The 461373-nt window shown below is 36.0% G+C and carries 426 protein-coding genes, 2 tRNA genes, 1 pseudogene and 1 riboswitch (2 of these 430 only partly in view); of the genes and pseudogenes, 198 read left to right on the top strand and 231 right to left on the bottom strand.

Annotation, left to right across the window (positions count from 1 at the left end; all coding sequences use genetic code 11):
* Positions 1 to 47, bottom strand: a pseudogene (locus VCM44_RS15140) (FumA C-terminus/TtdB family hydratase beta subunit); its annotated part reaches 1399 nt to the left of the window's first position; the annotation flags it as partial.
* A 388-nt stretch (positions 48 to 435) separates the two neighbouring features.
* The gene (locus tag VCM44_RS06630) at positions 436 to 1452 is read right to left on the bottom strand and encodes a C1 family peptidase (RefSeq protein ID WP_133296978.1); all 1017 of its coding nucleotides are present in this window, start codon (positions 1450 to 1452) and stop codon (positions 436 to 438) included.
* 182 nt (positions 1453 to 1634) lie between these two features.
* Here VCM44_RS06630 and VCM44_RS06625 point away from each other — a divergent pair, with 182 nt between their 5' ends.
* Positions 1635 to 3683 (top strand): ATP-dependent helicase, encoded by a 2049-nt coding sequence (locus VCM44_RS06625; RefSeq protein WP_115363382.1) that lies wholly within the window; start codon positions 1635 to 1637, stop codon positions 3681 to 3683.
* Here the strand turns inward: VCM44_RS06625 and VCM44_RS06620 are convergent.
* The 12 genes from VCM44_RS06620 to VCM44_RS06565 form a co-directional block, all read right to left on the bottom strand.
* The gene (locus VCM44_RS06620) at positions 3664 to 3993 is read right to left on the bottom strand and encodes a hypothetical protein (protein WP_120405034.1); all 330 of its coding nucleotides are present in this window, start codon (positions 3991 to 3993) and stop codon (positions 3664 to 3666) included. The genes VCM44_RS06625 and VCM44_RS06620 overlap by 20 nt on opposite strands.
* On the bottom strand, positions 3980 to 4195 hold the full coding sequence (locus VCM44_RS06615) for a hypothetical protein (protein WP_135420481.1): 216 nt from the start codon (positions 4193 to 4195) through the stop codon (positions 3980 to 3982). The genes VCM44_RS06620 and VCM44_RS06615 overlap by 14 nt, the downstream gene beginning before the upstream one ends.
* A gap of 142 nt (positions 4196 to 4337) precedes the next feature.
* Positions 4338 to 5153, bottom strand: a complete 816-nt coding sequence (locus VCM44_RS06610; RefSeq protein WP_115363388.1) for an enoyl-CoA hydratase-related protein — start codon at positions 5151 to 5153, stop codon at positions 4338 to 4340.
* Complete coding sequence (locus VCM44_RS06605) at positions 5153 to 6067, bottom strand: hydroxymethylglutaryl-CoA lyase (RefSeq protein ID WP_334678354.1); 915 nt, start codon at positions 6065 to 6067, stop codon at positions 5153 to 5155. Before VCM44_RS06605 ends, VCM44_RS06610 begins: the two co-directional genes overlap by 1 nt.
* An 11-nt stretch (positions 6068 to 6078) precedes the next feature.
* The gene (locus VCM44_RS06600; protein ID WP_334678353.1) at positions 6079 to 7983 is read right to left on the bottom strand and encodes an acetyl/propionyl/methylcrotonyl-CoA carboxylase subunit alpha; all 1905 of its coding nucleotides are present in this window, start codon (positions 7981 to 7983) and stop codon (positions 6079 to 6081) included.
* Positions 7984 to 7989: 6 nt separating this feature from the next.
* Positions 7990 to 8784: an enoyl-CoA hydratase-related protein gene (locus tag VCM44_RS06595; protein WP_120405037.1), complete on the bottom strand. Its 795-nt coding sequence runs from the start codon at positions 8782 to 8784 to the stop codon at positions 7990 to 7992.
* A gap of 22 nt (positions 8785 to 8806) precedes the next feature.
* Positions 8807 to 10429 carry a carboxyl transferase domain-containing protein gene (locus VCM44_RS06590; RefSeq protein WP_115363396.1) on the bottom strand — a complete coding sequence of 541 codons (1623 nt, stop codon included), beginning with the start codon at positions 10427 to 10429 and terminating at the stop codon, positions 8807 to 8809.
* 126 nt (positions 10430 to 10555) lie between these two features.
* A complete protein-coding gene (locus tag VCM44_RS06585; protein WP_334678352.1) occupies positions 10556 to 13129 on the bottom strand; it encodes a hypothetical protein in 2574 nt (857 codons plus the stop codon).
* Positions 13130 to 13449: 320 nt separating this feature from the next.
* Positions 13450 to 16320, bottom strand: coding sequence for a hypothetical protein (locus VCM44_RS06580; RefSeq protein ID WP_334678351.1), 2871 nt, complete (start codon positions 16318 to 16320; stop codon positions 13450 to 13452).
* Between the two features lie 256 nt (positions 16321 to 16576).
* Complete coding sequence (locus tag VCM44_RS06575; RefSeq protein WP_334678350.1) at positions 16577 to 17914, bottom strand: NUDIX domain-containing protein; 1338 nt, start codon at positions 17912 to 17914, stop codon at positions 16577 to 16579.
* Positions 17911 to 21339: a thiamine pyrophosphate-dependent enzyme gene (locus VCM44_RS06570; RefSeq protein ID WP_334678349.1), complete on the bottom strand. Its 3429-nt coding sequence runs from the start codon at positions 21337 to 21339 to the stop codon at positions 17911 to 17913. Before VCM44_RS06570 ends, VCM44_RS06575 begins: the two co-directional genes overlap by 4 nt.
* Before the next feature lie 83 nt (positions 21340 to 21422).
* On the bottom strand, positions 21423 to 21938 hold the full coding sequence (locus tag VCM44_RS06565) for an energy transducer TonB (RefSeq protein ID WP_334678348.1): 516 nt from the start codon (positions 21936 to 21938) through the stop codon (positions 21423 to 21425).
* Between the two features lie 102 nt (positions 21939 to 22040).
* On the opposite strand from VCM44_RS06565, the gene hppD reads away from it, so the two are divergent.
* The gene (gene hppD / locus VCM44_RS06560) at positions 22041 to 23114 is read left to right on the top strand and encodes a 4-hydroxyphenylpyruvate dioxygenase (RefSeq protein WP_158536916.1); all 1074 of its coding nucleotides are present in this window, start codon (positions 22041 to 22043) and stop codon (positions 23112 to 23114) included.
* 7 nt (positions 23115 to 23121) lie between these two features.
* Here the strand turns inward: hppD and VCM44_RS06555 are convergent, their stop codons facing one another.
* On the bottom strand, positions 23122 to 23487 hold the full coding sequence (locus VCM44_RS06555) for a hypothetical protein (RefSeq protein ID WP_120405043.1): 366 nt from the start codon (positions 23485 to 23487) through the stop codon (positions 23122 to 23124).
* Positions 23488 to 23772: 285 nt separating this feature from the next.
* Between VCM44_RS06555 and VCM44_RS06550 the strand changes: the two genes are divergently transcribed.
* The 8 genes from VCM44_RS06550 to VCM44_RS06515 are packed head-to-tail and all read left to right on the top strand — an operon-like array spanning position 23773 to position 30743.
* On the top strand, positions 23773 to 24084 hold the full coding sequence (locus VCM44_RS06550; protein ID WP_115363410.1) for an EthD family reductase: 312 nt from the start codon (positions 23773 to 23775) through the stop codon (positions 24082 to 24084).
* Positions 24085 to 24098: 14 nt separating this feature from the next.
* On the top strand, positions 24099 to 24878 hold the full coding sequence (locus VCM44_RS06545) for an enoyl-CoA hydratase-related protein (protein ID WP_120405044.1): 780 nt from the start codon (positions 24099 to 24101) through the stop codon (positions 24876 to 24878).
* 2 nt (positions 24879 to 24880) lie between these two features.
* On the top strand, positions 24881 to 25669 hold the full coding sequence (locus VCM44_RS06540; RefSeq protein ID WP_115363414.1) for an enoyl-CoA hydratase/isomerase family protein: 789 nt from the start codon (positions 24881 to 24883) through the stop codon (positions 25667 to 25669).
* Positions 25670 to 25697: 28 nt separating this feature from the next.
* A complete protein-coding gene (locus tag VCM44_RS06535; protein ID WP_115363416.1) occupies positions 25698 to 26510 on the top strand; it encodes a Phenylacetic acid catabolic protein in 813 nt (270 codons plus the stop codon).
* A gap of 6 nt (positions 26511 to 26516) precedes the next feature.
* Entirely contained in the window at positions 26517 to 27380 is an 864-nt protein-coding gene (locus VCM44_RS06530; RefSeq protein ID WP_334678347.1) for a 3-hydroxyacyl-CoA dehydrogenase NAD-binding domain-containing protein, read from the top strand.
* Complete coding sequence (locus VCM44_RS06525; protein ID WP_115363421.1) at positions 27373 to 28035, top strand: 3-hydroxyacyl-CoA dehydrogenase family protein; 663 nt, start codon at positions 27373 to 27375, stop codon at positions 28033 to 28035. Before VCM44_RS06530 ends, VCM44_RS06525 begins: the two co-directional genes overlap by 8 nt.
* Positions 28032 to 29243, top strand: a complete 1212-nt coding sequence (locus VCM44_RS06520) for a thiolase family protein (RefSeq protein ID WP_115363423.1) — start codon at positions 28032 to 28034, stop codon at positions 29241 to 29243. Before VCM44_RS06525 ends, VCM44_RS06520 begins: the two co-directional genes overlap by 4 nt.
* Before the next feature lie 9 nt (positions 29244 to 29252).
* Complete coding sequence (locus tag VCM44_RS06515) at positions 29253 to 30743, top strand: aldehyde dehydrogenase family protein (protein ID WP_334678346.1); 1491 nt, start codon at positions 29253 to 29255, stop codon at positions 30741 to 30743.
* 40 nt (positions 30744 to 30783) lie between these two features.
* On the opposite strand, the gene VCM44_RS06510 is transcribed toward VCM44_RS06515, so the two are convergent.
* Positions 30784 to 31971, bottom strand: a complete 1188-nt coding sequence (locus VCM44_RS06510) for a hypothetical protein (RefSeq protein ID WP_334678345.1) — start codon at positions 31969 to 31971, stop codon at positions 30784 to 30786.
* Between the two features lie 134 nt (positions 31972 to 32105).
* On the opposite strand from VCM44_RS06510, the gene VCM44_RS06505 reads away from it, so the two are divergent.
* The gene (locus VCM44_RS06505) at positions 32106 to 32513 is read left to right on the top strand and encodes a DUF523 domain-containing protein (protein WP_115363429.1); all 408 of its coding nucleotides are present in this window, start codon (positions 32106 to 32108) and stop codon (positions 32511 to 32513) included.
* A 94-nt stretch (positions 32514 to 32607) separates the two neighbouring features.
* On the top strand, positions 32608 to 32952 hold the full coding sequence (locus tag VCM44_RS06500) for a hypothetical protein (protein WP_115363430.1): 345 nt from the start codon (positions 32608 to 32610) through the stop codon (positions 32950 to 32952).
* Positions 32953 to 33012: 60 nt separating this feature from the next.
* Here VCM44_RS06500 and VCM44_RS06495 read toward each other — a convergent pair whose 3' ends face one another.
* Positions 33013 to 33846, bottom strand: a complete 834-nt coding sequence (locus VCM44_RS06495) for a flagellin N-terminal helical domain-containing protein (protein ID WP_115363432.1) — start codon at positions 33844 to 33846, stop codon at positions 33013 to 33015.
* Positions 33847 to 34073: 227 nt separating this feature from the next.
* Between VCM44_RS06495 and VCM44_RS06490 the strand changes: the two genes are divergently transcribed.
* Together VCM44_RS06490 and VCM44_RS06485 are read left to right on the top strand one after the other, a co-directional pair.
* Positions 34074 to 36767 carry a hypothetical protein gene (locus VCM44_RS06490; protein WP_334678344.1) on the top strand — a complete coding sequence of 898 codons (2694 nt, stop codon included), beginning with the start codon at positions 34074 to 34076 and terminating at the stop codon, positions 36765 to 36767.
* The gene (locus tag VCM44_RS06485; RefSeq protein WP_334678343.1) at positions 36764 to 37774 is read left to right on the top strand and encodes an HD domain-containing phosphohydrolase; all 1011 of its coding nucleotides are present in this window, start codon (positions 36764 to 36766) and stop codon (positions 37772 to 37774) included. The genes VCM44_RS06490 and VCM44_RS06485 overlap by 4 nt, the downstream gene beginning before the upstream one ends.
* Here VCM44_RS06485 and VCM44_RS06480 read toward each other — a convergent pair.
* Both VCM44_RS06480 and VCM44_RS06475 read right to left on the bottom strand, forming a co-directional pair.
* Positions 37771 to 38919, bottom strand: a complete 1149-nt coding sequence (locus VCM44_RS06480; RefSeq protein WP_334678342.1) for a metallophosphoesterase — start codon at positions 38917 to 38919, stop codon at positions 37771 to 37773. The two genes, VCM44_RS06485 and VCM44_RS06480, sit on opposite strands and share 4 nt — an antisense overlap.
* Positions 38897 to 39295, bottom strand: a complete 399-nt coding sequence (locus tag VCM44_RS06475) for a hypothetical protein (RefSeq protein WP_115363440.1) — start codon at positions 39293 to 39295, stop codon at positions 38897 to 38899. The genes VCM44_RS06480 and VCM44_RS06475 overlap by 23 nt, the downstream gene beginning before the upstream one ends.
* A 113-nt stretch (positions 39296 to 39408) precedes the next feature.
* Between VCM44_RS06475 and VCM44_RS06470 the strand changes: the two genes are divergently transcribed.
* Positions 39409 to 39921, top strand: coding sequence for a hypothetical protein (locus VCM44_RS06470; RefSeq protein WP_120405051.1), 513 nt, complete (start codon positions 39409 to 39411; stop codon positions 39919 to 39921).
* Here the strand turns inward: VCM44_RS06470 and uvrB are convergent.
* On the bottom strand, positions 39884 to 41881 hold the full coding sequence (uvrB, locus tag VCM44_RS06465) for an excinuclease ABC subunit UvrB (RefSeq protein ID WP_115363444.1): 1998 nt from the start codon (positions 41879 to 41881) through the stop codon (positions 39884 to 39886). The genes VCM44_RS06470 and uvrB overlap by 38 nt on opposite strands.
* Before the next feature lie 104 nt (positions 41882 to 41985).
* Between uvrB and VCM44_RS06460 the strand changes: the two genes are divergently transcribed.
* Complete coding sequence (locus tag VCM44_RS06460) at positions 41986 to 42582, top strand: TetR/AcrR family transcriptional regulator (RefSeq protein WP_120405053.1); 597 nt, start codon at positions 41986 to 41988, stop codon at positions 42580 to 42582.
* Positions 42583 to 42695: 113 nt separating this feature from the next.
* On the opposite strand, the gene VCM44_RS06455 is transcribed toward VCM44_RS06460, so the two are convergent.
* From VCM44_RS06455 to sucC, 4 genes are all read right to left on the bottom strand, one after another.
* Entirely contained in the window at positions 42696 to 43169 is a 474-nt protein-coding gene (locus tag VCM44_RS06455; RefSeq protein ID WP_233500278.1) for a CarD family transcriptional regulator, read from the bottom strand.
* Positions 43170 to 43361: 192 nt separating this feature from the next.
* Positions 43362 to 43790: a nucleoside-diphosphate kinase gene (gene ndk, locus VCM44_RS06450; protein WP_115363450.1), complete on the bottom strand. Its 429-nt coding sequence runs from the start codon at positions 43788 to 43790 to the stop codon at positions 43362 to 43364.
* Between the two features lie 44 nt (positions 43791 to 43834).
* Entirely contained in the window at positions 43835 to 44710 is an 876-nt protein-coding gene (gene sucD / locus VCM44_RS06445) for a succinate--CoA ligase subunit alpha (RefSeq protein ID WP_115363452.1), read from the bottom strand.
* Complete coding sequence (gene sucC / locus VCM44_RS06440) at positions 44710 to 45882, bottom strand: ADP-forming succinate--CoA ligase subunit beta (protein ID WP_115363454.1); 1173 nt, start codon at positions 45880 to 45882, stop codon at positions 44710 to 44712. The genes sucD and sucC overlap by 1 nt, the downstream gene beginning before the upstream one ends.
* 203 nt (positions 45883 to 46085) lie before the next feature.
* Between sucC and VCM44_RS06435 the strand changes: the two genes are divergently transcribed.
* A complete protein-coding gene (locus VCM44_RS06435; RefSeq protein ID WP_115363455.1) occupies positions 46086 to 46925 on the top strand; it encodes an MBL fold metallo-hydrolase in 840 nt (279 codons plus the stop codon).
* Positions 46926 to 46936: 11 nt separating this feature from the next.
* On the opposite strand, the gene VCM44_RS06430 is transcribed toward VCM44_RS06435, so the two are convergent.
* Positions 46937 to 48250, bottom strand: coding sequence for a DUF4339 domain-containing protein (locus tag VCM44_RS06430; RefSeq protein ID WP_334678341.1), 1314 nt, complete (start codon positions 48248 to 48250; stop codon positions 46937 to 46939).
* Between the two features lie 23 nt (positions 48251 to 48273).
* On the opposite strand from VCM44_RS06430, the gene VCM44_RS06425 reads away from it, so the two are divergent.
* Positions 48274 to 49149 (top strand): arginase family protein, encoded by an 876-nt coding sequence (locus VCM44_RS06425; RefSeq protein WP_334678340.1) that lies wholly within the window; start codon positions 48274 to 48276, stop codon positions 49147 to 49149.
* Here the strand turns inward: VCM44_RS06425 and VCM44_RS06420 are convergent.
* From VCM44_RS06420 to hmpA, 4 genes are all read right to left on the bottom strand, one after another.
* Positions 49141 to 49569, bottom strand: a complete 429-nt coding sequence (locus VCM44_RS06420) for a hypothetical protein (RefSeq protein ID WP_334678339.1) — start codon at positions 49567 to 49569, stop codon at positions 49141 to 49143. The genes VCM44_RS06425 and VCM44_RS06420 overlap by 9 nt on opposite strands.
* Positions 49569 to 50840 (bottom strand): hypothetical protein, encoded by a 1272-nt coding sequence (locus tag VCM44_RS06415; RefSeq protein ID WP_334678338.1) that lies wholly within the window; start codon positions 50838 to 50840, stop codon positions 49569 to 49571. The genes VCM44_RS06420 and VCM44_RS06415 overlap by 1 nt, the downstream gene beginning before the upstream one ends.
* Before the next feature lie 120 nt (positions 50841 to 50960).
* Positions 50961 to 52262, bottom strand: coding sequence for a cytochrome-c peroxidase (locus tag VCM44_RS06410; RefSeq protein WP_334678337.1), 1302 nt, complete (start codon positions 52260 to 52262; stop codon positions 50961 to 50963).
* A 114-nt stretch (positions 52263 to 52376) separates the two neighbouring features.
* A complete protein-coding gene (hmpA, locus tag VCM44_RS06405; protein ID WP_334678336.1) occupies positions 52377 to 53546 on the bottom strand; it encodes an NO-inducible flavohemoprotein in 1170 nt (389 codons plus the stop codon).
* Positions 53547 to 53692: 146 nt separating this feature from the next.
* Here hmpA and VCM44_RS06400 point away from each other — a divergent pair, with 146 nt between their 5' ends.
* Positions 53693 to 54124, top strand: a complete 432-nt coding sequence (locus tag VCM44_RS06400) for an Rrf2 family transcriptional regulator (protein WP_115363468.1) — start codon at positions 53693 to 53695, stop codon at positions 54122 to 54124.
* A gap of 489 nt (positions 54125 to 54613) precedes the next feature.
* On the opposite strand, the gene VCM44_RS06395 is transcribed toward VCM44_RS06400, so the two are convergent.
* Complete coding sequence (locus tag VCM44_RS06395) at positions 54614 to 54853, bottom strand: hypothetical protein (RefSeq protein ID WP_115363470.1); 240 nt, start codon at positions 54851 to 54853, stop codon at positions 54614 to 54616.
* Between the two features lie 34 nt (positions 54854 to 54887).
* On the opposite strand from VCM44_RS06395, the gene VCM44_RS06390 reads away from it, so the two are divergent.
* From VCM44_RS06390 to VCM44_RS06380, 3 genes are all read left to right on the top strand, one after another.
* On the top strand, positions 54888 to 55430 hold the full coding sequence (locus VCM44_RS06390) for a YceI family protein (RefSeq protein WP_115363472.1): 543 nt from the start codon (positions 54888 to 54890) through the stop codon (positions 55428 to 55430).
* Between the two features lie 183 nt (positions 55431 to 55613).
* Entirely contained in the window at positions 55614 to 56432 is an 819-nt protein-coding gene (locus tag VCM44_RS06385) for a hypothetical protein (RefSeq protein WP_334678335.1), read from the top strand.
* 271 nt (positions 56433 to 56703) lie between these two features.
* Positions 56704 to 57171, top strand: a complete 468-nt coding sequence (locus VCM44_RS06380) for a hypothetical protein (RefSeq protein ID WP_115363476.1) — start codon at positions 56704 to 56706, stop codon at positions 57169 to 57171.
* A gap of 218 nt (positions 57172 to 57389) precedes the next feature.
* On the opposite strand, the gene ffh is transcribed toward VCM44_RS06380, so the two are convergent.
* On the bottom strand, positions 57390 to 58826 hold the full coding sequence (gene ffh, locus VCM44_RS06375) for a signal recognition particle protein (protein WP_120405066.1): 1437 nt from the start codon (positions 58824 to 58826) through the stop codon (positions 57390 to 57392).
* 9 nt (positions 58827 to 58835) lie between these two features.
* Positions 58836 to 59477, bottom strand: coding sequence for an HAD family hydrolase (locus VCM44_RS06370; RefSeq protein ID WP_158536917.1), 642 nt, complete (start codon positions 59475 to 59477; stop codon positions 58836 to 58838).
* 94 nt (positions 59478 to 59571) lie between these two features.
* On the opposite strand from VCM44_RS06370, the gene VCM44_RS06365 reads away from it, so the two are divergent.
* From VCM44_RS06365 to VCM44_RS06325, 9 genes are all read left to right on the top strand, one after another.
* Positions 59572 to 60657: a tRNA dihydrouridine synthase gene (locus tag VCM44_RS06365; protein ID WP_334678333.1), complete on the top strand. Its 1086-nt coding sequence runs from the start codon at positions 59572 to 59574 to the stop codon at positions 60655 to 60657.
* Between the two features lie 96 nt (positions 60658 to 60753).
* Positions 60754 to 62934 carry a hypothetical protein gene (locus tag VCM44_RS06360; protein WP_334678332.1) on the top strand — a complete coding sequence of 727 codons (2181 nt, stop codon included), beginning with the start codon at positions 60754 to 60756 and terminating at the stop codon, positions 62932 to 62934.
* 182 nt (positions 62935 to 63116) lie between these two features.
* Positions 63117 to 68210 (top strand): hypothetical protein, encoded by a 5094-nt coding sequence (locus VCM44_RS06355; protein ID WP_334678331.1) that lies wholly within the window; start codon positions 63117 to 63119, stop codon positions 68208 to 68210.
* Between the two features lie 136 nt (positions 68211 to 68346).
* Positions 68347 to 69411: a hypothetical protein gene (locus VCM44_RS06350; RefSeq protein ID WP_334678330.1), complete on the top strand. Its 1065-nt coding sequence runs from the start codon at positions 68347 to 68349 to the stop codon at positions 69409 to 69411.
* Positions 69412 to 69485: 74 nt separating this feature from the next.
* Positions 69486 to 70283, top strand: coding sequence for a hypothetical protein (locus tag VCM44_RS06345; RefSeq protein WP_334678329.1), 798 nt, complete (start codon positions 69486 to 69488; stop codon positions 70281 to 70283).
* Positions 70284 to 71198 (top strand): endonuclease/exonuclease/phosphatase family protein, encoded by a 915-nt coding sequence (locus VCM44_RS06340; protein WP_334678328.1) that lies wholly within the window; start codon positions 70284 to 70286, stop codon positions 71196 to 71198.
* Positions 71199 to 71286: 88 nt separating this feature from the next.
* Positions 71287 to 72585: a S8 family serine peptidase gene (locus VCM44_RS06335; RefSeq protein WP_334678327.1), complete on the top strand. Its 1299-nt coding sequence runs from the start codon at positions 71287 to 71289 to the stop codon at positions 72583 to 72585.
* A gap of 80 nt (positions 72586 to 72665) precedes the next feature.
* Positions 72666 to 73433 carry a hypothetical protein gene (locus VCM44_RS06330; RefSeq protein WP_115363498.1) on the top strand — a complete coding sequence of 256 codons (768 nt, stop codon included), beginning with the start codon at positions 72666 to 72668 and terminating at the stop codon, positions 73431 to 73433.
* Between the two features lie 73 nt (positions 73434 to 73506).
* Complete coding sequence (locus VCM44_RS06325) at positions 73507 to 74079, top strand: hypothetical protein (RefSeq protein WP_334678326.1); 573 nt, start codon at positions 73507 to 73509, stop codon at positions 74077 to 74079.
* Here VCM44_RS06325 and VCM44_RS06320 read toward each other — a convergent pair whose 3' ends face one another.
* The gene (locus VCM44_RS06320; protein WP_334678325.1) at positions 74080 to 75693 is read right to left on the bottom strand and encodes a PhoU domain-containing protein; all 1614 of its coding nucleotides are present in this window, start codon (positions 75691 to 75693) and stop codon (positions 74080 to 74082) included.
* 21 nt (positions 75694 to 75714) lie between these two features.
* Positions 75715 to 76050: a hypothetical protein gene (locus VCM44_RS06315; protein WP_115363504.1), complete on the bottom strand. Its 336-nt coding sequence runs from the start codon at positions 76048 to 76050 to the stop codon at positions 75715 to 75717.
* A 272-nt stretch (positions 76051 to 76322) separates the two neighbouring features.
* On the opposite strand from VCM44_RS06315, the gene VCM44_RS06310 reads away from it, so the two are divergent.
* From VCM44_RS06310 to VCM44_RS06280, 7 genes are all read left to right on the top strand, one after another.
* Positions 76323 to 77225: a hypothetical protein gene (locus VCM44_RS06310; RefSeq protein WP_334678324.1), complete on the top strand. Its 903-nt coding sequence runs from the start codon at positions 76323 to 76325 to the stop codon at positions 77223 to 77225.
* 72 nt (positions 77226 to 77297) lie between these two features.
* Positions 77298 to 78947, top strand: coding sequence for an ABC transporter transmembrane domain-containing protein (locus tag VCM44_RS06305; protein ID WP_334678323.1), 1650 nt, complete (start codon positions 77298 to 77300; stop codon positions 78945 to 78947).
* Positions 78948 to 78955: 8 nt separating this feature from the next.
* Positions 78956 to 81079, top strand: a complete 2124-nt coding sequence (locus tag VCM44_RS06300; RefSeq protein WP_334678322.1) for an ATP-binding cassette domain-containing protein — start codon at positions 78956 to 78958, stop codon at positions 81077 to 81079.
* 9 nt (positions 81080 to 81088) lie between these two features.
* On the top strand, positions 81089 to 82459 hold the full coding sequence (locus tag VCM44_RS06295) for an HlyD family type I secretion periplasmic adaptor subunit (protein WP_334678321.1): 1371 nt from the start codon (positions 81089 to 81091) through the stop codon (positions 82457 to 82459).
* A gap of 2 nt (positions 82460 to 82461) precedes the next feature.
* Entirely contained in the window at positions 82462 to 83484 is a 1023-nt protein-coding gene (locus VCM44_RS06290) for a hypothetical protein (RefSeq protein ID WP_334678320.1), read from the top strand.
* Complete coding sequence (locus VCM44_RS06285) at positions 83475 to 98897, top strand: Ig-like domain-containing protein (protein ID WP_334678319.1); 15423 nt, start codon at positions 83475 to 83477, stop codon at positions 98895 to 98897. Before VCM44_RS06290 ends, VCM44_RS06285 begins: the two co-directional genes overlap by 10 nt.
* A 20-nt stretch (positions 98898 to 98917) precedes the next feature.
* A complete protein-coding gene (locus tag VCM44_RS06280; protein WP_334678318.1) occupies positions 98918 to 100285 on the top strand; it encodes a TolC family protein in 1368 nt (455 codons plus the stop codon).
* 13 nt (positions 100286 to 100298) lie between these two features.
* Here VCM44_RS06280 and VCM44_RS06275 read toward each other — a convergent pair whose 3' ends face one another.
* Positions 100299 to 101621 carry a S8 family peptidase gene (locus VCM44_RS06275; RefSeq protein ID WP_334678317.1) on the bottom strand — a complete coding sequence of 441 codons (1323 nt, stop codon included), beginning with the start codon at positions 101619 to 101621 and terminating at the stop codon, positions 100299 to 100301.
* Between the two features lie 227 nt (positions 101622 to 101848).
* Here VCM44_RS06275 and hemC point away from each other — a divergent pair, with 227 nt between their 5' ends.
* The 6 genes from hemC (at position 101849) to VCM44_RS06245 (ending at position 108699) form a co-directional block, all read left to right on the top strand.
* The gene (gene hemC, locus VCM44_RS06270; RefSeq protein ID WP_334678316.1) at positions 101849 to 103381 is read left to right on the top strand and encodes a hydroxymethylbilane synthase; all 1533 of its coding nucleotides are present in this window, start codon (positions 101849 to 101851) and stop codon (positions 103379 to 103381) included.
* 15 nt (positions 103382 to 103396) lie between these two features.
* On the top strand, positions 103397 to 104668 hold the full coding sequence (locus VCM44_RS06265; RefSeq protein WP_115363520.1) for a glutamate-1-semialdehyde 2,1-aminomutase: 1272 nt from the start codon (positions 103397 to 103399) through the stop codon (positions 104666 to 104668).
* A gap of 7 nt (positions 104669 to 104675) precedes the next feature.
* Complete coding sequence (locus tag VCM44_RS06260) at positions 104676 to 105584, top strand: sensor histidine kinase (RefSeq protein ID WP_115363522.1); 909 nt, start codon at positions 104676 to 104678, stop codon at positions 105582 to 105584.
* Entirely contained in the window at positions 105577 to 106275 is a 699-nt protein-coding gene (locus VCM44_RS06255) for a response regulator transcription factor (RefSeq protein ID WP_158536921.1), read from the top strand. Before VCM44_RS06260 ends, VCM44_RS06255 begins: the two co-directional genes overlap by 8 nt.
* 17 nt (positions 106276 to 106292) lie before the next feature.
* Positions 106293 to 107330 carry a uroporphyrinogen decarboxylase family protein gene (locus VCM44_RS06250; protein ID WP_120405081.1) on the top strand — a complete coding sequence of 346 codons (1038 nt, stop codon included), beginning with the start codon at positions 106293 to 106295 and terminating at the stop codon, positions 107328 to 107330.
* Between the two features lie 148 nt (positions 107331 to 107478).
* Positions 107479 to 108699, top strand: a complete 1221-nt coding sequence (locus tag VCM44_RS06245; protein WP_115363528.1) for a M20/M25/M40 family metallo-hydrolase — start codon at positions 107479 to 107481, stop codon at positions 108697 to 108699.
* Positions 108700 to 108775: 76 nt separating this feature from the next.
* On the opposite strand, the gene VCM44_RS06240 is transcribed toward VCM44_RS06245, so the two are convergent.
* The 4 genes from VCM44_RS06240 to VCM44_RS06225 are packed head-to-tail and all read right to left on the bottom strand — an operon-like array spanning position 108776 to position 111973.
* Entirely contained in the window at positions 108776 to 109552 is a 777-nt protein-coding gene (locus tag VCM44_RS06240) for an exodeoxyribonuclease III (RefSeq protein ID WP_334678315.1), read from the bottom strand.
* A gap of 2 nt (positions 109553 to 109554) precedes the next feature.
* Positions 109555 to 110322: an enoyl-ACP reductase FabI gene (locus VCM44_RS06235; protein ID WP_115363532.1), complete on the bottom strand. Its 768-nt coding sequence runs from the start codon at positions 110320 to 110322 to the stop codon at positions 109555 to 109557.
* A 16-nt stretch (positions 110323 to 110338) separates the two neighbouring features.
* Complete coding sequence (locus tag VCM44_RS06230; RefSeq protein ID WP_115363534.1) at positions 110339 to 111016, bottom strand: response regulator transcription factor; 678 nt, start codon at positions 111014 to 111016, stop codon at positions 110339 to 110341.
* Positions 111017 to 111019: 3 nt separating this feature from the next.
* On the bottom strand, positions 111020 to 111973 hold the full coding sequence (locus VCM44_RS06225; RefSeq protein ID WP_334678314.1) for a sensor histidine kinase: 954 nt from the start codon (positions 111971 to 111973) through the stop codon (positions 111020 to 111022).
* Between the two features lie 63 nt (positions 111974 to 112036).
* Between VCM44_RS06225 and deoC the strand changes: the two genes are divergently transcribed.
* The 3 genes from deoC to VCM44_RS06210 all read left to right on the top strand — a co-directional run bounded on the left by deoC (position 112037) and on the right by VCM44_RS06210 (position 113445).
* On the top strand, positions 112037 to 112717 hold the full coding sequence (gene deoC, locus VCM44_RS06220; protein ID WP_334678313.1) for a deoxyribose-phosphate aldolase: 681 nt from the start codon (positions 112037 to 112039) through the stop codon (positions 112715 to 112717).
* A gap of 73 nt (positions 112718 to 112790) precedes the next feature.
* Positions 112791 to 113090 (top strand): hypothetical protein, encoded by a 300-nt coding sequence (locus VCM44_RS06215; RefSeq protein WP_334678312.1) that lies wholly within the window; start codon positions 112791 to 112793, stop codon positions 113088 to 113090.
* An 82-nt stretch (positions 113091 to 113172) separates the two neighbouring features.
* Positions 113173 to 113445 (top strand): hypothetical protein, encoded by a 273-nt coding sequence (locus VCM44_RS06210; RefSeq protein ID WP_115363543.1) that lies wholly within the window; start codon positions 113173 to 113175, stop codon positions 113443 to 113445.
* Here the strand turns inward: VCM44_RS06210 and VCM44_RS06205 are convergent.
* Together VCM44_RS06205 and VCM44_RS06200 are read right to left on the bottom strand one after the other, a co-directional pair.
* Positions 113442 to 114464 carry a CpaF family protein gene (locus tag VCM44_RS06205; RefSeq protein ID WP_115363545.1) on the bottom strand — a complete coding sequence of 341 codons (1023 nt, stop codon included), beginning with the start codon at positions 114462 to 114464 and terminating at the stop codon, positions 113442 to 113444. The two genes, VCM44_RS06210 and VCM44_RS06205, sit on opposite strands and share 4 nt — an antisense overlap.
* Before the next feature lie 20 nt (positions 114465 to 114484).
* Positions 114485 to 115162: a hypothetical protein gene (locus VCM44_RS06200; protein WP_133296982.1), complete on the bottom strand. Its 678-nt coding sequence runs from the start codon at positions 115160 to 115162 to the stop codon at positions 114485 to 114487.
* Positions 115163 to 115246: 84 nt separating this feature from the next.
* On the opposite strand from VCM44_RS06200, the gene VCM44_RS06195 reads away from it, so the two are divergent.
* From VCM44_RS06195 to VCM44_RS06185, 3 genes are read left to right on the top strand one after another with little or no spacing between them, the layout of a single operon-like run.
* A complete protein-coding gene (locus VCM44_RS06195; RefSeq protein WP_115363549.1) occupies positions 115247 to 115744 on the top strand; it encodes a hypothetical protein in 498 nt (165 codons plus the stop codon).
* A 3-nt stretch (positions 115745 to 115747) separates the two neighbouring features.
* Positions 115748 to 116098 carry a hypothetical protein gene (locus VCM44_RS06190; RefSeq protein ID WP_115363551.1) on the top strand — a complete coding sequence of 117 codons (351 nt, stop codon included), beginning with the start codon at positions 115748 to 115750 and terminating at the stop codon, positions 116096 to 116098.
* An 8-nt stretch (positions 116099 to 116106) separates the two neighbouring features.
* Complete coding sequence (locus VCM44_RS06185) at positions 116107 to 116616, top strand: YtfJ family protein (RefSeq protein ID WP_120405087.1); 510 nt, start codon at positions 116107 to 116109, stop codon at positions 116614 to 116616.
* Between the two features lie 31 nt (positions 116617 to 116647).
* Here VCM44_RS06185 and VCM44_RS06180 read toward each other — a convergent pair whose 3' ends face one another.
* A complete protein-coding gene (locus tag VCM44_RS06180) occupies positions 116648 to 118312 on the bottom strand; it encodes a CRTAC1 family protein (protein ID WP_334678311.1) in 1665 nt (554 codons plus the stop codon).
* Between the two features lie 79 nt (positions 118313 to 118391).
* Positions 118392 to 120158, bottom strand: a complete 1767-nt coding sequence (locus VCM44_RS06175) for an acyl-CoA dehydrogenase family protein (RefSeq protein WP_158536922.1) — start codon at positions 120156 to 120158, stop codon at positions 118392 to 118394.
* A 242-nt stretch (positions 120159 to 120400) separates the two neighbouring features.
* On the opposite strand from VCM44_RS06175, the gene VCM44_RS06170 reads away from it, so the two are divergent.
* The 13 genes from VCM44_RS06170 (at position 120401) to VCM44_RS06110 (ending at position 135488) form a co-directional block, all read left to right on the top strand.
* Positions 120401 to 121873 (top strand): type II secretion system protein N, encoded by a 1473-nt coding sequence (locus VCM44_RS06170; RefSeq protein ID WP_334678310.1) that lies wholly within the window; start codon positions 120401 to 120403, stop codon positions 121871 to 121873.
* A gap of 16 nt (positions 121874 to 121889) precedes the next feature.
* The gene (gene gspD, locus VCM44_RS06165) at positions 121890 to 124289 is read left to right on the top strand and encodes a type II secretion system secretin GspD (RefSeq protein ID WP_334678309.1); all 2400 of its coding nucleotides are present in this window, start codon (positions 121890 to 121892) and stop codon (positions 124287 to 124289) included.
* A gap of 24 nt (positions 124290 to 124313) precedes the next feature.
* Positions 124314 to 126047 (top strand): GspE/PulE family protein, encoded by a 1734-nt coding sequence (locus VCM44_RS06160; RefSeq protein WP_334678308.1) that lies wholly within the window; start codon positions 124314 to 124316, stop codon positions 126045 to 126047.
* 3 nt (positions 126048 to 126050) lie between these two features.
* Positions 126051 to 127259 (top strand): type II secretion system inner membrane protein GspF, encoded by a 1209-nt coding sequence (gspF, locus tag VCM44_RS06155; RefSeq protein WP_115363574.1) that lies wholly within the window; start codon positions 126051 to 126053, stop codon positions 127257 to 127259.
* 45 nt (positions 127260 to 127304) lie between these two features.
* A complete protein-coding gene (gene gspG / locus VCM44_RS06150) occupies positions 127305 to 127772 on the top strand; it encodes a type II secretion system major pseudopilin GspG (RefSeq protein WP_115363576.1) in 468 nt (155 codons plus the stop codon).
* 19 nt (positions 127773 to 127791) lie between these two features.
* The gene (locus VCM44_RS06145) at positions 127792 to 128457 is read left to right on the top strand and encodes a pilus assembly FimT family protein (RefSeq protein ID WP_115363578.1); all 666 of its coding nucleotides are present in this window, start codon (positions 127792 to 127794) and stop codon (positions 128455 to 128457) included.
* Entirely contained in the window at positions 128442 to 128954 is a 513-nt protein-coding gene (locus VCM44_RS06140) for a type IV pilus modification PilV family protein (protein WP_115363580.1), read from the top strand. Before VCM44_RS06145 ends, VCM44_RS06140 begins: the two co-directional genes overlap by 16 nt.
* Positions 128944 to 129879 carry a PulJ/GspJ family protein gene (locus VCM44_RS06135; protein ID WP_115363582.1) on the top strand — a complete coding sequence of 312 codons (936 nt, stop codon included), beginning with the start codon at positions 128944 to 128946 and terminating at the stop codon, positions 129877 to 129879. Before VCM44_RS06140 ends, VCM44_RS06135 begins: the two co-directional genes overlap by 11 nt.
* Entirely contained in the window at positions 129863 to 131233 is a 1371-nt protein-coding gene (locus tag VCM44_RS06130) for a hypothetical protein (protein WP_334678305.1), read from the top strand. Before VCM44_RS06135 ends, VCM44_RS06130 begins: the two co-directional genes overlap by 17 nt.
* A gap of 77 nt (positions 131234 to 131310) precedes the next feature.
* Positions 131311 to 132888 carry a pilus assembly protein PilM gene (gene pilM, locus VCM44_RS06125; protein WP_334678304.1) on the top strand — a complete coding sequence of 526 codons (1578 nt, stop codon included), beginning with the start codon at positions 131311 to 131313 and terminating at the stop codon, positions 132886 to 132888.
* A 3-nt stretch (positions 132889 to 132891) separates the two neighbouring features.
* Positions 132892 to 133509, top strand: coding sequence for a hypothetical protein (locus VCM44_RS06120; RefSeq protein ID WP_115363588.1), 618 nt, complete (start codon positions 132892 to 132894; stop codon positions 133507 to 133509).
* Positions 133509 to 134450: a type II secretion system protein GspN gene (gene gspN / locus VCM44_RS06115; RefSeq protein ID WP_334678303.1), complete on the top strand. Its 942-nt coding sequence runs from the start codon at positions 133509 to 133511 to the stop codon at positions 134448 to 134450. The genes VCM44_RS06120 and gspN overlap by 1 nt, the downstream gene beginning before the upstream one ends.
* A gap of 48 nt (positions 134451 to 134498) precedes the next feature.
* Entirely contained in the window at positions 134499 to 135488 is a 990-nt protein-coding gene (locus VCM44_RS06110) for a polyprenyl synthetase family protein (RefSeq protein ID WP_120405096.1), read from the top strand.
* Here VCM44_RS06110 and VCM44_RS06105 read toward each other — a convergent pair.
* The 4 genes from VCM44_RS06105 to VCM44_RS06090 form a co-directional block, all read right to left on the bottom strand.
* Complete coding sequence (locus tag VCM44_RS06105) at positions 135447 to 135881, bottom strand: MerR family transcriptional regulator (protein ID WP_115363594.1); 435 nt, start codon at positions 135879 to 135881, stop codon at positions 135447 to 135449. The genes VCM44_RS06110 and VCM44_RS06105 overlap by 42 nt on opposite strands.
* A gap of 3 nt (positions 135882 to 135884) precedes the next feature.
* The gene (locus VCM44_RS06100; RefSeq protein WP_115363751.1) at positions 135885 to 136295 is read right to left on the bottom strand and encodes an integration host factor subunit alpha; all 411 of its coding nucleotides are present in this window, start codon (positions 136293 to 136295) and stop codon (positions 135885 to 135887) included.
* A 299-nt stretch (positions 136296 to 136594) separates the two neighbouring features.
* Positions 136595 to 138061: a DNA gyrase subunit A gene (locus VCM44_RS06095; RefSeq protein WP_115363596.1), complete on the bottom strand. Its 1467-nt coding sequence runs from the start codon at positions 138059 to 138061 to the stop codon at positions 136595 to 136597.
* 25 nt (positions 138062 to 138086) lie between these two features.
* Positions 138087 to 140315, bottom strand: coding sequence for a toprim domain-containing protein (locus VCM44_RS06090; RefSeq protein ID WP_120405097.1), 2229 nt, complete (start codon positions 140313 to 140315; stop codon positions 138087 to 138089).
* 73 nt (positions 140316 to 140388) lie between these two features.
* Between VCM44_RS06090 and VCM44_RS06085 the strand changes: the two genes are divergently transcribed.
* The gene (locus VCM44_RS06085; RefSeq protein ID WP_115363600.1) at positions 140389 to 140997 is read left to right on the top strand and encodes a hypothetical protein; all 609 of its coding nucleotides are present in this window, start codon (positions 140389 to 140391) and stop codon (positions 140995 to 140997) included.
* On the opposite strand, the gene VCM44_RS06080 is transcribed toward VCM44_RS06085, so the two are convergent.
* The gene (locus tag VCM44_RS06080) at positions 140992 to 142746 is read right to left on the bottom strand and encodes a DEAD/DEAH box helicase (protein ID WP_334678302.1); all 1755 of its coding nucleotides are present in this window, start codon (positions 142744 to 142746) and stop codon (positions 140992 to 140994) included. The genes VCM44_RS06085 and VCM44_RS06080 overlap by 6 nt on opposite strands.
* Positions 142747 to 142800: 54 nt before the next feature.
* A complete protein-coding gene (locus VCM44_RS06075; RefSeq protein WP_334678301.1) occupies positions 142801 to 144183 on the bottom strand; it encodes a sensor histidine kinase in 1383 nt (460 codons plus the stop codon).
* A 175-nt stretch (positions 144184 to 144358) separates the two neighbouring features.
* Here VCM44_RS06075 and VCM44_RS06070 point away from each other — a divergent pair, with 175 nt between their 5' ends.
* Together VCM44_RS06070 and VCM44_RS06065 are read left to right on the top strand one after the other, a co-directional pair.
* Positions 144359 to 145045 carry a hypothetical protein gene (locus VCM44_RS06070; RefSeq protein WP_334678300.1) on the top strand — a complete coding sequence of 229 codons (687 nt, stop codon included), beginning with the start codon at positions 144359 to 144361 and terminating at the stop codon, positions 145043 to 145045.
* A complete protein-coding gene (locus VCM44_RS06065; RefSeq protein WP_120405101.1) occupies positions 145020 to 145646 on the top strand; it encodes an iron-containing redox enzyme family protein in 627 nt (208 codons plus the stop codon). The genes VCM44_RS06070 and VCM44_RS06065 overlap by 26 nt, the downstream gene beginning before the upstream one ends.
* 64 nt (positions 145647 to 145710) lie before the next feature.
* On the opposite strand, the gene VCM44_RS06060 is transcribed toward VCM44_RS06065, so the two are convergent.
* The 14 genes from VCM44_RS06060 to VCM44_RS05995 all read right to left on the bottom strand — a co-directional run bounded on the left by VCM44_RS06060 (position 145711) and on the right by VCM44_RS05995 (position 159301).
* A complete protein-coding gene (locus VCM44_RS06060; protein WP_334678299.1) occupies positions 145711 to 147105 on the bottom strand; it encodes a sensor histidine kinase in 1395 nt (464 codons plus the stop codon).
* A 74-nt stretch (positions 147106 to 147179) separates the two neighbouring features.
* Positions 147180 to 148040 carry a hypothetical protein gene (locus VCM44_RS06055; RefSeq protein ID WP_334678298.1) on the bottom strand — a complete coding sequence of 287 codons (861 nt, stop codon included), beginning with the start codon at positions 148038 to 148040 and terminating at the stop codon, positions 147180 to 147182.
* Positions 148041 to 148094: 54 nt separating this feature from the next.
* Entirely contained in the window at positions 148095 to 149375 is a 1281-nt protein-coding gene (locus VCM44_RS06050; RefSeq protein WP_334678297.1) for a sensor histidine kinase, read from the bottom strand.
* Between the two features lie 472 nt (positions 149376 to 149847).
* The gene (nqrF, locus tag VCM44_RS06045; protein ID WP_334678296.1) at positions 149848 to 151074 is read right to left on the bottom strand and encodes an NADH:ubiquinone reductase (Na(+)-transporting) subunit F; all 1227 of its coding nucleotides are present in this window, start codon (positions 151072 to 151074) and stop codon (positions 149848 to 149850) included.
* 25 nt (positions 151075 to 151099) lie between these two features.
* Positions 151100 to 151711, bottom strand: coding sequence for an NADH:ubiquinone reductase (Na(+)-transporting) subunit E (gene nqrE, locus VCM44_RS06040; RefSeq protein ID WP_115363617.1), 612 nt, complete (start codon positions 151709 to 151711; stop codon positions 151100 to 151102).
* A 13-nt stretch (positions 151712 to 151724) separates the two neighbouring features.
* Complete coding sequence (locus VCM44_RS06035; protein ID WP_115363618.1) at positions 151725 to 152342, bottom strand: NADH:ubiquinone reductase (Na(+)-transporting) subunit D; 618 nt, start codon at positions 152340 to 152342, stop codon at positions 151725 to 151727.
* Positions 152342 to 153115, bottom strand: coding sequence for a Na(+)-translocating NADH-quinone reductase subunit C (locus tag VCM44_RS06030; protein ID WP_199506665.1), 774 nt, complete (start codon positions 153113 to 153115; stop codon positions 152342 to 152344). The genes VCM44_RS06035 and VCM44_RS06030 overlap by 1 nt, the downstream gene beginning before the upstream one ends.
* Positions 153116 to 153125: 10 nt before the next feature.
* Positions 153126 to 154331 (bottom strand): NADH:ubiquinone reductase (Na(+)-transporting) subunit B, encoded by a 1206-nt coding sequence (locus VCM44_RS06025; protein ID WP_442905007.1) that lies wholly within the window; start codon positions 154329 to 154331, stop codon positions 153126 to 153128.
* On the bottom strand, positions 154331 to 155674 hold the full coding sequence (locus tag VCM44_RS06020) for a Na(+)-translocating NADH-quinone reductase subunit A (RefSeq protein ID WP_334678294.1): 1344 nt from the start codon (positions 155672 to 155674) through the stop codon (positions 154331 to 154333). Before VCM44_RS06020 ends, VCM44_RS06025 begins: the two co-directional genes overlap by 1 nt.
* 172 nt (positions 155675 to 155846) lie before the next feature.
* Positions 155847 to 156329: a YchJ family protein gene (locus VCM44_RS06015; protein WP_115363626.1), complete on the bottom strand. Its 483-nt coding sequence runs from the start codon at positions 156327 to 156329 to the stop codon at positions 155847 to 155849.
* Between the two features lie 12 nt (positions 156330 to 156341).
* Positions 156342 to 157004: a class I SAM-dependent methyltransferase gene (locus VCM44_RS06010; RefSeq protein ID WP_115363628.1), complete on the bottom strand. Its 663-nt coding sequence runs from the start codon at positions 157002 to 157004 to the stop codon at positions 156342 to 156344.
* Positions 157001 to 158311: an MATE family efflux transporter gene (locus VCM44_RS06005; protein ID WP_334678293.1), complete on the bottom strand. Its 1311-nt coding sequence runs from the start codon at positions 158309 to 158311 to the stop codon at positions 157001 to 157003. Before VCM44_RS06005 ends, VCM44_RS06010 begins: the two co-directional genes overlap by 4 nt.
* A gap of 16 nt (positions 158312 to 158327) precedes the next feature.
* Positions 158328 to 158681 (bottom strand): SirB2 family protein, encoded by a 354-nt coding sequence (locus VCM44_RS06000; protein WP_115363632.1) that lies wholly within the window; start codon positions 158679 to 158681, stop codon positions 158328 to 158330.
* Positions 158678 to 159301, bottom strand: coding sequence for a potassium channel family protein (locus tag VCM44_RS05995; RefSeq protein ID WP_334678515.1), 624 nt, complete (start codon positions 159299 to 159301; stop codon positions 158678 to 158680). The genes VCM44_RS06000 and VCM44_RS05995 overlap by 4 nt, the downstream gene beginning before the upstream one ends.
* Between VCM44_RS05995 and VCM44_RS05990 the strand changes: the two genes are divergently transcribed.
* Complete coding sequence (locus VCM44_RS05990; RefSeq protein ID WP_115363636.1) at positions 159230 to 159970, top strand: hypothetical protein; 741 nt, start codon at positions 159230 to 159232, stop codon at positions 159968 to 159970. The two genes, VCM44_RS05995 and VCM44_RS05990, sit on opposite strands and share 72 nt — an antisense overlap.
* A 6-nt stretch (positions 159971 to 159976) precedes the next feature.
* Here the strand turns inward: VCM44_RS05990 and VCM44_RS05985 are convergent, their stop codons facing one another.
* The gene (locus VCM44_RS05985; RefSeq protein ID WP_334678292.1) at positions 159977 to 162877 is read right to left on the bottom strand and encodes a helicase C-terminal domain-containing protein; all 2901 of its coding nucleotides are present in this window, start codon (positions 162875 to 162877) and stop codon (positions 159977 to 159979) included.
* A gap of 111 nt (positions 162878 to 162988) precedes the next feature.
* Between VCM44_RS05985 and VCM44_RS05980 the strand changes: the two genes are divergently transcribed.
* Both VCM44_RS05980 and VCM44_RS05975 read left to right on the top strand, forming a co-directional pair.
* Positions 162989 to 163387: a hypothetical protein gene (locus tag VCM44_RS05980; RefSeq protein ID WP_334678291.1), complete on the top strand. Its 399-nt coding sequence runs from the start codon at positions 162989 to 162991 to the stop codon at positions 163385 to 163387.
* A gap of 13 nt (positions 163388 to 163400) precedes the next feature.
* Positions 163401 to 163652, top strand: a complete 252-nt coding sequence (locus VCM44_RS05975) for a BolA/IbaG family iron-sulfur metabolism protein (RefSeq protein ID WP_115363642.1) — start codon at positions 163401 to 163403, stop codon at positions 163650 to 163652.
* On the opposite strand, the gene VCM44_RS05970 is transcribed toward VCM44_RS05975, so the two are convergent.
* From VCM44_RS05970 to VCM44_RS05940, 7 genes are all read right to left on the bottom strand, one after another.
* Positions 163649 to 164623 carry a PilW family protein gene (locus tag VCM44_RS05970; protein ID WP_334678290.1) on the bottom strand — a complete coding sequence of 325 codons (975 nt, stop codon included), beginning with the start codon at positions 164621 to 164623 and terminating at the stop codon, positions 163649 to 163651. The two genes, VCM44_RS05975 and VCM44_RS05970, sit on opposite strands and share 4 nt — an antisense overlap.
* Before the next feature lies 1 nt (position 164624).
* Positions 164625 to 165071, bottom strand: a complete 447-nt coding sequence (locus VCM44_RS05965; RefSeq protein ID WP_334678289.1) for a hypothetical protein — start codon at positions 165069 to 165071, stop codon at positions 164625 to 164627.
* Entirely contained in the window at positions 165072 to 167909 is a 2838-nt protein-coding gene (locus tag VCM44_RS05960) for a hypothetical protein (RefSeq protein ID WP_334678288.1), read from the bottom strand.
* Positions 167910 to 167937: 28 nt separating this feature from the next.
* Entirely contained in the window at positions 167938 to 169356 is a 1419-nt protein-coding gene (locus VCM44_RS05955; protein WP_115363650.1) for a hypothetical protein, read from the bottom strand.
* A gap of 139 nt (positions 169357 to 169495) precedes the next feature.
* A complete protein-coding gene (locus VCM44_RS05950) occupies positions 169496 to 169960 on the bottom strand; it encodes a hypothetical protein (RefSeq protein WP_115363652.1) in 465 nt (154 codons plus the stop codon).
* Between the two features lie 244 nt (positions 169961 to 170204).
* The gene (locus VCM44_RS05945) at positions 170205 to 171419 is read right to left on the bottom strand and encodes a DNA recombination protein RmuC (RefSeq protein WP_115363654.1); all 1215 of its coding nucleotides are present in this window, start codon (positions 171417 to 171419) and stop codon (positions 170205 to 170207) included.
* Positions 171419 to 172378 carry a M23 family metallopeptidase gene (locus VCM44_RS05940; RefSeq protein ID WP_334678287.1) on the bottom strand — a complete coding sequence of 320 codons (960 nt, stop codon included), beginning with the start codon at positions 172376 to 172378 and terminating at the stop codon, positions 171419 to 171421. Before VCM44_RS05940 ends, VCM44_RS05945 begins: the two co-directional genes overlap by 1 nt.
* A gap of 104 nt (positions 172379 to 172482) precedes the next feature.
* On the opposite strand from VCM44_RS05940, the gene hisS reads away from it, so the two are divergent.
* Positions 172483 to 173826, top strand: a complete 1344-nt coding sequence (hisS, locus tag VCM44_RS05935; RefSeq protein WP_334678286.1) for a histidine--tRNA ligase — start codon at positions 172483 to 172485, stop codon at positions 173824 to 173826.
* A 38-nt stretch (positions 173827 to 173864) separates the two neighbouring features.
* Here the strand turns inward: hisS and VCM44_RS05930 are convergent, their stop codons facing one another.
* The gene (locus VCM44_RS05930) at positions 173865 to 174122 is read right to left on the bottom strand and encodes a hypothetical protein (protein WP_199506668.1); all 258 of its coding nucleotides are present in this window, start codon (positions 174120 to 174122) and stop codon (positions 173865 to 173867) included.
* A 192-nt stretch (positions 174123 to 174314) separates the two neighbouring features.
* Between VCM44_RS05930 and VCM44_RS05925 the strand changes: the two genes are divergently transcribed.
* The 7 genes from VCM44_RS05925 (at position 174315) to VCM44_RS05895 (ending at position 180258) form a co-directional block, all read left to right on the top strand.
* Positions 174315 to 174752, top strand: a complete 438-nt coding sequence (locus VCM44_RS05925) for a hypothetical protein (RefSeq protein ID WP_115363660.1) — start codon at positions 174315 to 174317, stop codon at positions 174750 to 174752.
* The gene (locus VCM44_RS05920) at positions 174745 to 176088 is read left to right on the top strand and encodes a tetratricopeptide repeat protein (RefSeq protein ID WP_120405114.1); all 1344 of its coding nucleotides are present in this window, start codon (positions 174745 to 174747) and stop codon (positions 176086 to 176088) included. Before VCM44_RS05925 ends, VCM44_RS05920 begins: the two co-directional genes overlap by 8 nt.
* 98 nt (positions 176089 to 176186) lie before the next feature.
* Positions 176187 to 176798, top strand: coding sequence for a hypothetical protein (locus VCM44_RS05915; RefSeq protein ID WP_115363665.1), 612 nt, complete (start codon positions 176187 to 176189; stop codon positions 176796 to 176798).
* Positions 176799 to 176850: 52 nt separating this feature from the next.
* Complete coding sequence (locus VCM44_RS05910) at positions 176851 to 179052, top strand: hypothetical protein (protein ID WP_334678285.1); 2202 nt, start codon at positions 176851 to 176853, stop codon at positions 179050 to 179052.
* A 55-nt stretch (positions 179053 to 179107) separates the two neighbouring features.
* A tRNA-Ala gene (locus VCM44_RS05905) sits at positions 179108 to 179183 on the top strand.
* 527 nt (positions 179184 to 179710) lie between these two features.
* Complete coding sequence (locus VCM44_RS05900; protein WP_334678284.1) at positions 179711 to 180043, top strand: VF530 family DNA-binding protein; 333 nt, start codon at positions 179711 to 179713, stop codon at positions 180041 to 180043.
* Positions 180044 to 180054: 11 nt separating this feature from the next.
* Positions 180055 to 180258, top strand: coding sequence for a DUF5522 domain-containing protein (locus VCM44_RS05895; RefSeq protein ID WP_114705128.1), 204 nt, complete (start codon positions 180055 to 180057; stop codon positions 180256 to 180258).
* Between the two features lie 74 nt (positions 180259 to 180332).
* Here the strand turns inward: VCM44_RS05895 and VCM44_RS05890 are convergent, their stop codons facing one another.
* The gene (locus VCM44_RS05890) at positions 180333 to 180710 is read right to left on the bottom strand and encodes a hypothetical protein (RefSeq protein WP_334678283.1); all 378 of its coding nucleotides are present in this window, start codon (positions 180708 to 180710) and stop codon (positions 180333 to 180335) included.
* Between the two features lie 187 nt (positions 180711 to 180897).
* Here VCM44_RS05890 and VCM44_RS05885 point away from each other — a divergent pair, with 187 nt between their 5' ends.
* Positions 180898 to 181221 (top strand): hypothetical protein, encoded by a 324-nt coding sequence (locus VCM44_RS05885; RefSeq protein ID WP_334678282.1) that lies wholly within the window; start codon positions 180898 to 180900, stop codon positions 181219 to 181221.
* Positions 181222 to 181268: 47 nt separating this feature from the next.
* Here the strand turns inward: VCM44_RS05885 and VCM44_RS05880 are convergent, their stop codons facing one another.
* The 7 genes from VCM44_RS05880 to VCM44_RS05850 form a co-directional block, all read right to left on the bottom strand.
* The gene (locus VCM44_RS05880) at positions 181269 to 181679 is read right to left on the bottom strand and encodes a hypothetical protein (RefSeq protein ID WP_334678281.1); all 411 of its coding nucleotides are present in this window, start codon (positions 181677 to 181679) and stop codon (positions 181269 to 181271) included.
* Positions 181676 to 183142 carry a hypothetical protein gene (locus tag VCM44_RS05875; RefSeq protein WP_334678280.1) on the bottom strand — a complete coding sequence of 489 codons (1467 nt, stop codon included), beginning with the start codon at positions 183140 to 183142 and terminating at the stop codon, positions 181676 to 181678. Before VCM44_RS05875 ends, VCM44_RS05880 begins: the two co-directional genes overlap by 4 nt.
* A 111-nt stretch (positions 183143 to 183253) precedes the next feature.
* Positions 183254 to 184201 carry a hypothetical protein gene (locus VCM44_RS05870; protein ID WP_334678279.1) on the bottom strand — a complete coding sequence of 316 codons (948 nt, stop codon included), beginning with the start codon at positions 184199 to 184201 and terminating at the stop codon, positions 183254 to 183256.
* Positions 184198 to 185046, bottom strand: a complete 849-nt coding sequence (locus VCM44_RS05865) for a DUF4423 domain-containing protein (RefSeq protein ID WP_334678278.1) — start codon at positions 185044 to 185046, stop codon at positions 184198 to 184200. Before VCM44_RS05865 ends, VCM44_RS05870 begins: the two co-directional genes overlap by 4 nt.
* Positions 185047 to 185113: 67 nt before the next feature.
* Positions 185114 to 185590: a hypothetical protein gene (locus VCM44_RS05860; protein WP_114705135.1), complete on the bottom strand. Its 477-nt coding sequence runs from the start codon at positions 185588 to 185590 to the stop codon at positions 185114 to 185116.
* Positions 185591 to 185898: 308 nt separating this feature from the next.
* Entirely contained in the window at positions 185899 to 187242 is a 1344-nt protein-coding gene (locus tag VCM44_RS05855) for an ATP-binding protein (RefSeq protein ID WP_334678277.1), read from the bottom strand.
* Positions 187243 to 187448: 206 nt separating this feature from the next.
* Entirely contained in the window at positions 187449 to 187865 is a 417-nt protein-coding gene (locus VCM44_RS05850; protein WP_334678276.1) for a CBS domain-containing protein, read from the bottom strand.
* A 220-nt stretch (positions 187866 to 188085) separates the two neighbouring features.
* Here VCM44_RS05850 and VCM44_RS05845 point away from each other — a divergent pair, with 220 nt between their 5' ends.
* The 4 genes from VCM44_RS05845 to VCM44_RS05830 all read left to right on the top strand — a co-directional run bounded on the left by VCM44_RS05845 (position 188086) and on the right by VCM44_RS05830 (position 192678).
* On the top strand, positions 188086 to 188469 hold the full coding sequence (locus VCM44_RS05845; protein WP_334678275.1) for a response regulator: 384 nt from the start codon (positions 188086 to 188088) through the stop codon (positions 188467 to 188469).
* 163 nt (positions 188470 to 188632) lie between these two features.
* Positions 188633 to 188998, top strand: a complete 366-nt coding sequence (locus tag VCM44_RS05840) for a response regulator (RefSeq protein WP_334678274.1) — start codon at positions 188633 to 188635, stop codon at positions 188996 to 188998.
* Positions 188999 to 189024: 26 nt separating this feature from the next.
* The gene (locus VCM44_RS05835; protein WP_334678273.1) at positions 189025 to 192024 is read left to right on the top strand and encodes an ATP-binding protein; all 3000 of its coding nucleotides are present in this window, start codon (positions 189025 to 189027) and stop codon (positions 192022 to 192024) included.
* Positions 192025 to 192678 carry a response regulator gene (locus VCM44_RS05830; protein ID WP_120405129.1) on the top strand — a complete coding sequence of 218 codons (654 nt, stop codon included), beginning with the start codon at positions 192025 to 192027 and terminating at the stop codon, positions 192676 to 192678.
* A 4-nt stretch (positions 192679 to 192682) separates the two neighbouring features.
* Here VCM44_RS05830 and VCM44_RS05825 read toward each other — a convergent pair whose 3' ends face one another.
* Positions 192683 to 194011, bottom strand: a complete 1329-nt coding sequence (locus VCM44_RS05825; protein ID WP_120405130.1) for an MATE family efflux transporter — start codon at positions 194009 to 194011, stop codon at positions 192683 to 192685.
* 115 nt (positions 194012 to 194126) lie between these two features.
* Between VCM44_RS05825 and VCM44_RS05820 the strand changes: the two genes are divergently transcribed.
* On the top strand, positions 194127 to 195401 hold the full coding sequence (locus VCM44_RS05820) for an acetyl-CoA hydrolase/transferase family protein (protein ID WP_334678272.1): 1275 nt from the start codon (positions 194127 to 194129) through the stop codon (positions 195399 to 195401).
* Position 195402: 1 nt separating this feature from the next.
* Here VCM44_RS05820 and VCM44_RS05815 read toward each other — a convergent pair whose 3' ends face one another.
* Entirely contained in the window at positions 195403 to 195936 is a 534-nt protein-coding gene (locus tag VCM44_RS05815) for a TetR/AcrR family transcriptional regulator (RefSeq protein ID WP_334678271.1), read from the bottom strand.
* Between the two features lie 93 nt (positions 195937 to 196029).
* Here VCM44_RS05815 and VCM44_RS05810 point away from each other — a divergent pair, with 93 nt between their 5' ends.
* The 5 genes from VCM44_RS05810 to VCM44_RS05790 all read left to right on the top strand — a co-directional run bounded on the left by VCM44_RS05810 (position 196030) and on the right by VCM44_RS05790 (position 202317).
* Complete coding sequence (locus VCM44_RS05810) at positions 196030 to 196482, top strand: MarR family winged helix-turn-helix transcriptional regulator (protein WP_120405133.1); 453 nt, start codon at positions 196030 to 196032, stop codon at positions 196480 to 196482.
* 33 nt (positions 196483 to 196515) lie between these two features.
* On the top strand, positions 196516 to 197817 hold the full coding sequence (locus VCM44_RS05805) for a TolC family protein (RefSeq protein ID WP_334678270.1): 1302 nt from the start codon (positions 196516 to 196518) through the stop codon (positions 197815 to 197817).
* Positions 197817 to 198479, top strand: coding sequence for an efflux RND transporter periplasmic adaptor subunit (locus VCM44_RS05800; protein ID WP_334678269.1), 663 nt, complete (start codon positions 197817 to 197819; stop codon positions 198477 to 198479). The genes VCM44_RS05805 and VCM44_RS05800 overlap by 1 nt, the downstream gene beginning before the upstream one ends.
* 9 nt (positions 198480 to 198488) lie before the next feature.
* On the top strand, positions 198489 to 201563 hold the full coding sequence (locus VCM44_RS05795; protein WP_334678268.1) for an efflux RND transporter permease subunit: 3075 nt from the start codon (positions 198489 to 198491) through the stop codon (positions 201561 to 201563).
* Between the two features lie 163 nt (positions 201564 to 201726).
* Positions 201727 to 202317, top strand: coding sequence for a hypothetical protein (locus tag VCM44_RS05790; protein ID WP_114705149.1), 591 nt, complete (start codon positions 201727 to 201729; stop codon positions 202315 to 202317).
* A gap of 45 nt (positions 202318 to 202362) precedes the next feature.
* Here the strand turns inward: VCM44_RS05790 and VCM44_RS05785 are convergent, their stop codons facing one another.
* Positions 202363 to 202725, bottom strand: coding sequence for a c-type cytochrome (locus tag VCM44_RS05785; protein ID WP_334678267.1), 363 nt, complete (start codon positions 202723 to 202725; stop codon positions 202363 to 202365).
* A gap of 133 nt (positions 202726 to 202858) precedes the next feature.
* Here VCM44_RS05785 and VCM44_RS05780 point away from each other — a divergent pair, with 133 nt between their 5' ends.
* From VCM44_RS05780 to VCM44_RS05755, 6 genes are all read left to right on the top strand, one after another.
* Positions 202859 to 203746 (top strand): DMT family transporter, encoded by an 888-nt coding sequence (locus tag VCM44_RS05780; RefSeq protein WP_334678266.1) that lies wholly within the window; start codon positions 202859 to 202861, stop codon positions 203744 to 203746.
* 160 nt (positions 203747 to 203906) lie between these two features.
* The gene (locus VCM44_RS05775; protein WP_334678265.1) at positions 203907 to 204665 is read left to right on the top strand and encodes a glutathione S-transferase family protein; all 759 of its coding nucleotides are present in this window, start codon (positions 203907 to 203909) and stop codon (positions 204663 to 204665) included.
* Positions 204666 to 204743: 78 nt separating this feature from the next.
* The gene (locus VCM44_RS05770) at positions 204744 to 205448 is read left to right on the top strand and encodes a phosphorylase family protein (RefSeq protein WP_334678264.1); all 705 of its coding nucleotides are present in this window, start codon (positions 204744 to 204746) and stop codon (positions 205446 to 205448) included.
* Between the two features lie 9 nt (positions 205449 to 205457).
* The gene (locus tag VCM44_RS05765; RefSeq protein ID WP_334678263.1) at positions 205458 to 205877 is read left to right on the top strand and encodes a hypothetical protein; all 420 of its coding nucleotides are present in this window, start codon (positions 205458 to 205460) and stop codon (positions 205875 to 205877) included.
* Between the two features lie 8 nt (positions 205878 to 205885).
* Positions 205886 to 207832 carry a bifunctional 2',3'-cyclic-nucleotide 2'-phosphodiesterase/3'-nucleotidase gene (locus VCM44_RS05760; protein ID WP_334678262.1) on the top strand — a complete coding sequence of 649 codons (1947 nt, stop codon included), beginning with the start codon at positions 205886 to 205888 and terminating at the stop codon, positions 207830 to 207832.
* Between the two features lie 151 nt (positions 207833 to 207983).
* Positions 207984 to 209363 carry an HAD-IG family 5'-nucleotidase gene (locus VCM44_RS05755; protein WP_114705156.1) on the top strand — a complete coding sequence of 460 codons (1380 nt, stop codon included), beginning with the start codon at positions 207984 to 207986 and terminating at the stop codon, positions 209361 to 209363.
* On the opposite strand, the gene VCM44_RS05750 is transcribed toward VCM44_RS05755, so the two are convergent.
* Complete coding sequence (locus tag VCM44_RS05750) at positions 209353 to 210315, bottom strand: hypothetical protein (RefSeq protein ID WP_334678261.1); 963 nt, start codon at positions 210313 to 210315, stop codon at positions 209353 to 209355. The genes VCM44_RS05755 and VCM44_RS05750 overlap by 11 nt on opposite strands.
* Before the next feature lie 189 nt (positions 210316 to 210504).
* Here VCM44_RS05750 and VCM44_RS05745 point away from each other — a divergent pair, with 189 nt between their 5' ends.
* Positions 210505 to 211623, top strand: a complete 1119-nt coding sequence (locus tag VCM44_RS05745) for a saccharopine dehydrogenase (RefSeq protein ID WP_334678260.1) — start codon at positions 210505 to 210507, stop codon at positions 211621 to 211623.
* Here VCM44_RS05745 and VCM44_RS05740 read toward each other — a convergent pair.
* Together VCM44_RS05740 and VCM44_RS05735 are read right to left on the bottom strand one after the other, a co-directional pair.
* Positions 211612 to 212439, bottom strand: coding sequence for a glycosyltransferase family 2 protein (locus VCM44_RS05740; RefSeq protein WP_334678259.1), 828 nt, complete (start codon positions 212437 to 212439; stop codon positions 211612 to 211614). The genes VCM44_RS05745 and VCM44_RS05740 overlap by 12 nt on opposite strands.
* Complete coding sequence (locus VCM44_RS05735) at positions 212429 to 213358, bottom strand: aldo/keto reductase (RefSeq protein WP_120405142.1); 930 nt, start codon at positions 213356 to 213358, stop codon at positions 212429 to 212431. The genes VCM44_RS05740 and VCM44_RS05735 overlap by 11 nt, the downstream gene beginning before the upstream one ends.
* Before the next feature lie 74 nt (positions 213359 to 213432).
* On the opposite strand from VCM44_RS05735, the gene VCM44_RS05730 reads away from it, so the two are divergent.
* Together VCM44_RS05730 and VCM44_RS05725 are read left to right on the top strand one after the other, a co-directional pair.
* On the top strand, positions 213433 to 214449 hold the full coding sequence (locus tag VCM44_RS05730; protein WP_334678258.1) for a hypothetical protein: 1017 nt from the start codon (positions 213433 to 213435) through the stop codon (positions 214447 to 214449).
* Positions 214449 to 215450, top strand: coding sequence for an SPL family radical SAM protein (locus VCM44_RS05725; protein ID WP_334678257.1), 1002 nt, complete (start codon positions 214449 to 214451; stop codon positions 215448 to 215450). Before VCM44_RS05730 ends, VCM44_RS05725 begins: the two co-directional genes overlap by 1 nt.
* A gap of 11 nt (positions 215451 to 215461) precedes the next feature.
* Here VCM44_RS05725 and VCM44_RS05720 read toward each other — a convergent pair whose 3' ends face one another.
* Entirely contained in the window at positions 215462 to 216418 is a 957-nt protein-coding gene (locus tag VCM44_RS05720) for a hypothetical protein (RefSeq protein WP_334678256.1), read from the bottom strand.
* A gap of 238 nt (positions 216419 to 216656) precedes the next feature.
* Between VCM44_RS05720 and rpmB the strand changes: the two genes are divergently transcribed.
* Positions 216657 to 216893, top strand: coding sequence for a 50S ribosomal protein L28 (rpmB, locus tag VCM44_RS05715; protein WP_114705164.1), 237 nt, complete (start codon positions 216657 to 216659; stop codon positions 216891 to 216893).
* A 94-nt stretch (positions 216894 to 216987) separates the two neighbouring features.
* On the opposite strand, the gene VCM44_RS05710 is transcribed toward rpmB, so the two are convergent.
* Positions 216988 to 218685 (bottom strand): S8 family serine peptidase, encoded by a 1698-nt coding sequence (locus VCM44_RS05710; protein ID WP_114705165.1) that lies wholly within the window; start codon positions 218683 to 218685, stop codon positions 216988 to 216990.
* 145 nt (positions 218686 to 218830) lie between these two features.
* On the opposite strand from VCM44_RS05710, the gene VCM44_RS05705 reads away from it, so the two are divergent.
* Both VCM44_RS05705 and VCM44_RS05700 read left to right on the top strand, forming a co-directional pair.
* On the top strand, positions 218831 to 219523 hold the full coding sequence (locus VCM44_RS05705) for a hypothetical protein (protein ID WP_114705166.1): 693 nt from the start codon (positions 218831 to 218833) through the stop codon (positions 219521 to 219523).
* A gap of 20 nt (positions 219524 to 219543) precedes the next feature.
* The gene (locus VCM44_RS05700; RefSeq protein ID WP_114705167.1) at positions 219544 to 220551 is read left to right on the top strand and encodes a DUF4340 domain-containing protein; all 1008 of its coding nucleotides are present in this window, start codon (positions 219544 to 219546) and stop codon (positions 220549 to 220551) included.
* Here the strand turns inward: VCM44_RS05700 and VCM44_RS05695 are convergent.
* Complete coding sequence (locus VCM44_RS05695; protein ID WP_114705168.1) at positions 220548 to 221438, bottom strand: hypothetical protein; 891 nt, start codon at positions 221436 to 221438, stop codon at positions 220548 to 220550. The genes VCM44_RS05700 and VCM44_RS05695 overlap by 4 nt on opposite strands.
* A gap of 221 nt (positions 221439 to 221659) precedes the next feature.
* Between VCM44_RS05695 and VCM44_RS05690 the strand changes: the two genes are divergently transcribed.
* From VCM44_RS05690 to VCM44_RS05650, 9 genes are all read left to right on the top strand, one after another.
* Entirely contained in the window at positions 221660 to 222670 is a 1011-nt protein-coding gene (locus VCM44_RS05690; protein WP_162929650.1) for an HD-GYP domain-containing protein, read from the top strand.
* Between the two features lie 120 nt (positions 222671 to 222790).
* Positions 222791 to 223015, top strand: a complete 225-nt coding sequence (locus VCM44_RS05685) for a hypothetical protein (RefSeq protein WP_114705170.1) — start codon at positions 222791 to 222793, stop codon at positions 223013 to 223015.
* A 127-nt stretch (positions 223016 to 223142) separates the two neighbouring features.
* Positions 223143 to 224138: a phosphate ABC transporter substrate-binding protein PstS gene (gene pstS, locus VCM44_RS05680; protein ID WP_334678255.1), complete on the top strand. Its 996-nt coding sequence runs from the start codon at positions 223143 to 223145 to the stop codon at positions 224136 to 224138.
* Positions 224138 to 225082, top strand: a complete 945-nt coding sequence (gene pstC, locus VCM44_RS05675) for a phosphate ABC transporter permease subunit PstC (protein WP_114705172.1) — start codon at positions 224138 to 224140, stop codon at positions 225080 to 225082. The genes pstS and pstC overlap by 1 nt, the downstream gene beginning before the upstream one ends.
* Positions 225079 to 225939: a phosphate ABC transporter permease PstA gene (pstA, locus tag VCM44_RS05670; RefSeq protein WP_114705173.1), complete on the top strand. Its 861-nt coding sequence runs from the start codon at positions 225079 to 225081 to the stop codon at positions 225937 to 225939. Before pstC ends, pstA begins: the two co-directional genes overlap by 4 nt.
* Entirely contained in the window at positions 225939 to 226706 is a 768-nt protein-coding gene (gene pstB / locus VCM44_RS05665; RefSeq protein ID WP_114705174.1) for a phosphate ABC transporter ATP-binding protein PstB, read from the top strand. The genes pstA and pstB overlap by 1 nt, the downstream gene beginning before the upstream one ends.
* A 10-nt stretch (positions 226707 to 226716) precedes the next feature.
* Positions 226717 to 227331 (top strand): phosphate signaling complex protein PhoU, encoded by a 615-nt coding sequence (gene phoU, locus VCM44_RS05660; protein WP_114705175.1) that lies wholly within the window; start codon positions 226717 to 226719, stop codon positions 227329 to 227331.
* Between the two features lie 17 nt (positions 227332 to 227348).
* Complete coding sequence (locus VCM44_RS05655) at positions 227349 to 228044, top strand: response regulator transcription factor (RefSeq protein ID WP_120405147.1); 696 nt, start codon at positions 227349 to 227351, stop codon at positions 228042 to 228044.
* Entirely contained in the window at positions 228034 to 229716 is a 1683-nt protein-coding gene (locus tag VCM44_RS05650) for a sensor histidine kinase (RefSeq protein ID WP_334678253.1), read from the top strand. Before VCM44_RS05655 ends, VCM44_RS05650 begins: the two co-directional genes overlap by 11 nt.
* Here the strand turns inward: VCM44_RS05650 and VCM44_RS05645 are convergent.
* From VCM44_RS05645 to kdsB, 6 genes are read right to left on the bottom strand one after another with little or no spacing between them, the layout of a single operon-like run.
* Positions 229713 to 230750 (bottom strand): NAD(P)H-dependent glycerol-3-phosphate dehydrogenase, encoded by a 1038-nt coding sequence (locus VCM44_RS05645; RefSeq protein WP_334678252.1) that lies wholly within the window; start codon positions 230748 to 230750, stop codon positions 229713 to 229715. The two genes, VCM44_RS05650 and VCM44_RS05645, sit on opposite strands and share 4 nt — an antisense overlap.
* The gene (locus tag VCM44_RS05640) at positions 230747 to 230995 is read right to left on the bottom strand and encodes a DUF493 family protein (RefSeq protein ID WP_167849468.1); all 249 of its coding nucleotides are present in this window, start codon (positions 230993 to 230995) and stop codon (positions 230747 to 230749) included. The genes VCM44_RS05645 and VCM44_RS05640 overlap by 4 nt, the downstream gene beginning before the upstream one ends.
* Before the next feature lie 17 nt (positions 230996 to 231012).
* Positions 231013 to 231588 (bottom strand): KdsC family phosphatase, encoded by a 576-nt coding sequence (locus VCM44_RS05635; protein WP_334678251.1) that lies wholly within the window; start codon positions 231586 to 231588, stop codon positions 231013 to 231015.
* A 3-nt stretch (positions 231589 to 231591) separates the two neighbouring features.
* A complete protein-coding gene (gene kdsA / locus VCM44_RS05630) occupies positions 231592 to 232398 on the bottom strand; it encodes a 3-deoxy-8-phosphooctulonate synthase (RefSeq protein WP_334678250.1) in 807 nt (268 codons plus the stop codon).
* Complete coding sequence (locus tag VCM44_RS05625; RefSeq protein ID WP_114705182.1) at positions 232388 to 233992, bottom strand: CTP synthase; 1605 nt, start codon at positions 233990 to 233992, stop codon at positions 232388 to 232390. Before VCM44_RS05625 ends, kdsA begins: the two co-directional genes overlap by 11 nt.
* Positions 233982 to 234746, bottom strand: a complete 765-nt coding sequence (kdsB, locus tag VCM44_RS05620) for a 3-deoxy-manno-octulosonate cytidylyltransferase (RefSeq protein WP_114705183.1) — start codon at positions 234744 to 234746, stop codon at positions 233982 to 233984. Before kdsB ends, VCM44_RS05625 begins: the two co-directional genes overlap by 11 nt.
* A 69-nt stretch (positions 234747 to 234815) precedes the next feature.
* On the opposite strand from kdsB, the gene VCM44_RS05615 reads away from it, so the two are divergent.
* The 4 genes from VCM44_RS05615 (at position 234816) to purB (ending at position 238660) form a co-directional block, all read left to right on the top strand.
* On the top strand, positions 234816 to 235184 hold the full coding sequence (locus VCM44_RS05615) for a hypothetical protein (RefSeq protein WP_133296839.1): 369 nt from the start codon (positions 234816 to 234818) through the stop codon (positions 235182 to 235184).
* Between the two features lie 93 nt (positions 235185 to 235277).
* Complete coding sequence (locus VCM44_RS05610; protein ID WP_114705185.1) at positions 235278 to 236726, top strand: TolC family protein; 1449 nt, start codon at positions 235278 to 235280, stop codon at positions 236724 to 236726.
* Positions 236726 to 237364 (top strand): hypothetical protein, encoded by a 639-nt coding sequence (locus VCM44_RS05605; protein ID WP_334678249.1) that lies wholly within the window; start codon positions 236726 to 236728, stop codon positions 237362 to 237364. The genes VCM44_RS05610 and VCM44_RS05605 overlap by 1 nt, the downstream gene beginning before the upstream one ends.
* A 9-nt stretch (positions 237365 to 237373) precedes the next feature.
* Positions 237374 to 238660 carry an adenylosuccinate lyase gene (purB, locus tag VCM44_RS05600; protein WP_334678248.1) on the top strand — a complete coding sequence of 429 codons (1287 nt, stop codon included), beginning with the start codon at positions 237374 to 237376 and terminating at the stop codon, positions 238658 to 238660.
* Here the strand turns inward: purB and cdd are convergent.
* Together cdd and VCM44_RS05590 are read right to left on the bottom strand one after the other, a co-directional pair.
* Positions 238657 to 239079, bottom strand: coding sequence for a cytidine deaminase (gene cdd / locus VCM44_RS05595; RefSeq protein ID WP_114705188.1), 423 nt, complete (start codon positions 239077 to 239079; stop codon positions 238657 to 238659). The two genes, purB and cdd, sit on opposite strands and share 4 nt — an antisense overlap.
* Before the next feature lie 64 nt (positions 239080 to 239143).
* A complete protein-coding gene (locus VCM44_RS05590; RefSeq protein ID WP_334678247.1) occupies positions 239144 to 240130 on the bottom strand; it encodes an alcohol dehydrogenase catalytic domain-containing protein in 987 nt (328 codons plus the stop codon).
* 255 nt (positions 240131 to 240385) lie between these two features.
* Between VCM44_RS05590 and VCM44_RS05585 the strand changes: the two genes are divergently transcribed.
* Both VCM44_RS05585 and VCM44_RS05580 read left to right on the top strand, forming a co-directional pair.
* Entirely contained in the window at positions 240386 to 242044 is a 1659-nt protein-coding gene (locus tag VCM44_RS05585; protein ID WP_114705190.1) for a SulP family inorganic anion transporter, read from the top strand.
* Between the two features lie 68 nt (positions 242045 to 242112).
* Complete coding sequence (locus tag VCM44_RS05580; protein ID WP_114705191.1) at positions 242113 to 242442, top strand: SWIB/MDM2 domain-containing protein; 330 nt, start codon at positions 242113 to 242115, stop codon at positions 242440 to 242442.
* Positions 242443 to 242474: 32 nt separating this feature from the next.
* Here VCM44_RS05580 and VCM44_RS05575 read toward each other — a convergent pair whose 3' ends face one another.
* On the bottom strand, positions 242475 to 243602 hold the full coding sequence (locus VCM44_RS05575) for a DEAD/DEAH box helicase (RefSeq protein WP_334678246.1): 1128 nt from the start codon (positions 243600 to 243602) through the stop codon (positions 242475 to 242477).
* A gap of 60 nt (positions 243603 to 243662) precedes the next feature.
* On the opposite strand from VCM44_RS05575, the gene VCM44_RS05570 reads away from it, so the two are divergent.
* Positions 243663 to 243881 carry a DUF3820 family protein gene (locus VCM44_RS05570; protein ID WP_120405654.1) on the top strand — a complete coding sequence of 73 codons (219 nt, stop codon included), beginning with the start codon at positions 243663 to 243665 and terminating at the stop codon, positions 243879 to 243881.
* Here the strand turns inward: VCM44_RS05570 and VCM44_RS05565 are convergent.
* The 3 genes from VCM44_RS05565 to VCM44_RS05555 all read right to left on the bottom strand — a co-directional run bounded on the left by VCM44_RS05565 (position 243878) and on the right by VCM44_RS05555 (position 247925).
* Entirely contained in the window at positions 243878 to 244321 is a 444-nt protein-coding gene (locus tag VCM44_RS05565; RefSeq protein WP_114705193.1) for a hypothetical protein, read from the bottom strand. The two genes, VCM44_RS05570 and VCM44_RS05565, sit on opposite strands and share 4 nt — an antisense overlap.
* Before the next feature lie 89 nt (positions 244322 to 244410).
* A complete protein-coding gene (locus VCM44_RS05560; RefSeq protein WP_114705194.1) occupies positions 244411 to 244884 on the bottom strand; it encodes a hypothetical protein in 474 nt (157 codons plus the stop codon).
* 2 nt (positions 244885 to 244886) lie between these two features.
* A complete protein-coding gene (locus tag VCM44_RS05555) occupies positions 244887 to 247925 on the bottom strand; it encodes a hypothetical protein (RefSeq protein ID WP_114705195.1) in 3039 nt (1012 codons plus the stop codon).
* 252 nt (positions 247926 to 248177) lie between these two features.
* Between VCM44_RS05555 and VCM44_RS05550 the strand changes: the two genes are divergently transcribed.
* Positions 248178 to 248843 carry a hypothetical protein gene (locus tag VCM44_RS05550; protein WP_334678245.1) on the top strand — a complete coding sequence of 222 codons (666 nt, stop codon included), beginning with the start codon at positions 248178 to 248180 and terminating at the stop codon, positions 248841 to 248843.
* Between the two features lies 1 nt (position 248844).
* On the opposite strand, the gene VCM44_RS05545 is transcribed toward VCM44_RS05550, so the two are convergent.
* The 5 genes from VCM44_RS05545 to VCM44_RS05525 form a co-directional block, all read right to left on the bottom strand.
* The gene (locus VCM44_RS05545) at positions 248845 to 249591 is read right to left on the bottom strand and encodes a Bax inhibitor-1/YccA family protein (RefSeq protein WP_120405655.1); all 747 of its coding nucleotides are present in this window, start codon (positions 249589 to 249591) and stop codon (positions 248845 to 248847) included.
* Between the two features lie 69 nt (positions 249592 to 249660).
* A complete protein-coding gene (locus VCM44_RS05540; RefSeq protein ID WP_334678244.1) occupies positions 249661 to 250974 on the bottom strand; it encodes a sensor histidine kinase in 1314 nt (437 codons plus the stop codon).
* A gap of 160 nt (positions 250975 to 251134) precedes the next feature.
* On the bottom strand, positions 251135 to 252625 hold the full coding sequence (locus tag VCM44_RS05535) for a hypothetical protein (RefSeq protein WP_334678243.1): 1491 nt from the start codon (positions 252623 to 252625) through the stop codon (positions 251135 to 251137).
* A 25-nt stretch (positions 252626 to 252650) separates the two neighbouring features.
* Complete coding sequence (locus tag VCM44_RS05530; RefSeq protein ID WP_162929651.1) at positions 252651 to 253217, bottom strand: pentapeptide repeat-containing protein; 567 nt, start codon at positions 253215 to 253217, stop codon at positions 252651 to 252653.
* A gap of 44 nt (positions 253218 to 253261) precedes the next feature.
* On the bottom strand, positions 253262 to 253657 hold the full coding sequence (locus tag VCM44_RS05525; protein ID WP_334678242.1) for an acyl-CoA thioesterase: 396 nt from the start codon (positions 253655 to 253657) through the stop codon (positions 253262 to 253264).
* 25 nt (positions 253658 to 253682) lie between these two features.
* Positions 253683 to 253760: riboswitch (adenosylcobalamin-variant (AdoCbl-variant) riboswitch) on the bottom strand.
* Between the two features lie 115 nt (positions 253761 to 253875).
* On the opposite strand from VCM44_RS05525, the gene VCM44_RS05520 reads away from it, so the two are divergent.
* A complete protein-coding gene (locus VCM44_RS05520; RefSeq protein ID WP_334678241.1) occupies positions 253876 to 254505 on the top strand; it encodes a hypothetical protein in 630 nt (209 codons plus the stop codon).
* Positions 254506 to 254562: 57 nt separating this feature from the next.
* On the opposite strand, the gene VCM44_RS05515 is transcribed toward VCM44_RS05520, so the two are convergent.
* The 4 genes from VCM44_RS05515 to VCM44_RS05500 all read right to left on the bottom strand — a co-directional run bounded on the left by VCM44_RS05515 (position 254563) and on the right by VCM44_RS05500 (position 257966).
* Positions 254563 to 254955, bottom strand: coding sequence for a hypothetical protein (locus VCM44_RS05515; protein WP_334678240.1), 393 nt, complete (start codon positions 254953 to 254955; stop codon positions 254563 to 254565).
* A gap of 97 nt (positions 254956 to 255052) precedes the next feature.
* Complete coding sequence (locus VCM44_RS05510) at positions 255053 to 256561, bottom strand: hypothetical protein (protein WP_334678239.1); 1509 nt, start codon at positions 256559 to 256561, stop codon at positions 255053 to 255055.
* A gap of 86 nt (positions 256562 to 256647) precedes the next feature.
* A complete protein-coding gene (locus tag VCM44_RS05505) occupies positions 256648 to 256989 on the bottom strand; it encodes a hypothetical protein (RefSeq protein WP_114705204.1) in 342 nt (113 codons plus the stop codon).
* A 71-nt stretch (positions 256990 to 257060) separates the two neighbouring features.
* A complete protein-coding gene (locus tag VCM44_RS05500; RefSeq protein WP_114705205.1) occupies positions 257061 to 257966 on the bottom strand; it encodes a MerR family transcriptional regulator in 906 nt (301 codons plus the stop codon).
* 101 nt (positions 257967 to 258067) lie between these two features.
* On the opposite strand from VCM44_RS05500, the gene VCM44_RS05495 reads away from it, so the two are divergent.
* The 4 genes from VCM44_RS05495 to VCM44_RS05480 are packed head-to-tail and all read left to right on the top strand — an operon-like array spanning position 258068 to position 262297.
* Complete coding sequence (locus VCM44_RS05495) at positions 258068 to 259450, top strand: TIGR01777 family oxidoreductase (protein WP_120405161.1); 1383 nt, start codon at positions 258068 to 258070, stop codon at positions 259448 to 259450.
* Positions 259451 to 259478: 28 nt separating this feature from the next.
* Positions 259479 to 260012, top strand: coding sequence for a lipocalin family protein (locus tag VCM44_RS05490; RefSeq protein ID WP_114705207.1), 534 nt, complete (start codon positions 259479 to 259481; stop codon positions 260010 to 260012).
* 19 nt (positions 260013 to 260031) lie between these two features.
* Positions 260032 to 260991 carry a DUF523 and DUF1722 domain-containing protein gene (locus VCM44_RS05485; RefSeq protein ID WP_114705208.1) on the top strand — a complete coding sequence of 320 codons (960 nt, stop codon included), beginning with the start codon at positions 260032 to 260034 and terminating at the stop codon, positions 260989 to 260991.
* A 1-nt stretch (position 260992) separates the two neighbouring features.
* Entirely contained in the window at positions 260993 to 262297 is a 1305-nt protein-coding gene (locus VCM44_RS05480; protein ID WP_120405163.1) for a cryptochrome/photolyase family protein, read from the top strand.
* Here the strand turns inward: VCM44_RS05480 and VCM44_RS05475 are convergent.
* The 6 genes from VCM44_RS05475 to VCM44_RS05450 all read right to left on the bottom strand — a co-directional run bounded on the left by VCM44_RS05475 (position 262294) and on the right by VCM44_RS05450 (position 268860).
* On the bottom strand, positions 262294 to 262737 hold the full coding sequence (locus VCM44_RS05475) for a hypothetical protein (protein WP_334678238.1): 444 nt from the start codon (positions 262735 to 262737) through the stop codon (positions 262294 to 262296). The genes VCM44_RS05480 and VCM44_RS05475 overlap by 4 nt on opposite strands.
* 84 nt (positions 262738 to 262821) lie before the next feature.
* Entirely contained in the window at positions 262822 to 264006 is a 1185-nt protein-coding gene (locus tag VCM44_RS05470) for a hypothetical protein (RefSeq protein WP_334678237.1), read from the bottom strand.
* Positions 264007 to 264114: 108 nt separating this feature from the next.
* Positions 264115 to 265944, bottom strand: coding sequence for a trypsin-like peptidase domain-containing protein (locus tag VCM44_RS05465; protein WP_334678236.1), 1830 nt, complete (start codon positions 265942 to 265944; stop codon positions 264115 to 264117).
* Positions 265945 to 266391: 447 nt separating this feature from the next.
* Complete coding sequence (locus VCM44_RS05460; RefSeq protein WP_334678235.1) at positions 266392 to 266793, bottom strand: hypothetical protein; 402 nt, start codon at positions 266791 to 266793, stop codon at positions 266392 to 266394.
* A gap of 80 nt (positions 266794 to 266873) precedes the next feature.
* Positions 266874 to 268268, bottom strand: coding sequence for a sensor histidine kinase (locus VCM44_RS05455; protein WP_334678234.1), 1395 nt, complete (start codon positions 268266 to 268268; stop codon positions 266874 to 266876).
* A 139-nt stretch (positions 268269 to 268407) separates the two neighbouring features.
* A complete protein-coding gene (locus VCM44_RS05450; RefSeq protein ID WP_334678233.1) occupies positions 268408 to 268860 on the bottom strand; it encodes a hypothetical protein in 453 nt (150 codons plus the stop codon).
* A gap of 178 nt (positions 268861 to 269038) precedes the next feature.
* On the opposite strand from VCM44_RS05450, the gene VCM44_RS05445 reads away from it, so the two are divergent.
* Positions 269039 to 270205, top strand: coding sequence for a phosphatase PAP2 family protein (locus tag VCM44_RS05445; RefSeq protein ID WP_334678232.1), 1167 nt, complete (start codon positions 269039 to 269041; stop codon positions 270203 to 270205).
* 19 nt (positions 270206 to 270224) lie between these two features.
* Positions 270225 to 271169 (top strand): hypothetical protein, encoded by a 945-nt coding sequence (locus VCM44_RS05440; RefSeq protein WP_114705216.1) that lies wholly within the window; start codon positions 270225 to 270227, stop codon positions 271167 to 271169.
* Here the strand turns inward: VCM44_RS05440 and VCM44_RS05435 are convergent.
* From VCM44_RS05435 to VCM44_RS05420, 4 genes are all read right to left on the bottom strand, one after another.
* The gene (locus tag VCM44_RS05435) at positions 271166 to 271732 is read right to left on the bottom strand and encodes a GNAT family N-acetyltransferase (protein ID WP_334678231.1); all 567 of its coding nucleotides are present in this window, start codon (positions 271730 to 271732) and stop codon (positions 271166 to 271168) included. The two genes, VCM44_RS05440 and VCM44_RS05435, sit on opposite strands and share 4 nt — an antisense overlap.
* A gap of 81 nt (positions 271733 to 271813) precedes the next feature.
* Positions 271814 to 272407 carry an OmpW/AlkL family protein gene (locus tag VCM44_RS05430; protein WP_334678230.1) on the bottom strand — a complete coding sequence of 198 codons (594 nt, stop codon included), beginning with the start codon at positions 272405 to 272407 and terminating at the stop codon, positions 271814 to 271816.
* Positions 272408 to 272493: 86 nt separating this feature from the next.
* Positions 272494 to 273432, bottom strand: coding sequence for a hypothetical protein (locus VCM44_RS05425; RefSeq protein ID WP_334678229.1), 939 nt, complete (start codon positions 273430 to 273432; stop codon positions 272494 to 272496).
* 109 nt (positions 273433 to 273541) lie between these two features.
* A complete protein-coding gene (locus tag VCM44_RS05420; RefSeq protein ID WP_334678228.1) occupies positions 273542 to 273997 on the bottom strand; it encodes a hypothetical protein in 456 nt (151 codons plus the stop codon).
* Between the two features lie 151 nt (positions 273998 to 274148).
* Here VCM44_RS05420 and VCM44_RS05415 point away from each other — a divergent pair, with 151 nt between their 5' ends.
* From VCM44_RS05415 to VCM44_RS05405, 3 genes are all read left to right on the top strand, one after another.
* Positions 274149 to 274373: a hypothetical protein gene (locus VCM44_RS05415; protein ID WP_334678227.1), complete on the top strand. Its 225-nt coding sequence runs from the start codon at positions 274149 to 274151 to the stop codon at positions 274371 to 274373.
* 65 nt (positions 274374 to 274438) lie between these two features.
* Positions 274439 to 276613: an OsmC domain/YcaO domain-containing protein gene (locus tag VCM44_RS05410; RefSeq protein ID WP_334678226.1), complete on the top strand. Its 2175-nt coding sequence runs from the start codon at positions 274439 to 274441 to the stop codon at positions 276611 to 276613.
* Between the two features lie 45 nt (positions 276614 to 276658).
* Positions 276659 to 277204, top strand: a complete 546-nt coding sequence (locus tag VCM44_RS05405) for a glutathione peroxidase (protein ID WP_334678225.1) — start codon at positions 276659 to 276661, stop codon at positions 277202 to 277204.
* Between the two features lie 36 nt (positions 277205 to 277240).
* Here VCM44_RS05405 and VCM44_RS05400 read toward each other — a convergent pair whose 3' ends face one another.
* Positions 277241 to 277621: a hypothetical protein gene (locus VCM44_RS05400; RefSeq protein ID WP_334678224.1), complete on the bottom strand. Its 381-nt coding sequence runs from the start codon at positions 277619 to 277621 to the stop codon at positions 277241 to 277243.
* Positions 277622 to 277792: 171 nt separating this feature from the next.
* Here VCM44_RS05400 and VCM44_RS05395 point away from each other — a divergent pair, with 171 nt between their 5' ends.
* The 4 genes from VCM44_RS05395 to VCM44_RS05380 all read left to right on the top strand — a co-directional run bounded on the left by VCM44_RS05395 (position 277793) and on the right by VCM44_RS05380 (position 281083).
* A complete protein-coding gene (locus tag VCM44_RS05395; RefSeq protein ID WP_114705224.1) occupies positions 277793 to 278104 on the top strand; it encodes an NGG1p interacting factor NIF3 in 312 nt (103 codons plus the stop codon).
* An 8-nt stretch (positions 278105 to 278112) separates the two neighbouring features.
* Positions 278113 to 278460, top strand: a complete 348-nt coding sequence (locus tag VCM44_RS05390) for a 4a-hydroxytetrahydrobiopterin dehydratase (RefSeq protein ID WP_114705225.1) — start codon at positions 278113 to 278115, stop codon at positions 278458 to 278460.
* 50 nt (positions 278461 to 278510) lie between these two features.
* The gene (locus VCM44_RS05385) at positions 278511 to 279881 is read left to right on the top strand and encodes a family 14 glycosylhydrolase (RefSeq protein ID WP_334678223.1); all 1371 of its coding nucleotides are present in this window, start codon (positions 278511 to 278513) and stop codon (positions 279879 to 279881) included.
* Positions 279882 to 279994: 113 nt separating this feature from the next.
* Entirely contained in the window at positions 279995 to 281083 is a 1089-nt protein-coding gene (locus VCM44_RS05380; RefSeq protein WP_334678222.1) for a catalase, read from the top strand.
* Between the two features lie 16 nt (positions 281084 to 281099).
* Here the strand turns inward: VCM44_RS05380 and VCM44_RS05375 are convergent, their stop codons facing one another.
* From VCM44_RS05375 to VCM44_RS05360, 4 genes are all read right to left on the bottom strand, one after another.
* Positions 281100 to 283784, bottom strand: a complete 2685-nt coding sequence (locus VCM44_RS05375; protein WP_334678221.1) for a hypothetical protein — start codon at positions 283782 to 283784, stop codon at positions 281100 to 281102.
* Positions 283781 to 284254, bottom strand: coding sequence for a hypothetical protein (locus VCM44_RS05370; RefSeq protein WP_334678220.1), 474 nt, complete (start codon positions 284252 to 284254; stop codon positions 283781 to 283783). The genes VCM44_RS05375 and VCM44_RS05370 overlap by 4 nt, the downstream gene beginning before the upstream one ends.
* A 41-nt stretch (positions 284255 to 284295) precedes the next feature.
* Positions 284296 to 286206 carry a hypothetical protein gene (locus VCM44_RS05365; RefSeq protein WP_334678219.1) on the bottom strand — a complete coding sequence of 637 codons (1911 nt, stop codon included), beginning with the start codon at positions 286204 to 286206 and terminating at the stop codon, positions 284296 to 284298.
* Between the two features lie 103 nt (positions 286207 to 286309).
* Positions 286310 to 286825, bottom strand: a complete 516-nt coding sequence (locus tag VCM44_RS05360; protein WP_334678218.1) for a hypothetical protein — start codon at positions 286823 to 286825, stop codon at positions 286310 to 286312.
* A gap of 143 nt (positions 286826 to 286968) precedes the next feature.
* Between VCM44_RS05360 and VCM44_RS05355 the strand changes: the two genes are divergently transcribed.
* Complete coding sequence (locus VCM44_RS05355) at positions 286969 to 287454, top strand: hypothetical protein (RefSeq protein WP_334678217.1); 486 nt, start codon at positions 286969 to 286971, stop codon at positions 287452 to 287454.
* Here VCM44_RS05355 and VCM44_RS05350 read toward each other — a convergent pair.
* Entirely contained in the window at positions 287451 to 288077 is a 627-nt protein-coding gene (locus tag VCM44_RS05350; protein ID WP_334678216.1) for a hypothetical protein, read from the bottom strand. The two genes, VCM44_RS05355 and VCM44_RS05350, sit on opposite strands and share 4 nt — an antisense overlap.
* A 181-nt stretch (positions 288078 to 288258) precedes the next feature.
* Here VCM44_RS05350 and VCM44_RS05345 point away from each other — a divergent pair, with 181 nt between their 5' ends.
* On the top strand, positions 288259 to 289419 hold the full coding sequence (locus tag VCM44_RS05345; RefSeq protein ID WP_334678215.1) for a PAS domain-containing sensor histidine kinase: 1161 nt from the start codon (positions 288259 to 288261) through the stop codon (positions 289417 to 289419).
* A gap of 1 nt (position 289420) precedes the next feature.
* On the opposite strand, the gene VCM44_RS05340 is transcribed toward VCM44_RS05345, so the two are convergent.
* From VCM44_RS05340 to VCM44_RS05325, 4 genes are all read right to left on the bottom strand, one after another.
* A complete protein-coding gene (locus tag VCM44_RS05340; protein ID WP_334678214.1) occupies positions 289421 to 290338 on the bottom strand; it encodes a universal stress protein in 918 nt (305 codons plus the stop codon).
* A 72-nt stretch (positions 290339 to 290410) separates the two neighbouring features.
* Entirely contained in the window at positions 290411 to 291250 is an 840-nt protein-coding gene (locus VCM44_RS05335) for a methyltransferase domain-containing protein (protein WP_334678213.1), read from the bottom strand.
* 66 nt (positions 291251 to 291316) lie between these two features.
* Positions 291317 to 295192 carry a hydantoinase B/oxoprolinase family protein gene (locus tag VCM44_RS05330; RefSeq protein ID WP_334678212.1) on the bottom strand — a complete coding sequence of 1292 codons (3876 nt, stop codon included), beginning with the start codon at positions 295190 to 295192 and terminating at the stop codon, positions 291317 to 291319.
* 55 nt (positions 295193 to 295247) lie between these two features.
* Positions 295248 to 295649 (bottom strand): hypothetical protein, encoded by a 402-nt coding sequence (locus VCM44_RS05325; RefSeq protein WP_334678211.1) that lies wholly within the window; start codon positions 295647 to 295649, stop codon positions 295248 to 295250.
* A gap of 221 nt (positions 295650 to 295870) precedes the next feature.
* Between VCM44_RS05325 and VCM44_RS05320 the strand changes: the two genes are divergently transcribed.
* Entirely contained in the window at positions 295871 to 296920 is a 1050-nt protein-coding gene (locus VCM44_RS05320) for an NAD(P)-dependent alcohol dehydrogenase (RefSeq protein ID WP_334678210.1), read from the top strand.
* A gap of 37 nt (positions 296921 to 296957) precedes the next feature.
* On the opposite strand, the gene VCM44_RS05315 is transcribed toward VCM44_RS05320, so the two are convergent.
* Both VCM44_RS05315 and VCM44_RS05310 read right to left on the bottom strand, forming a co-directional pair.
* Complete coding sequence (locus VCM44_RS05315) at positions 296958 to 297416, bottom strand: hypothetical protein (RefSeq protein WP_334678209.1); 459 nt, start codon at positions 297414 to 297416, stop codon at positions 296958 to 296960.
* 118 nt (positions 297417 to 297534) lie between these two features.
* Positions 297535 to 298905: a sensor histidine kinase gene (locus VCM44_RS05310; protein WP_334678208.1), complete on the bottom strand. Its 1371-nt coding sequence runs from the start codon at positions 298903 to 298905 to the stop codon at positions 297535 to 297537.
* Positions 298906 to 299040: 135 nt separating this feature from the next.
* Here VCM44_RS05310 and VCM44_RS05305 point away from each other — a divergent pair, with 135 nt between their 5' ends.
* The gene (locus VCM44_RS05305; protein WP_334678207.1) at positions 299041 to 299841 is read left to right on the top strand and encodes a hypothetical protein; all 801 of its coding nucleotides are present in this window, start codon (positions 299041 to 299043) and stop codon (positions 299839 to 299841) included.
* Here the strand turns inward: VCM44_RS05305 and VCM44_RS05300 are convergent.
* The 9 genes from VCM44_RS05300 to VCM44_RS05260 all read right to left on the bottom strand — a co-directional run bounded on the left by VCM44_RS05300 (position 299838) and on the right by VCM44_RS05260 (position 306683).
* Complete coding sequence (locus VCM44_RS05300) at positions 299838 to 300758, bottom strand: glutaminase (RefSeq protein ID WP_120405187.1); 921 nt, start codon at positions 300756 to 300758, stop codon at positions 299838 to 299840. The two genes, VCM44_RS05305 and VCM44_RS05300, sit on opposite strands and share 4 nt — an antisense overlap.
* 110 nt (positions 300759 to 300868) lie before the next feature.
* Complete coding sequence (locus tag VCM44_RS05295; protein WP_334678206.1) at positions 300869 to 301333, bottom strand: hypothetical protein; 465 nt, start codon at positions 301331 to 301333, stop codon at positions 300869 to 300871.
* Positions 301334 to 301656: 323 nt separating this feature from the next.
* The gene (locus tag VCM44_RS05290) at positions 301657 to 302286 is read right to left on the bottom strand and encodes a metallophosphatase domain-containing protein (protein ID WP_114705243.1); all 630 of its coding nucleotides are present in this window, start codon (positions 302284 to 302286) and stop codon (positions 301657 to 301659) included.
* Between the two features lie 16 nt (positions 302287 to 302302).
* On the bottom strand, positions 302303 to 302911 hold the full coding sequence (locus VCM44_RS05285; RefSeq protein ID WP_334678205.1) for a hypothetical protein: 609 nt from the start codon (positions 302909 to 302911) through the stop codon (positions 302303 to 302305).
* A 115-nt stretch (positions 302912 to 303026) separates the two neighbouring features.
* A complete protein-coding gene (locus VCM44_RS05280) occupies positions 303027 to 303785 on the bottom strand; it encodes a hypothetical protein (RefSeq protein WP_334678204.1) in 759 nt (252 codons plus the stop codon).
* A gap of 304 nt (positions 303786 to 304089) precedes the next feature.
* Positions 304090 to 304344, bottom strand: coding sequence for a hypothetical protein (locus tag VCM44_RS05275; protein WP_120405190.1), 255 nt, complete (start codon positions 304342 to 304344; stop codon positions 304090 to 304092).
* A gap of 149 nt (positions 304345 to 304493) precedes the next feature.
* Entirely contained in the window at positions 304494 to 305195 is a 702-nt protein-coding gene (locus VCM44_RS05270) for a MipA/OmpV family protein (RefSeq protein ID WP_334678203.1), read from the bottom strand.
* 65 nt (positions 305196 to 305260) lie between these two features.
* On the bottom strand, positions 305261 to 305764 hold the full coding sequence (locus VCM44_RS05265; RefSeq protein WP_334678202.1) for a hypothetical protein: 504 nt from the start codon (positions 305762 to 305764) through the stop codon (positions 305261 to 305263).
* Between the two features lie 133 nt (positions 305765 to 305897).
* Positions 305898 to 306683 (bottom strand): hypothetical protein, encoded by a 786-nt coding sequence (locus tag VCM44_RS05260; protein ID WP_334678201.1) that lies wholly within the window; start codon positions 306681 to 306683, stop codon positions 305898 to 305900.
* 131 nt (positions 306684 to 306814) lie between these two features.
* Here VCM44_RS05260 and VCM44_RS05255 point away from each other — a divergent pair, with 131 nt between their 5' ends.
* Positions 306815 to 307780, top strand: coding sequence for a tRNA-dihydrouridine synthase family protein (locus VCM44_RS05255; protein ID WP_334678200.1), 966 nt, complete (start codon positions 306815 to 306817; stop codon positions 307778 to 307780).
* Between the two features lie 26 nt (positions 307781 to 307806).
* Here the strand turns inward: VCM44_RS05255 and VCM44_RS05250 are convergent, their stop codons facing one another.
* Both VCM44_RS05250 and VCM44_RS05245 read right to left on the bottom strand, forming a co-directional pair.
* Entirely contained in the window at positions 307807 to 308220 is a 414-nt protein-coding gene (locus VCM44_RS05250; RefSeq protein WP_334678199.1) for a response regulator, read from the bottom strand.
* Positions 308213 to 309526, bottom strand: a complete 1314-nt coding sequence (locus tag VCM44_RS05245) for an ATP-binding protein (protein ID WP_334678198.1) — start codon at positions 309524 to 309526, stop codon at positions 308213 to 308215. The genes VCM44_RS05250 and VCM44_RS05245 overlap by 8 nt, the downstream gene beginning before the upstream one ends.
* A gap of 348 nt (positions 309527 to 309874) precedes the next feature.
* Here VCM44_RS05245 and VCM44_RS05240 point away from each other — a divergent pair, with 348 nt between their 5' ends.
* The gene (locus tag VCM44_RS05240) at positions 309875 to 310675 is read left to right on the top strand and encodes a DNA helicase (protein ID WP_334678197.1); all 801 of its coding nucleotides are present in this window, start codon (positions 309875 to 309877) and stop codon (positions 310673 to 310675) included.
* A 104-nt stretch (positions 310676 to 310779) separates the two neighbouring features.
* Here VCM44_RS05240 and VCM44_RS05235 read toward each other — a convergent pair whose 3' ends face one another.
* Positions 310780 to 311325, bottom strand: coding sequence for a hypothetical protein (locus VCM44_RS05235; protein WP_334678196.1), 546 nt, complete (start codon positions 311323 to 311325; stop codon positions 310780 to 310782).
* A 243-nt stretch (positions 311326 to 311568) separates the two neighbouring features.
* Here VCM44_RS05235 and VCM44_RS05230 point away from each other — a divergent pair, with 243 nt between their 5' ends.
* A complete protein-coding gene (locus VCM44_RS05230; protein ID WP_334678195.1) occupies positions 311569 to 312396 on the top strand; it encodes an Fpg/Nei family DNA glycosylase in 828 nt (275 codons plus the stop codon).
* Here the strand turns inward: VCM44_RS05230 and VCM44_RS05225 are convergent, their stop codons facing one another.
* The 3 genes from VCM44_RS05225 to VCM44_RS05215 all read right to left on the bottom strand — a co-directional run bounded on the left by VCM44_RS05225 (position 312397) and on the right by VCM44_RS05215 (position 314167).
* Positions 312397 to 312828, bottom strand: a complete 432-nt coding sequence (locus VCM44_RS05225; protein WP_334678194.1) for a DoxX family protein — start codon at positions 312826 to 312828, stop codon at positions 312397 to 312399.
* 102 nt (positions 312829 to 312930) lie between these two features.
* On the bottom strand, positions 312931 to 313536 hold the full coding sequence (locus VCM44_RS05220) for a hypothetical protein (RefSeq protein WP_334678193.1): 606 nt from the start codon (positions 313534 to 313536) through the stop codon (positions 312931 to 312933).
* 16 nt (positions 313537 to 313552) lie between these two features.
* Entirely contained in the window at positions 313553 to 314167 is a 615-nt protein-coding gene (locus VCM44_RS05215; RefSeq protein ID WP_334678192.1) for a hypothetical protein, read from the bottom strand.
* A gap of 121 nt (positions 314168 to 314288) precedes the next feature.
* Between VCM44_RS05215 and VCM44_RS05210 the strand changes: the two genes are divergently transcribed.
* Both VCM44_RS05210 and VCM44_RS05205 read left to right on the top strand, forming a co-directional pair.
* Positions 314289 to 314654 (top strand): helix-turn-helix domain-containing protein, encoded by a 366-nt coding sequence (locus VCM44_RS05210; RefSeq protein ID WP_114705256.1) that lies wholly within the window; start codon positions 314289 to 314291, stop codon positions 314652 to 314654.
* A gap of 145 nt (positions 314655 to 314799) precedes the next feature.
* Entirely contained in the window at positions 314800 to 316566 is a 1767-nt protein-coding gene (locus tag VCM44_RS05205; protein WP_334678191.1) for an ABC transporter ATP-binding protein, read from the top strand.
* 3 nt (positions 316567 to 316569) lie between these two features.
* On the opposite strand, the gene VCM44_RS05200 is transcribed toward VCM44_RS05205, so the two are convergent.
* Positions 316570 to 317922 carry a hypothetical protein gene (locus tag VCM44_RS05200; protein ID WP_162929658.1) on the bottom strand — a complete coding sequence of 451 codons (1353 nt, stop codon included), beginning with the start codon at positions 317920 to 317922 and terminating at the stop codon, positions 316570 to 316572.
* 224 nt (positions 317923 to 318146) lie between these two features.
* On the opposite strand from VCM44_RS05200, the gene VCM44_RS05195 reads away from it, so the two are divergent.
* Together VCM44_RS05195 and VCM44_RS05190 are read left to right on the top strand one after the other, a co-directional pair.
* The gene (locus tag VCM44_RS05195; RefSeq protein WP_334678190.1) at positions 318147 to 322085 is read left to right on the top strand and encodes a hypothetical protein; all 3939 of its coding nucleotides are present in this window, start codon (positions 318147 to 318149) and stop codon (positions 322083 to 322085) included.
* Entirely contained in the window at positions 322069 to 322584 is a 516-nt protein-coding gene (locus VCM44_RS05190) for an NYN domain-containing protein (protein WP_158536717.1), read from the top strand. The genes VCM44_RS05195 and VCM44_RS05190 overlap by 17 nt, the downstream gene beginning before the upstream one ends.
* A gap of 2 nt (positions 322585 to 322586) precedes the next feature.
* On the opposite strand, the gene VCM44_RS05185 is transcribed toward VCM44_RS05190, so the two are convergent.
* From VCM44_RS05185 to VCM44_RS05160, 6 genes are all read right to left on the bottom strand, one after another.
* Positions 322587 to 323114, bottom strand: a complete 528-nt coding sequence (locus VCM44_RS05185; RefSeq protein ID WP_334678189.1) for an NUDIX hydrolase — start codon at positions 323112 to 323114, stop codon at positions 322587 to 322589.
* A 1-nt stretch (position 323115) separates the two neighbouring features.
* On the bottom strand, positions 323116 to 323760 hold the full coding sequence (locus VCM44_RS05180; protein WP_334678188.1) for a hypothetical protein: 645 nt from the start codon (positions 323758 to 323760) through the stop codon (positions 323116 to 323118).
* Between the two features lie 11 nt (positions 323761 to 323771).
* Complete coding sequence (locus VCM44_RS05175; protein ID WP_114705263.1) at positions 323772 to 324500, bottom strand: glycerophosphodiester phosphodiesterase family protein; 729 nt, start codon at positions 324498 to 324500, stop codon at positions 323772 to 323774.
* A complete protein-coding gene (locus tag VCM44_RS05170) occupies positions 324500 to 326170 on the bottom strand; it encodes a hypothetical protein (RefSeq protein WP_114705264.1) in 1671 nt (556 codons plus the stop codon). The genes VCM44_RS05175 and VCM44_RS05170 overlap by 1 nt, the downstream gene beginning before the upstream one ends.
* Before the next feature lie 8 nt (positions 326171 to 326178).
* Positions 326179 to 327609 carry an aldehyde dehydrogenase family protein gene (locus VCM44_RS05165; protein WP_114705265.1) on the bottom strand — a complete coding sequence of 477 codons (1431 nt, stop codon included), beginning with the start codon at positions 327607 to 327609 and terminating at the stop codon, positions 326179 to 326181.
* A gap of 66 nt (positions 327610 to 327675) precedes the next feature.
* The gene (locus VCM44_RS05160; protein ID WP_114705266.1) at positions 327676 to 327915 is read right to left on the bottom strand and encodes a hypothetical protein; all 240 of its coding nucleotides are present in this window, start codon (positions 327913 to 327915) and stop codon (positions 327676 to 327678) included.
* A 268-nt stretch (positions 327916 to 328183) separates the two neighbouring features.
* Between VCM44_RS05160 and VCM44_RS05155 the strand changes: the two genes are divergently transcribed.
* Entirely contained in the window at positions 328184 to 330175 is a 1992-nt protein-coding gene (locus tag VCM44_RS05155) for a transketolase C-terminal domain-containing protein (protein ID WP_167849470.1), read from the top strand.
* A 127-nt stretch (positions 330176 to 330302) separates the two neighbouring features.
* The gene (locus tag VCM44_RS05150) at positions 330303 to 332294 is read left to right on the top strand and encodes an alkyl/aryl-sulfatase (protein ID WP_334678187.1); all 1992 of its coding nucleotides are present in this window, start codon (positions 330303 to 330305) and stop codon (positions 332292 to 332294) included.
* Positions 332295 to 332312: 18 nt separating this feature from the next.
* On the opposite strand, the gene VCM44_RS05145 is transcribed toward VCM44_RS05150, so the two are convergent.
* Positions 332313 to 334205: an MFS transporter gene (locus VCM44_RS05145; RefSeq protein WP_334678186.1), complete on the bottom strand. Its 1893-nt coding sequence runs from the start codon at positions 334203 to 334205 to the stop codon at positions 332313 to 332315.
* 83 nt (positions 334206 to 334288) lie between these two features.
* Between VCM44_RS05145 and grxB the strand changes: the two genes are divergently transcribed.
* Positions 334289 to 334933, top strand: a complete 645-nt coding sequence (grxB, locus tag VCM44_RS05140) for a glutaredoxin 2 (protein WP_334678185.1) — start codon at positions 334289 to 334291, stop codon at positions 334931 to 334933.
* Positions 334934 to 334935: 2 nt separating this feature from the next.
* Here grxB and VCM44_RS05135 read toward each other — a convergent pair whose 3' ends face one another.
* Together VCM44_RS05135 and VCM44_RS05130 are read right to left on the bottom strand one after the other, a co-directional pair.
* On the bottom strand, positions 334936 to 335382 hold the full coding sequence (locus tag VCM44_RS05135; protein ID WP_114705270.1) for an Mpo1 family 2-hydroxy fatty acid dioxygenase: 447 nt from the start codon (positions 335380 to 335382) through the stop codon (positions 334936 to 334938).
* A 74-nt stretch (positions 335383 to 335456) separates the two neighbouring features.
* The gene (locus VCM44_RS05130) at positions 335457 to 336104 is read right to left on the bottom strand and encodes a 50S ribosomal protein L25 (RefSeq protein WP_114705271.1); all 648 of its coding nucleotides are present in this window, start codon (positions 336102 to 336104) and stop codon (positions 335457 to 335459) included.
* A gap of 109 nt (positions 336105 to 336213) precedes the next feature.
* On the opposite strand from VCM44_RS05130, the gene VCM44_RS05125 reads away from it, so the two are divergent.
* On the top strand, positions 336214 to 336867 hold the full coding sequence (locus VCM44_RS05125; protein WP_334678184.1) for an alpha/beta hydrolase: 654 nt from the start codon (positions 336214 to 336216) through the stop codon (positions 336865 to 336867).
* A gap of 81 nt (positions 336868 to 336948) precedes the next feature.
* Positions 336949 to 337335 (top strand): Grx4 family monothiol glutaredoxin, encoded by a 387-nt coding sequence (gene grxD / locus VCM44_RS05120; protein ID WP_114705273.1) that lies wholly within the window; start codon positions 336949 to 336951, stop codon positions 337333 to 337335.
* A gap of 4 nt (positions 337336 to 337339) precedes the next feature.
* On the opposite strand, the gene VCM44_RS05115 is transcribed toward grxD, so the two are convergent.
* The 3 genes from VCM44_RS05115 to VCM44_RS05105 form a co-directional block, all read right to left on the bottom strand.
* Positions 337340 to 338791, bottom strand: a complete 1452-nt coding sequence (locus VCM44_RS05115; RefSeq protein ID WP_114705274.1) for a sensor histidine kinase — start codon at positions 338789 to 338791, stop codon at positions 337340 to 337342.
* Between the two features lie 104 nt (positions 338792 to 338895).
* Entirely contained in the window at positions 338896 to 339639 is a 744-nt protein-coding gene (locus VCM44_RS05110) for a response regulator transcription factor (protein ID WP_158536721.1), read from the bottom strand.
* A 2-nt stretch (positions 339640 to 339641) separates the two neighbouring features.
* Complete coding sequence (locus VCM44_RS05105; protein ID WP_114705276.1) at positions 339642 to 340286, bottom strand: hypothetical protein; 645 nt, start codon at positions 340284 to 340286, stop codon at positions 339642 to 339644.
* A 171-nt stretch (positions 340287 to 340457) separates the two neighbouring features.
* On the opposite strand from VCM44_RS05105, the gene cmoA reads away from it, so the two are divergent.
* The 3 genes from cmoA to VCM44_RS05090 are packed head-to-tail and all read left to right on the top strand — an operon-like array spanning position 340458 to position 342542.
* Positions 340458 to 341210: a carboxy-S-adenosyl-L-methionine synthase CmoA gene (gene cmoA / locus VCM44_RS05100; protein WP_114705277.1), complete on the top strand. Its 753-nt coding sequence runs from the start codon at positions 340458 to 340460 to the stop codon at positions 341208 to 341210.
* 15 nt (positions 341211 to 341225) lie between these two features.
* Positions 341226 to 342155: a tRNA 5-methoxyuridine(34)/uridine 5-oxyacetic acid(34) synthase CmoB gene (gene cmoB / locus VCM44_RS05095; RefSeq protein ID WP_114705278.1), complete on the top strand. Its 930-nt coding sequence runs from the start codon at positions 341226 to 341228 to the stop codon at positions 342153 to 342155.
* 9 nt (positions 342156 to 342164) lie between these two features.
* The gene (locus VCM44_RS05090; protein WP_114705279.1) at positions 342165 to 342542 is read left to right on the top strand and encodes a YbaN family protein; all 378 of its coding nucleotides are present in this window, start codon (positions 342165 to 342167) and stop codon (positions 342540 to 342542) included.
* Between the two features lies 1 nt (position 342543).
* Here the strand turns inward: VCM44_RS05090 and VCM44_RS05085 are convergent, their stop codons facing one another.
* From VCM44_RS05085 to VCM44_RS05070, 4 genes are all read right to left on the bottom strand, one after another.
* Positions 342544 to 343203, bottom strand: coding sequence for a Type 1 glutamine amidotransferase-like domain-containing protein (locus VCM44_RS05085; protein WP_114705280.1), 660 nt, complete (start codon positions 343201 to 343203; stop codon positions 342544 to 342546).
* 3 nt (positions 343204 to 343206) lie between these two features.
* Positions 343207 to 345042, bottom strand: a complete 1836-nt coding sequence (locus VCM44_RS05080; protein WP_334678183.1) for a hypothetical protein — start codon at positions 345040 to 345042, stop codon at positions 343207 to 343209.
* 99 nt (positions 345043 to 345141) lie between these two features.
* The gene (locus VCM44_RS05075) at positions 345142 to 345699 is read right to left on the bottom strand and encodes a peptidylprolyl isomerase (RefSeq protein WP_334678182.1); all 558 of its coding nucleotides are present in this window, start codon (positions 345697 to 345699) and stop codon (positions 345142 to 345144) included.
* Complete coding sequence (locus tag VCM44_RS05070; RefSeq protein ID WP_334678181.1) at positions 345696 to 346340, bottom strand: DsbA family protein; 645 nt, start codon at positions 346338 to 346340, stop codon at positions 345696 to 345698. The genes VCM44_RS05075 and VCM44_RS05070 overlap by 4 nt, the downstream gene beginning before the upstream one ends.
* A gap of 140 nt (positions 346341 to 346480) precedes the next feature.
* Here VCM44_RS05070 and VCM44_RS05065 point away from each other — a divergent pair, with 140 nt between their 5' ends.
* From VCM44_RS05065 to VCM44_RS05055, 3 genes are all read left to right on the top strand, one after another.
* Positions 346481 to 348361: a sensor histidine kinase gene (locus VCM44_RS05065; RefSeq protein WP_334678180.1), complete on the top strand. Its 1881-nt coding sequence runs from the start codon at positions 346481 to 346483 to the stop codon at positions 348359 to 348361.
* Positions 348362 to 348433: 72 nt separating this feature from the next.
* Positions 348434 to 349372 carry an HD-GYP domain-containing protein gene (locus tag VCM44_RS05060; RefSeq protein WP_334678179.1) on the top strand — a complete coding sequence of 313 codons (939 nt, stop codon included), beginning with the start codon at positions 348434 to 348436 and terminating at the stop codon, positions 349370 to 349372.
* The gene (locus VCM44_RS05055; RefSeq protein ID WP_334678178.1) at positions 349356 to 349685 is read left to right on the top strand and encodes a hypothetical protein; all 330 of its coding nucleotides are present in this window, start codon (positions 349356 to 349358) and stop codon (positions 349683 to 349685) included. The genes VCM44_RS05060 and VCM44_RS05055 overlap by 17 nt, the downstream gene beginning before the upstream one ends.
* Here the strand turns inward: VCM44_RS05055 and VCM44_RS05050 are convergent.
* Positions 349668 to 350096: a hypothetical protein gene (locus VCM44_RS05050; RefSeq protein WP_114705287.1), complete on the bottom strand. Its 429-nt coding sequence runs from the start codon at positions 350094 to 350096 to the stop codon at positions 349668 to 349670. The two genes, VCM44_RS05055 and VCM44_RS05050, sit on opposite strands and share 18 nt — an antisense overlap.
* A 3-nt stretch (positions 350097 to 350099) precedes the next feature.
* Positions 350100 to 351221, bottom strand: a complete 1122-nt coding sequence (locus VCM44_RS05045) for a ParA family protein (protein WP_114705288.1) — start codon at positions 351219 to 351221, stop codon at positions 350100 to 350102.
* A 126-nt stretch (positions 351222 to 351347) separates the two neighbouring features.
* Here VCM44_RS05045 and VCM44_RS05040 point away from each other — a divergent pair, with 126 nt between their 5' ends.
* Positions 351348 to 351881, top strand: a complete 534-nt coding sequence (locus VCM44_RS05040; protein ID WP_114705289.1) for a GNAT family N-acetyltransferase — start codon at positions 351348 to 351350, stop codon at positions 351879 to 351881.
* 6 nt (positions 351882 to 351887) lie between these two features.
* Here the strand turns inward: VCM44_RS05040 and serS are convergent, their stop codons facing one another.
* Entirely contained in the window at positions 351888 to 353168 is a 1281-nt protein-coding gene (gene serS, locus VCM44_RS05035; RefSeq protein WP_114705290.1) for a serine--tRNA ligase, read from the bottom strand.
* Positions 353169 to 353259: 91 nt separating this feature from the next.
* Here serS and VCM44_RS05030 point away from each other — a divergent pair, with 91 nt between their 5' ends.
* The gene (locus VCM44_RS05030) at positions 353260 to 353466 is read left to right on the top strand and encodes a hypothetical protein (protein WP_114705291.1); all 207 of its coding nucleotides are present in this window, start codon (positions 353260 to 353262) and stop codon (positions 353464 to 353466) included.
* On the opposite strand, the gene lgt (VCM44_RS05025) is transcribed toward VCM44_RS05030, so the two are convergent.
* From lgt (VCM44_RS05025) to VCM44_RS05015, 3 genes are read right to left on the bottom strand one after another with little or no spacing between them, the layout of a single operon-like run.
* Complete coding sequence (lgt, locus tag VCM44_RS05025) at positions 353444 to 354220, bottom strand: prolipoprotein diacylglyceryl transferase (protein WP_334678177.1); 777 nt, start codon at positions 354218 to 354220, stop codon at positions 353444 to 353446. The two genes, VCM44_RS05030 and lgt (VCM44_RS05025), sit on opposite strands and share 23 nt — an antisense overlap.
* On the bottom strand, positions 354220 to 354696 hold the full coding sequence (locus VCM44_RS05020) for a DUF2489 domain-containing protein (protein WP_158536723.1): 477 nt from the start codon (positions 354694 to 354696) through the stop codon (positions 354220 to 354222). The genes lgt (VCM44_RS05025) and VCM44_RS05020 overlap by 1 nt, the downstream gene beginning before the upstream one ends.
* A gap of 22 nt (positions 354697 to 354718) precedes the next feature.
* Positions 354719 to 355618, bottom strand: a complete 900-nt coding sequence (locus VCM44_RS05015) for a radical SAM protein (protein ID WP_334678176.1) — start codon at positions 355616 to 355618, stop codon at positions 354719 to 354721.
* Between the two features lie 39 nt (positions 355619 to 355657).
* Between VCM44_RS05015 and VCM44_RS05010 the strand changes: the two genes are divergently transcribed.
* Together VCM44_RS05010 and VCM44_RS05005 are read left to right on the top strand one after the other, a co-directional pair.
* Positions 355658 to 355966, top strand: a complete 309-nt coding sequence (locus VCM44_RS05010) for a hypothetical protein (RefSeq protein WP_334678175.1) — start codon at positions 355658 to 355660, stop codon at positions 355964 to 355966.
* Positions 355967 to 355975: 9 nt separating this feature from the next.
* Complete coding sequence (locus tag VCM44_RS05005) at positions 355976 to 356803, top strand: RluA family pseudouridine synthase (protein ID WP_334678174.1); 828 nt, start codon at positions 355976 to 355978, stop codon at positions 356801 to 356803.
* Here the strand turns inward: VCM44_RS05005 and VCM44_RS05000 are convergent.
* The 3 genes from VCM44_RS05000 to VCM44_RS04990 form a co-directional block, all read right to left on the bottom strand.
* Positions 356795 to 356992, bottom strand: coding sequence for a hypothetical protein (locus VCM44_RS05000; protein ID WP_334678173.1), 198 nt, complete (start codon positions 356990 to 356992; stop codon positions 356795 to 356797). The genes VCM44_RS05005 and VCM44_RS05000 overlap by 9 nt on opposite strands.
* Before the next feature lie 77 nt (positions 356993 to 357069).
* Complete coding sequence (locus VCM44_RS04995; protein ID WP_334678172.1) at positions 357070 to 357615, bottom strand: YceI family protein; 546 nt, start codon at positions 357613 to 357615, stop codon at positions 357070 to 357072.
* A gap of 83 nt (positions 357616 to 357698) precedes the next feature.
* Positions 357699 to 358715, bottom strand: a complete 1017-nt coding sequence (locus VCM44_RS04990) for an ABC transporter ATP-binding protein (protein WP_334678171.1) — start codon at positions 358713 to 358715, stop codon at positions 357699 to 357701.
* A gap of 145 nt (positions 358716 to 358860) precedes the next feature.
* Between VCM44_RS04990 and VCM44_RS04985 the strand changes: the two genes are divergently transcribed.
* Positions 358861 to 359352, top strand: coding sequence for a globin domain-containing protein (locus VCM44_RS04985; RefSeq protein WP_114705300.1), 492 nt, complete (start codon positions 358861 to 358863; stop codon positions 359350 to 359352).
* 1 nt (position 359353) lies between these two features.
* On the opposite strand, the gene VCM44_RS04980 is transcribed toward VCM44_RS04985, so the two are convergent.
* Together VCM44_RS04980 and VCM44_RS04975 are read right to left on the bottom strand one after the other, a co-directional pair.
* On the bottom strand, positions 359354 to 360247 hold the full coding sequence (locus VCM44_RS04980; protein ID WP_114705301.1) for a hypothetical protein: 894 nt from the start codon (positions 360245 to 360247) through the stop codon (positions 359354 to 359356).
* A 9-nt stretch (positions 360248 to 360256) separates the two neighbouring features.
* A complete protein-coding gene (locus VCM44_RS04975) occupies positions 360257 to 360676 on the bottom strand; it encodes a hypothetical protein (protein WP_114705302.1) in 420 nt (139 codons plus the stop codon).
* Positions 360677 to 360745: 69 nt separating this feature from the next.
* Here VCM44_RS04975 and VCM44_RS04970 point away from each other — a divergent pair, with 69 nt between their 5' ends.
* Positions 360746 to 361093, top strand: coding sequence for a hypothetical protein (locus VCM44_RS04970; RefSeq protein WP_114705303.1), 348 nt, complete (start codon positions 360746 to 360748; stop codon positions 361091 to 361093).
* A 15-nt stretch (positions 361094 to 361108) separates the two neighbouring features.
* On the opposite strand, the gene VCM44_RS04965 is transcribed toward VCM44_RS04970, so the two are convergent.
* On the bottom strand, positions 361109 to 361405 hold the full coding sequence (locus tag VCM44_RS04965; protein WP_133296847.1) for a hypothetical protein: 297 nt from the start codon (positions 361403 to 361405) through the stop codon (positions 361109 to 361111).
* Positions 361406 to 361512: 107 nt separating this feature from the next.
* Between VCM44_RS04965 and VCM44_RS04960 the strand changes: the two genes are divergently transcribed.
* A complete protein-coding gene (locus VCM44_RS04960) occupies positions 361513 to 362406 on the top strand; it encodes a 1,4-dihydroxy-2-naphthoyl-CoA synthase (RefSeq protein ID WP_114705305.1) in 894 nt (297 codons plus the stop codon).
* 38 nt (positions 362407 to 362444) lie between these two features.
* Here VCM44_RS04960 and VCM44_RS04955 read toward each other — a convergent pair whose 3' ends face one another.
* The 4 genes from VCM44_RS04955 to VCM44_RS04940 form a co-directional block, all read right to left on the bottom strand.
* A complete protein-coding gene (locus VCM44_RS04955) occupies positions 362445 to 364589 on the bottom strand; it encodes a hypothetical protein (RefSeq protein WP_334678170.1) in 2145 nt (714 codons plus the stop codon).
* 48 nt (positions 364590 to 364637) lie between these two features.
* Positions 364638 to 364991 carry a hypothetical protein gene (locus tag VCM44_RS04950; RefSeq protein WP_114705307.1) on the bottom strand — a complete coding sequence of 118 codons (354 nt, stop codon included), beginning with the start codon at positions 364989 to 364991 and terminating at the stop codon, positions 364638 to 364640.
* Positions 364991 to 366421 (bottom strand): aminoacyl-histidine dipeptidase, encoded by a 1431-nt coding sequence (locus VCM44_RS04945; protein ID WP_334678169.1) that lies wholly within the window; start codon positions 366419 to 366421, stop codon positions 364991 to 364993. Before VCM44_RS04945 ends, VCM44_RS04950 begins: the two co-directional genes overlap by 1 nt.
* Before the next feature lie 67 nt (positions 366422 to 366488).
* Entirely contained in the window at positions 366489 to 367397 is a 909-nt protein-coding gene (locus VCM44_RS04940) for a hypothetical protein (protein ID WP_120405231.1), read from the bottom strand.
* Between the two features lie 175 nt (positions 367398 to 367572).
* Here VCM44_RS04940 and acnB point away from each other — a divergent pair, with 175 nt between their 5' ends.
* Entirely contained in the window at positions 367573 to 370137 is a 2565-nt protein-coding gene (gene acnB / locus VCM44_RS04935; protein ID WP_120405232.1) for a bifunctional aconitate hydratase 2/2-methylisocitrate dehydratase, read from the top strand.
* Positions 370138 to 370189: 52 nt separating this feature from the next.
* Here acnB and VCM44_RS04930 read toward each other — a convergent pair whose 3' ends face one another.
* From VCM44_RS04930 to VCM44_RS04915, 4 genes are all read right to left on the bottom strand, one after another.
* Entirely contained in the window at positions 370190 to 374134 is a 3945-nt protein-coding gene (locus VCM44_RS04930; protein ID WP_334678168.1) for a tail fiber domain-containing protein, read from the bottom strand.
* Positions 374135 to 374298: 164 nt separating this feature from the next.
* Positions 374299 to 374853, bottom strand: a complete 555-nt coding sequence (locus VCM44_RS04925) for a hypothetical protein (protein ID WP_114705312.1) — start codon at positions 374851 to 374853, stop codon at positions 374299 to 374301.
* A 9-nt stretch (positions 374854 to 374862) separates the two neighbouring features.
* Positions 374863 to 376110 carry a diaminopimelate decarboxylase gene (gene lysA, locus VCM44_RS04920; protein ID WP_334678167.1) on the bottom strand — a complete coding sequence of 416 codons (1248 nt, stop codon included), beginning with the start codon at positions 376108 to 376110 and terminating at the stop codon, positions 374863 to 374865.
* A 1-nt stretch (position 376111) separates the two neighbouring features.
* Positions 376112 to 376738, bottom strand: a complete 627-nt coding sequence (locus tag VCM44_RS04915; RefSeq protein ID WP_334678166.1) for a GNAT family N-acetyltransferase — start codon at positions 376736 to 376738, stop codon at positions 376112 to 376114.
* A 138-nt stretch (positions 376739 to 376876) separates the two neighbouring features.
* Here VCM44_RS04915 and VCM44_RS04910 point away from each other — a divergent pair, with 138 nt between their 5' ends.
* The gene (locus VCM44_RS04910) at positions 376877 to 377998 is read left to right on the top strand and encodes a hypothetical protein (protein ID WP_334678165.1); all 1122 of its coding nucleotides are present in this window, start codon (positions 376877 to 376879) and stop codon (positions 377996 to 377998) included.
* 206 nt (positions 377999 to 378204) lie between these two features.
* On the top strand, positions 378205 to 379122 hold the full coding sequence (locus tag VCM44_RS04905) for an aspartyl/asparaginyl beta-hydroxylase domain-containing protein (protein ID WP_120405237.1): 918 nt from the start codon (positions 378205 to 378207) through the stop codon (positions 379120 to 379122).
* Here VCM44_RS04905 and gshA read toward each other — a convergent pair.
* Both gshA and VCM44_RS04895 read right to left on the bottom strand, forming a co-directional pair.
* On the bottom strand, positions 379103 to 380704 hold the full coding sequence (gshA, locus tag VCM44_RS04900; RefSeq protein ID WP_334678164.1) for a glutamate--cysteine ligase: 1602 nt from the start codon (positions 380702 to 380704) through the stop codon (positions 379103 to 379105). The genes VCM44_RS04905 and gshA overlap by 20 nt on opposite strands.
* A 61-nt stretch (positions 380705 to 380765) precedes the next feature.
* Positions 380766 to 381776 (bottom strand): hypothetical protein, encoded by a 1011-nt coding sequence (locus tag VCM44_RS04895; RefSeq protein WP_334678163.1) that lies wholly within the window; start codon positions 381774 to 381776, stop codon positions 380766 to 380768.
* Positions 381777 to 381836: 60 nt separating this feature from the next.
* On the opposite strand from VCM44_RS04895, the gene VCM44_RS04890 reads away from it, so the two are divergent.
* Genes VCM44_RS04890 through VCM44_RS04880 form a run of 3 tightly spaced genes read left to right on the top strand, consistent with a single transcriptional unit; the run spans position 381837 to position 383687 of the window.
* Complete coding sequence (locus tag VCM44_RS04890; RefSeq protein WP_114705319.1) at positions 381837 to 382475, top strand: DUF3943 domain-containing protein; 639 nt, start codon at positions 381837 to 381839, stop codon at positions 382473 to 382475.
* Positions 382462 to 383187, top strand: coding sequence for a hypothetical protein (locus VCM44_RS04885; RefSeq protein WP_114705320.1), 726 nt, complete (start codon positions 382462 to 382464; stop codon positions 383185 to 383187). The genes VCM44_RS04890 and VCM44_RS04885 overlap by 14 nt, the downstream gene beginning before the upstream one ends.
* Before the next feature lie 2 nt (positions 383188 to 383189).
* Positions 383190 to 383687 (top strand): DUF501 domain-containing protein, encoded by a 498-nt coding sequence (locus tag VCM44_RS04880; RefSeq protein ID WP_334678162.1) that lies wholly within the window; start codon positions 383190 to 383192, stop codon positions 383685 to 383687.
* Here the strand turns inward: VCM44_RS04880 and VCM44_RS04875 are convergent.
* The 7 genes from VCM44_RS04875 to VCM44_RS04845 form a co-directional block, all read right to left on the bottom strand.
* A complete protein-coding gene (locus VCM44_RS04875) occupies positions 383667 to 384092 on the bottom strand; it encodes a hypothetical protein (RefSeq protein ID WP_334678161.1) in 426 nt (141 codons plus the stop codon). The genes VCM44_RS04880 and VCM44_RS04875 overlap by 21 nt on opposite strands.
* Before the next feature lie 6 nt (positions 384093 to 384098).
* Positions 384099 to 384440, bottom strand: coding sequence for an FMN-binding protein (locus VCM44_RS04870; protein ID WP_133296848.1), 342 nt, complete (start codon positions 384438 to 384440; stop codon positions 384099 to 384101).
* 155 nt (positions 384441 to 384595) lie between these two features.
* Positions 384596 to 385717: a hypothetical protein gene (locus VCM44_RS04865; protein WP_114705324.1), complete on the bottom strand. Its 1122-nt coding sequence runs from the start codon at positions 385715 to 385717 to the stop codon at positions 384596 to 384598.
* An 81-nt stretch (positions 385718 to 385798) separates the two neighbouring features.
* The gene (locus tag VCM44_RS04860; RefSeq protein ID WP_334678160.1) at positions 385799 to 386716 is read right to left on the bottom strand and encodes a DUF368 domain-containing protein; all 918 of its coding nucleotides are present in this window, start codon (positions 386714 to 386716) and stop codon (positions 385799 to 385801) included.
* 4 nt (positions 386717 to 386720) lie between these two features.
* On the bottom strand, positions 386721 to 389252 hold the full coding sequence (topA, locus tag VCM44_RS04855; protein ID WP_133296849.1) for a type I DNA topoisomerase: 2532 nt from the start codon (positions 389250 to 389252) through the stop codon (positions 386721 to 386723).
* 83 nt (positions 389253 to 389335) lie between these two features.
* The gene (locus VCM44_RS04850; protein WP_334678159.1) at positions 389336 to 391531 is read right to left on the bottom strand and encodes a LysM peptidoglycan-binding domain-containing protein; all 2196 of its coding nucleotides are present in this window, start codon (positions 391529 to 391531) and stop codon (positions 389336 to 389338) included.
* 8 nt (positions 391532 to 391539) lie between these two features.
* Positions 391540 to 392262 carry a tetratricopeptide repeat protein gene (locus VCM44_RS04845; protein ID WP_334678158.1) on the bottom strand — a complete coding sequence of 241 codons (723 nt, stop codon included), beginning with the start codon at positions 392260 to 392262 and terminating at the stop codon, positions 391540 to 391542.
* A gap of 130 nt (positions 392263 to 392392) precedes the next feature.
* Between VCM44_RS04845 and VCM44_RS04840 the strand changes: the two genes are divergently transcribed.
* From VCM44_RS04840 to VCM44_RS04825, 4 genes are all read left to right on the top strand, one after another.
* Positions 392393 to 392620: a DUF4911 domain-containing protein gene (locus VCM44_RS04840; RefSeq protein WP_114705329.1), complete on the top strand. Its 228-nt coding sequence runs from the start codon at positions 392393 to 392395 to the stop codon at positions 392618 to 392620.
* A gap of 94 nt (positions 392621 to 392714) precedes the next feature.
* Positions 392715 to 394091 carry a hypothetical protein gene (locus VCM44_RS04835; RefSeq protein WP_334678157.1) on the top strand — a complete coding sequence of 459 codons (1377 nt, stop codon included), beginning with the start codon at positions 392715 to 392717 and terminating at the stop codon, positions 394089 to 394091.
* A gap of 16 nt (positions 394092 to 394107) precedes the next feature.
* Positions 394108 to 395163, top strand: a complete 1056-nt coding sequence (locus VCM44_RS04830) for a hypothetical protein (protein WP_334678156.1) — start codon at positions 394108 to 394110, stop codon at positions 395161 to 395163.
* 132 nt (positions 395164 to 395295) lie between these two features.
* A complete protein-coding gene (locus VCM44_RS04825) occupies positions 395296 to 396306 on the top strand; it encodes a phosphatase PAP2 family protein (protein WP_334678155.1) in 1011 nt (336 codons plus the stop codon).
* A 35-nt stretch (positions 396307 to 396341) separates the two neighbouring features.
* Here the strand turns inward: VCM44_RS04825 and VCM44_RS04820 are convergent, their stop codons facing one another.
* From VCM44_RS04820 to VCM44_RS04810, 3 genes are read right to left on the bottom strand one after another with little or no spacing between them, the layout of a single operon-like run.
* On the bottom strand, positions 396342 to 397472 hold the full coding sequence (locus VCM44_RS04820; protein WP_334678154.1) for an endonuclease/exonuclease/phosphatase family protein: 1131 nt from the start codon (positions 397470 to 397472) through the stop codon (positions 396342 to 396344).
* Between the two features lie 14 nt (positions 397473 to 397486).
* Entirely contained in the window at positions 397487 to 397960 is a 474-nt protein-coding gene (gene bcp, locus VCM44_RS04815; RefSeq protein WP_114705334.1) for a thioredoxin-dependent thiol peroxidase, read from the bottom strand.
* A 21-nt stretch (positions 397961 to 397981) separates the two neighbouring features.
* Positions 397982 to 398701 carry a hydroxyacylglutathione hydrolase C-terminal domain-containing protein gene (locus VCM44_RS04810; RefSeq protein ID WP_114705335.1) on the bottom strand — a complete coding sequence of 240 codons (720 nt, stop codon included), beginning with the start codon at positions 398699 to 398701 and terminating at the stop codon, positions 397982 to 397984.
* Positions 398702 to 398772: 71 nt separating this feature from the next.
* Here VCM44_RS04810 and VCM44_RS04805 point away from each other — a divergent pair, with 71 nt between their 5' ends.
* Both VCM44_RS04805 and VCM44_RS04800 read left to right on the top strand, forming a co-directional pair.
* A complete protein-coding gene (locus tag VCM44_RS04805; RefSeq protein ID WP_114705336.1) occupies positions 398773 to 400026 on the top strand; it encodes a M48 family metallopeptidase in 1254 nt (417 codons plus the stop codon).
* A 190-nt stretch (positions 400027 to 400216) separates the two neighbouring features.
* The gene (locus tag VCM44_RS04800) at positions 400217 to 400390 is read left to right on the top strand and encodes a hypothetical protein (RefSeq protein WP_158536729.1); all 174 of its coding nucleotides are present in this window, start codon (positions 400217 to 400219) and stop codon (positions 400388 to 400390) included.
* Positions 400391 to 400402: 12 nt separating this feature from the next.
* On the opposite strand, the gene VCM44_RS04795 is transcribed toward VCM44_RS04800, so the two are convergent.
* Positions 400403 to 400849 carry a hypothetical protein gene (locus VCM44_RS04795; RefSeq protein ID WP_334678153.1) on the bottom strand — a complete coding sequence of 149 codons (447 nt, stop codon included), beginning with the start codon at positions 400847 to 400849 and terminating at the stop codon, positions 400403 to 400405.
* Between the two features lie 361 nt (positions 400850 to 401210).
* Here VCM44_RS04795 and VCM44_RS04790 point away from each other — a divergent pair, with 361 nt between their 5' ends.
* Positions 401211 to 401876 (top strand): type 1 glutamine amidotransferase, encoded by a 666-nt coding sequence (locus VCM44_RS04790; protein ID WP_334678152.1) that lies wholly within the window; start codon positions 401211 to 401213, stop codon positions 401874 to 401876.
* Here VCM44_RS04790 and VCM44_RS04785 read toward each other — a convergent pair.
* On the bottom strand, positions 401873 to 402727 hold the full coding sequence (locus tag VCM44_RS04785; protein ID WP_114705339.1) for an alpha/beta fold hydrolase: 855 nt from the start codon (positions 402725 to 402727) through the stop codon (positions 401873 to 401875). The two genes, VCM44_RS04790 and VCM44_RS04785, sit on opposite strands and share 4 nt — an antisense overlap.
* A gap of 116 nt (positions 402728 to 402843) precedes the next feature.
* Here VCM44_RS04785 and VCM44_RS04780 point away from each other — a divergent pair, with 116 nt between their 5' ends.
* Complete coding sequence (locus VCM44_RS04780; RefSeq protein WP_133296851.1) at positions 402844 to 403158, top strand: hypothetical protein; 315 nt, start codon at positions 402844 to 402846, stop codon at positions 403156 to 403158.
* Here VCM44_RS04780 and VCM44_RS04775 read toward each other — a convergent pair.
* Genes VCM44_RS04775 through nth form a run of 3 tightly spaced genes read right to left on the bottom strand, consistent with a single transcriptional unit; the run spans position 403155 to position 405284 of the window.
* Positions 403155 to 403946, bottom strand: a complete 792-nt coding sequence (locus tag VCM44_RS04775; protein WP_114706225.1) for a DUF2797 domain-containing protein — start codon at positions 403944 to 403946, stop codon at positions 403155 to 403157. The two genes, VCM44_RS04780 and VCM44_RS04775, sit on opposite strands and share 4 nt — an antisense overlap.
* A 4-nt stretch (positions 403947 to 403950) precedes the next feature.
* The gene (locus tag VCM44_RS04770; protein WP_114705341.1) at positions 403951 to 404637 is read right to left on the bottom strand and encodes an alpha/beta hydrolase; all 687 of its coding nucleotides are present in this window, start codon (positions 404635 to 404637) and stop codon (positions 403951 to 403953) included.
* The gene (gene nth / locus VCM44_RS04765; RefSeq protein ID WP_334678151.1) at positions 404634 to 405284 is read right to left on the bottom strand and encodes an endonuclease III; all 651 of its coding nucleotides are present in this window, start codon (positions 405282 to 405284) and stop codon (positions 404634 to 404636) included. Before nth ends, VCM44_RS04770 begins: the two co-directional genes overlap by 4 nt.
* A gap of 66 nt (positions 405285 to 405350) precedes the next feature.
* Between nth and yidD the strand changes: the two genes are divergently transcribed.
* Complete coding sequence (gene yidD, locus VCM44_RS04760; protein WP_442905006.1) at positions 405351 to 405590, top strand: membrane protein insertion efficiency factor YidD; 240 nt, start codon at positions 405351 to 405353, stop codon at positions 405588 to 405590.
* Positions 405590 to 406942 (top strand): D-alanyl-D-alanine carboxypeptidase, encoded by a 1353-nt coding sequence (locus VCM44_RS04755; protein WP_334678149.1) that lies wholly within the window; start codon positions 405590 to 405592, stop codon positions 406940 to 406942. The genes yidD and VCM44_RS04755 overlap by 1 nt, the downstream gene beginning before the upstream one ends.
* Here the strand turns inward: VCM44_RS04755 and VCM44_RS04750 are convergent.
* The 4 genes from VCM44_RS04750 to priA all read right to left on the bottom strand — a co-directional run bounded on the left by VCM44_RS04750 (position 406928) and on the right by priA (position 411876).
* Positions 406928 to 407683 (bottom strand): PhnD/SsuA/transferrin family substrate-binding protein, encoded by a 756-nt coding sequence (locus tag VCM44_RS04750; RefSeq protein WP_334678148.1) that lies wholly within the window; start codon positions 407681 to 407683, stop codon positions 406928 to 406930. The genes VCM44_RS04755 and VCM44_RS04750 overlap by 15 nt on opposite strands.
* A gap of 4 nt (positions 407684 to 407687) precedes the next feature.
* Positions 407688 to 409136, bottom strand: a complete 1449-nt coding sequence (locus VCM44_RS04745) for a sensor histidine kinase (protein WP_334678147.1) — start codon at positions 409134 to 409136, stop codon at positions 407688 to 407690.
* A gap of 92 nt (positions 409137 to 409228) precedes the next feature.
* Positions 409229 to 409834 (bottom strand): LysE family translocator, encoded by a 606-nt coding sequence (locus VCM44_RS04740; protein ID WP_334678146.1) that lies wholly within the window; start codon positions 409832 to 409834, stop codon positions 409229 to 409231.
* A gap of 5 nt (positions 409835 to 409839) precedes the next feature.
* On the bottom strand, positions 409840 to 411876 hold the full coding sequence (gene priA, locus VCM44_RS04735; protein WP_334678145.1) for a replication restart helicase PriA: 2037 nt from the start codon (positions 411874 to 411876) through the stop codon (positions 409840 to 409842).
* Positions 411877 to 411933: 57 nt separating this feature from the next.
* On the opposite strand from priA, the gene lgt (VCM44_RS04730) reads away from it, so the two are divergent.
* Positions 411934 to 412713: a prolipoprotein diacylglyceryl transferase gene (gene lgt / locus VCM44_RS04730; protein ID WP_334678144.1), complete on the top strand. Its 780-nt coding sequence runs from the start codon at positions 411934 to 411936 to the stop codon at positions 412711 to 412713.
* A 37-nt stretch (positions 412714 to 412750) separates the two neighbouring features.
* On the opposite strand, the gene VCM44_RS04725 is transcribed toward lgt (VCM44_RS04730), so the two are convergent.
* Positions 412751 to 413254 carry a hypothetical protein gene (locus VCM44_RS04725; RefSeq protein ID WP_334678143.1) on the bottom strand — a complete coding sequence of 168 codons (504 nt, stop codon included), beginning with the start codon at positions 413252 to 413254 and terminating at the stop codon, positions 412751 to 412753.
* A gap of 105 nt (positions 413255 to 413359) precedes the next feature.
* Positions 413360 to 414121 carry a hypothetical protein gene (locus VCM44_RS04720; RefSeq protein WP_334678142.1) on the bottom strand — a complete coding sequence of 254 codons (762 nt, stop codon included), beginning with the start codon at positions 414119 to 414121 and terminating at the stop codon, positions 413360 to 413362.
* Positions 414122 to 414223: 102 nt separating this feature from the next.
* Here VCM44_RS04720 and VCM44_RS04715 point away from each other — a divergent pair, with 102 nt between their 5' ends.
* Entirely contained in the window at positions 414224 to 415072 is an 849-nt protein-coding gene (locus VCM44_RS04715) for a LysR family transcriptional regulator (protein WP_334678141.1), read from the top strand.
* On the opposite strand, the gene cysS is transcribed toward VCM44_RS04715, so the two are convergent.
* Positions 415050 to 416510: a cysteine--tRNA ligase gene (gene cysS / locus VCM44_RS04710; protein ID WP_334678140.1), complete on the bottom strand. Its 1461-nt coding sequence runs from the start codon at positions 416508 to 416510 to the stop codon at positions 415050 to 415052. The genes VCM44_RS04715 and cysS overlap by 23 nt on opposite strands.
* Positions 416511 to 416563: 53 nt before the next feature.
* Between cysS and VCM44_RS04705 the strand changes: the two genes are divergently transcribed.
* The 3 genes from VCM44_RS04705 to VCM44_RS04695 all read left to right on the top strand — a co-directional run bounded on the left by VCM44_RS04705 (position 416564) and on the right by VCM44_RS04695 (position 419106).
* Complete coding sequence (locus tag VCM44_RS04705) at positions 416564 to 417889, top strand: dihydroorotase (protein ID WP_334678139.1); 1326 nt, start codon at positions 416564 to 416566, stop codon at positions 417887 to 417889.
* Between the two features lies 1 nt (position 417890).
* Entirely contained in the window at positions 417891 to 418304 is a 414-nt protein-coding gene (locus tag VCM44_RS04700) for a PH domain-containing protein (RefSeq protein ID WP_334678138.1), read from the top strand.
* A gap of 385 nt (positions 418305 to 418689) precedes the next feature.
* The gene (locus VCM44_RS04695) at positions 418690 to 419106 is read left to right on the top strand and encodes an arsenate reductase ArsC (protein ID WP_334678137.1); all 417 of its coding nucleotides are present in this window, start codon (positions 418690 to 418692) and stop codon (positions 419104 to 419106) included.
* 26 nt (positions 419107 to 419132) lie between these two features.
* On the opposite strand, the gene VCM44_RS04690 is transcribed toward VCM44_RS04695, so the two are convergent.
* From VCM44_RS04690 to VCM44_RS04680, 3 genes are read right to left on the bottom strand one after another with little or no spacing between them, the layout of a single operon-like run.
* Positions 419133 to 419693 carry an AAA family ATPase gene (locus VCM44_RS04690; protein WP_334678136.1) on the bottom strand — a complete coding sequence of 187 codons (561 nt, stop codon included), beginning with the start codon at positions 419691 to 419693 and terminating at the stop codon, positions 419133 to 419135.
* A gap of 1 nt (position 419694) precedes the next feature.
* A complete protein-coding gene (locus VCM44_RS04685; RefSeq protein ID WP_334678135.1) occupies positions 419695 to 420531 on the bottom strand; it encodes a hypothetical protein in 837 nt (278 codons plus the stop codon).
* Between the two features lie 10 nt (positions 420532 to 420541).
* Positions 420542 to 420802 (bottom strand): hypothetical protein, encoded by a 261-nt coding sequence (locus tag VCM44_RS04680; RefSeq protein ID WP_162929668.1) that lies wholly within the window; start codon positions 420800 to 420802, stop codon positions 420542 to 420544.
* A gap of 190 nt (positions 420803 to 420992) precedes the next feature.
* On the opposite strand from VCM44_RS04680, the gene folE2 reads away from it, so the two are divergent.
* The 8 genes from folE2 (at position 420993) to VCM44_RS04640 (ending at position 426862) form a co-directional block, all read left to right on the top strand.
* A complete protein-coding gene (folE2, locus tag VCM44_RS04675) occupies positions 420993 to 421931 on the top strand; it encodes a GTP cyclohydrolase FolE2 (RefSeq protein WP_114705358.1) in 939 nt (312 codons plus the stop codon).
* Between the two features lie 118 nt (positions 421932 to 422049).
* Positions 422050 to 422125, top strand: a tRNA-Val gene (locus VCM44_RS04670).
* 517 nt (positions 422126 to 422642) lie between these two features.
* The gene (locus VCM44_RS04665) at positions 422643 to 423143 is read left to right on the top strand and encodes a hypothetical protein (RefSeq protein ID WP_334678134.1); all 501 of its coding nucleotides are present in this window, start codon (positions 422643 to 422645) and stop codon (positions 423141 to 423143) included.
* 97 nt (positions 423144 to 423240) lie between these two features.
* Positions 423241 to 424026 carry a helix-turn-helix domain-containing protein gene (locus VCM44_RS04660; protein ID WP_334678133.1) on the top strand — a complete coding sequence of 262 codons (786 nt, stop codon included), beginning with the start codon at positions 423241 to 423243 and terminating at the stop codon, positions 424024 to 424026.
* Between the two features lies 1 nt (position 424027).
* Positions 424028 to 424576 carry a hypothetical protein gene (locus tag VCM44_RS04655; RefSeq protein ID WP_334678132.1) on the top strand — a complete coding sequence of 183 codons (549 nt, stop codon included), beginning with the start codon at positions 424028 to 424030 and terminating at the stop codon, positions 424574 to 424576.
* A 257-nt stretch (positions 424577 to 424833) separates the two neighbouring features.
* A complete protein-coding gene (locus VCM44_RS04650; protein WP_334678131.1) occupies positions 424834 to 425328 on the top strand; it encodes a hypothetical protein in 495 nt (164 codons plus the stop codon).
* Positions 425329 to 425478: 150 nt separating this feature from the next.
* Entirely contained in the window at positions 425479 to 426276 is a 798-nt protein-coding gene (locus VCM44_RS04645; protein ID WP_334678130.1) for a hypothetical protein, read from the top strand.
* A gap of 1 nt (position 426277) precedes the next feature.
* Positions 426278 to 426862 (top strand): hypothetical protein, encoded by a 585-nt coding sequence (locus tag VCM44_RS04640; protein ID WP_334678129.1) that lies wholly within the window; start codon positions 426278 to 426280, stop codon positions 426860 to 426862.
* Positions 426863 to 426882: 20 nt separating this feature from the next.
* Here VCM44_RS04640 and VCM44_RS04635 read toward each other — a convergent pair whose 3' ends face one another.
* The gene (locus VCM44_RS04635) at positions 426883 to 430344 is read right to left on the bottom strand and encodes a hypothetical protein (protein ID WP_334678128.1); all 3462 of its coding nucleotides are present in this window, start codon (positions 430342 to 430344) and stop codon (positions 426883 to 426885) included.
* A 196-nt stretch (positions 430345 to 430540) separates the two neighbouring features.
* On the opposite strand from VCM44_RS04635, the gene VCM44_RS04630 reads away from it, so the two are divergent.
* Positions 430541 to 431332: a sulfite exporter TauE/SafE family protein gene (locus VCM44_RS04630; RefSeq protein ID WP_120405261.1), complete on the top strand. Its 792-nt coding sequence runs from the start codon at positions 430541 to 430543 to the stop codon at positions 431330 to 431332.
* On the opposite strand, the gene VCM44_RS04625 is transcribed toward VCM44_RS04630, so the two are convergent.
* Positions 431329 to 431790, bottom strand: a complete 462-nt coding sequence (locus tag VCM44_RS04625) for an Lrp/AsnC ligand binding domain-containing protein (protein WP_114705367.1) — start codon at positions 431788 to 431790, stop codon at positions 431329 to 431331. The genes VCM44_RS04630 and VCM44_RS04625 overlap by 4 nt on opposite strands.
* Positions 431791 to 431917: 127 nt before the next feature.
* On the opposite strand from VCM44_RS04625, the gene asnB reads away from it, so the two are divergent.
* Positions 431918 to 433498, top strand: coding sequence for an asparagine synthase B (gene asnB / locus VCM44_RS04620; protein ID WP_334678127.1), 1581 nt, complete (start codon positions 431918 to 431920; stop codon positions 433496 to 433498).
* A 69-nt stretch (positions 433499 to 433567) separates the two neighbouring features.
* Here the strand turns inward: asnB and lon are convergent, their stop codons facing one another.
* The 6 genes from lon to VCM44_RS04590 form a co-directional block, all read right to left on the bottom strand.
* On the bottom strand, positions 433568 to 435976 hold the full coding sequence (gene lon / locus VCM44_RS04615) for an endopeptidase La (RefSeq protein ID WP_120405263.1): 2409 nt from the start codon (positions 435974 to 435976) through the stop codon (positions 433568 to 433570).
* 433 nt (positions 435977 to 436409) lie between these two features.
* Positions 436410 to 437705, bottom strand: a complete 1296-nt coding sequence (locus VCM44_RS04610) for a DUF3373 family protein (RefSeq protein ID WP_334678126.1) — start codon at positions 437703 to 437705, stop codon at positions 436410 to 436412.
* A gap of 21 nt (positions 437706 to 437726) precedes the next feature.
* Positions 437727 to 437984, bottom strand: a complete 258-nt coding sequence (locus VCM44_RS04605) for a hypothetical protein (protein ID WP_114705371.1) — start codon at positions 437982 to 437984, stop codon at positions 437727 to 437729.
* Positions 437985 to 438193: 209 nt separating this feature from the next.
* Positions 438194 to 440299, bottom strand: a complete 2106-nt coding sequence (locus tag VCM44_RS04600; RefSeq protein WP_334678125.1) for a methyl-accepting chemotaxis protein — start codon at positions 440297 to 440299, stop codon at positions 438194 to 438196.
* 246 nt (positions 440300 to 440545) lie between these two features.
* Positions 440546 to 441856: an ATP-dependent Clp protease ATP-binding subunit ClpX gene (gene clpX, locus VCM44_RS04595; protein ID WP_114705373.1), complete on the bottom strand. Its 1311-nt coding sequence runs from the start codon at positions 441854 to 441856 to the stop codon at positions 440546 to 440548.
* A 40-nt stretch (positions 441857 to 441896) separates the two neighbouring features.
* Positions 441897 to 442508: an ATP-dependent Clp protease proteolytic subunit gene (locus VCM44_RS04590; protein WP_114705374.1), complete on the bottom strand. Its 612-nt coding sequence runs from the start codon at positions 442506 to 442508 to the stop codon at positions 441897 to 441899.
* A 249-nt stretch (positions 442509 to 442757) separates the two neighbouring features.
* On the opposite strand from VCM44_RS04590, the gene VCM44_RS04585 reads away from it, so the two are divergent.
* Positions 442758 to 443360 carry a peroxiredoxin gene (locus VCM44_RS04585; RefSeq protein WP_114705375.1) on the top strand — a complete coding sequence of 201 codons (603 nt, stop codon included), beginning with the start codon at positions 442758 to 442760 and terminating at the stop codon, positions 443358 to 443360.
* Positions 443361 to 443366: 6 nt separating this feature from the next.
* Here VCM44_RS04585 and VCM44_RS04580 read toward each other — a convergent pair whose 3' ends face one another.
* The gene (locus VCM44_RS04580; RefSeq protein WP_334678124.1) at positions 443367 to 444104 is read right to left on the bottom strand and encodes a hypothetical protein; all 738 of its coding nucleotides are present in this window, start codon (positions 444102 to 444104) and stop codon (positions 443367 to 443369) included.
* Between the two features lie 116 nt (positions 444105 to 444220).
* Here VCM44_RS04580 and VCM44_RS04575 point away from each other — a divergent pair, with 116 nt between their 5' ends.
* Complete coding sequence (locus VCM44_RS04575; protein ID WP_334678123.1) at positions 444221 to 444832, top strand: DedA family protein; 612 nt, start codon at positions 444221 to 444223, stop codon at positions 444830 to 444832.
* A gap of 137 nt (positions 444833 to 444969) precedes the next feature.
* Positions 444970 to 445281, top strand: coding sequence for a hypothetical protein (locus tag VCM44_RS04570; RefSeq protein ID WP_114705377.1), 312 nt, complete (start codon positions 444970 to 444972; stop codon positions 445279 to 445281).
* 68 nt (positions 445282 to 445349) lie between these two features.
* On the opposite strand, the gene VCM44_RS04565 is transcribed toward VCM44_RS04570, so the two are convergent.
* The 8 genes from VCM44_RS04565 to VCM44_RS04530 all read right to left on the bottom strand — a co-directional run bounded on the left by VCM44_RS04565 (position 445350) and on the right by VCM44_RS04530 (position 452870).
* Positions 445350 to 445913, bottom strand: a complete 564-nt coding sequence (locus VCM44_RS04565; protein WP_114705378.1) for a PilZ domain-containing protein — start codon at positions 445911 to 445913, stop codon at positions 445350 to 445352.
* 13 nt (positions 445914 to 445926) lie between these two features.
* Positions 445927 to 447252, bottom strand: a complete 1326-nt coding sequence (locus VCM44_RS04560; protein ID WP_412473686.1) for a PhoH family protein — start codon at positions 447250 to 447252, stop codon at positions 445927 to 445929.
* Between the two features lie 118 nt (positions 447253 to 447370).
* A complete protein-coding gene (locus VCM44_RS04555) occupies positions 447371 to 448513 on the bottom strand; it encodes a hypothetical protein (RefSeq protein ID WP_162929671.1) in 1143 nt (380 codons plus the stop codon).
* 3 nt (positions 448514 to 448516) lie between these two features.
* Entirely contained in the window at positions 448517 to 449518 is a 1002-nt protein-coding gene (locus VCM44_RS04550) for a hypothetical protein (protein WP_334678121.1), read from the bottom strand.
* 64 nt (positions 449519 to 449582) lie between these two features.
* Positions 449583 to 450812 (bottom strand): pyridoxal phosphate-dependent aminotransferase, encoded by a 1230-nt coding sequence (locus VCM44_RS04545; protein WP_114705382.1) that lies wholly within the window; start codon positions 450810 to 450812, stop codon positions 449583 to 449585.
* Complete coding sequence (gene coaD / locus VCM44_RS04540) at positions 450812 to 451291, bottom strand: pantetheine-phosphate adenylyltransferase (protein ID WP_114705383.1); 480 nt, start codon at positions 451289 to 451291, stop codon at positions 450812 to 450814. The genes VCM44_RS04545 and coaD overlap by 1 nt, the downstream gene beginning before the upstream one ends.
* Before the next feature lie 51 nt (positions 451292 to 451342).
* The gene (locus tag VCM44_RS04535; RefSeq protein WP_114705384.1) at positions 451343 to 451918 is read right to left on the bottom strand and encodes an RsmD family RNA methyltransferase; all 576 of its coding nucleotides are present in this window, start codon (positions 451916 to 451918) and stop codon (positions 451343 to 451345) included.
* A 19-nt stretch (positions 451919 to 451937) separates the two neighbouring features.
* Entirely contained in the window at positions 451938 to 452870 is a 933-nt protein-coding gene (locus VCM44_RS04530; RefSeq protein WP_133296855.1) for a hypothetical protein, read from the bottom strand.
* A 255-nt stretch (positions 452871 to 453125) separates the two neighbouring features.
* On the opposite strand from VCM44_RS04530, the gene VCM44_RS04525 reads away from it, so the two are divergent.
* Together VCM44_RS04525 and VCM44_RS04520 are read left to right on the top strand one after the other, a co-directional pair.
* Positions 453126 to 455981, top strand: coding sequence for a hypothetical protein (locus VCM44_RS04525; protein WP_334678120.1), 2856 nt, complete (start codon positions 453126 to 453128; stop codon positions 455979 to 455981).
* A gap of 15 nt (positions 455982 to 455996) precedes the next feature.
* On the top strand, positions 455997 to 457625 hold the full coding sequence (locus VCM44_RS04520) for a ChaN family lipoprotein (protein WP_334678119.1): 1629 nt from the start codon (positions 455997 to 455999) through the stop codon (positions 457623 to 457625).
* Between the two features lie 2 nt (positions 457626 to 457627).
* On the opposite strand, the gene VCM44_RS04515 is transcribed toward VCM44_RS04520, so the two are convergent.
* Positions 457628 to 459091 carry a hypothetical protein gene (locus VCM44_RS04515; RefSeq protein WP_120405269.1) on the bottom strand — a complete coding sequence of 488 codons (1464 nt, stop codon included), beginning with the start codon at positions 459089 to 459091 and terminating at the stop codon, positions 457628 to 457630.
* Between the two features lie 184 nt (positions 459092 to 459275).
* Between VCM44_RS04515 and VCM44_RS04510 the strand changes: the two genes are divergently transcribed.
* Positions 459276 to 460061, top strand: a complete 786-nt coding sequence (locus VCM44_RS04510) for a hypothetical protein (protein WP_334678118.1) — start codon at positions 459276 to 459278, stop codon at positions 460059 to 460061.
* Here the strand turns inward: VCM44_RS04510 and VCM44_RS04505 are convergent.
* Both VCM44_RS04505 and VCM44_RS04500 read right to left on the bottom strand, forming a co-directional pair.
* A complete protein-coding gene (locus VCM44_RS04505; protein ID WP_334678117.1) occupies positions 460041 to 460439 on the bottom strand; it encodes a hypothetical protein in 399 nt (132 codons plus the stop codon). The genes VCM44_RS04510 and VCM44_RS04505 overlap by 21 nt on opposite strands.
* Complete coding sequence (locus VCM44_RS04500) at positions 460420 to 460839, bottom strand: hypothetical protein (protein ID WP_133296857.1); 420 nt, start codon at positions 460837 to 460839, stop codon at positions 460420 to 460422. The genes VCM44_RS04505 and VCM44_RS04500 overlap by 20 nt, the downstream gene beginning before the upstream one ends.
* A gap of 121 nt (positions 460840 to 460960) precedes the next feature.
* On the opposite strand from VCM44_RS04500, the gene VCM44_RS04495 reads away from it, so the two are divergent.
* Positions 460961 to 461373, top strand: partial view of a hypothetical protein gene (locus VCM44_RS04495; RefSeq protein ID WP_114705392.1) — the 5' portion only. Its footprint extends 406 nt past the window's final position; 413 of the gene's 819 nt are visible here — the first part of the coding sequence; it begins with the start codon at positions 460961 to 460963; its stop codon lies beyond the right edge, outside the window.

Here is a 461373-nt window from a genome sequence, read left to right as displayed (position 1 = left end):
AGGACTGTAGAAGTAACACGAATTAGCTCAAGTAGAGAATCAAAAAGGGCCGTATTCTTATTTGGTAATTTTACTACTTTCTTCTTAGTTGCTTTCTTTGCTACTTTCTTCTTAGTTGCTTTCTTTGCTACTTTCTTCTTAGTTGCTTTCTTCGCTACTTTCTTCTTAGTTGCTTTTTTCTTAGCTACTTTTTTCTTAGTTGCTTTTTTCTTAGCTACTTTTTTCTTAGTTGCTTTTTTCTTAGCTACTTTTTTCTTAGCTACTTTTTTCTTAGCTACTTTTTTCTTAGTTGCTTTTTTCTTAGCTACTTTTTTCTTAGTTGCTTTTTTCTTAGCTACTTTTTTCTTAGTTGCTTTTTTCTTAGCTACTTTTTTCTTAGTTGCTTTTTTCTTAGCTACTTTTTTCTTTACGGCCATGGCCAACTCCTTAAATTATTTAATCGATATAGAAAAATCTTCCAAATTCATGTGCATACTTTTGAGTAATCATTCCGTATCCTGGATAGCTTACTCCATCGAGTTTAAATTTTTTCCCAAAGCCTTTTACGCCCCAAGAGTTTTTAAAATAATAAACTCCCTTATATTCAAACTCTTTCCAAGAACCATCTTCCATTTGCATCTTTGTTTCTACAATAACATCATCATCGTAACCAACAAGGATCATAGAATGGCCTCCTCCTTTGACAGAAGAAATTCGACGATCTCGAGTCCCAATCTCAGGATATCCAACAATACCTGCATACCATTTAGACTTATCACGCTCTTGAATTTCGTGAGTAATTGTCTTCTTAGAATTCCAAGAACCGTAATATAATTTAGTACCCATAATAACGGACTTCCCGTCATTTAACCATTGCTTAATTTTATTGAGGTCTCTTGATTTATATGATTTTTTTCTCTTAAATAAGTTACTTACTAAAGTATCTCTTAGATAAATTGATTCCTTTCTAATTGGAATAAAGTCAGGGTCAATTTGTGCAATATCATAATCAGACATTGTAAAAAGTCTTGGATCTCTTTGACCAAGTAAACAAGACTTTAAATACTTAGGAAGAACAACAAGGTGCCCGCATGTTTTCTTTGCAATATTAATTTGTGGGAAGTCTTCATCAAGAGATGGCCATTTTTTACGAGAGTAAGGCCATGTCTTTTCATAAACAACACCCATATCTAAGATGGCCCTCATATTCTTCGAAGTTGAAGAGCCTTCAGTGAGCTTATCTTTCATAATAATATACTCCATCCATTGCTCGGACAGATCTAACTCAACGGGTAAAAATCCTTGTTTACGTATCAACAAGTGCTCCACCATTCCAATGGCCGTAAACATTGTACAAGTGCCTCGAGAGCCTTGTGACTTTACAGCAGTTTGTAAACCAATGAGGCCGTGAATATCACTCTTAGATGGAAGCTCATCGGCATGGACTGAGCTAAAGAGAATTACCAAATTCAATAAAATAATTTTTATAAGTGTTGTGTTCATAACTTGAAATTTTGACCATTTAACTCGGTTTTAGCAAGATGCATTGCGACTTTAAATACTTATAAATTTATAAACAAGCAGTGCATAAATATTCTCTCACTTGAAGCCAAAATAGATTGCCTAATCAGCTCTAGGAGGGCACATTATAGGATATGATTTCATTGGCAGGATTAAACGACAAACAACGCGAAGCAGCTGAGACTATCGATGGCCCAGTGCTAATTCTAGCGGGCGCAGGTAGTGGTAAGACAAGAACTCTTACCTACCGAATTGCGCACATGGTCGACAACCTTCATATTCCTGGAAAGAGTATCCTTGCCGTATCATTTACAAATAAGGCCGCAAAAGAAATGAAAGAGCGCGTTATTACCCTACTTGGTAAACAAAAATCAAGAGGAATGACCCTTGCAACATTTCACTCTCTAGGACTTAAGATTCTAAAAAAAGAAATTACTCATCTTGGTTATCATAAGAACTTTTCAATCTATGATCAAACAGATCAATTAAGTATTATACGAGAAGGCCTTAGGCTTTATCACGATAATAAAGGTGCATTTAAAAAAGAGATCATTGCATCTAAGATTGGTAAGCTAAAAAATGAAGGGATAAAACCAGAAGACTTTGCAGACTCACCGTTTTTTGACGGTGAAGATCCATACGATCATGCAGTTAACTTCATGTATGAATTCTATCAAGATAAATTGAAATTCTATAATGCAATCGACTTTGATGACATTCTACTACTTACAGTTAGACTCTTTGATGAAAACCCAGAGTTGGCCCGCGAATATTCAGAACAATTTCGCTATATCATGGTCGATGAATACCAAGACACTAATCCATTACAATTTAGACTTATTCGTCATCTAACATGTGCCCATGATAATCTCTGTGTGGTTGGTGACGATGACCAGGCCATCTATTCATTTAGAGGTGCCGATATTTCTAATATTATTGGTTTTGAAAGAGACTACTCACGAGCTAAAGTTGTAAAACTTGAGCAAAACTATCGCTCAGTCTCACCTATTTTGAAATTAGCAAACTCAGTTATTAAAGAGAATAAAGATCGTCGTGATAAAACACTGTGGTCAGATAAGCCAAGTGACATGAAGCCAATTCTTTGGGAATTAGCGGATACTGATCACGAAGCAGAAATCGTTGTTGAAGATATTGTCTCCCACCAGTCAAAAGGTGGACATTTAGGTGATATTGCAATTTTATATCGATCAAATACACAAGCAGCACCAATTGAAGAACAACTAAGACTTTCACAAGTTCCTTATACAATTATTGGTGGTCAAAAATTCTACGAGAAGAAAGAAGTAAAAGATATCATGGCCTACCTTCAGGTAATCCGTAATCCGGCCGACCAAATGGCATTAAGACGGGTACTAAATGTTCCAAGTCGAGGAATCGGTATAAGAACACTTGAGAAGTTTCTTGAAGAAAGTGAGGCACATGAAATTGACTTATTTTCTGCGATGAAGAAATCTCCAGAACTTGCAGGAAGTCGTGAAGAAAAGATAAAAAACTTTGTTAAGCTAATTGAGAACACAAAGAATTACTTTGATAAGTATTCACTAAGTGAGGCCATAACAAACTTAATTGAAGACCTAAAATACTTTGAATACATCGATAAATGCTACGATCAAGCAAAACAGGCAAGTCGAAGAAAAGATGATATTCACTTCTTTATAGAATCAGCTGCTCGTTTTACTGAAAACTTTAAAGAGTCTGCAACTCTATCTAAATTCTTAGAAAAACTAATGCTACAAGACTCTCAAGATTCAAGAGATGACGATGAAGAAGATGACGATGTTAGAAAGAATGAAGTAACTCTTATGACGCTACATTCATCTAAAGGACTTGAGTTTAAACAAGTCTATATGATTGGAGTTGAAGAGGAACTTCTTCCACATAAGAGAACAATTATTAATAACGAAGGTGACGCTGAAGAGCGCAGACTTTGTTATGTTGGAATTACACGAGCACAAGAAAAGCTCATCATGACAGTGTGTAAAGAGAGAAAGATATACGGGAATATGCTTCCAAGACATCGCTCTCGCTTTATTGTAACTGATGATGCCAAGAGATTTTATCAGGAACAAGATCGCCAAAATTTTGGTCACCTTGAAAGCCAAGAAGAAGTTGATAAATATAAAAAGGACTTCTTTTCAGGGCTTATGAATCTTCTAGATTAAATTCAATTGTAACTGTGTTTGAAGAATAACCAGGTATAAGGCTTAAAAGAGCATCGAAGAAATCCTGATCGATTCTTACGCGCATACGGCTTACTTTACGACAGTCATAACTTCTTTGAGAAAGAATATCTCTTATTCGTCTCTCTTCTATACCAAAGCCAACAACTTTCTTGGATGCTTTGTAATCAAGGACTTCATCTTTTTTTGCCCAAACACCATTTCTTGAAGCACAGAACTGACTATTTAACTTCACACCACTTGCGCAAGAAGTAATTAAGAGTGAAACAAAGAGAAGATTAATAAACTTCATATTCATTCTCCCCAATATCTGTCACGGCCCTAACTTTTACATCCTTGCGTGAAAATAAACCCAGACTTAAAAACTTGACCCACTGATACCATGTTGTTTCGATTTCAGTTATCTCTACTCTCGAAACATATTCACTACGTCTTCTAAAGAAATCATTTCCCATTTTTACGTGATGTACCTTAGGTAAGGTTCCATAAAACATATTATCGTTAGTGTGATCACCTTTTAGAATAATGACTTCTCGATTGGCATGCTTTGAAATATGTAATAGACGCTCACCATCTCCAGTATAAAGAGTATGTGAGCAGGAAACAAAAAATATTAAAAAAATTAAGAATTTAATCTTAGTTACCTTTAAAGTCCGGGTTACGTTTTTCTTTAAGAGCACTTAGTCCTTCAAAGTGATCATTAGTTCTTTGAGCTATTCCTTGATATGCACTCATAAGATTTAAATGACTTTCCAGATCATCACGACTAGCACGCTTCATAGCTGTCTTAGTTAATTGTACAGCAACAGGAGCATTGGCCGCAATTTCATTTGCAGTAGCAGAAACAGCAAGTTTTAGATCCTCACCCGTTACAATATTATTGATAAGACCCATATGCATCGACTCTTTAGCAGTATAAATACGACCTGTAAGATACATCTCCATTGCCTTAGTATAACCAACTTTTCGAGTTAGAAAATAAGGTCCACCATCTCCAGGAACAAGAGATAGCTTACAGAATGTTTCACCAAATTTTGCATCATCACTAGCGATAGCAAGATCACACATTGCAACTAAGTCACAACCTGCACCGATAGCACCTCCGTGAACCATTGCAATAACTGGTGTTTGTAATTTTTCGATTGTACGAGGAATATTTTGAATTCCTTTAGAGTAACGGTTTCTTAACTCGAATGGCTCCCCTGCAAACATACCTTTTCGGGCCTGCATCGCTTTAATATCACCGCCAGCACAGAAGTTATCTCCTTCTCCACTTATAACAATAACTCTAACTTCACTATCAGTATCAGCATATTCTAAGACTTCAGTAAGAGATGCGATCATTTTATTTGTAATGGCATTTGCCATTTTAGGATTATCTAAACTAAGCCATAATACATGGCCGTTTTTTTCAACTTTTAATTGCTCAAACTCGTATCCGTAAATTGCCATTACATTCTTCCTTTATATGCTTGAAAAAACTTCGATGGAGCCTGATGTCCAATCTTTGATGTGATAAATTCACTTGCAGCATGAAGCTTATCCATATCAATACCAGTATCACATCCTAATTTATTTAAAAGATTAACCACATCATCTGTTGCAACATTTCCGCTGGCACCTTTTGCATAAGGACAGCCACCAAGACCTGCAGCAGATGAATCAAAGACAGTAATCCCCTCTTCCAGAGAAGCATAGATATTTGCTAAGGCCATACCTTCTGTATCGTGAAAATGCATGGCCATCTGATTAAGATCAAACTCATTTGCAATCATTTTAGTAATTCGTCTAACCTGTACTGGGTTTGCAACACCAATAGTGTCACCTAAAGAAATCTCATAACAACCTAAATCAAGTAATCTCTTTATCCCATCAATAATGGCATCATCCTCAATATCTTTTTCATAAGGACAACCAAAAACAGTTGAAAGATAGCCACGTAATTTCATTCCAGCATCACTAGCTTCACGAGCGACTTCGACTTGACGAGCGTGTGCTTCTTCAATTGTCGCATTTATATTTTTTTGATTAAAAGTATTAGAAGTTGCAGTGAACATACTAATCTCTTTTACACCTAAAGACTTAGCGACCTCGAGACCTTTTAAATTAGGAACTAAACAAGGAGTTGAGATCCCCTTGCCCTTTGTTAGTTCTAATACTTTAGGATAAAGATCTGCAGCGTCTTTCATTTGAGGAATTTTATCCGGACGAACAAAGCTTGTAATTTCAATAGTCTTAAGTCCCGTCTCACTTAGAAGACGAATAAACTCTAGTTTATCTTCGGTTTCTACAAAACTTTTTTCATTTTGTAGGCCATCACGAGGACCAACTTCAACAATTTTAATCTCTTTACTAAAATTACTCATAAATTATCCAATTATGCCAGTTCGACTAACTCGACTCCTCCATCAATCGTCTGACCTTCATTAACTAATATTGCATCGACTTTTCCGTCACGAGATGCTTTTACAGTATGTTCCATTTTCATTGCTTCCATTACAATCAGTGCATCGCCAACTGAAACAGACTGCCCTGCCTCAACGAGTACTTTCAATACTTTTCCAGGCATTGGAGAACTCATATCACCGGCTTCACCAGTAGCGGCACCAGAGCGTTTAGCAACAAGCCTCTTTGCTTCAACTCGTTTACTATTAACAATATATGCATTCTTTTGAGTTAAAATATGAAATGGAACATCATTAACCCATAGTGCATCTTCTTCAATATCAACTGCAAAAGTAAAATCGAAGAAGCGTACGATGAGTGAGCTTACGCCAGAAAATTTAAAAGTAGCAGTTAGCTCATTACCATCAACGATATAATGGCGAGTTTCTAAAGACTCACCGCTCATTCTAAAAGAATCGAAAAGGATATTATCTCTTAAGAAGTCATGCGCTAATGTAGCTGCAATTTCTTCTGCATAAACTTCAGCAGGGGCCAAGTCTTCTTCGTATGTTTTAACAAAGTGTGTATATGTGTCACCCTTTAAGAATGCATCATGCTTAAGAATACGTACAAGATAGTCATTATTAGTAGTTAAACCTTCAAAAGGTAGATGGTTTAATCCAGCTATCATTGTCCCAATCGCTTCATCACGATCTGCACCCCAAGTAATAACTTTAGCAATCATAGGATCAAAATTTACTGTGATAGAATTTCCATTCTTGTAACCTGTATCAAGACGTACACCGTCGATAGCATCACCTATGTATTCGAGACGGCCAATAGCAGGCATAAAGTCATTGTCAGGATCTTCAGCGTAGATACGACACTCTATCGCATGACCAATTTGTCTAATATCATCCTGAGTGAAATCAAATGCTTTACCACTAGCTGCAATTAGTTGTAATTCAACTAGATCAAACCCCGTTACCATTTCTGTTACCGGATGTTCTACTTGAAGACGAGTATTCATCTCTAAGAAGTAAAATTCGTTTCCATCTAAAATAAGCTCAATTGTTCCAGCACCGTGATAATTAATCGATTTCGTAATTTTAATCGCAGCGTCTGTCATGGCCTTACGTAGTTCATCACCTAATGCAAGTGAAGGAGTTTCTTCAATAATTTTCTGATGACGTCTTTGAATTGAACATTCTCTTTCAAAGAAATGGAAGTGATTACCGTGAGTATCACTAACAACTTGTATTTCAATATGTCGTGGGCTAGTGATGAATTTTTCAATAAGAACGATATCAGAACCAAAAGAGCTTAAAGCTTCACGCTTACAACTTTCAAGCTCAGCTAAAAAGTCTTGAGAACTTTCCACAATTCTCATTCCCTTTCCACCACCACCAGCAGAAGCTTTAATAAGGACAGGATAACCCATCTTATCAGCTTGTGACTTCAATAATTCAGGATCCTGGTTTTCGCCATTATATCCAGGGATAACAGGAACACCAATTTCGATCATCTTATCTTTTGAGCCTTTCTTATCACCCATAAGAATAATGTGCTCGGGTGTAGGGCCAATAAAGATAAGACCTGCATCTGTTACTTTTTGACTGAATTCTGCGTTCTCAGATAGGAAACCATAACCAGGGTGAATTGCATCACAGCCGCTATCTTTTGCGATTTGAATAATCTTATCCATATTTAGGTAAGTTTCACTTAGAAGGTTTCCTTCTAAATAATAAGATTCATCAGCAAATTCTCTTTGAGGAAGGTTTCTTTCTTCAAAAGTATAAAGCGTGACAGTTTTAATCCCGAGATTGCGACAAGTTTTAATTACTCGTAATGCAATTTCAGCTCGGTTAGCAATAAGAACTTTATTTATTTCTTTCATATTATTCTATTTCCAGTTTGGTTTTCTTTTTTCTAGTAATGCACTCATCCCTTCCTGACCTTCATCAGAAATTCTTTGTTTTGCAATAACATTACAAGTGTAGTCAGTAACTTCTTCAGTATTTCCAAGTCTCTCTTTAACACCAAAAATAAGCTTTTTTGCTTCTCTTTGAGCTTTGGGAGCAACTTTAATAAGTTGTTTTGCCATATGTACAATATCGGCATCGTAGTAACGATCAAGTGAAACTTGATGAACAAGACCAATCTCAAGAGCGCGTTTCCCATCAAATCTCTCACCAGTTAAGAAAAGATGGCGAGCATTTGATTCTCCAATTTTTGCAATAACAAATGGAGAGATAACAGCAGGAACAAGTCCAAGATTAACTTCTGTTAAACCAAATTTTGCACTCTCACTTGCAATAACAAAGTCACAACAAGCAACAAGTCCAACACCACCTCCAAGGGCGGCTCCATTAACTTTTCCAATAACTGGTTTTGAAAGATTATTAATCGCATGAAAAAGTCCTGCTAATTTCTTAGAGTCAGCAATATTTTCTTCCATCGAATAATCTTTCATACGCTTCATCCAATTTAGATCAGCACCCGCACAAAAAGACTTCCCTTCACCAGTTAGAACAACAACCCTTACAGAGTCATCGCTTTCAAGTCCAAGAAACTCTTCTGTTAGAGCAGCAATCATCTCATCGTTAAAAGCATTATGTACTTCGGGGCGATTTAAAGTGATGTAACATACACCGGCTTCTTCGCCACTCGTCTTTAATTCCTTAATATATCCACTCATATAAACTCCTTCTCAATTCTCATTACATTCTAAAGACACCAAACTTAGTCTCTTCTATTGGTGCTTGTTTACTTGCTTTAATAGCAGCACCTAAGATATCTCGTGTCTTATGTGGCTCAATTACACCATCATCCCAAAGTCGAGCTGTTGAATAATAAGCACTTCCCTCTTCTTCATATTTGTCTAAGATTGGTTGTTTAAACTGAGCTTCTTGTTCAGGAGTCATTGGAGCCTGACCTTTTGCTTTAAGGCCATCTTGTCTTACTGTCGCAAGAACTCCTGCAGCTTGCTCTCCACCCATTACTGAGATACGTGCATTTGGCCACATCCACATAAAACGTGGAGAATAAGCGCGTCCACACATACCGTAATTTCCAGCACCAAATGATCCACCAATAACAACAGTGAACTTTGGTACGTTTACAGTAGAAACAGCTGTAACCATCTTAGCGCCATGCTTTGCAATACCTTCTGCTTCATATTTAGAACCAACCATAAACCCTGTAATATTTTGCAGGAATACTAGTGGAATATTTCTTTGCCCACAAAGTTGGATAAAGTGAGAGCCTTTGATTGCTGATTCAGAAAAAAGAATTCCGTTATTAGCAACAATTCCTACTCTTTCACCACAGATCTTAGCAAAACCACACACTAGTGTTGGCCCGTACTTTTCTTTAAATTCATGAAAGCGTGATCCATCAACAATACAAGCAATGATTTCACGAATATCAAATGGCTTCTTCGTATCTCTAGGTAGAATTCCATAGATATCTTCTGCATCATATTTTGGCATTTCAAAATTAAAGTCATCTTCATTTTGAATGAAATTTGTATTTTCAACAATTGAGCGAGTAATCGCTAATGCGTCCTCTTCATCTTCTGCAAAGTGATCAGCAACACCAGAGTCACTTGTGTGAACTTTGGCCCCACCAAGAGTCTGAGCGTCTACTTCTTCACCTGTTGCGGCCTTTACAAGAGGAGGTCCTCCTAAGAAGATCGTTCCATTATCTTTTACAATAATTGATTCATCTGCCATTGCAGGTACATAAGCTCCACCAGCAGTACATGATCCTAGAACCACGGCAATTTGTGGAATACCTTGAGCAGACATTTGTGCCTGATTATAAAAAATTCTTCCAAAATGTTCCTTGTCAGGAAAAACTTCATCTTGCATCGGTAAGAATGCTCCACCAGAATCCACAAGATAAATACATGGTAGGCGGTTTTCACGTGCAACTTCTTGGGCTCTTAAATGCTTTTTCACAGTCATTGGAAAATATGTTCCACCCTTAACAGTTGCATCATTTGCAACAAACATGCACCAAACACCATGAACTTTTCCAATACCAGTTACAATACCGGCGCTTGGAATATCCATACCGTACATCCCATTAGCTGCTAATGATGAAAGTTCAATAAATGGAGATCCTGCATCGAGGATCTTATCAATACGTTCACGTGGTAAAAGTTTTCCTCGTGAATGGTGACGTGAAACAGACTTCTCTCCTCCACCTTGATGAGCTTTATTTACTCTTTGTCTAAGTTCTTCAACATTTGAAAAATGAAATTTGAAGTTTTCTTTAAAGTCGTCACTAGTGCGATCGACTTTCGAATGAATCGAAATCGTATCTTGCGAATTAGTCATAGAAAATTGCCTCTAATATTTGTAATAAAACTGAGCAATTTTATCTATTTATCATAGATTTTGACAAGGCAAGGCATGTTATGATGCATCACAAAACCCAAGAAGATGTAAGGAAGGTCCTTAATATTACTCTATGGCCTCAGCAGCGTTAAGAAACTTCATATAAATACTATCCTCATCTGTTTTTTCAATAACTTCAGACGCAATACTGCGACCGGCCACTTGCTTGATCTCATTAGCTTGCATCGGAAGACGCGGGCCAACAAATGAACTAAATGCTATGGCCTCCAGTTCTTCAGAAGACTCAGACAGGATTACATTTCCGTTTTCATCATGCTCAATGAAATAAGTAACACCATTTGCCAATACAACGATATTACTTCCGCTTTGAAGCGCTTCTTTTACTAACTTTCTATCTTGAGAATTGATGACATTATCATCGAGTTTAATTGTTTGGGCATTATTTGAGTTTGCTACGAGCTTCATTCCTCCATTATTAACGATAGATGAAGTTCCAGATGCAGTTCCAGATGAGGTTGAAGATGAGAAACTACCAGAAGAAGCTGACCTACTAGAAGCAGTGGCTGGACCTGGGGCAATATTAGATACAGAAGGAATTATTGCTCCACTGCTTCTACTAATATTATTAGAGCTTCTATTAAATGGATTCTCTAATTCACTTGAGGCAGTAGCAGCTTTCTTTGTATTCGAAGGTTTATCACGTTGCGATTTTTCTCTATTATTAACATTTTTTGTAAATTCAGCGACTTGATTTTGTAATTCAGAAATCTGCTTTCTTAGACTATTTTCGGTATCTCTTAATTGATCAGTAGAATCACTCGTGATTTTCTCATCCTGATCAATTATAACATCATTAATCTCATCTTTATTATCGGAGTAAGTTTCATCACGAGACGATTTAATAGAATTATTTTGAACTATAGATGATGCTAGATTTTGCCCATCCATTTGATTTGGTAAGTTTTCTCTTTGTTCCAAGTTTTTAGATAAATACTCAGCACTTTGATCAAAAGTATTATCTGTAATTTCTTCAGAAATAGGTTGTTTATTTGTTGTAAATGAAGAGTCAACTAATGACGATTTATTCTTTGTTCCAGATTCACTAAAGCTTGCAATTTCATTTGAATAAGATGTTTTTATATCGTTAAAAATTGTACTTGTATCGGCCGTGGAACGATAGACTTTACCATAACTAGAAGCAACTTTTGTATCAATTGCTGTTCCGACTGAACCACAATAGTACTTAGCAGAAAAGATATCTTGCCCACCAAAGTTTTCATTAGACTTAGAAAATTCCACGGCGGTAATACCTTCCATTACCTCATCTGTATTAGCTGGGTTACAGGCATATTCTAGTGCTTCAATTCTATCTTTACACTCATCAACAAGTTCTTTATTGGAGTTATGAATTGTTTTCCAAAAAATTGAGTTGGCCTTTCTTTTTACAGTCAAGTCTTCTGACTTATCGAGATCATTTAGAAAATTTGAAACCTCTTCAAGATCATCGAAATTATTCACTACATTTTTAAGGAAATTAATATTTAGAGTTGTTAAATAACTTATGATGAAATCATTTTCATCTTTTGTCGAAAAAATACGTTCTTTATAATTCAATGTACCTTCATTACCTCTTGTTTGGTAATAGCGAATACGATTATCTTCATCCGCTTCAGCAATCGCCTTTTGACGATGGCCATAATATTCGTGTCGAAATAATTCGTTCGATTCAATAAACTTTTTAACTCTTCCAAGATACTCATCGCTAAATTTATCAACACCATGACTTTCTTTATTAAATTCGTTATATACAAGATCAATAATTTGTGAAGAATCTGATACTATCCTATTATCACTACCGTAAAACTCATTTACTCTGTCAGTAGCATTATCAAAAATATGTGTTAAGCGATTCTTTGCATCTTTTAGATTGCCATCACCTTCACTAGAACCTTTTGCACTAAATGATAATTCAAATTTTTCATCTAAGGCATTTTTAATATCTGCATTAAAGCATCCCTTAATTTTTTCACTTATTTTATCAATATCTGATTCTGTACAAGAAAAGTCTGGAGAAGCTCCATTATTGATATGATATTGTTCCTTGTATTTATTAAAACTAAAGGCATTGGACTCTATTAAATTAAAAAGGTCATAAACTCTATTTGCCATAATACTGTTATAGGATTTACTCTTAAAGGCTTCAAAAGAATTATCAGGTATAACAAACTTCTCAGGAGAAGTTGCTGCGACTTTATCAACACAACTACAATATTGATCGACATTAATCTTTTTTTCGCTAGGTTTTTCAGTATCAAAACTATACAGATCATAGCGACAGGCATAGGCTCGATCTTTGAGATCATCTTCTAAGTCAGTCACAACATTCAATGGTGTCTGTTGTGGAACAACACTTCCAAAACAGTCCCCACTATTTGAAAATATTGACTTTGATAATACTGACTGAGGGAGTTCACTCATACTGCTGGTAGGATTACTGTAGTCTATTGATTGAGATCTTCTCGAGTGATCAAATACATTTTGATAATGTTCAATCTGCTGTTGAAGATCACGACTATTAAGACTTCCCCCTTGTGTTGTTAAAGCAAATAAACTAGAGGAAGCTGAGTAAACTGATTGTTGAAAAAAGAATAGAGTAATAATAGTCGTTTTAAATTTCATTTTATTCCTAGATACTTGATCTGTTTTATCCATCGGATAGTTCAACTGATTCCTAAAGTGACCAAAATCTATTGATAGAGGTCGTCTCAAGGATTTCATTATCTCAAAGAACGACTATAGCTACATATATAGTTTACAGAGAAAACTTCTTTAATACATAAGTACCTAAAATTTGATTTACAAAGATGAAATAAAAAATAAATGGCGTTTAATGAATAAAAACTCTTTGCGCCAATAAAGTGTGGAATATGTTTAAAATAAATATAAAAAAAGGCCATCCTAAGATGGCCTTTATATATTATAAATATATTAAGTTTTTACTACTCTGATATTTCTGCAGCATCTAAAAACTTAGAATAAATACTTTCTTCTTGTGCTGCTGTCTCATCTTTTTCTGATGCAATTTCTCGCTTAGGCCCATCTTCTGCCTTAGGCTTTGGTAATTGTGGCCCCTCTTGTTCTGGCCCCATTACACCGGCCATCACCTCTTCAGCTGTCTCAGATAAAATAACGTTTCCTTCTTCATCTTGACCAATATAGTATACGCGTCCATCTGTTAGAACAACGCTAGTGTTTCCATTTGAAATTGCCTCTGCAACAAGCCTTTGATCGCTTTTAGCTATATTTGAATTAGAAACAGTACCGCTAACAGCTCTAGAAGATCCAGAGTTTCCAGATAATCCTAGGCCTCCGGTTGCACCTAATTTATTTATTGCAGAAAGTCCTTGTCCGGCCGAAGAGAATGAAGATGATGATGTCGCTGCCGGAGCTGTTGGAACAGCGGCACTACCAGTTGTGGCACGGCTCGCTTGTTGTGGAGCAAAAGCATTGTCTCTACGTACATTATTCCCCGATCCGAAACCAGCAAAGTTATTTGAAGTTGGCTGAGGTTTTTCTACAACTTTTTCCTCTTCGTTTAGATTATCTTCGTTTTCTTCTTCTGATTTCTTATCACGACTTGCAATTGCAGAGTTTAACTCAGAGATCTGTGCCCTAAGGGCATCTAACTCTTTTTTAAGAGCGTTATTTTCATCAACTTGAGCAGCAGATACTGACTCTTCACTCTTTTCTAACTCTTCTTCAATATTTTGAGCTTCTCTTTCAATACGATCTTTAACTGACTCAATCTCTTCAACTGATGTATTTGGATTTGATACAATAGCTTGCATTGTATTACCATCTATCACGTTTGAATCTGGTATATTATTAGACGAGTTCATATTATCTAATAAGTTCGCTGCCTCCGAGAAATTGTAGTTTTCTTCAGTAGTAGTGGTTTGAGTACTCGTTGAAGTTGCAACAGCATCATCGATTTCTGGTCCACTATTATCAAGGATCTGATCTCCACGTCCTGTTGTATTAACAATTGTTTCTGTTCCAGAAGCAGTATCTGTAGAGTCTGGACTATCTGAGAAAACTTTTTGTTTTTCTGATTCTTTAACTTCAGCATAAACTTGCTGTGGTGTTAATGTTTCAACCTCTCCAGCTCTAGAGTTTGCTACTGTCGTATCAATTAATTCACGATTTAGTACTTCACAATATAGTTTAGAATTTTTAACACTTGAATCATTATCTAATTCACTATTTGCATCGATAAACTCTTGAGCACTAACATTTGTCATTACTTGTTTTGCATTAGCAGGATCACAAGACTCTTTTAGCTTTTGTATCTTTTGAGAACAAGAGCCCATATTTTCCTCATAACTAGACGCTAAATAGTCTGCCATCGAAGTTCTTATACTTGCAAATGTTTCAGGGTTTCCTTGAGTGATGCCTTCAATGATGTCATTTTTATAATTTGTATTGTTCTTAAACTCAGGTCTGTTCCCCAAACTCATCATCGTTTTATCGAATAAAAGTTGAGCAAACATACCAGCAAAGTGCTTTTCATGTTCATCAGATATATCATAAATTGTTTTCTCAACAGGAGACATAGCAATCCCTTGACTTCTCATGTCGGTGCGTTTTTTGATATTATACATATCCACATAACGCTGCTTGTGTGCCTGGAATTCTTGCCTTAAAAGAGGATTCTTATTTAAGAAGTCCCTTACTTGACTTAAATATTCATCAGGAAATCTTCCTGTGCCATCATTATTTTTAGCAAAACCCACAATTATTAAATCAGAGAATTTTTGACTTGCTCTTTTAACACGCTCATCATCGCCACCATCTCTCATGAATTTTCTATTACGACTAGAACCTTGACCAATATGGGCCTCTCTTAAATCTTTAATTTCTTCATTTGCTTTCTTAAAGATCTGAGAAATTCTATTATTGGCTTTACTATTTAAGAATAGAAATTCATCTTTTAGTCCATTCTTCTCATCAATTAGAGCTGCTGCAGGCCCCTCAAAACATTGATTAAGCTCTTTTGCCATCGAATCAATATCATCTTCAGTACATCCAAAATCACCTGCTTCAAAATTGTAAAGATCTTCAGCTCTATCTAAATCCTGATATCGGTGCGCATTCTTTCTTAGCGTCTGAAGAAAGTCAGTTACTCGATTAGCAATAATATTTTGATAAAAGCTTTTTTGGAAATCATTTAAAACATCATCATCTGATAAATCTGCGTGACTTTCTTCTGATGCTAAGTCACCTACACAGCCACAATAGCTTTGAGAATTTAATTTAGTTGTCAGACCCTCTGAAGAATCAAATTCTTCAAGATAATCCTTACATACAGATGAAAAGACTTGGTAATCACTTCCAAAGCTTAAAAAGCTCTTAAATATACTTTCATTAGAAGAAAATCCATCTAAAGAACCACACGGCTGCGATGAATCGTCATCGAATCGATAATTAAAACTAAACTTTGGACTATAGATATTTAATTCAGGCTCATTATTATATTCTAGGTTTATATCTCTACTATAAGAAAGATCAGTATTATATGCAGGACTCATTAAGTACTGGTCAACTGATCCTGATTCACTAAATTCAGTAATTGCAAGGATTGAGTTATCTGGCTTATCAAATTCACTCATAGCATTGTACTCTTGAGCTTTATATTCAATCATCCCCTGCTGAGCTCGAGAGGCGCTAGCTTCTAGTGAAATATTCCCCGCAGCACCATCAAGACTGGATGGAGATGCTTGTACGACTTGAGACGAATCTAAACGAATATCATTCGCAAATGTTGTCTGAGTGGCAAAGATCAAAATCAATATTGAATTTAAAGCTCTCATTTCCTTCCTCACAATATAACTCTTCTTAATTTATCGGTTATTTATTAAGATTTCTTGAGTAACTGATCACTACAGTAAGTTTCTCCCTACTATTATTTTCACTTGAAATTGAGGTGGAATAAATGAATTCAGGCCATTATCTTAAAGATAATTTTTTTATACCCAATAACACGCTAAAATTATTGAGTTTCGATAATGAGTCTAAGAAATAGTCATCAATATTTGGACATTATTTTCTGCCAATAAATAGACACAATTAGCAAATTCCAGGGCCAAAGTCCCTTAGCTTTTCCAGATGAGAAGTAATTGTTGCCATGGCATATGACTTAAGACGCTCTGGTAAATCAGGGTAGATTTCGTTAAAAATCTCTTCGATTTCCTTGCCTTCACTAACACACTTCCTTACTTGCTCTTCTCTTTCTAAACGATGCTCAAGTGTCTTCTTTATCTTAAGAGTTCCACCAAGACAAATACCATGAGAAGGCATAATAACTTGAGGATCTATATCGATAACATTTTGTAAGGATTGAAAGTACTCTCTCATACAAGAGCCCTTGCCACCAATTGTTACGGTACCAACAGTTTGGATAAGATCTGAAACGATCATCCAAGCACCATCGACTCGGTATAGAGAACTTTGCCCAAAAGCATGACCGCCAGTTGTAATCAACTTCACATCCACCCCACAAGACTTAACAACGATATCACCATCTTGATAAAACTTAACATCAAACTCGTTGAAGTAATCTTTATCGAAGTCTTCTAATAGATGATCATAAGTTCCTTTAGACATTGAAAATGAAATACCGAGCTCTTTTGCCAGTCTTCTGCTGTATTCATGATGATCAGGATGATGATGAGTTAGAAAGACTTCTGAAATGTCATGTTCACCAATAGAGTTAAGAAGTTTTTCATATTCATCACTATTTTTAGGAGAAGGATCGATGATAATTTTCTTGTGCCCGTCATCACCAAGAACAAAACAATTTGTGCGATTTGCAGGAGGAAATGTATTAGAAAGCGGCATATATTGACGTAAACCAAAGAGAGGCTCAATCATAGGTACACATTTTTTTGAATCATATTTTAGATTTGCATCTAAAAAATCAAGGCTTGCTATATCTCGATCTAAGTCTTCTAAAATTGTAATCATTGGAGGGACAACAAGCATTTGCCCTTGTTTGTATGATTCAAAAGCTTCGTGGCAATTAAACCATTTCGTATATGCAATCTCACCTTGATCGAATTCAAATTTAATATCCTCAAGATGGGCTTCATCTTTTATAAAGATCTTAAAATAATAATTTTCAAAGCGATGTGGGTTAAAGTCAGGTGTTACGGCCAGTGAATATTTTGCGATATCAATAATATGCCCAGATGCTTGAAGATCATCTAGGTCAATATTTAACTCTTCTTTGATTTCCCTTTTTAGAGCGTACTCAAGATAATTATCCCCGCCTTCTGAAATATCTTCTTTATCAACTTTACCACCAGGAAAAGAGGTATACCCAGGAAAGGCCCTTAGATAATTTTGTCTCTTCATAAAGAGAACTTTTTCACCGCATATAAATATAGCTGATACTGACTGTTTCAATTTATTCCCAATTCATTAAATGCATTTTGCGCTTTTACATAACGTACATCTCGATAACCTTTAATATTATCAAGTAACTTTAAAGCATGATACTCATTATCGACCTTTTGTAGGCCATTAAATAAGAAGTCACGTGTTGTTTTAGCTATTGCTCTTTCCTTATGATGCCATGATGGAAGAAGAGTTCTAAGAACCCTAAAGTGTCGCATTAATTTTAATTGCCAATTTTTTGGTGAGATATCAAATTCAATTTTCTTATTTAAAATATCAAATGAAGGACGATTAATTCGTTGTTTTACAATACCTGTACCAAGTGCACCATAAGTCTTGTCTTCTATTTGTTTTAAGAAAGGAGAAAGCATTAAGTGAGCTACCATAACTTCATCTTTTACAAAATATGTCTTTGCTAGAACTTGAGTTGCTAAGACACGGTTCTCTTCACTTACAATAGTACTGATGGCACGAGCTCCTGATATAAATTCAGTTGTATCCTTTCCTCTATTATAAATAAATTGATCATGTAGAATTTGTATTAGATGTCTTTTTTTCATCCAAGGAATATCAACAATCGCTTTATCTAAGTTTTCTTTAAACTTAGAAATAAAATAATTTGTATTATGCCATGGAAGAAGAGAATCTTTTAAAGACTCAATAGCTAAGTTTAGAGTTGTCTCTTCTTTAACTTTTAAATCATTATGCTTTCTTTCAAACTCTTCGACACCTAGAGATGCCATTTCTTGTCCAAGTCTAAAAGCTGCAATATTATTATCGACTTCACTTTTCTTAATTGAGTTTCCAAGAGCGTCTAATAAGTCTTGATCACTGAATGGAACAAGTCCCAATTGATAAGCGTAGCCTAAAATCATACTCGATGCATAGACAGCTTTTCCAAAGAATAGATTACACCACTTTTTAAGCGGAACCATAATGATTCTCTCATCATTACGAGACTTAACTTTCTCAATAAGTTTTTGTTTTGTAAGACTTTCTTCAGATAGTCCTTTATCTAACATAATAGAGAGTGGAACTTGATAAGAGTCATCAAAAACAGCAACACCGTTTTCACTATGAAGGAAGCCTAATTGTCCAATTCCATCAAGTAGGTCTGGACTTAAAAGTACATCAGAAGCTCCTCGAGGAGTTACGGCCCCCATTGACTTAGTTTTATGACAAATCGACATATGACCCGTCACATTACCATTTCTTTGAGCAAGACCCTTTTGATCCATGAACTTGAAGTCCAGATCCTCACGGCCTGCCATCTTAATACTTGCGTTTGCAATAATTTTAGATATCGTTGTAATTCCTGATCCACCGACTCCTGTGACGACCATACGCCAAGTATCACCTTGAGCAATATCGTCAAAAGTTTTCTTTGTCTCAACATCTTTTAAATCAAAATCTAAATGTGAAAAGTCACTTGGACGATACTTTGTAGGATGAAAGTTTTTAACTGTTACTTTCTCAAAACTTGGACAGACCTTAAACTTAGTACAATAGCTATCTGCTACACAAATTGTAGGGTCAATTCCCATCTTTGTTCCATAGGCATCAAATACTTGTGTCAGTCCAGGACATCCTGTTTCTTCAATACAAACACGACAATCTTCACATGCAGAAGTATTAATTTGGTAGAAAGTCTTCTCTTTTAATACTCCACTATTTTTCATCGTATTTCTTTCACTGGCCCTAACCTTGGCCTGATATGTAAGAGAACACTCTTTATTAGAAATAATGACCTTAACACCTTTTTGTGTCACAAAATCTCGCATGAGATTCTTGTAAAAATAACGATCACTTGGATGAACTTCTTTAGCAGTCTTTACTCCTAAATTTTGTACAATATTAAGCATATCCTGCTTAGGTCTCTTGCTACCTTCTACATTAATTTGTGATGCAGGGGTCATCTGGTGCCCTGTCATTGCTGTATTGTCATTATCAAGAAGTATATAAGTTATATCGTGATCAGCTTGTACTGAATTTGAAATATCTGTTATCCCAGAATGGAAGAAAGTCGAATCTCCCATAAGGACCACTGATGGATTCTTAGTAAATAAGTCCATACCAGCACCGAGGGCACCACCTTGTCCCATGGCCGAAAGATTATGCATTTCTCCAAACGGCGGTAGAAATGATAAAGAATAACAACCAACATCACCGTGAGTAATGAGATCAATATCTTGAGCCTTTAGCCAACGACGTAAGTCTTTTAATAATGAGAGAGTTTCTCTATGAGGACATCCTGGACAAAAAGTAGGAAGTCTCTTCGGTAAGATTTCACCAAAGTTACGTTCTTCAAATGCTAGGCTTTTACATTGCCCAATTTCAAGAAAGTCCTTAAGGGCCTCTAGTTTCTCACTGATGATTTCAAAACTTAAACCTCCATAAGCAGGAAAGCCCTCATTTTCGCCAAACTCCTTACCTACGATCTCAATTTCAATACCGTGTTTTTGACAAAGCGATCGTACTTCACCTTCTAAGAATCCTCGTTTTTCTTCCACCACAACAAGTTTTTTTAATCCCTTTAAATAAGGAATTAATAAATCATCCACAAGAGGAAAAGAAGAAGCGACTTTATATAAAGAGAAGTGTTCTAGATAATCCCCTTCTTCTAAGCACTGCTTTAAGGTTTCAAAAATAACACCGCTTGAGATAAATCCAATTTTTGAATTCTCATTTCCAAACCTTGCATCAAGTTTCATTTCTTTTAGAACTTCTTTCACTTTTGGAAAGCGTTCTTTGATCATAGAAATATCTGCAAATAGAGAGTTTGGTGGAACCATAACGTTTTTTTGTAGATCAAATGTTGAAGGATCAACGTCAATTAACTCACCATCAATCTTTGCTTCCTCAAAACACTCAACTCGTCCTCCACCTTCAGCTAAGAAAGTGCTTAATAGAAGTCCTTGATAGAGACTCGTTTTTGATGAGATCTCTTTTGCTTTGGCGATCCAATCCTTCAACTCTGTTGGATTTGAAGGTTCAAGAAATGACATATGTAGATGCTTGAATAAATATCTTGAATCAGCAGCTGTTGAAGTTGACATTGACCATGGGTCATCACCAACACAAATGACAGTTGCCGGATAAATTTCACGGCCATCTATTATTTCTGGTTTAGCAGGATTAGCAAAGTTACCAACACTAAGAGCATCACTTGCCACATGTAGCCCCATAGACTTCATTGCAACTAAACAGTCTCGACCTGCTTGCTTTACACCACTTGCCATGGCCGCTGCATTTGCTTCAGAGTTTGCAATAACTACACGAATGCCTTTTTCATGCATCTCATTTTTCTTCTTATATAAGATATTAAAGTAATCTGCTAAAGGTGATCCTGGATAACCAGTATATAGGTTAAAGCCTGCTTCAAGTGCACCTTGAATGATTAATTCATTCCCGTTAAGAATTCGATATTCTGCCATATGTCCTCTAAATTTAATTGAGAAATGAGTATAGTGATTTAATCGTGTTTTTTGACGTACCAGCGCGTCACTTTTTATAATTTTTAATCGATTGTAAACACAATCTTCTTCTTAAATGTCGTGGTAAGCTTCTGAGGCTTAAACTTCCAGTTAGATGCCACTTTTAAAACAGCAGTATTAAATGCGTTATAACTGGCACCTTTAACAAGCTCAACTGACTCGACCTTCCCACTTGGATTAACCTTTATCAGGACCTCTACAATGCCACTTGCGCCAATACGTCTTGCACTTCGAGGGTACAAAGGAGCAACAAATTGTAGAATTTGATTATCAAAATTCTTAGCTGTAACCACTTCTTGTTGTCTCTTTTGAGATTTCTTATATAACTTTTCTTCGACAATTTTCTTTTGATTTTGTTTATCTTTTTCTACAGGTTCCTTAAACTCTTCTTTTTTTATTGAGTGGGCCTTAATCTGAATATCAATCCCCATACGCTCTCGCTGCATTTGCTTTCTACCTTCACGTAGATTTGTGAAGAAAATAACAGCATGCACCAAAAGACTTATTGCAAAAAAGAAGAACCAAAATCGATGTTTCATAGGCCTATCATAATGCATCTTGCACCATATGGGAAAAATCGTTACTATCTGCTCCATATTAAGAGAATCAACAATATTAAATTATACAGCAAGGAAAGTTTTATGAGTTCAAAAATCTCTCCAGAAAATCCATTAGGGGTTTTAGCAATTGATCACCTCGAGTTCACATGTGACTCACTAGAAACTAAGACTAAGGACCTATTCTATACTTTTGGTTTTTCTAAAACATATGAAAACCAAGAAGAAAAGAAGGAGCTGTTCTCTCAAGGCCAAGTTCGCTTCCTTTTAACAGCAAACGAATCTGGACACGCAAGAGAGTATTTAAATGCTCATGGTGAAGGTGTTTCAACAATTTCTTTCTTAGTTGAAGATTGTGAATATGCATACAAGACAGCACTTGAGCGTGGTGCTGAATCCCTACAAGAAGTAATCACAACAGAAAGTGAACACGGTGTTTATAAGAGTGCCAGAATCAAAGGCTTCGGAGATGTCGCCAATGAATTTATAGAAAGACCAAAAGCTTACTTTCGTCCAGACTTCAAAAAACTAGAAGAAGACCCAAAGGCCCAGCCTCTTGCTTCAAGAGTGGCCAGAATTGATCACCTAACAAATAATGTTCCAAAGGGTGAAATGAAGAAATGGGTTGAATTCTATGACCGTGTTTATGGATTTAAGGTAACTCGTTATTTTGACATCAAAGGATCAAAAACAGGGCTTAACTCAGAAGTTGTCCAGCTACCTAAAGGTGAAGTGATTATACCAATTAACGAGCCAAAAGAAGCTGGTGGAAAAGACCAAATTCAAGAGTTCCTCGATCTACATAAAGGAGCAGGCGTTCAGCACATTGCTCTAACTTGTGGTGATATTCTTTCAACTGTAAAAGATTTAAGACAAAGAGATATTAAGTTCCTAGATATTCCTCATACATACTATGAAGATATTCCAAAAAGAAACTTCACTGTAACTGAAGATCTAAGTGAGCTTGAAGATCGTCAACTACTTGTAGATGGTGATGAGGAAGGCTACCTCATCCAAAACTTTACTCAAACTTACGTTGGCCCACTATTTTTTGAATTTATTCAAAGAAAGAATCACAATGGATTTGGTGAAGGAAACTTCCAGGCCCTCTTTGATGCTATTGAAAGGGATCAAATCGCAAGAGGATACCTGGACTAAGAAATAATTAAATTCTTTTAAGACAATCTGAAATGCTTTGCTTTCTTACTGATGTAGGAACAAAGCATTTCTTGTCTACTGTTATATCTTGCCAAGACTCATAAGCAACCTTACGAATCTGGATTAGTTCCTGAACAAAGCTTTCTAAAACTTCGTAATCAGACTTGTCTGCACAATCAAATTCAAAATTAGTACAAACAACATCTTTTGAGATAATTAAATCTTCACGATCCATACTAACAACAACGTGAGTGTTGTGAAATGGAAGGAATGACTCAACTACATAAACTTGTAGATCTCTAGGTGCAACACAAGTTGCTAGTGCTGCTTTAACAAGAAAAATTGCGAATATTGCTCTCATTAAGTTTTTCATATTTTACTCCGCCCTAAGGCATAATCATTTGTTTCATAATTTATTAACTGTGAAGAATATAAACGAAATCAACAACGCAAGGGGTTATTTTGAACAAATTTCACCATGCGTTATAAAAATCTCATAGCTGATATTAGTTTATCCTAATATCTAATTATTCTACTGTCTAAATCATTGAAAACACGTCAAGAAATGACTCAACAAGCCTATTCAAAAAGGGTCTTCTATTCCTACAATATTGCTTTAATTAACTAAAATTTTGACACTCATGAAGAAAGGACGCTTATGTATAAGTTAATCGCTATTTATAAAATACCAAATGATATTGATGCTTGGGAAAAGCACTACTCAGAAGTTCATACTCCCCTAGTTAAGAAAGTTCCAAGCCTCAAAGAAATCCGTCTCAATCGCATTACAGGTACACCACGTGGAGCAAGTGACCTTCATGTTATTGCAGAATTGGTATTTGAAAATAAAGATGACTTTAAAACAGGAATGAGCTCAGAAGAGAATATGGCCTGTGGAAAAGACTTATTCAATTTCGCAAAGGAAATTGTTTCTGTTCACTTTGCTAAAGAAGAAGTGATCTCACTTTAATTAAGGAAAACTCAATGAGTAATATTTTATGTGAATTTCCATATAACGATCACAAGCATATTGCCCTTGTGAAACTTAATCGCCCAAAAGTTCTAAATGCGCTCTCTACAGACTTAATGCGAGAGTTAGTAGACAAGCTTTTTGAACTGGATGACAACCCTGAAGTCAGAGTCATTATTCTAACAGGTAACGATCGAGCTTTTGCTGCTGGAGCAGACATTGCACAAATGGTTGAAGCAACACCAATTGATCAAATCAATGATAATCGCTTCCGCTCATGGCAACAACTCGCTCAAATTACAAAGCCAATTATTGCGGCCGTAAATGGTTACGCTCTTGGTGGTGGATGTGAATTGGCCATGCATTGTGACTTTATCATTGCCGGTGACAGCGCAAAATTTGGCCAACCAGAAATTAAGATTGGGACAACTCCAGGAGCTGGTGGAACTCAACGCCTTACTCGCGCCATTGGAAAATCAAAGGCCATGATGCTTGCAATGACTGGAGAGATGATTGAGGCCAAGCAAGCACTTGACTGGGGACTCGTTGCCAAAGTTGTACCTAGTACGACACTAATGCAAGAAACATATGAGACAGCAAAGAATATCGCAAACAAGGCCCCTGTTGCAATTAAGCTTATAAAAGAGTCTGTTAACAAGGCCTTTGAAATGAGCCTAAGTGACGGTGTCGACTTTGAACGACGTAACTTCTATCTTACTTTTTCAAGTAGTGATCAAAAAGAAGGTATGCGAGCATTCTTAGAAAAACGCGACCCAGAATATAAAGGTAATTAATCATGAGTGAATATAAAAACATTATAGTAGAAAAGAAGTCATTTACTGGAATTATCACTATTGATCGTGAAGAAGTTTATGGCGCTCTCTCTAAGGAAGCAAAGTTAGAAATCATTCAGGCCATAAGAACTCTAAATAGAGACGATGAGGTTGGATGTCTCATTCTAGCATCGAAAGGAAAAGGCTTCTGTACAGGACAAGACTTAAATGATCGAACTGTTCAAGCAGGAGAAAAGCCTGTTGATTTAGGTGTTACCTTAGAAACAGAATGGAATCCACTTGTAAATGCAATTTCTAACTCTAAAAAACTCGTTATTGCAGCAATTGAAGGTGTTGTTGCTGGTGCGGGTGTATCTGTGGCCTTAGCTTGTGATCTTGTTATTGCAAAACCAGGTATCAAATTTGTCTCTGGATTTTCAAAACTAGGTCTTTGTCCAGATGCAGGATCAACGTTCACATTTACAAGAGCTTTAGGCCAAAAGAAGGCCATGGAATTCTTCCTCTTCAATCAACCACTACTTTCAGAAGAAATGGAGAGAGCTGGTCTAATCAATAAGGTTAGTGAAGAAGCATTTGAAGATGCTAAGAAGTGGGCCGATCAAATTAATGCCATGGCCCCTTTATCGCTAAAAGCGATTAAAGAGAATATTAAAGTGGCCACAGACTCAACATTTCAAGAATCAATGGATCGAGAAACTTCTTATCAAAGATTTCTAGGAAATAGTGAAGATTATAAAGAAGGATTAAATGCCTTCTTTGAAAAGAGACAAGCAAAGTTTTTAGGTAAATAAAAAGACGAATTAATAATAAGGAGGCCATATGGCAGCAAGAGAATACACTCAAGAAGAACTTCAACTTTTTGAAGACATTAAAAATGGAAAGAAATTTGATAAGGGTGATGAACTTCCTCCCCTATATAAGAAAGCATTAAGAAATCTACTTTGGATGCAACATGATTCTGAATATTCAGGTGCTCTTGGTTATGCACCATGGATTGAAAAAGCTCCAACAATGCAAGAAAAGGTTGTTGTTGCTCAAATTGTAAAAGATGAAATGAGACACGCTTCAGTTTGCTACCGTCTACTTAAAGGTCTAGGTGAAGATGTTGATACTCACATTCAAGAATCAGAACTAGGTTTTAAAATGGAAGAAGATCTAGCTCAGATAGGTTTTCAAAGAATGAAAAAAGATTACCGAGTTAATATCTTCTACTACGGTATTAATTACTGGGAAGACTTTATTCTATTTAACTTCTTAATGGATAGAGCGGCAGGTCACCAACTAGAAGATACTCTTGATTCAAGCTACCTACCGTGGAAAAAAGGAATTGAAGGAATCTATAAAGAAGAGATCATGCATCTTGCACACGGTGACAAGTGGATCAAGATTCTAGCTGAAGGTGATAACAAAGAATTCCTTCAAGAAAGATTAAACGTATGGTGGCCAAGAGTTATGAATGTATTTGGTTCAACTAAGGGACGCTCAAATGATCTCTACGTTAAGCTAGGGCTTAAAAAGAGAACAAATGCTGTTGTTCGCGACGTTTTTGTCGATGAAGTAGAAAAATTATGTAAAGAAGCTGGTCTAGTTCTTCCTGAGTATAAGGAAGAAGAACAGCCTCAAAGGCAATAAGCTTATATGAATATCAATAGTGTTTTAGTTATTGGTGCAGGAACCATGGGGCGAGGAATCGCTCAATGGTTCTGTCAACACGGTGTAAGAGTTGAACTGGTCGACCAACATTTAGAAATGGCCCAAGCAAGCGGCGATCTAATTCATAGCTCATGGGATAAACTACATTCCAAAGAAAAATTTGATGCGGATGAGATTAAGGCCTTTAAAAAGAACCTTAGAATCGTAGATATGATGGAACACCAAATAGATCACGATCTTGTAATTGAGGCCATCGTTGAAAACTTAAATATCAAATGCCAAGTCTTTAACCGACTTGATGAGGTCATGAAAGAAAGCACTATCTTTGCTTCTAATACTTCTTCAATTCCAATAACTAAGATGGCCAAGGACTTATCAAAGACAAGAAGAGAAAACTTCTTAGGACTACACTTCTTCAATCCAGCTACGATTATGAAGCTAGTAGAAATAATTGAAACTCCTTGGAGTAAGAAAGATATTGCTCACGGACTTTATGATTGGTTTGAAAGATACGGAAAGAAACCAGCCCTTTGCAAAGACTCACCTGGTTTTATTGTTAATCGTGTGGCCCGAAACTTTTACGGTGAATCATTTCACCGTCTAGAGAATTACGACAAGGATCAAGTAGAAGAGATTGATCGCGTAATGAAGAATGTGGGTGGCTTTAGAATGGGACCATTTGAATTAATGGATCTAATAGGAATTGATGTAAACTATGATGTTACCCAATCTGTTTGGGCATCATATTACTATGAACCTCGTTTTAGACCACATAAGATTCAAAGAGAAATGGTTGATAGTGGACGTATTGGACGCAAAGTAAAAGAAGGATTTTATCGTTATGAATAAGGTAACTATATTAATAAGTGACAATCACCCTCTTCTTAAAAGTGTTCACGGATGTGACTACCCTTCTATCACTGTTGATCCATTCAATATCAATACACTTGATGGCGTTGACTTTGATGAAACATCTTTAATCATTGATCTAACTTGTTTTGATCGAAATTCTAAGATGGACCTCTACGAACATTTAGATAATGTTTATGATGGCCCAATTATTTCAGACTTAACAATAAATTGGGGTGAATACCTCATAACACAATATGAGAATGTTGTTGGAGCTGTTGCTTCAGCATTCTATTCTCCCAAAAAATGCTTTGAACTTTATCAAAAAGATAATGAGTATGAAGAGACAACTTTTAAAGTCTTCAAAGACTTGGGATATGATCTTGAAATCGTCAATCACGTAGGAATTGGATTTACCTACCCACGTGTTATTTCACAGATAATCAATGAGGCCTTCTTTGCAAAAGAAGAAAATCTAGCAACTCAAGCAGATATCGATAAGGCCATGTGCTATGGAGTTAATTATCCTCATGGACCTTTTGAATGGTGTGAAAAGATTGGAGTAGAAAAAGTAATCATGCTTCTTGAAGAACTAAGGGAAGTTACTGGTGATGCTAGATATCGACCTTCCCGCTTACTTAGGATGAATTTATGACAATACAATATAAAGATGCATATATCGTTTATGCAAAACGTACCCCTATTGGAAAACTTGGAGGAAGCTTATCTCACTTAAGAGTTGATGATATGCTGGCCAATCTTTTCAAAGATTTTTCACAAAATTTCGACTTTGATATGAAAGAAATTGATGATGTCATAGTCGGCTGTGCAAATCAGGCAGGTGAAGATAATCGAAATGTAGCACGAATGTCAGCACTTCTGGCAGGACTTCCATACGAAGTACCAGGTGTAACATTAAACCGCCTATGTGCATCTTCACTAGATGCAATTATTGACGGTTGGTCACGAATTAATCTTGGAATGGCCGATTGCCTCCTAATTGGTGGAGCTGAGAGTATGACTCGTGCACCTTTAGTTATTTCAAAAGGATCAACACCATTTGGTAGAGACTCAAAAATGTTTGATACGACTTTTGGTTGGCGTTTTCCAAATAAGAAAATGGAAGAGATGTTTCCACTTCTTGGAATGGGTCAAACAGCAGAAGAAGTTGTAGCAAAACTTGGAATCTCTCGAGAAGATCAAGATGCCTTCGCTCTTGCTTCACATCAAAAAGCTTGTAAGGCATGGGAGAATGGAGACTTTAATGATGAAGTTCTACCAGTTGAAATTGCGCTTAGAAAAGAAACATTAACAGTATCTAAAGATGAGGGACCAAGGCCATCAACAACGATGGAAGCTCTCTCTGGCCTTCGTGCTGTCTTTAAAAAAGATGGAAGTGTAACGGCCGGAAACTCTTCAATGATGAATGATGGCGCTGCTTGTGTTGCACTAGTAAGTGAAGACTTCTTAAGAAGACATAATCTTACACCACTTGTTAAATTAACAGGGGCCGGTGTTCGAGGAATTCACCCAAATATTATGGGACTAGGCCCAGTTGAAGCGACAAAGAGGCTAATGGATAAGTTTGGCAAGAAAGTTTCAGACTTTGATGTTGTGGAATTAAATGAGGCATTCGCATCTCAATCACTTGGTTGTATTAGAGAGCTTGGCCTTGATGAATCAAAAATAAACTTACGTGGTGGAGCAATCTCACTAGGCCATCCTCTTGGATGTTCTGGGGCAAGAATTGTGACAACACTAACTCATATCATGAAAGATAATGCGAGTCTTAAACAAGGCTTGGCTTCAATGTGTGTTGGTGTCGGTCAAGGAGTCTCACTAAGCGTAGAAAACTGTAAATAGGAGAAAAGTATGGATGAAGTAAAATTATATATCAATGGTGAAATTAGACCTTCTTCAAGTGGTGAAATGGTGGACTCAATAGACCCATCAAATGGGGAGCTTGTATCAAAGGTACATATCCCTTCCACTCAGGACTTAGAAGAAGCTGTACAATCAGCAAAAACAGCATTCTACAGCAAAGAATGGCGCGATATGGATCAGGTAAAACGTTCAGAGATCCTTCTTAAGGTTTCAGAACTTATCAAAGAAAGAAAGCGTGATTTCATCGCTGCAGAAATTAAAGATAGTGGTTCAACTTTTAGAAAGGCCGCTGCAGATATCCATAATAGTGCAAGCTTCTTTAAGATCATGAGTAAGGTTACTGCAGGATTTAAATTTGAAGAAGTTGATGAGAAAGCAACTCGTGCCGGATTCTCTAAGAACACTCGCCGTTTTGAGCCAATTGGTGTTTGTGCTCAAATTATCCCATGGAATCTTCCACTACAAATGGCCGCATGGAAAATCGGACCGATTCTAGCGACAGGTTGTACAACAGTTTTAAAGTCAGCTGTTGAAACGCCAATGACAGCAATGATGCTTGCAGAGGTTTTAATCGATGCAGGTGTTCCTAAAGGTGTTGTTAATATCGTGACTGGTGGAGCAAAAGAAGGCGCATTCTTAGTAAATCACAAAGATATCTCAAAAGTTGCCTTTACTGGTTCAACTGAGATTGGAAGAGAGATCCTAAAGCAAGCTGCTAATGAAGTAAAAAATGCTACACTAGAGCTTGGTGGGAAGTCTCCAAATATCATCCTTGATGATGCTGATCTTGATATTGCAGTGGATGCGGCACTTTACGCATTTCTCTATCACTCAGGTCAAGCATGTACTTCTGGTACTCGCCTTCTTGTTCAAGAAGGGATCTATGATGAATTTATGAAAAAGTTTAAAGAAAGAATTGCTCAGGTTCCACTAGGGCCAACACAAGAAAAAACAACGGGGCTTGGGCCAGTTGTAAGTAAAAAGCAATTTGATAATGTTATGAATTATATCAATAAAACAAAAGAAGAAGGTGCTAAGCTTATCTATGGTGGAGAGCAAGAACTAGAGAATGGTCTTGATAAAGGTTTCTACATTAAACCAACGGCATTTGAGATCACTCCAGACAATACAATCTGGCATGAAGAGATCTTTGGGCCAGTTGTTGGAATTACAAAGTTTAAAACTGAAGATGATGCAATCAACATGGCAAATAACTCAATCTACGGACTTGCTGGAGCAGTATGGTCTAAGAATGAAGATCGTGCACTTAAGATAGCAAAAGAGATTGAAGCTGGTACCGTGTGGATTAATGAGTATCACTTACTCAATCCAGGAATGCCATTTGGTGGCTACAAGCAATCAGGGATTGGACGTGAAATGGGTGAAGAAGGAATCAAAGCCTACCTTGAAGTGAAACACCTTTGGGAATCTGATTGCAATACTCGTGAAGGAAAAATGTGGCTTGATGCTATATTTTAAAATCTAAAATAAAAAAGAGCGCTTAAAGCGCTCTTTTTTATTAATATTGTACTTTAATAGCAAGGTTTCCAAAGTCATCGTAAATAGAAAATGAATTCTCCATTTGGGTTTCTTTATAGACAACATTTAGTTTTTCATCATAACAACCCAAAGTATAATCACCACCATATACTTCATAATTACGATCTAAGTATGGGTTAAAACGACATACCTTAACTCTTGGATATCGATAAGGTAATACTTCATATTCCATTGCAAAGAACTCTCGCTTCACTTCACCTGTAAGTTCATCACTTGTAAGTCTAGTAAATACATTTTTAATTGAACGTGTTGAAGAAAAAGTGAAAAGAGATTTTAATTGTTTTGAGAAGTTTTCAGTACCAGGACGGTAAACAGGACGGTTGCAATATTTTAGGGAGTCATCATATGACTTTGTCTCCATATTGAACTCCTTAAGAATACAATTAATAGGAGTTGCCAAGGTCAAAGATGTTCCACGCCTACCATGCATAAATCGACGATAAGTCTTATCTTCTGAAATAGCATCGTGAACCAGCCCTAGAACTTCACCTGAGCGAGTATCCACAACTGCTGCCCCCATGGCCTCATTCTTTAAGTTACAATTCTTCATTGCTACAACTGAAGAATCATAATTATTTCCAGGGAAAATGACATTATCAGTAGTCTTACGACAATTGTATCTCATACGTCGAAGCTGATAACCTGAGTTACCAAGATTCTTTCTAACATACCAAAGCTGATAATAATGAAAGTCTCTCATCTTACTATCTGATACTGGTGTCAGCTCACCTTCTAAAGAAGGAGTTAGCTCTACAACTGAGAATTCACCGTTAAATGTTTTCTTCTTATCAATTTTCGTATTGTGATCTTCAATGCTCTTACACTTAAGGATCTCACCAGAGATAGTCTTTGCAGCAATCTGCTCACAACTTGCCTTTGCAAGACAGTGACTAGGTACAATCATATGGTTCTTATTTGCTAGATACCCTGTACAATATAGAGGAAAGTCAGATGCGCTATTAATAGAGAGTACGAACGAGTCCGAACACTGGCCATCTTCAAAGCAAGTGAAATTAACTTTCGTCGAAGCCTCTAGCCTCGATTCTTGTTTTTGAATATTTGGTTTTGATTGACTCTCGCCTTCAGGAGCTCCACATGAGATCACTAGAAAAACAAAGGCCAATACAAGTGTTGCGTTCTTAAGCAAAGTCTCTCTCCAAAAACTTTATTTAACACTACGTAATAGCATAATAGTTCTTATCAAATATAGTATTGTAAATTATTCAAGAATCCTCGACTCAACGTGGCATTTTCGACGAAATTAACTTATTCTTGTTAAATATGATTATTGTTAGTGCGTGCTTAGCCGGCAAGAAATGTCGTTACGATGGAGAGCACAAGGAAATTCAAGATGTTACAGAACTCGTTGCTCAGGGCAAGGCCATTGCGGTATGTCCAGAAGAGCTAGGAGGACTACCTACGCCTAGGCCACCTGCTGAGAATGTAGACGGTAAACTCATCACAATTGATGGCAAAGATGTCACCTTAAATTATGAGAAGGGAGCACAAATGGCACTAGAGATCGCACTTGAAAACTCATGCACGCAGGCCTTATTAAAGTCGAAATCTCCAATGTGTGGCCTTGGAAAAATTTATGACGGATCATTTAAGGGTCAATTAACAGATGGTGACGGTGAATTCACAAAGCTCTTAAAAGAAAATGGCGTTCAAGTTAAGTCCTGTAACTAATTTCATCTTTTCACACCTACTCAAAAAATCTAACTTCAACTGCTTTAATTCGGTATAAATATAGCGCTCGAAAAATAATTTCTAAGGAGTAGAAATGAATGATCTTGAAATGAAGCTATTATTAGCAAAGAATCTACAAGGAAGAATGAAGCATATCACTGACCAACTAATTCACTTAAAAGACTACCCTGAACAATGGTCAGATTTTAAAGAAATCATTAATATGAAGATTAATCATGTAATCAATGACTCCATTACTCTTGGAAGTGAAAAAGCGGCCCATTATATGGCCCTACTTCAAAATCAACTAAATGATGAATTCTGTAATGAAACAATTGATATAATTCGAGAACAATTTGATGAAGTTTTAAAGGCCCTAGATGCATACGGGCCAGAGATTTTGATTAATAACCCTACTCAAGTAAATTTTGCTCATTAAATAAATATGCCCCGCATTCGCGGGGCTATCCTTTTGCAGTATTTATTGTGGTTGGTTTAATTAACCAATTAGTTTTAGAGCTGCAGCACCTTGAGAATTAGACTGAGCAAGAACTGAAGTACCAGCGTTAACAAGGATGTCACTCTTTGCTTTCTTAGCTGTTTCTGCTGCATAGTCAGTATCTCTGATACGTGAATTTGCTGCACTTAAGTTCTCAGTACTAATTTGTAGGTTGTTGATTGTAGAGTTAAGTCTGTTCTGCTTAGCACCTAGCTCTGCTCTTTGTCCTGCGATATTTTCAATTGCAGAGTCAAGATTTGCTAAAGCTGCTTGAGCACCTTCTTTTGAACCAACTTCTAAATCAGCTACACCTAGAGCTTCAAGACCAGAACTTAGTACGTTTGTATCGAACTGAATTCTATCTTGGAAATCATCATTATTAATACCGATTTGGATATCATACTTATCACCGTTTCCAGTTAGAAGTTTCTTTCCGTTAAATTCAGTAACTTCAGAAATTCTTTGGATCTCTTGCTTAAGGTTTTGATACTCAAGATCAGTAAATTGTCTCTCAGTGTCACCTACTGTGTCCGACGCTGATTGAACAGATAGTTCTCTTAGTCTTACTAAGATGTTTGATACTTCATTCAGACCACCTTCTGCAATCTGAATCATTGAAATACCGTCATTTGCGTTTCTCTCAGCTTGCTTACTAGATCTAACCTGACTCTTTAATTTCTCAGAAATTGCTAAACCTGCAGCATCGTCTGCTGAACGTACAATTCTTGTACCAGATGAAAGCTTTTCTAAAGATTTTTGTTGAGTTGAATTCGATTGACCTAACGCTCTTTGAGCTGATAGAGACGATACATTTGTGTTAATACGCATACCCATTGTGATACCTCCGTGATCTACATACTCCCCGTACTCAGGGTTGTCCCGACCATTGGAACAATGAGCATACTGCTCTTGTGAATTATTAAATTTCAATTAAGTCATTTGACCTAACACAAAGCTTCTCGGAGGTAAAAACTAAAGCTTTAGAAAAAATTAAAAATAATTTAAAATATTTTACATATATGTTCATAAATAAAATTCATAAATAGCCGATAATAGAGACCATGGAAGAGGGAAAACCACTAATCTTTCTGCATCCTTTAACTAAGAGTGTGCAGGCACTTAAAGAGACAATCGAGCAAAATGCCGAAAATGACGGTATTGAAATCTATGATGTCGAAAATCCAGAGGAATATAATCAACTCGTCCCTACTATTGGCCAATCCCTCACGATCGCCTGCCAACCGAAGAAATGTGCTCAATGTATTCAACCTTTAAAAAGGTTCATATTTAAGAATAATGTAAAGATACTCCTTATTAATAGTAAGAATATTCCACCAAAGACCCTTGATAAGTTTAGAAAGATTGGTCTTACGGAGTATATCCAAGAGCCTGTTCCACCTAAGACTCTTCTTTATAAAATCAACTTAATCCTGCGCTCCCTTAAGAAGCAAGATGATGGCGATGAAATGGAGTACCATTCTAAGGAAGAGAAGAAAACATTTAGCGATGATGATCAATATGAAGATAAGGCCGATGCCCAAAAATTTGGTGATGCTGGCCACCTAAAAGGTAAAGTTAACAAAAACAATCACCTCAAAGATGGTAAAGATGTTTTTGATGATGATAGAAATGTCGGTTCAGAATGGGAAGAGACACAAGAAGATCCATATAAGAACTCAAAAGAATATAGCGCAGAGCAGGCCATTAATTCAAAAACAGCAGGCAGGCTAGAGGGCGAAATTCACAATGAAAAGCAGCATTCCAATAAAGATGATATTCAATTTGATGATGATCTTTATGGACAAGACCAAGATAAAAAGAATGCAACAAATAAGGCCGACCAACTAGGTGGTAACCTTCAAGGCAAGCTAGGATCAGAATCTGAGGCATCAGAAGATGATGATGAATTTGATGAGGATCTTTTTAAAAGCTTAGAAGGTGTTAGAAAAAGCTCTTATAAAGAAGAGGATAAAGGTGGCGCTCTTCGTGGAGATGTCTCACCTACAATGGAAGATTCAAGAGATCAAGAGGACGAAGAAGATCTCTTTGCAGCTCTTGATTCGGCGACAAAAAAGTCTTCCTCTAGCAATCAAGATCAAAGTGGACATTATAAAGGTAATACCACGAATGGAATTGATGATATAAATGAAGAAGATGAAGAGGATGAAGAGGATCTCTTTGCAGCTCTTGATTCAGCTTCAAAAAAATCTTCCTCAAGCAATCAAGATCAAGGTGGACATTATAAGGGACAAACTTCAAGTGGCCTAGACGATATCGAAGATGAAGAAGATGAAGAAGATCTCTTTGCTGCACTAGACTCAGTCTCAAAAGGCAAGCAAACACAGCAAAAGGATCAGGGCGGACATTATAAAGGCCAAACTGCTCCAACGATGGATGAGATTGAAGAAGAAGAAGAAGACAAAGAAGAAGACCTCTTTGCATCATTGGATGCCGTAAAGAGTGGAGTAAAAAGAAAAGAAAATGATCTTGGTGGTCATTATCAGGGCGATATTGGTCCAGAAATAGACGATATAAATGAAGAAAATGATGATGAAGAAGACCTATTTGCTTCTTTAGATGCACACAAGAAGGGAGCATCATCAAAAAGACCAAGTCAAGGCAGTCCTGACAATGAAATGATTGATAACGAAAAGGGCCTTGAAAGAGATCTTGCTGAAAATAAAGATGCCAAGCAAAGAGATGAAGACCTCTTTGAATCATTAGCACAACATGGGAAGAGAAAACCTGTTCAAAGAGATGAAAAGCAAAAGAAAAAGTCTGATGATGGAGAGGATGATAATCAAGATGAAGACCAAGCAGAAGGCGGCTCGATTCAATATGAGAAAAAGGGTGATCTAGGTGAACAGACTATCGATTATCGCAACCTTGATAAACAGCCAGAATACAGTGGTGGAACGAAAGAAAAATTAGAAATAAAAGTAACAGATGCCCCTGAGCAAAATAACAAAGAAAAAGACCAAGGCTATGACCAAAAGAGTGAAGAAGAAATTGATTACGACCTAAGTAATGCATTAAAAAAACTTCAAGAACAGGATCAAGCTCCAGGTTATGATTATAGCAAAAGGCCATCAAATAATAACAATGCAAATAATCAAGATCATCAACTAAAAGTTAATCAATACTCAAGTAATACAAAAGAAGATCAGCAAGCCGCTGACTCCGAGTCGGCCATTGAAGAAGCAAAAGATCAAAAAGAGTTAGAAGAGGCCCTTAACTCCATAATTATTCCTGAACCAAAGGATATGGACTTTCTCATTCGTGCCACAGATATGCTCATTGATGGTGATGAGATAAAACAGATGACCTCAGATTATATTAATGAATTCTGTGATGGAACCCTCATTGTTTATAACCTGCAAAATGAATGTATTATGGGTAGTGAACAGGGGCCAGATAATTTTGAAGCAGTGAAGAATATATTAAAAATAAAGAGAAAACCAAGTTGGAATGATGACACATTCCAAGCTGAAACACTTTACTATCACTGCCCTATTATTGAGAATACAAATTATAGTTACTTCACAGTATTTTTCACCACAAGAGAAGAGATCGAAAAATCAGAAGATACCCCTAAAAGGATAGAGATTTGTCTTGAGGCCTTAAAAGGAAGTTATAAAAGTGGTGAAGATCGTATGACAACGAAGATAGCTTCATCTAATAAGTCTGCTGCATCAAGTTTAAAAAACTCAGTAGGAAGCCTCTTTAAAGGAATATTTGGAAAAGGACGAACATGATTGCCTATTTCTATATAAAGCTTAAATCGCTTAAAGACATTCGCACTTTCCCTTTTACTCTCTATGTCTATAAAGAGAAAGAGAATCTCTACACAGAATACTTAAAAGCAAACACACCTTTAACTCAAGATAGTTATAACCTATTAAAGTATATTGAAGATAACAAGACAGGAAAAATCGCAATCAAGCTTTCACAACGAATGACTTATCTTGCAACAGTTGGAGAATTAAGTGAGTATACTCCACAAGAGGCAAATCAAATTCGTGAAAAGATCAACATCTTAAAAGAGCATGAAAAAGCGGTTGAAACAAATCAAAAAGAAGCAAGATCAAGACTACCTCTTCGCAGTGTCTTAACAAAAGCAATCGATCAGGACGACTTCCTACCAATTATCTTAAGGGCGCAAAAAGAGATATCAACATTTCCTGTAAACTTATCTCATACTATCTCTCTTGCAAGACACTTTGCCATGACCCATCTTGATAAGGACAATCTTACAAATCGAATTGTGGCACTGAGCTTCTTCTTTGCAAAGAAACTTGGAATTGAAGACTATAAAAAGCAAGCCGATTTAATCTGTGCTTCTTTTCTAGCAAATATTGGACTTACAAGTATCTCTCCAAATATCATCCATGAGAGCTTTGAAGAAGTAACAAGCGATCAACGAGAACAATATTATAAGCATGTGAAAGTATCTCGTATGCTTATAGAAAAATCAGGTGTTCAATTATCAGAAGAGTGTAAGGCAATTATTGATCACCATCATGAAAAACATGATGGTAGCGGAATGCCTGGACAAATTTCTCAAGCTGGACTTAGCCTTGAAAGTGAAATCCTAGAATTTATTTCTCATATTCTAGAGTTTAGCACAGGATTAATTAACGGAGAAAAATCACCTCTAAGCAGCGTTGTATATATGGTTGATGCTCAAGCTGGAGTTGGTGGTCTCAATACAAACTACAGTGACAAGATAAAGCCTCACATCACTAGCGTACTAAGCCTTTAATTGAAACTACCATACGGCAATGTATTTCGCCCTTCCCACGTATGCAAGTTTGCTTGAACTTTTGGCAAGTGCTCATCTTTATTATTCTTTGGATCTAAGACTTCAATTTTTGCAAAAGTAAGTTGGGTATTCCCTCCACCTTTACCAAAGTCTAGATTGTACATTCTAGTCCAGGTTCCAGTATTTATGAAAGTTTTACCATTAGTATAAGTGCGACAAATTGGCTCATGTGTATGGCCAACAATCAATACATCCGTATCTTTTGCATCTTGTAGATATTCAAAAGTTAATTCTTCGTAATCCTGAAAGAGGTGTAATTCTTTCATGAAAAGCTTTAACCAATCACCAAAGTTATTACTTATTTTAAAAAGATAGATTGAGCGAACCATTATAAAGTAAATGGTATTGGCCAACATGAATCGCAGAGTGAAGAAAGTATCATAAATAAGTCCATTAATAAGAAACTTATTAATTGGGCGAACTGCATTTACATGATCTCGTTCTTCTTTAAACTTATTTATCACTCGTGTTACATAGTAAGAGCCCCAAGGCGGATTAAAGTATTTCTTTCCGTCCTTATCCTCTATAATGCAACTTTCCTCTTCAAAAGTATGAGCAATTTCGTACTCGTGGCCATGTCTTAGTACAACACGATCAGTAGGACGATATTCATCATTTAGCTCTCTTATGATAAAGCGATCTCGTACTTCTTTATCAAAACAATTGAGAACCATCTCTTTTAAAGAATCAAAAACTAACTCCGCATCATGATTACCAATAATAAATGTAACCTTTTTATTCTTTACTTTTAAGAAGTCGTTAAGGGCCTGCATCACCTCTTTATGTGCATCTAGAATTAGCTGTAATTTCTTCTTCGATGATTCCTCAGACCAGAACTCATCATCAAATACTTGCACATAAGGAACTGCTAAAAGGTCAAAAAAGTCTCCGTTAATAATCAACTCGACATCTTTACTGGCATACTCATCACTGCTGAAGTATTCGAGAAAATCAACTAACTCTTCATCATAGTGAAAGTCTTCGAGATAATTTCTAATACCATTTACATACTCTCCTGCGCCAAGATGGACATCAGAGATTATGATTATGGTCTTCTTTGAGTTACTCTTGCGAAGGAATCTCATATGCGGACTTTCCTATATTTAACACGACTCTTTGAAAAGACGGGTCTAGTGGAACAAAGTAGAATTTATTCTTTGTATTAAAATCAAACTCAATACTCATTTCAGCGTCTGGCTTAATCGTGACAAATTTTAGATTCTTATCATTGTCATCGACAAACTTCCCTCTTATTGTTGAAAGGGTACGATTTTTAATAACAACTGCAACACGAGAGCCCCTCTTTTTTACCGGAGAGATAACTTTATAATAACTGGGCATAGCTGTTACTAAAAAAGCCTCAGACTTTTCCATTCTCTGTTGCGCATATGAGTTCATATGCCATGAGATCAGACATGCAAAAGCTAGAGTAAAAAACTTAAGAAATTTAGTTTTTGTCATACATATATTGTAACTATTTAATAATTTGTTGGTCCTTATTGGCAAAGCTTACCTAGTTCACTCAGAATAAGCTAAATTCTTGGGCCAACTTCAATGTTGACGAAAAGATATTCATGATAAGTACACTAAAGAAAACATTTACAAAGAATCAAGAGACTAACCCAAGCTTTAAGGTCAACTTCTCAGACCCGGCCCATCACTGGATTAATCAGAATCCAAGAATCAAAAGATTCTTTGAGGACGTCATTTCACAATTGAGTGAAGAAGAAAAAGACAGCTTGGCCACTTATGGGGAACTTGTCTTTTTAGAAAGTCAGGGCATGCACTCTAGCGTTATTCCATCACATGGAGATAAGACATTTGTACTTGTCTATCCACAGTTAAAGAAAGCAATTCTAACAGCAGACAATGAAGAGGCCTATGCAATCATATTTCATGAATTAGGACATCTCTACTATCGTCATTTCACAATGAGATTACATGCAAATGAAATGACAAAGCAAATTGAAGCAGATGACTTTGCTATTAGACATGGATTTGGAAAGGGTCTATTTAACTTCTTAATGAAAATGCCTATTAGTCATGAAGTTAGCCAAAGACTAGAAATGATTCGTTTAAGAACTTAATTTCATCACGAATTTTAGCAGCATCTTCAAAGCGGAGGTCTTTTGAGGCCTCTTTCATCTCAATTTTAAGCTCAGCAATACGCTTTTTAATCTCATCAGGAGACATGGTAACGTCTTTAGGACCGCTCTTTTTCCCCTTCTTCTTACCACCACGTAAAGTTTCAATTACTCCACCTGAAACTTCCTTAAGAATCGTTTGAGGAGTTATGCCGTGATCTTCATTATATTGCATTTGAATAGCTCGACGACGTTTCGTCTCACCGATTGCTCGCTCCATAGACTTCGTTGTTTGATAAGCATACATAAGAACTTTACCATCACTATTTCTAGCGGCCCGTCCAATTGTCTGAACAAGGGAGCGCTCAGATCTCAAGAAGCCTTCCTTATCAGCATCCAAAATGGCCACTAATGAAACCTCAGGAATATCAAGACCTTCTCTTAGGAGATTGATTCCCACAAGAACATCAAACTCACCAAGGCGAAGATCGCGAATGATCTCAACTCTTTCAATCGTATCAATATCACTATGAAGGTATTTCACCTTAATTCCACTACCATGGTAGAAATTAGTTAACTCTTCTGCCAACTTCTTTGTAAGAGTTGTCACCAGGACTCGCTGGCCTTTTTCAATAATGCGCCTTACCTCAACTAAGAGGTCATCAACTTGATTAGTTGCATCCCTAACCTCAATAATCGGATCAAGAAGTCCTGTTGGCCTAATAATTTGCTCAACAAACTCTCCATGAGTCCGCTCTAATTCGTAATTACCAGGGGTAGCAGAAACATAAAGGACATCATCGAGCTTTCCTTTAAACTCCTCAAAATTTAAAGGACGATTATCTAATGCTGAAGGTAGGCGAAAACCGTAATCGACGAGATTCATTTTACGGGCCCTATCTCCGCGATACATCCCACCGACTTGTGGAATAGTTATATGTGATTCATCAATAATCATTAAGAAGTCTTTCTTAAAGAAATCAATAAGTGTTGGTGGAGGATCACCTGGTTTACTCCCCGTCATATGACGAGAATAATTCTCAATACCAGAACAAAAGCCCATCTCTTCAAGCATTTCAATATCAAGTAGTGTTCTTTGTTCAAGGCGTTGCCTTTCAACTAATTTATTTTGTTTCTCTAACTCTTGTAGGCGCTCTCTTAGCTCAACTTTAATAGTCTCAAGAGCACCATCCATTTTCTCCTCACCAACAACATAGTGAGATTTTGGATAAATTGTAACCTTACTAAGGTTATGAAGTTTTGTTCCCCTAAGTGGGTCAACAATTGTTATACTTTCGACCTCATCATCAAAGAATTCAATGCGAACAACATTCGAATCCTCATGAGCAGGAAAGACTTCAACAATATCCCCTCTTACGCGAAAACACCCACGAACAAAGTCGATATCATTTCTTTCGTATTGAATAGCAACTAAAGACTTTAGAAAATCATCGCGGTCTTTCTCATCACCAACAAAGAGAGTCTCCCTCATACTCGCATACTCATCAGGAGAACCAATACCATAAATGCAACTAACCGAAGAGATTATGATGACATCATCTCTTTCTAAGAGTGAGCGAGTTGCAGAGTGGCGAAGCTTGTCGATCTCATCATTAACAGATGAGTCCTTTTCTATATAGGTATCACTTCCCGGAACATAAGCTTCAGGTTGATAATAATCGTAATACGAAACAAAGTACTCCACAGCATTATCGGGAAAGAATTCTCTAAACTCGGCATAAAGTTGTGCCGCAAGTGTCTTATTATGTGCCAAAATTAAGGTCTTTTTTCCAAGCTTTTGAATCACATTGGCCATGGTAAATGTTTTACCAGAACCGGTAACGCCCAATAGAGTTTGCTCTTTTTCTCCAGAAGAGAGTTTTTCCACAATAGTCTTGATGGCCTCTGGTTGATCCCCACAAGGTTCAAATTTTGACTGTAAATTAAAGGTCTTATCACTCATATCGAGATTGTATCCTATTAGATTAAAAGATAACAATTATTATCTGAGCTATAAATATGTTACATTATTAACTAAATTGATCATTTTTTAATTAGGGATAAAAAATGAAAAAAGGTGAACTACAAAGGGCAAAGATCATTGATATTGCCATAGGTCAGATCGCTGAAAAAGGCATCGCTGCGACCTCATTTCAAAAAATTGCCGATACTCTAGGTATTAGCCAGTCTGGTGTCTTTCATTATTTTAAGAATAAGACCGAGCTCTTTCTTGGGGTTTTGGAAAGTATTCTTGAAAGGCGTACTGAATTAATAAATCAATTAATCACACCAACTGATGATAGTATTGGCCGTATACGCAAGCACTGCCAAGCTAGTCTGACTTGGCTAATTGATAGGCCTAGTGAAGCTAAGATCATCCTCTACTTATATCAACAATCTTCCACTAATTCTGTCGTTCTACCATTTGGAGAGAAGGTCATCCTCAATGGAAGAAATCGATTAGAGGACTTAATTGTTGAAGGACAAGCTGAAGGTAGCATCTCACCAAAAGTTGATGCTAAGCTTTGGGGACGACTACTACACGAATTTTTGACAGGCTCATTAATGCAAACAATTTGCCTATATGAAAATTGTCTACTTCCTAAGGAAGTTCAAGAATTTGATATTAGATTAAATGAATTATTAGATTGCCTAAAGGCTTAAGCAATTGTGAGGCCAAAAATAAATAAAGCGTTTGCAAGTTACCCCACAAACGCTTATTTCACACACACAACACAAGAGAATAAGTTCAAAAAAGAATTTCGAACTTAAAGCTGTTATTCAAAACAGCTCTCAATTTGATTTTTTATTTCAGTTTTCTCAGAACCATTCTTGATTGAGATCTCTTGAACAATTAAGTCTCTACACTGCTCAAGCATTTTCTTCTCACCAAATGAAAGATTCTTCTTATTCTTAAGTAAGAATAAAGATCTTAGGACATCTGCGATTTCTAAAAGTGAACCAGTTTTCACTTTTTCCATATAGTCTCTATAACGACGATTCCAAGTTGAGTTATCAACTTTTACATCGTGATCATTTAGAAGTTGATAAACTTCATTGATCTCGCTGTCGTCAACAAGCACTCTAATTCCATCTTTAGAATTGGTAGGAACCATGACAGTCATTCCGTTTGCTACAACCTTAATGATGTAGAACGAAAGCTTGTGCTCTCCTACTTCGCGCTCTTCGATGTCCACAATCTGACCAACACCGTGTCCTGGGCAAACTGCGTAATCACCAATGTTAAACATTTCTACCTCCATGGGTATTTCTCTCACTCAGTTATACTACGACGCGCCATGACTCTCAATGCAGCTTGTAAGATTTACACATGGGGTATGATTTTTAGACGGAAGGTTGTAGAAATGCGGGCCAAAAAAAAGCCCCTCAATAAGAGGGGCTTAATTCGATAAATATATCTGTAATTTCAATTAGTTAACTAATTAGAAACGTGGGCAAATTTCATCTTTTTCGAAGAAATAAGCAAGTTCTCTTTCAGCAGAAGCAAGAGAATCAGAACCGTGAACAGCGTTCTCACCGATAGATTTAGCATATAGCTTTCTAAGAGTGTTTTCAGCAGCTTCAGCTGGGTTAGTCGCACCCATGATTTCTCTATTTCTTTCAACTGCATTTTCACCTTCTAGGCACATAAGAACAACTGGTGCAGAAGTCATGAAAGCAACAAGTTCACCAAAGAATGGTCTGTCTTTGTGCTCAATATAGAAACCTTCAGCTTTCTCTTTTGAAAGGTGAGCAAGTTTAAGAGCAGCGATTCTTAGACCTTCTTCTTCAAATCTCTTAATGATGTTACCAATGTTGTTATCAAGTAGTGCATTTGGCTTAATGATACTAAAAGTTCTTTCCATTTTAATCTCCTTAAAATTATCTTGCGGAAAAATTCCCTAAATTCTTTTAATTAAAGGTTCTTTAAAACCTTCTCCATTGTTTCACCAAGTTCAGCTGGAGAACGTGAAACTGTTACGCCACATTCTTCAAGAATTCTAAACTTAGCTTCTGCAGTATCGTCACCGCCAGAGATGATTGCACCTGCGTGCCCCATTCTCTTACCTGGAGGCGCTGAAGCACCTGCGATAAATGATACAACTGGCTTACTCATATTCTTTTGAATCCATCGACCAGCATCTGTTTCAGCAGAACCACCGATCTCACCAATCATAATAACAGCATCAGTATCTGGATCTTTTTCAAATAGCTCTAGTACGTCAATGAAGTTTGTTCCGTTAACTGGGTCACCACCGATACCAACACAAGTTGATTGTCCGATGTCTCTTTGAGTTAACTGATAAACAGCTTCATAAGTAAGAGTTCCTGAACGAGAGATAACACCAACACGACCTGGCATGTGGATGTGACCTGGCATAATTCCGATCTTACACTCACCTGGAGTGATAACACCTGGACAGTTAGGACCAATTAGTCTTGATTTTGAACCTTCAAGAGCGGCCTTAACCTTTACCATATCAAGGATAGGAATCCCTTCAGTAATTGCAATAATAAGTGGCATCTCAGCATCAATCGCTTCTAGGATTGAGTCAGCTGCAAACGGAGGTGGAACCATAATCATGGCCGCATTTGCTTCCGTCTTATCCATTGCTTCTTTAATAGTATTAAAAACAGGGAAACCTTCATGAACTGTTCCACCTTTACCTGGAGTTACACCACCAACAAAGTTAGTTCCGTAATCTCTTGATTGTAGTGAGTGAAAAGTTCCTTGCTTACCTGTAAAACCAACAGTGATTAATTTTGTATCACGATTAATAAGAATGGCCATTACGCCTCCCCTTTTGTCGCTTCAACAGCTTTCTTCGCTGCATCTGCTAAATCTTCAGCTGCAATAATTGCAAGATCTGATTCATTTAAAATTTTCTTACCAAGAGCTACGTTTGTCCCTTCAAGACGAACAACTAATGGTACTGTTAAATCAAGTTCCTTAGCGGCTGCAACAACACCTTCAGCGATGATGTCACACTTCATAATTCCACCAAAAATATTAACTAGAATAGCTTTTACATTCTCATCTTGAAGGATAAGAGAGAAAGCTTTCTGAACAGTTTCTTTTGTCGCTGATCCACCAACATCTAGGAAGTTAGCAGGTTCACCACCGTGAAGCTTAATGATGTCCATTGTACCCATTGCAAGACCTGCACCGTTTACTAGACAACCAATATTTCCATCAAGTTCAATATAAGCTGCACCAAATTCACTTGCTGCTAACTCTTTTTCACTTTCTTCAGTTGGATCTCTTAGCTCTTGAATTTCAGGGTGTCTGAAAAGAGCATTAGAATCAAAGTTAAGCTTTGCATCTAGTGCTAAGATATCACCTTGCTTAGTTTTTACTAATGGGTTGATCTCTGCAATTGAGCAATCGTACTTCATATATAGATCGTAAAGACCTTTAAAGAATTGACCTGCTTCCTTTACTTCTTCCTTAGTCTTAAGACCAATTCCGTAAGCTAGCTTTCTTGCAACAAATGGAGTGAATCCAGCTGCTGGGTCAATTGCTACTTTAATGATTTTTTCAGGAGTCTTATGAGCAACTTCCTCAATCTCAACTCCACCTTCTTCAGAGGCCATCATTGTAACTTTACCAGTTGCACGGTCTAGAACAACACCAGCATAGTACTCGTGCTCAATGTCACATCCTTCTTCGATGAAAAGAGTGTGAACTTTCTTTCCTTCTGGACCTGTTTGGTGAGTTACAAGAGTCTTACCTAGAATATCGTCAGCGTGTAAGCGAACTTCATCTAATGACTTTGCAAGCTTTACACCACCTGCTTTACCACGCCCACCAGCGTGAATTTGAGCTTTTACTACCCAAATATTTCCACCTAATTTTTCTGCCGCAGCAACAGCCTCATCAACAGTCTTTGCTACTTCACCTCTAAGAACCTTCAGGCCCATGTCTCTCATTAAACCCTTGGCCTGGTACTCATGTACGTTCATTAAAACTCCTAAGTTTTCGTGTATGAAATATTCATGATTTTACTGGCTTATAATAGTGGTCATCTCTATAACTTTCTAGGTGAGTCGTGTCATTTTTGCCAAGTTTTTTGTCATTCAACTGATTAATGGGCAATTCATGGACTTATTCACAAAATAACGCTTAACGTCTTGTAGCAATTTCCGATTTTTCGCACAATTAGCTCATGGAAAACATACTAATAAGCCCAGGTAAATTTAGGCTCGACGGCGGGGCCATGTTTGGAATCATCCCAAAACCATTATGGAACAAGGTTCACCCTGCAGATGAATACAATCGCATCGACCTCGATCTAAGGCTTTGGATCATTAAAGACCAAGACAGAATTATTATTACAGATACTGGTATTGGTGATTACCACGGAGAGAAGTTCGACCAACAATTCGATGTTCGCCAAGAACAATCTCCTCTCGTAAAGGCATTAGCAGACAAAGGGATAAAACCTGAAGATGTAACAGATCTTGTTATCTCGCATCTTCACTTCGATCATGTCGGTGGTATGGTCTATAAAGATGGCGACAACTTTAAACCAGTTCTACCAAATGTAACGATCCACCTACATCGAGAACATTGGCAATATGCCCTTAATCCAACATTAAGGGACAGTGGCTCATTTCATAAGAAGTACTTTAAAGATATTATCGAGGAATTTGATAAAGCGGGACGCGTCCACTGGCTTACTGGAAAAGAGGGTGAGATACTCAAACTATCAAATGATACATTAAGATTTAAATGCTCTTACGGACACACTCCTCACCTCGTGCATCCTTATACAAGTGAGTATATCTACTTGGCAGACCTGATCCCAACTTCAAATCACGTCCATGTACCATGGGTAATGGGCTATGATATCGCTCCAGGTCAAACGACAGTGGATAAGATGGAATTCTTAAAGATGATCATTGAAAAGGATCTAACAGTAATCTTTGAGCACGACCCGAAGTATGCAAGTGCAAAAGTCACGCAAAATGAGCGCGGAAAATATATCTGTAAAGATCTACAGTGACCTAAAATGACCTACATTAAGCTTTCAATCTGTTTTTGAATCTCATTCTTAACAGATTGAAGCACCACTCGATCATCATCCATGAACTTTCTTAAATGAAGACGTTTCTGCTTATTAAGGTAGCCATAACGTGACAGCTTTTCCACAAGCTTTGCACTCCACGCACTAATATCCTTACCAAGATTGTGGATTTCATTTTCTAACTTTAACTCAGTACTCGTTAATTTAGTCTTATCAAGTTCATAATTAGATAGAACTATACTTTGTAGAAGTGGCCCAATATTTCGAGCATATCTTTGTTGAAATTCCTTATGAGCAAGCCAACCACTTTTCTGACTCAAAGACAGACGATAATGAATGGACATCGATGAAATTAGAGACTCAAGTGTTCTAAGCTTTTCTCGAATTGTACTTATGGCCTTTCTCTTTGCTGTTTTGCGCTTTTTTTCAATTTTTGCAATCTGCTCCAAGTAAGCTTGCCTCGACTCAGGTACAAGAAAAACTTTCTTTTCTAGAACTTCTCGAATCGTTCCCATTCCCAATTTATTCTTAATATTGTCTGTAACAGATAAGAATTCATAAATGAACGTTACATTATATGAACCAGGGATGAATTCACGGCCCTCTTCAAAGACAAGGTCCTTAAATTCAATAAGCCCACCCTCTCCAATATTATGGGCCTTAATCAAAATTTCAGATCCATCTAAAAGATCGGGTTTGCGATGAAGAATTAATTCAACACTCACTGGTTTTTTAAAAGGAAGCCTAGCATAAATAGTGGACATCTCTTTATTAACAAAGAGGTGTACATCGCCATCTTTAACAGGCCTTTTCATCTCATTTAGAGTTGTCACCGAAATATTTTGGACCTCAACCTTCTTTAACTTTGTCGAGCCAGCTGCAAAGTAAATACTAGCAATGAGTGTCACTGCTATAAAGAAAGTGGCAATAACTGTTGTGTATATCGGAAATTTACTAGGAAAAATTTCAATATCAGCTAAATCTGATTCTTCCTCTGGCACTTCTTTTAGCTCCACTGGCTCTCTGGCAGGAATATCGGGAGTTTCAGTTGAGATCTTTACGTCATTTATTGGTATCTCAGGAAGTTGGCCATCTTCTTTTAGAACCTGAGTTTCATAATAAGACTGAGCTTCTTGGCGGGCCAATTGAATTACAGCAAAGACAGGTTTCCAATTCTTTGCCCCTTTGCGCCAACAAAGTTGATAAGACTTAATTAGACCTTTATCATAAAAGTCGATAATATCTTGAGCTGTAAATGGTCCTTTATTTTTACCGGACTGATTAATATACCAATTTTTTTGCATAGTTGTAGTTTAAAGGAAGATACATGGGGTGGAAAGAGGTAGATGAGAATTTGGCAAAAAGAAAATCACAATCAATAGCGAATGTGATGTCTAAAGAGGCCAATGATTCACAAAATTCAATTCTAATTAGTGCAAATGATCTTGGGGTCGTAAGAAATGGTGGTCGCCGCGGAGCAGCTTTAGGCCCTCGTGTTCTAATCTCTCAATTACAAAAATTCGCAAATCATCAGAAGATAAAAAATATTTCTTTAATTGATATTACAGATCAAAGTGAAGATGACTTCAACCAAATGCAAAAGAACTCAATTAATGAGATCAGCAAAATAAAGTCACAGAAAATTATTCATTTAGGTGGAGGACACGACCATATCTATCCTCTTGTTTCAGGACTAAAGCTCAACAACCCATTAATCATTAATATCGATGCTCACTTGGATACACGAGATGATGAAATCCATCACTCAGGAACTCCCTTTAGACAATTGGCAAATGAAAACAAAATAAAGCTGCTCCAAATTGGTATCCACGAATATGCTAATGTTTCTCAAAACTACCAAGGCATAGAAATGGATGTCATCGATACGAAAACCCTTAAACAAAAATCTAATCTCTTTAGAGACGTATCTTTCTTAAATGAAGTTTATGAAAAGCACGATGGCGATATTGTTTTTAGTATCGATGCTGATGCTATTGCTGGTTGTGATATGCAAAGTGTGAGTGCAGTAAACCATGATGGTATTCCATTTGAATTTTTAAGAATGCTAGTAGACCAGTACCAACGATATACAAAAGACAAGAAACAGACCCTTGGTATTTATGAATACAATCCACTCTTTGATGAATTGTCTGCAAAGGATGCAAGAAGTCTAGCTTCTCTTATTTATGATTTTTTAATTTGAAGTTAGTTTGATCGTCTTTTCTAGTCCCGTTTGCTCATCACGAATCTTGATACTCTCTTCAGTGATCTTCCATTCGGGATTAACAACTTTCTTGCCTTGCTGTGATTTATACTTCCAAGGGAAGTCTCCAATGAACTGCTTCTTCTTCTTATCAAAAATAATTGCATAGAAGATATCAACCATATGGAATGTTCCAGCTGAACCTGAATAATAAATAATCAATTCATAGTTTTTGCCAACAGACTTAGTCTCAACGACTTTGCTCTTACCCGTACGTTTTGTAATAACGGCCTTTAAACTTTTTGAAGTTTTGCTCTTAAGCCAGAATTCACCTTTGTCGTTAACAATTGTCCAATCACTTACATCAGCAAAAGTGAAAGTCTGCAAAATGAATATCAATATTAAAATAACTTTCTTCATTATGACCTAAATGGTGTTTTAACTGTCCAGTGCCAATCATCGCCGTCAACGATCTGCCCGTCAGTATCAATTGGTTTATAAAATATATGGCGCTGCCTCTTCCAACTACGAGCAATCTTACGACGATCACTTGCATTGTTTTCATTGTACATTGGATTTGGTTGCCTTAGTAAATTATCATTTACTTTCACATTCAACTCCCAATTATCTTGGTTAGCACGAAATCCTTCTCCCCAAGCGCCATCGGTTGGAAGCATCCAATTGGCATGATAATGATAAACATGATCAACATCTGGCTTCGGCTTAAAGTCTGCAGAACCAAACTTCATATAGGCATCAATAGCTGTCTCAAACTCTTGATTACGACCAGGGTAAGTCATTTGTCTCCAATTATCCTCACCTTGGTTATACATTGAAAATTGCATTGGATCTAAAGCAATATCAAGAGCAGTCTTATCACCCTCACGTCCTCTTCTTGCAGCATCGTCATTCGCATTTCTGACTCGGTTATTAATAACCTTCATAATCATCATCATCTCTTCTGGGTGACGATCGCCTCCATTAATATCACGAGCAAGAATCCCTGCTTCACCTTGGGCCGTAAAAACCATTGCAGCAAAGTGCTGCTCCTCTGGCCTTAGATAACGATAAAGATTTCTAAATATCTGACCACGATTTCCTAGGGAACCTTGGCGAGTGATAGAATTTTGAATACTGCGAATACATTGACCTAATTTTGATCGTTGTTCACTATCTTCAGATGAAAGCTTGCTACGATCTTCTAAAACCTCACAGCCAGGCTTCCACTGCTCATTACTTGTGACAATATTCTTAGGTTCTTCAAAGATTTCATCTACAAATACAGGCCTTGGTGCCTCTCCATCAATACATGGAGCGACAGGAGGTTTACCAACCTCACCGATGGTGCGATTTAAACGAAGATAATTATATGCTGAGGCCATATCAAGAGCTTGTTTTAGGTATCTCTTTGTCACCTGATAAACCTTATCTTGTTCAACGCCATCAATTTCTAGTTTAATACGATAGGCCCAACTATTTTGGCCAACAACGCGGACTTTTATCTTTTTATCACTGCCTGGTTTAGGAGCATCAATACGATGTGAATATCCAGTATCTGGATCTAGAATATCAAATGAGCGTACAACATCGAATTGTACATCAGAAATATCTTCATTTTTCTTTTCACCAAGATCAAAGGCCATCAGCTTTGTTGTGACCAATAAGAAAATAATTATGGCAACTCTCTTCATCAACTTCCCCTACGCACTAACACGTCAAAAATATTTTAACACGACGTTAAGGAAATAATGAAAAAGAGGTTAATTTTGCTGAAATTACAGATTTTGGCCTACAAATATTGTAGGCACTCACTATTTAAGTTTTACTCCATCAGTAAGAGCATGCTTTAAAAAGTAGACTAAATCACTTTTTTGCATGTCATTGATCTGTATTTCTCCATTTTTAAAAATTGGATGGGCCGCATCCTTCTTCTTAAAGAGCATATAAGGATTCGTTTCTACAAAGAGATTCTTTTTGAAGTTCTTTTTAAAAGAATTAAGAACCCAAGATGAATCATAATTATCAATAGACTTTATCCCACCTCGATAATGGTCCACAACATCTTCTAATGTCCCATAAGCTCCTGAATGAAAATATGGTGCAGTTAGAGCAATATTTCTAAGAGGTGGAATTCTAAAACGATAGCGATCGTATTCACGTCCAGTCACAAGAAAGCGTCCCTCGTCATTCTTACGAGGATCGTTCTTACCGGGACCGATTTGTGGTGTAGCAACAGCAGCAAAACCTCTCCCACCAAGAAGAGTTCCCACGTGACAAGCAACACAACTTCCCGATTCCATAAAAACGACAGCTCCACGCTTGGCCTTTAAATCAAGTGCACTTTTGTCTCCTCTTAGGTAATTATCCCAAGGAGTGTTGTAGGCGGCAAATTCATGTGTTTCGAAATGGGCCATGGCCTGAGCATAATGACCAATATTAAGTTCTGATTGAGGTGTCGCTGGATAGGCTTTTTTGAAAAGCTTTTGATACTTTGGCATATTCAAAAGTCTTTTCATGACAATCTTCCAAACTGCTTCTTCATCTTTAGCATTAGCAATATCATTACTTCCCTTAACGCCTCTCATTTCTTCATGCGAAGTAATTGGAAATAATGCCTGTGCAGCAAGTGCGCTACCTAGGTTCTCAGTAATATCCCAACGTTCTGGATAGTCTCCATTAAGAGCTTCAACAGGAGTCGTATAAACATCCCAATCTTTACGATAATGAACTCGTCCATCCCAAAACATATGCTCCATATTCTCATCACCGAGATTATAAAGAGGCTGAGAATTACGAGGGATCACATGGCCCTTACCAATTAAGCGCTGATCTCCTTGCCACTTTCCACCTTCACCGATCCCGACAGGTAATTTATCACCACTACCAAACTCAGGCATATGGCAATCGGCACAAGAGATATTGCGATTCCCAGAGATCTCCTTCTCATTAAAAAGTGCCTTACCAAGGTTATAAAGCTCTACTTTCTTACCTTGTGGCTTTTTAACAGCTTTTAAAAAGAAGCGCTCAGTGTAGCGTTTAAGTTTGATATCAAGTTGATCGGCCTGTGCACCTAAGGCGACAAGTCCAAGAGTGAGGATAAGGATTGCTTTCATTGTATGTATTCCCAAATTGTGTGATGGAAAATACTAGGAAGAAAGGTTTGATGAGTCAAACACTTTTAGGTACGCAATTCCATTTAACATCCTAGCAACCGCGTACCTAAAAACTTAAAGTGACTCTAGTGGACCAAAGAATTCGATATAAATATTAGTTGAATTAACGCCTAGCGCAATAAGATGTTTTTTCATCGTGGCCATAAAAGCCTTTGGGCCACAAATATAGAAATTAGAAGCCAAATCAAAATTACACTTTTGAAGAAAGTCCTTAGTAATAAACCCTTCAAACTCATTTTCGGCCAGTTTTTCACTACTACTTTCATAAAAAAATCGGGGTACAAAATTCTCATGTTTTTCACTTAAATTAGTTAATTCAGTTTTGAAAGCTTGCACTGAACGGTTTTTATTTGCATGAATGAATTCGATTCTTTTTTCACCATTTTCAAGTGCTGCTTTAGTCATACTTAAAAGAGGAGTTACACCGACTCCACCTGCTATAAAAACGCTTCCTATGCTCGACTTTTTGTAAGAGAAATTTCCTACAGGAGCTGCAACTTCTAACACATCCCCTACACTTAGTTTGGAATGTAAATAATTGGACACATATCCATCAGGATTTCCCTCTTCTTTTTTAACACTTATTCGAAGAAGATCTTTAGTTGGATAATCTGATAAGCTGTAATTTCTCATTGTCGTTATTCCATCAAATGGAACTCTTACTGTGATATATTGGCCTGCCACAAAGCCTGGAAGCTTTGTATTATCAACAGGCTTTAAATAAAATGAAGTAATAACCTCACTCTCCTTAACTTTCTTTTCAATCTTAAATTCCTTAAAACCCTCATAAGCTTGTTCTTTATAAATAGCTTTTTCAGCATCTATTAAAATATCGGCCAAAAAGAAATATGCTTCTTTCCATGCATTAATAATTTCATCAGTGGCCGCATCTCCTAACACATCCTTAATTGATGCAAGAAGATTAACTCCTACAATTGGATAGTGCTCTGGCTCAACTTTTAAAGCTGCATGCTTATTTGTAATTAAAGATACTGCATCTCCAAGGGCCTCGAGATTATCAATATTTTTAGCATACGCACAAATTGCTCCTGCTAATGCTTCTTGCTGACTACCTCTGTTCTGATGCGCACGATTAAAATAGGGAAGGACCTCTGGGTTATTCTCAAACATCTTTTGATAAAAATGCCTTGTTAGCAATACACCATTCTCTTCTAATACAGGTGCTGTTGATTTTACAATTTCAATAGTTTGTGTAGATAGCATACCAACTCCTAATCTTTTCTGCTTAAATATGTATTTCAAATACATATTTATAACACAAAGAACAAGCTAGCAATAAAAACATGTATTTTTAATATATATTTATAAAAAACAATAGATTTCAGATAGATATATGCTAATAAAGAAGTATGAAATTAACTTCATATACTGACTATTCCCTCAGAGTTTTAATATTCTTAAGCCTAAACCACGAGCGCTTATGTACCTCTAGCGAGATATCAGAAACGTATATGATCTCAAGAAACCATCTTGCAAAAATCATTCACCAGCTCTCACGCCTAGGCCTTATTGAAAGCTACAAAGGGGCCAGTGGCGGCATAAAACTAGCAAAAGAACCAAAAGAAATTAATATTGGTCTATTGATTAAAGAAATTGAATCTGACTTTAATATTGTCGACTGCTTTATTGGCGACAGAAGTAAGTCACCATGTCGACTCACCCCTCACTGTAAACTAAAGTCCATAATGAATGAGTCCTTATCTTTATTTATCCAGAACTTAGAAAAGTACACTCTTGAAGACATCGTTGAAAATCGAGAAGAATTACTTTCGCTTTTCTAAAGAACACTTATATGAAGAAGTCTAAGATCGCTTACTTCACTTCGTGAAGTGTCGCTATTGGGGTGGTACTTACGTAAGGGATTTGTGTAGATTGCATAAAACCCTCTCTTTTTAAAATTAAATCAGTATGTCAGTGAGAAGTTGAATCAGAAGCGGAATGCATCATCATTGCAAAAAGAAATAATTTAGTTATCGAAGTTGGTTCACCTGGCCTCCCATCCGGGTCGGCCATGCGTTGCTTTTGCATCATTTTGCCATCGTGGCAAATGCTGCAAACAAAAAAGCCGGATCATTGATCCGGCTTCTTAAAGAGAGACATTTTGACGGAGTGAAAAAATCCTTTTTTCTGCTCCAACACACACACGCTTATATATAAGCAAGGCCTGTGCCAACTTTTTTATCTCGATGACGCATGGAAAAGGTATTGAAATTTTATAAAACAAGAGAATGCGTGTGTCATTTTTATGACTGACGCATGAAGACAAGGCGTTACTTAATTGACTTTAAAAAACGAGACAATTTCATCATTCCAATATCACAGGCCTCTGTTTCATCTTCGGCACCAAAGACTTGATCAACATACTTAAATATTTTTTTCGTCTCTTTATACACTATCGCGATCTCAGCATTGAAACCTTTGTTAGTTCTATTAACTTCAATCTGTCCAAGGAGATTGTCATTATTTTGTAAAGTTACATAAAATTCTTTCGGATAGTCATATTGTTTCATATACTTGATTTAAACAATTCAAAGGAGAAAGACAATGAAATTCATAGTTGCTGGATTACTATTTTCTAGCATGACGTTTGCAAACTGTTATGAATACAATAATTCAAATACAGCAGTAAAATGGACGGCATATAAAACGGCCAAAAAAGCCGGTGTTGGTGGGGCCTTCAAAAAGTTTGAAATTAAAACTCAAAAGAAGCAAGGTTCAATAAAAGAGCTAGTTAAAGGTGCTCGTTTCACAATCGATGTAAACTCTGTTCACACAAAAGATGCATCACGTGATGCTAAGATTGAAAGATTCTTCTTTAAAGATATGAAAATCTCAGGTGTTGTTAATAAAATCGATAGCAATTACTTATATGTGGATATGACTCTTGCTGGAAAAACAATGAAAGTTCCTATGAAGTATGACATTGAAGATGGTGAGCTTGAAGCTGAAGGAATCATTGATGTTCTTGACTTCGCCCTTGGAGAAAACCTAGCGGCAATCAACAAGGCCTGCTATGCACTTCACGAAGGTAAAACTTGGAGTGATGTTCAGATTGAAATTGAATCAAAATTTTCAAAGTGTAATTAATTATATTTGGGCCAGATTTCGGTTTGGCCCAATTTATTCTTCATAATTGTCGAGAAAGTTTACATCGAATACAAGATAACTTTTGAACATTATCAATAATTCTATTCCTCATTTTGATTAAAATTCGAAACCTCCTCATAATAGCACGACCGATGGTTAGCTATTTATTTTACAGGAGGCAATTTGAAAAAATTAACGACACTTATTTTTTCACTGATTATTCAATTAACCTATGCTCAGGTTAATGAGATTACATTAGATGAACCACAAGCATCTTTTTTTAATCTTTCAAACTTCAAGATTCTCTATCTTAATTCAACCTATACAGAAATGAATGCACGTAATCGAGACGCTATCTATATGGATCACCTCGTCTACTTTCGCTACGATATAGCCAAGAATCAAAACATACGCTGGGTACCTGTTTACTCAAATACCTTCTCTCAAAAAAATCAGAAATCTTACCAAGGTGAATACGCTTATTCCTCTCTTCGTTATTACATCAATAATATTTTAACTGAAGATAAACACGGGCTTAGCCTCCACTTCCAAAATCGAAATTATATCTTTGATGGTGAGGATCGTAATAGAGGCTATGATAGTTATCATCGTGGATATTTTTTTCTTTCAAAGAATACAGACAATTTCACATTTGAATTAAATACCTATGCACAAATCTATAATCGAAATGGACGAGACCCAAATACGAATACATGGCGTACAATGTGTGGAACGTTTGCCTACTATAATTTTAACGACAACTGGGGACTAGGCCTTGGTAGTGAATGGTATACTGATCATCGAGATGGTAAGAAGAAGATTGGAGACGATCGCATGGTTCTCTACCTTCCTTATTTAAGATACAACAAAGGCAAAGGCTTTGTTGAACTATATGCAACTTATACGGCCGCCAAGTCAGGAGATGGAGATCACAGTATTATTATTGATGACTTTCATGAGAATGGATCATTAACTCTAGATATTGGTTACTATATCTTATAAATCTTAACACAATCTCAACTTTGCTATGTCTGTATAAGTTGATACTTTATGTCCAACACGAAAGATAATTTAAAAGAACAATAAATCTCTCCTCTTTCTTACAGCACAGAGTAATAAAGTTTAGAGTACACACTCGCGGCAGGCCCCTGAACCTGCCGCGATTCCAATTCACCCTACTCAATAAGAAAAACTTACACATTAACACAATCCTAACTTTCCACTACCAATAAACATTGCTAGAAAGACTCATAATTCAATTTAGGAGAGAAAAATGAAGGCATTAATTGCAATTTTAATGACAGCATCAGTAATTGCTAACACTTACGTTCTAACAGACTCAGTTTCAGCAAAGACTGACGGTTCATACCAACCACTAACAGAAATCACTGTTGAGAATCTAACACTTAACAATGCCGATATTTACGAAAGAAAAGCATATATCAGCGCGGTAATTAACGGTGAAAAAAGAGAGCTTGTTGCTAAAATCAATGATCGTCTTTATACAGGTTCAAAAGTTAACTACCTACTTGGTGGTGAACTTGATGGAAAGGTTCTTTCAAGAGGTGCTTGTGATGAATACGAAGCATTTTCTTACCGTTACAAAATGGTAATCTCTGAAGACAAAGAAACAAGAGCACAAGAGCTTAAGTTAACAAAACTTTCTCTCTACCACAGCTACTCTTGGGATCAGTGTCACGACAGAACACTAGTTTTAGAGTTTCCTTACTCACAAAAATAATTCCCATATGAAAGCAGCCCAAAGTGGCCGTTTTTTTTTTGCGATGGACGAAGTCAGGCGCAGCAGACGTCTTGCTCAATTCGACAACTTACCCATTGCTCCAGAGACAACAAAGCCGGGCTTGAACCCGGCTTGTTGAAATAGATTTTTAGCTAAAGATTGGGGAGCTAGCGCCGCAAACAATAGCCCGCCTTTGGGCGGCCAATTTTGCGGAGCGCTTAGAAAAAGCCACCGCCCCATTTTCCGCCTTTCTTGCGTGGTTTCTTTTTCTTACCACCAAGTCCAGGCATTCCAGGCATCCCGTCCATTCCTGGCATACCAGGCATCCCCGGCATCGCTCCACCTTTCATCATCTTTGATAGTCCACCCATCATCTGCTCCATTTGCTTAAATTTAGCAATGAAGTCACGAACCTGAGCTTCAGTATTTCCTGAACCTTTTGCAATTCGCTTGATGTGAGAGTCTTTCATGATCTTATAATTGTCGCGCTCTTTCTTCGTCATCGAGTTGATGATAACGCGCATTCTCTTCATTTCATTTTCAGCAGGAGTCAGATCCCCTACTTGCTTAAGCATGCCCCCCATACCTGGGATCATTTTCATGATTGATGCCATTGAACCTAAGTTCTTCATCATATCCATTTGCTTCATGAAATCATTTACAGAAAACTTCCCTTTCTCTAAACGCTTCATCATGCCTTCAGCATCATCTTTATCAATAGCAGCTTCAGCTTTTTCAACTAGCGTTAGAACATCACCCATATCAAGGATTCGTCCCGCAAGACGATCCGGGTGAAAGAGTTCAAGGTCTTTCATCTTCTCACCAGTTGAGATGAATTTAATTGGAACTCCTGTTACGTGCTTAATTGAAAGCGCGGCACCACCACGAGCATCAGAGTCCATTTTTGAAAGAACAACACCAGTAAGCCCTACAGCTTCATGGAAGCTCTTTGCAACATTTACTGCTTCTTGCCCAGTCATGGCATCTGCAACCATTAGAACTTCTGGATTTAGCCCTTCAAGTCCTTGGCGTACTTCTTTAATTTGCCCCATTAATTCTTCATCAACGTGAAGACGTCCGGCCGTATCGATAATAACGATATCCTTACCGTTTTCTTTGGCAAATGCCATGGCATCAGCTGCGATATCTTTAGGGTGTTTTGAAAGGTCTGAATCAAACCAATCCATATTCATTGATTTTGCAAGAGTAATTAGCTGATCTTTGGCAGCAGGTCTAAATGTATCGGCAGGAACAAGAAGAACGTTCTTCTTCTCTTTCTTTGATAGGAAAAGTGAAAGCTTCCCAGAGAAAGTTGTTTTACCTTGACCGTTTAAACCAACGACTAAAATAGGAGTGATTCCACCTTCTACATAATTAAGCTCAGTGTTCTTATCACCCATTGTCTTTGCAAGTTCGTCGTGAACGATCTTAACAAATTGTTCCTCTGGATTAACACCTTTGATAACTTTCTCACCAAGAGCTTCTTCTTTAACATTATTAATGAAGTTCTTTACGACTTTAAAATTAACATCTGCTTCTAAAAGAGCTGTCTTAACAAGCTTTAATGTTTCTTCAATATTACTTTCAGAGATCTTTCCCTTACCTGAAATATTCTTAAACGCTTCTGAAAACTTATCACTTAAATTATCAAACATTCTAATTCCCTATTTATTTATATTATTCAAAATTATTTCTAAACATTCACTTGGATGAGTTGCCCAATAATCGGCAGTGTGCTCACCAAATCCATCTTTTGTAATCCCACTCTCCCAAAGAGCACCGATGGACTTTACACCAAAGCTCTTGGCCCCTTGTGTATCTGAGAAACTATCACCTATTAGCATAATCTTATCTTTAGGTGCGTCTTCAAGCATTTCGATAAGTCCCTGTGGATGAGGTTTAGGAGTTGTATCATCCAGACAACGAAGCTCCAAGAAGTGCTGCAACACATCCTGATCATCTAAAATTCTAAGAGTCGACCTACGGTCACGTGCCGTCCATACGTAGAGCTGAAACTCTTGATTTAGTAGATCCAAGATTAGCTTCTTCATTCCTGCAAATAACTTATAATCATTACTTTGCTTAGAAGTAACTTCTTTCCAAGTACTCATAAGCTTATTTCTTTGAATTTCACTTCCCACTGGGTCGAGTCCAAATTGATTTGCAGTATATACCATATCAGGGCCATACTTTTTACGGGCCTCTTCAATACTTACGTCACGCTGAAGAATAATACTCATAACTTCCGCGACAGCACTAATGACGGCCTCTTTTGATGAAACGAGAGTCCCATCACAATCAAACACAATATATCCTCTTGGATTTTCAAAAAACATCAGTAATTATTTCCAAATTATCGAAAAATGTTGACCTAATTCTAGCTACTTGCTAAATAATCGCATGGCCAATAATCGCACTTTTTCACCATCTCTTCAAGCTAAGATTGACACCTTGATGTCACGACGCCCAAAAGTCAAACTTGGGGATATTTCTTTTGATTCACCACTTCTACTTGCTCCAATGAGTAGTATTTGTACCGCTCCATATCGTTTATTGATGGAAGAGCTGGGTGCTGGTGGAACAGTTAGTGAGCTCGTTTCATGTCACGGCATCAATTATAAGAATGAAAAGACTGTTAAGATGCTAGAAATTCATCCAAGAGAGAAGAATATCGGTCTTCAACTCTTTGGTGAAGACGGCACGGCCATGGCAGAAGCGGCCAAAGTCGCACAAGAGCGCGAGCCAAAGTTCATCGATATTAACATGGGGTGTCCAGTTAGAAAGGTTGTTTCTAAAGGCGGTGGCTCTGCTCTTATGAAAGATACTTCTAAACTTGGTAAGTACTTCAATCAAATGAAGTCGGCCATTGAAGTTCCTCTAACAATTAAAATTAGAACTGGTTGGGATGATGATTCTATCAACGCCCAAGAAGTTATTCATATCGCAAAAGAAGAAGGTGTCGAATTTGTTGCTATTCATGGGCGAACACGTACACAGGCCTATAAGGGCCTTGCAAATTGGGATCTGCTAGAAAGTATTGCCCAGACTTCTCCGCTACCAATTATTGGAAACGGGGATCTTCACTCATGGCAAATGACACAAAAGAGACTTATGGCAACTCGCTGTCAGGCCCTAATGCTTGGCCGAGGGCCTCTTAGAAATCCATTCATCTTCTTAGAAAGTTTTCTAAAAGAAGACGACAATATTCAATTTACCCCTAGTGACTACTTGGAGGTTATTGAAAGATTCCGCGATTATCTTGAAGAGTACACGGATCGTGAAAGAACTGTTCTGATAACTCTTAGAAAGAATATCGTATGGATGGCCGCTGGTTTTCCAAATGTAACTCACTTTAGAAATGCAATGTTTCAGACGCCAGATATTGAAGAAACAATGAACGTAACTCGTGAATATTTCGATGCCATTAAAGATGGCCACAAGAAGATCGACCATAATCAAGTCTTCATGGCCGGTGGTCACGGCTAAGTCTCTAATTTCTCTAGGCTTACTAAAGTTTTCTTATGTTTATAACGATAAGTCTCTTTGAGGGAGAATAGTTTAAACTTAAACTTTAGAAATCAGATGAGAAAACCATTTAAAGAATTCATTCGAGCTTTAATTATTGGAACATCACTTAGTTCCCTCTCTCTCAATGTATTTGCTGAATACTGTAGTGAACTGGAAATGGAAATTAAGTCGGTTCACGACAAGCAAAATGGAATGAAGGCAGATGAAAACAAGCCAAACTCTCCAACCTTGGCAGATTTAAAAGGTGCTCGAGACGCTCAAATGGCCCAAGTCATTGCGCTAAGATCACTTAAGAACGTTCGCGATGAATATCTTAAATTCAAAGAAGAATCTCAAAGCCTTGATGTGGCCGAGTTATTTGATGACAATACCCTAGAGGCCTTATTTGCTCTTGAGGAGCATACACAGGCCGTAACAAAGTATGCAGTTATCCATTCAACAGTAGCAGCACTTGCAAAAAAGCAAGCCGACAGTATTGCTCAAAACTCAACGGAAGATAATCCTTTTGTAAAAATCTTTAACCATATTAAAAATGGTGACGGTAAGAACCTCTACTCCTATATGCGCTCAGCTTGTGATGATGCAAGTGAGGACGTAAAACAGGAATGTTCAGTCTTTAATGACTTTACTGAAAACTTCAAACTTGGTGATGGCCACGAAGAGATGGCCAAGAATACCATTAATAATTATGGTCAGATTTTGAAGAAGATTTATGCTGGTGTGGCGACACAAGAAGATGCAACATCTTTCTTTAAAGAGCATTTAAATGCACTTAAGACCGATCAATACAATGTTTCATTAGACAAGGCCGAAGATGGAAGTCCATCTCTATCCATCAGTAAGCCAAATAACACACTTTCACTGCTAAGTGAGAGCGATGAACTAAAGAACTATTATCAAAATATAATTGTAAAACTCTATGATTTAAATAAAGAGCATAATTCAGACAAGAATATATTTAGTTCTCCAGAAAGTAGTTTTGCTACTCAGTTTTTTACAAACTCAATTGAAGACCAATCATTCAATGACATTTCTTCTGCTTTAAATGAATTAAAAAAGTGTAAAGGTAAACTCGTAGATTGTGATGAGTCTATTGATACAGGAAAACTTGCAAGAGCTATTAACTCAGCAAACGAAAGTATAGGAAGTGGCAATAGTGTTTCAAACGTCACAATTTTTGCTAATGGTAGACGACAAGAAACGAAGAATAAGCTTCACGATATCCTAAAAAAGGGTCTAGCAGAAACTGAAGCCTATAATAAGACAACAGGTACTAGAACTGACTTTAACGGTGAAGTTGCTAGTAAACTAAGTCAGCTTTGTCCGCAAAGCGTTTCTACGACAGATAGACTTATCTCTAATAATGAAATTTCAGATAAGGTATTTAAATGCCTTCAAGACGAACTTGACGACTCCTCTATTGATGAGCTGATTAGTAAACAAGAAGAAGAATTAGCAAAGGCAGAAAAGGCCATTAGTGATTTATTTATTAGCCAACCAATGAAGGACCTGGAGATTATAAAATCAATTCTTACGAGAAGTTATAAGAATATATGTGAAGATCCACAGATTCATGAATTCCGTTGTCTACCACCTCTTCAAGGGGTTAATGAGAGTATTAAGACCTTGTCTATTATTGGTGACAATTTAGAAGAAGAGCTTATTGTTGAAGATTATTCTCGATATTATTATGGAGCTAAAGATACAAATGACTACCAAACTTCTAATCGTTACTTAGAAAAGTATTGTCCACAATCAGATAAAATCAATTGTAATGGAAATGAAGTTAGAAATGGTGATGTAACTGATCCTGATGAATTTCCGAAAGCTTGCCAATATTTACAAGTAAGAAGTTGTAACCAACAAAGCTTATCACTTTCAAAAGATAGCTTTAAACTTGATGATAATGAATATGTTGACTGGGATCCAATTTCAGAACGTTCTGTCGTTAGACGTCATCAACAGAGCTTTTGGCCTGGAGTTGCAATGTATGCAGCTGAACAATCTTATAAATTTATGGGACCAATGATTGCTACCCAACAATTAAGAGCACAACTACCGAGTGCTATATACACTGGAATGTATCAGGAACAACAAATAGCCTATCGAGAACAATACTATGACTGGTATATGGAAAAACTAGATCTAAGTGATGCCAATATGTTCGGATTTTGGGGTGGACCTTTTTACTCAAATAACTCCGTTGGACAGATCGATTTCGGCTATGGCTGGTAAAACACACAAATAATTGTCGACTGAAAAACTCGCACATTTAACTGACCTACTCACCTAACCAGTAATTCTAAGCACTTAACCCATCATTAGGTATTTCTTACCTTTCTTTTAATATCAATAAGTTATTATAAAGTTACCGGCGTAAAAGGGCGAAAAGTTAAGAGATAGGAAAGTGAAAATTAATGAAATTACGTGCACCTTTAATAACATTCCTTGCCGCAATCTTGCTACTAACCTCTTGTATGCAAGCGGCCAATAATCGACTCTCTGTCGATGGTGAAGATTCAGAACAAGAATCAACGAATAATATTATCGAAAATCCAACTGATGCCTCATGGTATGCAAAGAATCAATATATCCAAGGTCCAATTACCATTAACTCAACAGACACTGAGTCCATTTATCTGGTCGGTGGTGTTGTTAATAATTCAATTGTATCTTCAGAAAAAGTAAATTCAGCTTTTTGTCTTGTTGCTGATTTCGATGGTGCCGGGGAAGTTGTTTCAGGAAGTGTTGTAAAAAAACCTCAAGTTCGCCTAAAGGCAATTCCTATTAAATCTAGTAAATCACAAGAAGTAAGTATGCGAATCGAAATTGCAAATGCAATTGATAGTCAAGCCTTCTGTGGAGACGGAATTATTGGATATACAGGTTCAACAACTCATACTACATATCTAAATAATAAAATATCAGGTTCTTTAGCAGCTTATAGCTTAAATGATGTATGTCCTACATGTAACTCTAGCTTCCCTGCTCTTAACCTAAGATTTCATGAATCAGTGTACGGTACAGTAAATAGTGTACCTACTCTTGGCTCAATTGGTATTGATAACTTAAACCTAAATATTGATGTTAAAAACACAACCACTAATCCAGATACAAATAGCTGTACAAACTCTTCGTGCCAGCTACAAGGATATAACTGCTGTCTTAACGGCCAATGTGTTAACGACGGTGCAACAAGACCTAATATTGATGAAGACAGTCTTGAATACCAAACAGCATTAAATGAAATGCTAGAAAATCCAAATGCATTTAAGAGCTACCCTAACCTTTTCTATGTGTGTCCAATCAACACTGATCCAAGTGAAGATGATGAGACTGACACGGAAGATGAACTAGATAATGCTAATCAACAGCTACAAGCAGATATAAAAGACTATAAGTGTTTATTAGGAGAAACAGCTGAGTGTTCACCAGATCTCGACTCTGTAAGAGTAAAGATATGGGAAAAGTGTGGATGTCCACATGAGCCAACTTATGCTGGTGGAGAGCTGCAATTAGATGCCCGCTGTATTGATTACGGTTTAAAAGCCGGCAAGGATGCTAATGGCAATATCCTAAATATCACTTGTGATATTCCAGTAAACGAAAATGACGATGCTCCATTTCAAAACTTATCAGTTTTAGTATCGGCCAAAAGTGCACCTCACCGCTTCTTCTCTTTAGCGGGTGTGCCTTACGATAATTTATCAGAAGTTCCTGAAGGGACAAATCAGGAAGGAGATTATTTCTTCTATCTTGATGATGCAAATAAAGCAGGTCCAATTGAAACAACTTATTCAATGAATGCAGTCCTTGGCCCGATGACCCTTGATCTCCAACAAGCTCAACCAGCTAAGGTTGTTGAAGTTGATGTTGATCAAGTTTATATCATTTCGGCTACAAGTGGATATTCAACTCCATGCCCATACTGTCAACAAGATGCTTGGCAAAAAGTTTTAAGTTCTCATCCTGAGTCTTCTAAAGGATATGGATTAACATGGCGTGGTTACACGACAGATCGTACAGCTATTGGAAGTAATACAACATTTGGTAATTATGAAGACACTATTTTTGGAAGGGCCTGCTGGGTTCCACCAACGATGCTTGCAAGCTCACATATTAGCTACTCAAATGCTGGAGTTCAAAGAAGAAACCGTCTTACGACTCAAGCAGCAATGTATGTTAATGGTTACCAAAGAGATTGGTATGGCTTTAATCAAGGAGCTCTAATTGGTTCTTTTGATGGTGTTTCTTGGTTTGCAGTCGGTGCAGGAAGACGAGTAAGATCGACAACAAATAAGCTCTTCTTAGCAATCAACGCACCATTTGCTGACCTTACTCAAAACAGTAATTTTACAGTCTCAGTTGTAGAAGACCTTGGTGGTCAAACAGCAGCTGATCACGACTACGACTTTTCTCTAGACCCAGATAGCGCTGCTCAAAACTTTGGAGCGAGTTGCCAGTATATGCACTCTTGTAACACTGATAGCGATTGTGTTGCAAAGCTAGGATGGGAATATGCATGTGGACAAATCACAGACGTAAAAACAAATTGGCCTAAATTTGATATTGATGCCTTTGAAAAAAATGACTACAGTCGTGAGGCCATTTCACTTTCAGCAATACTTGCAGGAAATATTAGTGGCGGACAAAATAACCGCTGTGTTTACCGCGGAGCAGGTTCTCCTTGTAAGCTTAATCCAAATGAAAATGTGAAGAAGACAAGTCAGTCAAAGCTACTAACTTGTGCTCCTAACTTCTATTGTGCGGCCCTTGATTCAGCAAGTTTTTCAAAAGAACTTATTCGCTCCCCTAATGAGCCAACTTCGATTCTATTTGGACAAGCTGCAAGCATTCTTGGTAGACCGATATCTTATACAAATCGAGCTGACGAGTTACCACAAGAAGTACAAAATGCAATTGCACAAAACTTATCAATTTACGCTGCAACTGGAAGCTACGAACCTTCAGAAGTTGGGCTTTGTATCCCAGGAAGATCAGCTGATACAGGAAATACAGGTGTTGAAGCATTTGAGCTAAGACACGAAAAACAAGATAACGATAATAGAACAGACTATATTTCTCAAATCGCTGCCTGTGATGAGACAGCATACCAAACAGGCAAAGTTAGAAGCTGTCCAGTATTTGATGAAGATGGTAATTATCTTAATGATGAGACACCAATAAGAAACCCTCTAGCGGTTAGACAAAATATGTGTAGTGCATCCTCTATTGACCCTGTGACAACTGAGTCAACATTCAAATCAATAGAAGCTGGAAACTTAAGCTACGTATTAAATGTACAAAGTGAAACCCTTGCTGCTAACGCCTGTTTAAGACGAGCAGGAGCAATTTGTCATACTGACTTAGATTGTGGACCTAACCGTTTACATGCAGATGTAGCCAGAGGACTATCCCCTTCAAGCTTTGGAGGAACGATGGCCGAGCAGAAGTTCTGGGAAGAAGAGCTTGTTTGTGGACAAAGCCAAGAAGAGCCACTTCTTAATACGATTCTTGGAGCAAATTATTATAATTATGACATGTCTAAGAATCGATGCTGTCGTGAAGTAAGTAAGACTTTTACAATGTATACCGCAGTTGGCGCACGCTCAGACTTACCTGGTTACAACGTCGATAACGTGGCCTTAAACCCACTTAGAGATTCAATTTCAGATAATGATAAGACCGGACGCTACTCAAGATACTTGGCAGCTGAGTCATACTCGACAAATCCATCCATTCCATCTTTTGGCCTACCTTCAGCAAATGATACAAAAGTTATCAATGAAACAGGTCGTGCAAATTGTTGTGGTGGTGGATTTATAAGAAAGTTTGAAGATGGGACAAATAATTGGACAGTTGGTAATCGCCTAAATATTTCACCTTCTAAGTTAGCTTGTCTAAACTACTCAATGAGATCATGGGAAAAAGGATTTGATCCAACTAATCAAAATAATTGGCTAATGGAATACTCATATATGAGCTCACTTGGAGGCTATAGAACTTACCCAGACTCTCCAACGAACCTTTTTGACTGGCTACGTCCTGGAGACCCTGTAGGTGCCGTACAAGCAAATATTCAAAATGACTCAGAAACGCCACAAGCTCCAACAGAAATACCGGCAACTGGCCTATCTGGACGCATAAGCCTAAGCCCTGTCGATGCCGAAGGACAAATTAGTCTAGCAGCAAAAACAGTTTATGGTATGTATGAGCAATTAGGTGTTAGTGACACTTACAATGCTCCTTACCCTCCTGTTATTTTAAAGCCGTCAGGATTTAATAATCCTCAAGCTCCACTTGTTAGTGCTCCAAGTAGTGATAATGGATTTGCACCAGACAACCTTTATCTAGCAATTTATATTCCAGACTATGTGAATATAGCTTCTATTCGCAATGTCCTACTCCACTATACAGACGATACTGATGCTGCTGACTTTTCAGATATTAACTTTAGTAGCGATATGCTAAGAGGGCCACCTTCTGCAATAGCTCCAGCACCAGAAAACTATGGAGATGAAGTAACGTGTTCTTCAGTGAGTACTGCAGCAAACGACCTTCTCTTTACTGATAGTAATGATATCGACTCTGATGGAAATACTGGAGAGCCTAGTTACTGTATTATTCAGGACAACTTTAACTACTTATTCTTCTATGTAGGAAATCAGGCCACGCTAAATGGTTTCCAAAAAGGTTGGTTCTCTTTTGAATACGATTTAAAAGATGAGATCTTTGGTACGATTCCAGGAAACCAAGCTTATTACGAAGATATCTTTGAGAAATACGAACTTCTTGGCGTTCCTCAAGTTGCTTATGAAGCAATTCGTTGTAACGATGAAAAAGCTAATCCGGCAGATGGGACATCAAATGTTGGTCGCTTGATTGAAGGTGTATATAATGATGCTGGACCAGATCCATTTACAGCAGATGCTATTCCAGGAACTCCAGCTGGTGTTGAGTCTAAAGTCTATTACAAAACAGATGGCTCAACGATTTCACTACCACAGATTTTCTCTGCGGATGAATTCAAATGCTGTTCTAAATTAGGTTCAAATGTAACCGATCCTAGTAATATGTGCTGTTCAGGTTTTGGAGTATTAAATAGTGATAATACTTACGAGTGTCGCCTCCCTAGTGGAACAGACCTAAACTTATATCTAAACCTCTTTATTTCGTCAGAAGGTATTGTGACTGATAATGAGAATATGTCTCTTACTCCAGACGAAACACATTATAACCTTGAAACTGGTTATCCAGATCACTCAAGTGAGACTGTAAGATCAAAGATTCAACAAATTGGTGAAAGATTCTGTCAATTAGGTACTGTGAGCAATGGTTCTGCTTTTGATAACTTCTACCCTCAACCAGCAGCTGGGTACTTTACAGAAGACACTCAACTAACAAGCTATAATACAATTGTAGACTCGATGGATGATCTAACGGCCACGTCAGTAAACTACACAGAATTCATTTCTGGTAAGCGCTGGAATCGCCACTTCTACTGTGATTAAATTTCACACAGTGTTCAATATTTAGACGGCCTTCTTAGCAATTAAAACAAATTTTCAATACCTTAGGCTTTATCCTTTTTGGCATAGCAATTGCTTTATTAATAGTATCTTAACTTACACAAAACAAGAGGCTATTATGAAGAAGCAAAACATCTCAACTATGATTAAAATTGCTATCCTAACGGGACTAATTCCACTGTCATCGTATGCAAGCATTTGTACAATCGTTGAAAGAAAGTTCGAACGCAAGGACTTTGAAAAGATCAGCGACTTCGATGAAGAATATCGTCAAAGATACGAAAAATACAAAGAGCGTTGTGATCTTGGTAAGTACAAGGTTGCTGAAGAAGCTTATCAAAGAGAATTAAAGAAAGATAATCAAGAAAAGAAAGAGCATCAGGATTTCATTAAAGATCGTGAATCAATTGAAATCTCAAAAGAAGACCTTAGAGACTTCTATGACAACTCTCCTATTATTGCTTACCGTGCTTCACTTAAGTATAGAGCATACAATGGAGACAAGGATATTTACCTACAAAAGATGTCTGATGCAAATGCAATCTGTCAGAACATGCTAAGTGATAAGAACGCAAAGGCCAAAACTGCACTTGTAGAAATTGCTGAAAAAGACCATATGGGACAAGTTGAAACTCCTGTTGCAGTTCAAGAGCAATTAGAGTCAAGATTTGATAGTAATGCAGCAACGGCAGCTTTCACTATTGGCCAAAAGAAATGGTATAACAGTGGTGATAATATTGAAGCTGGAACGGTAACAAACGAATTTGAAACATCAAGAAAAGAAAGAATTGAATTCAATGCAGATCTAGAAATTAGACAAGCCTCAGGTCTCCCATCGACATTTGTTGGAGATATTAGAGCTCTTGAATTCTCTAAGATTGAATGTGTTAGTAATCCAGTTAATAAGCAAGATAAACTTGATGATATTGATACAAAAACAACATTACAAACGAAAGTTAACTCTGCTGAAATCGACAGTGATGAAGATGAGCAAAAAGTTATCGTAAAGTTTGATGAACAAGAAAGACAAAACTTTCTTAAACAAAAAGGAAGTCGTGACAGCGATGATTCAAATGACACAAGAATCAGCGATATAAGAAGAGGTCAGACTACTGAAAAATATGAAATACAATCCCAGATTGATTTCCTCCTAGACGGCAATAGCCGTGGGATGAATCAATAACCCCCCCTTAAAAAGGCCTGCAAATGCAGGCTTTTTTTTTTGACCCCAACTCCATTGCCAAGTACAATTTAATTATGAAATTGGCCCATCTATTCAAATATAGCTTCGCCTGTATAATTGCGACTTTAAGTATTGCAATGACACAGCAGCAAAATACTCAATCATCTGTTCAAGTAATTGAAGAAGTAAACTTTAAGCCACATATGGTTGAACATCTTATAAAAGGCTGTCCTGAGAACTCTAAATGTTCAAAAGAGACAGGTAAGACCTCAGAGAAATTCAAAGAAGTCTTTACAAATGGAAGTTTGAAAGAAAAGAAAAGTTTTGTGAAGGAATTTGGACTCCCCTTCACTTTCTGGACCACAACAGTCTCACAAGATAGTGTCATCACTTATCAATCACGTTGTATACATCATAAGACTGAAAAAGATAAATTTGGAAAAGTCTTAGTAGAGCGCCAAGAAATATATGAAGGGATTCGCTTTACAAAAAATATTAATGAAATCACTTCATTTCATGGGGTGATACTAAATCAAATGATTAAAGAAGGTAGTGATAAAACTTACTTTATTCCTCGATCAACAATTCCATTTTTTACAAATGGAGACGATCTTTTCTTTAGACAAGAGTTTCGTGAAGTTGATTATGCGATGAAACTTTCACCAAATAAGGGCTCAACAGCAACGTATATATCCTTAGCAACAAAGAAATTCCCAAATAAAGAAATATTAAATACGAGTTGCTCAAAAGAACTTGTAGATAAATTTAAAAAGATCAATAAGAGTGGAATATATCAATCGGCTTATTGTAAAATGATCTATGATACAAAAGAGAAAAAGTATCATCGCTATATCTTCGGCTGGAGCTGTTAATTGAAACAAATTGAAATTTGTATTTATAATCTTGAGAACTTCTTTATTAGAGATGCTTTCGATAACCCTCCAAATATAAACTACTTCAAATCAAAACTAAACTTAAATCAATTAAAACAAGTTTTCACAGAAATAGATGCCGATATCTATGCCTTAACAGAAGTTGGCCAAATTGAAAGCTTAGTCTACTTCAACGAAGTTTATCTTAACGAAAGTTATGAAATATTCCATCAACAAGGCAATAGTGATCGCGGAATTGAAAATGCTTTCTTAGTAAGAAAAGGCCTTGAATTTGAATTTGAACATCTAAGCCATACAAATAAAGAAATCGACTTTCAACTTCACGATGAAGATGACAATGATTACTTTCTAAGTAGAGACTTCTCCCACTTGCGTGTAAATAGTAAAAAGGGAGAGCATTTGCTTAGCCTCTTTAATGTACATTTAAAGTCACAAAGAGATGATGATACTGGCCATGACTTTAGGTCAGTAAGAAGGCGCCAAGCAGAACTGGAATTATTATTAAAAGTCTATAAAGAAGAGAAGAAGCAATATCCTAATACGCCAATCCTTTTATGTGGTGACTTTAATGGTAATGCTTCAAATGAAAATACAGATGAAGAATTTAAAGTCATATATAAAGAGACTGATCTTAAAGATGTACTTTCTATGCGTCAGCTTCCCCTACAGTATCGAACAACATTTTATCAATTTGTAGGACAAGCCGCACACCAACTTCAATTAGATTATATCTTCATGGAAGAGTCATTTGGCCATCGTTTAATAGATGCTGCTGTCTATCAATATAAGAATTCAACAGGTCGTCTTATTGGCCCTCCTCGTAGAAGAGGTGATATTTGGAATAATCCATCTGACCACTACCCTGTCTATGCCATCATAAAAATTCAAGACTAATTAATATTCAATCACTTAGACGTTGTGCAAAGCATTGTTTTATGCGATGCAATTGCAAAGACGCATAAGATCAATTATTTATTTTCTCATGCATAAATACACACAACACTTTATAAAAGCTTTAATTTCATTAATTCTCGTAAGTAGTACGTATGCTTCTACAGTCGTGGCCATTAGCGATAACCAAATAGATATTGGCCATGAAAAACTACGTGCCCACCTCTATCGTAACTTTTCTGAATATCAAAACGGATATGACACCGATCGAAATGGAAAAGTTGATGATCTTAATGGGTGGAACTTTATTCATGATACTAATAAAGTATTCGACCCTTCACTCATTGGTACTTTTGATCCAAATGTATACAAGTACTATGAAGTTAGACGTCGAAAAACATTAAAGATTGCAACAGATGAAGAACTTGAATGGTATAAAGAGATAAGAAAAGATGATGATTTCATGGATCATCGAAGTGACTTCTCTTCATATACACATGGCTCTCATGTCACTTGTCTTGCGATGAATACAAAAAAGCTTCCGTATGAAATAAAAAGCTGGGACCTTAAGTTCATGCCTATACGCTACCTTGGTGATGATGAAGTCGGGCTATTTAAAAAGAAAGAGTTTACACCGAGTAAATATTCAAGAAGCTATTATAAAATTCAAAATATTAAGAATTACCTAAACTATTATCAGTCTTGGATGATCAAGAAGTTTGAAGAGACAGTTAAATACTCAGCAAGTAAGTCAAAGATTTATCATGCCTCATGGGGCCAAAGCTGGGAGCCTGCATATGATATGGTAAACGAGCTCTTTCAAGATGAGTTTGATATAAGTGAGAAAGAAGCTGATAAGAAATACAAGTCAACAATCACGAAATTTCGTAACGACTATATGAAAGGCCTTATGAAAAAAGGTCAAAGAGTCGTAGAAAACTATTCAAATCTTTTATTCGTCTTCTCTGCTGGAAATAAGAAAGATAATACAGATGAAATGCTTCACTACCCTTCATCAATTATCGCTGATAATGTTATCTCCGTAGGAGCAATTGACGAAGACAATGAAGATAAAGCTTATTTTTCTAATTTTGGGAAAACAACTGTTTCTCTCTTTGCACCAGGTGTGGCCATATACTCATGTTCACCAGGAGATCGCTACATTCCAATTAATGGTACATCACAGGCAGCTCCTCACGTTACCAATATAGCGGCCAAAATTTTCGCAATGGCCGACTACTACGCTAAGCCTATTTCACCAGCGCATGTAAAAGACATACTATTATCATCAGCTACTAAGAAAGCTAAATTAAGTGATCTTTGTGTAAGTGGTGGAACTTTAAATGAATCGGCTGCAATAATGACGGCAAGACGATTCTTAAGATGGTGATAGGTTCACTCTAGAACACATCTATTTTTTCTAAATATAAGCCTCTTTCTGTCGATAAGAGATAGTAAGAGGTGACTAAAATGAAAAAAATTGGAACACTATTTCTATTATCGACAACACTTATTAGCTGTGCTGGATCACAACATTACGGTAACGGGCTTGGTGACCAATTTGCACAGTTTACAGACCGATCAGAAAGCGAAGTAAACCCTACTCCAACTTATAAAGTTCGTAAGTTTGAAAAGAAAAAAAGAGGTCCTGCAAGTGCAGACTCACAAACGTCTAAAGATATTTCAAAGCTAGATAATAAGAAAGTTTATTTCTTATCTTTATATGAGCAATATTTAACTTTCTCACAGATATACCCTAGTTTTAAAAAAGAGATTAAAACATGTGCTTCCTTTCATCAGGAATTCATTAATTATAATGATCGACCGAAAATGTGGGAATATACCTTGAAAGAAGAAATTACAGACGATATTGAAAATGTTGTTTGGCATCTTCCATACGAAGGAAAAAGAGCAACAAAGAAGACACTACCTCTAGCGATGAGAGATCATATGGATCGAACTCACAAAGAACTTGAGCAACTTTGTTATAATGGATTCTCAGATAATTACTATACTTTTGCTAATTACATTACACTAGCTAAAGATAAGAAGGTATCTGCACAAACTCTAAAAGGTGCTAATTCACTAGTTAAGATGAGCGTAGTATTTAATAAACTACTTATTGAAAATCTAGCACATAAAGAAAAAGCAGATAAGGGAAGAGGCCTTGCATCTAAAACAGAAGATATCGAATACACTGATATTTCTCTTAAGCGCATGCAAGCACTTTGGTTTTAGCTTTAGCTTTATTAACCTAATTTAAGCGTTTCCCCACTATTAAAAGATAGCATTAGGGCCTTATGATTATTTCATGAGAGCTTTAATAATAATCATTCCCCTACTACTTATAAGTTGTAACCAAAAACCTTCTCAGCAACGACTGTCTGAGATTGCTCGTGACTTTTATGAAATACCAAATTTTTTTAAAATTCAAATAACAGCATTAGAAGTAATGAGTGAAGTTGTTGATCAAGACTATAGTTGTTTTGAATATAAAGTTGATATCAATCTTAAAGCAAAACAAGACCTTCTTACTTTAAGGCCAACTAGGCCATTTGGTAGCTATCGAATAAGAACGACTAAGGGCGAAGAGTTTATTCCCATAACAAATACAAAAAAAGAACTTGAAAAAGAAATGAAATATTATGAAGAGCAGATAGATAAAGTTTCAATGATAAAGAAGTGTATTCGTATGCGCGGTAAAAGATGTGTACGCTATCGTAGCGTTAGGGCCTCACGTGGCCACAAAGAGAAGATCATTAATAGAAAAATAGCATCCACAAGAAAGCTTTTTCCGTTTTCTATAAACAAAGATCAAAATACGATTGTTAAGGAACTTCCACTGATAGTGTGTCAAAACGAATTAACGCAGAAATGGGAATAATTACTTTGAAAGAAGTAAGTAAATATCTCTTACATTTGCTCTAACAACAGAAATTGAAGTCATCATATCAGAATAATAGATATGTTTTCGACCATCTTCATTGTGATGAACTTTAGCGAAGTCCTCTCTTTCAGTCATCAGATGTTTCTTGAGCTCTCTTGTATCATGAATAACTCGTTCAACATCTTCTTCAGAGGCAATATGCCCTTCATAAAGGCTTAAGCTTTCAGCAAAAAGATTTTGAACTTCCTTATAAAAGTTTAATAAGCGCTCAGACTCATCGGCCGATAGTTGCCAATTTTCATAATACTTCGTAAGCATTGTCGTTAACTTATCTAGACTATCAGCTAGCTGCTCAAGGTCAGAAGCAATCTGCATTAACTTAATGGCATTGCGACTCTCTTCCTCTTCAACTCCACTAGAGATGACCTTAGAGATAAATTCATTGATTTCAACTTGAATATTGTCGATTATCTTTTCGTAATCTTTAATCTTTGCAAGTGCCCTAGCACCTTTAGTTGGACTTTCTACGTACTCATAACATTTTTCAAACATTCGAGAAACAATATCCATAAGTTTCCCAATTTCTAACTCTACTAAGACATAGGCCATCGTTGAAGATATGTGACGACGATCACCTAGAAATTTAAGCTTTGGGCGATCCTTGAACTTAGCATCAGGATATAGGCCTTTAACCATTTCTGAAATAATATTTTTAAAAAAGAAATAATTAAGAATAGCTAAAATGTTAACAAAGAAGAATCCCAGAACAACAAGGTTAAGTGGATCTAAATCAGTTTGAACATTATGATCAATTAATACAATCAATAGAAAAGAAGCTGCTGTAGCGACTGAATAATGAATTAACGGGCCAAGACTTAGTCTTATGGCCAAAGGTCTTGCATTTCGTCTTGCTGTATCAAAGTTAATGACAAACGAACAAAGTGAAGACGCTGTAAGCATTGCAAAGCAAAAGCTAGTTGGAAAAAGGTTACTAATTAAAAGAACCACTACAATTGCCAAAGTCATTGTCTGACTTCTTAAGATAACAGCAATAATACTTCCAATAGTGAGTCCTATTAGCATATTTGTAAAAAGTGAGTAATCGATAAATAAGACGATAAAGTTTTGAATATACTTCCACGTTACAAGGTTTACAAAACTCTCGTGCATAACTGCAACGCCTAAGAATAAAAAAGCAAGACCAAATAAGAGCTTACACAACTTCCTAATATAGAGATTGCGAGAAATTAAACCTAAGATTAAAGCGAAGGCCATCAGATTCAAAGCTGTCTCTTGAGATGAGAAAACAAGAATAATAAATATTGCAATTGAGCCCAGGGATGAGCCTAGGAACATAGGCAATACCCTCTTTTGCTTTATAAGGTTAGCATTAACTAGACCTATGGTAACGAGATTTGCCATAGTTGGGGAAAATGCTAAAAGACTTAGTCTTGCTCCATTCCAAAAGTTAACCACAAAGTTTTTACCATCAATATCAGAGACGATATGTTTAATACTTTGTGAGCCTAAACTTTGAATTCCAGCTGAAATAATTCTTTGGCCATAATAGAAAATTGCGAGACCTGAGATAAAAAATAAGATGTGTTGCAAATAGTACATAATAAAATTAATTTACGAAGTAGCCTTGGCCACCCAAATTGGTATGATTATGTACAATATTGTATCTCGAATTAGATAAAATAGGAAAAAATAAATAAAAGCTTTTGGGCCTTTATTCCAAAGTCCTTCAATTCCTAAGTATTGAATTTTCTTTGACATGGCTACCATGAACTTTGTTTTGCCATAGTGTTGAATAAAGAAAGAAATGGCCCCATCAACCTTGCGATCAAATGCTAAAGCAGGCTTTTTCAACTTATTCCATAGCCTCTCAAGCACTCTTTTAAACGCTGATTTAGGCTTTTTGGCCTCACTGGCCACATCATTTGAACTTTTCGTAACTGTATTCATGATGAGGACAAATTAGCAGAAATTTCTACCCGTGAAAAGAACTTTAGGAAGTTATTGATCGCATCATAGACAGACTCAATTAGACCTAAATAAAAATGTGTAAGATAGTAATATTGTAAAGAAAACATTGACTATTTTGCTCAATGAAGACAAATTAGCGCAATATCGTCAATGCATAATGAATTCTACAAAATTGTGACACTTTTAAGTGTTGAATTTTGTAATCTCTTTTTACAGAGATCGGACAATAACACAACGCAAGGAACAGATTTTTGTTAGAAAAGATCCATTTACTTAATATTCAAACAAAAAGTAACGAAATACCTAAAAGACTATTAGAGATGCCAGGGGCATTTGTTCTAATTACTTGCCAAAGAACAATCATTCTCACAACTACAGAGTTTGATTCACAGGATAAAGCCTTAGGTACATACCATACTTCAAAACAAGCCTATCACTTTCTCTTAGAAACGATTTGCGGTCTACAAAGTAAACTTAAAGGTGAAAGTGAGATCGTTGCTCAATTTAAAGAAGCATTTGCAAATTATCTTAAAGAAGATATTCGCTCTTCTGTCATTCTAAGAGTTTTAGAAAAACTTTTTAAAGATGCTAAAGAAGTGAGAAAAAAGCACCTCGTTAAGATTGGTCAACAATCATATGCCGGAATCATGAGAAGAATCATTCAGTCAAAATATGAAACTGGTGATGTTTTAATTCTTGGCTCAGGACAACTTGCAAGAGATTCGATTAAGCACTTAATGAAGAAATACAATATTTATATCAGTGCTAGAAATCCACAAAAAGTTCAAGCTCTCATTGAAGAATTTCCAAACGTAAATATTCAAACTGTTGAATGGAGAGACTTTGATTCTTATTACAAGTTCAACTCTCATGTGAATACAATTGGATCTAATGATACAATTTTTGCTGATGAGCACTTCAGAGGTCACTGTCCAAATAACTCTGTTTTCGTAGACCTTGGCTCACCTTCTGCTATTCAAACAGAGTACGACAAGCAACACGGGGTTTATCGACTTGGCGATATTCTTAACCACGGTAAAGTATTAAACGAGAAGAAGACAGAAAAGATTGATCAAGCAAAACTTGCTATTCAAGACCTTGTTGAAAGAAGGGCCAAACATCTGGCCTTAGCAAATACTCGAATGAGTATTTAACTTTTAATTAACTCAATAAAAAAAAGTATCTAGTCGAATTATGTCCTACAGGTAAATTCTGTAGGAGACATAATGGAACTTAATCAAAGCACATCGAGTATTGGCCATCTACCTTCAAGCGCATTCAAGTGGATTGGACAAAATGCTCAGGTATTTAACAAAGAATTTATTTCACTAAGGATGTTACTTGCTCTAAGTTTCATCATCAATATAACCTCACTTGCTCTTCCTATCGTCCTCATGCAGGTCTATGATCGAATAATTCCAAATCATAGTACAGGTACTGCTATTGTTCTTCTAAGTGGCCTGGCCGTATTTATTCTATTTGAAACGGGGCTTAAGTACTTACGCTACTATATGATTACATTTGCAGGTGCAAGATATGAAAATAGAAAGTCCCACGAATTAATTAGAAAAACTGTAACAGATTCAGATTTTTATAATGTTGGAGTATTTCAATACACATTAAAAGAAATTCAAAAAAATAAAGCATTCTTTGCAGGACAAGGAATCATCACGCTTACAGAACTACCGTTTCTCTTTCTCTATCTTGGCTTTTTATTTTATCTAAATCCATTAATGGCCCTTGTACCGGTGGTAACTTTAACTATTTATATGATGATTTCACTGTACTCATTAAAGAGTATGACTCGTGCTATTCAACTAAAGCACGTATCGGAAATCGAACAAAATAACCTACTCTTTAAAATTCTCGATAACCTATCAATCATTAGAAAGTTTGGAAGAATTAATTTATTTAATCATCGCTTTAAAAAGTCTCAAGCGGAATTAGTTAATAATAATTACAACTTAAATCGTTATGAACATTTTCAATTTAACCTTAGTCAACTCACCTCACAAGTTACATCTGTAATCATATTGGCCATCGGTGCATACTTAGTGACTCATGGGCAAATGGGAATAGGAGCACTTGCAGCGGCCATTATCTTAGCTAATCGCTGTGTTGCACCTACAGGTAAAATCTTTCAAGCACTTAAAAAAATACACGAAGTAAAAGTAATGTCTGATGTAATCATACACCCTGAAAGTGCTGTTGATTACAAAGAAAAAAAGAAAATTGATAAAGTGTATTCAGTTATTGTGCCTATATATATTGAAGGACGTCGATACGAAATACCTTTTATGAAGGGTGACACCGTTTCATTGGAAAACCAAGATGAGGATACAAAAGAATTCTTATCCCCTACTAACTTGAAGGCAATTACAAAAAAGATTTTTGTCAATGACTTTCATCTTGATAACGCTGATGAACTCAGTGTCTATAAGAAAATCGCTGTTATTAATTCAGTCCCAAGTATTTGGAATGGCACAGTAAGAGAAAACGTAACTTCATTCGGTCTTATCTCAGATGAAAAAGTACAAAACTACATTGATCTTTTAGGCCTTGGAAAAATCATTCGCAAGCTACCACAAGGGATGGAAACCTATATTACTTCAGAAAATGATGACAATGTTTCAAATGAAGTGAAAACACTTATTTATATAACTAGAAAACTTGCCCTTGATCCAGAAATCATTGTTCTAAATGAGTTTGAATCAAATTTGGATAGAGAGAGTTATGCAAAAATCTACGAGTATATATCAAGTATTAGAGAATCAAAAATAATCCTAATCAATACAAATGATCAAAACTTATTAAAACTTTGTAATAGAGACCTACTTAATAACAGAATTGGAGAAATAGACAATTACTTGTCTTAGGAAGCAATATGACTAATTTAAAATTAATTTTCCATCATTTTATGGAATTAAAGTACGAAGATGAGTACAAAGAAGAAGTAAATGAGATTCTTATGTCTTTTGTTAATATGAAAGAAGTTGATCTTATAAACTCCTTAGCGACACTAGGTCTTCAAGGTCGCCCATTTAAGATAAAACTTAAAAACATAGAAAGGGACACCCTACCTTGTATTGTAATTTCAAATACTGATGTAAAAGACTTTTGCAATAAAGGCGACTACTTGATCTATAGTTATGATTCAGATGAAGAAAAATCATATTTAATAAATGATCAAGAACAAAAAAGACATATCAATGAGAAGAAATTTAAAATAAAATACGCATTACTAATTAAAGAATTTACAAGTGTTGATTATGATAATGAAAAGATTTTTACAAATACTAGCGTAAATTTTTCGACATGGATTAAAACAATCATGTCGAGATTCGATAAGCATCTTCGTCGAATCTACTTCTTATCATTCTTGAATGTTTTTACGACTTTAGCACTTCCATTATTTGTCATGTTTATCTATGACAAAATCGTTGGTTCAAAAGATCTACAAACACTTATACCAGCGACAACCGGTATACTTCTGCTTTTAGCACTTGATTTTAGTGCTCGAAATATTAGATCAAATATTATCTCATGGTGTGCTTGTCGAGTTGATTATTTTTTTGAAGTCGCAATTCTTCAAAAGATGTCTAATATGTCAGATCATCAAAGAGAAGTTGAAAAGCTGGATTATCAGATTAATCGTTTTGAAGACATAAGAAATTCAATTAACTTCTTTTCCTCTCCTTCAACACTGATGTTAATTGACACAGTATTTAATGCTATCTTAATCATTCCAATATTTTTCTTATCGTGGCAAATGGCAATTCCCCTACTCTTATTAGTACCAATATACACAATCCTCTACAGACAACACATTGGAAAACTAAGGCTTAAAAAACAATACTTTAGTGAAATTAACACAGAGAAAAATAATTTAACAAATGAACTCAAAAGAAGATCAGAAGATATCTACCTAGAGAGCCTATTTCCTGTTTTTAATAAAAGGCTATCTTCCTTAACATCTCGTTCATGCTATAGCGGTCATCAAAATCAAATGTTGGTACATCAACTTGAGCTAATCGCATATGTAATGACAATAGCTGTTGGAATCGCATCTGTCGCAACTGGTGTCTTACTAGTATGGGATCAAAGCTTGGCCATGGGTAATTTTATGGCCGTAATGCTCATCTTATGGAGAATATTATCACCTGCTCAGCAATTGTTAAATTCAAGACAAAGATTAGATACTATCAAATTCACATTTCAAAACTTACATCGGTTCTTCAGAGCACAAACAGAAAATCGTACATATCAAACATATGAAGACTTAAACGCTAATAATTTTGATGTTCAATTCAAAGGTGTATGTTTTCGTTACCCTGAATCGTTGGAGAATGTATTTGTCGGTGTTGATATAAAGTTAAAAGAAGGTGAAATATATGGAGTCCATGCTGGTGCAGAGTCAGGAAAAAGTGCATTTATAAAATTACTTAATAAGACTTACTTACCACAATCAGGCTCTATCCAAATCGGAGGGGTGGATCATCGTCAATTCGACACACTCTTTTTAAGACATAAAATACTTACTCTTAATCTTACAAACTCTTTAACTAAAGACTTAAGTATTTATGAAAATATTAAGTATATCAATCCGTTAATCAAACGCGATGATATTTTAATAAAACTTGGTCTATTTGGAATTGGCGACATGTTAGAAAAAGAAGGCATAACAATTGATACACCACTTAGCGGTTCAACGAAGCTGAAAATATCAAATGAATTATACGCGGCCATTGTCTTAGCAATACCTTTTTGTACTGAAGCAAAACTTGTCCTCATAGAAGAAATCCCAACAAGTTTAATTAACGAACAACTTAACCTATTACATAAATTTCTTAAATTATCTAAAGGAAACTTTGGCGTTGTTTTCTGCTGCGAACATAAAGAAATGCTCAAAGAGGCAGATAAGATCATATATATGGCACCTGGATCACAAGTATTTTCAGGCTCAAAAGATAAGTTAATACCTGCTCTAGAAGAAAGAGCTTTAATTTAAGGATATTCTATGAAAAATAAAAGAAAGAATAAATCGATTAAAGACACACTCGATTATGCAAAACAAAGTGACTACATAGGCCAAGACTTACTTCTAGAAGAAGCACGTATTCCATTAGTAACGAAATCTATTATTTCACTTTCTGTTTTTGCAATTATTGGCTTCCTTGTATGGTCATCTGTATCCACTGTAAATGAAGTCGTAAAAAGTAACGGTGAAATCACACCAATTAAACACATTCAATCAATCCAACATATCAAAGGCGGTGTTGTTGACTCGATCAATGTCATTGATGGACAGCTTGTTGATAATGGAGAGATTCTATACACACTATCAGGTGATAATGTTAAAAGTGAAAAAACAAGGGTGCTTGCCAAACTCTACTCACTATCACTTCAAAGAGAGAGACTACTCTCCTTCATTGAAAATCGTAAACCTCGATTTGAAGAGATTGCACAAATCCACAGTCAAAAATATGACTTAGAAGGATCACCTCAAGTCCAAACAGATGCTCTAAAAACAATGCAAGATTCATTGGAAAGTGAAAAAACGATCATCGAAGAGCGCTTAAGAACAAAGATGGACGAATCCATTACATATGAATCAACTGTAAAAAATGCTCGTAGAAATTATCAATTAGCTAAGGATGCATTAGTCCTTCAAAAGAGACTTGTAAGAAATGACATTGCACCAAAGGTATCTCTAACACAAGTAGAGATGGAAAAGAATCGATATGAAAACGAATATGTTAATGCAAAGACCTTAAAAGCAAAAATTGATAACGAGATCATCGAATTACAAGAAAGACTAAAAAGTCTAAGTGCTAATAGCGCAGAAGATGCGTATGAGAGAATCTCTCAAATTGATTTATTACTTGAAGAAAACGAAAAAATTCTTCAAGGGATCGAAAAAGAGATCGAATCTCTAAATATACGTGCACCTATTGCAGGGATTGTAAAAGGAGTAGAAATTCAAACGATTGGTGGTGTTATAACGGCCGGGCAAAAGATTATGGAGATTGTTCCAATTGATGGCCAAGTCAATGCAATCATTAAAATCATGCCACAGGATATCGGTCATGTACAAGTAGGAATGCCTGTTGATTTAAAGATCACATCATATCAGTACAATCGATACGGAACAATTTTAGGACAAATTGAATCAATTTCACCATCTACTTTTTATTCTGATGGTGGAGCGAGCTACTATCGAGCGATAGTAAAATTATCTAAGAATTATGTGGGCGAAGATCAGACAAAGAACTTAGTCCTACCAGGTATGACTGTCCAAGCAGATATTCTAACTTCAAGAAAAAGTATATTAGCTTACTTAATGAGGCCACTAACTGTTTCATTAGACTACGCACTAACAGAGAGATAATTATGTATAAGAAATTACAACAACCAGTAACGAACGAAACAAATGAAGTCATTGATAATGAATCACAAAGTAGTGAGATTGAGACTCAAGAGACAGAGTTTGAGGATCAAGAAGGCACGAAAAAAAATGAACATCCTAAGGTATTAGTTGTTAGTTCTAATAAAGAAATTACTGACCGATTAAGTCTTATGCTTGGTGATGCTTATGAAGTTGTGCACAGAAAAAGCATCGCTATGATTTTTCAAATCTTCTCAGATGTAAAAACTAAAAATGTGGACTTAATCATTTACTATGATGGCAATAAGAAGAAAGATCTTTCCATTCTAACAATGATGAAGAAGTATCCAAGATTTGCAAATGTGCCATTAATCATCCTTTCACAAGAAATAAGCGATAGAAGAAGAAAGCACTATTTAGAAAATGATCTTAATGACTATATTGATATGCAAAGTTTTTCTCATCTTAAGCAATTAGTTAATTCTAAGATAAAAATGCATTCAAAGATTAACTCAATAATCAATTATTCACTCGATCACAACAGCGGTTTAGACATTGTCTCCAATGCACAAATGGAGATTAGAAGCCTAGCACAAGTAGCAGGTTGTGCCCGTACACTAAAGCTATTTACAAATGCAACAATTACACAAGAACGTGCATTTTTTGAAATCATTTTAAATTCATTAGAACATGGACAACTTGGCATCGATAAAGAAAAGCGTAAAAAGATTAAAAACGAAAATGATTATGAAAACTACTTAGAGATATTATGTAATCGAAACAAGGAACCTATCATAGTCACTTATGAAAAGCTTGAAGAGAACTATCGGATAACTGTTATAGATGGTGGAGAAGGTTTTGATTACAAAAAATACTTGAAAACAAACTTAAGTGACTCCCTAAAAGAAACGGAAAAAGGGATCGCAATTGCAAATAGTACTAAAGGAATTGAACTTAACTATAAGGAACCAGGAAATATTGTAGAAATCAGTATACCTCATCAAGAAAAGTTTAAACTATGGCACTAAAAGACTTTAAAAAAAATAACGATAAATACTTACAAGCAGGCGAGCATTCTGCACCTAAGAAAAGTAATTTAAATAAAACCTCACAAACAGCTTTTACAGGTACAGCAGCTCTTACGGCCTATAATTCACTAGCATATTTACGTGCTAACGAGAATTATGATTTTACGGTCGAAGACTTCAAATATAAGCCTAGTGCTTGGAAGGCATTTGACTTCTCTGAACCTGTTATACCACCTGATGCAGCTGATGAATCGGCCACAGCAGCAGCTATTGCAGACAGTGAAAATGATATAGGAGCACAAGATGATATAACAGCTCTTTTAACATCTTCATTCATTGCCCTCGATCCCGGCCAACCTGATCTAAGGCCGGCGTTTCCAATTACTGATATTGAAGTGGAGCCTATTGAGCCGCCAACATTACCAGAAGTACCAGAGTCTGAAGTTTTTGCACCAAATGTAACCTTCTCTCCTTCTTTTGGCCTTGAAGATACGGCCATTAATATAAATGTAACAGTAGAAGATACATCAGGTGGTGAAGATACAATTGAAATAAGAATTTATAATGTACCAGAAAATGCTATTCTTTCTGCTGGTACACTTGTAGCTGATGGGCTTGAAAATTACTATCGATTGACGGTAGAAGAGTTAAATGGCCTAACTATTACTCCACCAGAAAATAGCTCTAATAATTTTAATCTGAGTATAAGTGTCATCACCACAAACCCCGAAGGAACTTCAAGTGATACACAAAATGGAAATGTTCTAGTTACGGTACGACCAGATGCTGATTTACCAACAGCAGAAGTGACACCGACAGCACTAGGAAATGAAGACAAGTATATTCCGATTGGAATCCCCGTAGCACAGGTAAATGACCTTGATGGTTCTGAAACATTGGAAATTAGAATTTTTGATGTTCCTGAGGGAGCAAAATTAAAAGGTGCAACACGACAAGGAGACTACTTTCTCGTTACAGACAAAGATGCACTTCAAATACTTCCTCCATTAAATTCTTCTGATAATTTCACTTTAAATATCCAATTCTTTGTCATTGATCGAGGGCCGGATGATGTTATTAGATCAACGAATGGAGAAACAATACTAACTGTAGATGTTGAAGTAAATCCTGTTGCAGATATTCCTAATCTAACGGTTAGTGATGCAACAGGTCTTGAAGATAGCGCAATTGCATTAAATATCAACACATCCTTATTTGATACTGATGGCTCAGAAGTGCTATCAATCTTAGTCTCAGGTATTCCGACCGGTGCGACATTAAGCGCAGGAATTGATAATGGTGATGGTAGCTGGACTCTCACACAAGAAGAGCTAATCGGACTGGCAATAACACCGGCCTTAAATTCAGATGAAGACTTTTCTTTAACAGTAACTGCTACTGCAACAGAGACAGAAAATAGTGATACGGCCTCAATTAGTGAAACGATCAATGTAAATGTAGATGCTGTTGCTGACACTCCCCTACTGACTGTAGCTGATGCAACAGGTGATGAAGATACTGCAATTGCTCTTAGCATAACACCAGAGCTTGTGGATACAGATGGTTCAGAAATATTAAATATAACAATATCAAATGTACCAGCAGGAGCAGTTTTAAGTGCAGGTACTAATAATGGTGATGGTAGTTGGACACTAACATCGACTCAGTTAGCAGCTCTTACAATTACACCTCCACTAAATAGTGGTGATGACTTTACGCTGCAAGTAACTGCGACAAGTGTGGAATCAGAAAATAGTGATTTTGCAAGTGTTACACAAGATTTGAATGTAACAGTTAATGCCGTTGCTGATATTCCCACATTAAATGTTACAGATATTAGTGTTGATGAGGACTCCCTAGCTCCATTAAATCTTAATATTGCCCTTACTGACACCGATGGGTCAGAGTTTATAGCAAAAGTTATTATCACAAAACCGAGTGCTGATGTATCAATTGTAGATGCTTCAGGAGTGGCCATCGGTACAGACTTGGGCTTAAATCAAATTGAGTTAACTTATGAACAGGCCGTTGCGGCTTACGTTACTCCACCAACAAATTCTGATATTGATTTCCAATTACAAATAGAAGTCTTTAGTGAAGAAACAGAAAATGGAGATCAAGCAAGTGCCACAGGAGTAATGAATGTAACAGTAAACTCTGTCGTCGATGACCTAATATATAGTAGTGAGCCTTTAACGATCCTAGAAGATACCACAGGACAATTAATTATAAATGCCGAGCTCACTGATACAGATGGAAGTGAATCAGTTGAAACAATTTTATCTGGTATTCCAAGCGGCTCTACCCTATCAGGTGCTACTGATAATGGCGATGGGACATGGACTGTTACTGATTATGATAATTTAATATTAACACCTATTGAAAATAGTGATGTGGATTTTACAATTTCAATTACACATACTGTAACTGAAGCTAAAAACGGTGCATCACGCGTATTTAATGATTCATTAAATGTAGTAATAGATGCGGTTGCAGATACACCAAACCTAGCGACCTCAGATGCAACAGGAGATGAAGATACAGCTATTCCACTTACAATTTCTGCTAGTTTAGTTGATACAGACGGATCTGAAAGTTTAAGAATTGGTATAAGTAACGTTCCACCAAATGCAATATTAAGTGCAGGTACTAATTTAGGTAATGGGAATTGGCTATTGTCTCCTGAAGACCTTGTTGGGCTAACAATTACTCCACCAGAGAATTTATCAGGACAGGTAGAATTAATTGTTAGGGCCTTGGCCACAGAAGCAGAAAATACAGATCAGGCCCTTGCTGAGGAAACTCTTATCGTTACAGTTAATGCCGTTGCTGATGTGCCGATCTTGAATGTCCAGGATGCATCCGGAGATGAAGATACTGCAATTGCTCTAAATATCAGTGGACAACTTCAAGACCTTGATGGTTCTGAAGATATTTCATTTTTGATAAGTGACGTTCCTACGGGCGCTGTACTTAGTGCAGGAATAAATAATGGAGACGGGACTTGGAGTTTAACGCAATCTGATCTAGTTGGCCTAACAATAACTCCACCGCTAAACAGTGACAATGATTTTGCCTTAAATATCACCGTTACTGCCACAGAGGGATCAAATAGTGATTCACAAAGTGTCAGCGCAACTTTAAATGTTACAGTTAATGCTGTTGCAGATGCCCCAACACTTAGTGTAGCGGATGCATCAGGAGATGAGGATACGGCCATTGCCTTATCTATCTCACCGAGCTTAGTTGATACAGACGCTTCAGAATCTCTAAGTATTACAATTGGAAATGTTCCAACAGGAGCAATACTTAGTGCTGGTACAGATAATGGTGATGGTAGCTGGACACTTAGTGAAGCACAATTAGCAGGACTCACAATTACTCCTCCATTAAATAGTGGTGATGATTTTGTTCTACAAGTTACTGCTACGAGTACAGAAGCTGATAATAATGATACTGCTAGCACAACACAGGACTTGAATGTAGTCGTCAATGCAGTTGCCGATACACCTGTCTTTACAATGCAAGATTTAACAGTCGATGAAGATAGTAGCGCCTTTCTTTCTTTTGCAAGCCTTGATACGACATCTCTAGATCAAGATGGATCAGAAAGTTATCAATACTTCGTAACAGGTGTTCCAGATGGATTTATTATCTCAAATGCAACAGATCTTGGAGGTGGTCGATGGCAGACAACAGGATTGCCCGAAGAGTCTGCAGTTGTCCCAACACCAAATTTTGATGGTCAAGTAACATTAACTTTAGAGATTCAAACAACTGAAGCTGAAAATAATGATACAGCGATTGGCACTGATGACTTTCTCGTTACTGTTGAAGCAATTGCTGATGTACCAAACCTCAGTGTCGAAAACGCATCAGGAGACGAAGATACAGCAATACCTCTAACGATATCATCAAGTTTAAACGATATAGATGGATCAGAGACTCTCTCTCTTTTAATCGCTGGCGTTCCAACAGGAGCAGTTTTAAGTGCTGGTACTGATAATGGTGATGGTAGTTGGAGCTTAACACCAGATCAACTTACAGGATTAACAATAACTCCCCCACTAGATAGTGGAGTCGATTTTGATTTAACAGTAACAGCAATCTCGACAGAAACGAGCAATAGCGATACAGCGCAAACATCTGCAACAATAAATGTAGCAGTTAGGCCAATTGCTGATATTCCGACAGTATCGGCCGATCCTGTCACAACAGATGAAGATACAGCAGCGGCCTTAAATATAGTGACAGCAACAAGTGATAGCGATGGATCAGAGGTCATTGATAATATTATTATTACTAATATGCCAGATGGCGCGACATTAAATGCTGGTACTAATAATGGAGATGGAAGCTGGACTCTTTCAGTGGCAGATCTAGCAGGATTAACAATTACACCTCCACCAAATTCAAATGATAGCTTTACTATTACAATTACAACAAATGTCACAGATCCAGGAGGAACTTCTTCATCTGCTTCAACAGATGTTGCAGTTACTGTAAATGCCGTCGCAGATATACCAACTCTGAGCGTTTCAGATGCCACAGGAGATGAGGACACAGCAATACCTCTTAGCATTAGTGGGCAGCTTCAGGATCTTGATGGCTCTGAAGAGATTTCATACTTAATAAGTGATGTACCAACTGGTGCAATACTTAGTGCAGGAACAGATAATGGAGATGGAACTTGGACATTAGTAGAAGCTGACTTAGTTGGACTAACAATCACACCTCCACTAAATAGTGATGAGGATTTTGCATTAAATGTAACAGTTACTGCAACTGAAGGGTCAAATAGTGATTCTCAGAGTGTCAACGCAACATTAAACGTAACAGTTAATGCTGTTGCCGACACTCCCACTCTAAGTGTAGATCCAGCTTCAGGAAATGAAGACTCTCCTATTCTTTTAAATATTTCACCGGCCCTTACTGATACAGATGGATCAGAAACTCTTGTTATCACGATTGCTGATGTACCAACAGGAGCTACTCTAAGTGCAGGGACAAACAACGGTGATGGCACCTGGACACTTACAACCACTGACCTAGTAGGCTTAACAATCACTCCTTCGTTAAATAGTGGGGATGATTTTACATTAAAAGTATCGGCAACAAGTGTAGAAGGTGAAAATAGTGACTTTGCAACAATTACTCAGGATCTCGTTGTCGATGTTGTACCAGTAGCTGATGCACCTATTTTAAATGTTGATGATATTAGCGTTGATGAAGATACTACAGCACCTCTAAACTTAGATATTCAACTAACAGATGCAGATGGGTCTGAGTCAATATCGAAAGTGACTATTACAACAACTTTAGCAGGTGTTACTTTTTATAATTCTTCTGCTGAACCTGTAGGTCAACAAGATGCCACGAATCCTCTTTTATATACTTTCACAGCAGAAGAGGCACTCGACCTCTTTATTCTACCACCACCAAATTCAGACTTAGACTTTCAATTGGTTGTTGAAGCCTTCAGTCAAGAAGGTGAAAACCTAGACGAGGCCAGTACTGTTGGAACAATAAATGTCCTTGTTAACTCTCAAGTCGATGAATTAATTTATAGTAGTGAGCCTCTCGATATCTTAGAAGATACATCAGGAACTTTGGTTATCAACGCTGAGCTTACTGATACAGATGGAAGTGAAACCCTAACAACAATACTAACAGGTATTCCTGTTGGCGCGCAAATCTCAGGAGCAACAGATAACGGAGATGGAACATGGACTGTTGTTGATTACGACAACCTAGTATTTACTCCAGCAAGCAATAGTGATGAAGACTTTACGATTTCTATTATTCATACAGTTGTAGAGACTGAGACTGCTGAGTCTAGAGTATTTAATGATTCATTAGATGTAAATGTTAGGGCCGTAGCAGATACACCAAATTTAACAACGACAGATGCAACTGGAGAAGAAGATACAGCAATTGCACTTTCAATATCACCAAGCCTCGTGGATATAGATGGATCAGAAGCTCTAAGAATTGAAATTAGTAATGTTCCTCTCGATGCGTCTTTAAGTGCTGGAACAAACCTTGGTAATGGTAATTGGATATTAACACCTGCACAGCTAGTTGGTTTAACGATTACTCCACCTGAGGATCTTGCAGGTCAAGTTGAGTTAACAATTCGTGCATTAGCAATAGAATCAGAGAATCTTGATCTAGCGGTGGCATCTGAGACGTTAATTGTTACTGTCAATGCTGATGCAGATATTCCAACTTTAAACTTATCTGATGCAAGTGGTGATGAAGACACTGCAATTGCACTTAGTATTGATGCTCAATTACAAGATCTCGACGGCTCTGAAGCAATCTCAATTCTTGTTAGTGATGTTCCAGATGGTGCACTACTAAGTGCAGGAATTGATAATGGTGATGGAACATGGACACTTACTCAAAGTGAACTAGTAGGCCTTACAATAACTCCGCCACTTAATAGTGATACAAATTTTGCATTAAATATAACGGCCACTGCTACAGAAGCAACGAATAGTGATTTTGAAAGTGTAAGTGGAACAATAAATGTAACAGTGAATGCTGTTGCTGATGCACCAAATCTTACAGTTACTGATGTAACTGGCGATGAAGATACAGCGATACCTCTTACTATTTCCACGGCCCTTGTCGACGATGACACATCTGAAAGTGTAAGCCTAACAATTGCAGGAGTTCCAATTGGTGCAACGCTTAGTGCAGGTACAAACAATGGCGATGGGACCTGGACTCTAACCAGTGCAGACCTTGTAGGACTTACATTAACTCCTGTTAAAGATGATGCGACAGACTTTACTCTAACCGTTACAGCAACTTCTGAAGAAGCAGCAAATGGGGATCGTGCGACAACTACTGACGAAATTCTTGTCACTGTTAATGCAGTTGCAGATACTCCAGTCTTTACAATGCAAGATATTACAATTGATGAAGACGGGAGTAATTTTATCTCGTTTGCTTCAATTGATTCAACCTCTCTTGATCAAGATGGATCTGAAACTTATCAATATTTTGTAACAGGTGTACCAGATGGTTTCACTATTACAAATGCTACAGACCTTGGAGATGGACGATGGCAGACAGCAGGGCCTCCACAAGAATCAGAAGTTGTACCTCCTACTAAATTTAGTGGTGAGATTACTTTAACATTAGAAATTCTTTCAACTGAAGATGAAAATGGCGATACGGCCACTGGAACAGATGATTTTCTTGTAATAGTACAAGCTGTTGCAGATATACCAAACTTAACAGTTGAAGCAGCAAGTGGTGATGAAGATACGGCAATCCCCCTCTCAATCACATCATCTCTAAATGATACAGATGGCTCTGAGACCTTAGAAATAACGATATCAGGAGTACCAACAGGTGCGATTTTAAGTGCTGGTACAGATAATGGAGATGGGAGTTGGACTTTAACACCTGATCAATTAACAGGGCTTACGATTACGCCACCTCTTGATAGTGGTGTCGATTTTGACTTAACGGTAACAGCTACTTCTACAGAAACAAGCAATAGCGATACAGCAGATATCTCAGCAACCTTAAGTGTTACAGTTAGACCAATTGCTGATATTCCGACAGTATCGGCCGATCCTGTCACAACCGACGAAGACACCGCCGCAGCACTAAATATAACGACGGCCACAACAGATACAGATGGATCTGAAATAATTGATAATATTACGATAACAAATATGCCAACAGGTGCGACTTTAAGTGCTGGTACAGATAACGGTGATGGAAGCTGGACTTTAACGCAAGCTCAATTAGCTGGTCTTACAATTACACCTCCTCCTAATTCAAGTGATGCATTTACCATAACAATAACAACAAATGTCACTGATCCAGGAGGAACATCTTCTTCAGCATCTACAGATACCACGATTACGGTTAATGCTGTTGCTGATGAGCCTATATTAAGTCTTTCTGATGTAAGTGGTGATGAGGACACGGTCATTCCATTAACGATAAGCGCAGCCTTACAAGACACAGATGGATCTGAAAGCTTATCATTTTTAATTAGCGACATCCCAGCAGGAGCGACACTAAGTGCAGGAGTTGATAACGGAGATGGATCTTGGACATTAACGCAAGCTCAACTTGCAGGCTTAAGCATAACACCTCCATTAAATAGTGATAGTAATTTCTCATTAACAGTTACGGCAACATCTACAGAGAGTTCAAATAGTGATAGCGCAAGCGCTACTGGTACTCTTAATGTAACTGTAAATGCTGTTGCGGATGCTCCTGATCTTACGGTGAGCGATGCAATTGGAGATGAAGACACTGCAATTGCATTAAATATCACACCTACTCTCGTTGATACAGATGGCTCAGAAACATTAAATATTACAATTGCCAATGTACCAACGGGAGCGACTCTTAGTGCAGGAACAAATAATGGTGATGGAAGTTGGACATTAACAACGGCCCAACTTGCAGGTCTTACTATAACGCCTCCACTTAATAGTGACGTAGATTTCACATTGCAAGTGACGGCAACCAGTGTGGAAGGAGCAAATAGTGATTCGGCCAGCACGATACAAGATTTAAATGTTACTGTTAATGCTGTGGCCGATGAGCCTATTTTAAATTTTGCCGATGTAAATGCAACAGAAGATTCTCCTTCTCCATTAAATTTAAGTGCTCAATTATTTGATAATGATGGCTCAGAGTTCTTTGCTAAAGTGATAATTACAAAACCAAGTGCTGATATCTCAATTGTCGACTCTAGCGGTGCGGCCATTGGAACAGACCTTGGAAATAATCAAATAGAACTTACTTATGAACAAGCTTTGGCCGCCTCTGTACTAACAGCACTAAACTCAGATGTAGACTTTCAATTACAAGTAGAAGTCTTTACTGAGGAAACAGAAAATGGTGATCAAGCTAGTGCTTCAGGAACACTTAACGTGTTAGTAACATCCCAAGTTGATGACTTAACTTATAGTAGTGAGCCATTAAATATACTTGAAGATGTTTCAGGTCAACTTGTAATTAATGCGCAGCTAACTGACACGGATGGAAGTGAGTCAGTTGAAACAGTCTTATCGGGAATTCCGACTGGTGCACTCTTAACAGGAGCAACAGATAATGGTGATGGGACATGGACAGTTACTGATATAAATAACTTAATATTAACACCTGTTTCAGATAGTGATGTGGACTTCACGATTACAATTACCCACACAGTAACTGAAGCTAAAACAGGAGCAACAAGAAAATTTACAGATTCCTTAAATGTTACAGTTGATGCTGTTGCAGATACACCAAACTTAACGACTCAGCCAGCTTCTGGAGATGAGGATACGGCCATTGCACTCTCAATCTCTTCAAGTTTAGTCGATATCGATGGATCTGAAAGTTTAAGAATTGGAATTAGCAATGTTCCTCTCAATGCCGTCTTAAGTGCCGGGACTAATTTAGGAGAAGGAAACTGGCTCTTAAGTCCTGATGATCTTGTCGGTCTTACAATTACTCCACCAGCAAATCTATCAGGACAGGTAGAATTAACGATAAGAGCTTTAGCAACAGAATCAGAGAATTCTGACCAGGCCTTAGCAGAAGAAACTCTTATTGTTACCGTTAATGCTGTTGCAGATATACCAAGCCTAACTTTAGCTGATGCAACAGGTGATGAAGATAGCGCTATCGCCTTAAGTATAAGCGCACAGCTACAGGACCTAGATGGATCTGAAACTCTTTCTTTTTTAATAAGTGATGTACCTACTGGAGCGACATTAAGTGCTGGAACAGATAATGGAGATGGTAGCTGGACACTTACACAAGCACAATTAACGGGTTTAACAATTACTCCTCCACTTAATAGTGATGAGAATTTTGCACTAAACGTAACCGTTACGGCCACTGAGACCTCAAATGGAGACTTCCAGTCTGTAAGTGGTACTCTGAATGTAACAGTTAATGCTGTAGCAGATGCTCCTCTTCTCACAGTTGCAGATGCAACTGGAGATGAAGATAGTGCAATTGCTCTAAGTATTACACCTGAGCTTGTTGATACAGATGGTTCAGAATCATTAAGTATTACTCTTTCAGGAGTACCAATTGGTGCAACACTGAGTTCGGGAACAGATAATGGTGATGGGACATGGTCATTGACGACGGCGGATTTAACTGGCCTGACTATTACACCGATTCTAAATGATGCAACAGATTTTACGATTACAGTAACTGCAGTATCTGAAGAATCTGACAATGGCGATCGTGCAATAACAACAGATGAGATTTTAGTGACTGTAAATGCCGTTGCAGATACTCCTGTGTTTACAATGCAAGACCTTACGGTCAATGAAGATGAAGGTGTGTTTATTCAATTTGCAACAATTGATACAACTTCGCTTGATCAAGATGGTTCAGAATCATACCAATACTTTGTATCAGGAGTTCCTGATGGTTTTACAATAACTAATGCAACAGACTTAGGAGGTGGACGTTGGCAAACAATAGGCCAGCCTCAAGAATCACAGGTAATACCTGCATTAAACTTTAGTGGTGAAACGACCCTAACTTTAGAGATACAAACGACAGAGTCTGAAAATAACGATACAGCAATTGGAAGCGATGATTTTAACGTAACAGTAGTTGCGGTAGCAGATGTACCAAACCTAACGGTTGCTGATGCAACAGGAGATGAAGATACAAATATTGCTCTATCGATCGCCTCCACTCTTAATGATACAGATGGTTCCGAATCTCTTGCTATAACAGTTTCAGGAGTCCCAGCAGGTGCAACATTAAGTGCAGGAACTGATAATGGAGACGGAAGTTGGTCTTTAACGACTGATCAACTTGCAACACTCTTAATTACACCACCATTAAATTACTCAGGAAGCTTTGATTTAACAGTTACTGCCACAGCAACAGAAGCAAGTAATAATGACACAGCAACTGCTACAGATACAATAACTGTCACAGTTGACGCAGTTGCAGATCCACCTATTATAAATGCTGGAGATGTGACGACAGATGAAGATGTTCCAGCAGACCTTAATATTTCTGTCGACTTATTTGATACAGATGGCAGTGAAACCATAACATCAATTACAATCTCAGGATTTCCTTCTGATGGTGTTCTAAATCAAGGTACTTTTGTAAGCTCAAGTAATGGATTCGACACTTATACCTTTACACCAGAAGAACTTGTTGGACTTCAATACACACCAGCTTTCAATAGCGACCAGGACTTTGTTCTAACTATTACGGCAAATACTGAAGATGAAAATGGTACAACAAATTCAGCGACCCAAGATATCAACGTCATTGTAAATGCTGTAGCCGATCAAATTGAAGTAAGTGCTGAAGGAACTAGAACTGATGAGGATGTGGCCGTCCCTATTAACGTTGGCTATACACAATTTGATACAGATGGATCAGAAATCGTGACAATTGAAGCAACAGTACTGGATGGGTCAAAATTTAATGTCCCAGATGATCAAATTATATCAACTGGCCCAACTGTTTATCTTCTCACACCTGATCAATTAGAAGGCTTAATCTATACACCACCACAAGATTTTGGTGGTACAGCACAAATTACATTCACGGCCATTACAACAGAACAAAGTAATGGTGATTTTCAATCAGATAGTGTCACTGTCGATGTTCTGGTGGAACCAATAGCGGATATCCCGACCCTAACTAATAATGGCAGTGAAGGCGATGAAGATACAGATATTCCACTTAATATGGTAGCAGAAGCTGGCGATATTGACGGCTCAGAAACAGTTTATGTTAGGGTTGATAATCTTCCAAATGATACGACCATGTCTGGAGGAACACTTCTTGATGATGGAAGTTATGTCTTTACTCAAGAAGAATTTAATAATGCCACGATTAGACCACCACTAAATTCAGATGAAGACTTTGATATTGAAATCACAATTGTTGTCCAAGACTCTAACGGGGATCAAGTAGAGCAAGTATTTACTGAAACAATTATTGTTAATCCCGTAAATGATGGAATTGAGCTAACTGGTAGAGCATCTGATGAAGAAGATAAACTAATTCCACTAAATGCGAAAATTGTCTTCATTGACAATGATAAGTCTGAGGTTATTACAAAGGTTGAGGTCACAATACCTGCTGGCTACGAGCTAGAGACAGACAAGGATAAATTTCCAGCTGAAGATGCTGATCGAGTTGTTGAAATTGAAGAAGGATCTGTCGACACAATTAAGGTCAGACCTCCATTAAATAGCAACGTGGACTTTGTGATTCCTATTACCTTCACAACCCAGGAAGTTAACGGCGGAGAACTTGTTCAAACAATTGACTATCCTGTTGATCTGATTGGAAAAGTTGACCAACCTACCTTTACAATTGATGAACTTAATATTCTTGAAGATAGTACAGAAGCTGATGCGGCCAACCAGTTCATCATAAATTTTGACCCAGCGACAGTTGATAGCGATGGCTCAGAAACATATGAATATACTTTTTCAAATGTTCCAGATGGAGTAACCCTAAGTGCTGGGACTTATATTGGAGATGGTAAATGGACTGCTACGTCCGATGAGATAAATAATCTCTTCATTATCCCAAGTAAAGATATGAGCGGCAGCTACGACATCAGACTTGATATTAAAATTACTGAAAACGATGGGGATACGGCCACAGTAAATCAAAATTTCAAAGTTAATGTGGAAGCAGTAGCAGATACTCCTTCCCTTGCTGTTGCCGATAATGCAGGAGATAGCGGAACCGATGTCAAACTCAATATTATTGGAGCAATAAATGATATCGATGGTAGTGAAACACTAACATATACAATTACAGCAAGTGATACTGGAACATTTGTTGATTCAAGTGGTAACCCTGTAGGAACCCAAGATGCTACAAATCCACTAAAGTATACCTTCACACAAGCGCAGGCCGAGGATCTATTCTTTAACTATGCAGTTGCTGGCATTGTATCATTTGAAGTTATTGCACAAGCAACAGAGTCTTCAAATTCAGATGTTGCAACAACAACTAATACACTTGAGATAACTTACTATGATGGTGGAAATACTGGAGATACAGGAGTTATAGATGTTCTTGCCCAAGATTTAACAACTTGTGAAGACGAAAATGTACAGCTTAATATCACACTTATCCAAGAACAAGATGAAGTTGGTGATATAAATTCGATCACCCTATCAGGACTTCCAACAGGAACAGAAATAGTTGATTCAACGGGGGTTACGATTGGAACTGATAATGGTTCTGGAAGTTGGACTCTTGAAGAAGCAGACCTTGCAGATGCTTTTATAAAGTTGCCTGAGGACTATAATGAGAACTTCGTAGTCGATGTAACTTATAATAAAACAGATGGTAGCTCTGGTATTGATCAATCCACAACAACTTCATTTAATGTCTTTGTTAATGATGTACCAGATTTTCCAATTATTACCGATAGTACCACTTCAATTATAGAAGATGTATGGGGAGACCTAAATTTAGATATTGAAACCGTTGGTATTGATGATAATGCCGTTGTCATTGTTGAGGGACTTCCTGATGGAGCAATATTTAATGCAGGAGTCGAAAATAACGATGGAACATGGTCAATAAATGCTCAAGACTTACCAACTCTTCAAGTTTTAACTAAAGAGCATGATTCTACAGATTTTCAACTAAGATTTGAGTGGCAAGTACAGTCCATCCCTGGCTGTGAACCATCTCCTGAAGATCTTGAAGCATTTGTTACAGTAAATGTTAATGAAGTTGCCGATCCAGTATCAATGAATGATGTCGTTGCAACGCCAAATGAAGATGAGAAGAAGAAACTCGAATTCAATCTTGAATTAATTGATAGAGATGGTAGTGAAACAATTACTTCAATTGTTATTACATCTCTTCCAACAAATGGAACCCTTACTGGTGTTAATGAAGATGGAACAGTGGATAATATCGGTGAAATTGAATACACACCAGACTTAAACTTTAATGGGCAGGACTTTTTAACTATAGAAGTTACAACTGTTGATAACGACGGTGAAGATGACGGAACTGATCAAAGTACATTTACAACAGTGAAAACAGTGGCCATTAATGTACTTCCGCGAACTGATGATCCACGTCAACAATTTGAAAACTTAACAACATTAGAAGATGAGCCTGTCGCAATTATTGTAGATTTTAGAGATAGTGATCTCGGTCAAGATTTTGTTTATGAAATGACCGGGATTCCAGAAGGCTCAGTCTTAAGTGCCGGAATCAATCAAGGTGGCGGTAAGTGGATCGTTGTAAATGATGAAATGGACGGACTCACTATTACTCCACCACTTCACTATTCAGGAAAGTTTACAGTCGACGTCAAAACATTCACAGAAGATGGTGGCAATGGAGATATAAAAGACCGTACAGAAAACTTTGATGTTACAGTAGAAGCAGTGGCCGATGAACCAGAAGGTGCCGGGCTTGCAGTCATCCTAAATGAAGGAGAAGATGCGCAACTAATTCTAACAGGAGAACTTATTGATACAGATGGCTCTGAAATTTTATCATTTGAAGTCGATGGCCTACCTAGCGGTGCAACCCTTTCAAAAGGGAGCTACGATGATGTTAATGACGTGTGGACATTAAAGTTAGATGAAACTCAAGATCTCTTTATAACTGACACAGAAGGAATTACTGATGACTTTGTTATTACAGCAAGAGCTGTTGCAACAGAAAACTCAAATGATGATACAGCTTTTTCAGAATTTACAGTCAATGTAACCTACGTACCAAGTATTGCAAGCTCAGAGCAAGACTCTGCACAGACATCACAAATAGAATCCATTGAAACTCTAGTTTCAAGCACTGAAAGTATTAATGCAACGACAGAGTCAATTGCAGACACACCGATACTAGAGGTTCAAGATATTTTAATTGATAGTAACTCAGAAAAAGTTGCCTTAAATATTGACTCTAGCTTAACCGATGACAGTGAAGTCCTAACATTTGAAATTTCAAATCTTCCCGAAGGAATTGAAGTAAATGCTGGCTTCTTTGATGATATAAATTCAAAATGGGTATTGGATACAAACGATATAGAAGATCTACAACTCACTGGGCTTAGTGAGTTTGAGAATTCCTTTCAATTTGAAATAACAGCTATAAGTACAGATTCAATTTCAGGAGACTCTGCCTCAGTAACAGATGATGTAATGGTCAACTTTAATCATCAAAACTTCCATCAAATCCAAGCAATGATGGTTAATATGGATAATATTGAAAGTAATACAACTGATGAGCTAGCCTCTTACGAAGCTAATGTAGATGAGTTTGGAGATATTTACATCGCAGATGCTGATGTTAACGACGATAACCTAGAAGTTAACGAATCTGAAGAAGACTTAACCAATACTTTAGAGGATACAAGCGATCATGAGCTAATCATTGAAAACGATAGACCGATAGTAATCTAGAATATAACAAAGAGGAAAAGATGTTAAATTTTAGATTACTATTATGTCTACTTTTTTCAATTAATTGTTTTGCAATAGAAGACATTTATAAAAAGCTTGTTGAGCTTTCTATTAAAACATCTCCTGATGTCATTCAAAAAAGAGAAAATTTTATAGCGGCTCAAGAAAGAGACAGTACCAGCGGCTCAAGTTTTTATCCTAAGGTTGATTTAAAACTGGCCCAAGAACATTACAATGAAAGAAATATAACTCCTTATAGTATTTATGATGAAGATGGAAAGAATGATCTTTCTTCATATGAATTCACTTTATCAATGCCTCTATTCAAAAAATCTCTCTTTAGTAGAAAGAGTGAGACAAAGAGTCTTGAGCTACTGTCAAAAGAGGAATATGAATTATACGTTTTAAATTACAACTGGATCGTTAAGGATGCTCTTTCACGCTACTTAATCGAAACATATTTCACATATCGTCTAGATGATTTTATTGAGCAATCTCGTGACCTTATAAAAAAGGAGCGTACTTCACTACGACTTGGAAATAGTATTCGTGCTGATCTCGATCAAACAGAAGTAAACCTTTTAAATCTACTCAATCAAAAAGACGAAGTTGATCATCGCCAACTGATGGCCAAGCAATACTTAATGCTTCTAACAGGTCTAAAAGAAGATGATACGACATTTTCTCAAATTTTAAGTTATGTAAAAACGAAAGATGACTTTGAAAAGGCTATTGGATACTTAAGTAAGTTTGATGTTAGCGTAAATGATATTAATGACTTTCTAGAAAAGAATACGAGAAAGTTAAAAGAAACAAGCCCTTTCTTAAAACAGGTTCAACACAACTATGATGCTCAGGTTGCTAAAGTAAAACAGGATCTTGATAGAGAATATCCAGAGTTAGAATTAAGAGGCTCTCTATATAAAGAAAAAGGTAACTGGGGTGATGTATTTGATGAAAGTGGAAATTCAAAGAAAATCGGGGTCTATCTAAATATTCCCCTCTTTAGTGGATTCTCTACTTTTAGTAAAAAGGATGCCCAAGATAGTGACATTTTAGCTGCCGAGGTTTTAAAAAGACGTGAAGAGAGACGCTTTTACTTTAATATCAGAGAAAACCGTCTATTGATCGATAACTTAGAGATTAAAGTTAAAAGACTAAAAGAGATCGTTGAAAAACAGCGACGTATTCTAAATACCTTTTACAAGAGTTACAAACTTGGGAAAGTCACAATGGTCGATTTAATTCAAAAACAAAATGAACTTCTAATGCTTGAAAAAGTTTATGCAGAATCACGTATTAGACTATCAACTTCATTAGAAAGTCTTGGAAATACAATTGGTGTCTATGTCCTTGAAGAAGGAAAGAAGAAAAAGGCCCTAAACTAATAGGGCCAATAATTTATAGATTTTTTAATGATGTATTTAAATTAATAATTCCACCCGTAAGAATATCGCCATCCATTGATGAATTCTTTACGACATTATCCATTAACAATTTCTTTAGCTCCACCGCTGTTAAGCTTGGGTTACGAGAGAGAACTTCTGCTGCAACACCAGAAGCATTTGGTGCGGCCATTGATGTTCCAGACATATTCCCGTAACGATTCCCAGGTGTTGTCGAGTAGATCGATGAACCAGGAGATGAGAGATCAACATTTTCAACTCCATAATTAGAAAAATACGAAAAACGCCCATACTTAGTTGATGAGGCTATTACAATCATCCCCTCACTATCAAAAGATGCAGGATATGTAAGATAGCGATCAATATCTTTAGAGCTATTACCAGCACTAGTAACTACTAGAACATTATAAACTTTTGCAATATGATCAATTGTCTCTTTGACAAGGTCTCCACCTTCATTATGAGACTTTCCAAATGAGCAATTAATAATACGCGCGCCATTTCTTGCAGCATAAAGAAAACTTTCTGCAACATCGACATCAGTTTCATCACCACGACTAGGAACAGTACGAAGCCCCATGATTCTAACATTTGAAGCGACCCCAGCAATCCCCTTTCCATTATTTTGTTTTGCTGCAATTGTTCCTGAAACATGTGTTCCATGAGAATGCTTATCCATAATATCACTTGTCGCCTCTCCACTAGAGTCACGCTCAAGAGTATTGATTCCATGAATATCATCAATATACCCATTTCCATCATCATCAATTCCATTACCTGGAATTTCATCTTCATTGATCCACATCACATCTTTAAGATCTTCGTGATTATAATCAACTCCAGTATCAACAACTGCTACAATAACTGGAGCACCAGTAGAGAATCCAAACTCTTCATACGCTCGTGTTACGCCCATACCATATTCAGAAGCTGAATCGAATGCCCATAGCCTTGATATCTTTGGATCATTAAAAAGAGTTGCACGAGACTTATTAAATTGAGGCGCTACTTTTTCCACATCAGTTGGACGAGGTAACTTCTCAGTGTCCGCATATGTATCGAAGTATGCTGTTTTAACATTTTCATGATCAAGATAGAGATCAATTAATGATTCATCACCATTTGTGTAAGCGACATAGTTTTCACCAAAGAAATGTTTAATCTTTTGAACACCAGAAAATTGTGGCAGCGACTTCCCTTTCTTTACTTTGATAACAATTCGTTTCGAGTTGGCGTGTATTGATGTGGCCTTAGCTGATATATTCAGAAAAAAACCCAGAACAATTAAGATTGTTCCAATCAAGATCGAACGATTCATTTGCAATTCCTTTTGCTAATTAAATTTCAACAACTTAAGTGTAGCCATATAAAATCAATAAAGAAAATATCTTTTTCTTACATTTTTCATCGGATATGGGACCACTACCACCTCTTAACACATAGCGCACACGTTGTTTTTACCCCACTTTTAATGACAAATTCATGACAAAAAAGTAAGTTAAGTATTGTAATTTACAGACTCACATCTAAACACAAGGATATATTTTGAAGTACATCATTGGAACACGCGGTTCTCTTTTAGCACTTACACAATGTAATCAAGTTAAAGATCAATTAGAAGAATTAACTGGAGATCAGTTCGAGCTAAAGGTTATCAAGACTCAAGGAGATCAGGTTACAGACAAGCCTCTTTGGCAGCTTGAAGGTAAAGACTTTTTTACTAAAGAGCTTGATGCGGCCCTTTTAAATAAAGAAATTGATATGGTGGTTCACTCATATAAAGACCTTGGAAGTGATAGGCCTGAAGGTATTAAATTAGCGGCCATTACAAAAAGAGATTACGCTCACGATATTCTCTTTATTAAAGAAGAAACTGTAAGCCAATTAATGTGCAAAGAAATTAAAGAATTTGTTGTTGGAACATCATCACCAAGACGAATTACAAATATCGAAAGCTCACTTGCTGAATATCTTCCATATGGAGAGAACGTAAAAGTTACGACAAAGATGCTTAGAGGAAATGTAAACTCACGCCTACAAAAGTTGAGAGATGGTAATTATCATGCCATCGTTCTTGCGATGCCTGGGATTGAAAGACTTGCAATCACTGAGTCATCGAGAAAAGAACTCGAGCCACTTTTAAAAGATATGACTTATATGGTTATGCCTCATAGCCAATTCCCAGCAGCGGCATCTCAAGGTGCTCTAGGAATTGAATGCCTTGAAGGACGTGATGATAATGGTGAATTAGAAGCAAAGTTAAAACAGCTTCAAGATAAAGATACAGTTAGTGAAGTAAGTCGTGAACGCCAGGCCTTTGCAAGCTATGGTGGAGGTTGTCACTTAGCAGTTGGAATTAACGTTACTAAAAAAGGTGACTACTACGTTCATACTCATAAAGGTAAAGTAGATGACAAAGTTATCTTTGAGAGACATCTTGAAGGAAGCTTTCCTTCTCCAGAAAAGAAAGAGCGCGCCTTCATCGGTCTTCCTCACGCTGATCACAGAGAAGATGAATATATTTATTGTGAATTAATAAATAAGGAATCGCTTAAGAAAGCAAATATTCCTAATAATGATCTTCTTGTTTCTGCTCGTTACGGTGCAAACCTATTCAAAAACCACGGTAAGGCAGTTTATACGGCAGGACTTTCAACTTGGAGACTACTTGCTAGGAATGGTCAATGGGTTCATGGAAGCTGTGACAGTTTAGGTGAAGCATATCTAGATAAAATTCGTGATTCCAAAGCAATTGAAGTGATGAATGGGCCAAAAGAAGAATTAACCATTCTAACTCATAAGGACTCATACTCTGACTACGGCCAGATTATGGAAGCTTACGAAAAAAGTACGAATGACGTTCGTGAAGGATTTATGGACGAATTAAGACAATGTGATGTCTTCTTTTGGACAAGCTTCTCACAATATAAAACTTATACACAACATATTCCAGAAATAAAGAATAAGTTCCATGCTTGTGGGCTTGGAAAGACTTTTGAACAATTATCAAAAGAAGATATTACAGTTCGTCCATTCACATCAATGGAAGAATTTAAAAACTGGATGAAGCAAAAATAAGAAAAGGATTAAATAATGAGTAATTTACACACAGAGATTTTTGAAAAGAGTAAGAAGATGGTTCCAGGAGGAGTTCACTCACCTGTTCGATCTTTCAAGGGAATGGAGTCAACTCCTAAGTTTTTCAAGAGCGCAAATGGTGCATACTTTACTGATATTGAGGGTAAAGACTATATCGACTTTTGCATGAGCTTTGGTCCCCTCGTTCTTGGACACCAAAATCCAGCAGTAAAAGAAAAATTGACCCAGGCCCTTGGTCGTGGTTGGAGCTACGGAGCTTGTGAGCCATACTCAGTTGACCTTGCTGAATACCTACTTTCTCGTCTACCTCACGTTGATCAAATCAGATTTGTGAACTCTGGTACTGAAGCGGTTATGACTGCTTTAAGACTTGCTCGAGGTGTAACAAAGAAAAATAAAATCATTAAATTTAACGGTTGTTACCATGGACACGTTGATGCCATGTTAATTAAAGCAGGTTCAGGTCTTGCTGGAGCAGCAGAGTCATCTTCATTAGGTGTACCAAAAGGTGTAGCTGACGATACTCTAATTCTAGAACTAGAAGATCTTGATGGTGTAAAAAAATGTTTTGAAGACCACAAAGATGAAATTGCAGCAATTATCGTTGAGCCTCTACCAGCTAATAATGGACTTCTTATTCAAGATCAAGAATTCCTACAAGGACTTCGCGATATCACAAAAGCAAATGATGCTCTTTTAATCTTTGATGAAGTTATTTCTGGTTTCCGTGTTGCCTTTGGTGGAATGGCCGAGCTTACAGGAATCACACCAGATATCGTAACTTACGGAAAAGTTATCGGCGGTGGTCTTCCAGTTGGTGCTCTAGCAGCGAAAACAGAGATAATGGAACACCTTGCTCCAGTTGGTGGTGTTTATCAAGCAGGTACTTTAAGTGCCAACCCACTTGCAATGGTTGGAGGGCTTGAGACGCTTAAGCAGATGACAAAGGAAAATTACGAAAAGCTAGAACAAAACACTCTAAGAATTGTAAATATCTTTAAGAAATGGCTAGCTGAGTATAACGATGGACAGTTTTCAAATTATAATATTATCCACCACTCTTCTCTATTTTGGATTGTTCCAGGAGATAAGATAAAGTCAGTTGGTAATATTCCAGGAAATATCGGTGAAGACTTTGTTCCATTATTTGAACTACTATTAGAAAAAGGTATTTATCTCTCACCTAATGCATATGAAGTTGGTTTTGGCTCACTTGCTCACGACGAAGATGTTGCAAAAGATCTAGAAAAGAGACTTTGGAGCTAGTTAGAAATTGGAACTTAAGAAGTCATCATCACCATTTTTCATTGTATCGGCCATCACAAGTGGCCTAATCTTTCTTTTTGGAGTTTGGTGGCTTTATTTAATTTTTAAGCTTAGTGACCGCCTCAGTAGCTTAAATGTTACAGAAGACCTAAATATTGGCTCACTTATAAAATGGGAAGGGACAACCTTTCTAGTGCTAATTCTAGTTCTAGTAGTTTCACATACTCTCCTATTTATACGCGACCAAAGAAAGAATCGATCTATTACGGCTTTTTTTGCAGGTCTTACACATGAGCTTAAAACGCCACTTGCTAGTATCAAGCTACAGTCGGAAGTCATTAAAGACGAAGTTGATGGAATAGAAAATCAAAGATTAGAAAAATTAACGAATCGCCTAATTGAGGATACCATTCGACTAGAGAATCAAATGGATAAAATCCTTCAACTTTCGAGATTAGAAAGAGGTGGAAATCTTAATTTTGTTGATGTGGACATCACTCACTTTATCGCTAATATTGTAAAGTCAGATTACTCTTCAAAACTTAATGTTGAACTAGAAGACGGTGCTGAGGAAGTTAGTGTAAGTGCTGATGAGTTTGCCCTAAGTATTATATTCAAAAATCTTTTAGAAAATACGATTTCACATACGAACTCGAAAGATGTTTCCATAACAATTACTACCCTTGAAGATAAGGCCATTATTACATACCAAGACAAAGGTACTTTTAATGGTGAAATTAACAAACTTGGAAATCTCTTTTATAAACATGAGTCAACAAAAGGCTCTGGAATAGGGCTTTATCTATCAAGAAAGTTAATAAGTCGTATGCATGGAAGTTTAGATATTACTAAGGAGAATGGGCTTATCTTTAAGATATCTCTACCACTTTCAAAAGCCGAGGAAGAAAATGAGTAACTTCGGAAAGATACTAGTCGTAGAAGACGATAATAACCTTGGTGATACTCTTAGTGAGTACTTAGAAGATGTTGGTCATCAATGTAAACTTGCAAAAAATGTCAAAGATGCGAGATATTATTTTGAACAATTTGGCCCAAATATCATTCTTATGGATATTGGTCTACCTGATGGTAATGGAATCGAATTAGCAAAAGAATTTAGAAAAGAAAGAAGAGACTTCATACTTCTTTTCTTGTCTGCCCTTAATGATCCTCAAACGAAGGTTGAAGGATTTGAAGCAGGTGGAGAAGACTATATAACAAAGCCATTTGCTTTAAAAGAGCTAACAATAAGGCTTGATCGTCTTCTTAGCTTTAAAACTACAATTGATTCATTAGATGATGAAATTATTATTGGTGACTTAAAGATTTGGCCAAAAAGATTTGAAGTTCAAGATGGTGAAGGAAAAATAATTAATTTAACGCAAAAAGAATGCGCAATTCTTGAGATCTTATTAAAGAAAAAGAACGAAGCTGTAGAGAGGGATCTTATTATTGAGAAAGTCTGGGGTGAAGACAAGTTCCCTTCTCAACGAACAGTGGATAATTATATTGTTAAACTTAGAAAGTGGGCCGAGAGCGACTCCAAGAACTCCCTAGAGATTCAAAGTGTTCGTGGAATTGGCTATAAATTGATTATTAATAAATAATCAAAAAGGATTAAGAGATGGGATTATTTAACGATCGCAAAAGTGAAAACGGAAAAGAATTTGTACCTGTATGGTTTATGCGTCAAGCTGGACGCTACCACGATCATTACCAAGGAATGAAAAAGAAGAATACTTTTATGGAATTATGCAAGCAACCAGAGCTAGCATGTGAAGTAACAATGGGTCCTATCAATGACTTTAAATTTGATGCGGCCATCTTATTTTCAGATCTACTTTTCCCTCTTGAGCAAATGGGAATGGGACTAGAATATGCACCAGGACCTAAATTAGAAAAGAAACTAGAAACTGTAGCTGATATTAAAGGGCTAAAATTTCTTGATACAGCAGAGAACTTTTATAAATTCCAAGGTGAAGCCTGTACACTTTTAAAAGAGACTCTACCAAATACAACGACTCTTCTAGGATTTGTTGGTGCTCCTTTCACTCTATACACTTATGCTGTTGAAGGATCTCATGCTGGATCACTTTATAGCTCAAAGCTAGGTCTTTATGATGGTCGTTGGGATGCATTTGTCGAGTTACTTATCCCAGAACTTCTTGGTGAGATGCGTGCTCAGGCCCTAGGTGGAGCAGATGCTATGTGCTTATTTGACACTGCTTCTGGTGAGTTAAACTACGAAGATTATACTCAGATCGTTCTTCCTGTACTCAAAAGAGTTACAGCAGAATTCAAAAAAGAATTCCCAAATAAAAAAGTCATCTACTATTCTAAAATGACTCACCTTCGTTATCTACAAGCAATCGAGGACGATAATATTGATGTTCTTGGTGTTGATTGGAGACATGATCTTGGTCATGTTCTAAACACTCTAGGTAACGACTACTATATTCAAGGAAATCTTGAACCAGCATACTTAGGGCTTCCATGGGAAACTCTAGAAAAGAAATGGATGGGGCTTTACGAGTCACTCCAAACGGCCAATGCTCCGATGAATAAATGGATTTGTGGACTTGGCCACGGTTGTCTTCAGTGGATTGACCAAGAGAATGTGAGAAAAAGTGTCGAATTAATTCAAAGTAAGTTTCAATACTAATTGTTTGGGCGCATAGCGCCCAAACTCTCCTAATACAAGGCCCTTACAGCTTCTATGTAAGAATATAATAGAATCTATCGCTATTTTAATCAGTTGTTTGGCCATAAACTTGTTTAGTTAATAGATAAAATTGACCAAGGAAGGTTGAATGAAATTTACACAAAAGGTATTAGTAGCAGGACTGTCTCTTTTAACAATTAATTCTTTTGCCCAAGATCTAAACGGGAATCACGAGCATAATTACATTGTAACAGGAAAAGACCTATTCACATCAACTCAGAGTCTACACTCTGAAATGCAACTTGATGTTATTAAAGTTGAAAAAGATCTTGTTATTGCAAAAACAAAAAGAATGGAAGAGCGAGCTGAAATTTCTCACCTTGCCCACGAAGAACATAAAAGATGTGGTGGATACTTCGCATTTCAAACAAAAGAAGAAGCATTAAAATTCGTTAAAGAATCTCAAGAAAATATGAAAGGACAGCAAGACTATAGTTCACTTGTTGCCGACTACACTCTTAACCAAGAAGATCTTGTAAGAGATACTATTTCAAAAGCACAGGAAAGCTCAATTAGAGGTGTTATTGAAAAGATGTCTAGCTTCCATAATCGTTATTATAAGTCAGAAACAGGTGTTCAATCACAACAATGGCTTAAGGATCACTGGACGAGCCTAACGGCACACAGAAATGACATCAGTGTTGAATTTTTTAATCATTCAGGATTCCCTCAACCATCAGTAATTGCAACAATTAAAGGTAAATCAGATGATATTATCGTAATTGGTGGACATGCTGACTCTATTGCTGGTTGGTGGGGACGTACAAATGCTCACGCACCAGGTGCAGATGATAACGCTTCAGGAACAGCAACTGTAACAGAAGTTTTAAAAGTTTTAGCTCAAAGTGGTTATCAACCAGAGAAGACAATTAAGTTCATGGCCTATGCAGCAGAAGAAGTTGGACTTCTTGGATCTAAAGATATTGCACAAACTCACAAGCGTGAAGGTAAAAGTGTTGTTGGTGTCATGCAACTTGATATGACAAACTTCAATAACTCTAATGACGATATTACGATTATTACTGACTATACTAATGAAGCACAAAATAACTTCCTAGGATCTCTGATTGATACATATCTTCCAGAATTAACTTGGGGACGTGATACTTGTGGATATGCTTGTTCAGACCATGCTTCGTGGACAGCTCAAGGATTTCCAGCTTCGACACCATTTGAAACTCGTAAGCGTGAAATGAATGGAAGAATTCACACATCACGTGATACTCTAGATTACATGGGTGGAACAGCAGATCATGCACTTAAATTTGCTAAGCTTGCCTTATCATTTGTCATTGAACTTGATAGATAATTTCAGATCTCTCAACTTTGATATATAAAAAGCCTCCGAAAGGAGGCTTTTTTTATGTCCAGGATGGACGCAATCCTTACTTAAATTCAATCGATAATGGACAGTGATCACTTCCCATTACATCTGGCTGATGCCAACAATTCTCTACTCTTGAAACAAATTCATCAGTTGACCAAAAATAATCAATACGCCAACCAACATTTCGTTCACGACAATTGCTTCGATAAGTCCACCAAGTATAGTGGCCATTCTCTTCTGGAGAAGTGAATTCACGGAAAAGATCAGTAAAGCCTTGGGCCTTAAACTCATCCATCCATTCACGCTCAAGAGGAAGAAAACCTGTCGTCTTCTTATTTGTTTTTGGATTAGCAAGATCATTTTCAGTATGGGCAGTGTTGTAGTCACCACAGATCACAACTTCTTTCTTTGTCTTCTTCTTAAGCTTTAAAGCTTTATCAGCAACAGCACGACAGAAGTCCATCTTATATGGAACTCTTGCGTGATCTCTTTGTCCATTTGGGAAGTAACAATTAAAGAGGATATAATCATCAAATTCTGAAATGATGGTACGTCCTTCACAATCAAACTCAGGAATTCCAAGTCCAACCGTGTGCTTAACATTGATTCCTTTGCGTACCCAAGTGGCCACACCTGAATATCCCTTTCTTTCCGCAGGTGCTATTAACACTTCGTGATTATCAGGATTATTTAGGCGATCACTTAATTGCTCAGGTAGTGCCTTTGTCTCTTGGAGACAAATTACATCTGAATCATCTTCTAAATACCAATCGTAAAAACCTTTTTTCTCACAGGCCCTAAGACCTGCAACGTTCCAACTTGAAATCTTAGTCAAAACTAGGCTCCTAAAATCGAGATACCAGAATCAACGTAAAGCACTTGTCCTGTTACACCATTTGCAAGGCGTGAACCTAAGAACACAGCAGCTCCACCAACATCTTCTTGAGTTACATTGCGACGAAGTGGCGACTTCTCTTCAACGTCATTTAAGAATCCTTTTAGCCCTGGTACACCAGAAGCAGCAAGAGTTCTAATTGGACCTGCAGAGATACAATTTACTCGAATCCCTTCTGGGCCTAAATCATCAGCAAGATATCTCATTGTTGATTCAAGAGATGCTTTTGCAACACCCATTACGTTATAACCATTAAGAACTTTTACTGATCCATGGTAAGTAAGAGCGATAACAGAGCAATCTTTTGCCATAAGTGGCTTAAGAACATTACACACACCTAAAAGTGAGTAAGCTGAGATATCTTGTGCCATTTTAAAACCTTCACGGCTTGTTTTATGGAAACGATCCTTAAGATCTGTTTTATCTGCAAATGCTAGTGAGTGAACGATAACATCAACATCACCCCATTTCTCTTTTACGATTTCTGCCATCTTAGTCATATGCTCTTCATTTTGAACATCTAACTCAAATGTAAACTCTCCACCAATTTCTTCGCTGAGTGGTTCAACTCTTTTTTGTAGAGCTTCGTTTAAGTATGAAAATGCAAGACGTGCACCTTGCTCTTTCATTTGTTTTGAAATTCCCCATGCAATTGACTTATCATTTGCAAGGCCTAGGACTAGAACTTTCTTTCCTTCTAAAATTCCCATTTATATCTCCATTACTTTATTTAACAAACTTGTAGCCGACAGAGCGGATACTAATAATATGTTTAGGTTCCTTTGGATTTTCTTCAAAGTATTTTCTAAAACGTACAATGAAGTTGTCAATTGTACGAGTATTTGAATCCTTTTTGTAGCCCAATAACTCAAGTAACTCACCGCGCGTTACCACTTCTCCTTCATTTTGAGTTAAAAGTGTCAAAATCTTAGCCTCTTGCTCAGTCAGTGAATACTCCTGTTCATTTGAATAGGCCTTAAAGTCTGAGAAGTTAATCTCATTATTTCCAAACTTATAAACTTCGACTTCTTTCTTTGTCCAACTTGATCTTTTGAGAAGCCTTTTAACCCTTAAAATAAACTCATCCAGGTTAAATGGTTTTGCCAGATAATCATCTGTCCCCAAATTAAAACAGCGAACTTTAGATTTACTACTATCTTTAGCAGATAGCACTAAAACAGGTGTCTTCTCATTTACATCGCGAATTTTTACAAGAATATCCTCACCACTTAGTCCAGGCAACATTAGATCAAGAACCACCAAATCAAAATTCTTTTGCTCATAGATCTCAATGGCCTCATCACCACGGGCAGCATGAGTAACTTCAAATCCTTCTAGTTCTAAATTTAGGATGATTCCCTTTGCAATATTCTCCTCATCTTCAATAAGTAAAATATGACTCATAATCTAATCCTTCTTATGTAGTTTTAATAATAATTTTAAAGTTAGACCCTTGCCTTTACCTTCACTAGAAGCAGTAATTCTACCAGAGTGAATTTTCATAATTTGAGTGGCCATATAAAGACCAACACCACTGCCCTTAGAGGATCTACCAACTTGATAAAACTTTTTAAATATATTCTTTAATTCTTTTTCTTCAACACCATCACCATTATCGACAAAGAATAACTCTCCAAAGTTTTTAGATTTTTGAAAAATAACCTCAACTTTCTTCTGAGCTTTACTATTATATCGAATCGCATTGGTAAAAATATTCATAAGTAAAATATCAAAGAGCTTCGGATCAAAATCAATAAAAGCATCCTCTTCAAGATGAAGATAACTAACCTGAAGATCTTTAAAATTATGCTTATTTCTATCCAGAAATTCTTCAATGGCCGTACGAACCCCAATCAGTCTCACGTCTGGCTCGACCTTCTTCTCTTCAATTCGTCCAAGCTGAAGGATTTGTTCGATATTATCGCCTAGTCTCTCCGTATCTTGGCGCATAACATCTAAGTACTCCATTTGTTTTTCGCGAGGAAATTCATGTTTCTTTAAGGTATCGATAAATATCCCGATAGAAGCAACCGGTGTCTTTAGTTCATGCGTGAAACCGTTAATAAAGTTTTGTTGCATACGATAGAGCTGACGTAATTTTTGATAGTAATAAAAAACTAAACTAAAGCCTAAGATAATCAAAGTAACAAGAATTGATAAGACCAGGATCATAACCCAGGTCTGAGTTTGCTGAAATTGTACGAGTTGAATCCCAGACTTTTCAACAAATATCGTTAGCTTCTCGTTAACTTCTAAATACGAAGAAATATAGAGGTATAAAGAAACCCCAAGTGCGACAAGGGATGAAATAAAAATAAAGACGGGATGTAAAAATACAGGTCCCCTAATTTGACGTGCCATTTGCAAATTTTAGCAATTATTGGCACTATAAGTTAAGGAAAAATGTTTAATAATGAGGACAAAATGGAATCAAAAATCCAAAATCTTGCAAAGTATATTGACCACACTCTTTTAAAGCCAGAAGCAAGTGCTGCTCAGATAAAGAAGCTATGTACTGAAGCCAATGAATATGGATTTAAGTCAATTTGTATTAACCCTTCTCGTATTGAAGAAGCAAAGAAGCATCTTGACCCACAAAGGTCCATGATTTGTACAGTTATTGGTTTTCCATTAGGGGCCATGACAACGGAGGCAAAGGCGTTTGAAACAAAAGATGCCATCGAAAAAGGTGCCAGCGAAATTGATATGGTCTTAAATATTGGAAAGCTTAAAGAAGGCGAAATTGACTATATAAAAAGTGATATTGCAGCAGTTGTTGCACAAGCTGGAGAGAAGACAGTAAAAGTTATATTTGAAACATGCCTATTGAATGAAAAGGAAATCCGTTTGGCCACAAATGCGGCCATTGATGCAGGTGCAAAGTTTATAAAAACATCAACAGGTTTCTCTTCCTCAGGGGCAACACCAGAAGTTGTTGAAATTATGTTAGAAGAGGCCCAGAAACGCTGTGAGGTAAAGGCATCTGGTGGTGTTAGAAGTTACGAAGACGCAATAAAATACATCGAAATGGGTGTGACAAGACTTGGAACAAGTTCTGGAATTGCGATTATGAATGGTGAAAAAAACACAACATCTTCTTACTAAGGTGTAAGTAGACGCGTTCTTATGGTATTGATAGATAAGTAGCAAGACGCTACTCAATCTAGCCGGAGATCGAATGTTTAAAGCTTTCCTTTTCACCACGCTTACCTTAGTTACAACAATCTTTTCATTACAGAGCCTCGCAAGTTGCGAACAACAAGATCAGAATATTGCTTATAAGAACACAAGAGAGTTCATAAGAATTAAGAAAGTTGTTAATGAGGTTGGAGCCAAGAAGGTTGGTAAGGACCTTAAAAAACAAATCAATTCACTTTTTAATCAAACGAGAAATTACTACTTTCAATCAAAATGCCTAAGCTTACGTCATCAACAGCTTGGAATTCTCATGGAATTAAAAGAGCTAAAGAAATTATAAGCTTTTCTTTACCGCTTCCCACCTACCGCTAATAATGGGCAAGGTGGCAAAATGACTTTAACAATAACCATGGAAGGTTTGTATGGAAAGAGTCATTAATCAATTATCAATTTCAAAACATGCACAAAAGAGAATGTCTCAGCGTCAGATTGAATTAAATGATAGGGACTTATTTAAACTCAGCGAAGCCGCAATGAAACTAAAGGCCAAAGGCTCTCATGAGTCCTTGATCATTACTCCCATCGCTGCTTTTATTTTAGATATCGACCATCATTGTCTCATCACGGCAATTCACTCCGATGAGATGAATGAGAATATTTTCACTAAGATTGATGCGACAATGATAGTGAATTAAAGAGTATTCCAATAATTGATTTCTAAATCCCCTTTATGCTGGAGATCATTAGCACTTGAAGGAACTGCTCCACTGAAGATTAATTCATCATTTTCAGTCTCAAAAACTGAAGTTGTTAGAATGTGATTACCTTCCATAGAATTTACTTCCATGATCTGAGTAACCTTACGTCTTCCATTCTCACCGCGTCCTAATTGAATAATATAATCAACGGCCGTGGAGATGTAACGTCTAACTACATGATATGGCAGATCAAAGCCTGACATTAGAAAGAGAGACTCAACTCTTTGTAGACACTCAACAGGTGAGTTCGCATGGATTGAAGTCATACTTCCATCGTGGCCAGTATTCATCGCCTGAATCATATCAAAAGTCTCAGCTCCCCTAACCTCACCAACAATGATTCGATCAGGTCTCATTCGTAGAGTATTTTTAACGAGCTCACTCATTGAGATATTCTTATCAAGCCCTGCCTCAAGACGAACAGAGTTAGGCTGTTTTAAAACAAGCTCAATAGTATCCTCAATGGTAATAATTCTCTCTCCTTGATCAACTTCTTTTAAAAGCATATTCATAAAAGTCGTCTTTCCAGAACCTGTTCCACCAGAGATCAGAATATTCTTTCTTGAGCGCATTAAGGCCATAAGGAATGGAACGACATTTTCAGGAATATTAAAGAGAGCTCCGTGTTTTTCGAGCTCAAAGTTATTTGAGAGGTATTTTCTAATTGTTATGGATGTACCACTTGAGGCAAATGGTTCGCTAATAATATTAACACGTGAGCCATCTGGCAGACGGCCATCTAAGATAGGATCATTATTTGAGAATTCTTTCTTATTAAAAATTGCAACTTCTGTAGCAAAGTCGAGAATATCTTTTTTATTAATATTCACATTTAGGCCAATGAACTCTCCGGCCCTTTCAACAAAAACACTATTTGGTCCATTAATGACAATTTCAGAGATCCCTCGTTTTGTTGATAGATCATCTAACATTTTCCAAATACTATTTTCAGTCATATATTTCCTTTAAATGAATCCTAAACAGTCTTAGCCGCAACTAGTTCGAGATCCCCAATACTAAGCGCATAATTTATTAAATTCTTTTGTAGTAATTGTTTCTGATTTGGTTCGAGCATAGTCTCAATCATATCAAAGCTTGATTTGGCCTTAATTAATCCAAAAAGCTTTTCTTCACCTAGAAACTTTAAGAAATGCACAAGCATCAAAATCAGAATATCAATTCTTATATTTCGATTTGTAACAGAGGCCATTAATTGATCGATTTTACGAGATGGAAAATAAGGATGCTCATCCAATGACTTTAAGTCTTGTTCATAACAAGAGACTTTTAAATAAAAGCCAAGAGATATTAGTCTAGAATATCCACTTACTGTTTTATCACGAAACCTAGCTTCTAGATTTGTAATATCATCAACACTATCAACTAAAACTGAATGAGGATGATTACTATTTTCTAAGAAGTTTATATAATAGGCCAATAAACGATCACGAATCCCATGCCATCCAAACTTCTTAATAAGTGAAGTGAGGTCTGTCTCTTCACCAGCATTTAAAACTCGATAGAGAATTCTTGCCATGGCCGGTGATTGATAAATATATTTTTGAAGATCCACAGAGGTCTGACTTGAGCTTGATACGTTACTGATGAGTAACTGACAAAATGCCTCGGGAAGTTCTATGTAATCCAATTCCATATACCTATGATAAATGAGATTTCCATCACTTTCCAGACTTATATTCGCTTTATCAATAACACAAGAAACTGTTATAATAATTAAATGAAAACTCCTATTCTTGAAGAATTCAAATTGAAGTCCATTGATAAAGTGGAAATCAAGGCAAATTTAAAACATTATCGTGTTGGCCATCAACCGGTTTACCTTGATGCTTCTCGCCTTAAAAGAGATCGTCTTATCAAGTTACTTGGCCTTCTCTCCAATGTTATGGAAGAGGAAAACTTATCACCTAAGTTTCCTTACCCTTTTTATATTATTTCCGATATCGAAGATATTTGGACTAAGTTTCCAATCTTCAAAAGTATAGAAGAGCTCCCAAGCTATTATCAATTTGAAGCAACGAGACCTACGACCAAGGAACAAAAAATACTGGACTTCATCGATATCTCAGCATCTAACATAAGAAATGAAGATGTTCAGCTATGCTTAGACGAGTTCTCTCGCACAATTTCATCTCAAAGAATTATTAAATCATTGGCCAAGGAAGGAAGTAAACTTGAAAAGATTCTAAAAATTCTTGAAGAAGAGGCCAAGGGATAAAGTATGAACGACGACAATAATGATAATAACGATGCTAAGAAAATTGATCAACATATCCGAAAAGTGTTAGGAGAAGAGTTTGCGCCGGTCCAAAAGAGAAGCGATAATGGACAAGAAGGACATAAGCTGACGAATTTTTTGGACATTGAAAAAAATCGAATCAAACAACTAAAGGACTTCTTTCAAACACGTATCCCAAATGTGATTGAATTAAATCAGTTTGACGAGTTGATGCAGGAATTAGTTGAATATAACGATACTTTAAGAACAAAAATACTTAAGCATACGCTAAAGAAAGATTCAAAATTTAATAAGAATATTAAGCAAATATTCAATAAAACATTTATCGATTAGGAGAGGTTATGAAGAAGTTGATTTTAGGGGCACTACTACTTTCAAGTGTGGCATCATTTGCAATTAGACCACCAGTAGTAGAAATTTCAGGAGATAATGGCGGACGCTTAAATGGGAATGCTTGGTCTTCAAAAGAGCTAAAAGGCAAAGTACACGTACTATTCTATGTTGATCCAGATGAGAAAGACTTAAATAACCATGCTTCTGAAGCACTGGCCGCTGAAAAATTTGATCTAAAAAAATACGCTTCAGTTGCCGTAATCAATATGGATGCAACTTGGCTACCTAACTCAATCCTAGAAGGTGCTCTTGAAGATAAGCAAAAGAAGTACCCTAATACATTATATGTTAAAGACCTAGAAAAAGTCGTCGTAAAAAAATGGGACGGAATTGTAAAAGATGATGATTCTAATATTATTGTTTTTGATAAGGCCGGAAATATCATTTATAAAATCAATGGAAAGGCCAGTGATAAGCAAGTAAAAGAGATGATCTCTTTAATCAAAAATAATCTATAATTTCATATATTAGGTGCTACTTCTGTAGCACCTATTCTTTAATCAATGTTAAATCATTCATTATAACAGGATAACTTCTTCGAAGTTTCTTTCCACTTTTTAAGCGATAAGGCCATTCAATGATGACTTCACTAACCTTTTCATCTCCAAGGCCGATATGAACAATCGATGAGTTTTGTGGTTGGAATTGTCCATATGAAAAATAATGTTGACGCGTTAGTGTACGACCTTTATCTGTAACAACAATAATCTTTGCACCGATTGCATCATGGTTAGACCTCTTACCTTCAAGCTTCAACTTAATAAAGTTCTTCTGTGGTAAATTATTTTCAAAAAGATAAACACGCGGCTTAATGCGTGCATCTCTGGTATTAACTTGAATTGTTAAAAGATCATTTCTTCCATCACCATTGTAGTCAAAGACTACAGTTGAGCTTGGGTTTACAATATCAATACCGTAATCTTTAGAGCGGTTTACTAATTCGTGATCATTATCTTGTACAAAGCTAACGAGTCTTGTGTGCGGGGGAAACCCCGAATTATCAACAATTAGGTCAATGAGGCCATCATTATTAAGATCACTCCAAAGTCCGCGCATATCACCTTGGTTCCAATTAGTAAGTGCACCATCATTTGTATATTCTGTTCTTAAAAATGAAATCTTTTTAAGACCTCTATTTGTCAGGATACTAGAACGGTCACGATAGTCGAGATCAAGAGACTTTGAGACCTCTCCCATGGCAATATCATAATAACCATCATTATTGTAATCACCACAAATAGCAAAGGTTGAATTACCACCATTAAAACGTCCACCACTTGTAATACTATCCATGGCATAACCAGATTGAGGTCCATAATCCACATATTTTAAAACTTTATTCTGCTCAGTTGAAAGCCAAAGTTTATTAGGATAGCCGGCCGTATTACTAGTTAGAATATCCGGATATCCGTCATTATTGATATCACAGATACTAGATGAGAATGTAGGTGCGACGTTATACTCTTCATCACCTCGCATTGCCAGTTCAGAAGTTAAGGCCCCTGATATTTCATAGACCTTTTTCTTCTTGGCCGTAAATAGTCGATTTGCAACAGGCTTCCCCTTGTTACGACGGTCAAACCAACTTGCAACAAACATATCTAATTCACCATCATTATCGTAATCAAAGACGTTTACATTAGTAATAGGTGCGATGAAATCAAATTTAAATTCATGTGCCTTTCTAAAAATAATACTATTTCCGCGAGACTTATTTCCCAAATAAATAGAGATCGGTTTTTTCGTTAAGGCCGACTTTTGATTGTGAAGCCCAACTAATACATCTGTCGTTCCATCTTTATCAAAGTCAGAAAACTGAAAAAAAGTTGCTTGAACATCATCCTCAAAGTAAATATTCTTCGCCTTAACAAACTCTCCACTCTTTGTGGCCAAATAGAACTGAGCTGTTGAATAATTCCCACTTAGAAAAACTAAGTCCTCAAGCCCATCACTATTGATATCATAAATATAAACACGAGAAGCTTCGATATTTGCAAGGCCAACCTTCTGAGTCACATCAATAAATGCAGATGATTTCTTCTGTGGGCCGTAATTAATTTTTGCACGCTTTCTTTTGACTTCTTTTTTCTTCTTATTAAAAGAAGAGCAAGCACTAAATAATAAAGCGAAGACTAATAAGTAGTGAATTTTCATACCTATATGATAATAGAAAAAAGAAGGCCCTAGCAAATAACTAGGGCCAATATTTGTGAAAAATATTTTTTTAGAGAAATTAGAAGTTAATAATGTCTAATCCGTAACCATCATTATCACAAACCATATCTGAAGTTGCTTTAACAATCTTATCATCGTGATTTGTCATTGACTTAAGATTTGTTACAACTACTGCTCTAGCATCTTTTAGTGCTACACGAGCAAGGTTAAGACAATAGTCCTTCTTGGCTTGATCAACTTTTTCACTGTTTAAAATAGAAGTTGTACGTGAAATTACTGCAAGCATTACATAAAGATTCATTGCCATTTCAGCGATTCTCTTTTGTGGAAGCTCATTTCCAATAATATTCTTACCGTACTTCATTAGTGTATTTTCAACTTGAATCGCAAATTGACCAAGAAGAGAGTTAAACTTCCCTGCTTCTTTATCTAGCTTTTCATGTTGCTTAGTAATAAGACGTTGACCAATCATTTTAGAGAAACGACCACGTGCAAAGTTTGTTAGTACACCAACTGATTTAATTGGATCTTGTAGTGCTTTAGAAACGTCTGCCGCTTTACCTAACTCTTTCATACTTTCAGAAGGATTTCTAATACCAGAAAGAGCAAGGAAGATTCTAAGAATTTCATTTGTTCCTTCAAAGATCATATTAATACGTGAGTCACGCATATATCTTTCATAAGGATACTCTTTCATATAACCGTTACCGGCCGCAATTTGCATTGCTTGATCACATACTTCCCATAGTGCTTCAGAACCATAAACCTTACAAACAGCTGTCTCTAAGTAATAATCCTTAAGACCTTTACACATATTTCCAGTTGTCATGTAAACGATTGATTCAGTTGCATAAATTCTTGCTGCCATAAGAGCAAGTTTATCTTGGATTAAACCAAACTCAGCAATTGGTGCACCAAATTGCTTACGCCCTTTAGCGTGCTCAGTTGCCATCTTTAGTAGAGTCTTCATACCACCGACACAACCAGCACCAAGTGATAGACGTCCAGAGTTAAGAACGTTCATAGCAATCTTGAAACCTTTTCCAAGCTCACCTATGATATTTTCTTTTGGAACAATTACTTTATCAAAGTATACGGCGCGAGTTTCAGAGGCCCTGATCCCCATCTTCTTCTCTTTTTCTCCAAAAGAGACACCTTCCATACCTTTTTCAACGATGAAACAAGAGATTTTCTCTTTTGTTTCTCCATCAATTTCATGATCAGTTTTAGCAAATACTGAGTAGAACTCTGCTGTTCCAGCATTCGTAATCCAAAGTTTTTGTCCAGTTAATGTATAAGTACCATCACCATTATCAACGGCCTTAGTCTTAATAGAATAAGCATCAGAACCAGATCCTGGCTCAGTTAGACAAAATGATGCTAACTTTTCACCAGTAGCAAGTTGTGGAAGCCACTTTGCTTTTTGCTCTTCTGTTCCTTCATTAAGAAGTGCGCGATAACCAATTGACTGGTGTGCACCAATCATTGTTGCAACAGCGCCGTCAAATGCAGCAACTTCAGCAAAAACACGACTATATAGAGTGTAATCTAAACCAAGACCACCTAGATCTTCGTTAACACCCATACCAAAAAGACCTAGTTCAGCTAGCCCTTTCATAACTTCATCAGGAATAACGGACTCTTCATCCATTTTTTCGCAGTCTAGTGCATCTTCACAGAATTTACTAACAGCGTTAACCATTTCGCGACCAAAGTCTTGCTGCTCTTCAGTAAAACCTGGAAATGGAAAAACGTTTTCTTCTTTAACTTCACCAAAGAACAGGTCTCCAACAATGGAGTCCATCATTTGTTTCTCTTCACTCATCATTAAGTCCTTTTTTAAATCCTTCTAACTATATTAGAGTATTGATTGACTAGAATTCCCTGACATTTTAGCACGACAATTGTCAAATACGCAAAGTAAACAGATATTATGATTATCCGAGCACAACGCTCTGCTTTCCTTAAGAAAAATCTTACCAGATATATCAATGGTTGATGCTTTGGGTAAACAACCTTAAAATACTATAAGGTATTAAAATATAAAAACTTTCAAGAAGAAATTGAATGACGAAAAAGAAAGGATTCTTTTCAAAAATTAAATCGAAACTGTCGAAGGATCAGGATGATGCTGAGTACACTAGTGAAAATCTTCCTGAGACACCTCCATCTGATGAATACGAAGAGTATGAAGATGAGGAAGAAGTAGAAGCAGACTTCGATAATGAAGAGTACGAAGAAGAGTATGAAGAACTTGATGGTGAAGATCATCTAGAAGTCGAAGAAGAGGATACTCCTCCAACTCCCCCAGCGGTGGAAGATCCAACGTTAGAAGTCTATATTGATGACCTATCAGCAGATGATGAGCAAAGCGCTGGCTTCTTAAGCAAATTAAAAAATAAATTAAAAAAGAATAATGATTCTCATGACTCTGAAGAAGACGATGAGCTTGAAGTTGATGAAATAGAAGAAGATGAAGATGCAAATAAGTACAACGTAATGCAACGTATGCTTGATCGTATCAAATCAAAAAGAGATGAGCTCTCAACAGCTAATGTAACAGGAAAGAAAGGCAAGCAACAACTAAGTGGGCCACAATACTTTCTACCAAACTTACTTAGTTCAGAGAATCGTCCACAGGTGCATCGTTACTTCATCTTGGCCATTAGCTTCGTCCTACTCTATCAAGTTGGAAAGATGGCCGCACTCTATTTAAAAGATAAAGGTGAAGGCTCTTCAATTCAGACAACATTTAGTCGTCCACAAACATATGAGTACAATCGTCCTATTGCTAATATAAGAAATTATAATCCTTTCAATATCCAAGAGGATAAGAACGAAAAAGTTGAAGATAAGCCTAAGAAGCCACGCAATATTATAAAAGTTTGTCGTAGCGCCGAAGCGGAATCAAAGCTTGGCTTGAAACTAATTAACACAGTTGTTCTACAAAATAATAAAAAGTCTGTTGCAAGTATCACAAACCGAGGAAAGCGTTTAAACGTTAGGATTGGAAGTAAAATTGATAATATTGCAGAGATTGGAAATATTTCACGTCAAAAGGTTATCTTTAAAAACCTTCGCTCAGGTGAATGTGAATATATTGAAAATGTAGATGATCGTGCGAGACGTTTTGCACGTAAAACAAAAACAAAGATCCTTCCTCCTAGTCGAGCAAAGGATGTGATGCCTGAATTCAATAAAGATATTAAAGTTGAAGGTAATAACTTTAAGATCAAGAAGCAATTAAGAGATCAACTACTAAGTAATATTGGTGATGTTTTGACTCAAGCTAAGGCCATTACAATTAAGAACCCAGACGGTTCACTTTGTTTTAAAATGACACAGGTAAAGCCAGGGTCAATCTACTCTTACCTGAATGTTCAAAATGATGACATTATTTGCGAAATCAACGGCGCAAAAATAAATAACATGAACCAGATTATGGGGATGTTTGGAAAAATTAAGTCTACGGACTATTACGAATTAGGTATCAAACGCAATGGCGTTCACCAAAGCTTTAATTATAACTTTGTTGATTAAATCATAGGGATCACGGATGAAGAAACTATTTTTAAATCTTTCAGCACTTTCACTACTCTGCCTGTCTACACCATATGCAGAAGCGCAGTTTAGACAGTTTAAGTCAAAGACGAAAGTTAATCGCGATAGCAGCGACAGACCATCTGCAGCAAACTTACTTAACACAAGTACAGCGACTTCAGGAAGTGATGCCTTTGGAAGAACTGCTGATCAACCAAAGAAAACTGATGATGCCTATGTAAACCTAAATCCAGAAACAGCTTTTGGTCCTGAAATTGTTACTAGCTTTGACTTTGAAGATACATCCCTACAAGATCTGACAAAGCATATGCAAAAGCTTACTGGTCTCAATCTTATTATCGACAAAGACCTTAAAGGAAAGATTTCAATCTCTGCACCTACTCCAATTACAGTTGGAGATGCATGGAAGGCATACCTAGCAGCTCTTAATATGAATGGTTTAACAATGGTTAAATCAGGTGCATTCTATAAGATTGTTCAAGCAAGAGATATTCGTTATATCCCAACAAAGATCTACACGGGAAACTACGTTCCAGAAACTGAAAATTACTTAATGAAGATTATCGCCCTAAAGAATATTGACTCGACTGAGGTCTCTCGTTCATTTAGGCCATTTATGTCTCGTTATGGGCGTATTATTGAAATTAAACAAACAAATACAATTATCATTCAAGATACAGGTTCTAATATTAATCGTCTTATGAGCTTAATTAAGTTCATCGATGTTCCTGGACACGAAGAAACGCTTCAAATTATACCTGTTAAAAATACTTCTGCCTCAGAAATTGCAAAGCTTCTCGATAAAATCCTCAAGGATGACACATCAAAGAAGACCGCACGTCGTAGTAATGATGGCGGAGGACAAAGTATTTCAAAGCTTACTGCTGAGCCAAGAACAAATTCTATTATCGCCATGGCCAACTCAAGTGGTGCAAAGAGATTAAAAGAGTTAATTAATAAACTTGATGTTGAGCTAGTCGCTTCAAATAATGAGCAAATCCATGTTTACTATCTCTACCACGGTGATGCCGAGGATATGTCTAAGACTCTTTCGGAACTAGTTAGTAGCTCAGGAAGTTCTAGAACATCGAGAACGACGAGACGATCACGCTTCTCCAGAGCAGCAAGTAACGATGATGAAAACGAATTATTCAATGCTGAAGTTAGAATTACAGCAGACAAATCAAATAACGCACTTGTTGTTACTGCCTCTCCTACTGATTGGCTAACACTTGAAAAAGTAATCAAGAAACTAGACCAACCTAAAGACCAAGTCTTTGTTGAAGGTCTAATTATGGAAACAAATATTTCTAAGTCAAGAGACTTAGGTGTATCAATTGTTGGAGCCTACGGAACAGGTGCTGCTGATAGAGCTGGTTCACTGCAAGGTTCTTCAGGAAGTACACTAACTCAACTACTTTCAGGTTCATGGCAATCAATCGGTGGACTATTTGCAGGTATTGGTATCGGAAACGAAGTTGAAGTTGATGTTGGTGGGCAAACTGTTAAGATCGATTCAGTGAACGCACTGATCTCAGCGATTGCAAGTCACGGTGACACAAATGTTCTCTCGACTCCTCAACTACTCGTTCAAGATAATACAGAAGGTGTATTTGAAGTTGGTGAGAAGATTCCAGTTCCAAAAGAAACACAAGCTTCAAATGGGTCGACAACGACATCACTTGAAACACAAAACGTAACTCTTAAACTTAAGATTACACCACAAATTAATAAGGTTACTCGTTATATCAAACTTAAGATTGATCAAAACCTAGAAGACTTCTCTAGCCGTGCCCTTCCATCAGGTGTTCAAAACGTCGGTGTTGGTACAGTTGTTAGAAGTGCAGTTACAACAGTTACAGTAAGAGATCGTGACACAATTGCCATGAGTGGTTTAATGCGAGATAAGACAGTTGACTCTGTTTCAAAAGTTCCACTACTTGGTGATATCCCTGTCCTAGGCTGGCTATTTAAGAATACAAGTACACAGACTGAAAAACTTAATATGTTATTTTTCTTAACACCGAGTATTTTAGATAACTACCAGCAAGATGTTGCTGAAACTGTTAAAGAGAATTTAAATCGTCGTGCCTCTCACCTGAAGAAATACCATGGTGAAAACGATCCGTTTAAATCAACGGCCAAAGGACTTTACAATAAGGCCAAGAAACAACAAGACGGTCCACTTTATGATGAAAGTCGTAACCGTTACTACAAAGATCAGAATAAGAAAGGTGTTCAAAATCAGGAGATGGACTTAAACAGTAGCGCTCCTGTTGATAAACCAAGCTATGAAGATATCGTTCAGAAGGTAAAGTCTAAAAAAGCTGCTTCAAAAAAAGACAATGAAGTAAGAATTAAAACAAGTAAAAAAGACGTTATCATTAGTAAGTAAGAGTTATAAAGGCATACACAGTATATGAGAAACCAAGTGCTAGAAACATTTGAACAGGGAAAAGAGAAGATTGGTGAGCTTTTAATTAAGCACACTTCCCTCACTCGTGAACAACTTGACGAGGCCCTGGATATTCAACAAGAATCGGGAATGCTAATTGGAGAAATTCTCTTAAAGAAGAATTATATTCATCCGCATGACATCACAAAAGTAATCTGTCATCAAATTGATATTCCTTATGAAACTGAAATTGATGTTGATACGATTGACCCTGAACTCATTACTAATATTCCGATTAACTATGCTAAAAGCCAGGAGTTAATTCCTGTACTAGAAACACCACGCTTTGTTTCAATTATTATCACCGACCCTTTTAACTTTGATGCCATCAATGATTTAAGAGAAATCTTTAAAAAAGATATTCATGTCTCAGTTGCTCAGCCTTTAAAAGTTAATGATGCAATCAACAGAGTTTATGAGAAAGCTAATAAGAATATGGTTCAATCACTTGAAGACGAGTTTGATGAAACTCTCGACCTAGATGGGCCAATTGATATCCTTGATGCTGGAGCTGACGAGGCCCCTGTTATACGCTTTGTTAACTCTATTATCTTTAGAGCTGTTAAAGAGCGTGCAACAGATATTCATATTGAACCTTATGAAAAAGAGTCGATTTATCGTTTTCGTATCAACCGAGTTATGACGGAAGTTTTAAGACAACCTCTAAAAACTCACTCTGCTGTTGCCTCACGTATTAAGGTTATGGCAAAACTAGATATTGCTGAAAAGCGTCTACCTCAAGATGGCCGTATTCCAATTAAGATGGCCGGTAAAGATATTGATATCCGTCTTTCAACAGTACCAGTTCAAAATGGTGAACGTATTGTTATGAGGATTCTAGAAAAGGATAATAATATCCTTCAACTTGATCACCTAGGCTTCCATGGGAAGGTTCTAAATGATCTCGATGCCCTATCACAAAGAAAAGATGGAATCGTTTACGTATCAGGGCCAACTGGTCACGGTAAGTCAACGACTCTCTTTGCAATGCTAAGTCGTATCAACACTCCTGATCGTATGATCATTACAGTTGAAGACCCGGTGGAATATGAAGTACCAGGTATTTCACAAATTCAGGTAAATCACAAAATTGAATTATCATTTGCTAAAGCACTTCGAGCTATTCTTCGTCAAAACCCTGATGTTATCATGGTTGGGGAAACGAGGGATTATGAAACAGCGGAAATGGCAATTCAAGCATCGATTACAGGTCACTTTGTTCTATCAACAATTCACACCAACGATGCATCCTCTGTTCCAAACCGTCTAATTGACATGGGTGTGCAGCCATTTATGATTGCCTCTTCCCTATCTGGCGCACTAGCACAAAGACTAATCCGTACACTTTGTAGTGAGTGTAAAAGGCCAAAAGATATATCTAAATTTGATCTAGAAGTTTTAGGAATTAAAGCAATACCAGAAGGTCATACTGTTTATGAATCCGTAGGTTGTCCAAGTTGTGATAACAAAGGATACTCTGGAATGACAGTAGTTGCAGAACTTCTTATGATTAACGACGAGATCAGAACGATGATTATTAACTCTGCACCTTCTGGAAAGATTAAACGTGCGGCACAAAGAGCTGGAATGAAGACACTTCGCGATGACGCCATTGAGAAGGTTCTTAGAGGTATCACTTCTATCTCTGAAATGAATCGTGCCATTAATATTGAAACAGAAGAAGAAACAAAAGAGTAATACATGGCCATTTTTGATTATAAAGGTATTGATCGTACAGGTAGCGAGAAGAAAGGCAATATTACGGCCGAAAATGAATTGGCCGCAAAGGCAAAAATTCGCGCTCAAGGTATTATGCTCACATCAATAAAAGAGCACAAATCGGGATCAAAAGCATCTTTTGAAATCAACTTTGGTAGCACTATCTCTATTAATGATCTCTCATTAATGACAAGACAATTAGCAACGCTTATTAAGGCAAGAATTCAAATTGTTGAATCATTTAATGCTTTAATCGAGCAATGTGAAAACCCAAAACTTAAGGTTATACTTTCAGAAATACGACAAAAGGTTAACGAGGGTTCTTCCCTTGCAGCCGCCCTTGCTGATTACCCTAAAGTTTTTGACCATATCTATGTCAACATGGTTGAAGCCGGTGAACAATCAGGAACTTTAGACATCGTTCTACTACGTCTTGCTGAATTTACAGAAGCGCAAGTTAAATTAAAAAATAAAGTGAAGGGTGCCATGATGTACCCAATAATTATGCTTATTGTTGGTGCAACCGTTATGGGTGTAATTCTAGTTCTCGTTATTCCAAAGATTACAAAAATCTTTGTCTCAATGAAAAAAGAGCTACCCCTACCAACACAGATTTCAATTTGGCTCTCAAGCTTTCTTCAACAATACTGGTGGGCCGTTATCGTTGGCCTATTCGGTGCCTTCTGGTTATTTAAACGCTATATCAATACAAAGAAAGGCCGTTCACGTTGGGACTCATTAACTTTAAAGCTACCAATCTTTGGTCAACTTATAACAATGGTAAACGTTTCACGTTTTGCCTCAACTCTATCAACTCTATTGAATTCGGGTGTTCCAATTCTTGCTGCCATGAAAATTGTCAAAAATCTAATCGGCAATGTCCACATGCAGGATGCAATTGAGAGTGCACGTGTTAATATATCTGAAGGTTCTTCAATGGCAGCGCCTTTGGCTCAATCTGGACACTTTCCTATTATGGTGACACACATGATCAGCTTAGGAGAGAAGTCAGGGGAACTTGAGCCAATGCTTAACATTATTGCGGAAAACTACGAAGATCAGGTAGAATCTAAGCTAAGTGGGTTAACATCTGTTTTAGAACCGATTATGATGGTGGGAATGGGTGGTGCCGTTGCATTTATTGTAATGTCGGTAGTTGTTCCAATGATGGAGCTGAACTCAATCAACTAAGCTTAACTTGATTTTAGGAAGAGAAGATATTTAAGGAGATTTATTTTGAAAGATTACAATTTTAAAAACTTTTTTAAGGTTCAGGCTTTAAAAAACCAAGCAGGTATGACGCTAATTGAAATTCTAATTGCATTAACACTTATCTCATTAATGGGGACATTTATTGCGGGTAAAGTTTTTGATTCATTAGAAGAAGGACGTGTTAAATCAGCTAACATCCAGATGAAGTCACTTGAATCACTTCTAAAAGACTTTAGAAGAAAGTGTAACTTCTACCCTACTACAGAACAAGGTCTAGAAGCACTTTTATCAAAGCCTTCAGGAGGACGTGAGTGTCGTAACTATCCACCAAATGGATTTATTGATGCAGATCAAATCCCTCTAGATCCATGGGATATGGAATACGTTTATACTTCTGATGGTAAGACGTACAATATTATGTCTTATGGTAATGATAATGAAGAAGGCGGAGAAGGTTTCGCTAAAGATCTATACCTAAGAGATAGAAAGTAATTAAAGATTAAAGGTAATCATGCATAGAGGCCATGGACAATCAGGTTTTACATTAATTGAAATTCTGGTATCCATGGCCTTAGCATCTTTACTGCTCTACATGGTTGTGGGAACCTCTTTTTCCAGTCGCCGCAATCTCGATGAAACAATCAATAATATTGAACGAATTATTCGCTTCTCTAGTGATGAAGCAAGCCTTCAAAATAAATTTATTCGTCTTGGTTTTCCTTTAGAAGAACTTGATCAGAGACCAACTCTTGAAATTGCCCAAAGTAATGACTTTGTTATCGACATAGAGGGCACAAGAAACTTTGATGATTTAACTGAAGAAGAACAAGAAGAGATGAAGTCATCTGGACGCTTCACACCTTTGCCGGAGTTTAACGCCGATGACTTTACGCCTAGTGGTGCTGTTAAAATTGTCGCCGTTGGAAGCACCCTGACACAAAAACTCCATACAACGGGAAAACCTTTCGTCTACTTTTACCCGACAGGTGAAAAAGATTCTGTTATAATTATCTTAGCAACAGAAGAAGAAATGGTTGCTCTTTCAACCGAGCCTTACTCTCAAGTAATTAATAGAGAGTACGTAGCACTTGAAGGTGTCAACTTTGGAAACGAAGACTATGTTGAGAAGTTAATTGAAAAAGCAAACGAATTGTATGACGAATGGTTAAGCAACTAAAAAACAACTCTGGTTTCACATTAATTGAAGTTCTTATAGGACTTGCTATATTTGCAGTATTCATTACTGCATATATTACAGCACAAGGTCTAAATATTACAGACTCAATAGAGATGCGCTCAGAGATCACTCTGCGTGAATACGCTGTTAAAAAGGTCAATGAAATAGTGGCCTACCCACCAGAGCTTAAAGAAAGCCTAACTTTAAAAGCTGAAACAGGAAAGTTTGAAGAAAACGAAAATATTAGCTACAGCGTAGAATGGAATAAGTTTATTGTTCCCGATTACGAAAAAATTACAGGTCAAGAAACTCCTGAAGATGGAGATGACAGTAACAACTCTATTCAAAAACAAATTTTTTCAGTTGTTAAAGATAATTTAGAAAAACTAATTTGGCAGGTTCGTGTAACAGTAAAAGACGAAACGACTGAAGAGTCATTTTCATTAAGTACTTGGATCTCAAACGAAAAATATAAAGTTCAAATAAATGGTTTATAAAAGAGATGAAAAGATATTAGCAAATAAAGCTGGCTTCACATTAATCGAAGTCTTAATTGCTATTGCTATTCTTTCATTTCTCATGACGGCCATTTATCAAATTGTCGATAGTAGTGCTACAACAAACGATCGAATAACGTCAGAAGACAGAGAAAGACTTCAATTAGAAATTGGTCTTATGCGAATTCAAAGAGACCTCGAGTTAATCCACTCTCCTCTATATTTTGAATCACAAAAGTCAGAAGATAATAAATTATTTGCTAAGACATATCAGCAAAGCCAGCGCTCAAGTACTTCAGGCTCACAACTTGGAAGTGGACAACCTGGTTCACAAACTCAAGGCCAGAGTCAGTCTCAAACTCAGAACACGAATCCTCCAGTGATGACTTCTCACCTCTATCAAAATAAGAACTTTGATAATTTATCATCTAGTAATATTCCGATCCCTATTCTTATCAATGAAGAGAAAGGATCGCTAATTTTTATGACTTCTGCAAACCGAAGACTTATAAAAAACTCAAAGCAGTCTAATTTGATTTGGGTTCGATATCGCGTTGTAACAACTGAAACATCAGGAGTTGATGAAGAAGAAAAAAATAAAGAAGCTCCTTACTCATTAACTAGAACAGTAATTTCACAAAACCTCTATGATACAGAGCTAGATTGGGAAGATGCAAAAGAGTACGCTGTCATTAATAACTTAAGGGATTTTTACTTTGAGTTTTATAGTCCAGAAAAAGAAAAATTTGTTGCATCATTAAAAGAATTAAATAAGTTAAGAAATACGCCACGACTAATAAAACTGAACCTCGACTACGTTTCAAAAAATGGCGATGAATTTGAGATAGAAAGAACAGTAAGAGTCCTATGGCCTACGTTTGATACAACAGAAGATTTAAAAGAGAAATATGAAGTCAAAAAATAGCACTTTTAACATTATATTAAAGAACAATTCCGGTATTGCTATTATCATGGTAACAACTGCGGTTGCTATCTTGACTGTTCTCTTGGCACAATTTACTTATGAGACAAAGCTTAACAAAATTCGCATTGAGCACCAAGTTGATAAGGCCCAAGCAAAGCTAAATGCTGAAGCAGGTCTACAATATGCTCTTTCAATTCTAAAAGTGTATCGTGAAGCATGGAATAAATTAGAAGATAATACTTCTCTTCAAAATACTATTTCAAAAAGTGATATTGAAGCGATTGCGACACAGCCATTTATGATTCCAATTCCTACAACTGGAGAGATGTCGGCCCTACAAAAGAATGCGATTGCTGAGTTTGAAGATGAATCATTCATTCAGGGGACACTTTCAGTTAGCTTAAAGTCGATTACAGGATTTCTAAACCCTAATACACTAAGAGTTATTAAGCCAATCAATCAAAATGCCAATAGCTCTTCTCAGAGCAACTCATCACAACAAGGAAGTGGCCAGTCACTAAAGCCACATGAGTTTATGGAAAAAACTTTTATTGAAATGCTTGAGAAAACTTTTAGAGAAGAGATTGAAAATAGTGAAACATTCGCTCTACACTACTCGAATTTAGATCCCAGGTTACTAGTAAAAGAATTGAAATATTACGTATCTGGAGAAAATGATTACGATGAGCCTGAGAAGGCCGATATTCAAAGAACTTATCAAAATGAGGGAATTGAAGCAAAACATGCAGCATTTGAGACAACAGACGAGCTCTACTCTCTAGCTGGCTGGGATGATGAAATCGTAAACTTAATTAAAGACCGTATTAGCATTCACAACGTATCTGTAATTAACGTCAATGAAATCACTCTTAATCAATTAAAAGTTCTCTTTCCAGAAATGTCAGATGTGGCACTTGAAGAGTTTTTTAAATACCGTGACGGAGATGAAGAGTCAGGTATTACGGCAACACCTTTTAAAACAGAAAAGGACTTTAAAGCTCTTCTCACGGGGCGAATTGGTGCCATCGATGCAAGTGAATATGATAAGAGAATTAAAGAGTTTGCAGATGCTGACATTGTTATTGGAACTGGTGGAAAGTTATTTAAACTTGAGTCTATTGGTACTTATGGAAACTCTACATATAAGTTGACTGCTTTTATCGACTTACCAATCAAGCCTCAATCACCTTCAACAAACTCACAAGGACAAACTGGTTCACTCAATCAAGGCTCTAATAATGGCCAGGTAAATAACCAAGGAACAAACCAGACTACTCAAGGTCAGCAGCAACAAAATGAAGAAAGTAAATACTATCTTCTAAGGCCAAGAGTTGTAGAAATCCGTACATACTAACTTCCCTCCTTTTGCATGGCAAAATTTTCATTATAAAAAGTAACAGCAAAGTTATTGAAATTTGGTAAAATAAATTTATGAGCATTTTAGTTATTGACTGTGGTACGTACAGTATCAAATTTATTGAAGGCCGAGTTCAAAAGAAGAAATTCATCATTGAAGAGTTAGAAGAGATTCTACTTGAAGATGTTAGAGGGCCAAATGAAATTGATATCTCTATTCATGAGTTACAACAAAGAATTATTTCTGGATACCTCCAGGATCAAAACTTCCATGGAAGAATTATCACTCAATTACCAAATGAGTTCTTAACAAATCGCTATCTTGATTTGCCAGCAAAGAATAAAAAAGATGCTGAGCTTATGATCCCTTTTCAACTTGAAGAGGATCTTCCTTTTAATATTATTGATACTCACTATATTGTGAATCTCTATAAGAAAATTAATGGGCAATTTTCTGCCATTGTACAAATTGCAGAAAAGAATGTTTTTGCAACATATCGCAATTTTCTACAAGCCTATCATACAGTACCTTCTAACCTAACTTCCGAGTTAAGTGTTTATCAAAGTTTCGTTGAAGAAAAGAAAATCGAATCAAATGTATGTATCTTAGATATCGGTCACGAAACAACTAAGGCGTATCTTGTTTATAATGGAATTATTTATACACACCATATTTCATACGTTGCAGGTGCCGCAATTGATGAGGCGATCTCTAAAACTTATGACATTGGGCCAAGTGAAGCGCGTATCTTCAAGCATGAAAATAGCTTCTTTTTAACAAAGTCTCAGCTTGATAGTGTTACAAAAGAGCAACAAGATTTCGCACTAATGATGCATCAAACATTCAAGGATCTACTGTCACAAATTGATCGTTGGCTTCTAGGCCATCGAGTAAAGACAGGTCAAAGTATTGAGCATATTTACCTTACTGGTGGAAGTGCAAATATTAAAAATATTGATAATTATATTACTGAAAGATTAAAAGTTAGTGTTTCTCAATTTATGTCACCAGGTCTTGAGAAGATGGTATCAACACACGAGTACAATGCCCTCACGCTTGGTTACACAATGGGTGCGACTAATGCTTTCAAAGAACCAGCAAAGAATTTCTTTACTAAAGAATTTGCCTCGGCCCTAAAAGATGGAATCAAACTAGAAAATACAATTTTTTCTTTTTATCGTGTTGCAATTGTTTGTCTCATTATAATTGCAGGCCTTCTCGTTGAATCATTCTATTTCATAAACAATGACATAAAGACAACTAACCGTGAAATAAGACAACTTATTAAAACAAGTGATCTAAATTTAACAAGAAAACAAACTGCTTACTTAAGAAAAAGACCAGAAAGACTTCAAAAGATTGTTGAGCGCAAGAACAAGGCAATTAATATCGATTTAGAAGTATTAGAAAGTGTCCCTACTTCAAGTGCACTTAAAAACCTTCACACAGTAACTGAAGCAATTAAAAGAAATACTCAAGTTTCATTAACAAAGTATCGTGGTGACCTCACTAGCGGTTATGCTGAATTCAACACAAAGACGCAACGAGATCGCGACCAACTCATTAAGGTTCTAAAAAAAATAAATGTTAACGAAGCAAATATAGACGAGTCAAAACAAAGTAGCGTAATCATTAGCTTTAAAGGCAAATAGAATATGAGTGATAAAAGTTTATTTAAAGAAATTGATATTGCAATTGATAAGCAAATTGAAGAAGCAAGATCATCTAACTTCTTTCAATCAACAGCAGATCAATTAAGAGCATTTTCCGAAACAGAACAAAGAATTATCAATCAATTCTTCTCTGCTGTAACTCTTATTATCCCTATTCTACTTTTGGCCGGTGTCTTTATTTTTAGAACGATTCAAAAAAATGAATTAACGACAAGACTGGAGCTTAAAGATTCAATCATTAGTTTTAAGGAAGGAAATGTTCAACTTAAAACTCAAGAAGGTGGAATAATATCTGATGCAAAGATCTATGAAAAGCCGGACTTTGTACAAATGTTAAGTAACTCTCTAACTCGTTTTGATATCGAATCTAATCAAGTCTCTGTTGATGGTTTTAGTCGTTCAAACCTTGGTGGCTCTATTAGTCGAATCGAAACAAATCTTATGATTAACAAATTTACAAATAAGGCCCTCGTAGGTCTACTCAATGAATTACATAGACGCTTCAAAGTAATTATTACAGAAGTAGAATTAGAACGTACGAAAGACACAAAATTTGTCTCAGGTAAGTTTACTTTTGAGTTTTATACGAAGGCCGATTAATGCAAGAAACGATGAGTAAGAACGAAAATAATATACAAGAAGAAACTTATAAGCTTAATAAGAAAACAATATTTCTTATTATTGTCCTTTCCTTCTCTTCAGTCATTATAGGGTTTTTAGCAAACTTCTCTTTTGAAGATAAAATATATGGGCTATTACAAAGTGGCCTTAAAAAGAATCGCCAGTGTCCAATATTCTATAAGAAAGCACAATTAAGTTACTTCTTACCTGGCCTAGAGTTGTCAGGGCTTGAAGTTTCTGGACGCTGCTTACGTACACCAGATGCTCTAACGATAAAATCTGCTAACGTATCACTTAGTCTTCCAAGTGTCGCTCCTATTGGAATTAGCTTTTCTTCTAAAATCGATAAAATCAATGGTTTTGATAGTACATTGAATATTAAATCAATTCATAACTTCTCTACTCAGTATCTAAAATTAGAAGAAACAAGAATTAATCTGGAATCACTTAGGCCAATGCTGGGTCCAGTTTCAATCAATGGAAATATCGATATAGAGGCCCTTGTTAGCACTGATTTAAAAGCACTTAAAGATCTCGATTTATATCTACGTTCAAAAGACTTAGTTATACCATCACAGATCATTCAAAGTTTTGAAATTCCAACTTTAGCAATTAATAACCTATCTTTAAAAGCATCATCTGATGGTGGACCAATTGAGATAAAAGAGCTTATTCTTGGAACTCAAGACTCACCTATCCGTGCTAAGGCCAGTGGGATTATTGACCTGGATAAAATCAATATTAAAAGATCGAAGTTAGAGATTGAAGCACAAGTTAAGTTCTCTCCAGAATTTATTGAACAATTTGCTATTTTGAATCTTATTTTAGGAAACGGTCAACCAGACGAACAAGGCTTCTATCATATGAGAATTAACGGTACTCTTGGAAACCCTGGAACACCAATTATCGTAAAGCCTTAGTCCATAGTTCTAGTTGACTACTAAGACAAATTAGAGCATCTTTAATCGATGCAAACGACGAATAATCTGGATATTAAAAACGCAAGGCAGCATATCGAAGCTGACCTAAAAGAGCTAATAGAAAAACATAGTTATCAAAATTTTTTCCATGAAATTTATGACTATTCTCTTCTTCCTGCTGGTAAGCTATTTCGCCCTCTCTTGGCATATGCAACGGCTATGGACTTTGGTATCAATTTAGACAACAAAGATGCACATAATTCAATTAAGAGCTTCTCGTGCGCATTAGAAATCCATCACACATATACACTTATTCATGATGACATGCCATGCATGGATGACGACCAATATCGTCGCGGTAGACTTTCGACACACGCAAAATTTGGTCAGTGGCAGGCCTTATTGGCCGGAGATGCACTCCACGGATTAAGCTTTAATCTTATTAATAAAATTAAATGTAATAATAAATATGAAATATTAAATTATGCTCACTGGTGTCTAGGAGCAAAAGGACTAATCCTTGGCCAGGCCCTAGATCTTGATCACCAAATGACTGAAAATTTTGAGAATCTCGTTCTTACCCATAAACTTAAAACGGCCAGACTCATTCAACTGGCCATTGTTGGAGCATATCTCCAAACAGAGAATACGACATTTCAACAGGCCAAAGCACTTCACCGACTAGGTCATCATATGGGAGTTGCATTTCAACTTCTAGATGATTTATGTGAGCTAGAAGATGAAAAACTTAGTGAACATGAATCAGCAGTAAACCCATGGCTTACAAGACAAACTCAATGCTTTAATGAGTTAAAACGTAATTTAGAATATCAAAAACATTTCTTCGAAAAATATGGCTGTGAAAACTTAAGATTTGTCTATGGACAATACTTAGGGAAGATACTCTCAATAATAGAAAATAGTAAAGAGACGATCATCTCTCATCTATCGCAACTCAAGAATGAAGAGGATGTAGAGACGGCCCAAGCCGCCTCTTTAGATCCAATTATTTCTTTGTTGAATACTTTGACTCTTTAGGTTCAATTCTTTCAGAATGCCACGTGCCTGTTCAAGCTTATCGAGATCAATATCAAAATTTGCCATTTTAGACTTTACAGCTTTAATTGGCTTATTTGATCTTGCTACAACTTTCTTAGGCTTAGTTGCTTTTTCCAGATCAAGCTTTCCATTTAGGACTAGCTTGGCCTTATCAATTGATAATTTATTATCAAAAAGCAATGACTTAATCTTTGCAAGAATTTGGATATCTTTTTGTTCAAATAACTTTTGTCCAGTCGATGAAACAAGGGGTGAAACTTCTTCAAATTCACTTTCCCAGAATCTTAATACATACGGCTTTACACCGACGATCGTACAAACTTCATCTAATTTAAAAAGTGATTTTTGTGGGATATCTAAGTTCTCTAACATTGATTAAAATCCATTGAATTCATTTTCATCATCTTTACTATCATCGTTATTTAAGAAAGAGCTAAGCGCTTGTGGCTTACCTTCCTTAGGAGCAATAGAAGTATCTTCCTTACCCTTTTCATCAATACGATGAGCATAACGTCCAGTGATGTCTTCTTTTAGTACTTGAGATGGTTTGAACGTAAGAACACGTCTAGCAGAAATTTCCATCGCCTCACCTGTCTGAGGGTTTCGCCCCACACGAGATGCCTTATCGCGAATTGAGAAATTTCCAAAACCAGAAATTTTCACCTTTTCACCACGTGCTAAAGTGTCTTTAATTACCTTAAACACTAGATCAACTAGGTCAGAAGCTTCCTTTTTAGAAAACCCTGCTTCCTTGTAAACTCGTTCAACTATATCAGCTTTGGTCAAGCTCATTGCATTCCTCCATGAATCAAAAGAACCTATATATATTAATAGGTTAGCAGAATTATGAATATTTCACAAAAAAAATTTTATGGGAAATATATTTCATTTTAATAACTTAGACATTTTTAGAGTAAAGCGATCATTTCCCTACTTTAAGAATTTCTTAAGTTGTCCTACTAAACAACTATTATGTAATATGTATATATCAACTTCTTCTTGTCAAATTGGCGTATTGACATGAACAATCCCCAGCATAGGTTCCGCACTCTTGCTGGGGATTTTTTTATTCATTTTCGAGATGATTACTTAGACTTCTTTTTAACGGCCTTTTTCTTTGCCTTCTTCTTTCCAAGCTTTTCTTGATCCTTAGCAATTTTCTTTAGAACCTTCTGCTTCTCTTGATCTTTTTTCTTGATCCAATCAGTCAACTTAGTATCAACATCGTTTAGCTCTTCGATTAACTTCTTGGCAATTAATTTTGGAGACTTTGCGATTTTTGTATACTCGGCCAGCTTCTTCGTTTCATCTTTAACCATGAGCTTACGCTTTTCTACTTCATCTTTTGTCATACGATAAATAGGCATATCTGCAAGGTAATCAGAGTAGACATATTTCTTCTTCTCTAGATACTCAACAAATGACTTTCTGTTTTTTGACTTTGTCGCCTTTTCGTATTCTTTATTCTTAATAAATTTGATGATCTCATTATTTTTTGTAATTGAATCTTTAAGATCTTCACAAAGAAGTTCATATCGACGCTTAACGACCTTAAGTCTTTCTTGCGTAAAGATCTCAATAATCTCTTCAGCACGCTCAAAGATCTTAACTCCTCTTTCAGAAATAAGAGTATAGTTTGGAGATAGTGAAGATGTTACTCCAATTGTGTCAGTAACCTCTTTTAGCGTTACTTCCTGGCCTTTTTTGAAAAGTAATTCAATATTAATTTCGTTATCAACTGATGCATCAACGAAGTCTTTTATAAAACCACTATCGATAAACTTCGTTAAGTGACGATAGATCTTTTTTGCATCATAACCACGTGGCAATTCAGTAATAAAAAACTTTCCGCCTTTTTCTTCGATAGACATATCAAAGGTTAGCTTTCCAGTTTTCTTATCTTCATGAATTGGAAGTGAATAATTGTGCACATAAGGCTTCATCTTACGAGGTTTTCCTTTTTCTACACAATGGATCATCGATCGGATAACATCCTTATGGTGAAAACTTGGAATCATTGAAGAAAAACCAGTTCCAATCCCCTCTGCTCCATTAAGTAGCATAATTGGAAGCTTTGGTAGAAGCCCTACTGGCTCCATTGTTCTCTCATCATAATTAGGAACCATTTCAACTTGGTTCATATCATCAAATAAAAGAATTTCAGAAAACTTTCCTAACTTACACTCAATATACCTTCCGGCCGCTGGATCGGTTTCCATACGTTCTCCGAAGTACCCTTTCTTATCGATAAGAGGGTAGTTATTTGAGAACGTATAATCTTGTGCCATATTAACAATGGCAGATTCAATCGATGCAGGTCCGTGTGGGTGAAGAGTTAGAACTAATCCCGTTGCAGCTGATACTTTTAAAAGCCCCTTTGATTGATTTTTCCAAAGAGTATATAAAATCCTTCTCTGTCCTGGTTTTAGGCCGTCTTGTAGATAAGGGATGGCACGATCCATTAAGGTATAGATCTGATATGTGCGGTATTCATCTCTTACAATATCTTCTAAATTAATAGACTCAAGTGAGTGAAGATAAGTTTCTTGCATTATTTATTTCCTTCCTAATACTTTTTTAATCAAGATAATCAATCATATCTGCTAGGCTTGAGCCCGCTTTTTTACCAACTGCTTTCTTTGCTTTCTTCTTGGCCTTTTTAGCAGTTTTCTTTGCTGCTTTTTTTGCAGTTTTCTTCTTTGCCGTCTTTTTTGCCGTCTTCTTCGCTACTTTCTTTGCAGCCTTCTTCTTTGCTGCTTTTTTGGCAACTTTCTTTGCTGCTTTTTTAGCAGGCTTTTTCTTAGCAGGGGCCTTTTCTTGCTCTTCGATAACTTCAGACATGATCTCAGACTCGGCTTCATCTAATAGAAGGTCCTTTCTTAAGTTTGTGTCTTTACCAAAGCAGATATTTAACATTTCTTTAGCTTTAGCATTATTATCAATTGTTATCTTTGTGTACTCATCTTTTGAGAGAACGTACTTCCAAGCTTCAGGAGACATCTCCCCTAGCCCTTTATTTCGGTGAATCATTTTAATCTTAGCTTCACCTGAATCTCTAAATTGATCTAATTCTTTCTCTGACTCAAAATAAAGTGTCTTCTTATCAGTGATAACCTCAAAAAGAGGTGCCTTTGCAATCTGAATAGCACCCATCTCGAATAACTCCGGCCAAAACTGGTAGAAGAAATTCGTTAAGAGTGTATTAATATGGCCACCATCAACATCTGAGTCGGCCAGGAAGACAATACTTGAATAACGAAGTTTCTTTGGTTCAACTTCTTGACCTAGGGCCAGGCCAATTGAGGCCATAATATCTGAAAATTCTTGGTTATTTAGAATATCTTTAATACCTGCTTGTGCAACGTTCATTGGCTTACCTCGAAGGGCAATCCCTCCTTGATAGAGCTTATTACGAGCAGATCTTAAACCACCAATTGCTGAATCTCCCTCACAAATGAAAAGAGTACAAAGATCGCGCTTCTTTCTCTCGTTGGCATCAAGAAGTTTTTCAACTCTTTGCCTTTTTTGCTTACGGGCCTTCTTAGCGGCTTCTTTTAAAACTTGGTACTTATGACGAGACTTACCTCTTTCAAGAACAACTTCTAGATAGTCCTTATTCTTTCTCATAAATTTATCAATATTCTTACCCATGAATTCTTCAAGGGCCTTTTCAAGATGTGTATCACGTACAAGCTTACGCTTTGTTTGCGACTCAAACCTTGGGTTTGGCATTGTAATACCAAGGACAAAAGTAAGACCTGAGAGAACATCGTTATCAACTAGCTTGATTTTTTCTTTCTTAGCTTGTCTCTCTAACTTATCTTTTATGGCATTGATAAAGATACGACGAACTCGATCATGGTGGAAACCACCATCATAAGTAGGTGTAGAGTTTACAAATGAAATAAATCTTTCACGCTCTTCACTACTTTTATCAATACAGAATGAAAGAGACATGTCGATACGTCCCTTTACCTTTTTCTTCTTTGTATTTACTGTTTCATAAACATATGAATGAACACCAAAGTCATGAGCATTTTCTTCGTCAATACGTTGTGAAAGCTCAAATAGTCCTTTAGTGAAGTGATACTTTTCACCGTTAAAGTAAAAAGCAAGACCTGGATTATTATAAGCAAGGTCGATAATACGCTTTCTTAAAAGGTCCTCATCAATTTTATTATCTTTATAAACTTCCTTGGCAAGAGTAACCTGAATCGATACCCCAGAAGCGCCTTTAAACTTTTTAGGCTTTGTTTGTGTTATCTTCAGAGCACCATCGATAAACTTCGTTGTCTGCTCTTTTTTAGAGTTATAGTGTTTAATTGTTACATTGAACTCATCGGCCGTTAAACATGTAGCAGCTGCACCAAGACCATTTTGTCCCAATGTTCTGTGAAGAAAACCTTTTTCGTCAGTTTCTTCATCTTTAAACTTAGAACCTGTTCTAAATTCAGAATAAACCTGTTTAACCTTATCCAGTGGAAAGCCGATTCCATTATCTGCAACAGTTACCGTCTTTCCATCTTCACTTAATGAAGTGTGAACCTCTGTAACGTGGCCACGATAATACTCATCGATACAATTATCTAGTAACTCTTCTATTGCTTTAGACTTGGCCTGGTGAAACTTAACTGTCTGAAAATCAACAGATTTATCACCATAGACATAAGTCTCTAAGTCTTCAATATCGTTGGATCCGAAAACGAGAGTGATACGATTTCGACAGTGCCATCTTTGATCTTTACTCTCAATGACTGCGTCTTTCGTCTTCCCTTTTCTTTTAACTGACTCAATGCTGCGTCCCATCCTTAACTTTTCCCCTATCTTAGCTTCGTGCTATAATGTAATCAGTATAAAGAATAAGGGAAACTTAAAGGCCTTGAAAGTTACAACGCGTCAACCATTTATAATTACAGCGCTTTTTTGCCAATTATTAGTATTTTCAAATCAGGCCTATGCCTCTGATTTCAAAGGGATTAACCCTGATATTAAGGAAATATTAGTAGATAAAAAAAGAATTTATCGTAAATCCATCGTAAAGACCGAAGGAAATAAACAAAGTTTAGATTACCAAATATATGGCATCCATCCAAACAAGTGTAAGACTGCACTGCGAAAACTTTCTCGTTATGAGAAATTCAATGAATATATTGATCTGGTTAAATTATCTGGCTATTCAGAGAAGAAAAAACAAATCTATCTCTATCTTGATCACACATTAATGCCATTTCCAATGTCTCTAACTTTTAAGATTCCACGTATTAAAAAACCGGGTGTCTATCCCTTCACTTTTGATAAAGGATTCTTAAAAGGATTACGTGGTGAAATAAATGTTAGACAATTAAGCGATGGACGTTGCCTCTTCTTTTCTAAAAGTTTTTGGAAAGGAGAAAAGTCATCAATACCAGATACACTCTTTGAAATGTTTTCCGAAACTTTAGGAGAGCTAGCAATGCAGAAGCTATTTCGTATTTCCCGCAGATTATAAATAGCGTTTACTATTTATTTCTTCTAAAAATATCTTTTCTCTAACTTGCCAGAATCGTTGCTTCTTACGAGCAATTACAAATTTGGGCTTTCTAAAGAACATACGATCTTGAATAACTTTTTCAATATCATCAACTTTATATTTCAAATCACTACGCTTGAGGTGTTTTTTCACAAAAGCATGATAGAAGGCCATGCGTTGTGACTGAGTATTTAACTGAAAATACTCTTTTAAAGACTCTCCATTTACATCAAAATAACTAACTTCTAGAGATCGTCCTTTCTTACCTTGGTATTGCTTAAAGAACATCTCCTCTACTCGCATTATATGAGCATCTTTAAGCTGCATGGCCTCTTTTAACTTCTTATCTGCATCACGCAACTCATGTTCACAATGGGCACAAATATGAGCACTAATATCATTACTTTGCCCGCAATTATCACAGCTTTTAAAGCGAAAGAGAAAGCCACATTCTTGAACGTCCATTGTTGTTTCATCAAGATGTATTCCCTGACATTTTCGGCCGTAATGTTCAGTGATATTTCCCTCACTATCCATTTTTCCCCAGAAGATATTTGCATGCCCACAATCCGGACACATCACTTGAACCTCTTGTGTATCACCACTCGGTTTTACTTCCCCAACTTCTGGTTTGAAAATATCGTGATCCAATCCTGTATAGTCTAAAATTAAGCAGTCTTGCTTGCCTTCAAAAAGTCTTAGGCCCCTTCCAACGATTTGTTGATAGAGACTGATTGACTCTGTTGGACGAAGTATTGCAATAAGATCCACATGAGGGGCATCAAAGCCTGTGGTTAGAACAGAGACATTGACCAGGTACTTAATTTCTTGATTTTTAAAATGAGTAATTAATAAGTCTCGATCTTCCTGAGGAGTCTCTCCTGTCACGATAGCACTTTCATTTTCAGGTAAATGAGAAAGAACTTCATTGGCATGTTTTACAGTAGAGGTAAAAAGCATAACGCCACGACGATCTTTTGCTTCTTGTACAATATGTTTCACAATTCCAGGAGTCACTCGAGCGGAATCTTCTAAAATCTTCTCGATTTCTTGAGTTAAAAAGCGTCCACTATCTTCATTTACTTCTAACTTAGAAAAGTCGTAACAAGCAACAGGAGAATCAATCTTAATCGGCCTCGTTAGATAGCCATTTTTAATCATATAACTTAATGGTAGCTCATAGAGGCAAAACTTAAAGAATCGTTCTTCATTTGTTCGAAGGATTTCATGGTAATGATAATTATAAATCCACCCCATTCCCAAGCGATATGGTGTCGCAGTTAGGCCCAAGAAAAAAACCTTCTCATTGGCCTTCTTTATCTTTTCAAAAACTTGTTGGTATTGAGTTTCTTTCTCAAGAGAGATGCGATGACATTCATCTATAATTATCAAAGAAAAGTCTTTAAAAAATTTATCGTCCGCTCTGGCCACTGATTGAATTGAACCAAAGATTACTTTATCGTTATAATCTTTTCTCTTCATTGAAGCAGAGAAGATCCCCGCTTTTAAATCATAGGATTCATACTTAGCATGATTTTGTTCAACAAGCTCTTTTACGTGGGCCAATACAAGGACCCTTCCCTTAGCAACTCTTGCAAGTTCAGCAATCACCAGACTTTTTCCGGCACCAGTAGGAAGTACAATGAGAGATGGATCCTTGGTTTTTCGAAAGTGTGAAATAACACGCTCTACAGCTTCAACCTGATAATCCCTGAGCTTAAATTTCATGAATTAAGTTTAGCAAAGAAATAAGACGATGCATATTTACAATTGATAGTTACTTTAGTGATTTAATGAAACTCCAGAAATTGAGCTTTTTGATAGCAGACGAGGGACTACACAAGTAATCGTTGTTCCCTTTCCTACTTCACTTAAAACTTTTACTTCACCATACATTTTTGCAAGAAGGTTCTTAGCAATGATCATTCCCTGGCCATATCCCTTTTCACCTAAAGTTCCTTCTATCTGTTGCACAGTTTCAACATTCATTCCTTTTCCATAATCAATAATGCTGAAAGAAAAACAATCTCCTACTTGCTTTACTTCGACATCAATTTCTGAATAAACAGAAGAATATTTGATGGCATTAAAGAAGTAGTTACATAAGATATTATATAAAAAGACTGATTTATTGATTTGAATAATCTCTTCTTCCACATCAATTTTAAAATTCACCTGAATTTGTTTTCTAGTCAATTGCTCTTGATAGATCTCTTCTAATTCATGAACAATGGCAGAAACCTTTTCATAACTATATTCATTTAAGATGTGGTCCTCATCCATTTCATTTTTTAAAGTATTAGCTGAGATGGTTTGAATAATATTAATATGGTTTGTAAGCTTCTTAACTAACTCTAGTTCTTTTGTATTTTCTAGCTTCTTCTCAAGTCTTTGACATAATAGCTGAGAGGCATAAATAGAGTTATTTACATCGTGGCCCATCGCTCTAACTAGAACGGACTTTTCTTTTAAAGATTGATCCAACATCATGTTTAAACGCTTTAACTCTTCGTTTTTTCTGTCTGTTTCATCCTTTAGCTCATTAATTAATTTTAAGTACTTTGATCTTGCACCAAAATGAGCACTTCTAGTACGAATATATAGGAAAAAAGAAGAGAAGATATTACTTCCTAATGCAGGCTTTAAAACTAATTTTAAAGAATTAGATGTAATTTCTTCAAATAAAATAACTGCTGATTTTCTTCCAATGATTACAGGAAAATTGCGATAAACCTCGAGATATACTTTAAAAAATATTGGATCAATTCTTTCTTGAGTTTCATTTATTTGCTCTAATATGATCTTTCGATCTCGAAACTCTACCTTTAACTTTATTCCCTTATATAGATAAGGAAGAACTAGCCTCGATTGAAAACGATATAGGTTCTTATGTGAAATGAAGCTAAAAACGAGATTTTTAAATAATGCGATATCTTCTGAATGAATTCCCTCTATAGCAATGATGCGAACGATTTCTTCATCAGAATAACTCTTGCGTAGCTTTGCGAAGTATTCATTAAGAAAACTTACACTGCTATACTTTTGTTTGTTACCAAAATGTTCTCTGTAAAGCTCGTTGAACTCGTCTCTCTCAATATTGAATTTCTCAAGAGAGCCCATGAGAATATTTGCAACGACACTTGAGATTTGTAAATCGTTCATCATGTGTTCTTATCTACCATATAAGTAAGTATAGACAGTTTGATGTGTAAAACATACACATAAAATAGTGGCACACCAAAGTAAACAAAACAAGTTTATTTTATATGTAAAGTATTGAAAACTCAAGATCTAATATAATTATCCCTATGGCCAGCCTTTCCTTACTAAAATAAAATTTATGAATATATCAATGAACATTATTTTAAAAGATGAAATAATGAACTCATCTGTAAAATCATTTTCCATAAATGAGGCCTTTAAGCTTTATATGGATGTATGGAAAAATATATTCACAGAGTATGAGGTATTCCCCTCTGATTCACTATTAAGACAAGATATACATATTTTGCTCTATCACGAAATGAAGCCTATTGGATATTGTGCAATGAGCAAGTACGATTATACTTTGTTAGCTTACCGACATCATTCTTTTTTCACTAATATGCCAAATGAAGTATTAGAGACACTTACGCAACTAGAACTTCAAAAAACATGGAGTGTTGAGCTTCTAACTGTCCACCCTAATTTTAGACAAGGCCATTTCGAAATTGATGTTTATGAAGGCCTAAAGCAAGTACTTATGAATATCATTCGTGATCTTCAAGCAGAACATGTGATCGCACCTATTGTAAAAACAAACCAAGCAAGTTTGAAAGGTCGGGTCCATGGTGAAATCATTATTCAAAATATTATATATAAAAGTTTATTTTGTGATTTTTTACATATGAACTACAAAACTGTTCCAGATATAGAAGATGAAAAGCTAGCAAAAGCAATTAATAGCCTCTATCAACCTTTCAAAGAAAAAATTAAGAGTTTATCTGACAAGGAGAAAATTTATGAGCAAGCTAAAAAAATTAGTTGATAATGAAGTTGCTGAAATGATCGATTTCTTTATGGCAGCGAACTTAGAATCTCGTGAAGTATATGCAAACTGGCTGGCACAAACATATTTTTATACTTCAAGCTCTGAGGATATCCTTCTTTTTTGTGCAGAAAAGAGTAAAAAATCAGATATGGCAAAAAGATGGCTAGAACATGCTGATGAAGAAGCTGGCCATGAGAATTTAGCATTGGGTGATTTAAAACGACTTGGGTTCAAAATAGAAAACTTCATTGAATTTGAAGAAACAAAGCTTTTTTATCAATCACAGTTTTTTCTTGCACAAAAGTATTCTGGAGAAAGTGTCCTTGGATGGGTTCTTATTCTTGAAGCTTTTGCTGCTTCTGTTCCTAAAGAATACATTGATAAGCTCATCTCCATACATGGAAAACCTACTACGCGATTTATGTTTATTCATTCGAACGAAGATGTTGAACATGTAGAAAAAGCATATCAAGCGGTAGAGAAATTAGATAATTTAGATTTAATTATTGAGAATATAAAAATGACAAAAACGAGGTATTTATCAATGTTAAAAAAATGCAATGAAGCTAAAAATATTGGATTTGAAAAAGCAGCATAAAAAATACAAGAAACACCTAGGTCATTCTTTCGAGAAAAAACACTTAAGAATGGCTCATATAGAGCTAATTCTTTAAAAAAAGAATATTTGAATAATCATTATCCTCATGAGCAATATTTTTAGATAACTCAACAGATGTACCATTATCTAAACTTGAAGAAATATTTACTTTAAAACCAAGTGCAGCAGCAGTATCCATAATAATACTCATACCATGACCTGTTCCAGCTTCCCCTTCAGTCCCCTTTGTTGAATCAATAGCACCGCTATTCATCTTTATAAGATCAATTTTTTCTTGTGGGATTCCAACACCAAAATCGATGATTCTTAGATATAGTTGTTCCTCAAGAACTTCCGCTGAAAATACAATACTCCCATTTTTTTTGGAAAACTTAATTGCATTATACATAATATTTGAGATTAGATTATTTTGAAGAGCTATTTTATTCGTATAAATTTTTAAATTATCATCAATTTTAAAGTCATGAATAATTCGTATACCTTTTTGATGAGCAAGATCTTCATACTCAGTAACAGAGTCTAACAAGAGAGAGTATAAATTAATCTCAGAAAATTCGTAGATTTGATCATGTTTAAAACTTCGACCTTTTGAATTATTAATTATACCTAGAACAGATTTTGAAAAACGATTTATTCGATCTATGGCCTGTTCATACTCCCCTCTTTTTATCTTTTTCTTTGCAAACTCAAGACTTAATAACTTATTGGCTATGTCATGATTTAACGTTCTATTACTTAAATTTAGATCTGCATTTAAAGACTCTAATTTTTTTCGATAATTTTCCAATTCAAGATTTTGTTCTTCCAACTGATTAGAGTATTCAATATTTTGCAAGATTAACTCTTTATACTTCCTCTTAGTAAAAAAGAGATTATAAAAGAAATTTGGTAAGCTAAACTTAGCAAATACTGGATTAGAAACAGTATAGATGACTTTATTATCAAGAGTTCTAAACTTTACTCTAGAAGGACTTTTTGCTCCTAAGAAGTTCATTGGAACCGTTCGAAATAGATCAACATACATATTGATAAACTCATGAAAGATCTGATCAGAGTGATCAAAAGTAAATATTAAATGAAAGGTGTCTGAACTGATTTTTCTTGAGGACACTTTAACATTTGAATAAAAGATTTTAAATGAAAGTTTCAAGAAGAAATTAAATAATAAGCTATAGCTAACAAAATAAGTTATAGTATCAAAAATAGGCTTGATAACTTTATTTGCGACACCTGTTTCGTTAATAATCTCGGTATAATTTTCGTAACGATTTGCAAAAGCAATTGTAATTAGCTTGAAATCCTCCCAAGAAATTCGTCCTTTTTCATCTGTGAGGCTTTTATCCTGCATAGAAATTTCACACAGAAATTCGTCAACCGAATCCCCCATGGACTTGATCCCATCAAAGTATGCATTTAACGCTTTATTACTGACTTCCAATTAAAAAACTCTCCAAAAATACTTAGAGATATTTTCCATTGAAAAAACGGATCGTGCAACTTACATTTAACAAATTAAATATCTTGATAACAGCGGCGTAATAAATCACCATACTCTCTCTCTAAGAAGTCTAATAGATCTTTTGATGATTTAGGAGCACCATATTCAGCAATGAAATGCTCATAAATCCCTGCTCGATATGAGTCTGGAAAACTCGTGCCTTTAAGATCGATTCCCTTTCCTTTAATAAAAACGGAACGAGGAGTAAGCTTTAATGAATATTGAGAAACATTTTTTGTATCAATAAAACGAATATCTCCACTTGGAAATAGCCTATCTTTAATTCTCTTTAGGCCCTTTTTACCAAAGCATCTTTCTTGTTGATAATTGATACCATGATTCATAAGAATATCCTGAATATCCATATTTAAACCAGTGATGATATCAGATGCCGTATAACCAAAGAACTCGTGGGCTGCAACGTGGGCGTTTACCCCTCTAATATTTTTACGAAACCAATTCTCAACATTCTTAAGAGCAATTGCTGAACGACTATTTGAGTTTTTAATTAAAACATCAAAATCCGCATGCATCATTTCATGAAAGACAGTTGATGCTAAGATTGTAAATTGATACTTTTGTCCCATTGGAAAGTCTGAAAGCCCCACAATTCGATTACCGCGCCAATTTTTCTCTCTTAGAACAATTGTATTGGTCTTATCATTATAAGTTGCTTCGGCCCCTGATTTATTCATCATCCACTTTTCAAAGAAGTTAGGTTTACGAATACGCACCTTTTGAGCAACATCATCTAGCCGACCAAGTTTTAATCCATGGCTCTTTTCTAGAGAATTTGAAAATTGAGAAATCGTAGCTGGACTTGCGGCCAACACATAAGTTGTAATAAGTAGAGTAAGTAGTGCTTTCATATCCATAATTACACCTTGAAAAACTTAAAATTACTATTACTGTAAGAAGATATCAGGGACTTAATAGCGAGCACTTATAAAATCACCCTGCTCCAAGTCATCAATTGGTCGATTTGAAAGACTTTTTGTATAAGGAATCTTAACCACAACTTTAGTTCCGCGCTCCAATCTATAAAATTGAACTTCACCACCAATTCGATTAACGATGTAGCATATTATACTCAGCCCCATCCCACTGCCCGTCTCCTTATTTGTCCCTGCACTAGAGCGAACTTTTGAAAAACTTTGAACTGACTTTACGATATCCTCAGGTATCCCCTGTCCGGAGTCGATAATACTGAAGTAGATGAAATGATGGTCTATCACCATAGAAAAATAAACCTTAAGACCAGAGTCAGTAAACTTAAGAGCATTAGATAATAAATTGCCCAAAACAGAATTAACAAGACTCTCCTTGCTTATGGGTAGGGATATTTCTTCTTTCTTTATTGGTGCAGTGGTAATGAATTGCACATTCTTCTCATGAAAACCTTCTTCGTAACGTGAGATAGCGCACTTAAATACATCGACAGGATTGAGTTCATAATAATTATCTTGTCCATCAAACTGCTTTCTCATTTCTTCTTTAAACTTAATAAGCTCTCTAAGTCGATCGTAGGCTCGTTTTACATAACTCAAACTCTCATCTCGCAATGCTCTAGCAAGGCTTAAGGAGAGGAAGTTTAAATCATTTGAAGTATCGTGAATAACTGACTTATAAATAGCATTAATAAGCTTTAGTTCTTCTTGAAGTTTGTGATCCCCTTCGACTTTCTTAGATAATGTTTTAACTAACACTCCCATCATAATGGAGATAAAAGTTAATACTCCTGCACTCCACCCCCAAATAGCAGAGCCAGGAATTTCATAACTTAAACAAAATGAAATAGTGACAATAGCAGCAACACTAAAGATTCCAAAATAGAAAATATTTTCTAAATTTGTAAGTCTCTTTCCATAGAAATAAAGAGCATATATACCAGGAGTGAAGCTTCCTAAGGCAATAGGAAGTGTATAATACATTATTTTGGTATTAAGAGAAAAAAGAATGCCTCCGGCAACAAGGCCTAAGACAAAGAAGACAGATATTCTCTTACGATAGTACTTTAAGCGATTATCTAAAAAGAAATTACTAAGATAATAAAGAGGAACAACCTTTAGACTAAAGAGGATGATATCCATTTCTCTACTTTCAGCGAAAATGAACCTTATTGCATAAAGGAAGAAATTAATATTTAAGGCCATTTTTAGCTGTGAATAATCCGTTTCTCGATCCAGAGATGCAATGACGTAAGCACTCACAACACATAGTAGTAAGAAGGATAATAAAACTATGTATAACGTGCTCATGCTATCCATTTCTAAAAAATAGCATATTAAAAAAAATGAACAATTTAAGAAAGGATAACTTAACTTAAGATTTTACCGTCCACGATAAATCTCAGAACATCCTGAGCTATAAGACTGTACCTACTATTGCACTAACTTTCCCATTGGCCCAGAAACAACAGACCGGGATAAACCTCAGAACATCCTGCGGTAAAAGTGCCCCAAAGGGCAGTTTTGAAGCAGAGATGGATGTAATTTACTGAATACGATCTAGTATTCAGGCTAGCCGCAGGCGCGGCTTTCGGTTTAAGACACAGAAGGAGCTGGTCCCTTTGCGCTTGAGACAACAAAGCCAGCTTAAAAGCTGGCTTGTTGAAGTTTAATTTCATTTCAGGCGATGGGCGCCCTAACTGCGTCATATCTTCGCTTTGCGAAGATGCCGCAGTTAACCCCCAAAATCGTCAAGCATGATATCTTCGCGCTCAACCCCAAGGTCAAGAAGCATATCGATAACACACTTGTTCATAATTGGAGGACCACATAAGTAGTACTCACAATCTTCAGGAGCTGGGTGCTTGCTCAGGTATTCATCATGTAATACTTGGTGAATAAAGCCTGTGTAACCATCCCAATTATCTTCAGGTAGAGCGTCTGATAGAGCAACGTGCCACTTGAAGTTATCATTTTCAGCTTGTAGGCCGTCAAAGTCTTCAACATAGAACATTTCTCTCTTAGAACGTGCACCGTACCAGAAAGTCATCTTACGATCAGTTTTGATTCTCTTAAGTTGGTCAAAGATATGTGAACGCATTGGCGCCATACCAGCTCCACCACCAACGAAAACCATTTCTTTATCTGTATCACGAGCAAAGAACTCACCAAATGGACCAGAGATAGTAACTTTATCACCTGGCTTACAGCTAAAGATATATGAAGACATCTTCCCTGGAGGAGTTCCTTTAGGAGCTCTTGGAGGAGGAGAAGCAATACGCACGTTAAGCATAATGATTCCCTTCTCTTCAGGGTAGTTTGCCATCGAGTAGGCTCTGATTGTCTCTTCGTTTACTGTTGAGTTGTATTGCCATAGGTTGAATTGATCCCAATCCCCACGGTACTCTTCTTCAATATCGAAGTCTTTATAATCAATAGAAAGTCCCGGAGGTCTTTCAATTTGAATATAACCACCAGCTCTAAATGGAACTGATTCACCTTCAGGTAATTCAAGAACAAATTCTTTAATGAAAGTAGCAACGTTGTGGTTAGACTTAACCGTACATTCCCACTTCTTAACACCAAAGACAGACTCTTCAACTTCAACTTCCATATCAGTTTTAATACTAACCTGACATGCAAGTCTTAGACCTTCACGAGCTTCTTTCTTTGAGATATGTGACATTTCAGTTTCTAGGATTTCACCGCCACCTGAGTGAACGTGAACTGTACACTGGCCACAAGTTCCCCCACCACCACAGGCAGAAGAAACAAATAATTTTTGATCAGCAAGAGCATTAAGTAGCTTCCCTCCAGCAGGGATTTGAACAACTTTCTCACCGTTGATCGTTAGTTTAACATCTCCGCTTGATACTAGCTTTGACTTAGCAAAAAGAATAACTAAGACAAGGGCCAGAACCACAACGGTAAACATTAAAACACCAAGAATAATTGCATTCATAATATTTCCTTTTTATTACTTACCGTTAAAGTTGGATCCCAGAGAAACTTAAGAAACCAAGGGCCATAAGACCTACAGTGATAAAAGTAATCCCTAGACCTTTAAGTCCGTCTGGAACATCACTGTACTTCATTTTCTCTCTAATACCTGCAAGAGCTGCAATCGCTAAGGCCCAACCAAATCCTGAACCTAGACCGAAAACAACAGACTCTCCAAATGTGTAATCTCTTTCCACCATAAATAATGAACCACCAAGGATGGCACAGTTTACAGTAATAAGTGGAAGGAAGATCCCAAGAGCGTTATAAAGAGCAGGCATGTACTTATCAAGGAACATCTCCAAGATTTGTACCATTGCCGCAATAACACCGATGTAACAGATAAGTCCTAGGAATGATAAATCAGTTCCTGGCATACCTGCCCAAGCAAGTGCATTGTCTTTTAATAAGTAATTATAAAGTAAGTTATTGACTGGAATTGTAATTGTTTGAACAACAACAACCGCAACACCAAGACCTAGTGAAGTCTTAACTTTCTTTGATACCGCTAGGAATGTACACATACCTAGGAAGAAAGCTAGAGCTAAGTTTTCAATAAATACTGCTTTTATAAATAGACTAAGATAATGTTCTAACATATTTCACCTACCCTTACATTTCTTCTATTTGATCTTTCTTCCAAGTACGTAGACCCCAGATGAAAAAACCAATTAAGAAGAACGCAGATGGTGCAAGAAGTGCCATACCATTAGTTTGGTACCAACCACCTTCTCCAGTTGTTGCTAAAATAGAAACTCCAAATAGCTTTCCTGAACCAAGAAGCTCTCTAAAGAATCCAACAAATACTAATACAATTGAATAACCAATACCGTTACCAATACCATCAAAGAATGACATGATTGGTGGGTTCTTCATTGCATATGCTTCTGCACGTCCCATAACGATACAGTTAGTAATAATTAGACCAATGTAAACTGACATCGACTTTGCAACATCATAAACATAAGCTTTTAAAAGCTGGTCAGTAACAATTACAAGTGAAGCAATGATCGTCATCATAACGATGATACGAATTGCACTTGGAACGTGATTTCTAATTAGCGATACAAATAAGTTTGCAAATGCACAAACTAATGTAACGGCCAAACACATAACTGCAACTGATTCCATTTTAGTTGTTACGGCTAGGGCCGAACAAATACCAAGAATCTGAAGAGCAATTGGGTTATTTTCAAATAATGGGTTAAGAACTGTTTCTTTTAATTTCATTATTCACCCCCACCTTGAGTATATTTATCAATAAATGGTCCGTATGCGTCGTCCCCCATCCAGTAGCGAACAGTTCCTGTTACACCATTAGCTGTAAGAGTTGCACCTGAAAGACCGTCGATATCAAATTTGCTAGCATCGCGTGCTTCACCTTTGATAACTTGAATTTGAGGATTTCCATTTTCACCAAAGATCTTCTTACCTGGCCAAACTGCTCTCCACTGAGGATTATCAATTTCACCACCAAGACCTGGAGTTTCACCGTGAGCGTAGAATCCAATACCTTTTACAGTATTTAGGTCTGTTTCAAGAACTAGGAAACCGTACATTGTTGACCAAAGACCTTTACCGTGAATTGGGAAAACTACTGACTTCGTTTCTTCACCGTCTTTTACAAAGTATACTTTTCCGTATTTTGCACGAACCTTAATATTTCCAAGATCTTCGTCTGAAGGAATCTTGTAATTTCTTTTTGGATCTTTAGCCGCTTTGTTTGCATCGTATTCAGATGGCTTAATATCTGTTACGTACTCACCAGTTTTAAGATCAACAAGTTTAGCTTCGATTTGCTTATAAGCTTCCTCAATCTCTTTCTTTTGAGCTGTTGATTCAACAATCCCAGCAGTCATTAGAAGGTTCTTCTTAATATCTAAAGCTTTGTTTTCTTCTTGAAGTGGTCTTAATGAAACCGCTGACCAAGATACGACAACTGAACATACAACACATAGGATTGTTGCTACGATCAGAGTTTTTGCAGTACTATCATTACTCATCACTGCCCCCTTATACCGTCTTGTATCCATTTGCACGTTTCTTGATGTTACCTTGAATAATAAAGTAATCAATTAATGGTGCAAAACAGTTTCCGAAAAGGATTGCAAGCATAGTACCTTCTGGGAAAGCTGGGTTAATAACACGAACAAGGATAACCATGAAACCGATTAAAGCACCATAGAACCAATGTCCTTTTGTCGTCATAGAAGCTGATACTGGATCTGTTGCCATAAATACTGTACCAAATGCAAAACCACCAATCACTAAGTGCCAAAGTGGAGTTACAGAGAACATCATATTTGTATCAGATCCGATAATATTTAAAAGACCTGATGTTGCAACAGCAGCAAGTGTCATTGAAAGCATGATTCTCCAAGAACCAATTCCTGCAATGATTAGAATTGCAGCACCGATTAAACAAGCAAGAGCTGATGTCTCACCCATTGAACCTGGAATGAATCCTAAGAAAGCATCTTTCATTGAAACAGTGATTGCTTCAACTCCACCAAGAGCAGCTTGTGAAAGAGCTGTTGCTCCAGTAAATCCGTCAACTGCAGTCCAAACCGCATCCCCTGAAATTTGTGCAGGGTAAGCAAAGAAAAGGAAAGCACGAGCAGTAAGAGCTGGGTTTAGGAAGTTTTTCCCTGTACCACCAAATACCTCTTTACCGATTAGAACACCGAAAGAGATACCTACAGCAACCTGCCATAATGGAATTGTTGGAGGAAGTGTTAGAGGGAAAAGAAGACCTGTAACAAGGAAACCTTCATTAATTTCATGTCCTCTAACGATTGCAAATAATGCTTCCCAGAAACCACCAGCAATTTGAGTTACTAGAAAGATTGGGAAGAAGTATAAGAATCCGTGTAAGAAGTTAGCTAGTAAGCTCTCTGGTGAGAAACCTGCACCAAGTGCCATGATGATATCAGCACGCCAACCTTCAGGAGTCATTCCAGCAGCTGCAAGAGCAGAGTTTGCTTGAAAACCTGTGTTGTACATTGCCATAAATACCGCAGGCATAAGAGCGATAGCAACTGTGATCATTAATCTTTTTAAATCAAGTGCATCTCTAACATGAACTGAACCTTTAGCAACTCCACCTGGAGTATAAAGGAATGTATCGATCATTTCATATACAGCATAAAATTTTTCGAACTTCCCGCCTTTAGCGAAGTTATCATGTTGAGAATCTAGAAGTTTGCGCAACATTGTAATTATCCTTCTTTCTCAATAATAGTTAAACTTTCTCTTAGAGCTGGTCCGAAATCAACTTTACCAGGGCTTACGAAAGTACAAAGAGCTAGATCTTCTTCGTCTAGTTCAAGACAACCAAGCTCGATAGCGTAGTCATTGTCTTTCGTTACAAGTGCTCTTAGAAGTTGAGTTGGAAGCATATCTAGAGGCATTACTTTTTCAAATGATCCAACCGGAACCATCGCTCTATCAGAACCATGAGTAGCAGTTGTGAAATTGAAAATTTGCCCAGGCTTTAACCAGTGAAGGAATGTACGCTTAACAGAGAATTTATTAAGACCTGGCTTGTGCCATCCTAAGAACTCTCTTTCACGCCCTTCAGCTAGAAGAGTAATTTGGTTATGAAAACGACCAAGATAAGCAAATGAACCGGCCATTGCACGTCCACTGAAAACTGAACCTGAAACAACTCTTACCTCACCTTGACCAACTTTACCTGAAGTTACTTCACCTAAGTGAGCTCCTGGGATTGTCTTTACAAGAGTTGGGTTTACAGAAGCTGGCCCTGCAATAGAGATAATTCTCTCTGTTGAAAGCTCACCTGTTGTAAAAAGCTTACCGATAGCAATTACATCTTGATAATTAATTGACCATACCGTCTTTTTATTACTTACAGGATCTACAAAGTGAATGTGAGTACCAGCATTACCTGCAGGGTGAACACCAGCAAATTCCTTTGTTTCAACTTTTGTCGTAGAAGGTTTTGGAATATTACTTCCAGCTGCCTTACAAACATAAGTCTTTCCATCAGTAAGTTTTGAGATAATTTCAATACCGTTTGTGAAGTCTTCACCTGCTTGTGCGATAACAACTGCAGGATCAGCAGCAAGTGGATTTGTATCCATAGCTGTAATGAAAATAGAACTTGGCTCTGATCCAAGATCTGGAGCTTTTGAAAATGGCCTTGTTTTAAATGTTGGCCACAGTCCCGACTCAACTAAAAGAGACTGAACGTCTTCTCTAGTTAAATCCTTAACTCCTGTTCCTTTGTAGTTTTCAAAAGTAACTTGCTCATTACCTGAAACTTCAATTACTAAAGTTTCAAACGCTCTTCTTGCCCCACGGTTAATTTCAATAACCTTACCGCTGATTGGTGCTGTGTAAAGTACACCTTCAACTTTCTTACAAGAAAATAACGCTTGTCCTTTCTTTACTTCGTCGCCAACTTGAACAATCATTGTTGGTTTCATTCCAACATAATCTGGTCCAGTAAGGGCAACTTTAGTCACTTGAGGTCCTGCCTCAATCTTTTGTGATGGCTTCCCACTGATAGGAAGATCCAATCCTCTCTTAATGTGAATCATAGCGACAAATCCCGTTATTTTGGTTTGTTAACAATAAAATAAAATTTGAAATTATTAATTTTTTAACAGAAATACATAAAGTTGTAACCCTAATTTTAACTAGTTTAACCATTAAGATTGGCCTTTATTACGAGACCATCATGCGTCAAAACGAAGGCTATTTAGTTACGATTTATTTACCGCAACACTTCTTGTATTTCTTTCCTGAGCCACATGGACATGGATCATTTCGTCCAACTTTAGCTCCATCTCTTTTAACCTGCGCTACAATGGGCTCTCCGTCTACGAAGAACCAATCTCCGTCAATTTTTACGAACTCAGAACGCTCATAATGCACATGGTCTTGTCCACCTAGGCCAAAAGTTGCTTTAAACTCAACCATTCCCCAATCATCTCTTTCTGTTCCCTCTGCAGTGTCGACTATTTCAAGTCCTTTCCACTCAGATTGTGATGACCAAGCCTTAATTTCGTTTACATCCATATCTTCACGATGATCTGGGTGCGTTGAATCAACAATAAAGTCGATATCCCCAGTTGTGTAAGAAGAATAACGTGCGCGCATTAGAAGTGCGGCCGTCTTTGCTTTTGTTTCACCTTTAATAATTGGTAAACAACATTTTTCTAAACTCTCTCCAAGTCCACATGGACAACTCATAATAAACTCCATTTAAAATCGATATAATAAGTCGGTAAAATTAGTGTTTGTTTCATCAAAATATACCTTGCTTTCTAGTAGTCGACTAGAAATAAATGTGAAGTGCGGCTTGAGCATCTTTTGATACTTTGTACGACTTCGTCTTATGGCATATTCATCTTTGAACTCAAGATCTTCTATTTGGCGATCAAGTTCTTTATCGGTAGGTACAGTCAAATAAAGATACTTTGCTCGATTTGCTAAAATTGGCAAACAATACTCTAACTCTTCATCTGTGAGGTATTGAAAAACAGAAGTACAAACGGCCAAATCAAAGGACTTCTTTTTGTCTTTATTGCGTTCACACCATGAAACTAAATCTGTTTTTTCTAGTTTAAACTTTGTTGATGGAATTTTATTGATGTCACGCTTCTTAACAATATTGTAAGCATGTTCGCTGGGTTCAATTCCATGGGCCTTATATGGTTTAAACTCATCGAGAAGTGCCTCAAATAAGTGTCCCAGGCCAAAGCCGAGATCAATTATTGAACTGATATCAATATACTCCATACCAAATAGATACTTAATATAACCAACGTGCTCTTTGGCATTTCCAATACCATCCATATCATCGGCATCTTCGTAATTTACGTCCCAATAATCTTTGGAAAAGCCTTTAGCTCCCAACTCTTTCACAACTCACTCACCTTTAGTGTTTTATTAATTAAATAGGCATTTGATATCAATCGATAAATTCCTACAGAAAAAATAGCTGACCATAGCAATAGAAACGACTGATAAGTAAAACTTAAATAAATAAGAGGCAGAAAACAAGTAAAGAAAGCAATGACCATATGCTTGCCTAAGAAATCAAAGCGATTAATTCCAAACACCAGTCCGTCATAGACATACGCAATGGAAGCAGGGATTTGGACGATGGCCAAGAAAACAATGACCCCTTTAATCATCTCATAAATCGACTGATCATAAGTAAATAGTCCAATGAGAAAGCGGTTAGCTGTTAAGAAAAGGATGCAAAAAATAACTCCAACAACAGCACCCATTACTAAGAGTTTTCTAAAGATTTCTTTAAGATTCTCATGTCCCTTATTTCCATACAAACTACCACCAATAATATTTCCCGATGTAGCAATTCCATCGGTAAAAAAAGATGCAAAAAGCCATAAATTCAATATCACTTGATGGGCAGCAAGCGCCTTAATTGAGATTGAACTTGCAACTTTTGTAGCAAGAAAGAAACTTGTGGTTAAGAAAGCTGAGCGCATAAATACATTCAATGAATTCTTGCCCATATGAAATGCGTCTTCTAGAGCAATCTTGCTTTTAATAAAAAGGCCTTTTAAAGACTTCTGATTAAAAACGAGGAAAAGGGCAATAAGAAGACCAAGTGCATTTGCAATAATAGTAGCTGCTGCAACTGATGCCAGTCCACCATCAAAGATATAAAGACCTAAGTAGGATAGAATAATATTAGTAAGTGTTGTGAAGCCAATAATATAGAGAACTGTTCTGACCTCGGCCATGCCTCTTAATATGGATAGTGCCGACATAAAAAGTAGGATAAATGTATGGCCATATATTCGAGTTAAGAAGTACTCATCACATTGTTTATAAAGTTTAGGGTCTACTGAAAGAAATTGGTAAATATAATCTCTAAATGGTGCAAGAAAAATACTTAAAATAAGTCCTAGGGCCAGAGCAATTAAGAAAGTAACTTTAATAAGAGAGACCACTCGAGGAAAGTCTTTTTGGCCAAGCTTTTGTGAAATTGCTTGAATTGGTGCATGAACTAAGAAGTTAAACATCCAAGTTAATGATGAAATGATTGATACTCCTACGGCCATTGCCGCAAGCATCTGTGTATCATAATTTCCAACTAAGGCCGTATCAACAATTGAACTTAAGGGCTCTAGCATTGATGCTAGAATAGAAGGCAAAGAAAGGGCCCATAGGCCCTTATAAGATAACCAATCTCGATTCATAGATTGAATTACTTGATTAGTACTTTGTTACAGCAGAAAAAATTGCAACAAAGATAAGTGCTAAGATAAGACCTAGACCAGCAAGTCTATTATTCTTCATTCTCTTAGCTAAAATTGGTCCAAGTGCTGAAACAGCTACCCATAAACCAACTTTTACTTTTACCCACATTGGCCAACCTTCACCGTGGCTTACACCAATACGAGCTAAAAGCCCCATACCACCTACAAATAGTAGGAAACTTGCAATACCTGAAGTTATTTTTAGCAACTTCGAGTTATTACCTTGAGGGCCAACAAATTGCGGTGCAAAAGCTGCAACCATTAGTACTAACATAAAAACGTGAAGTACTTTGTAAAATTCATAACTCATTCTTCTTCTCCATTATTCTCTTCTTCTAAACTTGTCAGTCTGTCGTTAATACAGTTTAAAGTCTTATTGATTCTAGCTAATTCTCTTTCTATCATTAAATCTTCACGGTGTAAGCTTGTTTGCATTCCCTCAACATTTTTCTTTAACACCTTTACGCGGTGGCCAATAGTTAGAAATTCTCTTCCAAGCATAACATTGGCGAAGATGGCAGTATATGTAGCAAATAATCCTGTACCAAGAATCATTAGAAAAACTGCAACCACCCTTCCCGAAAATGTCACAGGTGTAACATCTCCATATCCAACAGTTGTGATAGTAGTAAATGCCCACCAAATTGAGTCACTAATAGTTGTCACGTTAGGATTATGACCGTTTTCGAAATGAAAGAAAGTATAGGCAAAAATTAAAACACCACTATTACCTAGGAAAGTAATAACCCAGAAAGGAACAGTCTTGAACAAGTAGATAAATCGTTCAAAGAATATGTTGATGCTTGAGCGCAAATTGACCTCTATTATAAATTTAGGATTTAACATATAATATTGAATATGAGCTACTTTGGGAATAGTAATAAGGGTGAAAAGATATATCGCGGTGCATACAACTACTACCGTAAAGATAACCTTTATGCTGAAGAAACATTTGAAGTCTATCGCAGGCCAAAATTCCATCAGATCTATTTTGAAGGTGAAATGCTAGCGCGTGTAATGACTGGGGAACTTTTAAAGGTCCACGTCGCCTATACAGTTGACAAGGAATACACTCCAATAAAAGTTAATATTGTGAAGTCACTTGGTGAACAAGTTTCAAAAGAAATCTTTCTCTTTGATCACTCCAATAGTGAACTTAAGTATCAATTTGAATGTGGTGATATCGTTAAGACTGAATCAATTGCAACCTCGCCAAAGTTCTTTGTCACAACTCCCCTAAGTTGTTGCTCAATGCTTTTCTTATGGTCAAAGAAGTTTGATTCCGTAGGAAAGAATTTTTACTCTTTCTTTTCGACAAATAATCAATGGACCTACTCTGGACCGATTATCAATAATAATATTGTTGTTGAAAGAGTTGCCCAGACTTCAGAAAATATCAAAATTGATGGCAGTACCGTTACGGCCGTTCAGTATAAGCTATTTGAAAAAATTGAATCTAATGATCCAAAAGAATTGAAAGAAACTCCAGAGATGTTAAATATCTGGTTATCCCAACACCAAACAATTCCCTACATTATTAAGGATAATAAAGGCACAAATATCACAATTAAGTATCTCAATAATCTGGATACGATTTAAGCTAGCCTATTCTAATGTTTGGACGAATTCTTTAGAAGCTTCTAGCGCTTGTTTAAAGTTCGTACGATTAATTTGATAAGGCTCCATTTGCTTTGTAAGCTTTGCCATCGTTGAATTCTTCCACTTTTTAATTCGTGAATCAATAACAACAACTGCTCCTGCATCATTCTCAGTTCTCAGGAGTCGGCCAAGCTTTTGATGAAGATTACGCGTACGGTGTGCTAGATAATAATCTTCAAATTCATTACCAATATTTGTATCGTAATAATCACGTCTTAATCGAATAACCTGATCCATTGAAAGGTCTGGAATTTTATCAATAAAGACAAATCTTAAAGCGTCACCAGGTACATCAATCCCCTCACCAAAAGACTCCATTCCAATTAGAATTCCATTTCCAGAATCCTTAAATTCTTCAACGACATTGGCGCCCATACCTTGAACAAAGACAGGAAGTTTACCTTCAAACTTATCCAACATATACTCCACAGCTTTTTCAAACCTGGCACGAGCAGAGAAAAGTAGAAGCGTTCTACCACCAATATCTTCAATAAATGGTACCAGACGATCACAAACTGTTTTTACAAAATCCTTATCATATAAAGATGGCGTATCATCGCATAAGAAGACACGAGTCTTATTCTTATAGTCGTATACAGAAGGAAGAAATAATCCTGAACGAAAGCGTCTTTCTGGCTCACTGTAGAGATAACCTGTGGACCACTCCATACCACGACTTCCTTGATCTCCATGTTCATTGCCTAATGTTGCTGAAGTATAGACAACTGAAGAAGATGTCTGAAGAAGTTGATCGTGAAGTATTTTCCCCGTATTAATTGGGCCGGCCGTTAAAAGAAATCCCTGCTGCTCATGATACTTCATTGAAAGAGAATACGGCTGCGTTGACGTTTCAATTTTTAAAAGAAGCGCTAAGGCATTCATAATATCTTCAAGTGTTCCGACAAAAGATTCAAAGCGAGTCCACGCTGTAATCTCAGGCGGCCCTTGCATATCACTTGCTTGCCAACGAACAGTATAAGGATAGACCTTCTCATAAATTGATTTAAGAAGATGGTAAATACTTTCAAGATGATGGAAAACACTCAGCCTTAGGCCTTCTTTTTCAGTTGGCATAATCATTGGAAGCTCATTCCAGAATTTATCTGTATAGCGAGGCATCTTTTTAAAGATCATTTCAAACTTATCAGGTAATTCAAATAAATGATCACGTAACATAGTTGCACTATCAATTGAAAGCATACGAAGTGCCGAGATCTCTTCTTCCTGATTACCTTCAATAAGGTTTCCAATTAAATAAAAGAGAGAACCAAGACCTTGTAGGTTTTGTAATTGTTTTTGTAGGCTTTCAAGATCAGACTGCCCTACTTCAGCAGAGAATGCCTTTGTTGCCTCACCTTCAATCTTATGTGCCTCATCTACAACGACGTATGGAGGACGTGGAAATGACTTTGTCCAAGAAAACATCAAGGCGTGATTTCCCACAATGATGTCTGCTTCTTTTGCATCTCGAAGTCCACGAATATATGTGCAATTTGCATAGTATGGACATTGCTTATTTGAGCAGGCCCTATAATCTACGGCCAAGTCTTTTTCTGCTTGTGAAAAGTCTTCTAATTTCATTTTCAAAACGAAAGGAAGATCATTTCGAGAGATCATATGCTCAAGTGCACTATTTGAATTATGAAAGAAAAGTGATTCAAAATAAATATCACTAAATTTTTCTTTGAAGTCTTTTGTGTCAGTGAATAAATCTGTCTCATTTTGTCTTTGTGTAAAAAGTAACTCGCAAAAGTGGTTACTAGAGCCAACAAGTTGGCGAATCTTTAAGTCCTTTGGTGAGACACCTAAGAGCTTATGAAGTGCTGGAACGTCTTTATTCATGGCCTGGGCCTGAAGTGTCTTTGTTCCTGTTGCAACGAGGACCTGCTTTTGTTCACTTAAAGCAAATAATGCAGATGGAACTAAGTAGCCCAAAGTCTTACCTGTTCCAGTAGGAGCTTGAACCATTGAATGGATATGATTTTTAAAAGACTGACCAACTTTTAAGGCCAAGTCTTCTTGTGATTTTCGATAACGATAACCATTAAATAATTTTGAGACTTTTTCTTCATTACTAAATATTTCTTTTACATTGGCACCATTAAAGGTCATATCAAAGTTTTGATGATATTCTTGCTTATCCTCTAAAGTCTTTGGATATGCCCATTCAAGAGCTGTTTCAATATGTGGAATAGGATCAAAATCAATTTGATTTGCAATCTCTAAAACATCTTCTTCATAAAGACTTAGGAATTTAAAGAACCAATATTTATCTAATGAATACTTATGCATTAAAGACATCATGAAATTATACTTTCCAGCATCTTTTTTCGTCATAAGTGTTGCCACAATAACAACTTTCAATAGATCGATAGAGTCTTGTAAACCGCGATGTAGCTCTTTATCTGCAAGTCCCATACCCACAATAAAGTTTTCAAGTTTAAGAGAAGACATATGTGGAAATAGTAATGATAAGAAATAAAGGGAGTCTTGCCAGCGATGTCCTTCTCTGAAGTCCAAAGTTTCAAAATGATGATCAAGAAAACCCGCTTCAAAGTCAGCATTGTGGGCCAAAATATCATGGCCATCTAATTCAAGAACCTCACCAATTACATCATCAAGCATTGGTGCTTTCTTAAGCATCTTATTATCGATTCCAGTTAGCTTTTGAATAAATTTAGAAATTTCAAATTCTGGACGGCATAGTGATTCATACTTATGAATAAGTTTTGTTCCATCAAATTGAAGAAATCCAACATCAATGATCTCATCAACGCTTGCATCAGCGCCCGATGTCTCAATATCTAATAATGCCCATTTACCCAGTGTGTTATTGTCTTCGCTCATATCATCTTCCTCTAAAGATAAGTTAGCACTGTTGAATCATATTGATAATCAACTTTTTATGTCATATTCTAGGTATATATTATTAATTGGGTATTTTTATAAGGCCATTACATGTCTTCAGCGACTTTTTTTCAAATTCAGTCATTTATCATCCTAGCTCTTATGGTTTACGGGGTGACGCAGAGTAAGAAACGCAAAAAGCATATTAAAATTATGTCGAGCGCAATTATCTGGGATATCCTACTAATTTTACAAATTGAATTAAATCGCAGTGCGATAGATAAGGCCCTGGAAGTCTTTCAATCACAAACTGCTTTAAAAATACACTTATTCTTTGCAGTATCGAGTGTTGTACTCTATTTCGCAATGATCATCTCAGGTAGAAAGGTTCTTGCAGGAGATCGCTCATTCATTCCAAAGCATCGTTACCTAGGAATTACGACATTAGCATTTCGTATCCTAACTTTTATAACGAGCTTCTATGCTGCTGCTAAACCAGTTATAAATTAAGAGGATTCACTAAATGTTATTTGAACAAGTAAAAACAATAATCGAAGAAAATATCAAAGACTCACAAGTTCAAGTTTATGACTTAACTGGTGGTGGTGATCATCTTGGAATCACAATTATTAGTGATGAATTCAAAGGAAAGATGCTTCTAGCACAACACCGTATGGTTATGGATATTCTAAAGCAAAAACTAAGTGAGGACCTTCACGCTGTACAGCTTAAAACACTAACTGTTGAGCAGGCCCAAAACCAAGGTTTGATTTAGTTTTCAACAACATCAAATCGAACATTAATAAATGGTAACGAGACATCTTTACGAGAGAAGCTTAACTCTTTAAAACCGTCTCCAATAACAAACTCTCTATAAGTTCCATCTGATCTCTTTACACCGCGATATAAACGGCCAAGTACTTGGTCATTATCTTTATAAGCTTTTAAACGGTAACGAATGATTCGAGCTCTTGCTACATACACAGAGTTTGCAAGCCCATATACAAAGGGAATATTTCTTAAAAAGTCATCTTCACTATTATAATAATTCATCGATCTCACATCCCAATTTATAAATAAATCAGGCTCAATATCTTCTTTTTCTAATTTAGATGCACCTTTTGACTTCACCCAACCAAGATAATTATATTTAGTAGGTGCATTCTTTCCTGGCTCACTACTATCTTTACGAACAGGAAGGTTTGCATAGGCATAAATCAGCGCCCCCTTTCTCCATATAATATCTTGTTGCTCATCAGGTAAAGAAGGCTGATATAATTTATTATTCAAATTATTATTAAAGTTTAAACTTTGAAACTCTGTACTTGAGTTATAAGCTTCACTTGGATTTAAAATAACTTCTTTAGAAAAGAACGGGTCTTGAATAAGAAAATAAATGGGGCGAGAAAATGAGCCTACTCCCGATGGAGTTTTAAGAACGAACTCTCTTTGACAATTTTCTTCACAAGTAACATCAAAATAAAAATCGAAGAAGTTCTTATCGTTATCATCCATTAACTCAAGTGAGCCCAGAGAGAATTTTGCAAGAGATAGGTCCTTACTTAAGACCTGTTCAAATTGCGTTAAATTAATTGTTTCTAAAATCTCTTCTGTTACTTTTTTATTATCTCTTTTATAACGACTAAAGAATGACGTTGCTGACAATAAGACTACTCCTGCAAGTCCTGAAGCAACCAATAATTCGACAAGGGAGAAACCATTACTCTTTTTTATAAATTTAAACATTCTATTCCCCTGAAATAACAAATTCATAATCCTTAAAGCCTTCAATATAAGACTTATGTGTTACGCGAATAACAAGCTTTAAAAGCCCACGATATGTCGGGTGTGGTATTAGAATATAGCCCATACGGCCTGGACAACTAGGACACTCTTCAACAGATGTTACTAATTTATCATTCCAAGCAAGAGGAAGCTTCTCATTGAGGTCTTGTACACTTGTCATTGATAAGAATTCATCACTATTCATATTAACCTGAAAAACAGCACTATTTGATGATATTTTACGATACAAAGAATTAACAAGATTATGTTGAACGACCTGACTTCTCGATTTCTTATTTGCACTTCTAAAAATATTTTGTCCACCAACAAAGGCATATATTAGAACACCTAATAAGCCTGCTGTGACAACAATCTCTGCTAAAGATAAACCTTTATTATCCAACTTCAACTATAGACTCCCAGTTTCAACCCAATATGTTTGGATATTAAATCGGCGGTAACGATTTGGTATTTTTGATTTTGTGACAAGTCCCCCACTTTCAGGAAGCCCTATTTCTGGATCAACTGTCGTCCAGTTATAATTATTTGGCCCCTCTAAGACAAAATGAATTGGGGAGCAAGTTCTTAAATCATATTGCTCTTGTCTTGAAATATTTTTATTCCAAACAGTAATATTAGAATCACATTCTAATAACTCTCCATTTTCATCTCGACGAGCAAGCCATTTATACTCTCTTAGTTTTTCGATAGCGGCCGGGTGCCAAATACTATAGAAATTCACACCACTGGTAAGAGCACCACTTGATATTTCTAACTCATTTACTAGTAGTGTTCCCACAAAAGTTAAAGGCGTTGAACGAGGTTCAATTTCTAGCTCAAGACAAGCGTAGAAACCAAAGATAAAACTCACATCACTTGGAATAATACATTTCTTAGTGACCGATTGATTAGGTATCCCACCAGCATCACCTGGATACATATTACTTTGATTAAATAAGTAACGATCTTGCATTTCCATCGTCTCAGTCAATGTAATTCCATTTCCACCAACATCATACATCCAAGAATGCAGCGTATTCTTTGTAAAAGAGATATCCCAAGAATAATTGTCATTAACAGGTATACCAGAACACTTTTCTTTTAACTCTTTACTTTCAGAAATACTTAACCCATCTTCAGGCATAAATAATTCCTTACTAAGTTTTTCAAAGAGTCCCGGCATCGGCTTGCGAGGAGGTTCATTAAATCCATTATCGCGCTTTAACATTGTCCATCCCTTAAGCTCTTCATCTTCGGCATTTGTATACTTAATAGATTCCACCACTCCTTCTTTATTTCGAATGAGTTTTATATTAATGAGGTTTGGATTACCTAATTCATTAGGCCCTGGTTTATGGGCCTCATTATTACGTCGGCCTGTTGTGTAATTAGAACTATTCTCAATGGCAAAATCAAAAGCTGTTAACGACAATGTAATATCAGATATATTCTTATACGCATCACTATTGAGTTGATCCTTATTACTTATATCAACTTTAAAGTTTGTGATATTTGTTGTTGAGGCCGAAAGACTAAAATCAATACTAGGCTGCTTTTTTAAATACTCTTCAATTTCTTCAAGTGATTCATCCTTCATTTCAGCATATTCGTTAGAAGCAGTCTCGATTGCGTTAACACGAGACTCGCAGCTGGCCTTAGCACCAGGATTATCGTTGTATACACTTGCACAACTACTACTTTTTGATTCATTAAAATTAGAATCAACAAGGCTACATTTATCTGATCTTACCTTAGGATCTTTAGAGTTGAGGTCACTACATTTACTTGAAATATTTCTCACAACTCTTTGAAAGTCATTTTCCTTATAAGTGTCATCAAATTCTTCATCTGTTACTGTTTCTTTAGCAAGAACTTCCTTAGATTTAATAAAGTTAATGCTAGAGTTTAAGTTAATTTTGAACTCTGTATCACGTGCTAGTAATAACTCTGCTGTTTCGCCATTTGCAGGAACAGAAACGTCCATTTTCATGATTGGCTTTTCGGATTTACCTACATCTATATAAGAGACTGTATTTTTGTCATTTTTTAAAATAACAGTATAGCCCTTCGTTGAGCTAACTAATTCACTTGGGAAGGCATATTCTTTAAATTCATTTGATATCGGAAGATTTGTTTTTGAAAGTCCGACACTAAATCCACTACCACTTAATTTACCAAATAATCTAGAATCTCTAGTTTCAGATAAGTTCTCTTCTAGCTCGCGCCAAATATCACACTTCTTTGCAAGACTTGTATCAACATAATATTCATTACCAAATAAGGCGGCAATCCCCTCATCGACTTCGTCTTCAAAGACAACGCCACGTTTTATCGTTTTTACATTAGCATAAGTCGAATAAAGTTGATCATCCTGTCCACCAAAACTCTTTGGTACAAAATTACCAGAACCACTTTTGACAGCACCTCTTCCTAAATGAATATTGGAATAAATCCCAACTGGTGCATAAGAGCTCGACGGTAGAATAAGGTCATTATCAACATAAATTGGTGCGTGAATATTTAAACCTTTAGAGCTTTCTGATCCAGTATATTTAGATAAGTCTAGATCCCCACCTTTAATGATTGCAAATTGATTTAGGGTTCTTGGAAATAGACCAACTAAACTTCTCCCGTAGGGCCTACTATTATAATCGGAGCATCTATCGATATCCTTCATCTTTGCTTCAACAAAGATTTCGATATAGCGATCATCCCCTGATTTATAAAGAGCACTATTTTCAGCTTTCTTTAAAGAAATTGAAACTTCATCCATACAATTTCTAAGCGTATTAGTTAGAGAAAGGTTAATTGGATGGGACTGACTTAACTCCCCTAGAGACTTTATACTTATTGTTGTCGAGACCTCATCAAGAGCAGGTTCAAAGCCAATTTCTTTATTATATTCATTTTTATAGGCTTGCTTAATCGCAGTTAGAGAAGCGCTAGACCATAGGAGCCTTTCAAGATTTAATTTATTACTAATTACTTCATGCATATCTCCAGAACAGCTTTCGCTTCTGGCCCACTTATCATCCATACACCAACGATTTTTTAAAGCATGAGTCGTGTATGAAATAATACCGCGAGTAAAGGTATCCATTTCAGCATTAATGCGGCCATCTTTTTTCTTTTTTGAGACAACGTCGAGAACCTGATTTAGGTTCATTGTGAGATACGCTGCGGCCACCGAAGCAAAAATTATAAATGCTAGAGCAGCACCACCGCGTTCATTTCTTAACAACTTCATAAAAATCCATTTTTAATCAATTCAATTACTATATTGCAGGAGAAAACCAAATATCGTAAACGCTTCCAATGCGTCCATCTTCAGTCGTAAAAGTCGACTTCTCTCTGGCCTCTGCTCGCCCTTCAAAAGCGATATGTCCTCTTTTATATTCTAAGTTTATTGAAGTAACACCTTTCTTTGGTAATGTCGTCATTTCAGAACTTTCACTGATCCCGTTACCATTGAGATCATTCCATAGAATTAAATTTGAATATACTTCGTCATTAATATCGATTACACCGTCATTATTAGAATCATACTTAGCTAAAGCTCTAAAGCCATTTTCATATGTATTTTGATCACCGAATAACTCAAGGGCACTATTAATTTTTCCATCACCGTTTCGATCAATGGCAAGGAAATAACCTTTCGAATTAGGCTCTACCCAGTTTACGACTGGTACATCATTTATTAGTGGAAATGAACTTCTTCCTAAGAAGTCAGGGAGATTCGCATCGAAGAATAACATTAGTGGTGAATAATAAGAGCCACAGAATTGATTTCTTCCAAGAAACGCCGCTTTTACATTTAGACAGTCTTCAAAGTCATTAAGGCCAATACTTCCTTTATAGTCGAGCTTAACCCACTTATCTTCTTTTTCATTATGTTGAAAGAATTCCACACGCACATCACTAGAAGAGCCAGAGAAAATTACACGGCCAGTACTTAGATCACGTGCTCCAACTCTTTTTGGAATACTTAATTGCGCAATTGAAACATTGACTTCACCTTCATGAATTTCACTTTCAGTATCTTCCTGTGCACCTGATACAATTTCAGTTGAAACATCCATTGCTTCCTTACCTCGGATACCACAATTGGCAAGCCCAGGCTTTTTCGTATATGAAGACTTGGCAGCGTAGCCAGTTCCCTTCCAATTATAGAAGAATTTACATTTAATATTTGAATTGAGAGCTGCTTGAGCTAGAGGGTCTCCTTGACGACGACAATCAAGAGCATCGTTTAAAAAGAACTTTGCCCTCTTGTAAGCACATTTATATTTAACATCACGTGAAGAGTTTCCACTTTTTATTAAACAATTAACATCATTTGATTCAGCATTCCACGTACATGATTGCCCATAAGTATTTGGCCAAGTTACCTGAGGAGAGAAGACCGTATTACTCTCAAAGTGTTGTCCACCATTTGATAACTTCACATTCATTCTAATATCACCACCACGAGGATCAATCGTACTCTTAGCATGTCTCAGGTTTGCACCATAACAAGTAGGAGTTAGCGTAATATTTAAATGTTTTGAGCGAAATTGATCACACGAGTTCTTCTTAATAACATTTCCCACTTGGTTTAACCTAACGCCAAGGGCCGTGTTATTTGGAATGACAGAAATTCCTTGAGCAAAGACTTGATGACTACTAAAGATTGTTAAAAATATTAGTACTAACACTTCTGAGATCCCCTTATTTGCAAGTAATTTTCTTTAGATTAACATAGGTTTTTTAACTACTTACAACTTACTGATTTTACTTCAACTCAATTTGGTCCCAACGTATCTTACTAAAAATACATGAGAACTTTTCTTGGCATTACTCATGAGATGAGTTCTGCTTATCGACTAAATCATTAAAAGAATCCTCGATCTCTCTGAAGTAATCTCCTTTTCGAAATGTTACTTTCTCTAGAAAATGTTCTTCATCCTCTTCAGACTTAGCTAGTTTTTTAAAGTGATTGTTTAAACGATATAAAGGGCCCGCAATCTTGTGGGACATTGTTAAACCTAAATATAGAAATAGAAAGAAAGAAACTAAGACTGCAATAAGAAGAGAAAAGCTTATGATTTGAACTTGAACATCCCAAAAGCCTTGAAAGGCAGCACTTTGAAAGAAGCCACTCTCCTCTGCCATCTCTCTGACATTTACAAGAAACGACAAAATTGTGGCAACAAAAAGTCCACACGAGATGAGATTTAAAAATCCAAATTTAACGAGAAAGTGTTTTTGAAATTCTGGGTTAATCCAGATTTGCTTGAGGCGTCGGCGATTTTTTGCCATTTATGAGACTCCTATAATAAGTGTTTAATTTATTATAGGAGCTCACTTAAGTTATTGAAACATGGAAAAAGTTAACCTGTTTCTTAGTGATGATCATCCATCATCGCATCATCAAAGTCTTTACATGCGATCGCTAGAGATGCTGGTAAAAGTGCCCAAAACCCTACTAAACACAATGCAACAAATACTTCTAAACTCATATATATTCCTTCGATAGATAAAATTTTATAAGAATTAAAGACTATTATAAGTCATTTGACGGTTCCTGACTAGTAAATTCAACTTCTGCCACGTTGGCCAACTGTGCCTTATCAATCTCTACTTCCATAATTTTTTGGAATCTCTTAGAGATTTTACCTGTAGTTATATTGATATTATTAACGTCTTTAGTAACTGTTGCAAGATGCTTTGTTAGATCAGTCCATCTCTTCTCATAGAGATTAAAGTCTTTACCTAATTTATTGATTTCTTCGTGAAGAATAGACATATACTTTGAACGCTCCATATTCATCATAACACTTTGAACAGTTGTTAAAGTTGCCATAAAAGTTGTCGGTGATGCGATCCAAACATTATGCTTTTGAGAATAAGAAATAATATCTTCATGATATGCGTGAATTTCAGCAAAGATGGCCTCGGCCGGAAGAAAGAGAACGGCCTGCTCAGCAGTCTCACCCTTAATAATATATTTACTTGAAATATCATCGATATGTTTTTTTACATTTCGTACGAATTCTTTACGTGCACTCGCCTTCTCTTCCAATGATCCTTCAAACATTCTTTTGAAGTTTTCTAATGGAAACTTTGAATCCACACAAAGCTTTCCAATTGGATCAGGAAGATCAACCATTGCATCCACGAGCTTGTCATTACTTAATTTGTACTGAAGCTTATAATACTTATCACCCTCACCAAATACTGACTTTAAAAGTGAAGTTAGCTGAACCTCTCCAAAGATCCCACGTGATTTTTTATCAGTTAGAACTTCTTGAAGGCTTACAACATTTGTCGAAAGTGATTCGATTTTCTTTTGGGCCTCATCAATTTTAGCAAGACGAGCAATAATTCCAGTAAAGGTTTCATTAGTCTTCTTGAAATTCTCGTTGAGGTTTTCTTGAACTTTATTATCAATATTTTGCAGTTTATCTTGAATTGACTTATTCGTTTTATCAAACTTCGCCTCAAGATCTTTTCCAAGCTGATCTTTAAAAGTGAAGAGATCCTTATTTAGAGCACCTTTTGTCTCCATCAATCTTTCAGCAACAAGTTCTCTTAGATTAGAGAAGTTTTCTGCTAGCTGATTATTATTTTTGAATAAAGTATCCGTCATTTCATTCTTTTGAGAACGAATTAAATTATTAACTTCGTCAAAGTTAACAACTTGCTCTTTTTTAAAAATTAAAAAGAGGAATCCAATAATTACAATTTGAAGAACAATAACTACTATCGTTAAGGCCATTAATTCATTCCTTCTTTTTCACTAGGCATTTTATATGCCTGTGGATTCAACTGCTTCTTTTGCTCTTTTAAAAACTGTAGGCCATCGACCCAATTACCTTGCACTCTCACTCCCCAATGAAGATGTGGAGCACTCGAGCGTCCAGTATTACCACTTAAAGCTATAATTTGACCACGTTTAACTGTATCGCCAGTTTTAACTTTAAATTCTGACAAGTGGCAATACATTGTGATGACACCAGCACCGTGATCAATAAAGACCGCCTTTCCATTAAAGAAGAGATCTTCAACAAGGATTACTTTCCCATCGTTTGATGCTTTGATTGGCGTTGGCCTTCTTGCTCGCATATCCGTACCAGAATGCCAGCTATTTTTCTTATCGTTAAATACACGGCGATTACCATAAACAGCAGTGATCTTACTATTTAGCGGGCGGATAAAATCTTTATCTGTTAATGAACGATCTGTAACAGCACTTGCATAAGCTTCACTTTGTAGTTTCACTTCTCTTTTCCAGCGCTCAACCGCTTCAGGAGAAAGATCAACGTGCTTCTTTGCCACCTTGATATAAGATTTCTTATAATCAAATGGCCTTATATTAAATGTCGTAAAGTGATACTGAACTTCACTTCCGTAGACCTTAGACTTTAAGTAGCAATGAACATTACTTGGCGCATCTGTTTTCTCACCATCTTTTGTTTCAAAGTACCAATATCTCGGAGCATAGAATGCCGTTATTTTTCCATTTTTAATTTCGTGAGAAAGCCTCTTATCTCCACAGAGAATATGAAATTCTTCCCCGAGACTTGGCAGGTCTAAAATAATCTTATTCACCTTACCTGGGTAGGCTATACGTTGTTCAACCTCATAAGTTCCAAGCTTTGGTAGAGGCTTAAGGCCTGCACATGAACAGAGAAAGAGTAAAAATGAAAATAGGAAAAATGTTGTATTGTGTCTCATAAGGAAATTATGGCAAATAAGTTGCGATTTTTAAAGGCCTATTGCTTTAAAAGTGCTAAAAATAAGGGTATAAACAAATATATTTATTTCGAAGGGGTAATTAAATGGCGACGATTAGGCCACAAAATGCAAAAGGGACACGTGACTTTGGTCCACTTGAATCATCAAGACGAAATTATATATTTGATACAATTAAAAAAAGGTTTCAATCACATGGCTTTATGCCGCTAGAGACACCTGCCGTTGAGAACCTGAACGTCCTCACTGGTAAATATGGAGAAGAAGGAGATAAGCTTCTTTTTCGCGTTCTAAACTCAGGAGACTTTCTAAAGAAGGTAAAACCAGAAGATTTAGAAGAGAAAAATCTTGGAGCAATCTCAGCAAAGATGTGTGATCGCGGTCTACGCTATGACCTTACCATCCCATTTGCTCGCTATGTGTGTGCCAATTTAAATGAGCTGGCCCTCCCATTTAAACGCTATCAAATTCAGCCAGTCTGGCGTGCGGATCGTCCTCAAAAAGGCCGTTATCGCGAATTCTATCAATGTGATGGAGATATTATCGGAACAGAATCACTTCTAAGTGAAGTTTCCCTAGTTGAAGTCTATCACGATGTTTTCAACGACCTAAAGCTTGATGGTGTTGAAATCGTCATCAATAACAGAAAGATCCTTCAAGGTATTGCTAGTGTTCTAGGCGTCAGCGATAAGCTTACTGATATGACAATTGCCATTGATAAGCTCGATAAGATTGGAGCTGAGAAAGTTGGAGAAGAACTTTTAAAACGTGACTTTAGTGAAGAGCAAGTAGCAAGACTCTCAACACTTCTTACCTTAGAAGGAAGCTCTGATGAGAAGCTTTCAACAATCAAAGAATTTCTAGGAGAAGACGAAGTTGGTAAACTTGGCCTTGAAGAACTTGAATTTGTTCTCTCAAATGTGCGTGAGCTAGGAATTGAAAACCTTGTTTTTGATCCGACTCTAGCAAGAGGACTTGATTACTACACAGGTTGCATTTTTGAAGTAAAACTTGTTGATGGTTCAATGGGAAGTATCGGTGGCGGTGGACGCTATGACGATCTAACGAGTATGTTTGGTCAAAAAGAGAAGCTCTCAGGTGTGGGAATCTCATTTGGAGCTGAAAGAATTTATGATGTCATGCTTGATCGTGGACTCTTTGAAGATATCGGCGCAAGCGTAGATTTTATGATCATCAATATGAGTGATGACGACCAAAAAGAATACCTCCAAATTGCTCGCAAATTTAGAGCGCAAGGCCATTCAATTGAGATCTACCCTACTTCGGCCAAGATGAAGAAGCAGATGACTTACGCCAACAAGCGTGGGGTTAAGAATGTAATCTTCTATGGGGATCAGGAAAAAGAACAAAGAATTTTAAAAATAAAAGACATGGAAACAGGTCAAGAGAAACAAGAAAGCCTCGCATAGCGAGGCTTCTTTATTTCTAACGAAATGAATTCGTTTGATTATCCTAGGATATCGTATGGACGAATTGTCTTTCTACCGTTAGCTGTACATCTCTTTTGAGCTTGATCAACTAGCCAGTATACGTACTCGTTCATTGCTTCAAGAGCGTCTGAAGATACGTTGTATCCTTTACCCTTTAGTGCTTCTTTAGTTTTTGAACCAACTAGTAGCATTTCCTTTTTCTTAGTTGATTTCTTAGCTGCTTTTTTCTTTGGAGCTGCTTTCTTCTTAGTTGCTGCTTTTTTCTTTTTAGCCATTTTAAACCTCTTGTTTAGTTGTTTTAGTAGAAAAATATGTAATATAGTAATTTTAAGTACCTAGCATTTATTACGTCAATAAAAAAAACCGATCGCCTCCTATAATTGCCGAAAATTAGGCTTAACTATCCTAAATAACTGGGTAAAATACGTCATTTTGCATAAAATCCTTCCTTGAGATAGTCTTTAGAGATGGAAAAGCAAGTGTTTAAAATTGCAAGCCAAAAAAGCAACAGGTTCATTTTAGTAATTAAGAACCTTACTAGTCACACTAGTGTGCTTGAGATAAATAAGTGTCATCTTGTTATGCTTGTATCTCCGCAAAAACTAACGGCTCTATTACCGAAAAATAGCTGTGCCCTAGGGCATAGGATTGAATTATATATTGTCCAAAATTCACTTGTAACAAAGGCCAATTCAGCCGATTTAACAAAGCATGAGCAGGCCATAAAGCTAACAAGTGAAGTCATGGATATTGGTGCATATAACGACGAGCAGAACCACGTAACTTTTAAAGTTCTGGAAGAGAGTAAGGAGATGCACGAGAAGATTGAAAATGTAATTTTGAATCGATTAGAGAAGACAAATAATTTATTAGATAAATTTAGGAAAGTACCAGTCGATGAGTAACGAAGATCCAAGAAAACAAACATTCTTTAAAGACTTAGAAGTCTTAGTGGTTGAGTCTCTCGGTAATGCCCGTGTTGCATACGAGAATGCATTTAAGTCACTTGGTATTGAACGTAAGAATGTACGTTTTGCTAAAACTTTTCATGATGCCCTTAAAGAGCTCGACTCTTTTGAGCCCAATCTTGTTTTTAGCTACGAAGTACTTGATCAAGGTCGCTATAACGACGTTTTAAAGAAGCACTTAAAGCTTCAGCCAAATCGAATCAACAACAGCTTCATTCTACTGACTCAAAATGATTCCATTGATGCGATTTCAAAAATTGCTCAACAACAAGTGGATCTCGTTCTACCGATCCCATTCACTGTAGATAGTATAAAAGCCTTAATGGATAAGTTATACGAGATGAAATCATCTCCAAGTGATTATCGAAAACTTATCAATGCCGCTTATGAACAAGTAGGAAAAGATCATGCAAAAGTTTTTGAGATTGTAGAGAAGGCCAGAGAGTTATCAAAAGGGCCATATGAAACATATTATCTGGAAGGACTTTGTCATTTCAAAGATAAGAATTTTGAAGAGTCCCTTAAAGCACTTGAGAAGTCTTATACAATAAACCCAAAAGACTTTAATACTCTAAAGCTATTTTTTAAAACTTATAAACATCAGAAAAATTACTATATGGCCTTGCAGTATTCACTTAAACTGCATGCGGACTACCCTATTTCACCAGATATGTTGAAAGACTTATCAATGGTTGCAGTTGCAGCTGGTAAGCATGAATTAATTTTAAATTATTATGATGCTTATAAGAAAGTAAATGAGCCTTCAGATGAGATCAAAGATGCCATTTCTGCGGCCATTGTCATCTATGCTCGATGTGAACTTGAAAAAATTGAATTTGATAAATCATCTATTCAAGACTTACAAAAAAATAAGAAATACTTAAAGGCATTAAAGCTAATTGAGGAAGCTTCAATCATTTGCGCAACAAAGCCTGCAATTTTAGAAAAAATGATTATTATCCTGACTCAAACACCAGATAATAAGACCACTAAATTCGTGCAAGTTAAGCAAAAAGAAAAATTTCCAAAGTATGAGAATGCTCCACTCATGGATGCCCTCGTCGCAGATAAAGACTCTACTGCTTCCCAGTCTTTAAAGATGGCCATCGACACATTAAATAGTGGATTCAAATCAGAAGAATTATTTGAAATTATCATCAAACGCTCTGTCGATATGAATCGTAAAGAAGAGAGTATTCAGGAGTGGTATGAGCAGGCCATCAAAATCTATCCCCATATGAAGTCTCGTCTGAATAAATTTTATAACGCTTAACGAAATTCCAGTCACTTACGCACTTTTGAAAAATAAATTCCTTTGCAGAATTTTTCTTAAATTATATAAAAATGGGAAATATTAGGGAGGGGTTTATTATGTTTAGAGCAGTTATATTGCTAGTGGCCATTGTTTATCTAACAAGCACAATGGCACAATTTAGAGCACCACAAATACCGAACTATACACAATCTGCATGTGTTGAAAAATTGTGTTCAGGTAACGAAAGAGAATGTTCATCTAATTATGAACTAAGAAGAATTTACGATGCGTGTACAAGACAACTGGACTTAGGTTGTATTAACAATTCAATGAGACTTCTTTCACGTTTTGATCAAAATGATCACAATGAGCTTTATGCAATTGCTCGTTCTTGCCAATACGTAACAGGAAATGTTCAAGCAACAGTAATGGCAAATTTAAGTCGCTACGATCGTAATGATCTTAATGAAGTAACAAGCTTAAATTCACAACTTTGGTTAGTACAAAATTCATGTCTTAACAGTGCGCTTTCAAGATTAAGCAGAAGAGACTTTGATAGCCAAGAAGACATCAGAAGAGTTATGTCACAATGTGTAGGAACATTTAATGTTGCCTGCTTTGAAAATGAATGTGATGGACACTTCGCATGTAATGATCAAAATGAAGTAGTGAATGCTTTAAGAAAATGTATAAGTGGACCTAGTCTACAAGACCGTCGTCGTCTATAAATAACGAAATATAAAACACACAAGAAACACAACACACACAATTAGGTTTTTAATGACGAAAATTCTTTTTAAAATAATGGCCATCACGATGGTGGCCACTTTTACACAAGCAGACTTTAACCGTTCAATTCTCTTTAGTGGTCGACTAGCGAATTCATGTGAATTTGTAAGCGATCAAGCTGTCCTTGAAGTTGTTGACTCCCTAACAATAGCTATAAAAGATATCAAAGATGAGCGCTACCGTTGCCAATCAATCTATGCAAACTCAAAGGCCTTCCTTTCTTCACTAAGTGAGCAATATAAGGGCAATGCCAATGAAGTTTCTATTATCGATTCAAACTTAGAGACGATTGCCAGTGAGGTTTATCAACTTGTGGCAAATAGTAATTATAACGGTGAATACGATGCTGAGATTCTCTCTCTACAAAGAAGAAGAAATGAGATCCTCGATTCAGATTACCGTAAAGAAAATGGCGTTGTTGATAGTCTCACAATGGCCACAACAATCTTAGATGACCTAAGAGATGCGCCAGAATGTGATGATGACTTAGGTCCAAAAATGCTTCGCCCTGCAGTTATGTTAATGGGACAAGTTGCCGGTGCTCTATACCCAGGTTCTTCCCTATTCACTTCTGCAGCTTCTACAGGACTTGCCAATATGGTTGATAGTCTTGTCTCTTACGTAAGTTATAAAGGAAGTGATGCTTATCAAGCGTTAGAAGACTTATATAATGATAGAAATTACTACGTATCTTATAAGTGTGCATATAAGAATATCAATGCCATGACTTGTAACCTACGTCGTAAGAATGCAACAAGAGAAGAAGCTAAGTGGTTATATGACTACATTCAAAGGCTAGATACTCCAGACAAAGACTTTCAAAGAATTAAAGATTTAAGAAAGCACTACCCTCGTATCCAAAGAATTCTAAGTGAATTAAGAGATATTTATGAAACTGCAAATCAACAGGATACAATTGTAACCATTGCAACTCTTCAAAAGGAGCAAGCAAAGCTTAGACTGCAACAGCCTGATCCATATCAAATCGAAGAGTGGAATGATGAATATCAAAATATAAAAACTTGGGGAACGTGGTCACAAACTTTAACTTGGTTTGCTAATGTAAATGCAAAGTTAAATGTCTATTGTCGTGAATTCCAAGACGGTAAGTACTGGGTAAATCAGAATAGTGATTGCCAGGAAAACCAAATTGCTCGAAATGAAGATCGTACACAGTATATTCAAGAAGTAATTAAACCAGCTCTAGCTGATCTTGCAGCCGACAAAGAAAGACTTTCAGAGAAGCTTAGAAATTCAGTTAACGTTGAAAGATTATATAAAATCATCGAAGCAGAAGATAATTGGCGAGATAATAAGAAAGATTTTTCAATCTCAGAAGTCATCGAAATCTTTGAAGAGGATTTAACAAAAACGGGAACGAGGCCACAAGCAACTGCCCTATTTTCAGTTCGCATGAGAAACGCTTTAAAAGCACTTAAGGCCCTTGTTAATTTTGAGAAGGTTGTTGTCAATGTTCCAAGTCTGACACCAGAAGACTGTGATATCGACGCTCCAAATTGCCAGTGCAATAGCTTTAAGGACCTATCACAAGCAGCTTATACTTATTTAGCAAATAATTTATCAGATGGTGATGTTCTTTCAGTTGAGACAATCGATGCGACTTTCTACAACTACATCCGTGCAGTTGAAGAATACTTCCTCTATGGACTTCCATATGCAGAAAGCCCACAGCTAACATATGAGGATAGCTTAAATTATTCTAAATATACTTTTTTAATCCCAATTTATCGCGGAATACAACAAAATCTTCTAAGAGGAGATAATGTTGGAGCAAGTAATATTCCTCTCATGAATACGGCAAGAGAAAGCTTTGAGAAAGTTTTTGGAAAGTCGATTATTAAGATCCTAAATAAGAATGCAAAGAAAGTTCTTAAGAAGGGAAAAAGACACGATAGCTATCGTGACACTCTCCATTCATGTGCTATCTACTACCCAATGCTTAAGAAAAAAGGCATGGGGCTAAGAGCAAAATTCTTAGCAAAGAGATGTGCTGAGATTCTTGATGACAGCGGTGGTATTCCCTACCTAGTCAATGGAAGCGAGCGCTTCTCAACTAGAAATGAGGCCTATGAGTCACAGTGCTTCTATCGTAACTACGAAGAGGCCGTAAGTGTAAAGAAGGCCGAACTTGCTCGAGAACTTGATCAAAATGGAGATCTTCCAGAATTATAATATTGCCAAGCCCTCACGGTTTGGCTATTATTCTTCTTGAAAATATCTCAATTGAGGGCCTTTAGCTCAGCTGGGAGAGCGCTTCGCTGGCAGCGAAGAGGTCAGCGGTTCGATCCCGCTAAGGTCCACCAAAATAAAAAAGCCCACTCAACGAGTGGGCTTTTTTGTTTTTATGGATATTAGTAAGCAATCTAATTGCTCTTGGCGGTTGCCTACAGGATGTAGGTATGTCGCGGAGGCCATGGATGGCCGAGAGCGACTCCCATGCAAACTTGCTCACTAACTTAACAAAGAGCTAAAGTCGACTCCCATGAAAGCTAACTAACAATCTTAACAAAGAGCTAAAGTCGACTCCCCCTAAATACTTACTTTACACCTTCACTCGGGAAACAGAAAATTCACATTTATTTTGCATGAACTCTACCCTTCTCCAACAATTAGTCCGCACACCAGCGATAGACTAGTTTATATAGAAAATGACTTCTAAAGAATCATTTAACAAGGAGACAATTATGAAAAAGCTAAACATTAATACTAAAGAAAAGGGGTCAGTTTAACTGGCCTTTTTTTTCTTTAATTTAGTTTGCTTTATCACTTCCTCTAGCTAAAGAAAAAACACTATTTACCGCTTTAATGAGTTAGGATAGTTTTAAACAAAATGAAAGCAGGTAAAAAAATGAATGATCAAAGTAATCGCAAGAAGGACCCTTTAGAAGGTGTGACTTTAAAGATGATGTTAACAGATGTCATCAATCTCTTTGGCTGTAAAGATATCTATAAAATGACTGAGATTAATAGCTTCAATGATGAACCTCCGATGTTCAATAAAATTTTAAAATTTATTAGAAAGAATCCATGGGCCATTCAAAAGATTGAAAAGATGTATCGAGGGAATTTAGAGACGATAGAGAAAATGAAACGCGATGGAACCGTATCAAAAAAGGACCTTGCTCTAGGTAGTGGTACTGGTGGACGTAAGACAAAATTTTAAGAGGAACTAACTTGTCCAGAAATAAGAAAAAAAAGAATAATCTGAGAGCACAATATCGCCTCCTTCATGATGAGGCCCAAAGAAATGGTGAAGACTATTATAGAGATCCTGTGACAGGAGGTAGAGTCTCAACAGAGGCCCGCTTAAAGAGAATGAGAAAGTGCTGTAAAGATGGCTGTCGCCATTGCCCATGGGGTTTCAAAAAAAGAAGTTAATAGAAAATCAATCAAATAGATACAGGTACTAACTCTCTTACAATAGGTAAAAGAAAAGCACCTGTAATAAACAATTAGAGATTTCTCTTATTCATTTCAATAAGTACTAAACTTAAAGCAGATTGAATTTTAGATAAGTCGTGCTCATACTTGCGTTTCATATCAGCATGACGTCCAAGGCTTCCAAATGCCCCCAGAAGAGTGCTTTGAGAGTCCTCTATTCTGGCCTTTAAGTATGAAAGCTTTGATTCTGACGCCTTCATTAGTTCTTCTTTTAGAGTCAATAATGTCCTATCAGAACACATTGAAGCGTCGTAGATCAGAGTATAAGCGTCTTGTTTTGCCTTCTTAAGAGACATGACCTTCTCTTCTGACATATTGTAGAAGCAGCTATTAGATGCAAATGCTTGTGATGTTGAGAGTATAACGCTTAAGATAATAATTGCTTTCATAAAGTTTTCCTCATTTCTTTAATTTATAGTTTTCACCAATATATTAACGCAAGATCTATCCATATCAATTGAACTAACACTTCTTATAGGAGTGTCTATTATTTAGACATAAAAGAATAATATTCAATAAAAGTCCTCGATAGATTAATTAGTGGTAAAAAAGAACAAATGAAATTAGGGGGAATAAATGAAATCATTAATCATTGTACTATCTATTATTACATCACTTACTTCATCAGCACTTGGGGTAGATTTTGATAAAAATCTAGACATTGCAATCAGAAAAGCGGCGATTGCTACAGACCTTAAATTTAACTGTAGAGGATCTCTTCAGGAAAATAAATTGAGCTCACTTTGTGATCAAACAATCCGCGATGCAATTGAAGAAGGGTTTAGTGATCAAGAAATCGTAGATTCAATTATGCGAGTACCAAATCGTGGAGATGAACGAGAAGCTCTACAATTTGAAGGCATTGAAGAAGCAATTGAAGAAGTTTATAGAAATATGTAAGTTTAAAGCCCTGATAAAACAGGGCTATCTTTTAAATGAAATAAAAACTATCCATTACCTTCGCGTGTTTCTCTTTCAACCATTTCTTCGAGTTTCTTATGAAGCTCTCTATTCTTTTTAGATACAACTTTATTGAAGATTGGAAGAAATTCTTTCTTTCTCTTTTTCATAACAGGGCCAATTAACTCAGACAAAAAGTAGTTCTGATTAACATTTAGAAGCTTGTCGTATACACGGCAAAGCTCCTTTGCCAGCTCAGGAGACCATTCATCAACTAATTCATCCGAACTTTTTCGAATAAGTGTTAGAAGTTTATTATCACCACTTCCCTTGATTTCTTTTACCGCCTTGAGATCTTTTATATATGCCTCTTTCATATTCGAGCCAAAGCTCTGGTATGACATTAGGATCAACGAAAAAGAGATAAGAATATATTTTAAATATCGTTTTAAAGTCATTGTGGAACCTCCTGCAGTTGTTCCTTATATGAATCCGGTATCTGGTAATAGATGGCAATCGGCCTTCTAAGGCCACCGACGCGAGTTGGTTCATCATTGATAAAGTCACTTATGTATTCATTCTCAGATGCCTTAATTTCAATATGCCCAGGTGCCCCTCTTCTGACTCCATCGACTGTCGTATTACGATTTGAATTTATTTTTTCATAAACGATAATCGCACCAGGAGGAGCAGTCTCAGGAGTTAAGTGAGACATTTCAGGATAATCGAGAATATTTTCAAACCCATGTTTTCTAAGCCAATTCCCACCTTCGACAGCATCATCTGCATTACGACTCCATGGATATTCAGAGAAGTTTGCATAACGCTCACCCTCTTCGCCAGGATATGGATAGATCGCATGCTTAACATATGCTGCACACTTTGCTATTGATCTATTTGCTGGTTTGCTATTAGAAAAGCCACTTCTATTACAAAGCTCTCGTAAGCATTTAGATGCATTATTTCTAATTCTTGTAATCGTATCACGCATACGGGGCTCTTGAGTTGCATTTGATATCGCCTCTTCTAAGACTTTGCGATTCTGTAATCGTATGGCCTCTTGCTTCTCTTCTAATTCTTTAGCATATTGAACTGCTTTCTCACCTAATCCATTTGTTATTCGATCTAATTCATCTTGATTAAATGGGGTGATAATTTTTGGTAAGTAAGATAGTAGATTATCTTGATTTGAACATTGTACTACGACTTCAGACGTCGTCTCTAAAATCTGAACAAGTCTATCGCAATATGCAAATGGGGTGTCCTGCACTTCACAAGAGCGAAGCGTTTCTAGTGTCGTGGCCAGATATTGACTAAGCTTTTCTGGATTATCAATTAGTGATTCGACATGAGCTTCTAAACTATTTGGTTGAGCCAAAAAGTCATCAATACAAGAGCTCGTTGAAAGTCTTGGGTCAGAGTCATCTGTTGTAGTACAAATACCTTTTCCATCATCTCCTGGCCCAAAAATTAAAGGGTTACATCGAAAGAGATTGGCCCCTCCACAAGAGTTACGATATTTCTCGCCAAAGATTTCAAGTTCTGCATTATTTCGAACAGAGCGAGACCAAGGAGCTTGGCATTTACTATTTTTGATAGTCGTCATCCAGCCTCCGAAGTGACAATAAATTGTCGGATCATCTATTGAAGCGTATGCACTATCGAGTATACTCTCTAAGAAATAGAGCTTATTAACTGTTAAATATACGTTGATTTTTTCTTGCTCATAATCAGTTTTTCTAGCTTGCTGATCTAGAGAATTTAAAAGATTAATATGTAAGTCTTTACGTTGGGAAGTACTTAACTTTGAGTAAGCGACGCTTAATCTCTCTTGTGTCCACTCAAACTCACTTGCCAAGACAATAGAATTAAAGCCAATGAATAAAAATATAAGAACTATGTTCTTAATGTCTCTTCTCACATCTTCCCCACGAAATATCTCTGTATCTATTTCGGTCTAAATGTGAAAGAACTTTAGTAAAACACTATACTATAGACGAATCCCAAGCTTAGGTAATTGAAATCACTAAGACTATTCTATTATCATTTTCATTATTGAATAAGTAGCGTTTGAACTTAGCTGTAAGTGCGCCTCAAATACTCTCTCCTCTATCCAAGTCATACCACGGCCATCAAAGCATGTGATTGTAATCCAGCCTTTAAAAGGAACAATACTAGAATCTGGGCTTATTGAGTATTCCTTCCCCCAATGAATATTTTCTAACTTCATGCCTACAGGAAAAAGACTTTCATCTTCACAACTAATTTTTTTTCGAAAATCTGGCGTTAGTGAAAATGACTTATCTAAATAATACATTTGAATTGTTGAAAAAGTGTAACCAGATGAGAAGTTTACAACTTCAAGGCTTAGCTGTTTATTATAGCTTAAGAAATAGTCTATCCTCTTTTTATTAAGATCCATATTGGAGCTAACTTTGGCACCTAGATAATCTAAGTAATGATGATTCTCCAAACCTGTTAGATGTCCCGTTTCATGAATAAGTAGCGCAACAATTTGACCAAAGTTAATAGCAGGAATATCTCTGTTATCTATATCTTCATATAATAAGTCACCATTAATAAAAATAGGGCCATCATTTGTTAGACCGGTAACAGCAAGTCTTACTCTATTTTCACCTTCAGTGTAGAATAATTTCCCACTGTCCTTTCCTGATAAAAATATTAACTTCTCACTATCTTTAGAATTAAGACGGGCAATATTTAAGATCTTTTTTAAATCTATTTCTTCTTGTTGTGTTAGCTCACAATTTAAAGAAAGTAGACAATCTTCGATATATAAAGGCAAATTTAAAAGTGCATTAGTAAAGTCTTGCTCTACGACACCCCCACCGTTTCCGACATAATCACCCATTCTTGCCACTATATCAGGAGTAACATTATTTGGTTTTTTATAACCAAAAGCATGTGGTGTATTTAATAAAATCAAAAAAATACATTTGTAGATAATTATTTTCATCATTGTTGCTTACCTTTTTTTACCAAAGTATGTGGAAAAAACTGAATATTGAGCTGATAAATTGAGTCTGCATTCTTATCTTTTGCAAAAGTGTGATTAAATTCCTGACAAAACTCTATAATCTTATCCTTAGCTTTTGAAATATCATCATCGCCAATGGCCAGTGTTAAAGAGCTAATTTGCCTTAGGGCCATTTCTATTTCATCAATGGACTCATGCCCTCTTGAAATCATTTCCTTATGATGAGAGCGAATGGCAGAAGAAGGAATCGTATCTCCTGTAGAGTAACCCTTTGTCGGTTTTTTTAAATTGCCATCCTTATCTCTTTTTAAAACCCCCATTTTCACTAATTGTTCAATCGAACTCTTAACTTTAGAAGGTTGAACTTTTTTTCTTAGCTGATTTGAAATCCAATCATAATCTTCTCTAAAGTCTTCTAAGAGAACTAAGTTTTTAATAGCAAAGAAATGCCATTGTGAAATATATGAAAATTCATCTAAACTAATACGATTAAATGTACCATGAGATTTGAGCTTATTTAGATATTGTAAAGTCCTTGAGCAATCTTTATTTTTTCGTTTTTCTTTTTCAAGCTGAACAAGTAATTGCAAATACCTTGCTTCATCTTCAGACAAATCTAAATCAAAAGCAATAGAAGCAATCAAATCATGACTAGGAACTCTTTGTCCCTTTAAGACCATAGAAAGAATTGAAGAAGACTTATAACCGAGACGTGTGGCCCACTGCTCGAGTGTCTTTGGACGTGATTTAAAATGAGACGCTGGCGAGACTACATAATTTAAGTAGTCTAAAAAATTATCAAAATTTAAAGCTGATACTTTTTCCATTGCCAATTTTTCTTCTTATAAAAACACAAAGAGGGGGCCGAGGCCCCCCCTACAACACAATCACTTATTAGTTACAAGCTGGTACGCTGTAGTCTAACTCGCTAGTTCTATAAACGTTAGTTCCACCTCTTGAAGTGTACTCAACGTCTAGAGTTCCATCTAATTCATATGAACGATTTTCAATTCCGTATTGAAGACATTTACCTAGTACACGGTCATCGCTATCTCTTGTGTATTCTCTTTCAAGACATACTTTAACAGTGTAATTAATTGCAGTTGTAAGAACACCTGTTTCAAAACCATTACATACGTAATCATAGTGTCCATCTGATTTTTTTCCACTGTCTGCAACCCATACCTTTGAGTATCCAGTACAATATTTAACAGGTGATAAAGTTCTTAGATTTTCACCGTCAGTACATACCTCAAGAATTGATCCAACATGACCTTGTGCCGAAAAGAATACTTCATCACCGATGATATTTCTTTGTGAAGCAAAAGTGTTAGCAGTAAATAAAATTGCGAATAGTGCGATTAGTTTCATAAATTCTCCCTAAATATAGTTTGTTAGTATCAAAAAGTTTTCTTTATAAAAACTTTAAACTTAATTTGTTGAAAAGAATTTATGAATTCAGAAAAATAATGACAAGTGATATTTTCACAAAAATAAAAATTATTTTTCACAAAAAAGAAAATCGCAATATTTTCAACATCTTACACGTGTCATCTTCACATTTTGTGAAAAAAAATGCTAAAAAAGTAAACTACTAGAATTACATCTTCTTGTGAAAGTGTGTGAAGAAAACAGAGGAATTTTTGCGCTCAAATAATTATTTAAGCCCGTATTTTGTTCTAAACAGGTAGCTCAATATTGAAGGTTGTGCCATGCCCTGGTTCGGAATCATAACTGATTGTTCCGTTATGCTCTTTGATAAAATTGAAAGATAGAGATAGACCTAGGCCACTACCTTTTCCAAACTCTTTAGTTGTAAAATAAGGTTCAAAGACTTTCCTTTTGATTGCATCACTAATTCCAACACCCGAGTCGGAAACTTTAATTTGCACCTTTTCATTTGACTGAGAAAGAGTGACTTTAATCTCTTTATTATCACTTCCTTCAAGAGCATCTTTTGCGTTAGATAAGAGATTCATCATTACTTGCTGAATCTTTCCAGGATTACCATTGATTTTGATATCGCCTACTTGATTTTCAAGAGTAACCTCAATTCCATAATGATCATAGATTTGCTCAACCATAGCAATACAATCTTGAACGATCTGTGCAAGATTAAATTCTACCGTTTTCACATCATCTTTACGTGCAAAGGTTCTAAGTCCTTTAACGATATTTTCAATTTGATTTGCAGAGCCTTCGATCTTTTCAAATGAATTTATAATGTTTGCTTCATTTTTATTATTTTTATAACTTTCTCTCTTTAATCTTGTTAGATACCCTTTAATAATTGTTAATGGCCCATTTATTTCATGGCCAATTCCGGCGGCCAGCTCGCCAATAGCAGCAAGCTTTGAACTATGAGTAATGACTTGATCCTTTTGTCTTAACTCATTTAATTGCGAGATAAGTTTTTGTTTAATTGGAATAATAATTTTAAAGAATTCGTAGATTAATAAGAGAATGATTAATGTGAAAAGTATAAACTCAACTTTACTTAGATTTAAAATTCTTGATTTTGAATAATCTGCAGACTCATAAACAATATGATTCATCGTTGCTAAGAAGCTTTCTGAATGATTGACGATATTGTTAAGACTATCCTTTTGGGTCTGGCAGTTATTGATTAAACAAACAACATCCTCTTCCATCATTTTTAACACAGGATCTAATGCTAAGTACTTATCTCTTATACTATCTGTGAATGCAGGAGCGATTTTGTGATCTTCACTACCATTTTTTAGATGTTCGTGTGTAGAAAAAAGAAGCTCTTTTGTTTTTAAGATGTCTTTACTAAGAGCGAGCTTTCTTTCTTCCCCACTTAAGGAATAAAGCAAAGATTGCTTAGCAAGTCTTTGGCTTAGCATACGCTGGCGGCCGGCCAAGTTAATTATCTCAGAATAACTTTCTTGCTGAAGAATGAAGTATTGCACTAATGCCTGGGCCAAGATAGTAAAAGCAACAATTGAAATAAAAGCTACGAGATACTTAAATGTAATACTTTTCTCGTTTTCAATTTTCATTACTAAGATATGTCCTTCGTAAATGGATAGAGAACAAATATTTTTAAACTATACAAATATAATAGGTTTAGCTCTTATTACGAAAATTAAACTACTTATACAAGTTTATAAACTTAAATTTAGAAAAATATGATAAAAAAATGTGTCATAACCAAAGAAGTTATAGATTCCAGTGTACTACACGCTTTCTGAACTGATACTCAAATTTAGCGAAGATCACTTCTCTCATATGCATCAGTAACAAATATTTCAACGAGTGCATTAAGAGCATCTGTAACAGTGAAGATTCCGTACACCTTCCCATTTTCATCCAGGACAATTGCAGAGCCAACTTTATTATTTGAAAGTTGATAGGCCACTTCGCCAAGATTATCACCACGATAAACAGATAAAACAGATTCGTTCATAAAGTCTCTTACTCTAATTGCTTCCTGCCAATCTTTCCCATACAAGGTCATCACGTCACGCTCTGAGATAATCCCTAAGATTTGCTCTCCATCACTTACTGGAAGGTGTCTGATATTATTTTCTTTCATAATACTAAAGGCCTGATCCAATAGAGCATTCTGGGAAATGACATGAAGGATAGGTGTTGTGAATTCTTCGACTTTAATATTTTTCATTTTAAGCTCCTTGTTTAATAAAATTCTATCACTTCAAGTTACAATTAATCTGAGCTATATCAGAGAATTCATTTAAATTAAGGCATAGTTCATACGAATAAGAAGCGTGTACTGCACTCTATTTAATAAGCTATTGAAAACAAACGATATTTAATATTTGATTTGAGTTAAAGCGTTATGTATTTGTAATTTAAACGGCAAAACAATATAATCTGCTTATATGAAGACGGATAGAAAGAAAGTCATACTAGTTGCCGAAGACGAACCAATCTTAAATGAGATGTATGTTGAAGCATTTGAATCACTTGGTTATAAAACAGTTGGTGTTCATGACGGCCATCAGGCTCTGGCCTTTGCAAAAGAGAACCATGTAGACTTTCTAGTTACAGACTTAAAAATGCCAAAAATGGATGGAATAACTCTTATCGAAGAGCTTAGAAAAATTCACCCAGAAATTCCACCTGTTCTTATTATTACTGGCTTTATCGATGAAGCAAATACTTTAAGGGCCAAAGAGTTAGGCGCTCTTGATCTCATGACAAAACCATTTGATTTCGACAATGTCATTGGAAAAATTGAAAAGACTTTTGATCAAGCCAGCTAAATTTTTTCTTAAAAATATTAAATTTCTTATCTAAAGCCTTATCAAACTTTCATATCTCTTAAGGCAAAATCTATAATTAGCTGATTTTTATCATATTTTAAACGCAATGTTCTGTAACACACCATATGTTGCTCAAACTAAATAAATTCAATAAGATACATGTATGTTAGATAAAACAAGAAAGAAAGTTGTAATTGCTGAAGATGAAACAACATTGAATGAATTATATGTGGAGATCCTAGAAGATCTCGGCCATGAAGCAGTGGGTTTCGAAGATGGTGCAACAGCACTTGATTACATATTGAAAAACGAAGTTGATTTTGTTGTAAGTGACTTAAAGATGCCTATAATGGACGGTTTGACACTTTTAAAAGAGTTAAGAAAGAGGCATCCATCACATCCTCCAGTGCTCATTATAACGGGTTATTTTAACCCACAAATAAGAAAGGATGCATTGGAATTTGGCGTTGTCGATCTCATTTCTAAGCCGTTTGATTTTGAAAAAATAAGTGAATACCTAGATCGCTAAAACTCACAGCTAAGCTGGAGGAGAATATGACAAAGCTCACTCCAATTTATAAGAAAGTAAGTAAAATTTTGAATGATCAAAATACGGCAATAAAAGTATCTTCTTTTATCGTCACTTTAATTGCCTCATCAGTAATGTTTGGTTGGATAAAGAACATCCCTTCTTTGATTCAAGTACAACCAAACTTTGTTCCAATGCAATTTAACACGGCCCTTTGCTTCATCTTATCAGCTGCAACTATTTACTTTATATCTAATAAGAAAAGAATAAAGAGCATATTAATTCAGCATATCTTTGCAACAATATTATTTTTGATTTCTTTCACAAGCCTTCTTCAATATATAATCGGTATCAACTTAGGTATTGATCAATTATTTCTTGAACATTATATATTAGTGAAGTCAGAATTTCCCGGTAGAATGTCCCCTAACACGGCAACATGTTTTATTCTAACTTCGGCTTTATCTTTTGTCAGTTTACTTAAAATTACAGAAAGAAGACTACTCGTTTTAAAGTTAATAATCACATCAATTATTATTGCTTTTTCTGCGACTTCGTTTCTTGGATATTTATTAGGAATTGATGTAACATTTGCTTGGCAAAAACATACGAGAATGGCCATTCATACATCTTTTCTTTTTCTTACCTTATCAAGTGGATTCTTTTACTATGTAATTAAAAGATTTAGACACCGTAGCTACTTCAACTGGCTACCAATACCCACTGCATTAGTTATTTTAGTATCATTTGTTATTGCTGCTCAATTTATTAAACAAAATGAGGCCCAAACAATAGAGCAAACGATCATACACGACTCACAAGATCTTGAGAGTAAGGTATTAATCGTCATTGAAGAAAATTTAAAAGCGATCGACAGGCTCTCTCAACGACTTTCATATACTGAAGGTATTAATGAGCAGAGATGGGAAAAAGATGTTAAAGACTATTACGACGACTTTAAGTATTTTGAACAATTAGAACTTTACTTAAATGATCCTCCCAGAAGGTTCTTCTACCCAAAGCGTGAGCTATCAATCAACTTAGACCAAAAAAGAGTCAAAGAATTAACACTTTATAATACATCACAAAGTCGAAAGCTCCTAATTAGCAATGTTGTTAAAGATAACAATAACGAGTCTCTCGTCTACGTATCAACACCAGTTATATCTAATAATCAGTTAATTGGTATTCAGGTCATATCAACGAATATTAAAGAGTTTTTCAATGAGGTTTTCACAGATATTGATAAAGAGACTTTTCAAATTAGAATACTTGAAAACAATAACCTTATCTATACTTCTTCACAAAAGAGAAATAAAAATGATAATTTCACTAGTTTCCTCTTAGATACAAATGGTGGAGAATGGAAAATCTCAATTTCACCAACTGATCGATATATTGCAAACCTTTCTTCATCAACAGCTGAGCTTGTCCTAATATTTGGTTCATTTATCTCATTACTTGGAGGACTGCTAATTTATAATTATCAAAATGTCGAATTAGCAAGAAAAGAGGCCCTTTACTCAGAAAAGATAAAGTCATCAATCCTCGCAAATATGAGTCATGAGATAAGAACTCCAATGAATGGAATCATTGGTATGGTGGATATTCTATCAAAAGACTTAAAGAACAAACAGGACTTAAAGAAGGTGCAAATCATTAAGTCCTCTACTATGGCCTTAATGAAGACAATTAATGATATTCTTGACCTATCAAAACTCGAATCAAATAAGCTTGAATTAAATGAAGAAGTTTTCAATTTTAAAGAATTAATAAGAGATATTGTCACTCTATTTTCATTAGAGAGTGCAAAGAATAACACAACAATAAGCTATTCATTCTCAAATGAGTTTCCGACTTGGTTTAAAGGTGACTCATATAGAATAAGACAAGTTCTAAATAATATCGTAAGTAACTCTGTTAAGTTTACTAAGAATGGAAAGGTTAAAATAGTTACGGACTTTAAACCTAATGGTAATAACTCGACTAAAATATCAGTACAAGTAATCGATACGGGTATTGGCATAAATAAGGAACAAATTCCTAAACTATTTGAAGATTATCAACAAGCTGAGCCAGGAACGACAAAGGACTTTGGTGGTACAGGACTTGGTCTATCAATAAGTAAAAGAATTATAAAACTCTTAAATGGTAGTATTAATATTGATAGTAATCCTGGAGAAGGTACTACTGTTAAGATCGAATTTGAATGTACTCCAAGTGAAGCACCTACTCACAATACAAGATTATTTATATCTGAAAGTTACAATACCCTTAGCGTACTTGTCGTAGATGACAGCCAGATCCAACGAAAAATTTTAAAAGAGTACCTTAAGAGATTAGATATCAAAGCGTCACTCGCAAAAAATGGCCATGAAGCACTAGAAAGACTAGAACAAAAACGCTTTGATCTTGTCTTTATTGACTACCATATGCCAACCCTTGATGGGATTGAGACGGCCAAGCTTATTAATGAAAAATATGGCCTAAAAGCTCCAAAAATAATCGCCCTTACTGGAAGTATTGAAGTATCAAAGAATAAAGATTTTAAAGATGTTGGTGTTGATTTAGTTCTCTCTAAACCAATAGACTTCGAAAGTTTAAAAGGTATTATTTCTGAAAATATTAAAACTAAGAATAATACGTATCAGAAATCAACGACGGGATATCCTTATCTAAATAAGCTCATTTCAAAAGAAGAATTACTACTGAAGTTTGATGGGGATAAGCAATTACTAAAAGAATCAATCGATCTGCTACTTAGTAGCTCACCGATGTTAATTAAAAATATAGAAAGTGCTCTTGATGAAGAAGACTTTGAAAACTTAAGAATTAGTGCTCATTCTTATAGAAGTGCCATTGCAAACTTTCATATCGTACCAGCGATTAAATATGCTGAATTAATAGAAGATGCTGCACGATCACACAAACTTAACGAAGTAACGGAAAATTTAAAGAAGCTCAAAGAGGTATCACTTCTTTCCCAAGAGAAATTGACAAAGATGTCCACAGAACTAGGTGCATAAATGTATAAGATATTAATCATCGATGATGACGAGATTTCCACTCATATCCTTTCAACAAAGTTGAAAAAGCTTCAATATACGGTGAGTGTTTATAATGACCCATCAATTGTCATGGAAGATATAAAAATAGTAGAAGATGCAGATATTGTATTATTAGATATCATGATGCCTAAATTTTCAGGCTATGACGTACTAAAAGAGATACGTCAGTATTATAGCCAAAACAATATCCCAGTCATTATGGTGACCTCTCAAAATACAACGTCAGAAATTGTTGATGCACTAACTTTAGGTGCAAATGATTATGTTAATAAGCCAATACAATTTGAAGTTCTTCTTTCTCGTATAGAAACACAAACAAAAGTCTTAGAACTACATAAGAAGGATATACACAACAAACAGATACAATTGTTTCATGCGATTGTCGCAACCTACAATCACGAAATAAATAATCAATTAAATATCGCTCTAAATATTTCTAAAACATTAAGAAAAGACTTAAAAGATAATAAAGCAATAAACAGACTAGATCATGCCATTGAAAAGATTGGCCAATTTGTAAATAAGATCGAAGAATTAAATCCAACGATAGACCACTCAATGAAAGATTATTTGAATGAAGCTAAAATGCTAAACCTCAATAATGAAGAATGATTTATTACTTCTCCCAAAGAAGCTCAAGTTCACCAATTCTTTTTACAAATAAATACGATAAGACACCTGAAGCCATCGTTAGGCCAATAGCAAGACCGGCCCATAACCCAGCAGCTTCCATTCCATGATAGTAAGTAAGAAAGATTCCAGCAGGGATTCCAATTAACCAATAACCACAAAACGAATAAATCATAGGTAGCTTACTCATCCCCAATCCTCTTAAGATTCCCCACATGGTAATTTGTAGTCCATCAGGTATTTGAAAGAGGGCGACAAAGAAGAAAAGATTTGCACCGTAAGCAATAACCTCTTTATCTGTTGTGAAGAGACTCATTAATGTTTCAGGAAATAAGAAATAGAACATCGCCATACAAAGCATGTAAGCTTCGGCCATAAAGATACAACCATAAGAATAACTCTTAATCATATCCATATCTTTTCTTCCAAGTCCATATCCCACCTTAACACCAGCAGCTCCATTAATTGCCAGAGGAACCATAAATGTGAGTCCAGCTATATTTAGAACGATATTATGAGAAGCAGATGCTACGAGACTCATTCTCCCAATAAGAACAGTTACAGTTGAGAACATTAGAACTTCAATGAATGTACCAAGACCAACAGGTATCCCCAACCTAATTAACTCTTTAAATGACTTCTTATTAAAATGACTTTCAATTGGAAGAACTCGATATGCATAGACATAAAGAATGATCGCTAATACAAAGCGGGTAATAACTGTTGCAACGGCAGCGCCCTTAATTCCCATTTCAGGAATAGGGCCAATTCCAAACATTAAGCAATAATTCATAATGAGATTTATAATATTCATCACTATGATTAAGACATTTGAAAAAATAGTTTTATCAAAGGCCTGAAGGTATTCTTTAATCATTTGAAAAACTAAGGCCGGGATAATGGAGATATTAACCCAAAGCAGATAGGTTTTAACGAGTGGAACTATTTCTTTATTAAGGCCAATTGCATCGACAAAATACGTAAAGATATAGAGTGCAAGACAAATAAGAGAGCCTAGGCCCAAGGCCAAAGTCATTCCACTTCCCCATACACCATTAGTATGAGGATTAGCATCCTCGCCTCTCATTCTTGCAGTAACTGCACTTACAGAAAATAAAGCTGATACACCAATCATAACAAATGGGGCCAACATTCCAGATGCAACTCCAATAGAAGAAACAGCTGCAGTGGAATAGCGCCCGGCCACAAAGATATCTCCAACGTTAAATAACATTTGCCCAACCTGTCCGATGACAAGTGGGATAGTAAAGTAGATTAATTCTTTGAGTCGTTTTGATGTTGTTTCGATAACCATAATAGCTAGGAATATACCCTAATTTTTGAATTGATGGCATATAAAAATTGTCGTCAAAATAACTTTAGTTTCAACCTCACTAGGCGTATTCTAGGAATATAAAAAAGGAGGACTTTTGAAATTACTAAATAGCGCAAAGGAAGCACTCTCTCATGTCTATTCAAACTCAAATGTTTTTATTCACGGTGGTGATGCAACTCCTACTGAGTTAATTAATGGACTAATCGAAAATGCTCAGCGCCTAAACAATGTAACACTAACTCATCTTCATACACACGGTGAAGCGAAGTATGCAGACACTAAATACAAAGATATATTTAATATCGTAAACCTCTTTGTAGGAGGAAACTTAAGAAAGTATGTGGATTATGATCGCATTGATTATCTTCCTTGCTTTTTGTCTGAGATCCCAAACCTATTTCGATCAAGACAAGTCCCCCTCGACTTTGCTTTAATTCATGTAAGCCCTCCAGATGTTCATGGTTTTTGTACTCTTGGAACTTCAGTTGATGTGGCCAAGGCAGCGGTCAATAGTGCTAAGGTTGTCATAGCGCAAATCAATCCACATATGCCTCGTGTTCATGGGGATGGATTTATTCATGTAAGTGAAATTGACTACGCTATCGAAATTAATCGCGCACTATCAGATAGTCATGGAAGTCCCCTTAGCGAAGAAGATTTAAAAATTGGTCAGCTTACAGCGACTCTCATTGAAGATGGTGCCACTCTTCAGATGGGAATAGGAAGTATTCCCGATGCTGTATTAAGTAGTTTAACTAATCATAAGAACTTAGGAATTCACACTGAGATGTGGTCTGACGGTGCCTTAAAACTAATAAAGTCTGGCGCAGTTAATAACTCCATGAAGAACGTTCATCGAGGAAAGACTGTAAGTTCATTTATTGTTGGTGGTAAAGATGTTCATGATTTTATCAATGATAACCCGAGTGTAATTCAGCTTGAAGCCGATTATGTGAATAACCCTAGTATCATTAAGAGAAATCCAAAAGTTTGTGCAATTAATAGTGCCGTTGAAATCGACTTAACAGGACAGGTTTGTGCAGACTCAATCGGACATCATATTATTTCAGGTGTTGGTGGACAAATGGACTTCATGCGAGGCGCAAGCCTTTCACAAGGAGGAAAGCCTATCATCGTCATCAACTCTCGTAGTAAAAGAGGGATACCAAAAATTGTTCCAACATTAAAAAATGGTGCAGGAGTCGTCACAACACGCTCACATATTCACTATGTTGTAACTGAATTTGGTATTGCTAACCTCTATGGAAAGACACTTAAGCAAAGAGCACAAGAATTAATTAAGATTGCTCATCCTGAAGATCGACAAGAATTAGAAAGAAAATGGCATGAACTGCACTGTAAGCTCTAGCTTACAGTGCCTCTGTAGAGGTCGTGGCCTGACAGAGTAGATCCACTATACCATTGCCTTCAAGTTTTGAATTGGCGACTTTTAAATCAATACTCTTAAAAAGACCAAATGAGATGAATGACCTTAGATTTAGAATATAAGGAACTTCACTACCTTGTACCTTAACGAATTTATCTGCAACGTACTTCTCGTATATATCTCTAAAACCTGAGCTTTCAATCACTAGAAGCATAACTATAATAGTAATCTCGATACGACTTTCCTCAACTTTTTGATGGATAAAATGAGTTAATTCATCAATATTGGTGAAATTTCTTTGAGCTATTGAATCGATCGCTTCAACTAAGTTTTGCACACAGAACTCACCACAAGTTGCGATGAACTCCTCTTTTGAACCAAAGTGATATAGAACAGAAGACACATTTATTTCGGCCTTCTTTGCAATATCGCGAAGACTAACACCGTAAACACCACTTTCTGCCATCATCGGTAGAGCAACATCAATTAGATTCTGTTTAGTTTTGTTTTCTTTCATATAATATTCCTAAAAGTGTTAAAGAATATTCTTGATTCACATTCGTTAACATGTTAACTATATGGTTAAGACATTAACAAATATGGAGTATATATGTCAATTGTAACATCTAACGCACTGAAGGATAGCATTATCGCAAGAATTGTTCGCACGACGCGAATAATCGATAAAATGGTCTCTGAAGAAGTGGGCCAATATAAGCTAACCAAACCACAATTCGATGTCCTTTTAATTCTTAAATTCTGTAATCAGGAATTTATTACGACTACAGAATTATCAGAAGAGTTAATGGTATCTAAGGCCAATATCACAGGTATTGTCACAAGACTTGAAAAGGCCAATCTTATCTCTAAAGTTGTCGATGAAAACGATACACGCTCAAAAAAGATCGCTCTCACAGAAAGTGGTCTAGAGCTAATCGATCGTGTCATGCCACGATATTTTGCGATGAGTGATGAGATTTATTCTAAATTTAGTGAAGAAGAAAGACAGAAACTACTTTCTCAAATGATCTTCATAGAGGAATTCTACAATAGCAGACGTTAAGTTGTAAGACTTAGAATTTAAAAGGAGAGACAAATGAAACAACTAAAATATTTAGTTGCGGCAGCGCTATGCCTAATTTCCAGTGCATATGCAGCAAATTATAAATTAGATGAAAATAAAGTAATCGATTTAGCGATAAAGCGAAATGAAACTATCGGTATTGCTAAAGAAGAATTAGACCAGGCCCAAGAAGCACTAAGTAGCGCAAACTCAAACTACTTTCCAACTCTTTCGATTACAGCTGGCATAAGAAAAAGTGATGGTGAAGGAAACTTTGTTCCTTACGGATATGATTGGAATCACAACGGTACAATTCAACTTACTCAGCCAATATATACATTTGGAAAGATTAGCAATGGAAAGAGTATTGCAGAATCTGCAAAAAGAATTAGTGAACTAAATACAACGTCAACAAATGCACAAGTAATAAACGTCGCAAAGCAGCTCTACTACAGAGTTTTATTCAATGAAGAAATTGTTAAAATCACTTACGACTCATATAAGAACGCTCTTAAGAACAAGAAAGCTTTAGAGGATAGAGTTTCATACGGAAGAATTTCAAGAAATGATAATATAAAAATGCAAGCAGACCTTGCTAGTCGAAAACCAAATTGGATTATCGCCAAGAAAAATCTAAAAAATGCTGTTCTAGACTTAAAGAATTATCTCGCACTTGATTATGAAGATGAAGTTGAAGTATTAAGCACCCCACTTAGACCAAAGAAGAAAATTTCAACAACAAATGATCTAAATAAACTGGAAGAGACTGTTGATATCAAAATTTTAAAAGAAAATATTCGCCTCGCAGACTTTTCGGTCGAGTTAGCAAAGTCTCAAAGGCTTCCAGACTTAGGAGTCTATGTTTCTTACTCTCCTACTCTAGCTAAAACAGATCTCTTTGCAGGAGAAACAACTCATGACCAAAAGGATTTAACATTTGGTGTTCAGTTTAGTTTTGACTGGGACCTTGGCGGAAGCAAGAACTCAGAAGTTGCAATAAAAAGAAGTGACTACAATATTGCCACACTTAAATTAAAACAAATAAAGCGTGAAATTAGAACGCAATATCTAAAGCTTAAACAAGACTATGAAGGGCTCCAAGAAAGATACGATGCGGAAGATGAAGCAGTTGAGCTGGCATCTTCTTCTTATAAAGTTGCTCTTAGTTCTTTTCGATCTGGTGGAGTTTCACAATTGCAATTGAATGATAGCGAGATCCAATTAACACAGAACCGACTAAGTCTTGCACAAACGAAATTACAAATACAAATAACACGTGCAGAAATGGACAGACTTCTGACAAAAACTAGTTCAAGAAATAAAGGAGGTAGATAATGAAGCAATTAGTCTTTGTTTTAATTATTGGCCTTATATACGGTGCGAGTCTTTTTGTTAAAGATAAGCAGATACAAAAACAAAAAATGAAAGTGACACCTACTGTTTTTACAATTAGAGAAAAAACCGGAACTCCAGTTAATATTACAAAAGTCTTAAGAAAGTCTTTCACTAATAATGTAATTGTAACAGGTAATAATCTTGGTTCAAAGATATATGCCTCAGTAGCACCCAAAATAGCGACACAAATCAAGCCCGGGGCCTTGGCCAGTATAAGGCTAAATAACGAATCCCTTTATGGATCAGTTGTCTCTGTTGAAAAACGAGCAAATCGTCTTTCAGGACTTCATAAGATTGTCGTCTCTTTTGCAAATCAAAAGCTACCAACGAATCTATACGTCATGAATATACAAACGAGTAAGACAAAGAATACTCTTGTTGTAAAAAGAGACGCTGTTTCAAATCGTGGTGGTACTGACCATGTCTATATTGTTAATGACGATAACACAGTTCAAAGAAGAAATATTGTCACAATTAGTGATAACAAGGATTACTTTGCTATTAAGTCAGGACTTAAAGAAGGTGAAAAAGTTGTCCTAAGTGATCAGCGTTATTTGAAAGATGGTGAGAAGATCAACATTGTTGAGTCCGTCTTAGAATAGGAGAAGAAGATGATTGAAATATTTGTTAAAAGACCTGCAACGACGATCATTTTCATTGCCATATTTATGGTTATGGGACTCGTCTCAATAGGAAATCTTATAATTGAGCCAACACCAAAAGTTGAGCTACCTATTATTACAGTACAAACAGTTTATGCTGGTGCATCTCCTGAGGAGATTGAATCTCAAATCTTAAAGAAAATTGAAGATGAGATTTCTGAAGTATCGCAAATTAAAAAGATAAAATCTGATGCTAGAGACAGCTTTGGTATCGTTGTGATCGAATTTGAGATTGAAGCTGATGCCAATATAAAGTCAATTGAAGTTAAAGATAAGGTCGAGGCCATCTTAAATGAATTTCCAGATGGTGCAGATCGACCGATTATTGCTAAATTTGATCCACTCATTAGACCGATTGCAACTCTTGCATTATCTAGTTCTAAACACGATTTAACTGAGACTTATGAATATGCCGATAAGAAACTAAAATCGAGGCTCTCATCAATTAATGGAGTCGCTTCCGTTGATATCTTTGGTGGACAAGAAAGAGAAATCAGTATCGAACTTGATAATAACCTTCTTATTCAGAACTACCTCTCTATTGAAGATGTTATTACTGCAATTTCTCGAAAGAACTTAAATATACCAGGTGGTTCAATCAAACGTGAAAACTCTAATATTAGTGTTAGATTTGTTGGTGAATTTGCCAATGTTGAAGAGATTAGAAACCTTGAAGTTGTCTCACGAGAAGGACAAGTCTTTAAGTTAAGAGAATTTGGTAGTGTCACAGATAGCTTTAAAGACGTTGAAACAATGGCAAAGTTCAATGGTAAAGACGTCGTAGGTCTATCGATTTTAAAGCTCTCAGATGGTGATGCGATCAAGATTGTTAACACAGTAAAAAACTCTCTTGATGAAGTTCGATCTGAACTTCCAGAAGGAATGAAGCTTGAACTAGTTGTCGATACAACTAAGATCACATTGAATGACACAAAAGGGACAATTCAATCGATTTTTATCGGTATTGGGTTAACAATTGCGATTCTTCTAACTTTCTTAGGTGATTGGCGTGGTGCCTTGATTGCAAGTATCGTTATTCCGACTTCAATTATTTCGACATTATTTATTATGGATATGTCGTCATTTTCGATAAATGTTATGACTCTCCTTGCTTTTGGTACTTGTCTAGGTACATTAATTGCCAATGCACTTATTATCATTGAAAACGTATATAAGCATTTAAAGATGGGTAAGAGTTCAGAGAATGCAGCAATTGATGGAACAAAAGAAGTTCTCTTGGCCGTAATGGCATCTTCAGGAACTAACCTTGTTGTTTTCACTCCCCTCGCTTTCATGGGTGGTGTTGTTGGTAAATTCATGTTGCAATTTGGAATGACTGTTGTTTATGCGACAATTTTCTCAATCCTAGCTTCTGTAACCCTTACGCCAATGCTTTGTGCCCTCTTACTTAAAGACCCAGATACTTTAAAAGGTCCGTTTCCAAAATTATCTCATCTTGTTGATCGCCTTCTTGGTTGGGTAACAAAACAATATAAGTGGTTCTTTGATAAGTTCATGAGCTGGCCGATAACTTCCATTATCATCTTAATGGGAATCTTTTTTACAATCGTCTACCCTGCTGCGCGAGTTGGTAACGAGTTTCTTCCAAAGTCAGACCGAGATGAGTTTACGGCCTATATTCTAATGCCAGACGGTACACCAGTAGAGAAAACAGCGGAAGTTTCTGAGCAGGTTGCAAAAGTTATTAGAGAATATCCTGAGGTAGTATCAACTCTTGCTGATATTGGATATGACGGTGAAGAGCGTTCAAGAATTACAGTAAATATGACACCAGCAGCTTCAAGAAAGAGAAGCTTTAAAGATGTCATGGACGATATTCTTCCTAAAGTTTCAAATATTCCTGAAGCTGAAATTACACTCTCTGGTGGTAATAGAAACTCAGGTAACGAAGGTGATATTACCATTAATATTACGGGGCGAAATTTTGATGAAATGATTATTGCTTCTAAAAAGATGCAAGAGATTATGAAGAACTCTGGATACTTTAGTTCTATTGAAAGCTCATACCGAATTCCAAAAATGGAAATTCAATTTATGTCTGAGCCTCAAAAAGTTATTCGTCAAAATCTTTCAAGTTCTCGACTAGGTGGTACAATCCGCGCCCTTGTTAATGGAAATGACGATGCAGTCTACAAAGAAGATGGTGAAGAATACGATATCAATGTCACACTTGCTCCAGAGTTTAAAAGAAATATATCTGATTTTGATAAATTCTTAATTCATGGAAAAGATGGTCTTATCCCAATCTCAACTCTTGGTGATGTAAAAGTCGTTGAAGCAACTTCGCCACTAAAAAGACGTGATAAAGAAAGAATTATCCAAGTTAAGGCCTATGTCGTAAAAGGTGTAGTCGGTGCCATCATGGGAGATCTTGCAGGAAAGTTTAACAAAGCGGACCTTCCAGAAGGAACGAAATTCATGTTTGCAGGGCAAGCAGAAAGCCAAAAGGAATCACAACAAGAAATGGGTAAGGCCTTTATGCTAGCAGTAATATTGACTTATATGCTTCTAGTGGCCATTTTAAACTCTTTTGTCTTCCCTATTTCAATTGGCTCAGCAATTCTAACTTCTTTCCTAGGCTCATTCTTAATGATGTTCTATACAGACCAAACAATTAATATTGGTTCAATGATGGCCATCGTAATGGTTGTAGGTCTTGCTGTAAATAATGCCATTCTAATGATTGAATTTACCCAGCAAAAACTTGATGAAGGATTTGAGATAAAAGAAGCACTATGGTTAGGGGCCAAGGAAAAGCTAAAGCCCATCCTTATGACCTCTATTGCAATTATTGCAGGTACTATGCCCCAGCTCTTTATGATCGATAAGATCAAGTCTGCAATGGGTGCAGTTCTCGTAGGAGGAATGTTAGGCTCAATATTCTTTACTTACACCCTCGTTCCAACAATCCACCTTGTTATCTACAGAGTAAAGAAGTGGATCACAGGTCTTGGAAAACAAAAACAAGAACAAATAGAGAGCGCTCCCCAGCCTCTCAATTAATGCAATGAATGCATAAAAACTCTCTCTTGGGCCCTGCAGGTAATGCAGGGCCTTTTTTTTGCTTATATATTAGTCACCAGCTATGTAAATTTTCTGCAAATCACCACTAAATTCCTGACTATGATATACATGTTCATTATTTATTGAAATATGAGAGAAGTATATGAAATCACTAATTTTAACGTCAGTACTATGTAGTGGAGTTTGCCACGCAACACCTGTTAATAAAGTAGTTAAAGTAATGGATGGAAATCTATCTACTTGTAGCTCAAAGCAGGATGTCTTTAGAAATAAATTACAATCCTATCGAGTAAAGAGCTATAAGGCCAAGCAGCAAAGTGGAAGTGTTGAGCTAACAATAAATATTCAAATGCTAGAGTGTAAAGAGACAGACAAAGGCTTTGCATTTAAAGAGAAGAATATCTTTGATCTTTTCTCATATCGAACGTTTCGCAATGAAGAAGTTAGCGTTATAACAAAGTCAGCTAACCTCCACTTCTATAAAGACGGCTCATATAAAAGCCTATCTAAAGTTGCTATTAAGGATTACTCAAAAGAGTCATCTATTACTGTAAATTTTGATATTCAAGATCTTCTTACAAAGGAAGAGCTTAGAAAGTATCTAGACGGACAGGCCGTTACAACAAGCTTTGATTTCAATTTAAATCGTAAAGTAGAAATTTCAAATGATGAGATTTCAGATGAATACAATCAGAGTTATGGTGGATTTAGAATTTTCTTAGAAGTTAAGTAGAATATATAAAAAAGGCCGCTATAAGCGGCCTTTCTTTTTATGGAATTACTTTTGTAACATTCCTTTAAATTTATCCTTAGACATTGTGCTTACATAAGCAGCTACATCTTTGATATCTTTGTCAGAGAGACCTCTAACTTTAGTCCACATCATTGTCGTGTACTTAGTCTTTCTCTTCTTTGACTTAATTGCTGTTACTTGCTCAGCAATATAAGCAGCATCAAGACCAGCAATTCTTGGTCCTTTAACGATTGCTAATTTTCCACCTTTTGCTTTTCCCATACCATCAGCGTTGTGGCATAGAGCACAGTTAACTTTCTTGTAAATGGCCTTACCTTTAGCAGCGTCTCCAGCAAAAGCACTAACACTTAGTAAAGCGGCAACAACAGTGATTTTAAATAAATTCACAATATATCTCCTTTATAATTATAGCGTACGCATACTTTATGAAATTATCGGCAAATCGTCAGCAAAATTCAAAGAAAATATACCCTTCTAACTATAGTTTCGGCTATACTCTTGAAACTTAGTGAGGACTAATATGAACAAGAGCGTTATAAGCCTTATTTTAGGCACCATCTGTATAGGCTTAGCACCAATTTTTGTAAAAAACTTAAGTAGTGATATATCTCCTAGTATGATCGGGGCCCTTCGTTGTGGAATTGCTGGATCAATACTTCTTCTTTACCAATTATTTATTAAAAAACACTATATCAAAGATATTCGCTTCTATTCTATGACGGCCGTCATAGGAATATGTTTTGCTTTAGACTTATTTGTCTGGCATCGCTCTGTTCACTTAATTGGAGCAGGAATGGCAACAATTTTGGGAAACACTCAAGTCTTTTACTTACTAGTTTTTGGACTTATTGTTTATAAAGAAAAAGTCACTTTAAAAAAGTTATTAGTATTCTTCTTTGCTTTTTCTGGTGTCTTCTTAATTCTAAAGGGACAAGTCAAATTTTATAAATCGGAAGACTTCTTTTGGGGAGTATTATTTGGCCTTGCAACTGGTCTTTGCTATTCTCTTTATACAACCTCAATAAAGAAAACAACATTATTAAACTTTAAAAATAAAATCACAGCATTAGATATCATTACATATTCTTCTCTTGTTACTGGACTTCTATTATTTGTAAGTGCTCAGTTTGAGAGCGGTTACACACAAGTTAATATTACACATTTACCTTCAGTGATGGGACTGGCCGTGCTTTGCCAAATAATCGGTTGGTCTCTTATTAGTTACGGACTAAAAAAAGCACCCCTCTCTGTCTCTGGTCTAATTATTTTACTTCAACCAGTAATAGCAAAAATCCTTAGTATTTATCGATTTAATGAGCCATACTCACCACTTGAAATTGTGGGTGCGGCCATTCTCTTAATTTGTATATATCTCGGTACTCGACTATCAATACGCTCTTCGAATTAATGAGAAAATTCACAAAATCTATTTAAGCACAAGGACACAGAAGCGATTTTTTCGACTTAATTCATTTAGAAATAATTATTTTGTTTCAAAAAGCTTATTAAAGTTGAACCTTTCTTATATTTTCTCTAAATAATAATCGAACGAATCCGATTGTTAGCTCATGAATAAAATACTTTACTCTTGGTCTGGTAGTGACGAGATCGAATCATTTAGTCCATCGTGTTCAATTATTAATCGATGCTTATCATTTTTAAATATTGATTTTGATATTAAGGCCATCCCCCTTGTTTCAGAATTAAATGGTGCTAAGGATAAGCTTACTGGCCTTCCTATAATTCAAGATAGAGATAAGAAATTCTTTGGGGTACGAAACGCTATTAAATACCTAAAAGAATTAAGAGAAGAATCTGAGCTATTCCAAGTACCACAAAGTCAAATGGTACAAGAACAAATGCTAAGAGACTGGGCACTGACAAGTCTTAGGGCCTCATGTGTTTATATGTCTTTCATCAATCCAAACGGCTACGCTACTATAAAAAAGAAGTTTCAAAAAGCGGCCAAGTATCAATTTGATAAACAAGAAGATCTCAATAAAGTTGCAGAGCCAATAAAAGAAGCACTACTACATTCAACGTTTAGTTTTGATATTTTTAGACTTGAACCAGAATTAGGGAATTCTCATTTTGAAGAGCAATTAAAATACATTGATGGCCTTGTTACCACAAATGAGTTTCTACTTGGTAATCAGATCAAATTAGTCGACATTATAGCATATTGTCATCTTAGTTCGAGCTTACTTGCTGCCAGTGACTTTTCAAAAAAAATAAGACCGAAGTATCCTCGTGTATCTCGATGGTTACTGAGAGTGGCCGCTCAAACGAGATCAAAGAATAATATTCATCCCTCACATCTCGACTAATTAAAAGTAAGGCACAAATATTTCAATTAATGATGAAAGTATTCTACACTATTAGAGTATTATTATTTGAGGTATTTAATGAAGAATATTGCTGTAATCATGGCCATGGATTCAGAGGCCAAGCCTTTACTAGAAAAACTTAAAATTAACCCAGATCAAGCTGAGAAAATTGATGATCATCTACCAATGAAAGTCTATAAAACTCAATATCATCAGCACAATATTTCAATTATTATAAGTGGTGAATGTAAAAGAAATAAGGTTCAAAATGTTGGGACAGCACCTGCTGTTATCTCAACAATTACTGCCATAAAAGACTTTAATGCAGACTTTATAATCAATGCTGGAACGGCCGGTGGATTCAAAAAGCGTGGCGCCGATATTGGAAAAGTCTATACTGTGGAAACAACAGTTTTTCACGATCGCCGAATCCCAATTCCTGGCTACCAAGATTATGGAACATATAAGTCACAACATGATATTGCAAAGAAGTTTGCAACTCTCTTAGATATCGAAACTGGTATTATCTCAACAGGTGACTCTCTTGATATGAGTCCTGAAGATGAGAAGCTTATCGAAAGTAATCTTGCTCTTTTAAAAGATATGGAAGCTGCAGCTATTGCATGGGTAACAGATCAGTACTCTATTCCTACCCTATTTTTAAAATCAGTTACCGATATCGTCGATGGAGAGCATCCAACAGAGGAAGAGTTCTTTGCTAACTTAAAATTAGCATCAGAAAATCTCGGTGAAAAATTAATCGAATTAATCGAAAAAATATAGGAGAAAACAATGATGAAGTATGCACTTGCAACACTTATTTCTTTACCACTACTAGCAGCGCCATGCGCAGGACAAGAAGGTGAATATAGAATTAATGCTGATGGATCTCAAGGTGGATTTGTCGCAAACACGGCTTATGTTTCAGATAGTGTCTACATCGGAGAGAATGCGCAAATTTGTGATAAGGCCCAAATTACAGGTCATGCTAAGATAACTGGTAATGCCATTATTTCAGACTATGCTAAAGTATGGGGCAATGCTCATGTTTATGGAGATGCAGAAGTTTTTGATACAGCTTCAGTATGGGAAAATGCAAAAGTTTACGGCCAAGCACAGGTCTATGGATTTGCAGGTTTAAAAGGAAATGTCGAAGTATATGGAATTGCCCGCATGTTTGATGCAACTTATTCTTCAGGACGTTATTACTAGGATTAAATATGAAAAACTTCTTCTTACTTTCACTTTCACTCACTTTTTTAATTAGTTGTCAGAATCAGACACAAGTTAAATTACGTATCATCGAAACAACTGATATTCATGGGTACTACAAAGATTATGATTATTATCAAAATCGTGAAAGTAAGAAGTATGGACTAGTTAAAACAGCAACCCTCATTAAGAAATACATTAAATCCGCAGATAATTATACTTTGGTCGATAATGGTGACCTCATTCAAGGAAGCCCTATGGCCGACTTTGTGGCCAGCTATGGAAAAGAAGGAACCCATCCAGCTTTTAAGTTAATGAATCATTTAAAATATGATGTGGGTAATATAGGAAATCATGAATTTAATTACGGACTAGACTTCTTAAACGAGTCCTTAAAAGATGCTAATTTCCCATATATCAATGCAAACGTTTTCAAAGACGAAAATGGCAAACCAGGTGCTCCATACTTTAAGCAATATATTATTAAAGAAAAGGAAGTCGTCGATACAAAAGGTAAAAAACATAAATTAAAGATTGGCTATATTGGTTTTGCACCACCTCAAATTATGTTTTGGGATAAGGCAAACCTTGAAGGAAAAGTGATTGCTCGAGATATTGTCGAAGTAGCAAAAGAGCTAACCGTTAAAATGAAAAATGAAGGTGCTGATATCATTATTGCCATCCCCCATTCGGGAATTAGTACTGATAAGTATAAACTCTATGCTGAAGACTCTGTCTTCTATTTAAGTAAGCTACCATTTATTAATGCTATTGCTTTTGGTCATACTCATGCAGTATTTCCTTCTAAAGAATATGAAGGAATCGAAGGTATTGATGCTAAGAAAGGGACTATCAATGGTAAAGCAGCTGTTATGCCAGGAAAATGGGGATCTCATATTGGAATCATCGATTTAAAACTTAATTACGATGGAACTATTTGGAGTGTCATTGATGGGCAGTCTAGTGTCGAATCAATCTATGATCGAAACTCAGATATGAGTGTAAAGCCTGATTTAGAGTTAAGTGAGATCATAGAAGAAGATCATCAAAGAACGTTAAAATTAGCAGACAAGAAAATTGGTTCTTCAAAACAAGACTTCTATAGTTTCCTTTCTCTTATTCAAGATGATGCAACAACTCAAATTGTATCAAATGCACAAATGGACTATGTTAAAAAGGCCATTCAAGGAGATGCTAACTTAAGTGATCTTCCTGTTCTATCAGCTGTGGCCCCTTTTAAGGCCGGTGGAAGAAAGAATGATCCAAATGGTTATACAGATGTCTCGAAGGGTGAATTAACCATTAGAAATGCAGCAGATCTCTATCTTTATCCAAATATTCTTTATGCCCTAAAAATTACAGGTAAAGATGTCAGAATGTGGCTTGAGTGTTCTGCTGGTATGTTTGCTCACATTGATACTAACTACTTTAAGGAGCAACCTCTTATCAACTGGGGAGGATTTCGTACTTATAACTTCGATAATATCGATGGTGTAACTTATGAAATCGACGTCACAGAAAGAAGACATTTTGACGAAGACTGTAAAGTTCTAAACAAAGACTCTTTTAGAATTAAGAACCTAAAGTACAATGGTAAGCCGGTAAAAGATAATCAAGAATTTATTCTAGCAACAAATAATTATCGCGCTACAGGTGGAAAATTCTCGGGAACAGTAAAAGAAAATGTTGTTATTACAGCTCCTGATACTAACCGCCAAGTACTAATAAATTACATTAGAAGTGAAAGTAAGAAAAAAGGTTTTGTTGAAGCAAAGCCTAATATGAATTGGAAAATAAAATCAGTTCCAAATGCTGAAAAACTAAAAGTATATTTTGAAACCTCACCTTCAAAAAAGGCAAGCCGATTTATAAAGGAGAATGCAATCTATCCTTTAAAGCGATTAGATGGCCTGGATGAAGAAGGTTTTGCACGCTATCAAATCAACCTAAAGTAGTGGCCATACACATACTTACCAAGAGCGTCATTAAGGTGTAAGTCATTAGATTTACACCTTAACACATTAATAATATGACTTTTTATTCCTTTGAAGCTAAAATCTACGGTCCGAGAATAATTCTTGGATAGATTTATAAAAGGAATTTAATATGTCTGTTTACGTCAATAGAACATTAAACATGAAGAAGATCAAGGCCATCGGTTTTGATATGGACTATACATTAGTTCGCTATAAAACAGAGGCATTTGAAAAATTTGTTTTTGAACTTGTACTAGAAAAACTAGTTGAGATTAAGAAGTATCCAGCAGAGATTACCAATATAAAGTTTGATTTCAACCAAGTTATTCAAGGCCTTATTATTGATAAATTAAGAGGAAATATTCTTCAAACAAATCGCTATGGAAAAGTTAAGATTGCAAAGCATGGGACAAAGTCAATTGACTTTCGTGACCTAACGGAAATCTATGGCAATAGTATTATTGATCTAAACTCAGATCAGTATCAATCATTAGATACAAACTTCTCAATTTCAAATGGAGCAATGTTTTCAAATCTAGTGGATCTAAAAGATAATGGCCTGAAATTACCAGATTATGAGACTCTATCTAGCGATATAAAAGAAGTCATTGATATTGCCCACTCTGATGGTTCACTTAAAGGTCATGTTCAAGAAAATCTTGAAGACTTTATTATTGCAGATCCGGAAGTTGCAAAACTTCTTGAGCGCTTCAAGAGATTTGGAAAGAAGCTTATCCTTATCACTAATAGTGAATGGAGCTGGACAAAGAGCCTTATGGAGCACACGATTGATCCATTCCTTAAGGAACACGATAGTTGGATGGAGCTTTTTGACATTTCAATCTGTCTTGCATTTAAGCCACGCTTCTTTAGTGTAAGTAATATGTTCTTAGAAATTAATCCTGACACTGGATTTATGACAAATGCAGAAGGACCTCTAGAGCAAAATAAAGTCTACCAAGGTGGATGGGCAGGAAAACTTCAAAAAGACCTAGGACTAGAAGGTGAAGAGATTCTTTATCTAGGAGACCATATCTACGGTGACGTTCTAACATTAAAGAAAACTTTTAATTGGAGAACTGCCTTAATCTTTGACCCTCTTCAAAGTGAAATCGATGCAATTAAAAAATCAGCACCGACACAGGCCTTAATTGATGCCGAGATGAAGAAGAAAGAAAAGCTTGAGCATGAACTTAATAAATTAGAACTTCTTAAGCACGAAGATCCTGAAAAGTATAACAAGGAAGATATTGGAAAAATCTTTAGTGAGATTGATAAGATCAACACTAAGATTTCTCAACATCTTGAAACTTACAGACAATTTTTCAATCCTCATTGGGGAGAGATGATGCGTGCTGGTTTAGAAGAATCTCGTTTTGCTGATCAAGTTGAAAAGTACGCCTGCTTTTATATGGCAAAGATTACGGACTTACTTGAATACACTCCACGTACGTACTTTAGACCAACGAAGAGAGTCTTAGCTCACGAAATTACGGAGCCTAATTTTTAAAAGTATTTTGTAAGAATTGTAAAAAGACGCGGTATACCTCGTCACCATATCCCCCGGCCATAACCCAGGCCTGGGGAATTTTTCTCTCTTCTAAAAAGTTCTTCATAAAGAGATCACGCTTTAAACACTCTTCCAAACTAAGCTGAATTCCTTTTGCACTTTCAAGAATGTCTTTTTCATAAACATCGGCACCTTGAACGACAATACAAAGGTCGTACTTATCAGAAATTAAATCCTTCACTTTTTCTAACTTCTCTAAATAATTATCATCAGCAGTTACAGGAATATCCCATGTACTAGGAATAAAGCTTGAATTCGTTTTGTCTGGATTATCCAAAGGCCAGCCATCTTTCATGTGAATAGAGAGACAATCAATCGTCTTATCATCTTTTAAGATCTCTGCAGTACCATCACCTTTATGAGCATCCATATCAATCACAAGGCACTTTCCTAGGCCCTTTTCTTTTTGTAATTTTCTAATGGCGATAACAATATCATTAAAAAGACAAAACCCTCCTGGTTCACTACTTTTTGCATGGTGCATGCCACCACCAAGGTGATAACTAAAACCACTTTCTAAAGCATTTTCAGCGGCAAGGTATGTCCCTTCACAGTGAGCAAGGGCCCTCATTATAAAATCTTTCAATGGCCTTTTTGCACTATCTGGTTCGTAGCGATGAAAAGATCCATCATCATTAATTAGTTCATAAGCTTGTAAGACGAGATTTGTCGAATCACCAACAGCTCGCATATAGAAGCGATCAGTATGGGCCAATAAGAGATCACTTAATTTAAATTTAGTAAGCCTACGTCTTTCAAGAGATGGATTATCTTTAAAATTATCTAGTATTTTTGTGACACGTTCATCTTTAAGAGGAACTCCAATACCGTAATCAAGATAACTTCCAAGAGAGTCTTCCATGTAGAAAATTTTTGAGCTTGTTTTGGTCATTACTAAAACCTTCGCTTTCGGGCTTGCTTATCAATACTAATATTATATAGTTATACCTTAATCCCACTTGTAAATCTTACAAAATTTGGCAAATTTCAGGCCCTGAGCTTATATTTTGCTATACTTGTTAAATTATATTTGTTCGTAAATTCGACAAATTAGGGATGATATAGATGATTAGGAGATTGGATGATTTATAAGACTTTATGGTTACGCCATGAGACAAAGCCATTTGAGCAGCGAAGTGCCCTCACGCCAGAGGCGGCCAAAGCTATACGTGATCTCGGCCATGAAGTTATCATCGAAAGGTCTCCAAGTCGTATTTTTAAAGACGAGGAATTTGAAAAGCTAGGCTTTAAAATGATGCCAAGTAACTCTTGGATCAATATGGCGCCTAAGAATGCATATATCTTAGGTCTAAAAGAGCTGGATGCAGAGAAGTTTCCTCTCACTCATCGCCACATTCACTTTGCTCATGTTTACAAGGGTCAAAATGGGGCCAATGAAATGCTTGATCGCTTTATTCAAGGTGATGGTAAGTTATTTGATCTTGAATACCTTGTGGATGAGAATGGAAAGAGAATTGCAGCCTTTGGTCGATGGGCCGGTTTTGTTGGTGCAGCAATTGGACTTAAGAATTGGATTGCTCAGCAAAGAGGAGAAGACTTCAATGCAAGCGCTCCTTTAAATTCATATGAAAATCAATTTAGTCTTATCAACGAAGTTGCCAAAGACCTTGAACAGCTTCAAAAACGACCTCGTGCCGTTGTCATTGGCCACCGTGGACGTTGCGGTATTGGTGCAAAACAATTTCTAAAAAGTGTTGGTGTCGAATTCTGTGCATGGGGACGAGAAGAAACAAGTGTCCAAAGACCAATTAGAGCAATTTTAGATTATGATATTTTGATAAACTGCACTTTAAATACAACTAAAGAAAAACCATTTCTTGATCTTAAAACATTAGAGCAAGAAAGAAACTTAAGTGTTATTTCTGATGTTAGCTGTGACCCAACCGGGCCATGTAACCCACTTCCAATCTATGACGATATCACAACAATTGATACGCCAACGACCAGAGTCGACTTGGAAGAGCTACTTGAGGTTACGGCCATTGATCATCTGCCTTCACTTCTTCCAAGAGAAAGTACTGAGGAATATGTTGAGCAACTACTGCCTCATATTATCGATTTATTAAACGGTGATATTGAAGACTCTCCATGGGAGAGAGCTTTAGAGGTTTTCTATGCTAAAACTATTGAACTTGGATTAGAAAAGAGACTTAGTGAAGAGCCACAATTACTTATGTAGTGTAACAAAGCTTGCAATACTCTTTACTTCTTCATAGTCTTTAAAATTTTGATGCTTCTTATAGCCTTTCATTAAATACTGACATTTTTTATGACAACTTTCTAATAAGGCCTTTGAACGTTCTTCACTAAGTGGCCTATTCTGTAATATCCATGCCATACTTTTCACACGCCAGTAATCCATGGCAAAGAACTTAAAAGAGAGTTGATCTTCATGGCCGCCATACTTATTCACAAACTCATTTTCTAAAAAACCAATATCGTACAGAGAAGTTACTTTTAGCCAGAAGTCATAATCTTCACAAACCACGAAATCTTCTCTCATCCCACCTATTTGTTCAAAAAGCTCCTTCTTCATTAAAACACTAGAGGGAGAAATGACACAGCCTTGTAACGATCGGATAAACATATCACCACCATGCTTTTGGTGATGTTTTTTCTGCTTAACAACCTTTCCATCTCTTAGCCACCTCTCAGCAGTATGAACTAATACCTTTCCTGTATTTTTTAGGTAGCTAACCTGAGAGGCCAACTTATCTCGATGCCATTCATCATCAGAATCTAAAAAAGCAATATAATCACCTTTTGAGTTCTTTACACCAAGATTTCTTGCACTAGAGACTCCAGCGTTTTCTTTCTTTAAATATTTAATTCTTTTGTCTGAAAATGAGCTGACAACATCATGAGTATGATCAGTTGAGCCATCATCTACAATAATGAGTTCTAAATCATTAAAGCTTTGATTTAAGACGGAAGTAATCGAGCGTTTTAAAAAATCTGCACGATTATATGTAGGAATAATAACACTAACTAACACTATTGATTATATCTTCCAACATTTCATTAGTAATGTTCTTCTCTAAACTATCGATAACACCATCTAATTGTTTTAAATTTCTAGCACCACAAAGAATCGTACTTAACTCATCATGAGAAAGGTTAAAGTGAATCGCAAAATCTAGACCTGTCATAGCGTGTTTATCCAATGCAGGTTGCATCCTTTCAACAATTTCATAACGACTCTCTTTATCCATGGCCTTCCACCATGGGGCCCACGAGCGACAGTCACTCTTATCAAATTTACGGTCGCGATTAACTCGTCCAGTAAGAATCCCTTTATCAAGAGTTCCCCAGCTCATGAAGCTAATATCGTTTTCTTTAACTATTGGAAAAATATCATTTTTTACATCTTGTTCAAAAAAGTTGAATTGAGATTGAATCACTTCAATCTTATCCACTTCACTAGCAAGCTTAAACTCTTCAGGTGTAGTATTACAAAGACCGATATGTTTGATCTTTCCTTCATTCTTTGCTTTAGCTAATACTTCAACTGTTTTACGAATATCAACATTTTCATCAGGCCAGTGAACCATAAAGAGATCAATATAATCACTTTGAAGATCACGTAGAGATTGCTCAAGCATATCTCTAGTTACTTTTGGATCATTACTCATATCCACACGTTTATTCTCATGCCAAGTAACACCAGACTTAGAAATGATAAAAGCCTTCTCTCTTTGTCCATTTGAAGCAAAGGCCTTGCCTATTCGCCTTTCACTTTCCCCAAAGCCGTATATCGGAGCTGTATCAAAGATACGAACGCCTCGATCAAAAGCGTGTTGTAGAAGAGTAAGAGAGTCAGACTCACTAATATCTCCAAATCCATAACCAGCGCCTTCTCCAGAGATACTTGCGCCACCAAAAGCAAATTTTCCATATTGATCTAATATTTTCATAATTTAAAAGTATCCTCTGTCCTAAAATGCGTAAAGACTTGACGCACCGATAGATTAAAAGTTATTCCAATGGAATGGATCTACTTGTTTTTGCACACCGCGGTGAAGCACAATGCTTCTTAAAAGAGATGGAGCTTAAGGCCCACCCATTAAATAATTCCCTCTACACTCTAGAGGACCAGAGTGTTGCGCTTATTATCACAGGAGAAGGCCACAATAACGTTCTAACGGGACTTAGCCTAGCTCTAGGGCAACTTAGTGGAAATGTTCAAAGAATCATTAACTTCGGTATTTGTGCTGCCTTAAATGAACAATTACAAAAGAATGAAATTCACTCAATTAGAACAATCTATGGCAAAGATGAATTTAAAAGCTTTCAAACAATAGACACTCAGGCAAAACACGACCTCATCACAGCAAAACAAAGACTTTTAGATACCAAAGAATCTCAAAAGCTAGAGCACATTGCTCCACTAGCAGATCGAGAAGGATGGGCCATAGGCCTAGTTGCCAAGCAAGCAAATATCGATCTTTTATCTTATAAACTTATTTCAGACCATGTTAGTGATGCACCAATATGCGAATATATTAAAGAGCTTTCTCAAGATTACTCTCAAAAATTATTTGAATTCTATCAAGAATTAGAACTAGTAGAGAAAGCCTCATCAATTGAGAATCCATTTAAAGAGCAAAGCGACTACTACTTTACACTTTCTCTTAATCGAGAAGTCTCAAACCTGTGCCAGCAACTATGTGTAAAGTACGAAAAAGAAAATATTAATGACATCATCGATACAACTTCCCTTCTAAACTTAGAGACGACCCCAAAAAAGAGGGCCTTAAAGCTAAGGGATCAACTAAAAGAGAAGCTTTATCCTACACGCACAAAAATTCTAGGACAACTTGATAGCTTTATTCAAGATGCAGGCTTTGAGAAGAAAGAGCTCACATACGACCCAGCAATAGAGAAAGTCTTTTTAAATTTAAAAATAAATATCAAAAGCGAAAAAGATATAAAAGAGCTTACTCGTAAACTTAAGAATATAGACTGGCACGAGTACCAATCAATTATGAATGGAGAAAATCTTTAATGAAGATTGAAAAGATATTCATTGAAGAAGAAGCTCGAAATGGAGAAATTGCTCTCTCTCTTCCAAAGCGCTTTCCAAAAGCACAAGTTGTATACATAGATAATCATGCAGATATCTGGGGAAGAGTAAAAAAACCTTATCTCCATAAGAGAGATTCACTGAATCTCTTCATTGCCCACAAAAAAGGCTCTTTAGTAAAAGAAGCTCCTGATGCATATGGAATCTCAGGTGAGCCTCATTATTACTTTATCCACGCTTATAATTGTATTTATGAGTGTGATTACTGCTACCTTCAAGGATATTTTAATTCACCGGATCTTGTTCTCTTTGTTAATCATCAAGAAATTATGGCAAGCATGCAAGAAATAGCAGATAAAACAACAGGCAACCTGTGGTTTCACGCTGGAGAATTCAGTGATTCCTTAGCTCTAACACACTTAACCAATGAACTAAGCTTCTATCATGACTTTGCAAAACGTAATTCAAAGTGCTTTATCGAATTAAGAACAAAGTCGGCAAATATTAAAGAACTGATGAAGCTTGATCCCTTACCAAACTTTATTACTTCATTTTCTTTATCGCCAAAGAATAAGATTAAATCACATGATCTTAAGACACCATCTCTTGCAGCAAGACTTAAGGCAATTGAGAAGCTGTATAAAGCAGGTCACCCTATTGGACTACACTTTGATCCCGTTATTCACACAGATCAATTCGAAGAAGAATATCAAGAACTAATAAATGAAGTCTCTAAAATCATTCCACTAAATAAAGTAGAATATATCTCAATTGGTGTTGTGCGCTTTACTAAAGATGTCTACTCACAAGTAAAAAAGAACTATCCAAAAACAACCTACTTTCATTCGGAGCTTACAAAAGGTGAAGATGGAAAGATTCGCTACCCAAGGCCAATGCGCCACTGGATTTTAGGTAAGATAAAAGATATGTGCTTAAAGGCCGGCGCTATTGAGAAGGCCGTCTACTTATGCATGGAAGAATAATTAACGACTTTTTACTGAAGATATTTGTCTAAGTAATTATAGATTAAATCCATACCTCGACCTGCTGATTGCTTCTGCCTTGCTTGGTATTCCATATAAACGTCACCAGGATTAACGACCTTTAAATTATCCGTTTCAGGTGCTTCATAAACAGATGAATAGACTGTTCTCAACTCATCATAAATTGACTCGAGCTCAGTAAAATAAGATTGATCCGCCCCAGATAAAAGCCCAACTCCTTTAAGAAGAGTTAGATTCATTAAAATATTATCTTGCAAGCGATCATTAGAAAGGGACTTAAAAATCTCTTCCGTCATAAAGCCCACAATATTTTCTTTTTGAATCGCTGTAAACTCACCTTCTTCAGCTAACTCAATAATAGATTCAAAGAAAATCGTTAAGTTGGACTGACGACATACAAGAGGAGCTCTCAAGATCTTTCCAAAGTCTGTTGCGCTTACTTCTTCATAAGATAATAATGCGTACTCAGCTCTTTCAACAAAACGAAGTGCCTCTTGCCTGGCCTTCACGCTATTATAGAAATTTACTCCCCTTTTTAAGTTCATAATAACTTCATCTGGGTTTTGAAAATAAGAAGAATTAATTGGATCGATAATTTGTGATGGTGGCAGATTTGAGTTGATACTCTTTTCACAATCTAAGTTGAGCATCTCAAGTTTTTGAATTTCGCCACCTAATTGTGCAAGTTCTCCTGCAGGCAGGCCTTCAATTGTGACGACTTGATCATCACTTCTTTTATACTCATTATCTTCATGGAATTGCTTTCGTGGAACAAACTTCTTTTTAGGAGTATTATTTGAAAAAGGTTTGAGTTCTTTTTGACCTTCAGATTCATAATGACCCCTAACCTTCTGTGGTAGATAATCATCCTGATAGAAGTGGTATAGGAAGTAGCTCGCCGACATAGCTACTAGAATTATGAAAAACAATAAAATACGTTTTTTCAATCTTACAACCTCTCCTCTTCCTTTCAAGAGGATAACTACCTGAAATTAGTTATTTATATCTAATATGATATCGACAGCGTTTTGCTATGTCCAAGATTCTTTGATAACTACTTGTAAAAACCATAAGATATTGCTCATTTTGCACAAAAATGGTTGCACTTTTATGACGATATGTTTATATTCTACAACCTAATAACCCAAATATTAATGTAGAGTTTATATAAATAAGGATGAAGTGATGGCACGTACATGTGATTTAACTGGAAAAAGAAGACTTGTTGGTAATAAAGTTTCTCACGCTAAGAACAGAAGCAAAATGACTCAAAAACCAAATCTTCAAACAAAGAGAGTATATGATCCTGTAACAGGTGAAACAATTAAGCTTAGACTTTCAACTAGAGCAATTAGAACTCTAGATAAAGTTGGATCTCTTTCTAAGTTCCTTAAGAAGTACAAGCACCTTTGGAACGCTTAATTAGATTTTAATTCTAAGACTTTAAGTCATTTAGATATAGAAAAGGCCAGCATTTAGCTGGCCTTTTTATTTATGGCTGTTTATTTAAAACAAATTAGTATTGAACATCAACTTGATCAATAACAAATCCCCACTTCTGAACTGAACGGTCTGACTTAAATGTTAATTTAAGTGTTCCACCTTCAGCAAAGAAAGAAGTGTAGTTCTCACCGCTACCAGTTACCTTCTCAATTAAAGTACCTTTAGCATCTCTAATCTCGATGTAGTCATAACGATTCTCAAGGTCAAACTTACGAATTCTTAGACGAATGAATTTTGCACCTTCAACTTCGTAAACAGTTTCCATAACTTCATTTTCTGAATATGGGTGTGCTGACTCAAAAAGAGGAGCATCAACTGTTTGCCAATCTTCTGGATTTGGCTCGTTTCTTTCAGGAATTGTATTCGTTAAAAGATTGTAAGCGTTAATACGTCCAGAGTTAATAGTCTTACCTCTAAGTGCCGCTACTGGATCAGAAGTTACCATAACTTTATTTCTGATTTGTAGTGGAGTTAGATCTTTATTTTCAGCTAGGAAAAGACCAATTACACCTGATACATGAGGAGTTGCCATTGAAGTTCCCGAGTAAGAAGCATATCCACCATTTTTAACAGTTGATAGAATCTCATGCCCTGGAGCACCAATATGAACTGTTGAACGTCCGTAACAAGAAAAGCTTGCTAGTTCATCAGCAGCTGTTGTTGCAGCAACTGAAATTACGTTATCAACATTGTAGTTTGATGGGTAGTGTGGTCTTGAATCGTTATCAGTTGAAGAGTTACCTGCTGCGGCCGTAAATACGATACCTGCATCATTAGCTCTTTCGATTGCTTCTTGAAGAGCTTCAGAGCGTCCGCCCCCTCCCCAAGAGTTTGACATAATATCAACACCAATTTTTGTAGCATAATCAATTGACTTGATCGCAGCTTCAGTTGAACCTGAACCACTATCAGTTAAAAACTTAACCGCTACAAATTGAACATCTCTCATTACACCAGCAACACCAATAGCGTTGTGTGAAGCACCGATTGTTCCTGCACAGTGTGTACCATGAGAATGTCCATCAATAGGATCACCGTCATTATTAGCGAAGTCATAACCATGGATATCATCAACATAACCATTTCCGTCATCATCAACACCTGGCTGACCATTTGCTTCTGCTTCGTTTACCCACATTTGATCTCTTAGATCTGGGTGGTTGTAATCAATCCCTGTATCGATTACAGCGATTTTAATTGCGCGATCACCTTTTGTGATTTCCCATGCCTTAAGTGCATCAACGTCAGCACCTTCGACAGCATTTACACCACGTGGCCCATTAGAACCTGTGTTTCTAAGTCCCCAAAGTTTTCCAAACTTAGCATCTGCTGGTGTATAGTATGCACCATTATCAGAAGCATCTTGATAGTTTAGAATTTCATCAAGAACATTTGTGTGTACAATTGGCTTTACGATTTCGTAAATGAAGTTAGGCTCAGCATATTCAACTTCTGCTCTTTCATTCATTTGCTTTGCAAGAGTGTCAATTGACACAAGTGATTCATTAAACTTCACAACATATAGGTCACCTGATGATAGCTCGATACGACGATCAAGTGATGCTCCCGTTAGTGAATGTCCAAAAAAGTTCTCTGCTGCAACATCTTTCTTAAGCTTTACAATCAGTTCTCCTGGAACATGATCAGCTGCAAGTGGTGAAAGTGCCATTGCTGAAATAATAGCTGGCGCTAAAATAGATTTAATACTCATTAAGATCCTCCTAATCCTTTATCTCCCCTTCCATAAGGAGACCATACTAAGACTAAAAATATGTCTGCTAACTAGTTTACCACCATTCAAAGGGCAAAAATTTCAAAAGATACAAAATATTGAAAATGTGAGAAAATGTTAGTTAATGATACACGGAAAAAGTAACGACCCAGTCCTTATAAAAAGAATACCAGTAAAAGTCTGGACTCTTCGATCTGAAGTAGAAGAGGCCGTTCGTCTTCGCTACAAAGAAGGCGAAAAGCCTGATTTAGAAGACCTAATCGAAATTTATAAAGACAAAGGAGAGCTTCCTGTTGCTGAAGAAGTTGAAGATGATAACAACGAACTTGATCCTCAAGCACTGGCAGATGCAGCAATGAATGGAGAAGAAACTGACAATGTTACTCCGATAAATGAGAAGAAAGTTATCAAGCAATTTATTCCCGATCTACCAAAAGAAAAGCTTTTTAGTGGGAATTTATTGTTATCAGAACTCTACATGGAAGGTATGTATTTCTTCTGTGAACGAGAGTTCACACAGGGTCAATCAATCGTTGTTGATATCCAAATACCAAATCGTATTATCCTAAATGGAATCGTTGTTTATTCGCGAACTTTTAATATGAAAAGTCGTATTATTTCCAACGCTTCTCTACCCTACCGTACAGGGATAAAGTTCACATTTCTTAAAGAGGGTGAAAGAACTCTTCTTAGAAACTTTATTAAGTCATTTGAACCAGAAGTGGCCCAAGAGGCTCCAAAGTCAGTAAATGCGACTCCGGCATCACCAGCAGGAGGAGATGATGATGACGAGCTGGATATCTTTGACGATCTCTAATAAGAATTCTAAAATTTCTTATGCAAAATATTAGACGTAACTATTTCTCAGCAAGCCTTGTTTCAATTCTCTTTGTGACTCTCCTATTTGGAGCTGTTATAAGCGAGTTTTTTCAAGCACCCGTGATAACTTCAAAAGAACTTTCGAATCTACAGTTTCTTTTCACAAGTGATCAAATTGATGACGTAGATAGTCTCTCTCTTGCATCAAACCTAGGACGATTTAGTCTTGCAAAGAATAATGGCCAATGGATTATTACTCAGCCTCGACGAATTAATGCCAATGAAGCAACAATCACAAAGCTTCTCGATTCACTAAAGAATGTAAAAATAAAAAAGATCTTTCCAAAAGATCCTATCAATTTATCAAACTTCTCACTCGATAATCCAACTTCAACTATTACTCTAAAGAATGAGGATGGAATTGATGAAACAATCTCTTTTGGACTAATTAATCCAATTGATAACTCGACTTATGTTGTGAGTGATAGTGATAATGCTATCTACCACGTAAACGCTGTAAAGTTCTCTCTGGAAAAACTAGACCTTCCATCTCTAATTGATTCACGAGTCTTTAGTTATGCTCCAAGTGATATTACGGCCATTACTGTTATAAATTCAGGAAAGCTGCGTTTTGCTTTTGAAAGAAATAAGAATGACATATGGATATCTGGAAATAATGCTTTAAATGATGAATTAGTCCAAGACTTTCTTGTTAAATTAACAAGCTTCAAATCGAATCTTATTTTAGATAAGAGAACAGATAAAATGAATGAAAGAATTGAGCGCTACCTAAAGAAGCCATATTATAAAGTTATTGTAAAAATTAAATCAGGAGAAGAGATTGAATATGACCTTTCATGGGTATTAACTTCTCTACCAGACTTAAATATTGAGAAAAAAGAAAACTTTATTATTCGTGCATCAAATAGAGAACACCCGTTCCTTGTAAGTAAGGAATACCTAAGTGTACTCTACAAAAGAATAAGAAGCTTTAGACCAAGTCCACTCAATAAGATAATTTACTAAGCTATTAACTTATTAAGAATTTCAGACGCTACACCTTCAACTTCATCAATAACATGTTGAATGGCCTTACCTACTCTGTGGTGTCTGATTGGAAATTTTGAAAATGGAACAAAGATGTAATAAGTTTCACCTTTACATGTTTCCAAAGCATTTAAGTCGCTAAAGATATTATCATCAAAATCTATCTTTATACTCTTCTTCTTACTTTGGCAGATGGCCTCATCAAGTTCTTCATAAGTTTTCCCATTAGCGCTAAGGAGTCCCCCAACCTCAGCACTAAGGGAAATTTGGTCGGCCTGTGATAGACTTAAAAAATTCTTGTGCCCCTCAATTGATACAAGGATTCCCTTGCGACTCAATTGCACAATCTGTCCATCAACAGGTTTTAATATAGAATTCCAGAATGAAAACTTAGCCTTAAGATTTGTGTTCATTCTGAAGTCACGATGACTTAATGATAGGTTTGTCAGTAAGCGATCATAGACAAATAATTTATAAATATCATAATCAACCCATCTCATTGAATGCAGATGCATAAATGGACCGGCCTTATGCTTTAGAGATATTAGTGTTTGCTTATTCACATCAAACCAAAGATGCTTTAATCTCGGGTCAATATAGAAGTTATAGAGATCAAATAGAGTTGTCTCCATCTCACCTTTCTTATTTACTAACCAAACTGGAATCTCTTTAAAAGCTTCAAGTTCTTCTTTAACTTCACTGATACTCATCGAAGAAATACCACTTGAGTGACGATCTTTCATGGCCTCAATTAATTTCGACCAATTTGACCAATGTAGACTATATGGGCCGTCATCAAATAATTGAATAGATTCAAATAACTTAGGATCTGCAATATATTCTTCTAAATTCTTTAATGCGCTCATATCCGCCCTCTACTGGTCAACGATTTATTTCTTCGTATTTCCCCACTATAGCAATCTGGTTAATTAAAACGAGTGGATTGCTTAACTCTCTAGTAGAAGCCTTTATTTTCAATAATTTAGATACTGTAATTGACCATTTTCCCCACTTGGCAATAAAAGCGAATTATTGCCTATTTTCATTGGTATTTAATGATTTTGGTTACTTAAGTTATAATATGATCATGAATGCATTGGATATTTTCCGAAAATCCCATTTGGCCCTAAACCTCACACCTTTTACAATAAGGGAGCTCTTTAATATCCCGACAACCCCATGTGATGTTTTTATCTTTGAAGATGGTAAATTTAAGCATTCACTATATCGTGGCACCTATGTTGCTAACGATACTTTAAAGGAAATGATTGAAAGAGGTCATACTATAGTCTTTGCAAGTAATGAGCAAAGAGAAGAGTTAAAGGAATTACAACAAAATACCCTAAGACAGGTCACAAGATCCTTTTCAATGGGTGATACATATCAAAATTGCAAAAATCAGCTCAATCTTATTACCATTAATCTTCGCTATCTCTTTGAAGATCCAACGGATGATAATGCATTAAATCTTCAGTATCAAAGTCTAAAGGTTCTCGCCAACTTTCTAATAAAGAATCCAAAGATGCACGAGCCACTATATCGTTACTATGCGGCCCAAGGGCATCATTATATTTTTGCTCAACCCCTACTTTCCTCAATCTTTCTCGTAGGGATTCTGAAAACATCTCAACTCTATAATGATAAAGATATTGAGAACTTTTTTATCACAAGTTACTTTAAGGATATTGGAATGTCGGCCATTCCTATTGATAAATTCGATAAAGAGAATCTTTCTGAAATGGATAAAGTCCTACTTGCGAAACACCCAATTATTTCTGCAAGAATTCTGCAAGGAAGGATTCAGCTCTCACCTGCTCATATGAAGGTCATTGAAAACCATCACACGTTCAGTATTATCGATAAATACGACACTGATAATCAACATATCAAGAACCTGACTGTAACAGGTTTTGAAACGCTCATGGTTAACGTCTGTGATATCGTTGCGGCCATGATCTCAACACGCCCTTATAGAGAGGCTTTATCGATCTTTGAAGCCTTAGAGAAAATACGTTCACATATTGGAAGTGAGTACCCACACGAATTTAAAATTATCATTAACTACTTTCGCAATTTCTTTACAACATCAGTCAAGTAAAAAAAACTTTTCATAACGTTTCAAATATTTCAAAATAATAATTAACCAAGGATAAGGTTAATATATTTTTAATTACATATATTTAAATTCAACAATTGCTAAATGCTCCAGGGAGGGAACATGGCCAGTCAACAAATTCCAGTAAGCCCGGTAACGGGAATAATTGCAGAAGAAAACGTCTTTATCGATTTTGGTGAGCACGAAGGAAAATCTATCCTTGAGATCCAAGATACTCTTCCAGATTATTACGATTACTTAATCAACAAAAGAGAAGAAGGAATTTGCACAATTCGTCGCAACCAAGATAAGTCATTTAGACTTTATGTTTCAAATACACTTCAATAAATTATATCGTGGGGCAGCAATGCCTGCCCTACTGTTTTCTTAACAAAATCTTAATAAACACCCTTTTCTCCCTATGCTAAATTTCTTAGTGAGAACACACATTTAGCTATATTCGAGGAGACATAAAATGATTAAAAAGCTCATTATACTTTGTGCCGCACTATCTGCACTAAGTGCTCATGCAATGAAAATTAATGCTGCTGGTGCTTCATTCCCATATGCCATTTACTCAAAATGGTTTTCAGAATACTCAAAACAAAATCCTGACGTACAATTCAATTACCAGCCAATTGGATCAGGTGGAGGTATTCGCCAACTAATTAAAGAAACAGTTGATTTTGGTGCCTCTGATGCTCCAATGAAAGAAAAAGATAAGAAGAAAGCAAAGTGGCCAGTACTTCACGTTCCAATGGTTCTAGGTGCAGTGGCGATTGCTTATAATCACCCAGAAGTTAAAGATCAGCTTAAACTTGATGGCCCAACTTTAGCAGATATCTACCTTGGAAAAATCACAAAGTGGAATGCTCCACAAATTCAAAAATTAAATCCAGAAATGAAACTTCCTGAAAGTGATATTCTAGTTGTTCGCCGTGCTGATGGTTCAGGAACAACGAAGAATTTCGCTGACTACCTATTCGACGTAAGTTCAGAATGGAAGCAAAGAGTTGGAACTGGAAAGTCACTAAGATGGCCAACAGGAATAGGAGCAAAAGGAAATGATGGTGTAACTTCAATGGTAGAAAACACTACTGGCACTATCACTTATATGGACCTTGCTCACGCCAGAAAGAATAATATCAAAACAGTTGCTCTAAAAAATAAAGCAGGTGTCTATATTAATCCAACAGTTGAAGCTGTATCAGCATCGGCCAAAGGATTTACTCCAAAAGGTAAGGAATTAACTGGCTCACTAATCAATAGTGCCGATAAAGATGCATATCCTATTAGTGCCTTAACTTATATTCTTTTACCAATGGTTGAGAAGGACCAAAAAAGAGTCGAGATCTATAAATTTGTAGAATGGGCCATAACTAAAGGTCAAAATTACGCAAAAGAGCTTTTCTACGCTCCATTACCAGAAGAACTTTCCAAAAAGGTTGTTAAGAAGGTAAAATCTCTTTAATGAAATTATTAAAAGACTTCAGGCCATCATCTCCTAGTTATCAGGATAAGATGGCCTATACTACACTAAGATTTTTTTCACTTGTTGTAATTGTTCTCCTACTTATTATGATAGGACAATTATTCTTTGCAAGTCGCGAAGCCTTTAATGAATTTGGCTTTGCTTTTATCACAGATGACTTCTGGAATCCCATTGATGATGAGTTTGGAGCTCTTCCCTTTATTTTTGGAACGGTTGTAACATCTCTACTTGCACTTTTAATTGCAGGGCCAGTAAGTGTAAGTGTTGCACTTTATATTACAGAATACCTTCCAAAATCTCTTTCAAATATTTTAGGGACATTTGTTGAACTTATTGCAGCGGTGCCAAGTATTATCTTTGGTCTTTGGGGACTTTATTACTTAGCTCCTTTTGTAAAAGATACTGTTACACCTGCTCTAAAATCAACTCTAGGATTTCTACCTCTATTTCAAGGTCCAAGTTTTGGAATCGGTATTTTAACTGCATCAATCATCTTAGCGATAATGATCATCCCAACGATTACTTCTGTAGCAAGAGAAGTTTTTCGCTCTGTAAGTATTCTACATAAAGAGGCAGCTTTAGGGCTTGGGGCGACTAAATTTGAAATGATTAAAATTGCAGTACTTAAACCAAGCTTTTCAGGTATCGTTGGTGCATTAGTTCTTGGCCTTGGACGTGCCTTAGGTGAAACAATGGCCGTTGCAATGGTTATTGGAAATACACCTCAAATATCAAAATCAATATTTGCCCCGGCTTCAACAATGGCCTCAGTTATGGCAAATGAATATGCAGAAGCTGAAAGTGACCTTCACCTATCAGCACTGTGCCTAGTTGGTCTTCTACTTTTTGTCGTCACTTTTGTCGTCAATCTAATTGCACGAACAATTGTATGGAGACAAACTAAAGGAAGGAGTAAGAAATGAAACTATCCAAAAAAAGAGTCATAAAAAACCAACTCTTTCGAGGAACTTTAATACTAAGTTCTCTCATTGTAATAATGCCACTTATTCTAATCTTCGTTTTCCTTCTACAAAAAGGTTCCACTTCGTTAAGCTTAGATTTTTTTCTAAATGATCCTAAACCTGTAGGAGAAGTTGGAGGCGGAATGAGACATGCAATCATCGGAACACTAATGATGGTTGCCCTAGGCTCATTTATAGCTGTTCCTGTAGGGACATTATGTGGTGTCTACTTAAGTGAGTACGGTAAAGGAAAAATTGCGCAAAGCCTACGCTTTACAATTGACCTCTTAACAGGTGTTCCATCAATTGTTGTCGGTATTTTTTCTTATTTAATATTTGTTGTTAGCTTTAAATCATTTTCTGCTCTAGCAGGTGCTTTTGCTCTGAGTATTATCATTTTACCAATTGTTACACGTACAACTGAAGAGATTTTAAAACTTATTCCAAGACATGTTAGAGAAGCAGGACTGGCCCTAGGGTTACCTCGATGGCGAGTTATTTGGAATATAATTTTAAGAGGCTCTAGAAACTCTCTTACAACAGGGGTTATCCTGGCCATATCTCGTGCTGCTGGTGAAACAGCACCACTACTCTTTACAGCTTTTGGAAGTATGTATTTAAGCTTCCAAGTGACAGGCCCAATGGCATCCCTTCCTGTCCAAATTTATAATTATGCAATAAGTCCCTATAAAGATTGGCAACAACAAGCTTGGGCCGGATCATTCACTTTAATTATTATTGTTCTGGGACTAAATTTAAGTGCGAAATTTTTATTTAATACAAAGAAGCTTAAAAAATTCTTTGTGAGGAAATCATAATGTCTAATAGCGATATCATTTTAGAAGTTAATAATATTCAAGCATGGTTTGGTGACTTTCAAGCAGTCAAGGGAATCGACCTAAAATATGAGAAGAATACGGTTAATGCCATTATTGGCCCATCAGGTTGTGGTAAATCAACTTATATCCGTACCTTAAATCGTATCCACGAAGAAGTGGAAGGTGCACGCGTATCTGGAGAAGTCATATTAGATGGTAAAGATATTTACGCACCAGACGCAGATCCTGTTGAAATTCGTCGTAAGATTGGGATGGTATTTCAAAAGCCAAACCCATTTGCGGCCATGAGTATTTATGACAATGTTGTTATTGGCCCACGTCTTTGGGGAAAGAAGAAGAAAAGTGAATTAGATGAGATTGCTTTTAATTGTCTTACAAAAGCAGCTCTTTGGGATGAGGTAAAAGACAAGCTTCACCAAGAAGGAACTTCTCTCTCAGGTGGACAGCAGCAAAGACTTTGCATTGCTAGAACTCTTGCAACGAACCCTCCAATTGTTCTAATGGATGAGCCAACATCTGCACTTGATCCAATTGCAACGGGTAAAATTGAAGATCTGATGAGTGAATTAAAAAAGGACTATACGGTAATTGTTGTAACTCACAATATGCAACAAGCTGCTCGTATTGCAGACTATACAAGCTTCTTCATCTTAGGAGAGCTTATCGAGCACGGCCTAAGTAGTGATGTATTTACTAACCCAAAAGAAAAGAAAACAGAAGACTATATCACGGGTCGTTTTGGTTAAGGAGTAGGCCATGGATTTAACAGTTGAAACACTTAGAAAAGATATTACCGAAATGGCCGCTGTTGTGGAGAAGATTCTTCACGTAGCCGTTCAAGAAGATTCAAAGATTGAAGAGCTTCATGAATTAGAACATGAAATTAATGAATATCATAAACTAGTTGATGACCATGTTTTTAAGTTTATTGCACTGAAGTCCCCTACTGCAATTGATCTGCGTACGGCCCTTGCAATTATGAAAATAAACTCAGAGCTTGAAAGACTTGGTGATGAGGCAGTTAACTTAAAACGTTACTTAATGAGAGTCGAAACTAATCGTGACTACTGCACGATCATTCAAGCAGAAGTTTTAGAAATGGTAAGAAAAAGTCTTATTGCCTTTGCTTCAAATAATACAAAGATGGCAACAGACGTAATTAAAGCGGACCAGGAAGTTAACTCTCTTCACAGAGATCTTGTTAAGAAGTTTTACCAATTATTAAAAGAAGGAAAAGCTGAAGTCGACGAAGGCTTTGCTATTATTCGCGTTTCAAAAATATTTGAGCGCTGTGGTGACCACGCTACAAATATTTGTGAAGATATCATTTTCCTAGAATCAGGACAGGATATTAGACACTCTGAAGATTAGATTATAAAGGTTAAATTATGAAGGCCCTTATTGTTGAAGATGAAAACTCGATTGCTAAACTAATTGGTGTAAACTTAAAGAGCCTAGGTATTGATTACGACATCGCACCAACAGGAAATAGCGCCATTGCCTGTATCGATTCAAATAACTATGAAATCTTTATTCTCGATCGAATGCTACCAGATCTAACTGGTGTTGAAATTTGTCGCTACATCAGAGGCCCAAAAGCACTAACAACGGCCGGGATTCTTTTTGTAACAGCTTTAACATCAAGCGAATCCATCATTGAAGGACTTGATGCTGGGGCCGATGACTATATCACGAAACCATTTGATATTGGCGTTCTTAAGGCCCGTGTCACAAGTCTAAAAAGAAGAATTGAAGCTATCACGAAAGAAGACGCACAGCACGACAGTAAGACTTTTCAACATATGGGAATTACTGTCGACACCGAAAGCGTGACAACAAAAGTTGATGAAAAGCTCGTAAAATTAACAGTTTCGGAGTTTAAAATCCTCTGTGTACTCATATCAAGTCCGGGGAAAGTGTTTACAAGAAAGCAAATTGTCGATTTAATAAAGGGTGAAAATATATATGTAACAGATCGAACTGTTGACACACATGTTTTTGCCTTACGAAAGAAACTCGGTGAGAAATCTAAAGTTATTGAAACAGTTCGAGGAATTGGCTATCGAGTAAAAAGTGAAGAATAACTTTTTAAATTTTCTTAAAATAAAATTCCTAAACGATATCATCTTCTATCAAACGATACTTTTTTGTATCTCTCTACTCGTTATGGGCGTTGTCTTTATTGGAAACTTTAAAGATAACTTTATTCATTCAATAATTGAACAAGAACTCAGCTTATTCAAAAAAAATAATATATCAAAAATGTGTGAGTATAAATCTCCTCGCTCACAATTTTATATACTCAATGCAAATAGAACAATTCGTTGTGGTGAAGCTAACTTTAAGATCAATGAGTTCAAAGGACTTAGTCCAGGATCTTATAGAAGTGAGGAAGATCATATCTTTTATCACGAAACAATTACTTCAAAAGAAAAGGTCTATACTCTCTTTATAAAAATAAAATCAGATGCCTTGAAGTTAATGTCAAAAAGAGTATTTTCTAAACTCTTCTTGGCCATGGGCATACTTGGCTTCCTCTTTCTGGCAGGACAATTCTTTCTTTTTAAGCACTATTTTTCACCTCTATATAGTTTATTCAAACTTTTTAGAATGAAGAATAAAATCGATACAAGCGATAGCCGCGACTACTGGGACTATATTGAATCAAAATCACAAAAGAACTTTAATAAACGAAGAGAATTGAAATTAGAGATCTTTAATACAAAACAGTACTACTCTGTCATCTTAAACTCAATTGATGACCCCGTTGTCGCTACAGATGATAAAGGAATAATTGTTTTTTCAAATGACTCCTTTCGCAAGACCTTTTCTTCATTTAATGGAAAGTATCGCGGTGTAGAAATTATTAACATTATTCGAGACTATGACTTTATCAATCTCATTAGAAAGAGTGGTTATAACGCTCACTTAATTCACAACTCTCAAGTAGAATTAAAAAGTGTCGAAGGAAGTAATCACGTCTATCAACTCAAAACAAGCAATATCAAATCAAAAAAGAAAAACCATGAGCTATTCTTTTACTTTAGCGATATTACAAAACTACAAGATGTAAATAATATGAGAAGAGACTTCTTTGAAAATGTCTCACATGAAATTAAGACTCCCCTTACTTCTATAAAGGGATACTCTCAAACTTTACAATCGATTAATGAAGATAAAGATCAAGCCGAGATCTTGGATATCATCTCTCAGAACGTTGATCGCCTAGACGAGTTAATTAATGGTATTTTATCTCTTTCAAAAATTGAAAACGAAGGAAAGATCGAAGTCGAAGAAATTAATATCCCAGAGTTTATTAATGCACTAATAAATGATTACCAATTAAAGCTCAATGAAAAAGATATTTCGATTCAAATTAATGAAGATAATCTTAAAACCTTAAATACAGATAAGAGACTACTCTATCACTGTATTTCAAATTTAATTACAAATGCCATTAAGTACTCTCTTGAAAATACACAAATAACCATCAATTATTCTTCAAATAAAGATGGATCATATATTAGTGTTCAAGATCAAGGAGTTGGTATTCCAAATGATAAGATCGCCCGTATATTTGAGCGCTTTTATCGTGTCGATAGCTCTCGTAGCATAAATACTGGTGGAACGGGACTTGGACTTGCTATCACAAAGCATTCAGCACAAAAGATGGGTGCAATTATTGACGTTGAAAGTCAGCTTAATGAAGGAACGAAGTTTACAATCTTCTTTCCAAATAAAGTCATTGAATCTTAATCAATTTCAAACTTAATTGGTGCCTTCATAAGTTTTTCTAAAACCTCTTCAACATTAGCATCATTATAAAGGACTTCATAAAGTCCTTTAAAAATACGAGCTCGTATATCGTACTTCTCAGCTAGAAGAAAAGCAGCTTTTGTCGTCTTATAACCTTCAACAACAGTACGCTGAGAATTAATGATCTCAAGTGGCTTACGCCCTTTTGCAATCTCTAATCCAAAGGTCTTATTTCTTGAGAGGCCACCAGTGGTCGTTAAGATTAAGTCCCCCATTCCACTTAGCCCATAGAATGTTTCAGGACGGGCATTGAAGACTTTTCCAAAGCGAAGCATCTCCACAATTCCACGTGTAATCATGGCCGCACGAGTGTTGTGGTTATAGCCTAGACCTTCGACAATACCACCAGCAATAGCAAGTACGTTCTTAAGAGCTCCTCCTAAGAGAACACCTTTAATGTCATAGCTAGGAAGTGCTTTAAAATATGGAGTATCAAGCTTCGTTGCGATATCCATTAGAACTTTCTTAGATCGTCCAGCAATTGTGACTAGAGTAATCTGTTTTTCCATTATTTCTTTTGCGAAACTTGGGCCAGATAAGAAAGTAATATAGTCACGATATTGTGGGAAGAAATCATTAAAGAGGTCATCACTCAACTCAAGAGTTTCTGGATCAATCCCTTTAGATAAACTAATAATAGGAATTTCTCTTTTAAGATAGCCTTCAAAGCGATCGAGATTTTCGCTAAAGAAGGTACGAATTCCGTGAGTTGGAAGTCCTGATACAACAAGTTCTAGATCATCTTCAAAAATCGTATCAAACTCATCCCACTCCATTATGGCCTTGATATTATCATCAAGTTTAATACCAGGAAGGTAGACTGAGTTTTCACGATCATCATTGATATTTTGATAAACATCTTCTGATCGAACTTTTAAAATTACATGTTCAAATTTATTGGCAAGGATTGAAGCAATTGATGTTCCAAAAGCACCCGCGCCAACAACTAGTGCTGTCTTATAAATTTTTGTCATAGAGACATTATACCATGAAGGCGAGAAACTCTTTCATAAATTGTTAACACTTCATCTGCACTATTGCATTTGACGTTGAAAGTAAAAGAAATATACTTACCTGTTTTAGACGGTCTTTCATGGTGTGGCTCTGCGCCAACGGCCATAATTAATTCATCTCTGTTGCTATCATTTCCGATAAATTTAAAATTATATTCTGCAGGCCAATCGTATTGATCATTTAATAGGCCTTTTAACTTCTCCATATCCATAATATCAACTCCTACTTTGGCCAGCTCGATTTAAAATCAATTGGTTTGTCATCGAAGTCTAAAACCTCGGGAACAATTCCATGTACGTAGCGAAAAATATCAATCATCTCTCTAGCGGCACCATGCCCACCCTCTCTTTGAGTCACATAATCACAAAACATTTGGATTTCATGTGAGGCATGAGGTGTTGTAGCGGCAAAACCAGCGGCTTTTAAAAGTGGTACATCAAAGAATTCATCCCCCATAAAAAGAACCTCATGTGGTTCAAAGCCAAGATCTAAGACTTTCTTAAAAGCAACTCTCTTATCTTCATCACCTAAAAAAGCAAAGTCTAGTTTTAGATTATTCACAAAGCGTTCTTGAACACCTTTTGATGCTCCTCCAGAGATAACACCAACTTTAAAACCTGCTCTCATAAGAAGCTTTAGCGCATATCCATCAGAAGTATGAGATGAGCGATTAAATCCCATTTCATCATCTTGATACCAAACATGCCCTGGCGTTAGGACACCATCAATATCAAATGCTAATACTTTGATATCTTTTAATTTGTCTTTAAATTCTTGTGCTTTTGTAAATAAATCCATTAATTATTCCGTTACTGCTTTTCTTATTTTTAATAGTCTCTCAATTATGGCCCCGGCCTTATCAAGAGGAAGGCTCGTTGCTGCATCAGACTTTGCTTCATTTGGGTTAGGGTGAACTTCCATAAAGATTCCATCAGCACCAGCGGCAACAGCTGCTTGAGCGAGAGTTAAAATCTGTTCACGTTTTCCACCTGTTGCCGTCCCTAATCCACCTGGCCTTTGTACACAGTGAGTGGCATCGTGAATAGCACGAACACCAAATGACTTCATAATTTGAAAGCTTGCCATATCAACAACAAGATTATTGTAACCAAATGACGTCCCTCTTTCCGTAAGAAGAATCTTATCTTTTGAAAGAAATTCTTCCGCTTTCGTGACAATATTTCCCGTTTCTTCAGGAGAAAGGAATTGTCCTTTTTTAATCTTCAGTTGAGCATCATGCTTTTTACACGCTTGAGCTCCTGCAAGAATCATATCTGTTTGACGACATAGGAATGCTGGGATTTGGATTGTATCCACAACACTTGCCACAGCATCTGCTTGATCCGCTGTATGGAAGTCAGTAATCAATTGAACTCCGTATTCTTTTTTAACTTTTTCAAGAATCTGAAGACCTTTTTCAAGACCTGGTCCTCTAAAAGAGCTAATTGAAGAACGATTGGCCTTATCAAAACTTCCCTTATAAGAGAAGTTCACTTGATCCATTACTGGCTTAAGCATCTCTAATAAGCTTCCGCAAACGTCCATACACATTTGTTCTGACTCGATTACACAAGTCCCCATAAATAAATCAAACTTCTTATTTTCCATACTTATCTGCCTCTTTTATGAATTCACTAAAAATTGGATGGGCCGCATATGGCCTCGATTTAAACTCAGGGTGATACTGACAAGCAATGAAGAAAGGATGATCCTTAATTTCAATTGTCTCAACAAGATCAAGCTCTGGGTTTCGGCCACTAATAATAAGGCCATTCTCTTTTAATTTTTCAACGTAGAAGTTATTAACTTCTAGACGGTGACGGTGTCTTTCTTGAATATTCTTTTGTCCGTAAATCTCTTTTGTACGGCTTCCTTCAAGTAGTTCACAATCGTAACTTCCAAGGCGCATACTTCCACCTTTTGCTCCGTCACGAGTTTGCCCTTCCATATAATGAACAAGGTGATCACCACCAGTGTTGAACTCTTCTGATGTAGCCTCACTTAGGCCACAAATATTTCTAGCATATTCAATGATTGCTAATTGCATTCCTAAACAGATACCAAAGAAAGGCATCTTATTTTCACGAGCATATTTTATGGCCGCAATCTTTCCTTCAGTTCCTCTTTGTCCAAATCCACCAGGAACAAGAACACCTTGAACATCAGAAAGAAGTTTATCGGCACCTTTCTTTTCAATTTCTTCTGAATCAACATAAACAGGAACAAGCTTTAATTGATGAGCAAGAGCTCCGTGCTTAAGTGCTTCATCAAGAGATTTATAAGATTCAACTAGTTCAGTATATTTTCCAACAATACCAATCTTTACTTCTCTTAACGGGTTATTAAAGTTGTAAACAACCTTTTCAAGGTCAGCAACTTTTGGTGATGATGACCAAATCCCTAAGATTTGAGTGATCTTTTCATCTAAACCTTGAGCGTGGAAATTTAGAGGAACTTTATAAATAGAATCAAGATCTAGTGACTGAAAAACATTCTCTTTAGGAACATTACAGAAAAGAGAAATCTTATCCATAATTGACTCTTCAATTTCTCGATCACTTCGACAAATAATCACATGTGGGAATAAACCTTGCGATCTCAATTCTTTAACAGAGTGTTGAGCAGGCTTTGACTTTAACTCTCCCGCAGCATCTAGGTATGGGATTAGAACAAGGTGAACAAAGAGAACATTCTCTTGTCCAACATCATGAGCAAATTGTCTAATTGACTCAACATATGGAAGAGATTCAATATCACCAATTGTTCCACCGATTTCACCAATTAAAATATCTGCATCATCAGCGGCCAAATGAATTCGGCGCTTAATTTCATCAGTAACATGAGGTACGACCTGAACCGTTTTCCCCAGATACTTCCCTTCTCTTTCCTGTTCAATAACTTTTAAATAGACTTGACCAGTTGTGAAGTTTGACTGCTTTGAAAGAGTTAATGAAGTAAATCTCTCATAGTGGCCAAGGTCGAGGTCAGTTTCAGCACCATCATCAGTGACAAAGACTTCACCATGTTGAGTTGGACTCATTGTTCCGGGGTCAACATTAATATAAGGATCCATCTTTAGCATATTGATACGAATCCCACGTCTTTCTAAGAGTGATGCAATTGAAGCTGCAGCTAAACCTTTCCCTAGGGAACTAGCAACTCCACCTGTAATAAAAATATACTTCTTTTGGCTATTGGCCATTAATTACTCCCTCCACAAATGGAATATCTTCTGGAGTATCAACTCCACATAATGTCATATCTGTTATGGCCGCCCCAATAGTGTGCCCATTATCTAGTAGGCGTAATTGTTCAAGGCATTCAATTCTTTCGTTTGTTGACTCACCTAGAGAACAAAAGCTCTTTAAAACTTCTGGTCTGAATGAATAAATCCCAATATGCAGATACCAATTTAGGCCTGCTTGTTTTTGACGATTAAAAGGATGAGGACTACGAGTAAAGTAGTGGCAAATATTCTTCTCTTTTGAGAAAACGGCCTTCACTTTATTTGGATTCAAATAATCTTCGTGATCGTTATCAATAGACATCTCTTTGATCACAGTTGCCACATCAAAGTTTTGTCCGTGATGAATCTCTATCAAGTTCTTTAAGAGGTCTGCTTTAATGAGCGGCTCATCACCTTGTACATTAATGACAAAATCAAATTTTTCATCTTTAAAAAAGCGCTCATAAGCGAGATAGATTCTCTCACTTCCGGAAGGAACATCATCGTCTACTCGAACAACATTACGTCCGCTTTCTTTTAACATTTTTTCGATATCATCATTATCCGTTACGACACAAACCTTAGAACCTGGAAACACATCTGCAATAGGAGCACATCCATCGTATACATGAGAGACCATGGCCTTACCATTGATCTGTGCAAGTGGTTTTCCGGGGAAGCGAGTCGAGGCGAATCTTGATGGTATTAATACCAAAGCTTTTAAGTTCATTATTTACCTTTTTGACAGTAAATATTATCAAAACTTAAGGGCCGTTGCAAAGTGTGATATTATAAATCTATGAAATACTTCAAGTTTGCGCAAGACGCCATTCTTCCCTTCATTTTATTGAGTTCCATGATTTTTGTTGCCAATACAATGGCCCAAAGTGTTTCAGAATCTATTATTACTGATCCATCAATTTCGAGAAGATGTGACGACCTAATGCAACAAAGACAGGATAAGGTTCAACATCGCCAAAGATTACTCTTTCTCTTGGATCGCAACAAGAATCTACTTAAGGATGCACCAGATAATAAAGTTTCCATTGCAAAGAAGCTGCGTGCCAATCAATACAAAGTCATTCAAGAATTAAAGATCACCAATCTGAAAGTCATTAAACTTGAGGAACAAATCGTTCGTCGTGGCTGCCCTGGCCTGACACTCTAAATAACCTTAAAATTTGCCATCTCGAGTCATGCAAGACATAATTTTCATGCACACATTATAAAGTTTTATTTATATTTGAGAGGGATTTCTTATATGACACGTTCTTTAGGCATTATTATCGCCTTTTGCTTGCTCTATACCAATAATTTACATGCTATAGATGATGAACAATCTCCAGAGATTTTCATTCAAGAGGCAAATGACTCAACCACAACACAAACCTATCGCCCACTCGATTTCGGAACAGTCATTGAGCAAGGGATGAGAAAATACCAGGCCAATATTATTCGACGTAAGAATATTGAGATCTCAAAGAATAAGTTAAAAGATGTAAAAGAATCTTTTTGGACACCAAATCCAAAGATTACTCTTCAGTTAAACCCACAACGAATTGGAACTCTTAAGACAGGAAGTGAAAGCGCAAGTCGCATAACCAAAGATGCAAGTGGTGCCCTGGCCTTAGAATTGGGAGAATACACTCTATTTAACTGGGGAAAGGATTACTTAAACTTTAAAAATGAAAAAGAATCACTTGAAAGAGAGATACAAAGAGACAAGGAAGATCTACGTGAATTCAAACAGGAGCTTGTTCGCCAATATGTTGAACTCATTCACGCAAAAGACTTGAAGGTCATAACTCGTCAGTACCTACAAAGTGCAACGCTTGTGTATCGTCTTAACCGTGAGAAAGTCCTGCAAAAGAAGATCACAAAACACGAATACTACCAAGCACGCTCTGAATACTTAAGGGCCCAAGAGCATTACACAAGAGCAAAGACTAACGAAGCGATTCAAAATGAAAATATGGCAAAGCTGCTAGACGATGCTCCTGGAACTCTCTATCTGATAAAAGATGATTATGAGTATTCAAAAACGACTTATAATCGCGAGAATGCCATGGCAACGGCCAGAAAGTTTTCTCCTTTTATTCTTGATCGCCAAGTGGATTCAAATATAAAAGCAAGAGAATATGAAATCGCTTTAAGAGATAATCTTCCCCTACCAAAGATTTCAGTAAATTTTGGAACTTATGCTCACGGCTTCAGTGGTTCAAATGTCGGGACAGATTACTATACAAGCTCTGCCGGTGATTCAAATATTGATCTTGTTGCTAGCTTAAACGCGAGTTGGACCTTATTTGGAGATGGTGGACTATTTAACCGTAGAAAAGTTGCCAATGCCAGACTAGAAAAAGAGAAGGCCGTATATAACTTAAGCCTTACAAGAAGAAAGGTTGAAGAGGCCATCGTTAATATCTTCAATTTTCTAAACTCAACAGTAGAGCAATTAGAGATTATAAAAAGCCGTAATGATTCTCTTAAAAAGAGAATGGATACAGCACTAAATCAATATTCAAAAAGAAAGACTCGTTTTCTGGAATACCAAATGGCCATGGAAGATTACTATGAATCACTAAATCGTGAGTCTATTCTTAAGTATCAATATCTTGTTAAAAGAATTGAACTTGCACAGATCATCGGAGTTGAAAACCTACCGGACCAAACATTTGATAAGGCCATCGTTAAAGGTGGAGGTCGATAATGAAAAAACTACTAATTATTTTATCTTCATTTCTTTTATCTAATACGCCCTTTGCTCAAGGACTTTCACAATTTTCAGACATAAAGATTGTTGAAGAGGATTATGGATATGAATTAGAATCCTATAATGCAAAGGATGATAACTTTTCACTAGAAGTTAGCTTTGGTGCTATTACTAATATGAGTGAATTCTCTAGCACAAATACAATTAGTGGAACCCTTACTTTTTATTCATCAGATCTATCCTACACCCTATATGGGGCCCTCAACACACTAGACGTGGCAGCGGTGACTTCTTTTGATAATATTGATGCAAGTTTAAGTACCTACTCTATTGGTGCAGGCTTAAGCCGTCGATCAATTCTTATAAATGACTTCATCAATATTAACTCTATTTACGATGAGATTCAGACTAATATCACTTATAATTTAGCTGATAGTGAAGCTTTTGGTGTTGATCTAGCAGGGCTTGGTTTTAACGCAGGATATGGATTAATCTGGCGAGCATCTGGAGGAGTCCACTTCTCTCTTCGCTTCATTTATAACTTAATGGCACTTAAGAGTTCAGATGACACAACACCAGTTGAAACAACTGCAAGCTGGGTTAGCGCACAAGCAGGACTTGGTTTTATATTTTAGGGAATAAATATGATTGAAAGATATAACAAAGCAGAAATCAGTGAAATTTGGACAGACCAATTTAAATTTGAGAAATTCCTCGAAGTTGAAAAGGCCCTTGTCGTCGCACTTGAAGAAGCAGGACTAATTGAAAATAAATTCTCTAATAAACTCAATACTGTTTCTGTCAGTCCAGAGAGAATCAAAGAAATAGAAAAAGAAACACGCCATGACGTTATTGCTTTTTGTACTTCAATCACAGAACAACTAGAAACCAATGAAGGAAAGTTTTTTCACTACGGTGTGACTTCTTCAGACGTAATCGATACAGCACTAACTCTTCAAATAAAAGAAACTCTAGAACGTACTTTCCCTATTTTCGAAAAGCTTCTTAAGTCTCTTGAAGACAAGTCCCTAGAGCATCAAGACACAATATGCATTGGCCGCTCACATGGGATTTTTGCTGAGCCAATGAGCTTTGGGCAAAAATTAAGAGGTCACTACTGTGAATTTAAGAGAAGATTCAATGACCTTAAAGACTTCTACAATAATGAACTTACTGGTCAAATTTCAGGAGCAGTTGGAAATTACACGATCATTACTCCTGAAATTGAAAAGCGTGTTCTATCACAACTTGATCTACAAGTAGAATCTGTATCAACACAGGTTATCCCAAGGGATCGACATGCAAAATTGACATCTATTATCTCACTATTTGGTTGCGCTCTAGAAAGACTTTGTATTGAAATTCGCCATCTTCAACACTCTGATGTTGCAGAAGTTTTTGAAGGCTTTAAAAAAGGACAGAAAGGTTCTTCCACAATGCCACACAAAAAGAACCCAATCTCTAGTGAAAACCTAACAGGAATGGCCAGAATGCTTCGCTCTTATCAGCAAATTGCCATGGATAATACTCTCCTATGGCACGAAAGAGATATTAGCCATTCAAGCTCAGAAAGGTTTTATTTACCAGATATGTTTGGAATACTCTTCTACTCTATAGAGAGAATGACTAGTACAATTGAAGATCTTGTTGTGGATAAAGAGGCCATGCTTTCAAAAGTAACTGCAAACTTCAAACACCTATCAAGCTTTGTGCTTCATAAGTTAATTGAGGTCTCAAATAATACTCGTGAGGATCTTTACCGCATAGTTCAGAGTGCTTCGTTTGAAAGCAAAGACCGAAATGGTTTCTTTGAGTACCTAGAAAAGAACTTAGATGATAAGTCCGACAAAGAGCTTATTAAAAGTCTAGCAGGACTAAATGATCTAGAAATCTATGGTGCTCACACGAAAGAAGTTTTCCAACGCTGTTAAACTGTAAACTCAGTAAACGGATGTGGTAGCAGTTCTTTAAAAAGAACTTCTTTAGTGATGCCTTTTAGGTTTCCAAGATAAATTGGAAAGTCAGGGCCAACAAACTCAGACAATACCTGAAGACAAAAAGCACATGGAACCGCAGGCTCTTCTTGGTCGGTTACAACGACAATATATTCGAATTTTTTCTTGCCGTGATTGGCAACACTTGAAAGGATGCTTCCTCTTTCAGCACAAATTGTTCCACCATAACTTGCATTCTCAACATTACAGCCAGGTATACATTGATCAACGCCTTCAATTTTTAAGGCCGAGCCAACTTGAAATTTTGAATATGGAGCATGAGCTTGACTTCTTGCCTTTAGGGCAACATCGTAAGCTTCTTTAAATTTTTCTGTAAGTTCTTCATTAATTTTCATAGTTTCATTATAAACGAAAAAGGAAAGAGCACAATATTTGTGCTCTTTTTATTCAATTTATGGGTTATTCACTGTAATTTAAGACAACTTTACCTAGTAATTGGTCATTTTCCACCATTCGATGGGCATATGCTAACGACTCTTCATCAATGATGCCAAGATTAGCTGTTAAGAGAGACTCAAATGCACCAGCATCGATAAGCTCTGCAATCTCCTTCAGCCTCTCCCCTTGATTTTCAAGAGAAGAACACTGACTCTCACCACAAAAAATAAAGTCCTGCTCAAAGTTTAAACGAGAATCAAAATGGTTCATCACTTCATTCTCATGCTGTGAAGAGATGAGATAAGTTGCTCTTGAATCTCTATCAGTGATACTTCGAATTCTTAGTATGTCATCATATTCTTTTACGATACTAAAAATAAAATCCACTCGCTTTAGGCCATAATGCTTTAATTGAGTATCTAAAGAAAAGGAATCATCCAAGATATAATCAGCACCCATTGCCTGCATATACTCTGCTTCTTCATCATTAGAAGCAATAGTAAAGATCACCAAATTTGTAAGGTTAGCCGCAAGCTGTACTACCATGGCCGAAACACTACACCTACTATTTGTTATCAATAGAGACTTGCCTCGACTAACTTCAGGATCAACCTGAAGTGAATCAAAGAGGCTTTCGTATGCAAGGAGTGTCGAGCCAGGCATCGTCGCGGCTTCTTCAAAACTCATACTCACAGGCTTTCTTGCAAGCCGCTCTTCATTAATTAAGTGAAACTCACTATGACATCCTTCTCGTGAATGATCAGAGTGATAATACACCTCATCACCAACTCGAAACCCTTTAACATCTCGGCCAGTTTCAACAATAATACCTGCCGCATCAGTTCCAATAACTTCACCAACCCTTTTTGTTCTTAGCGCAACATCCACCTCACAAGGAGCAATACTCTTTACTCTAATTAGAACGTCTCGTCCTTTTGCAATTGGACATTTAAAATTTGTCTCCTCAAAGCTACTCGGATTTTTTGAGTTCACAATAAAAGTTTTCAATGGACCTAGCCTCCTTTGTAAGAACACCTGTCCTTACATTAGAATAATCTCATGTCCTAAAAAAGAGATGTCCCTATTTGGTCAATAAATTGTTAAGAATTGCCAATTATTAAATAATATTTGTGATGCTTTGAACGAGATCAAAAACAACTGATAAGTAATTAATGTTTAACGACTTCTTAAAGGATAATTACTTTAAATAATGCATCAAGTAATATATGATTTAGCCTTATATCATTTAAAACAGGAAGAGAGATGTCAGCTGATAAAATCAAGCATAGTGAAGATGTAAGTGCTTCACTGAAGAACAAATTTGTTCAATTAATTGTAAAGAAACCAGAAAACCTCAAAAACGACTTCCTTTCAGGATTAACTGTTGCCTTAGCACTAGTTCCTGAAGCGATTGCCTTTGCCTTTGTTGCAGGAGTACATCCGAAAGTAGGTCTTTACGCAGCTTTCATGATGGGATTACTCGCTTCGATTTTTGGTGGTAGGCCAGGAATGATCACAGGTGCAACAGGAGCAGTTGCTGTTATCTTTGCACCACTAGTGTATAAAGTAATGGAAATGAGTAAGTCACAAGGTATGACGTTTGATGCGGCCATGGATAATGCGCTAAACTACCTTTTTGCTGCCGTTATTTTAATGGGAATGATTCAAATCATTTGTGGGATATTAAAACTTGGTAAGTTCATTCGCCTTGTACCACATCCTGTTATGCTGGGTTTTGTAAATGGTCTAGCGATTATTATCTTTAAGGCGCAATTTAGTCAGTTTACGATGGGAGGAGAACTTCTACCATCACCTCAACTAATGACAATGTGTGGCCTAATAGCTCTTACAATGGGAGTAAGCGTATTCTTACCAAAGTTAACAAAGGCCATTCCTGCCACATTAGCAGGTATCGTTCTCTCAACAGTCATTGGCTACTTTCTAAATGAAGCAAATCCAGGACTAGTAAGAACAGTTCTCGACTTTGTTCAAGATCAAGATAAATCAATCACAACGATTGCAGCAGGTCTTCCATCTTTTAGAATTCCATATGTACCATTCACAATGGATGCTTTTACTTTCATTCTTCCATATGCTGTTCTTGCGGCCGCAGTTGGTTTAATTGAGTCCCTTATGACTCTTCAACTTGTTGATGAACTAACTGATACTCGAGGAAAAGGAAATCGTGAATGTATTGGTCAAGGAATTGGAAACTTCGTTAATGGATTCTTTGGCGGAATGGGTGGTTGTGCCATGATTGGGCAATCAATGATTAATATTCGCGGTGGTGGACGAGGTCGATTCTCAGGAATTACAGCAGCTATTCTTCTCCTACTATTTGTACTCTTTGGTGCCCCTCTAATTGAGATGATTCCACTTGGTGCACTTGTTGGTGTTATGTTTATGGTTGTTATTGGAACATTTGAGTGGTCAAGCTTAAGACTCTTTAAAAAGATTCCGATGTCTGATCTATTTGTTATTATCCTCGTTTCAGTTGTAACGATTCTAACTGACTTAGCAGTGGCGGTTGCTGTTGGTATTATTGTTTCAGCTTTAGTTTTTGCATGGGAACACGGAAAAACAATGCATGCAAAAAGAGAAGATAAAAAAGAAGGAACATTCTATGAATTAGAAGGCCCATTATTCTTCGGTTCAGTAACTTCTTTTAAAGACCTTTTTGAATTTAAAGAAGATAAAGAACACGTTTATATCGACTTTGATAACTCAAAAGTTTGGGATCATTCAGGAATTGAGGCCCTGCAAAATATCACTGAGCGTTATGAGCAAGTTGGAAAAAAACTTCATTTACTTAACTTAAGTAAAGACTGCCAATTGCTATTAGACAAAGCATCAAATATCGTGGAATTATCAGTAATTGATGATTTATCGACACATATTGCTGATGATCGACTAGATGACTAAGAATTTACTGTACAAAGACTTGATTTTACTAAACAATATTTCAGTAGCTATTTAAAAAGGATTTAAATATGAGTGAAGCAAAAGGATTAAAGAAGCCAGTTAAGTTAAAAACAGAACTAGCATCAATGCTAGGGGAAACTGAACTTCCACGCACAGAGATTACAAAAAGACTTTGGGACTATATCAAGGAAAAAGGTCTTCAAACAAAAACTGAAAATGGAAAGCCTGAAAATGCAGGTAAGTTTATTGTAGCTGACGCTACTCTACTTCCAATTTTTAGAAATACAAACTCAACTTCTAAGTCTGGAAAAGTAACAGATCTTCGTAATATGAATGAAGGTGAGACAATCAACATGATGCAAATGGCTGCGATTGTTGGTGCAAATATCGAAAAGTAATTTTCAAAAGATATTCAAAAAATATGAGAGGCCTACTTTGTAGGCCTTTTTATATGAATATCAAGACCAAGTTCTTTTTGGATTCTATTAAAATAGCCTTCTTCTTGCGGTGAGATATAAGAGATCGCAATACCTCTTCTTCCCCCACGGCCAGTTCTTCCGATTCTGTGTGTGTAATTTTCGATTTGTTGAGGTAGGTTGAAGTTTAAGACATATCCTACACCATCAATATCAAGACCTCTTGCTGCAATATCAGTTGCCACAAGAACGTGCATGGCACCCTTTTGAAACTCTTTTAAATTATAAACTCTTTGGCGTTGATCGCGATCAGAATGAATTGCACAGGCCTTAATATGATTCTCTTTAAGATACCTTTCTAATTTATTTGCCTGAGACTTTGTTTTCACAAAGACAATTATACTTTTAATATGGCGCTCTTTAAGAAACTTCAAAAGAAAGTCGGCCTTCATTTCTTCTTCAACAAGATAGGCCATCTGACGAATCCCTTCATGTCTTGCGTGCACTGGTGCAATCTCAATACGATGAGGGTTAACTAGAGTTCTTCGAGCTATTTCTTCAACAGGCTTTGGCATCGTTGCAGAAAATAAAAGCGATTGTCTTTCACTAGGAAGTTTGTCCATCACCTTATCAAGATCATTTTTAAATCCCATATCAAGCATGCGATCTGCTTCATCAAGGACAAAGTATTTTAAATCATCAAGAATAACATAATCATCTTCTAATAGATCCACTAGACGCCCAGGTGTTGCAACTAGGATCTGAATTCCTTTAGCAAGCTTTTGAACTTGTTGCTTACGACTGTGGCCGCCGTATATGGCCATTGTCGATAAGGCAAGTCCCTTACCATATTGCTTAAAGCTTTCTTCTACCTGCATAGCAAGTTCACGTGTTGGCACAATAACAAGCGCCCTTACATGAAATGGATTAAGCTTTCTCTTATTTTCTTTGATTAAATGAAGTAGCGGAACACTAAAAGCAGCAGTTTTCCCACTCCCAGTCTGTGAGATTGCAATAAGATCACGCCCTTGTAAAACTGGTGTAATCGCTTGTTCTTGAATTTCAGTTGGTTGTGTATAACCTTTCTTTTCAAGAGCTGATAAAATATGTGGGGATAACCCTAAGTCTTTAAATTCTGCCATATGTCATATTTAGCAAAGTATTTAGGGGCCAGTCAACGAGTATTAATTTATAATGTCTTTATGGATATTGAATTTAATAAGGAACATCTATTAAAATTTGTCCAAATTCGTATGCCCTTTGGAAAGTATCAAGGTCGCCTTCTTATAGACCTACCTGATGAGTATCTTGTGTGGTTTTCGAATAAAGGCTTTCCACAAGGAGAGCTCGGCAAGCTCTTGGAAGAGCTGGCCGAGATCAAACTTAATGGATTGGAATTTTTATTTAAAGACCTTCGCTAGAAGCAATCATCAATATGTCTTTCTGGCATTGTGTGTCTAAGAGTGTGCTGAAATTCAAAACCACGAATATTTGCTCTTACATCCTCTATTAGAACAACCCCACACTTTTGTTCGTCAAGCTTGATTGTTTGCTTTGATAGCTTGATCTTAAAATCAACATCTTCAATTGAAGGATTGTCTCCGACGACGTCCTCTACGTTTCTCGTATCATGAGTAAATAAACAAGGTCCGTCCTCACCAACATTTCGATGATTTAGGAATGTTTCTCCAGCTAATTGCGGAACAATGACTTTTACAAAATAAATGCTACCATAACCTAGGTTCGTCCATTTTAATTTAGCGCTACTAATATCAACAGGTAGTTGAACCGTACGCTCTGAAATAACTGTCGTTTGTGCAAAGCACGTCAACGAAAATAATACAACTAATAATGCTTTCATAAATTCTCCCTACTCTTTTTCTTTATTGAAAAAGTTTGTTAAAGAGAAATTATCGAATTAGTCATCATAAATATAATGATTATAAATTATCATTGTGATTCAATATATTTATTATAGAGAAAAATACTCCAAAAGCTGATTCCAACGATGTTAAAGAATAGGATTTGTAGAACTGAGAAGAACTTAAGTTTTTGTCCCTTATTAATGGCCATATAAAGTTTAAATAGGGATAGAATATTTAAAATGAGCGGAACAAATAGCATTCCAAAGATCGCCAAACGTAGAGAATCGTGAAGATAATCGATATCAAGCTTCTTTTTACCATCAGAAAGAGGTATCTCTTTTACTTCAACACCTTCTTTTTCTAACAGGGACTTCGCTTGATAATAGTCCAATTCATTAATGGATATAGAATATTCTTTTGTGGCAGCACTATTGAGATAGATATGATCATTTAAGAGCGAGTTCGATGACTCGCTCTTAATACCATGACTTTCCAAAAGATCCACAATATGTTTTGCATCCTCATGGATAAGCGTTGAATAGATCTCTCGTTTAACCACTGTTATTGACCAATGAGATCTCTAATTGCTGTTACACAATTGGTCTTCTTTTTTAGCTGAGGAAGGCCAGAAAGATTTGTGGCCGCATTGGCGCGATTGTATGCGCTATCTTCTGCGGATTGAATCCTTAATCGTTGAAACTCTCGGGCCTCGGGTGAAATTTCTCCAGTATAAGCTCTTCCTTCAGAAGAAATCGCAGAACGAGCTCCCCTTGGTCTTACTGCCCTTTCCCAATTAGTAAACTTTGGATTATTTGTTAATTGATCAGCTAATGGTTTATAAAATTTCATTTGCGTATAATGTTCAACATTAGATAATGCTTCACCAGCAAGTGGTCTAAATTCACGCATCTCTAGACCAAGATCATCAGTCATCTTCTTTAAGTCATCCATTAAGCGATCTGGCCTTTCCAGATACTCTTCATGAGAAATACTTTGCATCTCACCAGAGATCTCATCATTTTTATTTAATGCTTTATTTAAAATTGCACGAAATAGCTTCATTTGAAGAGCACTCTCATATGCATCTCTTGGAGCATTAAACATTCTCACTTCGGCCTTGCGAATTTTTGGATTTACTCTAAAGGCAGGTCTCCACGGAACTTTTGGGTTAGAGATATCAAAGTCATCACTAATAAACTTAGGAGGAATGACATCCTGAAAATAGGCAGAAACATCTAAGTGCGTATAACGAGTCTTTCTTCCTACTCGCTTATTAAAATATCCTTCATTATAAAGGGCCTTTTTTAGGTCTGCTTCAGAACCATTCCAATTAGCAAGTTTTTGAGCAAACTCTTCACTAATATCGACAGGCTCTGCACTTTTAATACGATTGAGATCCTGAAATAAGAATGCAATGACTGACCTATATTCATGGAAAGTCGCTAGAAAGCGAGCAAACTCTTTCGGTTTTCCTTCAAATGCCGTTAGATCAATATTTAAGTGCCCACCACCTGCTTTAATATATGGAAGGGCATTATTCTTTTCAAAAGTATCATATACTGCTTGGACTTCATCCATATTTGGTTCAAATTTTGGAGTAACGACTTCAATTGATCCAGCTCTAACAGACTCAACTAAGACTTCACCACTTGGGGTATAATTACGTCCAATACCATCCCACTCAATTCGCCATGAACGATCTTTTGAGTCTTTAATTTTATATGCGATATCTAAACCGTGACCGTGACCATCCTCAAAAAGTCTTTCAGGCTCACCTTCTCCACCTAGACGATCTCTTAAATCAACGGCCATCTTCTTTAGGTATTCTTCTTTTTCTTCTGGCGACATATCAACACGTGTTTGAAGCCAAGACATTTTTCCATCCATTAGCCTTTGGCGATTATAGCCTCCGCTACCATCTTCAATCATGGCATAGTCACCTTCAAACTTTAATGGGAATTTAGCTGAGTACTCAACTCCAAGATCGATTTTATTAACATCGACATTCATTCTTGTACCTGGTTTAAACTTATGAAAATTTTCTTTATCCGAAAACTTTCGAGCAGGCATCATATACTTCTTAACATCTTCAGCAATATTTGAAGATTTAACCCATTCTCTTTGTAAAGAGATTACTGCCTTCTTTAAATTCTCATAATTAGTATGACGTAAACTTGCCACATCAATTAAATAGTCTCGTGTTAAATTCTTTAAAATAGCTTTCTTAGTATCCCCTAACATTGGATTATCATCATACCAATTCCATAGAGCAATATTGTAACCACTTAATCCAGCTCTTCTTAGTTTTTGAGCGGCCCTCTGGGCCTGACTACGAGTTAGTCCAAAACGCTCAACGAGGTCATCTTCATCAGGGTATGTCGAGTATTCTCCAATGATATTCCAAGAATCAGCTTTAGAGATCCCTGTAAAGTCTCCGCGAGAAAAGCGAGATGCCATTGAAGCTTGAATAAAGCGAGCGACACGAGAGTTCTTTGTCCCCGATCTAAACTCAATTGAGATTGAGTTATTAATAAAACGATCTTCATCATCGACACGAAGAGGACCACGATTTGTTTCATAACCGTCTTCCAGTGCTTCGATAATTTCATAATCATCAATAATACTTTTATAATCAGCAGTTTCAATACCTGATCGTCCAGCAATTCCCTCCAAGACAATAAGGGCCTGAGCTGCTTTTGTTAACTCAGCTGCTTTTGAACGATTAAAGTTTCCACCAATAGGAACAACCATACGCTGGTGCCCCGGAGCCTGAAATAACTCACCTCCGCGTCCCATCGTTTTCTTAAACCATGCGATCATTTCTTGAAATTCACCATAAGACTTCTGTGGTGCAAATTTAACTTCCCATCCAACAGAAGTATCTTCAATTTCAGACATATACTTTTCAGGTGCTCCAAGATTGGGAACCATGTCATAGTAATCGTCAATTGGATCTACTAATGATGAGAATTCTCCTTTAAAAAACTTACGTCTAGTTCCAGGAGTTAAATAACTATATGGACTATTATTGGTCTTACTAATAAATTCTGACCATTTATTCATTAACTGTTCATGTGATGCTGTTTGCGGGTCAAAGTTATTTAAGAAGGACATATTAATGGCCTTATTTCGCCCCTTAGCATCTAATAACTCTTGTGCAGGATCATGGCGAACACCATCTTCATCAATCCATACACGTATCGATTCACCAGCTCGATTATTCATCCAACGACTAAAGAAGTCTCTAAGAAATGTAACTTGCTCTTCTTCATCCATCGAATAACCTTCGACAATAGCTTCAAACGTATGTGCACTTGGCCCAAAGATTCTTGTGACATATGAAGATGAACCCTCTTTTTCACCTCCCCAAGAAATGGCACGACGGCCAGAGCCTAGGACTTGGGTTGCTTTAGCATTAAAGGCCACAGATGACTCCATCATCTCACCCCATACTTCATAGGCCGTTTTCTGACCGGAAGAAGCCGGCAGGCGACTTAAGAAATCTGGATAATCGTACTTTGCGACATAGACCTGTGGAAATACCCCGGCCAAGAGAGAAAAGATTAGAATTAGTGACGGATTCTTAAGAAGTTTAAGCATTGTTTCCCCTAATAATAAAAATACTTAAGACTTTATCGGAAACTAAGTTAATTAACTTGACGTAAAAGCTATACTACTCAATATATTCAACTACTTAGTAATATTGAACTTTTGATAAGTCCCACCTATAATGCGCCAATGAAGCCACGCAAGCCAAATTATATCCGTATTGTACTTAAGGTAATCCTCCTTATTTTATCTATTTATATCTGGTTCGTTATTTATAACGGTATGACAACTCAAGGATAGAACGTGATTTTAAAGTTACTTATTTCATTAATTCTTTTCTCATTTCATTCATATGCACTAGAGGCCGGCCACTGTATTAGTGACTACTCAACTAAGCGCTATATTCAAAATGATTTTTCAGCACCATATCCAAAAGAGGTCATCTTCACATGTCGATATCGTTGCCTTGATTTAGAAGGCTATGAGAGTGAGGAGATTTTAGGAACATCAACGATCACTGTTAATAGTTTAAGTGATGATGCCTTAAAAGTCGTTTGCCAAGGTGTGATCGTAAAGAAATCAAAATGGGGATACGAGTATAGCCGAACTGATTCATTCTACGCTCATTTTACTGAGATAAGCGAAATTAAGGATTGGGCATATAAGAATATTCCTCTTGATAATTCAATTAGTAAAAAGCTCTTACTAGATTTTAAAAAGACGATTACTTCTGTTTATCAAAGTTATGAAATAGCGGGACGCTCTAATACTCCCGTTGCAAAAGAGTTCTCAAAAGCAGCACAAGTTTTAAAAGAAATGGCCAATCAACTGCCAGAAGATCAGAGTCTATTTAATTTATATCGTAAGAAGATTGAAGATTTAGATGGGAAAACTGGAAAAGATTTTAATTCAGAAAAGCTAATAATGGACCAGATACTCTTTGGAGCACGCTGGTCCATAAATATTTAAATTAGTCGCGACTATTTAACTTTGATAATAATCTTAATACTTCCATATAAAGCCAAATTAAAGTAACCATAAGTGAAAAGCTAGCATACCACTCTAAGTACTTAGGAGCACCTTGATTAACACTTCTTTCAATGAAGTCAAAATCAAGAATTAAACTAAAAGCTGCAATACAAACCACCACAAGACTAAAGCCAATACCTACTGGACCATTTCCATGAATTAATGGAATTGATGCTCCAAAGAAGCTCATTACAAAGCCAACCATATACACTAAGAAAATAGCTCCCATTGCTGTCATTATAATCTTCTTAAAAGTACCAGTTGCTCTAACTAGGCCCCAACGATAAAGAAAGAAAAGTGTGATAAAAGCACCAAATGTAATCGTTACGGCATTAAAGACTAATCCCTGGAATTGAAATTCATACATTGCTGAAACAGAGCCAAGTAATAGGCCCTCAAAGAGTGCATAGATTGGAGCTGTGAACATGGCCCAAGTTGGTTTAAAAATTGTAACCATTGCTGCAATAAGTCCACCAATAAGACCTATCATGACAAATGGTGAAAGTTGGCCACCCATACCATTTTCAAGAGCACCAAGTGTCTGATTCCAAGTATAAATAAAAGTCATCATCATAAGAGCAAAGAGAATCATCCCCTTATTGAAAACCCCAGAAAAACTCATTGTTTCACCTGTTGTTGCTCTTGTATTAAAAACATCATTTGATAGTGTCGGATTTGTCGACCTCATCATTCTCATAGATTCCTCTTTTGTTATAAATTTAATACATTATAACAAATCCCAGCAGAAAAAGAAAAATTAAGAGAATAGCGTCTTTTTAAAGCTTAATTGAAAATGTGTTCCATGATTGTCCGGTGAGTCATTCTTAGTTCGGGACTTCACAGCAATAGTTCCATGACTGAGTTCAACAAATGTCTTCACAATGGACATCCCAAAACCTGTTCCTTTTTCTCCACCGGTTCCCTGTCTTGATGTGATGGCATTACTTTCAAAAAGAATATCTAAGAGTGTTTCATCAATTCCAACACCTTCATCAACCAAATTAATATGAACACCATCAATTGTTTCTTCTAAGGTTATTTTTATCTCCTTACCTCTTTCCGAAAATTTGATTGCATTAGAGAGGAGATTGCCTAGGATTTGATATTTTAATGCTGTAGCATTTCCCATGACATAGACATTTCGATACTTTTTAAAGTCATAATTTAGAATAATCTCCTTTTCTTGAAGCTTAGATTCAAATACTTTTAAAAGATAGTCCACAACATCATTAATATAGACCTTTTCAAATTTTAACTCGACTTTACCTTGTTTGATTGATTGTAGATCCCGTATTTGAGCAAGTATATTTCCAATCCCAGTCGTGCAAGAATTAATACGGGCCAAGCACTTCTTAATCTCTTCATCAGAATTATCTTCTAATAATTTAAATAACTTCTTCTGTGATAAATTAATAACAGTTAAAGGGTTACTTATGTCGTGTCCAACGAGTGTTAAAAGAGTATTAATTTGTTCACTCTTTTCAAAAATGGCCTTATTAAAGCGGTCCCTTTCAGTTAAGAAAACAAACATATAAACAGTATTTAAAAAGATAAGTCCCATCATTATAAAAACACGGGCAGCAATATCACCAGTTTGAGATAAGTGATTTGTAAATACAAAACCATTTAAGTTAAGCACGAAATAATATAAAGTCGCAACGACAGGAATCACACACCAGACGATAAAGTCTCTACGTGTTCCTACAACTCCAGCGATAAGAGGAAGAACGGTAAACCAAATAGGCTGAACACTGTAAATCCCACCGGTATAATGTGTCCAAAGAACAATATGAGAGAATCCTGCAAACATGATTGCGTGAAAGATTAATGAAAAAGAGCGGAATACTTTATACAGAAGTGGACTCAATAGATGAATCGTTGCACAGACAATTCCCAGTTGATAGAAGGCAGGAATATCTGTAAATAAATATGCGGCCAATACGTGAGTCCACAATAGAGGTGCAGTAAGAAGCACCGTCAATAGATAGAGACGAAAATGTGAAACTTCTTGATCTGAAAAGTTTTTCAAGTCCCCAAATAGAAGCGCAATTAATTTATCACGTAACATCATAATGGCCAATTATCCCATAATATTTATTGCCACTTTCATCATGAGGTGAAATTAGCGATGTAACTACATGAAATAAAAGAGCTTTTTCTCAAAACATAAAAATACAATTATGATTTACGTCATGTGAACAAGCTCCAATTACTGCCAATAATTTAAGCCTTTAGAACTGAATACTTGCCGAAATTTTATTAAGTGGCATATATTCTATCCCCTCTTTTTTTAACTTTCTATCAAGGTCGATAAGATCTTTTTTAAAGGTTATAACTGCCTTTCTTCGTCGAGGACATTTGAACTTATAATTAGCATCAATGAGTTTTGTCACCGTAGTTGGTGAAAAGAAGAGATTATCGGCCATAGAGTATTTCATTTGATCCCAGGCCTTAACAAGCTTTGATCTTTTCATCATCTTATCTCCCTTTTTAGGAGGCGCTTGTCTAAGTCGTAATGGAACCTGTCTCTTATCTAAGATTCCATAATTGTAATGATCAGTAGCGTGAGCAACAGTTACTGTAAAAAGATAGGTCGTCACTGCTCTCACTAATGTATCACCTTTGAAAATATCACTACCTTTTGGAAAATCATTAACGTGCTGATGACAATAATCAGACCATTTAGTAATCCAAAAATCACCATCTTCTACATCTGATAAAATTTCTGATACAAATTTATAGAAAACTTCATAGTAGCTTTTTAAATAGATGCCGTACTTTCCTTCAACACCTGGAGAATTAAGAGAGTATGAAAATGGAGGGTAAGATAAATTTCCTTTAATTCCCTTATATCCTTCCACTAGTAAATCTCTTAAACCAGCTGGTCCTCCAGGGTAAGGCGCATACACCATCCACCACTTCTCTTGAAGAAGAGAGCTCTTATAATTTAATACAGCATTCTCTAGTGGCAGAGTAAAACGAAAATGTGGAGATAGTAATTTAAATAAAACATGCTCTTTAGGTAATGATGTCTTAGAGATGGCATTTATTGAGTCGAATGGAAAGTGCAATAAAGGATGAACAACTAAAGTTGCACATAGAGCTCCTCCTTGAAGGACGAAGTACTTTGCTAGCTCCCATGCATCAGAATCCTCACTTATATCAAATACAGTCTCAGTGTCTTTGATGTAGATCGCCTGAACGATGAAGCGCTCTCCTTCTTTATAGAGGAGTGTTTTAGAAGCGCTGGCATAAATACCAGGAAAAGTTTTTACAACTCTTACAGCATCGAGATCGACAATAAACCATTCTCTCTCGTCTTTATTATAATCACTAAAAACTCTCCAATCTTCCTCATCTAATTGATCACTTAAAAATTTACTCATCATCGAATAATTTAATAAGTCCTCAAATTCCTTATTCGTGACTTCTTTTAGTCCAGGAATGATCTTGGCCTTAAGATAATAAAAAGGAGCAAGAGGTAGAGTCGCCATATAACGAAGGCCAATCCAAAGCCACCAGTCAGCGACTTCTCTAAATGGAACATGAATAACAGCAGGAGATTCTCCCCAAGGATGAACAGGAGAAGGCTGTGGCCAAGGCCCCTTTCTTTCATAGAGGAAATCTTTTTGTGAATATAGATGTTTGTTTGAAGTGGCACTATTAATTTGTGCACGGATTTTGTCTTTAACCTTTAAAGCAAATTTCTCTGGTGTTTTCATTGGCGCCTTCCTAGCTTAGTTTTGATTATTCGATTTCTATCCCAAAAGGTCCCAATAAGTTCAGGGCCTCAGGCATAGTGAATTTACATTTTTTTAAATTTGTATTTGTAATATCAATATAGAAATTAATTGCATGGCTAAAATTAGAGCCTTTCATATTGGCCTTTGAAAAATTCGCACCTAAGAGATTGCTATTTGAAAAGTCACAATTTTCAAAAGTTCCCTGAGAAAAGTCCGCCTCTTTAAAAGAGCTTTCAATAAAGCTTGAACTATTTAACGAGCAGTCCACAAAGCTTGTATAATCAAGAGAAGCTCTCTTAAACCTTAAATCAAATAAATTATTGCACTCAGAAAAGTTAATACCGACACACTTACAATCGCCAAATGAAACATCTCGTAGCGTAGCACCTAATAGATTTAAATTACTCAAATTTGAGTTATTGAACTTACATTCAATAAACTTTGCACCAGATGCATCTAATCCACTTAAGTCTAAATCATTAAACTCACAACAAATGAACTCGCCCCCTTTTAGAGAGCTGAGTTCACTAATATTTTCGCTATTAAATACTTCTTCTTCAAAATATGACATAGTCATATTTTAAATGAAAAAAGTTTATCCATCCATCTCTATTTTTATGAGAAAATAGGTACAGCCTTTCGTTCATCATTGATTGCAACTAGAGTGAAACTCCCCTTTACTGCTTCAATCTGTCCTTCTTCATACATTGCCTCAAGCATTAAAGTAACATCCACAATTAGACTACTTTTTCCAACTTTAACAACTTCTCCAATAAGTTCAGCAAAGTGGCCTCCTGGGATCGGCATATTGAAGTCCACACGATCACTTGAAACAGTGACAAATTTCTTTCTTCCAAATCTTGTTGCGGTAATGAAGGCAACTTCATCCATCCACTTCAACGTGATACCACCAAATAATGTGTCATAATGATTTGTACTATTTGGGAAAACGGCCCTAACAATACGTGTTTTTGAGCGCGCGATTGCGTCTTTTAACTGATCTTCAGTCATAATTCCTCCTCGGGATAAATGTTATTTGCTAATTAGGATCGGACTATAACCGTTGCGGGACAGTAATGGATTTTCACCATATTCACTAATTAACTATTGGATATTAGATAGAAACGAGCATCAAGGCAATGAATAAAATACATTTTAACTGGCATAAATGAACAAAAGTGATATTTCATTTAAAACTTAAATAAAAACCGCATATAAAGGAATAAATAATGAAATACTTAATTCCCCTAAGTACTCTTTTTATAGGTCTAAGCGCTCAAGCAGTTCAAACAACAGCAAGACCTTTTAGCTTTGAATTTTATGCTCCAACAAATGAGCTCAATTTTGATGTAACTTTAGAGCAATGGTGTCGTTATGAGATCCCAGTGTGGTCTGACTCTGCTGAATATAAAACAAAACATCAATCAACTCCACTAAGAGAGAAGAGAACAAAATTAGGAAATGGCCTTACTCGTTTTACTTATTCTTTAAATAGTACAAAGTCTTTAGAACAAACTGGTTTCTTTAAATCAGGGAAAGAATGTACAAGTGGAGTCAGAATTATAGTGGAAAGCGCTAAATATGCACTTGGCTGGGCAGGACAATATAGTCGCCCTATTGAATTTAAATTTCTCGATGAAATGTATGCATTTAAAGAGTACGACACAACATTTGATGCACAATCAGATAAGAATATTAGACTATTCTCAGATAATGAAATCTCATTTGAATACAAGACATTCTCTGGTGGGAACCAAGTAAATGTAACAATTCTCTCAAATGGAAAGAGAATGAGAAGCTCATTTCCACAAGGTGTTTTAAAGAATCCAAAAACAAATATGCCTTACAAATTAAAATAGAAATAAAAAAGGCCTCTTTGAAAGAGGCCTATATTTTAAATATTTTAAATTCAACCGTTATTCCCAAACCTGATAAACAGCTTCTTCCATCTCAGTTACACAATCTGTAACAGCTTCATAGAATGGCCATTGTAGATCATATCCCCAACGACTTTCTTCAACCATTTGATTGAAGTTTGTATAACCTTTAACAATACAAGATTGTGGGAAGCGCTTTTCAGTTTCAACTTCACCATTATAGTCATAAACGATTAAATCTGCTTGAAGAACACATGAATTTGTATTCTCATCACAAACAAATAGGTTGAAGCTAAAGTTAAAATCACCTTCACACCATGTATCACCACAAATATTATCAATTGCTGTTAAAACCTCTGATTCTTGCTTTTGACTTAGTGTATTAGCAAAAATTGATGACGTAACTAGCATTAATAGAATTAGCTTTTTCATTGGAATCCCCTTTAAATAATTTAGGGGAATATAGATTACGATTTACATGATGTATATTCGATTGATAATATTTACATCATACAATTATTAGATAAGACTATAGCAGTTCTTCTAACATACTGACCCCACGACCAAGCTTTGCCGCAAATTGAGAATCTCTTGCATTTTCATCTGCTATTTCAAAAAGTGACTTTGAAGTTATTTGCATTCTAAGGGCCGTTTTAGCTCTTGAGGGTTCTTTATCCACAAATGATGTTACTAGCGCCCTTGCGTAGGCTTCACTTACTTTTGCAATAAAACTATTTATTGGGCGATAGTTTTTTGCATCTCTTATCAGCTCTTTCGTTTCACTTGTTTCTCGTATTTTATAACCTTTCTGTTCCATTTGCTTTTTGAACTCTTGTAAAACTCCTGGACCTCTTGTTGCCAGTCCAATAAAGAAAGATTCGATATTTTCTTGATTAACAGGGATTCTCTCAATGTTATTGTAGAGAAATAACTCTGCTGAAACGAGACCTGACTCCTTAGACATCAATGCCATATCTCTTATATATGCTGAATCCATTTCGTCTTTATACTTTCCAACACAGATATTACATGCATATTTCTTTGCCTTATCATTACCAAAGCAACATGCTTCACATCCATAAGATGTATCGACACCTGTTCCATGTCGATAGCCAAAATTATGAATCATCTCATGAAACATAACACCTTCTAACTCATCTGTGCTCGGGCCGTTCTTTATTCCACCAAAGAAGCTTTTTTCCATCTTTGGATTTAATGAAACAAATGGATGCTTAATACCTAGACTCTTAATCTCAGCTTCACTGGTCGATGCATAACCGACGACACCATTACTCCAATTATAATTTTTATTATGACAGATGAATTTTGTAGGATTCACTTTTCCACTTAACTGTATGTTAAAAAAGTTTAACAAGTTTGAAATCTCACCTTTCATTGACTTATCTTTATCCTGACTGGCCAGATCAGAGAGACAACTTAGACCTTTATCCAATGCATTTCGAAGCATCCTTGGAAACTTCTCATCTCCTAGATTATCTAAGCAGCTCTTGTGTATTTGAACTCCTGGTGTAAATTCAAAAACACCTCCTCCAATTCTTGAGATGATTGGATCGAAGTTATCAATAAAATCATCAACCCCCTCTAGACCTCTGAGGAAGTTTTCATAACTACATTTAATATTGGATTCATTACTTAATGTTTCTCTATGATCAAGATTTGAAATTTCTCTATCAACTATTAGCTTCTTTTTTCCATCATTTATGTCATAGAGTTGATATTGTGAGCTTGCGCCTTTATTTGATATGATTTCAAGCCGATCAAATTTACCATCAAAGTCATTATCTGCTTCTATACGAGTAATATTACCTTTTACCTGCATTTTATAATCATATTTCTGATCATAATTACGATCATTGAGGTGCTCTACGAGAGCTCCGTCTACATAGCGAAAGATATTATCAATTACTTTGTCTTTATTATCATCGAACTCAAACGTCTGACTCTTTTGAGCAAAGAGCTCAGCTGTAGCTAATAGGCAAATAAGAATAAGTGAATAGTATTTTAATTTAGCTCTCATCTTATTTAAGTATCGGTATTTCTTAAGAAAAGATAAGAAAAAAGGCCCAACGAAGTGGGCCTTAAGTATTTGAAATATTATTTAGATCACCAAGTATTATAACAACGCTGACGACTAAGCTTCTTAAGTGTCTGGTTGTAATAAATTGTACAGCTATGATACTCATAATGAAGCTGAAGCTTAATATGATGATCATCTTCTTCACCTACTGGCCAAAAATTTGGAGCATGTGTTACTTGAAGATCCCAAAGGCGATCTGCTGTACAGAAATCAAGAGTTGATTCGTAATTTAATAAATTTGCGCTAAATTCAATTGCTTCAACCTTAGCTGCGTCATTTTCAAATCTTAGGCATTCATTATTACCATTAAGTGCAAATACTTGAGCACTAAAGAATAATGCAATAAACATTAGGAATGTGTTTCTCATTGTTGTCTCCTCTATAAAGTCGAGGAAGTTTTACTAATCAAACAATGGTATGACAAAGCCTAACGCGTTAATTATGACAGCCCAGATAACCTCTTATCAAATAGTTGGAAGTCAGCAATAATCTCAACAGACTTAATATTTTTAAATTCAGGAAAGTCCAAAGGCTTCGCCCCACCTAATATGATCCTAACTGGTCTATTAAGGACTTTATCTACTCGGTTCAAATATGGAATGATATGAGTTTCATAATTCCAATGATCAGAGCTTACAACACCAAGGATGATATTATCGCATGATAGCGCGTTAACGGCCTCCGCTAAGCAATGTGCAGGATTTGCGGCACCAAGATAATAAGTACTATTTCTATTGGCCTTACAAAGGATATCAGCAATTATAATTGATAATTCATGAAGGTTTCCTTCAGGAGTAGCTAAGGCAAAGCGTTCAGACTCTGGGAGATTTGGTAATCTAATTTGTCCAAGTTGTTCCCTAATAATAGTCGAAACGATATGCTCTTGTGTTACGGTATACATACCATCAACAACCATTTGTCCGGTTTGCTGCATTACAGGTAGGACAACCTTGAAGATAAACTCCTTGGAGCTTGAATTAAGCCTTAAGTATTCCGCTTCAGAATGAACTCTATCAATCTCATATCTCTTTAGGGCACTTAGTAAGCGCTCAACACCTTCATTAATGATGTGATTTGTCTCATAGGCCATTTCATCAGAAATCCCAGAAACCTGCTCGTTTAACTCTTGTAGAGTTAGATTAGCAACTTTAGAAATTGTTTGTCCGTGGGCAATGAGGTTTGCCATGGCCTTAGCTCTGGCCACATCTTCATCACCATAGAGCCTCTCGCCATTCATTCCCCTAACGGGCTCAAATGCACCATATCTCTTCTCCCACATTCTGATTGTATGGGGTTGAACTCGACAAATGTCTGAAATTACTCGGATACCAATATTTTTATTCATGAAAGCCTCTATATTTTACAAATTCTTGTTCAATTGTTGTATATTATATTATATATACAAAACATATACAAGAGTTATTTCTTGTATACTCAGGAGGAAAAATGAGCATACTTATCACTGGAGCAACTGGATTGATTGGCCAAGAGTTAGTTTACGCTCTAGCTAAAGCAGGCCATGAAGACATAAGAGTACTAACTCGAAATACAGCTAAGGCCGCAAAGCAATTCACAATTCCTCTCTCATTTTTCGAATGGGATCCAAATGCGAACAAGATCGATGAATCAGCTCTGGAAGGTGTTGAAACAATTATTCATCTTGCAGGTGAGAATATCGGAGGCGGCCGTTGGTCCGAGAAACAAAAAGAGAAAATATTAAACTCTCGAACACAAAGTACTAAACTCTTAGTTGATACAATTAATAATAATCAAGTTTCATTAAAGAAGTTTATCACGGCCAGTGCTATTGGAATTTATGGAACACAAAGTGAAAAGAATCCTCCGGCGCTAAAAGAAGACGCTTCATACGGTGATGATTTTCTGGCCAAGGTATGCAAGGCCTGGGAAGACGAAACTGATAAATTAAATAATAAAGAGATTCTTATTAATCATGTAAGAACAGGTATCGTTTTGGCCAACAACGGTGGTGCTCTTCAAAAAATGCTTCCAGCTTTTAAACTTGGAGTGGCCGGAAAACTGGGCAGTGGAAATCAATTTATGAGCTGGATCCACATTAAGGACCTAGTAAGTATTTATCTTCACCTAGTGGAAAACCAAGTTAATCAAGTTGCCATTAATGCAACAGCTCCAAGACCAGTAAGTAATAAAGAGTTCACATCAACTCTAGGAAGCGTTGTTAAAAGACCAACGATTCTTCCTGCACCAGGATTTGCATTAAAAATAATTCTAGGAGAGATGTCTACCCTCTTATTAGATGGTCAAAATGTAATCCCATCATATTTAAATGAAAATAAATTTCAATTTCAATTTCCTAACTTAAAAGATGCTTTGGAGGATCTTGTGGGTTTGGAAAAAAAGTTCTCACAGGTTCAATGGGTTGAAAGGCCAGTTGAGAATGTCTTTAATTTCTTTAGTAACGAAAAAAACCTAGAAACAATCACACCAGATTCCATCGGATTTAAAGTATTAGATATGAATACTCCAGAGATTACAAAGGGTACCATAATCGATTACCGCTTAAGTATTTATGGTATTCCTCTTAAGTGGAAATCAGAAATTTTACACTTTGTTAAAGGTAAGGAATTTGTCGATAAACAATTAGAAGGTCCTTATAACAAATGGGTTCATACACATGGTTTTATACCATATAAGAATGGAACACTCTTAACTGATGAGGTCTTATATAAGGTTCCTCTCGGTGCCCTTGGGGATCTCTTTGCCGGTGCCTTTGTTAGGAGTGATGTTAAGAAAATTTTTAAATTTCGTAGTCAAAAATTAGATAAAATTTTTGATGAAGTTAATAAGTAGTTAATCTAAAATTAAGAAGGAGAAGAAGATGAAGAAGCTCGTGTTATTTTTTTCAATGTTAATGTGCTCGGTTGCACTATCTAGCTCAAGCTTACCGCTAGATACAGTTGATTATGTTGATCTCGATCGCTACCTAGGTAAGTGGTATGAGATTGCACGTTTTGATCAAAGCTTTCAAAAAGGCTGTACTGCTGTTGAAGCCAATTACAGTCTTAGAAAAGATGGAGATATTAAAGTTATAAACACGTGTCGTGTTGGTTCTCCTGATGGTGAATACAAAGAAGCTGAAGCAAGAGCTTGGGTTGTTGATGAAGAAACAAATGCAAAGTTAAAAGTACAATTCTTTTTAAGAGGGATTAAGCTTCCTATTTTTGCAGGTAATTACTGGATTCTTGAACTTGATGAAGACTATCAATATGCAATGGTTGGAGACAAGTCGAGAAAGTACCTATGGATTCTTTCACGTACTAAAGAGTTAGATGAGAAAATCTATCTTGAACTAGTAGCAAAAGCGAAAGATCTACACTTTGATGTTAGTAAACTTTTAAAGACTCAACAATAAGGTTGAGATTGGATAAATTATGAAACGACAAAAACCACTCATTGCTATAAGCTCATGCCTTTTAGGTGAAAATATTCGCTACAATGGTGGCCATTGTCGTGAGAATTGGATTTATTCAGAATTATCTAAATTTGTTGATTTTCACCCAGTCTGTCCAGAACTTGCGATGGGACTGGGTGTTCCAAGAGAAGAAATTCATCTCTTTCGCACCACTAGAAAAGATAATGAAGTAAAGCTGCGCTCTAAGTTCACAAAAGAAGAGCTTACTCAGACAGCTTATATTACATATGAGTCAATCGAAGATGATTTAAAGAACTTAGATATCGACGGCCATATATTTACAAGGAAGTCTCCTACTTGTGGCCCAGATAACGTAAAGACCATTACATTAGATGATCCAAATTATGTGAATAAATCAACTGGTTTATATGCAGGGTTCATTATGGATCAATTCCCTAACCTTCCTTATATCGATAATGGAAGAATTAAAAATATTGAACTACGAGAAAACTTTGTAAAAAAGATATTTTCACACTTTCGTTTTAAACAACTAAATGGAACGATGAGGGACTTACAATTATTTCATCAGATGCATAAGTATGCCATCATGGAACATAATCAAGAGAATATGAGAACTCTCGGTCGTATTGCTGCTAACCATGAAGGTTTATCAGCACAAAAAGTTTACCAAATATACTTTAAGTTATTTATGGAAACGATTTCAATTCTTCCAACTCGTAAGAATAGACTAAATGCTTGCTATCATGTCTTTGGATATTTTAAGAATGATTTAGGAGCAGGAGAAAAGAAAGCCTTGTTAAACTTAATGGAAGATTATCAAAATGGTGTTTCAAATTACCTCACAATAAACTCGTTTCTAAACGTATTAACAGAGGCACATCAAAAGGCATATTTACAAGACCAATATATCTTTGAACCGTACCCAAAAGAATTAAAGCTATTAAAAGATATTGCATAATATGAGTTCTAAGAAAGTTAATATATTCTGGTTTCGTCGAGACCTTCGATTAAAAGATAATCGCGGCCTTCTTCATGCACTACAATCACAGAAAGAAGTCCTGCCTATATTTATCTTTGATACAAATATTTTGTCGAAGTTAGAAGATGAAAATGATCTTAGAGTAAGTTTCATTCATGATGCAATAACTGACCTCAAAGAAGAATTAAACAATCTTGGAAGTGACCTACTTGTCTTAACGGGTGATCCCCTTACTGAATACAAAAAGCTTATAAAAGAATATAATATCGAAGAAGTCTATACAAATGAGGACTACGAACCATATGCGATTAAAAGAGACAAAGCAATTGCTTCTTTTTTAGAAAAAGAAAACATTAGTTTTCACCAATATAAAGATCACTGTATTTTTGCTAAAGACGATATTTTAAAAGATGATGGCAAACCATATGTAGTCTACACTCCTTACAAAAATAAATGGCTGGCAGAATTAAGGCCAAAAGACATTGCGACCCTTGAGACTCATAAATACTTTGATAATTTTAAGAACTTTAAGGCAGAAACCTTACCAACGTTAGAAGATCTTGGTTTTATCTATAATGAGAAAGCTGATGAACAAGTAAAAACGATTAAAGGTCGAATAATTGATGACTATGACAAGAACCGTGATATTCCAGCTCTCGATGCGACATCAAAACTAGGTATCCATTTAAGATTTGGAACCATATCTCCTCGTAAATGTGCACAAGTAGGATATAAGAAAAATGATACATGGTTAAGTGAACTAATCTGGAGAGAGTTTTTCATTCAAATCCTCTATCACTTCCCTCATGTCGAGAATGCTCCATTTAGAGAGAAATATAAAAGTATAAAATGGAAGAATAATAAAAAAGAATTCAAGAAGTGGTGTGAAGGAAAAACAGGCTTCCCAATAGTTGATGCAGGAATGAGAGAATTAAATGAAACGGGCTATATGCATAACCGAGTTCGTATGATTGCAGCTTCTTTTTTAGTTAAGGATCTTCTCATTGACTGGCGCTGGGGCGAGAAATACTTTGCTCGCAAATTAAATGACTTTGAACTTGCTTCTAATAATGGAAATTGGCAATGGGTGGCAGGAACTGGTTGTGATGCTGCCCCATACTTTCGAATTTTTAATCCCTATACACAGCAAAAGAAATTTGATCCAGATTTTGAATATATAAAGAAATGGATTCCAGAATACGGAACTGATAAATACCCTGATGAAATAGTCGATCACAAAATTGCATATCACGAAACCATCAGGGTATATAAAGAATGTAATTAATCAATATCACACCTGATACTTTGCTTTTTATGAAACGTTCCAATTTGAGAATAATTAAATGATTGAATTTTAATATATTCATTTTCTGGTTCAAACTCATCAATATAGATATTAAATGATTTTGAATAACCGTTTAAAAAAAAGAAACTAACATATCCACTATCGATATAATCAACTCTCTTTTGAAAATCACCGCGAAAATTATGCTTAATATAGTAATTCCAAGGTTTATCTGCGATCTTATATACCTTGATATCACGAATCTTTGTTCTAACCTTATCGTAGCCGCCAGTGATGCGAACAGAGATTTTATCATCTTTGAATTTTAATACCTCAATACGACATTCTTTATCACCTGGGCGAGCAGAATCGACTCCATAAAAGACTTGTGTTTGTGCTGATGCTGTAAATAGAAATAGTAATGATATTAGAAATTTCATCTCCCCTCCAAAAGTAGATGTTTAGTTAACGTCTTTTTTTGGGGAGATGTAATTTTGTTTAGCAGAATAAAAAGGGGGGGGAGACTATCCTGCTATAAAATATGAATTATTATTATTTTTAATTTCTACATCCACCATTTTCTTTGCACGCTCAATTAGCTTATAAAAACGTCCATCAAGACTTGGTGAATATGTTGATTCCCAAATTTTTTCAATGAGAATCTCTTTTCTTAGAGGTGTCTTAGACTGAGATAAAGTTTGTAAAAGTATCTTTGCCTTCTTTCCTCTTATTTTACTTAAATCGATAACCTTCTCGACTTCTTCTGATACAAGTAAAGAGTTTACAACCTTCATAAAGATTGAACATTCTTCATTAGCATCCTTACAAATAAATCCATGTGCATAAAGAGATGGCCATTTTGAAACGATGTCTTGCCAAATATCTTTTGCTAATTCATTTTCACCGTTTTTAAGTGCTACGATGAAATCCCATTTTAAACTAAATTCTTCAATCTTCTCAACTGTATCTGGCTTACTTGGAATCTTTACATCATTTGTATAAAAATTCATCAAGTGATAACTGAATAGTACTCGTCCTTTACTTGTAACAACTTTAGATGGAAGAAGCTCTTCTAGTAGAGAAAATGCTTTCTCTACTCTTCCTGCCTTAAAATAAATATCTTGGGCAACAATTCTAAATAGATCTTTCTCAAGATTGTCCACATCACTATTTTCATTTTCTATTCTTTCAAGAATTTTGATAGATTCATCAAAGTTTAATTCTAGAGCAAGAAAAGTCGCCTCTGCTCTAGCTACAATTAACTCTTCTCTCTTTGTTGAAGTATATTTCTTAGCTTGTGATAAGTAGAATTTTGCTAATGAATCAAGGCCTGCACGATGAAAAGCCGCATTTAAATTAAAATGTGCTCTAAAAAGTCCAATATCATCATTACATTTTTCAAAGTAGCGAACTGCAAGGTTTCCAAAAGTTGCACTTTCTTCATAACGTGATTGCAATAGACAAATATGGGCCATTTGAAGGTAGCGCTCACCCATTAAGAAAATATCTTCAGAGCGTACTTTTTCAAGATCTTCTAAGCATTCATTCCAACGCTTATCTTTAATTTGTGTGCGTGCATTAAGGAGTTTCTTTTCAAAACTAGAAAGACTTGAGTCACTCTTATACTTTAAGAATTTTGAGCGCTGATCAGTAAAGTGATAGTTAACGTATTTACTGTAAACTTGGTAATCGTTTCTAGATTTAATCATATTTCCCCCTGCCCTTTTAAAAGCAAGAAGAATGCCAACCCTTCAACTCTAACCACCTGAAATTATGAGTATCTATAAATTAAAATAAGTGATAATTTTAGACAGTGCCTAGTCATTAGACACTCTCCCTTCACCAAAGTAGAAGTGATTCTTAATTCTAGGCCCATTTGCACCTTGAACGTATCTGAAATTCGCTTCTCTATCTCTTCGACTAAGTCGATCAGTTGAGAGAGAAAATACTGAATACTTTCCTTTACAATATAATTTCATATAGTGTTTATTTTCACATCGCAATACTTCGTTTTCACTTTTTAATTCAATAGTTTTGTAATCATCTGAATAAGTTACTTTGTACTCGTCGTTATCTTTATAACTACCCATATGAACTCCATCAAAGAATTGATTCATTGGCTTTGTCGTAAAGTGATCATCGATATTGATCTTTAACGTATAGGATTCATCTTCATTTTTTGAAAGACTTATTTCAGTTGGAGAATCACCTTGTTCGCTATATTCCCACCCTTGCAAGTTTTCTTCATCTTTTTGAGCAACTTTATGGATTGAATCTTTAAAAGAATAAGTACCGAGCATATTTTGTAAGTTGTTTTTACGAATCTGTAATGGAGGATACCCCTCACTATCTCTTTCTATACGAATAGCATCATCTGCATAATTAAGTACTAGGCCTGGATCACTTAAAAAACGAGTATCCATTCCAATAAGAATATCGCCAATACTTTCTAAGAATAGCCCTTCTCGTGGCATGAACTCACCAATGTCATTATAATTAAAGCATTGAAGACCAGTTCCTGTTCCTTCGCCTGAAGTTCCCGTTCCCTCTCCTGAAGTTCCCGTTCCCTCGCCTGAAGTTCCTGTTCCCTCGCCTGAAGTTCCTGTTCCCTCGCCTGAAGTTCCCGTTCCTTCGCCTGAAGTTCCCGTTCCCTCTCCTGAAGTTCCTGTTCCCTCGCCTGAAGTTCCTGTTCCCTCGCCTGAAGTTCCCGTTCCCTCGCCTGAAGTTCCAGTTCCTTCGCCTGAAGTTCCTGTTCCCTCACCTGAAGTTCCTGTTCCCTCGCCTGAAGTCTTTAATTGATCGAGCTTTTGGGCCTTCTCGTATTCGTTTTCACTATTATTTTGCGTTGGGTTTTCAACATAGTTTTTTATATCTGCAAATGAGATGACAAAGGTTTTATCCTGCTTTAAATCGGATTGAGTTTGGAGACCAATTAAAAGGCCATCTTGCGTAACAGTTGGGCCACCACTTTGTCCAAAGCTTGCCTTCAAATTAGAAAAGTGAAGAAGCTTTTTACCATCGTAGCCAGATTCAATTTCTTTAAATGAAGCTTTTTTAAACGTTGGCCTTAAATTACCATTTTCATAAATAGTTTCATCAGTATAAGAAACCTTTGGGTACATCTCTTGATTGCGCTTTTCTTTCGTACAACCAATAGTCATTACACTTTTAGACTTTTCTTTAAGGCGCTTAGGTGACATTTCCCAAACAGGCTCTAAGTCACGACAAACCCCATTTTTTATTTCTGATGGCACAGATAAAATTGCCAGATCTTTTGTGGTATCAAATACTTGAACTTCTGTTTCAACTTCTTGGCTTAAACTTTCATCAAAGAACCTTCTTTCATACTTCCAAAGAAGATCTTTTTTGATTGTTTGATTTGAATGGAACCTTGAATTACCAGGTGCTAAGCTCTGAGCTTGAGCAAGGCCATTGTTGGCCCTTAAATCATTTGGAATTGGCTTAATGACGACCTTATTCTTTGTATTTTTAACCGCGTGAGCATTTGTCACGAGCATGCACTTTCCTTGATATTTAATCAAAGTTGCTGATGCAGCCTTACCATCATCTGTTTCATAACAATAAGTTACGACCTGCCTAGCTTGAATTGAAAATGCTATTAAACAAAGAATTAAATACTTCGCCATCTTCCCTCACAATTTGATACTAACGTATCGGTATCCCGAGTTATTTACTTGAGTATTTAAAAAAGAAAAATACACTAGGTACCTAAAATTACACTATAATCACTCTCCCCAAATAGTGTAATCTTATCTCGATACCTAGCGTATCTGCCTTTGATGTCTGTAAAACTCCCCAATCTTACAGACAAGGCTTATTGAAACAATATTCTCCCCAAAACATTGTTCTAGAATAATCATTGGCTTCTAATTTTACTTGAATTTGGAATTCTCCAATATTCTCTTAGTCGCCTCCCCTTTCTTGTACTTAGATTATAGGAAGACAAATTAAGCTAAATATAATTATCCTGACATTCTGACTTTTTATAAGTCAGACCAATTAAAATTTAATAAGTATTGGAAAATATAAAAGAAAAGGCCCAATGAATGGGCCTTAAAGTTATTTGAGAATTCCTAATTTTTAAGACATGTCTCAATCTTACGAGTTACAGTGAAGTCTGACCCGTAGTCATCGCTTAGGTTATATGTCGTTTCAATATAGTCTTTTAAACGATAATCATCTTGAACCTTTACTTCACAGCTAAGTAATTCAATACGATCATGAGATCCTTGATAATAACGACCATTCATATCAAAAGAAGCTTGCTCAATTTGAGCACATACTTCATTTACATTACCGACAAAGCAAAATTGTCTTTCTCTCTTTGTATCGTTTACATCATAATTGAAGCTAGAGTCACTGAAACCAATAACGGTCCCAAATTGAGCATCATTAGTGATAATAAAAGTTGATTGTGGCTGATGTGCAAATACAGAAAAAGCACTCAGTAGAATGATAGATTTTAAGATATTCATATTAAGCTCCCTAATATTACAAAATATTTAGCCTATCAGTAACACAGCATGCCTAAGAATAAAATACTATAAATGAAACCCTAAAAATTTATCACGAATGTGGTATTTTCTGAATCTTCCTCAACCAGAAGTTGATATCCTGAGTTTTCAATGATTTGCTTTGTGATGGCCAAGCCTACACCAAAACCTGAGCCGTCCTTCTTTGTAGTCTTACCCATTTCAAAGATATTCTTTAACTGATCCCTTGGAATCCCACTTCCAGAGTCAACAATCTTAATGAATCGCTGACTTGATGAAGTAATGACCTTTATCCAAGGTGTATCTGTTGTTTTTATCTCTTCAAGTGAGTTCTTTATCAAGTTAACTAAACACAAGCTTAGCTCTGTTTCATTGCCATCTATATCAAAATCATCAATCTCAAGCTCTACTTTCACCTTATGCTTATCAATCTTTTCTTGTACAAGATCAATTGCTTCCATTGTGACATCTGAGATTTTGATTCTCTCTTTGTGAGAATCATAATTCTTCTTAAAGATATTCATGTAGAGGTCAGTAACCTCTAGAATCTTTGCAATATGTTTACGGAGTTTTTCTGTATATCGGCGTTGATCTTCTAATAATTCTTTTTCTAAACGATTATTTGCCGTATTTAAGACAAAGAGATGATTTCTAATATCATGAGCAATACTAGCTGAAGCGAAGCCAAATTGGGCGACTTTAGAGAGCTTAACCATATCTTTTTCAAGGTTATACATCTTTGTAAAAGCCAAATCCTGGTAATAAATATTAAATCGCATGGATTCAAAAACGTAGCCCAGATAATAGATAGGAACAAGATAACCAATTGTTTCTGTCCCTATAGACGTATCCCATATCGATGCAAATAAAGTAACGATTAATCCTGTTTTAAAAAGATACTCGTTCTTGTTTCGTCTATTTAATTCCTTCCACACGACAATAGTAGAGTAGAGAATAACGACTAGTCCCATAACGCCTATTAGAACAACTAAAAGACTGGGATAGATTTGTAGATTTAATGCTTTTGTAAAAAGTGTTGAAGGTGGAATTTCTCGAGGCTTAAACATCAAATCAATTGAAGTGAAGAGGTAAAGAAAACCTCCAATGACAACATAGACCGAATGGGCCACACAAAAGAACTTAGAGAACCACAGCTTTTTAAGATCATATCCAAAAAAACCCTCTATCGCCTTTAGGTAACAATAATAAGTCCAATATGCGAAGAACCAATACGTAATTAAGAGGAAATTAGAAAGTTTAGGATCTGAGACATGAGTATTTACAGCAATTAAAACGGCATAAGCTCCAGCCGAAAGACACATAAGAATAGGCCAGAAAGCCTTCACATTTAGGTGCTTCCGATAAGTATAGGCACCAATTGAAGCTTGGTATAGGAAATATGAAAATGCGAAGATAGTTACATACCGAGTAACTACTATATATTCATCAACACTCATAATATAAAATATACATTATTTAGGCTAATTAAACACTTAAAATATAGAAATACTTTAAAAAATTATCTGAAGCTTAACTAATTTAACAAAAAAGGGAGCTTATACACTCCCTTATTTACCTAAAAAATTTTACTAAATTTTATAGCTTACAAGTGAAACTAAAGTCGTATTTTTTGAATAAAAAGCAGCGAAATGTCTCTCTAATAGTGACTGAATCTCCATTTAGAGTAATTGTTTTCTTGTAACCACTTTCTCCTCCATAACTTCCACAAGCATCACCTCCTGGGCGATTAGAGTCCTCAGAAACAAGTAGCGTGTTAGCATCGACAAGCTCAGCTGAGTCAGAAAAAGCATGGGCCACAGGGGTAAAATAATATCCAGTATCTCTAAAGTAGAGGCTAACGCTGTCGGCCAAAGAATCAACTTCAATACTACACTCACCTGTTCCTGTATCATTTGTATTAGTTGAAGTGACTCCTGTTTTTCCGTCTAATTTCTTTAGCTTTGATACGAATTTTGCCTCTGCACCAGAAAAGGCAGCTACATTCAATGCTGAGATTAATAATAAGAATGTAATTACTAAATTATTCACTTGGTACTCCTCGTTTGTTTTACAAGTCTTATACGAAATAAATAAAGAACTAGCATCTCACCATGTAATATTTTTCTTAAGTAAAAACAGAACCTTAAGACTGTCTAAACTTTGTTCTCTGTGAAGAGAATTTACAAAAATGAACACGATTTACTCTATTTTTCCTATATTGAAGGTTATGAGAACATTAAAAGCAATCGTCACAAAGAGTTTATTAGTAACAACCTTAGTATCAGCAACAGTTGTCCATGCGAATAATTCACAATCAGATGAAGTATTCTGGAATAATGCTAATTTTCAATCTATCTATAAGGAGAATTGTGAATGGCGCTATGAAGGTTGTGTCACAGTTGATGAAAACGAGTTAGATCTTCGCTCAAATGCCAAGCATATGCTTGATGAAATCTATAGTTGTAAGAATACGATACAAGGCTGTAGTGAAGAAGAACAAAAGAATATCGACAGAATGGAAGGAATTAAGGGGCGAATTGGAAACAAGGCCATTTATGGTGGAATGTCGCCACAAGAGTTCTCAAATTACCTTCGTAAATTTGATTCATCTAATAATAAGAAAGGATATTTCATACCACTAGGTTTAAGTGATAAAGAGCTTCTAATGCTAGCAGCTTCCACTTCACTTGGACTTGTTATGTTTGGCTCTGACCAAGAAACAATGGACTTTGTCCAAGATCATAAGAATGGCTTTACTGAAAAACTCGTCTACCCAACAAATAATCACGACAAAATGATCCTTGGAGGAGCAGCCGCCGGATCATACTTTTTAGGTGTTGTTATAAAAGATGGAAAACTTAAAAAGGCAGGACTCTATGTTTTAACGAGTCAAATTGCGACTCAGATTGTAACGGAAGCATTCAAGAAAGGCTTTGGGCGACAAAGACCAAATGCTGACCAAGGGCCATATGCTTTTGGAACAACTGGAAAGTCATTCTTTTCAGGTCATTCTTCAGGAGCTTGGTCATTTGCAACAGTTTTTGCAGAAATTTATAAAGATAATAAAGTCGTTCCATATTTAGCTTACGGTGTGGCCGCTCTAACATCTTATGGACGCCTACACGATAGAAAACACTGGCTATCAGATGTATTTGCAGGAGCGATTGCTGGACATCTAATAACAAAGCTTGTTATTAGAATGCACGAAGGCGATGATTCAAATGGTGGACTAATGGTCTTTCCTTCTTGGAATCGTGAAACAGGAACTTTCATGGTCAACTTTGAATGGAGACCTAGAAATAATACAAAAACTGAATTCAAATGTAAGAAGTTACCTGAGGGTAAAGATAGAATTCGTGCTTGTATTTATGAAGCATTTTTAAGATCGCAATAAAATAAAATTGGAGAAATCTATGAAACTCAAATCCCTTGCACTTATTCTCTTAATAGGAGTTAGTGCACACTCTCAAGCAGCTCGTCTCTGGGCCTCAATCCCCTTTATAAGAGGAGCAGACTTGTGTGCATACAAACAAGCTTATTCTCAAACACGTTCTGAATATATGCGTGAAATGACAGGATTAGCATCTCAGCTTATGCAATCTGGAGCAAAGGGAGATGAAGCCTTGGATCTTCTTGTTACTTTCGATGCTCTATATGACAAGAATGTGCGCCTTGCTACACAATATAAGTATATGGATGTAACTCTAGAAAATACTCTTAAGGCATATTTTGATAGTTATTATCGTAATTTTCCAGTGGTTAATCGTAAGTTAGAATTCGTCCATATGAATAATATTCGCTACATTATGGACTCTATAAATAATGGACAACGTCCAGGATGGATTCCAAATAATGCAGGAGCTTTAGTAGACTATATGGCATATGGATCTTATTCATATGCACCAAATTGCCGTGGCGGAATTCAGGTCACACTTACTCTAGTAAGTTCTGATGGGTCGACGAAAACGTATCAAGGACAAGGACAACCGTCTGTTGTCATGTCTCAAATTGCCTCTACAATGTTTGAAGATTTTCAAAGAACAAAGTTTCCAGCAACGGTACAAATAGGACGTCGCAATCTTACAATTGTAGGAACACATAACGGATCAGTAGGTCGAGCGACTTCAATGAGACAAGCAGAAAGAGCCTGTGACAATATTTATGCAAGACTTCCTAATGCAAATGAACTAGAAGCTATTGATGCTTATGGTGATTGGAATGGAGGTGTTTCAATTGGACAAACGGTTTGGGCCATTAGTGGTGGAAAAGTTTATCATCCAGGTCTTATGAATCCGACACCAGTAAGAAACCCATGGTCAGTAAATACTAAGGTGTATTCTTATTATTGTGTACGCTAAATTTTAAATAACTTCTTAATATCTGCGTCGGGCTTAATCTGTCCGGCGCGATAATCCATGACCTTTTTTCTCTTCTCATTAAAATAGTGGTGTAAATGTATCAATACACCAAACTTATCATCTAGCTCCATTTTTGAAATTAAAAAGCCAGCTTTAAGTTTAGGTATAATAACAGAATTATTCGTAGCACAGTGGCGAGAATAGACCATTTGAAATCCTTCCGCTTCTAGAATTGCCAGACACTTGTCTAAAATGGCCCCATAAATACCTTGTCTTCGATATTGTGGAAGTACTGCTGAATTACACATATAAAATGTTGTACTACTTTCTTGATATCCCCAACTCCAGCCAAGGAAGTTTCCTTCTTTATCAAAGGCGGCCAAACATAACTTAAAAGGTTCTCCTAAATTTTCTTGGAGTCTTTTTACATTTGAAAGTTCTGTTTCTGACAGAATATCCCATAGTACATAACTATGATCATCTTCAAAAACATCGTTCTTATACTTATAATAGTATTTATTAAAGTCTTGCGAATTTAAGATTTGAATATCTATTTCTTTCATAGAAATAGTTTAGCTCTTAGAAATAAAAGGACAAGTTAAAAAAGAGAAGGTGGCCAAGTGTTATGGCCACCCTTCAAGAAACTAGAATCTAAAACCAATACCGATCCCTACAAGTAAAGGGTCGATATCAACTTCAGCATTCACAACACCAGATCCTGTATCAACAGTTGCATCAGCTTGTAAGTAAAGCTTTTTCACATCAAGGTTGAGATATAAATTCTGAGCAACTTTGATATCAGTTCCTAGTTGTAAGGCATATCCAAATGCATCATCATACTTTGTCGAGACCATATCTCCCGGTACCTCTCCATAAAAGATTGTATAGTTGATACCAGCACCTACATATGGTTTGAAGTCTCCAAATTCCATATGGTATTGCGCTAATAAAGTTGGAGGTAGTAAAGAAACGCTACCAAGGCTTCCTGTTCCATTGAGGTTTACATCATGAGTTGCTGTTGCAAGAATTAACTCAAGTGCAAAGTTTTGATTGAAGAAGTAAGAGAAGTCGATCTCTGGAACTGATTCATTATTAATTGCAATATTACCACCGATATTGTCTGAAACATCAGGGGTTACGCTTAAGGCCCTTACACGAACCATTGAATTTCCCTCTGCAAATGAGAGAGAACTAAACATTAAAAAAAATAAAATTGAAACGATTGATGTTTTTTTCACAAAAACTCCTTTGAAATTTCTATGAATTAAAAATATCAAAGGAGATTTTAAAATATTATGAGTTAAATCAGAGTATTAATTTATTTTTAAAATTTTATTTTCTCAAGGCCATAGCATTGAAAGGCCTCAGAGTTAGACGAATTGAAATCATCATATGCTAATCTTAAACATTTTGCCATTCCTCCAAGACCTGAAGTTTTACCAATATTTCTTTTCTTTATTGAAAATGAAGTTAACACTCCATTCGTATATCCAACTTCTTCTTTAAAAAGATTATTTTCTCGACATCCCGTAATCTCACTAGAAAAATCCTTAAAGACTTCATCCGATAAGTCCACATAATCTTCTTTGATAATATTCTCATAACTAATATTCATTTCAATCTTTCGATTTTCATCTATATAGCGATAATTTAGTCCTTGATGATTGGCACTGACATTTACCGTACATTTTTTAAAACCAGTCTTCCATCCACGATGACCAATATAAGCCCCTTCATTCTTCTTAATATCATAATCCTTTATCATTCCGGCGTACTCTAGATACTTATTAAAGTTCTTTTTTAAACGAAGCATACTCTCTTGGAGCTTAGAAAGTCGCTCATAACTCCAACTAACCTCATATGCTCTCTCACTCGTAATACGTGATTTATTTAAACAATCATTCTTAAGTTCAGAGTAATGCTTTAATGTATCATCAATTTTATCAATGCTAGAAAGAACATCCTCTCTTTCTCCAAATTTAAAGTTCTTTGATTCATTTAGAAAATTTTCCTTAAACTCTTTCTTCAAGGAACTAAACTCATTTTCCAAATCAGAATATTCTGAACAGAGATTTTCAAAATTTCCTTTCGCAAAGTAATTAACACGACTACCAACACCACCAATCGATCGAACACGACTTTTTAGGTTTGTGTAAGCTTCCTCGATATCACCCTTCATATACCAGAGCTGATTATAGCCTGCTATTGAAGAAGCTGAACTTACAATTGATAATGTAATGAGTGCTGTTTTTACCGTTTTCATATTATTCTCCTCAAGTTGTTATAGGATAAGAATAAATGAAAAAAGGATTAACTTAGAGGTCAGTTTTCTGACATTTTGACATAAAAAAAGGGCCCTTAAGGCCCTGATATTAGTAGTGGAATCCCCACTTTTTCATAAAGTCATGGTCGCTTTCATCAAAGAATGGCCACCAACCTTGTGAGCCTAAGTGCTCACCTGTTTCGAAATCAATAGTGTGGTTAATCCAACCAGTTGGCTCTGGGCCAACGAAACGACGAAGAACAATTCGACCATCTACAATGTAGTCTGAACGATGGTAAGTAACAGTAAAAACTGAGCCATCATCTTTCTTTCTAAAAAATCTAATAACTTCACGGTCTGTTAAGTCATCACTAAGAAGCCACATAACAGTTGTATCACCAAAGTCTTTGGCCTTATACCAACCACCAACTAGGTAATCGTGTTCCATATTTGATACCATTGAGCGAAACTCTTGGTATTCATTCATAAGAGTCTTAGCATCTGGATTACTATAACCAAATACTAAAGCAGGCAACAATGCCAGCATCAAAACGAGTGATTTCATTTAATTCTCCTTTAAATTAGCGAAAGACATATTCGCAATAAAAACCATCGATGACAAGATTTTGCAAGTTAAGAAAAGTCAAAAAGTCAGAATTCTCCTCTCCTAATTGAAGACAACAAGCTGCAGTATAGAGATATACAAAGGGGAATATATGAAGAACTTAAAAGCTAGAATGATACTAAATGAATTAGAGAAGCTAATCACAGAATTAGAAGAGGCTCAAGATACTGAAATTACGTCTAACAATTTGGATAGAGGAAGCGAATTTGATGATTATCTAGCAATGATGTTGAGCTCCAGCGACTCTCTTACCTCATTTGAAACAATCCAATTTTCTAATTCTAGGCCAACTAAAAAGAAGTTACGTATGATCTAGGGTAAAACTTATAGGAATGGGGGGAAATAGCTGTAAATCACCTTAAATACTGCTATATCTGCCTTATGCAAGTAAACGTAAGATACCTCGATAATTTAAAGATTGAAGCCAGTTTCGATGATTTTAAAATCATCTCTGATCAGCCTGTGCGCTACAAGGGAGATGGTACAGCTCCTGGCCCTTATGACTATTTCCTGGCCTCTTCGGCCATGTGTGCTGCTTATTTTGCAAAGGTCTATTGTAAAAGCAGAGATATCCCTACAGAGGATATTCGTATAAGTCAGCAAAATATAGTGGACCCTGATAATCGCTACAAGCAATCATTTGTTATACATGCCGAGCTTCCAGCTTCAATATCTGAAAAAGATAAGAAAGGAATACTTGCTTCAATGAATCGATGTACTGTTAAGCGAGTTATTCAAAATGAAATTGATTTTAAGATAGAAGCAAAAGAAATACTTGGTAACGATGTCAAACTTGACTACGAAGTAAATGAAACCAAGACGATGATTCCAGGTAAAGATTGTTCTTTAGAAGAAACAATAAAGAATATGACAGGACTTCTAGCAAACCTGGGAATTCAAATTGAAATTGCATCATGGAGAAACCAAGTTCCTCATGTTTGGTCAGTTCACATTCGCGATGCTGACTCTCCGATGTGTTTTACAAATGGAAAAGGTGCCACAAAAGATGCGGCCCTTGCTTCTGCTCTAGGTGAATATCTAGAGCGTATTAGCACGAATTATTTCTACAGCGATTATTACCTTGGTGAAGATATCGCTAATGCAGAATTTGTTCATTACCCAAATGAGAAATGGTTTGAGATTCCAAATGATGAGTCTATTCCGACTGGATTAATGGATGAGACACTTCTTAATGCTTACGATAACGGTGGCGAGCTTAGGGCCTCAAATTTAATTGATACAAACTCAGGAAATAAAGAACGTGGAATCTGTGCACTACCTTTTGAGCGTCATTCTGATGGCCAAACGATTTACATACCGTCCAACCTCATTGCGAACTTATTTGTAAGTAATGGAATGAGTGCTGGAAATACAAAATATGAAGCTCGTGTGCAATGTCTTTCAGAAATTTTTGAAAGAGCTGTAAAAAATCAAATTATTACAGAAGAGATCACACTACCGGATGTTCCAAAAAGTGTTTTAGAAAAGTATCCAACAATACTTGAAGGGATTAACAAACTTGAAGAAGCTGGTTTCCCAATTGTTGTAAAAGATGCTTCTTTAGGTGGTAAGTTTCCTGTCATGTGTGTGACTCTCATGAATCCAAGAAATGGAGGTGTATTTGCATCCTTTGGTGCTCACCCACGTTTTGAAGTGGCACTTGAAAGAAGCCTGACAGAACTTCTACAAGGTCGAAGCTTTGAAGGGATGAATGACACATTCCCTCCAACATTTAATGAATTTGCTATTCGTGAACACAATAATATTGTTGATCACTTTATTGATTCAACAGGAGTTATCTCTTGGCGCTTCTTTGGTGCTAGGCCACAATACGAATTTAACGAGTGGAATTTCTCAGGCTCAACTCAAGAAGAATATCAATATCTAATGGGAATCTTAGAAGAGCTAGGTAAAGAAGTTTATATAGCAGATTATAACGAGTTAGGAGCAAGTGCTTGTCGTATTCTTGTTCCAGAATACTCTGAAATTTATCAACCAGAAGATCTGATTTGGGACAACCATAATCAAGCACTAGACTTCAGAGAAGATATTTTAAATCTCCACTCTTTAAACAATGAAGACCTAAGTTCACTAATTGAACGACTTGAAGACAGTGAGCTTGATAATTACATGCCAATTTCTGAGTTAATCGGAGTTGCATTTGATGAAAGTACTGTATCGGGACAATTAGTTATTGGAGAACTCAAGGCACTTGGTTATCTTGCTCTACAAAATTATGAAGAAGCTAAACATCTCGTCGAAATGCTTGGTACATTCAACGATAATACAATAGAAAGAAGACGCTTTTATCAGGCTCTCAATAATGCACTTGATATAGAACTGGCAGATGATCTTGAAATAGCGGATTATCTTGAAAGCTTCACTAAGATGTATGGCCCTGAATTAATGGAGCGAGTAACTAAGACATTAACCCTAGAGAATCGCTTTGATGGCCTAACTCAGACAAATTCTAGTCTTGTAGGTATTGATAAGCATCTAAAGTTAATTGAAAGTTATAAAAAGCTACAATTGGCACGCCACAACTTTTCTAAATAAATCTTTATGGTAACCTCTATTAGTTAAAACTATGGAGGTTATCACATGAGTACAAATATAAATGAAATTAAATTTAAAGATGGAAAAGGCCTAGATAAAACAATTAAGGACTTTGATGCTAAGGCATATCTTGTAGTCAATGTTGCTTCAAAATGTGGACTTACACCACAATACGAAGGGCTACAAAAACTATATTCTGAATACAAAGATAAAGGACTTGAAATTCTTGCTTTTCCAGCAAATGAGTTCTTACAACAAGAGCCAGGTACTAATGAAGAAATTCAAAATTTCTGTTCAATGGAGTACAACGTAACATTTCCAGTGAATGAAAAGATTGTTGTTAAAGGAGAAGGTCAACACCCACTCTATCAAGCTTTAACAGAAGGGAAAAAAGAGGCCGTAAGAAATGACAAACCAGACTTTGAGCAATTACTTACAAGCAAAGGTCTAATCTCAGGACAAGCTCATGATATACATTGGAACTTTGAAAAATTCCTTTTAAACGCAAATGGAGAAATTGTTGAAAGATACTTTCCTGACATTGATCCAAGAGATGAAAAAATCACTTCAAAAATCAAAGAACTTATTTAATAAGAAAGGACCTGCTTTAGGCAGGTCCTATATTTATTACCAATCTAGTGAACTTCTATCACAAGTTACAATATAGCCTGTAGTCCCAACTTGATGAGTCGGCCCAAAAATAATCTGTACTCCGTTAAAGTCTTGTTGTGAAGAAACCTGAATCCCTTGATCTTTATAATTTGTTGTAAAAGATGCTTGTGGACCAGAAGCTTTATCGACAAGAGCAACTTTAAACTCAATATTATCTACAACAGTACTCATTAGATTGTAACGACTAGAATTGTCTCTTTTCATTTCAAATTCCTCACCAAAAACAGTGTCATCCGAGTACTTTGAAACGTTACAAGTGTAATCTGGAAAATCAACATTTGAAGCAAATGCAGAATAAGAAATTAAAGTGGCAATTAAAATTAGAATGTTTTTCATATATCCCCCTAGTTAAGATGAAATTAAATCATCATTAAGATTAACTTTTATTTTTTCTTGGGGAGTAATTGTTGAGAGTCATTTATATCAAGAATTAGATTAATTAGTAGATATCAAGTATATTTTATAGAGTACTGTTAAGTTTTTGATCAAAAAAAAAGTGAGTTAATAATGAAAAAACTAGTATTTTTTGTTCCTGTAGATGACGCACAAGAAGTAAAAGAGGCCATCTTTAATGCCGGTGCTGGAACCATTGGAAACTATGACAAATGTTCATTTGAGACAGAAGGTATCGGTCAATTTCGTCCAAATAATCAAGCAAATCCCCATATTGGCGAATCCGGAATTATCGAAAAAGTAAGAGAACTTAAGGTGGAAACGATTTGTCCTGATGATAAAGTTAAAGAAGTAATTAAGGCGTTAAGAACGGCCCATCCCTATGAGGAGCCAGCAATCGACCTTTATGAACTCGTAAATTTTTAGGAGGAAATATGACTTCATTGAAAGAGAAAACATGTATACCCTGCCAAGGAGGAGTACCTCCCCTACCTCTTGAGGAAAAACTAAGCCTTAAAGAGCAAATCGACAAACGTTGGAGCTTCACTAATGATAAAACAAGGCTGTCTCTTGAAGTTGATTGCGAAAAGTTTGACCAACCAATGAAAATTGCAAATGAAATCGCAAAGGTTGCAGATGAGCAATGGCACCATCCTGATCTACACGTAAGCTTTGGTAAGCTGAAAGTTGATCTTTGGACACATAAAATTGATGACTTAGTGGAAAGTGATTTTATATTTGCAGCAAAAGTGGACGATATCTTAAAATCTAATAATCTATAAAAAATTCAAAATATCTATTATTTAGGGAGAAGTATCGCTATAAGTAAGACATGAAATCTAAAGCTTTACTCTCCCTCTTTCTAACATTGTATTGTTTAACGACTTCGGCAAAAGTATTCAATGTCATGGCCCCTTTAATCATAGGTGATCCAAATAACTTGTCATCTGAATATTCAAAAGCTGAGTTACGAAAATTTCAAGATCAATTAAATGAAATAAAGTCCCTAGGAGCAACAGGAGTTAGTACTGATATCTGGTGGGGACTAATAGAAAAAGAAGATAATAAATTCAATTGGCAATACTATCAAGTGTTGAGTGATCTTATTATAGACTCTGGCCTTAAGTGGGTTCCGATTCTATCATTCCATCAATGTGGTGGTAACGTTGGTGATACATGTGATGTACCAATCCCAAATTGGTTATGGCAAAAGTATGGTGCGAGTGCCATGTCTAAAAGTGAGCAAGGAAACTTTTCAAAAGAATATCTATCTGTTTGGTCTACCCACAAAGCGATCAATGAATTTTATGAGGTCATGGGCTCATTTAAAATGAACTTTTCACATAAGATGAAAGATATATATGAAATTAATGTAAGCCTTGGCCCTGCCGGTGAGCTTCGCTATCCTTCATATAATTCACACGATAATGGATCAGGTTATCCAACACGTGGAGCGCTTCAAGCCTACTCTGAGCTAGCAGTAGAAAGCTTTAGAAACTACGTTAGAAATAAGTATTCTAATATTGATACTGTAAACTTCATGTGGGGCTTTAATCTATCTTCTTTCAAAGAAGTTGCACCTCCTAATCCTTTCTTCTTTTTTCCAGCTCAAGAACAGCATACTAATTATGGTAAGGACTTTTATAATTGGTATTCTAAAAGTTTACGAGAGCACGGAAAGAGAATTCTTGGAGCGGCCATTGATACCTTTAGATCAGAGGCCCATATTCAATTAGGCTTTAAAGTACCAGGAATACACTGGCGAGTTGCACCAGGTGCTGATCGATTGGCAGAGCTTAATGCAGGACTGATATCAACTGATCAAGATATCTTTAGTGATAAAACAGGTCATGGTTATAATAGAATTATCGGTATTATCAATGAACTTAGAAAAGAGAAAGACTTTCATCAATTAAATTTTCATTTTACTTGTTTAGAAATGAATAATCTTGAAGGTCCAACAAATGCTCAAAGCTATGCGAAGGCATTAGTATTCTGGGTTGCTCAAGAAGCACAAAGACAAGGCGTACGTATCTTAGGAGAAAATGCTTTAGCGGGTACTCTCCACGATCACAAAGCTTGGGATAATATTGCAGATGCACTCTACTTTGGAAACTACGATGGAGTTACCTTTTTACGAATGGGTACGATCCTTAGCAGTCAACTAGCAAAAGATAGATTTAGACAAATGACAAAACAATAATTACAAGTACTTATATAGAAATCACTCACCAAAAAGGTAATTTTACCGCATTTAATGGTCCTTGGAGTATTTGGTAATTAAGGTAAAATAATTTAGGAACAAGTGAGGGGTTTATGAAGAGTTTAAAGATTGTAGCTTTTTTAAGCTTAATAATTTCATGTCAAAATCAAAAGAGTGAACGACAAGTTGCCTCAGTCAATGCACTTCAACCAAAAGTAGAACAAGGTGAAGTCTGGGGACAAGATGAAGTAGCAAATATGAGTCGTGTCGGCGAGATTTTCAAAGAAACACTAATCGAAGCGACAGGAAATAATAAAATCATGAAAAGGGATGCTCATCCAAAACATCATGGTTGTGTAAAATCAGAACTTACAATTGATAATTCTAAACTACCTCAGAAACTAAGAGTTGGCCTATTTGAAGAAAATAGAAAATATCAAAGTATTATTCGCTTCTCTAATGGAGACCCTGATCCTTCAAAAGCAGATATCGAAAAAGATATTCGAGGTATGGCCGTAAAAATAATCGGCGTTCCCTATCAAAACTATCTTCAAGATATAGGTCTTGAAGGAAATAAGAATATCCACGATCTAGTTATGATGAATGCTGATAGTTTCTTTATTGCAAATCCTAAAAAGTATGAAAAATTTATGGAAGCAACACAAGGACGATTTGGTGTTATTGGATACTTACTGACTCATTGGGGATCACTTAAGAGAATAATGAAGGCACGAGTTGAAGTCTCAAATCCTCTTGATGTCGACTACTCTTCAGCAACACCTTATAAACTAGGTAGTACCAGCATGAAAATGAGCTTTAAATCATGTCGTAAGAACAAGGATACGATTCCAGACAATCCTAGTCATGATTACTTAGGAGAGCGCTTAGCAAGAACTCTTAAGAGTGAACAAGGTTGTTTTGACTTCTATATTCAACCAAATAAAGATCCAAAAAAGAATAATATCGAAAATGCAATGCTATCGTGGGATGAGAAGAAATCACCACAAGTTAAGGTTGGACGCCTAATCGTAAATAGGCAGCATCGAGTTCGTGACGAAATGAGAATGTCAGCTTGTGAGAATATGACCTTTAATCCATGGCGAGCACCAAAAATTAATCGACCATTAGGAGGCGTAAATAGAATTCGTCTTGAGGTCTATTTGAATCAGTCAAAATTAAGACATGACTATAACGGGATATAGGATTCTATATCCCCTTTTAAATCCCATCATAGAAACGTGAGACCCTTGCCATTTTTGCCCATTCAGAAAGAGTCATTTGAACGGCCATCTCGACATCTTCTTTTTCAAAGGACTCACCTTTTCTTTTCATCTCTATTAATTCACGATCAATTTTTCCCATTTCATCAATAAAGTACTGTCTTGCTTCAACGATTTGTTTCTTATCTTCTGAAGTAAGCTCTCTAAATGTCCCTCTTTGATAATCAAAGTAGCGTCCCTCTTCAAATCGATTCAAAGCAATGGATGCAGTGATTACATCATTTTTTAAAGTATCTAAGAATGAATCACTTACTTTTCCTGCTAGATCACGACCTATTAAGTCTTGATTAACTCGTAAAGCAGGCATATTTTTTCGAGTAACTTCAGTCGGGAGACTCTCCCATTTGAAATCCTGAACTGTAGCTGTAACCTTCTTCATATGATCACTTAGAATATCTAACTTTCTAGTTGTATCTCTTAATTCAAGTCCCACTTTCTTATGCTTAGAAACTGGAGACTTTCCATATAAATCACCTCGAATTCCCATTGAAAAGAACTTATGGGAACGTACACCAATACTTGATAAAGTCTCCGGTAAGGCATTATTCATACTTCTCTTAGCTTTAGCAGGGGCATCCTCGGCAAAGTGAGCAATTCCTGTTAATTCATTACCGTGAAGACCTTCTTCCATACCTTTTAGATAGAGATAATCATTTGTATGTTTAGACCAAAGTTGAAATCGATCAAATTTATCGTAATTTTCTGGTAAATCGAAAACAACATGGGCATGAAAAGAATGAGTTTCTCCTGTAAGCTCTGAGACCTCTGAAATTTCATCTAGAGTTCGCTCAAGGCTGATTTCATACTTCTTATTCGCAATTTCCCAAATAGGACTCTTATCAATTAAATAGTCTCCTACTTCTTGGGAAAAACCACCCAGATAATGAGGTTTAAACTCTGTTCCAGTAATTTTTTCTTCAGAAACTTTTTTCCGAGAGATCATAGTCGCTTTTCTAACAAGGCTTAAGCGTTCTTCGCCACTTAAGTTTAACCACTCTTCATCAGTATAATTTGAAGTCTTGTACCAAAGTGTAATATCATCGACCTTACTTTCTTTTTCAAACGAGAATGTAACGAGAGTTCCAGGTGGCCCCCTAATTGGTCTTACATTTTTAAAATATTCATTTCGGGCCATGAGGTAGCGAAGAGAATCGTTATTCTTTTTAACACCATCTTTTAACAAGAAGTCATATAAATAGAGAGCATGCGCATCTGATTTAACCCACTGATCAAACTTCTTAAATTTTTGAGCACTACTTGATGACTTAACGATATTTGAATAAAAAGATAGAACATCACTATATGCATCCCCATCATTGAGTGAAGAGACTAATGAGCGAGGATTTCTAATATCAGAAATGTCTTCCCCAAGTCTTTGTGCATATGCTTTAAATTTCTGTTGCTCGTCTTTATTAAGGCCATTGATCATTTGCCCTAATTGATTTTTTTGAGATTCATTGAGCTCTTGTGTCCCCTTTAGCCCAAGTGAATTGTAATATGAATCATCTTGAAAATTAAAACGTCTTCCATTTAAACGATCGATTGCCGCAATTGTTCTTTTACGATCTACATTATTTATACTCTCGTTAATAATCTTACCTGTATCTATATCTAGATATGAAATTGATAATTCATTTCCATTATCTGATTTGATAACAGGGTTAGCGAACTTACGAATTCTATTTTCTTTAGAGCGAATAGCAACTAATTGGATTCCTTGACCGATTTGAGGAGCAGAAAGAAAATCATGTTTTTCTTCTTTTATAATCTCTTCTAACTTAGCTGATATAGCTCTTGTATTTGAGTTCTGGGCCTCTTCTGGACTTAGGGCCCTAGCGGTTTTCTTTTTCGCTAGATCTTCATCCGATACAATTGATGATTGTGGTTTTTTTGTATGTTCTGAAACGACCTCTTTAAGTCGTTTCACCATCTTTGGACCTTTAAAGATCAGCGCCACAGCAGCGGCAGGAGGCATAATTACCTCGCCAACGATCTCACATACTCTTGCCTGTCTTGCTTTTTGATTATAGCAACCTAATGTATAGTAGGTATCTTTAATCATATCAGAGATGGCATCCATCCCCATCTTCATAATGTCTTTAGCAACAAGAAGTGATGCATCCACATCATCGCCTGTTTCTTCATAAGCCTTATCAAATTCAATAGCTAAGTAATTCTTAAAAGAATCATAGTATTCACCGAGGGCCTCATTCTTTTCTTGTCGTAATTCAGAATCAAACACATAACCAAGGCTTCCCTTTATCATTTCAACAACAAATTCAAAAAGATTCACGAGTGAGCGCCAAAGTCCTCGAAAACAATTATATATGAAAGAAAAACTTGTAATATCGATTTCATTTTCATCGATACTTTCACAAGTTATCTTCTCGTCTTCTTCAACATCCTTACATGCATCGCTATTTTTAACGACCTCACAAAAACTTTTAAATGTATCTTCAGACAAAGGTCCTTTAACTGAGTTTTCAGAACTACAACTAATATAGTCATAAGTATCTGTTACTGAGCCAAAAGATCTAAATTGATCAATTATGTCACTATTACTAAATGCTAGGACATTAAAACTTAGAAAAAGAATAATAATAGAACTTAATAGTTTTCTCATTTACGACTCTCCCACTTAAGAGTCGATTGAAAAAAGCTACTTATTACTTCTTTGTTTAACTTGTCTTTATCAAGAGAAGTAATGAGACTAATAACACGTTTATCATTTAAAAAAGTGTGTCTTTCATAAAAATAATTTTTAAGACCTTTACGATCAATATAATAACCAGAGATTGTTAACTCATCATTCTGCCACTTATATTCAAAAGCATTCCAATCACTAATCCCTAAAAACTTCATTCCATTTCGCTTTTTCTTTTCAAGTGACTTAACAAATTTGTCGCGCTTATCAATATTAGCTAAAAATGATTTTGATGATTTTAAAACTTGAGTTGATCCTCTAATACTTTTTGTTTGGGTACTCTTCCAAATCGTCGTATTTCCAATTTCACGCTTTGGTTGCCATATAATTTTTGAAGCAAACGTCTGAAATAGAATGAAAAATAATAATAAGTACTTAGGGAATCTCATACCTATCTCATCGGCTATTATGAGTTAATACTTGAGGAATATTAAGGCCTTATCTCTAGAACAACATCTCGATCGAGGTCTTTTACTCGATTAAAATTGATGCCACGTTTTTTTAGAATTCTCTCATATAAACGCTCATGGGCCTTTGATGTGAATATATAAATTCCATCCAGAGAATCATCTGCATCCATTGAAGTGATTAATTGGCCTAGTAATTCTTCGCTTAACTTGCGATCTCCTTTTTTATCATCAACAGTAAAACGAACCGCTTCTGCAACCTTTCGCCCAGGACGACGATCGACCTTTACCCCTGTTGCTTTTTCAAAGGGCATTAATTCATCAGCTTTTGAAGATGTTACAAAGGCCAGTCCACCTCTCATGGAATCAGCTGCCCCTTTTTCTGTACTAATAATCAAAGTGGTTCGATCTTCCATTTGTCGACTACTTTGAATGAAGTCTTTTACTTCATTTTCAGAGAGGTTTAATCTTCGCTGATAAGTATCTGAAACAAAATTCCAATAATTTGAACTCATTGTCCTAACTTCTTTATTTGAACTATTAAGATTTAGAACATAATAATCACCCTTCTCAATAGAAAGCTTATATCCTGCATCTCCAAATACTTCATTATCGATTGGCTTCTTTCCAAGATAAAAGCTAAGCTCATCCATTGTCTTAACATGGAAAAGACGAGAATTTGGATCATATTTCTTTGATAATTCAAAGGCCTGCTTAATTGGACCTAAAGATGAAAGACCACTTAGAGCTGTACTCACGGAAGTTAAGAGAATCTCTTGGCTTAGCTCCTCAGAACACTCTGTATATTTTTGATAATACGTATGTTGCTTAGACTTTATAAAATTATTTAATAGAGATTCACATTGTTCTTTTTTCTCTGGGATTGCAACGAGATCTTTTGCAAAAAAGGTTGCACTAGAGAGTCCTGTCGTTGCTTTTGTAATTGAAGCATAGATTTCTTCTCTCATTCCCCACTTTGCTAACCCTAAACCACGAAGCCCCCAAACACCTAGTCTAAAGGCAGGGCCTGCAACAAAAGGTGCAACAAACATTCCAACCTCAAGGCCTAATTCCTTTATCTTCTGATCAGTTAAGTAACTCTTATTCCTTTCATAAAGACTGCACGCTAGACTTGGCTCTTTCATAACCTCTTTTCGCCAATCTAATGTTGATAAAATAGAGGAAGTAGTATCATCAACGACATCATTGCCATTTATAATATCAAAGAGGACTTTAATTCTCTCTTTTTGTAATTCCTCATTAACTTCTTCGTTGATAGCAACAAAGTCATATTGTCTTTGCTCAGGAGAAAATCGCGTATTAATCTCCCTTATTAGATCTTGAGCACCAGATAAATAATCAGAGTATGTTTTAACCAGTGCGGACTTAAGATCTCCCTCTTCTTTACTTTTAATGATACTTTCAATTTCTGGCCCTGCTAAAATGGGGCGTTTAGAAAGTAGTAAAATCTTTAGCTTCTGAAGTTTTTTTAAATGCTCTTCATTTTCAATTCGCATCTTTGGACTACAGACTCTAAAGCAGATATTTAATTTATCTGAGACGATTTCAATTTGCTTGGTAATTTCTTTTAACTTTAAATAATCACTTTCAATATCTTTGAATTCATTTATATACCATTTCCTACTTTCATCCTCTTCGACAAAGTCATTACGTAAAAAGCGCAACATCCCTTTGTTATTATCTATTTCAGCTTGAAGAAGGTCTTTTTTCTCTTCTGCTTTTTCAATAATCCAATGCCAACGACGTAATGAATTTTCACTAATCTCTTTAGGAAGGATTGATTTGGGAATTTCAAGAGTTGAACAACTTGGATCTTCCAAACGAAGAGAATTACATAATTCCTCAATAGACTCTGCCCTAGTTACGATACTCGCAACAAGAGCAATAAAAATGATAATCCCCTCTAATCTCATAGGGTTCTTATCGGTTATATTGAAAATAAATCAAGAGAATATATAGAAGAAAGATTCTAGGCACTATAAAATTTCAATAACTTACAGTGCCTAATAAATAGTATTAGAAACGACAACTTAAAAAGTTATCAATACATGACGTATTACCAACTTCTCGGCCATCAATAATCAGTGAAAAGATTCTTTCTACATCAAAGCCAAACCCTCGAGGGAATCCATTTGCTGTTCTACGAATCACTAACTTTTTGTCTTTTTCCATTTCAAAGCCATTATCTTCATAAAAGCTTATAAGACATAGAAAGACTTCACGTCCTTGATAATTCTCAGTATCAACACAAGTTTCAAGATCGACTTCGCCTATTAATGCATCAACGCCTGACTCTTCATTTACACTTACAACCTGATTTGCTGAATTTACATAAAAAGTATAATTTTCAAAGCCTTCAAGGCTATTTCCTGAGAACTTCATTAGTCCTTCATTTCTCTCATAGAAAACGATACTATTTTCAACAGGTTTATTCTTTTGATATTCGTAATAATATCCCTCTTGAGCATCTCTAGCAGACGCACTTAAAGAAAGACTAGATATTGCAATAAATACAAATAATAGTTTCTTCATAAAATTAACCTCTTTAGCTTGTTCTATATTCTATATACACCTTATTTCCCTTATCTATTAACGACTTATAATATTTACAACACTGGCTGCAAAAAGGGGTCTTTTGAAATATAAGGTATCAATAACTTAGAGAGGTCCCCCTTATGAAATCACGACTAAAAACAGTACTAGCGTTACTATTTCTAACCAATTTATCAGTTTATGCTGGCTGCCTTGAAGAAGGTAGAGCTTGTGATAATGAATTTCAGGCATGTATCGACTTTGCTGTACAAATGCCATATGAAAAAGACATCACTTCAATGCTATATCGTTGCCAAGAAAAATATCTTACTGTTATCACTTATGAGCAGTGTATGACTGTTGCAGATGAAATGATTTTCATGCGTCATAAGAATAATGTACGAAAGATTTGTTTTGAGCAATTTGGTGGAAAATTTAACTTTGATCAATGTTTAGCAAATGCCCAAGATCAGTCTTACACGGAAGATATTACTCGATATGGACTTGAGTGCTTTGAGAAACAAAAAGAAACAATAACACTTTCTCAATGCTCACAGGTTGCAGCACTAATGCACTTTATAAAAGATAAGAATTATATTAATCGTTACTGTTTTGAAAAACATTTTTAATTTTTAATAAGTCTCTTCTTTGTCAGGCGAATAAGGCGATAAAGAGAAGTAAACTTCTCTTTTCCCTTACGCTGGCAAAGCTGATCATCTCTTGAAGCAATTTCTACGACTGCTCTTCTAACCTGCTCATAAGAAAAATCAGTATTTTTATATTTACGATTAACTCTTTCAACAAAAGTATTAAAAAGATTTTCTTCTCGCTTATATTTATTTTCTTGAAGTTGAAGAACTTCTTCTTCTATCTTTGAATCAATATCCTGATTTGCAAATTCATGCTCTTCTACTTCAGACATTTTTAAAACAATATAAGCACCTATAATTCCCTTTTCGTTCTTTAAAAGATCAAAGAAGGCGGCCACAGTTGATATAGATAAGACAACAGGAATAGAGCCTGGAACGAAAGCAACAATGAAAGCGGCAGCAGGTTTACCAATGACTTTAGATAGCCAATAAAATCCCTTAAGTTTGTATACCCAGCCTTCATCATTTTCCACAGACTCTTTAGGATAAAATGTCTCTATTTTATCTTGGTACTGCTTTATACACTTATACTCAGTACTTGCTTGTACAGGTACACTTAGCATAAAGACGCTTAATAATATTATTGAAATAACCTTTCTCATTGAAAATAATCTAGCATATCAAATCGTATTACTTAGATATACTCACAATTTCATGAAATTATTATGTGAAAAATATTTAGACACCAAACTTGAGTATTTCACTAAAAAACTAAGAAACTTAAGCTAAGCCTTTGTTTTTAATTAACTTAGCTAACTACACTTCTAAACCGAAGATTAGCTCGTGGTACAAAAAATTAACTTAGATATTCTTCTTGAAAGTATCGATGGCATAGCCTACCGGTGTCGTAATGATAAATATTGGACTATGGAGTTCATTACCTCTGGTATTGAAAGAATCACTGGTTATACACAAGATGAGATCTTAAACAATGCCAAGGTTTCTTTTGATGATATTACTCTTAAAGAAGATAAACTAATCGTTAGACAGACTGTTGATGAGGCCCTTCAAGCTCATAACTACTACACAACAGAATATAGAGTTAGACACAAGGATGGGAGGATTATCTATTTATGGGAGCAAGGTGTTGGCGTTTATGACTGCGATAAAATTATTGCTCTAGAAGGATATATCTGTGATATCACAGCACAAAAGCAGACAGAAATAGAACTTAAAGAAAAAGTACAACAACAGGCAATGGAGCTATTAAGAAAAAAAGAAAAGGAGATTGAGCGCACTAATTACTTAAGAATATTAGAGTTAATAAAGTCAATGGCACATGAATTAAGAAACCCTTTGAACCTCTCAATAAATTCGACTCATCTACTTGAAGAAGAAATTAAAAAGATAAGGCCAGATAATACAAAAGCACAACGCATTCTATCAATATTAGAGGGTTCAAATAATCGAATCAATGAAATTGTTGAAACCATAGAGCTGACTTTTCGATCAGCAACACACAAGAGAGGAAAGCAAGAGCTTTACGATTTAATCATAGAAAGCACATCTCATTTTCATAAAAAGATAAATAAACATGGAATTCAAATAGAAATTGATGAAGGTGTAAAAGATTATATGATATTGGCAACAAAGGAAAACTTCATACAATCATTGAAAAATATAATTAAAAACTCGATTTCTGCAGTAAAAAAAAATAATGATAAATCTCGCAAGAAAATAGAGATATATGCCAGTATAGATTCTAAAAACAATTTGCGATTAACAATAAAAGACTTTGGTATCGGTATATCTAAAGAGTACTTAGATATGATAACACTCCCCTTCATATCAACAATAACAAGGAGTAAAGGAAGTGGACTAGGACTTAGTGCTGCAAAATATCTTCTACAAGATGATAATTTTGAACTAAGTTTTAATAGCAAAGAAAATGCATGGACAGAAGCCTATATAAGTATACCAGAGAATAACTGGGCCAAGATATAAACTATTCGACTTTTAAAAGAAGAAGGTTACTACTTACATTCTTCATAATATCCAATGAGACACTTCCAATTGATAAGTGCTCAAACGTATAGTGCTGAGGCTTTATAATCACCAGATCAGAGTTTTCTTTTTGCACAATTTCTTCTACACGCTTAGCTGCATCTTCGTTTAGTACCATCTCCAAAGAATACGAACACTCGATATTGGCATCCTTCATAATTTTGTGTGCTTTCTGTAATTCTTTTTCTGCTTTACTGCGCATATCAGATAATTCGCTTGTTAAAATTTCTCGAGGATAAGGCTCATTGGAAAAAAGCTCTAGACTATACCCCACAAAGTTAATTGGGACGACACAATCCATATGGACCTTTGCTTCATTACATTTGGCGATGTGAATAACTTTTGCTAAATCGTCTTCATCTAAAGGTGTATAAGGTATTAAATAAGTAAGATGAGAAAAATTCTCTACGGCCTTCTTACTTACGAGAACATCTTTTTTTACATGGAATAAAGACTTCTCTGCAAATGTATTTAAAAAGAAGCGATGAAAGCCACCATGATGAGTAATTCCTATTGCCATCATTTCTAGATCAACATGCTCTGTTAGATGCTCAATTCCTTCATTGATTGAGCCTTCAAAGTTTTCAAAATCAACCTTTTCTTTTTCAATCCCTACTCTTGCTAAAGCCTTATTGGCCATATCTAGAACAGTAGCTTCAATATCTTTATTCCAAATAGGATCTTTAATATAGCGAGGCTTAACAGTAAGAGGATGAAATTGTTTATTTAACTGAGGAGTCATTGTATCGATATGATAAATTTTGGGTTTAAGACCGAGACTACTCGCAAAGGAGTATCCAGACTTAAGGTTATTATCTGAGCCTTCATAGAGATCTGAACAGATTAGCATTTCTTTCATATTTCCTCCGAAGAATATAACATACTCATTTTATTTTCATCGAAGAATTTAAGATACTTAATTTAAGTTAGCTTATAGAGTTTGGTAGATATTTACGACTCGACCTTCTTGCTTATGGCTGTCATTACCTTCAACAAGCTTTAGTCCATCAAGTTCATTTAATGCCGAAAGCATGATTTCATCCCAACCAGAAATAAAGAATAAATAAAACTTCTGGCCATCATCAATAAGGTTCTTAAAATGTCCGATTAAATGAGGAACATTTTCAGTACCAACAGAGTCATAAAGATAATAAGCATCATATCCGTGGAACGCTTGCGGATCTTTTAAAAAGTCACAAGTTTGAAATCTTACATTATCCAAAGAGAAGTATTTTGAGATTTCATTAGTAAACTTGACCCTTTCATCAACTAATTCTAATCCCAGATAGTTTAATTCCTTCTTAACCTTCATGGCCAGGTAAAACAGAGCTCTTCCAGAGCCGGAACCAAGATCACATAGGTTGCTAATACCATCAGTTGAATTAATGAAATTTACGAGAATATCCAGATCATCATAACAGGCAGTATAGACATGGTAGTTTTCGCCGAAGATTACATTGTCATCATCGCCGTTACACTCATTACCATCTTCATAGTCTTCAGGATAAAGCTCCTCAATACCAATGACTCTTAGAAGGCGATCTAAAATAAGATCACGAAAGCTTGGATCAAACTCCCCGGCAGCGATAACTTTTTGAACGAGCTCAACAACTTCCCCAACTAATGGGAAACTCAATCCATCAAAATATCTCTCATTAAGAATAAGTGCATCTCTTCGATTAACTTTACAGATCTTGTTAAGAAACTTTGACTGCTTTTCAAATGGTTGTGACAGGATCTTAGTCCACTTCTTTTCAGGCTTTTGAAACATAAGTACTCATACCATCTAAAATGCCTTGATGCACCATTTAAATTTGCTCTTTCTAAATCCTATCTATTATAAGGCCTTTAAATAGTTATTTAACGTTCCTAAATTATAGGCTCCACTATAAACAAGCCAGTGATAGATATTAGTTGGAGAAATATCCGGCTCCTTATCATTTACATCATAACAATAGACCTTAAGTTTTCGCCCATTATCATCAATTACTTCTCTTTGGATTCGAGTGTAATTATTCATACTACACTCTATTTCATCTAAAGTTGCTAGGTCATGATCATTTAAGCGATAGACAGCACCCCACATACTCTTTCCAGGGGCTTCATACATATCAGCAACGCCACCCTTTCTAACTTCAGAATAGGTTGTATAGCGCAACTCATAGCCGTCTAATCTGGCCCTTGTTACAAATGAAGAACTAGGACATCTCTTTCTAATTTGAGAAATATCCATATTTGAACCAAATCCAAAAACAAGATGCTCTCCTTCATCAGGGGCCTTACCAAAGCCTCCTCCACCAGGAGTACAAACCATAAGTCGATCCATCTTCTCAACTTTAGTTTGAAAGCATTCTTCTAACTCAATAACTTCTCCGTTCTTTCTCTCTAGAATATTCTTCCCTCTTAGGCCATCTTCCCCACCATTTATTCCAGTAGGAGAGCTTAGCCTTCTTTGCGAGATCATACTTAAGTCACTGTCTTGTAGAAATAAGAGATGGCGATAGATTCCACTTCCTCCACGGAACTCTCCAATTCCACCACTTCCTTGTCTAATTCCCATCAATTCGATGCGAACAGGTAAGCGACTCTCAAAAACCTCGGGATCAGTAAGAAGAGAATTGGTCATTCCTACTTGAATAGCACTTGCACCATCTCCACTAGAACTTGCACCGGCCCCGCCACCAAGAGTTTCGTAATATTGGTATTCTTCGTTACCAAAACTTAAATTATTCATTGTCCCTTGCCCATGGGCCTTAACACCAAGAGATTCAAAAATGAGATCACAAATAACTTGAGATGTTTCGACGTTACCTGCAACAACAGCACTTTCAATACTTGGATTTAGTAGAGAGCCCTTAGGGATCTTTATGTCTAAGTATCTAGCAATACCATCATTAAGAGGAATCTCTTCTTTTATAAGACAACGTAGTGCAAATAAAATCGATGCTTTCACTACTGGCAGTGGCGTATTAAAGTTATGATCTCCGCAAGGAGATGTTCCAGAAAAATCAATCACTAACTTATCTTCATAGTGATTTGTCATTTTAACAGTAATTGATCTCTCATTAGTTATATTTGTATTAGAAGTACCTTTTTTAAATTTTTTAAGCACTTCAATAATCTTCTTATGTGAATAAGCTAAGATCGCTTCGGCCATTGCTAGAGTTTTTGTAGCACCATAAGAATCAACTAAAGAGTGAAGCTCTGTGCGTGCTTTTTGATTTGCCGCAAATTGGGCCTTAATATCATGAATATTTTGAATTGGTATTCGAGCAGGAAATTGTCCTTCTTTTAAAATCTTAGAAAGTTTCTCTTCTAAGAAGCGTCCTTTTTCAATAATTCTCTCAGGAGCAATAACAACACCTTCTTGAGACAACTTTGTGCTCTTTCCGGGCATTGATCCAGGACTTATTCCTCCAATATCAGCATGGTGTCCTCGGCTGGCCACATACATTGATAGCTTCCCTTCAAAGAAGATCGGTGTAATTGCAGTAATGTCTGGTAAATGTGTACCGCCATAATTAGGATCATTACAAATAAATCCATCACCTTCATTGATATCATCGTTAAATTTTTCAGCGATGGCCTTAACAGCATCCCCCATAGATCCTAAATGAACTGGGATATGGGGCGCATTTGCTAATAGCTCTGCATCTTTTGTAAAAAGCGCACAAGAAAAGTCATTACGTTCTTTAATCGTTATACTATGTGCCAAGTTTTGTAGAGTATGCCCCATTTGTTCGGCTATCGATTGAAATCTTTGATAGTAAATCTCTAGCTCTACTTTGGCGTCACGCTCTGAAACATTATTCTTCTTTTCATCTTCTTCTTTCGTAAGAATCCATTCACCATACTTATTTTTAGAACCTCTCCATCCTTCATCAAAGACCAAGCAGGTATTATTTGCGCTTAGAAGAGCTGGGCCTTCAATGTAATTAAGTGCCTCATCCTTTATTAACTCTTCACTATGTCCAGAAAGCCTCTCTCCAGTTGAGACGAGACTAACAACTTCTGACTCTCCTTCAAACTCAACACCAAAGAGCTTTTCATAGGCCTTTGAGAATTCGTTAGAGATAGCATTAAACTTTTCTGCTGATACATTAATTTCGTAATCACTACCCTTTGCACGCATCAGTAGCTCATTTGTAAAACGATCAACATTATTTAAATTTTCTTCAATCTCTTTATGTAGCTCAGTGAATTTCTCTTTAATCTCTTCTTCATTTATCTTAGAAAAGTTTTTAGTATAAGCTTTCATGACACGAAAACTTTCATTTGCTGTCCCTATTCCATAAGCTGATAAAACACTTGAAAATGGATGAACAAAAATTTTCTTAATACCAATAGCGTCTGCAACTTTACATGCCATTTGCCCCGCAGCTCCACCAAAGCTCACCATTGTGAAATCTGCTGGATCTTCACCCTTTTCAACTGAAACTTTTTTAATTGCACGTGCCATTGTTGAAGCGGCAACATCAAGAAATCCCTCTGCAACCTCTTTAGCATCCATTCCAGCTTCTTTAGCTAGCTTATTAAACTTCTCACTTACGATCTCTTCATCAAGAGCTTGATTGCGATTAGGTCCAAATATCTTTGGAAACTTATCCGCTTCAAGTCGTCCCAAAAAGAGGTTTGCATCAGTTACAGTTAATGGTCCTCCATTTCGATAACAAGCAGGACCTGGAAATGCCCCTGCTGACTCAGGTCCGACAGCAAATCGTCCTCCATCAAATTTTAATATTGATCCACCACCTGCTGCAACGGTATGAATATCAAGCATTGGTGCTAAAAGCTTAATTCCTAGAAAGTCAGGTTCATTATCAAGTTTGATCTCACCATCATAGATAGCAACATCAGTTGATGTACCACCCATATCAAAAGTGATGATCTTATTGATATCTCTCTTTACACTGCTTTTGATAGCACCGATTAAGCCACCAGCAGGCCCTGAAAGAAGAGTATTTTGTCCTTTTAAAGTCTTAGCATCACATAATCCACCATTTGATTGCATGTAAACAATATCAACACCGCCTAAGTCATCTTCTAACTCTTTTGTATAGATATCTAAAAGAGGAGTGAGATATGCATCCACGACAGATGTCTCAGCACGATATACATACTTTGAAATAGGGCTCGTTTGATGTGATAGACTTATATATTCAAAGCCAATTTTTTTTGCGATCTGGGCAACTTTTAATTCGTGCTCTGGATTTATACATGAATGCATAAGTGCAATAGCAACTGAGCGAAGGCCTTGCTCGTATAATCTCATTAATTCGAAATAGGCAATTTCCTCATCGAGTTTAGTGATGATATTTCCACTTGCATCTATTCTCTCTTTAATATTTACAACTGTTTTATAAAGAGGTTTTGCTTTTTTAATATCTAAGTCAAATAGGCGTGGACGATTTTGTCTTCTTATTTCAAGAAGATCTCTAAAGCCAAGAGTTGTAACAAGTGCACAATCAATACCGTCTCTTTCTAGGAATGCATTTGTTGCGACAGTAGTACCAAGTCTAACTTTATTAATTATTTTTGGTGAGAAATCATCTCCAAGAAGATTTTTTATACCTTGAACGACTGAAGATTTATAATGAGGAGATTTAGTGAGCAGTTTTTCCGTTTGATAAGAGCCATTAGTATCGATGGCCACAATATCAGTGAAAGTTCCACCACAATCAATCCAAAAATCCCATTTATTATTTGTATCCATTCGTTTTAGCCTCCCGCTTTACTTCATTGTGCAGAAGGCTTAACGAGATTGCAAATTACTCGCTATAGACGTTGTGCTTTATGTCAGCATTGTACTTACCGCTATTTAGATTAATAAGAACAAAGATCGAATCCACACCATACCCACTGTGATATTCAGACTGAATACTTATATTATACGCGGCACAATCTTTGGCCTCTAAGCAGCTTCTAATTTCCTGAATCTCAGACTTATCAAGATCTTGCTCAAATACACGATCTAAATATGAACTAAAAGAGCTCTGTGATAACTTAGAGAAGTTTGAACTAACATTTTGATATCCCGCTCTCCAAAGATACTTTCTTTCAACTTTTGCAATAAAAGAAACAATCTCTTCTTGCGCTGCCTGATCAAGAGCAGCCGAAGCAAAAACGAAGCTATTTAGCGCAATGGCCAATAATAAAAATACATTTTTCATAATTAACTCCTATTTTGTTAACCTTTTTGTTAACTACATTGACTTTTTATCAAGCAAAGACCGTTCTGAATATTAGAATAAAGACATGGGTCCTATATAATTATTATTAATCGCTATTATTTACCAAAAGTTAACAAAGCTTTAACGAGTACCCTATTTATTCAAATCAATAGATGCGTAATAATGTCATTCATATAAACCCATAAACAATTGGAGTAACAATGAAAACAGTAGGATACGCAGCACATTCACCAACATCGGGATTAGAACCTTATGAGTTTTCAAGAAGAGAACTAAGAGGGAACGATGTTGCCATTGAAATACTTTATAGTGGAATATGTCACTCTGATCTTCACACAGTACATGGAGACTGGGGAGAGCAACCCTACCCTCTTATTCCAGGACATGAAATTATTGGGAAAGTCATAGATGTAGGCCCAGAAGTAAAAAAATATAAAGTTGGCGATAGCGTCGGTGTCGGTTGCATGGTTGATAGTTGCCAAACTTGTGACCAATGCCATAATCATGAAGAGCAATATTGTCGTGAAGGTATGACTGCAACTTATGGCTCAGAAGATCGTATAACAGGAGAAATCACACAAGGTGGTTACTCAAAGCATATTGTTGCACGTGAAGAATTTGTTCTTAAAATCTCAGATAAACTCGATATCTCAAAAGCTGCACCAATTTTATGTGCAGGTATTACAACATACTCGCCTTTAAAAACATGGAATGTAAAAAAAGGAACGAGAGTTGGTGTAATTGGTCTTGGAGGCCTTGGGCACATGGCCGTAAAACTTGCATCAGCAATGGGTGCAGAAGTTACAGTTATTAGTCGATCTACAGATAAAGAAAAAGAAGCAAAGGCAATAGGTGCAAAAGCAATCCTATCATCTCGAGATGAAAGTGCACTCGAAGCAGCTGCATCTTCTTTTGACTTAATTATCGATACAGTTCCTGTAAAACACGACTTTGATACATACACACCTCTACTTGATATCGATGGTACTCATGTGATCGTAGGTCAGGTAGGTGAAATGGATGAGCCCGTTACTGCGCCACTTATAATGGGAAGACGTCGTATTGCAGGTTCATTAATCGGTGGGATTAAAGAAACACAAGAGGTTTTGGATTTCTGTGCTGAACATAATATTCATCCAGACTGTGAGGTTATAAAGCCAGAGCAAATAAATGAAGCGTGGGATAAACTACAAAAAGAAAATCCATCTCATCGATATGTCATCGACATGACAAATTTAAAAGTATCGTAGAATAAAAAAAGGGCCATTAACTGGCCCTTTTCTATATTTAATTTCTTTCACAAGAATAAAGAGAGAATTCTCCAGACCCATCAGATCCATACATTTCAGTGATGAAAATTTCACCTTCATTTGAACGACGATACTGATAAGTTGCTCCATTAAAGTCGCAGTCTTCACAAGTATCAACATAGAAGCCTAAACCACTTTGGTTCCATTCATCATTTCTAATCGTTGTTGTACGAGCACCAGGAGTTACATATGTCCACTCTTCTCCAATATCATCATTATCTTCATGATTTTGGTTCATTGTTCCATCAATTACAACTTCTGTTCCTACAATTTCTTTTAGAGAATAAGGAAGCCCACGAGAATCATCAATTGCCTTAAACTCAACACTCATATTTGTATAGACACCTTCACCATATACAAGCTCACAATTTAAACTAGCTGCTGAAAACGTGTAAGTTGATAATAATACAGACATTACTGCAATAACTGATTTCATAGAGATCTCCTTAAGGTATTTGTTTTAAATCTAAATACTTATAAAAAGGTGTCTTTGAAAAGATAAAATAAGAAATGTGTAAAAAAGAAAATAAATAAGAAGTTATTACTTACTGAAATTACTTACTTTGAAGAGTTTTTGAAATCGTAACCTTAGTTCCGTTACTTAATGAAGATTCGAATTTAACTTTGAAATCCAATTCACGGCATACTTTTCTAATAATAAATAGTCCTAGGCCACGTCCTGTTTCACCATGTGTTCCTATTGTGCTTTGAAATAGCTTTTCAGAATTGCTATTAATATCATTAACAAGACTTCTTTCTATGCCTACTCCACTGTCTTCACATGAAATCTTTAATATATCTTTTTCCACAGAAGCATTAATTTTAATTTCAGAATTTGCTTTTGAAAATTTAATCGCATTTTGAAGAATATTACCTAAAACACTCGCCTTCAGTGCTTCTTTATTTGTTCTAAAATGATAATTATCTTCACACTCTAGATTGAGAGAAATATTTACATCTTTGTTATTTGCTTGGTCTTGATATTCAAAGACCAACTCTTCAAGCAAGTTCTTTAGCGAAACATCAGCTAACATAAATGAACTTGAATGATCATCTATTACGTTGCGGGTGTTTTCAATGATGGCCTTAACTGACTTATAGTATATATCAAGTTTCTGATTGGCCTTTTCGATATCATTGCGCTTCATCAACCTTTTTACATGCTCTATAATCTGCATCTTATTAGCAATATCATGACTAATGATACGATTTGCTAAGAGCACATCCTTATGTGCCTCACTTATCTTCTTTTCTGCCAGCTCTAATTCAATATTCTTTTTTTCAAGTTCATTACTATGTTGAAGATTATCAAAGATAAGCGTTTGGTAATACTTATCTAGTTTAAAGATCCTTAAGATAAAAAATTGAAAAGAAGTATAAAAAGATGGTGAGCTCATTTTCTCATCAATATGATAGATTAGAATATTTCCGTTTTGACTTGTCTTCACATCCCAAGTTAGCGAGTTTGAAATAAGTCTTGGAAGAGCAAGAAATACATCTCGATACATATCAACAAAAACAGGGAATATATCTTCCTCACTATTGAAAGTTAGTTTGATATCAAAAGTTGTTCTACCTTTTTTAATAAGCTCAATACTAACAGCATTAGTATAAAATGTTTTAAAGGAATATTTTAAAATGAAATCGCCAACAAAACGAAAGCTAATCATACGTGAAAGAATATCAAGTACATGCTTAACAAATTTATTTGTTAAACCATGCCGAGTCATCCCTTCATAGAATTTGTCATATTTATCATTGAGTGATTCTGTAATTACTTTGTAGTCATCCCAGCTCATATATTTCTTTTCATCGCTCATGACAGAGTAGTCATAGCCTAAATTTTCAAAGAATGACTTTGGATCATCATTATTTTCAATAATGTAGTTTATATATGCATGGACTGCTTTATTACTAACGTTCAAATTACCCTCACTTAGTAATTATAAAGACATATGGCATCCTTTTGCAAAAAAGATCAATTTATAATCTTTCTTAACCTCATTTTAATAGAAATATCTCAGTAAAAATTGTAGAAAATGATGATTAAGGAGAACATAATGAATAGCATCATAAAAATAGTCTTAGTAATGACTCTGGGGCTTGCCTCTTCAGCAAGTACAAAAATTGAAAAAATGGAAGAGCTAGTTGGTAAATATGCTCACTATGATGTTGTATCCTATATTGGTGAATTATTCGGCCCAATTAAATTAAAAAATCGTATTATTAGTTTTGGAATCACAGAGTATTATCTTGAAGATGGTAAGCTTATGTCTAAAGATCAATTCTGTTTTTCAGAATATAAAGCAAACCTCCCATTCCAAGCAAAGACTTCAGATGAATTTACAAGAGCAATAGAGCCAAAAGTTGTAGAGATGGAAATCATGCAAACAAATGGAGAACTGCTTATTCATCGCCCTGAAACTCCAACCCTTTTAGGAGTTGACCTAAATGATTATCGAGAAGACTTTCCATCCGACCCTAATGATCCTCGCTTTACAGATGATGATGAAGACGGCAAGCCTGGAGTTACAGTCAACTTAACATTTAAACCATTTGTCGATGAAGAGTTATATATCGCTAGAAAAGAGATTTTTTCATACGATATGAAGAAAATGAAAAATGGAATTTTAGCTGGATTTGTAAGAGACCGTTCTCAGCAATATATTATTGGTGCTTCTAAGGATGATCTTGTTACAGAGAGCAACCCTATTCAAAATCCAGACCTCTCAAAAAGTCCAATATACTTAATTCCTTTAAAAGAAGACCTCGACTGTGATCAACTTAAAGAAAGAAGAGATCAGTATTTCCCAAAGAGAGACCGATCTCATAAGGGCTTCTATCGTTGGTATGAGAACTAGTAAATTGATTGCTCAGAATATGTTGTAAAGAGCTCTAAGGCCTTAATACCGGCAAGAGAATTGCCTGTTTTATCAAGACATGGAGACCATGTTGAAATGGACATCTCATTTGGAATTACACCAACAATTCCACCACCGACTCCTGACTTAGCAGGTATACCAACTCGGTAAGCGAAATCACCGACTGAATTATAAAGGCCACAAGTCATCATTATGGCATTCATGCGCTTATTCTGGCTCTTTGTTAAGATTCTCTTTCCATTCCACGGATTCTCTCCATTTGAGCTAAAAAGTCTAAATGATCTTGCAAGATCAACACATGACATTTCAATTGAGCATATAGAAGTATAGGCTTCGATTACTGTAGAGACATCATTACGAATATTACCAAAGCTTTTCATAAAATAAGTAAGAGCATAATTTCGATTAGCACATTCGAGCTCAGAGTCTCTAACTTTCTCATTAATATAAATATCTTCATTTCCGCTTAATTCACGCACAAACTTTAATACTTCATTTATAGGATCTTCGTAGAGATCAAGAAGAATATCGACCACAACAATTGCACCAGCATTGATAAATGGATTACGAGGAATACCTTCTTCATTTTCTAATAACACGAGAGAATCAAATCTAGTTCCTGAAGGCTCTCGGCCAACACGTTCCCACAACTTTCCATCAAGCTTTGAGTAGGCCAAGACAAGAGTAAATACTTTTGAAATAGATTGAATAGAAAAAGACTTTTGAGAATTTCCAATTATATACTCATGTCCACTATTGGTACAAACAGACATTCCAAATTGATTAGGATCAACTTTACCAAGTTCAGGTATATAGTCGGCAACCTTACCTCTTGTGATTAGAGGAGATATTTCTGAATAAATTCTTTCAAGGATTTGTGTGTATTTTTCTTCCATAGCGCATTCAAATTGAAATGGCCTGCTTAGTCAATTGAAAAGTACCAAGCTAGAACCATTTTCAATTCAAATGAATAATTTATTCATATAGAAAAGTAACTTTAACAGGACTAACGATTTATATAATTTCGAGTATTTTCATTACTATATGGAAATCTAATTAAATCCGAAGCAACATCTGCATCGATTGTTTCATTTCGACGAGTTACTGTAATCTCACTCTCTGGAGCACATCTAATTTTATAAAGTCTTCTACTTTCTGAATATGGATCATATCTTCTAACCATCTCTCTATCGATGAAAGCATAAAAGCAATTATTATGTGGCAAGAAGTCCTCATACTTACGATAATCAATTAATTTCAAAGTTTGTAGCTGGTTATTTTCATCAACGTGGCTGACATATTGAGGACAACCTTTTGTGATATCAATCTGTTCAACAACTTCAACTTGAAGGCTTCTAAAACCAGTACTCGCTCCACCAGATATAAAGGCTGACTGACAAAACATATTCTCAGCAGCTAATCCAAGGCCAGAAGTAAGACTTAACATTAAAAAAAGTACGCAATTTTTCATATTTTCTCTCCTATGTAATTCATTATTGTTAACAATTTAAATTATAGGATTTATTGAGGATTATAAGAGTCATGTATACTGACTTTCTGACATTTTATCGATTATAAGTATCGATAAACACAATATAGATTACACAAAGATTTGAAATGACCATTAAAAATTAAGCTTAAATTAAAATTATGAATTTGTTTTGGTGCTAAGATATCTTTAGTGCAAGTTCTTGTTGGAGAATGATCACTCTGCGTACAGTACTCCGTTGCGTGTGCGGCTTAACAAAAAGGCCCTCTCTTTTATGACAGGGCCTTTTTATTTTCTAAGTGTTTCTAAATCTCTACGATAATTGGTTTATTCTGATAGATGTATTTCTCATCGAGGCTACAAGCATTGATAAACTTAATCCCATCTTGCTCCAAGACTCCATACTCTTCATGAATGTGCCCAAAGGCATGAATCTTTGGTTTAATTTCTAAGATCTTCTCTAAGAGAATATGACAGCCATCACGCTCACCATTGTAGCAAAGGTCCATAATATTGGCCGGTGGGCCATGAGTTAGAATGATATCCACATCATTTGGAATGAGCTCCCAATGTTTTTGTATTTCTTCTCCACGCTCTCTCATAAAGGCCCAATTATGATACATAGGAGTTATGGGAGAGCCCCATATTTTTAGGCCATCAAGCTCCACTAAGGAATCATTTAAATAAATAATACCATGCTCTTTTAGAATATTTTCTGCTTCTATTTTTCTATCATCTTCAAAAGAAAAATCGTGATTACCAGCAATGACAACTTTATATTTGAAGTCTTGCATTCCGACAAAACGAGCAAAACTTTTAACATCATCAAGACTTCCCTTTCTTGTGAAGTCTCCACAATGAAAAAGAATATCCCCACTTTCTAATGGAACTTTGTCATGCTGATTATGAGTATCTGAAAAAAATACGAGTTTCATAAGGTTGAAGTTTCAACTATTGTGAAAGAGCTTTCCCCGTTTTTGGATCAACCTGAACCTCATCGACAACGTGGCCTTTTTCGTAAAAATAGCGAAGAACACCTGTCTCTTTTGTAGAAGGTCGAAAAACACGCCCATCACCTGTTGTACATGCAGATTCAGTTGCATTTGGCTCACAGAATACTTCGTGTTTGATTGAAGTAGTCATATTACCAAATTCACTTTGAACTTCTCTACACTTATCATCTTTTGCTGGAACAAGACTTCCATCTTCATATCGAAAGTTACACTTATTTGAAAAGTCGACTCCATTAATTGATTGTGTGACGCTATTTACTTTTCCTTCGTTATTATAAGTAAAACGAGTTTTAATCTTGCCAATATTCTGCTCTAGAAGATAGTCACCACTTCTCCAGTTAGCAATTCGAAATTTATAATCAGGGTGTACCTTACCAGAGTCAGCAACACAGCTAAAAGTGGTTGTCTTATTTGTACTATTTATTTCAGTCAATTTATAGAGATAGCCACTAGGACATTTTTGTGAATTCTTATGATGATCCACTTCGTTTCTGGCCATGGCCGTCGTTGCACTTATTAGAAGGATAAATATACTGATTCTTTTCATAAGCAGCTTATCGGTTAAATTAACAAGATACCTTAGTAAAAAACTCACACTTTTAAAGTGTTGTTATTACGAGGTTTATGAGGTTTAAAAGAGTACTTATTTCAATAATTGTCATCTACTGGCTTTCAGAGCGAAAGGAATCTCTTCCAATTTCTCTTCTTGTAATTCCTGAGTCCTCTATACTTTTTCCCACATGTCTTGAAATATCTGCCAAATCACTATCAACACGTTGATATTCAAAACCGTGACAATTTACATTACGTACACCAACTGCAAACTCAGAACACTCGGTATTGGAAGACTGAGCTTCTCGACTCTTCTTCTGTTCATCTAAATAGAATTTCGCAAATTTTGCACATTCATCTGGAGAAGTATCGTCCATATTTAGACAACGATCGTAAGCTTTCATTCCATCTTCACCTAACTCTTCATGAACTTGGGCCTTAAGTGCAAACTTATGAGAAATATCCTTGCAATACTTATTATTATTTGAAGACTTCAAGCAACGATCCATTCTGAAGTCAAATGCTTCACAAGCATAGTCCGTTGAGTAAGAACACTTACCTTTTCTTGGAAGTGGCCTAGGCTTGCTTGAGACTTCGTTATTAGAAGTAGAAGAAGGAATTTCTACTCCACACTTTATTTCACCTTCAACTATACTTCCCTCAACTCGTCCATCATTATTTCGTCCACATTTTGATTCAACTAAGTTAACTCGATACTCTAATTGACACCTACTACGATCAATAGAATTGGTCTTAGACTGGCAAGCATGTTGAATCTCTCTGGCCATTTTTATTTGTGCATCAGAGATAGCTTGAACATTTAGCGATTGAAATAGAAAGAAGGCTATGCAAATTAAAAATCGTTTCATAATGTCCCCAATTTAACGCCATTATATAAAGGCTCATCATCATGCATTTTCACCACAATTTTTATTCTAACACTCTCTATCGTTTTTTTATTTAGAAAACATTAAGTATTTAAAATGACTGAGACTCAATAAGATAATAAGACTTATCATACGGGACTATAAATATTTATCTGCCAAGTTTTTCGTGGTCTCTATTAGTTTCTAAAGGATACTGTTGTAACATTTTGAATTTATTAAATTGTGGAAAAAACATGGAAGTGCAGCTAGATATACTGCACTCCTTAAGAAATTTATTTTATTAGACTTATAGCTTGAACCAATTGTCTTTACATTCAAGTAGATTATCATCCTTCAGAATACACTGAGTTGGACGCTCTTCTCCGTAGGCTCCTACGTAGAAATCAACAATAGTATATGATCCAAGTTTTGAGACCTTCGCGATTTCAACATATCCATCAAAGCGTAATGCTGACTCAAGGATCTCAACTAGTTTCACTTCAGATGTTGCTAAAGACATACTTGAAGTAAGTAAACAAATCGCCATAATAATTTTTTTCATAATCTTCTCTCAATCTAATGTTTTGTTTTATATAGACCTATAGATAACAGGATCTCAAGACGAAGTACTTAAACATTATGAGTTGTGTAGAATTTATAAGGTTTTGTTATCTTGAAAAGATAAAATGGAAGAATTGTGTAAATTAAATATTAAAATGTGTAATTCCAAAAAAAGCTGCCACGAGTATATGACTTCTTTTCGACAGTAGGTGAATTATAAATTTCATCATCAAAGAGTCTGTAGGAAAAATTTAAGACAAGTGAGTTGTGCTTATCAAGGATATAGGTATTTACAAGTGTTATTGTTTGAATGATGGCCTCGTCAACTTTATAAGCAGAGAAGTAACCTACTTCACTATCTCTTACTCCATAGTAGTAATTTGTATAATCTGAGCTAAAGACACCGTAAGTATATGAAGGAACGATAAAGTAATTCTTTGTAATTGGAAAACGCCAAGAAAATTTGAAATTATAATGTGTCCCTTTGTAGGTATTAGAGATATCAGCGGCATAACTTGCGCTAAGAAAGAATAAGCGCACCATTGCTCCCACATCGACAGCAGACTTACGAAGTTCTACTTCATGGGCCTTATAACGATCCCCGATCATATTCACTTTTAGTCGCATTTCTGCCAGATGATTTCCTAAGACACGTGCACTAACACTTGGGCCAGCAACTCTTAACCTTGGACTAAAGTAGCCAATCATTGGTACAATATTGAGCCCAAAAGGCATGGGACTGACTTCATTTTCAACACGATACTCGCCAGGTTGAAAATATCCAATTCCAGTCACCCATTTTGCGTGAACAGATTGAGATATGAATAGAATTAAGAATATTAAATACTTCAATACCTTACCTTGATACACCTATGATACGAAGTATTCTGGTCAGGTACAAGAGGGCAATATCTTTGTTAAAATAAGTAACCCAATGATAAGACACCTGTGACTTCTTCTCTTTCAAAAGTACTAGCATCAAAATTAAACCCAGCTCCGTATTCAAAATTTATACGTTCATAAAATACCCACTGGTAACCAAAAACTAGGCCAATGTACTTATCTTCTTCGACTTCTGTTCTCTCAATCCAACCACCATTTATAAAGTCAGGATCATCATATCGAGAGATTTCACGACTTAAAGTATATTTTCCTTCAACAAACCATGAATCATTCCATCCCTCATTTCCAAAGAAGTAGCGATAGCCAAAAACATATTCTGAATCACTGGAGTCAGTTGCCTGTAAAGATCGAAAGAATACGGCATGTGTATCTTCTATAATTCTCAATGCTTCTATGTAGTAGATAAATCCATCTTCATAAGTTTTACTTAAAGGTCCAAGCGAAAAACGATTCTTATAGTCGTTAGCAAAAGCAGTTGATGATAAAATTAGAATTAAAATTAGAAGTGATTTAAACACATAATGCCTTTTAGTATATCCATATACTGAAATGATTGTCTAAGTATCTGAAATATCGGCTATTTCGAACAAGTTCTTAAAGTAAAAAAGAAGATAATGAATTTCTAAAACTACGCTGACTTAAGTATTGAAATTACATAAAGAGCTGTTTCAAAGTTTTCTTTAGAATGTCCTGGCTCCATGCTTTAAAGTCTGGCCATTGAGGGTGCCAATTTAATGTCTTACGAGTCCATTCATTATTGCACATCTTACTATTAGAGTTCTGACTAGAATATTCAACACCATTTGCCTGTTCACCTAAAACGATTTTTGCAAATTCACTCTTCGTCATAGGACTTCCGTCACATCCTAGGTATCTTGTACCTTTCGATCCACTTTCAAGGGCCTTCACTGATAGCTTTGCAGCATCTTGGGTGTGGATTAAGTTAAGTAGTGAGTCTTTTGATGAGCTAAGCTTCATCTTACTTTTTAAATACAGATGAGGGCCTCTGTGTTTGTCATAGAGTCCGGCCAATCTTAAAACACAACCACCTTTATCAATAACCATCTCTTCAACTGAAAATAAGCGATGCTCAGGATTTGTCTTTGAGTTTTCATTTACAACTCCTCCATTACTTTCCAAATAAACAGAAGTCGAAGAAATAAATAGAAAATTACCAGACTCATTCCAACACTTAAAAGCTTCCTCTACGAGTTCAGAGTAGTTATCTTTTGGAGGTATTGAAAATAAAATATTTGAAACTTTCGGAAGCTTTTCGCCATAACAAAGAGGAGTGATTTCTTTTAAGCTAAGCTGCGAATGTTTTCTAGTTGTATTAGTGACACCAAATACTTCTTCACTAGGAAATCTCTCTTTCCAAAGAGTTGCAACTTTCTCTCCGAGATTGCCAGCGCCAAATACCAATAAATTATTTTTCATAGAGTCACCTAAGTAAATGAAACAAAATTCTCTGCTTCATTATGCCTTTTCCTTGAGCTTGCGTAAAGAAAAGCACCTAGTCCCCTAATTCTTCTATACCAAAGGCATAAATTTGGTGTAGAAAATGAACTATGAGTTTTAATGATCACCTGGTTCTCGCCCCAATTCGTGGTGTAACCAACTATGTTTATCGCAATGCCTTAGAGCAGACATTTTCTGGCGCTGATAGTGCCATCGCTCCCTATATTGTGACAAAACATACAAATGAACTCAATAAGCGCCAACTTCACGATGTTCTTCCAGAGAAGAACCTTCTTCCCACCACTGCTCAAATTCTCACAAAGGAAGTTGATCAATTCCTCTATGTGGCAAATATCTATAAAGACTTTGGTGTTAAAAAGGTTAACTTAAATATGGGCTGCCCTTATCCAATGGTGGCAAACAGAACCAAAGGCTCAGGCCTTCTTCTTCATCCAGATAAAGTGGAAAAGCTTTTAACAGGAATCAAAGAAAAGTGTCCCATCGAGTTTTCAGTTAAGATCCGCCTTGGACGTGAGGATGTCTCCGAGATCAAAGAGATCATTCCCATGATCAACAAATTAGAAATCAATGACTTCACAATTCATGCTCGCTACGGAAAACAAATTTATGTTGGTGGCGTGGATCTTGATGCCTTTGAAGAGTGCTTGCCTCTATTAAATACAACTCCCTGCTATAACGGAGATATCAATACAGTAGAAGATTTCAAGGCCTACAAAGCAAGATTTCCACAGATTAATCGCTGGATGGTAGGACGCGCAGGCCTTTCAAACCCGGCCCTTATGGCCCAGATCAAGGGGTCAAAATTTAATGAACAAACCTATCTGGCAAAGTTAATTGAAATGCATAAACTTATGAGCGAAGAATACCTCTCAATGGACAATGCCAAATCAGACTACCTACAAAAAATGCGAGGTCATTGGCTCTACTTCAAAGATATCTTTGAGAATGAGCACAAGGTTTATAAGAAAGTTAAGAAAGCCAAATCCATCGAGCATTATAATGACGTTATTGAATGGATCTTTGAGCAGGACCTTAACCCCGACTTTTTAGATTAGAGAGAAATGGTTTTAAAACCTTATTTTTACGCAGCACCTGGCTGAGTGTCATTTAACTCAGGAAATTTATTTTTTATTAAATTAGTAAGCTTCTCAAAGTCCACTGGCTTTTCAAAATAATCAATCGCACCAAGTTCAGTTACTTTATCCTTGTATTCGTTACTTGAGTATCCAGAGATCATAATAGTGGCAATATTAGGATAACGTTTGCTCACTTCCTTTAATAATGTAATGCCATCCATACCTGGCATATTTATATCACTTAAGATCAAAATTACATCATGGCCTTCATCACTTTTTAAAACATTTAATGCATCTTCACCTGATATTGAAAATGTTAGATTCATTTTCTTCGACTTTATCCAATCTTTAAAAACATGTTTAAAAATAAAATACACATCCTCTTCATCATCAACGAGTAACACATGGATCTTAACCATCACTAATCTCCTTAGGAAACCTAATCTTTACAATTGTAAACTCATTTGGAACTGATTCAATAAAAACATCCCCTTCATTTTTCTCAACTATTGATTTTACAATAGAAAGACCAAGGCCTGAGCCTTCGACACCAGATTTCGTGGTAAAGAACGGTTCAAATACCTTATCTAAAACATCCTTTGGAACTCCCTCTCCATTATCTTTAACCTCTATTAAAATGTATTTATCTTTTTCGAATGTATTAACCATTAGCTCTGCTTCTTGATCACTGCCTGTAAACTTATTGTGAAGACTCTGAAGTGAATTCTCAAATAGATTTAAGAAAACAGATTGAATATCATTTGTGAAAAGATGAAGATCATGACTAATATTTGAAGAGTGGTTAAAGTTAAGCTTTATCCCTTCTGTTTTGAATACGGAAGCATGGAATGCATATTTGAAAGACTCCTTAATTAATTTCTTGATGGAATATTTTCTTTTTCCGCTATTTCGATTGTCTAGCATAATAGAGAGAATATTTTTCATCCTTAAGCTATGAGTCTTGATAATATCTAGTGCTTTCCCTAAGTCTTTAAAGTCACTATAGTCTCCATTTTTCATATCATTATATACTGATGAGGCTATTTGACTTGAATTTAAAACAAGGTTTAAAGGGTTTCTAATTTCGTGAGCAATACCTGTTGTAAGTCGTCCTAAAGCAGCTAGTTTTTCTTGTTCAAGCAAGCTCTCATGGGATTTCCTTATAACTTCTTCTTTCTCTTTAACCTGACATTCGACAATATTATTTAAATCCTTGATACTTTGATTGGCCTCTATCATTGCAAGTTCAACACCAACACGAGAGGCAAATAATTCAATTGCCGATTCGAAGAAATCAACTTCATTAATAACTTTAGTATCTAATATAACAAGTAGTCCGAAGAACTCACCAGTTGGAAGGATTACAGGTGCACCAACATAGGCTTCAACTCCCATCTGTTGTAGTAATTCATCTTCAGGAAAGTCAGAACATACATTAGAAGCATGTATACAAACTCTTCTGCCTGTTAAAACATTACTACAGGGAGTGCCATCCAGATTATACTCTAACTTTTCAACAAACTCCCCCTTGGCCATTGCATAATCACTGACAATGAGACTTGGGTCTTTTATTGAAGGCCGTCCAACAAAAATATAATCGACCTCAAGCTCCTTTACGATATTTGTCATTAGGCTTCTAATATAATCAGCACCAGATTTTTCTTGTGAGATAGTGAAAATCTTTTTTAAAACATGAATTTTTTCAACTTGTCCTAATTTGCTCATCTCATCGCTCATTTGCTCCAATAAAATATTTTAGGACAAAATAGCGAAATAAATGTTTAAGAAGTATTAAGAATAGATAAGAAAATGAAATATTTTTTCACAGTTACTTAACTGGCACTCGATTTGATTTTTAAGTTTTTGAAATCTTTACGTTATAGTAATTCTTATGCTTTCACACTTGCTCAATCTCAACTTGCCCATTAACATAATAAGTAGGTGATTATTCTCGCCTCCCCCCTTCAAAGGGAAAGCACTAGAGTGCAGAATGAATCGAATTTCTACATCTAACCTTTAATAAGGCTAGGACATAAGAAGGGATTGTTTTTACGGCCAAGTTGGAGGTTTCAGATGAAATTATCATCACCTATTTTCGTTTTAAAAAGTCATGCAAAAAAGTTAAAGAAAAACCAAGGCATCACCATGTCCGAGGCCTTAGATCTTGTCGCACGAGCTGAAGGCTTCTCTTCTTGGTCACTGCTAAAGTCCAAATTCCAAGAAGTCTTGCCACAAAAATACAGCGACATCTTAGGCTACTTAAATGACGGCGACCTCGTACTCATTGGTTCAAGACCAGGTATGGGAAAGACAAGCTTTGCCCTTGGCTTATTTGTTCAGACCATTAATGCCAATCACGCAAAGAGTTTCTGCTTCACACTTGCTCATACACACAAAGAGTACGCTGCCCGAATTGGAATTTACGATCAAACTATTGGTCATAATAACGAGCGCTTTGAACTTAACTATTCTGATGATATCAGTGCCGACTACATTATCAAGGCAACAAAGAACGAGGTAGCTCCTGGCTCACTTATCATAGTGGACTACTTACAGCTTCTCGATGAAAAGCGCATCAATCCACCGCTGCAAACTCAGGTGGAAAAACTCAAAACCTTCGCCAAAGAATCAGGCTGTATTATTATCTTCATCTCTCAAATCGTACGCGATGTGGAAGACCGCATCGACAAACACCCGACAGTAGATGACATTCGTCTTCCTAACCCGCTGAACTTAAATCTAATAAATAAGATTATTCTGCTCTACCGAGAAAAGCGCGATTCTAAAATTGTGGATGTGACTTTTGCTGGAAAGACTGATCATCGATTTCAAGTTGGTTGGGATGGATCCGAGGTTCGTTTTTTTGATCTGTAATTGAAGTGAAGCCAGGTGTTTTTAATTTGCGTTGTGCTAAGAAAAGACACCTGGAACTATAATTGTAGAACTAAGTAAAGAAAAAGCACCTGGAACCTTCTTTTTTATTTTTTATATTCAGCATAATTCTTTATTACCAAATCGATTGTTTTTGTATCAACATTAAAAGTGCACAATTTATATGACTTTTCAAATGGAACCTCATTAATTCCTTTCTGAATAGCCTTACGATATTTACGGTTCATCAAAACTTTAAAGTCATGAAGCTCATTTATACCTATGGCATCTTTATAATTAGAAATTTCTTTACGAACGATTTTAAATATTCTCCTACCATTTTCGATACTATAAGCAACAAATTTTGAACATGACTTAGCACTATTAATTTTTCTCCTTGCTTTAATCCAATCCTCAGGACTATCGACAGTTCCATAACCGGTTTTAGTATTTTTAAAACTTTGCAAAGATTCATTTAGTAAGTCATAACCATCATAGATTTCAGTTATTGCTTTTAATAATTGCTTATGTGAAGAAAGATACTCTTTAGTCTTTTCTCTTACTTCTAAAGCAGACTGTGTATCACCGAATGAATATTGAGCATTGATCACAATTAGAAAATTAAATAGCACAAGACGTAATAGTAGGTTCATATTATCCCTCTTAAGATATAAATGATTAATAGATAGCTACACTTCGCCACTTTTTAATCTAAACTTAATATATTCACCGAAGAAAACTCTATAATTTCAAGCACATACCAACACTATAACAATGAAGTGAATAACAAAATGAACACCTTACAACGCGAACCTCCACCCACTCTCAAGAGAAAAAAATTCAAAAAAAATGACCATAGTGATAAACTTCTGCCCACATAAAAAAGGAATTAAAAAGTGCCTGAGTTACCAGAAGTCGAAACCATCAAATCACAACTCTCTCACGTTCTCCCAATGGAGATCGAGGAAGTCGCATACTCTGATGTGAGTGATTCCATTGTTAAGGATAAGGACTTCAATCCTAAGGGCATGACTCTTGAGCGTGTGGAGCGCCAGGGAAAGGTTCTGCGTTTTTTCTTTGAGGATCAAGATGGGAATGAGTGGCGTGCGATCTCAGGGTTGGGGATGTCGGGATCGTGGCGAATTGCAACGGAAGAGATTACTGAAAAGCATACTCATGTAAAACTCATTGGGACAAATGCAAAAGGGCCAATTCATCTAGGCTATATTGACCCTCGCCGCTTTGGTGTCTTCCACCTCTACTCTCCACCAAATGAGGCTACATGGCTTACACGCTTAGGCCCTGATGTATCAAAAGAAGAATTCACTCTTGATTATCTTTTGATGCTAAAAAAAGAGCGTCCTAATAAAGTGTTAAAACCATTTCTCTTAGAGCAAAACTTCTTTGCCGGTGTTGGTAATTATATGGCCAGCGAAATTTGCGCAAGAGCAGGAGTTCGTCCAACGCGAAGAATGAAGACCCTAACGAAGCTTGAGCTTGAAAAAGTCTACATGGCCGTAAAGATTGTTCTCGATGATTCCATTAGCACAGGTGGTACAACTTTTTCTGGTGGCTATCAAGATGCCTTTGGCGAAAAAGGTGAAGGTGTAAAAAACCTTGTTGTCTTTTATCAAAAGGTTTGTGGCCTATGTAAAGAGACAGAGGTTAAGAAAATCACACTGGCCCAGCGAGGAACTTACTACTGTCCAAAGTGTCAGAAGTAATCAACCTTTTTGTTGCTTCTTTTTATCTAATTCCTCTTTTAATGGACAACGAAAAATCTGTTTAACAATATCACTGTAAGGCTTACTAAAGAAAGCTAAGTAGATTTCTAAAACGACCAAAACGATTGCAATAGGGAGTCCAGATGGATCCAGCACAATATGCACAAGCAATATATTGAGAATAATTGGTGCAAGAACAACAAGGGCCAATGGAACGAAGACTCCAATCATAAGAAGAGCACCACAAGTTATTTCTGTTATTTTTAAAAGCGGAAAGAAATACTTGGCAGCAACAAGACCTCCCATAAAAGTTTGAAGATCCTTAGGCATATTCTCTGGCGGTGGAAGGAGATTAAAAAGCCCCGCTATTCCAAAAAATACAAATAAAAAGCCAAGAATTAATCGCGCTATAGTTGGTAACTTCGTCTTCATCGGAATCTCCTTATTATAGTTATTAAGGAATTATTTCGGTGAAGGAAGAAAAGTTGTACTTAATTTACTTAAAGATTTACGACAAATGTACTTGCTCTTTTTTTAGATAAGCAATTCTTCAGGTATCTCATAACCATTTAATTGGTTTACAAGATAGAAGCGTCTAGATTTTGTAATAATACGAAAGAAGTCATTTCCGATTTCAGGGTCACGTAGCTTTTTACGTAAACGACTTAAATTCACATCAATTGTATTTTCACTAGAAGAACCAAAGAGACTTTTTGATATTATTTCTCTTTCTCCATTACCTGCACGGTTAATGGCCCTAAAGAGGTCCATATCAGTACGTCCGATGATAGAGAATAATTTATAGATTTCTAAAGTAACGAGACGATTAAAAAGAACTTCGATAAAGTCTGTGTCATTTAAACTTTTAAAAGTAAAGAGCTCTCCACCCATATGAATAATACGCTTGTTTCGATCCCCAAAGAAGTCCCCTACTAAGTAGACAAAGTTTGCATCAATATATTGAATCTCATCAATTAATTTATCTTTAAACTCTATCGACTCATCATCTAGATCGAGAATAAGTAACTCACCAACGCCATTATACTTAGGAAATTTTTTTATATACTCAATTTTAAGGCCGCTCTTTTCTTCAATCTTATCCGCTAGATAAAGTTTGCTTTCATTTGCTGTGTAGGCCATTAATCTCATTGTCATCTCAAATTATTTTTTTAGTTTCATTCTTTAATAAGTGTCCTGGAATCTCATAATTAGTCAGACAACTCACAATGTAAAGTCGTCCATTTTTAGTAATGATTCTAAAGAAGTCATTTCCAACATTTGGGTCCCTTAATTTTTTTCTTAAACGACTTAAGTTGACATCAATAGTGCTCTCACTTGTAGAGCCAAAAATTAATTCACTTAACTTTGACTTTTCTCCATTACCCGCTCGGTGAATAAATCTAAATAATTCAACATCAGTTGGACTCACCAAGTGTAGTAATTTAAACATTTCCTTTTGATGAATTCGTCTTATGATTTCTGAAATAAAATCTTCTTCACTTAAGCTTTTCATAATAGGGCAATTGCCCCCTAGCGAAATAAATCGGCCGATATTGTCCCCTTGCAGCGTGTCAGTTAAGAATAAGAACTTAACTTTTGTGTATTGAACCTCATCCAGAAGCTCATCTGTAACTTCATCGAGCTCAACAAATAGGATTTCACCAGGCCCCAGATCATAAGGAAGCTCATCTAAATACACAAAATTGGCACTACAAATGGATTCTATTGCCGATTCTCTAAAGATTTTCTTTTGATTTGGCGTATAAGCCATTAATTTTACTACCATGATAAACCTTACGTATTTGTAAGTAAATAATATTGCCTAAACATAATATCATTATTGAGTACCAAATAACAATTCTTGGTAATCGATAAAACTGGAGGTTAATACAATGAAAGAGAAAAGAGTTTTTGAGAACATTGCAAAATTGATTAAACAAAGAAGACGCAGCTTGTCACCTAAGGTATCTCAACAAGGTTTATCTTATCGACTAGGTTACAAAAACGGTCAATTTATCAGCAATATTGAAAGAGGACTTTGTTCTGTTCCATTAAGATCACTAAATTCTATTTGTGATGTCTTAAAAGTATCAAAAGAAGAACTAAGGGAAACTCTGCTAAAAGATTATGCAGAGACGATTGATAATTACTTCGCAGAAGCTGAGGGCGAGCAGGAAGAAAGTTCTCAGAGAGTTTCTAGCGACAATGGCAAGGAAATTAAAAGAAATTTCGAATTTGCTAGTAATTACGTAGTCTAGGGTCTAGCTAGACTACGCATTTCACCCTCGTCAATCTCTCAAGCACAACGATTCTATACTAATGAGATTGGCGGGGAACTTTTCAAGTATATAAGTTTCAGGCATAATTCGTCCAGTACAGATTTTATGACTAGGAACATATATAATGAATTCACAATCCTCACCTTTACGTAAATTAATTAACCATTTTAACAATAAAAAAGGCCAAATTTATACGGCCTCAACTTTTTCTATTCTCAACAAAATTTTCGATATTGCTCCACCACTATTAATAGGTCTTGCTGTCGATACAGTTGTTAAACAAGAGGAATCTTTTTTAGCAGAGATGGGAATTAGTGATAAGATCCATCAGATCTATATCTTGGCCATTTTAACTTTTATTATTTGGGCACTTGAATCACTCTTTGAATACCTCTTAAAAGTATGGTGGCGAGGCCTGGCGCAAGAAGTTCAACACGACCTTCGAATGGAAGCCTATGATCACCTTCAAAATCTTCATATTTCTTTTTATCAAGAACAGAATTCAGGGAATTTAACGACTGTTTTAAATGATGACATTAATCAGCTAGAGAGATTTCTTGATATTGGTGCAAATGATATTATTCAAACACTAACAACAGTTGTCTCTATTGGTGCAGTCTTCTTTTACTTATCACCACAAATTGCCCTACTCTCTCTTACGCCGGTACCTTTCATTTTATGGGGAAGCTTTTACTTCCAAAGAAAGGTTCAGCCACGTTATCAAAATGTAAGAAGTGAAGCGGGCCTTCTAGCAAGTATGTTAGTCAATAATATTGCAGGTATGATGACTATTAAGTCATATGTGGCCCAAAAGTTTGAATACAATCGTCTCGAAAAACAATCAAATCGCTACGCTAGAGCGAATAAAGAGGCCATTAGAGTATCCTCTTCATTTAGCCCTATAATTCGTATGGCCGTTTTATGTGGTTTTCTTTTCACTTTAACAATAGGTGCATCTCAAGTCTTTGATGGATCATTAGAAGTGGGCTCATATTCAGTGTTAATCTTTTTAGTCCAAAGGCTTCTGTGGCCTCTAACTCGCCTGGGTGAAACTTTTGATCTCTACCAACGTTCAATGGCATCCACTTCTCGTGTCATGGACCTACTTGAAACAGAGATTAAAGTCATTGATGGAAAAGAAGAATTGGAAAGCTTTGATGGTGAAGTAAGTTTTGAAAATATCAATTTCAAATATGATGAAGAAGATAACACTGGACTTAAAGATATCACTCTTAAAATTCAAGCAGGAGAAACTGTTGCTCTTGTTGGTCCAACAGGCTCGGGAAAAAGTACAATGCTAAAACTTCTTCAGCGCTTCTATGATCCTCAATCAGGCCATGTTAACTTTGATGGTAGAAACCTAAAAGAGCTAAAGCAAAACTCTCTTCGCTCTCATATTGGTTTTGTTTCACAAGACACTTACCTCTTTCATGGAACTGTTCTAGACAATATTATTTACGGTTCAAATGAAGCAACGGAAGTCGATGCCATGAAGGCCGCAAAATTAGCGGAGGCCCATGACTTTATCGAACTTCTTCCGCAAGGCTATCAAACAATAGTAGGAGAAAGAGGACAAAAGCTCTCAGGAGGCCAGAGGCAGCGTATTGCAATTGCGAGGGCCATCCTAAAGGATCCAAAACTCTTTATCTTTGATGAGGCCACAAGCGCTATTGATAACGAGACAGAGGCCGCCATTCAAAGATCACTTAAGACCATCACTCAAGGTCGCACAACAGTTATGGTTGCCCACCGTCTTTCGACAATTATTCATGCAGATCAAATCTGTGTATTAAATGAAGGAAGAATTGAACAACGCGGAACTCATGAGGAGCTCATTAAACAAGATGGACTCTATCGTGCGCTATGGAATGTTCAAACTGGAAATGTTTAAGAATTAAAAAGCAAAACGAAGTGATGAATAGATGGTGTCGTTAGCTCGATAAGCTGACCAATAAGAGTTCTTCTTTGGCGACTTAATAAGCTCGGCACCTAGATTCACACTTGCACTTCCTGCCCAGAAGGCATAAGTTGCTTCGGCCTTTAAAATGATATCTTCTCTTTCAAAGTCATATTTAAGATCACCCATTACATTAATGAAGTCAGTAAAATAGTAACGTCCTCTCATCCCAAGAGCACTTGCCCACTTTGCTGTATCAGAGAAGAAGTCATCTGAACCACGTTGATTATTAGTCAGAAGATTAATATAGTTTAAAGAAAACATATAATAACCTTGATTCACATTAAATGAGATTGAGGCATAACTTTCTTTTTCATAGTTTGGCTCAATAACAAAATAGTCAGACTCAAATGTCTTATCTTCTTCACGACTAAAGTCTACAACTTTAAAGTCGTTTCCAAATGTTGCTGTAGGATCATTCATATCAATTGAAGCAACCATCTGAACATCGCCTAGTTGTTGCTTATATTGAATTCCATAAAATAGATGGTGGTTTACAAGTGGAGATGCATCAACAGCAACACGATCATTATCTTGATCAAAGCGTGCCTCAGCATTCATCTGAAGACTATTTTGTGGCTTATAGATAAAGAAGGCAGAGATCTCAGCGTTTCTTTCCTCATTTGAACCAGATAACCTAAATCCAAGAGACTTATTTTTAACAACATCATTATAGATATTAGGCATATTAATATTGTAATAAATAGGAAGAAGGTTTCCTTCTAGAACTGTATACTTTGGAGGAAGTCTTACCCACTCACTTCGACTCGTAATATTTCCATCTTCAACTTCAAGACTAGGATTTAATCCAGGAACAAAGAAGTAAGAGAAGAATACCGAGAAGTTAATATTCTTATTAAACTTGTGATCGTATTGAATCCCAACTAGTCCTTCTTTCTTTTCTGATAAGAGATAGAAGCCTTGATTTGGATTTAAGGTATTTAATAACCAATAGTCTTCGTTTTCATTCCATCTTAATAATTGGCGGCCTACACTGATACGATTCTCATCATCTTTAAACTCAACATAAGCTTCAGGAGCAGAGAAATTAAAAGCTGCCTCTTTACTTACATAGGCCCTAGCTGCAAATTCACCATATACTTTTGCATTCCACATCTTTGATTCATAATTCCCTTCAATTTGGGCCCAATCGTCATATTCAGACTTCTTGGCAGGATCATTTAAGCGTTGGAACTTCTCATACGAGATGCTTCCGTCTAGTTGCGCTAGCGTAGATAGGCTTGAAATTGACAAGCAAAGTAATGTAAATCTTTTGATGAAATTATTCATTAAAGATTATTAAATCAGAAAAGGTTCACAAATAGAAGAACTTAAAGCCAACCTAGTAGCCATTACCCTAGGTGTTAACAGTTTGGACACTTATCCGTCAGATTATGTGTACAAATTTAACGCACATTGCAAAAACATTACAAATTATACGGTTATTCCTTTTCATTTAACTAGAAATTTTCTAGAATTTTATCGTGAACAACATGAACAAGTACATTAACACATTGAAATTACGTAATTTCTTTGCTTTTCTAGCAATTTCTTTACTCATTTCCTCATGTGGATTTATTAATGATGACCCAGTCGACGGAGCAGATATCGCTGAGTACGACGGGATTTCAACTAGTTGTAAAATCGACACCGATAGAATTAAGAAAATATTTGAAGTTAATATTGAAAAAGAGCTTAATTGTGTCCAAGACACCTTAAATAAGTTCAAATATGTTGAAAGTCGTGACAAGCGCTTCTTCTTTAGAGAAGACATCGTACGCTTTGCTAGAAAGTATATGAACAACCCTCCTGGCTCTGCTGACGATATTATCGAAGGGCTTGATCTACTCTTTAAATTAAACTCTCTACTTCAAAGAGATATCCCAGGACAAATGTCTCGTTCAAAAATTGATTCATTCTTTGCTATCTTAAAAGAGATTAATCGCTCTGGTGTAAAGATTGTAGATACAGTTAAAGAGATGCAAAAAGTTGAGACTTTAAAAGAGTACGAAAAACTTTCTGCTCAAATGAGACAACAATCAAATGTTCTTGCAGATAATATCAATGTAATTTTAAGAGATATCCCAGGTCCTGCACAGGCCATCGATATTCAGGATCTAATTTTAGATATCACGAAAGACCTAAAAGACTTTAAACTTGGTAAAGAAGTTATCAACTCTCTTCTATTCGCTAAGAAGCTATTTCTTGGTGGATCGAGAATCTATATTGACTCTGATGAATTCGCCCAATTATTTACTTTTCTTCCAGTGTTCTTAGAAAATATTGCAGATATCTTCTTCCTAAAGAAAGAATATTATAAAGATGGTTCAGCCTACTTTAATGAGCTTGCAAATAATATCGAAGAATTAAAACTCTATGTTTACGAGCACCAGAAAGAAGAGAATATCATCACAATTGATGACATCAATAATATCATCGACGAGTTCTTTACTTCAGATGATATCATCTCAAAAATTCTGGGAACAAATGAAGAGACAAATAGAAAACTAAAAGCGTTACTTCGTTACGCGAAACGAGATCTAATCAGAGGTAACCCAGAAGTATTCTCATACTCTGATGTGGAACTTGCCCTTAGCTTAATTAATGTAGGGATTCGCTCATTTGAGTCGGTAAATATATTAACTGACTTAGTTAAAGAAATCGAAGATAAAGACTTTGACCGCAAGGTTGTAATCAAAAAAGAATTTCGTGCAGAAATTGGAAAGCTTAGTACTAATGCCAAGAAGCTTTTAAATGAAGACATTACAATTCCTCGTGATCATCAAATGAATATTCTGCAATTTGCAGATGATATTATTGAGTTATACGAATTAGATATTAGAGATGATTTTACAAACTCTCTTCTTGCTCTAAAAGTACTAACAACAGGTGGAACAAGAGAAGTTTTACAACTACCAGAACTCTTAACGATTCTAAGTAAGACAGATCCACTTGCTGCCCTATTCTTTGATCTTATGTATCTTTCTAAGGACTATATTGAAAAAACATCTTTAGAAAAGAATAACTTCTTCTTAGCTCAAGTTCGCTCAGTTCAGGATCTTCTGCTTGATGAACTAGATAGCGACAATGTTATTACAGTAACTGATATTAATAATATTATTGAACAATTCTTTAAAAAGCCTGAAGACTTAGAAAAAGGAATCGCTCTTAAGAACCTTGTTGGAAATTATAAAGATAATATCTTACGTCTTCCACCAAGTGTTGAGCACCTTTCTTTTAAAGAGCTTAAGTCGACAGTAAATGTTGTGGCCATTGTCTATCGCTACTTAGCATTCCTAGACTTTCATATTGAGAATGTTGAAATCTTTAAAAAGATGAAAGATGGAGAGGAGACGACAAGAAGTCTTGTTTCGAAAAAAGACTATGTAAATCGATTCCTTTCAATTAAGGCAGAGCTATCAAATTACCTACTTAATCAAGATTTTGTTAATCAAGATGGTTTAATCAAGTCACTTATTTTACGCCTAGACGAATCTCAGGCCCTATTCAAGAAAGAATTTAATACAGCACTCTACTCTCAAGCAATGTCTTTAAAAGGGCTTGTACTTGGTGGTAATAACTTAATCATCAATAGAGACGACTTATATCACTTAACTGAAATGTCAGAAGGTCTAGCGGAAGTATTATATGATGCTTTCTTTACAGACTTCTCTATTGAGTCTGATTCAGTTCAAAATACGGCAACTGCTCTAAAGTTAATCCGTAAGGTGAAGTCAATCCTTCACCCAGTAACTGAAAAGAGAGACTTCTTCTCAGCAAAGGATATTCTAAGTTTTGCAAATGAAGTCTTACTAGAAATTAATCGTCGAAAAGATAAGCCTAAAGATGAGGCCGATCTTATCAATATGAATAACTTTAAGAGAACTCTAATTGAGTTCACTCAAAGAGTTTTTGATCCAGTTCCTCGATCAGAGTTAATGTATCCAATTCCATGTAAACCAAACCCTGCATATGATCCAGATAAGCAAGGTAGTTCAAAATGGATTTGTTCTGAACTTGATCCTCCGGGAAGTGAAAACTTTGATCTCATGATCTCAAGTGATGCTATTGATCGTATTTTTGAAATCATCGATGGAGCAATTGAAGCACAATTATTTTCTGATGCGACGTTTAGATTCTTCAGTGATCGTATGCAATCTCCTGACCCAGTTTATATTGATCAGAGAGAGTTCCCAACGGAATTAGAAGTACCTGAGTACAAATTAATTACGAAAAAGTCATACGTTATCCTGACAGAAGAATTTGCAAAGGTAGCAAGGGACTTCCGTTACTTTAGAAATAAAGATGGCTTCCCTACTTATCAAGCGCAAATCGTAAGAAATAAGACAGGTTTTAACTCAATTATGCTCTTTAGAAATGTCCTTCCTTACGTACTTGAAGGATACGCTGTTGAGGGAGACACGACTAACCCAAGAGTATCGAAAGGCCTAAGAGATAACCAACTCAATAACGCTCTAGTTGGTTTAAAGGCAGCTCTTGAAGAAATGGGACTTTGGACTGATGACTTCAAGACATTTGGTGAAAATATCCTACTTCTATCAGATCTCTTCCAGGCAACTTCTGGTGGTGACCTTTATATCAACCTTGATGAAGTAAGTGAGTTTATTGAACTAATTTTTACAGCAGCAAAGATGACTTCTCTACTTGAGGATAATCTCTACGCTGAAAATGAGTGTTCACATCGTGTTGATGAGAACGGGTTCAAAGTTATGGAGTCAAAGTGTATTCGTACGAAATTCTTTGATAAACTATTTGGAGAGAATGAAGAGAACCTTTCAAAATATTTCCCACGTCTAAAGGAATACGTGGATGCAAATAGTAGAGAGCACATCGTTCAATTTATTGAAGGTGTCGAAGTATTCTCAAGAAGTGTAGAAGATATCGATAAGGTATGGTGGAGAACAAAGGACTTCACACTAGTTATCGGTGCAATGTTAAATATCGAATCAACTTATATTAGATTTGATAAAAATGCTGATAATAAGCTCGACCAAGGAGATCTTGATCGTGGTTATGAACAAGCATACAAGAATGCAATTATTAGTATTGCGAAACTTAAAGGAAAATTAAAAACCTTTGGACGTACAGCATTCTTTTATCTACTAAAATACCATAAAGACCCAGGTGCTATTAATGTTGCTTGGACTCATATTTGGTTTAAGAAGTATTTCAAAAAATTCAAGGCCAAAAGGCTTGATATTAGTGAGCTACTGAAATTCCTTGTAGATAAGAGAAAACCTGAAGATCCTTCAATTATGTTTAAAGAAGAGCTTGCAGCTTGTGCGCTCGGAAGAACAGATGTTGATGAGGACGAACTCAATGAGATCTTTAAAGGGATGTCGACTGATATGCTCGTAGAGCAAATTAGACAATGCCATGCTGACTATGTCCAATCAGACGAAAGCGAAGCATTTTATGGAAATTTTTATTAATCAAACTGTTGCTATCTTAATCGACGGTAACAATATTGAAAGAAGCATTCACAGTGTCACGAATAACCAAAATACAATGGTTAACTTCGACACTCTTATCCCAAAGTTACTAGATAACCGCGGTCTTAATCGCCTAATCTATTTTAGAGAAGGTAAGAATATCTCATCAAAGCTGACAGAGAGACTACATAACCACTACTACGGTTCAGTTATTCCTTGTCACAAAAGTGCAGATATCCCACTTACAATTAAAGCAACTCAACTTGCCTCAAAAGTCGATACAATCATCATATTATCTGGTGACTCTGACTATATAGAGCTAGTTCGCCACCTTAGATCTGAAGGTGTACGCGTTGAGATTGCCTCAATTCCTGAAACAACATCTGGCCTTCTTGTTGAAGAAGCCGATTACTATCATGAAATCGATGAAAGTGATTGGTTTGAGCTACCTGGACAAAGTCGTCCAAATAGAAATAACAAGAGAAAGCATAAGAAATAGAACTATTTTAAGAGGTACCTGCTAATACATAGCTCACTTAGTGAGTGATCCATGTTTTTAAGGACCTCTTTTAGCTCTGAGACAGGTTTAATCACTAATTCAATATCTTCATCAGGGTCAAAGTTTTGCTCTCCATCAGGGCGGCAATTCTTGGCCAAGAAGAAATGAGCACTATTTGTCATAAAAGCAGGGTTGACGCTAACACGGCCAAGACTCTCCCACTCGTCACTAATATAGCCAGTTTCTTCCTCGAGCTCCCTTTTAGCTGCAACAAGAGGATCTTCACCTCGATTGATAGCGCCGGCCGGAGTCTCAATAGTGATCTCATCCATGCCAAAGCGATATTGCTCAACAAGAACGATCTTATTATCTTCAGTGATGGCCACCACATTCACCCAGTCAGCAAGGCGAATAATATCATATGGGCCACAAGCGATGGGCTTTGTCGGATGGTGAGCATCAATCGTCTCGTAAAGAAAAATATTTCCACGATGCTCTTGCTTACGTGATTTTATAATCCATTTTTCCAAACTAGAACTCCATAAGAAGAGCAGCATCGTCTTGTTTTGTGCTCTCTAGTATTTTTTCGTTAGTACGATCTCTTAGTTCAAGGTATTTAATAAAAGCTTCTTTACCGATTTTTCTCAAAAGAAGCTCGTCATATTTCTTTTGGATTTCACGATCAAAGGCCATCTCTTCTTCTGTAGGATTATAAGTATAGTTTTCTCCATACTTCGCCTCAAGCTGATCATGCATATCTTCAAAAGCAGCAATCTTGTCGCTAAAGAGTCCTTCTCTCATATTTAGATAATCTTTGTATTCACGTTCCGTTAACTGAAGCTCATTTAAGAAAAGATCCTTTACGTCACTTAGCCATTGCTCTTCAAGACGATCAAATTCCTCTTCTTTTTCTTCCAGTCTTTTATCAAGCTCTTCATCCGATTGGATTAGAAGCCCTTCTCGAGAGGAACTAACTTCATCTTCCACATCCTCAACTTTTACCGGATCAGAATCTTCATTATCTAATTTTGGTGCGGCACGGTCCTCAAACTCAACGACCATGACTTCACTTTCCTTAACACCAGCAGTGTCACTTCCTGTATTAAATTTTTGAAATAATAGATAGGCCGTAGCGATAATAGCGACGACAATAACAAATGATGCGAACTTCTTCATAAACGACTCAATTAAGGTTTAATATTCTCAAATATTATATTAGCACCTAATCGCTTTGCTGTCCGCATTTGTTCTTTTGTTCTGACAGTCCAAAAGACCAGATGGTTGAAAGTGAAACGTTTGATAATTTGCAGCTGAATTTTTGAATAAGTATCAATATCTAGACCGATGTAATTTGGCCTAATAACTGGAATAAAAGTCATATTGGCCAAGATTCTCTGTTTTAGACGACTAAGCTTTGTATCACTAAAATCTCTTGTAACTAAAAGCCCCAGCGTTAAACTTGGGTAATGCTTGCGAAGCCATTTTAATGTCATTGGATTAAATGACTGAATTGCATAATCTCCATCATAGTTATGAAGCAACTTCATAACCTCAGCTTCTAAGACACCATCGTGGTCGATAACTTTAATTTCGATAACAAGAGGAACCTTTCCTTGAACAAGATCGAGGACTTCTTTTAAAGTTGGTATTTCCTCATCTCCCTTTGCCAAGCGAAGCTCTTTTAAGCTCTTTAGGGTATATTGAGATACCTTTCCGTTGCTGCCAGTCATTCGCGTTAGGGTCTCGTCATGAAAGACCATAACATGCCCATCACTTGATAAGTGAACATCAAGCTCAATAGCATAGCCGTGGTTAACCGCTTCTTGAAAAGCGGCCAGAGAGTTCTCTGGGCATTCCGGGCATTCATGGCAGTGAAGCCCTCTGTGAGCAATATAAGTATCGAGATAAAATTCCATTATAACGTCTTTAAAAATACTCTTAAATCGGCCTTCTGCTCTTGAGTTAATAATTCATTCCCATCTCGATCAGTGAAGATACGATAGTAATGTCCAGAATTAGAAAGACCAGGTCTAGAAGTATCAAAGAAAGCTTCTGGAATACGTCTTTCATCAGGGATATCCATTCCAACAGGAAAACCATTACACTCAAAATTGAAGTCTAAGATAGGATCATCAGATGGTATCTGATAAAACGTTTTCACTCTTTGATCTGGAGGAGTCATTAACTCACATAGGTTTGGTATCGAATTATTGTGTAAATATGGATAACGTGACCAAATCCCATCAAGCGGTGGTGGTACATATCCAACTTGTGGTTCAACGACTGTTTTCATCCACTTAGAAATTTTTAATTCATTTAAGTCATCAGCAAAATACTTCATCCCTTCGTAACGAAGCGGATCTGTTCCAACATCCTTTACAGGAGTTTCTTCATGATAAATAACCTTGCGAGTTTTGATCTGCTCACTCTTAGACATTAGACCTGAAAATGGTAGAGACCAATTTTTCTGATATTCACCATGACACTTTTGACAACGATCCTTATAGACGTCCTCACCTCTTTTTGCCGCTTTAATATCGATGCGAGAAATATCGAAGAAGTCATCAATACGTGGTGGCTTTGTTGCAAAAGCAGCTGCCGTTAATTCACGAATAATATCAGGATTATCCTGCATCCACTTCTCTAACTCTCTTAAGTCAGTTCCACGACCTAATTCATTCCACAAGAAATTAGTAAAGATTGGATTTCCAGAAACGATAGAACCGTCAGATAACCAACGAGTCTTATATTTTAGGTTCCACCAAACAGCAGGCTTTGAATCAGCAACAGTTGTCTCTAGTGGATTAAAACGTGGAAAGATTTGAGTTAGCTTTGATTTTGTCGCATACTCATCTGTCTTACGACGAGCAAGAGATAAGGCAACTTGAGGAAGTGAAGTATCAAGCCCTAATACCATTGGAGAAGTTGCACCAACAGCACCAATATTCTTACGAGAGCGACGAAGCATTTCAACTTCACCATCAGTTGCATGAGTTACTTTTTGAAACATTTTTGATGGAATTAAAGGAAGAAGCTTTCTTGCCTTAACAAATAACTCGTTGGCCTTAACGGCCTTATTTGTTAGCCCCATTACACTTGTTCCAAATAGGCTTGCAGAGTGGCAAGTAGCACAACTAAAAGTAAGTCCTTTCCCCCACTTTGTATCCACAATACTTGCACCCATATAGTAATCAGGTCTTTCTCCATCTGGATATGGGATACGATAAATGCCAGTTGCATTCTCATCGTTATATGGGTTTAGTCCTAACCATTGAAAAAATGATTCAACACTATCTACTCCAAATTTCTTTTCACCAAGAGTTGTTAGAACAAAGTTTACAAATTTCTCATCTTTTAATTCAAAGAAATTCTCAAAAGCATCATATGGGATATAAAGACCTGTAACATCAACAGGCCATTTAAGAGCATGCTTAATACCGTGCTCTTTTATTTCTTCTAATTCTTCATTTGAAAGTTTATATAGGTTTTCTCTATTTTCGCCTTTTTCTAATCGAACATCTCTTCCCCAGTCTGGAGCGTATGCAAAACTACTGAAACATAATACGAATAATAAAAGTGCTTTCATTCTTTCCCCTAAAATAAGATTAGTTTTTTACGAGTGTAATCTTCCATTGCATATGCAATTCCCTCGCGACCAAGACCAGAGTCTTTAATTCCACCATATGGCATTGCATCCATACGAAATCCTGGAATATTATTGAAGATTAATCCTCCAACCTTAATTTTTCGACTTGCCTCTTTCATATTTACTAAGCTGTTTGTGAAAACACCAGCTTGTAGGCCATATTTTGAATCATTTACAAGTTCAATTGCCTCAGAAAATGAGTCATAAGGCTCTAGAATCACGACCGGACCAAAGATTTCCTCGCTTACTACCTTCATATCAGGATCAGTATTCGTTAAAACCGTAGGTGCATAGATATTATGCTCTTCATCGATAACATGGCCACCACATAGAAGATCGGCCCCTTTATTGATAGCTTCTTGTACCCAGCTATGGATGCGCTCAAGTGCTGCTGCATTGATAACAGGCCCATTTGTGATGAGCTTATCACTAGGGTCTCCTGAAGCAACCATCTCAACTTCTTCCAAGAATGCTGAAACAAAGTCCTCGTAAATCTCACTTGCAATATAAACTCTTTGAGTAGAGATACAAATTTGGCCAGCATATAAGAATGCACCATTAACAATTTTGGGAATAACTTCATCAAGTTCATCCACATCATTAACGATTACGGCCGCATTGCCACCAAGTTCAAGAAGACACTTCTTCTTTCCACAATTTGCTTTTAATTCCCAACCAACTTTCGCACTTCCTGTAAAAGAGAAAACATTGATTCGATCATCTTCTAAGAATAATTGTGCTACTTCATTTTCACAGACAACGACATTTAAAATACCTTTTGGAAAACCAACTGTTGAAAGGAGCTTGGCAAAAGCTAAAAGAGTAATTGGTGTTGACGGTGAAGGTTTAACGATAACACTGCAACCAACAGCTAGTGCTGGGGCAATTTTATGAAGAGCTAAATTTAGTGGAAAATTAAATGGTGAAACACCAAAGACAATTCCTTCTGGCTCATGTTGAATCATGGCCATCTTATCAGCACCGGGTCCATAACTTAGATCAGGTGTCTCACTAGAATGATGACGTGCTTTTTCAGCAGCTAGTTTTATTGTTTCTAAGCAGCGGCTAATTTCAGCTTGTGCATATTTAATTGGCTTACCTGCTTCTCTACAAATTAAATCAGCAAAGTAATCTGCTTCATCCTCTAGAGCATCTCTTAATTTAAAAAGAAGATTACTTCTTTGTGCACTATCGAATTCTTGATAATTTTTAAAAGCTTTCTTAGACGAATTAACGACATGATCAAATTGCTCTTGAGATAATAAGCCGATCTCCCCTAACGTTTCTTGAGTGTACTTATCTTTAACATGAAGAGAGTCATCTGCGGACAAGAACTCGTTTGCCACAAATGAAGAATGAAATTGTGAGTATTCGCGCATAAAAAAACCACCTTGTCTAAGGTGGTATTCTATCTAGATAAAATTTGATGGGTCAAATAATAAAATCTAAAAATCAAATTCACTTCCAGCATGCTGGTTGCTTAATTCGACATTAAATGAGGGGTTTTCACGTAAGAATGATTTCTCACCACCAATAAAAAGTTTGATGGAACATAAGTAACATAATTTAACCTTTATCTCTCTTCCGTTAAATGCAGAAAAGATTTTGGCCTTAACTAGCTTACTACGCTGCGGTCCGTTTGCGAGAGACCAATTTCTTCCAGCGGCTGAACATGCATCACACATCTCTTGAATCCTCTTCTCTTAAAGTTAATTTCCATATTAATTATTGATATCTGTCTCCATATATTTTATCGTCATTTCAGAATAAAACTTAAAAAATTTATGTTAGTTATAATTCCAAACACTTAGCGCTGACACTCTGGGCCAATTGTGCCAAAGAAAACTGTCAAAAGCCTTTGACACTGGCCGTCCTAAATAATGACTGGCCAGAAAAATTTCTCTCATGATACCTTTTATAAGTTATTGAAAATCAATGAATTCGGAGACATTAATGACGACTAAGATCAGGCCATTAAACGTTAAAAACAAATTAGCAACAGCACCAACAAAACAACCAATCTATGCAACAACAATCAAAGACCAAAACGGAAAAGAGATTACATTAGCTGATCCAAGAGCAACTCGTGCCCTTGTAGCATTAATGAATCAACATGCTGTTATTGGCGGAGCCGCTTGTCACTGGGGTGGACCAGCAGCATTTGCAGAAATGATGAGTGCCCTTCACTCAATCATGTTCTCAAGTGGAACAAATTGGTTTGAAAATTATAATTTCGTAAACGATGCAGGACATGCTGAAAACGGAATCTATGCTTTAAGAGCAAATCTAGGATTTGATGGATTAAACTTTGAGAGCCTAAGAGGATTTCGTTCAATAAACTCTAAACTAACTGGACACGGTGAAGCTCACCTAAACCCAGAAGGTGTTTTCATTTCTAATGGGCCACTTGGTTCAGGACTTCCTCAAGCACAAGGGCTTGCTCTTGCAGATAAGGCCATTGGTAATGACCGTGCAACAATTTGTGTAATTTCAGATGGTGGATGCATGGAAGGAGAGGCCCGTGAAGCAATGGCAGCAATTCCAGGCCTTGCACAGAAAGGAAAAATGAATCCATTCCTAATGATTATTAGTGATAATGATACAAAGCTTGGTGGAAGAATTACAGAAGATAGCTACGATATGAAAGGTAGCTTCCTTTCACTTCAAGAACAAGGCTGGGATCTAGTACGTGTTGAAGAAGGACACGATCTAGAAAGAGTTTATCAAGCAATTGAAGAAAATATTGCAAAAGCTAAATCAAATGATGCCAAGCCTGTTGCCCTCGTTATTAAAACAATTAAAGGTTACGGTGTTAAATCTACACAAGAAGCAAAGTCAGGTGGTCACGGCTACCCTCTTGGCGCATACGATGAAAAGCTTCCTGCTTTCCTAGAAGAGATTTATAGCGGAGATAAGTGTCCTGAAGAATTTATGAATTGGGCAAATGAAATCTTATCTTCTAAGCCAGAAGCGAAGTCTTCTTCTAATTCAACACCTGTTGATAAAGTTCAACCAGGTCTAGCTAATGCAATGATTAAAGCGACAAAAGAAGGACTACCAGTCTTTTCAGTAACAGCTGACCTTGCAGGCTCTACTGGAGTTGCAGCATTTCAAAAAGAATTTCCAGCAAACTACGTTGATGTAGGTATTGCTGAATCAAATATGGTTTCAACAGCAGTTGGAATGGCAAAACAAGGATTTATTCCTGTTGTTGATACATTTGCACAATTTGGTGTAACAAAAGGAAACCTTCCTTTAATTATGTCTCAACTTTCTCAAGGTGCAGTAATCTGTCTCTTCTCACACACAGGTTTTCAAGATGCTGCTGATGGAGCTTCTCACCAAGCAACAACTTATTTCTCAGCTGTAGCAGGTATTCCAAATACAAGCGTTGTTGCCCTTTCATCAAAAGATGAAGCTGAAAGCTTAATGTATCAAGCGATTAAAAACTATGAAAGTGCCGTTGAAAAAGGTGAAACACCAGAAACAACAGTATTCTTCTTTGGACGTGAAAAGCATCCAGTTTCATACACTGAAGGTTTAGACTATACTTGGGGTAAAGCTCAAGTTCTTCGCCAAGGTAAAGATGGAATTATTGTTACCCATGGTCCTCTCGTTCAAGGTGCCCTCGATGCAGCAGAAGAATTATCAGCTAAAGGAAAAGATGTAACAGTTATCAATAACCCATTCATTAATAAAATTGATCTAGAAACATTCAAGGATCAACTAGCTAAGAATGGTAATAAAATGGTAACAGTAGAAGATCATCAACTGACAGCGGGAGCAGGAGCAATGTTATGCCACGCTCTTAAGCAAGAAGGACTTGAGTTTGAAATCAAGTCTCTTGGTAATGATGGCCACTTCGGTCAATCTTCTTATACGGCCAAAGAGCTTTATGCAAAGTTTGGTTTTGATAAAGAAGCAATTATCAATCAATTCTCATAATCATCTACATTTGAAGGCTTCGGAAACGAAGCCTTCTCTTTTTCTTTACTTTATTTAACCTTCCTTCTTATCATAAAACGATTCTTTCCAACCGATTATTCTCCTATGAAAAGTTAAAGGAGAATCTATGCAAAAAAGAATTTCAATTCCAACCTTACTTCTTACCCTTGTATTAATCGGTTGCTCAAGAGGTGGATCTTACACATTTAATAAAGAATCCAAGTCAGCATCAAATTATACGAAAGAAGCTAATCAAAGACTTTATTCAGAGCTAGACTTTAGTGACAAATCAGACTTTGATAATGCTAATAAGGGTTTTATAGCAACTATTGAAACTCCCATTATGTCTAAAGATGGAACAAAGGTAGTGTATGAGCCAAAAAAGTTCTCCCATCTAACAAAAGGTGACGCCCCTGAAACAGTAAACCCAAGTCTTTGGAGACAATCACAACTTAATTCAATCAATGGCCTATTTAAAGTTAATGAATACATCTACCAAGTTCGAGGAATTGATCTTGCAAACGTATCTTTTGTTAAAGGAAGAAAAGGATGGATTGTCATTGACCCTCTTACTGCAACAGAGACATCAAGAGCAGCACTTGAGCTCATTAATAAACACGTTGAAAGAAGACCTGTTACGGCCGTTATATTCACACATTCTCATCTTGATCACTTTGGAGGAGTCTATGGTGTGGCCAATAAGAAAGATCTTAACAGTGGAAAAGTGAAAGTATATGCGCCCGTTGGCTTTACTCATGAGTCTGTTAGCGAAAATGTTATTGCTGGAGCGGCCATGAGTAGAAGAGCTGAATACATGTATGCCAGAACACTAGACTTTAATATTCAAGGACCCATAGGAACAGGTCTAGGAAATTTTGTTGCAAACGGTGAATACGCAATAGCTAGACCGACAAAGGTAATTGATAAAGATATGAGATTAGTTGTGGATGGAGTTCCTATTGAATTTATCTACACTCCAGGAGCAGAAGCACCAACAGAGATGATGGCCTACTTCCCAAGAAGTAATGCGCTTTGTGGTGCAGAAATCATCACTCATACAATGCATAATATTCAAACATTAAGAGGCGCACAAGTACGTGATAGTTTAGCGTGGTCAAAACATATCCAACATGCGCTTGAAAAATATGGAAAAGCTGACGTTCTCTTTAGCTCACATCATTGGCCAACATTTGGTAATGAGAATGTCGTCTCTTTTATGTCAACTCAAAGAGATTTATATAAATTTATTCACGATCAAACTGTAAATCGACTTAATCAAGGAATGACTGGAACAGAGCTTGCCGATAGTATTAAATTAAATCCTAATATCGCAAAAGAGTTTGGAAATCGTGGCTACTACGGAAGCTTAAGCCATAATACAAGAGCTGTTTATGATAAGTACTTAGGTTTCTTTAATGGTAACCCGGCTGAATTAAATCCCCTTCCACAAGTTGAGTCAGCAAAGAAAACAATTGCCTATATGGGTGGGGATGCCAAAGTACTAGACTTAGCGGTACGAGACTTTAAAAAAGGTGAATATCGATATGTAGCAGAAGTACTAAATAAACTTGTGTATGCACAGCCTGAGAATGTTAAAGCAAAACAACTCTTAGCAGATACATATGAGCAGCTTGCCTATCAGGCGGAGAATGCCACGTGGAGAAACTTTTATGCACAAGGAGCATATGAATTAAGAAATGGTGTTGGAGCTCCTGCTTCGGCCACTGCCTCACCTGCTATTTTAGCTGAAATGGATACGGAATTACTTCTTGATTACTTGGCCGTTCGAGTAAATGGTGAGAAAGCTAAGTATAAAGATATTTCAATCGAATTGAATGTAACAGATAAGAAGCAGCGATACTATATTTCCCTTAGAAATAGTGTCTTAACATATTCAAGCAAAGCACCTAGTAAAAAACAGAGAGAGCTTGCTTCTAGTAGTGATAATAAGATTGAAATTAAACATGCTCAACTTGTTGAACTAGCAATGGGTGCAGCTACATTTAAGCAACTAAATAAGAGAGATGACGTATCTTTCAATGGTGATCAAAACGCTTTAAATGAATTAAGTAGTAGTTTAGATATATTCCCAAAAACATTTAATATCGTTACACCATAAAAATAAAAAAAGCCTCTGTTATGATGACAGAGGCTTTACATATTCACTTACCATTTTATCTTCTAAGTCTTTATAGCAGAACTCATCAGGGCCAATTGGCGAAAGAACAATTACTCTCACCTTTCGGCGTTTAAGTAAATTCCATCTGATTCCTTTAAAAACACCTTTACCAGAAAAAGAATAAAAGCTTCCCCATAGACCTTTTATAACAATTGGAACAACCGTAGCATTAGTTTGTTCAACAACTTTCTTAATACCTGGCTGATAACGACGAGGTTTACCATCGCGAGTAATCCATCCCTCAGGAAAGAAGCCAACACAACGCTCTTCTTGAAGAGTCTTATCGAGCTTAGAATACGCCTTATCTAATAGTTCAGGGTTTTCTTTACGTGTTGCAATTGGAATAAGATGACCTTGCATAAAGAATTGCTTTAGTCCCGGTATGAAATAATATCTGTGATCAATTACCCAACGTATAGGCCTTGGAGAAAGACTCATAACCACTCCCCAATCCACGAATGATGTATGGTTTGCAGCAATGACGACTTTACCATCTTTAGGGATATTTTCTTCACCTTCAACTTCGATGTCGTATAAAACATTTGTTAGCATATGAAAGAAGAAGCGCCACATCTCTTCATGAAAGAAGTAATATGTAATGGCCGCATAAATTAAATTTAAGCCTCCCAGAATTAGAAGACAATCAAGAGGTGTTACTTCGAGCCTATATAAAAGCATAAGCAATACAGAAGCCAAAACCATGAATATTGCATTCCAAATATTATTACCTGCGATAGTACGTGCAAGTCGATGCATCGGAGCACTATGTTGCATGAATGTGAGTTGTGAAATATAGAAGTTCCCACCAAAGATTGTAATAAGAAGTAAATCAATAATTGCTCTTATAGCTAATGGCTGAGTAAAGAACTCTGCAGGAGGCATTAGCGCTCCAGTTACAGACATTGGCCACTGTGTTGAAATATAATAAAGGTCAAATACAGCTAGTGACATACCTAGACCGGCAAGTGGAACCATTCCTACTTCAATTCTCTTACCTGAAAGCTTTGAACAGATCCAAGAACCGAGCCCCATTCCTATTGTAAAAGTTGCCATAAAGATTGAAGCAACCATCTCACTACCAAAGAAAACATTTTTAATGATAGCTGGCATTACTGATAGAACGAATGAACCTAAGAACCAAAACCATGAAATTCCCATAATTGCACGAAAAGAGTTCTTATCCTTCATGGAATCAAGTATTAGTCTGAAAGTTGGTTTCACAAATGTATAATCGATCTTTACATCATCATTTATTTCGTTAATTTTATTTTGAAAACGGGCTGTAAAGATACCAAAGACAGCAAATACTAAGATTGAAATAGCTGCTACATATGTAGAGTCAGGTGCACCAGCTGCAATACCTCCAATAATTGTCCCAATTAGAATAGCGACAAACGTTCCTCCACCAATAAGAGCTGTTCCTGTCGTTAACTCTTCATCTTTAAAAATTGCCCTTAGAGATGAAAACTTAACAGGTGAAAAGAATGAAGACTGCGCACCCATAAGAAAGAGCGTTAGCATGAGAAGAGCATAACTTTCTGTAATAAAGCCAATTGCCCCAATGATCATAAAAGCCAACTCTGTAAACTTAGTTACTTTGATAACTTTTGCTTTATCATAGTGATCTGAGATCTGCCCTGATGTTGCAGAGAAGATGACATACGGAAGAATGAAGGCCCCACCAGCGAATGCCACAAGTTCTTCTGCACTATGCCCAAAAAGTGAAACACTCTTATAAGTTATGATAAGAACAAGTGCCTGTTTAAATACATTATCGTTTGCGGCCCCCAGGAACATCGTCCAGAACAAGGGCCAAAACTTTCTCTCTTTATATAGCATTGCTAATGACATGGATTTTTCCTTAAATAATTCTTAACAATATTGTACTATTATTTACTGATACGGCATGACGCAAATACCCGAAAGGAATAAATATGAAATTATATCATTACATCCATTGTCCATTCTGTGTAAGAGTACGTATGGCACTCGGATTCTTCGATCTAGACTATGAGTCGGTAGTTTTAGACTACAATGATGAAGAGACACCTCTTAAGCTTACAAATAAAAAAATGCTACCAATAATGGAAATTGATGGCGAAATAATGAACGAATCCTTAGACATAATTAAGGCTTTAGCGCAAAAAAGTGAAAAAGATCTTCATTTAGACAAATTGGATACTGAAAGTTATGAGCAACTTGAGCAATATCTCGATGCGCTTGGAAAAGATGTTCACAACCTCTGCATGCCATATTGGGCGTGGTCAAAAGAGTTCACTCCAGAAGCTCGCGAGTACTTTATAAATAAGAAATCAGCTAAGCGTGGACCTTTTAATACACTTGCTCAAAACAAGCAGCTCTTTCTAAAAGGTTTAGAATTAAACCTCGGACAACTTCCAAGTAAGTTATTACCATTTTATGAAAGTGATAAATTTACCATTCTAGATATTCTACTGGCTTCGCATATATGGGGAATGTATATCTTTCCAGAATATCAATTTCCTCCGCAGATCCATATTTATCTACAAAAGGTAAAGGAGCTAACAAGCTTCAACTATCACGAAGACTTTTGGAAATAGACCTAAGATTTATCACCAAGAAATACCCAAATAGGTCCAATAAGAAGGAATTGAAGATCTTCAAAGAATGAAGGCTTCTTTCCTTCAATCTTATGACCGATAAATTGCCCTATCCATGCCACAACAAAAATTAAAACCCAAGTTATTAAGAAGTAGCTTCCTAAGAAACTCTCCAAGTAGAAATGATTTAAGAACATAAACGGAAGGACAAGACCTAAGGCAACACTAATTGCTTTAAAGCTTTTTAAAGTTAAATAAAAGAAACTTGCCAATATGACAAAGAGCCAGGACCAGTTAAAAGCACCGAAACTTTCAGGAGTAGGAATGGCCCACAACAATCCCAGTAATGACCAAGTGATCAAAGGTACACAGACCTCATGAATTCGTTGGTTAGTACGATTTTGATGGGATTGGCCATATAGTGATAACCAGGTTTCTAAACTCCTCATAACTAAGCTCTCCGATACAAAAAAGGGAGACCTAACGGTCTCCCTATATAATAACATAAGATGATTAAGTTATTTTATGAAGCTGCTTCTTCTTTTTCAGGAGCTTCTTCAGCTGCTGCTTCTGCATCAGCGTGAGTTTCAACAACCATTTCAGTTTCTTCAACTTCTGGCTCAACTTCAACTCTTGGCATTGAACAAGTAACAACTGTATCTGTTACATCGTGTACCCAAGTAAGACCTTTTGGTAGTGTGAAGTGCTCAAGAGTCCAGTTTTCATCAAGCTCAAGTCCTGATAGATCAAACTCAAGGTACTCTGGCATATCTTTTGGAAGACCTTCAACCTCAACTTCGTGGAAGTTAATGTTAACAAGACCACCCTGCTTGATACCAGCAGCTTCACCAATGAAGTGAATTGGAAGAGAAAGTGAAACTTTATCTTTTGCAGATACTTTATGGAATGAGCAATGAACAAAATCTGTTCCTAGATGCCCTCTTTGTACGTGACTAAGAGTTACAAGGTGTTTCTTCCCTGCAAATTCTACTTCAAAAACTTTCCCTGAATTATGAAGAAATTTCGCTAGGTCAACTTTAGGTACTTTAAAGTTAGCACCATCAAAATCTTTTCCAAAGATTACGCCTGGAATATATCCTTCTTTTCTCATTTGAGCTGTTGAAGCTCCTACATCTCTTTTTTCAACTTTTAGAATATCAGTTGTTGACACATTTTCCTCCTGTGTTCCGTGGATTCAGTAGATACTATTCTATCGACCGTTCATAAAAAAAAATTAGAATAAACTTGAATAAAAACGAACAATCTCCTATTTTTTCCCTATGAAAACACTAAAACACACCCCAATACTTGACTCTTTCTATATACCTTCAAGCGATATTGCTCCAACCAGTGCACAAAAAGTCATGATCCTCATGCATGGCCTTGGCGACTCACTTGAGTCTTATAAAATATTTGCTAAAGAAGTGAATGTGACTGGGCTAAGCTATCTTCTATTGAATGCTCCTAAGAAATACTATTTTGGCTACAGTTGGTATGACATTCCACCCAAGGATCCAATCCCTGGAATCGAAAATAGTGTCTCTATTATAAAAAGCCTAATCCATGACTTGGTTAAACAAAATGAACAACTTGATTATGAAGACATCTTCCTTGCTGGTTTTTCACAGGGAGGTTGCGTAAGCCTTGAAACCGCTTACCAGCTTGAGCACAAATTAGGAGGAATAGTTCTTATGTCCCCAAGGATTTATCCCGAAAGACTTCCCCACGACCTCAGCAAATGCCTAAGAGAAACTGATATTTTCTGTGCTCATGGTACTAATGATCCAGTCATAGATATCAATCAAACGAAGGCCGGAATTGATCATATCAACAAGCTTGGTGCAAGTTCAGAGTTTTATCAATATGAAATGGAGCATGATATCGACATCGATGAAATCATGCAATTGAGACTCTGGCTCAACGAACGTCTTTAATATTAGCTACTTACCATTGGCCATTTTCAAAGCCACTATTATTAGGTAAGATAGAGAAAATTATAAAAAAAGGAATCTTGTATGAGCGATAACCCATTTAATATCTTAGGAAAAGAATCGACACCAATTAATCAAGGTGAGGCCGTTTCAAATGTAGATAAGAACTCAGAGCTTAATGAGCAAATTAAATCATTAATTAATTCTGCAGATCTATTTCTTTTTATGAAGGGTACTCCTGACATGCCAATGTGTGGTTTCTCTGCAAATACTATTGCAATGCTAAACTCAGTTGGTAAGCCTTATAAGACTTTTAATATTCTAGAAGATATGGATATTAGAGAAGGATTAAAGGCCTATTCAAATTGGCCAACATACCCACAATTATACTACAAGGGTGAATTAGTTGGTGGTAATGACATCATTACAGAAATGTTTCAATCTGGACAACTTCAAGAAGTTTTAAAATAAGAAATTACTCACTAGGCTTAGTTATATCTAAGCCTAGTGTTATTGAAAATGTTGTATAATTAAAGTCTTTTTCAAAATCTAAAATCATTCCATTTTCCAAAGCAAGCTTCTTTGAAATACTCAGGCCAAGCCCTGTTCCACTTCCGACATCTTTAGTAGTAAAAAATGGAGTAAAGATATCTTTTACAACTTCATTCTTTATTCCATTACCACCATCTTGAATATAAATGACATATTGATTTAAAATTGTTTTTTCTATCCAAATTTTTATCCAACAATTTTCTAAAGAGTTGAACTTTTGAACTGCCTGATAAGAGTTCATCAATAAGTTTAAAATAACTTGGTAAAACTCATTCTTCTTACATTCAATTTCAAGTTCTTTATAATTATTTTTATAGTCAATATAGATTTCGCGACCAGTTTGAGCTTGAAAGAGGCCAAGTGTATCGTTAATTAGGTCATCAAGATAATGAGTCTGTTTAGAAATAGAATTTGATGAACGAGAATAAATCTTCAAACTATTTGCGATATTTTCGATTCGATCAACTTGCTTAATAATACTATCTAGCTTTTTTAAATGAGAAGGATCGATATCATTTCTTTGACTACCAAGGCGATCTAATAATTGTTCAGCTTGAATTCTAATAATACAAAGTGGATTATTTATTTCATGGGCAATCCCAGCAGACATCTGTCCAAGAGAGCGCCATCTTTCAAACTCTTCAAATTGCTTTTCTTGAATCTTGAGTGCTAATCGATTTGAGTGTTCTTGATGAACATCTCGAATCTGTAGCATATAGCGCCCAACACCCTGAATAATCATATACGTTACACTAATACGACAATAGCGTTTTTGATTTCTATTACTTTTTCGTATTGGATGAGTGACTTTAAGGGCCACTCCATTTAGTCGTTTGGCCTGTTCAAAAGTATTTAGAAAGAAGAGATAATCATCATCTCTTTCCATAATTTCAGAAAAGCTTTTACCGATATCACCATTCTTTGATGATTTATTTATATCTAAAATATATAATTCATCATTTAAGATATAAAGGTCATCATCTGTTGCAGTATAGAAGTTCTTGAATAGTGATGAAATAAAGTTTTCTGTTCCTGCATTCAAGTTACGACTAAAAACCTCTATATACTCTATCGAATTACCATCTGCTGAATATGATGGTTGTAGCCACATCTCCCACTTATCAATTTCTTCTAATCGATTTCGCGTTTCAGTGAAAAAGTGCACGATTTCACCTTTGCGTGCTTCGGCTATTTGTTTTTCGAAGAATTTTCGCTTTGCTGGAATGATTGTCTCAAGAATTGAGTCTCCAACAACAATTCCATAGCCCATATAGACTTCACTTAAATGTATATAAGTTCCATCAAAGTCGATGTGGCTGTAGAAAACATCTGAATGGAATAACTCTTTTGATAAGTTATTACTAATCTCTTTCACTTGGCGTCTCGTAAGCTTAAATACTAAATCAACAACTTCAAAAAAACAGGAATTCCCCTATAGTTAAATATAGGAGAATTCACTATTATTATTTATTTTCTGTATTACATAGATGATACAGATGATTGCTCATCACCTGAAGAACTTGCACTATGACTGTCGTCATTACTTGATGCAGATTTTTCATATGTATCAGGTATTAATGACCACTTTCCTCCACCTTCAGAGCGGATAATATAACCATAGTCGTGTAGTTTACGTCTTAAGTTATATAAGTGAACATCAACTGTTTTAGGGTGAACCGTTGTATCTCCCCATACATTATCTAAAATGTCATCACGGCTTACGATGCGATGTGGAGAATTAATAAATAGACCCAGTAGTTGTTTTTGCTTACTTGTTAAATGCTCAACTTCTTTTCCATCAAGAAGCATCGATTTATGTGCAATTGGTTGAACCATGCGACGTGGACTACCGTTAAAGACATTTTCAATCTTCACGATTAGTTCATTCTTTTTAAATGGTTTTGTTAAGTAATCTAGTGCGCCTTCCATAAAGCAGAATCTTAGAGCATCGATATCATCAATACTAGAAACGATGATAAATGGTATTACCATTAAACGTCGATCTTTAGAATGGTTTAAGTAAGTCATAAAGTTCCCATCATCTAACATTAAATCAGCAATGATTAATGCTGGGTTCTTTTCCGTTTCACTTAAAGCCTTTTGAAAATCTTCAATAGAAGTAAAGAACTTTAAGTTGTTGTAGCGATGAACTAAAGTTTGTTCATATACAAAACGACATCCCTCATCATCCTCTAAAATCCAAATTTCCTTGTCTGTTGCCATTGTCATAATTTTAACCTCACCGATAAATTGTTTTCCCCATCGAGCACATCGTATTCCCAACCCTTGGCCACAAAGTTTTCGACACCGATGTATCTTCTCAATGTTTTTTCGTTTTCGTCACCTAAGTTTAAGATGGAATCGAGGTCCTGTCTTAAGTATTTGTTTAAATCTGACTTAAGAAATATTAATTTTCTTAACCCGTCTTTAATTTCTAAGGTGATATGAATCGAATCTCTTCCCTCTTTTTTTGCTAATGTAGAAAATAGGTGGGCAAAAGCGAACAGTCCTTCACTTAAAGTGTTAGCATTCTTTGCTTCAATACTGCCATCACCAACAATAGACCAAGTTAAATCCGCAAAATGCTTCTTTAAATAAATTCGGCCTTGGCCAAATGCACGTGAAGCAATTTTACTTATTTGAACTTCTTCTTCTAAAAAATATGGAGTCGATTGCTTAAGCAAATCGAGATCTGTTTGAAATCTTTCAAGACCTTGATTAAGTCTTTTAACGAATGGATTTTCTGGATCTTGCTTTTGTAAAATCTCATCGATACAAAATCTAATGAGATGCATATGTCCAGAGTAGTCATGGGCCAAAACTCTTAGCGTTTCATTAAAGGCTTCACCTTTACTAATTTCTTTTGTCATAATACCTGCGTTGTTACTGTCTTTAATATATTTTGTTTACATACCAATAAAAATTACTTATTCAAAGTAAAATTTCACGCGGCACAATAACTACATGAAATTACAGTGGATTAGTAGGTATATTTTATAGATAAATTGGACAATGGCCGAAACTTATTCTAATTTCGGCCCATGACAAACAAATTTATGAACAATGGCGAAGATAAGGTCTTTGCCAATAAAATTGAGAAGATCTCTGATTTTGAATTTAACCAAAATGTTGCATCAGTATTTGATGACATGGTGTCTCGTAGTATTCCAAATTACCATGAAATTCATAAGATCATTATTGATCTGACTCGTCGTTTCTATAAGAGTGGAAAAGTCTTTGACCTAGGATGCTCAACAGGAACAACAATGCTTTTAATGGCAGACCACTTTAGACAAAATGATCGTCCCCTTCCAGAGTTTATCGGGGTTGATACATCTAAGCCAATGCTAGAGAAAGCTTCACAAAAGCTTAATGCCCACGGACTTCAAAATAATGTCGAACTAAAAGAAGAATCTATTACAGAGACAAAGATTGAAGATGCAGGCATGGTTATCATGAATTACACTCTTCAATTTCTTCCAATGGAAGAAAGACTTGAGGTCATAAAAAATATCTATAATGGACTAAATGAGAATGGATGCTTCATTCTGGCAGAGAAAATTATTTGCCAAGATGAGCAGATCGATAATTTACTCATTGACCTCTACTATGACTTCAAAAGAAGAAATGGATATAGTGAAATGGAGATTTCTCAAAAACGAGAGGCCCTTGAAAATGTTTTAAAGCCTTTAACTCCACAACAACAGATGAAGATGTTAAATGATGCTGGCTTTGAGAAGTCTGAGATGATTTTTAGATGGTATAACTTTTCTTGTTATCTTTGTATCAAGTAGAATTAAGTAGAGAAAATGGACAATTTAGAATATTTAGAAAAATTTGGTAATCGTGTTGATATAGAGTCTTTAAGAGAGCTAAAGAAAGCAAAACTTCATGAGTTTCGTACAAAGTACCAAAAAGAATACAAAGCAATTTTTGATCGAATTCCTTCACTCAAGCTTAACTCTACTGAGACAATTGAAACGGCCAAAGAGCTAATTCCTTGGCGCAAAGGACCATTTCAAATTGGTGAATTAGATATTGATGCTGAATGGAGATCTGATAAGAAATGGGAGCGTCTTAAGGAATCTCTTCCTGATTTAAAAGACAAGGTTGTACTCGATGTTGGCTGTAACAATGGCTACTATATGTTTGAGATGGCCAAACAAGATCCAAAACTTGTAATTGGAATCGATCCCGTTATGCATAACCAGGCCCAATTTGATTTTATTAATCACTTTAAAGGGCATGATAATTTAAAATTTGAATTATTTGGTATTGAAGACCTTCCTAACTTTCGATCTTTCTACGATGTGATCTTTTCCATGGGTGTTCTTTATCATCACCGTCATCCTCTTGAGCAATTAATCTCAATAAGAGAGGCCCTCGTACCTGGTGGCGAAATGATTATGGAGACAATTGGTATACCTGGTGAAGACTCGACTTGCCTCTTTCCTGAAGATCGTTATTCAAAAATGAGAAATGTATGGTTCCTACCAACCCTAACTTGTTTAAAGAATTGGATTAATCGAACAGGCTTTATAGATATTGAAGTCGTATCAGTGTCTACAACTAATTTTGAAGAGCAAAGGAAGACTCCTTGGTGTCCTCCGCCACATCAATCACTTGAAGATTTTTTAGATGATAATGATAAGAGTAAAACAGTAGAAGGATATCCAGCACCAGTGAGGTTCTGTATCAAGGCCAAGAAGAAGCCTACTTCACCTATTAAAACATTTTAATAAAAAGATATGATCAATCAAAGCAAGAGAATTATCTATTTAAGTTTTGGAATTGCATTCGTAGCCTTAGCTATAATTGGAGTCTTTTTACCTTTAATTCCAACAACACCATTCTTGCTACTTAGTGCCTACTGCTTTTCTCGAAGCAGTGAAAAGTACTACCAATGGTTACTTAATCATAAAATATTTGGTGAGATTATTACTGATTGGAATAAGTATGGCGTCGTATCAATTAAGAGTAAGATTATTGCAATCTCAATGATTATTGCACTCTTTAGTTATTCACTTATATATGTTGATGTGGCCCCAACAATAAAAGTCATTATTTCACTTATTGGGCTATCTATCATTACCTTTCTACTTACTAGACCGAGTCATCGTAAATAATCTATAACTTATATTTTTGACCATTTTCAAAGATGTAACATTCTCCGTGAACATATATTTCTTCATCTGTTACAACAAGACCGCTGCCATCTGGACAAGCATATATAGGAAATCGAGATAAAATTGAGTGTCTCTTCAATTCAATATCATATCGTTTAGATTTTCTATAGTGAGGAAAGAACTCGAAGTCCACTAAATTCATGGCCTTAAAGTTTCGTACATTATCTTCATTATCATCACGATCCCACGGAGGAAAGGATGCCGTCATTATATTTGGAGTTGTCATGATTGCACCGGCAGAAAGACCTGTTAGGATACCACCATTATTTGCATATTCAATTAAACGATTAAAAATACCACTTCGTCTAAGATGCTTGATAAAGTAAAAGGTATTACCTCCTCCAAGATGAATGACATCACTTGAAAGAGCTTCTTGCATTAGTGTTGAATCAAATTCGTGGTCAACAGGAAAGTGAATAAACCTTTTAAAACCGATTTTCTTATATGCTTTAATTAAGTCGACGAAATCTAGTTCCGACTCATATGAACCGGCGGGGATAAAAGTAATACTTGGCTCTTCACTTTCACACATTTCAAAAATATGCTCATCGATTTCCTCATTATCACAGAAGTCCCCTCCACCATATAAACCAATTTTCATTTCTTAGATGCCTTCTCTATAATCTCTTACAATTTGTAGGAATTCAGTAACGATAGGTTTTAATTCTTTTTTGGTATTAGAGTTTCGCTCTTGTTTTGGAACAATATTATCAGGATCAAATGTTTGATGTTCCCTAAAATCAACCATAGCTGAAAACATCGTATTAGGATCAAACTTTTTTTGCTTTTGTACAATTGATTCTACAATACGGGCAATACTATCACCTGTAACTCGATCGAACTTATTAATGATTGAAGAACGCATTAGGACTTCAAGAAGGATATCTTTTTCATCCTTATTCTCTTTTCTCGCAATTGTTTTTATAAGAGACATATAATTCTTTTGGAAGCTATCAATTTTAGCTCCCCTGTATGAATTGATTGCAAGATCTTCTTGAGTTGCATATGTAGATTTGGCAATATCAACAAACTCTTGTCTTCCAATAGTCTCTCCGCGACTTAAAATAATTTGAGGTAACTCCCTTAGAATATCACGCATACAAAAAATTGCATCCCAACAAACGCCATCACTTACTTCATATAGTCCATATGTTGATTTAGTCCTTTCAAAGTATGAAAAGTCCTTTGAAAAGCTTTCTATTATGTAATTATACTTCTTTATTAAGAACTCATGATACTTAGGAGCAATACCTACTTTGGATAAGAGATTAATCTTTTTTTGTTCGTCAAATAAATTGTCAAAGTTACGAAGAAAAGTTGATTGATAGAAATCACTTATTGGACGTTTTTCTTTATTATCTAAGTAGTCAACAATTTGAATAAATGTTTGTACGATATACTTTGCTTTATCTTTTTGTTCTTTTATTGTTGTTGAAAACCTCTGAACATCATCAAAGCGATACTCGTGATGAAATAGGCCAAATTGTCTAATTGATCCATAGTCAATAATTCCACCATTCATTAGAATATTGTCACCGTCCCAATCAAGCCAACAGAATATATAATCATCCTCAAAGTTTGCTGCTAGTCTTGCAAAAACTTCAGTCTGTTTTTTTAAAAAATATTTATATCGCCTACTCTCTGTTTTAGGGACGTTTTTCCAAGTACCATTTGTTTCTTGGCGATCAATATAGTAATTAACAATATCCTTAAGGGCATCATAATTACTTTGTTTTAAGTGATTAAACATATGAGAAGGTCGAATCAAGTTTTGATTTGCCCTTACATTTATTGAAATATTATCTTCAAACTTAATAATGGCCAAGCATCTTTCTGTTTCATAGTTATTCTTATTCATAACTTCTGAAAACATTAAGGTTGCAAGCCCTTCATCAAACTCAGAATATCCACAACCATATGATATTGTTGGATCCCCTGTTTGAAAGAATTTGTTTTGTATATGAGTAGCAGGAGAAAGGCTCGTTGCTCCTGTGCCTTGACTTGAAATATCCCAAACCTTTCCCTTATTTTTTACAACACCATTCCAAACAGACCTTCCATCACCTGATGTTTTCCCCTGTTTATTAGGATGTTGTAATTGTAGGTAGCGTGTTGCCATGTATTTATTTGGCAAAATATCCTCTTCAGGGAACTCTATCTCATTTTCAATATCGTATTCATTAATAATAACGATTGAAAATGTCTCTAAAATCTTCTCTTCTAACTCAGGTGTTACCTCTTCAGGATGAGACATTGGAATTAGGCCCATTTCCTTAGCAAGGTCAAAATTAAAGAAAGCGAGCTTACCGCCGTGTCTGCGTCTTGCTTGATATGTAATAAAAGCGTCCTTACAAGATTTCTGTAAAGGATGCTTCCCATTAATTTGGTTAAATTTAGAATAATTTAATTTTGGTTTACTTTTAAAGTTTAACGAACCCATGGATAAATTATATCCCAGAAAATGAAGCGAATTCTTCAAAACGAAGAATTTGCTATTGCTGAACGTATAATACCCGAGCTCTCAACTACGGCATGAAGCTTAAGGGAGGACGTAAGCCTTCTTAATCACGATATTTGTGTTTGGTAAATTCTGAAATGGTCCATTCTTTCCAGTTTTTGTCTTCTTGATTCGATTAACCACGGCCATTCCACTTATGACTTTACCAAATACTGCGTATCCATATTGAGAAGGTGATTTTCCTGTATGATCAAGGAAAGTATTGTCTTTAACATTGATAAAGAATTGAGAAGTCGCCGAATTAATTACCGATGTACGTGCCATTGCAATTGTTCCAAGTACATTACTTAGGCCATTAGTCGCTTCATTTTCAATTGGCTTATTTGTTTTCTTCTTTTTAAGATTTGTATCATATCCCCCACCTTGAATCATAAAACCATCAATCACTCGATGAAAGATCGTTTCATTATAGAAGTCAGAGTTTACGTATTCGAGAAAGTTTTTTACAGTTTTTGGAGCTTTCTTATCGTAAAGTTTTAAAGTGATATCTCCAAAATTAGTCTTTAAGATTACTTTTGTATTTGCAAATACAAATGAGCTTAAAAGAAGAATTGTAAATAACTTAATTATGTTTTTCATTTTTCATCCTTAAAAAATTCTTTGAACTTTAAAAATTCTTTGTGTTGATTATAGTCTAAAAATTCTTTTTTTGCGAGGGACTCGAAATTGTGATCACCCCAATAAAAATCATCGTTAACCTCAAATGTAGGAACACCAAAAATTTTTCTTTCATACGCAGAGTTTATTAATTTCTTAAGTTCTTTTTTTAACTCTTTAGAATTTTCTAATTCTTCGTACTCAGCTTCTAGTAAGCAATCTTTAGTTATATATGCTTTAAACCCATCGTAGTCTTCATAATCAAGTCCACCTCTCCAACCGTATTGAAAAGTCTTAACTATAAATTCTCTTTGTTTAACTTTATCTTCTTTTAAACCTAATGCCATCCTCAAGTATGGAAGAGAATTAAATGGCAAGGTTCTCGGAGAAGTCAACTCTACTCCTTGTCTATCTGCAGACCTTAAGGCTTCTTTGAAAAGATAAAGTGCTTTATTTTTCACTTGAGCTGGAGCTGATAATTCATTCAAAGCAAATAAACGTCCCACCATAACAGGCATAAACTCGATATCATATTGATCATCTAATTGGCCGTTATTTATTTTCATCATACTCAGGTATGAATATGGTGACGTAAAATCAAAATAAAAATTCAACTTCTTCATAAGTTACTCTCTAAAGCATAAATATATTCAAATTGTACATTTTCAAATTGATTCTATCAAAGAAAGATTAGCTGATTTTTTACAGATAGAACTTAAACAAATTCTTTTCAATAAGTCTTATTAAGCCCTATAATATCTATATGTTTTTTCGCTATCAAAAATTGATTATTCTCTTTAGTTTTCTAATGATAGTTCCTTCTATTTGCGCAGCGAATGATTCAATCTATGAAATTACAAATAATACAGCTGAGCTTTTAAAGAATAATAAGGTTAATATTACAAAAGCAATCTCAATAAGACGTAGTTCTAATAAAGAATTCCAAAATACTGACTTCCATACTAATAAAGCAAACTCATTTAACATTGAATACACCAAAGACTATATCTGGTTTAAGATAACCCTTAAAAATGACAGTAGTAGTCTATTTAAAGGGGCCGTCCACTTTACATCTAGCTTTATTGATACGAGTAATCTTTTTCTTCTAAATGATGGAGTTTTAACAAAAACTCAAACATGGGAAGAATCCACATTTCGCTTATTCAATTCTTTCTACGTAAATATTCCTAGTGGAGAACAAAAGTCTTACGTTGTTAAACTAAAATCTATTCATCGATTAGACTCTGAAGTAAACCTATACAGTTTAAATAATTTCTTTAAAACAGAGTATGCCCATATCATATTAAATACACTCTACTTTGGGATAATCCTATCCTTGCTAATTTATAACTTTGTACTATTTTTTCTTGTACGCGAAACGGCCTATTTCATATACTCAAGTTTCTTATTCTTTGTATGCTTAACAGTAATGACACTCACGGGATATCTTCAAAATATTCTAGGTTTATATCTTCTAAAAAGTATTCTCGGTGTATTTAGTACATCTGCCGCATTTTTTACTTTCACCTTCGCTTATAAGCTTTTAGATTTTGAAAAAATAAATCAAAAACTTTTTCGATGCTTAAAGATCATCTCTACAATAATATGGATTATATGCTGCACACTCATTAGCCTTAATGAAGTATGGATTGGGACGATTCCAGTTGGAACAGTCATTGACTTATACATTCTGTATGTCTGTATAACTGTTCTTGGAACGACAATTTATATTAACTTTAAAAATCCAAGCTCAGAGTCAAAGGTTTATTTACTTTCATGGCTTATTTTATATGCAAGTGCATTTGCTTATTTTGCATCCTCATATGGACTCATTGAATATAACTTCTATACACAACACTCCATTCTTTTTGGAAATGTTATCGAGACTTTTGTGTTATCTATTGCACTAGGGTTAAAAATTAATCGAATCAAAAAAGAAAATGAAATTAATAAGATCAAAAATCTTGATCAACAAAAGTATATTCGACTGCTCAGAGTACTTTCTCATGATATTGCCAACTCACTATTTGTGATCTCTGGTTATGCTAGTCGATACTTAAGAAGAGGCCATGTCGATGATAAAAAAGCTTGGCCAAAGATCTATTCAGCGACAAATCATATAAAAGACATTTTAGACAATGTTAAGTCAGAACAAGCCTTAATAAATAACAAACCAGAGATGAAGCCTTTTGCTATCAGGGAGTTAATAAATAATATTGAGACAATATTTCGACCTCAATGTGATAGAAAAAATATAAAGCTTAAAATTAACCAAGATAATATAAATCAGGTTATCGTTTCTAACCTTCCAATTCTCACTCATCAAATTATTGGAAACGTCATCTCTAATGCAATTAAGTTCACACCAGAAGGTGGTTTCATAAAAATAGATTCAAAACTTAAGAACGATCACTTAGTCATTGATATTATTGACAATGGTATTGGTATCAAAAAAGAAAAAATTCAAAAAATAAAAAACCATCATGATACAGGTATAAGTATTGGTACACTTGGAGAGAAAGGATCAGGGTTTGGATACTTTATTATTCGCTCTTATTCTGAACTCTTAAACATAACCTTCATCATTGAAAACCAAAATCCTGGAACTCTTGTCTCTTTTAAAATTCCTATTAAAGAAGAATAATTCTCCTCTATTATTGTAATAAACACGTTTTAGAAATACACTAATAGTATAGATATAATTTAATGAGAAGAGATGAAGTTTATACCATTACAAATTACAACTATTAGTCCATCCAAGACGATCACTTTTGATCTCTATATTTATTTTAAAGAGACTTACTTAAAGTATCAGGAAGCCGGAACTCTGATTCCAACAGATAAATTAGAAAAGTTAACGAAACAGAAAGTGGCTAAATTCTATATCGATGATAAAGATATCCATATGTATCAAACATATATTCAAGAACTCATGAATGAAAAACTTGAAGATCAAGACCTTGATTTAGAGCAAAAAGTTGCTGTGGTTGAAGGAGCATGTCTAACCGCCGTAGAGCAATCATTTCAAAACCCAGATAGTGAAAAAAGTTATGAAATGACTGAAGTGGCAGCACAAAAACTTAAGAAAGTTTTAGAAACTGGTCCAGATGCTTTAAAAGAATTTTTTGAGAAGAAAACAATTGATACAGATCTTGTAATCGCACACTCTATGAATGTTGCAAGCTTGGCAACGAGATTAGCAATTCGAGTGGGATGTAGTGACAAAGAAATTTCTAATATCTCCACTGCCGCTCTTTTACACGATGTAGGTTTAACAAGACTAAACAAACAAGATCAAGAGTTGTTCAAAAAACATAAAGAAGATATGAATGATGATGAGCAAAGAATATATGGCCTACATGTAAAGGACGCCATTAGTGCTCTAAAAGATCGACCTTGGGTTAAAAAAGGTGTTCTTGAGTTAATCGTCAATCACGAAGAAGTACTAACAGGGAAAGGGCCAAATAAGCTTAAGAATTTAACTTTACCGATTATGATTCTATCCCTAGTTAATACATATGATAAGCATGTAACAATATCTGGAATGAATCCAAGAGATGCTCTCATGGAAATAACAGTGAAACATATTGATGATTTCGAACATGATATTATTAATAAATTTAAGGACATTCTCATTGATGAAGGCGTTATTTAATATTTTTTTTCTTCTTAGCTTTACTGCCCTATTCTTTTCATGTGATGGAAAGAAAGTAAGCGAAGAAAGTTGCGATATCGAATCGATGAAGTGCTATCGAGGCTATCCTAATTCATGTAAATTTATTGAAAAGTGTAGCGAAGTTGATCATAAGTTTACAAAGAAGCTATGTTCCAAGGCCTTCAATGAATTCTTTAAAGGTGGAAATCAAAAAGTACTTTTAAAGAAATATACAAATAAAATTCTCCATTGCTTTAATGATCGAGAATTTGAGAATTTTAAAATTGATAAGAGTCTAAGACCTAAAGAGTGAATCTCTTAATCTTTTTAGAAAAGATCGATGTGTATGGATTCTCTTTCTTGATTTATTTAGATCACGTGAATTATCCATATTAAGAAATTCTTTTTCACGATTTTCAATATACATTTCAAGCTCTAGCTCTTTTTGAGCACTCGTAAAGCTCTTTCTAAGTTCACGGGCCATAGCTTCATTTTTCATAGCAACCTCACTTGCCTTTTTAACAGCAAGAGATGCTACTGTACTCTTTTGGGCCTGAGACTTTGCCTCCCATGGCCTTAATTGGTTCTGACGATTATTTTTTTCAGTGGCTTCATTATGATTCTTTAGAAGATCATTATTAATAGGAGAAGTCTTTCTTACCTCTCCTACTTTTTGAGTTGCTACTTTATTTTTAGCGGCTAAATCGCCTAGGCCAATTGCCATAATTTAAACCCCATGTCCAAGTGACGCCCCAAGGTTGCCAAGATTGCTATTTGCAATCCCACCCATAACACGCGCTTGATGCTTCAATGATTCAGACTGATTTGATCGACGTGAATGCGACTCTTCAATTGCTTTATGAATTTGCTTAAATAACTCAATCGTATCTTTTGCAATCGGTTTTCCACTTGCGTGTTCTGCAATTGAAAGGTTTAAGGCCATTGCTTCTTCTGCGCTAACTGATTCCTTGATTCCAATTGTCGTACAGCCTTCAACATTGGCGTAGTACCAATTAAGGATATCGTTACTTAATTTTTTATTAGAAGAATATTTTGTTGGAACAAAAATAGATTCAAAATCTAATCTCATTTCATCTTTAAATTCTTTTAAGAAGTGTGAGAAAACTCTAAAGTTTCTAAAGTTATTAATCTTACACTCCAGAGGAGAAATTAGCGCATCACATGCTACAAGAGCATTTGTAGTTAACTTATTCCAATTTGGAGAACAGTCCATAATCACAAGGTCAAAGTGTTCTTTTAAAGGATCAATAACACGTTCTTTTAACCAAAACTCACGTCGGTTAATATTATTTAAAGAATCATTTAAAGCAACTAACTCAGGTGTTTCTGGAATGATAAAGAGATTTGGTAGACCAACCTGAACAATCACATCTTCTAAAGTGGCTTCACCACTAAAGTAATCACAGAGTCCTTTTGTTTGGTCTAAACGCTGAATCAGTTCACCAAGGTCTTCACCATCATCAACTTCAGAGTCATAACCTAAAGACGTTGTGACATCTCCCTGAATATCAAGACCGACAACACAAACTCTTTGTCCGTGTAATGCAGCTGTACGAGCAAGGTTTAAAGCAAGAGTTGATTTTAAAACTCCACCCTTTGTCGTAAAAACGCAAACGGAAGTCGACTTTTCAAACTTTTTGAAATATCCAACCTCTTCACCTATTTGTGGAAGTAACCCAGTCGGCCAACCTTTTCTAAAGATTGCGCCACTACGGTACTTGCGGGAGCTTGGAATTTTATTTTGCGATTCTAAGTCTTGAATCGTAAATTTTAAATTTGGGTCACCATATATATCGGCCACTTTTTTAAGTGGGTAGAAATTATCCATTATTAAGTCTCCTCCATAAGTACTTTACTATTAATTTTACGCATTTACGGTATCTCATGTCAAAATATTCCGCTTTATAAGTACTAGCTCTATACTTGAAAAGAGAAGCTGTGCTATGATTTCAATGTGGAAGCAGTATCGTTAGAACATATTTACGATTTTAAAGGACATAAGGCCCTAATTCGTGAAGTTTCGGCTTCTGACAAGAAACTCATCCTTGAAGGCATCAAGGAAATGCAACCTAAATCTATTTACCATCGCTTTTTTGCTGCTAAGAAAGGCCTAACAGGCAAAGAACTTATAAGCCTGACTGAATATGATAAGAGGTTTCACTACGCAATTGGTGCAATCACAGCAACATCACCTATTCATCCTATGGGAATCGCTCGCTTTGATATTTTCCGAGAAAATCATGAAGAAGCTGAATTCGCTATAACTATTATTGATAAATTTCAAGGAATGGGAGTTGGAAAAGAACTTCTTTCTCTACTTATTGTTGAAGCTAAAAAACGTGGCGTTAAGATTCTTAAGGGCGAGATGTTAACGACAAATAGTAATATGATTGGGCTTGCTCAATCCATGACAAAGTCTCATGGTTGTGAACTAAAACTTTCAAGTGCACATCAAGGGATTCAAACGCTAAGTCTTATCCTCCCTTAATATCCATTATTTATTACTTCTACCTTTTAGGAACTCTTTCCCACCCATATACATACGAAGTTTTTCTGGAATATAAACAGATCCATCTTCTTGCTGGTGGTTTTCAATAAATGGTACCAAGATTCTTGGAGTCGCAACCATTGTATTATTTAGAGTATAAACATGCTTTACGTTTCCATCAGCATCTCTATAACGAGTATTTGTTCTTCTTGATTGCCAGTCGTGAAGTGCAGAACATGAGTGAGTCTCACGATACTTCTCTTCACTTGGTACCCAGCATTCAATATCGAACATACGATACTTTCCTGCTCCCATATCTCCAGTACAAACTTCGAGAATTTGGTAAGGAAGCTCTAGATGTTTACAAAATTCTTCAGCTGTTTCAAGAAGGGCGTTGTGCCATTTTTCAGACTCAGCCTCTTCTCCTTTACAGATAATAAATTGTTCTGTTTTTTGGAATTGGTGAACACGGATTAGACCTTTTACATCCTTTCCATAACTTCCGGCCTCACCTCTAAAGCATGGCGAGAATCCAGCATAGAGAATTGGTAGGTCTGCTTCGCTTAGGATTTCTCCACCGTGAAGACTATTTAGTTGAACTTCAGCAGTTCCCGATAAGTAAATATCATGATCTGGAATATAGTAAGCGTCTTCTCTTCCTGTTGGAAAGTGACCTGTTCCATAGAGAGCATCTTCCCTTGCCATTGAAGGTGAAGACACAAGAGTGAATCCCTTCTCAATTAGCATATCAAGTGCCATACGGTGCATGGCCATCTCAAGAAGAACCATATCATTTCTTAAAGAGTAAGAGCGAGACCCGCAAACTTTTGCGATATTTTTAAACTCTGCCCATTCGTTCATCTCTAAAATATCAACGTGGTGTCTTGGTGTGAATGAGAAGTTTGGCTTCTCTCCTTCAACTCGAGAAATAACATTTTCAGTATCGTCTTTTCCAATTGGCGCATCTTTAGATGGAGGCATTGGAGTTAAGTACATTAACGTCTTAAATTTTTCTTCAAGTTCACTTATTTCAGGATTCATTTCCTTAAGCTGAGCGGCGATTTCTTTACCTTCAGCAATAAGTTTTGGTCTGTCTTCATTGGATGCTTTAGGAATTAGCTTTGAGTGAGCATTTCTCTTCTCTTGCAATTCTTGTTGTTTAGTTTTTAGTTCAGAGAGTTTTCCATCAATTGTTAATAATTCATCAAGATCAAGGCCAACACCTTTATTAGCAATAACCTCTTTTACTAGATCAACGTTTTCTCTGATAAATTTTATATCTAACACTATGCACTCCGGATGTTTTTTATGGTTGTTAGAATAACCCAAAAAGACTAAAATTAACACTCTAAATTGCTTTATAATCAGGGAGTTACTCATGGCATCATGTCGTTATTGTGGAAAAGAAATTACATGGATGAAAGATGGACGTAAAAACGTTCCAGTTGAGGGGGACGGTGCCGTTCACAGGTGTGATAATATGATTAATGCTCGTAAGAGTTTTAGAAAAATTACACCAACAGAAGTTGATCCTGAACTTCTAAAGCAATATGAAAATGCTATTAACGAGAAGGCAAAGAAATAATTCCTATTCCAATTAGGATCATCACTGCACAATAGAATTGCCCTACTGAGAATAAATCGAAGAAGAGACCAATTTGAGGGTCCGGTGTTCGAAAGAACTCAACGATAAAACGAGAAATTCCATAGATAATCAGAAATAGGCCAGAGTTTAGTCCTGGCCTTTTTAAATTCTTCTTACAAGCAAAGAGAATAATAAATAGCAAAAGACCTTCTAGGAGAGCTTCATAAAGTTGTGAAGGATGGCGTGGACTCATATCATAGAGCTTTGGAAATATCACCGCCCAGGAAACATCAGTAACTCTCCCGGCCAGTTCTCCATTAATGAAATTTGCAATACGGCCAAGCATAATTCCAATACCTACACCAGTTACTACAATGTCTGTTAACTCTAGAAACTTCAGGCCATGTTTCTTAGCGTAATAGAAAGTCCATAGAGCAGCACCTAGCAAGGCCCCATGAAAGCTCATTCCTCCCTGCCAAAAATAAAAAACTCTTTTTAAGTCAGCTGCATAATAGGAGAAATTATAAAAGAGAATATAGAATATCTTCCCTCCGGCCAGCATGACAAAGAAGCCTACAAAGAGATAGTTTAAGTAATGAGTAAAACTAATATTGAGTTTTTCTTTTGTGATTAAATATTTTCCAAAATAGAGTGTCCAGAAGTAGCCAAGGAAATAGGCCAGCCAATACCATGCAATTTTTATTCCTAGAAAATCAATAGCGATTGGATTCAGATTGTGGACGTAATATTGCATTAATTGGCCGATAAATTAGTTATTAACTTTTCACATTCAATAACTAAATTATCCATATGTTTGTCTTCAATGGCAAATCGCTGTTTATCTTGGTTGAAACGTTCTTGTTTTGAAAGGTCTTTTCTTGCTTGATGAGTATCAAAGTGTTTGATCTCTTCATACATTGAAAAGATAACTGGAAAGTCTGTGTTTTCAACGAAGTCAACGCGATCAATTAGCATTCTAATTCTGATACAAGCTTCACTGGCCTCACACTGCTTTTGCACAAAGGCTCGTGCAATTGTAATAAGGCTATCGCGAACAAAAGCCTGACGTTCTTTTTCTCTTGCTTCCATCTTATCGTGTTCAGCAATTCTCTTTCGAGTTTCCTCTTTTAATTTTATATAAAAGAAGCCCACTCCAATCGAAAGTATAAAGATCAGAACAGATAGAATAATAAAAGCGATTGTGAATTGGTCTTGAGTCATTTCAAACATGAGCTTTTTATACTGCGAATTCCTACATATGTGAAGGTTTTGGTGGATAAGTTCCCACAGGAGCTTCATCGTACCACTGCTTAACTTGTTGAATTATCGTTGCCTGGTCTTGTGGCAGGCTTCCTCCAATAGGATACATATTAGAAACATGGTTAATTCGAAGTAAAATCTCACGACTTGCCTGAATTCCACTTAAAATATCGTGCATTTCACCGAGAATTTCTTTTGTCGTAAGCATCTCAAAGCCTCGTGTCACCATTCGATGATATGGCGTTCCTTCAACGGCCATAGTTGTGAGAAACGAGAGATAATCAGGAGAAATTTTAGACAGAACTTTAGCCGTCTCTACCACATGCGTTTGGGTATGCTTCTTTCCACCAAGCCCTAGCATGGCAATAACTGATAACTTCATACCAGCGGCCATTACTTTCAATGAGCCATCAATCATATCTTGGGCCGTATTGCCTTTTACGGTCATATGAAGAACTTTATCGCACCCACTCTCCATTCCGAGGTAGCAGATCCCAAGTCCAGCTTCCTTAAGAAAACGTAGCTCCTCATCTGTTTTATCCAGCATATTTTGAGCTGTGGCATAAACGCCCACTCGTATATCCCCAAATTCTTCACTAATTGCCAGTAAACTCTTATAGATATCCTCTGTAGGAGCACCAAGAGCGTCGCCATCACATAAAAATACTTTAGATGGACGCATTTCAAAGCGGCGATAATAGGCACCGGCCTTGCGAATATCCTCCACGACCTCGGACGGGTTTCGCTCTTTATAGGTTTTTGAACGGTACATATTGCAATAAGTACATTTATTATTGGAGCAGCCAATGGTTTGTTGTATAAGAAGGGAGCGACCTTCAGAAGGTGGCCTAAAAACAGGTTCATCATATTGAATTGGAAAGTCGTAGTACATAAGATTAAATTACAATATTTGGCCATCAATTGGAAGCTAATGAAAGAATATATCATCGACTCCTATAGTGAAAAGTTCATCGTGACTCTAAATGAAGAGAGTTCAGCGCAGTTTAATATCCTTTGTGATACGCACTCAATAGCTCATCACCTTGCCCTTTCACTAAATCTTGGAACAATGCAAACTCCCCTCGAAAATCCAGACCTCTTTACTTTCATCGGTATGGTAAGAGGACTAAAAACCTATAGTCTTTCACTCGTCTCACCTAATTTGAGAGTCGATGAAGATGCGGATATTAACGATTGTTGCCAAAGTGGATGCAGCGGCTGCCCTTTTTATAATGGATAAGAAATAGATATGACTAATAAATTTACCGTAACGGCCAAGGCCCATACAGATATGAGCGCAGTTGATCTTCTCGCATCAAAATGTGAAAAATCAAATATTGAATTATCAAAGATAAAAATTAAAAATCTTATGAAACAAGGTGCTTGTTGGACAAAGTCAGCAAAGCCAGAGCGTATTCGCAAGGCCAAGTATGAAGTAAAGCGTGGTCAAACCATCAAACTCTTTGTTGATCTCAATATTCAAGAACAAGATATGAGTGAGCTTAAATGCCTTCACGAAACTCATCACTATGGTGTTTACTACAAACCTGTTGGCGTTCTATGCCAAGGGACGAAGTATGGTGATAGCTACACAATTTTAAGAGAGCTTCATAAGCGCATGGGACGCGAGCCTTTTCTCATTCACCGCCTCGATAAAGAAACTTCAGGTGTCATGATTATTGCTTACACAAAGAAAGGAGCAAGAGCATTTTCTCAACAAATTAAAGATCATAAGATTGAAAAGACTTATCAAGCTGAAGTAAAAGGCCATCCTCCAGAGTCAAAGAGACTTGAAAGTGTTATCGATGGAAAAGAGGCCATCTTAGAATATACTGTTAAAAAAAAGCTAGAGAAAACTTCCATTGTTGAAGTAAAACTTATTACGGGACGCAAGCACCAGATTCGTATTCAATTTACTGAACTTGGTTTTCCAGTCATGGGAGATCCACGCTATGGGAAAGGAAACGGAAACGATATCGGACTGCAATTAGTTGCTAGTAAGTTAAGTTTTGATGATCCGTGGAGAAGTGGAAATTTTGTGACAGTAGAAATACCTAAAGAAAAGCAATTACTTTAGCTTCTTGTCACCTTTTTCAATCATTGACTTAGAGCTAATATGCTTCACCTTGAGATTTAATTCTTTCTCAATTGATTTTTCAACTAACTCTTTCTTATAGTCAGCAATAGGATTCTTACTTCTTCTCGTAATGGGAATTAAGTAGTGATCCTTTTCAAAAAATGCATATTTTATAGTTCCAGCCTTCATATGAGGCTAAAGTAGCATAGATCCCAGATCCATGCACACTTTTATTATGATAACTGCGTCAAGTTTTTGTAAAGTCGTTATTGAACCTTAAACTCTAAATCAACCTTATCGTGAATGACCTTATCTCCTAACGTGCCGAGTAAAGTTGAACGGTACATAATTCCAAACTTTGTTCGATCAAAGCTGAAACTTCCACTGGCAAGCTTACCATTATAGGTCATATCAAAAGTTATAGGCTGAATCTTATTCTTGATTTTGAAGTTTCCCTTCACACGATATTTATTATCTCCAATCTTTTTTATATTTGAAGTCTCCATTGTCGCTGTTGGATATTTTGAAATCTCAAAGAAATCGCCTGTTCTTAAGTGATTTTGCAGCTTCTCTTTCCATTCACCTTCTAAATCACGAACATCGATTGTACTCATATCAACAGTAAAGGAAGCTTTTATCGGCTCTCCTTTATCATTAGTTTGGATATTACCATCCTTAAATTTGATATGGCCCCAATGCTCTCCACCTACTTTAGTAGCGTGCCATTTAATGAAGCTCTTTTTAGTATTAATATCTCCTGCAAATGCAAGTATCGAGAGAATAATACAAAAGCCTATAATTAAGAATTTCATGATCCGCTCCCAAGAGAAATATATTCACAATATTTTATGGGAGCTTTTAATTGCAGCGAAGACAAGATTTGGTTAAGTTTTTCCTAAACTGGTAAAAGGAAAGAATTGGCCACATCAATTGATAGGGATAGTTGCTGTCCTACTTGGAAGCTACTTGCATCATCAACTTGTACACGTAGAATTTTAGAATTTGTCGATGCCACTTCTAAAATATCAAATTCACCAAAACGGCGAATGACTTTAATACGTCCCTTTATGTCACCATCAGGAGTTACTTTCAAATGTTTAGGACGAAAAGCAAGGTAAGCAAATTGATTAGAAATACCAATATCATCAATGACCTCAAATTGACCGAAGTCATTTTTAAGAGTTAAACTCTTATCCGCTCGCCCAGTAACAGGCCCAGCAACGAGATTGACGAGCCCGCCAAAACGAGCAGCATCGATAGTAAGAGGTCTTCGGTAAAAATCGTAAGGATTATTATATACTTGAAGTTTAGCTCCACTTAAGTACATCAAACGATCACTTAAAGAGTAAGCTTCTTTCAAATTATGGGTAATGAAGATTAAGGAAATCTCATTTTCTTTAAATATTTCAAATATTTCATGACATAAAGTCGCTTTTAAAAACTCATCAATATTTGAAAATGGCTCATCTAAGAGAAGTACATCTGGCGAGATAACCATTGAACGAGCAAATAAAAGCCTTTGTAATTGTCCCGCAGATAATTCATCTAAACGTTTATGGTCCTTATATTCAAGGCCAAAAATCTCAATCATATCTCTAACTCGATTAGAGTCCGCTTCAGGATTATCTAATAAGAGATGATCTTCAATATTTTCGAATACTGTCTTATCCCAATTAAGGCCATCAACACCAGAAACAATCTCAATTTTTAGGTCATGACTTTTTTTTACCTCTCCAGAAAGCGGAGTTAACCTATCGCAGAGGATATTAAATAAGGTAGTCTTTCCTGTCCCCGAAGGACCTAAAAGAGTTAAAACCTCTCCTTTATTTAAATCAAAAGAGATTTTATCAAATTGGCAGATCGACTTACGATCAAAATTATATGTTAAATCATTAACTTCTAGTATTTTCATGATGTCCTATGCTTAGCTTAGATTCTCGTATCTCATACAATCTGTAAATAATAGACTCAACTCAATCTTAAGAAAAATTAAATCATGATCATTTACTAGAGATACGATGCGCTAGCTAGATAGTAACAGCAAATGGGAATTGAAAATGGTCATAAATTATCGATTTGACACACAAGCAATTAAAGAGTCCTTTTATCGTATCGAGCCTAACCTAACGAATTTCTGGCGTACATTCTTTGATAATGTCTTCATTATCGAGCCAGATATGCAAAAGCTTTTTCGTCATGTTGATTTTGAAAACCTCAATGCTCTTGCATCTCGTGCCATGACTATTGCGGTGAAAAATCTGAACCAACCTAGTTATTTGAAATACTATCTGCGAGGTCTTGGAGAATACCAATTTAAAGTTGATATTTCAGAAGTCTATTTTCCTGTTTTTGAGCAAGCTTTTCTCGAAGCTCTAGAGACATATCATTTAAATAATTGGAATCAAGAATTAGAAAATAACTGGAGAGAGTTCTTTCACTTTGCCTTTGACTTAATTTCAGACGGAATGACTGATGCAACTCTACGCAGAGAGTTTGAAGAATTTATGGAGGCCCAAGAAAAACTCGATAATTATAAAAAAGCAGCTTAACTTACTTAATCTTTTTATAGTTTCGAAACTCACCTATCATATGGCCGGTATATTCTTCTACCATTAAACGAATCCAATTCTTAAAATTAGCAAAGATACGTGGGTCATTTAATTGTTCAAATGTTACATCATTATGATTTTTTTCAATCCAAGACTTGAGCAATGCAGGGTGTGTTCCTTCAAATTTTCTAAGCCCAAAAATTCGATCATATGTATACTCTTCAGATTCATGATCTTTTCCAAAATAAAGCTTTTCAAATGCACGCTTTTTATCAGACATCGCATTCTCTCTTCTGGCCCATCCATAGTGGAAAATACGAGCACCAGTCTCTATAGCACTCGGCTTTCTGCCATCTGAAAAACGAAACCCTTGAGCATCAAGATAGCTCTCAAGCCCTATTCCAAGCCTAACAGTTCTCACTTCTTTACGATATGAATGAGGATCAAATTTATAAAGATCAGTATTTCCAAAAAAATGAGTATAATTGTAAAGAAGTCCTTCGATTTCTTTACGATCAACCATTTTTTTAATTCCTTCTTCAATTAAAGGAAGGTCATCTTCATGAATGGCCTCATCACCTTGGATATATTGGCCGATTGAGCCCTTACAAGCTTCCATTGCAATATTTGTTTGTTGAGAAAGAATAAGTCCACGACTCATTATTGATGGGTCCCACCATGACTTAATAAACTTATATCGCTCTCCTGTAAGATTATCTCTAAGATATTCATAAGTTCCGTCATCTTTGTCACACTCAGGAGTTTCAAAACCAACATTAATAACCACCTCATCACAGAGTGGATCTATACTTTGAACACTTTCTAAAATTGGATATTCAAGAGTGAGCCCGTGCTTGATAAAGCTAAAGCCAGAAACCATATTATTTTTAATCACAAAACCTTCTTATTTAATTAATTCTAAAGATGAATTGATTACGAGAAAATCATCACCATCTTGCCATCTTTCCTCTACTTTAATTGTTTGATTATCAATTTTTGTAAAAAGTAATTGAAAGCCATCTTCTATTGAAAATATTTCTATCTCATTATCACTAATGCGACCAGAGATTTCACCTTTATAAATTAGGTCGCTTCCTTGAATCGTAAAGACAGAATATGGATACTCAGCACTTAATCCACTACAGTTATATCCACCATCTTGAATTTTAAATTTTTCTTGAGAAAGAGAAAGTCGAAAATATACATTTTCACATGGGCTTGAAGCAGAGGCTGTCTTTGCAAAGCCTTCACCACTCCAACGGCCGTTAAAGTCGGCGTAAGATGTTGTTATCAATAAAGTACAAATAATTATCTTTTGAATCATTTCCATTCCTTAATTATGGGCCGACTAACTTCTATAGTCAAAGCGGGAAATATTAAATACAATTTATCCATGGCAAAATACTTTCAATTATTTCTATTCACCACCCTTCTTGGTTGCTCAAGCCCAGGACTCTATCTAGGAAAAGAAGAAGGGAGTATTTATAAAACTAGTGAACTTCGTCGATCACCAAGTGACAAAAAAAATGTTCGTATTCAAGGTACAATATTTAAATCTCTAAAAAATGACTTCTATTTAATACAAGATAGCTTCGGATTATTATTAGTAAAAATGAACCCAAGCTTACTTGGGGAAGATACTAGCTATAATCGCGACACAATCTTTTTAATAAGTGGTGAAACAGAGACAGAAACATCCCACTTTCATATAAAAGTTGAAGAAATAAAAAGAGTTAAATAACGGTACTATTTCTTATTATTGTTCTGAACGGCAGATATCATCGCCATATCTCATACAATCACCACTTGTATCACGTCTTTCACAACGCTTAATACAAGTCGCATCATAACCACAATAATCCTGTCCGTAACGCATGCAATCCCCATCAAAGCTTCTTCTAGTACAATGAGGGACACATCTCCATTCACGATCTTGTGGTGGCCTTCCATCTACAGAGCAAAAGTATCTCTGGCCATCAATAGTTACAGTTACTTCTGCAAAGACAAAGCCTGCAGAAAGAATAAAAAATAGAGCTAGTATTAGTTTTTTCATATCTCTATTTGAGCGCATTAGAAACAATATGTTTAGACGGGCCGCATATAAAGTTATGAATGACACTTTAACTCAGTCATTTTATATTGAGCAAAAAGGAGATCAAAATGGTTTCAGATATTTTTGACGCAAGTGCTTGGAAAGAAGTTGAAGGTTTCGACTTCAAAGATATTACTTATCATCGTGCTGTCGACCAAGGGACAGTGAGAATTGCTTTCAATCGCCCAGAATGCCGCAATGCATTTAGACCACAAACAGTGGATGAACTCTACCGAGCTCTTGATCACGCAAGAATGTGGAGTGATGTAGGTGTTGTACTGATTACTGGAAACGGACCTTCACCAAAAGATGGTGGATGGGCGTTCTGCTCAGGTGGAGACCAGAGAATCAGAGGTAAAGATGGTTATAAATATGTTGATGGTGATGGAACTCCTGATCCGGCCAAATTAGGTAGACTTCACATCCTTGAAGTACAAAGACTCATCCGTTTTATGCCTAAGGTTGTAGTGGCCGTAGTCCCTGGCTGGGCAGTAGGTGGTGGACACTCACTTCATGTTGTTTGTGATATGACAATTGCTTCTAAAGAACATGCAATCTTTAAACAAACTGATCCAGATGTTGCTTCTTTTGATTCAGGTTATGGATCTGCTTATCTTGCACGTCAGTGTGGACAAAAGCGTGCACGAGAAATTTTCTTCTGCGGATTTAACTACAGTGCTGAAGAAGCATTCCAAATGGGAATGGTAAATAAAGTTGTTCCACATGCTGAACTTGAAAAAGTTTCACTTGAATGGGCAAAAGAGATGAATTCGAAATCTCCAACAGCAATGCGTATGCTTAAGTTTGGATTCAATCTTCTTGATGATGGTTTAGTTGGTCAGCAACTCTTTGCCGGTGAGGCAACAAGACTTGCCTACGGAACAGAAGAAGCAAAAGAAGGCCGCGATGCTTTCGTTGAAAAACGTGATCAGGACTTCTCTCAATTTCCTTGGCATTACTAAGTTATATAAAACGAGGGCCTCCGTGCCCTCTTATTTCTCTAATTCCATGAGAACATAATTGAACGATATTCTTTAGAACGATTTAGGCCCATATCAACAGCGACAATCCCAATTTGATAAACACCTTTTAAATCAAAAACTCTTTGTGCTTTATTAATATCGGATAATTCAAACAGAAACATTTCATCAATTAAATCAATATTACTTTTAATAAGATCAATTTTATAAAGTCTTACTTCATACCATTGAATGCCTTTTAACCAATCATGTTTAATATAATCACTACAATTGTCATCGACTTCAGAAATTTTAAATTCCGGTAACATTTTTTTAAATAAAGGTGAATAGTCGACATCTAAAACCTCAATCGGTTGCGGTGGAGTAAAGTCAAAATAAAATCCTTTCGACTCAACAATGACAGCACGATCTTTATTACGATTTTGCACTTTTAAAAATAACTGGACTTGACTACACTCTTCATAACCTAGCTTAACTAAATCGCGTCCTCTTATAACAATATTTCTCGTTCCCCTTGGAATTGCTTTCCACTGAGCTTGTATATAACTATCTCGAGAATAAATACCATAATCAGTCTCACCACCGACATCTCCAGGCTCATAATTCCAATATAAAATTACGTCATGATAAAGAGAGCCCCATAGAGGAGATGGTGCTTCAATATATAATCGAGAAGGATAATTTGGGAAAATATTATAATTGATCGTAAAGAGTTGTTTCTCACTCTTTAAGTCTTCAAAAACATCTTCTTCGTATACTTCAAATACATCCTTACCCCATAAGCGACTAGATTCAAAAATAAATTGGACCTCTCCTCCAACACAGTCACTCTTCATGGTCTTACCATCTCTTGTATTGGTAATAACGACTCGTCCTTTTCTCAAACAATTACCAATAAGTGAGATCGTAGGAGTCTCAAAGAATAAGTCTTTTTTTAATCGATTAATATCTGAAGTATCCACAAAGTTAAAATCAGTATAGAAATTATTAGTCTTGTATTTTATATAAAAGTCTCGGCATTCAGCATATATCCTCTCCTCTCCTTTTAAACTGAACTCATTACTTTTAACATAAAAGCTCCCATCAAAGTTCAATGGAATTGTTTCACCACTGTTTAATATATTTGGATTTTTCGCTGTATAAAGCCTAACACTTCCTTTGAAATAGGTTTTCCCACAAGTCCCACTTACAACCAGTTTATTACGTTCACGTATATCGTAAGTTCCCGTGGGAGAATAAAATCTTGGATTAGTTTCAAATAATTGATTATAGACAATGGCAATTTTTGCATTTGAGCGAGCCCCGTTAGTTTTAAGTCCCTCAACGACAACTATTCTAAACGACCTATTCTTCCCCTGCCCTACCAAGTACTTATCAAAGACGTATTTAAACCTTTTATTTTCACAAGCAACTTGCTCTCCTTCGATACTTATAAAATCAAATTCACCACAGCTACCACTTATCGATGCTTCTTCATCACCAAGTGGTATCATTTGTTCATCTAAAGTAATCGAGTTCATAATATTTTGGTATTCAACATTTATCCTTATCGGCGAGGAACTATTTCCATAAGGGTCCACTTGATACAAAGAGAAGATGATCTGACTTTCATCTGCGATACTATCTTTTAAATAAACTGAAGAAATAAACACACCATTAGCACAACCAACAGTTCGAAGAACGCTATCAAGATAAGAGCTTCTTATAAAAACTTTTGCACCTGGCTCGCATCGACCTGAAAAGAAGATACTATTTCCATAACGATAGCCAGGAACTGGAGATGTTAAAATGACACGACTTGGATTTTTTGTATCAACAAAAGGGACAAGTACATCAATACTTTGATTTAAATGCCTAACCTGAACCCACATTCGTCCTTCAATATCATCTTGAAAGAAGAGCTTCTTCTCATAAAGCCCATCTTCACAATCAACTGTTTTTGAATCTCCTCTTACTAAGAACTCTGAAGAGAATGAGACTTTTGCACCGTTTTCACACCCTCCTGAAATAGTTATTCGCTTACCATTATTTCTAAGAGTAGTGATCTTTGCACTAAAGGTATGAGCTTCTCCAAGAAAGAGCTCATCAATTGAGCTTATATCTCGACGAACATCACGACAGGAGTGAATTAATAGGCTTACAAATAATAATATAAATAGCGTCAAAGACAGTTTCACAATAACTGTTTCGACGCTCTATCTAAATATTATAAGTTAAAATTGGTTAAACAATGCAGTAAGGATAAGAAGGAGGATTAAGTTGCCAAAGAATATTGCATCTCTAAAACTCATCGTCATATTTAATGCTTTAACGATTTCACTTTTTGATGGAGATTTTTTAAACTTTGATTGAAGCTGTTTAAATAGGCCTCCTTCAACGCGCTTTTTAAAGTAATCATCTTTAAAGAATGCAATCCTTAACCCGATAATTAAGCAAATAAAATAAAGCCACAAGTTTGAAATCCCTAGCTCATCAGCAAAGTAATAAACGATAAGCATCGGTATTTGAACAACAATTAAATAGACAAGTATTGTCGTTAAGTTATTTTTTAAAGCGATAGCAACCATCAGATAAGCCTCTTAATTACTTCGAGAAAAAGTACCCAAGTTTTTTCAACTGAAGAAATTGAAACTTGCTCATCTGGAGAATGTGCACCTGTAATATTAGGTCCAAAACTAATCATATCCACATCAGGCATTGCTTTTGATAAAATCCCACATTCTAGCCCAGCATGGATTGAAGAAATTTTTGGCTCACTTCCTCTTAGATCTTTATATACTTCATTTGTAATGGTTAGAATTTTTGAGTCTGGATTAGGTTTCCAACCAGGATAAGCTCCTTCAAGCTTTGCTTTTGCTTGAAGATCTTTTTGTGTATCAATCATTTCTTGAGCAAATGCATCTCTTGCACTTTCATTAGAGCTTCTAATTAGATTTGCCATCGCAAAGTTTCCATCTTCTAGCGTAATCACCCCAAGATTTGTTGATGTTTCAACAACACCCTTAAAGTTTTGATCCCAGGCCTTCACGCCATGGAAACAATTCTTTATTGCTGCGACAATTTTATTTGAATCTTCTATCGATAGGCCTTTTTTAGTTTCAGCTTCAATTTTATTAACTTCAAAATTTATATTTGCTTCAATGCTAGAGTGTTTAAGATATAACTCTTCAAGTTTACCTCTTAACTTAGCGACTTCTTCTTCAGTGGCACTAAACTCAATAAATGCCTCACGAGCAATTGCATTTCGAAGTGTTCCACCTTTTATTGAAATAAGATTTAACTCAACGCCTTCCAAGGCCTGAGGAATTAATTTATTAGCACTTAATCTTTCAGTATGAATATCAATTCCAGAGTGTCCACCTTTAAGACCTTTTATAACCAATTGGTAAAGTTCACTCTTTACTTCTTGTGTAGAGAATTCTTTTTCAAAGATAAGATCAACTCCACCAGCGCAACCGATGATTAGCTCATCTTCTTCCTCAGTATCAAGGTTTAACATCACTTTACCTTCAAAGTGGTGCCCTTTTAGTCCGATCGCTCCGTGCATTCCTGCTTCTTCACAAGCCGTAAAGACACATTCTAAAGGAGGGTGTGGAAGATCTTTACTCTCAAGTAATCCCATTGCAAAAGCACAACCAATACCATTGTCAGCACCTAAAGTTGTTCCATTTGCATGTATCCAATCTCCATCAATTATTGTTGTAATTGGATCATTTTTAAAATCATGTGGGTTCCCTTCATTTTTTTGAGCAACCATATCAAGATGTCCCTGAAGAATAACAGGAGCTGATTTTTCTCCTCCATGTTGTCCAGGTTTTTTGATAATTACATTATTTACATCGTCGCGGTATGTTTCTAGGCCAAGGCTTTTTCCAAAGAGCATAAGAAGAGTTTGAACAGCTTCTTCATGATAACTTGGTCTTGGAGTATCTAATAATTTTTGAAAATTTGACCAAACTAATTTTGGCTCAATATGATCGACACGTGATTGATTCATAAACCTTCCTCATTCAAGTTTTGTTCAATCTACTATGAAGTTCAATTTTAGAAAAGTAGAATCTAGCTTAAGCGGCCTCTTCCCCATCTCCACTTTCTTGATCTTGCCTAATATCCTCTCCAAGTTGAGGGAAACGAGGATGTTTCTGTGCTTCTTCTAATAGATAGACATCAATAATATGAGGTTTCCAACTTAGATAAATACCATCTAAGGGATCTAGGCCCATGTTGTCATTGAATAATGGACTTCCTTTTACATCTAAATGAAAGATATCCAATGAGCCCTCTTTTTCAAAATAATCACTGAGATTTGAGCCACGGGATAAATAAATCTTTCGTACTGTAGCATCCTTTCCCGTACCTTCTGTATTTAGGATCATATTATAGTGGTGGTATTCAATGGCCAAGCTTATCAAGTTGTATTTGAGATCAGGCTTGTCTTCAAAAGACTTTGTATTACCAGTACTTAAATTATGGATTAATTTAACATTCTCAAGGATCGTACCACCATATTCTTGGGCGGCCCGCGATCGAGATTTGGAAATTGTAATAGAAGATCTCTTCTTATAACGAAGAAAATCAAATTCAATACCTGCCAAAAAGCCAGTGCTCATAACATCATTAAGAAGTAAGCTATAGCCAGAGTCTGAAGACATATTGACCATATTAGATAATTTAGATGCACTAATCGTTAGGTACCTCTTGTGTCCAAAAACGTTCTTTATTTCAATTAAGGCCTTTGTTCCAGCATAGATTTCAATCCAATTGATATTCTTTAGAGTATGCATATGGAGGCTTCCAAAAATTCCCGTATCAGGACCCCCTCTTATGACTTCACAATCTAAAGACTGCCTTAATGCCTTTGCAAATTGTAAGATGTAGGAGTTGTGAACATTGATAAACTCTAATAATTTTTCGTTAAAAAAGATTTGTTCACACAACTTTTCAATTTCTAATTCAAACTCTTGTTTTTTCATAATGAAATTATCGACCATGAAAAGATATGCAATGAGTTAAAAAAACTTAATTTACGCAACACACCGTAACCTCTGAAGCCACTAGCAATATGCCCATAAAAGTGATAAAAAACATTAATAATTCATATAATGTTTAAGAAAGAATTTAACTCTAAATTAAAAAAGTCGAGGATCTATGTCTAATTTTCTAGAAGAGTATCACGCACATGTTGAGGAAAGGGCCAAAGAAGGTATTCCTCCATTAGCACTTACTAAAGAACAAGCAACAGAAGTTGTAAAACTTCTTGAAACTGAGCCAACACAAGAGCTTTTAGATCTATTAAAAGATCGCATCAACCCAGGTGTTGATCCAGCAGCTCAAGTAAAAGCAAGTTTCCTTATTGGAATTACAAAGGGTGCACATACATGTTCACTTATTTCAAAAGAATATGCTGTTGAATTACTAGGAACGATGGTTGGTGGTTTCAACCTTCAAGGTCTAGTTGATATTGTTGCAGACAGTGACGAAGCGCTTGCAAAACTTGCAGCAAAAGAACTTAAAAACCTTCCACTTGCTGTAAACGTATTTGAAGATGTTAAGAAATTAGCAGATGGTGGCAATGCAATTGCTAAAGAGATTATTGAATCTTGGGCAAATGCTGAGTGGTTCACTAATAAGCCACAAATTGAAGAATCAATTAAAACTGTCGTTTACAAAGTAGACGGTGAAATCAATACAGATGACTTCTCACCTGCTCCATTTGCATTCACAAGAGCGGATATCCCACTTCACGCAAATGTTATGGGTGGATCTCTTTTCCCAGAAGGACCAAAGCAAATTGCAGACCTTAAAGAAAAGTTTAAGCTTCCTGTTACTTTCGTAGGTGACGTTGTTGGAACTGGTTCTTCAAGAAAATCTGCTTGTAACTCACTTATCTGGTGTATTGGTGAAGATATTCCATACGTTCCAAATAAGAGACGTGGTGGTGTAATAATCGGTTCAACAATTGCTCCAATCTTCTTTAACACTGCTGAAGACTCAGGTGCTCTTCCAATTCAAGGAATTGATGTATCGGCACTTACTACAGGAACAATTATTGAAGTTCGCCCACTAGAAGGAAGAATTCTAGATGAAAAAGGTGAAGAGCTAGCAAAATACGATATCAGCCCTGAGACAATTCTTGATGAATATAGAGCTGGTGGACGTGTTCCATTAATCATCGGTAAAATGCTAACTGATCAAGCAAGAGCGGCCCTAGGTCAAAATACTGCTAATGAATCAGGAATTTTTGCAAAACCGCATACAACTGAAGCTAAAGATGGACAAGGTTATACTCTTGCTCAAAAAATGGTAGGTAAAGCATGTGGAGTTGAAGGAATCCTTCCAGGAACTTCATGTCTTCCAAAAATGACAACTGTTGGTTCACAAGACACAACAGGGCCAATGACAAGAGATGAGATGACTGAACTTGCATGTCTTAAATTCAATGCAGACCTAGTTATGCAATCTTTCTGTCACACAGCTGCTTACCCAAAACCAAGTGATGTTATTACTCATGCTACTCTTCCAACTTATATTCAAGACAGAGAAGGTGTTGCACTTAGACCGGGTGACGGAATTATTCACTCTTGGCTAAACCGTCTTCTAATCCCAGACACAGTTGGTACTGGTGGCGACTCACATACAAGATTCCCTCTTGGGATTTCATTCCCTGCTGGTTCAGGACTTGTAGCATTTGCTGCTGCTCTTGGTGTTATGCCACTTGATATGCCAGAGTCTGTTCTAGTTAAATTCAAAGGAAAATTACAACCAGGTATCACTCTACGTGACGTTGTAAATATGATTCCTTATCAAGCAATTCAAGATGGTCTACTTACAGTAGAAAAGAAGAATAAGAAAAATATCTTTGCTGGACGTATCCTTGAAATGGAAGGTCTTCCAGATCTAAAACTTGAGCAAGCATTCGAACTTACAGATGCAACTGCAGAAAGAAGTGCTGCTGGTTCAACGATCAAGCTAGGTCGTGAAACAGTTGTTGAATACCTAAGATCAAACGTTGCTCTTATGGAATCAATGATTGCAAATGGTTTTGGGCACAAAGGTACAATCGAGAGAAGAATTAAAGAAGTTAATGATTGGATTGAAAATGGTGAGCTAATGGAAGCGGATGCAAACGCTGAATACGCTGCTGTTATTGAAATCGATCTTGATGAAATGAAAGAGCCAATCGTTGCTTGTCCAAATGACCCAGATGACGTTAAGAAAATGAGTGATGTTGCAGGTGATAAAATTGATGAAGTTTTCATCGGTTCTTGTATGACAAATATTGGACACTTTAGAGCTGCTGCAACAGTTCTTGATGGCCAAGGTCAAGCTGATGCAAGACTATGGGTATGTCCACCAACGAAAATGGATAAAGACCAACTGACAAAAGAAGGTTACTACTCAAAATTTGCTGCTGCTGGTGCAAGACTTGAAATGCCAGGTTGTTCACTATGTATGGGTAACCAAGCACGAGTTAAAGATGGTGTAACAGTATTCTCTACTTCAACACGTAACTTTAACAACAGACTTGGTAAAGGTGCTCAGGTTTATCTAGGTTCAGCAGAACTTGCTGCAATCTGTGCAAAACTTGGATACATTCCAAAGCAAGATGAGTATCTATCAATGATGGAACCACTTCAAGGTAAGGACGATTCAATTTATCGTTACCTAAACTTTGATCAAATGGAAGGTTTCTCAATTGATGCTGACGCTTAATCTCATATTAAATTAGAGATATAAAAGAAAGGGAGCTTATTAGCTCCCTTTTTTATTTCGTATTTTCTTTTAGACAGATTTTTGCTTTTGGATTCATTTCACAAAGAGCTTCTCTTAACATTCGATTTTCTTCTTCAAGCTTCTTTGTGCGCGCTTCAATTGAAGCAATATCTCTTTTATTTGTATCAGTAATACCAACTAACTCTTTTACTGCTTCAATAAGTGGTGCAACTAATTTAGCATAAGCAACACTTAAGAAACCATTCTCATCTTCTGTCACGGCTTCTGGAAATACTTTTCTAATATCTTGAGCAATGACACCAATATCACGACCTTCTTTAAAATTCTTTTCTGGATATTCTTTCTGTCTCCAATCAAAGTAGACACCTTCGATTAAAGAAAACTTATCCAAGATAGAAACTTCACTTGAGATATTCTTTATATTCTTTTTGTATCTTCTATCTGAAGATGTATCGACAGTAGTTGTTGTTCGTATCTGTCCATTAACATCAAGAGCAAAAGCAGCACCTGGAGATGTTGTTAAGATACCAACATTTGTATTTGTTGCATTGACATGCATAATATCAGTAAAGACAGCATCACCTACTGAAAAATTAATATTTCCAGCAAATGGGTGAAATCTCATACCATTAGAACTTGATGGCCCCGTATAAAAGAGGAACATATCTGACCAAGATGAATCAGGAAATCCCTCACCGAACCAATCATAATTAGTATTTAATAGAGACATTCCGGCTTCTCCACCATCTACAAATAAGTTTACCTGTGCCTCGGAAGAAACACCAACATTTGAATCTCTAATTTTAACTTCAACATTTGCTTCATAAATATCTAAGTCTGACTGAGGTAAATTTGTACCGATCCCCACATTCCCACCAAGGTTCACAAAGAGACCTTCATCTAAACCTGAATACGAAATATAGTTATTTCCCATTGCTAAATTACTTGTTGCTGTATGGTCACCAAGATTATCTCCAGCAGCAGTTACATCACTTGGGATCCATTGTGAACTGATTGAATCCCACAAAAGAGCCTGACCGTCAGTAGGAGCTGCAGCATTTACATTTCTTCCCTGTATTGTCGTATCATCAGTTGGAATATTGAATAAGTTTGCAGCACTTAATGCAGGAAGAGACCCATCGGCTTCAAGTCTTACTAGCTCATTAGCTCCATTTGCAGTATTAATATCGACACTGTAAGAAGTTGAATTATCAACAACCGCAAAGTCACTTGTAAAGTTAAGGCCTTTAAGCTGAAGATCAACTCCATTTTTTTGATAAAATAATGAATAAGTACCACCAGCTGAACTTAACGTATTTGCTTCACCAGTACCGGTGATTCCTGTTAACTGAGAACCATCAATAGCAGGTAAACGTCCAAGTCCATCAAGTCTTACTAAGTCATTTGCAGAGTTTGAAGTATTAACGCCAATTTGCACATCATTTGCATTACTCGTTAAGCTAATATCAGCGCTTCCGGTTAAACCTTTAAACTCTAGATCACTTCCGGTCTTTTGTTTAAAAATTGCTGTTCCACCGACACTTGATGCTGTATTTGTTTCACCTGAGCCACCAGCAGAAACTGTTTGAGGCTCCCATTGTGTCGCTGTATTATTCCAAGTTAGAACCTGCCCATCAGTTGGTGCCGTCGAGGCAACATTGCGAGATTGCAGAGTTGTATCGGAAGTTGTGATTCCTGTTAATTGTGATCCATCGATTGCAGGAAGTCTTCCAAAGCCATCAAGGCGTAAAATTTCATTGGCCCCATTTGCCGTTGTTAAACCAATTTGAACATCGTTTATATTTCCTGTTAGTGAAATATCACTCGTACTTGTTAATCCTTTAAAAACTAAATTCGATGATACCTTTGACTGAAATAAAGATTCACCACCGGCACTTGAAGCTGTATTGGCCTCTCCGCCTCCTCCGCCGGTTACAATAGTCGTTGGCTCCCAACGAGAATTAGAATCATTCCAAAGTAAGGCCTGACCATTTGCTGGAGTGGCACTTGAAACAGAAAAGGATTGGATAGTTGTTGCATTACCACTTCCACCAGGAAGATTTGTCAGCAGTGAACCATCTAAAGCAGGTAGTCTTCCCGAAGCATCAAGACGTAAGAGTTGGTTGGCTCCATTTGACGTATTAATAGATAGATCCACAGTATTTGTACTTGAAGTAATATTGAAATCACTTGAACCAAGTAACCCTTTTAGAACAAGATCAATTCCTGATTTCTGTTTAAAGATTGATGCTCCACCAGCACTTGAAACAGTATTTGCCTCTCCTGAACCGCCACCGACAAGTGGAGTTTGAGGCTCCCATCGCGTGGTCGAATTATTCCAAGTAAGAACCTGGCCATCAGTAGGAGCTGTCGTAGCAATATCTCGAGACTGTAAGGTTAAAGCATCGCCAGATCCACCAGAAACACCAACTAGTTGAGATCCATCAATTGCAGGTAATCTTCCAAAAGCATCTAGTCTTAGTAATTGACCTGCACCATTTGAAGTATTTACACCTATCTCAATATCATTTGCATTTGAAGTTAATTGAATATCTGTTGTATTTGTTAGACCTTTAAAGATTAGATCAGTACCAATTTTATTTTGAAAGATCGATTCACCACCGGCACTCGTCGCAGTATTGACTTCACCACCTGCACCGCCTGAGGTAATCGTTGTTGGCTCCCATTGTGAACTTACTGAGTTCCATAAAAGGGCTTGCCCATTTGAAGGTGCCGTAGCTGAAACATTTCGTGACTGTATCGTATTGTCACTTCCACCTGATGCGACAATTCCAGTAAGTTGAGAACCATCAATAGCAGGAAGACGACCTGACGAATCAAGTCTTAATAATTGGTTTGCACCATTGCTAGTATTTATTTGAAAGTCTACAGTATTAGTACTGCCGTTAATTGCAAAATCAGATGATCCTTGCAACCCTTTAAGTTCTAAATTTTCACCAGACTTCTGTTTAAAAATTGAGACTCCACCTGCGCTTGAAATAGTATTTGTTTCACCACTTCCACCGCTAGAGATTCCAGTAAGCTGAGAACCATCGATGGCCGGTAGTCTTCCAAATGAATCTAATCTTAAAAGCTGATTAGCACCATTGGCCGTACTTATTTGTAAATCAAGACTATTAGTTTGATTATCGACAACAATATCGTTTGAGCCATTTAAACCTTTAAATTGTAGCTGACTCCCTACTTTTTGCTTAAAGATCGAAGTACCACCTGTTGAATAAACAGTATTGGACTCTCCAGAGCCTCCAGATCCACCTGATACAGTAGTTGGGACCCATGAAGAATTAGCAGAACTCCAAACGAGGGCCTGACCATCAGTTGGAGTGATATCTAAAATTGTGCGATTATGAATTGAAGTTGCATTAGCTGATGAGCCACCATTATCTGTACCGACGACCCAATTGACACCATTGAACTTGAGAACGGAACCTGTCACGGCCCCACTTGTATCGGTATCACTTAGATTATCAATACCTAATGATACAGCTCCTAATTTACCATTAACAGAAGTAACACTTGAGGTCGGCTGATTAGCAGGAACCCACTGACCTGTAATTGCATTATACTGAAGAGTTTGACCATGAGATGCACCCATATCAGGAAGAGAAGCACTTATACTGTAAGTACTTGCACCATGAGCTCCTTCTAAAGTCATTGTTAAAATTTGATTTAATGGAATAAGTGTATTTGATAATGCTTCTGCTATTAACTCTTTATTAGACTTTACACCAATTTCAAAGCTTGAAACATTTCCATCTTTATCTGTAATACGAACGTGACTAACATCGTCTAAGTTCTGGCCATCAATTCTCAATTGAGAACCATTTATTTGAATATTTTGTACGTAGAGATTGTCACGATTATTATCGCGACTTTGAATCTTTGGTACACACGATACCAAAGTAAATGTGACAATGAGTCCAAGAATGTGAAATTGCTTAAGTAAGTTCATCATTTCAGTTCTTTATCGAATGGTTCACTTAATAATCTTAATTGATTTTCACGAGAGGCAGATTATTCCTGTCACTTATTTAATAAGCTATTGAATACACAAGTGTACTAGTCAGAATTCTCAATAGTTAAGAGACTCAAATGCCAATAAAAGAAGGCTTTTGGTAACTACTTATCAAATGATTGACGAAAGTATGAACGTGGGAACTTAAGTAGTTCTAATTTAGGGATATTAAAGTCGCCTATTTTAGTGTCGGAAAGAGTTACGGCGTAAAATTCATTCTTTCCTTCTTTGCCAATTACAAATACATCAACATCTTGTCCATTCATTGAAAGCTTATGTTCACCAAATTTTCGATACTCTCCAAAATTAGTTTTTTGGTCTTCAAAAGGAATTGTCTCTGGACCAAGTGGAAGACGAAAGCGATAGCTAGAAACAAGGTTTCCGGCAACAATCATGGCATTACCACGATTTAGCTTTGTGGTGGCCTTATTTAAAAAGTAATCCATAATATATGCAATAAGATCAACATCTTTTAAATTTAAGTCATAAATCTTCTGCTCATTTCCTTCTAGTCGTGACTGCCTATTTAAGATAACTTGTGAAACAAAGACGTTCCCAGAAGGATGAAGGATGCGAACAGTATCTCCGGACTTTTTAGAGATATCCCAGGCCCACTCAGTTGTAGGAAATAATGGAGTTAAAGTAATCTTCTTATTCATAAATGCATCCTAATCACAATCTTCAAGATAGTAAAGATCTTCAAACGTTTCTCTCTTCCTAATTACCCTTGCATTACCATCTTCAACTAAAATCTCACATGCTCTTGGCCTTGAATTATAATTGCTAGACATCGTGAACCCATAAGCACCACAAGATCGAATGGCCAAAAGTTCTCCTTCTTTAAGATCAAGTTCGCGATCTTTTGCAAGATAATCTCCAGTCTCACAAACAGGGCCGACGATATCATATTGATGGGCCTCTCCTTTAATATCTAAATTGACTTTGATAACCTCTTGCCAAGCCTGATATAGAGCAGGTCTCATAAGATCATTCATTGCCGCATCAATAATGGCAAAATGCTTACCTTCATTCTCCTTTATATACTCAAGTCTAGAAACGAGAATCCCTGCGTTTGCAGCAATTGCTCGACCTGGTTCAAAGATCAGTTCAAGCTCTGGGTAGTCTTCCAAACTCTTAATGACTTCACCAAGATACTCAGAAGGATGAGGAGGAAGTTCATCTTTATATTTAACACCTAGGCCACCTCCTAAATCGAGATGCTTAAGTGAAATCCCTTTATCCTTTAAATTATTAATTAACTCTTTTAAACGCTCTAATGCTTCTAAGAATGGTACTAGAGAAGTCAGCTGTGAGCCGATATGACAGTCTATCCCCTCAACTGAAATATTATTCATCTCATTTGCCATCTCATAAACCTGCGGTGCTTTTTGAAAAGAGATTCCAAATTTATTTTCTTTTAATCCTGTTGCAATATACGGATGCGTCTTGGCATCAACATCTGGATTAACACGAATCGATACAGGAGCAATAACATTTAGCTCCCCTGCCACTTCATTGATTCGTTTAAGTTCAGAAATCGATTCAACATTAAAACATTTAATTTTCTTATTTAAAGCATAGATTATTTCATCTCGGCTTTTTCCAACTCCTGAAAAAACTGTCTTAGAGGCATCTCCACCGGCCCTAAGAACTCTTTCTAACTCACCTCTTGAAACGATATCAAAACCGCTACCAAGAGCGGCTAATTCTTTTAAAATATTTATATTTGAATTGGCCTTAACTGCATAACAGACTAAATGTTTGTGATCCTTTAAAGGGCCACTAAAGGCATTAAAATGTCTTTTAAAAGTTTTTAAAGAATAGATATAAAGAGGTGTACCATACTCTTGGACAAGTTCTTCGACTCTTATATCTTCGACGTATAATTCACTACCCTTATAATTGAAAAAATCCATTCTAATCCTTATTATTTAAATTACATTCGAATAATATTCCTAAACCATTATTAAAGCAGATTTTAAGAAACCCTGCTCCTCGCTCTTTTTCCTTGAAGCCAAATTTTTCATGCATTCTTATTGAAGTTTTATTATTTGCATTGGCCACATAATAAGCTTTAGAAGCAACTTGTTTTATATGATCTAAGCGCTTTCTTGTTAAAAGAGCACCAATATTTTGACCTCTGAATTGTGGATCTATTGTTACTCCCATTAGATACCAACCGACAGGCGAAGGATAAGAGTAATTTTTAATCATTAATTCACTATAATATATCGATCGTCCGTAGCCTACGATCTGATCACCTACTTGCGCCACTATAATATGAAAGCCAGAACGATTTCCACCGTGTGCAAGCTCTGAGCGTGTGCGTTTTAGAAAGTAGTTATAATCAAGACTTGGGTCATTATTATTCTCATTGATTATCCTCGCAATAGAAGTGGCATCTTCACTTCTCGCATAACGAGTTGTCACATCATTTGATAAAGGACGTGACTTATAATCCACAACAAATGGAGTATAAGAGTTATACTCTTTTTGTTGTATCTTCTGTGCTTTCATTGTTTTTGAAATAAAGTTCTTAAGCATATTACTTATCATTATAACGCATTAAGAAAGTTGCTGGTAACTTTAAAACAATTAACCAAGTTTTTATTCCCCTTGAATTTGAAGTGTGATTAAATGAACCAAACTATTTGTATTTACAATTAACCGACTAAAAAACTCATGAAAAAAAAAGTCCTTATTGGTTTTCTCCTATTCATTACATCCCTTTTTCTCATTGCAGGAGTCTTACTCTTTCGAATTGACTGGACGACAAAAATTGCGATTAAACTAGCAGGTGGAGAGGTCGAAAAAGTCGAAAAAATTAGAATTGGGCATTGGGAAATTACCAATCTCTCCTTTCCAATCGATAAAAATAATAAACTTATCATTGCCCATACAGATATTGACTTACTAGCTATAAAAGAATCATCTTCAATTTTTCAACGCTATTCACAGGCCTTAAACTCTAAAATCAATATAAAAAGCAAGGGCGTCCAAGTCAGTGGTTTCAAGTTAAATCAGATTCAATTCTCAATAGAAAAGAAGCTTGGCGATACTTTAAAAATTGAAAATATTCATATAAGCGATTTTGGAAAACAAAACAAAGGTGAAGTCGCCATAAACCTTGTCAATTATGAAGACATAAAAATTAACTATAATAAGTTGAATCTTGACCACCTTATTAAATTCTTCGATGCCTCACTAGGACTGTCTGGATATATTAATATCGATGCAAAAATAGAAGGTGAGAATATAGATGCTCGAGTTTATGGATCAAATTTAAATCTAAAAGGATTTCGAGTGGATGATGTCATCTCAAACTTTCTCGATACTAGAAGCATTGGCCTTATTGATGCGGCAGCCTTTGTGGCCCTCGGCCCTATTGGCCTACTTTATACTAGTGCGGCCAGCCTAGGGCAAACACTGGGAGGTTTTCGTGGCGGAGATACACCTTTAAAGCAAATTAATGTGGATGTTAAACTTAGAGGCGATGTGGCCACAATGAATGATGTGGCAGTTGCCACAGCTGAAAATCTCATTGTTGTTGAAGGTGGAGCAGATTTAAAAGCAGAAGTATTTAAAGAGCTGGTTATCTCAATATTGGATGAAGACTATTGTCCAGAGCTTCAACAAGCAATCGGTGGTACATTTAGTAAGCCTGAAATATCCAAAACAAAGGCCTTTCTTGATACTGCATCAGCTCCAGTTGAAAGCTTAACAAGCTCAACGTTTCAAGTGGTAGGTGTAGACACCTGCAAAAGAACATATCAAGGTCTCGTCAAGCATCCCGATGATAATTAAAAACAATTGGAGACAATTGAACATAATCATTTAATAAAAGCGTAGCTAATAATCTTTATATGACGAATTGCACATAATGAGAAAAATCATGGATGAAAAAGCTCCTCTAAGGTATATTACATAGATAAGTATCAACCTTAAACAGGACAAAGACTATTAGCGTTATATCGGTTCTTATATTCTTATTTCTCTTTGGCATTGCCTCAATGGGATATGTGTACGCCTATCGCGGAAGCGAAAGGTATGAAAGTTTAACTTTTTATCTAAGAAAGGGATGGCCTATTTTTGCTCCCCTAAATTGCTTGCTCTATATTTTTACTAAAAAGAAAGCAGCTAAGCCTATTATGGACCTTGCTGACTTTCCTGAATTAAAACAAGTTCAAGATAATTGGGAGACAATTCGCAAAGAAGCAGTTGCCCTTCGTGAAAATGGCTATTTTGATAAGGTAAAAGATCCTACATCAGATGGACATTACGATATTGGATTTCGTACTTTTTACAAGTATGGATGGTCAAAATTTTATCTCACTTGGTATGGAACAACACTAAACTCAGCAAAGAACCTATGTCCGCAAACAGTTGAACTTGTTTCTAAAGTGCCAGGAGTTAATGGTGCAATGTTTTCAATCTTACCAGTAGGCTCAAAGCTAACCAAACACCTCGATCCCGTTGCAACATCACTTCGCTATCACCTTGGACTCAAGACTCCAAATGATGATAAGTGCTATATCAATATTGATGGTACAGATTATTCATGGAGGGACGGAGAGGCACTGTTATTTGATGAAACCTATCTTCACTTTGCTTTTAATAACTCTGAAGATGAAAGAATCATTCTTATGCTTGAAGTCGATCGTCCAACTCACATATTTGGGAAGATTATAAACTTTGTCTTTAAACAGATTATGAGAATTACACTTGTGCCAAATATCCCAGGTGACCAAAGAGGATTAGTTAATCGTATCTTTGGTGCTGTCACTCCAGCTCTTTTAAAAGTAAGAACATTAAAACAAACAAATATCGTCTTATATAAAGTGATAAAGCATACAGTAAACTTAACACTTGTGGCCTTGGCCTTTGGACTCGTTTACTTAATTCTTAATTTTATACAGTCTCTTTTTTAGAAAAACTCGATTCAACATAAGCGGCGACGTAATCTTCAAATTCTACGTCGTCGAGTTTTTCAAACTCAATTTGCCTTTGAACAGAAGCACTCTTTTCTTCCTCTAGCTTGCCTTGAAAGATATTTTCATTACAACTTTCAAAAAGTCCACGACGATGTGAGATCGATAGCTCACGCATTGAAGAAATAAATCCCTTCTCACATGAAAGGTCATATACTCTTTGAGATAGTGTATTTCTAGGATTTAACATTGAACGGTGAAAATCAATGGATTTAATAAGATCTTCTTTACGATGGCCATCATCAATGGAGTTCATTGTCTCTTCCATCATACTAAAGAATTCTTCAAGATAGTTACGGTAACTAACTTCTTGTCCATTATTTAGAATCGTCAGATTATCCTTACGGCCATCTTTTATAATTCTTTGATTATTGTCTTCAATTTCATTATAGATTTCACGTGTACACTTTTGCGATTCAGAGAATAGACATGTCAGAAGAAATGCATCTAAAAAGTTTGCCTGCTCTTCAGAAATTCCATTTTCTGCAAAAGGATTAATATCCAAAAGTCTAACTTCAATATATTCAATTCCTTCACTTCTTAAAGAGGCCAGGGCACTTTTTCCAGGAGGAGCAATTCTCTTTGGACGAATAATTGAATAAAACTCATTTTCAATTTGGAGAATATTTGTACTAATTTGTTGAAGTTCTCCATTCTCATTTCTTAGACCGATTTCTTCAAATGGTTTATAACTTACCTTCAGTGCATTTTCTAAACTATCACAATAGCTATCAAGCCCATTGTAGCAGATTCGAATTCCATCTTGCGAAGATCCAGTATAACCAAGTCCCCCCATTCTTAGACAAGTACCAAACTCAGTAGCATATGTTTTTCCGAAATTTTCATCTTCATGTATAACTTTTAGATTGTGTTTCTTTCCCTTTAGAAAAGATTCATGTACTGCTACAGAGTTGCCAAATAAATAGAGTAGTACATTGGAGTACTTTCTAAAGTTACGGCACAAATTTAGGTATTCTTTATTAATAAACTTTTGTAGAGGCAGCTCACTTCCAAGAAGCTCATGCCAATTCTTCCAAAATTCATCAGTCATTGAAAAGTTATAATGAACTCCTGCAATTGATTGCATCGATCTTCCATAACGTAAAGAAAGGCCAGAGCGATAAAGAGTTTTTAAACGTCCCGAATTACTCTCACCATAATATGCAAGTTTAATATCCTTATCATCAGGCAGGATACATGGCATCGAAGATGGCCAGATCCCCTCTTTGTCATCTTGCTTTAAAACATAAGTTTGAAGATTTCCAAGAGTATTAATTGTTTCTTGTGAGCTATGGGAAACAGGTGTGATGAATTCTAATAAACTTTCTGCAAAGTCTGTTGTAATCCACTTATGAAGTAATTTAGATCCAAATTTAGGGTCATGGTCAGTTTGTGCAAGTTTTGCATCCTTAAGATTTACTCTTAGACCTTCTTTTTCAATTCCTTTATTAACACTTAGAATTGACTGACTTCCATATTTTTTTTGATACTTCTGTAAGGTATCAATATTACTTCTAACCATAACGTTTCCTTGTAGCGAATATACTACGCTTAGATAAGAAAGCTTTCAAGTCAAGCTTGTGTCAATTTAAGTATCCAATACTTACAGGCAGCTCATAGTTGATTCCAAAGGCAAAATCCTCATTCTTTGTTTGCCCAAGCATCAGAGCAAAGTTTCGCATAGTTCCAGAATAATGTTTAAATAGTGCTGGATAAAGGTTTAGTCGTACACGAAAGTCTTCAGAACCATTGAAAAGAAGTGACGCAGCCTGTTGTCCGAGAGTCTCTAAATAATAGCCATAAACGAAGCGTCCTTTTCTCTCTAGAGGATTCGTTAAAGCAAGTCCTGCAACAACTGAATGGGAAAGATCACCAACATCAAAAGTAATTCCCCCCATATTCATCATCCCTAGATATAGAAGAGGTCTCATATTTTTATAATGAAGTATTTTTGGTCGAAATACATAATTTAGGCCAACATTGAAAAAGTCTTCATGTTCGATATCGTAAACGGGCATAAAGTGCCAAGTACTCATACCTGCTTCATTGATCATAAAGTTCATAAAATCATCATTTAGCCCAAGAAAGAAACCTGCTACATCAAAGAAATAGAGATCTGCGATATGATCATAAGCAGATACTTCAGGTTGATCTGTTTCGCTTGCTTCATTACCAAAGTGCATCGCATAGGTTACGAAGAATGAAAAAGTTTTTGCCCACTTTATTTCGTAATAATCAGCGTATTCAAGAAGCTTCTTGGTTTCGTAGGCACCACCAAAAGTATGCAAGAATATATTTGGAAGTACCCTATCGCTTAAAAATTCTTCTTTGAAGAACTCACCGAAGCTTCCCTCTTTTCTAATCTCATGAAAGGGATCCTTTACTTCATTCCATACTTCTTTGTGCTTTTTCCAATAGTTCTCTTGGTTAAACCAATATGGGTTTTGAATAACGTCGAAGGAACCATTGATATACAGCTGAACCGGAGACCATATCGTATCCACGTCTTTATTAAATATCAGATACTTAGAATTTTGAGCAAATGCATTTAAGAAAACAAACGTAAGAAAAATATATTTAAAAACCTTAATCATTTAAAAACCTTAGCTCGTATTTGTGGCCAGAATGAGTATAAATTTATATAAGAAGTCATCGTGAAAAGACTATTTATATACCTTCTCCCATTTCTACTACTTCTAGGAAGTAATTCTTTAGCACAAGAAAGTTACTTCTACAAAGATCGTGAACACACCAAACAAGAAGTTTTTGAAGACCTCAGTTTTGTTTTTGGACTTTCATTAATCGCCTACCCTTTAACACAATGGGATACTGTAAAAAATGAAGGTTCTTTAGAAGTTTATCGCAAGAACTTTGGTCGTATCGTCTTTGATCGAGATGAACCTTTTTGGAACTATATGGTTCACCCTTATACTGGTTCACAAATGTTTCTATACTACCGAGCAAGAAGCTATAGCTACTCTGACTCACTGGCCTTAACTTTTGTCTCTAGTACCGTTTTTGAATTCTTCATTGAAGTGTATACAGAACCAGCTTCTGTGCAGGATCTATATCAAACACCTGTACTTGGGGCCGTTATGGGATATGGTTTTGAAAAGCTTTCCATGGAACTGCTAAATAACGGTGGAAGTGTCTCAAAATTCTTTGGTCACTTAATTAATCCAATGACCCTTTTCTCTTCAATATTTGAAGGACGTGGAATAAAAGCTTCAGCAATGTTTGCTCCAAGCTTTGATAAGAAATCCATAGGATATTTTATACATGCAAGTTTTTAAGAGACTTCTTATATTTCTTTTAATCATCTCAGGCATAACAATATCTGCTAAGCCTTATGAGTACTATTTAAGAACAGGTTTAACACTTGAGAAAATGCTATTTAACGAGCTTGATGATGACCAGTTTGAAAATCGTTACGATATCGAAGATCGTGATGAGTCGACTGCTTTTGGAATATATACCCAATTTTCATATCGCTATGAAAGAGTTGAAATTGGTATTGAGTCCCATACAACATTTGGTCGCGCAAAAGATCTTCAATTTGGTTACGAAGGAAATATTCTAAGTGGTTCGGGAAATTTTCGTTCTTTTACAATTACACCAACATTAAGATTTAATACTCCTGATCTAGAAATTGAATATCTAAACTTTATCGGCTTTAGAAAGTTTAAAGCATACGTTAAATTTGGACCTAGCTGGCAATTAAGTTCACTAAGCCTCGATGGTTTTAATATAGACTCAAATGATAGAGACCTTAAGCTAAACTATGACTCATTTGGTGGTGCACTCGCTGTAGGAATTGAGCAAATTAAAGAAATTGGTCACTACCCATTCTTTCTTGAAGTCTCTGTTGCTGGCCATAGATCATATAAAGTAACACTAATAGATCGAACTGATCCAACAAAAGTAGAGATCGTCAAAGAAAGTAGTGCTCGAAATGATATTAACTCCTTTTCAATCTTCTATAAGGTTGGAGTAACTTTATTCTAATTATGAAACTTGAAGCGACTAAAGAAGACATCGAAAAAATTGAAAGCTTTTTAAAACGAGAAGCCCGTGGAGTGCTTGAAATATCAGCTCGAACCAAAGAAGGTGCACCAGCATCTCTAAAAGTTTCCCCTGTCGTAGACAAAGTCCCATTTCCAACAATTTATTGGCTTGTTGACCCTATTGTTTACAAGAAGATAAGTCATCTAGAGGGACAAGGATTTACAAAAGAGCTACAAAATAAAATCAATAATAGTGAAGAGCTACAAGAGAAAGTGAAGTCTATTCATGAGTCTTATCGAGATGAAAGAATTGAATTATTCAAAGAATTAAATCTTGAACTACCAGAAAATATGATGCCAATGATTACTGAAAATGGGATCGGTGGACTTAGAGACTTTCATCATTTGAGATGCCTCCACATGTTCTATGCATATCACTTAGTAAGGCCACATATTATTGGCGATATGATAGATGAAAAGCTACGCTCTTTTGCGATTTGAAGAAATATGATGATAAGAGAAGACCACACTCCAAATAACAGAAACAGCGATATGTAGATAAGCTGAATACTCTCTAAAGACTTGTCCATCAACAACTTGAATTAAATATCCCGTTAAGCTCATCAAAACAAGAAGAACCAAAAGAAAAATTCCAGAAGTTCGAGACTTCTTATATCCACTTTCAATACGCTTCCAAACATGATTAGAGAAAATCATTCCAACGGCAAAGATAAGAAAAGGAACTGTTAAAACATGAACTTTTTGGAAAATAATTGTAAGAGGGTGAGTTTCGGGTCCCCATTCCCCTTCTATTGCTAAAAAATACTTTGCAATGAAGTAGATAATACTTGTTATGAGAACAAGATAATTGATTGTGAATATTGTATTTCTTTCTGCTCTGGTCATGATTACTTACTTAAGTATATCACCTTGTAAGTATAGTGATAACCACACTAGAAATTTTGTACTCTTAGACGAGAGAGTTGCTCCCGATACAATATCAATACTATCCGGAAGAGTTGACTTAAATTTCTTAAGCCAGCTGTCTTTTACTCGATACTCTGAAGGCTCTTCAAATTTAACAACCTTTAAACTCTCTAGCTTCTTATCTTCAATATGAATATGAACAAGCTGTCTCTTTGTTCTCACAATATCTGAGAATACGAAATCAAAAGAACTCTTCTGATTGCATACTCTTTGATAAAATGAATAGAATTTCCTCACATCTCTAGTGGGAAACTTTGACTTAATCATCTTATATTCTTTCTCAGTTAAGAACTTTGATTTTTCAACAAAATGACATTTGGGAAATTTACGTGCAAGGGTGTCTTTTAGGCCGGCCTCGGCGCTATAGGAAAAAAATAAAGTGAGGAGAAGAACTCTCCCCACTTCAAAAAATATAGAATTATTTAGTATTCCCATCCAATTCCAAAATTGAAAGCCTCAGACTCACCAACATTTGAAGCATTCTCATACTTTGTGTAGTCAGCTTTGAATGATACTTTATCAAGTGGCTTATACATAACACCTGCTGTTAGGTTTGTTCTATCATTGGCCTTATCAGCAACACCTACAGTAGCGTCAACATCATCTTGAGTATTATAACTCTCATATCTTACATATGGCATAATTGTATAAGTTTTACTATGTGTAATATTGTATCCAAGATCTACATAATAACCTTGCATTACGTCAGCAACAACATTTCCTGACTTAGCAGAGAATTCTTTACCATCAAGTGTTGAATAAACATATAATGCTTTCACCATTAGGCCTTTGTAGTTATATGCTAAGTGAACATCATAAATATTGTGTTCACCTTGAGCGTCACCATTCGTTGTCCCTACATATACAGAAGTACCTAGATCAAGACCAAAATCAAATCCGTAATCTAGTCTTAAAATATGTGACCAGTGACCAGCAACTGCCTTAGCACCTTTTTGACGGCCATCGCGAACACCGTCAGCATCAAAACCTGAAGCATCAGCGTTACTCCAACCTTCTAAAGAGTTCATAATATAGTATTTATAGTCTAAGTTCTTCCAAGTACCATAAACACCAAACCCGTTTTCACGCATTGTTGTTGGGATAATATTTTTTTCAATCTCTGGACGATTAACACCAATAAAACGAGTTGGCTCGTGCTCTAAGTTAACAAGACCAAGTGGTGATAGAAGTAGACCGGCCTTGAAGTTTAATAGTTCAGAATGTGCATAACGAATCTCTGCGAATTCAGTATAGATTTCATCAGCGTGCTCAATTTCAATCTCAGTCATGAATGACCACTTGTCGCTAAACTTATACCCTACGTATAGAACATTTCTAAGAGTGTCCCATTGAGCATTTGAGTCTGAGTTATCTTTGAAAACGATTTCCCCATAACCACCAAGGCTTACTCTTGATGAAAGACCTTGAGACTGAATGTCTTGTACTTCTTTCGTTAAAATATTAATTTTTCTTTCTAGCTCTTGAGTTGTTGCTGCATTTGCAAACGACGCACCAAGTAAAAGAGTTACTAAAAACTTCTTCATTGTTTCTCCTGTGTTTGATTTACCAAACAGATATTAAGGATAGTTAACAAAAAGTCAAGACACTCAACAAGACAATAATATTTATGGCTTAGAAGCTCCGCGCTCTAAAAAGAGAACAAAGAAGAAACCAAAAAGAATGAGACCAATTGCAATGAAGTCCTCTACACCAAGAGTTGTTGGAAAGAAGGCACGTTCGGCCAAGATCTTCGTTTTTCCACGAATGACAATAGATTGAGTAACTTCGCGCCAAGGCCATACTTTAGATAGAGTTCCAAAAAGTATTCCCACTAAAAATGCCATGGTACGTTCACGAAAGTTATTCATAAAGTAATTTAGGACCTTAGAGAAGCTTAGAAGACCTGTTAAACAGCCAATGGCAAAAACACCAATAATAACAAAAGCACCATCAGCAAAAGGATTCTTCAAAGCACCAGTAACGTATTCATACTTACCTAAGATGAGCAGAATAAAAGAGCCAGAGATACCAGGAAGGATCATGGCCGTAATTCCAATAAGTCCGCAAAGAAAGATAAACCAATGATCTGTAGGAGTTGTGACAGGAACAAGCTGAGTAATAAAGAAGCCAAGCATGCCTCCCAATAAAACCATTAAGAGATTCATTGGATTCTTTCGATCTTTTAGATCTCTAGCAATAACAATTATCGAAGATGAAATAAGACCCAGAAATAAGCCCCAAGTTGGAACTGGATGGTGATTGATAAGATAGTGCATTAGTCTCGCTAGGGAGAACATGGCACCAAGAATACCAACTGCAAGTGGAATCAAGAACCTTAGATCAATTCTTTGGGAAACACTTTTAAAATTTAGAGTAAGAGCATCTTTAATAAGGTCTTTATTTATCGCTGCTATTGTTGAAAGCAACTTATCATAGATTCCCGTAATAAATGCAATTGTTCCCCCAGAAACACCTGGGATTAAGTCGGCAATGCCCATAAGAAAGCCCTTGCAAAAAACAAGGGCCATATCTTTATTTATCATTTTGTTACTCGTTGTTAGATTCTTCGTCTTCTTTAGCAAATGGAGTCGTATCCCAATCTACTGAGTGCTTACATTCAGGACATTGAAGTTGTTTCCCCCAACGCTTTGTTTCCTTCACACCCATGACACCAAATCCACATGCTGGACAGTCATAAACTTTTGGCTCATTCCATAATGCAGTTTCACAGTCTGGATAATTCGTACAACCATAGAAGATTTTCCCGTAACGAGACTTCTTCTCTGCAAACTTTCCAACCTTACACTTTGGACAAGTTACATCAATAGTATATGGAAGTGTTGTTTCACATTTTGGATATTCTTCACATCTAACGAAACGGCCGTACTTACCTTTTTTAACTTCAAGGCGCTTTCCACACTCAGGGCATGGATCACGGAACCAATCTTTTGGAAGAATTTCAATAGTTCCATCAAGGTGCTTTTTAAAGTCAAAAGTTGAAGTACAATCTGGATAGTTTCGACAAGCTAAGAACTGACCATTACGTCCCCATTTAATAAGATACTCACCATCTTCACATTTCTTGCAGTGAATTCCTGTTGGGATCTCTTGCTTTTTAAGGTTCTTCATTTCCTCTTTGGCTTTCTCAAGAGTTTTTTCAAACCCTTGCCAAAATTCTTTTAGAACCTTCTTCCACTTAATCTCACCTTCTTCAATCTTATCCAGAAGCTTTTCAACGTTTGCTGTGAAAGCAACGTCCATAACATCAGGGAAGGATTCAATAAGCATTTTACATACAACTGTTCCAAGCTCTGTTGACATGAAACGGTTTTCGACCTTTTCCACGTAACCACGATCTTGAATATTTGAAATAATCGAAGCATAAGTCGAAGGACGACCAATACCTTTTTCTTCTAATGTCTTAACCAGTGAGGCTTCATTATATCTTGGAGGTGGAGAAGTCCAATGTTCAACTTCATTAGGGCCATTCTTGGCCTTCATCTTCTCACCGACATCAATTAATGGAAGTTCACCTGTTGCTTTTGCTGTATCATCTTCATCGTCATTTCCACCGCGACGTGATGCCTTCTCAGCCGCTGCTTCCATATAAACAGTTCTAAAACCAGCAAATTTAATAATTGAACCATTGGCCTTAAAGAAGTGACCTTCACATTCATAAGTTACAGCGGTCTGATCGATGATGGCCTGACTCATTTGAGATGAAATAAATTTATTCCAAATAAGCTCATAAAGCTTTTGCTCATCTGGCTCAAGATCTCCCCTAAGTTGATTAGGAGTATATTCTAAAGAAGTAGGTCTTATGGCCTCGTGGGCATCTTGAACCTTGCTACTTCCCTTTTTCTTATATTCAATAGGCTCTGGTGATAAATACTTTTCACCGTATTGATCCTTAACATATTCACGTAAGGCGTTTAATGATTCAGGCTCAGTTCTAACAGAGTCCGTTCTCATATATGTAATAAGACCGACAGTTCCAAAGTCCGTTGTTGCAATCCCTTCATAAAGTCTTTGCGCAACCATCATTGTTCTCTTGGCCGTAAAACCTAATTTATTAGCCGCTTCCTGTTGAAGCTTAGAAGTTGTAAACGGTGGAGTTGGATTCTGTTTTCTTTCACGTTTTTTAACGTCAATTACTTCAAATTCCTTACCTTTTACATCTGATACAATCTTCTTTGTGAATTCTTCATCAGTAAGTTCAGTCTTTTTCTTTGCTGTCTCACCATAGTATTTAATTTCAAAAAGCTTACCATCTTTTTCCATATCACCGTGGATTGAAAACCACTGCTCAGGAATAAAGGCTTTAATTTCATCTTCTCTTTCGACAATAATTCTTAGAGCAACAGATTGAACTCGACCAGCTGAAATCCCTCGCTGAACCTTGTCCCAAAGAATCGGAGAAATTTTATATCCCACTAGACGATCAAGAACACGACGAGTTTTTTGAGCATCGTACATATTGACGTTTAGCTCTGTCGGGTTTTCTACCGCTTCAGTTACCGCTTTCTTAGTTACGGCATTGAAGATAACTCTTCTTATCTTTTTTCGCTTTCCAATTTCTTCTGAAAGGTGGAATGCAATGGCCTCTCCCTCACGGTCCAAGTCGGGTGCGAGAAAGATTTCATTAGCGTATTTGGCAAGTTCTTGGATTCTTTCAATCTTTGCTTGTTTCCCACTAATTGGAACAAGATCAATTTGAAAGTTATCCTTGATATCAACACCTAGTTTTGACTTAGGAAGGTCTTTGATATGTCCATTTGACGCAACGACCTGAAACCCTCGTCCTAGATATTTTTTGATTGTTTTAGCTTTAGATGGTGACTCCACTATAACCAGTTTATAGTCTTTGTCCTTTAAAGATGATCCAGAAGTTTTCTTTTTCGCTTTCTTAGCAGTTTTTTTGGCCGTTTTCTTCTTTGCAGTTTTTTTGGCCGTCTTCTTCTTTGCTGTCTTTTTCTTAGCTGTTTTCTTTTTGCTTGTTGCTTTTTTTGCTGCTTTTTTCGAGGCCTTCTTAGAGGCAGCTTTTGTTGCAGCTTCACTCACAACGTCTGTTTGTGACATGTTCACTTACTCCTAGTAATAAAAACAAGGCGCGTTATTAAAACGCGCCTCAAATATCTTAACATATTTTTTGCTAGCATAGATTAATTTGAATCACTATTCAATAGTTCTTCAATTTCTTCGATGTCGTATGGAGTCAATCCATAAGGATTTTCCTTACTGTTCAGATCTTCATCCATATACTTGCGTCCCTCTTTAGCTTCGATCTCATTCATTGACTCGAGTGCATTAGGATCTTTTGTCTTAACACCTTTTTCAATTAAGTTAAGATCTTGACGCTCTAGGTAAGTATCTTCATCAATCTTTTGTTCATTCAATTTAGTCTCTGCATCAATTAATTCTTGTTCAAGCTTTTCTAATTCCTTTAGATCACGCGCCTGTTCTTTAATAATTGATTTCTCTCTTTCTTGGCGCTCTAGTTCTTCAAGCTCATCTTCTTCAATACGAATTTCATCAACTTGTTTTAATAAGTCTTCACCAAGATTATCTAAATTTAATTCAACATCAAGTTCCTCAAGTGCAAGGTTCTCTTTTTCACCTAAGGCCTTTTCACGTGAACTAGTTCTAAGCTGATCTGCCATCTTTGCAGTTGCCTCAGACTTAGTCAGGGCAATATTACCAAGACCCATTTCATCATTTGAATATGAAATGACTGCAGTAGCAAAATTATCCGTTACTGTAATAACTGTTGCCTCACCTTTTACATAAGTTGGTTGAGAACTAATTTTCTTTCCTGTTCCCTGATCTCTAAAAGAATATATCTCAAAGATATTTCCTAACTCCACACCATCAACACGACCACGATCAAGATAGATGACTTCTCCTAGAGCTAAGCCTCTTTCTTGAACCTTAAATGCACCAATAATTGCTGCTTCAATACGACGTGAATTATATGTTTGAAAGATTTTTGCAATTTTTGGCGTATAAACAGTGATTCGTGCTCCACGCTCAATAACATCCACAATTTGGAAAGTATCAACTTCCCATTTATTATCTTCAAGTTCTCTTACTGCCTTTACTTGACCTACAATAGAATAACGAAGCCCTTCTCGATCAGAGATTTCATGAGAAACTTTCCCTTGTGGTTGATAAATCGAAAATTGATCTCCAGGTCTTACTTGGACAGACTTATCAAATTGAACATAGGCCTTACCTTTATCATGAATCAAAACAGCTTCATCTTTCTTATCTGATATATAACCTAGATCTTGAATATGATTTGTTGAAAGAAAAGTATTTAAATAGAACCCTTGCGAGACATTAATTTCTTGCCTTTCAATAGATGAGATTCCATTCTCATCATATTCCTCAGTTGGCTCTTCTATAAGAACTTTTGTAACAGGAGGAGCATACTTTTTATAATCAGTATTTAGTTCAATCTCAGTCATCGAAAGAACATCTTGATACGTCGACTCAGTTAATGACTGAAAGAATGCACCCTTATCGATTAACTTTCTTCTCTCAACTAACCAGTCAGACTTTATATCCTCACCATAATTTGAAAAGGCCCCAGAGCTTGCAACCTTTACACCTGCAACCTTAGTATCCTCAGGTGTTTGAGAATCAAAACTACCAAAAGAAACTTTTGGAAATGATTCTTCACTACCTGTTGAGAAAACAAGGATTTGTCCTGGTTCAATTTCATGAGGATTTGTAATCTGTGGGTTCATTGACCAAATTTTAGAATAATAAAATCCTGATCCAAAAAGGTTCTTTGAAATTTTCCAAAGCCAATCACCTTCTTGGACAACATACTTATCTACTTTTGCGGCCGTCGCTAACTCATTCCACTCATCTGCTGGAATTTTCTTCTCAACAAATTTAGCTAGCTCAAGAAGTTCTTTTTCTTCTTTACCAACATTAAATAAGTTCTTATCTAGAGAGACCTTTTTATCAGAGGTATTTATCTTATTGGCCTTACTAGGCTCTACAACCTCAACATCTGACTTTACATCTTCGGCCAAAATATCAATTTCATCAATTGAATCAGCTCCTGATGCATTATTCTCATTAATTTTCTTTTTATTTTCTTCTGTTAAGACTTCCTCACCTGGAAGATTAACTTTTTGATTATTTTTCAAAGACTTTAATTCATCTTCTAAGACTTCATCTGAAACATCTGTTTGCTGAGGTTGATCGGCCTCTTCTTCAAGTAGCATTAGAAGATCTTTGTCATCTAATAATTCGAGATCTTGAAGATCGTCTTGAGCATATGAAAGATTCACTTTCAATATGATAGCTACGATACAAAATAGAAATTTTAGATTTCTCTTTTTCAAATCTACCCTTATGCTTCGCCAAAGAAGTCATGAAGAATTGAATGATATTTTTCATTCTTCTTTTTTAACTTTAATTTATCAGTACATGCAATTAAGCGACCTAAACTTTTAATAACAAGACCAGAAAAAGCATGTTGCCTTAAAATCTCTTCATATAGCTGCATTGCTAAATCGTATTCATTTTGAGAAAAAAGCATCTCTGCTAAATAAAATTTTGCTCTTACTTTTATTTGGCCATGTTTTGAACTTTCTAAATCCTTTAGGATAGTAAGTGCTTGATCTAATCGATTCTGGGCCAAAAGACCTTCGGCTTGCTTTAATAAATTTAATTCTTTTTGTAATTGAAGATCATCATTTTGTTGGTTTTGCTTCTTTGCTGCAACTTCATTTGCAAAAACATCAACCGTTTCTGCTAACTCGTTTCGACGTGCTTTTTCAAGATCATCAATCATCTCAAGTTGCACCTCTTCTTGCGAAGCTGATGGTTTAGAACTCGATTTGTATTGCTCGGCCAAACTTGGAGCTTTAGTTTCTTTTAATAGCTTGTCATACTTTTCAAGAAGTTGATCATACTGAGCCTTTGGCACCATCTGACTCTTTGCTTGTTGAGTATCAGCTGTCCCCTCTTCCTCAAACAATGTTTTTCTCTTTCCCATCCATGAACAAGATGTAGTTGAAAGAGATAAAATAAAAATAGAAACTAGTGGCAATCTCATCCTGAAATCTTTCACTATGTGTCCTCCATGACTTGATAAAAGAGTGGCCTTTAATAATATTTTAGGTTACAAAGCGTTTAAGTCAATGAAATTTCGTGGATAGGCAAAGTCTTCCAACGATAAAAACAAAGTAGTCGAGTATTTTATGAGTGAAATATTTAAAACAATAGTAAGAGTTCCAAAGAAAGAATCAGCCTATTTTTATTTTCAACTAGAGGCCAACGAAGGACTATGTTTTTACTCAACTATTGAAGGCGATAAACACGAAGGTCATCGTGATATTATTGTTCAAGCACACCCTAGCCTTAAAGAAGAAGTTGTCCAACTACTTAATAAACTTGGAAAAGAGATCGAGCTCGAGTTTATTGACTAAAATCTGAACAGCTTTAACAAATTTTCAAGTATTCTAATAAAATTTAATGAAAGTGATATAACTCGCAAAGCTTTATAAATATAAAGGAGAGATTATGTCCCCATCCCCTAAACTAAAGAAGGCCATTAGTACTTCTTTATGCATTCTGGCCTGCCTACAGATGGCATCTTGTAAGGTTGTTACAAACAAAGGTATAAACAATCATTTTGAAGATTTTAAAGCAACACTTCAGGTTGCGCCTAAATCATCACTAAATGATGGAAAATTAGTCATGGCAAATGATCTTCAGTTTAAAGCTGAAAGAATTGCTCATCTTATCAATAAAGCTCCAAAACTTGAGACATGGACAAATTCGAAGCGTACTTTTGGCGCAAATGATCGCACTCGTCGAGTAAGAACCGTTGAAAAATACGAAGAGAGCAAGGCCAAGATCAAAAAGTGGATGTCTGATGTTAAGAAGCTTACGATGGATATTCATGCTATTACCTATGAAGCAGGAAAGAATTCATACAAAAAAAATCAATTTAATAGACTTGAGAATTCTCCTGAGCAGATTGCACAAAATGAAGTCCTTGCTCTTTATTCTCTAACATACCTAAGAAACCTAAGTGAAGGCTATGCTAAGCGATCTATTAACTATATCGAAAAACTTTCAAGTAAAAATATGAAGCGATTTAGTGAAAATGATGAAGAATTCAAGCTAGAAGTTCTTCAACAGCATATGGCCTATATCGGTATGATGAAAATTATTGATAAAGATGCTGAGAAAACACTAAAGAAACTTAAGGCCATGAGAGACCATAATATTCTTCCAGAGGCAATTAGTGAAAATATTAATAATCTCTTAAACTCTGGAAAACAAGAAAACTCTGAAAAGATACAGAAATTCAATGAGTATAAAAAAGAGGCCTTAACAAAAGAGCAGCAAGAAGAGTTTGATAAGGCCCTAGCCTCTTTTGATTCAACATTTGGTAAGAAGTCATTACTCTTTGATCCGGCAAATCCAGATCACCCACTAATGCACTTATTTGTTATTGCTTCAAATCTCTCATGGGGTCTGATCAATACGATGATTGGTGGAGCATTTGTTGCAACGAAAGTTCTACTTGTTCCAGTTAGCCGTGGTGTAAACCTTTTCCTAAGTTTCTTAGAAACAGTAACACCATATCGCTACATGAGAATGATTAACTTCGATCTTCCACGATTAGCAATTTCAGCTTCTAAAATGCAAATCTATGCTGATGTTTGTGGGCTTGGATATATACCAAGTAAAATGTCTGCTGGTCTTTTTGAGTTAGACTTCTGTACTGGCCATAGGTTCGCTTCAGGGCATGAAGCAGGACACGCGAAACAATCAGCTTTACTTGGGCCTTTTTACTTCCCTGCTGCAATCCTATCATATGCACTTGTTGGTGGTCATGGTGGATTTATTGAAGCTTGGGCAGATATTTGGGCAGCTCACTATCACTAGGATATAAAGGGCATAAATGAAGATTAAAAAATCATTAAATTATAAGAAGACTCCATTGAGGTATATAAACTATGCCTTAATGAGTCTCTTTATATTTATTGCATCCTCTAATTATTCAATTGCACTTGATTCTTTTGATAGAATTTCTAAAGAAGTTTATAAAGATATTAACTTAAGACTAAAATATAAAATAGACTCAAAAATACTTGAGATGGAAGTAATAAGAAATAACGACTTCTTCCTTTTCCTTGATCAAGACTTAGATGGAACTCCAGACAGTATTGACAATGATATTGATGGGGATGGAGTTGATAATATTGCAGATGAGTTTCCAACATTATCAACTGAACAAGGTGAAGACCAAGATAAAGATGGAATTGCAGACTTCATAGACTTTAACTACAGTTTAAATATTGATGAACAGGAAAGAGATTATGCAGCAATTATTCAACGAGATGTATTTGTTACATATAATATTCTTATTATTCCCGCTGCCAAGACAAACCTGAAAGAATTGACGGCCATAAAAGAGCTGCTTCAATTAGAGTTAACTTCGACTACAGATAATCTAAAATTCATTGTGCTTGAAACACAAAGTAAAGATCAATTTATGACCCGTGGCCTTTATGAAAAAGAATGGAAACAATTGATTCTCTACAAGAACCATTTAAAAGATTTTAATGAATTTAGTCTAACTCTTACACATGAGTACTTCCACTTTATCGCTCAAGAAATGCCTGAGCTCTACAATCACTTTATAAATGAGGTTGGATGGAATAATAAAGATGGCGAACTAACTTATCAGCATAATTGTGATCAACAAGAAACTTCATATAATCTAGTTGAAGCAACTCTTATTAATACAGATAAAAATCCTTTGATGAAGTACGATAACTTTCCTTCTGACTACTCCACAGTCTCACCTACTGAAATGTTTGCCGAAGTTGGTACTGCTGTTCTACTAGAAAGAAAAAGACATGAGAGAAGCTTTCAGAAGAGATTTTATAAATTTGAGCGCTTCAAGTCTGCGCAAGCTTATTTTGAAATGGCACGTCTTCTAAATATCCCGTAACATCCTGAAATCACTAACTAAATAAAATCGTCTAAAAATTAACTATAGGTAGAAATACTACATACTAAACAGTTTAATACTTAGTTTAGGTCTATACTCATTTTATATTAAGCCTACTACTGGAGAGAGAGAATGAGTATTAAGTCGATACTAAAGGCCATCACCTGCCTTTCAATTTTAATGAATTCCTATGCAACATGTACTGTTGAAGAGTTTCTTAGAGATGGAATCTGTCCAGGAATGGGTAAAGATAGTGTCATTCAACCACGATATGAAGAAGATGGAGTTATAAACCGATATGGTGAGTTTACTTTCCGTCCCGAATATCAAACGTTACCGGTAGGTCTCACAAATTCAGAATTATTAACAATTGGTGCTGCTGCAAGTACAGCTATCTTACTTTTTAATAATGATGAAGAACTAATCCAATTTGCTCAAGACAATCGCACAGAAATCACTGAAGAGATTGCCTTTTGGGGAGAAAAAGCTGGAAGTATGCCAATTGGTATCTCTGCTGCTGGATATGTATTAGGTGTAGTAATTGATAATGATGAAGTAACTCGAGTTGCAAAAGTAGCACTTAAGGCAACTGCAATATCTGGCCTAATTACCAGAGCAGGGAAAATGACTTTTAGTCGTAAACGCCCTAATAAAACTGATGACCATACAGATTTCACAGGATTTAATTGGGATAATGATAACGTTTCATTTCCTTCAGGTCACACGACAACGGCCTTTGCCTTTGCAACTGTAATTGCTGAACACTACAAAGATAAATCAACGATTATTCCTGTACTTGCCTACACTGCGGCAGCTGTTGGAGGTTGGTCGAGAGTTCACGACAAGGCTCACTGGGCAAGTGATGTTGCCATTGGAGCTCTAGTAGGACATTTAACAGGTAAGTTATTTTACGCTGAAGAATTTGAAATAAATAGAAACGAAAAGTGGGATATGTCGATTCATCCAATTGTTACTCCAAATTATGCTGGGTTTCAATTTGAGTTTCGTGGAAGAAGAAAAGAAGATAATTCTGCTCGTAACTTCATGAAAAGATGTAGAGATCACTATGAAGATCAATACACTAAAAACGGTGTAACAAGAGAATGTACATATCAATATTTCTTAAGTGTTTATGGTAAATAAAATAAGAAAGGGCCGATCATGGCCCTTTTTTTATTCTAATATTTTAATTCAAATACAATTGGAAAGTGATCTGAGAACCCTGCTTTTTGTTTTTTCTTAGCAAGGTGATCATAACGGTTTGGAGGCGTTTCAATTTTCTTTTGTTCATAAAGCTTAAATCCACGATCTCTCATTTCTTCAATATCTTCCTCTACTACAGTTGCAGGTTGAGGCTCTCTGATAAAGTCAGGTGCATAAATCTGATAAGATCCTAGAACTAAACTAATAGGGGCCTTCTCATCTAACATCGTTTTTGGAACGAAGACTCTATCAAGGTGATTCCACTGCCCACCTCTTTTGTAAAAATATGTCCCCGGAGGAAGCTTTTTCTTACTACTAAGTGATTTATCAGCTCTAAAAGTCTTTTCGACATCAACGATTGTCTTATCTTTTAAAAGAACATCCCTCATTGGGTGCTTATTATCAGCGGCTTTTAACTCTGGAATTGTATTGAAGTCACCCACAGCAACAACAGAAGCTTTAGTATTCTTTTTTAGGATTTCATCAATACGCGACTTCAATGTCTTAGCAGCTACAACTCTAGCGTGATCAGGATTACCTAAACTTGGCCAGTGATTAGCAAAGATATAAAGATCTTTTCCCTTTAGTTTAAATTGAGTTTCAAAAATATTTCTAGAAGGTCTCTTCTTAAAATATTCATCTTTTAAAACATGCTCTTTACTTCCAACATATTTTAAATCCGATGATTCATTAAAAAGAACAGCAAGATCAACTCCACGGTAATCAGGAGAATTAGATGTGTAGTACTTCTTATATCCTAAGACCTTTGCAAGTTGGCCAATAACATTTGCATTTTCAATTTCCGAAAGAACAAGAATTCCTGGAAGTTTCTTTCTCTCTTTTAAGATAACATCTTTAATTTGAGAGAGTTTCATATCAACTTTTTCCTGAGTCCAGTCAGCATCAAAACATTCGTTACGGCGATATTTTGATTTAACTTTTGCACAGGCTTCTTTCTTCCCTTTTGTATTCTTTGGAAGATAGGCCCAGTCGTTCTTGCCTTCATCTTTTTGAGCATCAAAAAGATTCTCAACGTTATAAGACATAATCTCTATTGTTGAAGCAAAGCTTGAGCTTACAAGTAAGAATAAAATTAAAATTTTCATACAATTCCCAGGGTCTATAGATTTTCTTTAATCCAATCAAGGACATCGTCATGATGTGACTTTGTTTTAACTTTATCCATTACATATTTCAGACGACCGTCTTTGCCAATGATAAAAGTTGTTCTCATCACACCCATGTATTCTTTACCCATAAATTTCTTAAGGCCCCAAACACCATACTTATCCATAATCTTGTGATCAGGATCTGAAAGAAGGTCAAAATTAAGTTTTTGCTTTTCTATAAAGCGTACAAGCCTTTTAGGCTCATCTGGAGATACTCCTAGAACCACAGTATCAGCATTTGCAAATTTCTTCTTATAATCTCTAATTCCACAAGCCTGAGTCGTACAACCAGGTGTCATGGCCTTTGGGTAGAAGTAAAGAACAACATTTTTCTCACCCTTAAAGTCTTTTAAGCTTACTTTTTCTTCGTCTTGATTTTTAAGTGTAAATGCTGGCGCCATATTTCCAATTTTTGGAAAACTCATATCAACTCTCCTATTTAATTTTTACCATTTATCTCGTTTGTTTCTCAATTTCTTAATCTCTTCTACATCTTTCGTCATCAAAAACAAATTCACTTTCCGCTCAGTTGCAAAATTTGTTCGAAACTTAACACTTCCTTCTTTGTGAACTTGTTCAAGAAGCTCTTTTGCGTCTTCATTTTCAGGTTCAATACTAAGAGTGAAGCGTAAGTTATTTTCGATATAGTCATGACCAGGCCATAGAATCACTTGATCTTCAACCTTCTCATTCAAATCTAAGATTGTTTCTACAAATACATCGAGGTTTCCACCATTTTTACAATTTCCAATTCCGGCATTGAAAACAGTATCCATTGTGATTATTTCAACCTGCTTACCCGATTCATAAAATAGAAAACATAGATGATCCATCGTATGGCCTGGAGTTTCGATAACTTCCATCTCTCCAAGTGCGGTGGATATCTTCTCACCGTCTTCTAGAATACGATCTATTTTCTTGTAGCTATCTTTATGTCCCCAGATTTGAGCACCATGTTGCTGAACTAACTCATCAACACCAGCAACGTGATCATGATGGCCATGGGACAAGAGAACAACAGCTAAAACGCGGTTGTTTTCCACCAACCACTCATTTACTAACTTTGGATAAATTGGATCCACAACAGCAACTTCTCCATTGCCTAGCTCGACAATGTAATTGTAGTTTCGAAGCGGAGAATCCGTATAAATTTGATGAACATTCATAGGCAAATACCTTTTTTTTTGTCATGATATATAGGTCATAACAATTATAGAAGTTAAAAAAAAGGAAGCATATGGTCAATCTTTCGATGGCATCAAAAATATTCATTTCTGCAGTATGTCTAAAAGGACTTGTTGAAGCATATCTTGATAAAAGAAATATTAAGCATATTGGTAAAAACTTTAATCAGGTACCAGAAGAGTTTGCAGATAAGATCACTTTAGAAGATCACCAAAAAGCTGCCCGCTATTCAATGGAGAAGTTAAACAAAGGTCAATTATTTAATTTTATTGGCTATATTATCCTAATCGGTTGGACATTACTTGGTGGATTAGATGCTCTTAATAAAACGATTACGTCATTTGAATTATCTCCCCTACTAACCGGAACGGTTTTTTTATTGGCCTTTAGTTTCATTAATTCGATCCTGTCACTGCCAGAATCTCTTTATACGACTTTTGTCATTGAAGAGAAGTATGGGTTTAATAAGACGACAATAAAGACATTCATCACAGATATGCTAAAAGGATCAATTCTTGGCCTCATTATAGGAACTCCACTTATCTATGGGATCCTATGGATTATGGAATCTCTTGGTGAGTATTGGTGGGCGTATGCTTGGGCATTCCTATCAATTTTTCAACTTCTACTAATGTGGATCTACCCAACCTTTATTGCTCCAATTTTTAATAAATTTACTGAACTAGAAGATGGTGAAATAAAAGATAGAATTCTTGCACTACTAAAAAGAGTCGACTTTGAAAGTAAGGGACTATTTGTTATGGATGCTTCACGTAGAAGTGGCCATGGAAATGCATATTTCACAGGCTTTGGTAAGAACAAGAGAATTGTCTTCTTTGATACTTTAATTAATAGCTTAAATGCTACTGAAGTCGAGGCCGTATTGGCCCACGAGCTAGGACACTTTAAGCGTAAGCACATACTGAAAATGATGATTAAAGCATTTGTCTTCAGCTTCATCGGCCTCTTTATACTAGGTCAACTTATGCAAACAACTTGGTTTTTTGAAATGCATGGAGTTCACTCAAGTGAAACTTACATGGCACTAACTCTATTTATACTTGTTAGTGGTGTTTACACTTTCTTTATTACTCCAATCTCTTCTTGGGCATCAAGAAAATATGAATTTGAAGCAGATGAGTTTGCTTCTCAAAATTCAAACCCTCAAGAGCTTATTAATGCTCTTGTTAAGATGTATAAGGACAATGCTAGTACATTAACACCAGATCCTCTCTACAGTGCTTTCTATCACTCTCACCCACCAGCACTAACTAGAGTTAAGTTCTTAGAAACTTTTATTAAATAAGTATTTTATAAAGGGGGTAAGTTTGACACCGATCAGGCTTACCTCACTTCAATTTAAATCTAGTTTCCTGTAAGATTCCCTCTGTTTTCTGACATATACAAAATTAAATTACTCATTGCATTTAACTATTTGTCTTTATTTTATAAGCCAAATATTCTTAAGATAATTGTTTTATTCATTGAGGTTTAATATGAAGATTTTTATTGCTCTTACAGTGCTCTCTTGCCTAGTTTTTTCAACGACGACTTATGCAAGTCAATTAAAGAGTATTCCAGTTGAGGACCAAGGCCCAGGTAAAGATGGAAAGGGTTCAAAGCAAAATGATGGTAAAGATAAGAAAGAGACTTCAAAGAAAGTAAACTAATCTATTTTTAGATTACTTAACTGATTTTGCCTTATCCAAAATCTTTTCAATATTTGAAAAGTCCTTCACAACCTTTTTCATCTGAAGAAGATACTTCTTTGATTGTGGGCTTTGTTTATGGATAGCATGAATATACTTATTTAATTCAGCTTCTAGAATACGGGCCTCTGAAACAAAGAGTGCAATAAGTTTAACTTGTGCCTCTAAAACATCCACCTCGTTATTTGCTTTTGCTAAATTTAGAATTTGAGTATGAGTAACCTCTCCAACAGGTTGAGCTCCACTATTAATATTGGTAAGACTTCCCGTCGAGTCCTCAGGATTCTCCCCTAACTTTGAAAGATCAACATCTTGAATCTGTCTAGTAATTGAAAACTCAAGAACATTTGCCGCAGCTTCTTCGGCCACGTTATTTACTTCTTCTTGTATTTCAGAATCTAATTTCTTTGCTGTAGACAAAATTTACCTCACAAAAATCCTTATTTAATTATCGGGTTAATTTTAGCAGAACTTTAACTTGATTTTAGTTAGAATCCACCTAAAATTAATGACTTAACTCAAGTTTTCAAAGATTATTTAACTTAATGTCAAAATGGATATTGAAATGCTTGAAATCACATAAGCACAAAAAATTAAGTTAACTATATAAACTAAGGCCTTTTCAATAAAACGAATCGAGTTTAGTTTCTTATGATTGATAAAATCGCCAAAATTACGGGCCTGTTTAGTTTTTACAATAATTAAACTTTCAATTTTCGCTGACACTTAATAATTTTGACCATACAATCCTGTAAGTTAAAACCATAGGAAATTGATAAAAATGAAATCGCCAATTGCTATTATCGACTGCTCTATTGAGAATCCTTCATACAATTGTATGAACCAAATAATACAAAACTTTAATAGGCCCTTTACTTACCACTGGGTTTCAAAATTTGGCTGTGAATCTCTTGATAAGATAGAAGAAGCAAGTGGATATATCATCTTTGGTTCTGATTCAAATGTATATCAACGACTTAAGTGGCAGATTGATCTTGCTAAAAGAATGAAATCAAAAATGGAAAATGGAATTCCTGTTTTAGGAATTTGCTTCGGCCACCAACTTATTGCAGACATATTTGGAGCACAGGTTGATATGGTAACACCTGATAATAAATTATTTGAAGGAACAAGAGAGCTTGAGATACTTGAAGATCAATTTGGATTTGTTAAAGGTGAGAAATTTGAGTTATTTATTACACATCATTACGAAGTAAAAGAGCTTCCTGAAAACTTTGTTCACTTGGCCCAGTCTAAAGATTGTTTTTATGATGGCATTGCACATAAGGATCTGCCCTTCTTTAGTTTTCAAGGACATCCTGAAGCTTCTCAAGACTTTATTAATCATCATATTGAGCAGGAACTCTCTAATGAGAAATTAAAAGCTGGTTTTGATGGTGGTCATAAAGTATTTAAAAACTTTATTGAATATATCGACAAGCTTTAAAAAATTAAACTTTTAACCAAGTCCCTTAAGTAATTAAAGTATGGAACTCGATACTTTTCGATTTCTTGATATTGTTCGTGACGTGCGCCTTCAATTGTTCTTACTGTAAAGCTTGGATCTACTTCTTTTAAATATTTTTCAAGTTCTGGCACACTGATAAGAGTATCACCCGTTCCATATGAAATATACTTCTCAACTTTATCGTTAATACGTCTTGAAAAGACTTTCTTACTACTAGCGACCATTTCTAGTAATAATTTCGTATGGAGCTTCTTATGATTTAAAGGGTCATTATTAAACTCTTCAATAACTTGATTTCGATGAGATAAAGTATTGAGATCAACTAGTCCACCAAGTGGTACTGACATTTTGATATTAGCTAATTTATTAAAAAACCCAGATTTCACTTTATTGACAAATTTTCCAAGTGGGCCACCTACTCCCACAGGAGGTGCATTAACGATCATCGCCCTAAGGTTTTCAATATCATCACCCAAATAGTTTTGAACAAAGCCGCAAGTAATAAGGGCCCCCATCGAATGACCATAAAGTATATAGCCTTCCATTTTATAATTTGTTTTTAAGTATTGAATAATGTCTTTAAGATCTTCCATGAACTGATCAAAAGGATCAATATAGGCTTTTTCACCACCACTACGGCCATGCCCCCTTAGATCGTATTGGAAAACATTGACATCAAAACCAAAGACTTCTTGAAGGTATTTATGACGACCTAAGTGCTCACCTATCCCATGACTAGCAATCAACCAATACTTAGCACCGTGCTCGACAACTTCCGTATAGATTTTGACACCATCACGCATTGGAATAGCTCTTTTGATCGGTTCCATATTTTACCCTTTATTATTTTTTATTTAGCTCTTATAATTATACTTAAATTTAAGGAAAAGTAATGTTTTGTCCAAAGTGTTTAAGCAATAGTGTACATTTAAAAGAAAAAGGCGTCATGAATATTTTAGTTAACGGCCGCCAAAAAGATACAGGTCGTTTTCTATTTAATCTTGATAGAAAAGATGAGATCTTACAAAATATCTCAGATAAGATTCATGAGCATTTTCAATGGATGGCCAGTTTCAATAATAAAAAGCCTGTCCAAACTGTTCACGTTGTAACGACTGATGCAAAATGTGATAACGGCTGTGCAATACCTCTTTCGCATAAGTTTTCACTAACAGACCATATTATTTCTACGAAAGGCTTAAAAGACCTTATAATCAAACACGCAAAAGAGTCTGAATTAGAATTAGAACTTGATATTTAATACTCAAGATTTAAAAAGTATCCACCATGCTTTCGCATGTTTACACAACCTGTATCTAAAATTAGATATTGTCCTTTAATCCCCATTAAAGTTCCTTCAATGACAGGATTTTTATCAAAACCAAGAGACTTAACTTTAGTTGGATATTCCACAACAGGATAATTTATATGTGTTACTTCTTCTTCTAAATCATCAAGACCAAAATCATCGATTAAATCCGCAAAGTCATCATAGATTTGATCTCTAATCATTTCTAAGTCTTCGTCTGCAACCTCATTCATTAGCATCTTTCGCCAATTTGTTTTATCAGAAAAACTTTTTGCAATTTCGACTTCAATTTCACCTGATGTCTTTCGGTCTGGAACCTGTAAAATCGGTAGAGCATAACTAGCTCCTTGATCTATCCAACGAGTAGGAATTTGAGTGTGTCGAGTTATACCGACTTTGACATGACTAGATACGGCCAGATAAACATAGTGTGGGATCATACAATGTTTTTCCCCCCATTCTGGTTCACGACATGTTCCTCTGTGATAATGACACTTTTCAGGCTTCACAATACATGAGTCACATTGAGCAAGAGTGATCATTTCTTTATAAGAATAACCTTGAGAATATGACTTCTTTATTAATTCACCAGAGTAAATTGAATTAATCTGACCATCAAAACTTAGTTTGATTTTCTTTTCAATTAGAGCATTCATATCAACAAGCTCATCTCCCATTGGCAGATGGTATTGAACGACATCCCCTAGCTCTGATTTCATTTTTCTAATATTTCCACTAATCATATTATTCTCTTCCTTCTTCTAAGAAGCGTTGCAATTTATTTAAAATAGGCATCGGAATTTCATGGCCACCTTCAAAATGATGAAATTCATATTGATCAACTTTTTCCAAATAGGTTTTAAGCTTTTCACTTAAAAAATACGGTAAAACAGGATCACCTGTACCATGAGATTGGAAAATAGGAATATGTCTTATATGTTTAGTATTTTCAGCGATATGTGTTTCATCAAACAATGTAGAAGAAAGTAAAAAGAGGCGATCCACAAGAGCTGGCTCCTTGTATGCAATTGCTAAGCTCATCATAGAGCCTTGTGAGAATCCACCTAAGTATAATTCTTCACTATTCTTTTTAATTTCTTTTATAAGATGGATTAATCGGTCTCGCATATCTTCAATTCCATCTGGTACCACTTGAGAGAAGAAGTCCTCTACTCTTTGGGCCATCATTGCCTGTTGCAGTCCCATCATATCAATTGGAAACCATGCACTTCCTTTCATCCCCATGCCAATATCAACTTTTAAAGGCCCATCAACAAAGTACCAGTTTAGCTCTTCTTTTGGATCTAGGTATTGATATAAAGGAGCGAGGTCCTGAAAGCTAGCACCGTAACCATGCAGTACAACGACGGACTTCTTTGTGCTTCCTTCATGTAATAGAATATCAAAATCATTAATTCGAGTTACTCTCATTTCTTTGTCTCTACTTTTGATTTACGGTTTGGATATACGTGGCGACAGATTGGGCACTCTAGGCCAAAACATGACCTTGCCTTACAATACTCTCGGCCATAGAAAATAATTTGAAGATGAAGTTTATTCCAAAGCTCTCTAGGAAAAAGCTTCTTACAATCTTCTTCTGTTTGAACGACATTCTTTCCTTTTGTTAGACCCCATCTTTGGGCTAGTCTATGAATATGAGTATCAACAGGAAAAGCTGGCACATCAAAAGCTTGTGCCATAACAACAGATGCAGTTTTATGACCTACACCAGGTAGCTTTTCAAGCTCTTCAAAGCTAGCAGGTACTTCACCACCATGCTCACTTACAAGAATTCTTGAAAGGTCGTAAATTGCCTTAGATTTTCTCGGTGAAAGTCCACAAGGCTTGATGATCTCTTTAATTTCATCTTGAGATAATTTCATCATATCTCGAGCATTATCAGCTTTAGCAAAAAGGGCCGGAGTCACTTGATTAACTCTTTCATCAGTACATTGCGCAGATAAAAGAACTGCAATGAGCAAAGTGAACTCATTCGTATGATCAAGTGGTACAGGTGTCTCAGGATAAAGCTCTTCTAAGGCCTCTACAATATAGTCTGCTCTTTCTTGTTTTAACATTTTCTATTCCTATTAATTTGATCACAAAAATTTAGCAAATTATGAATGAAAATGCTAAAATAACGCATAATGAGATACGTATTCATCAAATTAATCCGTTTTTATCAAATGGCAATCTCTCCATTTCTCGGTAGTAATTGTCGCTATACGCCGACATGTTCACAATATGGAATAGAGGCTTTTCAAAAACTGCCACTCCATATCGCAACCTGGAGGACAATAAAGCGTATCGCAACTTGTCATCCATGGTCAAAAGGAGGTTACGATCCCGTACTTCCAGAATGCAGTCACAAGGATAAACATTAATGATCAAGATATTACTTCTGGCCTTGGCCCTTAATACTAGTGCAAACACAATCAAGGATCTAGAAAAAGAGTTTCTACAAAAAGGCGACACGCTGAGCTATTACATAGCAGATGAAAATGGAAAAGTAATTTCATCTAATGAAAATCAAAATTTAATACCAGCCTCTATTTTTAAGATTTTCTCGGCATATTATATTCTCGATAAACTTGGAACAGATTTTCATTTTAGTACATCGATTAGCTATCGTGGCGATATTGAAAATGGGACTTTAAAGGGTGATCTCATTTTGAATACTTCTGGAGACCCGTACCTATTAACGCCACAAATATTTGACTTGATTGAATCTGTTGCACAAGAAGGAATAAAAAAAGTAGATGGTAACCTTGTGGTGGTTAACAATTTCGTTAATATTGAACGTATTGGAACCGTAGGTCTAGATGATCAACCATACAATCAAAGTATTTCAGGCTTTAATCTAAATTTTAATCGTTTTAAATCAATTGGACGCTCAACACAGAAATCAATTTTCCCAAAACATGATGGCTTTCAAACAATAAGTTCACAGAAATCACTTGGCCCAGGTGTTGGCTTTAAAAATCAGAATAAGAACAATCAAGATATTGAAAAATGGCAATATACGAAAACAAAAGATTACTTTGTTGAAGTACCCATAAGAAACTCTTTAGCATTTAATGCTTACTATTTCAAAAAGCAACTTGAGCAAAGAGGTATAAGCACTTCAGGAATTAAGATTACAAATAAGGAACAAAGCGAGACAAAAAGACTTAATACAATAAAGTCACCTTCTTCTCTTGATCTTGTTAAGTTGGCCATGGAGTACTCTAATAACCTTTTCATTGAGACTTTAACTTTGAAGGCAACAAATAAAGAAAACTTAGCAGATGCGGCAAAGAAAATGATTAAAGATCTTAAAATTAAAACAAAAGGTAAAATCGAAAACAGTTCAGGACTGACAACAGAAACAAGAATAACACCAAAAGAAATCGTAAACTTTATCCAAGAGAATGCAAATCAAAAATTTGGTAGTCATTACTTCATCAACTTACTTTCAATCACAGGGCATAGCGGTTCTCTCCATCGTAAATATCTTAACGATGATGGCTTTGAGAAATTCCGCTATAAAACAGGCAGCATCGATTATGTCTATAATATCTGTGGCCAAAGTTTTGAAAAAACAAAAAGAACATTTTGTATAATGATTAATAATTTGCAAAAAAGAAAGTTAGTCGATGGTAAGAATACCAATAGGACAGAAAGACTCAGAGAAGAAGCTAAAGGTTGGCGTAGAGCTAAAGAACGATTTAGCGAACTCCTCTTACTTCAAATGTAGAACTTCTCTTAAGTATGTACTGTTTTTCAATAATGGAAATAATTTTTCGATCTCATCAATTGAAATGGGACTATTGGGACGTGCCAGAACTTTAAAGTTATGAACTTGATCTATTTTTTCACTAACCACAAGTTTATCTTTATCTTTTGGATGTCTCTTTAAATACATTTTTAGAAATGAGTCGTTAATGACTGTAATATCTCCCTTACCTCTAAGAATATTCTTTATATTTCCTTCAAGAGAGTTTGTGTAAATAAGATTCTTATCTTTCACATCATATGATTTAAACTTTAGAAAACCATAATGGAATCCACTCTTCAGTAGAATAACTTTCTCACTAAGATTAGCGAACATTACTTGTTGATTTTTTAGCCTTGGATCTTTTTTAGCAATATAGTAGTCCTTACCGGTAGCAAAAACTTTTGTTTCATTTAACTTTATATTTCTATTGCTCCATCCCCAGATCGAATTTTCGAAAAATATAATATCATAAATACCATTTTCAAGATCTCGATACCTTCTTCGAGGAGATGTTTCAACGATCTTAAATTGAAACTTCTTTTGATTTTCATTGAGGTACTTAATTAAATCCACAAGAATCCCAGACGCATCTTGATCTATACGAGAATAAAAAGGTGGAATAATATACATTCCTACTTTTACCTCAATTTTCGATGCTTCAAGACTCAAGCTTGAAAATGACAATATAAGAATAAGAATTAAACTCTTAAACGATCTCATTTACTTAATTCACTCCTGTGGAAAGAGGAAGAGTTAAGGTAAAAGTTGTTTTCTTTGAAGAGTCGTCATAGATAAGCTCTCCACCATTTTTAACCATCATCTCATGAGATAGACTGAGTCCAAGTCCTGTTCCCTTATTTACATCTTTAGTAGTAAAGAATGGATCCATTATACGATGAACGATCTCTTGTGGAATACCATCTCCACTATCAACAACTTCAACAATCTGCTTACTTTCAGTATTAAAGAACTTAACGTGAATAAATCTTTCATCTAGATTTTCAACTGCATCAATAGAGTTATTTATTAGATTCACAAGAACTTGATATAATTGTGTTTTATTAGCGTATACTCGATGGCCATCTTCATAATGAAATGACATTTCAATATTCTTTTCAGTAAGTCGACTATTACAAATCGTACCGACAATCGACTCTAATTCTTTTACTTCAACAAACACTTTTTCATTCAATGAATCAGATCGAGAAAGAGTTTTCATACTCGTTACAATCTCACTGATTCGTGTCGTAGCATTATCAATTTTACTTAAAAGATCATTCGCTTTGCTACTTTTCTCACCTAATTGCCTTTTAAGCCTTGCAATATTCCCGGAGATTATAAAAAGTGGATTATTGATTTCATGAGCAATCCCTGCGGCCATTTGTCCAAGACTTGCTAACCTTTCTGAAACGAGACTTCTCTCTTTTTGAATATAAAGCTCTCTCGACTTCTCAGCGATTCTTTCACCTAATTCATCATTATATTGCTGTAATTTCTCATCTCTAAATTTGATCTCTTTTGTGGCGTAATTAAGAGTTTTTGCAAGTATCGATAATTCAGAAAGATAAAACTCTTCCTTTACAATTCCATACTCTCCATTAGCATTTCTCTTTAGAGTTGAAACAAAGTAATTTAATGGTTTGATTAGTAAGTAATAACAAACGATTGCAACAATAAGCAAAGTGAAAAAAAGAGTTAAACTAAACCATAGTCCTAAGAATGAAAATATCTTTCCACTATCACGAACAATTGAGATATTGCTAAAATCGATAATGGCCTTTCCTATAAGTCGATCTCGGTAAATAATATCAAACTCTTCAGTCATAATTTGATGAGGTAAAACTCCATTGCCAACAGGATGCTCCCTATTGACTTCAGATAGCAAGTTACCTTCTTCATCTTCTATTTTAATAGAAACAACTGATTCCTCATCATCATAAATAAATGCTTGAGAGATATTACCTATATACTGAGAATTCAAGTTCCAAACAGGAACTTTAAGAGATTCAACAATCTGCTTTGAGATCGACTTACGATGTTCTTTAAAATCTATATCATTTTGTTTGATGTACCTGTCGAAAACAATAAAAGCTAAACCTGAAAAACAAAGACAAAGGACAACTCCAACTATCATTGGGATTAAATAAGAAGAGCGTTTAATGGTTGGCTTCATGTGAGATAATTTACTAGGAGAAAAGCACGATTACAATATCTTAAATAAACAATTGATATTTTAACTCAATGAGAAAATATAACTATCTGAATTTATTTGAGACTAGAAGATACCATCCAAATTCCAACACCGATCAAGAGGATACCAAAGAAGTATTGCGCTGTTTTGCCACCTAAAATATGTGATAAACGATTACCTAAAAAGAACCACGCTAAGTGTGCACTGGCCCCGCCTATAAATAAAATCACACTAAATAATGAAAGGAAAAGTGTTCCTTCATCTATGAAGGGTGAATATACACTTATCGTAAATACTAAAAATTTAGGATTTAAGGCCTGAAAGATAACACCTTCAATAAATGATGGACCTTTTAAACTTTCATCTTCTTCTTGATTATCTTCAATTGAAATTTTTTTAATACTCGTTAGGCTCTTATAGGCCATATAGAATAAATAGAGTGCTCCAAATATTGGAAGATATGTCATGAGCGTCTTATGCTTCATGATAAAGTCAGTCGCTCCATATAGACAAATTAGTAAGCCAGAGATCGTTGAAAGCCATAGTCCTAAAATGAAAGGTAGCGTCTTTTTGAAACTAAAGGTACCACCAAGTCCAGCAAGGGTTATGTTGGCAGGCCCCGGTGAGTACACAAGAGGTGCAACAATAAAAATAAAGCTAGTAAAGATTTTAGTTATCATAAGACTTACGTATCCATTGGGTCGACATCAATTTTAACTGAAAAAGAATAATCGATTTTATTTTGAGACCTAAAAACTTGCAACACTTGGTTTAATTCTCCCCCATTTTTACACATAAGAGTCATACTCCAAGTAAATAAATTTGCACGTCGTTCAATCATTGCTGGAGTCGGTCCCCAAACCTGCGCATCGATTCCCATCTTATCTATTAGCATACGTAGTCTATTAATTTCATGAGTTAGATCAGAGATAATCTTTTCACGATTTCGACCTGAAACATGGATATTTGCCATCTTCGTATATGGTGGAAAGAGACCAAATTCTCTCGTATTTAATTCATAATCATAAAAGCCATTGAAGCTATGTGACTTAATAAAATCAAACATTGTATTATCAGGAAGCATCGTTTGAATCGCAACCTTAGCATGATTTGAATAACGTCCCGCTCTTCCAAGAATTTGAACAATCATTTGATATGCTTTTTCCATGGCCCTAAAGTCTGGAAAGTTTAACATTGAATCTGTTCCAAGTATTAGAACGAGATTTACTTTTTTAAAATTGTGACCTTTCGATAGCATCTGTGTACCGACAAAAATGTCAATTTCACCTTTATGAAAACGGTCCAATTTATCTTCTAACTTTTCAAGGTTTGTGATTTCGTCACGATCAAAGCGTTCTATCTTCTTTTGAGGATAAAAATCTTGAAGAACTTCTTGTAACCTCTCTGTTCCAAAGCCTTTTTGGAGAAGGTTCATATTTCCACACTCAGGACAAATTTCAGGACGAGGAATCTGATAATCAGAATGGGAGCTAGAGAGAATATTTTTATTTTTAAAGTATCTAAGCGGAACCCCTGTATTTGGATCTTCGAATTTATAACCACAACTACGACATTGGAGGTAATTTGAAAAACCAAGGCGATTAACAAAGACAAGGACTTGTTCATCACGATCTAAAGCTTCGCTAATCATATCCATCGACTTCTTCTCAAAAGGCCAAATCGATAGAGCATCCATATCTTTTTTCTGTCCATGAGAGCGTGAATCTAATAATTCGATTTCAGGGAAGCCGCCTGCGACCCTCTTTTCTAACTTAAAGTAATTATCGGGCTTAAGTTGGGTGAACGTATAATAATTTTCTAAGCTTGGAGTGGCACTACCAAGAACAACTGGTGCATTAAAGAGCTGGGCCTTTTTAATGGCCACATCTCTTCCGTTATAAGGACAACGATCTGTTTGTTTAAATGAGCTGTCATGCTCTTCATCAACAATAACAAGGCCTAAATTTTCAACAGGAAGAAAAACACTTGAGCGTACACCCATTAAAAGAACAGGACGATCGGACTTCTTTAAAAACTTCCAAATTGAATTCTTATGTGAAGGAGTTACTCCTGAATGATATGGAAGTACAGGGCAGTCTAGATACTTTTTAAAAGTCTCCATAAACTGAGGAGTTAAATTAATTTCAGGAAGAAGAAAGAGAACACTCTTTCCTTTCTTTAATACTTCTTTAATTAGATGAAGATAAATAAGCGTCTTACCAGAGCCCGTTACTCCATGAATAAGGAAGCGATCAAAGCCAGATTCAAGCCTTGCACTTATACTTTCATAAATTGGTTTCTGGTCAGGACTTAATTCATGTTCAAAGTCTTGATTAAGTCCAAACTCTGTCTCTACTTCTCGTGGTCTCTTTAAAATCTTAGGTAAACAATCCCAAACAAGCTGTCCAAGATTATAGTGATAATAGCGAGACATCCAAGAATAAAGCTTCATTTCACTTTTTGATAAGCTAAACTCTGGAGCCAATACTTCATTAACAGGTTTTAATTTATACTTTGCAAGAGTTGCTTCAAGATCTTCATTAGAGATATTAAATTCTGTCACGACACCTTTGGCCTTTCGTCTTCCCAAAGGTACTTCCACAAGAGAGCCGACAGGAATCTCCTCTCCTAAGGTTTTATAGGTTAAGATACTTGGAAGCTTTGGATAGTTGACCGCGACTTGGCAATAATGTTGAGCGTTCAGCTTGTTAACGTCTTGCATAAGAATAATTTTTAAAAAGTAAGTGTAAAAGCTACACTAAAACCATACAATAAGTATATGATTACATGGAATGTTGATCCAGAAATATTTAGGATTGGACCTGTCGCGGTTCGTTATTACTCACTTATGTTTATCCTTGGCTTCTTTATTGGCGAGCGGTACTGTCGTCGCTATCTAATTAAAGAGAAAGGGTTTACAACAGATCAAGTTAGCTCCCTCTTAAATTATATGATAGCTGGTTGTATTATCGGGGCCAGACTAGGCCACTGCTTATTCTATGAGCCTGGCTACTACTTAAGTAACCCTCTCGAGATCCTCTATGTTTGGAAAGGCGGACTTGCCAGCCACGGTGGTTTCCTAGGTGTTATTATCTCTATCTACATCTTTAAGAAAAGAGTAAAGGATGTTCCACTACTTTGGCTTCTTGATCTTGTCGCTGCACCTTCATTAATGACAGGTGGTTTTATTCGCCTTGGAAATCTCTTTAACTCAGAAATCCTTGGCCATCCATCGAGTCTTCCATGGGCATTTAAATTTGTCCGTGCTGACAATATTGCACGCCATCCAGCTCAATTATACGAGGCCTTAGGCTTCTTTGCTATCTCAGGTGTTATTTACTTTCTCTATTCAAAGTTTCATAAGAAATGGCAAGCGGGACGCTTTCTTGGACTTATTTTTATTGGTGGGTTCACTTGGCGATTTATTGTTGAATTTTTTAAAGAGAATCAAGTTGCCTTTGAACAAGGGATGATTCTAAATATGGGACAACTTTTGAGTATACCTCTAATTATTGCAGGTATAATTCTTGTCTTCTATAAACCAGTTGAAAAAAAATAAAAAAGGAAGCTTAAAGCTTCCTTTTTTTATATTCTTATTATTTGCAATAAGATAAATCTAATTCATCTAGCGTGTCATATATTCTAGACTTACCAAAGAATGATCCCCAAAGATCAATTCCAGTCATTCTATCAAGAGCAGCATCTGCTAAGTCGAGATTCTTATTATAAGCAAATGAATTTGCGATTGCTCCTACTAATGAACCTTTTTGACCTTCAAGAGGAAGACCGTAGCAGTCCATATCATTTTTAATATAATCGTAAATATCAATCATTCGCTCTTGGCCCATTGAGTTTGCAGAGTAATATTTTAATACCCCACCTTCAACAACTGTAAACTTTTCAATTAATCGATCAACTGTTTCTTGAGAAAGCTCCTCACAAAGTCTCTTCTTCTTACTTTTTGAATCACCATTTTGAAGTTCAACAATCACTTCATTTGTTGCCTTAACAAAGCAATTAACAAATTCTTTTGAATTAATTTGTGCAATTGATGAAGCTGAAACAATCATCAAAGTAGCTGAAATCATAAGTTTTTTCATGGGTTCTCTCCTCTTGTATTTGCGTATATTACCCAATTTATCATATACAATTGCCCGTTTTTAAATCATTAAAAAATTTACAAGAGGTGTATTGTACTCAGACACTTAATATACATAGTCGAGGTCATCATCTCCAAAAGTGATTTGACGACTAAAGTTTGTCATAAGTAGGATGAGTTTATCCTGATATTTAATAGCAAGGCCAACTCGCCCATCACCATAGTACCAATCTCTTCCAAAGATCATCCCTAGATATTCAGCATCTGAGTTATTAATTCCGTCTATGATTTCTTTAAACTCAGCTTCTTGCTGATAGAGTACTGAATGAACTAATTTATGCTGATTTTCATCAAGAATAACGGGATACCAGTCCCCCATATCAACTACTTTATGATCAAAAGTGCGAACGATTTTTTCAAATGAGAACCCATTAGAGTCTGTTATATAAACTTCTTTATTATCAAGCTGTCTGATAAATTTAAGCTTCTTTGGTAAAGCAATATCGCTGATATCTCTTCGATCATAGAATGTACATTCAAGAGATCGACTATCTCCACCGTCATAGTAGTAAGCTTCAGATAAATCATTTATAGGGTAAGCGATACCAAAGCCACTCTCCTGAGAGTCAATGATCAACTCACCATCAATAACTTGCTTATAAGCTGTATGACCGTAGAAACGAATATTGTCACGAGAAGCTAGGATATAAACCTTTTCACTTCCATTCGTCAGGAAGTTTACTTGATAATAAAGACCTGAAACATCATCAGAACAATAAAGTTTCGTATCAGTTTGATAATCAATATCAGTTGCAAGTGCCTGATTAACGGTAAATAGTAGTCCAATAATTGAAAATAGATTTTTCATTGAATATCTCCTTGTTTAGGAGTTATTAGCAATAACCAGCAAGATATTACAATAATATATAAATATAGCTACAATATCTTTTTGATATGATACTAATAGATCATGAATATTAATCTCAACTACATTCAAGTCTTCTGCCATCTTGCTCAAAATCTGAGCTTCTCAGCTACAGCTAAGGAGCTTAATACTTCACAGCCGGCCATATCAAGAAAGATAAAAATTTTAGAAGAAGAGCTAGGTTTTGAGCTCTTTGTACGTTCAAATAAGACAACATCACTAACACCAAAGGGGCAGTCCTTTCTTGATCAAGTTCTACCTGGATTTAATGCAATTAGTGGTGCCATATATAAAAAAGAACAGAAATTGAATTTAAAAGTTGGAAGTATATATGAAGCAGGTGAAAAGCTCCTGTTACCAATACTTGGTAAACTTAGTGATAATGAAAAGATTAATCGTTTTGATCTCCAATTTGACTCGGCGATTAATCTTTTTGAAAAACTACAAAATGGTGAAGTCGATATTATTCTCACTCACTTAATCCCGACTCAAAGGAGTTTTGCATCTTTTGAAGTTTGTAAAGATGGTACTGTCTTAGTAGGCCCTGCCAAGAATGCTCCCAAGGTAAAAAATTTAGTAACTTATCGAATAACTGATGAGTACACTAATAAATTTCTAACAAAGAATTTTGGAAAAAGCTGGAGAAGTAAGTTTACTGAGCGAGGCTCTGTTAATTCACATAAGGCGATGCTGAGTCTTTGTGAAAGAAGTGACTATTTCTGTGTCATTCCAAGTTCGAGCTTTATTCCATCAAAGAATTTAAAAATTTATAAGAAGTCTGAAAGTAGTCATGGACTCTATATTTCGACTCGAGAAAATTATATCGAAAATATAGAGACCAAGAATGTAATTAAAGAAATGATAAGTCAGCTTAAACGCGAACAGACCAAGTGACCTCGTCACCACTTTCTTGGAAATCAATTCCAAGAGCATTTAGCTCATCACGAGCAGAATCAGCGGCATCCCAGTCCTTAGCAGCACGAGCATCAGCACGTTTAGCAAGAAGCTCTTCAACCTTTTCTAGGGCTATCCCCTTTCTTCTGATTTGAACTTCTTTAATCTCATTTAAGAACTGCTCAGGGTCCATTGCAAATAAAGCACTCATACGGCCATACTTTGCAATCCATTCAGAAAAGGCAATTGCAGTTGGAGCAGAATTTACATCCTTTGCCTTCTTTTCAAGATTAAGGGCATTGAAAGTTTTAACGGCTTCATAAATTGCTGACATCATCTCACTAGTATTGAAATCATCATTACAAGCCTTTTCAATTTTCTTATCAAGACGTGACAATTCTTCTGCTAACTTCTTATTAACTTTAGCTGAATCATTTGTCGCAAAAGTTGCTGCATGCTTTGCAACTTGAAGTGCGCGATAAACTCTAATTGATCCGCTAAAGGCTTGATCAATCTTCTCATCAGTCACATCAAGCATTGAGCGATAGTGAGTTGAAAGCATAATATATTTTAAAACTTCTGGATGATACTCATCCATGAAGGCGCGAGCAGTGATGATATTCCCAAGGGACTTACTCATCTTCTCTCCACTCATATTGATGAAGTTATTATGCATCCAATAATTTACATACTTACATGAATTACATCCAACACCTTGAGCAATCTCGTTTTCATGGTGTGGGAAAATTAAATCGATTCCACCACCGTGGATATCAATTGATTTACCAAGGATAGATTTGATCATGGCAGAACATTCAATGTGCCAACCTGGACGACCTTTGCCCCATGGAGAATCCCATGATGGTTCACCTTCTTTAGCAGGCTTCCAAAGAACGAAGTCTTTTGGATCATGCTTTCTTTGATCAACGTCAACACGCTCACCAGCGTTTAACTCATCAAGGTTTACTCCTGAAAGTTCACCATAAGAATCTAGCTTTGTTGTTTCGTAGAAAACTTCTCCGTCAACAACATAGGCCATACCATTATCGATTATGCCTTGAACGTACTCAATAATTTGAGGAATATAATCTGTAACCTTTGGGTTATGAGTATGAGGACGTAGTCCTAGACGGCCAAAGTCTTCTTGGAAATATTTAATATAGCGCTCTGAGATCTCAAGTGAATCAACGCCTTCTTCATTTGCCTTATTAATGATCTTGTCATCAACATCAGTGTAATTATAAACGAAGTTTACATCGTAACCGATATGCTCCATCCAATTGCGGGCAAAATTAAAGAAGATTGGCCCTCTAAAGTTTCCAATATGAAGCGGCCCGTAAACCGTTGGACCACAAAGGTAGAGCTTAACTTTGCCTTCTTCTAATGGCGTAAAAGTTTCTTTCTTCTTTGTTAAAGTATTGTAAACTACTAGTGACACTATCAACTCCTCTATTTTATGCAGATAGAATAACCGAAAAAGGAAAAACTGTCATGAATTTCGATATAATCATTAAAAACGGCACTCTACACTCATCACAAAAAAGCTGGCAAGAAGATATCGGAATAAAGGACGGTAAGATAGTTAAATTAGCTAAATTTAGTGATGACGAGCTATCCAAGGCTACGAAGGTCATTGACGCACAGGGACTCGATATCCTACCAGGGCTTATTGATTCTCAAGTACACTTCAGAGAACCAGGGCTAACTCACAAAGAAGATATCGCTCACGGCTCAAAAGCTGCGGTTCTTGGTGGAATTTGTACTTTCTTTGAAATGCCAAATACAAAGCCTGCCACAACATCAGTGGAAGCAACACAAGTCAAAGTCGATATTGCTAAAGAAACATCATATGCTAATTTTGGCTTCTTTATTGGAGCAAGTGGCAAGAATCTTGATGAGCTTATCAAGTCACAAGATATGGTCGGATGCTCTGGAGTGAAGATCTTTCTAGGAAGTTCTACTGGTGATCTTCTTCTCTATGATACAGATAAATTAGTTGAGATCTTTAAAACTCTTGATTGTCATATTTCAGTTCATAGTGAAAGTGAAGAAAGACTTCACGCAAACGTTGCCATTCGTGACAATGCCAATGGAGATGTTCACGCACATTATAAGTGGCGTGATGCCCAGACTGCTTTAGAGTCAACAAAAATGATTATCGAGGTGGCCAAGAAAACTGGTCGCAAGGTTCATATTCTCCACCTCACAACAAAAGATGAAATTGAATTTTTAAAAGATCAAAAAGAGCATTGTACAATTGAGGTCACTCCTCAACACCTGACTCTCTTTGCACCAGATATTTATGACAAGATTGGAACGCTTGCTCAAATGAATCCACCAATTCGCACAAAGGACCATACAGATGGCCTATGGGAAGGTTTAAAAAATGGTGTGATTGATGTCTTTGGAAGTGATCACGCTCCTCACACTCTTGAAGAAAAAGATCAGCCATATCCAAAGTCACCTTCAGGAATGCCAGGTGTGCAAACGATGTTACCAGTGATGCTAACTCATGTTGAAGCAGGAAAGCTGACTCTTGCAGATATCGTAACTTACCTCGCAGAAAATCCAGCAAAGCTCTTTAAGCTTAATAAAGGCTTTATCAAAGAAGGGATGGATGGCGATCTCACAATTCTTGATATGAATAAGAAGTTCACAATTAAGAATGAGGATCAGGCTTCTAAAGTTGGTTGGACACCATTTGATGGAATGGAAGTTCAAGGAACGCCAACATACACGATTGTAAGCGGACAAGTTGCCATGGATCACGGCAAGGCCATTAAAGTTCAGGCCCAGCCGATCGTTCGAGGTAAGTAGGATGCGCTATCGAAGCAAGCTCGACCCTATTGTTTCCATCGTTCTTCTGCTGCCAATAGCTAATGCGATATTTAGACTAGTGTCGTTCCATCTTGCTAGCTCAATAATAGATCAAGGTTCTTTAATTTTTATTTTTATCTATGGAATCGTTTTAAGTTTAATATATTTTGGAATATTTTATGAAATTAAAGATGATGAGCTAGTTGTTTCAAATCTTTTTATCAAGACTCGAATGCCAATTGCTTCAATTAAATTAATTAAGAAGTCTAAGAACTTTTTAGCTGCTCCCGCACTTTCACTTGATCGCATAAAGATTGTAAGTGATGAAAAATGGGTTTTAATTTCGCCAGTAAAAAAAGAAGAACTCATAAAACAACTCAAAAGAATCAATCCATTGATTGATCTTCAATTATGAAATAAATTTTGAAAAGTTAAATCTAAATTACTCAGAATTAAATTAATAATTTAAAAGAATGAAGTCCACCTTTATTTCTCAACCTCCAGTAAAGGAGGCTATAGCAATATAGGAGAAGTTATGGAGGACTTCATAAGGGTGATTTCTTTAATCATACTTATTTTAGAGTTTGTAATTCTAATTTTAAGTTGGTCAAAGTAATCTTTGGGGGTGAAGTTACAGCTTCGCCCCACCTTATGAATTTTAGCATAATTTAAGACCCGAATTCATCTATTTTTTCTGAATTATTTCCACACCAACCAAATCTTAACAATTTAGAACTACTATAATTACAATTGAATTTGTAATATTAAGTTCACTTTATTTGATTTTTAAAAGGTATGTAATGAAAAAAAATATCTTATTCCTATGTACGGGAAATTCTTGTCGCTCTCAAATGGCCGAAGGTTGGGGCAAAGCGCTCAAAGGCAACAAGTATAACTTCTACTCAGCAGGGACAAAGAAGCATGGCCTTAATCCTTATGCCGTAGCTGTCATGAAAGAAGCAGGCGTTGATATTTCAAATCATGAATCAAAAACAACGGATGAAATAAAAGAGAAAATGGATATTGTCATCACAGTATGTAGTGACGCAAATGAGAACTGTCCCTACTTTCCTGGTGGTAAGATCATGCACATCGGTTTCGATGATCCTCCTCGCCTTAGTGATGGTCTAGAGAACGAAGAAGAGATTCTTAAGATTTACCGACGCGTTCGCGACGAAATAAAAGAAGTGATTATTAATTTAGAAGAGAGAATATAAAATGGGATTTTTTGAGCGCTATTAATTTAAGAAAGTAGAGACTTTATTTCTACTTTCACTTCAGTTAAGTCAAGATCATCAATGTTAGTCGTATTAACAGTAAGGCTTTTACAATCTAGCTCTAATTTCTCAATCTTACCTTTTGCGAGTGATTCTTTGAATTCATCGAAGTTTAATTGGTCTTGATGCCCTGGATGTCTTTTTCCAGATAAGGCCCTTGTCTTAAAACGCTCTAATAAGACTTTGCCATTACACTCACAATAAATCGTAAGTACCCTTGCATCATACTTTGAGATAAAGTCTTTTAAAATAGGTGTATCGAATTGATTAGAGAAGTTACTCTCTACTAGCAAGTTTTTAGAAACCTTAAGTTGTGCTTCAATAAAAGAATATAAAATGGGATAACTTGCTTTTCCAAGCTCTCTTGACCAGGCCCTATCCTTAACTCCCAAGCTATCAAATAGACTTTCTTTAATTATATCTTTTCCTATCAATGGTAATGAAAACTCTTTTGCGAGCTCTTTTGAAATCGTCGTCTTTCCTGTTGCAGGTAAGCCAGATACGATAATGAGAAGAGGGCCATTCATTTTAATTCTCCACAAGCTTGGCAGTTCCTACAAGCTTTCCATCATCGTAGTAATTTGCCATCTTCATTCCAAACTTTGTCACAAAGTGAATGAAGGTATTATCGACGATTCGAATAACAAATGAGCCATCCTCGCCATTTAAAATATTACGATTACCACCTGTACCTCGCGAGTGGGAATAATTCTTTCCATTTTCATCATATAAGAGAATTTCTGATTGCCCGTCAGTTCCCTTCCCATCATCTGATGAAAAGTAGTCGACATTTAAAACTATACGGTGGCGCTGACCTTTGTATTTACCATCAAAAAAATTAATCTGCCCCGCATAAGAACCATTAATTTTTTGTAGCTCTTTTGCATCATTAATCACTTTTGATTTTGCTAAAAAGACAGTTGGTTCAGTTATCGCTGGAATTGGAGAATACTTCACCATCTCATATACTTTAGGCTCTTGAGGTGCGCTCACATCAGAAGTCTTACTAGGCATCCCCCATCTTGATTCATTATCTTTATCAGTATTTTGCTTATGCGCTAATTTTTCTTTTATTGAATTTCTTGCAATGAAGTCCGTTGGATCTTTCATGATCTCTTTTACTTCATCTTCTTGAATCTTAACTTTTTCAAGTCCAAGAGCCGCTAAGAATAAAGTAAAGGCTTGCGCAAGGGCTTCATCCCCCGCCTTATCAATAACTGGAACTTCCTTGATCACTTCGACTTTCTTCTCTTTAATAACTTCAACTTCTTTGATTTGAATTTCAGGCTTTGGTATTTGAGATCTTCCAATAAAGAAACCAGCTCCCAGGCTGGCGATGACAGCAATAACTAATGTGTACTTCACTTAAACTTCCTTAATTTAAAATATGAAGTGTTTCCTCTGTTCCATATGTGCAGTTTTCACATGTCACCTCTTCGTGAATATAGAGGTTATCGTGATCGGCTAAATGAGTCACAGTGAATTTGGCCCCACACTTAGGGCAACATTCAATTTGTTTTTTTACGTCTTCAATTTCGCCAAAGTAGCGTACGAAATTTTCGACTTTTACGGACCTTTCCTTCATATCAAGCTCCTCGTCACCTTCTATTTTACCGTATTTACTGAAATTTCGCATATTAAATGAGGTTATTTCATAAAAAACAACAACTTATGTTCATTAACTAATTGGTAATACACTGTATAGCCTTATAATTACTACGGAGTTCGTTTGCCAAAAGTCCTTGAACACGTTAAAACGTGCTATTATTAATAGAACGTAAGGTTGGACCACACCTACCTCTGCATAAGGAACAAAAGGACACACTATGAAAAACATCGAAGCGCTTAGAAATAGCAGCGAAGATATCTTAAACTGCCAGATCAAAGATGATACTGGACTTAATGATTTCCAAAAAACGGCGAATGACGTGCATATCGCAATCCCAAAAGTTGGGATTGAGAGATTTCGTATTCCACTAAATTTTGAACACAGAGATGGAAGTGTGCGCTCAACTGACGCACAAGCTTCAATGTTTGTTTTCTTAGAAGCACACAAGACAGGTGCAAACATGTCTCGCTTCTGTAACATCCTTCAAGCAGAAGGACTTGAGAAGAACGTTAATAATGAATTCTTCGCAACAGTACTTAGAAGATACCGTACAGATCTTCGTGACTATGATACTGAACCATTGATTCCACAGGCCCACCTAACGCTAGACTTTAATTATCCAGTTAAGCAACAGTCACTAAAATCAGGAAACTGGGGTTGGCAATACTACAATGTATCAATGGAAGGAATTGAAGGTCGTGATGGAATTCCATACATCAATTTAACACTTAAGTATGAATACTCATCGACATGCCCATGTTCTCTTTCAATGTCTAAGCAATATGAAGAGCAATACAGAAATGGTGAAACAACTGAAGGAAGTGGTATCGCTTCTGCTCACTCACAAAGATCAGTTGCTACGATTACTGTTAAATACAAAGCAGAGTCGAAATTTCATGTTGAGGACTTAATTGAACTAATGAGAATCGCACTTCCTACAGAGACTCAATCTCTTGTTAAGAGACTTGATGAGCAGGCATTTGCAATCTTAAACGGTGATAATCCAATGTTTGTTGAGCACTCTACAAGAAGAATTTCAGAGGTTCTAAACTCTGAAAAAGAAATCCTAGACTGGCAGGCCAAGGTTGAGCACCTAGAAAGCTTACACAGCCATAATGCTGTCGGATATATCAGAAAAGAACACCCAAAAGCATAAGAAATAGAAGGCCTCTAAACAAGAGGCCTTTATTTTATCAAAAAAATATTATATTTTTTAAATTTCTATATTGACAACTAAGTGTGAAATCCTTATTCTAACTCCACTTCAAATCGGAGGGCGATTAGCTCAGCTGGGAGAGCGCTACCCTTACAAGGTAGATGTCGGCAGTTCGATCCTGTCATCGCCCACCACTTTTTTTTCAGTGGAAAACCTCCAAAGAAATTCAAAATAAATTATTCGGAACTCTAAAGAGTTCTTTTTTTTGTTTGCAGCATTTGCAGGAGCAAATGATGCAATTCAACCCAGCGAGTCCCACGATGGGACGAGTCGGGTACCGCAATTTGAAAACTATAAAGCCAATCATTGTATGTCTATCTTTGCACTACACGCAGAAGCAAATGATGCAATTCAACCCAGCGAGTCCCACGGTCTGCTCCTGCACCTACCTCCCACAGACATACTGCTAATCCTGACCATAAAGGGACAAGTCGGAAAACTAATCCTTGAAGAATATTATTTAAAATTGGTGACATATAAATACTCATGACAGTGAATTTCGAACTCTTTACTGCCATTGTCCAAGAAAAATTCAATATACTTTGTGTTTTTTAGACATAACAATTCGTAAAAAATATAACCTCCACATCAAAACAACTTAATTAATTAAAGGCTTCAACAAATTGAATGTCTAATAAACCGGAGGAATTTATGAAAAAAATTATCGCACTTGCTGCTGCACTACTAAGCGTTTCAACTTTTGCACTATCTGCAAACGATTCTTGGGATACAATCAAGTCTGAAGTATCTGCTGATTGGGATCTTTCATTTGCTGGAACAACTGTATTTGTTGGTCGTCCAGTTAGCGCATTTGACGTATGTCTAGACGGTGACCAATTTGTTACAACTAGAGAATTCCCAATTTATGAAATCGTTAAAGTTGGAAAATCTCACCCAGAAGCTGACGAAGATGGATATGCATCAGTAATCGTTGGATACGAAATCCTTTCTTTCCCAACAACTTACACTTCATATAAAGAAGTTTGTAGAAACGATGACAAAAACTGTAAGAGAGTTCCTTACACAGTTAACCAAGACCTAACTAAGAACGTATCTGTAAAAGAAGTTGTTAGAAGAAACGTTGGTTCAAATGATCGTACAATTGAAAAGACACTTTTCAAGAAAGCATACGTAATCCCAGCTTGTAACTAATAAATTCAATAGCTTAAGCGTTTTCCCTAAGGCGCTTAAGCTATACTTTTTATAGCATGAGTAGATCTAACAATCTGTTCATGCTATTCCAAGTTCTATGGATAAAACCAACTCCCCACATATCGGCCAAGAACCTCTTGGGCTTATCGATCAAGTCGTTAAGGATTTGACTGATAATCTGAAAAGTTATCGCAATATTAAAATTGGCGTAAGACTTATCTCTGATAAAAGTGGAGTTAGTGAAAGGACAATTTATCGATTACTGGCCAAGGAAAATAAGCCTACATACCAAACACTTCTAAAGCTTTACCGAGCTATTTATAACACTAATAATGACACACTTTTATTATCTCTAGTTCCTGAAGTGATAAAGAACGAGATTAATAAGTGTAATCCAAATAGAGCAAGTGAAGGCATTCAGTTTCACGAGAATATTGAAACTCAAATGTTATATGATCGAACTTTTGCTGAGATTTATATCTTAGCGGCATGTTCACCAATAACCAATGAGCTAATTCAATATCGCTACGGTATGAGTGGAATGCTAACTTTAGAAAAGATGCTTGATATGAAAGCGCTCCGACAGACAAAGGCGGGGCTGTATACCCTTGGAGAGAATCAAACGAATTTCAGCGCAAAAACACTTAAGCGCTTAGGAATGTCACTAATTGAAAAGTATAGTAAACCACAAAACGCAGAAGACTATGGAAATAATATCATCGGCTTCTACGCAGAAGGTTTGAGTGACGAAGCTTATAACCGTTGGCTTGAAGTCGACGCTAAGGCTTTTGAAGAAAAAATTAAAATTGCAAATGAGAGTAAATCAAAAGGAACAAAGAGATCTTTTACATTTATGGTAACAGATACTTTGAATGAGAAATAATATGAAAGAACTAATAATAATTTTAGCATCCCTTTCTATCTATGCAGGCGTAGGAGGAGTTTCAGGTGGACCAAAGCCAACGAAAGATGACTTTGCAAAACTAGGACCAAATACATCATGGGATAAGATTCTAAATGCTAAAAAACAAAGTGATGACATCAAAATTGAAGGAACAACTGTCTTTGTCTCAAGGCCAGTAAGTGCATTTGATACATGTCTTGATGGAGATATTCTCAGAACAACAAGAGAATTTCCTAAGTACGAGAGAATTAAAGTTGGCAAAACACATTATGGAGCAGATGAAGACGGATATAAATATGTCAAAGTTGGAACTGAAAAGTTAAGCTTCCCTATCACCTACACTACATGGGATAGAGTTTGTGCAAACAATGGCAAGAGATGTCGAGAAGTAACGAAAGAAGTTACAACTGAAACTATAAAAAAGGTGAAAGTAAAAAAAGTAAAAGTCTACAAAAGCAATAGTGATAGGCCTAGAGAAGTAATTCAGGACTCTTTTAATAAAGAATTTATCATTCCTTATTGTCAGTAGATGAACAATTCAAAATAAATTAAGCCGCTAGTAATAGCGGCTTTTTTTTGCAAAATATGGACAAAATCGTCAAAAACCTTCATTTGTCCTAAAAAACCAAGATTCTTATGACAATGTCGATGAAAATCCCATTAATCGAGTAGAAAAATTGTCACTTTAATTCAATCAAATTAATTTCATCTCATCAAAACAACTAAATAAGAAACAAATTGTTTAAACAACATTTCAAACAATTTAATAACAAACCGGAGGAATTTATGAAAAAATTAATCGCACTTGCTGCTGCATTACTAAGCGTTTCATCTTTTGCACTATCTGCAAACGACACTTGGGATCACATTAGAGAAGAAGTTAAAAATGACGTAAACCTAGTTATGTCTTCAGGATACTCAGTATTCATGGGAACAACTAGAACTACAGCTTTCAACGTATGTGTTAACGGTGAAAACTTCAATACAACTAAGCCATTCCCAATCTACAAGTACGTTAGAACTAATAGAGGTGGAGATAATGATAACTTCAAAAAAGTAATCGTTGGTTACGAAATTCTTTCTTTCCCAATCTCAAGAGTTGTAACTAAAGAAATTTGTTACGGAAAAAACGACAACAGATGTAAAACTTATACAGAAGTTGAAACTCAATCAGTTGTTAGAGACATCACAATTTCTAAGTTAGTTCGTCGTGGTGGAGATCGTGATGACAAGCTAGTAGAGCTTTTCACAAAATCATACGAAATCCCAGCTTGTAACTAATTACGAGTAAGGATCTAGGCAAGTGCCTTTTCCCTAAGGGGCACTTGCTGCTATAAAAAGGCCAAGACACGTTCTTGGCCTTTGTAATTTTTACTACTTAAATGTTTTTAATTACGAAACTGGCCCAATTACCGTATAAATTGAAGCATAATGAGAGAAATGACTACAAATGATATCAACAACTTAAAAGATACAACGACCCTTGATCTAAAAGGACAAGTTGCACTCGATATCACGACACATCTCAAACAATTTCGTGATGAATCAATAGGTCTAAGAAAACTATCAGAGAAATCTGGAATCCATCAAAGAACATTAAAACGATTATTGGCCCAAGAAAACCGACCTGGTTATCAAACACTAGTAAGACTTTATAGCTGTCTAGCTGAAAGTCCTAATGGCGGCCTTATGTTAAAGAATATTCCAGAAAGAGTTGCAAAGGAAATTGAAAAAAGATCTCCTATCTCAACCAAGGGTAATCTTCAATATAGCGAAGAAGCAAATCAAGAGATGCTATATGATAAAGTTTTTGCAGAGATTTACTGTCTTGCCTCAATGTCACCAATTACAAGCGAATATATTCAATATCGCTATGGTGTGAGCGGCGTTGAAACAGCAGATAAAATGCTAGACCTTGGAGTTTTAAAACTTACAAAAAAGAATACATACACAATTGGTGATAAACAGATAGAGTTTTCACCTAAACTTGTAAAAAGGCTTGGTTTAAACTTAGTTGAAAAATATTCGAAAACAGAAGATGTTGATCTTGCTGAAAAAAACCTAATCGCATTTTATGCAGAAGGCTTAAGTCCCGAAGGTTATCGAAAGTGGCTAAAAATTGACCAAGAAGCTTTTTATAAAAAAATTAATGTGACTAAGGAAGAAGGAATGCTTGGTGAAATCAAGACATTCACCTTTATGGCCACAGACACAATGAGAAAGGATTAAAATGAAGAATCTAATATTTATAATATTAATTGGACTTAGCCTAAATACCGTCGCAGGAACTGGCGGAATTAATGGATTCCTAGAACTTAAAAATGACCGCATTGATGCAGGAACTGGCGGTGTAGTTGGTGGTGTTGACGATCTCGATGAACTAAAAGATAAGAACTGGAATATCATCAGAGATCGCGTAAGAAATGACTATAACCTTGATCTTCAAGGAGATATTGCCTTTGTTGGTAAAATAGTATCGGTATTTAACGTTTGTATTGAAAACGACAAACTAAGATCAATTAAGAAAATGCCTGTATACAAAAGAGTATGGCTTGGTGGAAGTAGAGAAAATGATCGATTTAAAGATGTTTTAGCTGGATCAAAATACTATTCATATCCGATTGAGTCTGAAAGTGAAGAAAGAAGGTGTTATGGCCGTAAAGATAATCGCTGTAAAGTCATAAAGAAAGTACGTAGACAAAGCCTAAGTCCAAGTATTACTTTAAGAAAAGATATTACGCGAAATAATAGAAACGGTGATAGGAAATACGTCGAAATCTTTACTAAAAAATACGACATCCCATATTGTAATTAGAAAAATAAAAGCCTAGGCGCTTATATACTAACGCCTAGGTCTTTTCTATTATCAACAATTACTAAACGAATTGAATTATCACTAATCTTAAAACGGATGCCATCTGTAAACTTCCCTTTTATATTATCTTTAAGAAGTTCTTTAGTAAGCTCTTCATCACATCTAAGGTTTCCAGTTACTGTAACTGAAAGATCCCCAGATTGAATTAGAGTGATTTTAACAAATTCAATTCGAGAAAATACAAATGGTAAAGATTCGATATAAGAGATTAAACCTTTTTGATATTTTGCCGTCTTGATTCTATCAACAGCATTCTCATTGATATATAGACTTGCATCAAATTCTATTTTTGATAGAGCTATCTCTAAATCACTTTGAACTTCTTCAACCTTTATTTGTTTTTGAGTATTTTCCACCTCTGCCATAATAGGAGCGGCTTGCTCTTTAACAGATTTGATCTCAAAGCGACTTTGAGCTCTCTGGGCCTTTAGATTTCTGGCCTGACCTCTTAACATCTCTAGAGAGTTAACGATTGTCTTTGTCTTATTTTTTTCTTCTTGAAATTCGTCATTAATTAAAGAACATTCTTTTCTTAATTCATTAATTTCAATAGAAACACCTTCTAGAAGTTGACGTGTTGCTTTGTTTTCTTCTCTTTGTTTATTAAGACGTCCTAAAAGCTCATCTCTTTGAATGAGAAGCTCACCTTTTTGTCTTGTGGCCTTATCAATTCCCTCTTCTAATGTTTCCTTATTTAGAAGAACAAGATTCAATTCATCTTCAGTCTTTTGAGAAGCGGCCAATGCTTCATTAAGCTTTTTCTTCTTTTGCTTAAACTCTTTCTCGACTATTTTCTTTTCGTCTAATTCAACATTTAAAAGATCAAGCTTTTCTTGATGCTTATTTTCAACTTCACTTAATTCAATACTACTTTTTTCAATTTCTGTATTAAGTTTTACGATTTCTTTTTTTGCTTCTCTAGTATCAACAGCAAGCTTTTTGATTTCTTGATTAAGTTGTACCTTTCTCGTAAGATTTGACTCTAATTGATTTTCGGCTTCCTCGATTTCTGCTTCGATTGTCGCCATTGCAGCTCTAATATTGTAACAATCATTTTCAATCTTAGTTAATTCTTCATTACTAATAACTTGTTGATTGTTTAAGTCTTTATGCTTTGCTAGAAGCGTATCTCTTTTTAAAGTAAATTCTTGTAAATTACTTTCTTGATTTCTTTTCACACTATCAAGTTCATCTAGCTTTTGTTCTGTTGAGTTAATCATCTTTTCGATAACTTCAACTTCTGTTTTTAAAACCTGCTCTTTACTTCTCTTGTCCTCAACTTCTACTTCCAGCAGCTTCAGTTGACCATCAAGATTTCTCTTATGTGTCAGATGTCTCTCATATGTATCGCTTTCTCTTTGGATTGCTACATCTAATTTAGAAATTTCTGTTTCTATAGATTCTTTTGCTTTCGATTTTTTATTCTTTATTCTCTCAACTCGCTTTGTATTGGACTTAAGCGATGATAGAGTATTTTCTTTACGTGAAAGTACATCTTTTAAATCGACGACTTTATTCTCTAGTTGCGAGATAATCTCGATATTTTCACTCGTTACTTCTTTATTATTGCTAATCTCTTCTTCTACTTGAGAGATTTTTCTTTCAAAATGAGCAACTTTCTCTTCAACACCTTCCAATTGCTGTACTGTTTGATCTAACTTAGTACACAATTCATCTGCAATTCTATTAAGTTTTGTATTTTCTTGGGCCAATTCTTCAATCTCTTGCCCCTTTGTTTCAATTCGCCCTTCACCAATCTCAATACGTCCCTTCAAACTTCCAATTTGTAAAAGGATTTCATTATTTGATTTAGTGATTTTCTCTTCATCTGCTAGAAGAATATTCATTAAATTATCTTGTTCTTGAATTTCTTCATTAAGAACATCTCTATTTCTCTTAGACTTTTCAACTTTAAGATTTAGAAGATCGATACTTTTTTCTAATTTAAGAGCTGTTTGAGAAAGACTCTCTTTTTCAGATAACAAACGACGTTTTTCGACATCAAGATCAAAAATGTCTTGTCTCAATTCTACTTCACGGCCTTTCTCTTCGTTAATCTCTAGTCTTAAATTCTTAATCTCATTAGATTCGTCTTGTATCTTTCTTTCGAGAGCTTCAATTTGTTTTTCACGATTTATACAATTTGCAGTAGCCTGATTCTTCTTTGTTTCAAGCTCTTTAAGCGAAATTGTTAATCTTTCACCTTCACTATTTAGAGCACGAATTCTTTTTTCACTTTCAATACTTTCTGCAAGAATTAATTCATATTCTCTCTTTGTTTTCTTATAAGTTCGATCTAGCTCATCAAGTTCTAAGAGAGAGCTTCCCTCTCTTTCCCTTAATGATGTAATCTTTATTTCTAACTCTTTTTGCTGAACTAGGTTTTCTTCAATTAATTTCTTGAAGCGTCCTGACTCTGACTTTAGCAGTTCCAGGTCAGATTCTAGCTCAAGCTTCTTTTTTTCTTGTGAATCTAGGTGGTAATTTAACTCTTTAAGTTGTGACTTCTCACTTTCTTCTTGAGTTTTAAGCTCCGAAGCCTCTGATTCGAGTCGATTAATTCGAGCTTTAATCTTGAGCATGCTCTGCTTAACAGTTTCTTGCTTTGAATTAACATCTTGCAACTCACTTACTTGATGAGCAAGTTTCTTTTCTAGTTCATTTTTGTGCTCATACGACGCCTCTAGGTCGTACTTCATTCTTTCATAAAGAGTTGCCTCTTCATTCTTCTTGGCCTTAACTTTCTGGCTCTTCTCGATTAATGAAGAGATTTCACTATCAAGTTTAATTCTTTCAGTATTTAATAATTCAATTTGATCTTCTACTTTTTGAATTTCGATATTATCGCTTTCTATTTGTGAAAGCATTTTCTTAATTCTTTTCTTAGTATCCTTAATCTGGTTGCTTACACCTTCTTTCACTTCTGCATTACAGATTTTATTGCCACTAAGAACGTCTAGTTTACTCTTTAAAGTACCCTCTTCACCTTTTAATGTTGCAAGTTCAAGCTTGATCTTATTAATACTTTCTAATTTATCACCATGTGTTTTCGAAAGACCTGTTACCTCTTCCTTTAAACTCGTAATACTTTTTATAACAAGCTGCTTTTGATCGATTAATTCTTTTAGTGATGACTCTTGAGACTTATTTAGAGACTTAATCTTATCTATTCTTTGTTCAAGAATTTCTTTATCCGCTATCTCATCTGTTAGATCAGACTGTAGTCGACGTAAATTATTTTCTGTTTTTTGAAGCTTTATACGCTGTACTTCAATATCTCTTTTTAGTGAATTATTTTCACTAATTGCTTCCTCAAGTAATCGTTGATCTTCAACAATTTTCTCAGCTGCCTGAGCAGTCATTGCTTTGATTTCTTCAGGGTTTTCTTTTACTTTTTTATTCTTTAAATTAAATAGATTCATAGGGTCCTCACTGCCCTATATTTTCTCACTAAATTGTCTTTAAATAAGCATGTGGCAAGATTTGCATTGGCGCGGTGCTAAGTCATTTATCACCAATTTTTTTAATCATATATTCAATAGTTTTGTGTCACAACCTGAGCTTTTTAGTCTATCTTTAACTCTTGTCTTCCCCTCTTTCTAAGTGCATATTAATAAGATGATTTTTCTCTTATATTTGGCCGTTGGCGCTTTTGTTGGAACACTTTCAGGTTTATTTGGAATCGGTGGCGGTGTAATTATTGTCCCAACTCTCTTACTCATTTTTAAAGAACAAGGATTTTCATCAGATATTACGATGTTTATGGCCCTTGGTACTTCTCTAGCAACAATTGTTGTAACTGCAAGTTCATCGACATTAAGACATTACAATATGGGAAATCTCCTATCTGAAGTTACGAAAAAACTAATTCCACCTCTAATCATTGGAATCTGTGCTGGAGCCTATCTCGTTAACCAAGTTGAAGCTAGAACTCTAGAAGGGCTATTTATCACATACCTCTACTTAGTTTCTTTAAAAATGTTATTTTACAAAGTTAAAGTTGATGAACCAAAAGAAACATCTAATTTCCTCTATGCTATTACAGGCTTTATTATTGGTTTGAAGTCTTCAATTTTAGGAATTGGTGGAGGCACAATTAGTGTTCCATTTTTAACTTGGCGCGGTTATGAGATGAAGAATGCTGTGGCCATTTCAGCATCGATAGGAATCCCCATCGCACTTATAAGTAGCGTATTTTATATTTATAGCGGCTTTAATAAAGTGACACCAGATCACTCCCTAGGCTATATCTACTTACCTGCATTCTTTGGAATTTCAATTGCAAGCTTCTTTTTCACAAAGCTTGGAGCAAAGATTTCAAGTGTGGCCAATCAAGTGCTTATGAAAAAGATTTTTGCTATTATGCTTATCCTTATAGCGATAAAGAAGACTACGAGTTTTATCTCTTAAACGTTTAGGCTCTTATCAATTACTTGTTTTAAGCTAATGAAAGACTCTGTCGATTGAATCTCTTTAATCATCTGAATCTTTCCAATAAGAAATTCATGAAAGTGATTTATATCCTTAACCATGATTTTTACAATTAATGCATAATCACCTGTCGTATAATAGGCTTCAACGATTTCATCCATTTTCTCAAGCTTATCAATTACTTTGTGAATATCTCGTGCATTAACTAAGTGAAGGCCAAGAAGAACCACAACACCATGACCAAGCTTAGCATAATCAACCTTTATAGAGCTTCCTATGATAATGCCAGCTTCCTTAAGTTTTTCCACTCTTTGATGAATAGTTCCACCTGAAACCCCTATTTTTCTAGCCATTTCAAGGAAGGGCATGCGGGCATCTTTCTCCAAAAGCTTAATTATCTTCTTATCAGTACTATCAATTTCGTATTTTTCGGCCATTTTACCCCTCAAATATACTATATCCTCACTATTTTAATCTATTTATTAAATAATTAATAGTTTGAGATGTTCATAATTGAGAAATTGATAAAAATTACCGATTATTAATAAAAATATGGAGGTTTTCATGTGTGGATTTAGTGTTTTTACCGGAATAGTTGATAAAGAAGAGTTTGAAGTTAAGTTCGATTTAATCGCACACCGCGGTCCAGATCAAAGAGCAATTCACTCTTTGAAAGATGGCCTAATGGGATTTCACCGACTTGCCATTATGGACCTGACAGATGCTGGTTCTCAGCCTTTTATCTCAAAAGCTAAAACACACCTTGTTTGTAATGGAGAAATTTATAATCATCGTCTTTTAAAGACAGACTATATCGAACGCTATGACTTTCAGTCAGACTCTGATTGTGAAGTGATCATCCCTATTTTTGAAGAATATGGTATTGAGAAGTTACTTCTATCACTCGATGGTGAATTTGCTTTTGTTATCGAACAAGAAGGTAAATTCTTTGCAGGCCGAGATCCTATTGGTATCCGTCCCCTCTTTTATGGTTATGGTGTTGAGGACGGAAAGATTGCCTTTGCCTCTGAAGTAAAGGCCCTACAAGAGCTATGTAGTGATATTAAACCATTTCCACCAGGTCACTACTACGCTGATGGTAAATTTGTTTCATATTTTGATGTGAGAGAAATTAAAACAAGAAAAGAAGAAGATCTTGAAGCCGTTTATAAGGGAATCCATGATCACCTTGTAGAAGGTGTAAAAAAACGTCTTGATGCAGATGCTCCAGTTGGTTTTCTACTCTCAGGTGGACTTGATTCATCACTAGTTTGCGCTATAGCTGCAAAGTTAAGTGATAAACCAATTAAAACATTTGCTGTGGGTATTGATACAAACCCAATTGATTTAAAATATGCGCGAATTGTTGCAGACTTTCTAGGAAGCGAGCATCATGAAGTTATCTTTACAAAAGAAGAAGCGTTTGCCCATCTCTCAGAGCTAGTTCATAAGCTTGAAACATGGGATATCACGACGATTAGGGCCTCAATGGGGATGTCTCTGGTTTGTAAGTACATCCGTGAGAAAACTGATGTGAAGGTAGTCCTAACAGGCGAAGTTAGCGATGAGCTCTTTGGCTATAAGTATACAGACTTTGCACCAAGTGCACTTGAATTTCAAAAAGAAGCACAAAAACGTGTTCATGAATTATATCTCTATGATGTTCTAAGAGCTGATCGCTCGATTAGTTCTCATTCACTTGAAGCACGAGTACCTTTTAGTGATAAGGCCTTTATTGAATATGTTATGGGAATTGCACCAGAGCAAAAGATGAATTGGTCTGGTGAAGGTAAATATCTTCTTAGAAAAGCTTTTGATCATAGTGAATACCTACCGGATGAGATTCTTTGGCGTGAAAAAGCGGCATTCTCAGATGCTGTAGGACACGATATGGTTGATTGGCTAAAGGCGCTTGCTGAAGATAAGTACAGCGATTCAGACGTTACTCAGGCACGTGAGAAATATGAGCATGGTACACCTTTTACAAAAGAGTCGTTAATGTATCGAGAAATCTTTGAAACACATTTTCCAGATAAAGCACATTTAATTAAAGATTTTTGGATGCCAAATAAAGAATGGGAAAATTGTCAGGTAGATGATCCATCGGCCCGTGTTCTTCCAAACTACGGTGACTCAGGAAAATAAGAATAAAAAAAGCCTCGCAATAGCGAGGCCTTCTTTTAACAAGTATTAATTTTTTAGGAGGATAATAGCTTAGTTAGCTACTTCCATCCCGCTCCCAGAATCGATAACCTTCAGTCCTACATGTGACATGAACTTCTCTGGCTCTGTTAATTGTAGAGCAACCTTAAGAACATCTTCAACATGAGTTACTGGATGAACAGATAGTCCTTGCTTGATTTCCGGTGGGATCTCAAGAAGATCTTTTCTATTCTTCTCAGGAATAACAACTGTTTTTACTCCTGCTTGTTTTGCTGCCAGCATCTTCTCTTTTAGGCCACCAATTGGAAGAACACGTCCTCTAATTGTTACCTCACCTGTCATGGCAACATCTTGCCTTACAGGAATTCCAGAGATTGCTGATGTAATGGCCGTAACCATTGTGATACCTGCTGATGGACCGTCTTTTGGAGTCGCTCCCTCAGGTGCATGGATATGAATATCATGTGTTTCAAACCATTCTTTATCAATTCCAAGACGACCTGCAATTGAACGAACATAGCTCATTGCTGCTTTTGCCGACTCAGTCATAACCTCTCCAAGTTTACCAGTGATTTGGATACCACCTTTACCTGGAACTGCAATAACTTCGATATGGAGCATACAACCACCAACTGAAGTATAAGCAAGACCATTTACTAGACCTACCTCTGGCTGCTCTTCGATTACATTATCATCGAATTTAACAGGACCAAGGAACTTCTTAAGTTGTTTAGAAGTGATTGTGAACTTCTTACCTTTTTCAATATCTTTTGTGACAACATCAGTTGCAATCTTTCTTGCAATTGTGTTGAACTGTCTTTCAAGGCCACGAACACCAGCTTCTTTAGTGTAACCACGAACAACGTCCATGATTGTATTTTCACTCATTGAGTATTCGTAAGCATCAAGTCCATTATCTTTCCATGCACGTGGTGCAAGGTACTTCTTAGCGATCTGAGTTTTCTCAATCGGAGTATAACCAGCTAAGTTAATAATCTCCATTCTATCTCTAAGTGGACCTGGAATTTGTCCAAGATCATTTGCTGTCATAACAAACATAACTTTTGATAGATCGTATTCTACTTCAATATAGTGATCACCAAAGTTCTTATTCTGAGCTGGATCTAGAACTTCAAGCATTGCTGCCGCTGGATCCCCTCTCATATCAGATGTCATTTTATCAATTTCATCTAGTAGAATAACTGGGTTTGATGTTCCTGCTTTCTTAACAGCGCTGATGATCTTTCCTGGCATAGCACCTACATATGTACGACGGTGACCACGAATTTCAGATTCATCTCTAACACCACCAAGTGAAACTCTTTCAAACTTACGTCCAAGAGATTCAGCAAGTGACTGACAAATCGATGTTTTACCAACACCTGGAGGACCTGCTAGACAAAGGATTGTTCCCTTACCTTCAGAACCAACAAGACTTCTTACTGCAAGATACTCAAGAATTCTCTCTTTTACATCTTTCATTCCGAAGTGGTGATCATCAAGAACTTCTCTTGCATGTTCAACATCATTATTATCTTCTGTGTACTCTCCCCATGGTAGAGAAAGCATCCAGTCAATGTAGTTTCTAACAACTGCAGATTCTGCAGACATTGGAGACATTGACTTAAGTTTCTTAATTTCTTTTGTAACACGCTTAACAGCTTCTTCAGGCATTTTCTTCTTTGCCAGACGCTCTTCCATTTCTTGAACTTCAGACTTCTCATCTTTTTGTCCAAGCTCTTTTTGAATCGCATTCATCTGCTCATTAAGGTAGTATTCTTTTTGAGACTTTTCCATTTGCGACTTAACGCGAGTTCTTATTCTTCTCTCTACGTTAATAATCTCAATTTCACCTTGCATCTTCTCTAATAGAAGTTGAAGACGTTGCTCAATATCCACAGCTTCAAGAATCTCTTGCTTTTCTGGGATCTTCATCGATAAGTGAGCAACAATAATATCAGCTAATCTTGATGGATCAGTGATTGATGAAATACTCATAAGTAATTCAGGTGGAATTCTCTTATTAAGTTTCACATATTGTTCAAATACGTTTTTGATTGAACGTACTGTCGCTTCGATCTTAACTTGTTCTGGAACTTCTGGAACGCATTTAGAAACGTCGGCCCAATAACCTTCACTTCTTGCTTCAAACTCATCGATCGTTGCTCTATACTTCCCTTCGATAAGTACCTTAACTGTATTATCTGGTAGGCGAAGCATCTGAATAATATTTACAACAGTTCCTACATTGTAAACATCTTCACGATCTGGATTTAAAATACTAGCATCTTTTTGTGTGACGAGAAAAAGCTCATTACCATTCTTTGAAGCTTCCTCTAGAGCATTGATTGACTTCTCTCTTCCTACAAATAGTGGAACAACCATATGTGGAAAAATAATCATGTCTCTTAGTGGAAGTAGTGGTAAGTTCTTCGACTCAGTTGACTTCTTGTCTGACATAGCACCTCCTGCACTATTAATACTTGTCATAATTTCATTCTGGGAAAGGATAGGAAAAAGACCTCATGTCTAAATTCTGTTCCTTTAATAAATTGTATCAATATCCCCTCACGTTTTGGAAAGTTTTTTTCGCCGGAATCTTATGCCCCTCAATAAATTCACAGTGTATTAATAGCCTAACCTATGGTTTTTAAAGGCATTTTCCTTACCTGAGCGGTGAACACTGTTTAGCTAAAATATTCTAACATTTAGGCTGTATGAATTTTTTATAATCGTAAATTGAACATCTCTAGAAATAATATCTTTGAACTTTACATTCTTCTCGAAGATTCTTGAGATAAGATTTTGTGAGAGCGCCTAAAGAAATAAGCAAAAAAAAGGCCAGACATTAAGTCTGGCCCCTATGGAGTAAGTTAAGAAATATCTTAACTAATTAGAAGTTTGTAATGAGTCTCGCATATCCTGCATTTACCTTCTTTTCTACGTCAGATCCTGCACTAAGAACTCCATTAATATAAAGCTTATCGCGATCCTGCATCATATATCCAAGAATTAGTCTCATATCACTATTTACATCATATGATCCAAATACATGATGACCTGTAGAAGCTGGTGTTGAATAGAATCCAATTGCGTCTACATCTGCAAGTCCAACTTGGAATGCATAATCATCAGCCTTTAAAAACTCGTAACCAAGCTTGAAAGAACCAAAAGTGTAACGAGCGTCTAACATATAAACACTTCCATCATTACTTCCATCTGTTCCATCAGTGAAAACACCACCAACAGTTGGGATACCTCCTCTTGAATCAGTCGTAGTATGCTTATAAGTAAAACCAATATCTAAACCAGTGTTTCCAATACCATTGAATTCAAAATATGCCACATATGCATCGTAATCAAAGTTTAAATTTGAAACTGGTGTTCCACTAGATACTTGGTCAAGGAAGAAGTCTTGGAATCCTACATATTGAGCAATAAAATTCATACGCTTTGCCCAACCAAGGTTTAGCTTTTCGTAGTCGATCATTGCTGAGTACATTTGCTCAGTTGATCCAATTTTAATTCCACCAGCTCCAAGGTATCGACTATCAATAGCTGTAGCTGCACCATTAACTTGATTAAGTGGAGTATAAATTGCTCTTACAGCGAGAGTACCACCCATTGCTCTTGTACCATATGTTAGGGCCATACCATCAAGCTCAGCTCCATATGCTAATTGCGGATAAGTTCCAGATCTAGCAGTCCCCTTCTGTAGATGGTACGAAGGACCTTCGATAGTTGGTAGACGTCCAATAGAAAACGTGAATTTATCATCAATCTTATAATTAATAAATGCTCTTTCAACATAAACTTCTGAACCAGACTTATCACGACCAGCACCACCTGAATTAGAAACAGCAGAAGTATTACCAGCACGACTTGTAAAATCATTAAAGTATTTAGACATTGAAAGACGTCCATAGAAGTCTAATTTATTACTTCTTTTTGAATGCATATCAAATCTAAACCACAGAGAGTTTTGAGATTCACTATAGTTACTGTTTTGTGTTGTATTCTCTACATCAAAATAATCATAGCGAGCCTCTAGCTCTCCGTTAAAGCTCCACGTATTTAAATCCCTTGATAGCTCAAGATCCTCTACTCTGTCTTCTAGAGATGCACCGTATGCAGTTGATGAAAGAACTGCAAGTGCGATAATTGATTTTTTCATTGTATTTAATTTCATTTTTTAGTCTCCTTAAATTAATTATCCACCGATTGATGAAGATGCATCTTTACACTGAAGTGTACATCCGCTTCCAACGTCTACTGTTGCACCAGAACAAGTCTTAAACTTAATAACGGTTCCAGAACGACCTGGTGTTGCCATCTTTTCTGCTTCTGCTTTTGATTTTTTACACTGCTTTACAACAGCATTGATGAAGTCATCTTTTGCACCCGCGAATGCAAAAGGAGACATTAGTGAAACTCCTAATAAAATAGGAAATATCCTAGAAATTCTCATGGCTCCTCCTTGATATGAGAACATAGTTAAATGCTTAAACTACTAATAAAAATTATTTTAGTGAGGTATACGAAAAAAATAAAGAGGGAATCTGTACTTTTCTAAAGAAAAGCTAAAGTAAATCTATCTAAATATTTAAATTTACTTAAACTATACAGCTTAACGGCCAAGGAAACCATTTAAGTCGGGAATATAAGGCACCGTAATAACTACGATGCCTTCTTTTGATTTGATTCTTTTGGAAAATTTACGACTTTTGCATCTTTAGTTTTTTTTACCTTTGATGTCGATGCATTATTCTTTGTTCTTCCACCAATTATCTCATTTTGGAGTATTGATAGAACATTTTGAAGATTATTTGTTTCATTATTTAAATCTTCCGCATATTGAAGCATCTTTGATGCAATTTCTTGATTATCAGAAGATGCTTCTTGCATCTGATTCATAGCTTGTGAAATATTTGTAACGCCTGTTTCTTGTTCAGATGTCGCTGCTGATATTTCTTGAGACATTGAAGATACATTCATTACACCATGAACAATCTCTTCAAGGGCCCCTGTACACTCTTCTGAAACTTTAATTCCATCATCAATTTTGACACGAGACTGCTCAATCATCGATTCTACAGACTCTTTATTTTCTTTTACGATTTTTTCAACATGGGCAACAGACTTCGTTAGAATTGCATTAATCTCTTCAGATGCAGTTCCAGACATTGCAGCAAGATTTCCAACTTCTTCTGCAACAACAGCAAAGCCCTTACCATGCTCACCTGCTCTAGCTGCTTCAACTGAAGCATTAAATGAAAGAAGCTTTGTTTGAAAAACAATGTCATTAATAACTTGTGTTTTCTCATTAATCTCATTGATCAGATTAACAATTTCAGAAATTTTTTCACTTCCGTCATTTGTCGTTCTAAGGACGTCATCATTTGCTTGTTTAATATTATTCATTGAAGACTTAACTTCCTCAACTTTATGTTTTCCATCCTGTGCAACTCTTTCATTATCCGTTGAAACATCAACCGAAGTCGCTGCATTCTGTGCATTCATTTTTACCATGCTTGATAATTCATCAAGGGTTGATGCAGTCTCATGTATTGCCTGCGCTTGATTTGAAGTCAACTCACTTACACGATGAGAAACCCCATTTAAATTTTCAACAAATTTAACCGTTGATTTTGCAGAGTTTTCTAAGCTTGCAACAACTCCAAGAAGTTGCTTATAAAGATTTCTAACTGTTGCAAAAGAGATAACAACACAAAGGATTAGAACACCAGCTAATGTGAAATAGAATAAATTTTGAAGTGTTATAATTTCACCATAGGCTTGTTTTTCCGTCATACCTATAACCAACTTCCACTTCATCATATCAAGGAAGCGGCGATGGTGAATTTCACCAAATGAGTAAAGATATGTTTCCTTACTGTCCCCTAGAATATGAGGATGAAGAATAGTATCTACCTTACCTTCCTTCATCTTGACTGCCATCTCATCATCTGAAGCAATCAATGTTTTTGCTAAATTATAATTTTCAAAGTCATGAAGATTCTTGTCTTTCTTTGCAAGTTCTTTGTCATAAGAAGTGATGACTTTTCCTTCGCTATTAATTAAGTGAATCTCAGAAGAGTCCATTCCATTTGAGTTTAAAGTATGAAAAAGGTTCTTCATTTCACTTTCAAACCAGCGGCTTCCCACAAATGCACCTAAAACGGCAATTGGATCACCATATTCATCTTCAATACGAGTTGAGAAGTATTGCCCCATTCTCTTTTCGCCATACACTTTCGATATCATTTCACTCTCGTGAACTTTTCCAGCAAAAGCACCAAAGATTTTCTTATCGTAATTTTCTGTGTACTCACCTTTTGATGTTTTTTGAAACCAATTATCATTTTTAAAGTTATAAGACTTAAGAAATTCTGTGTTCAATTTTTCCCCAGCGGCCGTAATTTCGGAATGAGCAATCAGTTTCCCATCTAAACCAATTAGAAATAACATATCTGTATCAGGGTAAAGAGTGACAAGCTCATTTAAAAGAAACGTTGATGCTCCAGGGTCTTTATCTTTAAGATCTTTGTTTCGAGCAAAAGATTGAACGTTATTATAATTAGTGAAGAATTGTTCAGAAATTGAATTTGTTAAATTATTATAATAAAGAGCAAATCCATCTCGCTTACTTGCCTTTTGATCTTCAATTCCTTTTTGAAAAGGGACAAAAACCGCAAATGATATAAATAAAACCATTCCAATTGAAATGAAATAAAGTTTTTCTTTTAAGCCTATGGCCATAAACTTTGTTAATTTTGTTAACACATTCCCTCTAAACATCTCTTATCCCCTAAACATAAAATAGATCTAAATAATTTTTCGGTTAGCTAAGTGTCAACCTTTAGAAATTCTTTAAGTTTCTTAACTAATTTATTAATAATGAAGCGATAAATGGCTGAATTTATGAAAATTAAATAAAGATAGTTACGTAACAGGATTTACATCTAAGATGAAAATAAAAAGGCACGAACTATGTCGTGCCTTATTATTAAGAAAATGTATTCAATTTAATTAAGCTGATTCAATATCTTTCTTGGCCTCAAGAGCTGAGTTCGCAGTTGATGAGAATTCCTTGCGCGGACCTTCTTCAACTCTTGGAGACTCAATTCCTCTAATAGAGGCTTCAGTGATAATAACTTTATTAGCTTTATCATTTGCTGGTACATCATACATAACTTCAAGCATTGTTTGCTCAATGATTGCTCTTAGACCACGAGCACCTGTTTTTCTCTCTAGTGCAGTCTTAGCAATTGCATGAAGTGCTGCTTCTTCAAATTCAAGTTCGATACCATCAAATTCAAAAAGCTTTTGATATTGTTTTGTTACTGCATTCCTTGGTTCAGTAAGAATTGAAACAAGTGCTGCTTCATCAAGCTCTTCAAGTAGAGCATTAACAGGAAGACGTCCAATGAACTCAGGAATTAATCCAAACTTCGTTAGATCTTCTGCTTCAATTCCACCTAGCTTTTGAATTACAGACTCTTCTGCGTCAACAGTTTGCTTAGCAACTAGACCCATTGGTCTCTTAGTCATACGCTTTTCAATGATCTTATCAAGTCCAACAAATGCTCCAGCAACTACAAAGAGAATATTCTTTGTGTTTACCTGGATAAACTCTTGTTGAGGGTGCTTACGGCCACCTTTTGGTGGAACTGAAGCAACTGTACCTTCAACTAGCTTAAGTAGTGCCTGTTGAACACCCTCACCAGATACGTCTCTAGTGATTGATGGGTTTTCAGACTTTCTTGCAATTTTATCAATCTCATCAATATAAACAATTCCACGCTCAGCTCTTTCTACATCGTAGTCACATGCCTGAAGAAGGTTAAGAATAATATTCTCAACGTCCTCACCTACGTAACCAGCTTCAGTTAGAGATGTTGCATCAGCAATAGCAAATGGAACATTTAGAAACTTTGCTAGTGATTGTGCAATAAGAGTCTTACCTGAACCAGTTGGCCCAGCAAGTAAGATATTCGACTTTGCTAATTCAACAGCATCATCTTTTCTCTTAGAATCACCGTGGGCAATTCTTTTATAGTGGTTATGAACTGCAACTGAAATAATCTTCTTAGCACGATCCTGTCCAATTACATACTCATCAAGGTGCTTCTTGATTTCGTGTGGCTTTGGAACATTATCAAGAGCTGCTTTTGATACAGACTTAACTGTATCCTCGTAGATAATTTCATTACATAGCTCGATACATTCGTCGCATATATAAACACCTGGTCCTGCAATTAACTTCTTTACCTCTTTTTGAGATTTTCCGCAGAAGTTACAAGACAGAGCGCTGTTATATGATCCTTCTTTTTTACTCATTAAAGTTCCTTTCGTTTATATACAGTATTCAACTATAGTTCTATTTCTTGTTTGATTCAATAACGCTATCGATAATTCCTAGCTCAATTGCATCAGTTGGCGACAAGTAATTATCACGATCAGTTGCAGCAACAATTTTTTCCATCGTCATATCAACAGATGAGTGCTTAATGTAAATATTATTTAACTGATCTTTTAATGTTTGAATTTCATTTGCTTGAATCTGAATATCAGAACACTGACCTTGTGCACCACCTAATGGTTGGTGAATCATGATTCTTGAGTGAGGAAGACTATAACGGTGTCCTTTTTCCCCTGCTGTTAGAAGCAGTGATCCCATCGATGCTGCAAGACCAACACAGTAAGTATAAACTGGGCATGATACGTGTTGCATAATATCGTAGATACCTAGGCCTGCATAAACGCTTCCACCTGGTGAATTAATATAGAAGTGAATTGGATCTTCTGGGTTACTTTGCTCAAGGAACATAATCTGAGCAATTAATAAGTTGGCAACAGTGTCATTAACCTGCGTTCCTAGAAAAACAATTCGATCAAGTAATAGTCTTGAGTAAATATCGTATTGTCTCTCTCCTCTTGCTGTTTGTTCAATAACAATTGGATTAGGAATATGTGCCTTTGGATCTGTCATTTTTTCTCCCTAGAAAATGAATTTTTCGATTTCATTCAACATTTCGGTGAGCCGAGTCATTTTCTTTAGATAAAAGTGCAAGTTAAGTAATAATTAATACGTCCCTAAGCAATGGAAATTATTTAAGCTTCACCGCCAAAAGTATCAAAATTAACATAACAGGTCTTGAACTTCTCATAAGGCTACGGTTAAATCGATTCAAGAAAAAATGAATAAATTTTTAAGTACTTAAACACACAGGAGAAAGTAATGACTGAAACAGTTTATCCAACTTCGCTAGTTTCAAAAGCGGCACCAGAATTCAAAGGAAATGCAGTAGTAAATGGAGAAATCAAAGAGATCTCTCTTTCTGACTTCAAAGGAAAGTGGAAAGTTCTTTTCTTCTACCCACTAGATTTCACATTTGTTTGCCCAACAGAAATCACTGCATTCTCAGATAAGATTCAACTTTTTAAAGACCTTAACTGTGAAGTTATCGCTTGTTCAGTTGATTCAGCTTTCTCTCACCTAGCTTGGACGAAGCAATCAAGAAATGAAGGTGGACTTGGTGACATTAATTTCCCAATTCTAGAAGACCTTACAAAAGAAGTTTCTAGATCATATGGAGCGCTAATGCCATCTGGTGATGTTGCATTTAGAGCAACTTATATCATCGATGACAACAATATTGTTCAACACGTTTCAATCAACAATCTATCAGTTGGTAGAAATGTAGAAGAAGTTGCAAGACTTGTAGATGGTTACCAATTTACAGCTAAGCACGGAGAAGTTTGTCCGGCAGGTTGGACAAAAGGTGCTGATACAATGAAGCCAGATCCACAAGGGTCACAAGAATACTTTAATAAGCTATAGTCTTATTCAATAATAGAACCCGACTCCAACACCGAGTCGGGTTATCTTTAATTCTCTCGAATCATCTTGTAATTCATGTCTTTTTACGAAAATGTGGTACCACATATTCTCACTATATTTTTGTGAATAATCGATTAAATAACGTTGTCCTTTTAAGCCTGTCTTTGAACTAAATGATTGAGATGCACTCATTTTAAATACAAATGGTGTGAAAAACTTTTGTGCAAAGGCCAAGCCCAATGTCCCATAAGTAATTTTCTGAGTAACTGATTTTAACTCCTTTCCACTTCCTAGGAAATCAGGTGTGTTATAGAGATAGAAGACTTCATGATCAAGCCCTCCAAAGAATCCCGTTACATTTCGATATGTATAAGATTTATGAGCATGGAAGCTAAAACCAGTTTCAGGATCTAGTTTCGTATTATTTGAGAAAGTACTTCCTCCTTCTTCCTTAATATCGGATGGTACAATATAAGATAGACTTCCCGTTGCAAGCAGAGATAACTTTTCAATTGAACTAGGGAAAAATGCAAAACCGGCCGTAATTGTCATTGGCGAATTCTGCTCAGTAGAAATCATAATATTAGAAACTTTTTCTTTTTGAATCCCCAGTGAAGCGGCCGTTTGTATAAAATAATTGAACTCATCACCATTAGACTTTAGAAAGTAATCTAAGTTTTTTCCGTGGACCTGATTTATATTTAGGCCAATAAAGAATATTACAAGTGATCTAAAATACTTCACAAAAGCATAGTAACAAAAGACTTAAAAGTTTTAAGCTAGGAAAAAACAGCTGATAAATTAATGCGATTTAATAGAATTTAGGATATTCTTTTAAGTGTTTATTTACAGGAGAAATAATGGAATTTATCGATCAAATCATGCTCTATATAAATACTAATGTAAGCTTAGCTCCATATATTATCTTTGGGCTACTACTACTTGCTGGTTTTAATATCCCAATATCTGAAGATGTGATGTTATTTACTTCGGCGATTTTAGCTGCAAAAAATCCAGAGTATCTCTACCCTCTTTTCTTTGCTGTTTTTCTAGGAGCATATTTTTCTGATTTAATTTGTTACGGATTCATTGGACGCTATCTTGGTCCAAAGATCTTTGGAATAAAGTTCTTTGCTTCGATGGTAACGCAAGAAAGGCTTGATACAGTGAATGCCTTCTTTAAGAAGTATGGTGTCTTCACATTAATCTTTGGTCGATTTGTACCATTTGGTTTTAGAAATGCTCTATTTCTATCAGCAGGGCTTGGTAAAATGAATGCATGGAAATTTGCCCTTTCGGACTTAATTGCCGCAACGATTTCTTGTGTCGTCTACTTCACGGTTTATTACAAGTTTGGAGAAGCGGCCATTGAATATATCAAAAAATCTAATTATGTGATTGGCTCGGTTGCCCTTGCCATCATTCTCGGATTCGCCATTAAAAAATGGAAAAAGAAACGTGTAACTAATTAAAATCACAAATTATAGAAAAAATTACAAGGCCTGAGGATATTTATTGTCAGCTCAGGCTTGTTACTCCATAATCCCGCTTGTTCACAAAAAATGTGAAAAAAGTTGAACGGTATTTATTTTTTTGGAGTACAAGCGAAATGTTAAATTCTATCCCACAAGAGAAAGTAGTAAATTTCAATGCGTTTAAAGCTGAAAAAGCAATGAGATGTGAAAATACTGTTCAAAGAGATTATTTTTCGAAACTTGATTTTTCTGCACTTATTAATGAAACACATAGTCTCGTGAGTGAAATTAATCAAGAAAATGCAATCAATGACGAACTTCTAGTAAAAGTAGATCAGCTTACGGCAGAATTTAAAAGCCGAATTCTTGATAACGAAACACCTATTGATAAATATTTATTAGCAACAATTAAAGACTTAAAGTTTTCAATCAAGGCAAAACTATAAGCTTTGTTTGAAACCTATATCCTTCTCGTTTTATTAAGGCCCAGTAATCTGGGCCTTATTATTCTAAATTATAATGATTCTAGTGATTGGTAATCGTGTAAGACTTTTGCTCGAAGAAGTGGAATCTTTAGTGATGAATCGTAGCCGAGTAAAGCGGCAGTCTTTCTAAGTTGAACAATATTACCCTTCTTCTTTGATGAGTTCTCAAATTGCGTTAAGAGATAAATCATATTTTTTGAAAAAGTTTGAACGTAGGCTTTAATCAAGGCCATATTTCCAGAACTCACTTCACTGAACTTCGCACCAATTGAGGGTAGAAGAATTTTTTCAACTTCTGACAGTCCTTCAAAAGAGCGAACAACATCAACTTCACATCGCAATACTTCAATATCAAAAGCACTGTGATCAATACTTAATAGTTTCTGTGTGCTAAGTTTTGAAAATTCAGGATATTGAATAAGAGATATCATTGTATGGAAGCGCGACTTTTCAGGGACGCGCCCCATATCAGAAATTAACATTCCACCTTCAGAAATATTAGAACACTTTGCCTTTAGTACATAATCGTCACAAAGATAGAGCATCTCTTGATTAACAGGCGCTCTTAAATATTGACGATTTGAACGTGACACTGGTTTCTAACTCCTAAAGTAGCTTCGAAGCTGTTTCAGAAAGCGCAGAACGCTCACCAACAGTCAGCTGCGTATGAGAAATAATATCTTCCGTCTTTAGCCTTTCAACAACATAACTAAGACCGTTGTTTACCTCATCAAGGTATGGACTATCAATTTGGTACGGGTCACCTGTGAGGATGATCTTCGTTCCTTCACCGGCACGAGTAACAATTGTCTTAACTTCGTGTGGTGAAAGGTTCTGGGCCTCATCAACAATTAAGTATTGTCCAGGAATTGAACGACCTCGAATATATGTCAGTGGTTCAATGTGAAGAAGTCCGTGATCCATTAGATCAACATATGACGAACTTGTTCCAGCTCTTCTTTGATCAAAAAGGAAGTCCATATTATCAAAAATCGGTTGCATCCAAGGACCTAGCTTATCATTTACGTCACCTGGTAAATAACCAAGGTCTCTTCCCATTGGTTGAATTGGACGAGAAACAAGTAGTCTTGAATACTTTTCTTGATTAATCGTCATTTCAAGACCTGCTGCAATGGCAAGAAGAGTCTTACCTGTACCGGCCTTCCCAACAAGTGAGACTAATTTAATATCATCATTTAGTAGAGCATCAAGAGCAAATTGTTGCTCCATATTCTTTGGATAAATACCCCAGATCCCTTCTCTCATTGGGATTAGAGGAACAATTCCTAGCTTGCTTTTAGAAAAACGTCCTAGAAGTCTTCTACGATCATTTCCTTCTTCATGAACAATTAAATACTCATTTGGAAAAATTTCTAATTCTTCCCAGTTTTCTAATTGTAGGAAGCGATTCTTTTCATATTCTTCTAACTTATCTTTAGGTAGAGGTAGATAACGATAACCGCTATAGATCTCCTCTATCTTCATATCTTTCATCCCGTAATCTTCAGCTGTGATTCCCAGGATATCTGATTTAATTCTTAAGTTGATATCTTTTGTAATTAACGTAACATCATCACCTTGCTCTTTTAGAAAGATTGCAGAGGCCAAAATTAAGTTGTCATTAATTGATAAATCAATCGTTTCTTCTTGATTATCAACAGCTCGATCAACTGAAATGATTAGTGTTCCGCCATTATCTAATTCAACACCATCAACAAGAGAACCTTTTTGACGAAGTTCATCGATGATACGAGAAAAGTAACGTGCGTTACGGCCATTCTCATTTTGGTCTTTCTTAAAACGATCAACTTCTTCAACTACAACAAGTGGAATAAAGACGTCGTTTGGACCAAATTTATTAATAGCATTAGGATCAAATAGTAATACGTTAGTATCAAGAACAAAGGTTTTTCTAGTCAAAATGCCCTCCATGACATTAAGAATTGATGGGAGGAATCCTCTCTTACCTAAATTTTAAGTTATCGCCGAAAGGGATGTCAAAGAAAAAGGGGAATTGGGAATGCGCAGCAAAGTGCGAAGAGTATTGTAATTAAAAGATATCCATTGAAACATCAAAAAGAGATAGGAAAACAAATAGCCTATCACCTTCTGTTTGCTTGTAATCTGCACCGATCTCAACACTATTGTAACCAAGTGTAAGTGTGACAGGCCACATTCTAAGCTCAGCACCATAATTTAGATAACCTTCACCGATTCCTGCAAAAAAGCCAAAGAATGGAATATTGACCTGAGCACCTAGATGCATCATGCGGCCAAAGTCGAGTCCCTGATTTAATGGTTTGATATCTAAGGCAAGAGCATAATCAAAGACCTTAAAGTCTTGCTTAAAGGCAAAACCAGAATTAATGGCCATATTAATCTTTGGAACGCTATTGTCTCCGTATTCTTTTTCAAAGTGAGTGTCTGCAATATCGAGAATTGCTAGTGATGCTACAAACTCAGTATTTCCCCAACCATTGGCATACTCAATTCCGATATCATGACCTGTACCTGCTCCTTTTGAGTATCCGAAAGTATTTTTAATATCTTCGATAGAAGCGAAACCAGCTTCAACTTTACTGATTATATTTGTAGAGAATAGATCAAATTTATCTTTTGTACCTTCACGACTTAAATATTTAAAAGAATAACCAATTGAGAGTCTCTCTCCTGTCATAATTTTTTGTTTTTGTTTATTTCGACTTCCACCAATTAAATTGAAAGCAAATCCTGTAATAAAGCCACGGTCATAGCTATAATCAACATCAAATGCAGGGTTTACACGATTCTTTAAAACAATATTGGCACGGTTTTGTGTGAAGTAAGAAAATGAAAAGTGATGTGCTTTGATCGTTGAAAAATTAGATAACTCTAAATAAAGTGGAAATCCTAAGAGTCGATCAGCAATGGCATCCGCATCATTTGGTAAATTAGAAAAACGATCGAGATCATCAAGGGCATTAGGCCCGGCAACAGTTAAGTTTACAGGAGACAAATCAATATCGTAATTACCACCAAGACTTGCTGGATTATAAAAAATTGTAAAAGTATCTTGGTTTGCTAATCCCATCCAAGCATTTCCCATTAGTCTTGCTTTTGGAGATTGACCTAATTGGAATTTCTCAAAGGCCTGCGTTGATATCGTCGATAACCCTAAGCAAATAATAAATATGAGCCTTGCGAAGTTTTTCAATGATTACCTTGAGTGTAGCGTTTCAAAAAATGAGGCCATATAAAAGCCAACTTGCTCTTCACTTCCTGTGAATTCAGTTACACATTCATCTGTATTTTTAACTGTAATTAAATTATTTGATAGGCCAAATGTTGCGACAGGACCAGCTGTAAAAGCATCTTGAACTGTCGAGACATCACTTAAAAGAGTAACGAGGTCGGCATCACTAACATTACCGATGGTAAGATTAGAGAGAACATCAATAAGGTTATTAAAATCTGTCATAAGGCCACATGCGCGATCTAGCTTAATACTTCCGTCGCCATTTTTAAGCTCAGCACTCCCCTCGTCTGCAGTGTCATCACAGACGCCCATGCTTCCAGAAATTGAAGCTACATATGCATCTAGGTCTGCATCACCCATATCAGCATATTGATAAAGACAGACATTCGTTCCAACAGTACCTGCACCTTTTGCACCAGTTGCATCTGAATTACCATAGAAGGCCATATTCATACCGTTTTTAACAAAGAGTAAATACATCAAAAGGGAATTGATATCGGCGGCTCCATAAGAACCAAATGTTTGAATCCTTAGAGTTGCTGAAGGATTTTTTGTAACGGGCCCAACACCACCTGAATAAACAAGAGTGTCCACGGCCTTACTGATATAGTAATAGTCGAGGCTATCGATATTAGTCATCTCTTGAGCAATAGTAAAACTCGATAAACCACTTAAGATTTCGGCCCCTGCTACGATTTTTATAATTTCATTTGCAAAGAAACCTGTAACTGTAAATCCTGCTTTACACGCATAAGAAGAGGCCAGGAGTTTATAATAAGTAGCATCCCCACTCTGCTCTTTCATTGAAAGCATTGCGCTTAAGGCCTTATCGCAATTTCCTGAAGTAAGATGATCTTCAACATAGAGATAGTCTCTTTGAAGCTCGAGTTCATCATCGACTCCACAAGAAGAGACTGAAAGTAGAAATAAGAGATAAGTAGCTAGAACGATTAGTTTATTCACAGCTTAATTATCTCTTAAGAATAGCTTTAATTGGTAGTGGGAACGAGATACCGAAGTATCAGCACTATTCCCGAGTCAAGAACTCAGACAATGCAATAATTGCGTCCCTAAAGTCATCTTTTGGTAGTACAAGTGACATTCTGGCACAATTTGGTAGACCGAAATCACCACTTGGCACCATCGCCACACCTTTTTCCTCAAGTAATTGTTCACAAATCTGAACAGAATAATCAGTTTGATCGTCTTCACTCTTTTTAAACTTTTCAATAATTGGTGCGCTTGAAAAATCCATTAGAAAATAAAAAGCTGATGTCACCTGATACCAACATTTCTCCAGTTGATTTTCTCTAAGAACTTCTCTAAGAATTAATGAATTTTCTCGAAGATGCTTCTTTACAGGCGAGAGGTATTCATCAATTTGATTTAAATTATAACGCAGTAATGCTCTTTGAATTAATGAACAAGAACCAGACGCAGTATGCCCCTGAATCTTTTTAATAGCACTTATAATATCTTCATGAGCAATACAATAACCAAGTCTTAAGCCTGTTGAAGCTAAGCTTTTAGATATCCCGTCCACGATTATTGTACGAGATAAGAGCTCACGATCGTATTGATAAAAATAAGTAGGTCTCGGATCGTAGTAATTTAATTCGTAGTAAATCTCATCTGAAATAACATAAGTATTTTCAAAAGGCTTAATAATCTCTGCGAAGCTTTTCATCCATTTTTCATTATAAAAAACGCCAGATGGATTATTTGGACTATTTAAAATGATGGCCTTTGTTTTATCACTTAATAGTTCTTTGAGCTTTTCAAGGTCTGGCTCAAAAGCATTATAAATAGAAGCCTCTACAACCTTGATGACTCCCCCGTTCAACTTAATCATTTGAGGATAAGAGATCCAATAAGGAGCGAAAACAATAACTTCATCTCCAGGATTTACAAGGGCAGCAAAGATATTTGCCAGAACATGCTTTCCACCATTTCCAACAGTAGCAGCAAAGCGATGGTCGTAGTCTTCAAAACTAATTGATCTCGATGTTTCCACATAATCAATTAACTTCTCAAGTAACTCACCATCACCAGCAACAGGGCTATATTGAAAACTTTTTAAAAAGTCCAACTCTCCACGAATCGCTTCTACTAGCTCTTTAGGTGGACGATATGGAAGTTGCCCCGCTGTTAAGTTATAAACTTTTTGCCCTTCCTTTGCTAAAGCAACGGCCTTTGCATTAAGTTTTAAAGTAATACTTTCGTTGATATCTTCAGAACGTTTTGAGACATTTGTCATTAAACTTTTCCTTTTTTATTAATCCAATTAAAAATAGTATCAGGTACAAATTCTTTAATGAGTTTACCATGTTTATGGATCTCTTTTACTAAAGAACTTGATACGTAATAATTATCTCTTTCCGTGATAAAGAAAACTGTTTCGATTTCAGGATAGAGTCTCTTATTCATTGATGCCATTTGAAATTCAGCTTCAAAGTCACCTGTTGGTCTTAGACCACGAATTATTGAGCTGATTTCATTTTCTTTAGCATAGTCAACAATAAGGCCTTCCCACTTATCAGCTTTTACTCTTGGCTCATCTTTAAAAGTCTCCTCTAACATCGCAACTCTTTCGTCTGCAGTGAAGAAAGGCTTCTTGTTTCGATTGTGGGCAACAAGGATAATGACTTCGTCAAAAACACTTAATGACCTCATTAAGATATCTTTATGTCCATTTGTAAAAGGATCAAACGTACCTGGATAAATTGCTCTTTTCATTGAGTTCCTATTTCTTTTAATTTATATGACTTAATTTTATATGGTAGCTAGCTACATTGCAATTCTTGCAATATAACTCGTTCCCTGCTTGTAAACTTTAGAGAAAGTAAAGGAATGCTTCTTGAGATCATCCTCCACTACTCCTTTTTGACGATCTGACTCCAACCATACTTCACCTTGAAAATCAGATTCTCTTAAAATCTTTAAAATCTCGAAGTAGATGGCCTTCATTTCATAAGGTGGATCGATGAAGAGATGTACTTCATCATATAAGTCAGTCTTAATTGATGTGACGATATTCTTAATATATACCTGAGCTTTTTGCTTGATAACTTCTATATTTGAAGTATCAACTTTCTTATTCATTGAAGCTTTGTTCTTTTTAATAACTGAAATTGCTTTTGGATTATCTTCTACTAAGATCACTCTTTGTGCTCCACGAGAGCAAGCTTCAAAGCCCATAGCTCCACTTCCAGCAAAAAGATCAATAAATAGGCAATTTGTTAAATCTTGGTGTGCATCAAAAAACTTACGTCTTAGCATAACTGTTGTTGCACGTGTAATTGAAACAGGGGGAACAAAAAGGGCATGCCCTTTCGCATGCCCACCCAATATATTTATGGCCATTGAAAACCTTTTTTAAGTCTTAAGCGACATCCTTCTTATCAGTTGGAAGTGGAATATTAAAGTTTACTCCACCTTCAATAAAGGCCTTACAACCTTCTTCTGTAATTGAGATATCAACTCCATTCATCGTTAATTTAAAGCAACCATCTTGTACACTAAGTGTCGCTTGAGAGCCAGCAATTGTTAGATTAACGTTGAAATTCATATTACCCGCTGCACTGAAAGCCACTTCACCTGTTCCAGCTGCTGGAGTTGCAACAGTTGTCGGCTGTACTTCAACCACTTCTTCAGGCTTTTTCATAGCAACAACATTTTCTTCATGAGCTTCTGGTTCAACCTCTTCTTCCATCTCAAGAGCAGGTCCTGCTGAAGCATCAATATCTTCAAGATCTTTCATAATGGCATCCATCTCTGCTTCATCAAAGCCTTCTCCAAATGCTTCAGCAATTGAAGGAGTTGGATTGGCCTCGTCTTCAGATGAAGCTTCCATAAGATCTGTTTCTGAAATAATTTCTGTTTTTTCTTCTGGAGCTGGAGTTGCTTCAGCACTAATTTCTTCAAACTCCTCTGCGGCAGGAAAATCTTCAACATGAAGTTCTTCTTCTACAGGAGCTTGTGTTGCAGCTTCTAGTTCATCGAGAGGGTTAATTTCTTCAGCAACAGGTTCAGCTTCAGCAGCTGGTTCTTCTGGTGCGGCTTCAACTTCAGGAGTCTCCACTTCTTCGGCCTTAACCTCTTCAACAACTGGCACTTCTTCTTTAACTTGCTCTTCCTCTGCTAATGGCCCACTTGTTGTAAGCTCAGCATCAAGACTAGCAAACTCTGCCATGATGTCATCTAACTCGTTTTCTGAAAAACCTTTCTCTGCACTTTTTGCAGCTGCATTTTGTGAACTATTTCCACTCATATGAACTCCATTTACTGAATCATTGTCACTGACTCTCTTCGTCATAGATGACAGAAACTTTAAGAAATATCGCATACATAGTTTCAAGTACTTACAAAGCTTTTCTTAACGGAAAATTGTTTTTTTACATGACAAGATGAGTGGCCATCGTTATATTTTACTACCGATTTTAAGGACGCAACACATGACTTTCCCTTAACAGTTTAGAAAGTTAACTTTCCGATGGATAAGTTAAGGAGTTAGTCTGGCTTAAAATTTGGTTTTACTGGGAATTAAAAAAAATTTGGAATCAACAACACTGTGAAGAACGAATCATTTTCGGCTAAGAATTGGCTGATAAATAATATTGCTGAGACCCAAGGTCCAAGCGTAGCTCAAAAGGAAAGTTTTCCTTCAGAGCAGCCTAGTGGTGCAGCCAGCACTGCTCAGTCTTCACTTCCAAGCATCAATGCCGGTGAATTTCTTGTTTCAGAGCATATCCTACCAAAATGGAGAGGCGAAAGCTTACTCACTAAGGGAAGTGTAAAATTCAAAAAGATTGTTTTTGAATTATTTGATGAAGCAAAAGCACAGGTTAAATCATTTCGTTCACGTAATAGAAGTCTTAGACAGTCTCTTTACCAAGAATTCGTAGATTACACTAAGTATAATAAAGTTCATCCAGAGGGTATTTCAGACTTCAATCAGTTCTGGGAGAACCTCGATAATAAGAATGCTCCTAGTTATGAGCTAACTCAAGAGTTTCTTAAGGTCTACTGCCTACGCTCTATTAGCGTTTATATTTTAAAAGTGCGCTTTATCAGCCAACTGAGTGCATTCTATTCTAAAACATTAACTAAGAAAGAAATCTTAAATCCAAACTCAACTTTAAGTAAGATCTTTAAGGTATCAAGCTCTAGAGAGTTATCAAGTCGTGCCCTTGGGACGAATGAATACAGCTGGTTTAGGCCAAATGAAAACTTTGGAGACAGCATTGTTGAGCTCAATTCAATCTTTAAAGACTTAAACCCAATAGAGTTTTTTAAGGTTTTAAATCACGAAATTCCAAATGAATTAGAAGTTGTTCTATTTAACAACGAAACAGATAAGTATTCACATGCTTTCAGTAACCGAAACTTTGGTTTAATGATTAATAATCTTCTTGTTAATTTTCCAAAGTGGATTGAAAACCACAATGGTTACTTTAGCTTCAATGATGCTCCACATTGCCTAAGTTCTCTCTTTACTGGAGACTTTTTAAACTCACTGACAATTTCTCACTGGATTGCTCAGGAGAATAACTCAAATGAAATGTGGCAAGAAGTTATTTGCCCAGAATTCCGTGGTGATAACTACGTTACTGGTCAATACTTAAAGATCTTCCAAGAAATTCAGTATATGACTTTCCTTGTTTACTTAGCACCGAAACAGCAAAAGGATCCTATTTCTCTTATTGTTTCTTTATTTAAACAGAAGTCTAATAAGTCGAGAGTCTCTGCTAGCGGACAATTCTCTCTGCTCGATTCAACAGAAGTTGAACAAAGTATCTACGACAGAATTCTTGTAAACCTTGTTAATATTCCAAAGAAGAACCCACACCACTTTCTAATTACAAATATTATGCAAAATGGTGAGCATCTATCTAATAGTGGATATATGTATGTTTTCTCAAATCAAAAGCTATTTGTTCCTTCTCATGCAAATAAGAACGAGGCCCTGTTAAAGCAATACAAATTACGTATGCGTATCAATTTTGAAGGGTTAAAAGGTAAAGGAGAAATTCCTCGCTACCTATATATCTTCTCTAAGAGAATTGTTGAAAACAAACTTGATATCTTTGGAAACCCAGATGTTAACTCAGCACTTTTAAAAGAGTCTTGTCTGACAGTTAACATGAACGGTGACCTAACTCACTTCTCGAAATTCGACTTCTTCGTTGAAGAATTAGATAAATTATTTGCAAATAAGAAATCAATTGATGCTCCACTATTTTCTAATGAAACAAAATGTGGATTATCATTTGAATTCCATCAAGATGCGATTCTTAACGGAAAGCTATTAAGTAATAATAGCGAGAGTGACAAGATTACTCACCCTCAATATTTTAAGAACTTAACTAAGAGTTGTATTCCATTTGATCAATTCTTCAGTGTTGAATCGTTATCAAATTACCGATCAAACTCAAGAGATGAAGAGGGTTATGACCTACTTGGTTTCAATATGAATCCTCAAGAGCGCTACCCTTACCTACTAATTGTAGACTTCACTAATGAGAATGACATAAAACTTGAGCTAACTTCAATTGACTCTTTAAAAGCAAAAGTTGAAGAATATGGTTATGCTTACTTCCAGTATTTCGGTCTTCTACCAAAGATCTCAAACTTAAATATCAACTTATTTAGGGAGTTCTTTAAGACTACAATTGGTAAGCAAATTACTCAGCTGACTTTTAATGGTGGACTAAAGAAAACAAAAGCGAAACTCAATGCAATGCTGATTCCAAAATTCCTAGAACGCACTGAGTTTCTACCGGACTACCATATTGAATCACTTCAAGACATTACTCTTTCAAGAGATTCAATTATAAGCTTAAGCTTCGCTACATATAAGCAGCTCTTTAGTAACAAGATTGATACGATCAATCTTCTATCGAAAAAATGGCCATGGCATACAAGCTGTATCCTTTCTCACTTAAAGATTATCATTGGAAATTACAGTGATCAGATCTCAACTGGAAAGATTCAAGCAAATTACGACTTCACGAACCCATCGCTGATTCAAAGAATTGTTGAATTACCAAAATTTCAAATTTACCCAAATAATCAAGATGTATACCTTGAAACACTTATGAGTGACAGAAGCCAGGTACACTTACCTCTGACAAGTGCAATTCTGGAAAAAAGTGAACATACTACTTTCTTAAAGCTAGTTTCAAACGACGTTGAAATCATCAAGTTGCATGGTGATCAACAACTTCTCAAGTTCATTCAATTCATTCTTTCAAGTGCCAAAGGTACTGCAATCTCAACAATACTTCAGTCTCTTGAAGTACCAAGTGCACAAGAATTAAATGCTGTCTTAAGTGCTCAGGACCAAGTGGCCAAGGAAGTGAACGAGACATATCAACTCATTAGCACGACTCTAAATAATATAATTATTGGTCAAATAAATAACTAGTGATATCATAGACTTATGCAACTTAGGGTCGATGAAACTCATTGGAATATCTATCGATATTTTAAAAATAAAGCTAACTCTCTTGAAGGAGAGCCCTCAAAGCTATTAAAGAAGTATCGAACTGATCAACAACGCTATGCTCGCCGTGAGTTTGAGTCATCGACAATCAATCAACTCTACCAATCAATTGATACTTCAGACATTATTTATCTCGGAGACTTTCACACCTTTGATCAGAGTACACGTAACCTTGAGAGAATCATTCGTATCCTAGCAAAGAATGATTACCAATTTGCTATTGGTGTGGAGTTTATCCATATCAATCATCAATTCTTTATCGATTCGTTTTTAAGAGGTGCTATTACGGAATTAGAGTTTCTCGAGTCTATTAACTATAAGAACTCTTGGCGCTTTCCATGGACCTATTACAAGATCTTTTTTGAAATTGCTAAGAAACACAATATTCCAATTATCGCCCTTAATACAAAAGGAAATCTCAACCAAAGAGACAACCAAGCGGCCAAGACCATTACCCGATACCACAAGGAAAACCCTGATCATAAGCTCCTCATCTTATTTGGAGAGCTACATATCGTACCAAATAAACTTCCTCAAAAAGTTTTTGATCTCAATAAAAAGAACGTCGTTCAAACTATTATTCATCAAAATACTGACGAAGTTTACTGGCAACTTGTAAAAAAAGGAAAACTCAGGTCAGATCAAATTGTAAAATATAACTTAAGAGAGTTTGTTCTCGTAAACTCTCCTCCATGGCTAAAGTATGAGTCGCAAATCTATTGGTATGAGCACTTAGCTGATGACCCCAATTTTGATATTCACGAATATATCATCGAAACAGGAACACTCAAGTTTTCAGATAATATCGTTGATAACTTCGCCTACTTTTGTCATGAGATCAACAATACTCTCGATCTCGATATTGCAATTGGAGAACTTGAAGACTTTCGTATCTTTGATCAACAAAACCTAAAAAGAGTTAAAACAACAATTTCAAAGGTTAAATCAAAGAAGGCCCAGTCTTTTTACAAAAAGCTTATTGAACACGGTAAAACGTTCAAACTTCCAGGAAAAAAGGCCTATTATTGCTCTAGCTATTCTGTTAATCGTATCTCTTACTTAGCTGGAATTCATATTTATCAGGCAAAGCTTAAAGTACCTGATAAGGAAATCTTAGAGTTCTTTAATAAACGCGATCGTACCGGACTATTTGTTTATTTAATCCATAATTACATTAGTGCCTACTTCTGCTCTAAGCTTTTTAACCCATATAGAAAATGTAATATGTATAAAGACTTTCAGTACATGTCTCGCGCCAATCGAAATATCAAAAAGAGTGATCAGCAAGTATTTAAAGCCTGTAAAAAGCTTTGTAATAAGAAAGTAATTATTAATGATGAGCTTAAAGGGCTAGATATTTATCAACTTCATAAAACAGCAAGAAAAGTCTCTCATATGCTTGCAGATATTATCTTTGACTACTTCTTTGCTACAAAGAGACCAGAGTACAAAGAGGTATTTCACTTGGTAGTCACTGATGACTACTCAAATGAAAATTACCTCAGTATCTTAAATGAAATTGGAAAATTAGTTTCGATTAAAAGTCTTAAAAAACGCGAGTTCTAAAACTACATCAGGCGTTGCATGATTTCGCGCTTTGTACCTTTTTCAATGCGAGTAACCTTTTTATTAGACTCTTCACTCTTAGGCTCTTCTTTCTTTTCTTGAAGCGCAACTTGATTGATATCTTTCGTCTTAAAAATAAGCTTATACTTTCGTCCAACTGGCTGAAGATCATCATTGTAAAGGTTTGCTAGTTCAAGACGCCCAGAGATGTCTTTTAAAAGTTCTCTTACAATTTGCACAGAAGTTTCAAGCTCTACCCCACTCTTATTATCACCATAAGATGAAATACTTAAGTAGTAGATAGCTCCTAGAGTTTTCCCTTGAACTTCAACTTTTTGAAGAGTTTTTTCTTCGCTCTCCTCAGCAGCTTTTAAAGTATTTTTGGCAGCATCTGTAAGGATACTGTATTGGATTTGTTCAATTGTTTCACGCTCACCAAGAATTTCTCTCTCTTGAGTATCGATTGAAAACTCAATTCCTTGGTCTTTGAATTGATCTTGGACTTTACAAGCGATAAAGCGATTAACAGATGAGATTTCACAACTTTTAACCATTGGAACATTTGACTCATCAAGATTCTTCTCACTTTCTTGAGCGTTACTATCTTCACTCATTGACCAAATTTCATCGGCCACTTCTTTTGCATCTGTATCATCATTAGAAAGAAGCATTCCAAAAGTCTTATTTTCATTAGCTGAAATTGTAGACTTTCTCTTCTCTTTTCTAAAGCTCTGCTTTTGTGCAGAATAAAGCTTTGAGCAATGTTTCATTTCATTAAGCTCTAACGCATTCATTATTACACTTTCAATTTCATCAAAATTCTCATCTTGATTAAGCATTAGTAAACTTAAAGCTTCATCTTCTAATTCCTTACGGCGTCTTAGAACAATTTTTCTAAATACTGCTTCCCAAACAAAAGTAAAGAGAAAAACTGCCGTTATAAGAGCAAGTGATAATTTAATATTTGATAAAGAAGAAGAAATTGTTTCAACATGATTTTCAATCAAAATTGATCCTGCATCAGCAGCATCTTCAAATTGAGAGTATTTTTCATCAATATTCTTTGAGAAGTTCTGATCTGTTACAGAAAACCCTTTCCCTGTACTTCTTAGACTCTCATGGAACCAGTGAACATTTGAACTTACTGTATTGAACTTCTTTATAATAGCTGAAGAGAACTTACCGTACTCATTCATTAAATCTGTAACTTGGGCAAAGCACTCCCCTGTTTGAGAAGTAAAATTGCTGTCCATGTAAGTTGAATTCATGTCACCTGCAACCGCTGCTGTATACGTTTGCTGAACACGAGTACTACATATTTGAATTCCATTTTGGATTGTTGATACCAACTTATATTTGTTTGAAACACCGCTTAGCATATAAGCAATGGTCAATATTGAGATCGAAGATACGGCCAAGATTGCGACTCTTGCCTTTGAAAATTTGTATTTAACAGGTTTACTCATCCATAAGTCCTTAAAATTACGTAAATCATTTACAGCAGTGGCTTTACCACACTTTAATTCTACCTATTCATTAGTCCAGATGAAAGAGTAGACAATTTTTACCAGTTTTAAGGGAAATTTTTGTCCCCAACGGACTAAAATGCTAGAATATTATGAGAAATCATTAAGATTTCACTGGAGAAATATGATCAACCTTTATGTTGCTACTCTATTTTCGCTCTTGCTGCATGCTATTTTGCTAGGCTATGTCATCAATGATGATAGCGATAAGAAGTTAGTGCAAGAAAGGCCCTTAAAAGTTAAGTTCAAACAGGTTGATGTAAGAAAGCTTGGTGTGAAAAAGGCCCAAGATAATAATAACCTCTTCGGTCAACTCGCCTACAGTAAGAACGATTTCAAAAAAGTTGATCAGCAAGTAAAAAGCTCTCGTGCAGCAATTTCCAAGAAGAAAGAAAAAGAAGTTCTTGAATTGCAAAAAAGAGGCTCAATTCAAAGAAATCAATATATTCAAAAGAAGATCTCACAAGAAAGCTTTAAAAGTGCAAATTGGTCTAAGCAGCTTGATACTATTCAAGATGCCTCTGTAACTTTTCTCCCTCCAAAGGGAATAAGCCCTGATGAACTCAATGAGTTTGAGAAAGTTTTTTACGCATTCTATAAACGTGTAGCAACTCAATACATTAACTCTGTACAAATCTCAGTTCGAAATCGAATCAACGAGAGACCTTATGTTGAAAACTCTCTTCGTAATGCGAGTGCTCAAAAACTTAAGGCCGTCGTTCGCTATGATGAGTTAGGAAATGCAGAGATTGTAAAGATCCTAGAGTCTTCAGAAGACGATGATATTCATAAGATCTTTGAAAATGCTTTAGGTAAAATGAATAAGATTCCTAATATTGTAAAAGACCTAAAAGATGAAGATGGAAAGTATTATGCAATCTTCTCTTTATCAGTAAATACACGCCGCTAGGATTAAAGAAGCTACAACAAAAAGCTGTATCTTTCGAGGTATTCCAAAAATTAAAAATACAAAAAAATCCTTCACAGAAAGAGAGTAAGTTCTTTTTGGTAATATCATCTGTGAATCATCATTTGTGATAGTTGGAATAATTTCTTCAAGCTCTGCTTCTAAGGCCTGAGATATTTCCTCATCCGCCGCAAAACCTGCAAAATCCTTTAATATTAATTCTTTTTGTAGATCAAATTGAGCTATTTTTAAACGGCAGTCTTCACAATTAGATAAATGCTCTTCATTGTGAACAAAGTCTGAACTTTCAAAATAAGTCATCTTTTTAGCAAAGAAACACTGTGATCGAGCTTTATTTAAATTAGTTAAGTGGGCGTCCATTATCTCTCTCTTGTGCCGTAGCAAAGTTCATTTGTATATGATCGATATAGGCCAGGACTTCTTGATGTGAAATATTTAAAACCATTGCGATATTATCGACACTCTCCCCTCGAATTTCGAAAAGATAAATACAGGCTTTTTTCTTTACATGATTAAGGAGCTTCCCTTTTGTCTTTGTCTGCTGTGACCTTTTAGTTGCAAGTGAAATTAAACGTAAGAGAAATTGCCTCTCAAAATAATCATTATCAATCTTATACAGGAAGCTCTCATCTTCTTCACTGGCCCCTGTTGCAACATCAATAATTAATTGCATGGCCTGAAGCTGATCTTCAATTAGGTAGTTTGCTACCTGATAATATTGATCCACTAATTTACGTATAATTTCTTTTCTAACTAACACAATTTAATTTTAGCAATCTTTAGGAAAAATGCCATAGCAATTTTCGCTACTTATATGAAGATTAAAGTATATTCAATGAATTACCGATAAAATAGTGAGGAAATGTAAGAACGAGGATAACATGAAAAAGTTTACTTTTATCACTGCAATCGCGTTACTAACCTTAGTTAGTTGCGTCCAGCCTACAAATAAAAGAGCTGATTACAACTCAAGCACAGGTAATGGCTGGGGTGGATCTGGTGGCTCAGACAATGGTTGGAATAACGGTGGCACAGACTGGGGAGACGACTCAGGTTCGGGTGATAATGGAAATAATGAAGATACAACTCCAGGTGATGGCTATGGAGATGGTAATGAAGGTGGAGTGGCCGATGGTGGTCAGACACAAGATTTCTATACAATCGAAGGAATTACTCTTCACGGTAACTCTCGTGTAAATGGATCAAACGCTTGGTGGTCTTCAACAAGCCTTGGTGATGGACAACTTATTCTCTATACTGATTCTCGTTTAAATATTCGTGTTCGTCCAAGACA

It is taken from the genome of Halobacteriovorax sp. DPLXC-1, from assembly GCF_036903125.1.
GTDB lineage: Bacteria > Bdellovibrionota > Bacteriovoracia > Bacteriovoracales > Bacteriovoracaceae > Halobacteriovorax_A > Halobacteriovorax_A vibrionivorans.
Note: the sequence above shows the minus strand (reverse complement) of the source record. Positions and strands in the feature narration are given on the sequence as shown.

Excerpts from the sequence above, each read along its gene's own strand:
- VCM44_RS05300 (WP_120405187.1), bottom strand. The coding sequence starts at position 300,758 with ATGGAAGAAAAATACACACAAATCCTTGAAAGAATTTATTCAGAAATA.
- VCM44_RS05260 (WP_334678201.1), bottom strand. The coding sequence starts at position 306,683 with ATGAAAAATAATTTATTGGTATTTGGCGCTGGCAATCTCGGAGAGAAA.
- lon (WP_120405263.1), bottom strand. The coding sequence starts at position 435,976 with ATGTCAGACAAGAAGTCAACTGAGTCGAAGAACTTACCACTACTTCCA.
- VCM44_RS05170 (WP_114705264.1), bottom strand. The coding sequence starts at position 326,170 with ATGAAAGCACTTTTATTATTCGTATTATGTTTCAGTAGTTTTGCATAC.
- VCM44_RS06415 (WP_334678338.1), bottom strand. The coding sequence starts at position 50,840 with ATGAAGAGAGTTGCCATAATTATTTTCTTATTGGTCACAACAAAGCTG.
- VCM44_RS06170 (WP_334678310.1), top strand. The coding sequence starts at position 120,401 with ATGACGAAAAAGAAAGGATTCTTTTCAAAAATTAAATCGAAACTGTCG.
- VCM44_RS06120 (WP_115363588.1), top strand. The coding sequence starts at position 132,892 with ATGAGTGATAAAAGTTTATTTAAAGAAATTGATATTGCAATTGATAAG.
- VCM44_RS05410 (WP_334678226.1), top strand. The coding sequence starts at position 274,439 with ATGCAAGTAAACGTAAGATACCTCGATAATTTAAAGATTGAAGCCAGT.
- VCM44_RS05225 (WP_334678194.1), bottom strand. The coding sequence starts at position 312,828 with ATGAAGACGAAGTTACCAACTATAGCGCGATTAATTCTTGGCTTTTTA.
- VCM44_RS06245 (WP_115363528.1), top strand. The coding sequence starts at position 107,479 with ATGAAATTTACACAAAAGGTATTAGTAGCAGGACTGTCTCTTTTAACA.
- VCM44_RS06595 (WP_120405037.1), bottom strand. The coding sequence starts at position 8,784 with ATGAGTGGATATATTAAGGAATTAAAGACGAGTGGCGAAGAAGCCGGT.
- VCM44_RS05700 (WP_114705167.1), top strand. The coding sequence starts at position 219,544 with ATGCAAAATATTAGACGTAACTATTTCTCAGCAAGCCTTGTTTCAATT.
- VCM44_RS06305 (WP_334678323.1), top strand. The coding sequence starts at position 77,298 with ATGGAACTTAATCAAAGCACATCGAGTATTGGCCATCTACCTTCAAGC.
- VCM44_RS05870 (WP_334678279.1), bottom strand. The coding sequence starts at position 184,201 with ATGATGAAAATAATTATCTACAAATGTATTTTTTTGATTTTATTAAAT.
- VCM44_RS06610 (WP_115363388.1), bottom strand. The coding sequence starts at position 5,153 with ATGGCAATTTACGGATACGAGTTTGAGCAATTAAAAGTTGAAAAAAAC.
- VCM44_RS05125 (WP_334678184.1), top strand. The coding sequence starts at position 336,214 with ATGAAAACACTAAAACACACCCCAATACTTGACTCTTTCTATATACCT.
- VCM44_RS04860 (WP_334678160.1), bottom strand. The coding sequence starts at position 386,716 with ATGATAAATAAAGATATGGCCCTTGTTTTTTGCAAGGGCTTTCTTATG.
- VCM44_RS06545 (WP_120405044.1), top strand. The coding sequence starts at position 24,099 with ATGAGTAATATTTTATGTGAATTTCCATATAACGATCACAAGCATATT.
- VCM44_RS05690 (WP_162929650.1), top strand. The coding sequence starts at position 221,660 with ATGAATGCATTGGATATTTTCCGAAAATCCCATTTGGCCCTAAACCTC.
- grxD (WP_114705273.1), top strand. The coding sequence starts at position 336,949 with ATGAGCGATAACCCATTTAATATCTTAGGAAAAGAATCGACACCAATT.
- kdsB (WP_114705183.1), bottom strand. The coding sequence starts at position 234,746 with ATGAACTTAAAAGCTTTGGTATTAATACCATCAAGATTCGCCTCGACT.
- VCM44_RS05505 (WP_114705204.1), bottom strand. The coding sequence starts at position 256,989 with ATGAGAAACACATTCCTAATGTTTATTGCATTATTCTTTAGTGCTCAA.
- VCM44_RS06180 (WP_334678311.1), bottom strand. The coding sequence starts at position 118,312 with ATGAAAATTCACTACTTATTAGTCTTCGCTTTATTATTTAGTGCTTGC.
- VCM44_RS04985 (WP_114705300.1), top strand. The coding sequence starts at position 358,861 with ATGGTCATAAATTATCGATTTGACACACAAGCAATTAAAGAGTCCTTT.
- VCM44_RS06005 (WP_334678293.1), bottom strand. The coding sequence starts at position 158,311 with ATGAATCGAGATTGGTTATCTTATAAGGGCCTATGGGCCCTTTCTTTG.
- VCM44_RS04885 (WP_114705320.1), top strand. The coding sequence starts at position 382,462 with ATGCAAGTTTTTAAGAGACTTCTTATATTTCTTTTAATCATCTCAGGC.
- VCM44_RS06550 (WP_115363410.1), top strand. The coding sequence starts at position 23,773 with ATGTATAAGTTAATCGCTATTTATAAAATACCAAATGATATTGATGCT.
- VCM44_RS06300 (WP_334678322.1), top strand. The coding sequence starts at position 78,956 with ATGACTAATTTAAAATTAATTTTCCATCATTTTATGGAATTAAAGTAC.
- VCM44_RS04930 (WP_334678168.1), bottom strand. The coding sequence starts at position 374,134 with ATGATGAACTTACTTAAGCAATTTCACATTCTTGGACTCATTGTCACA.
- VCM44_RS04630 (WP_120405261.1), top strand. The coding sequence starts at position 430,541 with ATGATTTTTCTCTTATATTTGGCCGTTGGCGCTTTTGTTGGAACACTT.
- VCM44_RS06140 (WP_115363580.1), top strand. The coding sequence starts at position 128,442 with ATGGTTAAGCAACTAAAAAACAACTCTGGTTTCACATTAATTGAAGTT.
- VCM44_RS06255 (WP_158536921.1), top strand. The coding sequence starts at position 105,577 with ATGAGTAACTTCGGAAAGATACTAGTCGTAGAAGACGATAATAACCTT.
- VCM44_RS05335 (WP_334678213.1), bottom strand. The coding sequence starts at position 291,250 with ATGTTTCAAAAGCCTGAAAAGAAGTGGACTAAGATCCTGTCACAACCA.
- VCM44_RS06175 (WP_158536922.1), bottom strand. The coding sequence starts at position 120,158 with ATGAGTGAAGAGAAACAAATGATGGACTCCATTGTTGGAGACCTGTTC.
- phoU (WP_114705175.1), top strand. The coding sequence starts at position 226,717 with ATGGATTTAACAGTTGAAACACTTAGAAAAGATATTACCGAAATGGCC.
- asnB (WP_334678127.1), top strand. The coding sequence starts at position 431,918 with ATGTGTGGATTTAGTGTTTTTACCGGAATAGTTGATAAAGAAGAGTTT.
- VCM44_RS04720 (WP_334678142.1), bottom strand. The coding sequence starts at position 414,121 with ATGAAAAATCTATTTTCAATTATTGGACTACTATTTACCGTTAATCAG.
- VCM44_RS06130 (WP_334678305.1), top strand. The coding sequence starts at position 129,863 with ATGAAGTCAAAAAATAGCACTTTTAACATTATATTAAAGAACAATTCC.
- VCM44_RS05795 (WP_334678268.1), top strand. The coding sequence starts at position 198,489 with ATGATTGAAATATTTGTTAAAAGACCTGCAACGACGATCATTTTCATT.
- bcp (WP_114705334.1), bottom strand. The coding sequence starts at position 397,960 with ATGAGTTTTCCAAAAATTGGAAATATGGCGCCAGCATTTACACTTAAA.
- acnB (WP_120405232.1), top strand. The coding sequence starts at position 367,573 with ATGTCTAATTTTCTAGAAGAGTATCACGCACATGTTGAGGAAAGGGCC.
- VCM44_RS04875 (WP_334678161.1), bottom strand. The coding sequence starts at position 384,092 with ATGACCAGAGCAGAAAGAAATACAATATTCACAATCAATTATCTTGTT.
- VCM44_RS06505 (WP_115363429.1), top strand. The coding sequence starts at position 32,106 with ATGATTATTGTTAGTGCGTGCTTAGCCGGCAAGAAATGTCGTTACGAT.
- VCM44_RS06325 (WP_334678326.1), top strand. The coding sequence starts at position 73,507 with ATGAGAGCTTTAATAATAATCATTCCCCTACTACTTATAAGTTGTAAC.
- VCM44_RS05860 (WP_114705135.1), bottom strand. The coding sequence starts at position 185,590 with ATGAAACTAATCGCACTATTCGCAATTTTATTTACTGCTAACACTTTT.
- VCM44_RS05370 (WP_334678220.1), bottom strand. The coding sequence starts at position 284,254 with ATGAGATTCCCTAAGTACTTATTATTATTTTTCATTCTATTTCAGACG.
- VCM44_RS05315 (WP_334678209.1), bottom strand. The coding sequence starts at position 297,416 with ATGAAATCAGTTATTGCAGTAATGTCTGTATTATTATCAACTTACACG.
- VCM44_RS04785 (WP_114705339.1), bottom strand. The coding sequence starts at position 402,727 with ATGGAACCGATCAAAAGAGCTATTCCAATGCGTGATGGTGTCAAAATC.
- VCM44_RS04505 (WP_334678117.1), bottom strand. The coding sequence starts at position 460,439 with ATGGACGCCCACTTAACTAATTTAAATAAAGCTCGATCACAGTGTTTC.
- VCM44_RS05835 (WP_334678273.1), top strand. The coding sequence starts at position 189,025 with ATGACAAAGCTCACTCCAATTTATAAGAAAGTAAGTAAAATTTTGAAT.
- VCM44_RS05695 (WP_114705168.1), bottom strand. The coding sequence starts at position 221,438 with ATGAGCGCATTAAAGAATTTAGAAGAATATATTGCAGATCCTAAGTTA.
- VCM44_RS04575 (WP_334678123.1), top strand. The coding sequence starts at position 444,221 with ATGGAATTTATCGATCAAATCATGCTCTATATAAATACTAATGTAAGC.
- VCM44_RS04975 (WP_114705302.1), bottom strand. The coding sequence starts at position 360,676 with ATGATTCAAAAGATAATTATTTGTACTTTATTGATAACAACATCTTAC.
- purB (WP_334678248.1), top strand. The coding sequence starts at position 237,374 with ATGATTGAAAGATATAACAAAGCAGAAATCAGTGAAATTTGGACAGAC.
- VCM44_RS05365 (WP_334678219.1), bottom strand. The coding sequence starts at position 286,206 with ATGAGATTAGAGGGGATTATCATTTTTATTGCTCTTGTTGCGAGTATC.
- VCM44_RS05455 (WP_334678234.1), bottom strand. The coding sequence starts at position 268,268 with ATGAGTGTTGATGAATATATAGTAGTTACTCGGTATGTAACTATCTTC.
- VCM44_RS05525 (WP_334678242.1), bottom strand. The coding sequence starts at position 253,657 with ATGACTGAAGATCAGTTAAAAGACGCAATCGCGCGCTCAAAAACACGT.
- VCM44_RS05825 (WP_120405130.1), bottom strand. The coding sequence starts at position 194,011 with ATGGTTATCGAAACAACATCAAAACGACTCAAAGAATTAATCTACTTT.
- VCM44_RS05400 (WP_334678224.1), bottom strand. The coding sequence starts at position 277,621 with ATGAAAAACATTCTAATTTTAATTGCCACTTTAATTTCTTATTCTGCA.
- VCM44_RS04715 (WP_334678141.1), top strand. The coding sequence starts at position 414,224 with ATGAATATTAATCTCAACTACATTCAAGTCTTCTGCCATCTTGCTCAA.
- pstC (WP_114705172.1), top strand. The coding sequence starts at position 224,138 with ATGAAATTATTAAAAGACTTCAGGCCATCATCTCCTAGTTATCAGGAT.
- VCM44_RS06035 (WP_115363618.1), bottom strand. The coding sequence starts at position 152,342 with ATGAAATTAAAAGAAACAGTTCTTAACCCATTATTTGAAAATAACCCA.
- VCM44_RS05960 (WP_334678288.1), bottom strand. The coding sequence starts at position 167,909 with ATGAAGTTGTTAAGAAATGAACGCGGTGGTGCTGCTCTAGCATTTATA.
- folE2 (WP_114705358.1), top strand. The coding sequence starts at position 420,993 with ATGAAAAACATCGAAGCGCTTAGAAATAGCAGCGAAGATATCTTAAAC.
- VCM44_RS06250 (WP_120405081.1), top strand. The coding sequence starts at position 106,293 with ATGGGATTATTTAACGATCGCAAAAGTGAAAACGGAAAAGAATTTGTA.
- VCM44_RS06600 (WP_334678353.1), bottom strand. The coding sequence starts at position 7,983 with ATGAAAGAAATAAATAAAGTTCTTATTGCTAACCGAGCTGAAATTGCA.
- VCM44_RS05800 (WP_334678269.1), top strand. The coding sequence starts at position 197,817 with ATGAAGCAATTAGTCTTTGTTTTAATTATTGGCCTTATATACGGTGCG.
- VCM44_RS05940 (WP_334678287.1), bottom strand. The coding sequence starts at position 172,378 with ATGAGACACAATACAACATTTTTCCTATTTTCATTTTTACTCTTTCTC.
- VCM44_RS06160 (WP_334678308.1), top strand. The coding sequence starts at position 124,314 with ATGAGAAACCAAGTGCTAGAAACATTTGAACAGGGAAAAGAGAAGATT.
- VCM44_RS04510 (WP_334678118.1), top strand. The coding sequence starts at position 459,276 with ATGATCAACCTTTATGTTGCTACTCTATTTTCGCTCTTGCTGCATGCT.
- VCM44_RS05065 (WP_334678180.1), top strand. The coding sequence starts at position 346,481 with ATGTTTTTTCGCTATCAAAAATTGATTATTCTCTTTAGTTTTCTAATG.
- VCM44_RS05635 (WP_334678251.1), bottom strand. The coding sequence starts at position 231,588 with ATGGATTTATTTACAAAAGCACAAGAATTTAAAGACAAATTAAAAGAT.
- VCM44_RS05925 (WP_115363660.1), top strand. The coding sequence starts at position 174,315 with ATGGAAAAGCAAGTGTTTAAAATTGCAAGCCAAAAAAGCAACAGGTTC.
- VCM44_RS05815 (WP_334678271.1), bottom strand. The coding sequence starts at position 195,936 with ATGAAAGAAAACAAAACTAAACAGAATCTAATTGATGTTGCTCTACCG.
- VCM44_RS05330 (WP_334678212.1), bottom strand. The coding sequence starts at position 295,192 with ATGGATACAAATAATAAATGGGATTTTTGGATTGATTGTGGTGGAACT.
- VCM44_RS05640 (WP_167849468.1), bottom strand. The coding sequence starts at position 230,995 with ATGGAGAAGTTAAAAGGCCTATTAAATGATCAATACGATTGGCCTGCA.
- VCM44_RS05570 (WP_120405654.1), top strand. The coding sequence starts at position 243,663 with ATGGATATTGAATTTAATAAGGAACATCTATTAAAATTTGTCCAAATT.
- VCM44_RS05495 (WP_120405161.1), top strand. The coding sequence starts at position 258,068 with ATGAGCATACTTATCACTGGAGCAACTGGATTGATTGGCCAAGAGTTA.
- VCM44_RS05880 (WP_334678281.1), bottom strand. The coding sequence starts at position 181,679 with ATGACTTTAAAACGATATTTAAAATATATTCTTATCTCTTTTTCGTTG.
- VCM44_RS06280 (WP_334678318.1), top strand. The coding sequence starts at position 98,918 with ATGTTAAATTTTAGATTACTATTATGTCTACTTTTTTCAATTAATTGT.
- VCM44_RS05155 (WP_167849470.1), top strand. The coding sequence starts at position 328,184 with ATGACGACTAAGATCAGGCCATTAAACGTTAAAAACAAATTAGCAACA.
- VCM44_RS05000 (WP_334678173.1), bottom strand. The coding sequence starts at position 356,992 with ATGAAGGCTGGAACTATAAAATATGCATTTTTTGAAAAGGATCACTAC.
- VCM44_RS06070 (WP_334678300.1), top strand. The coding sequence starts at position 144,359 with ATGAATATATCAATGAACATTATTTTAAAAGATGAAATAATGAACTCA.
- VCM44_RS05235 (WP_334678196.1), bottom strand. The coding sequence starts at position 311,325 with ATGAACCTACTATTACGTCTTGTGCTATTTAATTTTCTAATTGTGATC.
- VCM44_RS04750 (WP_334678148.1), bottom strand. The coding sequence starts at position 407,683 with ATGAGATCGTTTAAGAGTTTAATTCTTATTCTTATATTGTCATTTTCA.
- gspF (WP_115363574.1), top strand. The coding sequence starts at position 126,051 with ATGGCCATTTTTGATTATAAAGGTATTGATCGTACAGGTAGCGAGAAG.
- VCM44_RS05305 (WP_334678207.1), top strand. The coding sequence starts at position 299,041 with ATGAATAGCATCATAAAAATAGTCTTAGTAATGACTCTGGGGCTTGCC.
- pstA (WP_114705173.1), top strand. The coding sequence starts at position 225,079 with ATGAAACTATCCAAAAAAAGAGTCATAAAAAACCAACTCTTTCGAGGA.
- VCM44_RS05275 (WP_120405190.1), bottom strand. The coding sequence starts at position 304,344 with ATGAAAAAAATTATTATGGCGATTTGTTTACTTACTTCAAGTATGTCT.
- VCM44_RS04915 (WP_334678166.1), bottom strand. The coding sequence starts at position 376,738 with ATGCTTAAGAACTTTATTTCAAAAACAATGAAAGCACAGAAGATACAA.
- pstB (WP_114705174.1), top strand. The coding sequence starts at position 225,939 with ATGTCTAATAGCGATATCATTTTAGAAGTTAATAATATTCAAGCATGG.
- lgt (WP_334678177.1), bottom strand. The coding sequence starts at position 354,220 with ATGCAATATTACGTCCACAATCTGAATCCAATCGCTATTGATTTTCTA.
- cmoA (WP_114705277.1), top strand. The coding sequence starts at position 340,458 with ATGACAAACAAATTTATGAACAATGGCGAAGATAAGGTCTTTGCCAAT.
- VCM44_RS05355 (WP_334678217.1), top strand. The coding sequence starts at position 286,969 with ATGAAATCACGACTAAAAACAGTACTAGCGTTACTATTTCTAACCAAT.
- VCM44_RS06360 (WP_334678332.1), top strand. The coding sequence starts at position 60,754 with ATGAGAAAACCATTTAAAGAATTCATTCGAGCTTTAATTATTGGAACA.
- VCM44_RS04590 (WP_114705374.1), bottom strand. The coding sequence starts at position 442,508 with ATGACAGATCCAAAGGCACATATTCCTAATCCAATTGTTATTGAACAA.
- VCM44_RS04645 (WP_334678130.1), top strand. The coding sequence starts at position 425,479 with ATGAGAGAAATGACTACAAATGATATCAACAACTTAAAAGATACAACG.
- VCM44_RS05500 (WP_114705205.1), bottom strand. The coding sequence starts at position 257,966 with ATGAATAAAAATATTGGTATCCGAGTAATTTCAGACATTTGTCGAGTT.
- VCM44_RS05575 (WP_334678246.1), bottom strand. The coding sequence starts at position 243,602 with ATGGCAGAATTTAAAGACTTAGGGTTATCCCCACATATTTTATCAGCT.
- lgt (WP_334678144.1), top strand. The coding sequence starts at position 411,934 with ATGATTACATGGAATGTTGATCCAGAAATATTTAGGATTGGACCTGTC.
- VCM44_RS04695 (WP_334678137.1), top strand. The coding sequence starts at position 418,690 with ATGAAAAAAAATATCTTATTCCTATGTACGGGAAATTCTTGTCGCTCT.
- VCM44_RS05975 (WP_115363642.1), top strand. The coding sequence starts at position 163,401 with ATGTTATTTGAACAAGTAAAAACAATAATCGAAGAAAATATCAAAGAC.
- VCM44_RS05750 (WP_334678261.1), bottom strand. The coding sequence starts at position 210,315 with ATGACCAAAACAAGCTCAAAAATTTTCTACATGGAAGACTCTCTTGGA.
- VCM44_RS05605 (WP_334678249.1), top strand. The coding sequence starts at position 236,726 with ATGAAAAAACTACTAATTATTTTATCTTCATTTCTTTTATCTAATACG.
- VCM44_RS05580 (WP_114705191.1), top strand. The coding sequence starts at position 242,113 with ATGAGTGAAGCAAAAGGATTAAAGAAGCCAGTTAAGTTAAAAACAGAA.
- VCM44_RS05900 (WP_334678284.1), top strand. The coding sequence starts at position 179,711 with ATGAAAGCAGGTAAAAAAATGAATGATCAAAGTAATCGCAAGAAGGAC.
- VCM44_RS05105 (WP_114705276.1), bottom strand. The coding sequence starts at position 340,286 with ATGACAAAAGAAATTAGTAAAGGTGAAGCCTTTAATGAAACGCTAAGA.
- VCM44_RS05705 (WP_114705166.1), top strand. The coding sequence starts at position 218,831 with ATGATACACGGAAAAAGTAACGACCCAGTCCTTATAAAAAGAATACCA.
- VCM44_RS06400 (WP_115363468.1), top strand. The coding sequence starts at position 53,693 with ATGAAATTAACTTCATATACTGACTATTCCCTCAGAGTTTTAATATTC.
- VCM44_RS05465 (WP_334678236.1), bottom strand. The coding sequence starts at position 265,944 with ATGGCGAAGTATTTAATTCTTTGTTTAATAGCATTTTCAATTCAAGCT.
- VCM44_RS06430 (WP_334678341.1), bottom strand. The coding sequence starts at position 48,250 with ATGCAAAAAAATTGGTATATTAATCAGTCCGGTAAAAATAAAGGACCA.
- VCM44_RS05075 (WP_334678182.1), bottom strand. The coding sequence starts at position 345,699 with ATGAAAAACATAATTAAGTTATTTACAATTCTTCTTTTAAGCTCATTT.
- VCM44_RS05440 (WP_114705216.1), top strand. The coding sequence starts at position 270,225 with ATGAAACTCAAATCCCTTGCACTTATTCTCTTAATAGGAGTTAGTGCA.
- VCM44_RS04840 (WP_114705329.1), top strand. The coding sequence starts at position 392,393 with ATGAGTGAAATATTTAAAACAATAGTAAGAGTTCCAAAGAAAGAATCA.
- VCM44_RS04950 (WP_114705307.1), bottom strand. The coding sequence starts at position 364,991 with ATGGTTGCTATCGCTTTAAAAAATAACTTAACGACAATACTTGTCTAT.
- VCM44_RS06190 (WP_115363551.1), top strand. The coding sequence starts at position 115,748 with ATGAACGACGACAATAATGATAATAACGATGCTAAGAAAATTGATCAA.
- topA (WP_133296849.1), bottom strand. The coding sequence starts at position 389,252 with ATGTCACAAACAGACGTTGTGAGTGAAGCTGCAACAAAAGCTGCCTCT.
- VCM44_RS05480 (WP_120405163.1), top strand. The coding sequence starts at position 260,993 with ATGAGTTCTAAGAAAGTTAATATATTCTGGTTTCGTCGAGACCTTCGA.
- VCM44_RS06535 (WP_115363416.1), top strand. The coding sequence starts at position 25,698 with ATGGCAGCAAGAGAATACACTCAAGAAGAACTTCAACTTTTTGAAGAC.
- VCM44_RS05535 (WP_334678243.1), bottom strand. The coding sequence starts at position 252,625 with ATGAAAACACCAGAGAAATTTGCTTTAAAGGTTAAAGACAAAATCCGT.
- VCM44_RS04570 (WP_114705377.1), top strand. The coding sequence starts at position 444,970 with ATGTTAAATTCTATCCCACAAGAGAAAGTAGTAAATTTCAATGCGTTT.
- VCM44_RS06065 (WP_120405101.1), top strand. The coding sequence starts at position 145,020 with ATGAGCAAGCTAAAAAAATTAGTTGATAATGAAGTTGCTGAAATGATC.
- VCM44_RS05085 (WP_114705280.1), bottom strand. The coding sequence starts at position 343,203 with ATGAAAATTGGTTTATATGGTGGAGGGGACTTCTGTGATAATGAGGAA.
- VCM44_RS04725 (WP_334678143.1), bottom strand. The coding sequence starts at position 413,254 with ATGAAAAAACTTATGATTTCAGCTACTTTGATGATTGTTTCAGCTTCA.
- coaD (WP_114705383.1), bottom strand. The coding sequence starts at position 451,291 with ATGAAAAGAGCAATTTATCCAGGTACGTTTGATCCTTTTACAAATGGA.
- VCM44_RS04925 (WP_114705312.1), bottom strand. The coding sequence starts at position 374,853 with ATGAATAAGAAGATTACTTTAACTCCATTATTTCCTACAACTGAGTGG.
- VCM44_RS05490 (WP_114705207.1), top strand. The coding sequence starts at position 259,479 with ATGAAGAAGCTCGTGTTATTTTTTTCAATGTTAATGTGCTCGGTTGCA.
- VCM44_RS04990 (WP_334678171.1), bottom strand. The coding sequence starts at position 358,715 with ATGAAAATACTAGAAGTTAATGATTTAACATATAATTTTGATCGTAAG.
- VCM44_RS05045 (WP_114705288.1), bottom strand. The coding sequence starts at position 351,221 with ATGGATAATTTCTACCCACTTAAAAAAGTGGCCGATATATATGGTGAC.
- VCM44_RS05145 (WP_334678186.1), bottom strand. The coding sequence starts at position 334,205 with ATGTCATTAGCAATGCTATATAAAGAGAGAAAGTTTTGGCCCTTGTTC.
- VCM44_RS06210 (WP_115363543.1), top strand. The coding sequence starts at position 113,173 with ATGGAAAGAGTCATTAATCAATTATCAATTTCAAAACATGCACAAAAG.
- VCM44_RS06390 (WP_115363472.1), top strand. The coding sequence starts at position 54,888 with ATGAAATTCATAGTTGCTGGATTACTATTTTCTAGCATGACGTTTGCA.
- VCM44_RS06515 (WP_334678346.1), top strand. The coding sequence starts at position 29,253 with ATGGATGAAGTAAAATTATATATCAATGGTGAAATTAGACCTTCTTCA.
- VCM44_RS05245 (WP_334678198.1), bottom strand. The coding sequence starts at position 309,526 with ATGAGCAAATTAGGACAAGTTGAAAAAATTCATGTTTTAAAAAAGATT.
- VCM44_RS06570 (WP_334678349.1), bottom strand. The coding sequence starts at position 21,339 with ATGGCAGAATATCGAATTCTTAACGGGAATGAATTAATCATTCAAGGT.
- nqrE (WP_115363617.1), bottom strand. The coding sequence starts at position 151,711 with ATGTTAGAACATTATCTTAGTCTATTTATAAAAGCAGTATTTATTGAA.
- VCM44_RS05360 (WP_334678218.1), bottom strand. The coding sequence starts at position 286,825 with ATGAAGAAACTATTATTTGTATTTATTGCAATATCTAGTCTTTCTTTA.
- VCM44_RS05070 (WP_334678181.1), bottom strand. The coding sequence starts at position 346,340 with ATGAAGAAGTTGAATTTTTATTTTGATTTTACGTCACCATATTCATAC.
- VCM44_RS06520 (WP_115363423.1), top strand. The coding sequence starts at position 28,032 with ATGACAATACAATATAAAGATGCATATATCGTTTATGCAAAACGTACC.
- VCM44_RS05645 (WP_334678252.1), bottom strand. The coding sequence starts at position 230,750 with ATGACAAAAATTTATAAGACAGCACTAGTTGTTGGCGCGGGTGCTTTT.
- VCM44_RS05615 (WP_133296839.1), top strand. The coding sequence starts at position 234,816 with ATGAAATACTTCAAGTTTGCGCAAGACGCCATTCTTCCCTTCATTTTA.
- VCM44_RS06265 (WP_115363520.1), top strand. The coding sequence starts at position 103,397 with ATGAGTAATTTACACACAGAGATTTTTGAAAAGAGTAAGAAGATGGTT.
- VCM44_RS06135 (WP_115363582.1), top strand. The coding sequence starts at position 128,944 with ATGGTTTATAAAAGAGATGAAAAGATATTAGCAAATAAAGCTGGCTTC.
- VCM44_RS05910 (WP_334678285.1), top strand. The coding sequence starts at position 176,851 with ATGACGAAAATTCTTTTTAAAATAATGGCCATCACGATGGTGGCCACT.
- VCM44_RS05985 (WP_334678292.1), bottom strand. The coding sequence starts at position 162,877 with ATGAGCGAAGACAATAACACACTGGGTAAATGGGCATTATTAGATATT.
- VCM44_RS05200 (WP_162929658.1), bottom strand. The coding sequence starts at position 317,922 with ATGAATAATTTCATCAAAAGATTTACATTACTTTGCTTGTCAATTTCA.
- VCM44_RS06075 (WP_334678301.1), bottom strand. The coding sequence starts at position 144,183 with ATGATGAACGATTTACAAATCTCAAGTGTCGTTGCAAATATTCTCATG.
- VCM44_RS06030 (WP_199506665.1), bottom strand. The coding sequence starts at position 153,115 with ATGAGTAATGATAGTACTGCAAAAACTCTGATCGTAGCAACAATCCTA.
- VCM44_RS05775 (WP_334678265.1), top strand. The coding sequence starts at position 203,907 with ATGAATAAAATACTTTACTCTTGGTCTGGTAGTGACGAGATCGAATCA.
- VCM44_RS06015 (WP_115363626.1), bottom strand. The coding sequence starts at position 156,329 with ATGAGTTGTCCATGTGGACTTGGAGAGAGTTTAGAAAAATGTTGTTTA.
- VCM44_RS05890 (WP_334678283.1), bottom strand. The coding sequence starts at position 180,710 with ATGAAAGCAATTATTATCTTAAGCGTTATACTCTCAACATCACAAGCA.
- VCM44_RS05485 (WP_114705208.1), top strand. The coding sequence starts at position 260,032 with ATGAAACGACAAAAACCACTCATTGCTATAAGCTCATGCCTTTTAGGT.
- VCM44_RS04640 (WP_334678129.1), top strand. The coding sequence starts at position 426,278 with ATGAAGAATCTAATATTTATAATATTAATTGGACTTAGCCTAAATACC.
- VCM44_RS04605 (WP_114705371.1), bottom strand. The coding sequence starts at position 437,984 with ATGAGAATTTCTAGGATATTTCCTATTTTATTAGGAGTTTCACTAATG.
- VCM44_RS06355 (WP_334678331.1), top strand. The coding sequence starts at position 63,117 with ATGAAATTACGTGCACCTTTAATAACATTCCTTGCCGCAATCTTGCTA.
- VCM44_RS05760 (WP_334678262.1), top strand. The coding sequence starts at position 205,886 with ATGAAAAACTTCTTCTTACTTTCACTTTCACTCACTTTTTTAATTAGT.
- VCM44_RS05745 (WP_334678260.1), top strand. The coding sequence starts at position 210,505 with ATGATTTATAAGACTTTATGGTTACGCCATGAGACAAAGCCATTTGAG.
- VCM44_RS04810 (WP_114705335.1), bottom strand. The coding sequence starts at position 398,701 with ATGAATGTTCATCAAATTTATACGGATTCTCCGCTTCGAAACTACAAT.
- VCM44_RS05655 (WP_120405147.1), top strand. The coding sequence starts at position 227,349 with ATGAAGGCCCTTATTGTTGAAGATGAAAACTCGATTGCTAAACTAATT.
- VCM44_RS05805 (WP_334678270.1), top strand. The coding sequence starts at position 196,516 with ATGAAACAACTAAAATATTTAGTTGCGGCAGCGCTATGCCTAATTTCC.
- cmoB (WP_114705278.1), top strand. The coding sequence starts at position 341,226 with ATGGACAATTTAGAATATTTAGAAAAATTTGGTAATCGTGTTGATATA.
- VCM44_RS04585 (WP_114705375.1), top strand. The coding sequence starts at position 442,758 with ATGACTGAAACAGTTTATCCAACTTCGCTAGTTTCAAAAGCGGCACCA.
- VCM44_RS05375 (WP_334678221.1), bottom strand. The coding sequence starts at position 283,784 with ATGAGAAAACTATTAAGTTCTATTATTATTCTTTTTCTAAGTTTTAAT.
- VCM44_RS06315 (WP_115363504.1), bottom strand. The coding sequence starts at position 76,050 with ATGAATACAGTTACGAAAAGTTCAAATGATGTGGCCAGTGAGGCCAAA.
- VCM44_RS05280 (WP_334678204.1), bottom strand. The coding sequence starts at position 303,785 with ATGAAACGATTTTTAATTTGCATAGCCTTCTTTCTATTTCAATCGCTA.
- VCM44_RS04780 (WP_133296851.1), top strand. The coding sequence starts at position 402,844 with ATGAATATTTTAGTTAACGGCCGCCAAAAAGATACAGGTCGTTTTCTA.
- VCM44_RS04880 (WP_334678162.1), top strand. The coding sequence starts at position 383,190 with ATGAAACTTGAAGCGACTAAAGAAGACATCGAAAAAATTGAAAGCTTT.
- pstS (WP_334678255.1), top strand. The coding sequence starts at position 223,143 with ATGATTAAAAAGCTCATTATACTTTGTGCCGCACTATCTGCACTAAGT.
- VCM44_RS04745 (WP_334678147.1), bottom strand. The coding sequence starts at position 409,136 with ATGAAGCCAACCATTAAACGCTCTTCTTATTTAATCCCAATGATAGTT.
- VCM44_RS04940 (WP_120405231.1), bottom strand. The coding sequence starts at position 367,397 with ATGAAAAAACAAGAGTTTGAATTAGAAATTGAAAAGTTGTGTGAACAA.
- VCM44_RS05990 (WP_115363636.1), top strand. The coding sequence starts at position 159,230 with ATGAGCTACTTTGGGAATAGTAATAAGGGTGAAAAGATATATCGCGGT.
- VCM44_RS05385 (WP_334678223.1), top strand. The coding sequence starts at position 278,511 with ATGAAATCTAAAGCTTTACTCTCCCTCTTTCTAACATTGTATTGTTTA.
- VCM44_RS05710 (WP_114705165.1), bottom strand. The coding sequence starts at position 218,685 with ATGAGTATTAAATCTATTTTAGCGCCAGCTATTATTTCAGCAATGGCA.
- VCM44_RS05350 (WP_334678216.1), bottom strand. The coding sequence starts at position 288,077 with ATGAGAAAGGTTATTTCAATAATATTATTAAGCGTCTTTATGCTAAGT.
- VCM44_RS04995 (WP_334678172.1), bottom strand. The coding sequence starts at position 357,615 with ATGAAATTCTTAATTATAGGCTTTTGTATTATTCTCTCGATACTTGCA.
- gshA (WP_334678164.1), bottom strand. The coding sequence starts at position 380,704 with ATGGTTAGAAGTAATATTGATACCTTACAGAAGTATCAAAAAAAATAT.
- priA (WP_334678145.1), bottom strand. The coding sequence starts at position 411,876 with ATGCAAGACGTTAACAAGCTGAACGCTCAACATTATTGCCAAGTCGCG.
- VCM44_RS05685 (WP_114705170.1), top strand. The coding sequence starts at position 222,791 with ATGGCCAGTCAACAAATTCCAGTAAGCCCGGTAACGGGAATAATTGCA.
- VCM44_RS05460 (WP_334678235.1), bottom strand. The coding sequence starts at position 266,793 with ATGAATATCTTAAAATCTATCATTCTACTGAGTGCTTTTTCTGTATTT.
- VCM44_RS06090 (WP_120405097.1), bottom strand. The coding sequence starts at position 140,315 with ATGGGACGCAGCATTGAGTCAGTTAAAAGAAAAGGGAAGACGAAAGAC.
- VCM44_RS06470 (WP_120405051.1), top strand. The coding sequence starts at position 39,409 with ATGATAAGTACACTAAAGAAAACATTTACAAAGAATCAAGAGACTAAC.
- VCM44_RS05510 (WP_334678239.1), bottom strand. The coding sequence starts at position 256,561 with ATGAGAGCTAAATTAAAATACTATTCACTTATTCTTATTTGCCTATTA.
- hmpA (WP_334678336.1), bottom strand. The coding sequence starts at position 53,546 with ATGCTATCTACACAAACTATTGAAATTGTAAAATCAACAGCACCTGTA.
- VCM44_RS06110 (WP_120405096.1), top strand. The coding sequence starts at position 134,499 with ATGCAAACGACGAATAATCTGGATATTAAAAACGCAAGGCAGCATATC.
- VCM44_RS06530 (WP_334678347.1), top strand. The coding sequence starts at position 26,517 with ATGAATATCAATAGTGTTTTAGTTATTGGTGCAGGAACCATGGGGCGA.
- hisS (WP_334678286.1), top strand. The coding sequence starts at position 172,483 with ATGGCGACGATTAGGCCACAAAATGCAAAAGGGACACGTGACTTTGGT.
- VCM44_RS04520 (WP_334678119.1), top strand. The coding sequence starts at position 455,997 with ATGCAACTTAGGGTCGATGAAACTCATTGGAATATCTATCGATATTTT.
- VCM44_RS05980 (WP_334678291.1), top strand. The coding sequence starts at position 162,989 with ATGTCTTCAGCGACTTTTTTTCAAATTCAGTCATTTATCATCCTAGCT.
- VCM44_RS05475 (WP_334678238.1), bottom strand. The coding sequence starts at position 262,737 with ATGAAATTTCTAATATCATTACTATTTCTATTTACAGCATCAGCACAA.
- VCM44_RS04610 (WP_334678126.1), bottom strand. The coding sequence starts at position 437,705 with ATGAAATTAAATACAATGAAAAAATCAATTATCGCACTTGCAGTTCTT.
- VCM44_RS05190 (WP_158536717.1), top strand. The coding sequence starts at position 322,069 with ATGGAAATTTTTATTAATCAAACTGTTGCTATCTTAATCGACGGTAAC.
- VCM44_RS05565 (WP_114705193.1), bottom strand. The coding sequence starts at position 244,321 with ATGAAAGCATTATTAGTTGTATTATTTTCGTTGACGTGCTTTGCACAA.
- VCM44_RS05030 (WP_114705291.1), top strand. The coding sequence starts at position 353,260 with ATGGCATCATGTCGTTATTGTGGAAAAGAAATTACATGGATGAAAGAT.
- VCM44_RS05215 (WP_334678192.1), bottom strand. The coding sequence starts at position 314,167 with ATGGCTTATACGCCAAATCAAAAGAAAATCTTTAGAGAATCGGCAATA.
- VCM44_RS05110 (WP_158536721.1), bottom strand. The coding sequence starts at position 339,639 with ATGGCAACAGACAAGGAAATTTGGATTTTAGAGGATGATGAGGGATGT.
- VCM44_RS05420 (WP_334678228.1), bottom strand. The coding sequence starts at position 273,997 with ATGAAATCACTCGTTTTGATGCTGGCATTGTTGCCTGCTTTAGTATTT.
- VCM44_RS05730 (WP_334678258.1), top strand. The coding sequence starts at position 213,433 with ATGGATCTACTTGTTTTTGCACACCGCGGTGAAGCACAATGCTTCTTA.
- VCM44_RS06460 (WP_120405053.1), top strand. The coding sequence starts at position 41,986 with ATGAAAAAAGGTGAACTACAAAGGGCAAAGATCATTGATATTGCCATA.
- VCM44_RS04740 (WP_334678146.1), bottom strand. The coding sequence starts at position 409,834 with ATGATAACTAAAATCTTTACTAGCTTTATTTTTATTGTTGCACCTCTT.
- VCM44_RS06205 (WP_115363545.1), bottom strand. The coding sequence starts at position 114,464 with ATGACTGAAAATAGTATTTGGAAAATGTTAGATGATCTATCAACAAAA.
- VCM44_RS05220 (WP_334678193.1), bottom strand. The coding sequence starts at position 313,536 with ATGGCCTACACAGCAAATGAAAGCAAACTTTATCTAGCGGATAAGATT.
- clpX (WP_114705373.1), bottom strand. The coding sequence starts at position 441,856 with ATGAGTAAAAAAGAAGGATCATATAACAGCGCTCTGTCTTGTAACTTC.
- VCM44_RS06475 (WP_115363440.1), bottom strand. The coding sequence starts at position 39,295 with ATGACAAAAACTAAATTTCTTAAGTTTTTTACTCTAGCTTTTGCATGT.
- VCM44_RS06410 (WP_334678337.1), bottom strand. The coding sequence starts at position 52,262 with ATGAAAGCAATCCTTATCCTCACTCTTGGACTTGTCGCCTTAGGTGCA.
- VCM44_RS05810 (WP_120405133.1), top strand. The coding sequence starts at position 196,030 with ATGTCAATTGTAACATCTAACGCACTGAAGGATAGCATTATCGCAAGA.
- VCM44_RS06215 (WP_334678312.1), top strand. The coding sequence starts at position 112,791 with ATGTTTAAAGCTTTCCTTTTCACCACGCTTACCTTAGTTACAACAATC.
- VCM44_RS05625 (WP_114705182.1), bottom strand. The coding sequence starts at position 233,992 with ATGGCCAATAGCCAAAAGAAGTATATTTTTATTACAGGTGGAGTTGCT.
- deoC (WP_334678313.1), top strand. The coding sequence starts at position 112,037 with ATGGAATCAAAAATCCAAAATCTTGCAAAGTATATTGACCACACTCTT.
- VCM44_RS05930 (WP_199506668.1), bottom strand. The coding sequence starts at position 174,122 with ATGGCTAAAAAGAAAAAAGCAGCAACTAAGAAGAAAGCAGCTCCAAAG.
- VCM44_RS05255 (WP_334678200.1), top strand. The coding sequence starts at position 306,815 with ATGAGTTTTAATGATCACCTGGTTCTCGCCCCAATTCGTGGTGTAACC.
- VCM44_RS04545 (WP_114705382.1), bottom strand. The coding sequence starts at position 450,812 with ATGACAAATGTCTCAAAACGTTCTGAAGATATCAACGAAAGTATTACT.
- VCM44_RS06380 (WP_115363476.1), top strand. The coding sequence starts at position 56,704 with ATGAAGGCATTAATTGCAATTTTAATGACAGCATCAGTAATTGCTAAC.
- VCM44_RS06290 (WP_334678320.1), top strand. The coding sequence starts at position 82,462 with ATGTATAAGAAATTACAACAACCAGTAACGAACGAAACAAATGAAGTC.
- sucD (WP_115363452.1), bottom strand. The coding sequence starts at position 44,710 with ATGGCCATTCTTATTAATCGTGATACAAAATTAATCACTGTTGGTTTT.
- VCM44_RS06185 (WP_120405087.1), top strand. The coding sequence starts at position 116,107 with ATGAAGAAGTTGATTTTAGGGGCACTACTACTTTCAAGTGTGGCATCA.
- VCM44_RS05585 (WP_114705190.1), top strand. The coding sequence starts at position 240,386 with ATGTCAGCTGATAAAATCAAGCATAGTGAAGATGTAAGTGCTTCACTG.
- VCM44_RS05415 (WP_334678227.1), top strand. The coding sequence starts at position 274,149 with ATGAAGAACTTAAAAGCTAGAATGATACTAAATGAATTAGAGAAGCTA.
- VCM44_RS04655 (WP_334678132.1), top strand. The coding sequence starts at position 424,028 with ATGAAAGAACTAATAATAATTTTAGCATCCCTTTCTATCTATGCAGGC.
- VCM44_RS06020 (WP_334678294.1), bottom strand. The coding sequence starts at position 155,674 with ATGATTCACATTAAGAGAGGATTGGATCTTCCTATCAGTGGGAAGCCA.
- VCM44_RS06350 (WP_334678330.1), top strand. The coding sequence starts at position 68,347 with ATGAAGAAGCAAAACATCTCAACTATGATTAAAATTGCTATCCTAACG.
- VCM44_RS04865 (WP_114705324.1), bottom strand. The coding sequence starts at position 385,717 with ATGAAGAAGTTTTTAGTAACTCTTTTACTTGGTGCGTCGTTTGCAAAT.
- VCM44_RS05395 (WP_114705224.1), top strand. The coding sequence starts at position 277,793 with ATGAAAAAACTAGTATTTTTTGTTCCTGTAGATGACGCACAAGAAGTA.
- VCM44_RS06435 (WP_115363455.1), top strand. The coding sequence starts at position 46,086 with ATGGAAAACATACTAATAAGCCCAGGTAAATTTAGGCTCGACGGCGGG.
- VCM44_RS05735 (WP_120405142.1), bottom strand. The coding sequence starts at position 213,358 with ATGAAAATATTAGATCAATATGGAAAATTTGCTTTTGGTGGCGCAAGT.
- VCM44_RS06335 (WP_334678327.1), top strand. The coding sequence starts at position 71,287 with ATGCATAAATACACACAACACTTTATAAAAGCTTTAATTTCATTAATT.
- VCM44_RS06495 (WP_115363432.1), bottom strand. The coding sequence starts at position 33,846 with ATGGGTATGCGTATTAACACAAATGTATCGTCTCTATCAGCTCAAAGA.
- VCM44_RS06000 (WP_115363632.1), bottom strand. The coding sequence starts at position 158,681 with ATGAGTTATGAATTTTACAAAGTACTTCACGTTTTTATGTTAGTACTA.
- VCM44_RS05435 (WP_334678231.1), bottom strand. The coding sequence starts at position 271,732 with ATGAAAGAAATAGATATTCAAATCTTAAATTCGCAAGACTTTAATAAA.
- VCM44_RS05755 (WP_114705156.1), top strand. The coding sequence starts at position 207,984 with ATGTCTGTTTACGTCAATAGAACATTAAACATGAAGAAGATCAAGGCC.
- VCM44_RS05885 (WP_334678282.1), top strand. The coding sequence starts at position 180,898 with ATGAAATCATTAATCATTGTACTATCTATTATTACATCACTTACTTCA.
- VCM44_RS05320 (WP_334678210.1), top strand. The coding sequence starts at position 295,871 with ATGAAAACAGTAGGATACGCAGCACATTCACCAACATCGGGATTAGAA.
- VCM44_RS05210 (WP_114705256.1), top strand. The coding sequence starts at position 314,289 with ATGAAAGAGAAAAGAGTTTTTGAGAACATTGCAAAATTGATTAAACAA.
- VCM44_RS06615 (WP_135420481.1), bottom strand. The coding sequence starts at position 4,195 with ATGTTTTATGGAACCTTACCTAAGGTACATCACGTAAAAATGGGAAAT.
- VCM44_RS04770 (WP_114705341.1), bottom strand. The coding sequence starts at position 404,637 with ATGAGAGTAACTCGAATTAATGATTTTGATATTCTATTACATGAAGGA.
- VCM44_RS04945 (WP_334678169.1), bottom strand. The coding sequence starts at position 366,421 with ATGAATCAATCACGTGTCGATCATATTGAGCCAAAATTAGTTTGGTCA.
- VCM44_RS05790 (WP_114705149.1), top strand. The coding sequence starts at position 201,727 with ATGAAATCACTAATTTTAACGTCAGTACTATGTAGTGGAGTTTGCCAC.
- VCM44_RS06200 (WP_133296982.1), bottom strand. The coding sequence starts at position 115,162 with ATGGAATTGGATTACATAGAACTTCCCGAGGCATTTTGTCAGTTACTC.
- VCM44_RS05830 (WP_120405129.1), top strand. The coding sequence starts at position 192,025 with ATGTATAAGATATTAATCATCGATGATGACGAGATTTCCACTCATATC.
- VCM44_RS04650 (WP_334678131.1), top strand. The coding sequence starts at position 424,834 with ATGAAAAAATTAATCGCACTTGCTGCTGCATTACTAAGCGTTTCATCT.
- gspN (WP_334678303.1), top strand. The coding sequence starts at position 133,509 with ATGCAAGAAACGATGAGTAAGAACGAAAATAATATACAAGAAGAAACT.
- VCM44_RS05205 (WP_334678191.1), top strand. The coding sequence starts at position 314,800 with ATGAATTCACAATCCTCACCTTTACGTAAATTAATTAACCATTTTAAC.
- VCM44_RS04515 (WP_120405269.1), bottom strand. The coding sequence starts at position 459,091 with ATGAGTAAACCTGTTAAATACAAATTTTCAAAGGCAAGAGTCGCAATC.
- nqrF (WP_334678296.1), bottom strand. The coding sequence starts at position 151,074 with ATGAATGCAATTATTCTTGGTGTTTTAATGTTTACCGTTGTGGTTCTG.
- VCM44_RS06420 (WP_334678339.1), bottom strand. The coding sequence starts at position 49,569 with ATGAAGAAAGTTATTTTAATATTGATATTCATTTTGCAGACTTTCACT.
- VCM44_RS05445 (WP_334678232.1), top strand. The coding sequence starts at position 269,039 with ATGAGAACATTAAAAGCAATCGTCACAAAGAGTTTATTAGTAACAACC.
- VCM44_RS05015 (WP_334678176.1), bottom strand. The coding sequence starts at position 355,618 with ATGTACTACGACTTTCCAATTCAATATGATGAACCTGTTTTTAGGCCA.
- VCM44_RS05340 (WP_334678214.1), bottom strand. The coding sequence starts at position 290,338 with ATGAAAGAAATGCTAATCTGTTCAGATCTCTATGAAGGCTCAGATAAT.
- VCM44_RS04830 (WP_334678156.1), top strand. The coding sequence starts at position 394,108 with ATGAAGATTAAAAAATCATTAAATTATAAGAAGACTCCATTGAGGTAT.
- kdsA (WP_334678250.1), bottom strand. The coding sequence starts at position 232,398 with ATGGAAAATAAGAAGTTTGATTTATTTATGGGGACTTGTGTAATCGAG.
- VCM44_RS06525 (WP_115363421.1), top strand. The coding sequence starts at position 27,373 with ATGAATAAGGTAACTATATTAATAAGTGACAATCACCCTCTTCTTAAA.
- VCM44_RS05725 (WP_334678257.1), top strand. The coding sequence starts at position 214,449 with ATGAAGATTGAAAAGATATTCATTGAAGAAGAAGCTCGAAATGGAGAA.
- VCM44_RS05770 (WP_334678264.1), top strand. The coding sequence starts at position 204,744 with ATGAAGAATATTGCTGTAATCATGGCCATGGATTCAGAGGCCAAGCCT.
- VCM44_RS05865 (WP_334678278.1), bottom strand. The coding sequence starts at position 185,046 with ATGGAAAAAGTATCAGCTTTAAATTTTGATAATTTTTTAGACTACTTA.
- VCM44_RS04910 (WP_334678165.1), top strand. The coding sequence starts at position 376,877 with ATGAAAAAAAAAGTCCTTATTGGTTTTCTCCTATTCATTACATCCCTT.
- VCM44_RS05945 (WP_115363654.1), bottom strand. The coding sequence starts at position 171,419 with ATGGCCTTAACGATAGTAGTTATTGTTCTTCAAATTGTAATTATTGGA.
- VCM44_RS04805 (WP_114705336.1), top strand. The coding sequence starts at position 398,773 with ATGGTCAATCTTTCGATGGCATCAAAAATATTCATTTCTGCAGTATGT.
- VCM44_RS04790 (WP_334678152.1), top strand. The coding sequence starts at position 401,211 with ATGAAATCGCCAATTGCTATTATCGACTGCTCTATTGAGAATCCTTCA.
- VCM44_RS04690 (WP_334678136.1), bottom strand. The coding sequence starts at position 419,693 with ATGAATGGCCCTCTTCTCATTATCGTATCTGGCTTACCTGCAACAGGA.
- VCM44_RS05765 (WP_334678263.1), top strand. The coding sequence starts at position 205,458 with ATGATGAAGTATGCACTTGCAACACTTATTTCTTTACCACTACTAGCA.
- VCM44_RS04895 (WP_334678163.1), bottom strand. The coding sequence starts at position 381,776 with ATGATTAAGGTTTTTAAATATATTTTTCTTACGTTTGTTTTCTTAAAT.
- VCM44_RS04825 (WP_334678155.1), top strand. The coding sequence starts at position 395,296 with ATGAGTATTAAGTCGATACTAAAGGCCATCACCTGCCTTTCAATTTTA.
- VCM44_RS05380 (WP_334678222.1), top strand. The coding sequence starts at position 279,995 with ATGAAGAGTTTAAAGATTGTAGCTTTTTTAAGCTTAATAATTTCATGT.
- VCM44_RS05405 (WP_334678225.1), top strand. The coding sequence starts at position 276,659 with ATGAGTACAAATATAAATGAAATTAAATTTAAAGATGGAAAAGGCCTA.
- VCM44_RS06425 (WP_334678340.1), top strand. The coding sequence starts at position 48,274 with ATGGGGTGGAAAGAGGTAGATGAGAATTTGGCAAAAAGAAAATCACAA.
- VCM44_RS05530 (WP_162929651.1), bottom strand. The coding sequence starts at position 253,217 with ATGTCATATTTTGAAGAAGAAGTATTTAATAGCGAAAATATTAGTGAA.
- VCM44_RS06485 (WP_334678343.1), top strand. The coding sequence starts at position 36,764 with ATGATTGCCTATTTCTATATAAAGCTTAAATCGCTTAAAGACATTCGC.
- VCM44_RS06235 (WP_115363532.1), bottom strand. The coding sequence starts at position 110,322 with ATGGGAATTTTAGAAGGAAAGAAAGTTCTAGTCCTAGGCCTTGCAAAT.
- VCM44_RS06555 (WP_120405043.1), bottom strand. The coding sequence starts at position 23,487 with ATGAAAAACTTAATGAGAGCAATATTCGCAATTTTTCTTGTTAAAGCA.
- VCM44_RS05545 (WP_120405655.1), bottom strand. The coding sequence starts at position 249,591 with ATGAGGTCGACAAATCCGACACTATCAAATGATGTTTTTAATACAAGA.
- VCM44_RS04870 (WP_133296848.1), bottom strand. The coding sequence starts at position 384,440 with ATGATTAAGTCAAAGTTTCCCACTAGAGATGTGAGGAAATTCTATTCA.
- VCM44_RS05425 (WP_334678229.1), bottom strand. The coding sequence starts at position 273,432 with ATGAAAACGGTAAAAACAGCACTCATTACATTATCAATTGTAAGTTCA.
- VCM44_RS05840 (WP_334678274.1), top strand. The coding sequence starts at position 188,633 with ATGTTAGATAAAACAAGAAAGAAAGTTGTAATTGCTGAAGATGAAACA.
- VCM44_RS06285 (WP_334678319.1), top strand. The coding sequence starts at position 83,475 with ATGGCACTAAAAGACTTTAAAAAAAATAACGATAAATACTTACAAGCA.
- VCM44_RS05160 (WP_114705266.1), bottom strand. The coding sequence starts at position 327,915 with ATGTGTGATGCATGTTCAGCCGCTGGAAGAAATTGGTCTCTCGCAAAC.
- uvrB (WP_115363444.1), bottom strand. The coding sequence starts at position 41,881 with ATGAGTGATAAGACCTTTAATTTACAGTCAAAATTTGAACCTTGTGGG.
- VCM44_RS06585 (WP_334678352.1), bottom strand. The coding sequence starts at position 13,129 with ATGAAATTTAAAACGACTATTATTACTCTATTCTTTTTTCAACAATCA.
- sucC (WP_115363454.1), bottom strand. The coding sequence starts at position 45,882 with ATGAACGTACATGAGTACCAGGCCAAGGGTTTAATGAGAGACATGGGC.
- VCM44_RS04660 (WP_334678133.1), top strand. The coding sequence starts at position 423,241 with ATGGATAAAACCAACTCCCCACATATCGGCCAAGAACCTCTTGGGCTT.
- VCM44_RS05950 (WP_115363652.1), bottom strand. The coding sequence starts at position 169,960 with ATGGCAAAAAATCGCCGACGCCTCAAGCAAATCTGGATTAACCCAGAA.
- VCM44_RS04965 (WP_133296847.1), bottom strand. The coding sequence starts at position 361,405 with ATGAAAAAACTAATACTAGCTCTATTTTTTATTCTTTCTGCAGGCTTT.
- VCM44_RS06345 (WP_334678329.1), top strand. The coding sequence starts at position 69,486 with ATGAAATTGGCCCATCTATTCAAATATAGCTTCGCCTGTATAATTGCG.
- VCM44_RS05290 (WP_114705243.1), bottom strand. The coding sequence starts at position 302,286 with ATGAAACTCGTATTTTTTTCAGATACTCATAATCAGCATGACAAAGTT.
- VCM44_RS05540 (WP_334678244.1), bottom strand. The coding sequence starts at position 250,974 with ATGATGTTACGTGATAAATTAATTGCGCTTCTATTTGGGGACTTGAAA.
- VCM44_RS06580 (WP_334678351.1), bottom strand. The coding sequence starts at position 16,320 with ATGAGAGCTTTAAATTCAATATTGATTTTGATCTTTGCCACTCAGACA.
- nth (WP_334678151.1), bottom strand. The coding sequence starts at position 405,284 with ATGTTAAAACAAGAAAGAGCAGACTATATTGTAGAGGCCTTAGAAGAG.
- VCM44_RS06195 (WP_115363549.1), top strand. The coding sequence starts at position 115,247 with ATGAAAACTCCTATTCTTGAAGAATTCAAATTGAAGTCCATTGATAAA.
- VCM44_RS05920 (WP_120405114.1), top strand. The coding sequence starts at position 174,745 with ATGAGTAACGAAGATCCAAGAAAACAAACATTCTTTAAAGACTTAGAA.
- VCM44_RS06365 (WP_334678333.1), top strand. The coding sequence starts at position 59,572 with ATGGCCAATAATCGCACTTTTTCACCATCTCTTCAAGCTAAGATTGAC.
- VCM44_RS06105 (WP_115363594.1), bottom strand. The coding sequence starts at position 135,881 with ATGTTAGAGAACTTAGATATCCCACAAAAATCACTTTTTAAATTAGAT.
- VCM44_RS05515 (WP_334678240.1), bottom strand. The coding sequence starts at position 254,955 with ATGAAAAAGCTAATTCTATTAATGCTAGTTACGTCATCAATTTTTGCT.
- VCM44_RS05470 (WP_334678237.1), bottom strand. The coding sequence starts at position 264,006 with ATGATTAAATCTAGAAACGATTACCAAGTTTACAGTAAATACGTTAAC.
- VCM44_RS04625 (WP_114705367.1), bottom strand. The coding sequence starts at position 431,790 with ATGGCCGAAAAATACGAAATTGATAGTACTGATAAGAAGATAATTAAG.
- VCM44_RS05180 (WP_334678188.1), bottom strand. The coding sequence starts at position 323,760 with ATGAAGAAGTTCGCATCATTTGTTATTGTCGTCGCTATTATCGCTACG.
- VCM44_RS04560 (WP_412473686.1), bottom strand. The coding sequence starts at position 447,252 with ATGGAGGGCATTTTGACTAGAAAAACCTTTGTTCTTGATACTAACGTA.
- VCM44_RS05520 (WP_334678241.1), top strand. The coding sequence starts at position 253,876 with ATGAAATACTTAATTCCCCTAAGTACTCTTTTTATAGGTCTAAGCGCT.
- VCM44_RS05295 (WP_334678206.1), bottom strand. The coding sequence starts at position 301,333 with ATGAAAAATTGCGTACTTTTTTTAATGTTAAGTCTTACTTCTGGCCTT.
- VCM44_RS05855 (WP_334678277.1), bottom strand. The coding sequence starts at position 187,242 with ATGAAAATTGAAAACGAGAAAAGTATTACATTTAAGTATCTCGTAGCT.
- VCM44_RS05555 (WP_114705195.1), bottom strand. The coding sequence starts at position 247,925 with ATGCTTAAACTTCTTAAGAATCCGTCACTAATTCTAATCTTTTCTCTC.
- VCM44_RS04835 (WP_334678157.1), top strand. The coding sequence starts at position 392,715 with ATGTCCCCATCCCCTAAACTAAAGAAGGCCATTAGTACTTCTTTATGC.
- VCM44_RS05250 (WP_334678199.1), bottom strand. The coding sequence starts at position 308,220 with ATGGTTAAGATCCATGTGTTACTCGTTGATGATGAAGAGGATGTGTAT.
- grxB (WP_334678185.1), top strand. The coding sequence starts at position 334,289 with ATGAAATTATATCATTACATCCATTGTCCATTCTGTGTAAGAGTACGT.
- VCM44_RS06605 (WP_334678354.1), bottom strand. The coding sequence starts at position 6,067 with ATGAGTAATTTTAGTAAAGAGATTAAAATTGTTGAAGTTGGTCCTCGT.
- VCM44_RS06620 (WP_120405034.1), bottom strand. The coding sequence starts at position 3,993 with ATGAAGTTTATTAATCTTCTCTTTGTTTCACTCTTAATTACTTCTTGC.
- ffh (WP_120405066.1), bottom strand. The coding sequence starts at position 58,826 with ATGTTTGATAATTTAAGTGATAAGTTTTCAGAAGCGTTTAAGAATATT.
- VCM44_RS05175 (WP_114705263.1), bottom strand. The coding sequence starts at position 324,500 with ATGGAATTTTATCTCGATACTTATATTGCTCACAGAGGGCTTCACTGC.
- lysA (WP_334678167.1), bottom strand. The coding sequence starts at position 376,110 with ATGGATTTTTTCAATTATAAGGGTAGTGAATTATACGTCGAAGATATA.
- VCM44_RS05165 (WP_114705265.1), bottom strand. The coding sequence starts at position 327,609 with ATGCGCGAATACTCACAATTTCATTCTTCATTTGTGGCAAACGAGTTC.
- VCM44_RS06590 (WP_115363396.1), bottom strand. The coding sequence starts at position 10,429 with ATGACTAATTCGCAAGATACGATTTCGATTCATTCGAAAGTCGATCGC.
- VCM44_RS05915 (WP_115363665.1), top strand. The coding sequence starts at position 176,187 with ATGTTTAGAGCAGTTATATTGCTAGTGGCCATTGTTTATCTAACAAGC.
- VCM44_RS05005 (WP_334678174.1), top strand. The coding sequence starts at position 355,976 with ATGACTAATAAATTTACCGTAACGGCCAAGGCCCATACAGATATGAGC.
- VCM44_RS06230 (WP_115363534.1), bottom strand. The coding sequence starts at position 111,016 with ATGAGTCATATTTTACTTATTGAAGATGAGGAGAATATTGCAAAGGGA.
- VCM44_RS05850 (WP_334678276.1), bottom strand. The coding sequence starts at position 187,865 with ATGAAAAATATTAAAGTCGAAGAATTCACAACACCTATCCTTCATGTC.
- VCM44_RS04800 (WP_158536729.1), top strand. The coding sequence starts at position 400,217 with ATGAAGATTTTTATTGCTCTTACAGTGCTCTCTTGCCTAGTTTTTTCA.
- VCM44_RS06330 (WP_115363498.1), top strand. The coding sequence starts at position 72,666 with ATGAAAAAAATTGGAACACTATTTCTATTATCGACAACACTTATTAGC.
- VCM44_RS06080 (WP_334678302.1), bottom strand. The coding sequence starts at position 142,746 with ATGAAATTTAAGCTCAGGGATTATCAGGTTGAAGCTGTAGAGCGTGTT.
- VCM44_RS06540 (WP_115363414.1), top strand. The coding sequence starts at position 24,881 with ATGAGTGAATATAAAAACATTATAGTAGAAAAGAAGTCATTTACTGGA.
- VCM44_RS05325 (WP_334678211.1), bottom strand. The coding sequence starts at position 295,649 with ATGAAAAATGTATTTTTATTATTGGCCATTGCGCTAAATAGCTTCGTT.
- gspD (WP_334678309.1), top strand. The coding sequence starts at position 121,890 with ATGAAGAAACTATTTTTAAATCTTTCAGCACTTTCACTACTCTGCCTG.
- pilM (WP_334678304.1), top strand. The coding sequence starts at position 131,311 with ATGAGCATTTTAGTTATTGACTGTGGTACGTACAGTATCAAATTTATT.
- VCM44_RS05970 (WP_334678290.1), bottom strand. The coding sequence starts at position 164,623 with ATGTTTAAATTTATAAAAAAGAGTAATGGTTTCTCCCTTGTCGAATTA.
- VCM44_RS04700 (WP_334678138.1), top strand. The coding sequence starts at position 417,891 with ATGCGCTATCGAAGCAAGCTCGACCCTATTGTTTCCATCGTTCTTCTG.
- VCM44_RS06275 (WP_334678317.1), bottom strand. The coding sequence starts at position 101,621 with ATGAATCGTTCGATCTTGATTGGAACAATCTTAATTGTTCTGGGTTTT.
- VCM44_RS05390 (WP_114705225.1), top strand. The coding sequence starts at position 278,113 with ATGACTTCATTGAAAGAGAAAACATGTATACCCTGCCAAGGAGGAGTA.
- VCM44_RS06500 (WP_115363430.1), top strand. The coding sequence starts at position 32,608 with ATGAATGATCTTGAAATGAAGCTATTATTAGCAAAGAATCTACAAGGA.
- VCM44_RS05240 (WP_334678197.1), top strand. The coding sequence starts at position 309,875 with ATGAAATTATCATCACCTATTTTCGTTTTAAAAAGTCATGCAAAAAAG.
- rpmB (WP_114705164.1), top strand. The coding sequence starts at position 216,657 with ATGGCACGTACATGTGATTTAACTGGAAAAAGAAGACTTGTTGGTAAT.
- VCM44_RS06055 (WP_334678298.1), bottom strand. The coding sequence starts at position 148,040 with ATGGATATGAAAGCACTACTTACTCTACTTATTACAACTTATGTGTTG.
- VCM44_RS05080 (WP_334678183.1), bottom strand. The coding sequence starts at position 345,042 with ATGGGTTCGTTAAACTTTAAAAGTAAACCAAAATTAAATTATTCTAAA.
- VCM44_RS05780 (WP_334678266.1), top strand. The coding sequence starts at position 202,859 with ATGAACAAGAGCGTTATAAGCCTTATTTTAGGCACCATCTGTATAGGC.
- VCM44_RS06490 (WP_334678344.1), top strand. The coding sequence starts at position 34,074 with ATGGAAGAGGGAAAACCACTAATCTTTCTGCATCCTTTAACTAAGAGT.
- VCM44_RS04820 (WP_334678154.1), bottom strand. The coding sequence starts at position 397,472 with ATGAAAATTTTAATTTTATTCTTACTTGTAAGCTCAAGCTTTGCTTCA.
- VCM44_RS05055 (WP_334678178.1), top strand. The coding sequence starts at position 349,356 with ATGAAGGCGTTATTTAATATTTTTTTTCTTCTTAGCTTTACTGCCCTA.
- hppD (WP_158536916.1), top strand. The coding sequence starts at position 22,041 with ATGAGTTCAAAAATCTCTCCAGAAAATCCATTAGGGGTTTTAGCAATT.
- VCM44_RS06295 (WP_334678321.1), top strand. The coding sequence starts at position 81,089 with ATGAAAAATAAAAGAAAGAATAAATCGATTAAAGACACACTCGATTAT.
- VCM44_RS06095 (WP_115363596.1), bottom strand. The coding sequence starts at position 138,061 with ATGCAAGAAACTTATCTTCACTCACTTGAGTCTATTAATTTAGAAGAT.
- VCM44_RS04635 (WP_334678128.1), bottom strand. The coding sequence starts at position 430,344 with ATGAATCTATTTAATTTAAAGAATAAAAAAGTAAAAGAAAACCCTGAA.
- cdd (WP_114705188.1), bottom strand. The coding sequence starts at position 239,079 with ATGAAAATTAATGAAGAACTTACAGAAAAATTTAAAGAAGCTTACGAT.
- VCM44_RS04960 (WP_114705305.1), top strand. The coding sequence starts at position 361,513 with ATGGTTTCAGATATTTTTGACGCAAGTGCTTGGAAAGAAGTTGAAGGT.
- VCM44_RS05845 (WP_334678275.1), top strand. The coding sequence starts at position 188,086 with ATGAAGACGGATAGAAAGAAAGTCATACTAGTTGCCGAAGACGAACCA.
- VCM44_RS05010 (WP_334678175.1), top strand. The coding sequence starts at position 355,658 with ATGAAAGAATATATCATCGACTCCTATAGTGAAAAGTTCATCGTGACT.
- VCM44_RS05060 (WP_334678179.1), top strand. The coding sequence starts at position 348,434 with ATGAAGTTTATACCATTACAAATTACAACTATTAGTCCATCCAAGACG.
- VCM44_RS05610 (WP_114705185.1), top strand. The coding sequence starts at position 235,278 with ATGACACGTTCTTTAGGCATTATTATCGCCTTTTGCTTGCTCTATACC.
- VCM44_RS05135 (WP_114705270.1), bottom strand. The coding sequence starts at position 335,382 with ATGAGGAGTTTAGAAACCTGGTTATCACTATATGGCCAATCCCATCAA.
- VCM44_RS04530 (WP_133296855.1), bottom strand. The coding sequence starts at position 452,870 with ATGACGAAGAGAGTCAGTGACAATGATTCAGTAAATGGAGTTCATATG.
- VCM44_RS05090 (WP_114705279.1), top strand. The coding sequence starts at position 342,165 with ATGATCAATCAAAGCAAGAGAATTATCTATTTAAGTTTTGGAATTGCA.
- VCM44_RS06225 (WP_334678314.1), bottom strand. The coding sequence starts at position 111,973 with ATGGCACGTCAAATTAGGGGACCTGTATTTTTACATCCCGTCTTTATT.
- VCM44_RS04905 (WP_120405237.1), top strand. The coding sequence starts at position 378,205 with ATGGGATATGTGTACGCCTATCGCGGAAGCGAAAGGTATGAAAGTTTA.
- VCM44_RS04705 (WP_334678139.1), top strand. The coding sequence starts at position 416,564 with ATGAATTTCGATATAATCATTAAAAACGGCACTCTACACTCATCACAA.
- VCM44_RS05285 (WP_334678205.1), bottom strand. The coding sequence starts at position 302,911 with ATGAAAAGAATCAGTATATTTATCCTTCTAATAAGTGCAACGACGGCC.
- VCM44_RS05020 (WP_158536723.1), bottom strand. The coding sequence starts at position 354,696 with ATGTTTGAAATGACTCAAGACCAATTCACAATCGCTTTTATTATTCTA.
- VCM44_RS06455 (WP_233500278.1), bottom strand. The coding sequence starts at position 43,169 with ATGTTTAACATTGGTGATTACGCAGTTTGCCCAGGACACGGTGTTGGT.
- VCM44_RS04970 (WP_114705303.1), top strand. The coding sequence starts at position 360,746 with ATGGCAAAATACTTTCAATTATTTCTATTCACCACCCTTCTTGGTTGC.
- VCM44_RS04535 (WP_114705384.1), bottom strand. The coding sequence starts at position 451,918 with ATGGCCATAAATATATTGGGTGGGCATGCGAAAGGGCATGCCCTTTTT.
- VCM44_RS06480 (WP_334678342.1), bottom strand. The coding sequence starts at position 38,919 with ATGAGATTCCTTCGCAAGAGTAACTCAAAGAAGACCATAATCATAATC.
- VCM44_RS04680 (WP_162929668.1), bottom strand. The coding sequence starts at position 420,802 with ATGCGAAATTTCAGTAAATACGGTAAAATAGAAGGTGACGAGGAGCTT.
- VCM44_RS06565 (WP_334678348.1), bottom strand. The coding sequence starts at position 21,938 with ATGAAACATCGATTTTGGTTCTTCTTTTTTGCAATAAGTCTTTTGGTG.
- VCM44_RS06625 (WP_115363382.1), top strand. The coding sequence starts at position 1,635 with ATGATTTCATTGGCAGGATTAAACGACAAACAACGCGAAGCAGCTGAG.
- VCM44_RS06145 (WP_115363578.1), top strand. The coding sequence starts at position 127,792 with ATGCATAGAGGCCATGGACAATCAGGTTTTACATTAATTGAAATTCTG.
- VCM44_RS05050 (WP_114705287.1), bottom strand. The coding sequence starts at position 350,096 with ATGGCAATTGGCCTAGGCGATTTAGCCGCTAAAAATAAAGTAGCAACT.
- VCM44_RS06395 (WP_115363470.1), bottom strand. The coding sequence starts at position 54,853 with ATGAAACAATATGACTATCCGAAAGAATTTTATGTAACTTTACAAAAT.
- VCM44_RS04665 (WP_334678134.1), top strand. The coding sequence starts at position 422,643 with ATGAAAAAAATTATCGCACTTGCTGCTGCACTACTAAGCGTTTCAACT.
- VCM44_RS05150 (WP_334678187.1), top strand. The coding sequence starts at position 330,303 with ATGCAAAAAAGAATTTCAATTCCAACCTTACTTCTTACCCTTGTATTA.
- VCM44_RS04755 (WP_334678149.1), top strand. The coding sequence starts at position 405,590 with ATGATCAAGATATTACTTCTGGCCTTGGCCCTTAATACTAGTGCAAAC.